General features: G+C 57.3%; 341 protein-coding genes, 8 pseudogenes and 2 riboswitches. Of the genes and pseudogenes, 177 read left to right on the top strand and 172 right to left on the bottom strand.

Annotated features, from left to right (window positions below; all coding sequences use genetic code 11):
• Window positions 1-185 precede the first annotated feature (185 nt).
• From C1N56_RS22615 to C1N56_RS22585, 7 genes are read right to left on the bottom strand one after another with little or no spacing between them, the layout of a single operon-like run.
• Window positions 186-1,115 (bottom strand): ABC transporter substrate-binding protein, encoded by a 930-nt coding sequence (locus C1N56_RS22615; protein ID WP_394517595.1) that lies wholly within the window; start codon window positions 1,113-1,115, stop codon window positions 186-188.
• 9 nt (window positions 1,116-1,124) lie between these two features.
• Window positions 1,125-1,859: an ABC transporter permease gene (locus tag C1N56_RS22610; protein WP_058770323.1), complete on the bottom strand. Its 735-nt coding sequence runs from the start codon at window positions 1,857-1,859 to the stop codon at window positions 1,125-1,127.
• A complete protein-coding gene (locus tag C1N56_RS22605; RefSeq protein ID WP_058770324.1) occupies window positions 1,843-2,559 on the bottom strand; it encodes an ABC transporter ATP-binding protein in 717 nt (238 codons plus the stop codon). The genes C1N56_RS22610 and C1N56_RS22605 overlap by 17 nt, the downstream gene beginning before the upstream one ends.
• Window positions 2,556-3,524, bottom strand: coding sequence for a HesA/MoeB/ThiF family protein (locus C1N56_RS22600; RefSeq protein WP_021508921.1), 969 nt, complete (start codon window positions 3,522-3,524; stop codon window positions 2,556-2,558). Before C1N56_RS22600 ends, C1N56_RS22605 begins: the two co-directional genes overlap by 4 nt.
• Before the next feature lie 10 nt (window positions 3,525-3,534).
• Window positions 3,535-4,293, bottom strand: coding sequence for a thiazole synthase (locus C1N56_RS22595; protein ID WP_010615680.1), 759 nt, complete (start codon window positions 4,291-4,293; stop codon window positions 3,535-3,537).
• A 3-nt stretch (window positions 4,294-4,296) separates the two neighbouring features.
• A complete protein-coding gene (gene thiS, locus C1N56_RS22590; protein WP_127834999.1) occupies window positions 4,297-4,494 on the bottom strand; it encodes a sulfur carrier protein ThiS in 198 nt (65 codons plus the stop codon).
• Window positions 4,478-5,422: an FAD-dependent oxidoreductase gene (locus tag C1N56_RS22585; protein ID WP_058770326.1), complete on the bottom strand. Its 945-nt coding sequence runs from the start codon at window positions 5,420-5,422 to the stop codon at window positions 4,478-4,480. The genes thiS and C1N56_RS22585 overlap by 17 nt, the downstream gene beginning before the upstream one ends.
• A gap of 127 nt (window positions 5,423-5,549) precedes the next feature.
• Window positions 5,550-5,669: riboswitch (TPP riboswitch) on the bottom strand.
• A gap of 165 nt (window positions 5,670-5,834) precedes the next feature.
• Here C1N56_RS22585 and C1N56_RS22580 point away from each other — a divergent pair.
• Window positions 5,835-6,272, top strand: a complete 438-nt coding sequence (locus C1N56_RS22580) for a 6,7-dimethyl-8-ribityllumazine synthase (protein ID WP_058770327.1) — start codon at window positions 5,835-5,837, stop codon at window positions 6,270-6,272.
• A 155-nt stretch (window positions 6,273-6,427) separates the two neighbouring features.
• Here C1N56_RS22580 and C1N56_RS22575 read toward each other — a convergent pair whose 3' ends face one another.
• Both C1N56_RS22575 and C1N56_RS22570 read right to left on the bottom strand, forming a co-directional pair.
• Window positions 6,428-6,637, bottom strand: coding sequence for a glycine zipper 2TM domain-containing protein (locus tag C1N56_RS22575; protein WP_031279978.1), 210 nt, complete (start codon window positions 6,635-6,637; stop codon window positions 6,428-6,430).
• A 253-nt stretch (window positions 6,638-6,890) separates the two neighbouring features.
• Entirely contained in the window at window positions 6,891-7,616 is a 726-nt protein-coding gene (locus tag C1N56_RS22570) for a pirin family protein (protein ID WP_021508917.1), read from the bottom strand.
• Window positions 7,617-7,739: 123 nt separating this feature from the next.
• Between C1N56_RS22570 and C1N56_RS22565 the strand changes: the two genes are divergently transcribed.
• Window positions 7,740-8,621, top strand: coding sequence for a LysR family transcriptional regulator (locus C1N56_RS22565; protein WP_264444169.1), 882 nt, complete (start codon window positions 7,740-7,742; stop codon window positions 8,619-8,621).
• Between the two features lies 1 nt (window position 8,622).
• Here C1N56_RS22565 and C1N56_RS22560 read toward each other — a convergent pair whose 3' ends face one another.
• From C1N56_RS22560 to C1N56_RS22520, 9 genes are all read right to left on the bottom strand, one after another.
• Window positions 8,623-9,372 carry an anti-sigma factor family protein gene (locus C1N56_RS22560; protein WP_262264080.1) on the bottom strand — a complete coding sequence of 250 codons (750 nt, stop codon included), beginning with the start codon at window positions 9,370-9,372 and terminating at the stop codon, window positions 8,623-8,625.
• The gene (locus tag C1N56_RS22555; protein ID WP_058781060.1) at window positions 9,369-9,872 is read right to left on the bottom strand and encodes a sigma-70 family RNA polymerase sigma factor; all 504 of its coding nucleotides are present in this window, start codon (window positions 9,870-9,872) and stop codon (window positions 9,369-9,371) included. Before C1N56_RS22555 ends, C1N56_RS22560 begins: the two co-directional genes overlap by 4 nt.
• The gene (locus C1N56_RS22550) at window positions 9,872-10,426 is read right to left on the bottom strand and encodes a cytochrome b (RefSeq protein WP_262264081.1); all 555 of its coding nucleotides are present in this window, start codon (window positions 10,424-10,426) and stop codon (window positions 9,872-9,874) included. Before C1N56_RS22550 ends, C1N56_RS22555 begins: the two co-directional genes overlap by 1 nt.
• Window positions 10,423-11,472: a catalase family peroxidase gene (locus C1N56_RS22545; RefSeq protein WP_262264082.1), complete on the bottom strand. Its 1,050-nt coding sequence runs from the start codon at window positions 11,470-11,472 to the stop codon at window positions 10,423-10,425. Before C1N56_RS22545 ends, C1N56_RS22550 begins: the two co-directional genes overlap by 4 nt.
• Window positions 11,473-11,548: 76 nt before the next feature.
• Entirely contained in the window at window positions 11,549-12,760 is a 1,212-nt protein-coding gene (locus C1N56_RS22540) for an MFS transporter (protein ID WP_394517594.1), read from the bottom strand.
• A gap of 186 nt (window positions 12,761-12,946) precedes the next feature.
• Window positions 12,947-13,894, bottom strand: a complete 948-nt coding sequence (locus C1N56_RS22535) for an ROK family protein (protein WP_211726783.1) — start codon at window positions 13,892-13,894, stop codon at window positions 12,947-12,949.
• On the bottom strand, window positions 13,891-14,757 hold the full coding sequence (locus C1N56_RS22530) for an ABC transporter permease (RefSeq protein ID WP_021508909.1): 867 nt from the start codon (window positions 14,755-14,757) through the stop codon (window positions 13,891-13,893). Before C1N56_RS22530 ends, C1N56_RS22535 begins: the two co-directional genes overlap by 4 nt.
• The gene (locus C1N56_RS22525) at window positions 14,757-15,677 is read right to left on the bottom strand and encodes an ABC transporter permease (protein ID WP_021508908.1); all 921 of its coding nucleotides are present in this window, start codon (window positions 15,675-15,677) and stop codon (window positions 14,757-14,759) included. The genes C1N56_RS22530 and C1N56_RS22525 overlap by 1 nt, the downstream gene beginning before the upstream one ends.
• An 18-nt stretch (window positions 15,678-15,695) precedes the next feature.
• Window positions 15,696-17,231 carry an ABC transporter substrate-binding protein gene (locus C1N56_RS22520; RefSeq protein ID WP_059009281.1) on the bottom strand — a complete coding sequence of 512 codons (1,536 nt, stop codon included), beginning with the start codon at window positions 17,229-17,231 and terminating at the stop codon, window positions 15,696-15,698.
• Between the two features lie 285 nt (window positions 17,232-17,516).
• Here C1N56_RS22520 and C1N56_RS22515 point away from each other — a divergent pair, with 285 nt between their 5' ends.
• Genes C1N56_RS22515 through C1N56_RS22505 form a run of 3 tightly spaced genes read left to right on the top strand, consistent with a single transcriptional unit; the run spans window position 17,517 to window position 21,897 of the window.
• The gene (locus C1N56_RS22515; protein ID WP_262264084.1) at window positions 17,517-18,650 is read left to right on the top strand and encodes an ROK family transcriptional regulator; all 1,134 of its coding nucleotides are present in this window, start codon (window positions 17,517-17,519) and stop codon (window positions 18,648-18,650) included.
• Between the two features lie 11 nt (window positions 18,651-18,661).
• Complete coding sequence (locus C1N56_RS22510) at window positions 18,662-20,104, top strand: M81 family metallopeptidase (protein ID WP_262264085.1); 1,443 nt, start codon at window positions 18,662-18,664, stop codon at window positions 20,102-20,104.
• The gene (locus C1N56_RS22505) at window positions 20,101-21,897 is read left to right on the top strand and encodes an ABC transporter ATP-binding protein (RefSeq protein WP_394517592.1); all 1,797 of its coding nucleotides are present in this window, start codon (window positions 20,101-20,103) and stop codon (window positions 21,895-21,897) included. The genes C1N56_RS22510 and C1N56_RS22505 overlap by 4 nt, the downstream gene beginning before the upstream one ends.
• 17 nt (window positions 21,898-21,914) lie before the next feature.
• Here C1N56_RS22505 and C1N56_RS22500 read toward each other — a convergent pair whose 3' ends face one another.
• Window positions 21,915-23,084, bottom strand: a complete 1,170-nt coding sequence (locus tag C1N56_RS22500; RefSeq protein ID WP_058759002.1) for an ROK family transcriptional regulator — start codon at window positions 23,082-23,084, stop codon at window positions 21,915-21,917.
• A gap of 264 nt (window positions 23,085-23,348) precedes the next feature.
• On the opposite strand from C1N56_RS22500, the gene C1N56_RS22495 reads away from it, so the two are divergent.
• From C1N56_RS22495 to C1N56_RS22475, 5 genes are read left to right on the top strand one after another with little or no spacing between them, the layout of a single operon-like run.
• The gene (locus C1N56_RS22495) at window positions 23,349-24,587 is read left to right on the top strand and encodes an extracellular solute-binding protein (protein WP_211726786.1); all 1,239 of its coding nucleotides are present in this window, start codon (window positions 23,349-23,351) and stop codon (window positions 24,585-24,587) included.
• Between the two features lie 9 nt (window positions 24,588-24,596).
• A complete protein-coding gene (locus tag C1N56_RS22490) occupies window positions 24,597-25,508 on the top strand; it encodes a carbohydrate ABC transporter permease (RefSeq protein ID WP_021508901.1) in 912 nt (303 codons plus the stop codon).
• Window positions 25,498-26,337 (top strand): carbohydrate ABC transporter permease, encoded by an 840-nt coding sequence (locus tag C1N56_RS22485; RefSeq protein WP_125310204.1) that lies wholly within the window; start codon window positions 25,498-25,500, stop codon window positions 26,335-26,337. The genes C1N56_RS22490 and C1N56_RS22485 overlap by 11 nt, the downstream gene beginning before the upstream one ends.
• On the top strand, window positions 26,337-27,287 hold the full coding sequence (locus C1N56_RS22480) for a carbohydrate kinase family protein (RefSeq protein WP_058781050.1): 951 nt from the start codon (window positions 26,337-26,339) through the stop codon (window positions 27,285-27,287). The genes C1N56_RS22485 and C1N56_RS22480 overlap by 1 nt, the downstream gene beginning before the upstream one ends.
• Before the next feature lie 3 nt (window positions 27,288-27,290).
• Window positions 27,291-28,373, top strand: a complete 1,083-nt coding sequence (locus tag C1N56_RS22475; RefSeq protein WP_211724537.1) for an ABC transporter ATP-binding protein — start codon at window positions 27,291-27,293, stop codon at window positions 28,371-28,373.
• Between the two features lie 119 nt (window positions 28,374-28,492).
• On the opposite strand, the gene C1N56_RS22470 is transcribed toward C1N56_RS22475, so the two are convergent.
• A complete protein-coding gene (locus C1N56_RS22470; RefSeq protein WP_394517591.1) occupies window positions 28,493-29,902 on the bottom strand; it encodes an MFS transporter in 1,410 nt (469 codons plus the stop codon).
• A 115-nt stretch (window positions 29,903-30,017) separates the two neighbouring features.
• Here C1N56_RS22470 and C1N56_RS22465 point away from each other — a divergent pair, with 115 nt between their 5' ends.
• From C1N56_RS22465 to C1N56_RS22445, 5 genes are all read left to right on the top strand, one after another.
• Window positions 30,018-30,872 carry a helix-turn-helix transcriptional regulator gene (locus tag C1N56_RS22465; RefSeq protein ID WP_058770343.1) on the top strand — a complete coding sequence of 285 codons (855 nt, stop codon included), beginning with the start codon at window positions 30,018-30,020 and terminating at the stop codon, window positions 30,870-30,872.
• Between the two features lie 99 nt (window positions 30,873-30,971).
• Window positions 30,972-31,217 carry an AbrB/MazE/SpoVT family DNA-binding domain-containing protein gene (locus C1N56_RS22460; RefSeq protein ID WP_058770344.1) on the top strand — a complete coding sequence of 82 codons (246 nt, stop codon included), beginning with the start codon at window positions 30,972-30,974 and terminating at the stop codon, window positions 31,215-31,217.
• Complete coding sequence (gene mazF / locus C1N56_RS22455; protein WP_058770345.1) at window positions 31,217-31,549, top strand: endoribonuclease MazF; 333 nt, start codon at window positions 31,217-31,219, stop codon at window positions 31,547-31,549. Before C1N56_RS22460 ends, mazF begins: the two co-directional genes overlap by 1 nt.
• Before the next feature lie 105 nt (window positions 31,550-31,654).
• A complete protein-coding gene (locus C1N56_RS22450) occupies window positions 31,655-31,828 on the top strand; it encodes a hypothetical protein (RefSeq protein WP_021508895.1) in 174 nt (57 codons plus the stop codon).
• 29 nt (window positions 31,829-31,857) lie between these two features.
• Complete coding sequence (locus C1N56_RS22445) at window positions 31,858-32,205, top strand: hypothetical protein (protein WP_021508894.1); 348 nt, start codon at window positions 31,858-31,860, stop codon at window positions 32,203-32,205.
• 39 nt (window positions 32,206-32,244) lie between these two features.
• On the opposite strand, the gene C1N56_RS22440 is transcribed toward C1N56_RS22445, so the two are convergent.
• On the bottom strand, window positions 32,245-33,438 hold the full coding sequence (locus C1N56_RS22440) for a zinc-dependent alcohol dehydrogenase (RefSeq protein WP_021508893.1): 1,194 nt from the start codon (window positions 33,436-33,438) through the stop codon (window positions 32,245-32,247).
• Between the two features lie 263 nt (window positions 33,439-33,701).
• Here C1N56_RS22440 and C1N56_RS22435 point away from each other — a divergent pair, with 263 nt between their 5' ends.
• On the top strand, window positions 33,702-34,409 hold the full coding sequence (locus C1N56_RS22435; RefSeq protein WP_021508892.1) for a phage antirepressor KilAC domain-containing protein: 708 nt from the start codon (window positions 33,702-33,704) through the stop codon (window positions 34,407-34,409).
• A 34-nt stretch (window positions 34,410-34,443) separates the two neighbouring features.
• Here C1N56_RS22435 and C1N56_RS22430 read toward each other — a convergent pair whose 3' ends face one another.
• Both C1N56_RS22430 and C1N56_RS22425 read right to left on the bottom strand, forming a co-directional pair.
• Complete coding sequence (locus C1N56_RS22430) at window positions 34,444-34,659, bottom strand: hypothetical protein (protein WP_058781045.1); 216 nt, start codon at window positions 34,657-34,659, stop codon at window positions 34,444-34,446.
• Window positions 34,660-34,800: 141 nt separating this feature from the next.
• Window positions 34,801-36,072, bottom strand: coding sequence for an NAD(P)/FAD-dependent oxidoreductase (locus C1N56_RS22425; RefSeq protein WP_345956074.1), 1,272 nt, complete (start codon window positions 36,070-36,072; stop codon window positions 34,801-34,803).
• A 117-nt stretch (window positions 36,073-36,189) separates the two neighbouring features.
• Here C1N56_RS22425 and C1N56_RS22420 point away from each other — a divergent pair, with 117 nt between their 5' ends.
• The 5 genes from C1N56_RS22420 to crtB are packed head-to-tail and all read left to right on the top strand — an operon-like array spanning window position 36,190 to window position 41,960.
• A complete protein-coding gene (locus C1N56_RS22420) occupies window positions 36,190-37,095 on the top strand; it encodes a polyprenyl synthetase family protein (protein WP_022547229.1) in 906 nt (301 codons plus the stop codon).
• 14 nt (window positions 37,096-37,109) lie between these two features.
• Complete coding sequence (locus C1N56_RS22415; RefSeq protein WP_222952201.1) at window positions 37,110-38,387, top strand: glycosyltransferase; 1,278 nt, start codon at window positions 37,110-37,112, stop codon at window positions 38,385-38,387.
• A complete protein-coding gene (gene crtY, locus C1N56_RS22410) occupies window positions 38,387-39,553 on the top strand; it encodes a lycopene beta-cyclase CrtY (protein ID WP_394517590.1) in 1,167 nt (388 codons plus the stop codon). Before C1N56_RS22415 ends, crtY begins: the two co-directional genes overlap by 1 nt.
• On the top strand, window positions 39,553-41,034 hold the full coding sequence (locus C1N56_RS22405; RefSeq protein WP_058770350.1) for a phytoene desaturase: 1,482 nt from the start codon (window positions 39,553-39,555) through the stop codon (window positions 41,032-41,034). The genes crtY and C1N56_RS22405 overlap by 1 nt, the downstream gene beginning before the upstream one ends.
• On the top strand, window positions 41,031-41,960 hold the full coding sequence (gene crtB / locus C1N56_RS22400; RefSeq protein ID WP_059009308.1) for a 15-cis-phytoene synthase CrtB: 930 nt from the start codon (window positions 41,031-41,033) through the stop codon (window positions 41,958-41,960). The genes C1N56_RS22405 and crtB overlap by 4 nt, the downstream gene beginning before the upstream one ends.
• Here the strand turns inward: crtB and C1N56_RS22395 are convergent.
• A complete protein-coding gene (locus C1N56_RS22395; protein WP_022547228.1) occupies window positions 41,899-42,432 on the bottom strand; it encodes a sterol desaturase family protein in 534 nt (177 codons plus the stop codon). The two genes, crtB and C1N56_RS22395, sit on opposite strands and share 62 nt — an antisense overlap.
• Window positions 42,433-42,740: 308 nt before the next feature.
• On the opposite strand from C1N56_RS22395, the gene C1N56_RS22390 reads away from it, so the two are divergent.
• Complete coding sequence (locus tag C1N56_RS22390) at window positions 42,741-43,931, top strand: MFS transporter (protein ID WP_127835014.1); 1,191 nt, start codon at window positions 42,741-42,743, stop codon at window positions 43,929-43,931.
• A 2-nt stretch (window positions 43,932-43,933) separates the two neighbouring features.
• Here C1N56_RS22390 and sfnG read toward each other — a convergent pair whose 3' ends face one another.
• Both sfnG and C1N56_RS22380 read right to left on the bottom strand, forming a co-directional pair.
• Window positions 43,934-45,028 (bottom strand): dimethylsulfone monooxygenase SfnG, encoded by a 1,095-nt coding sequence (sfnG, locus tag C1N56_RS22385; protein WP_021508881.1) that lies wholly within the window; start codon window positions 45,026-45,028, stop codon window positions 43,934-43,936.
• A 220-nt stretch (window positions 45,029-45,248) separates the two neighbouring features.
• Window positions 45,249-45,596, bottom strand: a complete 348-nt coding sequence (locus C1N56_RS22380) for an ArsR/SmtB family transcription factor (protein WP_021508880.1) — start codon at window positions 45,594-45,596, stop codon at window positions 45,249-45,251.
• Window positions 45,597-45,755: 159 nt separating this feature from the next.
• On the opposite strand from C1N56_RS22380, the gene C1N56_RS22375 reads away from it, so the two are divergent.
• Window positions 45,756-46,982 carry an MFS transporter gene (locus C1N56_RS22375; protein ID WP_394517589.1) on the top strand — a complete coding sequence of 409 codons (1,227 nt, stop codon included), beginning with the start codon at window positions 45,756-45,758 and terminating at the stop codon, window positions 46,980-46,982.
• A 53-nt stretch (window positions 46,983-47,035) separates the two neighbouring features.
• On the opposite strand, the gene clcA is transcribed toward C1N56_RS22375, so the two are convergent.
• Window positions 47,036-48,439: a H(+)/Cl(-) exchange transporter ClcA gene (gene clcA / locus C1N56_RS22370; RefSeq protein ID WP_081316036.1), complete on the bottom strand. Its 1,404-nt coding sequence runs from the start codon at window positions 48,437-48,439 to the stop codon at window positions 47,036-47,038.
• 297 nt (window positions 48,440-48,736) lie between these two features.
• Between clcA and glsB the strand changes: the two genes are divergently transcribed.
• The 3 genes from glsB to C1N56_RS22355 all read left to right on the top strand — a co-directional run bounded on the left by glsB (window position 48,737) and on the right by C1N56_RS22355 (window position 52,349).
• Window positions 48,737-49,660, top strand: coding sequence for a glutaminase B (gene glsB, locus C1N56_RS22365; RefSeq protein ID WP_058781037.1), 924 nt, complete (start codon window positions 48,737-48,739; stop codon window positions 49,658-49,660).
• Window positions 49,661-50,127: 467 nt separating this feature from the next.
• The gene (locus tag C1N56_RS22360) at window positions 50,128-50,544 is read left to right on the top strand and encodes a DUF2946 domain-containing protein (protein WP_021508875.1); all 417 of its coding nucleotides are present in this window, start codon (window positions 50,128-50,130) and stop codon (window positions 50,542-50,544) included.
• A gap of 65 nt (window positions 50,545-50,609) precedes the next feature.
• On the top strand, window positions 50,610-52,349 hold the full coding sequence (locus C1N56_RS22355; RefSeq protein ID WP_394517588.1) for a DUF2534 family protein: 1,740 nt from the start codon (window positions 50,610-50,612) through the stop codon (window positions 52,347-52,349).
• Window positions 52,350-52,417: 68 nt separating this feature from the next.
• On the opposite strand, the gene C1N56_RS22350 is transcribed toward C1N56_RS22355, so the two are convergent.
• The gene (locus C1N56_RS22350) at window positions 52,418-53,434 is read right to left on the bottom strand and encodes an NADPH-dependent aldehyde reductase Ahr (RefSeq protein WP_021508873.1); all 1,017 of its coding nucleotides are present in this window, start codon (window positions 53,432-53,434) and stop codon (window positions 52,418-52,420) included.
• Window positions 53,435-53,557: 123 nt separating this feature from the next.
• A complete protein-coding gene (locus tag C1N56_RS22345; RefSeq protein ID WP_010616678.1) occupies window positions 53,558-53,827 on the bottom strand; it encodes a hypothetical protein in 270 nt (89 codons plus the stop codon).
• A 332-nt stretch (window positions 53,828-54,159) separates the two neighbouring features.
• Between C1N56_RS22345 and C1N56_RS22340 the strand changes: the two genes are divergently transcribed.
• Both C1N56_RS22340 and C1N56_RS22335 read left to right on the top strand, forming a co-directional pair.
• Entirely contained in the window at window positions 54,160-55,056 is an 897-nt protein-coding gene (locus tag C1N56_RS22340; RefSeq protein WP_215481414.1) for an extracellular solute-binding protein, read from the top strand.
• Complete coding sequence (locus C1N56_RS22335; protein ID WP_215481153.1) at window positions 55,053-55,832, top strand: molybdate ABC transporter permease subunit; 780 nt, start codon at window positions 55,053-55,055, stop codon at window positions 55,830-55,832. The genes C1N56_RS22340 and C1N56_RS22335 overlap by 4 nt, the downstream gene beginning before the upstream one ends.
• On the opposite strand, the gene C1N56_RS22330 is transcribed toward C1N56_RS22335, so the two are convergent.
• From C1N56_RS22330 to C1N56_RS22300, 7 genes are all read right to left on the bottom strand, one after another.
• Window positions 55,829-56,218, bottom strand: coding sequence for a response regulator transcription factor (locus C1N56_RS22330; RefSeq protein ID WP_215481151.1), 390 nt, complete (start codon window positions 56,216-56,218; stop codon window positions 55,829-55,831). The two genes, C1N56_RS22335 and C1N56_RS22330, sit on opposite strands and share 4 nt — an antisense overlap.
• Window positions 56,219-56,426: 208 nt before the next feature.
• Window positions 56,427-57,203 carry an ABC transporter ATP-binding protein gene (locus C1N56_RS22325; protein ID WP_215481150.1) on the bottom strand — a complete coding sequence of 259 codons (777 nt, stop codon included), beginning with the start codon at window positions 57,201-57,203 and terminating at the stop codon, window positions 56,427-56,429.
• A complete protein-coding gene (locus C1N56_RS22320; RefSeq protein WP_215481148.1) occupies window positions 57,203-57,886 on the bottom strand; it encodes an ABC transporter permease in 684 nt (227 codons plus the stop codon). Before C1N56_RS22320 ends, C1N56_RS22325 begins: the two co-directional genes overlap by 1 nt.
• Window positions 57,887-57,895: 9 nt before the next feature.
• Window positions 57,896-58,615: an ABC transporter permease gene (locus C1N56_RS22315; RefSeq protein WP_058758979.1), complete on the bottom strand. Its 720-nt coding sequence runs from the start codon at window positions 58,613-58,615 to the stop codon at window positions 57,896-57,898.
• A gap of 12 nt (window positions 58,616-58,627) precedes the next feature.
• On the bottom strand, window positions 58,628-59,476 hold the full coding sequence (locus tag C1N56_RS22310) for a transporter substrate-binding domain-containing protein (protein WP_254185875.1): 849 nt from the start codon (window positions 59,474-59,476) through the stop codon (window positions 58,628-58,630).
• Window positions 59,477-59,491: 15 nt separating this feature from the next.
• A complete protein-coding gene (locus C1N56_RS22305) occupies window positions 59,492-60,679 on the bottom strand; it encodes a M20 metallopeptidase family protein (protein WP_215481146.1) in 1,188 nt (395 codons plus the stop codon).
• 271 nt (window positions 60,680-60,950) lie between these two features.
• Window positions 60,951-61,850, bottom strand: coding sequence for a LysR substrate-binding domain-containing protein (locus C1N56_RS22300; protein WP_394517587.1), 900 nt, complete (start codon window positions 61,848-61,850; stop codon window positions 60,951-60,953).
• Between the two features lie 104 nt (window positions 61,851-61,954).
• Here C1N56_RS22300 and C1N56_RS22295 point away from each other — a divergent pair, with 104 nt between their 5' ends.
• From C1N56_RS22295 to C1N56_RS22285, 3 genes are all read left to right on the top strand, one after another.
• Complete coding sequence (locus C1N56_RS22295) at window positions 61,955-62,659, top strand: SDR family oxidoreductase (protein ID WP_058758976.1); 705 nt, start codon at window positions 61,955-61,957, stop codon at window positions 62,657-62,659.
• A 208-nt stretch (window positions 62,660-62,867) separates the two neighbouring features.
• Complete coding sequence (locus C1N56_RS22290) at window positions 62,868-62,999, top strand: hypothetical protein (protein ID WP_256378117.1); 132 nt, start codon at window positions 62,868-62,870, stop codon at window positions 62,997-62,999.
• A 29-nt stretch (window positions 63,000-63,028) separates the two neighbouring features.
• Window positions 63,029-63,160, top strand: a complete 132-nt coding sequence (locus C1N56_RS22285; RefSeq protein WP_254919538.1) for a hypothetical protein — start codon at window positions 63,029-63,031, stop codon at window positions 63,158-63,160.
• A gap of 1 nt (window position 63,161) precedes the next feature.
• Here C1N56_RS22285 and C1N56_RS22280 read toward each other — a convergent pair whose 3' ends face one another.
• The gene (locus tag C1N56_RS22280) at window positions 63,162-64,094 is read right to left on the bottom strand and encodes an AraC family transcriptional regulator (protein WP_021508860.1); all 933 of its coding nucleotides are present in this window, start codon (window positions 64,092-64,094) and stop codon (window positions 63,162-63,164) included.
• A 159-nt stretch (window positions 64,095-64,253) separates the two neighbouring features.
• Here C1N56_RS22280 and C1N56_RS22275 point away from each other — a divergent pair, with 159 nt between their 5' ends.
• The gene (locus C1N56_RS22275) at window positions 64,254-64,988 is read left to right on the top strand and encodes an SDR family oxidoreductase (RefSeq protein WP_058781030.1); all 735 of its coding nucleotides are present in this window, start codon (window positions 64,254-64,256) and stop codon (window positions 64,986-64,988) included.
• 79 nt (window positions 64,989-65,067) lie between these two features.
• Here the strand turns inward: C1N56_RS22275 and corA are convergent, their stop codons facing one another.
• The 3 genes from corA to C1N56_RS22260 form a co-directional block, all read right to left on the bottom strand.
• Window positions 65,068-66,036, bottom strand: coding sequence for a magnesium/cobalt transporter CorA (gene corA / locus C1N56_RS22270; RefSeq protein ID WP_394517586.1), 969 nt, complete (start codon window positions 66,034-66,036; stop codon window positions 65,068-65,070).
• A gap of 96 nt (window positions 66,037-66,132) precedes the next feature.
• Window positions 66,133-66,453, bottom strand: coding sequence for an AzlD domain-containing protein (locus C1N56_RS22265; protein WP_058781029.1), 321 nt, complete (start codon window positions 66,451-66,453; stop codon window positions 66,133-66,135).
• Window positions 66,443-67,117, bottom strand: a complete 675-nt coding sequence (locus C1N56_RS22260; protein WP_021508855.1) for an AzlC family ABC transporter permease — start codon at window positions 67,115-67,117, stop codon at window positions 66,443-66,445. Before C1N56_RS22260 ends, C1N56_RS22265 begins: the two co-directional genes overlap by 11 nt.
• Window positions 67,118-67,219: 102 nt before the next feature.
• Here C1N56_RS22260 and C1N56_RS22255 point away from each other — a divergent pair, with 102 nt between their 5' ends.
• Complete coding sequence (locus C1N56_RS22255) at window positions 67,220-67,768, top strand: helix-turn-helix domain-containing protein (RefSeq protein ID WP_058758972.1); 549 nt, start codon at window positions 67,220-67,222, stop codon at window positions 67,766-67,768.
• A 128-nt stretch (window positions 67,769-67,896) separates the two neighbouring features.
• Here the strand turns inward: C1N56_RS22255 and nadS are convergent, their stop codons facing one another.
• Both nadS and C1N56_RS22245 read right to left on the bottom strand, forming a co-directional pair.
• The gene (nadS, locus tag C1N56_RS22250) at window positions 67,897-68,193 is read right to left on the bottom strand and encodes a NadS family protein (protein ID WP_150360107.1); all 297 of its coding nucleotides are present in this window, start codon (window positions 68,191-68,193) and stop codon (window positions 67,897-67,899) included.
• 25 nt (window positions 68,194-68,218) lie between these two features.
• Window positions 68,219-68,551, bottom strand: coding sequence for a type II toxin-antitoxin system RelE/ParE family toxin (locus tag C1N56_RS22245; RefSeq protein WP_394517719.1), 333 nt, complete (start codon window positions 68,549-68,551; stop codon window positions 68,219-68,221).
• Window positions 68,552-68,745: 194 nt separating this feature from the next.
• Between C1N56_RS22245 and C1N56_RS22240 the strand changes: the two genes are divergently transcribed.
• Entirely contained in the window at window positions 68,746-69,267 is a 522-nt protein-coding gene (locus C1N56_RS22240) for a GNAT family N-acetyltransferase (protein WP_058781105.1), read from the top strand.
• Here C1N56_RS22240 and C1N56_RS22235 read toward each other — a convergent pair.
• The 4 genes from C1N56_RS22235 to C1N56_RS22220 are packed head-to-tail and all read right to left on the bottom strand — an operon-like array spanning window position 69,264 to window position 73,903.
• A complete protein-coding gene (locus C1N56_RS22235) occupies window positions 69,264-70,664 on the bottom strand; it encodes an ABC transporter ATP-binding protein (protein WP_058781028.1) in 1,401 nt (466 codons plus the stop codon). The two genes, C1N56_RS22240 and C1N56_RS22235, sit on opposite strands and share 4 nt — an antisense overlap.
• Complete coding sequence (locus C1N56_RS22230) at window positions 70,664-71,440, bottom strand: ABC transporter permease (RefSeq protein ID WP_081317665.1); 777 nt, start codon at window positions 71,438-71,440, stop codon at window positions 70,664-70,666. Before C1N56_RS22230 ends, C1N56_RS22235 begins: the two co-directional genes overlap by 1 nt.
• A gap of 2 nt (window positions 71,441-71,442) precedes the next feature.
• Window positions 71,443-72,378, bottom strand: a complete 936-nt coding sequence (locus C1N56_RS22225) for an ABC transporter permease (protein ID WP_394517585.1) — start codon at window positions 72,376-72,378, stop codon at window positions 71,443-71,445.
• Window positions 72,371-73,903, bottom strand: coding sequence for an ABC transporter substrate-binding protein (locus C1N56_RS22220; RefSeq protein ID WP_394517584.1), 1,533 nt, complete (start codon window positions 73,901-73,903; stop codon window positions 72,371-72,373). Before C1N56_RS22220 ends, C1N56_RS22225 begins: the two co-directional genes overlap by 8 nt.
• Before the next feature lie 200 nt (window positions 73,904-74,103).
• Here C1N56_RS22220 and C1N56_RS22215 point away from each other — a divergent pair, with 200 nt between their 5' ends.
• Window positions 74,104-74,289 (top strand): tautomerase family protein, encoded by a 186-nt coding sequence (locus C1N56_RS22215; protein ID WP_021508848.1) that lies wholly within the window; start codon window positions 74,104-74,106, stop codon window positions 74,287-74,289.
• Between the two features lie 12 nt (window positions 74,290-74,301).
• Here the strand turns inward: C1N56_RS22215 and C1N56_RS22210 are convergent, their stop codons facing one another.
• The 4 genes from C1N56_RS22210 to C1N56_RS22195 form a co-directional block, all read right to left on the bottom strand.
• Entirely contained in the window at window positions 74,302-75,060 is a 759-nt protein-coding gene (locus C1N56_RS22210) for an ABC transporter ATP-binding protein (protein ID WP_104093445.1), read from the bottom strand.
• The gene (locus C1N56_RS22205) at window positions 75,057-76,088 is read right to left on the bottom strand and encodes a FecCD family ABC transporter permease (protein ID WP_104093446.1); all 1,032 of its coding nucleotides are present in this window, start codon (window positions 76,086-76,088) and stop codon (window positions 75,057-75,059) included. Before C1N56_RS22205 ends, C1N56_RS22210 begins: the two co-directional genes overlap by 4 nt.
• On the bottom strand, window positions 76,085-77,104 hold the full coding sequence (locus C1N56_RS22200; RefSeq protein WP_021508845.1) for an ABC transporter substrate-binding protein: 1,020 nt from the start codon (window positions 77,102-77,104) through the stop codon (window positions 76,085-76,087). Before C1N56_RS22200 ends, C1N56_RS22205 begins: the two co-directional genes overlap by 4 nt.
• A gap of 239 nt (window positions 77,105-77,343) precedes the next feature.
• On the bottom strand, window positions 77,344-78,153 hold the full coding sequence (locus C1N56_RS22195) for an SDR family NAD(P)-dependent oxidoreductase (RefSeq protein ID WP_394517583.1): 810 nt from the start codon (window positions 78,151-78,153) through the stop codon (window positions 77,344-77,346).
• 45 nt (window positions 78,154-78,198) lie between these two features.
• On the opposite strand from C1N56_RS22195, the gene C1N56_RS22190 reads away from it, so the two are divergent.
• On the top strand, window positions 78,199-78,588 hold the full coding sequence (locus C1N56_RS22190; RefSeq protein ID WP_072208581.1) for a winged helix-turn-helix transcriptional regulator: 390 nt from the start codon (window positions 78,199-78,201) through the stop codon (window positions 78,586-78,588).
• A gap of 82 nt (window positions 78,589-78,670) precedes the next feature.
• Here the strand turns inward: C1N56_RS22190 and C1N56_RS22185 are convergent, their stop codons facing one another.
• Window positions 78,671-79,078 carry a winged helix-turn-helix transcriptional regulator gene (locus C1N56_RS22185; RefSeq protein ID WP_058776130.1) on the bottom strand — a complete coding sequence of 136 codons (408 nt, stop codon included), beginning with the start codon at window positions 79,076-79,078 and terminating at the stop codon, window positions 78,671-78,673.
• An 84-nt stretch (window positions 79,079-79,162) separates the two neighbouring features.
• Between C1N56_RS22185 and C1N56_RS22180 the strand changes: the two are divergent.
• Window positions 79,163-80,100 (top strand): annotated as a pseudogene (locus tag C1N56_RS22180) (aromatic alcohol reductase).
• Window positions 80,101-80,488: 388 nt separating this feature from the next.
• The gene (locus C1N56_RS22175; RefSeq protein ID WP_394517582.1) at window positions 80,489-82,261 is read left to right on the top strand and encodes a methyl-accepting chemotaxis protein; all 1,773 of its coding nucleotides are present in this window, start codon (window positions 80,489-80,491) and stop codon (window positions 82,259-82,261) included.
• Between the two features lie 75 nt (window positions 82,262-82,336).
• Here C1N56_RS22175 and C1N56_RS22170 read toward each other — a convergent pair whose 3' ends face one another.
• Together C1N56_RS22170 and C1N56_RS22165 are read right to left on the bottom strand one after the other, a co-directional pair.
• On the bottom strand, window positions 82,337-83,227 hold the full coding sequence (locus C1N56_RS22170) for an EamA family transporter (RefSeq protein ID WP_394517581.1): 891 nt from the start codon (window positions 83,225-83,227) through the stop codon (window positions 82,337-82,339).
• Window positions 83,224-84,435 carry an MFS transporter gene (locus C1N56_RS22165; RefSeq protein WP_394517580.1) on the bottom strand — a complete coding sequence of 404 codons (1,212 nt, stop codon included), beginning with the start codon at window positions 84,433-84,435 and terminating at the stop codon, window positions 83,224-83,226. The genes C1N56_RS22170 and C1N56_RS22165 overlap by 4 nt, the downstream gene beginning before the upstream one ends.
• 127 nt (window positions 84,436-84,562) lie before the next feature.
• Here C1N56_RS22165 and C1N56_RS22160 point away from each other — a divergent pair, with 127 nt between their 5' ends.
• A complete protein-coding gene (locus tag C1N56_RS22160; protein WP_394517579.1) occupies window positions 84,563-85,048 on the top strand; it encodes a winged helix-turn-helix transcriptional regulator in 486 nt (161 codons plus the stop codon).
• Between the two features lie 19 nt (window positions 85,049-85,067).
• Here the strand turns inward: C1N56_RS22160 and C1N56_RS22155 are convergent, their stop codons facing one another.
• From C1N56_RS22155 to C1N56_RS22145, 3 genes are all read right to left on the bottom strand, one after another.
• A complete protein-coding gene (locus C1N56_RS22155; RefSeq protein ID WP_058758957.1) occupies window positions 85,068-85,379 on the bottom strand; it encodes a hypothetical protein in 312 nt (103 codons plus the stop codon).
• Between the two features lie 214 nt (window positions 85,380-85,593).
• Window positions 85,594-85,896 carry an EthD family reductase gene (locus tag C1N56_RS22150; RefSeq protein ID WP_394517578.1) on the bottom strand — a complete coding sequence of 101 codons (303 nt, stop codon included), beginning with the start codon at window positions 85,894-85,896 and terminating at the stop codon, window positions 85,594-85,596.
• Between the two features lie 12 nt (window positions 85,897-85,908).
• Window positions 85,909-86,655 (bottom strand): SDR family NAD(P)-dependent oxidoreductase, encoded by a 747-nt coding sequence (locus tag C1N56_RS22145; RefSeq protein ID WP_394517577.1) that lies wholly within the window; start codon window positions 86,653-86,655, stop codon window positions 85,909-85,911.
• Between the two features lie 119 nt (window positions 86,656-86,774).
• Here C1N56_RS22145 and C1N56_RS22140 point away from each other — a divergent pair, with 119 nt between their 5' ends.
• Complete coding sequence (locus tag C1N56_RS22140) at window positions 86,775-87,629, top strand: LysR family transcriptional regulator (RefSeq protein WP_058758955.1); 855 nt, start codon at window positions 86,775-86,777, stop codon at window positions 87,627-87,629.
• Between the two features lie 25 nt (window positions 87,630-87,654).
• Here the strand turns inward: C1N56_RS22140 and C1N56_RS22135 are convergent, their stop codons facing one another.
• Window positions 87,655-88,575, bottom strand: a complete 921-nt coding sequence (locus C1N56_RS22135; RefSeq protein ID WP_394517718.1) for a LysR substrate-binding domain-containing protein — start codon at window positions 88,573-88,575, stop codon at window positions 87,655-87,657.
• Window positions 88,576-88,662: 87 nt separating this feature from the next.
• Between C1N56_RS22135 and C1N56_RS22130 the strand changes: the two genes are divergently transcribed.
• Together C1N56_RS22130 and C1N56_RS22125 are read left to right on the top strand one after the other, a co-directional pair.
• Window positions 88,663-88,965 carry a carboxymuconolactone decarboxylase family protein gene (locus C1N56_RS22130; RefSeq protein WP_088517450.1) on the top strand — a complete coding sequence of 101 codons (303 nt, stop codon included), beginning with the start codon at window positions 88,663-88,665 and terminating at the stop codon, window positions 88,963-88,965.
• Between the two features lie 5 nt (window positions 88,966-88,970).
• Entirely contained in the window at window positions 88,971-89,369 is a 399-nt protein-coding gene (locus C1N56_RS22125) for a tautomerase family protein (RefSeq protein WP_394517576.1), read from the top strand.
• 92 nt (window positions 89,370-89,461) lie between these two features.
• Here the strand turns inward: C1N56_RS22125 and C1N56_RS22120 are convergent, their stop codons facing one another.
• The 9 genes from C1N56_RS22120 to gcvA (C1N56_RS22080) form a co-directional block, all read right to left on the bottom strand.
• Window positions 89,462-90,484: a C45 family autoproteolytic acyltransferase/hydolase gene (locus C1N56_RS22120; RefSeq protein ID WP_394517575.1), complete on the bottom strand. Its 1,023-nt coding sequence runs from the start codon at window positions 90,482-90,484 to the stop codon at window positions 89,462-89,464.
• 19 nt (window positions 90,485-90,503) lie between these two features.
• Entirely contained in the window at window positions 90,504-91,226 is a 723-nt protein-coding gene (gene glnQ / locus C1N56_RS22115; RefSeq protein ID WP_104093632.1) for a glutamine ABC transporter ATP-binding protein GlnQ, read from the bottom strand.
• Between the two features lie 2 nt (window positions 91,227-91,228).
• Window positions 91,229-91,885 (bottom strand): glutamine ABC transporter permease GlnP, encoded by a 657-nt coding sequence (gene glnP, locus C1N56_RS22110; protein ID WP_021508828.1) that lies wholly within the window; start codon window positions 91,883-91,885, stop codon window positions 91,229-91,231.
• 51 nt (window positions 91,886-91,936) lie between these two features.
• Entirely contained in the window at window positions 91,937-92,689 is a 753-nt protein-coding gene (glnH, locus tag C1N56_RS22105) for a glutamine ABC transporter substrate-binding protein GlnH (RefSeq protein WP_394517574.1), read from the bottom strand.
• A 127-nt stretch (window positions 92,690-92,816) separates the two neighbouring features.
• Window positions 92,817-93,371, bottom strand: a complete 555-nt coding sequence (locus C1N56_RS22100) for a carboxymuconolactone decarboxylase family protein (protein WP_394517573.1) — start codon at window positions 93,369-93,371, stop codon at window positions 92,817-92,819.
• Window positions 93,368-94,696 carry an aspartate aminotransferase family protein gene (locus C1N56_RS22095; protein ID WP_394517572.1) on the bottom strand — a complete coding sequence of 443 codons (1,329 nt, stop codon included), beginning with the start codon at window positions 94,694-94,696 and terminating at the stop codon, window positions 93,368-93,370. Before C1N56_RS22095 ends, C1N56_RS22100 begins: the two co-directional genes overlap by 4 nt.
• A 127-nt stretch (window positions 94,697-94,823) precedes the next feature.
• Complete coding sequence (locus C1N56_RS22090) at window positions 94,824-95,681, bottom strand: MurR/RpiR family transcriptional regulator (protein ID WP_262264125.1); 858 nt, start codon at window positions 95,679-95,681, stop codon at window positions 94,824-94,826.
• 198 nt (window positions 95,682-95,879) lie between these two features.
• Window positions 95,880-96,509: a LysE family translocator gene (locus tag C1N56_RS22085; protein ID WP_058776142.1), complete on the bottom strand. Its 630-nt coding sequence runs from the start codon at window positions 96,507-96,509 to the stop codon at window positions 95,880-95,882.
• 96 nt (window positions 96,510-96,605) lie between these two features.
• Window positions 96,606-97,490 carry a transcriptional regulator GcvA gene (gene gcvA / locus C1N56_RS22080; RefSeq protein WP_394517571.1) on the bottom strand — a complete coding sequence of 295 codons (885 nt, stop codon included), beginning with the start codon at window positions 97,488-97,490 and terminating at the stop codon, window positions 96,606-96,608.
• Window positions 97,491-97,759: 269 nt separating this feature from the next.
• Between gcvA (C1N56_RS22080) and C1N56_RS22075 the strand changes: the two genes are divergently transcribed.
• From C1N56_RS22075 to C1N56_RS22060, 4 genes are read left to right on the top strand one after another with little or no spacing between them, the layout of a single operon-like run.
• Window positions 97,760-98,200, top strand: coding sequence for a VOC family protein (locus C1N56_RS22075; RefSeq protein WP_031279954.1), 441 nt, complete (start codon window positions 97,760-97,762; stop codon window positions 98,198-98,200).
• 35 nt (window positions 98,201-98,235) lie between these two features.
• Entirely contained in the window at window positions 98,236-98,805 is a 570-nt protein-coding gene (locus C1N56_RS22070) for a GNAT family N-acetyltransferase (protein ID WP_211727212.1), read from the top strand.
• Between the two features lie 8 nt (window positions 98,806-98,813).
• Window positions 98,814-99,251, top strand: coding sequence for an acetyltransferase (locus tag C1N56_RS22065; protein WP_394517570.1), 438 nt, complete (start codon window positions 98,814-98,816; stop codon window positions 99,249-99,251).
• 25 nt (window positions 99,252-99,276) lie between these two features.
• Window positions 99,277-99,672, top strand: coding sequence for a GFA family protein (locus C1N56_RS22060; protein WP_394517569.1), 396 nt, complete (start codon window positions 99,277-99,279; stop codon window positions 99,670-99,672).
• Here C1N56_RS22060 and C1N56_RS22055 read toward each other — a convergent pair.
• Window positions 99,648-100,394, bottom strand: a complete 747-nt coding sequence (locus C1N56_RS22055) for a metallophosphoesterase (protein ID WP_394517568.1) — start codon at window positions 100,392-100,394, stop codon at window positions 99,648-99,650. The genes C1N56_RS22060 and C1N56_RS22055 overlap by 25 nt on opposite strands.
• Before the next feature lie 146 nt (window positions 100,395-100,540).
• Between C1N56_RS22055 and C1N56_RS22050 the strand changes: the two genes are divergently transcribed.
• On the top strand, window positions 100,541-101,281 hold the full coding sequence (locus C1N56_RS22050; protein ID WP_058770409.1) for a GntR family transcriptional regulator: 741 nt from the start codon (window positions 100,541-100,543) through the stop codon (window positions 101,279-101,281).
• Here C1N56_RS22050 and C1N56_RS22045 read toward each other — a convergent pair.
• From C1N56_RS22045 to C1N56_RS22010, 8 genes are all read right to left on the bottom strand, one after another.
• Window positions 101,268-102,248, bottom strand: a complete 981-nt coding sequence (locus C1N56_RS22045) for a PfkB family carbohydrate kinase (protein ID WP_150360121.1) — start codon at window positions 102,246-102,248, stop codon at window positions 101,268-101,270. The genes C1N56_RS22050 and C1N56_RS22045 overlap by 14 nt on opposite strands.
• Window positions 102,235-103,257 (bottom strand): ADP-ribosylglycohydrolase family protein, encoded by a 1,023-nt coding sequence (locus C1N56_RS22040; RefSeq protein ID WP_394517717.1) that lies wholly within the window; start codon window positions 103,255-103,257, stop codon window positions 102,235-102,237. The genes C1N56_RS22045 and C1N56_RS22040 overlap by 14 nt, the downstream gene beginning before the upstream one ends.
• 17 nt (window positions 103,258-103,274) lie before the next feature.
• Window positions 103,275-104,549 carry a nucleoside permease gene (locus tag C1N56_RS22035; protein WP_104093466.1) on the bottom strand — a complete coding sequence of 425 codons (1,275 nt, stop codon included), beginning with the start codon at window positions 104,547-104,549 and terminating at the stop codon, window positions 103,275-103,277.
• A gap of 390 nt (window positions 104,550-104,939) precedes the next feature.
• Window positions 104,940-106,250, bottom strand: coding sequence for an MFS transporter (locus C1N56_RS22030; protein ID WP_021508813.1), 1,311 nt, complete (start codon window positions 106,248-106,250; stop codon window positions 104,940-104,942).
• 108 nt (window positions 106,251-106,358) lie between these two features.
• Window positions 106,359-106,997 (bottom strand): isochorismatase family protein, encoded by a 639-nt coding sequence (locus C1N56_RS22025; RefSeq protein WP_021508812.1) that lies wholly within the window; start codon window positions 106,995-106,997, stop codon window positions 106,359-106,361.
• Between the two features lie 9 nt (window positions 106,998-107,006).
• On the bottom strand, window positions 107,007-107,759 hold the full coding sequence (locus tag C1N56_RS22020; RefSeq protein ID WP_394517567.1) for a maleate cis-trans isomerase family protein: 753 nt from the start codon (window positions 107,757-107,759) through the stop codon (window positions 107,007-107,009).
• Entirely contained in the window at window positions 107,756-108,577 is an 822-nt protein-coding gene (locus C1N56_RS22015) for an alpha/beta fold hydrolase (RefSeq protein ID WP_021508810.1), read from the bottom strand. The genes C1N56_RS22020 and C1N56_RS22015 overlap by 4 nt, the downstream gene beginning before the upstream one ends.
• A complete protein-coding gene (locus C1N56_RS22010; RefSeq protein ID WP_394517566.1) occupies window positions 108,574-109,722 on the bottom strand; it encodes an FAD-dependent monooxygenase in 1,149 nt (382 codons plus the stop codon). Before C1N56_RS22010 ends, C1N56_RS22015 begins: the two co-directional genes overlap by 4 nt.
• A 322-nt stretch (window positions 109,723-110,044) precedes the next feature.
• Here C1N56_RS22010 and C1N56_RS22005 point away from each other — a divergent pair, with 322 nt between their 5' ends.
• The 4 genes from C1N56_RS22005 to C1N56_RS21990 all read left to right on the top strand — a co-directional run bounded on the left by C1N56_RS22005 (window position 110,045) and on the right by C1N56_RS21990 (window position 115,771).
• Window positions 110,045-111,097, top strand: coding sequence for a 2,5-dihydroxypyridine 5,6-dioxygenase (locus tag C1N56_RS22005; RefSeq protein ID WP_021508808.1), 1,053 nt, complete (start codon window positions 110,045-110,047; stop codon window positions 111,095-111,097).
• Window positions 111,098-111,175: 78 nt separating this feature from the next.
• Window positions 111,176-111,637 (top strand): MarR family winged helix-turn-helix transcriptional regulator, encoded by a 462-nt coding sequence (locus tag C1N56_RS22000; protein WP_021508807.1) that lies wholly within the window; start codon window positions 111,176-111,178, stop codon window positions 111,635-111,637.
• A 43-nt stretch (window positions 111,638-111,680) separates the two neighbouring features.
• On the top strand, window positions 111,681-112,208 hold the full coding sequence (locus tag C1N56_RS21995; protein WP_370445697.1) for a (2Fe-2S)-binding protein: 528 nt from the start codon (window positions 111,681-111,683) through the stop codon (window positions 112,206-112,208).
• A complete protein-coding gene (locus C1N56_RS21990; protein WP_394517716.1) occupies window positions 112,202-115,771 on the top strand; it encodes a molybdopterin cofactor-binding domain-containing protein in 3,570 nt (1,189 codons plus the stop codon). Before C1N56_RS21995 ends, C1N56_RS21990 begins: the two co-directional genes overlap by 7 nt.
• A gap of 21 nt (window positions 115,772-115,792) precedes the next feature.
• On the opposite strand, the gene C1N56_RS21985 is transcribed toward C1N56_RS21990, so the two are convergent.
• Both C1N56_RS21985 and C1N56_RS21980 read right to left on the bottom strand, forming a co-directional pair.
• Window positions 115,793-116,377 carry a nucleotidyltransferase family protein gene (locus C1N56_RS21985; protein WP_394517565.1) on the bottom strand — a complete coding sequence of 195 codons (585 nt, stop codon included), beginning with the start codon at window positions 116,375-116,377 and terminating at the stop codon, window positions 115,793-115,795.
• A gap of 52 nt (window positions 116,378-116,429) precedes the next feature.
• Window positions 116,430-117,806 (bottom strand): aldehyde dehydrogenase family protein, encoded by a 1,377-nt coding sequence (locus C1N56_RS21980; protein WP_394517564.1) that lies wholly within the window; start codon window positions 117,804-117,806, stop codon window positions 116,430-116,432.
• Window positions 117,807-118,286: 480 nt separating this feature from the next.
• On the opposite strand from C1N56_RS21980, the gene C1N56_RS21975 reads away from it, so the two are divergent.
• The 3 genes from C1N56_RS21975 (at window position 118,287) to C1N56_RS21965 (ending at window position 123,149) form a co-directional block, all read left to right on the top strand.
• Window positions 118,287-119,216 (top strand): RepB family plasmid replication initiator protein, encoded by a 930-nt coding sequence (locus C1N56_RS21975; protein ID WP_021508802.1) that lies wholly within the window; start codon window positions 118,287-118,289, stop codon window positions 119,214-119,216.
• A 1,754-nt stretch (window positions 119,217-120,970) separates the two neighbouring features.
• A complete protein-coding gene (locus C1N56_RS21970) occupies window positions 120,971-122,170 on the top strand; it encodes an AAA family ATPase (RefSeq protein ID WP_058770419.1) in 1,200 nt (399 codons plus the stop codon).
• A 7-nt stretch (window positions 122,171-122,177) separates the two neighbouring features.
• Entirely contained in the window at window positions 122,178-123,149 is a 972-nt protein-coding gene (locus C1N56_RS21965; RefSeq protein WP_058780984.1) for a ParB family protein, read from the top strand.
• A 507-nt stretch (window positions 123,150-123,656) separates the two neighbouring features.
• Here the strand turns inward: C1N56_RS21965 and C1N56_RS21960 are convergent.
• A complete protein-coding gene (locus C1N56_RS21960; RefSeq protein WP_394517563.1) occupies window positions 123,657-125,588 on the bottom strand; it encodes an aliphatic sulfonate ABC transporter substrate-binding protein in 1,932 nt (643 codons plus the stop codon).
• Window positions 125,589-125,859: 271 nt separating this feature from the next.
• Between C1N56_RS21960 and ssuD the strand changes: the two genes are divergently transcribed.
• The 8 genes from ssuD (at window position 125,860) to C1N56_RS21920 (ending at window position 135,334) form a co-directional block, all read left to right on the top strand.
• A complete protein-coding gene (gene ssuD / locus C1N56_RS21955; protein WP_166710615.1) occupies window positions 125,860-127,035 on the top strand; it encodes an FMNH2-dependent alkanesulfonate monooxygenase in 1,176 nt (391 codons plus the stop codon).
• A 14-nt stretch (window positions 127,036-127,049) separates the two neighbouring features.
• The gene (locus C1N56_RS21950) at window positions 127,050-128,456 is read left to right on the top strand and encodes an FAD/NAD(P)-binding protein (RefSeq protein WP_394517562.1); all 1,407 of its coding nucleotides are present in this window, start codon (window positions 127,050-127,052) and stop codon (window positions 128,454-128,456) included.
• Window positions 128,457-128,530: 74 nt separating this feature from the next.
• A complete protein-coding gene (locus tag C1N56_RS21945) occupies window positions 128,531-129,925 on the top strand; it encodes an LLM class flavin-dependent oxidoreductase (RefSeq protein ID WP_058758929.1) in 1,395 nt (464 codons plus the stop codon).
• Window positions 129,922-130,941 carry a methionine ABC transporter ATP-binding protein gene (locus C1N56_RS21940; protein WP_394517561.1) on the top strand — a complete coding sequence of 340 codons (1,020 nt, stop codon included), beginning with the start codon at window positions 129,922-129,924 and terminating at the stop codon, window positions 130,939-130,941. The genes C1N56_RS21945 and C1N56_RS21940 overlap by 4 nt, the downstream gene beginning before the upstream one ends.
• Complete coding sequence (locus tag C1N56_RS21935; protein ID WP_058780978.1) at window positions 130,938-131,636, top strand: methionine ABC transporter permease; 699 nt, start codon at window positions 130,938-130,940, stop codon at window positions 131,634-131,636. The genes C1N56_RS21940 and C1N56_RS21935 overlap by 4 nt, the downstream gene beginning before the upstream one ends.
• Window positions 131,633-132,508, top strand: a complete 876-nt coding sequence (locus tag C1N56_RS21930; protein ID WP_058780977.1) for a MetQ/NlpA family ABC transporter substrate-binding protein — start codon at window positions 131,633-131,635, stop codon at window positions 132,506-132,508. The genes C1N56_RS21935 and C1N56_RS21930 overlap by 4 nt, the downstream gene beginning before the upstream one ends.
• A 174-nt stretch (window positions 132,509-132,682) precedes the next feature.
• Entirely contained in the window at window positions 132,683-134,116 is a 1,434-nt protein-coding gene (locus tag C1N56_RS21925; protein ID WP_283342471.1) for an MFS transporter, read from the top strand.
• Window positions 134,117-134,119: 3 nt separating this feature from the next.
• On the top strand, window positions 134,120-135,334 hold the full coding sequence (locus C1N56_RS21920) for an acyl-CoA dehydrogenase family protein (RefSeq protein WP_394517560.1): 1,215 nt from the start codon (window positions 134,120-134,122) through the stop codon (window positions 135,332-135,334).
• Between the two features lie 102 nt (window positions 135,335-135,436).
• Here the strand turns inward: C1N56_RS21920 and C1N56_RS21915 are convergent, their stop codons facing one another.
• On the bottom strand, window positions 135,437-135,946 hold the full coding sequence (locus tag C1N56_RS21915; RefSeq protein ID WP_058758923.1) for an AAA family ATPase: 510 nt from the start codon (window positions 135,944-135,946) through the stop codon (window positions 135,437-135,439).
• Window positions 135,947-136,417: 471 nt separating this feature from the next.
• Between C1N56_RS21915 and C1N56_RS21910 the strand changes: the two genes are divergently transcribed.
• From C1N56_RS21910 to C1N56_RS21895, 4 genes are all read left to right on the top strand, one after another.
• A complete protein-coding gene (locus C1N56_RS21910; protein ID WP_394517559.1) occupies window positions 136,418-137,626 on the top strand; it encodes a hypothetical protein in 1,209 nt (402 codons plus the stop codon).
• A gap of 1 nt (window position 137,627) precedes the next feature.
• Window positions 137,628-139,790 carry a hypothetical protein gene (locus C1N56_RS21905; RefSeq protein WP_394517558.1) on the top strand — a complete coding sequence of 721 codons (2,163 nt, stop codon included), beginning with the start codon at window positions 137,628-137,630 and terminating at the stop codon, window positions 139,788-139,790.
• Between the two features lie 507 nt (window positions 139,791-140,297).
• Entirely contained in the window at window positions 140,298-141,431 is a 1,134-nt protein-coding gene (locus C1N56_RS21900; protein WP_238562207.1) for a glutathione-independent formaldehyde dehydrogenase, read from the top strand.
• Window positions 141,432-141,903: 472 nt separating this feature from the next.
• Window positions 141,904-142,170 (top strand): hypothetical protein, encoded by a 267-nt coding sequence (locus C1N56_RS21895; RefSeq protein WP_104187669.1) that lies wholly within the window; start codon window positions 141,904-141,906, stop codon window positions 142,168-142,170.
• Window positions 142,171-142,391: 221 nt separating this feature from the next.
• On the opposite strand, the gene C1N56_RS21890 is transcribed toward C1N56_RS21895, so the two are convergent.
• The 7 genes and pseudogenes from C1N56_RS21890 to C1N56_RS21860 form a co-directional block, all read right to left on the bottom strand.
• The gene (locus tag C1N56_RS21890) at window positions 142,392-142,880 is read right to left on the bottom strand and encodes an anti-virulence regulator CigR family protein (protein ID WP_238562208.1); all 489 of its coding nucleotides are present in this window, start codon (window positions 142,878-142,880) and stop codon (window positions 142,392-142,394) included.
• Between the two features lie 284 nt (window positions 142,881-143,164).
• Window positions 143,165-143,476, bottom strand: a complete 312-nt coding sequence (locus C1N56_RS21885; protein ID WP_088517478.1) for a hypothetical protein — start codon at window positions 143,474-143,476, stop codon at window positions 143,165-143,167.
• Between the two features lie 193 nt (window positions 143,477-143,669).
• Window positions 143,670-144,365 carry a DJ-1/PfpI family protein gene (locus C1N56_RS21880; protein WP_104187672.1) on the bottom strand — a complete coding sequence of 232 codons (696 nt, stop codon included), beginning with the start codon at window positions 144,363-144,365 and terminating at the stop codon, window positions 143,670-143,672.
• A gap of 92 nt (window positions 144,366-144,457) precedes the next feature.
• Window positions 144,458-145,108 (bottom strand): LysE family translocator, encoded by a 651-nt coding sequence (locus C1N56_RS21875; protein ID WP_058759240.1) that lies wholly within the window; start codon window positions 145,106-145,108, stop codon window positions 144,458-144,460.
• A gap of 77 nt (window positions 145,109-145,185) precedes the next feature.
• Complete coding sequence (locus C1N56_RS21870) at window positions 145,186-146,052, bottom strand: AraC family transcriptional regulator (protein WP_104187674.1); 867 nt, start codon at window positions 146,050-146,052, stop codon at window positions 145,186-145,188.
• 317 nt (window positions 146,053-146,369) lie between these two features.
• A pseudogene (locus C1N56_RS21865) lies at window positions 146,370-146,723 on the bottom strand (NUDIX hydrolase).
• Entirely contained in the window at window positions 146,717-147,310 is a 594-nt protein-coding gene (locus tag C1N56_RS21860; RefSeq protein ID WP_021508782.1) for an NUDIX domain-containing protein, read from the bottom strand. Before C1N56_RS21860 ends, C1N56_RS21865 begins: the two are co-directional and overlap by 7 nt.
• An 80-nt stretch (window positions 147,311-147,390) precedes the next feature.
• Here C1N56_RS21860 and C1N56_RS21855 point away from each other — a divergent pair, with 80 nt between their 5' ends.
• Window positions 147,391-148,140 (top strand): DeoR/GlpR family DNA-binding transcription regulator, encoded by a 750-nt coding sequence (locus C1N56_RS21855; protein WP_238562209.1) that lies wholly within the window; start codon window positions 147,391-147,393, stop codon window positions 148,138-148,140.
• A gap of 153 nt (window positions 148,141-148,293) precedes the next feature.
• On the opposite strand, the gene C1N56_RS21850 is transcribed toward C1N56_RS21855, so the two are convergent.
• The 7 genes from C1N56_RS21850 to C1N56_RS21820 all read right to left on the bottom strand — a co-directional run bounded on the left by C1N56_RS21850 (window position 148,294) and on the right by C1N56_RS21820 (window position 152,728).
• Complete coding sequence (locus C1N56_RS21850) at window positions 148,294-148,530, bottom strand: hypothetical protein (RefSeq protein ID WP_072208584.1); 237 nt, start codon at window positions 148,528-148,530, stop codon at window positions 148,294-148,296.
• On the bottom strand, window positions 148,530-148,790 hold the full coding sequence (locus C1N56_RS21845; protein WP_058776175.1) for a hypothetical protein: 261 nt from the start codon (window positions 148,788-148,790) through the stop codon (window positions 148,530-148,532). The genes C1N56_RS21850 and C1N56_RS21845 overlap by 1 nt, the downstream gene beginning before the upstream one ends.
• Window positions 148,791-148,941: 151 nt before the next feature.
• Complete coding sequence (locus tag C1N56_RS21840) at window positions 148,942-149,484, bottom strand: GNAT family N-acetyltransferase (RefSeq protein WP_238562210.1); 543 nt, start codon at window positions 149,482-149,484, stop codon at window positions 148,942-148,944.
• A gap of 194 nt (window positions 149,485-149,678) precedes the next feature.
• Window positions 149,679-150,299, bottom strand: coding sequence for a LysE family translocator (locus C1N56_RS21835; RefSeq protein ID WP_238562211.1), 621 nt, complete (start codon window positions 150,297-150,299; stop codon window positions 149,679-149,681).
• 188 nt (window positions 150,300-150,487) lie between these two features.
• Entirely contained in the window at window positions 150,488-150,925 is a 438-nt protein-coding gene (locus C1N56_RS21830) for a VOC family protein (RefSeq protein ID WP_104093488.1), read from the bottom strand.
• Window positions 150,926-151,261: 336 nt separating this feature from the next.
• Complete coding sequence (locus C1N56_RS21825; RefSeq protein ID WP_394517557.1) at window positions 151,262-151,672, bottom strand: ASCH domain-containing protein; 411 nt, start codon at window positions 151,670-151,672, stop codon at window positions 151,262-151,264.
• A 153-nt stretch (window positions 151,673-151,825) separates the two neighbouring features.
• Window positions 151,826-152,728, bottom strand: a complete 903-nt coding sequence (locus C1N56_RS21820; RefSeq protein WP_104187684.1) for a DMT family transporter — start codon at window positions 152,726-152,728, stop codon at window positions 151,826-151,828.
• 94 nt (window positions 152,729-152,822) lie between these two features.
• Here C1N56_RS21820 and C1N56_RS21815 point away from each other — a divergent pair, with 94 nt between their 5' ends.
• The 6 genes from C1N56_RS21815 (at window position 152,823) to C1N56_RS21790 (ending at window position 160,997) form a co-directional block, all read left to right on the top strand.
• Window positions 152,823-154,157, top strand: a complete 1,335-nt coding sequence (locus C1N56_RS21815) for an aminotransferase-like domain-containing protein (protein ID WP_394517556.1) — start codon at window positions 152,823-152,825, stop codon at window positions 154,155-154,157.
• A gap of 473 nt (window positions 154,158-154,630) precedes the next feature.
• The gene (locus C1N56_RS21810; protein WP_031279943.1) at window positions 154,631-155,617 is read left to right on the top strand and encodes an autoinducer 2 ABC transporter substrate-binding protein; all 987 of its coding nucleotides are present in this window, start codon (window positions 154,631-154,633) and stop codon (window positions 155,615-155,617) included.
• 253 nt (window positions 155,618-155,870) lie between these two features.
• Window positions 155,871-157,391 carry a sugar ABC transporter ATP-binding protein gene (locus tag C1N56_RS21805; RefSeq protein ID WP_394517715.1) on the top strand — a complete coding sequence of 507 codons (1,521 nt, stop codon included), beginning with the start codon at window positions 155,871-155,873 and terminating at the stop codon, window positions 157,389-157,391.
• Entirely contained in the window at window positions 157,384-158,373 is a 990-nt protein-coding gene (locus C1N56_RS21800) for an ABC transporter permease (RefSeq protein WP_021508774.1), read from the top strand. Before C1N56_RS21805 ends, C1N56_RS21800 begins: the two co-directional genes overlap by 8 nt.
• A 1-nt stretch (window position 158,374) precedes the next feature.
• Window positions 158,375-159,328 carry an ABC transporter permease gene (locus tag C1N56_RS21795; protein ID WP_058758909.1) on the top strand — a complete coding sequence of 318 codons (954 nt, stop codon included), beginning with the start codon at window positions 158,375-158,377 and terminating at the stop codon, window positions 159,326-159,328.
• Between the two features lie 28 nt (window positions 159,329-159,356).
• Window positions 159,357-160,997: an FGGY-family carbohydrate kinase gene (locus C1N56_RS21790; RefSeq protein ID WP_058776185.1), complete on the top strand. Its 1,641-nt coding sequence runs from the start codon at window positions 159,357-159,359 to the stop codon at window positions 160,995-160,997.
• Between the two features lie 55 nt (window positions 160,998-161,052).
• Here C1N56_RS21790 and C1N56_RS21785 read toward each other — a convergent pair whose 3' ends face one another.
• Window positions 161,053-161,460, bottom strand: a complete 408-nt coding sequence (locus C1N56_RS21785) for a Rid family hydrolase (RefSeq protein WP_021508771.1) — start codon at window positions 161,458-161,460, stop codon at window positions 161,053-161,055.
• A gap of 250 nt (window positions 161,461-161,710) precedes the next feature.
• Between C1N56_RS21785 and C1N56_RS21780 the strand changes: the two genes are divergently transcribed.
• From C1N56_RS21780 to C1N56_RS21735, 10 genes are all read left to right on the top strand, one after another.
• Window positions 161,711-162,649, top strand: coding sequence for a GlxA family transcriptional regulator (locus C1N56_RS21780; protein WP_262258403.1), 939 nt, complete (start codon window positions 161,711-161,713; stop codon window positions 162,647-162,649).
• Window positions 162,650-162,802: 153 nt separating this feature from the next.
• The gene (locus C1N56_RS21775; RefSeq protein ID WP_150058823.1) at window positions 162,803-163,618 is read left to right on the top strand and encodes an SDR family NAD(P)-dependent oxidoreductase; all 816 of its coding nucleotides are present in this window, start codon (window positions 162,803-162,805) and stop codon (window positions 163,616-163,618) included.
• 56 nt (window positions 163,619-163,674) lie between these two features.
• A complete protein-coding gene (locus C1N56_RS21770; RefSeq protein ID WP_262258406.1) occupies window positions 163,675-164,436 on the top strand; it encodes an SDR family oxidoreductase in 762 nt (253 codons plus the stop codon).
• Between the two features lie 45 nt (window positions 164,437-164,481).
• Window positions 164,482-165,684: an MFS transporter gene (locus tag C1N56_RS21765; RefSeq protein WP_394517555.1), complete on the top strand. Its 1,203-nt coding sequence runs from the start codon at window positions 164,482-164,484 to the stop codon at window positions 165,682-165,684.
• 289 nt (window positions 165,685-165,973) lie between these two features.
• Window positions 165,974-166,972 carry a siderophore ABC transporter substrate-binding protein EitA gene (locus C1N56_RS21760; protein WP_059010044.1) on the top strand — a complete coding sequence of 333 codons (999 nt, stop codon included), beginning with the start codon at window positions 165,974-165,976 and terminating at the stop codon, window positions 166,970-166,972.
• Window positions 166,972-168,009 (top strand): FecCD family ABC transporter permease, encoded by a 1,038-nt coding sequence (locus tag C1N56_RS21755; RefSeq protein ID WP_058781974.1) that lies wholly within the window; start codon window positions 166,972-166,974, stop codon window positions 168,007-168,009. Before C1N56_RS21760 ends, C1N56_RS21755 begins: the two co-directional genes overlap by 1 nt.
• Window positions 168,009-168,770, top strand: coding sequence for a siderophore ABC transporter ATP-binding protein EitC (locus C1N56_RS21750; protein WP_394517553.1), 762 nt, complete (start codon window positions 168,009-168,011; stop codon window positions 168,768-168,770). The genes C1N56_RS21755 and C1N56_RS21750 overlap by 1 nt, the downstream gene beginning before the upstream one ends.
• 11 nt (window positions 168,771-168,781) lie before the next feature.
• Window positions 168,782-170,029 (top strand): MDR family MFS transporter, encoded by a 1,248-nt coding sequence (locus tag C1N56_RS21745; RefSeq protein WP_127835072.1) that lies wholly within the window; start codon window positions 168,782-168,784, stop codon window positions 170,027-170,029.
• Between the two features lie 169 nt (window positions 170,030-170,198).
• Window positions 170,199-170,585 (top strand): VOC family protein, encoded by a 387-nt coding sequence (locus tag C1N56_RS21740; RefSeq protein ID WP_104187702.1) that lies wholly within the window; start codon window positions 170,199-170,201, stop codon window positions 170,583-170,585.
• 13 nt (window positions 170,586-170,598) lie between these two features.
• Complete coding sequence (locus C1N56_RS21735) at window positions 170,599-171,348, top strand: 2-phosphosulfolactate phosphatase (RefSeq protein WP_150360150.1); 750 nt, start codon at window positions 170,599-170,601, stop codon at window positions 171,346-171,348.
• Window positions 171,349-171,410: 62 nt separating this feature from the next.
• Here the strand turns inward: C1N56_RS21735 and C1N56_RS21730 are convergent, their stop codons facing one another.
• Window positions 171,411-171,845, bottom strand: coding sequence for a GNAT family N-acetyltransferase (locus C1N56_RS21730; protein WP_394517552.1), 435 nt, complete (start codon window positions 171,843-171,845; stop codon window positions 171,411-171,413).
• 314 nt (window positions 171,846-172,159) lie between these two features.
• On the opposite strand from C1N56_RS21730, the gene C1N56_RS21725 reads away from it, so the two are divergent.
• The 3 genes from C1N56_RS21725 to C1N56_RS21715 are packed head-to-tail and all read left to right on the top strand — an operon-like array spanning window position 172,160 to window position 173,575.
• Window positions 172,160-172,483, top strand: a complete 324-nt coding sequence (locus tag C1N56_RS21725; RefSeq protein ID WP_058781344.1) for an antibiotic biosynthesis monooxygenase family protein — start codon at window positions 172,160-172,162, stop codon at window positions 172,481-172,483.
• Window positions 172,476-172,868, top strand: coding sequence for an amino acid-binding protein (locus C1N56_RS21720; RefSeq protein WP_058781345.1), 393 nt, complete (start codon window positions 172,476-172,478; stop codon window positions 172,866-172,868). The genes C1N56_RS21725 and C1N56_RS21720 overlap by 8 nt, the downstream gene beginning before the upstream one ends.
• Window positions 172,865-173,575: an ArsR/SmtB family transcription factor gene (locus C1N56_RS21715; protein WP_394517551.1), complete on the top strand. Its 711-nt coding sequence runs from the start codon at window positions 172,865-172,867 to the stop codon at window positions 173,573-173,575. The genes C1N56_RS21720 and C1N56_RS21715 overlap by 4 nt, the downstream gene beginning before the upstream one ends.
• 173 nt (window positions 173,576-173,748) lie before the next feature.
• Here the strand turns inward: C1N56_RS21715 and C1N56_RS21710 are convergent, their stop codons facing one another.
• Window positions 173,749-174,696, bottom strand: a complete 948-nt coding sequence (locus C1N56_RS21710; protein WP_058770463.1) for a sulfonate ABC transporter substrate-binding protein — start codon at window positions 174,694-174,696, stop codon at window positions 173,749-173,751.
• A gap of 242 nt (window positions 174,697-174,938) precedes the next feature.
• Here C1N56_RS21710 and C1N56_RS21705 point away from each other — a divergent pair, with 242 nt between their 5' ends.
• The 3 genes from C1N56_RS21705 (at window position 174,939) to C1N56_RS21695 (ending at window position 178,173) form a co-directional block, all read left to right on the top strand.
• Window positions 174,939-176,993 (top strand): FUSC family protein, encoded by a 2,055-nt coding sequence (locus C1N56_RS21705; RefSeq protein ID WP_394517550.1) that lies wholly within the window; start codon window positions 174,939-174,941, stop codon window positions 176,991-176,993.
• Window positions 176,994-177,099: 106 nt separating this feature from the next.
• Entirely contained in the window at window positions 177,100-177,321 is a 222-nt protein-coding gene (locus C1N56_RS21700; RefSeq protein WP_010615756.1) for a YdgH/BhsA/McbA-like domain containing protein, read from the top strand.
• Window positions 177,322-177,471: 150 nt separating this feature from the next.
• Complete coding sequence (locus tag C1N56_RS21695; protein ID WP_058758684.1) at window positions 177,472-178,173, top strand: aspartate/glutamate racemase family protein; 702 nt, start codon at window positions 177,472-177,474, stop codon at window positions 178,171-178,173.
• 125 nt (window positions 178,174-178,298) lie between these two features.
• On the opposite strand, the gene C1N56_RS21690 is transcribed toward C1N56_RS21695, so the two are convergent.
• The 6 genes from C1N56_RS21690 to C1N56_RS21665 form a co-directional block, all read right to left on the bottom strand.
• Window positions 178,299-179,570, bottom strand: a complete 1,272-nt coding sequence (locus tag C1N56_RS21690) for an alanine racemase (protein ID WP_394517549.1) — start codon at window positions 179,568-179,570, stop codon at window positions 178,299-178,301.
• 11 nt (window positions 179,571-179,581) lie between these two features.
• Window positions 179,582-180,319, bottom strand: a complete 738-nt coding sequence (locus tag C1N56_RS21685) for an amino acid ABC transporter ATP-binding protein (protein ID WP_021508752.1) — start codon at window positions 180,317-180,319, stop codon at window positions 179,582-179,584.
• Window positions 180,316-180,960, bottom strand: a complete 645-nt coding sequence (locus C1N56_RS21680) for an amino acid ABC transporter permease (protein WP_021508751.1) — start codon at window positions 180,958-180,960, stop codon at window positions 180,316-180,318. Before C1N56_RS21680 ends, C1N56_RS21685 begins: the two co-directional genes overlap by 4 nt.
• The gene (locus C1N56_RS21675; RefSeq protein WP_394517548.1) at window positions 180,957-181,694 is read right to left on the bottom strand and encodes an amino acid ABC transporter permease; all 738 of its coding nucleotides are present in this window, start codon (window positions 181,692-181,694) and stop codon (window positions 180,957-180,959) included. Before C1N56_RS21675 ends, C1N56_RS21680 begins: the two co-directional genes overlap by 4 nt.
• A 53-nt stretch (window positions 181,695-181,747) precedes the next feature.
• A complete protein-coding gene (locus tag C1N56_RS21670) occupies window positions 181,748-182,584 on the bottom strand; it encodes an ABC transporter substrate-binding protein (RefSeq protein ID WP_104187713.1) in 837 nt (278 codons plus the stop codon).
• 193 nt (window positions 182,585-182,777) lie between these two features.
• A complete protein-coding gene (locus C1N56_RS21665; RefSeq protein ID WP_021508748.1) occupies window positions 182,778-183,170 on the bottom strand; it encodes a RidA family protein in 393 nt (130 codons plus the stop codon).
• Window positions 183,171-183,551: 381 nt separating this feature from the next.
• Between C1N56_RS21665 and C1N56_RS21660 the strand changes: the two genes are divergently transcribed.
• From C1N56_RS21660 to zigA, 3 genes are all read left to right on the top strand, one after another.
• Entirely contained in the window at window positions 183,552-184,304 is a 753-nt protein-coding gene (locus C1N56_RS21660) for an IclR family transcriptional regulator (protein WP_010615761.1), read from the top strand.
• Window positions 184,305-184,454: 150 nt separating this feature from the next.
• On the top strand, window positions 184,455-185,561 hold the full coding sequence (locus C1N56_RS21655; protein ID WP_282954505.1) for an ABC transporter substrate-binding protein: 1,107 nt from the start codon (window positions 184,455-184,457) through the stop codon (window positions 185,559-185,561).
• Between the two features lie 158 nt (window positions 185,562-185,719).
• Entirely contained in the window at window positions 185,720-186,937 is a 1,218-nt protein-coding gene (zigA, locus tag C1N56_RS21650) for a zinc metallochaperone GTPase ZigA (RefSeq protein ID WP_394517547.1), read from the top strand.
• A gap of 41 nt (window positions 186,938-186,978) precedes the next feature.
• On the opposite strand, the gene C1N56_RS21645 is transcribed toward zigA, so the two are convergent.
• Together C1N56_RS21645 and C1N56_RS21640 are read right to left on the bottom strand one after the other, a co-directional pair.
• The gene (locus C1N56_RS21645; RefSeq protein WP_058758679.1) at window positions 186,979-187,212 is read right to left on the bottom strand and encodes a hypothetical protein; all 234 of its coding nucleotides are present in this window, start codon (window positions 187,210-187,212) and stop codon (window positions 186,979-186,981) included.
• Window positions 187,213-187,269: 57 nt separating this feature from the next.
• Entirely contained in the window at window positions 187,270-187,950 is a 681-nt protein-coding gene (locus C1N56_RS21640) for an O-methyltransferase (RefSeq protein WP_394517714.1), read from the bottom strand.
• Between the two features lie 93 nt (window positions 187,951-188,043).
• Here C1N56_RS21640 and C1N56_RS21635 point away from each other — a divergent pair, with 93 nt between their 5' ends.
• A complete protein-coding gene (locus C1N56_RS21635) occupies window positions 188,044-188,682 on the top strand; it encodes a TetR family transcriptional regulator (RefSeq protein ID WP_058775568.1) in 639 nt (212 codons plus the stop codon).
• Window positions 188,683-188,817: 135 nt separating this feature from the next.
• Complete coding sequence (locus tag C1N56_RS21630) at window positions 188,818-189,639, top strand: Cof-type HAD-IIB family hydrolase (protein ID WP_394517713.1); 822 nt, start codon at window positions 188,818-188,820, stop codon at window positions 189,637-189,639.
• An 86-nt stretch (window positions 189,640-189,725) separates the two neighbouring features.
• On the opposite strand, the gene C1N56_RS21625 is transcribed toward C1N56_RS21630, so the two are convergent.
• Window positions 189,726-190,154: a winged helix-turn-helix transcriptional regulator gene (locus tag C1N56_RS21625; RefSeq protein WP_058770471.1), complete on the bottom strand. Its 429-nt coding sequence runs from the start codon at window positions 190,152-190,154 to the stop codon at window positions 189,726-189,728.
• Window positions 190,155-190,262: 108 nt separating this feature from the next.
• Here C1N56_RS21625 and C1N56_RS21620 point away from each other — a divergent pair, with 108 nt between their 5' ends.
• The 3 genes from C1N56_RS21620 (at window position 190,263) to C1N56_RS21610 (ending at window position 194,578) form a co-directional block, all read left to right on the top strand.
• A complete protein-coding gene (locus C1N56_RS21620; RefSeq protein WP_394517545.1) occupies window positions 190,263-191,312 on the top strand; it encodes an NAD(P)-dependent alcohol dehydrogenase in 1,050 nt (349 codons plus the stop codon).
• Between the two features lie 180 nt (window positions 191,313-191,492).
• Complete coding sequence (locus C1N56_RS21615) at window positions 191,493-193,328, top strand: methyl-accepting chemotaxis protein (protein WP_394517544.1); 1,836 nt, start codon at window positions 191,493-191,495, stop codon at window positions 193,326-193,328.
• A 173-nt stretch (window positions 193,329-193,501) separates the two neighbouring features.
• Complete coding sequence (locus tag C1N56_RS21610; protein ID WP_058770474.1) at window positions 193,502-194,578, top strand: diguanylate cyclase; 1,077 nt, start codon at window positions 193,502-193,504, stop codon at window positions 194,576-194,578.
• Here C1N56_RS21610 and C1N56_RS21605 read toward each other — a convergent pair whose 3' ends face one another.
• The gene (locus C1N56_RS21605; RefSeq protein WP_241798090.1) at window positions 194,579-195,040 is read right to left on the bottom strand and encodes an OsmC family protein; all 462 of its coding nucleotides are present in this window, start codon (window positions 195,038-195,040) and stop codon (window positions 194,579-194,581) included.
• 129 nt (window positions 195,041-195,169) lie between these two features.
• Window positions 195,170-195,940, bottom strand: coding sequence for a GntR family transcriptional regulator (locus tag C1N56_RS21600; RefSeq protein WP_241798089.1), 771 nt, complete (start codon window positions 195,938-195,940; stop codon window positions 195,170-195,172).
• Between the two features lie 79 nt (window positions 195,941-196,019).
• On the opposite strand from C1N56_RS21600, the gene C1N56_RS21595 reads away from it, so the two are divergent.
• From C1N56_RS21595 to C1N56_RS21545, 11 genes are all read left to right on the top strand, one after another.
• Window positions 196,020-197,300, top strand: a complete 1,281-nt coding sequence (locus tag C1N56_RS21595; RefSeq protein ID WP_394517543.1) for a M20 family metallopeptidase — start codon at window positions 196,020-196,022, stop codon at window positions 197,298-197,300.
• A gap of 21 nt (window positions 197,301-197,321) precedes the next feature.
• Entirely contained in the window at window positions 197,322-198,920 is a 1,599-nt protein-coding gene (locus C1N56_RS21590) for an ABC transporter substrate-binding protein (protein ID WP_394517542.1), read from the top strand.
• Window positions 198,921-198,929: 9 nt separating this feature from the next.
• Entirely contained in the window at window positions 198,930-199,877 is a 948-nt protein-coding gene (locus C1N56_RS21585; RefSeq protein ID WP_021508731.1) for an ABC transporter permease, read from the top strand.
• A complete protein-coding gene (locus C1N56_RS21580) occupies window positions 199,870-200,700 on the top strand; it encodes an ABC transporter permease (protein WP_021508730.1) in 831 nt (276 codons plus the stop codon). Before C1N56_RS21585 ends, C1N56_RS21580 begins: the two co-directional genes overlap by 8 nt.
• The gene (locus C1N56_RS21575) at window positions 200,697-202,334 is read left to right on the top strand and encodes a dipeptide ABC transporter ATP-binding protein (protein WP_088517510.1); all 1,638 of its coding nucleotides are present in this window, start codon (window positions 200,697-200,699) and stop codon (window positions 202,332-202,334) included. Before C1N56_RS21580 ends, C1N56_RS21575 begins: the two co-directional genes overlap by 4 nt.
• A 10-nt stretch (window positions 202,335-202,344) precedes the next feature.
• Window positions 202,345-203,574 carry a M20 family metallopeptidase gene (locus C1N56_RS21570; RefSeq protein ID WP_315655322.1) on the top strand — a complete coding sequence of 410 codons (1,230 nt, stop codon included), beginning with the start codon at window positions 202,345-202,347 and terminating at the stop codon, window positions 203,572-203,574.
• Window positions 203,571-204,686 carry a M24 family metallopeptidase gene (locus tag C1N56_RS21565; protein WP_394517541.1) on the top strand — a complete coding sequence of 372 codons (1,116 nt, stop codon included), beginning with the start codon at window positions 203,571-203,573 and terminating at the stop codon, window positions 204,684-204,686. Before C1N56_RS21570 ends, C1N56_RS21565 begins: the two co-directional genes overlap by 4 nt.
• Before the next feature lie 14 nt (window positions 204,687-204,700).
• Window positions 204,701-205,291, top strand: coding sequence for a D-alanyl-D-alanine dipeptidase (ddpX, locus tag C1N56_RS21560; protein WP_211725348.1), 591 nt, complete (start codon window positions 204,701-204,703; stop codon window positions 205,289-205,291).
• Between the two features lie 74 nt (window positions 205,292-205,365).
• Window positions 205,366-205,495: riboswitch (TPP riboswitch) on the top strand.
• Window positions 205,496-205,590: 95 nt separating this feature from the next.
• Window positions 205,591-206,673, top strand: coding sequence for a LuxE/PaaK family acyltransferase (locus C1N56_RS21555; protein ID WP_394517540.1), 1,083 nt, complete (start codon window positions 205,591-205,593; stop codon window positions 206,671-206,673).
• The gene (locus C1N56_RS21550) at window positions 206,670-208,118 is read left to right on the top strand and encodes an acyl-CoA reductase (protein WP_394517539.1); all 1,449 of its coding nucleotides are present in this window, start codon (window positions 206,670-206,672) and stop codon (window positions 208,116-208,118) included. Before C1N56_RS21555 ends, C1N56_RS21550 begins: the two co-directional genes overlap by 4 nt.
• A 19-nt stretch (window positions 208,119-208,137) precedes the next feature.
• Window positions 208,138-208,911: an SDR family oxidoreductase gene (locus tag C1N56_RS21545; RefSeq protein ID WP_394517538.1), complete on the top strand. Its 774-nt coding sequence runs from the start codon at window positions 208,138-208,140 to the stop codon at window positions 208,909-208,911.
• 59 nt (window positions 208,912-208,970) lie between these two features.
• Here the strand turns inward: C1N56_RS21545 and C1N56_RS21540 are convergent, their stop codons facing one another.
• Entirely contained in the window at window positions 208,971-209,303 is a 333-nt protein-coding gene (locus tag C1N56_RS21540) for a four-helix bundle copper-binding protein (protein ID WP_394517537.1), read from the bottom strand.
• A 495-nt stretch (window positions 209,304-209,798) separates the two neighbouring features.
• Window positions 209,799-209,963, bottom strand: coding sequence for a con-10 family general stress protein (locus C1N56_RS21535; protein WP_010615780.1), 165 nt, complete (start codon window positions 209,961-209,963; stop codon window positions 209,799-209,801).
• Window positions 209,964-210,453: 490 nt separating this feature from the next.
• On the opposite strand from C1N56_RS21535, the gene C1N56_RS21530 reads away from it, so the two are divergent.
• Window positions 210,454-210,960 carry a DUF892 family protein gene (locus tag C1N56_RS21530; protein WP_394517536.1) on the top strand — a complete coding sequence of 169 codons (507 nt, stop codon included), beginning with the start codon at window positions 210,454-210,456 and terminating at the stop codon, window positions 210,958-210,960.
• An 18-nt stretch (window positions 210,961-210,978) separates the two neighbouring features.
• Here C1N56_RS21530 and C1N56_RS21525 read toward each other — a convergent pair whose 3' ends face one another.
• The gene (locus tag C1N56_RS21525; protein WP_394517535.1) at window positions 210,979-211,941 is read right to left on the bottom strand and encodes a PDR/VanB family oxidoreductase; all 963 of its coding nucleotides are present in this window, start codon (window positions 211,939-211,941) and stop codon (window positions 210,979-210,981) included.
• A gap of 10 nt (window positions 211,942-211,951) precedes the next feature.
• The gene (hpxD, locus tag C1N56_RS21520) at window positions 211,952-212,983 is read right to left on the bottom strand and encodes a molybdenum cofactor-independent xanthine hydroxylase subunit HpxD (protein ID WP_021508718.1); all 1,032 of its coding nucleotides are present in this window, start codon (window positions 212,981-212,983) and stop codon (window positions 211,952-211,954) included.
• A gap of 137 nt (window positions 212,984-213,120) precedes the next feature.
• Between hpxD and C1N56_RS21515 the strand changes: the two genes are divergently transcribed.
• A complete protein-coding gene (locus tag C1N56_RS21515; protein ID WP_021508717.1) occupies window positions 213,121-214,047 on the top strand; it encodes a LysR family transcriptional regulator in 927 nt (308 codons plus the stop codon).
• Between the two features lie 6 nt (window positions 214,048-214,053).
• Here the strand turns inward: C1N56_RS21515 and C1N56_RS21510 are convergent, their stop codons facing one another.
• From C1N56_RS21510 to C1N56_RS21500, 3 genes are all read right to left on the bottom strand, one after another.
• On the bottom strand, window positions 214,054-215,379 hold the full coding sequence (locus C1N56_RS21510; protein WP_276591575.1) for an MFS transporter: 1,326 nt from the start codon (window positions 215,377-215,379) through the stop codon (window positions 214,054-214,056).
• A gap of 269 nt (window positions 215,380-215,648) precedes the next feature.
• The gene (map, locus tag C1N56_RS21505; protein WP_282996307.1) at window positions 215,649-216,434 is read right to left on the bottom strand and encodes a type I methionyl aminopeptidase; all 786 of its coding nucleotides are present in this window, start codon (window positions 216,432-216,434) and stop codon (window positions 215,649-215,651) included.
• Complete coding sequence (locus tag C1N56_RS21500) at window positions 216,431-216,676, bottom strand: ParD-like family protein (RefSeq protein WP_010615787.1); 246 nt, start codon at window positions 216,674-216,676, stop codon at window positions 216,431-216,433. The genes map and C1N56_RS21500 overlap by 4 nt, the downstream gene beginning before the upstream one ends.
• Before the next feature lie 291 nt (window positions 216,677-216,967).
• On the opposite strand from C1N56_RS21500, the gene C1N56_RS21495 reads away from it, so the two are divergent.
• The 8 genes from C1N56_RS21495 to C1N56_RS21460 all read left to right on the top strand — a co-directional run bounded on the left by C1N56_RS21495 (window position 216,968) and on the right by C1N56_RS21460 (window position 230,044).
• A complete protein-coding gene (locus tag C1N56_RS21495; protein WP_336702796.1) occupies window positions 216,968-218,191 on the top strand; it encodes a nitrate- and nitrite sensing domain-containing protein in 1,224 nt (407 codons plus the stop codon).
• Window positions 218,192-218,453: 262 nt separating this feature from the next.
• Window positions 218,454-219,716, top strand: a complete 1,263-nt coding sequence (locus C1N56_RS21490) for a CmpA/NrtA family ABC transporter substrate-binding protein (protein ID WP_104187745.1) — start codon at window positions 218,454-218,456, stop codon at window positions 219,714-219,716.
• The gene (gene ntrB / locus C1N56_RS21485; RefSeq protein ID WP_021508712.1) at window positions 219,716-220,588 is read left to right on the top strand and encodes a nitrate ABC transporter permease; all 873 of its coding nucleotides are present in this window, start codon (window positions 219,716-219,718) and stop codon (window positions 220,586-220,588) included. Before C1N56_RS21490 ends, ntrB begins: the two co-directional genes overlap by 1 nt.
• A gap of 10 nt (window positions 220,589-220,598) precedes the next feature.
• Entirely contained in the window at window positions 220,599-221,387 is a 789-nt protein-coding gene (locus tag C1N56_RS21480; RefSeq protein WP_021508711.1) for an ABC transporter ATP-binding protein, read from the top strand.
• A 10-nt stretch (window positions 221,388-221,397) separates the two neighbouring features.
• A complete protein-coding gene (gene nirB, locus C1N56_RS21475) occupies window positions 221,398-225,471 on the top strand; it encodes a nitrite reductase large subunit NirB (RefSeq protein WP_394517534.1) in 4,074 nt (1,357 codons plus the stop codon).
• Window positions 225,468-228,089, top strand: coding sequence for a nitrate reductase (locus C1N56_RS21470; RefSeq protein WP_394517533.1), 2,622 nt, complete (start codon window positions 225,468-225,470; stop codon window positions 228,087-228,089). The genes nirB and C1N56_RS21470 overlap by 4 nt, the downstream gene beginning before the upstream one ends.
• Window positions 228,086-228,916, top strand: a complete 831-nt coding sequence (gene cobA / locus C1N56_RS21465; RefSeq protein WP_058775715.1) for a uroporphyrinogen-III C-methyltransferase — start codon at window positions 228,086-228,088, stop codon at window positions 228,914-228,916. The genes C1N56_RS21470 and cobA overlap by 4 nt, the downstream gene beginning before the upstream one ends.
• A gap of 846 nt (window positions 228,917-229,762) precedes the next feature.
• Window positions 229,763-230,044 carry a DnaT-like ssDNA-binding domain-containing protein gene (locus C1N56_RS21460; protein ID WP_058775716.1) on the top strand — a complete coding sequence of 94 codons (282 nt, stop codon included), beginning with the start codon at window positions 229,763-229,765 and terminating at the stop codon, window positions 230,042-230,044.
• 268 nt (window positions 230,045-230,312) lie between these two features.
• On the opposite strand, the pseudogene C1N56_RS21455 reads toward C1N56_RS21460, so the two are convergent.
• From C1N56_RS21455 to C1N56_RS21440, 4 genes and pseudogenes are all read right to left on the bottom strand, one after another.
• Window positions 230,313-230,843, bottom strand: a pseudogene (locus C1N56_RS21455) (LysR substrate-binding domain-containing protein); the annotation flags it as partial.
• A pseudogene (locus C1N56_RS21450) lies at window positions 230,840-231,112 on the bottom strand (S24 family peptidase); the annotation flags it as partial. The pseudogenes C1N56_RS21450 and C1N56_RS21455, both read right to left, overlap by 4 nt.
• Before the next feature lie 408 nt (window positions 231,113-231,520).
• Window positions 231,521-232,270, bottom strand: a complete 750-nt coding sequence (locus C1N56_RS21445) for an HD domain-containing protein (protein WP_081049456.1) — start codon at window positions 232,268-232,270, stop codon at window positions 231,521-231,523.
• A 30-nt stretch (window positions 232,271-232,300) separates the two neighbouring features.
• Window positions 232,301-232,999: a DJ-1/PfpI family protein gene (locus C1N56_RS21440; RefSeq protein ID WP_127834809.1), complete on the bottom strand. Its 699-nt coding sequence runs from the start codon at window positions 232,997-232,999 to the stop codon at window positions 232,301-232,303.
• Between the two features lie 89 nt (window positions 233,000-233,088).
• On the opposite strand from C1N56_RS21440, the gene C1N56_RS21435 reads away from it, so the two are divergent.
• Together C1N56_RS21435 and C1N56_RS21430 are read left to right on the top strand one after the other, a co-directional pair.
• On the top strand, window positions 233,089-234,018 hold the full coding sequence (locus tag C1N56_RS21435) for a GlxA family transcriptional regulator (RefSeq protein ID WP_104187750.1): 930 nt from the start codon (window positions 233,089-233,091) through the stop codon (window positions 234,016-234,018).
• Window positions 234,019-234,178: 160 nt separating this feature from the next.
• Window positions 234,179-235,326 (top strand): IS3 family transposase gene (locus tag C1N56_RS21430; protein WP_394517532.1). Its coding sequence is split into 2 segments (ribosomal slippage): window positions 234,179-234,416 and window positions 234,416-235,326, totalling 1,149 coding nucleotides; the frame shifts between segments, so codons are not numbered across the junction.
• 561 nt (window positions 235,327-235,887) lie between these two features.
• Here the strand turns inward: C1N56_RS21430 and C1N56_RS21425 are convergent.
• The 3 genes and pseudogenes from C1N56_RS21425 to C1N56_RS21415 all read right to left on the bottom strand — a co-directional run bounded on the left by C1N56_RS21425 (window position 235,888) and on the right by C1N56_RS21415 (window position 237,137).
• Window positions 235,888-236,148 carry a hypothetical protein gene (locus C1N56_RS21425; protein WP_058775123.1) on the bottom strand — a complete coding sequence of 87 codons (261 nt, stop codon included), beginning with the start codon at window positions 236,146-236,148 and terminating at the stop codon, window positions 235,888-235,890.
• Window positions 236,149-236,301: 153 nt separating this feature from the next.
• Window positions 236,302-236,439 (bottom strand): annotated as a pseudogene (locus C1N56_RS21420) (AhpC/TSA family protein); the annotation flags it as partial.
• A gap of 65 nt (window positions 236,440-236,504) precedes the next feature.
• A complete protein-coding gene (locus C1N56_RS21415; protein WP_104187752.1) occupies window positions 236,505-237,137 on the bottom strand; it encodes a glutathione S-transferase family protein in 633 nt (210 codons plus the stop codon).
• Between the two features lie 122 nt (window positions 237,138-237,259).
• Between C1N56_RS21415 and C1N56_RS21410 the strand changes: the two genes are divergently transcribed.
• The 4 genes from C1N56_RS21410 to C1N56_RS21395 all read left to right on the top strand — a co-directional run bounded on the left by C1N56_RS21410 (window position 237,260) and on the right by C1N56_RS21395 (window position 240,839).
• Window positions 237,260-238,147 (top strand): LysR family transcriptional regulator, encoded by an 888-nt coding sequence (locus tag C1N56_RS21410; RefSeq protein ID WP_394517531.1) that lies wholly within the window; start codon window positions 237,260-237,262, stop codon window positions 238,145-238,147.
• 116 nt (window positions 238,148-238,263) lie between these two features.
• Window positions 238,264-239,031 (top strand): enoyl-CoA hydratase/isomerase family protein, encoded by a 768-nt coding sequence (locus C1N56_RS21405; protein ID WP_127835098.1) that lies wholly within the window; start codon window positions 238,264-238,266, stop codon window positions 239,029-239,031.
• Window positions 239,032-239,127: 96 nt separating this feature from the next.
• Window positions 239,128-240,264 (top strand): alkene reductase, encoded by a 1,137-nt coding sequence (locus C1N56_RS21400; RefSeq protein ID WP_394517530.1) that lies wholly within the window; start codon window positions 239,128-239,130, stop codon window positions 240,262-240,264.
• Between the two features lie 329 nt (window positions 240,265-240,593).
• On the top strand, window positions 240,594-240,839 hold the full coding sequence (locus C1N56_RS21395) for a transposase (protein WP_240656219.1): 246 nt from the start codon (window positions 240,594-240,596) through the stop codon (window positions 240,837-240,839).
• A 371-nt stretch (window positions 240,840-241,210) separates the two neighbouring features.
• Here C1N56_RS21395 and C1N56_RS21390 read toward each other — a convergent pair whose 3' ends face one another.
• Window positions 241,211-241,501: a DUF1330 domain-containing protein gene (locus C1N56_RS21390; protein ID WP_104187151.1), complete on the bottom strand. Its 291-nt coding sequence runs from the start codon at window positions 241,499-241,501 to the stop codon at window positions 241,211-241,213.
• Window positions 241,502-241,571: 70 nt separating this feature from the next.
• Here C1N56_RS21390 and C1N56_RS21385 point away from each other — a divergent pair, with 70 nt between their 5' ends.
• The 4 genes and pseudogenes from C1N56_RS21385 (at window position 241,572) to C1N56_RS21370 (ending at window position 244,713) form a co-directional block, all read left to right on the top strand.
• A complete protein-coding gene (locus C1N56_RS21385; RefSeq protein ID WP_058775134.1) occupies window positions 241,572-242,075 on the top strand; it encodes a MarR family winged helix-turn-helix transcriptional regulator in 504 nt (167 codons plus the stop codon).
• A gap of 562 nt (window positions 242,076-242,637) precedes the next feature.
• Window positions 242,638-243,627 (top strand): phospholipase effector Tle1 domain-containing protein, encoded by a 990-nt coding sequence (locus tag C1N56_RS21380; RefSeq protein ID WP_394517528.1) that lies wholly within the window; start codon window positions 242,638-242,640, stop codon window positions 243,625-243,627.
• A gap of 254 nt (window positions 243,628-243,881) precedes the next feature.
• Window positions 243,882-244,052 (top strand): annotated as a pseudogene (locus C1N56_RS21375) (integrase); the annotation flags it as partial.
• 127 nt (window positions 244,053-244,179) lie between these two features.
• Window positions 244,180-244,713 carry a GNAT family N-acetyltransferase gene (locus tag C1N56_RS21370; RefSeq protein ID WP_104187154.1) on the top strand — a complete coding sequence of 178 codons (534 nt, stop codon included), beginning with the start codon at window positions 244,180-244,182 and terminating at the stop codon, window positions 244,711-244,713.
• 151 nt (window positions 244,714-244,864) lie between these two features.
• On the opposite strand, the gene C1N56_RS21365 is transcribed toward C1N56_RS21370, so the two are convergent.
• Window positions 244,865-245,332: a GNAT family N-acetyltransferase gene (locus C1N56_RS21365; RefSeq protein ID WP_104187156.1), complete on the bottom strand. Its 468-nt coding sequence runs from the start codon at window positions 245,330-245,332 to the stop codon at window positions 244,865-244,867.
• Between the two features lie 229 nt (window positions 245,333-245,561).
• A complete protein-coding gene (locus tag C1N56_RS21360; protein ID WP_394517527.1) occupies window positions 245,562-246,623 on the bottom strand; it encodes a zinc-dependent alcohol dehydrogenase family protein in 1,062 nt (353 codons plus the stop codon).
• 94 nt (window positions 246,624-246,717) lie between these two features.
• Here C1N56_RS21360 and C1N56_RS21355 point away from each other — a divergent pair, with 94 nt between their 5' ends.
• On the top strand, window positions 246,718-247,620 hold the full coding sequence (locus C1N56_RS21355) for a LysR family transcriptional regulator (RefSeq protein ID WP_058775118.1): 903 nt from the start codon (window positions 246,718-246,720) through the stop codon (window positions 247,618-247,620).
• Here C1N56_RS21355 and C1N56_RS21350 read toward each other — a convergent pair.
• Together C1N56_RS21350 and C1N56_RS21345 are read right to left on the bottom strand one after the other, a co-directional pair.
• Window positions 247,594-247,824: pseudogene (locus tag C1N56_RS21350) on the bottom strand (DNA polymerase III subunit theta); the annotation flags it as partial. The gene C1N56_RS21355 and the pseudogene C1N56_RS21350 sit on opposite strands and share 27 nt — an antisense overlap.
• 46 nt (window positions 247,825-247,870) lie before the next feature.
• Window positions 247,871-248,665, bottom strand: coding sequence for a helix-turn-helix transcriptional regulator (locus C1N56_RS21345; RefSeq protein WP_394517526.1), 795 nt, complete (start codon window positions 248,663-248,665; stop codon window positions 247,871-247,873).
• Between the two features lie 111 nt (window positions 248,666-248,776).
• Here C1N56_RS21345 and C1N56_RS21340 point away from each other — a divergent pair, with 111 nt between their 5' ends.
• Window positions 248,777-249,856, top strand: a complete 1,080-nt coding sequence (locus tag C1N56_RS21340) for a zinc-binding dehydrogenase (protein WP_394517525.1) — start codon at window positions 248,777-248,779, stop codon at window positions 249,854-249,856.
• 111 nt (window positions 249,857-249,967) lie between these two features.
• Here the strand turns inward: C1N56_RS21340 and C1N56_RS21335 are convergent, their stop codons facing one another.
• The 5 genes from C1N56_RS21335 to C1N56_RS21315 form a co-directional block, all read right to left on the bottom strand.
• Complete coding sequence (locus C1N56_RS21335; protein ID WP_021508704.1) at window positions 249,968-250,195, bottom strand: YgdI/YgdR family lipoprotein; 228 nt, start codon at window positions 250,193-250,195, stop codon at window positions 249,968-249,970.
• 22 nt (window positions 250,196-250,217) lie between these two features.
• The gene (locus tag C1N56_RS21330; RefSeq protein ID WP_021508703.1) at window positions 250,218-250,445 is read right to left on the bottom strand and encodes a YgdI/YgdR family lipoprotein; all 228 of its coding nucleotides are present in this window, start codon (window positions 250,443-250,445) and stop codon (window positions 250,218-250,220) included.
• A 187-nt stretch (window positions 250,446-250,632) separates the two neighbouring features.
• On the bottom strand, window positions 250,633-250,887 hold the full coding sequence (locus tag C1N56_RS21325; protein ID WP_125310694.1) for a biofilm development regulator YmgB/AriR family protein: 255 nt from the start codon (window positions 250,885-250,887) through the stop codon (window positions 250,633-250,635).
• 18 nt (window positions 250,888-250,905) lie between these two features.
• On the bottom strand, window positions 250,906-251,109 hold the full coding sequence (locus tag C1N56_RS21320) for a hypothetical protein (RefSeq protein ID WP_021508701.1): 204 nt from the start codon (window positions 251,107-251,109) through the stop codon (window positions 250,906-250,908).
• A gap of 143 nt (window positions 251,110-251,252) precedes the next feature.
• Window positions 251,253-251,870, bottom strand: a complete 618-nt coding sequence (locus C1N56_RS21315) for a TetR/AcrR family transcriptional regulator (protein ID WP_394517524.1) — start codon at window positions 251,868-251,870, stop codon at window positions 251,253-251,255.
• A 188-nt stretch (window positions 251,871-252,058) separates the two neighbouring features.
• Here C1N56_RS21315 and C1N56_RS21310 point away from each other — a divergent pair, with 188 nt between their 5' ends.
• Both C1N56_RS21310 and C1N56_RS21305 read left to right on the top strand, forming a co-directional pair.
• On the top strand, window positions 252,059-252,787 hold the full coding sequence (locus C1N56_RS21310) for a YoaK family protein (protein WP_394517523.1): 729 nt from the start codon (window positions 252,059-252,061) through the stop codon (window positions 252,785-252,787).
• Window positions 252,788-252,798: 11 nt separating this feature from the next.
• Window positions 252,799-253,371: a pyridoxamine 5'-phosphate oxidase family protein gene (locus C1N56_RS21305; protein WP_394517522.1), complete on the top strand. Its 573-nt coding sequence runs from the start codon at window positions 252,799-252,801 to the stop codon at window positions 253,369-253,371.
• A 3-nt stretch (window positions 253,372-253,374) separates the two neighbouring features.
• Here C1N56_RS21305 and C1N56_RS21300 read toward each other — a convergent pair whose 3' ends face one another.
• From C1N56_RS21300 to treZ, 5 genes are all read right to left on the bottom strand, one after another.
• A complete protein-coding gene (locus C1N56_RS21300) occupies window positions 253,375-254,571 on the bottom strand; it encodes an MFS transporter (RefSeq protein WP_394517521.1) in 1,197 nt (398 codons plus the stop codon).
• 188 nt (window positions 254,572-254,759) lie between these two features.
• A complete protein-coding gene (locus C1N56_RS21295) occupies window positions 254,760-256,403 on the bottom strand; it encodes a methyl-accepting chemotaxis protein (RefSeq protein ID WP_282955211.1) in 1,644 nt (547 codons plus the stop codon).
• Window positions 256,404-256,754: 351 nt separating this feature from the next.
• On the bottom strand, window positions 256,755-258,830 hold the full coding sequence (gene glgX, locus C1N56_RS21290; protein WP_394517520.1) for a glycogen debranching protein GlgX: 2,076 nt from the start codon (window positions 258,828-258,830) through the stop codon (window positions 256,755-256,757).
• Window positions 258,831-258,889: 59 nt separating this feature from the next.
• Window positions 258,890-261,385 carry a malto-oligosyltrehalose synthase gene (treY, locus tag C1N56_RS21285; protein ID WP_394517519.1) on the bottom strand — a complete coding sequence of 832 codons (2,496 nt, stop codon included), beginning with the start codon at window positions 261,383-261,385 and terminating at the stop codon, window positions 258,890-258,892.
• On the bottom strand, window positions 261,382-263,166 hold the full coding sequence (gene treZ, locus C1N56_RS21280) for a malto-oligosyltrehalose trehalohydrolase (protein ID WP_394517518.1): 1,785 nt from the start codon (window positions 263,164-263,166) through the stop codon (window positions 261,382-261,384). The genes treY and treZ overlap by 4 nt, the downstream gene beginning before the upstream one ends.
• A 328-nt stretch (window positions 263,167-263,494) precedes the next feature.
• Here treZ and C1N56_RS21275 point away from each other — a divergent pair, with 328 nt between their 5' ends.
• A complete protein-coding gene (locus tag C1N56_RS21275; RefSeq protein ID WP_021509571.1) occupies window positions 263,495-263,704 on the top strand; it encodes a CsbD family protein in 210 nt (69 codons plus the stop codon).
• Window positions 263,705-263,930: 226 nt separating this feature from the next.
• On the opposite strand, the gene C1N56_RS21270 is transcribed toward C1N56_RS21275, so the two are convergent.
• Together C1N56_RS21270 and proP are read right to left on the bottom strand one after the other, a co-directional pair.
• Window positions 263,931-265,214 carry an MFS transporter gene (locus C1N56_RS21270; RefSeq protein WP_394517517.1) on the bottom strand — a complete coding sequence of 428 codons (1,284 nt, stop codon included), beginning with the start codon at window positions 265,212-265,214 and terminating at the stop codon, window positions 263,931-263,933.
• Between the two features lie 136 nt (window positions 265,215-265,350).
• Entirely contained in the window at window positions 265,351-266,784 is a 1,434-nt protein-coding gene (gene proP, locus C1N56_RS21265) for a glycine betaine/L-proline transporter ProP (protein WP_031280122.1), read from the bottom strand.
• Between the two features lie 285 nt (window positions 266,785-267,069).
• Between proP and C1N56_RS21260 the strand changes: the two genes are divergently transcribed.
• The gene (locus C1N56_RS21260) at window positions 267,070-267,288 is read left to right on the top strand and encodes a hypothetical protein (RefSeq protein ID WP_152999226.1); all 219 of its coding nucleotides are present in this window, start codon (window positions 267,070-267,072) and stop codon (window positions 267,286-267,288) included.
• On the opposite strand, the gene C1N56_RS21255 is transcribed toward C1N56_RS21260, so the two are convergent.
• Window positions 267,269-267,808 (bottom strand): nuclear transport factor 2 family protein, encoded by a 540-nt coding sequence (locus C1N56_RS21255; RefSeq protein WP_021509568.1) that lies wholly within the window; start codon window positions 267,806-267,808, stop codon window positions 267,269-267,271. The two genes, C1N56_RS21260 and C1N56_RS21255, sit on opposite strands and share 20 nt — an antisense overlap.
• A gap of 120 nt (window positions 267,809-267,928) precedes the next feature.
• Here C1N56_RS21255 and C1N56_RS21250 point away from each other — a divergent pair, with 120 nt between their 5' ends.
• The 4 genes from C1N56_RS21250 to C1N56_RS21235 all read left to right on the top strand — a co-directional run bounded on the left by C1N56_RS21250 (window position 267,929) and on the right by C1N56_RS21235 (window position 272,392).
• Window positions 267,929-268,822: a LysR family transcriptional regulator gene (locus tag C1N56_RS21250; protein ID WP_222952296.1), complete on the top strand. Its 894-nt coding sequence runs from the start codon at window positions 267,929-267,931 to the stop codon at window positions 268,820-268,822.
• Window positions 268,823-269,052: 230 nt separating this feature from the next.
• Window positions 269,053-270,372, top strand: a complete 1,320-nt coding sequence (locus C1N56_RS21245) for an MFS transporter (RefSeq protein WP_021509566.1) — start codon at window positions 269,053-269,055, stop codon at window positions 270,370-270,372.
• Between the two features lies 1 nt (window position 270,373).
• Window positions 270,374-271,567 (top strand): enolase C-terminal domain-like protein, encoded by a 1,194-nt coding sequence (locus C1N56_RS21240; protein ID WP_394517516.1) that lies wholly within the window; start codon window positions 270,374-270,376, stop codon window positions 271,565-271,567.
• A 126-nt stretch (window positions 271,568-271,693) separates the two neighbouring features.
• Window positions 271,694-272,392, top strand: a complete 699-nt coding sequence (locus tag C1N56_RS21235; RefSeq protein WP_104187178.1) for a GntR family transcriptional regulator — start codon at window positions 271,694-271,696, stop codon at window positions 272,390-272,392.
• Between the two features lie 39 nt (window positions 272,393-272,431).
• Here C1N56_RS21235 and C1N56_RS21230 read toward each other — a convergent pair whose 3' ends face one another.
• Window positions 272,432-273,007 (bottom strand): TetR/AcrR family transcriptional regulator, encoded by a 576-nt coding sequence (locus C1N56_RS21230; protein WP_394517515.1) that lies wholly within the window; start codon window positions 273,005-273,007, stop codon window positions 272,432-272,434.
• An 88-nt stretch (window positions 273,008-273,095) separates the two neighbouring features.
• Here C1N56_RS21230 and bdcA point away from each other — a divergent pair, with 88 nt between their 5' ends.
• The gene (gene bdcA / locus C1N56_RS21225; protein ID WP_021509562.1) at window positions 273,096-273,809 is read left to right on the top strand and encodes an SDR family oxidoreductase; all 714 of its coding nucleotides are present in this window, start codon (window positions 273,096-273,098) and stop codon (window positions 273,807-273,809) included.
• Between the two features lie 2 nt (window positions 273,810-273,811).
• On the opposite strand, the gene C1N56_RS21220 is transcribed toward bdcA, so the two are convergent.
• The 4 genes from C1N56_RS21220 to gcvA (C1N56_RS21205) all read right to left on the bottom strand — a co-directional run bounded on the left by C1N56_RS21220 (window position 273,812) and on the right by gcvA (C1N56_RS21205) (window position 276,938).
• Window positions 273,812-274,057: a hypothetical protein gene (locus C1N56_RS21220; RefSeq protein WP_058781389.1), complete on the bottom strand. Its 246-nt coding sequence runs from the start codon at window positions 274,055-274,057 to the stop codon at window positions 273,812-273,814.
• Window positions 274,058-274,219: 162 nt separating this feature from the next.
• Window positions 274,220-275,110: an oxidoreductase gene (locus C1N56_RS21215; protein WP_394517514.1), complete on the bottom strand. Its 891-nt coding sequence runs from the start codon at window positions 275,108-275,110 to the stop codon at window positions 274,220-274,222.
• 19 nt (window positions 275,111-275,129) lie between these two features.
• Window positions 275,130-275,957 carry an EamA family transporter gene (locus C1N56_RS21210; protein WP_394517513.1) on the bottom strand — a complete coding sequence of 276 codons (828 nt, stop codon included), beginning with the start codon at window positions 275,955-275,957 and terminating at the stop codon, window positions 275,130-275,132.
• A 75-nt stretch (window positions 275,958-276,032) separates the two neighbouring features.
• Window positions 276,033-276,938 (bottom strand): transcriptional regulator GcvA, encoded by a 906-nt coding sequence (gene gcvA / locus C1N56_RS21205; RefSeq protein ID WP_394517512.1) that lies wholly within the window; start codon window positions 276,936-276,938, stop codon window positions 276,033-276,035.
• A gap of 272 nt (window positions 276,939-277,210) precedes the next feature.
• Here gcvA (C1N56_RS21205) and C1N56_RS21200 point away from each other — a divergent pair, with 272 nt between their 5' ends.
• The gene (locus tag C1N56_RS21200; protein ID WP_104187186.1) at window positions 277,211-277,912 is read left to right on the top strand and encodes an OBAP family protein; all 702 of its coding nucleotides are present in this window, start codon (window positions 277,211-277,213) and stop codon (window positions 277,910-277,912) included.
• A gap of 14 nt (window positions 277,913-277,926) precedes the next feature.
• Here C1N56_RS21200 and C1N56_RS21195 read toward each other — a convergent pair whose 3' ends face one another.
• The 4 genes from C1N56_RS21195 to C1N56_RS21180 are packed head-to-tail and all read right to left on the bottom strand — an operon-like array spanning window position 277,927 to window position 282,762.
• Window positions 277,927-278,706 carry an SDR family oxidoreductase gene (locus tag C1N56_RS21195; protein WP_394517511.1) on the bottom strand — a complete coding sequence of 260 codons (780 nt, stop codon included), beginning with the start codon at window positions 278,704-278,706 and terminating at the stop codon, window positions 277,927-277,929.
• Window positions 278,707-278,716: 10 nt separating this feature from the next.
• Window positions 278,717-279,796 (bottom strand): M24 family metallopeptidase, encoded by a 1,080-nt coding sequence (locus tag C1N56_RS21190; RefSeq protein ID WP_394517510.1) that lies wholly within the window; start codon window positions 279,794-279,796, stop codon window positions 278,717-278,719.
• The gene (locus tag C1N56_RS21185; protein ID WP_394517509.1) at window positions 279,789-281,432 is read right to left on the bottom strand and encodes a GMC family oxidoreductase; all 1,644 of its coding nucleotides are present in this window, start codon (window positions 281,430-281,432) and stop codon (window positions 279,789-279,791) included. The genes C1N56_RS21190 and C1N56_RS21185 overlap by 8 nt, the downstream gene beginning before the upstream one ends.
• 10 nt (window positions 281,433-281,442) lie before the next feature.
• Window positions 281,443-282,762 (bottom strand): MFS transporter, encoded by a 1,320-nt coding sequence (locus C1N56_RS21180; RefSeq protein ID WP_021509553.1) that lies wholly within the window; start codon window positions 282,760-282,762, stop codon window positions 281,443-281,445.
• A 207-nt stretch (window positions 282,763-282,969) separates the two neighbouring features.
• On the opposite strand from C1N56_RS21180, the gene C1N56_RS21175 reads away from it, so the two are divergent.
• Window positions 282,970-284,142 (top strand): ROK family protein, encoded by a 1,173-nt coding sequence (locus tag C1N56_RS21175; RefSeq protein WP_394517508.1) that lies wholly within the window; start codon window positions 282,970-282,972, stop codon window positions 284,140-284,142.
• Between the two features lie 102 nt (window positions 284,143-284,244).
• Window positions 284,245-285,681 carry a sugar porter family MFS transporter gene (locus C1N56_RS21170; RefSeq protein WP_394517507.1) on the top strand — a complete coding sequence of 479 codons (1,437 nt, stop codon included), beginning with the start codon at window positions 284,245-284,247 and terminating at the stop codon, window positions 285,679-285,681.
• Between the two features lie 61 nt (window positions 285,682-285,742).
• Here the strand turns inward: C1N56_RS21170 and C1N56_RS21165 are convergent, their stop codons facing one another.
• Window positions 285,743-286,492: an SDR family oxidoreductase gene (locus C1N56_RS21165; protein WP_394517506.1), complete on the bottom strand. Its 750-nt coding sequence runs from the start codon at window positions 286,490-286,492 to the stop codon at window positions 285,743-285,745.
• A gap of 144 nt (window positions 286,493-286,636) precedes the next feature.
• Between C1N56_RS21165 and C1N56_RS21160 the strand changes: the two genes are divergently transcribed.
• Both C1N56_RS21160 and C1N56_RS21155 read left to right on the top strand, forming a co-directional pair.
• Window positions 286,637-287,542: a LysR family transcriptional regulator gene (locus C1N56_RS21160; protein WP_058781398.1), complete on the top strand. Its 906-nt coding sequence runs from the start codon at window positions 286,637-286,639 to the stop codon at window positions 287,540-287,542.
• Window positions 287,543-287,755: 213 nt separating this feature from the next.
• Entirely contained in the window at window positions 287,756-288,619 is an 864-nt protein-coding gene (locus tag C1N56_RS21155) for a DMT family transporter (RefSeq protein ID WP_021509548.1), read from the top strand.
• Window positions 288,620-288,648: 29 nt separating this feature from the next.
• Here the strand turns inward: C1N56_RS21155 and C1N56_RS21150 are convergent, their stop codons facing one another.
• Window positions 288,649-290,463 (bottom strand): glycoside hydrolase family 15 protein, encoded by a 1,815-nt coding sequence (locus C1N56_RS21150; protein WP_262258534.1) that lies wholly within the window; start codon window positions 290,461-290,463, stop codon window positions 288,649-288,651.
• Window positions 290,464-290,537: 74 nt separating this feature from the next.
• A complete protein-coding gene (locus tag C1N56_RS21145; RefSeq protein WP_021509546.1) occupies window positions 290,538-291,431 on the bottom strand; it encodes an SDR family oxidoreductase in 894 nt (297 codons plus the stop codon).
• A gap of 303 nt (window positions 291,432-291,734) precedes the next feature.
• Here C1N56_RS21145 and fdhF point away from each other — a divergent pair, with 303 nt between their 5' ends.
• From fdhF to C1N56_RS21125, 4 genes are read left to right on the top strand one after another with little or no spacing between them, the layout of a single operon-like run.
• The gene (gene fdhF / locus C1N56_RS21140) at window positions 291,735-294,707 is read left to right on the top strand and encodes a formate dehydrogenase subunit alpha (RefSeq protein ID WP_394517505.1); all 2,973 of its coding nucleotides are present in this window, start codon (window positions 291,735-291,737) and stop codon (window positions 294,705-294,707) included.
• Window positions 294,707-295,192, top strand: a complete 486-nt coding sequence (locus C1N56_RS21135; protein WP_394517504.1) for a DUF1641 domain-containing protein — start codon at window positions 294,707-294,709, stop codon at window positions 295,190-295,192. Before fdhF ends, C1N56_RS21135 begins: the two co-directional genes overlap by 1 nt.
• Window positions 295,185-296,555: a cytochrome ubiquinol oxidase subunit I gene (locus tag C1N56_RS21130; RefSeq protein ID WP_394517503.1), complete on the top strand. Its 1,371-nt coding sequence runs from the start codon at window positions 295,185-295,187 to the stop codon at window positions 296,553-296,555. Before C1N56_RS21135 ends, C1N56_RS21130 begins: the two co-directional genes overlap by 8 nt.
• Window positions 296,556-296,566: 11 nt before the next feature.
• Window positions 296,567-297,511: a cytochrome d ubiquinol oxidase subunit II gene (locus tag C1N56_RS21125; RefSeq protein WP_394517502.1), complete on the top strand. Its 945-nt coding sequence runs from the start codon at window positions 296,567-296,569 to the stop codon at window positions 297,509-297,511.
• A gap of 1,140 nt (window positions 297,512-298,651) precedes the next feature.
• On the opposite strand, the gene C1N56_RS21120 is transcribed toward C1N56_RS21125, so the two are convergent.
• On the bottom strand, window positions 298,652-299,812 hold the full coding sequence (locus C1N56_RS21120) for an ABC transporter substrate-binding protein (RefSeq protein ID WP_394517501.1): 1,161 nt from the start codon (window positions 299,810-299,812) through the stop codon (window positions 298,652-298,654).
• On the bottom strand, window positions 299,802-301,934 hold the full coding sequence (locus C1N56_RS21115) for a TonB-dependent siderophore receptor (protein ID WP_394517500.1): 2,133 nt from the start codon (window positions 301,932-301,934) through the stop codon (window positions 299,802-299,804). Before C1N56_RS21115 ends, C1N56_RS21120 begins: the two co-directional genes overlap by 11 nt.
• Window positions 301,935-302,341: 407 nt before the next feature.
• Here C1N56_RS21115 and C1N56_RS21110 point away from each other — a divergent pair, with 407 nt between their 5' ends.
• The 4 genes from C1N56_RS21110 to C1N56_RS21095 all read left to right on the top strand — a co-directional run bounded on the left by C1N56_RS21110 (window position 302,342) and on the right by C1N56_RS21095 (window position 306,586).
• Window positions 302,342-303,235 (top strand): MurR/RpiR family transcriptional regulator, encoded by an 894-nt coding sequence (locus C1N56_RS21110; protein WP_021509539.1) that lies wholly within the window; start codon window positions 302,342-302,344, stop codon window positions 303,233-303,235.
• A 208-nt stretch (window positions 303,236-303,443) separates the two neighbouring features.
• Window positions 303,444-304,358 (top strand): alpha/beta fold hydrolase, encoded by a 915-nt coding sequence (locus tag C1N56_RS21105; RefSeq protein ID WP_058781405.1) that lies wholly within the window; start codon window positions 303,444-303,446, stop codon window positions 304,356-304,358.
• 130 nt (window positions 304,359-304,488) lie between these two features.
• On the top strand, window positions 304,489-305,085 hold the full coding sequence (locus tag C1N56_RS21100; protein ID WP_058770527.1) for a TetR/AcrR family transcriptional regulator: 597 nt from the start codon (window positions 304,489-304,491) through the stop codon (window positions 305,083-305,085).
• A gap of 49 nt (window positions 305,086-305,134) precedes the next feature.
• On the top strand, window positions 305,135-306,586 hold the full coding sequence (locus tag C1N56_RS21095; RefSeq protein WP_394517499.1) for an MFS transporter: 1,452 nt from the start codon (window positions 305,135-305,137) through the stop codon (window positions 306,584-306,586).
• Window positions 306,587-306,618: 32 nt separating this feature from the next.
• On the opposite strand, the gene C1N56_RS21090 is transcribed toward C1N56_RS21095, so the two are convergent.
• Complete coding sequence (locus tag C1N56_RS21090) at window positions 306,619-308,799, bottom strand: TonB-dependent siderophore receptor (RefSeq protein WP_394517498.1); 2,181 nt, start codon at window positions 308,797-308,799, stop codon at window positions 306,619-306,621.
• A gap of 492 nt (window positions 308,800-309,291) precedes the next feature.
• Here C1N56_RS21090 and C1N56_RS21085 point away from each other — a divergent pair, with 492 nt between their 5' ends.
• From C1N56_RS21085 to C1N56_RS21070, 4 genes are read left to right on the top strand one after another with little or no spacing between them, the layout of a single operon-like run.
• Entirely contained in the window at window positions 309,292-310,188 is an 897-nt protein-coding gene (locus C1N56_RS21085) for an ABC transporter substrate-binding protein (RefSeq protein ID WP_021509534.1), read from the top strand.
• Window positions 310,185-311,108, top strand: coding sequence for an amino acid ABC transporter permease (locus C1N56_RS21080; RefSeq protein ID WP_021509533.1), 924 nt, complete (start codon window positions 310,185-310,187; stop codon window positions 311,106-311,108). The genes C1N56_RS21085 and C1N56_RS21080 overlap by 4 nt, the downstream gene beginning before the upstream one ends.
• A complete protein-coding gene (locus tag C1N56_RS21075; protein ID WP_058758829.1) occupies window positions 311,101-311,862 on the top strand; it encodes an amino acid ABC transporter ATP-binding protein in 762 nt (253 codons plus the stop codon). Before C1N56_RS21080 ends, C1N56_RS21075 begins: the two co-directional genes overlap by 8 nt.
• Window positions 311,863-311,896: 34 nt before the next feature.
• Complete coding sequence (locus C1N56_RS21070) at window positions 311,897-314,209, top strand: molybdopterin-dependent oxidoreductase (RefSeq protein WP_394517728.1); 2,313 nt, start codon at window positions 311,897-311,899, stop codon at window positions 314,207-314,209.
• On the opposite strand, the gene C1N56_RS21065 is transcribed toward C1N56_RS21070, so the two are convergent.
• Window positions 314,202-315,533 carry an aspartate aminotransferase family protein gene (locus tag C1N56_RS21065; RefSeq protein ID WP_394517497.1) on the bottom strand — a complete coding sequence of 444 codons (1,332 nt, stop codon included), beginning with the start codon at window positions 315,531-315,533 and terminating at the stop codon, window positions 314,202-314,204. The genes C1N56_RS21070 and C1N56_RS21065 overlap by 8 nt on opposite strands.
• 99 nt (window positions 315,534-315,632) lie before the next feature.
• Between C1N56_RS21065 and C1N56_RS21060 the strand changes: the two genes are divergently transcribed.
• Window positions 315,633-316,550, top strand: coding sequence for a LysR family transcriptional regulator (locus C1N56_RS21060; protein WP_394517496.1), 918 nt, complete (start codon window positions 315,633-315,635; stop codon window positions 316,548-316,550).
• Window positions 316,551-316,724: 174 nt separating this feature from the next.
• Here the strand turns inward: C1N56_RS21060 and betA are convergent, their stop codons facing one another.
• Genes betA through betI form a run of 3 tightly spaced genes read right to left on the bottom strand, consistent with a single transcriptional unit; the run spans window position 316,725 to window position 320,512 of the window.
• On the bottom strand, window positions 316,725-318,404 hold the full coding sequence (gene betA / locus C1N56_RS21055; protein WP_021509528.1) for a choline dehydrogenase: 1,680 nt from the start codon (window positions 318,402-318,404) through the stop codon (window positions 316,725-316,727).
• Window positions 318,405-318,429: 25 nt separating this feature from the next.
• The gene (betB, locus tag C1N56_RS21050; RefSeq protein WP_159377769.1) at window positions 318,430-319,902 is read right to left on the bottom strand and encodes a betaine-aldehyde dehydrogenase; all 1,473 of its coding nucleotides are present in this window, start codon (window positions 319,900-319,902) and stop codon (window positions 318,430-318,432) included.
• Window positions 319,903-319,915: 13 nt separating this feature from the next.
• Window positions 319,916-320,512, bottom strand: coding sequence for a transcriptional regulator BetI (gene betI, locus C1N56_RS21045; protein WP_058758824.1), 597 nt, complete (start codon window positions 320,510-320,512; stop codon window positions 319,916-319,918).
• A 241-nt stretch (window positions 320,513-320,753) separates the two neighbouring features.
• Between betI and C1N56_RS21040 the strand changes: the two genes are divergently transcribed.
• Both C1N56_RS21040 and C1N56_RS21035 read left to right on the top strand, forming a co-directional pair.
• Window positions 320,754-322,784 carry a choline transporter gene (locus tag C1N56_RS21040; protein ID WP_021509525.1) on the top strand — a complete coding sequence of 677 codons (2,031 nt, stop codon included), beginning with the start codon at window positions 320,754-320,756 and terminating at the stop codon, window positions 322,782-322,784.
• Between the two features lie 105 nt (window positions 322,785-322,889).
• Window positions 322,890-323,846: an apurinic/apyrimidinic endonuclease family protein gene (locus C1N56_RS21035; RefSeq protein ID WP_159377768.1), complete on the top strand. Its 957-nt coding sequence runs from the start codon at window positions 322,890-322,892 to the stop codon at window positions 323,844-323,846.
• An 8-nt stretch (window positions 323,847-323,854) separates the two neighbouring features.
• Here C1N56_RS21035 and C1N56_RS21030 read toward each other — a convergent pair whose 3' ends face one another.
• The 5 genes from C1N56_RS21030 to ascF all read right to left on the bottom strand — a co-directional run bounded on the left by C1N56_RS21030 (window position 323,855) and on the right by ascF (window position 329,329).
• Window positions 323,855-324,328, bottom strand: a complete 474-nt coding sequence (locus tag C1N56_RS21030; RefSeq protein WP_021509523.1) for an OmpA family protein — start codon at window positions 324,326-324,328, stop codon at window positions 323,855-323,857.
• Window positions 324,325-325,539: a diguanylate cyclase domain-containing protein gene (locus C1N56_RS21025; protein WP_159377767.1), complete on the bottom strand. Its 1,215-nt coding sequence runs from the start codon at window positions 325,537-325,539 to the stop codon at window positions 324,325-324,327. Before C1N56_RS21025 ends, C1N56_RS21030 begins: the two co-directional genes overlap by 4 nt.
• A gap of 1 nt (window position 325,540) precedes the next feature.
• The gene (locus C1N56_RS21020; protein ID WP_159377766.1) at window positions 325,541-326,104 is read right to left on the bottom strand and encodes a YfiR family protein; all 564 of its coding nucleotides are present in this window, start codon (window positions 326,102-326,104) and stop codon (window positions 325,541-325,543) included.
• A 326-nt stretch (window positions 326,105-326,430) separates the two neighbouring features.
• The gene (locus C1N56_RS21015) at window positions 326,431-327,864 is read right to left on the bottom strand and encodes a 6-phospho-beta-glucosidase (RefSeq protein ID WP_159377765.1); all 1,434 of its coding nucleotides are present in this window, start codon (window positions 327,862-327,864) and stop codon (window positions 326,431-326,433) included.
• Between the two features lie 25 nt (window positions 327,865-327,889).
• Complete coding sequence (gene ascF / locus C1N56_RS21010) at window positions 327,890-329,329, bottom strand: PTS cellobiose/arbutin/salicin transporter subunit IIBC (protein ID WP_394517495.1); 1,440 nt, start codon at window positions 329,327-329,329, stop codon at window positions 327,890-327,892.
• Between the two features lie 263 nt (window positions 329,330-329,592).
• Here ascF and C1N56_RS21005 point away from each other — a divergent pair, with 263 nt between their 5' ends.
• Window positions 329,593-330,612 carry a LacI family DNA-binding transcriptional regulator gene (locus tag C1N56_RS21005; protein ID WP_136546576.1) on the top strand — a complete coding sequence of 340 codons (1,020 nt, stop codon included), beginning with the start codon at window positions 329,593-329,595 and terminating at the stop codon, window positions 330,610-330,612.
• A gap of 2 nt (window positions 330,613-330,614) precedes the next feature.
• On the opposite strand, the gene C1N56_RS21000 is transcribed toward C1N56_RS21005, so the two are convergent.
• A complete protein-coding gene (locus C1N56_RS21000) occupies window positions 330,615-331,289 on the bottom strand; it encodes a GntR family transcriptional regulator (protein ID WP_136546578.1) in 675 nt (224 codons plus the stop codon).
• Window positions 331,290-331,403: 114 nt separating this feature from the next.
• On the opposite strand from C1N56_RS21000, the gene C1N56_RS20995 reads away from it, so the two are divergent.
• From C1N56_RS20995 to C1N56_RS20980, 4 genes are read left to right on the top strand one after another with little or no spacing between them, the layout of a single operon-like run.
• Entirely contained in the window at window positions 331,404-332,084 is a 681-nt protein-coding gene (locus C1N56_RS20995) for a DUF2848 domain-containing protein (RefSeq protein WP_394517494.1), read from the top strand.
• A 10-nt stretch (window positions 332,085-332,094) separates the two neighbouring features.
• Window positions 332,095-333,438, top strand: coding sequence for an amidase (locus C1N56_RS20990; protein ID WP_394517493.1), 1,344 nt, complete (start codon window positions 332,095-332,097; stop codon window positions 333,436-333,438).
• 2 nt (window positions 333,439-333,440) lie between these two features.
• On the top strand, window positions 333,441-334,082 hold the full coding sequence (locus tag C1N56_RS20985) for a DUF4286 family protein (protein ID WP_031280108.1): 642 nt from the start codon (window positions 333,441-333,443) through the stop codon (window positions 334,080-334,082).
• Window positions 334,069-335,382 (top strand): MFS transporter, encoded by a 1,314-nt coding sequence (locus C1N56_RS20980; RefSeq protein WP_021509513.1) that lies wholly within the window; start codon window positions 334,069-334,071, stop codon window positions 335,380-335,382. The genes C1N56_RS20985 and C1N56_RS20980 overlap by 14 nt, the downstream gene beginning before the upstream one ends.
• 30 nt (window positions 335,383-335,412) lie before the next feature.
• Here the strand turns inward: C1N56_RS20980 and C1N56_RS20975 are convergent, their stop codons facing one another.
• A complete protein-coding gene (locus C1N56_RS20975) occupies window positions 335,413-338,007 on the bottom strand; it encodes a bifunctional diguanylate cyclase/phosphodiesterase (protein WP_394517492.1) in 2,595 nt (864 codons plus the stop codon).
• 450 nt (window positions 338,008-338,457) lie between these two features.
• On the opposite strand from C1N56_RS20975, the gene C1N56_RS20970 reads away from it, so the two are divergent.
• A complete protein-coding gene (locus tag C1N56_RS20970; RefSeq protein WP_394517491.1) occupies window positions 338,458-339,525 on the top strand; it encodes an acyltransferase family protein in 1,068 nt (355 codons plus the stop codon).
• Window positions 339,526-339,557: 32 nt separating this feature from the next.
• On the opposite strand, the gene C1N56_RS20965 is transcribed toward C1N56_RS20970, so the two are convergent.
• Window positions 339,558-340,844 carry a methyl-accepting chemotaxis protein gene (locus C1N56_RS20965; RefSeq protein ID WP_021509510.1) on the bottom strand — a complete coding sequence of 429 codons (1,287 nt, stop codon included), beginning with the start codon at window positions 340,842-340,844 and terminating at the stop codon, window positions 339,558-339,560.
• 409 nt (window positions 340,845-341,253) lie between these two features.
• Here C1N56_RS20965 and C1N56_RS20960 point away from each other — a divergent pair, with 409 nt between their 5' ends.
• A complete protein-coding gene (locus C1N56_RS20960; protein ID WP_282995690.1) occupies window positions 341,254-342,312 on the top strand; it encodes a nitronate monooxygenase in 1,059 nt (352 codons plus the stop codon).
• A 29-nt stretch (window positions 342,313-342,341) separates the two neighbouring features.
• Here the strand turns inward: C1N56_RS20960 and C1N56_RS20955 are convergent, their stop codons facing one another.
• A complete protein-coding gene (locus C1N56_RS20955) occupies window positions 342,342-342,728 on the bottom strand; it encodes an acyl-CoA thioesterase (RefSeq protein ID WP_021509508.1) in 387 nt (128 codons plus the stop codon).
• Window positions 342,729-343,063: 335 nt separating this feature from the next.
• Here C1N56_RS20955 and C1N56_RS20950 point away from each other — a divergent pair, with 335 nt between their 5' ends.
• Entirely contained in the window at window positions 343,064-344,404 is a 1,341-nt protein-coding gene (locus tag C1N56_RS20950) for an MFS transporter (protein ID WP_021509507.1), read from the top strand.
• Window positions 344,405-344,527: 123 nt separating this feature from the next.
• Here C1N56_RS20950 and C1N56_RS20945 read toward each other — a convergent pair.
• The 4 genes and pseudogenes from C1N56_RS20945 to C1N56_RS20930 all read right to left on the bottom strand — a co-directional run bounded on the left by C1N56_RS20945 (window position 344,528) and on the right by C1N56_RS20930 (window position 348,493).
• Window positions 344,528-345,895: pseudogene (locus tag C1N56_RS20945) on the bottom strand (MFS transporter).
• Window positions 345,896-345,933: 38 nt separating this feature from the next.
• On the bottom strand, window positions 345,934-346,866 hold the full coding sequence (locus tag C1N56_RS20940) for an SMP-30/gluconolactonase/LRE family protein (protein ID WP_394517490.1): 933 nt from the start codon (window positions 346,864-346,866) through the stop codon (window positions 345,934-345,936).
• Window positions 346,863-347,801, bottom strand: a complete 939-nt coding sequence (locus C1N56_RS20935) for a hydroxyacid dehydrogenase (RefSeq protein WP_058775062.1) — start codon at window positions 347,799-347,801, stop codon at window positions 346,863-346,865. The genes C1N56_RS20940 and C1N56_RS20935 overlap by 4 nt, the downstream gene beginning before the upstream one ends.
• Window positions 347,801-348,493, bottom strand: a complete 693-nt coding sequence (locus C1N56_RS20930) for an RraA family protein (protein ID WP_021509503.1) — start codon at window positions 348,491-348,493, stop codon at window positions 347,801-347,803. Before C1N56_RS20930 ends, C1N56_RS20935 begins: the two co-directional genes overlap by 1 nt.
• A 170-nt stretch (window positions 348,494-348,663) precedes the next feature.
• On the opposite strand from C1N56_RS20930, the gene C1N56_RS20925 reads away from it, so the two are divergent.
• The 9 genes from C1N56_RS20925 (at window position 348,664) to C1N56_RS20885 (ending at window position 355,991) form a co-directional block, all read left to right on the top strand.
• Window positions 348,664-349,377, top strand: coding sequence for an IclR family transcriptional regulator (locus C1N56_RS20925; RefSeq protein WP_021509502.1), 714 nt, complete (start codon window positions 348,664-348,666; stop codon window positions 349,375-349,377).
• Between the two features lie 147 nt (window positions 349,378-349,524).
• Entirely contained in the window at window positions 349,525-349,950 is a 426-nt protein-coding gene (locus tag C1N56_RS20920; protein WP_021509501.1) for a RidA family protein, read from the top strand.
• Between the two features lie 13 nt (window positions 349,951-349,963).
• On the top strand, window positions 349,964-350,638 hold the full coding sequence (locus C1N56_RS20915; RefSeq protein WP_127834851.1) for a DUF1028 domain-containing protein: 675 nt from the start codon (window positions 349,964-349,966) through the stop codon (window positions 350,636-350,638).
• Window positions 350,639-350,653: 15 nt separating this feature from the next.
• Window positions 350,654-351,805 carry an acetylornithine deacetylase gene (gene argE / locus C1N56_RS20910; protein WP_127834852.1) on the top strand — a complete coding sequence of 384 codons (1,152 nt, stop codon included), beginning with the start codon at window positions 350,654-350,656 and terminating at the stop codon, window positions 351,803-351,805.
• A gap of 38 nt (window positions 351,806-351,843) precedes the next feature.
• Window positions 351,844-352,986 (top strand): ABC transporter ATP-binding protein, encoded by a 1,143-nt coding sequence (locus tag C1N56_RS20905; protein ID WP_394517712.1) that lies wholly within the window; start codon window positions 351,844-351,846, stop codon window positions 352,984-352,986.
• A gap of 3 nt (window positions 352,987-352,989) precedes the next feature.
• Window positions 352,990-353,997 carry an NAD(P)H-quinone oxidoreductase gene (locus C1N56_RS20900; protein WP_394517711.1) on the top strand — a complete coding sequence of 336 codons (1,008 nt, stop codon included), beginning with the start codon at window positions 352,990-352,992 and terminating at the stop codon, window positions 353,995-353,997.
• Entirely contained in the window at window positions 353,994-354,608 is a 615-nt protein-coding gene (locus tag C1N56_RS20895; protein WP_394517710.1) for a glutathione S-transferase, read from the top strand. Before C1N56_RS20900 ends, C1N56_RS20895 begins: the two co-directional genes overlap by 4 nt.
• Window positions 354,609-354,618: 10 nt before the next feature.
• Window positions 354,619-355,065 carry a type II 3-dehydroquinate dehydratase gene (locus C1N56_RS20890; RefSeq protein ID WP_152390808.1) on the top strand — a complete coding sequence of 149 codons (447 nt, stop codon included), beginning with the start codon at window positions 354,619-354,621 and terminating at the stop codon, window positions 355,063-355,065.
• Entirely contained in the window at window positions 355,062-355,991 is a 930-nt protein-coding gene (locus C1N56_RS20885) for a 2-hydroxyacid dehydrogenase (RefSeq protein ID WP_394517709.1), read from the top strand. Before C1N56_RS20890 ends, C1N56_RS20885 begins: the two co-directional genes overlap by 4 nt.
• 5 nt (window positions 355,992-355,996) lie before the next feature.
• Here the strand turns inward: C1N56_RS20885 and C1N56_RS20880 are convergent, their stop codons facing one another.
• Complete coding sequence (locus C1N56_RS20880; RefSeq protein WP_021509493.1) at window positions 355,997-356,959, bottom strand: LysR family transcriptional regulator; 963 nt, start codon at window positions 356,957-356,959, stop codon at window positions 355,997-355,999.
• A gap of 364 nt (window positions 356,960-357,323) precedes the next feature.
• On the opposite strand from C1N56_RS20880, the gene C1N56_RS20875 reads away from it, so the two are divergent.
• On the top strand, window positions 357,324-358,355 hold the full coding sequence (locus C1N56_RS20875; protein WP_031280105.1) for an ABC transporter substrate-binding protein: 1,032 nt from the start codon (window positions 357,324-357,326) through the stop codon (window positions 358,353-358,355).
• Window positions 358,356-358,395 lie beyond the last annotated feature (40 nt).

Raw genomic sequence — 358,395 nt, 5'->3', positions numbered from 1 at the left:
CGTGACGAAAAACCTTCTGCTAAATGAGAAGTATTTATTTTAGCGTTACCCGCGCAGTGATAACAGTCACAGAAATCCAGTATTTTCCGAAAACCGGGGATGCGGGTCTCCGTTTGTCCCCCGGCCGCACGCAATGTCAACGCGCGCCGTTCTCCCGGCCTGGGAAAACGGCGCAAGCGGACGGATTACAGTGAATAGCGCGCCAGCGGCGCCACGGTGGTGATCAGCCCGTTGGCTTTCATATATTCACCAAATGCCTGATAACGCGCCTGATTGAATTCCGCACTGTGCGTTGCAAAATAAGGCAGCGTCGCCTGCCAGGCCTGATGATTGAGCGGCGTATCCAGTTCAGGGTAACGCTTAATGAACGCCTGCCACGCCTGTTGCGGGTGAGCGCGCAGCCAGGCGATGCCCGCATCCAGCCCACGCAGAAATGCCGGGATGCGAGGATCGTTTGCCGCTGTGTTGCTGTTGGCCAGAATGATCAACTCATCGTAGGCCGGCACGTCGTAATCTTCCGGTTTAAACGACACCGGCTTTGCGCCTTTGTCCTGCAAATCCAGCAGCTCGTAGTTACGGAAGATGGTCAGCGCGCCGTCAATTTTATGCGTCAGCAGCGCGGAGACGGCGTCCATATTCAGATTTACCAGTTTCACGCTGTTAACGTCGACGCCCTGCGATTTCAGCATATTGCGGATAGCCACATCTTCCGCGCCGGGAATCGCATAGCCAATCGATTTACCGGCGAAATCTTTAATACTATGGATATCGCCCGATACGGCTGTCAGGGTGTTCAGCGGCTGGTTAATCAGCGTGCCAACCCGGATCACCGGCACCTGCTTGTCCACCAGCGTATAGAGCTGTGGCTGATAGCTAATCGCCAGATCCGCCTTGCCTGCCGCCAGCAACAGCGGTACCGACGCGGAATCCGCCGGTGCGATCATCTCGACATCCAGCCCCTGCTGTTTAAACGCCCCGCTGTACTGAGCGGCCAAGATCGCCGCGTGGTTAGGGTTAATGAACCAGTCGAGCAGCAGCCGCACCTTTTCGGCTGCCTGCGCGTTGACGGTGACCAGCAGCAGTAACGAAGCGATGGCACGAAGAAGTCTATTCACTCAAGTTCCTTAGTATGATTGCCAGAGAAATTTTTTACGCACCAGCGCCACGGCCGCTGAGAGCAGCAGCGCCAGGCTCATTAACAGCAGCAGTGCGGCAAAACTGGTGGCCGTTTCCAGCCGCGCGTTGGATTGCATCATCAGGTAGCCCAACCCTTCGCTGGCACCGACCCACTCGCCGATCACTACCCCAATGGGTGCCAGCACCACCGCCATTTGCAGGCCGGCAAAAAACTGCGGCAGCGCAGCCGGCCAGCGCACGCGCCAGAAAATTCGCCAGCGCGAGGGATACAGCGTTTGCGCCAGCTCCAGCCAGCCGGCAGGCGTACGGCATAAACCGTCGAACAGCGACAGGCACAGCGGGAAAAACAAAATCAGCGCCGCTACCACGACTTTTGACGCGATGCCAAAACCCAGCCACAGCACCAGCAGCGGGGCCAGCGCAAATACCGGGATGGTCTGGCTGGCCGTCACCAGCGGAAACAGCACCCGACGCAGTAGCGGGCTGGAGGCCATCAGCACCGCCAGCACCACGCCACCGCCGACACCCAGCAGCAGGGCCAGCACAATTTCCGCCAGCGTGAACATTGCGTGATGCGCGAGCAGCTGCCGCTTTTGCCACAGAGCCTCCAGCACCGCCTGCGGTGCTGGCAGCAGAAATGCCGGTACGCCGTTGTGCCGCACCAGCAGCCATACGCCCAGCACCACCGCGATCAGGTAGATACCACTACTTAGCTTTTTCATAAGAATTCAGTCGGGAAAAGAGTTCGGCCTGCGCCTGCAGCAGTCCGGCATCATTGAGCGCGCGCGGCACCGTACCTGCCGGCACAGGCCAGTGCGTCACCTGCAGCGGCTGGCCGTGCAACAGCAGAATGTCATCGGCCATACGGCAGGCTTCCAGCGGATCGTGCGTCACCAGCAGCACCGTTTTGCCGCGCAGCAGCGTCGCGGTCAGCGTTTGCAGCTGGTGTTTGGTCATCACATCCAGCGTGGCGAATGGCTCATCCATCAGCACCAGCTCGCGCTGCGCATACAGCGTGCGCGCCAGCGCGACCCGCTGCCGCATGCCACCCGAGAGCTGTGAGGGCGCGGCTTGCGCCTCGTCTTCCAGTCCCACCTGTGCCAGCAAATGGTGCGCCCGCACGCGGTCCGGCTTCGCACCGCTCAGACGCGCCGTCAGCATCACGTTCTCCAGCACCGTCAGCCACGGATAGAGCAGATCCTGCTGCCCCATCCATGCCACGTGCTGCGCAATACCGCTCAGGCTGCCCTGCTGCGGCTGCACTAAGCCGGCCACCAGACGCAGCAGCGTGCTTTTACCAATGCCGCTGCAGCCCAGCAGCACCGTGGTTTTGCCGCCGCGCAGTTGCAAATTGAGCCGATCGCATAGCTGTTTTTCGCCCCAGGCAAAGCTCACCTGGTCAAAGCGGATGTCCTGCGTCATGGCCGGCGCGCCGCCAGAATCGCCAGCTGATTAAAGCCGCGCTGCGCCAGCGCGCTGGCCGCCTGCGCCGCCCGGATGCCGCTGGCGCAGACCAGTACGATGCGGCGATCCGCCGGTGGCTGCCAGGCGTCCAGTTCGTGCGGCAATACGCGCTCAACCCGATCGGCCACGCTGGCAGGCGCCTCTTCGCAGCTGCGCAGCTCCACAATGCAGTCTCCGGGTTGTAACAGGTGAGCATCAATAAACGGCACGCCGGGCTGGGCCGGTTCCTGTGCCGCATCAAAGCGGAACGAACGAAAGTGCCAGCTGACGAAGTCACAGTTGACCATGCAGCCGAGCGGTGAGGGTTGCAGCCCGAGCAGTACGCTGAGCGCCATCTGCGCCTGCATCGCCCCCAGCGCCGCCACGGCCGGGCCCATCACGCCAGCGGTGTTACAGTTAGCCGCGGAAGCAGGCAGCTGCGGAAACAGCGCACGATAGCTCGGCGCGCCGCCGCAAAAACCGCCAGCATAGCCCTGACGACCCAGCACCGAGGCGCTGATCAGCGGTATGCCTGCCTGGAAACAGGCATCAGACAGTTGGTAAGTCACCGCGAAGTTATCGGCGGCATCAATCACCAGATCGCACCCCGTCAGCGCCTGCGCGATATTGCTGGCGCTCAGCGCCTCGGGCACCGCTTCGATTTGCACCTCAGGATTGCGCTGCTGCAAAGCCTGCTGCGCCGCCACAGCTTTGCTGCGACCCACATCCTGCAGGGTGAACAGCGTCTGGCGATGCAGGTTATGCAGCGCGACCTGATCATCATCGTACAGGCACAGCTGACCGACGCCCGCGCCCGTCAGCTGAGGCAGCAGCGTGGCGGCCAGCCCACCGGCACCGGCTACCAGCACGCGGGCGCGAGCCAGTTTCTGCTGCCCGACGACGCCAATTTCCGGCAGCATCATCTGGCGTTGGTAGCGTTCCATTGCGCGCTCCTTAGTTCAGGTTAGCGAGGCCGAAGATCGGCGTTGAGGCCACGGCCATATCACGCTTCTCCATCAGCCCGGCATCGCGCGCGCCCTGCCCGGCGGCGATCGCCTGGCTGAACGCGCGCGCCATCGCCACCGGATCGCCCGCTTTCGCCACGGCGGTATTGAGCAGGATGGCATCGAAGCCCATCTCCATAGCCTGCGCTGCCTGTGACGGTGCGCCGATGCCGGCATCAATGATCAGTGGAATATCGCTGAACCAGGCTCGCATCGCCCGCAGCCCGTCAATATTTCGCAGTCCCTGGCCGGAGCCGATGGGCGCGCCCCACGGCATCAGCAGTTCACAGCCGGCGGCCAGCAGTTTTTCACCGACTATCAGATCCTCCGTGGTGTAGGGAAACACCTGGAAGCCGTCGGCGCACAGAATGCGTGCCGCTTCGACCAGCGCGAACGGATCGGGCTGCAGCGTGTCGGCATGACCAATCACTTCCAGCTTGATCCACGGCGTGTTAAACAACTCGCGCGCCATGTGCGCGGTGGTGACGGCCTCTTTGACCGTGTGGCAGCCAGCGGTATTGGGCAGCACGCGCACATTCAGGCCCGTCAGCAGCTCGCGAAAAGCCGCGCCCGCCGTGCCTTCGCGGCGCAGGCTGACAGTGATAATTTCACTGCCGGATGCGGCGATCGCCTGCTGCAAAATCGCCGGTGAAGGGTAGCCTGCGGTGCCGAGCAGCAAGCGTGACTGCGGTGTAAAATCGTAAAACATCGCTCAGCCTCCCTGCATCGGTGACAGGACTTCCAGCTGCCAGCCTTCCTGCAACTGCAGGCTGGCATACTGACTTTTCGGCACAAAATCGCCATTGCAGGCGGTGGCAACACAGACCGCATCGATTTGCTGTTCGATCAGCAATTCGCTGAGGCTGCTGGCCTCAGTGCTGATGGTGCGGCCGTTAAGCTGAATATTCATGGCTAACCTCCCCGGACAGGCGCTGCATCAGCTGTTCTGCCATCATTGGTGCCAGCAGAAAACCGTGACGATACATGCCGTTAAGATAAAAAATACCGTTGTGATAGTGGATTTCCGGCAGATTAGCCGGCCATGCCGGACGCAGACCGCTGCCGCTTTCGATGACGCGCGCTTCCGCCAGCGCCGGGTGCAGGGTGTAGGCCGCGCTGAGCAGTTCCATCATGGCGCGCGCGCTGATAGCGCTGGCATCGTCGCTTTCGATCATGGTGGCGCCGAGCATGAAGTGGCCGTCGCGACGCGGCACCAGATAACAGGGAAAACGCGGATGGAGCAGACGAATCGGCCGGGAAAATGACACCTCATGACTCTGCAGGATCAGCATTTCCCCACGCACCGCGCGCAGGCCGGAGAGCTGCGCTCTGGCATGGATACCGCGACAGTCGATGATCCGGCCCGATGGCTGGCGCGCATCAAAGCGGACGCCGCGCTGCAGCAGTTTGTCACGCAGTTCAGCCAGCGCACGGCGCGGATCGAGATGTGCTTCGCGCGGGAAAAACAGTCCGCGCGCAAACCGGTTTTCCAGCGCCGGTTCAAGCGACGCCGGATCAACCCATTGATGCGCCGTCGTCATGCGCGCGAAGCGGTTTAACTCCGGGTTATCACGCGGCGGTGCCAGCACTAACGTACCCTGATGCACCACGCTGCTGACGCGCGTTTGCCACCATGCCGCAGCATGCTGGCCGAGGGTAATTACGTCGGCTGGCGCGCTTTCTGCTTCACACCACGGCGCCAGCATGCCACCGGCAAACCACGAGGCAGGCTGACGCGCTTCATCATCAATGACCTCGACGGTTTCGCCGCGCTCAGCCAGCAGCGTGGCAACACAAAGCCCGGACACACCGCTACCGAGCACGCTCCAGCGGCTCATGAACAACGATCCGGTAAATAATCTGGGAAATTCACATCGGCCTCTCAGTGATAACTGAGACCCGCAGATACAGGTGAAGGGAATCGACGCCAGCGATCGGGCTCGCCTTTGCGCCAGACGGCTTTGCACATGAAGCCGTCAGTCTTCCTACGCCAGTATCAACTGGGTCAGGTTCAAAGGGTCGCTAAGCCGCGCAGTGCGCTATTAGCCTCTCAGTCTCTCAGGCGAGACTCCCCCGACGCGTCTATTTGTATTGCAGGCGCTGGCTGGCGTCAAGCAGCATGTTAACCGAACTGCCCGCGTTGTGGATCAAAATTGCAACATATGGTATACCAGACGGATAGCGGGTAGATGATAAAAAAGACTTTTTTATTATTCACTTATAAATTTTTCAGCTAATCATGGAAGCATTATGAATAAGTTTCGGGTGGCTTTTATTAAAGCAGGATGGCATCAGGCGATCGTGAACAACGCGCTGGTGGGCTTTGAGCAGGAACTGGCAGAACAAGGCGTCGAAAATACATTAACAAGCTATGACGTACCCGGCGCGTTTGAAATGCCGCTGCTGGCTAAACGCCTGGCCGAAACCGGCAAATTTGATGCGATTGTCTGCGCCGCGCTGGTGGTCGACGGTGGCATCTATCGTCATGACTTTGTCGCGCAGGCCGTCGTCGATGGCCTGATGAATGTGCAGCTCGCCACCAATGTTCCGGTGTTTTCGGTGTCACTCACTCCGCACAATTTTCAGCCGGTCGACGCGATTGAAGCGTTTTATACCGAACATTTTATTAAAAAAGGCAAAGAAGCCGCACGCGCCGCTCTGATGATTCATCAGCTACAGATCGATTAATATTTTTTAAGCGGTAGCGGTAATAATTGATGGCCGGATTAAATAAAGAAATTTCTGGCCGATGAATATTTCAACGCGGGGCTATTGACGGCGGGTGATGAAGTGAAATGATTTCGCCAGCATTCCCGCTGGCGAAATCCTGAGTACCGGTAAAATTAACGGCTGACTTCGTGACCAATCAGGCCGCCGATAGCCGCGCCGCCGAGGGTACCGAAGGTGCTGCCACCGGTCAGAACAGCGCCGCCCACCGCACCCACACCGGCGCCAATGGCGGTGTTGCGGCCACGATGAGACATGCCACAAGCCGTTACAGAAAAGGCTAGAACCAATACCACTGCGATATTAAAGCTGCGTTTTAAAACCATCAAAATCCTCATTACCATTAATTCTAATGGAATGTAATAGTGTTAACTTTGTTTGTTGTTTAGCCGCCAAATACCTGGCGTAGCGTGCTTATCCTGGAGGCAAATTTAAGGGGCTTTGCATTTTTGTGGAAGGTAAAAATTCCTATTTTATGCCGGACCTGTCAGGTGCTGGTTATTATTCGTACCTTAAGCCAAATAAAAAGGCATGGCGTGAAGGTTCACGCCATGCCTCGCTGACTTACCGCGTAATGAATTAACGCTGCGGATGATTAACTTCTACTGGTCGTAAATCAAACACCAGCACTTCAGCGTTGTTACCGTTAGCGAACTGCAGCGCCGTCTCATTGCGTACGCGCGCGCCATCGCCGGCTTTAAAGCTCACGCCATTCACTTCAATGCTGCCGCGCGCCACATGAATGTAAGCATAGCGATCGTTAGCCAGTTCCAGCGTCTGCTGCTCGGCACCGTCAAACAGTCCCGCGTAAATACGCATATCCTGACGTACGCGCAGCGAGCCGTTGTCGCCTTGTGGCGAAACAATCAGGCGCAGCTGACCGCGTTTGTCGGCCTCTGCCACTGACACCTGCTGGTAACCTGGCTCGGTACCGCGTTCTGCCGGCACAATCCAGATCTGCAGGAAGTGCACATTATCCTGTTTCGAGTGGTTAAACTCGCTGTGCGTCACGCCGCTGCCAGCGCTCATCAGCTGCACGTCACCGGGCACGATAACCGAACCGGTACCCATGGAATCTTTATGCTCCAGCGCGCCTTCCAGCACGTAAGAGATAATCTCCATGTTGTTGTGCGGATGCGCACCGAAACCGCGACCCGGTGCTACCTGATCATCGTTAATCACCAGCAGATCGGAGAAACCGGTCTGTTGTGGGTCCCAGTAGCTGGCAAACGAAAAGGTATGGCGTGAATGCAGCCAGCCGTGATCGCCTAAGCCACGTTGTTCGGACAGTCGTTGTTCAATCATGGTCTGCTCCTTAAATTTTTAGCTGGAGGGCGAAGGCCCTTCCCGTTGCTGACCAGTATACGTAAACTGATTTGCCCAACAATGCGCCTGTATGACAATGACTGTCACAGATAAGTGGACAATATGCAGATTGAAGATCTCCGGATTTACGTCGCCGTAATCAAAGCGGGCAACTTTACCGCTGCGGCTGAACAGCTGATGCTCTCGAAGCAATACGTCAGCCGACGCATCGCCGCGCTGGAAGAGTCGCTCGGGGCGCGTTTGCTGAATCGCAACACGCGCAAACTGTCCGTTACCGACAACGGCCAGCTGTTTGCCCAGCATGCGCAGCGCATTCTGGATGATGTGCAGGAAGCCGAACTGGCGGTGTCCGGTCGTCGTCAGGTGCTGCGCGGCAGTTTTCGTCTCAGCGTGCCGATGTCGTTCGGCATCAGCCATCTTTCCCCTTATATCGCCGAATTCCTGAGCCAGCATCCCGGTATCCAGTTCCAGGTGGAACTGGCCGATCGGCATGTGGATATGGTGGGTGAAGGTTTTGATATGGCGATTCGCATCGGCACGCTGCCGGACTCCAGCCTGATCGCCAAACGGCTGGGGGAATTCCGCCGCGTGATCTGCGCCAGCCCGGCCTACCTGCAGGGCGCCGGCGCACCGCGTGAGCCGGAGGATCTGCTGCACCATCTCTGTCTGCGCTATGGACGTGAAAGCCAGACCGGCTGGGAGCTGTTTCAGGGCGACACGCGTAAAGTGCTGGCGGTCCAGGGACCGATGGTCAGCAATAACGGAGAAATGCTGCGTGATGCGGCCGTCGCCGGGTTGGGGCTGATCCTGCTGCCGGAGTTTATCGTGGCTCCGGCGCTGGCGCGTGGTGAGCTGGTAACGGTGCTGGATGACTGGCATCCGGCCTCGCTGCACCTGAATGCGCTTTATCCGCAGCATCGCCAGCGCAGCGAGATCAATCGGGTATTTATGACGTTCCTGCAGGCCAAGCTGGCAGGCAAATGAATCAGCCCACTTCGCTGCCTATCGCAGCACGCAGCTCCGGTGCGGCTTCGCCGCTCATCGGGCTCACCAGCGCATAGTTATAGTGGCGATCGCTCCAGTATTGCGCCACCAGGTTGTCCGCCTGGCGCGACCCCTTTTCCAGCCGCACGGTCTGCGGGCGGATGTACCAGCCAACGCGCGTGCCGCTGGCGGTCTGATACAGCACCAGCGCCGAGGCGCCATGCTCATTCGCCATCAGGCGCGCGCCGATGAGCTGATAGCCAAAGCGCTCCAGATTGGGCGGCAGCGTACCGTTGATAAAATAGCGGCCCAGCCAGCTGGCCAGCTGTGTCGTCTGATGGGTGCTTATGTCCATCGTCGCCTGCTGCGCGCCATCGCCGAATAACCGGTAAGCCTGTACCGCATCCTCCATCGGTAACGGATGATTCTGTAAGCGTTCAGTCATCTGCCAGCCGGACAGACTGCCGATCCCCAACGCCAGCACCAGCGAGCAGGCCAGCGCCAGCCGCTGATAACGCTGTCGCGCACGCCGCTGGCGCAGCTGTGCTGGCTGCAGTGGCGTAAAGGCGTTTCGCGCCATGTTGCGTTGCAGGCTTTGTTGCAAGCGCAGCTTGTCCTGACGCCAGCCCTCAACCTGGGCGGCGACGTCAGGATGCTGCGCCAGCCAGTCGCTGACGGCCTGATGGCTGGCGCTATCCAGTTCACCATCCAGCCAGGCGTGCAGCTGGTTCTCATCGGGCGGGATATTCATTTTAATCTCCTCAACGTCACCGGGGCCGGCAGGCCTTCGGTCATGTGCTGCAACTGTTTTCGCGCCCGCGACAACCGTGACATCACGGTGCCCAGCGGAATGTCCAGCGTGTCAGCCGCTTCCTGATAACGCATGCCTTCCACGTTAACCAGGAGCAGCAATGCGCGACTGTCAGCCGGCAGACGGGCGAACAGCGCCAGCATCTCATCGGCGATGGCATGATGCTCAGCCGACTCGGCAAAGGGCTCGGCGCGGCTGAACAGCGTCATAATCGCCTGCCAGCGCTTGCGGCGGCGTTCGCCATCAATGAACTGATGCCAGAGAATGGAAAACAGCCAGGCACGCAGACTGCGCGTGTCATCGCGCGCCGCGTCCAGTGCTTTGACCAGCGTGTTTTGTACCAGATCCTCAGCGGCCATGCGCTCACGCGTCAGCCCCAGCGCAAAACGCTGCAAATGCGGCAGTAATGCGCGGATTTCGTCATCGCTCAATGCAGACATTATTTTTGCTCTCGCACCCGGCGCAGGCCGGTCATGCTACTCAGCACGCCATCCCGTAAAATCAGACCATGCAGCAGCGCGGCGGCCAGATGGGCCAGGATCAGCGCGAACAGACTAAACGCCAGCAGCGAGTGTAACGGGCGCAGCACGGCATAACTTTCCACGCTAACCGGCAGCAGCGGCGGCAGCACCAGCCCCTCGCCAATTGTCACCGGAAACCCGCCTGCCGACAGCATTGCCCAGCCTACCAGCGGTTGCGCCAGCATCAGAAAATAGAGCGCCAGATGGGTCAAATGTGCCACCGTTTGCTGCCAGCCGGGCACCGACGCGGGCATGGCGGGCACACCGTAGTAACGCCGCAGCCCAATACGCACGACCACCAGCAAGGCGATCAAAACGCCCAGCGGTTTGTGTATCGCCAGCAGCAGCGAATGGGCAGCCGAGATATCCGCCACCATCGCCACGCCGATAAATAGCATGGTCAGCACGGCCAGCGCCATCAACCAGTGTACGATGCGCAGCAGCGGATGAAACAGGGTTGTCGGGTGGCTCATGATTTTTTCTCCTGCTGACGCGCCTGTTCAGCCGTGCGCAGATTGAAGGATTTAGCGTAAGCGGCGGAGCGCGCGTTGAGCAGCGGATCGTCCGAACCGCTGATGCCCTGCGGCAGTATCAGCGGATCGTAATTGATGTCATTGCAGCTGCCGCCCTGTTGCGGGCTGCTGTCGCGCAGCGTCAGCGTACCGGCGACGATCTGTTGCCGATCGGCTGGCCACACCTTGCTGGCATCGTTCACCGCATCACCGGGCTGAGCCACGCTGATCACCAGATCCCACTTCAGCGGTGCGGTCGCCAGCCGGTCGTGCAAGTCGCTCTGCAGATAATCCGGCTGCTGCTGCTGTGCCGCGCTGATCGGCTGCCACGGCGTACGCGGCACCAGGCTCCAGCGCACAAAGCGCGTTTCACCCTGCCCATTGGTAAAGCGGAAAGCATTCAGGCTGTTGTACTGCTCCTGCGCCCAGCTGGCGGCCAGCACATGGGTTTTCGCCCAGGCAAAGAACGGTTTAACTTCAGGATGGGCAATGGTAAACGCCATCAGCTTTTGCGCATCTGGCTTGCCGGTCTGCGGCAGCGGTCGACTGGCCTGCTGCTGATCGTAAAAAGCCTGCGGCGTACTGACCGGGAAAAACGGCAGCGCGTTCATGCCGGTACGCCACTGCTCGCCGTGCGCCAGCTGAAATTCCAGCGCCAGGCTGCGCACCGGCACGCCATAGTCCGGCGCGTGCGGATTACCGCCGGCAATGGCAAAGCGGCCAATCACCGGCACCGTACCCGGCTGGAAAACGCTGGCGCGTGACAGAAACGCCGCGTTGCCGCTGGAGGTAAAATCACCGGTAACGCACACGCCCTTGGCATGATTGCGCCGGTATCCCGGATGCACACCGCTGTTTTGCTGCAGCGACTGCACCAGACTTTGCGCACTGAGGCGCTGCGGCGTCAGCCAACCGCCTGCAGCAAGAAACAGCACCAGCAGTAATCCGGGAATAATGACGACCAGCAGTAACAACGGCAGATGTCTGACCGTAGGTTTAAAGTTCATCTTAGCCAACTCAGTAAGGGAAAGTGGGCATAAGACGAACCAGCGCGGCGTTTATTCCCGCGCGGTAAAAATTATTTTATGGCGAGCGCCGGCGCGCATCGCGCACCGCAACGGCATGAATCAGCAGCCCCAGCACGGACAGAATGGCCCCAACCCAGCCGGTGGACTGCCAGCCCAGCCCGGCGGAAATGGTGATGCCGCCGAGCCACGCTCCCAGCGCATTGGCAATATTGAACGCTGAGTGATTAAGCGCGGCCGCCAGGGTTTGTGCATCACCGGCCACGTCCATCAGCCGGATCTGTAGCACGCTTCCCAGCGCCACCATGGTGCCGACCAGCATCACGTTAAGCGCGCCCGCCAGCGCATAATGCGCGGCAAAGACAAACGCGCTCAATACCAGCAGCGACCACACCAGCACAATGCGGATGGTTTTCTCCAGCCCGCGGTCGGCCAGACGTCCCCCGACAAGGTTGCCGATAATCATGCCAAGACCAAACAGCGCCAGTATCGCCGGTACCAGATTTTCCGGCAGGTGGGCCAGTTCCATCATGGTGGGTTTAACGTAACTGAATACCGAGAACATGCCGCCGCTGCCAATCGCGCCAATCGCCAGCGTCAGCAAAACCTGCTTGCGCGTCAGCGCCGAGAGCTCGCGCAGTGGACTGGCCTGCTTGTCACCGGCCACATTGGGAACCCAAAGCCACACCAGTAACAACGTCAGCAGCGCCAGTCCGCCGACGATGGCAAACGCATCACGCCAGCCAAACCACTGGCCGATGGCGGTAACGGCAGGTACGCCAATCAGATTGGCGATGGTTAATCCCAGCAGCACCATCGACACCGCCTGCGCACGCCGCGCACGCTCCACCAGTCCTGCCGCCACCAGCGCCGCAACGCCAAAGAAGGTGCCGTGGGGAAAGCCCGCCAGAAAGCGGGCCACCAGCATCGCAGAATAGCCCGGCACGACAGCGCTCAGCAGATTACCCAGCGCAAACAGGCCCATTAGCGTCATCAGGAAATTACGCCGTGAAGCCCGCGCGCCGAGAATAGCCAGCAGCGGCGCGCCAATCACTACGCCGAGGGCATAAATGCTGATGAGATGGCCAGCTTCAGGAATGGTGACGTTCAGGCCTTTCGCCGCATCGGGCAGCAGGCCCATGATGACAAATTCACCGGTGCCGATGGCAAATCCGCCGGTGCCCAGCGCGAACAGCGCTTTTGGCACGCTGTGACGCGGCAGCGAGGCCTCGTCCGGGAGCTGAGAGAGTTGAGGTTGTACTGATGACATGTTTTGTTCCGTACCGCAGGTGAAAAAAACAGCAAAGAGGCTGGCGACAGTGTCTGTTCACCAGCCTCTTTGCTGCGGGTTTTAGCGCGTCAAGCTTAGCGCATTTATGATTGAATCGGGTTCAACGAAGTCTTGAGCGCAACACGGTAACCGAAAAGCGCCAGTAACGGGCGAAAGGGCAAAAGCTCAGGACGCGCTGAGCGCCTGCCGCGCCAGCAGCGCCGCGCCCACCATGCCGCCCTGATGGGCAAACTCGCCCGGCACCACCAGCGCATGCGCTGTGCTGCGCAGCACGCAGCGCTGCACCGCATCATTAAGCGCAGTAATCAGCGGGGTGACCGAAGCCAGGCCGCCGCCTACCGCCACCCGCGACGCGCCGGTAATGTTAATGGTGTAGGCGAGCGGCTCGCTCACCAGTTGCAGCCAGGCTTCAATCGTCTGCTGCGCCCGCGCTTCTGCCTGCTGCCAGCGGGCAATGATTTCCACGCTGCTGGCGCTTTCAGCGTGCAGCACCTGATGCAGCGTTTCCAGCCCGCGCGCGCCGCCGTAGGTGTCCAGACATCCTGTCTGGCCGCACGGGCACGCCTGGCGCGGCACGCGCACGCGACGATGCGCCAGCGTCACTTCCGTGAGGGTAATCGGCCCGTGGCCCCATTCGCCGGTCAGGCCGTTTTGTCCGGTAATAATGCGGCCGTCCGCCACCAGACCACCGCCCACGCCGGAACCGAGAATCGCGCCAAACACCACTTTGTGCCCTTTGCCGCTGCCGGCCAGCGCCTCGGCCAGGGCAAAGCAGTCGGCGTCGTTGTGCGCGATCACCGGCCGCTGCAGCACCTCACCCAGTTCCCGCGCCAGATTACGCCGGTGAAAAGCCGGGATGTTGCTGGCAAACATTTCGCCGGTTTGCGGTGCCACAATGCCCGCCGTGGAGATGGCGACAGCCGCCTGGCTGCTGAAATGGTTATGCTGCCCGGCGATCATCTCGCTGACTCTGGCGCAAAAAGCCTGCCAGTCCGTCGCCGGGATTTTTTGCTGATCGAGCAGGGTAAGCCGATCCTGTGTATCCATCACGCCAAGCTTAATAAAGGAGCCGCCCAAATCGAGGCAGATCACGGTTGAGTGCGGGTGAGTCATAAACGTTTATCCATTACATCGCGCAGGCCGTCGCCCAGCACATTAAAACCGAGCACGGTAATCAAAATCGCCAGTCCGGGAAATAGGGAGACGTAAATATTTAGCCCGAGAAAGTTGCGGCCATCGCTCATCATGGTGCCCCACTCCGGCATCGGCGGCTGCACGCCGAGCCCGAGAAACGACAGACTGGCGGCAGAAAGCACCACCGCACCAGCCGTCAGCGTCGACTGTACAATCAGCGGGCCAATGGCGTTGCGCAGAATATAGTGCGTGATAATGCGCGGGTATCGCACGCCAAGCATATGCGCCGCTTCGATATACTCCATATTTTTCAGTCCCAGCGTCAGGTTGCGACTCAGACGTGCATACACCGGGATCGAGAACAACGAAATGGCGATCAGCATGTTTGTCAGCCCCTCGCCGAGCACGCTGACAATCAGAATCGCCAGTACGATGCCGGGGAAGGCGAAAATAATATCCATCAGCCACATGATCAGCGCATCAATTTTGCGTCCAGCCAGCCCCGAGATGATGCCCAGAGGAATGCCGATCGCCATTGAGATGGCCACGCTGAGACTCACCTCAAATAGCGTGATGCGCGCGCCATAAATGACGCGGGCAAAAATATCGCGGCCGTAATCATCGGTGCCGAACCAGTGGGCAACGGAAGGTGCCTGCAACGTGTTCAACAGATCCTGCTCGATGGGATCCCAGTGAGTGATCAGCGGTGCAAAAAGGGCAGCCAGCACCACCAGCAGCACCAGCCCGCCTCCGGTCGTGATGGAAGGGTTGCCAAGCAAAAACCTCACGATCTGGCGGCGGCGCGCGGGCGGCGGCTGGAGAGACGTGTCGAAACTGTTCATCAGTCGAACCTTATTTTCGGGTTGAGCAGGCCAATCACTATCTCACCCACCAGATTCATCAACACCACGCCGGTTACCGCCACTAACGTTACGCCCTGAATCACCGGATAGTCGCGGTATTTCACCGAATCCACCAGCAGGCGGCCAATACCCGGCCAGTTAAACACCGACTCTGTCACCACTGCACCTCCGATCAGGCTGCCAAAATTCAGCGCGACGATGGTGACAATCGGTATCAGCGCATTGCGCAGCGCGTGTTTCCAGTTAACGCTGGCCGACGATAACCCTTTGGCTCTGGCGGTACGGATGTAATCCTGACTGAGCACATCCAGCATGCTGGAGCGCGTCATCCGCGCAATCATCGCCATCGGGAGAATCGCCAGCGTAACGGTTGGCATCACATAGTTGCGCCACGAATCAGCACCGAGTAGCGGCAGCCAGCCGAGCTGTACCGCAAAGTAGTTCATCGCCAGCAACGCCAGCCAGAAGTTCGCAATCGAGGCACCGGCAATGGTCAGTACCATGACGATCTGATCGGGAATGCGCTGCCGGTAAATGGCCCCGGTCATGCCCGCCGGCACGCCGATGGCAATCGCCAGCAGGTACGCCAGCGCCGCCAGCGACAGCGTGTACGGCAGGCGTTCGCTGATTTCGGTCATCACCGGACGCTGCGACTGCAGCGACAGCCCGAGATTGCCATGCAGCGCTTCACCGGCAAACCTGACGTATTGCAGCGGCAAAGGCTGATCCAGCCCGAGGCGCACGCGCATACTGTCCACCGCTTCCTGCGGCGCTTCCGGGCCGGCCATCAGGCGTGCCGGATCGCCCGGCAGCGCGCGGATGGCGATAAACACGATGATCGACACACCGAAGATAATCAACGGCAGCGAGAGCACCTTTTTTGCGACATACGCTTTCATATCAATCAGCCATCAGCACTATTTCTTCACGGCATCACGGACCACAATCTGGCCGCCCGGTTGCATTGTCACGCCACTGATATTTTTGCGCGTCGCATACAGGTCGTCCTGATAGTAGAGCAGCACCTGCGGGGCGAGTCCGCTGATCCGCTGCTGTGCCTGGAAATAGAGTGCTTTGCGCTGGGCATCATCGAGCGTGGAGGCGGCGCTATCGATTAGCTCATCGGTACGTTTGTCGCTGAAGAAGCCGAGGTTGGCCCCGCCGGGCGCAAAGCTGCTGCTGTGATACAGCGGACGCAACTGCAGATCCGAGCCGTACAGCCCCGAAGACCAGGACGCCAGCACCGCGTCCGTACCCTGCGCGGCTTTCTCTTTGGCATCGGCAAACGCCGCTTTGGCCCATACGCCGCTCTCCATCTGGCGCACGCTGAGCTTGACGCCAATTTTGCTCCACATACCCTGCAGAACCTGCGCGGTGCGTGCGTCGGGTGCCTGCACGGCAATCGACATGGCGAAGCCGTCGGCATAGCCCGCTGCCTTAAGCAGGTCTTTGGCTTTCTGCACATCGTACGGATAGTCATGCAACGCTTTGTCGTAGTTGGCATCGACCGGCGCCAGCGGGGAATTGGCCGGCTGCGCATAACCAAACATCACCGCTTTTACCAGCGCCTGCTGGTCGGTCGCGAAGTTCAGCGCCTGGCGGACTCTGACATCGCTGAGGGCTTTACTCTGTGTATTGAGATCGATCCAGAATACCGCCGCGCCCGGCGACTGTTTTAACTGCACGCCGGGATTATTTTTTAACATGCCGGCAAATTGCGGCGGCACCGGGTTAATAATATCGACCTGACCGGATTGCAGCGCCATATTCATGACTGACGGCTCACTGCTCCAGGTCCATTTTATTTCGTCCGGCCCGGCAGACTTGCCCCAATAGTCCGGGTTCTTCTGCTCCAGGACAAATTCACCGGATTTATACTGCGCCAGTTTATATGGCCCGGTACCGTCGGCTTTATTATTGATCGTGCCGGCTTTGTCAGCTTGTGGACTCACCATTAATCCCGGACCGGATGCCAGCACAGTTAAAAACGCCGGATTAATTTTCTTCAGTGTAAAGGTGACGGTTAAGTCATCTTTTTTCTGCACGTCCTGAATAAAGGTGCGAATTTTCCCACTTCCGGCAAGACCGCGCTTCGTATCCAGATGACGCTGAAAGTTTTCAACGACCGCATCGGCATTAAATGGCGTGCCATCGTGGAATTTAACGTTGGGACGCAGCGTAAATTCCCAGTGCAGTCCGCTGTCGTCGGCATGCCAGGAGAGCGCCAGGGCCGGCATGATTTTGCCATCGTCACCGAGCCGCGTCAGGCCTTCATACATCGGGTCCAGCACCGTGCCGGTAAAGGTCGCGGTCTGATTGCCCGGGTCCATGCTGCGCGGCGGTTCGTTTTGCATAATGACCAGCTGAGCAGCCAAAACCGATGCGCTGGAAAACGACGCCAGAATACCCGCGGCAAGTGTCAGTACCCTGAAATGCTTGAGTGTGCTTTGCATGAAGGCCTCAGTGAATCAGTGACAAAGAGTGAAGAGTCATTGCCCGGCAGGCAGCTGACTGTCATTGCACGCCATCGCCTGCCATACGCTTTGGTCATGTTAACGGCAGCAGAAGAACGGGCTCGACGCTATATAAGGCACACTCTGCAAACAAAAGCCAAGATGTCAGTTCATATATTTTACTTATAATTCGATCTGCATTCAGAAAATAAACTAAATACGCTTGAATTTGTTTTCACGGCTGATTATTGTCGGCCAAATACAGCCTGTGCCGTGAGAACTCTGATGCTTAATGCTCATCAGCAACAAATTCTGCGTTTATTAATTGCTTCGCATGGCATGAGCCGCACGGCAATTGCGGAAAAAATGAAGCTGAGTAAAGCCGCAATCAGCACATTAATCAAAGAGATGCTCAGTGCAGGATTACTGGAAGAGAGCATTCCGGAAAGTAACGGTCAGGGTCGTCCTTCGGTATTATTAAAAATGCGTGCCGACAGCGCCTATTTTCTCGGTGCGTCATTGCTCGGTGACGATGTGTATCTGGTGCTGACGGATATGCACGGTCGCATCCTGGCCAGCACCCACATGCCGCTGAATCCCGACCCTGTGCAACTGGCTGGCGCGCTGGCTGCCGCTATTCCGGACCTGATTGCACAAAAAGGCATTTCCGCCGATCAGCTCATCGGGCTTGGCGTCACGCTTTCCGGCTTTGTCGATGAGCACCAGGCCGTGTGCGTCCAGTCTGCCCTGCTGGGCTGGAAAAACGTTCCGCTGGCGGCCCTGCTTAACGCGCAAACCGGACTGGAGGTGTCGCTGGAAAACGATGCCAAAGCTCTGGCGGTCAGCGAAAAGATCTTCGGCGTGGCGAAGAAGGCACGCAATTTCACCCTGATATCACATGGCGACGGCATCGGCTCCGCGCACTTCTTTCAGGGACAGCTGCACCGTGGCGCGCACGGTGGGGCCGGTGAAATCGCTCACTGTACCGTTGAGCCCGGCGGCCGCCCGTGCCGCTGCGGCAAGCGCGGCTGCCTCGACACGCTGGCGTCGCTCACCGCGATGCGAGAAAGCATGCGCGAAAAACAACTGCCGTGCACCAGCGTTGCCGGACTGGAAACGCTGGCGGTGAAAGGCAACAGCGCCGCCATCGCCCTTCTGCATCAGGCAGGCGATGCACTCGGCCTCGCCATCGCCAATATTATTCAGATGAACGATCCGGAGATGATTGTCATTGCCCATCAGCCGGATGCGTTTGATGGCCTGCTCAGAACCGTGGTGATGCAGGCGATCGATAGCCACGTGTTGCCTTCAATCATGGGCAAGACGCCCATCGTCAGCATGGCGATTGATCAGTTCAGCTGGGCCCGCGCCGCAGCCAGCGTGGCGGCTTACCGTTTTATCGTTCACTTACCCGACTAGCGGAGTCTGTTATGCGCATTGCCTATGGTGGAATTCATACTGAATGCAGTACCTGGAACCCGGTGCTCAATTACGCCGACGATTTCCGCATCGTGCGGGGTGAAGCGATGACGACCAATCCCTATTTCGCCTTTCTGAAGGATTACGCGGCCGAATTTCTGCCGACCTTTCACGCCCGCGCCATTGCCGGTGGGCCGGTGGCACGTGTGACCTATGATGCCTTCAAACAGGAGTTTCTCCGTCGGCTCGAGGCTTATTTGCCCGTGGATGGCGTTTACCTGGCGATGCACGGCGCGGTTTATGTCGAAGGGATGGAAGACGCGGAAGGCGACTGGATTAGCGCGACGCGCGAGCTGGTCGGGCCCGATTGTCCGATTAGCGTCAGCTACGATCTGCACGGCAATGTCTCGCAGCGCATCATCGACGCGATCGATATGTTTTCAACCTACCGCACGGCACCGCATATCGATGTGGAAGAGACCATGCGCCGATCCGTCTCAATGCTGGTCAATAGCCTGCAAAGCGGCATCCGACCGGGTGTGGTGTGGGCGCCGATCCCCGTGGTGCTGCCAGGCGAGCGCACCAGCACGGAAGATGAACCGGCCAAAAGCCTTTACGCCAGCCTGCCCGGCATTAACGCACTTGAACATATCTGGGATGCTTCGCTGATGGTTGGCTATGTCTGGGCGGATGAGCCACGCGCCACGGCGGCAGCCATCATGACCGGTACCGATGCCGATGTGCTGTCTGAGCAGGCGGCCAAACTGGCGCTGGCTTACTGGCAGGCGCGTGAGCAATTTGTGTTTGGCTGCGTGACCGGCAGTACTGAAGAGTGCGTACGCATGGCGATTTCCAGCCCTGGCGGACCGGTGATTCTCGCCGACTCCGGTGATAACCCGACTGGCGGCGGCGTGGGCGATCGGGCCGATGTACTGGCCGAACTGCTGCGGCAAAATGCGCAGGATGTCATCGTTGCCGGCATTACCGATAAACCGGCCACGGAGGCGGCCTTCGCCGCGGGCGTCGGCGCCCAACTGTCCCTGACTATCGGTGCCACGCTGGATCCTGCTGGCGGCAAAGTCAGCGGCGAGTTTGAGGTGCTGCGGCTGAGTGATGATGCCCGTTCGGTTGCCCGCCAGGCGCTGCTGAAGATTGCGGGCATCACCGTGGTGGTTGCCGATCGGCGTCGGCCTTACCACAACCTGGCGGATTTCGCCCTGCTCGGACTCGATCCGCGCCAGGCAAAAATTGTGGTGGTAAAATCCGGTTACCTGTCACCCGAGTTGGCGCCGATTGCCAATCCCAACCTGATGGCGCTGTCGGAAGGTGTGGTCGATCAGTATGTTGAACGGCTGGTGCGGAAACGCAAGCTGCAGCCGGCTTATCCGTTCAATACCGATTTTACCTTTGTGCCGGTCAGCACCCGCTCGGCGCGCTTTGTGGCGGCACAATGAATCGCGCTGACCCGCCGGTGCTGAGCATCGAAAATCTCACCGTCGCGTTTCGCAGCGATGACCGCTGGCGTGAGGTGGTGAAAAACGTCTCTTTTACCCTCGGGGCCGGTGAAACGCTGGCGATCGTCGGTGAGTCGGGCTCAGGCAAAAGCGTTACCTCGATGGCGATCATGCGCCTGCTGAATAGTCGTCACGCACGTATCAGCGGCAAAGTGCTGCTGAACGGCGTGGACTTGCTCACGCTGAGCGAACGTGCAATGCGCGATATCCGTGGCAATGCCATCGCGATGATATTCCAGGAGCCGATGACCAGCCTTAATCCGTCGTTCACTATCGGTCACCAGATCGCTGAGGCGCTGATCGCGCACCGCAAAATCAGCGCACGCGCCGCCCGCGAGGAGACCATCCGGCTGCTGGAGAAAGTGCGAATTCCCAACGCGGCCAAACGCTTCAGTGATTACCCGCACCACTTTTCCGGCGGCATGCGTCAGCGCGTGATGATCGCCATGGCGCTGGCGCTGCGCCCAAAACTGCTGATTGCCGACGAGCCGACCACGGCGCTCGACGTCACGATTCAGGGTCAAATCCTTGACCTGATCAAGACCCTGCAGGAGGAGGAAGGCACCGCCGTGCTGTTCATCACCCACGATATGGGCGTGGTGGCAGAAGTCGCCGACCGCACGCTGGTGATGTATCAGGGCGCGATGGTGGAAACCGGCAGCACCGCCGCGATTTTCTCAGCCCCGGTGGCAGAGTATACCCGCACGCTGATTGCGACCGTGCCGCAGCTGGGTGCCATGCGCGGCATCGATGGACCGCGTAAGTTTGCGCTCAACGGCGAAGCGCCGGTGGCGCAGGCGCGGCAGACGCCACAAGGGCAAACGCCGCTGCTGTCGGTGAAGAACCTCAGCACGCGCTTCAGCATTCACGAAGGGCTGTTCAGCCGTAAAACCGGTGCGGTGCACGCCGTGGAGAATATCTCGTTTGATTTGCTGCCGGGTGAAACATTGTCGCTGGTCGGCGAATCCGGCTGTGGCAAATCCACCACTGGCCGCTCGCTGACGCGGCTGGTGCAGCCGGCCTCCGGGCAGATTGCTTTTGACGGCAGCGACGTGCTCACCCTCTCCCGGCAAGAACTGCGCAAGCTGCGCTGTGCCATGCAGATGATTTTTCAGGATCCGTTTGCCAGCCTTAACCCGCGCATGTCGGTCCTTGAAGCCCTCACCGAACCTTTTTTACAGCATCGGCTGGGCAGTAAGGCCGCCGCACAGAGCAAAGCGGCCGAACTGATGACGCGCGTTGGCCTGCCCGCAACCATGCTGAAACGCTATCCGCACGAATTTTCCGGCGGCCAGCGTCAGCGCATCTGCATTGCCCGTGCGCTGATGCTCGATCCGAAAATGATCATTGCCGACGAGTCGGTGTCCGCCCTTGATGTCACCGTGAAAGCGCAGATCATTAATCTGCTGCTCGATCTGCAACACAGCCTGAATCTGTCGTATCTGTTTATCTCACACGATATGGCGGTAGTGGAGCGCATCAGCCATCGTGTGGCGGTGATGCTGCTGGGAGAGATTGTTGAGATTGGTCCGCGCGCGGCTATTTTTGAGAATCCGCAGCACCCTTACACACAAAAACTGCTCGCGTCGGTGCCAGTGCCCGATCCGGCGCGCCGCCATTTAAAACGGCACGTGGACGTCAGCGAGCTGAAGAGCCCGGTGCGTGCCAATGGATTTGTGCCGGAAACACGGCATTATCAGGAAGTGAGCGCCGGACACTGGGTGATGCGGTAAAACGCTGGCCGCGTTTTTCACTTCATCAGCACCTGGAACTGCGGATTAAACTCATCAAAAATTGGCAGAGCCGCTGCGCCCAGGGCGGCGGTGTCGCTGCCGGTCATGCCGGTCTTGAGTCGCGTGCCGGTCAGATAGCGGCCGCGCACCGATTGGTAGAGCGGCGGCAGGCGCTGGATAATTTTATCCAGCAACACCGCAGGCATCATGCCGCCGATAATCACGCTCTCGGCATCAAAGATACACTCCAGCATATTAATACCCTGGCGCAGCGGCGTGAGCACAGTATCGATCCAGCGATCAAACAGCGCCGGATCAACCTGCAGTAAATCTTCCGGCAGCGCGCTCATTGGGTCCAGCCCGCAGAATTCGTAAGCGGCCTGCAGCGAAACATAACGCTCCAGGCAGCCGTGATTGCCGCAGTAACACTCACGTCCACCGGGTTCAACCACCACGTGCCCCACTTCACCGGCGTTGTGCGCATGGCCGCTGTACACATGGCCATCCATGATGATGCCCGCGCCCAGGCCCGTGCCAATATACAGATAAATAAAGGAATTAAGATGACGCGCCACACCGTGAAAGCGTTCGCCAATCGCCGCGACGGTGGCATCATTCTCCAGCGTGACCGGCAGTCCGCTCATCTCAGCGAGACGCGCCGCGATATCGACATCCTCCCAGCCGTGCAGCGTGGTCGGCCCCATTGACGAGATACCCTCCACACCAAACGGCCCCGGCATCACTACGCCAATACCCAGCACTTTTTGCCAGCGCGGCCCGGTCTGCTGTTTGATCTCCGCCAGCACCCCAGCAATGCGCGCTAATGTGGCATCCGGCTGCGGTTTTTGCACCATAATAAGGCGGCGAAAATGGATTTCACCGGTGAGGTCCACCAGCACAATCAGTAGCGTCTGATGGTCGAGATGGATGCCGATGGAAAACGCACTGGCAGGATTCAGGGTGACCGGAATCGCCGGCTGACCGCGGCCCTGCTTACGCGGCTGACGGCTGGTGAGCAGTTCCGCCTGCTCCAGTTCAGCGACGATATTCGAGACGGTTTGCGGCGTTAGCGCGGTCAGTCGCGCCAGCTCGGCACGGGTCAACTCACCGTGCAGGCGTATCGCTTCGATAATCACCCGGCGATTGTGCGCGCGCGCATGTTCCAGATTGGTTCCCGACGTTTTCATCCTGCTCGCTTCCCTCTTTTAACCACCGCTGCGGACCGCCGCCTCAATATCTATGATCGGCCACACATTTTACAACCTGTTTACCTGACAGCGGCAAAAATCTGTGCAAAGTAGTGTCGGATGGCAGCGTTGTTTTCTGCCCTGGCACGTCCCTTGCTTTAGCTCACTGCTGTCAGCCACTGCGCGCTGGCAATCTGTGCGCGATATTAAATCAATCAAATTGATTTAATTAAACACCCTCTACTGCATGAAGGCGAGAACGCAATGAAAAATCAGATGAAAGGTTGTTTTGCCGCCGTACTGTTCGCCTGCGCGGGCAGCGCGGCAGCGGCTACCACTACGCTTAACGCCCTGTTTATGACGCAAGCGGCCTACAGTGAAAACGATATCCGCGCCATGACGCAGGCGTTTCAGTCAGCGCACCCGGACGTGCAGGTCAATCTGGAGTTTGTTCCTTACGAAGCGCTGCACGATAAGATCGTCGCGGCACGCGGCGCGGGTGGCAACGGTTACGATGTGGTGCTGTTTGATGCCATCTGGCCGGCGGAATTCAGCAAGTTCGACCTGCTGCAGGATGTCAGCAGCCGTATCAGCGCAGATGAAAAAGAGAAAATCTTCCCCGGCGCAATGAACACCGTGGTGTTCAAAGGCAAAACACTGGGCATGCCGTGGATCCTCGACACCAAATATCTCTACTACAACAAAGCGATGCTGGAAAAAGCCGGCATCAAAGATCTGCCGCAAACCTGGCAGCAGGTGCTGGATGATACGCGCATCATTAAGCAGAAAAATATCGTTAAATATCCGCTGGTATGGAGCTGGTCACAGGCGGAAGCGCTGGTGTGTGACTACACCACGCTGGTCTCCGGCTTCGGCGGCAAATTCTATAACAACGGTAAGCTCGATTTCTCTACGCCAGCCTCGCTGCAGGCGGTGAAGCTGATGAAAAGCTCGCTCGATGAGGGCCTGACCAACCCGGCTTCGCGCGAATATCTGGAAGAGGACGTGCGCAAAGCCTTTTCCAACGGCGATGCGGCTTTCGCTCTCAACTGGACCTACATGTACAACATGGCCAACGATGCCAAACAGAGTAAAGTCGCCGGCCAGGTTGGCATCATGCCCGCACCTGGCGATGCGCCCAATCGTTTCGGCGCGGTCAACGGTTCGATGGGTCTGGGCATTGCCAAAGGCAGCAGCCATCCGGAGCAGGCGTGGCAGTACATCAGTTACATGACTTCGCAGCCGGTACAGAATAAATACGCCACGCTCAGTCTGCCGATCTGGAAAAGCTCCTACCAGGATCCCGCGGTCAGTAAGAATCAGGAGAGCCTGATCGCTGCTGCCGACAAATCGCTGAATGTCATGCTGTCGCGTCCGGAAACCGCTGATTACTCACGTCTCTCCAACACCCTGCAGCAGCAGCTGCAACAGGTTCTGGTCGGCAGCGCGACACCGGAAGCAGCCATGCAGGCGGTAGACAAAAGTGCGGCGCGTCTGCGTTAAGGGGTCAGTATGCTGAGTTTGCGTCAACGCGAACAACGGCAGGCGTGGGTGCTGCTGGCACCCATGCTACTGGTGATGCTGTTGCTCACCGCCTGGCCGCTGCTGCGCACTATCTGGCTGAGTTTTACCGACGCCGCGCTGATTGGCAGCGGCGGGGAAGCGCCGCAATGGATTGGTCTGGAGAACTATCTCTACGCCATTACCGATGCGGATTTTCAAACCTCGCTGTGGCGCACGCTCTACTTCACCGTGGTGTCGGTAGCGATTGAAGGCGTCATCGGCGTGCTGGTTGCGCTGCTGCTCAACCAGAAATTCGCCGGACGTAACGTGCTGCGCGTGCTGGTGATTCTGCCGTGGGCGCTGCCAACCATTGTGAACGCCATGATGTGGCGCCTCAATTTCAATCCGGACTACGGCAGTATCAACGCCCTGCTGACGCAGCTCGGTATCATTGATGGCTACCGCAGCTGGCTGGGGTCGCCGGCTTCCGCGCTCAACGCAGTAATGTTTGCCGACATCTGGAAAAACTATCCGCTGGTGACGCTGCTGGTGCTGGCGGCGCTGCAGTCGGTGCCGGAGGATCTTTACGAAGCGGCACGGCTGGATGGCGCATCGGCATGGCGGCGTTTTCGTGCCATCACCTTTCCGGCGATTGTCGGATCGCTCAGCGTGGCGCTGGTGTTACGCACCATCGACGCCTTTAAGATCTTCGACATCATCTATGTGATGACGCGCGGCGGTCCGGTCGACAGCACCAAAACACTGAGCTTTTACGTCTATCAGGAATCCTTCAGCTACCTGCGCGCCGGCAGCGGTGCGGCTTATGCCATGTTAATGACGCTGCTGTGCGCGGTGCTGATCACCCTTTACATGCTATTACTGTGGCGGCAGCGCCGTCGGGGAAGTGCCTATGAAGGTTAAACTGCGTACCTGCGCTAAATACGCGGCGGCGCTGCTGGTGGCGCTCTCTGTCGTGGCACCGATGGGCTGGCTGTTTCTGATGAGCGTCAGCGCCACCAGCGATCTGACTCGCGTGCCGCTGGAATGGCTGCCGCGCCAGTGGGATTTCAGCCGCTACGGCAGGCTGATCTTGCTGGAACCCGGCCAGCCCGGCGCGCTGTTTCTGCATGCGCTGGGTAATAGCCTGCTGGTGGCAACCGGCGCGACGCTGGTGTGCCTGCTGCTGGCGATTCCGGCGGCGTTCAGCTTCTCGCGCTATCGCGGTCGCGACGGCTGGCTGTTCGCGTCTCTGGCCATCTATATGGTGCCGCCGGTGGCGTTTGTGCTGCCGCTCTACTTTCTGCTGCAGCAGTTCGATCTGCTCAACACCCGACCCGGTTTGATCATCGTGTACTGCTCGCTGATTTTGCCGTTTCTCACCTGGATGCTGAAAAACCAGTTTGATGCCCTGCCGCAGGATATCGAACAGGCCGCGCGTCTTGATGGGCTGCGCGTCTGGCAGGTGCTGCTGCGCATTACGCTGCCGCTGGCGAAACCGGTGCTGGGCGCGGCGGCGCTGTTTGGCTGGCTGCTGGCGTGGGATGAATTTTTCTACGCCCTGCTGTTCACCAGTAACATCGCCGCGCAAACCCTGCCGGTCACCATTGCCGGCTTTACCGCAGGCCGCGCCACCGACGATGGGCTGATTGCCGCCGTCGGCATTCTGGCGTCGGTTCCTCCTCTCTTTATCGCTATCTGGCTGCAAAAAACGCTGGTCAGCGGCCTTGCCAGTGGCGGGAGCAAAGGATGATGAGCAATAAGGAAGCCCGCGCCACGCTCTACGTGGTGGGCAATATCAATGTCGATGTCATCATGGGTACGCTGGACAGCTGGCCGCAGCGTGGCACCGAAGTGATGCTGCAGCACAGTGAGCTGCGTCCGGGCGGTTCGGCGGGCAACTGCGCACTGGCGCTGGAAGCGATGCAGGTGCGCCATCGCGCCGTCGCTAATCAGGGCGATGACGGCCTCAGCGCATGGCTGGCGAGCCATTTTCCGCACAGCGCGGCGCACTGGACGCGCTACGCCTGCGAAACCTCGCTCACCGTTGGCGTCACGCACTCCGATCACGAGCGATCGTTCCTCAGCAATCTCGGTCACATTGTGCGGCTCAGCGCGCAGGACGTGTTGAGCCAGCTCCCGGCGCAAGCCAGCAGCGGCGATATCGTGCTGTTGTGCGGCACGTTTCTCTGCCTGCAACTGTATGACGACTATCCGCAGTTGCTGGCCGAACTGCATCAGCGCGGGTTTATCACCGCCGTCGATACCGGCTGGCCGCCGCAGGGCTGGAGCGATGAGGTACGCGTGCAGATCGCCCGCTGGCTGCCGCAGTGCGACTGGCTACTGCTCAATGAAGTCGAAACGCTCGGGCTGAGTGGCGCAGATGATCTGCACACCGGCGCGCACCAGCTTGCGCAACGGCTCAGCGGGCGCGGCGGCTGCGTGGTGAAATGCGGTGCACAGGGCGCGGGCTGCTGGCAACGTCAGCACAGCCTGCAACAGCCTGGTCGCGCGGTCGCGGTGGTCGACACCATCGGTGCCGGCGACAGCTTTAACGCCGGCTTTCTCACCGCGCTGCTGCATCAGCAGGATCTTGCCACCGCACTGCAATGGGGCATTGCGGTGGCCTCACTGGCAATCAGCACGCAGCCACGTCGCTATCCCGACTGGCAACAACTGCAACTATGCGCACAGGAGTTTTAAATTATGGCCGGTGTTGAACTCGTTAAAGTGGCCAAGCGCTACGGTAAACAGTCGGTGCTGCATCCGCTCGACCTGACCATTCCCGACGGCAGCTTTACCGTGCTGGTTGGCCCGTCCGGCTGCGGCAAGTCGACGCTGCTGCGCCTGCTCGCCGGACTGGAGAGCCTGTCCGACGGCGCGATTCTGATGGATAAAGTGCAGATTAACGATCGCGATCCCGCCGATCGCGACATTGCGATGGTGTTTCAGAGTTATGCGCTCTATCCGCACCTGACGGTGGCCGAAAACCTGGCGTTTCATATGCAGGTGAAAAAGGTACGCCGCGATGAGCAGCAGCAGAAAATCGCGCGCATCGCCGCGATTCTTGGCATTGATAAGCTGCTGCAGCGCTACCCGCGCGCGCTATCGGGTGGGCAGCGTCAGCGCGTGGCGATGGGCCGCGCCATGGTGCGTAATCCGCAGGTGTTTCTGTTTGACGAACCGCTCTCTAACCTTGATGCCCAGCTGCGTATGGAGCTGCGCGCCGAGATCAAGTCGCTGCATCAGCGTTTCAAAACCACCATGGTGTATGTCACGCACGATCAGGTAGAAGCCATGACGCTGGCCGACCAGATTGTGGTGATGAAAGAGGGACGCATCGTGCAACAGGGCGCACCGCTGGCGATCTACGATCGCCCGGCAGATACCTTTGTGGCGCGTTTTATTGGTTCGCCGCCCATGAACCTGTTACCGGCACAATTGCTGACGCACGATGGCGTGCCGGGCGTGCAGTGTCAGGACTGGTGGCAACCGCTGCCCGCGCAGTGGCAGGCGGTGGCACGGGAACGTGAAGGCGCTGCCGTGACGCTGGGGGTGCGCCCGCACGATCTGTGCGAAGTGCAGGACGGCGCGCCTGCGAGGGTGAACGTGGTGGAGATTACCGGGGAATCAACTCTGCTGCACCTTGACTGGCACGGTCATGCGCTGCATATGCAGATGACCGGACGGCATGCAGCCAGCAGTGGTGCGACGCTGCGCATCGGTTTCAATCCGCAAAAAATTCATCTGTTCGATGCCGAAAGTGGTTTACGCCTGGCGGAAAAGTAAGCGCGGCGCGGTTTTCAGGTGCCGGGGCGCATCAATGCGCACCCGGCCCAAAAACCTGTTATTACCTTGCAGGATCAGCGTTTACGGTGACCAGACGGGCTGACTTTTTCCCTCCGGCGTCAGCCTTCAGCCGTCACCGGCTGGAACGTCCGACGGTTGACGCTGGTCAGCACCACCAGCAGTGCCATCATCAGCAACTCCACCGCCAGCGTACCGCTGATGGCTGCCAGATGATTACCATGCTGATTGATCTGGGTGAACACGCCGCCGAGCAGCATCGGTCCCAGTCCCAGCGCCGATTGCTGCACGGTAGACAGCACCGCACTGCCTGCGCCGGCCTGATGATGCGGCACCCCGCTCATACCAATCCGGTAGAAGGTGCTGACAATAAACGACTGGCCAAAGCCAATCAGCGCGGTAGCCGGAATCAACGTAACAATGCCTACCTGCGGCCACGCCAGCTGCAGCGTCGCGATCAGCGCCACCAGCCCGACCATCTGAATCGCACAGCCAGACAGTAACGTGGCACGTTTACCATAGCGCTCAACCATGCGGGTAGTACGCATTGAGCCGATAAAATAGGCCGCGCCCAGGGCAATAAACGCGTTGCCGGACTGAAAAGCGGTCATGCCGATGCCGGATTGCAGCGTCAGCGCCACTGCGAACATAAAGCCGCTCCAGCAGGAGAAGAACAGCACCGCCAGCGTCAGACCAAAACGCACGCTGGAAAGACGCAGCAGCGAGGGCGGCAGCAGCGGCGATCCGCCAGCGGCTTCCAGTCGCAGCGCGCTGTGGCGCAGCCGATGCAGAAACAGTGGAAACAGCACCAGCAGTAACAGGCACGGCCACGACCAGTGCAGTAGCGGCCCCAGCGCGAGGGCCAGCATCAGACAGCCGATCGCGCCGGCCAGCAGCAGCGTACCGCTCACATCCACCGGCACCCGCTTGAGGTTATGCGTTTCCGGCACGAAGCGGCGCGCGGTTAGCAGGACGAACAGGCAGATCGGCAGGTTGATGAGAAACACGCTGCGCCAGCCGTAGCCGCCAATATCGGCTTTGATCAAAAAACCGCCCAGCACCTGGCCAATAATAAAAGCCAGCCCGCCGATACCGCCGTACAGGCCAATGGCCCGCGCATGCGCCCTGCCCTGCAGCGTAACGTGCAGCGTGGCGAGAATCTGCGGCACCATAAAAGCGGCACCGACGCCCTGCAGCGCGCGCGCAAACATCAGCATGCCGACGCTGTTAGCGATGCCGCACAATAATGACGCAATGCCAAAGATCCAGACGCCGGCAAGGAACACACGACGGCGGCCAAAGTTATCGCCCAGGCGTCCGCCCATCGCCAGACAAATAGCAAAAGCGATACCGTACACCGCCACGATCAGCGCCAGCGCGATCGGCGAGGCACGCAGCGATTGTGCCATCGCATCCAGCGCGACGTTGACTATGGAAAAGTCGATCATCGGTAATAGCTGCCCGGCCAGCAGGACCACCAGTCCTGCACGTTTAAGTTGCGATGTCTGCATAGCGTTAACCTTGTTTTTAGTTTCACTACGGCATAGCATCACCTAACCGTTAAACGGGTACCAGTTCTTGATTATCATGGTATAAATTCTACCCGTCTTGTCTGGAGAGCTGCTGATGAGCACCGCGCAAACCCTTACCCCCGCTGAGCTGAACAACCGTAAATTACTCGGTACCTTTTTACGTACGCGCCGCGAGAGCCTGGATCCTAACCGCCTCGGTTTACCGCGTATGCGTCAGCGCCGCACGCCGGGTTTACGCCGTGAAGAGGTGGCGCAGCTGGCGGATGTCGGCGTCACCTGGTACACCTGGCTGGAACAGGGGCGCGATATCAAAGCCTCCACCAAAACGCTGACGGCCATCGCCAGCGCACTGCAATGCAACGATGTAGAGACACAGCATCTTTTCTCGCTGGCCGGACACACCCTGCCATCGACGCGCGTCGCTGCTGCCTGCTGCAAACTCGCCGGACATAATCAGCAAATGCTGGATGCCATTCAGCTACCGGCGATCATCGAAACGCCGCGCTTCGATATCCTTGGCTATAACCAGGCGTGGTGTGCACTGATGGGCGTCGATTTAGCCCAGATCGCGCCGGAAGATCGCAACTGTATCTGGCTGGCGTTCAACCATGCCGGCTGGCGCAACGTGATGACCGACTGGGACGAAGTAATGCCACAGATGGTGGCGATGTTTCGCGGTCAGATGGGCGAGCATCTGGGCGATCCGCACTGGGAGAGCTTCCTGGCGCGATTGCTGAACAGTTCCGATGAGTTCGCGCACACCTGGCAGCGCTACGAACTGGGCAAGGTGGAAAACCGCGTGAAACGCTTTTACCGTGCCGAAGTAGGCGAAATGACGCTGCGCCAGAATAACTGGTGGTCGGCGTCACGCAACGGCGATCGCCTGCTGGTATATGTGCCGGATGATGCCGCCAGCGCAGCGGCGTTGCAACAGTTAACGGCGCGCTGAATCCTGCCGCTTTCTTAACATGTCAGGCTGAAGGTGTTTATACGTTGTATCAACATCATCACGGCTATACAATGTATACACATTCTTCGGAGGCCTGTTATGACGACCGTCACCTTAAAGAAATGGGGCAACAGTCCCTCGATTCGCATTCCGTCCAGCGTGATGCAATCCGCGTCGCTCAGCGTGGACGATAAACTGGAACTCAGTGTTGAAGATGGCAAACTGATCCTTGTGCCGCTCAGGGAAAAGGTGTATTCACTGGACGCTCTGCTGGACGAGATCACCGACGATAACGTCCATGATAAAATTGATTTTGGACCTTCAGTGGGCAAGGAAAGAATCTGATGGTGTCACGTTTTGTTCCCGATGCAGGCGATCTCATCTGGCTGGATTTTGATCCCACCCTTGGCCATGAACAGGGCGGCCATCGTCCTGCGGTTGTGCTGAGTCCCTTTGCCTATAACAACAAGGTTGGCATGTTGTTGTGCGTCCCGTGTACCACCCAGGTCAAAGGCTATCCTTTTGAAGTTTCCCTTACCGGTAGCCGTGATAGTGTGGCGCTGGCCGATCAGGTCACCTCCATCGACTGGCGCGCCAGAAAAGTGGTGAAAAAAAGCCATGTGACCGCCGAAGAACTGAGTGAGATTCGCGCTAAAGCTAAAGCGCTGATTGGCTGACGTCCGTTATCTTTGCCATCGCCACCGATAAGAATGTCCTGCGCTATCCCCAACCTTATTTATCCTGACTATGCTTATCAGACGATAATAAATTCAGGAGAGCGCATGAAACTACTTTATTTCGTTTCGCTTATTGCTGCAGCCGGTTATTTACTGGCTTTCTTACCTAAACTGCGCACCCGTCGCGAGCCTGTGGCTTATTGGGGGTGCTGGGCTTATTTAGGTCTGAACGCGGTATATTGGGCAGTATTTGCGTTTCGCTATTATTTTCTGCGCTAACCGTGGTAACGTCATGAAGGAGTTATGTTATGTCAGAAAACAATCGCGATCGGATGCCCTATTTACTCTATTTTTCCCGTCAGCGTTTACTGGTGGAAAATATCGATGGCCACATCGTTGATATTGGCGGTGCGGAAAGAGTGGGCGATCGTTATCGCTGGCAGCTGGATGGTAAAGATGCCGGAGGAGAAACGGAGCAGGAAGTGGACGAACTACTGGCCGAGGTGGAAAAACACCTGAGCTTTTTGTTCGTCGATGGCCAGTTTACCAGCCTGCCCGATGTCAGTGCTGATTATGGCGATCGACTGGATAACGCGCCCTCACGGCAAATTGCACTACCTGAGCTCAACGACCGCGATGAAGACATCGTGCGTTAAGCCACAGAAGCAGGCTGCCGTCAGGCAGCCTGTCAGCACTCAGGCCGCCGGCGTGGTACTGGCCATACCGGGCACCAGAATCACTTTGCGGCAATCCTCTTTGCGTTTTTCAAAGATTTCATAGCCGCGCGCGGCCTCTTCCAGCGGCATATGGTGCGTCACAATCTCTTCCGGCGTCAGCAGCCCTTGCTCAATCAGCGACAGCAGGCGCGGTAAATAGGCCTGCACATGCGTCTGGCCCATTTTAAACGTCAGTCCTTTATCGAATGCATCGCCAAACAGGAAGCCGTGGATAAAGCCGGCATACACGCCCGGCACGCTGACCACACCGCCACGGCGCACTGCCGCAATACACTGCCGCAGCGCCTTCCCGCTGCTGCCCTCCAGCTTCAGATTGCTCATCACCGTTTCCGTCAGGCTGCCCTTGGCTTCAAAACCTACCGCATCGATTACCGCATCAACGCCCCGGTGGCCCTGGGTATGATCAATGATCCAGCCAGCAGGATCGTCGATTTCATCAAAATTGATCGGCGTAACCCCATAACGCTGGCGGGCAAATTCCAGTCGATAAGCGTTGTGGTCAATCATAAAGATCTCTTCCGCGCCTGCCAGGCGCGCGCAGGCGGCGCTCAGTAACCCGACCGGGCCGGCGCCAAAAATGGCGACGCTGGAGCCTTTATCCAGTCCGGCATTTTGCACTGCCTGCCAGGCGGTGGGCAGGATATCGGAGAGAAACAGCACTTTCTCATCCGGTAGCGCCAGCGGCACTTTAAACGGCCCGACATTGGCTTTTGGCACCCGTACATATTCCGCCTGGCCGCCCGGCACGCCACCGTACAGTTTGCTGTAGCCAAATAACGCTGCAGGCGGGGTAATATTTTTCTTGTTTAAAATAGCACCGCGCCCGCTATTGGTATTTTCACAGGCCGCATACTGATGCAGATGACAAAAGAAACAGTCGCCACAGGCAATAACAAAGGGCACCACAACGCGATCGCCAATTTTCACATTGGTAACCTCACTCCCCGCTTCGACCACTTCACCCATAAATTCGTGACCAAATATATCACCGTGATCGGTACCGGGAATTTTTCCGCGATAAAGATGTAAGTCGGAGCCGCAAATTGCCGTCGCGGTGACGCGTAAAATAATGTCGTCCGGCTGCTCTAAAATCGGGTCAGGAACAGTTTCAACGCGCACCCGATGTGGGCCATGATAAGTTAACGCTTTCATAATCAGCTCCTCATAAATAAGCGTAACGAAAGGTTGTCTTTATTTAACCTGAATCGCTTAAGCCTGGTAGTAATAGTCGAATAGGCAAGCGTATCGGTATCGGGTGCAGAGCGGGGTCCGGCGCAGTTGCGCTTTGTGCGATATCTCGCAGAGAGGCATTTCTTACAGCAACGGCTAAAAATAACACTGGATATGCAAACAGTATATTGTATACTTATCCAGCAGTCTGATGGACTGTTCCACGTTTGTAAGAGGTGATACTGATGATGATCTCAACGGAAAGTCTTGCTGCTCTCAACGCAACTCTGCTGATGAGCAGCCGTGAAATTGCCAGAATAACCGGCATCACGCATGGCGAAGTGAAGCGCCTGATTAAAAGCCTGGAAACCGCGCAGCGCCTTTCCCAGCCTGTCACGGTGAATCATTACGAGCATGAAGGTGAGACACGTCAGGAGTTTCAGCTGAATAAACGTGACTCGCTGCTGGCGGTTGCTCGTCTTTCCCCCGGCTTTACCGCCGAACTGCTGGACCGCTGGCAGGAGCGGGAAAAATTCACCCATCTGCCCGATTTCACCAATCCGGCGGAAGCGGCACGAGCCTGGGCAGAACAGTTTGAGCAACGCCGTGCGGCGGAACAGCAACTGGCGCTGACGGCCCCAAAGGCAGAATTCTTTGATCGCTTTGTGGATGTGCATGAGTCGCTGGGTTTTCGCCAGCTGTGCAAAATGCTCAAGGTGAAAGAGCCGGAGTTTCGGCAGTTTCTGCTTGAGCGCAACATTATGTACCGTGACAAAGGTGCGCTGACGCCACAGCAGCACCATCTGCAGGCTGGCTATTTTGCACTGCGCAGCGGAATGGGTGAAAACCAGCATGCTTTTTCACAGGCACGATTCACCGCGAAAGGCGTGAAGTGGGTTGCCAGTCTGTGGGCCGGTCATGTCGCTGCACGGCCAAATGGTGTCGCCGCCTGATATTCAGCCGGTCAGGACGACCGGCTGGGTTCGCTTAGCGCTGATGGCGGCGGCGCTGGAGCCGATGGCGAAACTGCCTGACCTCTTCGCGTGACCAGCAGCGAGAGGAGAGCGGCAGGCTGCCATCAACCGCCGCCGGCAGCGGCAATTTTTCCAGCGTGCCACGATTACACATAGCACGCGCCAGCGTGGTACAGGGGATATCAAGGTAATGCGCCATCTGCGGCAGCGTCATCAGGGTGGTACGCATACTCACCTCCATTTGGCTTATGTTTCGCCTTCCATGGTTGAGCAGCCCGGCTGATGTTTTTTTGATCGCGATCAGCCTACGCCTTAATTCAGGTTAAAAATTAATCAACCCGCTACCCTGTGGTCTGCGCCATCGCTTCGCTCACTGTGCCGCCGGAAAGTTTCGCTGAATCGGTGCAAACGCGCTGGCGGTTTTGCCGATCAGCCGTTGTGGCCGGAACTCTTTCAGCAGGTCGCTGGGACTGTCGCCGATCAGTTCTTCTGCCACCAGCCTGCCAATCAGCGGTGACAGCGTGACGCCGCTGTGCGTCACCGCGACATACACGCGCTGATGCGGGGTGACAAAGCCCAGCGCCGGCAAGCCATCAGCCGGACGCGCCCGCTGCCCGACGACAATCTGCTCGATCTGCAACGCACCAGCCGTGGCAAACAGCGCCCGGTAGCGCTCACGAAACTGATCGGCGATGGCACTATGAGTCGACGGCTGAGCGCCCGGATCGGCCAGGTGATCGAGATCCAGCGCCTGTAACAGTAACCGCCCGCCGCCGTCCGGCCGCACGTTCAGCTGCGGAGAAATCAGGTTGGTGCCAAGCGATAACGGCTGCGGTGCAGTGCGCGCCAGAAAGCTGCAGGCCACCGCATCAGGCTTGCTGGTGTCAATCAGCGCCAGTTCCAGACCAAGCTTATGCAGCAGCTGATTGGCCCAGCGTCCGGTCGCCAGTACCAGCCGGTCGCCCTGCCACTGCTCACCCTGCTCCAGCTGCACCGTCACGCCTTCCGCATTTTCACTAATGTGCTGAATCGCCTGATGCTGATGCAGTACCGCGCCGTGCGCCTGCGCCTCTGACCACAGCCGTGCCAGATACAGCGCTGGATAGAGCACCGATTCCGTTGGAAAATGCCAGATGCTGCCGTGTACCGCAGACGCGCGCAGTTCAGGAATTTCCTGCTGCAGCTCGGCCAGCGTCCTTTGCCGTGCCGCATAGCCAGCGGCCTGCAAGGCGGTGGCACGCTGCTGCAGTTGCTGTTCGGCTTCACCCGCGCCGGCCCACTCCCAGGTGCCACAAGGTTCCAGCCAGCGCACGCCATTGGTCTGCGTCAGCTGCAGCCGGATATGCTCCTCCATCGCCAGCGCATTGAGGCGGTGGTAGCTGGCAGGCTGTTTGCCGTTGGAGTTTACCCAGGCAAATGTGGTGCTGCTGGTGCCCGCGCCCATGTGTTGCCGGTCAAAGAGGGTCACCTGCGCCCCCTGCCGCGCCAGCGCCCACGCCACGGCGAGGCCGATCACACCCGCACCGATTACCGCCACTTTTTGCGTCGTCATAGCTGTCTCCTCTGCTCGCCCAACATCATAACAGTCACCGCAGCGAAAACTGGCCTGAGGGTCATAGGAATTACTTCTCAGATTATTCAATAAATAAAAAAAGCGTGACGGTGCGTTAAAGTCGCTTCGCTCGCTGGCGCACTCCCCTTACCGGGTCTACGGTTAATTGAAAAAGCACAAGAATTTAACTAACCATGGAAAGCCGCTATGACCGCCCATGTCGATACCACAGCAAGCCAGGAAAGCGATCTCCTTCAGTTGCATCACGCATTGCAGGCCCATCTTGAACATTTATTGCCTGCCGGGCAGCAGGCCGATCGCGTTCGGGCCGCGATGCGTGCCGGCACGCTGGCACCGGGCAAACGTATTCGTCCGCTCTTGCTGCTGCTGGCAGCACGCGATATGGGCTGTGACGTGGCGCAGCAGGGTATCCTTGATCTTGCCTGTGCGGTCGAAATGGTGCACGCCGCATCACTGATCCTTGACGACATTCCATCAATGGATAACGCCCGGATGCGACGTGGGCGCCCGGCAATCCACTGTGAATATGGGGAAAACGTGGCGATCCTGGCGGCGGTCGCGCTACTCAGCCGCGCCTTTGAGGTGATTGCACTCGCGCCGGGTCTGCCGGCAACGCACAAAGCCGAAGCCATTGCCGAGCTCTCCTCTGCCGTGGGCCTGCAGGGACTGGTTCAGGGTCAGTTCCAGGATCTGCATGACGGCGCACACAGCCGCAGTCCGGAAGCCATCACCCTGACCAACGAACTGAAAACCAGCGTCCTGTTTCGCGCCACGCTGCAAATGGCGGCGATTGCGGCCGATGCGTCAGTGCAGGTGCGTCAGCGTTTAAGCTATTTTGCGCAGGATTTAGGTCAGGCATTCCAGTTACTGGACGACCTGGCAGATGGCTCTAAACACACCGGCAAGGACTGTCATCAGGATCAGGGCAAATCCACGCTGGTGCAGATGCTGGGTCCGGAAGGGGCTGAACGTCGTCTGCGCGACCATTTAAGCAGCGCCGATGCACACCTTGCCTGCGCCTGCCATCGCGGTGTCGCCACCCGTCAATATATGCACGCCCTGTTTAATCAACAGCTGGCGATGTTTAACTGAAGCCGGTCATACCTATGGGGCATTTTGCCGTTATTGCGCCACCGCTCTACAGCCACTTTCACGCATTGCAGGCACTGGCGCAAACGCTGCTGGCGCGCGGACACCGCATCACCTTTATCCAGCAAAGCGATGCACGCACCTTGCTGAGCGACGAGCGCATTGCCTTTGTGGCCGTCGGCGAGCGCACGCATCCTGCCGGATCGCTCTCCAGCGAACTCAGGCGGCTGGCCGCACCGGGCGGGCTGTCGCTGTTTCGCGTGATTCACGATCTGGCCAGCACCACCGATATGCTGTGCCGCGAACTGCCCGCGGTGCTGAAACGGCTGCAGGTCGATGGCGTGATTGCCGACCAAATGGAAGCGGCTGGCGGTCTGGTGGCAGAGGCGTTACAGCTGCCGTTCGTGTCGGTGGCCTGCGCGCTGCCGGTCAATCGCGAAGCGGCCATTCCACTGGCGGTAATGCCCTTTCGCTTTGCTCAGGATGAGAAAGCGCTGCAGCGCTATCAGGCCAGCAGTGACATCTACGACCGCATCATGCGTCGTCATGGCGCTGTAATTGCTCGTCATGCGCGCGCCTTCGGCCTGCCCGAACGCCATGGCTTACATCAGTGTCTGTCGCCGCTGGCGCAAATCAGTCAGCTGGTGCCCGCTTTTGATTTTCCACGTCAGCAACTGCCAGCCTGCTATCACAGCGTCGGCCCGCTGCGGACTCCAGTCGCTAGCGGCGCGCTCGCCGCACCCTGGCCAGCGCTGCGCCAGCCGGTGGTGTATGCCTCGCTTGGCACGCTACAGGGACATCGCTTTCGCCTGTTTCTGCATCTGGCTCAGGCCTGCCGCAATCAGCAGCTGTCGCTGGTGGTGGCACACTGTGGCGGGTTGACTGCCAGCCAGGCACATCAGCTCAGACTGGCCGGGGCTGCGTGGGTAACCGATTTTGTGGATCAGCGGGCGGCGCTGCAGCATGCGCAACTGTTTATCACTCACGCCGGTCTGAACAGTGCGCTGGAAGCACTGGAATGCGGCACGCCGATGCTGGCGCTGCCGATCGCCTTCGATCAGCCCGGCGTGGCGGCACGTATTGAGTGGCACGGCGTCGGCCGACGCGCCTCACGTTTCAGCCGCGTCGCGCAACTGGAGCGACACCTGCAACAATTGCTGAGTGACGATCGCTATCGTCTGCGCATGTCAGCCATTCAGGCGCAGCTGCAGCGGGCCGGTGGCTGTACGCGCGCGGCGGATATTGTCGAGCAGGCGCTGTGTCAGCAGCAAATCGTGCTGGCGGAGGCCACCTGATGCGCGCACCTTACGATGTTATTCTGGTCGGTGCCGGCCTGGCTAACGGGCTGATTGCGCTGCGTTTACGCCAGCTGCAGCCCGCACTTAAAATTTTGCTGCTGGAGAGTCAGGCTCAGCCGGCCGGCAATCATACCTGGTCGTTCCATCGCGACGACGTCAGCGAAGCGCAGTTTCGCTGGCTCGAGCCGCTGCTTTCGGCGCGCTGGCCCTGTTATCAGGTACGCTTCCCCACCCTGCGTCGCCAGCTGGATGGGGAATATTGCTCCATTGCCTCGGAGGATTTTGCCCGGCACTTGCAGCAGGTGCTCGGTGCCGCGCTACGCACCGCAGCGCCAGTCAGCGCCGTCTCGCCCACCGGGGTCAGACTGGCGGATGGCGGGATGTTACAGGCGCAGGCGGTGATTGACGGACGCGGGCTGCAGCCGACACCGCATCTGCAGCTCGGCTATCAGGCATTTGTGGGTCAGGAGTGGCAGCTGGCGGCGCCGCATGGCCTGCAGCAGCCAATATTGATGGACGCCAGCGTCGATCAGCAGCAGGGTTATCGCTTTGTTTACACCCTGCCGCTCAGTGCCAGCCGTTTACTGATTGAAGATACCCACTACATCAACCATGCCACGCTGGATGCCGCACAGGCGCGCCGGCACATTGCGGACTATGCCCACCAGCGCGGCTGGAATCTGCGCCAGCTGCTGCGCGAGGAGCACGGCTCGCTGCCGATCACGCTCAGCGGCGATATCGATCAGTTCTGGCAACAGCAGCACGGACAACCGTGCAGCGGGCTGCGCGCCGGACTGTTTCACGCCACCACCGGTTACTCGCTGCCCGCCGCGGTGGCGCTGGCGGAGAAGATTGCCAGCACGCTGCCCGCCGATGCCCATACGCTGAGCCACTGCATCGAATCCTTTGCCCGTCAGCACTGGCGCGAGCAGCGCTTTTTCCGTCTGTTAAATCGTATGCTGTTTCTTGCCGGACGGCCTGAACAGCGCTGGCGCGTGATGCAGCGTTTTTACCGGCTTGACGCCGGATTGATTAGCCGCTTTTACGCCGGGCAACTGCGCCTCAGCGATAAAGCACGCATTCTGTGCGGCAAACCGCCGGTCCCTCTCGGCGAAGCGCTGCGCGCATTGATGATGACCTCTCCGTTACCAGGGAAGAAATAATGAAACGCACCTATGTGATTGGCGCAGGCTTCGGTGGCCTGGCGCTGGCGATTCGTCTGCAAGCGGCCGGCGTGCCGGTCACGCTGCTGGAACAGCGCGATAAGCCTGGCGGGCGCGCCTATGTTTATCAGGATCAGGGTTTTACCTTTGATGCCGGTCCGACGGTGATTACCGATCCCAGCGCTATCGAGGCGCTGTTTACGCTGGCAGGCAAGCAACTCAGTGATTATGTCGACCTGATGCCGGTGACGCCGTTTTATCGCCTGTGCTGGGAAGACGGCAGGCAGCTGGACTACGACAACAATCAGGCGCAGCTGGAGCAGCAGATTGCTACTTTTAACCCGCAGGATGTCGCCGGTTACCGCCAGTTTCTGGCCTATTCACAGGATGTGTTTCGTGAGGGCTATCTGAAACTGGGCACCGTGCCTTTTCTGCATTTCCGCGACATGCTGCGTGCCGGGCCACAGCTGGGTCGGCTGCAAGCCTGGCGCAGTGTCTACAGCATGGTGGCGAAATTTATTCAGGACGATCATCTGCGCCAGGCTTTTTCCTTTCACTCGTTGCTGGTCGGCGGTAATCCTTTTGCAACGTCTTCGATCTATACCTTAATTCACGCACTGGAGCGCGAATGGGGCGTGTGGTTTCCGCGCGGCGGTACCGGCGCGCTGGTTGATGGCATGGCGCGGCTGTTTCGCGATTTGGGCGGTGAACTGCTGCTCAACGCCGAAGTCAGCCAGCTGGAGACCGAGGGTAACCGCATCAGCGGTGTACAGCTGAAGGATGGGCGCCGTTTTGCCGCCGCCGCCGTTGCGTCAAATGCTGACGTGGTGCATACCTACGATCGCCTGTTAAGCCAGCATCCTGCGGCGCGTAAACGCGCGGCGACGCTGAAGCGCAAGCGGATGAGCAACTCGCTATTTGTGCTCTATTTTGGTCTTAATCATGCCCACCCGCAGCTGGCGCATCACACCGTGTGCTTTGGTCCGCGCTATCGTGAATTGATCGATGAGATCTTCAATAGCAGCCAGCTGGCGGAAGATTTCTCGCTGTATCTGCATGCGCCCTGCTCCAGCGATCCGTCGCTGGCACCGGCGGGCTGCGGCAGTTTTTACGTGCTGGCGCCGGTGCCGCATCTCGGTACCGCCGCAATTGACTGGCAACAGGAAGGACCGCGCTTGCGCGATCGCATTTTTGCTTATCTGGAGGAGCACTATATGCCGGGTCTGCGACAGCAGTTAGTGACACACCGTATGTTTACGCCGTTTGATTTTCGCGACACGCTGCACGCGCATCAGGGCTCAGCGTTTTCGCTCGAACCCATTTTGACGCAAAGTGCCTGGTTCCGGCCGCATAACCGCGATGCCGACATCACTAACCTTTATCTGGTGGGGGCTGGCACGCATCCCGGTGCCGGTGTGCCAGGCGTGATCGGCTCCGCGAAAGCGACCGCCCAGTTGATGGTGGAGGATCTGACCGGATGAACCAACCGCCGCTGATTGAGCAGGTCACCCAAACCATGGCGCAGGGCTCCAAAAGTTTCGCCAGCGCTACCCGGCTGTTTGATCCTCCAACGCGCCGCAGTACGCTGATGCTGTACGCATGGTGTCGTCACTGTGACGATGTGATAGATGGTCAGACGCTGGGCGAAGGCGGCACGCAGCACGCGGTGGCGGATGCCCAGGCGCGGATGCGCCACCTGCAAATCGAAACCCGCCGCGCCTACAGCGGTGCCCACATGGATGAACCGGCGTTTCGTGCCTTTCAGGAAGTGGCGCTGACGCATCAGCTTCCCCAGCAGCTGGCGTTTGATCATCTGGAAGGGTTTGCGATGGATGCGCGTGAAGAACGTTACGCGTGTTTCGGGGACACGCTGCGTTACTGCTATCACGTGGCCGGCGTGGTGGGGTTAATGATGGCGCGCGTGATGGGCGTACGTGATGAGCGCGTACTCGATCACGCCTGTGATTTGGGTCTGGCGTTTCAGCTGACCAATATCGCACGGGATATCGTTGAGGACGCGGAGAATGGCCGCTGCTATCTGCCACAAAGCTGGCTGGATGAGGCCGGACTGAGCGCCGCTCAGCTTGCCGATCCGCAACATCGCGCAGCGCTGGCCCCGCTGGCGGCGCGTCTGGTGCGCGAGGCTGAACCTTACTATCAGTCAGCGCGCAGCGGGCTACCCGGACTGCCGCTCCGTTCGGCGTGGGCGATCGCCACCGCGCGCGGCGTCTATCGGGAAATTGGCGTAAAAGTGCAGCATGCCGGTGCCCGGGCGTGGGATGCGCGCCAGCGTACCAGTAAAGGCGAAAAGCTGGCGCTGCTGGTGAAAGGTGCCGGCGTCGCGCTTACTTCGCGCCTTGCTCATCCCCAGGCGCGTCCTGCCGGTCTGTGGCAGCGTCCGCGTTGACACGACGCCCATGGCGCTGGCGCAGCGTCGCCTGCAGCTTGTGCAGCGGCGGGGCGTAAAGAAAGCCAAAGGAAACGCAGCCCTCCCGTCCCCGCACCGCATGATGCATGCGGTGCGCCATATACAACCGCTTCAGATAACCTTTACGCGGAATGTAGCGGAACGGCCAGCGCTGATGGACCAGGCCGTCATGCACCATAAAATAGAGCGCGCCATAAGTCGTCATGCCAGCGCCAATCCACTGCAGCGGCCAGACACCGTTGACACCCAGCCAAATCAGGCCAATCGACAACAGCGCAAACACCACGGCATACAGGTCGTTGAGCTCAAATTTGCTCTCATGCGGTTCATGATGCGACAAATGCCAGCCCCATCCCCAGCCATGCATAATGTATTTATGCGACAGCGCCGCGACGATCTCCATCAGTATCACGGTAGCCAGCAGGATAAGCGCATTCCATAACCAGAGCATCATTGGTCCATTTGCGAAGAGTGAGAGTATAAAGGTGGACGTGGATAGCGAAAGGCGCAAGTCCCCGGCAAAAAAACGCACCGGCAGCGTAAATACCAGCCAGGTCACAGATGCGTGCTGTCACCGTCAGACAAGCAAAGCGGCAAGAAGGTTATCCTGGAAGGCGGCCGGGTGGCTCTGCTTTACATCGATTTAACAGCTGGTTAGTATAGCCAGCGGTTCAGCGGTCCAGGCTGCTGCGTAGGCGTTAACGTCAATCAACGCACCATATGCAGAGACTTTCTGCCTCATTTCCATGGTGCGCAAACATGTCCCATACCGCTTTATCTGCTGATTCTGCCCTGCGTCGTTCCGGCTTTTTCCTGCTACTGCTGTTACTCACCGCCGCCAACTTACGCACGCCCATTACCGCCACCGGGCCGGTGCTGGAAAATATTCGCCTGACATTTGGCCTGAGCGCCAGCGCTGCCGGCGTGATTAACTTTTTACCGCTGCTGATGTTCGCCACGCTGGCACCGCCAGCCGCCTGGTTCGGCAATCGCTTTGGCCTGGAGCGCAGTCTGTGGGGGGCGTTACTCCTGATCGTCCTGGGTTCACTGCTGCGAATCAGCGGCAGCGAAACGGCACTGTGGCTGGGTACGCTGATTCTCAGCAGCGGGATCGCGGCGGCCAACGTCCTGCTGCCGCCGCTGATTAAGCGTGATTACACCGCGCACACCGCGCGTTATATCGGGCTGTATGCCATGACCATGGGCATCACCGCCAGCATCGCTTCCGGCGTGGCCGTGCCGCTGGCCGAACTCAGCAGCGCCGGCTGGCGTCTGTCGCTGGCGGTCTGGCTGATTCCGGCGCTGATCGCGCTGCTGGCGTGGCTGCCGCAGCTGAAAAATCCCGCGACGCTTGAGCAGCGCGCGACAGAGGTCACCGTAACGCGTTCGCCGTGGCGTTCCGCGATCGGCTGGCAGGTTTCGCTGTTCATGGCCAGCCAGTCGCTGCTGTTTTATACCCTGATTGGCTGGTTTACCCCGTTCGCACAGGATAATGGCATCAGTCAGCTCCAGGCGGGCGGCATGTTGTTCGTCTATCAAATCGTGGCGATCGCCTCCAATCTGGCTTGTATGCGGGCGCTGAAGCAGCTGCGCGATCAGCGTCTGATCGGGCTGCTGGCTTCGCTGTCGATCTTCATCGCGGTGACCGGCCTGCTGCTGGCACCCGCATGGTCGCTATTGTGGCTGATTCTGGCAGGCCTCGGTGCGGGCGCCTCGCTGCTGATCAGCCTGTCACTGTTTAATTTACGCACCCGGGACCATCGCCAGGCCTCGAAACTCTCCGGCATGGCGCAGTGCGTGGGGTACGGGCTGGCGGCGCTGGGACCGCTGTGCTTCGGCATGCTGCATGATGTCAGCGGTAGCTGGCAGCTCCCGCTGCTGATGCTGTTGGCGGTAAGCGCGCTGCAAATGGCGATGGCGCTGCTGGCCGGACGCGACCGCGCTATCTGACCTCAGACCGTGACGGCGTTAAGCGCCTCCTGCCGTTCCAGTTCGCGCACGCGTGGGATCACTTCACGCCCAAAGAACTCCACCTCTTCATGGAAATGCAGAAACGCCAGCAGCAGTAAATCCACGCCAGCGCGTTTCTGCTCCATGATGCGCTCAGCAATTTGCTGCGGCGTGCCAATCAGATTGGTTTTGAAACCGTCGTTGTATTGCACCAGATCCTCGAAGGAGGATTTGGCCCAGTTGCCCTCGCCTTCCGGCGACGCGCTGCCGGCATTTTTCACCTCATGCTGGAAGCCTTTCACTGCATCCGGATTGGCTTTGGCGATGATCTCCTGCAGCACCGCCTGGGCTTCCTGTTCGCTCTCGCGGGCGATGACAAAACCATTCAGGCCGATTTTAACGGCGTGCTGATTGACGGCGGCTTTGGCACGGATATCGTCCACCTGCTGGCGTACGCCCTGTGGCGTGTTGCCGTTGGTGAAGTACCAGTCAGACACCCGTGACGCCATGTCGCGCGCGGCGCGCGAGCTGCCGCCCTGGAAAATTTCCGGTAGCGGATCGAGTGGTTTCGGCTTGAGCGCGTAGTCGCGGAAGCGATAAAAATCCCCGGCGAAGCTGAAGCTGCTTTCACGCCAGATGCCGCGCAGGCAGCGAATGAACTCTTCCGAACGCAGATAGCGCTCTTCGTGATCGAGCCAGGGTTCACCAATCGCTTTGAACTCGCCGCGAAACCAGCCGCTGACAATGTTCACCGCGATGCGCGGACCGTAAAGATGGCTGATGGTGGCGATCTGCTTCGCCGCCAGCGTCGGGTTCCACGGCCCCGGCAGCAGCGCGGCAATCACTTTGAGTTTTGTGGTGTGGCTCAGCAGATCCTGAGAGAAGGTGACTGATTCGTGCTGATTATCAGCGCCATAGCCAGCGGTGAAGCGAATCTGCGTCAGGGCATAATCGAAGCCAGCGCGTTCAGCGATTTTCGCCAGTTCACGGTTGTACTCCGCGTCCCAGCGCGTGCGCTGCTCGATCTGACTGATGACTAAACCACCTGAAACATTAGGTACCCAGTAAGCAAACTGCAGCGGTTTTACCTGTGACATAGGTTTCTCCTGAGACTTCTTATAGCTGGACTAACGGAAAATTATCTTCATTAATGCTTTTGGCTATAAGAGGCTATGCAGTGAGCGTGCCAGTTCCTGGCAGAGATTAAACGCCTGATTTGCGGGCTAACTGAATGAGAGGATGAGGAATGTCTGTTGCGGATGCAGCAGCCGCTGTCGCCAGGCTGTTGCAATTGCAGCCGCTCCGGCGAAAAGGGCGCTACTCCGCGTGCTGAAAAGCCTGCAGCGCGCTTCGGGTGGCGGCATCGTCAACGGCGGCACTGAGCAGCGCATCAAGCAGACCAGGAAAGCGCGCGTCCAGATCGTCGCGCCGCAGTGACAGCAGATTCTCGCGGCCAGAGGGTTTTTGCCAGATTACGCCGCTGTCACGCAGTACCCGCCAGTGATGGGTTAAGGTTGATTTGGATACGCCTTGCAGCAGCGAACCGCAGCTGCGCGCCTCCCCCTGTGCCAGCAGCGCGACGACCGCCATGCGCATCGGATTGCCCAGCGCGGCCAGCACATTCTCCAGCCTGATGGCGTCACGCGACGGATGATTTTCCAGCATTGCTTATCTCTGTAAGGGCGTAAGACAGCAAATTATCCGTGAGTCGGCGGGCGATGTATAGCGCAGTACGAGCGGTGCGCCAATCGCGCTGCGCTAATTTACGATGTCACATTGCTGCTCTATGCTTGTCACCATCTTCCACTCTTTCTTCATCACAACATGAATGCAAATCCGATAGCGCATCCCGCTGCTTTGCGGTCCCTCCAGGCGTTGTGTCTGGTCAATTTTTTCATGGCCGACGTGCGGGATGGACTGGGCCCTTTCCTGGGGATCTTTCTTACCGAGCATGGCTGGAGAGCGGATGATATTGGCTGGGCGATGACTGCCGCCGGTTTAGCCGGTCTGCTGGCTACGCTGCCGGCGGGTCTGGCAACCGATGCCACGCACCATAAAAAAGGGCTGCTGATTCTGGCCTCACTGCTTATTACGCTGGCCACCCTGATGCTGTGGTGGTTTCCTTACGGTGGAGTGGTGGTTGGCTCGCAGGTGGTTACCGGCCTCGCGGCCGCGCTTATTGCCCCGTTACTGACCGGCGTCACCCTCGGCCTGACCGGCTCTCAGGGGTTCAGCCAGCAGATGGGTAGAAACGAGGCGTTCAATCATGGCGGCAATATGACTGCCGCGCTGTTTGCCGGGTTTGCGGTCTGGCTGTGGGGCACCGATGCGGTTTTTATCCTGATGACCGCGATGGCACTGTGCGCATGTTTTGCCGTGGCCGCCATTCAGCGTAACGCGATCGATGACCGCGCGGCGCGCGGCGGTGCCCGACAGCAGGCCGCAGAGCTTCCTGGTTTCTCTGCCCTGCTGCGCAATCCGGTGCTGCTGATTACCGGCCTGACGCTGCTGCTGTTTCACCTCGGCAACGCCGCGCTGTTGCCGATGCTGGGCATTCGCGCGGCGGCAACGCACAGCGGACAGCTCAGCCCCGGTGTTTATACCGCTGCAACCGTGGTGATTTCGCAATGCGTGATGATTCCCGTGGCGCTATTCGCCGCCCGAAACGCCAGCCGCCTCGGTTTCCCGCTGCTGATCACCCTCGCGCTGGTGGTGCTGCCGGTGCGTGCCGGCATCGCCTCCCTGTTCGATGGCACCTATGCGATGGTACCGGTACAGATTCTTGATGGTCTGGCCGCCGGGCTGCTGGGCGTGGCAGTACCGGGCTACATCGTCAGCGTGCTTGACGGCAGCGGACACACCAATGCCGGCCAGAGTTTCGTCATGCTGATGCAGGGCGTGGGCGCGGCATGCAGTCCGGCACTGACCGGCAGCATCGCCGCCGCCTGGTCTTATCAGGTCGCTTTCGCCGTGCTCGGCAGCATCGCCCTCGCCGCACTGATGCTCTGGAGCCTCAGCCAGCGCATCCGATGGGTTAAAAGCCGGGCGTGAGGGGATATCTTTCCACCCGGCTTGAGTCGCGCTTCGATAAGCCGGGATAATCCCTATTCCGTCCGGGCGCTGGCGCGGTTAGTGAGCTGTGCTTTGGCCAGGGTGCGTGCCAGGATTGAAGAATAGAGCGGTTTGCCACCAAAGAACTGCGCCGCTAGCGTTGCGCCCAGGCAGGTGATGATCATCGGCAGAATCAGTTGATAATTATTGGTCATTTCCAGCACCAGCACGATGCCGGTAAGCGGCGCGCGCACCGAGGCGGCGAACAGCGCGCCCATCCCGGCGACGGCAAAGGTGGCGGCTTCCAGCTGATAATGCGGGAACCAGTCGGCGCTCAGCTGACCAAAGCAGGTGCCCAGCAGCGTGCCCAGCGTCAGCATGGGCGCAAAAATGCCGCCCGGCGCGCCTGAAGAGAAGCAGCAAATGGTGACCAGCGTGCGCAGCGCGAAGAGAGCAAACAGCGCCAGCGCGCCATAGTGTCCGGTAGCGAAATCCGGAATCAGCGTCGTTCCGCCGCTCACCGCCTGCGGCAGCAGTAAACCCAGCATGCCGCACAGTCCGGCCAGCAGGCTACCGAACAGCACCCAGCGCCCGGTACGTCCGAGATGCAGGCGCTGAAACTGGTCCTGTGCGAGAAATATCAGCCGGTTGAACGCCACGCCGCAGCCACCAAACAGCACACCCAGCACCAGATAGAGCCACAGCGTCTCGGTGGGCGCGTCACGCAGCTGACCGATATTAATGATGGCTTCGTTACCGTTGAGCACGCGAAAGACAATGCTCGACATGATCACGCCAACAAACACCGCTTTTATCGATATCAGGCTATAGCGAAACTGCGGGCGCATCTCTTCGATAATGAACAAAATGCCGGCCAGCGGCGCGTTGAACGCCGCCGAAAGCCCCGCCGCGGCACCGGTCGCCAGCAGCGTATGACGCGATTCGGAATCGCGCACGCGAAACAGATCGAGGCACATACCACCGATGTTGCCGCCAATCTGCACCGTGGGTCCTTCGCGTCCCAGCACCATGCCAGAGCCCAGCGCACCCATGCCGCCGATAAATTTAACCGGCAGCACGCGCCACCAACGCACCGGGCGCAGCTCTTCCAGCGCGCCCTCGATTTCCGGAATACCCGAGCCTCCCGCCTCTGGCGCGAAGCGGCGCACCAGAAAATAGCCGATGCCGCCCAGCAGCGCCGAAATAAAAAACGCGCTCAGCAACGCCATGGCCAGGTTATCCGCTCGCTCTGTCAGCCAGCCGATCCGCAGGTGGAGAATAAAATTGACCGCGCGATCGAAAGCCACACCCACCAGCCCGGTAAGGATACCGACCAGCGCGGCCAGCAGCAGCAATGCCAGCGGGGTTTTATCGCGTCGCAGCAGTTTTTGCAGCAGCATAAAGCGCCCGGCGCGCATCGCGTTGGCAGGCTCGGTGGCATCAGGTAAGGCAGACATCGTCATCCTCAATTACAACAGTTGAGCGCATTGGCAGCGCCGGAAAGAGTTTGGGCTTAGCATAACCAAAATTGCCTGATCGGTAACTCAATCATTCGCAACATAATTTTACCTCAGGTCGCGCGATGTGGCGTAGGCGCCAGGCTGGGTTGCGATCGGGCGCAACAAACCGGGCAGAAAATCCGCTACGCGGTGCAGGCTTGCTGCAGCATGCTCACAGAATTTTGCGCGGTGGATTGACGCGCCGACGGCAAATCACCATGATCGCGCCAGGATTAGTCACCCCGGAGCCACAAGGTGTCGGAACTCAGTAATGCATTGCTTGAAGAGATTGTCACGGACGTACGCCCCCTCACCCGTCAGGGCAAAGTGGCAGATTACATCCCGGCGCTGGCCGGCGTGGATGCCGATCAACTGGGCATCGCCATTGCCACTGCCGATGGTCGCAGCTACCAGGCCGGCGATGCGGGCACGCGCTTTTCAATCCAGTCCATTTCCAAAGTCCTGTCGCTCACCGTCGCGCTGACGCTGTACGAGGACGCCGAGATCTGGCAGCGCGTAGGCAAAGAGCCATCCGGCCAGGCATTCAATTCACTGGTGCAGCTTGAACTGGAACAGGGAAAGCCGCGCAATCCATTCATTAACGCCGGCGCGCTGGTAATGTGCGATTTGCTGGAAGGCCGGCTCACCGCGCCACGCCAGCGCATGCTGGAGTTTGTGCGTCGTCTGGCACAGCAGCCGGACATTCAGTATGACCGTGTGGTCGCGCGCTCTGAATATGAGCACTCGGCGCGTAACGCCGCCATTGCCTGGCTGATGAAGTCGTTTGGCAACTTTCATAATGACGTCAGTAAAGTAATGGAAACCTACTTTCACTACTGCTCGCTGGCGATGAGCTGCAGCGAACTGGCGCGCACGTTTCTCTATCTCGCCAATCACGGTCGCACGCTGGATGATGAGTGGGCGGTGATCTCTGCACGCCAGGCGCGGCAGGTGAACGCACTGATGATGACCAGCGGCATGTACGACGGCGCCGGAGAGTTTGCCTGGCGCGTGGGCATGCCGGCTAAATCCGGCGTCGGCGGCGGGATTGTCGCAGTGATTCCCGGTGAGATGAGTATTGCCGTCTGGTCACCGGCGCTGGATCATTCCGGTAACTCGCTGGCCGGCACCGCCATGCTGGAGAAACTCACGGAGCGGCTGGGGAGATCGATATTTTAAGGCCCGGCTCATACTGAGAGGCTTCCCTGTAAATAAAAAGAGTTAAACAATGAGCCGCCCGTTTATATCGGTGCGCATAAATGCGCACCCTACGAAAATCGTGTAATTCCTTGCTGATTGCGATCGATGGCGTGCAATAAAGTTGCAAGTGACCTGTTTATATCGGTGCGGATCAATGCGCACCCTGTGCAAATAGTGCAAATACCTTGTAGGGTCGCCATTAATGGCGACCACAAATTCTGAGCAATGACAGTTCTTGCCATCAGACTCCACTCATCCTTCAGCAATGAGAAATAGTGTTTCTCTAATGTACTCATCAGGTTGCAATTAAGTTAACAAACACACCACGTTAAGTGACTCTTTTCAAAAGGTGCGAATTTTGTCGCTCCCGGCCTCACTTTTATTAACCCTTGTGCGGCAATCGCGTTACACTTCGGCCTCATTTGTTGAAGCACTCAGTATTTGCCATGACGTTTTCCTATCACTTTCGCCAGCGCCTGACCGCCTGCGTCGCCATTGTGGCGGTGCTGCTGCTGTTCGTCGCGCCGATTGTGTCGAAAACGCTGCTGGAGCGGCAAACGCGCATTGACCCCGTGGCGTCGCACAGCCCTTCATCTGCCATGCCAATGCACCATCACGATATGCCGATGGAGATGGCGATGCCGGGCATGATGCATCACAACATGGACGACGGCGAATTTGCCTGTGGCTATTGTGATTTGCTGGTGCATGTTCCGCTGATGATGTGGGTGTTTATCCCGTTCATCTGGCTGATGCTGGTGATCTCGCGCGCCCCACCGCTGCCGCCGCTGGTGGCACCCCGGCCGCGCCGCTTCAGCGGTACCCATCGTCCGCGCGCGCCACCGGTTTTTCTTTCCTGCTGAATCTCATCAATCGGTACAACGCCTGCGCTGTGCCCTGACATTCTCTTATCGGAAGGAAGACGGCTTTGTCTGCTGTTCACTCTGCAGCACCGCGCGGCGCGGTGCTTAATCTGCTACGCCGCTTACATTTTTACATTGGCCTGTTTGTCGCGCCGTTCATCTTCGTGGCGGCGCTAAGCGGCACGCTGTATGTGCTGACGCCGCAGCTGGAAAATCTGATCTACGCCGATGCGCTCACCGCGCAGCCGCAGGGCAATGCGCAACCGCTCTCGGCGCAGATCGCCGCGGCACGCGCCTATGCGGGCGAAAATCAGCACATTTATGCGGTTCGACCTGCGCCCGCCGCGCGCGATACCACGCGCGTACAGTTCAGCGATGCCACACTCGGTCCGTCGCAGTCGCGCGCGGTGTTTATCGATCCCTACAGCCTCAAAGTAACCGGCGACATGACGGTATACGGCACCAGTGGCGTGTTGCCGCTGCGCACCACGCTCGATCTGCTGCACAGCAGCCTGTTACTCGGTGACTTTGGTCGCAACTACAGCGAACTGGCAGCGAGCTGGCTGTGGGTGGCCGCGCTCGGCGGCGTGCTGCTGTGGCTGGACACGCGGCCAAAACGCCGGCTGAAAACCGTGCGAAAGGGGTTTGCCTTTAACCGGCACTGGCACATCACGCTGGGGCTGACGCTGCTGCTCGGGCTGCTGTTCTTCTCCGTTACCGGCCTCACCTGGTCACAATGGGCAGGTAGCAATATCGATAAGATGCGCACCGAGCTTAACTGGCTGACGCCACAGGTGAATACGGCGCTCAGCGGTGATGCGCCCGCCGCGCCGGCCGATCCTCACGCCGATCACCGCAGTATGCCGGACATGGACATGACCAGCATGCCGATGTCGTCGATGGCGAAACCGGCGGCGCAGCCGGCGAAGTCACTGCCGGCAAATGCCGCCGACGCTGACTGGGATCGCGTGCTGGCGGCGGCGCGTCAGGATGGCATCCGCGCGGCTAAAGTGGAGCTGCGCCAGCCGAAGAGCGAGGGCAAAGCCTGGACTGTCAGCGAGATTGATCGCAGCTGGCCCACCCAGGTGGATGCGGTGTCCGTGAATCCGCACAGCTTCGCGATTGTCGATCACGTCTGGTTTGATCGCTTCCCGCTGGTGGCAAAACTGACGCGCTGGGGTGTCGATGCGCACATGGGCGTGCTGTTTGGCTGGCCTAATCAGCTGTTGCTGGCACTGTTTGGCCTGGGTTTGTGCAGCATGATTGTGCTGGGTTATCGCATGTGGTGGCTGCGCCGCCCGGCGCTGGATCAGGCCAGCCCGGCGCAAACCCTGAGCGCAAGCTGGCTGGCGCTGCCGCACTATGCCAAAGGGGTCTGCCTGATGCTGGCGCTGGCGCTCGGTTATGCCCTGCCGGTGATGGGCGTCAGCCTGCTGGCCTTCGTGCTGGTGGATGTACTGCGCTGGCGCAGACAACAGCGGGCGCCGATGAGCGAAGCGGAAATTCTCGCCGCGCAGCAGTCGCCGCTCGGTATCGTGCGGGCGCGCTTCACGGTGAAACGCAAGGAGATGCGTTACTACCTGCGTGGGCTGTTTATTCTGGCGCTGATTGTCGGTACGGTGATGAGCAATGCGATTATCGGCGGCGTGATCGATCAATACGGCATCCCGTTCAGCCACTGGACGCTGACCATGTATCTGACGCAGGGCTTTATGATCGCGCTTTACACCACGGTGTTCACCGCGCTGATGTCAATTCCGCTGTGGTATTTCTTCCTCGGCGAAAAGGATGATTCGCAGGGATAAGGCGTAAATAACGGCGGATGATCCCCCATCCGCCGTTTTGCCTGACAAATGTCAGCGTGTTATCCGACTCAGAAATCGGCCTTCAGCACCACGCGGTAATTAGCTTTACCGGCGCGTACGTGATCCAGCGCTTCATTGATTTTTGACATCGGGAACTCTTCCACCTGCGGTGCCACATCGGCGCGTGACGCCAGACGCATCAGCTTACGCAGCTGGCCCGGTGAACCGGTAGAAGAACCTGTTACCGCGCGATCGCCCAGAATCAGACTGAACGCTGGCACCTCAAATGGCTTCATCACCGCGCCCACGGTGTGGAACTTACCGTGCGGAGCCAGCGCCTGGAAGTACGGCTGCCAGTCCAGATCGACGGCTACGGTGCTGATAATCAAATCAAATTGCCCGGCCAGCGCGTTCAGTGCCTGCGGATCGCGGCTGTTGACCACACGATCGGCGCCCATGGCTTTGATGGATTCGGTTTTGCTGGCATTCGAACTGAACGCCGTAACTTCAGCACCCATGGCGCGCAGCAGTTTGATCGCCATATGGCCGAGGCCGCCAATACCGATTACGCCGACGCGGCTGGTAGCCGTTACATGGTGCATCAGCAGCGGTTTAAACACGGTAATCCCGCCGCACAGCAGCGGACCGGCAGAGGTAATGTCCATGGATTCCGGCAGCGGAATCACCCACTGCCAGTCGGCGCGCAGATGGCTGGCGAAACCGCCTTTGTTCATGATGGTGGGCACTGAACCGTTCTCACAGTTGACCTGCTCGCCGTTGATGCAGGCATCACAGTGCTGGCAGCTTTTCGCGGTCCAGCCGATACCCACGCGCTGACCGACCTTCAATCCTTTGTCCTGCGCCGCATCGCCGAGTGCGCTGATGCGACCAATCACTTCGTGACCGGCAATGACCGGATAAGAGGAAATGCCCCACTCGTTATCAATCATCGACAAATCAGAATGGCACACACCGCAGTAATCGACCTCAACCAGCACCTCTTCCGCCGCCAGCGGACCGGTTTCGTACTCGTACGGTACCAGCGCATCACCGGCGTTGTGTGCGGCATAACTTTTGATTTTCATTACTGTCCTCTGTTTTCAGCGTTGTTAACCCAGGAAGTCTAGCAGAGCGTATTGCATGATTATGATTAAATTTCAGCCAATTAGCGTCTATTAAGCGCAACGGGGAAAGAAAAGCATTTCGCGTTAAAGCGAATCGTGACTGGGCGGACTGCGGAACGCATGGCGCGCCTCTTCTATCAGCTGGCTGGCGGTGACGGTGGGCGGCAAACGCGTCAGCACTTTGCTGGCCTGCCAGTAACACAGCACCATCTCCTCGTTAGTTTCGTTCTCCGCCATTTCCCTTAAGCGCCTGCGCAGGCTCAGCACGTCCAGCGTTTGCTGTTCATCCACCATCTCAGCGATGGTTTGGTTGATGACCTGATGAATAATTTTCCAGGAAAGATCGGCAAACACGTTAAACCTCGTGACGTAGTAACGGGCTCCAGGCAAATGAGGAAAAGGTGCACGCCCAGCGGCATGCAAAATAATCCAACTGGGATAACTATAGCCGCTTATTTAACCAGCAGACGGCTGGCCGCCTGTGTTTGCGGTAGCTCACGGATCGGTAAATGAATTTTTTCTCTCAGCGCGCGTTGCAATGGCACTAAAACCCGGCACTGGCGCGCGACCACAGGATTTCGCAACAGATTTTACCTTGCGCTAAAACGGAGAATTCCGATAATCGCTATTTACTCATTTATATAGCGATAAGGAATCTCCGCGTGAAGACGCTTACCCTACTGTTAATGACTGCCGCCGGCGGATTGAGTTTACCGGCGCAGGCCGCTATGGATATCCGCGTGACGTATGCCGGCTCGATGGGAAAAGTGATGGATCAGGCACTGGGCCCGGCATTTGCACAACAGCATGACGGTAAGTATGAAGGTCAGGGCCAGGGGGCTTACGGCATGGCGCGCCTGCTGGCGAGCAAAAAAATCACTGCTGACGTGTTCGTGTCTATTACTCCCGGTCCGATGCAGATCCTGAAAGACGCCGGACTGATCGACAACGCAGTACCGGTAGCCAGCACCAGCATGGTGATCGCCTATAACCCGAAGGGGCCGTTTGCGCCGCAGTTTGCCGCAGCCAAAGGCAATGATGGCAGCTGGCTTCAGCTGCTGGCAGCGCCGGGACTGAAATTTGGTCGGACCGATCCGGTAAACGATCCTAAAGGCCAGAACATCATTTTCACCCTGCTACTGGCGCAGAAATATTACCGGCAGCCCGGCATCGCTGACCACATTCTCGGCGGTTACCAGAATCCCGCACAAACCCATCTGGAAGGTGGCTTGCTGACGCGGCTCGAGAGCGGTCAGGTGGATGCAGCTGCGGGCTATGAAAGCGAAGTGATTTCTGCCCATCTGCCTTACATCGCGCTGCCCGATGAAATCAACCTCAGCAATCCGGCGATGGCGACTAAGTGGTACAACACGGTCAGCTTTAGCGTCAAAGACAGCCAGGGTAAAGATAAAGTGCTGCACACCCAGCCACTGGTCTACTACGCGGCGGTGCTCAGGAATGCGCCGCACGGTACGGCCGCTGGCAAAGCCTTTGTAGATTTCATGCTGAGTCCGTCAGGACAGGCGCTGTTTAAACAGCAAGGCTATGCCGCACCGAAGGGCGATGGGCTTTATACGCCATGAAAATCCGCCATGCTGGCGCGCTGTGGCTGTCGCTGCCCGCCCTGGTGCTGCTGGCCGTACCGTTTATCACCCTGACGGACGTTACACACTGGCAACACCTGCGGCTGGCGTGGGGTGACGGCGCGGCGATTACCACTTCGCTCAGTCTGGGAGCGATCGCGCTGGTGCTGATTTTTCTGACCGGCTTACCGCTGGCCTGGTGGCTGTCGCAGGCGCGGGGAAAAATACGCTGGCTGGTGGAAACGCTGGTGATGATCCCGCTGCTGACGCCGCCGCTGGCGATGGGAATCCTGCTGGTCAGCGCTTACGGTCCGTACAGTTTACCCGGCCAGTTGCTGAGCAAGCTGGGCTGGACGCTGGTGAACAATCCCGCCGCCTTTATTCTGGCGCAGTGGTATGGCGCGCTGCCCTACTTTGTCACCAGCGCACGCTCGGCGTTTATCGCGGTGCCGCAGGAGATCCTTGAAGCGGGTCGGACGCTGGGTGCCGCGCCGTGGCCGCGCTTCTGGCGGCTGGCGCTGCCCCTGGCCGCACCGGGCCTGGCGTCGGCTACGGCACTGGCGTGGGTGCGGGCGATGGGCGAATTCGGCATTGTGATGATTTTCGCCTGGTTTCCCCACGGAATACCGGCGCAGCTGTATAACAATCTGCAAAACGACGGCGTGGATGCGGTGTATGTGCTGTTGTGGCTGTTACTGCTGTTTACCCTGCCGGTACCGCTGCTGTGTGCGCTGGCTTCCCGGCGCAGTCTTCCCGGCAACACGGCGCTGCATTAAAGGCGGGCGCGCTGCTCACTTTCACGCATTGCCAGCTGAATCGTCTGCAGCAGTGATTCAATGTCCAGCGGCCGGGTGAAGAAGGCAAAGGCGCCCCCGGCGAACATGTGGCGACAGGCCTCCAGCGTGTCATGCCCGGTCATGATGATTACCGGCAACAGCGGATGGCGTGCGCCCTGCTGCGCCAGCCAGCTCTGGTTACTGTTGTCCGGCTGACGCACGTCCAGCAGCAGACAGCCGCTTATCGCCTGCTGCCCGGCGGCAGCCGTTTCGAACGATGCCAGGTCGGCAAAGTCGGCGACATCATAATCTACAGTCCGCAGCAGAAATCCCAGTGACTCGCGCACGGACACATCATCATCCACTAACCATACTTTCGCGCCCATCGCGTACTCCGCATGTTGAAAATCAGGAAAATTTCGGCTCTGCCGCGGCGATGTCGCGCAACAGCAGCCAGGCCTGACGGTAGCTGGTTATCGATGGACGTGAAGTGCGCGGCAACGAGCACTCTCCCTGCGCCGATAAAAAAGCCCTCCGTTGAGGGAGGGCGATTTTTCCATAATTTGGCTTAGAACACCATTGGCACAAATCTGGTTAGCTGTTGCGTTGCAGGTGGCTGCTGACAAAAGCGCGACAGCGCGCAGAAATCGGTTCGCTAAACACCTGCTGCGGCGTTCCTGACTCCTCAATTTTACCCTGATGCAGAAACACCGCTTTGCTGGACACGTCCCGCGCGAAACCCATTTCATGCGTGACGATAATCATGGTGCGTCCCTCTTCCGCCAGGCTGCGAATCACGCGCAGCACTTCGCCCACCAGCTCCGGATCAAGTGCGGAAGTCGGTTCATCAAACAGTATCGCTTTCGGCTGCTGCGCCAGCGCCCGGGCAATTGCCACGCGCTGTTGCTGACCACCGGAGAGCTGTGACGGCCACGCGTTGCGTTTCTCATATAACCCGACTTTATGCAGCAGCGCTTCGGCTTCGGCGACGGCCTCCTGATGGCTGCGCTTCTGCACATGGATCGGCGCCTCAATGATGTTCTGTAGCACGGTTTTGTGCGGCCACAAATTGAACCCCTGAAACACAAAGCCGAGCTGCATCCGCATCAGCTTGATGCGGCGGCGCTGTTCGCGGCTCAGCTTCTCGTCCGGATTATCAATGGTGACCACTTCATCACCCACGGTAATTTCACCGGCCTGTGGCACTTCGAGAAACGGAATACAGCGCAGCAGCGTGCTTTTACCGGAGCCGCTGGCGCCGATCAGCGAAATAACGTCGCCATCCTGCGCCGTCAGGCTGATGTCATGCAGCACTTCATGCCCGCTATAACTTTTTCTGAGATGGCTCAGGGCAATAGTGGGTTTATTCATTAACGTGCTCCAGCATGATAAGGGGACAAACGACGCTCCAGCAGCGCCACCGCTTTGCTCACCAGCACGGTCAGCAGCAGATAGATAATCGCCGCGCTGATAAACACCTCCAGCGCGCGGAAGGTTTCTGACACGATGGAATCGGCGATGCCGGTCATCTCCATCAGGCTGATGGTGCTCACCAGCGATGTGGATTTGATCATCGAGATGATCTCATTACTGTAGGCCGGCAGCGCCTGACGCACCGCCAGCGGCAGCGTAATGCGCCGCAGCGTGGTGAAGCGTGACATGCCGCTGACTTTCGCCGCCTCCAGCGACTGCACGCTAACCGCATTCAGCCCGCCACGCAGGATTTCAGCGGTGTAAGCGGCATCGTTGAGAATCAGCGCGATCAAACCGCACCAGTAGGGTTCACGCAGCAGCGGCCACAGCACGCTTTCGCGCACCGCCGGCAGGCTGCCGAGGCCGTAGTAAATCATGAAGATCTGAATCAGCAGCGGCGTACCGCGAAACAGCCAGACGTAAAAACGCGTGACGTAACTGCCGAGGCGATGCTGGCGCAGCAGATTCAGCAGCAGCGCCAGTACCCCGCCGCCCAGCAGCGACAAGACCGCCAGATTGAGCGTCAGCGGCAGCCCGCGCAGCAGTGCCGCCAGCGTGTGCTGTAAAAAGGTGAAATCCATCGTGGCTCCTTACAACCGCGCGCGTTGTTGCCCGCGCATGGCCACTTTTTCCACATAGCGGAAGAAAAAATCCGAACAGGTGGTGATGATCAGATAAATCACGGCGCCCACGCTGTAGAAGAAAAACGGCATCTGGGTGGAATTCGACGCGGTGGAAATCTGGTTCATGGTCTCCACCAGCCCGGTCACTGACACCAGCGCTGACTCTTTGATCACCGATTGCCACTGATTGCCCATGCCAGGCAGCGCGGTGCGCAGCGCCTGCGGCACAATCATGCGGCGGAACAGCATAAAGCGGCCCATGCCGGTCACCGTAGCGGCTTCCAGCGTGCCAGCGGGAATGGCGTAAAACGCGCCGCGAAATACGCTGCTCTGGTAAGCGCCGGAAATCAGCCCGATAGCGATGGCGCCGGCGACAAAGCCGTTGACGTCAAACGGTCCCTGCAGGCCAATGGCTTCACCGATAAACCCGACCACCTGCCGCCCACCAAAGTAGAACAGGTAGATCACCAGCAGCTCCGGCACGCCGCGAAACAGCGTGATGTAACCGCTGGCAACACGCTGCTGCCAGCGGCCGCCACCAATCTGCATCCAGCACAGCAGGCTGCCGAGCATCGCGCCCAGCAGCCACGCACACAGCGAGACCGTTACCGTGACGGTAGCGGCGTCCAGCAGCACGCCGCCCCAGCCTTCGTCACCAAACCCTAACAGTTGCCAGTCAATAGTCATAAGCGCTCAGCATTACTCCGCAGGCGCGACGTTCTCGCCGAACCATTTCTCTGACAGTTGCTTCAGCGTGCCGTCTTTGATCATTGACAGCAGCGCTTGGTCCAGCGCGGCCTTCAGCTCCGGATTGTTTTTGCGAATCGCAATCGCTGAACCCTGGCCCAGCACGCCGCCCACAAAGCCATAACCGGTGCTGTTGACCGTGTCCGCATGTTTTTTCACATAGGCATTGAGGTTGGTGCGCGATGCCATGACCGCATCAACCCGGCCATTGAGCAGATCGGCGAAGGTTTCCGGGCCGGCCTGATAGGTACGGATAGTCGCGACATCACCGAGGTATTTGTTGAGGAAATCGGCCTGAATGGTAGCGACCTGCACCGCAATGGTTTTGCCTTTGAACTTCGCCTTCAGCGCGTCGATGGCTTTGTTCATACCGGCTTCATCGGTCGCCTGTACCACTTCACCGTTGCCCGGCAGGGTATCCACTGCGCTGCCCTTCAGCGTGACGAAGCCCGAAACGCTCACGGTGTACTGATGGGTAAAATCCACCACTTCTTGACGTTTTGGCGTCACGGTGACGGCATCGACCACTGCATCATATTTGCCATCAGCGAGGCCGGGGATCAGTCCGGACCACTTTTGCGCGACGATTTCATATTTGAACCCCGCGCGCTTCGCCAGTTCGGCCACCATATCGGGCTCGTAGCCGACAATTTTGCCGCTCGGCGTGGACTGGTTAAACGGCGGATAGGCCGCTTCGGTAGCGAATTTTAACGTGCCGAAATCTTTGGCCTGAACCACAGCGGCAGCAGCCAGCAGCAACATGCCCGCGGAGGCGGAGAACAGCCCTTTACGCATCATCATAAAACCTCATTATTATCAGGAGAGTAAGTCGATCGCTATACGGGCCAGAGCCTGTGTGCCAGCGTGAATGCTGCGTTCGTCCGGCTGATAGTCGGAGTTGTGCAGATGGTCATCGCGCCCCGGCGCGCCAGAGCCGATATGGATCTGACAGCCCGGCACACGCTCGGTAAACAGCGAGAAATCTTCCGCGCCAAAGCTGCTGCTGGGTTTTGCCACTACCGGCTTGCCGAACTGATGCGACAGAATCGGCTCCAGTGCATCAATCAGCGCATCATCATTCATCAGCGGCGGTACGCCTCGCTGATAATTGACCTCAATCCGCGTATTGAGCGACAGCGCGACACCGGCACAGATGCGGCGGAAAGCGTCTTCCATGTGAGCGCGCGCCTGCGGTGATTTAGCGCGGATGGTGCCCTGAATCAGGCAGCTGTCGGAGATGATGTTATGGGTGGTGCCGCCGTGGATATGGCCAATCGTCAGCACAGCAGAGTTCGCCGGATCGAGCTCGCGCGACACAATGGTCTGCAGCTGAGTCACCAGACTGGCGGCGGCAATGATCGGATCGGTACCCATGTGCGGCCGGGCGGCGTGGGTGGATTTGCCGTGAATCACAAGATCGAATTCATCGCTGGAAGCGGTGCTGGCACCGCGCGTCAGGGCGATTTCCCCTGCGGCCAGCTCTGGCTTATTGTGCAGCGTGATTGCCACATCAATGCCGTCCGCTGCGCCGGCAGCAATCATGGCTTGCGCGCCGCTCTCTGGCGTCTCTTCCGCCGGCTGAAAAATCAGCCGCACCGTGCCGTGCAGCTGGCTGCGCAGGTCCGTGAGGATCGCCGCGACACCGAGCAGCGTAGCCGTGTGGATATCGTGGCCGCAGGCGTGCATTTTACCCGGCCAGATGCTGCTAAACGGCAGGCCGGTTTGCTCATGAATCGGCAGCGCATCCATATCGGCGCGAAGCAGCACGGTTTTGCCCGGCTGCGCGCCGGTAATGTCTACCATCACGCCAGTGCGGCCCACGCCGGTTTGCGGCGTCAGCCCGAGGCGCAGCAACTCCTGCTCCACGATGGCTGCGGTGCGGACGGTATCGAAACCAAGTTCCGGATGTGCGTGAATATCGCGCCGGATGGCGATGAGGTGCGCCTGCATGCTTTCACTTCTGGCGCTGATATCCCTGGCTAAAAGAATTTTATGATCGGTCATGGTGGTAATACGGTTATGCAGGCTGTCGCCTGGCCGTTATGGCATTTTTATGAAATTTAGCGTTTTATTTATTCACAGCCACAGTCATATTGCAACGCACAAATCCTTTCCTTAATTGCTGAATTTGCGTGATATTTTCCTAAAACCCTGCCTGTGCAGGATAAACCTTATAAAATGCATGCTCAGTCAGTTATAACATTCATAATTCGCAAACGATCATCAGTTTTACTGATTTTGTTATTGAACATAAAAGCATCGCATTGCTCAGCCATCAATCTTTGCTCTGCTCCGCCTGGCTGAGTAGCCACGCACGAACCGCACTCACCGTTGCCTGCTCACGCGGACGACGCGGAGCCACCAGATACCAGCCGGCATCAAAGGGCATCTCACGATGCCAGGCGGGAACCAGCCGACCGCTGGCCAGATCGTTCTGCACAAAATGCGGGCTGGTCAGTGCGATACCCTGACCACTCAGCGCCGCTTCCAGCGCCAGCGCGGTCTGGTTGAAGCGCAGATGATGCTGATGCTGCAGCGACTGGCCGGGAAACATAAACGCCAGGAAGGCTGGCCACAGGTGATGGCCATCGTGCAGCAGCGGATAGCGCAGGCAATTTTCTGGCTGCGCCGCATCGCCGTGTTGTGCCAGCAGCGCCGGGCTGACCACCGCCAGCACCGTCTGGCTAAACAGCAGCGTGGCCTCCAGCCCGCTACCAAACGGCGGCCGGCCATAGCGCACCGCCAGATCGACGCCTTCATGGTGAAACTGCACAAGCCGTTCAGAGGCCAGCACGCGCAGGTCGATATCCGGCCAGGCCGCGGTAAATGCCGGTAAACGCGGCAGCATCCAGCGGCTGGCAAAGGTTGGAGTTACGCTCAGCGTCAGGCGATCCGGCTCCGGGCGCAGCGTGCGCGTCGCCTCATCAATCAGCTCAAATGCCTGTCGAATGTGCACCGCATAGCCTGCACCGGCAGCGGTCAGCGCCAGCGAACGCGGCAACCGATCGAACAGTTTCAGGCCCAGGCTGGCCTCGAGACCGCGAATATGCTGCGCAACCGCACCCTGCGTCACGCCGAGCTCTTCAGCGGCGAGGCGAAAATTAAGGTGCCGCGTCACGGCTTCAAATACCCGAAGTGCATTCAGCGACGGTAATGCCTGAAAGCCCTGATTCATCCTGTAGTTTTCCTATCGTCAATTGCCAGCTGAGCTGACTCTCTGCGGCATCTCCCGGCCATTATACTGGCATCACAGGATATTTAATTGATGAGGTTACTCACATGACAGTAGAAAAAGTTGCGGTGATTGTCGCAGGTGGCAGCGGTATGGGCGCAGCGGCAGCTGAGAAGCTGGCCAGCGAGGGTTTCAGGGTTGCGATTCTTTCCTCCTCCGGCAAAGGCGAGGCGCTGGCGAATCGTCTGGGCGGGCTCGGTATTACCGGTTCGAATCAGTCAGTGGACGATTTGCAGCACCTGATTGATGCCACTCTGGCGCGCTGGGGACGTATTGACGTGCTGGTTAACAGTGCCGGTCACGGTCCGCGCGCGCCAATCCTCGAATTAAGCGATGATGCGTGGCAGCAGGGAATGGAAACCTACTTCCTCAACGTGGTGCGCGCTGTACGTCTGGTCACGCCGATCATGCAGCAGCAGGGTGGCGGCAGTATCATTAATATCTCGTCGGCATGGACGTTTGAACCCACCGACATGTTCCCGACCTCGGCCGTGTTTCGTGCCGGTCTGGCTTCTTTCAGTAAAATCTTTGCCGACACCTACGCAGCTGAGAATATTCGTATCAATAACGTCCTGCCTGGCTGGATTGATAGCCTGCCGAAAACGGATGAACGGCGCGACAGCGTGCCCATGCAGCGCTACGGCACGGCTGCAGAAGTGGCGGCTACCATTGCGTTTCTTGCTTCGCCCGGCGCGGCTTATATCACCGGGCAGAATCTTCGCGTGGACGGCGGCGTCACGCGCAGCGTGTAACCGGCTTTGCTGTGCCTGATGGCCACAGCGGCATCTGATATCCGCTGTGGCTATTGCCTGCCTGCTAAGGAATTTCTCAGCCTGTTTTCAAGACTGGTCTTGTCGTTTCGCGGCCTTATAACACGTCAGAATGTTCTTATTCGCTGACAGAATTTTCTGTTCTCAGCTGCCGGATATTCCCGGTAAAACTTTCTGATTTGAGGTCGCTATGCCACTACTTCTTCGTATGCGTCTGCACACGCTGCTAACTCCCGAACGCCATCTGATCTGGCGTTTCCTGCTAACAGGTTGTGCATTTTTCTGGATTCTGCTGGTGGTTGCCGTGATGGGGCTGCGCTGATCGGTTGCTGGCTGTTGTGAGGGATGATTATGGTATTAATGTTATCGCCGCGCCTCAGTGCGCTGCTGAGTTTTTCCCGCCGGTTACTGTGCCAGCTGGCACTGGCTGCCAGCCTGCTGTTCTGGATCGGCGTGGTGGCGGCAATCGTCATCGCGTACTGACTTAATGTGCCTGTAGCCGCGCGGATAACTGTTCCGGCGGCAGCAGCGCAAATGCGCGTTTCATCACCCGCGCCTCGTCAGCCGGGGTGCGACCAAACATCCGCTTAAACTCCCGGTTAAACTGTGAATCACTTTCGTAACCGACGCGTGCGGCGGCACCGGCGGCGGTGAGATTATCGCGAATCATCATCAAACGCGCCTGATGCAGCCGTAAGGACTTGAGATACTGAATCGGCGAGGTCTGCGTGACGCTTTTGAAATGCAGATGGAAGCGCGGAACGCTCATGCCCGCTTCGCTGGCCAGATGCGGCACATCCAGCGGCTGCTGCCAGTCAGCATGAATGCGCTGCAACGCCCGCGCGATGCGGCCAAAATGCCCCTGATAGGTCAGCGCTGCGCGCACCGCACCGCCCTGCTCACCCAGCAACACACGAAAGCAAATCTCTTCTACCCGTGCCGGGCCTAAAACCTGCGCTTCCAGCGGATCGCTCAGCGCCTGCAACAGGCGCAGCGTGCTGTCCGCCAGCGTCTCATTTACCGGCGTCGAAATAATGCTGGCTGGTGTCTCCGCCAGCGGAATGTCTGCCGCTGCGACCTGCGTCACCAGTCGCGCCAGCGTGGCCGCATCCAGACGGATAGCCAGCCCCAGCAACGGTTCAGCCGAGGTCGCTTCAGTCTCAGCGGAGAATGGCAGCGGCACCGACAACACCAGATAGTGCTGTGCGTCGTAGCGATACATTTTGTCGGCAAGAAACGCCCGCTTCGAGCCCTGACAGATAATGATGATGCTCGGCTCATAAAGAACCGGCGTGCGCGCCCACTGCCGGTCGGCACGCATAAAGCGCACGCTGTCGAGCAGTGAAGCGGTATAACCTTCCTGCGGTGCCAGCTGGCGCAGCAGCGCGCAGGTCTGCTGTTGTACGGTTTGCGACATAACGGATTCCGGTGAGAGGTTCAGGCAAAGCATAGCCAGTTTTCTTCCCTGCTCACAACCGTGACGAGAGAATCAGGCAATGATGCGCCACAATCCGGTCTGTTCGCTTTAGCCGGCGTTTTCCACAATAGCCTCGTCAACCAACACGAGGAAACCATCATGGCTCATTCCAATGCGAAAGTGATTATTCTGACCGGTGCCAGCAGCGGCATCGGCGAAGCAATAGCGCGTCTGCTGGCCAGTCAGGGGCATAAACTGGTGCTCGGCGCGCGCCGTACCGATCGGCTGGCAATACTGTGTGATGAACTGCGTGCCAGCGGCGCGCAACTGGATTATCTGGCCACCGACGTGACGCAGCGTGCCGATACGCAGCAACTGGCCGATTTTGCCCGCGATAAATATGGCCGGGTTGATGTGATGATCAACAATGCCGGCGTCATGCCGCTGTCGCCGCTCAGTTCGCTGAAGGTAGATGAATGGGATCGTATGCTCGATGTCAACGTGCGTGGCGTACTGTACGGCATCGCTGCCGTGCTGCCGCTCATGGAGTCGCAGCAAAGCGGCCATATCATCAATATCGCCTCGATTGGTGCGCTGGCGGTATCGCCGACGGCAGCGGTGTACTGCGCCACAAAATTCGCCGTTCGCGCCATTTCGGATGGCCTGCGTCAGGAATCGCGCCAGCTGCGTGTGACGGTCATTAATCCCGGCGTGGTGGAATCGGAACTGGCGGACACCATCACTGACGAGACCGCACGCGTGGCCATGCAGAGCTATCGTCAGATTGCGTTAAAACCCGAAGCCATTGCGCAGGCGGTGAGCTGGGCCATTAATCAGCCTGGCGAAGTTGATGTCAATGAGATCACGGTGCGCCCTACTGCCAGCGCACATTGAGGCAGATTGGGCCTGGCGATTTCAGGCTGAAATCGCCCTGGCCTGCGCGTCTGGTGACAGCGCGCGCAGGCCATCACGCTTACAGCCAGCCCGCTTTTTTCAGCCGCCACCACATAACGAAACAGATCACCAGCGTGACCGACAGCGCCGCCGGATAGCCAAAGTGGCTGTGCAGCTCTGGCATGTCAGAGAAGTTCATACCGTACATACTGAAGATGATGGTCGGCACAATCAGGATTGCCCCCCAGCCGGCCAGCTTTTTATTCACCTCACTCTGCTGTACCGAGACCAGTGCCAGATTCACCTGCATGGCGCTGGCCAGCGTTTCGCGCATGTCTTCGGCATCAATCATGACGTGGTGCGCGTGATCCTGCACGTCGCGCAGATAGGCGCGCAGATTTTTCGGGATGATATCTTCATGGAAGCGCACCAGCTGCGGGCAGATCTCTGTCACCGGCATCGCCGCATTGCGCAACGACAGCAGCTGACGCCGCAAGTGGTAGACATTCTCCAGCGTGACGCTGTCAAAGCGGGTGGTGAACATGCCGTCTTCCAGGTCAGCAATACGTTCACTCAGCGATTCGGTGATTTTGCTGTAGTTGTCGACGATAAAATCGAGGATGCAGTAGAGCGCATAGCCGGGTCCCTGGCACAGCATGGCATGATTTTTCTCGGCTTTAGCGCGGATCGCTTTATAGCCCTCAACCGAACCGTGACGCACGGTAATCAGAAAATTTTTGCCGAGGAAAAAGTGGGTTTCGCCAAAGCTGATGCGCTGGCGATCTTCCATGTGTGCGGTTTTCACCACGATAAATACCGATTCGCCGTACTGCTCAATCTTGGGCCGCTGATGCGCCACCAGCGCATCCTCAATCGCCAGCTCATGCAGGCTAAACTCCTCCTGCAGCGTTTGCATGAACGCCGGATCGGGTTGATACAGGCCAAGCCAGACGAACGATTTTTCCTCTTTCAGCACTTCGCTGATTTGATCGACTTCGACATGCTCTTCGCGTTTGCCGTGGCGATACACCACGCAGTTAATCACCATTTTCGCGTTGTCCTTATTGTACTCACTATCCCTAATCATAGCTGCAAAGCAGGTGCCAGTGCGCCGTCATCTTTGCGCCGGACGTCTCGCCGCCGCTTACGGTACGCCAAAATAGCGCAGCAGCGCCGTCATCACCGCCGCACCGATGATTACCAGTATCAATGGCGCGCGACGCCAGGCGAGAAACACCGCGAACAACACGCCGGTCAGTCGCGCGACGCCGGCGAAATCGGTGCCCTCAAACAGCGCGGTGGTGACAGCGACAGCCAGCAGCAGCACCGTTGCCGCGTCGGACAGCATGTTGCGCATACGTTCCGACATGTGCATCCGGCTGCCCAGCCGGTAACCGGCAAAGCGAATCGCATACGTCCCTGCAGCCAGCAGCGCGATGCCGGCAATCACTAAACTATTTTGCATCTTTGCGCTCCCGCCAGCTCAGCAAACCGAGTAAAGAAAACAGCACCGGCATACCGGCTGGCACAAAAGGCGTTGCCAGTACGGACAGCAGCGCACCGAGGGTGGCCGGAATACGCGTGCGACGCTGGCGCAGCGCCGGGAAAATCAGCGCGATCAGGATGGCCGGAAACACCGCATCCAGGCCAATCGCCGACACATCAGGAATAAAGCGTCCAATCACCGCACCGGCAATCACCGTGAGCGGCCAGATGGCAAAAATACCCAGTCCGCAAATCCAGTAAGCCGCCCGACGCTGCGCCAGCTTTGGCTGTGAAATACCGAACACCACGCTCTCGTCATTCATGATATGGCAGCCCAGCAGACTGCGTCCGCCCTGCCCGACCAGGTCTTTCACCGCAATGCCAAACGGCAGATGACGTGCGTTGACCAGTAAACCGGCTGCGGCAGCGGTTAGCGGACTGCCGCCGCCTGCCACGATGCCGATAAATAAAAACTCGGATGCCCCCGCCAGCACCAGCGTCGAGAGCGCAATCGGCACCCAGAGCGGAAAGCCGTCGGCAGCGGCGAGAGAACCATAGGAAAGGCCAACGATGCCGTCGGCCAGACAAACAAGGAAGATCGCTTTCAATACGCCGCGATCAAGCGGTACGGCACCCAAACGCATCACAATTTGATCTCATAACGAACAAGAAAGACGTTATAATGAACGCACCGTACGTGTTTTACAAGATGAACAAAACGTTCGATATAAAGAACAGGAGTAATTGTGACCCCGCCCATTGCTATCATTGCCGCCGGACTGGTGCGCGAACGCCAGCGTGCCGGACTTTCGCTGACAGAAGTAGCGCGCCGCGCTGGCATCGCCAAGTCAACGCTGTCGCAACTGGAGGCAGGCAACGGTAACCCCAGCATTGAGACGTTATGGTCACTGTGTGTGGCGCTGAATATTCCCTTTGCACGGCTGATGGAGCCGGAAGTGAAAAAGATGCAGGTGATTCGGCGTGGCGAAGGCATGGTGGTGTCAGCAGAGTTAGCAGACTTTCAGGCCGCGCTACTGGCCAGCTGTCCGCCGGGCGGCCGCCGCGATCTGTATTTGATTACCAGCCAGCCCGGCGCACCGCGCGCGTCAAAACCGCATCCACCGGGTTCCGTCGAACACATTATCCTGGCACGCGGCCGCGCGCGGGTTGGCCTGATGGAAGCGCCGGTCGAACTGTTCCCGGGCGATTATATTTGTTATCCCGCCGATGAACCGCACATCTTCGAGGCGCTCGAGGCCGATACCATGGCGGTACAGTTGTCAGAGCAGAATTAGGTGTGCAGCCTGCAAATATGGACTCGCTCACAGCAAAAGTTTGTGAGCTCAATCCGTTTAGTGGTTACTGAAAGCTCCGCAAAAGGCAATCTGCCGTGCCGGGATAATAGTCGGTGGCATAATAAGGATTACAGCGCCTGTAAAGCGTTGATGAGTAATGGCTGCTGCTGAATCAGATAAAGCATTTTCAATGCCGGACCGGTAGGGTTGCGTCTGTGCTGCTCCCAGCTACGAACAAGATCCACGCTAACGCCCATCGCATGGGCAAATTCAACTTGTTTTAGCCCGGCATTCTTTCTGATCAGCTTTACATCCGGCAGTTCATGACGGTGGACACGGTTCATATCCGGTGATTCATGACCCTGCTCAATGGCGACCATTTCCTGTACGCTTTCCAGCAGGTCATTAAATAGCTGTTTTTCCATAATTTAATCTTCGCAGGTCTGTGGCTTAGAGGTTTATTTGTTGGGTAAATACTTTCAGCAACGCTTTTTCCGCTTCATTTAAATCATCCTTCACATTTTTGGGATAGATGAGTAACAGATAAATTCTGCCTGAGCTCAGGCGGGTGTAATAAATAATCCTTGTTCCGCCACGTTTACCCATTCCGGCCCGGCTCCAGCGAATCTTTCTGCATCCTCCGGTCTGACTGATGGTGGCACCCGACTCATGATGCTCCAGCAAAAAAACCTGGAGTTCCTGAAATTCGTTATCGTCTGCCAGCAGACTTTTACGAGCTTTTGAAAACACGCGTGTTTCGATAAATTCCAGATAATTACCTATCACTTTAATCGTACCCCGTACTAATTTCCAGCTATTTTTAGTACAGGGTACTGCCGCAAGGCTTTGAGCGAGATGCGCATCGTCTTAAAACCCATTAGCAATACCACTATCACAATTTCCTATGACTAAGGCGGATGATTGCGCTGCGGCGCGGTGGCATGCTGTCAGCATCATTGGCAGAACAGCAGGAACATATGGACATTATTCCCGCGCAGCCGCATCACGCGGCGGCGATACAGAAGATCTACGCCTGGCACGTGCTGCACGGCACCGCAACCTTCGAAACGGAACCGCCGGCGGAGAGGGAAATGCTGCGGCGCATTAATGACGTGCATGAGCGCGGCGGTTACTGGCTGGTGGCTGAGGAGCAGGATCAGGTGCTGGGTTACTGCTATCTCGCGCCGTATCGTCCGCGTTATGCCTACCGCTTCACGCTGGAAGACTCTATCTATCTCGACCCGCAGCAAACCGGACGCGGTATCGGTAAAGCGCTGCTGCAAAAAGCGGTGGCGCTGGCCGAAGCCGCTGGCTTTCGCCAGATCATCGCGATTATCGGTGACAGCGCCAACCAGGGCTCGCTGGGAGTACACCGGGCGCTCGGTTTTGAGCACACCGGCGTGATGAAATCGGTGGGTTACAAACATGGCCGCTGGCTGGACACCGTGGTAATGCAGCGGAGTCTCGGGCCCGGTGACAGCCAGCCGCCCGATCGCTAAGCCGCTTCCATGGCGATCACCCGATGCGTGCCTTTCTCCAGCAGATCGCGGTCATGACTCACCAGCAGCACCGCGCACTGCTGCTCACGCGCCAGTTCCGCGATCAACTGCCATGTTTGCTGCTGCACCAGCGGATCGAGGCGTGACGTCGGCTCATCGGCAAACAGAAATACCGGCCGCAGCAGCATCACCCGTAGCAGCGCGAAGCGCTGCAGTTCGCCACCGGAGAGCGCCTCTGGTCGCCGCGTCAGCAGCGCTGGATGCAAAGCCAGCCGCGTCATGAGCGCATCGCGCTGTGCCGGCGGGAGAGCGTGACGCCGCAGCACATCGTTGATGCTTTGCCCCAGCGTGCGCTGCGGCGGAAACAGCGCGGAAGGATCCTGATAGATTTTCTGATATTTCAGCGCATCCGCATCAGCGTGGTGCGTTACGCGGCCCTGCTGCGGCGCGAGCAACCCCAACAGCACGTCGCCGAAGCTGCTTTTGCCGCTGCCGCTGGCACCGTGCAGGCCAACGATTTCACCGGCGTGCAGCGTGAAATCGCGTGGCACACCCAGCCTTTTGCCCCCGCGCGCCAGCACAATGTCCTGGGCGCTGATCACCGGCCTGGCACCGATCACCGTTTGCTGTCGGGCGGGCCAGACGGCCGGATCGGCAGCCAGCAGCGCGCGCGTGTAAGGCTGCTGCGGCGACTGTAACACCTGCTGCGCCGGGCCCTGTTCAATCACGCTGCCTTTATGTATCACCAGCACGTCGCCGCACAGCTGGCGTGCCAGAGCGATGTCGTGGGTGATGGTCAACAGCATGCCGCCGTCGGCCACTTCGCGCTGTAACAGCTGGCTGACTTCGTCGCGGCGCGCCACATCCAGCCCTTTGGTCGGCTCATCGGCAATCAGAACCTGCGCGCCACCGGCACGGGCTGCCGCAAACGCGGCGCGCTGTGCCATGCCGCCGGAAAGCTGCCACGGATAACGCCGTGCCGCCGCGGCCAGGCCAAGCTGCTGCAGATCCTGCTGCGCCGCTGCAGCGCTGGCGGCGGACGGCAAACCGCGCACGAAGCGATGCCCTTCCGCCACCTGTTGCTGAATCGCCATGGTCGGATCGAGCGACAGCCACGGCTCCTGCGGCAGCGAAGCCAGCGTATTGCCCCACAACCGACGCAGCTGCGCCGTATCCTGCGGCAGCTGAAAGCGTCTGCCGTTGATCATCACCTCACCGCTGGCCTGCAGCGATGGCGGCAATATCCCCATGATCGCCTGCGCCAGCAGACTTTTCCCCGATCCGGTTTCGCCGAGCAGCGTCAGCGGCTGACCGGGTTGTAGCCGCACATCCACCGGCTCAACCAGTGTTTCAGTCGCTGTGGCAACGCTCAGCCCGGTGATCTGTAATCCCTTCATCATCGCTCCTTTTTCATCAGCAGATTGAGGCTGATCAACAGTAAAAACAGTGCGGCTACCGGCTGCATCAGCAGCCACGGCGCTTCCCACGCAAACGGCAGCAGTTCGGTCATCATCAGGCCCAGCTCCGGCGTGGGCGGACGCACGCCAACGCTGATAAAACCGAGCGCCGACACCGCCATGATGGCGCTGCTGAAAGAGAACAAGGTTAGCGTCAGCAGTACCGGTGCCAGCGCAGGCCACAGATGATGACGAAAACGATACCAGGCAGAGAACCCGAGCAGTTTGCTGGCCTGCATACCGGGCGCCTGCACAATTGGCCGCAGCGTGGCACGCGTGACGCGGAAAAATTCCACCCACAGCACCAGCGAAATGCCCAGCCACAGCATCTGCGGCGCGTCTGGCGCAATGGCGGCCAGCAGCAGTACCAACAGTAATCCCGGCAGCGCGAGGCACATATCGCCGACGATGCTCAGCAATCGCTCCGGCCAGCCACCGTACAGCGCACTGAGCACACCGGTGAACACGCCCGCTATCAGCGCACTGATCACGCACAGGGCTGCCAGCCCGAGTGACAGGCGCAGCGCGGCGCTGAGGCGCGTTAACATATCGCGACCGAGATGGTCGAAACCGAGCAAATGGCTGCGGTTCGGCGTCTGCAGCATCTGCAGCAAATCCTGCTGGAGCGGATCGCCGTGCTGAATCAGCGGCAGCACAAACGCGTAAGCCAGCAGCGCCACCAGCAGTACCAGACCCACCCAGCGTGAAAACGTCATCTTCATGCGCGCGCCCCCCGGGGATCGAGCAGATGACAACCGGCATCCACCAGCATGTTCAGCAGGACAAACAGCAGGCCGAGCGTCATGGCGCTCGCCTGAATTACCGGCACGTCACGCGCAAAAATGGCGTGCACCAGAGCGTGACCGATTCCCGGCCATGCAAACAGGGTTTCCACCACCACCACGCCTTCCACCAGCCAGACAAACTGCATGCCAAACCACGTCAGCACCGGCGCGCTCAGATTACGCAGGCCGTGACGCAGCAGCAGGCGCGCGGGTGCCAGTCCCTTTTGCGCTCCCCAGCGATAGTAGCCGGACGACACCACCTGCGAGGTGGCTTCGCGCACCACGCGCACGCCGACAGCCGTCAGCGACAGTGCCAGCGTCAGTGCCGGCAACAGGAAATGGCGCAGCTCGCCGTGACCGGCGCTCGGCAGCCAGTCGAGTTGCAGCGCGAACAGCAGGATCAGCAGCATGCCGAGTGCAAAATGCGGCACCGATTTCAGCAAGGCGGTCAGCCAGAACAGCGCACGGTCAAGCCGGCCGTTGGCATGGCAACCGGCCCAGATGCCGAGCGGCAGCGTCAGCAGTAACGCCAGCAGCAGCGAAACGCCCGCCAGCGCCAGCGTCTGGCCCAGCTGCCAGCGCAGCTCATCCATCACCGGCTCACCGGAAACCAGCGAGCGGCCGAAATTAAACTGCAGCAGATCGAAGAGCCAGTGCAGCAGCGCACTGCCGCCGCTAAGCGCTCCATCCAGCTCCTGCTGTACCCGCGCCACCGCGTCGGCATCGACGCGATCGTAACCATAGCGCCCCGAGGCGATGCGCCACGCCATGTCGCCCGGCAGCGCCTGCACCAGCAGCCAGGTCAGTAATCCTACCGCCAGCACCACGAACAGCGCCTGCGCCATGCGCCAGCTGAGTTGTTTAATCATGGCTCCCCCAGTGCATCTGGCGCAGGCCGAAGTGGCGTTCAAACGCATCGAGCTTAACGCCCTGCAGCTGGCTGTTAACCGCCGCCGACTGCTGATACCAGGCCAGCGGAATCACCGGCAGATCCTGTTGCAGCGCGCGGGTAATGACGCTGCGCGCCCCGGCGCGGGCTGCGCCATCGGTGGATTGCGTCAGCGTATGGAGCGCCGCGTCGAAGCCTGCCGCATGCCAGTTCATCGCCCCCCAGTCACCGCCGTGGGTGCCATAATCCTGCAGCAGCGTTCCGGTCGGATCGGGCGTCAGGGCAAAGTTGCGCGCAAACAGCGCCAGCTGCAGACGGTTGTTGTGGTGCTGTGCCGGGATCTCGCTGGCGTTGGTCGCGTTAATTCGCACGTCTATGCCAACCTGACGCAGCTGCTGCTGAATCACCATCGCCATCAGCGGCAGCTCAGGGCGATCGGGATAGGTCAGCAGCGTCAGGCTAAAGCGCTGGCCGTTGCGCGTCAGTACGCCATCCGCGCCGCGTTGCCAGCCGGCCGACTGTAATAACTGAGCAGCCTGCTGCGGCTGATAGTGCAGCGGCGTGAGTGCCGTGTTGTGCCACTCTGCCATGTTAGGGGGAAACAGCTGGCTGGCTGCGCCCGGATAACGCAGCACCGCCTGCGCCAGCGCGTTGCGATCGATCGCCATGCTGATCGCCTCACGCACCGGCTGTTCCGCCAGCAGCGGATCGGCCAGATTAAGCTTCAGCATCAACGTGCGCGGCACCGGAATCGCCGGGATGTGCAGCGACGCTTTGCGTGCCAGCCGCTGCCGGCTGGCGGCATCAAGGTTAAACACGTAATCTGCATCACCGCTTTCTGCCAGCAGCGCACGGGTTTCCGCGCGGCCGGTCGCCAGATAGCTGGCGGCGGCAATCGCCGGTTTCTCGCCCCAGTAATCCGCGAAGCGCGCCACCGTCAGCGACTGCGGCGGCTGGAAGGAGGTAAGCTTAAACGGTCCGCTGCCAATAATGCGCGTGATGTTGCCCTGCGCATCCCAGCTGGCCAGTGCGAGGATTTGCGAGCGGCTTTCCGCCAGGACTGACAGCAGCGGCGTGAAGGGTTCACGCAGCGTGATGGTGACAAGCTGCCCTGCCCCGCTGATGTCGGCGATTGGCGTTTTGTCCAGTAAGCCCGCTTTGCCGCGTGCGGTGTTGAGTGATTTCACCACGGCAACCGCATCCAGCAGCGAGCCATCATGAAAATGCACGCCGTCGCGCAGCTGAAACTGCCAGCGCAGCCCATCGTCAGAGACCTGCCAGCGCTGCGCCAGCGCCGCCACCGGCTCGCCACGTTCGTCCACTTCTACCAGCGTTTCAACCACATCCATACGTAACAGAATGTCGCCGGAGAGCGCCGGATCGCTGCCTTTAATTTCAAACGGTGCGGCAATCCGCACCGGTTTTTCGGGTGTGCTCGCCGCCATAACGGCGCAGGAAGCCAGGCCGAGCGCCGCAGCGATCAGCAAATTTTGCATTGATTTCATTAAATTTTCCGAATAAACCGTTACACTATCATCGAACCAATTACGTTATAACATAACAATTCACACTTTAACACACGGCGTTTGCAGGGAATTCGTCAGCCGCTTGTTGCCTTTTAACCGTCGCGACAGGTTAACGCTGCGCGCAGCAGCGTGGCTGAGGTATGCTTGAGAAGAACTCTAACCCGTGAGGAAACGCCGTTATGCCAGAGATTGTCGTTTATGCTGCGGAAGGCCGTAGCGTTGAGCAGAAGAAAAAATTACTCAAAGCCATCACCCAGGCGGTGGTGGATTCGTTTGAGATCGATGCTGATGTGGTCACCGTGTCGATTATCGAAACGCCGAAGCATCATAAATCTAAGGGCGGCGTGCCGTTCGACGAACGTTAAGATCAGCCCGGTTCAGGCGTACTGAATATTCATGGTGCCGCGCTCGCTGCGGTTGACGATGGCCTCGACCTGCCACGTCCGCTGAATCAGGGCAGGCGTCAGCACGGCGGCGGGCTCACCGCTCGCCACCACTTGCCCGTGCTGCAGCACCACCAGATGCTGGCAAAATTTGGCCGCCAGATTCAGGTCGTGCAGGGCCACAATCACCGTGACCGGCAGTGCGGCAATCAGCCGCATCAGCTCGAGCTGAAACTGAATATCCAGATGGTTAATCGGCTCATCCAGCAACAGGATATCCGGCTGCTGCGCAAGCGCACGTGCGATCTGGCAGCGCTGGCGTTCGCCACCGGACAGCCGCTGCCATGACCGCCCGGCCAGCGCATCCAGTTTCATCAGCGACAGCGCGTGCTGCACCGCCGTTTCATCTGCCGTCCGCCACGAGCTGAACGCATTGCGATGCGGCGCCCGTCCCAGACGCACGATGTCGCTGACGCACATCTCAGCTTCCATTTCGGCATGCTGCGGTACGAAGGCCAGCGTACGGGCACGCTGCCGCCGGCTGAGTTGGTTCAGCCGCGTGCCGCCCATCTCCAGCCCGTTATAAGCACAGGGCTGAACGCCCGCCAGCGCACGGATGAGCGTCGATTTGCCCGAGCCATTGGGGCCGAGCAACCCGACCGTTTGTCCCCGCTGCGCCGCAAAACTGATGTCAGATAACACGCTGCGCGCCTGTAGCGTCACGCTCAGTTTATCCACCGCGACATACTTCATGATTTCTCCCGGTTGCGATACAGAATCAGGGCGAACACCGGGGCGCCGACTAACGCCGTCACCACGCCTATTGGCAGCACCTGATGGGTGATTAACGTGCGCGATACCAGGTCGGCAATCACCATGAAATGGCAGCCGCCCAGGAATGCGAGCGGAATCGTCACCAGATGACGCGGCCCGGCAATCATGCGGGTGATATGCGGGATCACCAGCCCGACAAAACCGACCGCACCGATCGCGCTGACGATCACCGCCGTCACTAACGCAGTGGTCAGCAGTAATACGATGCGCACCGCTGCTACCTGCGTGCCCAGCGTCGCGGAGACTTCCGCGCCAAACGAGAAGGTATCCAGCGCGCGCGCATGGTAGAGCACAGTCAGCAGACCGGCGAGGGTTACGGCAAAACACAATAAAGCATCCGCCCAGCGCACACCGCTCAGGCTGCCGAGCAGCCAGAACATCACGCCGCGCGACTGCTCAGCATTGGCCGCCGTGCTGACAATGTAGGCGGTCAGCGCATTAAATAATTGCGTCCCGGCAATACCGGCCAGAATGATGCGCGCGGTGTTTTCCCGCATGCCGCCGGAGAGCAGAACAATCAGCATAAATGCAAGACAGGCACCGCCAAACGCGCCGGCACCGGTGGTGATGGCGCCGCCGCCGATGCCAAGCAGCATCACGCACACCGCGCCGGTTGATGCACCGGCGGAAATCCCCAGCAGATAAGGGTCGGCCAGCGAATTGCGCAGCAACGACTGCAACACCAGCCCACACAGTGCCAGCCCGCCGCCGCTGCTCGCCGCCATCAGCGCGCGGCTCATGCGGTATTGCCAGACGATGCCGGCTTCCAGCGCCGGCAGGTCGTAATGGGTGATGCCAAGACCATTAGTGATGGCCTGCGCGGTCAGGGTAAAGCCGATCGCGACATCGCCGGTCGCCGCGGCCAGCGTCATCATCACCGGCAGGCTGAGCGCGCCCGCAGCAATCAGCAGGCCGGTGCGCCAGTAACAGACAGCGTGAGCGCTCATCGGGCAGGTGCGAAAGCAGCGATCTGCTGACCGATCAGCTCCACGGCCTCTACGTTGCGCAACGAGGGATTCAGTGACATCGCCGGTACCACCACAATGTGGCCGTTTTTCACCGCTGGCATTTCACGCGTCACCGGATCGCTTTGCAGAAAGTGTTTTTTAACCGCGACGTCATCGGCGGGATAGAGCCGCCGCGCCATGCTGGCAATAACGATGATGTCCGGCTGCGCGGAGACGATGTGTTCCCAGGTAACCGCCGGCCACTCTTCGTCTGAATCGATAATGTTAGTCAGACCGAGCGTCTGGCTGATCCAGCCCGGCGCCCCTTTATTGCCAGCGACCCAGGGATCGCCTTTCAGGCGCGGGCTGGAAAACCAGTAAACCACCTTCAGCGGCGCTGACGGCGATTTGTGCAGCTGCTGCTGAACCTGTGCTATACGAGCGGCCAGCTGCTGTTTGAGCGCTTCGCCACGCGCCGGCACATCAAAAATGCGCGCCAGCGCGCTGATTTCCGCAAAGATCACCTCGATCCCATACGGTGTGGTGCGTGCACCGTCGCTATTGGACGTGGTGGTGACGGCTTTGCCGATGCAGTCGGCAGGCGAAATCCAGGTTCGGATGCCGAGCTGTTCAAACTGTTCACGCGTGGCGACTTCACCCTGCGGCCCGACGTGCCAGCTGTACTGCGCCAGCACCAGCTCCGGGCGCTGCGCCACCACCGCTTCAAAGCCCGGGGCGTTATCGGCCAGCCGTTTAAGCTGGCTGCCCTGCCCTTGCAAATCGGCGGGCAGCGCGCCAAACCACACCGAGGTTGCGGCAATTTTATCTGCCAGACCGAGCGCCAGCAGCAGTTCCGTTTCATGCTGGCCAACGGTGACGACACGCGCAGGCGGATGAGCGAAGGTTTCCTGGACACCGCAGTTATCAACGGTGAGCGGATAGTTACTGGCATTAGCATTGAATACAGGAAGCGACAGCAGCGCCGCAATAATCAGGGAGAGCGAGTTTTTCATCATGGTACTTTCATTGTTACGTTATAACATAACAATATGCATGACCAGGCGTGGACTGTCAATAAACAGGATTGGGCATACCGACCGGGACTGCGCGCATCATGAAGAGGATGACGTTAGGGTATGAGCAGGGCTGCAACAGCAGCCCGCCCAGTTCTGATAATTAAATCGGCTCTGATGATGTCATCGAATGAAGTAGTAGCTGAAACAGAGATTTTATTCAGGATGTTGTGCGGCTGGTTTTAAAGTCCGGGCCACATACCGCCATCAAGCCTTAAATTTGAACCCGTTATGTAACCCGACAACGGGCTGGCCAGAAAGGTGATGGCGTCCGCTATTTCTTTGAGCGTCCCTACGCGCGCCATGGGCACATTGGCATACAGGGGCAATACGGCCTGTTCAATATCTTCCCATGGCGCGTCAGCTGAAAGCCCTGCATCTTTGGCCGTTTGACGAAATGCTTTTTCCAGGCTTGCACTATGAATAGTACCAGGTGAGAGAGTATTTACGGTTACGCCATCGTGTGCGACCGCTTTTGCCAGCGATGAGGTCATGGCAATAATCCCTGCTTTAGCAGCAGCATAATCCGGACGCCTGGCGGGAGGCATCAACGCTGCCAGGCTCGAAATATTAATGATTCTGCCCCATTTTTGTTCACGCATCCCAGGAAGAAAAAGATTAATGACACGTAAGGCTGAAAGGACATTTTTATCATACCCAGCCGCCCAGGTTTCTGGCAAAGAAGACGTCCAGTCCTCTGTGGGGCCGGAGCCACCCGCATTATTAACAACAATATCAACGGATTGTACAAGCGAACAGACTTGCTGATAAAGCAGTTGAATATCTGCCTCACGGGTTAAATCTCCCGTTACTGCGTACGCTTGTCCACCTTGATTTATGATATCGCTGGCGATATTTTCAGCTTTAGCCGGATCCCGGCCATGTATAATAACGCGGGTGCCTTCAGCGGCAAGCCCTCTGGCTACCGCTTCTCCAATACCTTTGGTGCTACCCGTTATCAGAGCAATTTTGCCGTCGAGTTTCAGATCCATTACTGTTCTCCAGGATACGTGAAAAATCTATTGGAAAATAAACTGATGAATGAATCAATTACGCACCTGAAAGTGCCTGTAGGCGATGATGAGAAAACACGTTGTCTCGGACCAGAAGGTTCGGTCGCTTATGTCACGCAATGTTTAACTATTATTTCCGGCAGATGGACACTGCAGATTTTATTCAGGTTATTTGCGGAGCCTGCGATGCGTCACTCGCAATTCATGAAGAGTATGCCGGAGATATCGCATAAAGTACTGACTCAACATCTACGCAAGCTTGAACGTGATGGACTGATAACCCGCACTGATTTTGGTGAACTGCCCCCGCGTGTTGAATACGCACTCACGCGTGCAGGCCATAATCTGATGCCCGTGCTGCTCTCAATGCGTGAATTCTCACGAGACAACCTGCCAAAACCGGGACAGGATTAATAGTGCAAAAAAATTGCACTATTGGCAGCAGGGAAATAATCACGCATCCTCAGCAAGGTCGTCATCACGCAATTTAATGCCATTACTGAGGAGGAGTATCAAACGTAATTCTGCTTTGCTTAAAATAGTCGGCCGACGAAATAATCCACGCCCAGAGCGGCATCATTTTCATCATCATTTCTTCGCCCGCCTCCGTGGCCGTATAAACGACACGCGGTACTTTTTCCTGATAATCACAGCGGGAAATAAGACCGTCACGCTCAAGCGTACGCAGTGTGCGCGTCAGCATTCGTTGCGTGACGCCATGCAGTAAACGACCCATTTCTGCATGGCGCAACGGTCCATGGGTGGCCAGAATATGCAATATACCCAACGACCAGCGATTGCCGGCGTGAGAAAGAATTTCACGCTTTAATGTTTCATCATCGTGACTCAACGCCTCACAAAATTGTCTGGAAAACTGCAGCAGGGCTTCGCGATTGGGTTCCATCTCTCCTCCGGTATCACGGGTGTACCTGATTGAATCAGGGTTTGTCCGCTGTCAGGATGACGGATATAACCTAAGGAGACAAGCATGCTACCCGTTGATCAACATGTCGAAAATATTCTTATCCTCGGCGCAGGAGAATTAGGCATGGCGGTGTTAAACGCTATGGCTAAAAAGTGCAGCAGCATCCTCTGATCAAAATAAGTGTATTACTCAGAAGCAAGGCTGCGCACGCCACGTCCGGCCCACTTAAAACCCGGCTGGATGCGCTGCAAAAGCTAAATATCACTGTGGCGGAAGGCGACCTGCAGAAAAATAGCCTGAGCGAACTCTCAGCATTATTTCGCTCTTATGATGCCATCATTAATTGCAGTGGTTTTGTCGGCGGGCCGGGAACGCAGCTCAGAATCACTCAGGCCGTGCTCAAGGCGGGTGTCGCCCGCTATTTCCCCTGGCAGTTTGGCGTGGATTATGACGTTATCGGCAAAGAGAGTGGGCAACCGGTATGGGATGAGCAGCTTGAAGTGCGCCACCTGCTGCGCGCCCAAAGCAACACTGACTGGGTAATTGTTTCAACCGGTATTTTTACCAGCTATCTGTTTGAACCCGATTTTGGCGTGATTGATGCCGGGAATAAAACGGTTTATGCCCTCGGTGACTGGAACTATGCCCTGACACTCACCACGCCAGACGACATCGGGCAGCTGACAGCCGATATCTTCTTTCATCAGCCCGCTTTTCAGAACGACATTGTTTATATCGCTGGCGATACGCTGACTTACGCAGAGCTGGCTGACCTGATGCAATCTCACTGGCAAAGCGCGGTCAGGCGAGTATTACTTAGCCGGGAGAGGCTACAGGAAGATGCAGAGCGTCATCCCCATGACACTGGCGCGGCCTACCGGCTGGCCTTTGCCCGTCCGGACGGTGTGGCATGGCCTAAACAGGAGACATTTAATTACCGCGAGCACATTGCCACCACCAGCGCCGCTCAGTGGCTGACGAACCAGCCAGCAGCGTTCTGAGGAATTCAGGCGTAGCAGAACGTCCTCAGGCGCAACGCCTGGCCTGAGGGCTATCGGGCCCTTCGCCTGAAATCCCGGCGCTTTGACAAACCGGCAGGTTGCGTCAATACTTTCCCCCGCACCGCTATCAGCCAAAATCAGTACCAGCCTAAAACAGAAAATGTGAACTCCCCGCCTGCCCTACCGTTGCAGCCCTTCCCCAGCATAGCTCATCTAATAAATTTAGGTGATTATATGTTTTTTAATTATTTTAATTGAAATTAATCATCTCCCTGCCGATAACGCCATTGCCATCAGGCAAAAGCGTGGACAACAACAACCAGGGAGATTCACCTTAATGAAAAAAATACGTGTTTTTTTGGAAGATATCAGAGTCAGCAGAAAACTCATGCTCGGGTTTGGTGTGCTGCTTATCCTCAGCATTGCTGTAGCTTCCTGTGGCATCAAAAATCTGCACGACATCGCGGAACGTGCGGAAAAACTCAGCCAGTTTAAAGGCATCAACGATCAGTTTGCGCAGGCTAAAGATGCCCGCCTGCAATACGTAAAAACCCACGATGAAAAATTCATTGCCGACAACGAATCGCGACTGCAGGCGATTGAGGGCAGTATCAACCAGCTGAAAACCTGGCGATGGGATAGCGCGCAGACCGCGCTGATTGCCTCTCTGCCGGCTGCGATGAACCTTTATCGTCAGCATCGTGCAGAAACGGTGAACGAAGTGCATAAGCGCCAGAGCATTCTGCAGGCGCTGCGCTTCAGTGACGAAACCACGGCGGTTGCCGCGCTGGCCATAAACTATGTCAGCACACAGCAGGATACGGCAACCGCGCTCAATGAAATCGCTAAATATCTGAATGGTATCAGTATTCGTGTAAAGCTGATGGCGCTGGACAACAGTGAAGAAAACCGTCTGGCTTTGTCAGGCTTTATAGCTGAAACGATTCAACTCATTGACCAGGCACGACCACGCCTGAGCGCTGATGACAGCAACGCGCTGGATAAAATTGCCGTAACGCTGGCGGCCAGACGCGACAGCGTGCAGGACTACAACGCCTCCGCGGAAGAAGAAGTGGAAGCGACCCGCCAGCTTGCCATCGCGGGCCTGCATCTGACTAATACCAGTAATCAATTATTTACCCAGCAGCTGGCCGCCACGCACCAGGATATCGCCCGGGCAATCCTGTGGATGTCGCTGATCCTGGCGGCGGCTGTGGTAATCAGCATTCTGATTGCGGTGTTTATCACCCGGCAGATTACCCGTCCTTTAGCGGTAACACTGAACGTCGCGCGGCAGATTGCGCAGGGAGACTTAAGCGTACAGCTGCACACTTCGCGTAAGGACGAACTGGGCGAGCTGATGCAGGCGGTCGGTGAGATGAGCAACGATCTGCGCGGCATCATTGGTAACATTCGCAGCGGCGTGATGCAGGTCAGCCACGCTTCCGCAGAAATTGCTGCAGGCAATAACGATCTTTCCGCCCGCACCGAGGAGCAGGCGGCCGCGCTGGAGCAGACGGCAGCCAGCATGGAGCAGTTAACCGCTACCGTGAAGCAGAACGTTGAAAACATTCATCACTCCAGCGAACTGGCGCGCGCCACTTCGGAGAAGGCCAATCAGGGCGGCTCGCTGGTCAAAGGCGTGGTTGAAACCATGGACCAGATCAGCGCCAGCTCCGGCAAAATCGCTGAAATCACCACCGTCATTAACAGCATTGCTTTCCAGACCAATATCCTGGCGTTAAACGCAGCAGTAGAAGCAGCGCGCGCCGGTGAGCAGGGACGCGGCTTTGCCGTGGTCGCCAGCGAGGTGCGCAGTCTGGCGCAGCGCAGCGCTCAGGCGGCCAAAGAGATCGAAACCCTGATTGGCGAATCGGTGGCGCGTATCAGCAGTGGTTCACAGCTGGTAGGTCAGGCCGGTAAAACCATGGATGAAATTGTACATTCCGTTGGCAACGTAACCAGCATCCTCGCCGAAATCGCGCAGGCATCCGATGAGCAGAATCGCGGCATTTCGCAGGTCGGCGTCGCTATCGTTCAAATGGACAGCGTGACGCAGCAGAACGCCGCGCTGGTGCAGGAATCATCGGCCGCCGCCAGCGCACTGCGCGATCAGGCGTCGACACTGGAAGGCTCAGTCGCGCGTTTCGTGGTGCAGTAAGCGGATTTTCACTGACAGAGAGAGCGGGCGGGATGCCCGCTCTTGTCGGATCACGGCTCATCAGCGGGCTGCTGATCACAGCGAATCCGATTGCGGAATGAAATAACGTTTGATGCGTTGTCCATATAACCCAACCGCCAGCCCGGTAATAATCAGTACCAGCGCCACGATTTTCATCGGAGAAATAGCTTCACCAAATATCATCATCGAACCGAGAATGCCGAATACCGGCACCAGCAGCGATAATGGCGCGACGGTGGAGACAGGATACTGTTTAAGCAATGAATTCCAGATCCAGTAGCCTAATAACGTATTGGGGTAGACCTGAAACAGAATGGACAATATCGCACGGGTATCCATATGGCTGATTAATGCGCTATAGCCCGCGCTGCCATTAATTAATCCGTCCAGCAGGAAAAGCGGAAGCGGCGAAAAGGCGCTCGACCAGACCAGAAACGCGAATACCTGCTTCGTGCCGGCTTTTTTCATGATGATATTGGCAATACTCCAGGCTATGGCACCTGCCAGCACCAGCAGCAACCCGGCAAACGTCACCGAGCCGTCGGTAATAAACACAATGCTCATCAATCCGCTGCACGCCAGCACAAAGCCAGCGATCTGATAGCGGCTGAGCTGTTCTTTAAACACATAACTGCCGAGCAGCAGAGTGAAAAAGGCACTGAACTGCAGCACCAGCGAGGCGATACCCGCCGACAGCCCGGTTTTTATCCCCAGATTGACCAGGCCCCACAAGCCAATGCCGAACACCAGTCCGTAGCCAATAAGGTAGCGCCACGGGACGTCAGGTTTTTTAATAAAGAAGAGCGCCGGGATGGCACACAGCGTAAAACGCAGCCCTGCCAGAATAAATGGATCGATGGCGTGCAACCCTAATTTAATCACCGAAAAATTAATGCCCCAGATGGCGGTAATACCGATGGCCAGCAGCAGGTGTGATAATTTCATGATTGACGTGTTCCATACCAGAGAATAAGTGCGCAGGCACTGACCAGTGCCCCGCCGCTGCACACTGCATACCATCCCCAGTGCGCATAGAGTTGGGTGGCAGTAATAGCGCCCAGCGCGCTGCCTGCCGCATAAAAACACATATAGGCACCGATAAGCCGGCTGGTGATAGCGGGTTTGCCGGAAATCAGCATGCTCTGGTTGATGACATGCACCGTCTGCACCGCGAAATCCAGCATGATCACGCCAATAACCAGCAATAATAAAGAAGTCTGCGCGAAGGCGATGGGAAGCCACGAGAGCGTTAGTAAAACCAGTGCGCATCCGCTGGCGCGCTGCCCGGTTCCCCTGTCAGCCCAGGCGCCACTTCTGGAAGCCGCCAGCGCTCCGGCTATCCCAGCCAGACCAAACAGCCCTGTTTGCGTATGGGAAAGCGACATGGCCGTGAGCGGCAAAACCATGGAACTCCACAACATGCTGAACGCGGCAAAAATCAGCAGAGCCAGCGCGCCGCGCTGACGCAACAAGGGCTCGGTGACGAAAAGACGCGGGACAGACCCCAGCAGCCCGGCCACGGAAGTGGCTGTGTTCTGCGGACCGGCAGCAGGTATCACTTTCATCAGCAGCACGGTAATCAGCAGCATCAGCGCGGCTGAGGTCATATACACCGCCCGCCAGCCGGCGATATCGGCGATGATGCCAGAGACCAGGCGCGCCAGCAGTATGCCCATGACGATGCCACTGGTGACGCTGCCTACCACCTTGCCACGCTGAGCCGGTGCCGCCAGGATAGCGGCCCACGCCACCACGGTTTGCGTCACCACCGCCATCAAACCCACCAGCAGCATCGCCACCAGCAGCGCCAGCAAACTCTCTGCTAACGCCGCCGCGACCAGGGCCAGCACCGACAGCAGCAGGTGCGTGACCACCAGCTTTTTGCGATCAAAGCGATCGCCGAGCGGCACCAGCAAAAACAATCCTATGGCATAACCCGCCTGCGTTGCCGTGATGACCAGGCCGATGGTGCCGGGCGAAACCTGCAGCGTTGCGGAGATGGATTCCAGCAATGGCTGGGCAGAATAGACATTGCCGACAGCCAGCGCACAGGTCAGTGAGAACAGAAAAATGATGTGAGGCGACAGCACTGAGCTCGTCGCCGGCGAAAGAGGCGCCTCAGAGGTTGCAGGGGTATCACTGGTGCAAGTCATGTTGCATCCTTATTTGGTTTTTATTTGAAACCGATTTATTCTATAAGTAGCAGCGGTGGTTTTTTTTTGCAACTTGTTTTGCTGAAGGCTAAGCTACCGTCAGTAAATCAGCAGAGTGAGAGAGAAGATGGCAAAACAGGAAGCGCTCAGAACCAGCGAATGCCCGGTCGCCCGGACCGTGGAGGTGATTGGCGAACGCTGGTGTCTGATGATCATCCGTGAAGCGTTTGATGATGTGCGCCGCTTCAGTGATTTCCAGAAAAACCTTGGGCTGGCAAAAAATATCCTGGCGTCACGGCTGAAACTGCTGGTTGAGGTCGGTGTGCTTGAGAGTTGTCCGGCGTCAGATGGCAGCGCCTACAAGGAATATTTGCTGACCGAACGGGGACGAGCCGTCTTCCCAATCGTCGTGGCGATGCGCCAGTGGGGAGAGCGTTATTTGTTTGAAAAAGGCGAGACTCACTCGGTATTGCTGGATAACGTCAACGGCGAACCGTTACCTGAACTGGCCGTGTATTCTGCCCGGGGAGAACGGCTCGATCCCGCCGACTGTCATCGCCGGCGCGTCATAGCCGGTAATCGCGCCGATCAGGCTTCGTCGATCGTGAAATAACCGGGGTTGAGAAGTCGCATCAAACCGATCCCGCTTGTTCAATCACCAGCACCCGGGCTACGCCCTGCGGATGTGCAACGTGTTCAGTGCCTTCGCTGGCATAGAAAATATCGCCGGTGGTCAATCGTTGGGTTCTCACTTCGCCCGCTTGTTTATAGAACATGTCAACGCAACCATCCATAACGGCAAACACCTCTTGTCCATCATTGATATGCCATTTATAGGGTTGATCGGTCCAGTGCAGTTTAACGCTGGTGTTATCAAAGCTGGCAATATGCTGAGACTCCCAGGCTTTGGAACCCGTAAATTCTCTGCTGCTGTAAAAATTCATGTTTGCCTCCTGTGTGCTGCTGCGGTGATAGCTCACACATGAAATAGCAAAAGGCAGCGCCACGTACCAGATTCAGGGATTGGTTTGTCCTGATTTGGCACCAGCGCGTCCCGTTTTTGCTGCCGGGATGCCTGCTTAATGCACAATGCGTTCATTAAGCAGGCTATCAAACCGGTGAATGGAGGGCATAAGCGCGCGGCGGCGTCGCTGCCGTTCAGAAGGGAATAAAATGGCTGCGGATCACCGTGGGGGCATCGGTAAAATGCACCACATCGGCCATCACCCTTTTGGTTTGTTCGGACTCCAGCGCCCGGTTGACATCCTGCTGACAGGCAAACGTGTAAACACCGATGGAGAGCCAGCCGCTGCGGTCTGAAGCGGGATAGAACGCTTCCGCCGAAATGAGCCCATATTCCTGCCAGCACGCCAGCGCCAGCGGCAGGTGCGTGTGGGTATAATAGTCGCGGTCAAAGCGATAGGTTTCATCGCCGACGCACACCACCATCATCTGATGCATCCTTTTCTCCCGTTAACGCATGCCGCCTGACGCCATCATCACCTCGCCCGTCACCCATCCGGCATCGTCGGAAGCGAGATAAGCCACAATCGGCGCAATATCCTGCACCTGGCCAATACGGCCAAGCGGCGTCTGGCTTTCGTTCCAGCGCTGAAACTCCGATCCCATCGCGCCGGTGCTGTGCGTGCCTTCGGTTTCGATTAACCCCGGATTGACCGCGTTGACGCGGATGCCGCGCGGGCCGAGTTCGCGCGCCAGCACGCCGGTAATGGCATCAATCGCGCCTTTGCTGCCGCTATAGATAGCGCTCTCCGCCAGAAATACCCGCGTTACAAATGAGCTGATATTAATAATGCTGCTGCCCTCGCCCAGATGTGGCACGGCGGCGCCCGTCACCAGCAGCGGCCCGAGCACATTGATGTCAAATTGCTTGCGATACAGCGCTTCGCTGCTCTCTTCGATCTTCGCAAACTGATACACGCCGGCATTGTTCACCACGATGTCCAGCCGGCCAAACTGCGCGAGGGTAGATTGAATGAGTGCCTCAACCTGCGACTGATCGGTGACATCCGCTGCCAGCGCCACCGCCGAGCCACCGGCGGCCTCAATAGCGGCGACCACCTTATCCGCCCCGTTTTTATCGGCGGCATAGTTGACGACGATCTTTGCGCCGTCGGCGGCCAGCTGGCGGGCAATCGCCGCACCAATGCCTTTAGATGCGCCGGTTACGAGGGCAACTTTGTCCTGAAGCTTTTTCATGTTCTGCAATCCTCAATCAGTTCAGTCTGTATGATGCCGTTATGGTGATAGCTACAAAGTTGTTTGAGAACTGCCATTTTTGTATATTCGACGTTCATTTTTGAACGGGGGCGAGCGCAATGGAATGGAGCGATGTACGGATCTTTCTGGCGGTGATGCGCAGCGGATCTTATGGCGAGGCCGCGCGCCGGCTCGGCGTCAGCCATCCGACCGTGGGTCGTCGCATTAAGGTGCTGGAAGCGCAGGCCCATCAGGCGCTGTTTCGCCGCACGCCGGATGGCCTGGTGTTAACCGATGCCGGTGACGCCGTGCTGGGCCTGGCGGAAAGTATGGAAAATGCTGCGCTGGCGATGGAAAGACGGCTTGCGGGCAATCACCCGCGGCTGGAAGGTATTTTACGCATCTCCTGTGCCGAGTGGTTTGCCACCGCCGTGCTGGCGCCGGTACTGAGCGAGCTGACACAGCGCCATCCCGCTATCGTGCCGGAAATCATCGCCAGCTATCGTTTGCTCAATCTGTCGCGGCGCGACGCCGACGTGGCTTTTCGCATTGTGCCTTTTACCGAGCCGGATATCGTCCAGCGGCGCCTGATGAGCATGCCCTATGCGTTATACGGCACGCCTGAAAATGCCCGAGCATTGCAACACGATCCCGCCTCAGTGGGGCTGATCCTGATGAATACCGCGCAAGCGCATTTTCCGGACGTCGTCTGGCTGCTCGATCAATTTCCACAGTCACGGCGGGCTTTTACCAGCACCAGCCGGGCGGTGCAGGCGCAGATGTGCCGGCGCGGCATGGGCGTGGCGGTGTTACCCCAGCCGCTGGGCGATGCCACCGCCGGACTGCAGCGGATTCCCACCCCGCAGCCGCCGCCTTCGCGCGATATCTGGGTAGGCTATCATCAGGATCTGCGGCACATGGATCGCCTGCGCGCCATGCTGGATATCGCCGATGCGCTGCTGATTGCGAAGTAACTGTCGCAGCGATTAGCGCAGCAATTCAGGCGGGCCTCAGACCCGGTAACGGCTCTATGCTGCGCAGCGCATTTTCCATCAGTCTGGCCAGCAGGTTTTGCGCATTCGGTTCAGTCTGGCTGCCACTTTTTTGTTCCAGCGTAACGCCCAGCGCGCCCAGCGGCGGCAAAACATTGCCGGCGCTCACCAGATTAGCGGGCATGCCGACCCGCGTGCGCACGGTGATCCCCAGACCGGCCCGCACCGCCGCCCAGATGCCGCTCAGGCTATGGCTGACAAACACGATTCGCCATGCAATGCCCGCCCGGTCCAGACTGTCGATGGCGCGCGAGCGCATCAGGCAGGGATTATCAAACATCACCAGCGGCAGCGGTTCGCCCTGGCTTATCATCGCACTGACGTCGCAGTCGGGGTGGGCGATCCACTCCAGCGGGAACTGGCCGATCAACACGCCTTTACGCTGCAGCGGTTGTGCCTGCCACAGCAGCGCCATATCAAGAGCATCGCTGTCCAGCGCTGCAAGCAGCTCCTGATTACGCGCCACGCGGGCGATGATCTGCAGCCCGGGATGGTGACGTGTAAATTCGCCCAGAATACCGGGCATCAGGGTGTCACCAAAATCTTCCTGCATGCCCAGGCGCACTTCCCCCTGCAGCCCTACACCGCTGAAGGTGCACAATGCTTCGTCGTTCAATGCCAGCAGACGACGGGCATAACCCATCATCACTTCCCCCTCACGGGTTAACGCCAGATGACGCCCGCTTTTCACCACCAGCTTGCTGCCACATTGCTGCTCCAGCTTTTTCAGCTGGGCGCTGACCGCCGAAGTGGATCGACAGAGCCGCACGGCGGCCTGCGCAAAACTGCCACACTCCATGCCGGTGACAAAACTGCGCAACGCATCCAGATCCAACGTCTGAGCTAACTTTTGCATGATCGTCCTGATTTATGGGATGAATGACGGTGTTTTATTTGATTTTCAGGATGGTTATGTTTCGCCACAATCGCGGCTGAGTCAATACGGAGAAACATCATGGCAAAAACACTCGATAGTAAAACGCTGGCGCGCATCGCGCCAAAGCTGGCCGAACTCAGTCAGCAGGTTCTTTTCGATGACATCTGGCAACGTGACGCGCTTACGCCGCGCGAACGCAGCCTGATTACGCTGGCCGCACTGACGGCGCTGGGGCGGGTGCAACAGCTGCCGTGGCATATCGAATTCGCGCTACAGAATGGCCTGGCACGAGAAGAGATCGTCGAAGTGTTCACCCATCTGGCCTTTTATGCCGGCTGGCCGGCGGCGGTGTCAGCGCTAAGCTGTCTGGAAGAGGCGTAACCCTCATGCCTTTTACCCGCATCATACTGCGTCAGGGTTATAGCGACGCGCAATTAACGCAGATTTCCGACATCCTGCAACGGAGTCTGGAGGACGAATTTGCCGTTCCACCCGGCGACCGCTTTCAGGTATTTGAAGAACTGCCGGCGCGGCTAAGGGTGTTTGATCGCCACTATAAAAGTCGCGGGCGTTCAGAGAATTTTGTTCAGTTCATGATTACTGCGGGCAAGCCGCGCAGCCGCGAACAGAAGCACAAGCTGTGTGACAGATTGTGTCAGCAACTCTCGCAATCGCTGGATATCGATCCGCAGGATGTGATGGTGATTATTCAGTTTAACACCGTCGATGACTGGAGTTTCAGCGACGGATGTCTGATGTCCGAAGAAGCGCGTTTCCACGAGTAACATAGTCAGTATTGCTGGCAGCGCGGGTTAGCGCGCTGCCAGCAATCACTGTACGGCTTCAGTGATGGGCGGTGGAGATTAAAAATAACACCTCATTGACGACCAGCAGATTGCAACGCGGCGCGCTGGCGGTCGCGCGTGAAGATCTGCCACGTCACCGCGTCGTCACTCAGGGTAAAAACAGCCGTGGCGAGGGTATTTTCCTCATCCGGATCCTGCGGCGACAGGCGGTAAATCGGCAACGCTGCATCCTGCTGATCCGATAAAATCGCCCTGGCCGCCGCGCCATCTACCGCCGGTTGCGTCGTCAGCCATGTCTCCAGACGCTGCTGGCGCGAGCCGGAACTGGCGGTGACCACCTGTTCGACGGCGGCAAGCTGCGGGTGAATAAGATGATTAGCGTGCCCGAAAGGTGCGTTCAATGGGATCACTGAACAGCCTGAGCCTGTCGCTTCAATACTGATCAGGCGGCTATCGCCCTGCTGCCCCAGCGTATGGTGAAACGCGCCGGCGCGCGGTATGGCGCTAAGTATGGCGATCGCTTCATCCAGCGTGGTCGCGTTCAGCGACGCGCGGGCAATGATCTGGCGCGGCACGCCATCCGGACGATGCTGTGCGCGAATGTTATTGACGGTATTAACGATGCCCTTCTCATTAACGGCAAAAGTGTGACCGCAAAGTGATGCCGGATAGGCGAAGCTGGTGAACGCGAGCCCGTCATCGGGGGTCACGGTGACCAGCGCACAGTCGTCACGCAGCTGGGGAAAACCATCTTCGTTGTGCGCAATGATCAACTCCCCGCTGGCACTTTTCCCCGCCACCGTGGTGCAACCATCCGAAGTTGAACGCACCAGATCGCCCCGGCAGTTCCACGCAAACACCTCGTCAATCGGCGCCTGTAATCCTTCAGCCAGCCCTTCCAGCTCCTGCCAGATCAGCGGAAACTGGTGCTGGACCCGCGCGCGCATACTGCGGATTTGCTGCGTATCTTTCATGGCGGTAACCGTTTGCCAGAGACGGGTATGCGTGAGTTTGTTATGCCAGGCATCACGGCCAAAGTCACCGAGTTGCTGACCAATAACAAAAGCCGAACCACGGAAGTCGAGTTTTTTCATAGGGTTATTTCACTTCATTTCAGGATACATGTTGCAGAAATTCTTTCAGACGCGGATTACGGCTGGCAGTCAGCAGCATATCAGGTGGCCCATCTTCGACAATGGTACCGCCATCAATAAAGATCAGCCGCGAAGCCACATCGCGGGCAAAGCCAATCTCATGCGTCACAATCACCATGGTCATGCCCTCTTCAGCCAGCGAGCGCATCACTTTCAGCACTTCATGACGTAACTCCGGATCCAGCGCGGAGGTTGGCTCATCGAACAGCATCATTTTCGGCCTGACGGCCAGTGCCCGGGCAATCGCCACGCGCTGCTGCTGGCCCCCTGAAAGTTCAGACGGATAGTGGCTGGCGCGATCGCGCAAGCCAACGCGCTCCAGCAGCGCCAGCGCCTGCTCGCGCGCCGCGGCTTTCGTTTGATGACGCACGCGAATCGGGCCGAACATCACGTTCTCCAGTGCAGTCAGATGCGGGAACAGGTGAAACTGCTGAAACACCATGCCGGCTTCGCGGCGGATATCACATTCATTCGCATGCGGGTCGGTGATGTGCATTCCGGCGACCAGCAGCGTTCCGGATGAAATCTCTTCCAGTTTGTTGATGCAGCGTAACAGCGTTGATTTACCCGAGCCTGAAGGGCCAATAATCACCACCACCTCGCCGGACTCAATTTTTAAATTGATATTATGCAGGACCTGCGTGGCGCCGAAATTTTTCGACACTGCGTTAAATTCAACCATGCTCATAAAATATGGATCCTTTTTTCCAGCTGCTTCAGTAAAAAGCTCAGGCATAACGTCACCAGCAGATAAATCATGGCGACCGCCGTCCACACTTCCAGCGCACGGAAATTACCCGCAATGATCTCCTGCCCCTGACGCGTCAGTTCTGCCACGCCAATCACAATAAACAGTGAGGTATCTTTAATACTGATAATCCACTGGTTACCTAAAGCCGGAATCATGCGTCGTAACGCTAAAGGCATAATGACATACCACAGCGTACTGCGCTGCGATAAGCCCATCGCCAGACTCGCTTCTTTAAAGCCTTTATTAATTGAGAGGATCGCGCCCCGGGTAATTTCAGCAATGTAGGCACCGGAGTTAATCACAATGGTCACGATCGCGGCGGTGACGGGATCAATTCTTATCGGCAACACCATCGGCAGTGCAAAATAGATAAACATTACCTGCACCATGATGGGCGTACCGCGAATAAGCTCGACAAAAATAAGTGACAGCGTTTTGGCGATTTTTCCGCCCAGAGCACGGCAGGTTCCCGCCAGTAAGCCAATAATAAAACCGCCCAGCAGACCTGACAGCGAAATAATCAAGGTCAGCTGCAGACCCTGCAGCAGTAGCGGCAGAGATTCCCAAATATATTTACTGTCAAAATTCATAATTTAACCTGTAAACGCTAAACAAAGCCGGAGGGCTCCGGCCTGGCAGGATTATTTCGGCTGCTTAGCAAACCATTTCACGTAGATTTTGCTGTAAGTCCCATCCGCGCGCAGGGCCTGCAGCGCGGCGTTGATCTTAGGCGTCAGGCTGCTGTTTTTCTGCATGGCAAAGCCATACTGCTGCGGCAGAATCGTGTCGTTTTCACCGCTGGCTTTGACTTTGCCATCGCCCGCCGTTTTCACGTAGTACAGCACATTGGGCGAGTCGTGGACCACCGCATCAAGGTTGCCGGCCTGCAAATCCAGATAGGCGTTGTCGATATTAGGAAACTCAACATAATTTGCCTTGTATTTACTTTTCATAAAGCTGGCTGCGGCCGTGCCCTGTTTCAGGCCCACTTTCTTGCCGGTTAAATCGCTGAATTTCTTAATGCTGTTATCATCGCTTTTGACAGCCATTAATAAGTCGGCGTCATAATAACCGTTGCTGAAATCCACCACCTGCTTACGCGCATCGGTAATGGTAATACCTGCCATCGCGACATCCAGATTCCGTGATTGCAGCCCCGGAATCAGGCCGCCAAAGTCCATTGGGTGTAATTCATAGCTGACATGCATTTTCTTCGCGATGGCATCCCATAAATCAATGTCAAAGCCGACGTATTTATCACCTTGCTTAAATTCAAAAGGAACAAAAGCCGTATCAACCCCGACAGTTAATTTATCCTGCGCCGCAGCGATAAAACTGGCGGAACAGGCAACCAATGCCAGTGTAACCTTTAGTTTATTAAAAAATGCAGACATAATAACCCTCAGCGTCAGTAATATAGCGTGCAATGATCGTCATCCAGCGAAATAACCCGGCGGACATGGTCAAAGAAGGTGGTTAATATAATGGGCGCATCAGGTACGCCCGGAGTAATGCGACAACTTATGCAGGAAGCAAGTGATCCTGCGTAAAGGGTACCGGCGTCTGCGAGCCGTTCATGATCATCGAGAGAAAACTGTAATAGCCGTTAATGCCTATCAAATCCACCACGCCCTTCTCGCCCCATAATTCGATGGCTTGCTGCCAGGTGGCATCACTGATTTTCTGTTGCTGATGTAACTGCTGGCAAAACTGATAAATCACCCACTCATCAGGCTGCAAATCCGCGGGCTGACGTTTTTCATTGATGGCCTGCACCGCTGCAGCAGAAATCCCCTTTTCGCGCGCTATCGGCGCATGGATTGCCCACTCTACCGGCTGTGACCAGTGCCTTGCCGTCATTAAAATCGCCAGTTCCGATAACCGCTGGCCCAGCGCACTGCGATAGCGCAGATATTCCCCCATACGCTGTGCATGTGCCATTAACTCGGGGCTGCGCAGCAGCGGCTCAAACGGGGGCAGCAGCGCGCCGCGCGGCCCGTTGATAATCTCTTCCGCGAGCGGACGTTGCCGCTCATCCCAGTCCTGCTCCGCCAGCGGCGGTAATCGGTTAATCATAATTTGCCGGTCTCTTCACGTATCACGGTGTTCAGCGTATCCACGACAAAATCCAGTTGTTGCGGGGTGACGATAAACGGTGGGGCGATTAAAATATGGTCGCCATAGTGCCCGTCCAGCGTGCCGCCCATCGGATAGACCAGCAAACCGCGCGCCATACAGTTGGCCTTGATGGCTGCGTGAAGTTTCATCGCCGGATCGAACGGGGTTTTTGTGGCTTTATCACGCACCAGTTCCACACCGGCAAACAGGCCGCGGCCGCGCGTGTCACCGACATGCGGTAACTCCCCCAGCACGTCGCGTAGCGCCTTGTGCAGATAAGCGCCCTGCTGCTGAACCGCCTCCAGCAGATGGTCGCGCTCAATCACCTGCTGTACTGCTAACGCCGCCGCAGCGGCTGTCGCGTGACAAATATAAGTGTGTCCATGCTGGAACAGACCGCTGCCGGCCTGCAGCGCAGACACGATCTTCTCACTGGCCAGCACCGCGCCGATGGGTTGATAACCGCCACCCAGTCCTTTGGCAATGGTAACCAAATCAGGTACCACGCCATCCTGTTCGAACGCGTGCAGTGTGCCGGTACGCCCCATTCCGCACATCACCTCATCGGCGATAAACAAAATGCCGTATTTGTCGCACAGGCGACGTACACCCTGCAGATAGCCCGGCGTCGGCGGCGTGGCACCGCTGGTCGCACCGACCACCGTCTCCGCGCAGAAGCCAATAATCGTTTCCGGGCCCGCATCGATAATCGCCTGCTCCAGCTCGCTCAATAGCCGCTGGGTATACTGCTGCTGGGTTTCATCGGCACGGCGATCGCGATACTCATTGCAGGCTGAAACGCGAATCACGTCGATTAACAGGGGCGCGAACTGACGCCGGCGCCATTCATTGCCACCCACCGCCAGCGCGCCCAGCGTATTGCCGTGGTAGCTCTGTTTGCGGGCGATGAAACGGGTGCGCGCAGGCTGTCCGATCTCAACAAAGTATTGCCGGGCCAGTTTCAGCGCGGTTTCCACCGCCTCAGAACCGCCCGATACGAAATAGGCATAGTTAAGATCGCCCGGTGCGGTGCGCGTTAACTGTTCGGCGAGCTGTTCAACGGTATCGCTGGTAAAGAAACTGGTATGCGCATAAGCCAGTTGATCGATTTGACGATGCATGGCTGCGAGGACGTCAGGATGGGCGTGGCCCAGGCAGGAAACGGCGGCACCACCGCAGGCATCAAGATACTGTTTTCCCTGTGCATCAAAAATGTAGGCCCCGTGTGCGCGCGTAACCACGGCGGGCACGCTGCGCAGACTGCGGTGAATGATACGGCTCATGCTGGTCCTGCTCCTGAATACGCTTCGTTGTTGAAACGTATCTTGCAGGATCCATTTGAATCACGTCAACGCAATAATGATTCAATCGCATTCAATATTCTTATGGCAGATACAAATGAATCATCTGTCAGGATTTGCCGGCATGCACGTAAGCGCCGGAATCGATTAAATAGCGTTCGGCGTTTTCAATTTTACTGACCGCATCACGTCCATGACGGGCCACCAGCATCGCCAGCAGACACTCTGCCAGGCCCATGCCAGAGAGGACAGACGGGAAGAACGATGGGCTGTCCAGTGAAAACCGGAGCGAGCAATCAGCGGCCTGCGCCAGCGGCGAGACCGGTGAGTCGGTGATGGCGATGATCTTTGCACCCGCCTGCTGCGCTGCGCGCAGTACATCAAGTGATTCGCGTGAATAAGGGGCAAAGCTGGTAAGCAACAGGCAATCCGCGGCGGTCAGTTCACGTGTGAAAACTTCGATATTGCTCGCCAGACCATCCACCAGTGATACCTGACGATTGAACAGCCGATACACATAAAATAATGACCAGGCGATCGGAAAGCTGGCGCGGAAACCGCAGATGTAAACATTGTCAGCCGCATCGAGTAAGGTCACGGCCTGCTCCATTGCCTGGCGGTTTTCGTTCTGCGTAAAGACCAGGTTGGTCTGGTGGGCCTGAAACATCGCATCATACAGCTGCGGCTGCGTGCCGGCGGCCACAAGCTTTTCCGCTTTCGAGACATAGGTATCATTGCGCAGGCCGATGTCATCGATGAATGCGTCTTTGAGTTCACTCCAGCCGTTATAGCCCAGCCGTTTCGCCAGGCGCAGCAGCGTTGCCGGTTTCACTCCGGCCTGCTGCGCAAAGGTGCGCATGGATTGCACCACCAGTTGATTGGCATTCTGCAGTGAGAATTCGGCAGCCCGCTGTAGTTCTGGCGATAATTCACTGAACTCACGGACGATAGTTTCCTTTAGATTCATGGCAACGATTCACAGGCTTTGACGTTGAGGTATCTAAACACATTTGAGATCAAGACTCTAGGCGCGGATATCACACCGGAGTGACGGCCTGAAGCAGGGCGCGATGCGTCGCGCCGCGACAATCAGGCTGCTCATGGTGGTTTACTTAACTGAGCGGCCTGTTGCTATGGAGGGCGAACCTGAGGTTAAAAATTTACTTTATTGACGACTCAACACCAGTTTCAGTCCGGCAATGGCAAAACAGCAGGCTAATAGCGCATCTAATCCCCGGCGGATACGACGGTAAAACGCGTTCATTGCTGCGGTGGAAAATATCAGCGCATAGCCGCAAAATACTGCGACGCAAATCGCCGCACAGCCGAGAATAATCAGCGGTAAGGTCGAGGCTGCAGCGTCCGGTTTGAGCGCGACGGACATGATCGCGACCCAGGTTAAAATGGCTTTAGGATTACCGACGTGCATCAAAATTCCCTGCCGGAATAATGCGCCATACGCAACACGGTGATCGCTGATAACGGTTTTATCGGCAGCAGTGCGGGTTAACGCAGATTTACCGGCTTTGTATGACAGCCACAACAGATATAACCCGCCGCCGATTTTCAACACCAGCAGCAATTGGGCAAACGTCGCCAGCACGGTTAATACCCCGCAGGCCGCCAGCAGCGCCCACAGCATTGAGCCGCCAATTACCCCGCCCGCAAGCGCTAAGGCGGCACCGCGCCCTTTATTCATCGCCGTTCCCATAATCGCCATATTACTCGGACCAGGGCTGGCCGTTGCCACAAAATAAGTGGTGTAAATCAGCATTAATTCGTGTGAAAGCGCCATGATATCCTCTGCAGGTAAAATGTCCTCAACCTGTTATATCGGCTTGCTCAGAAATTTACTATGTCTTGTTGATATGAAGAAATGCCGGACGCTGTTCTATTCTGTGGACTGCTGCATGAGCCAGGCTCTTACTTTTACCACGGCAGAACGCAGCAGCGCTTCGTGGGGCGTAATAAGCCAGTACGCGTGTCCGGTATTCAGCGTATTTGGAAACGGTGCCACCACTTCACCGGATGCCAGGTTTGCCTGAACAAATCGCCTGCGCATCAGCGCTACGCCCATGCCGGCAAGCATCGCCAGCCACGCCCCGCTGCCATCGCTATACAAAGGCCCTTTGCCGGAATCAATATGCCCGACGCCGGCTTCAGCGAGCCAGCGCTGCCAGTCTTCCCGGTGCATATCATGCAGTAACGTGACGCGACCGAGTGCGGCAAGTGCCGGCGGTTCTCCCAGCTGCTGCGCCACAGCAGGAATGCAGACTGCAAGGTAGTCGTCGTCGATCAGCTTCTCACTCACGCAACCCTCACAGAAACCGTTGCCATGCCGTACGGCCAGGTCGATACCATCCGTGGCGAAAGACTGGATGCGGGAAGTGGCACTGATGCGCAGATCGATCTCCGGACAGGCACGTTCAAAATCAGCCAGTCGCGGCAGTAACCAGTGAGTCGCAAATCCGGTGGTGCAGGCCAGCGTGATGGTATTTTTTTGTGTCTCCTGCACCAGCGTTTCAGTGGCTTCACGCATCAGGCTGAAAGCCGAAGCAATCGAGTAGTAATAGCCCTGACCGGATGCCGTCAGCGCCAGCTTGCGTCCATTTCGCTGAAACAGGGGCAGGCCCAGCTGCCGTTCCAGTTCCCTGATGTGCAGGCTGATCGCGCCGGGCGTGACGTGCAACTCCTGGCCTGCAAGGGTCATGCTGAGGTGCCGGGCAACGGATTCGAACGCCTTCAGGGCGTTAAGAGAAGGCAGGCTGTTTCGCATTGTTTAGTTTTCCTAAAAAACAGGCGGAAATTAAATCGTTTTTATTTCCTCTCCGTCAACGTTATTAATAGGCAAATAGCACGCGATGCCGTGTCGTTTTTATTCAAAAACTGTTGAGTTACAATGAAATTTTAAGAGAAATTACCGTTTCACGCATCACGCCTCCACACGGAAAAATGATCAGCGACCAGGCCCTTTATGGCGATTAACCTTTACCAGGCTTGAGTTTTTGTCGTGTCAGGGAGGCAATAAATGGAGACAGGATGCAGATGAAGGATATCGATGTTGGATTTACCCACGTTGCGTTTATGGTGAGGGATCTGGAGAAGAGCATGGATTTCTACCGCCGCTATGCAGGAATGAAGGTGATACACACCCGTGAACCTGACGTCCCGGCTGCCCGCAAGGTGGCATGGCTGAGCGATCATACCCGTCCTTTCGCGCTGGTTCTGGTGCAGGCGGATGACGTGTCAGATACGCCACTGGGTAAATTTGGACACTTAGGCATTGCCTGTGCGTCACGCGAAGAGATCGATCGTAAAACAGCGATGGCCGTCGCCGAAGGCGTGTTACGCAAAGCCCCCGAAGAGGCTGGCGAACCGGTGGGATATTACGTATTTTTTGCCGATCCTGATGGCAATACGCTGGAGCTGTCTTTCGGGCAGCGCGTCGGGCTTGAAGCGATACGCACCGCTCCCGGTTTACTTTAACTCGCCTGCACGCAGGCAGCGGAGAACATATGGCACTGACGTTGCCGATTTATACTCAACGCCTGGTGTTGCGCAAGCTGACAGTGGCTGATTTGCCGCATCTGTCGCGCTATCGCAATCTGCCAGACGTTGCTCGTTATCAGAGCTGGGAAGAATTTACCTGGCAGGACGCTGAGAAATTATATGCGCAGCAGGATGCGCTGCCATTCAACAGCGATAACACCTGGTTTCAGCTTGCCGTAGCACACCAGGAAGACGACCGGCTAATAGGGGACATCGGAATTCATTTTTTTGATGAAGGAAGACAAGCTGAACTCGGCATGACATTTGATGCCGGATTTCAGAAACAGGGTTTTGCGCTTGAAGCAATGAGTGCCATCGTTACTCTGCTTTTCACGCAGTTTGCAAAACACCGGCTTACAGCCGTAGTAGACACACGTAATATTCGCGCCATAAACCTGCTGGAAAAGCTGAATTTTCGCCGTGAAGCGCACTACCGGCAGAATATTTTTTTCAAAGGGATGTGGGGCGATGAATATCTTTATGCGCGGCTGGCCAGCGATTGGCGCAGGCATTGCGTTAAGCCATCGCGTAGGCATGTTTAGGAGACATAGTGACAATTAGCGAAGTAAGCAAGGAAGAGTATCACTTACTGATTCAGGTCTGGGAGGCTGCCGTCCGGGCAACGCATCATTTCCTGAATGAACAGGATATCCTGCGGCTCAGACAGCTTATTCTGGAAAATTATTTTGACGCCGTTGTTCTGAGAAAGATGACCGATGAAGACCATGACATTGTTGGATTCATCGGCTTACAGGATGAGAATATCGAGATGCTTTTCGTCTCGCCCGCTCATCACAAAAAAGGGATCGGTGCACGGTTAGTCCGTTACGCGATCCGTCATCTTTCAGCGAAAAAAGTGGACGTTAACGAACAAAATACCGCTGCGCTCGGGTTCTATCAGCATCTGGGCTTTCAGGTGACGGGACGGTCTTCCGTTGATGGTGAGGGAAAACCGTTTCCCCTCCTCCATCTGAAGCTGATGCAATAATCCGGCAGAGGAATCAGGAGAAAAAATGAACGGAAGTTGTCTCTGTAAACGTGTGCGCTACGAATGCGATCGCCTGGCGGGCCGCATTACGCATTGCTGCTGTCATACCTGCAGGAAAGCGCACGCCGCCGCTTATACCTCCACAGCGCGCGTGCGGCGTGAGGATTTCAGGTGGACCCAGGGAGAAGAATTTCTGACGGCATTTAATTCTTCCCCGGATAAGTTGCGTTATTTCTGTTCAGTCTGCGGATCTCATCTGATGGCTGAAAGACCTCATCAGAGCCACGTGATTCTGCGTGTGGCCACGCTGGACGACGATCCCGCTCAGACGCCGGTTTCCTATATCTGGTGCTCGCACACCGTGCCGTGGCTAACAGAACGCGACCATGTGCCTCATTATGAGCAGGATAAAGAGACATGATGACTGGTCAAAACGCCGCTGGCGAAACGGTGCACCATCAGTGCCGGTGGATCATTCACCGGAGGAACCCGCTGGCTGCCAAACCACAGCGGGTTCGCCGGGCAAATTGAGCCACAAATATAAGCCGGAACCCCTGCAAACATGCCTGCTGCGGGCCGGTGCACATGCCCGGCTGCAATAGCCAGTATTCTGACCCGGCTGCGTCTGAGGGTCGACTCAAGCTTATCAAGCCCGCGACACATTGATTCATCCAGCGTCGGTATGCCCGATGCGATAACCGGATGATGCAGAAAAAGCAGCGCTGGCAGTCCATGCGTATCGCTGAGTTGTCTTTCCAGCCATTCCAGATGCTCCCCGACGCTGCCAAAATTCTGTTTATTCACCGTGGAGTCCAGCCCCAGCATACGCAAACCGCCCATATCCTGAACAAAATGCAGCGCGTCTGCCGGGGTGTTTTTCGCCCAGTGATTTTCATGCCATGTCGTTTGCATGAGTCGTCGATCATCGGCGTTGCCCGGCAATATAAATGCAGGGTAATGCTGCTGGCGCAGTTGCTCAGCTATCTGCCAGTAACCCTGCCGCCACTCGCCATCAACAAGATCGCCCGTTAACACCAGCACATCCGGTTGCACATGAGTGAGCCACGCCAGCGACCGCGCCAGGCGCAGCAGGTGATCATTGTCCGGTGCGGCATGGATGTCTGAAATCTGAGCGATTAACATAATGTCTCCGGAAATAAACAAGCGAACCAACAGGGCCGTCTGGCAGCATAGCACCCGCACCGTCACGCGACGCTGGCTGCGCGCCGCATTAAAATTCAGTATTATAGCGGTTCCTGCCGCTGACCCGAGTGAGTGCCCTGCCCGCTATGACTGACCACAATGCGCTGTTGGCGCGGTTGACCACCACACTGGCGGCAGAGAGCCGCACGCCGCTGTACAAACGCTTTGCCAGTGCGATTAAAGATGCGGTGCGCGATGGCACGCTGGTGCACGAAGAGATCCTGCCGGGCGAGCGCGAGTTCAGCCAGTCGCTGAACATTTCGCGCATCACCGTGCGTAAAGCCATGGACGAGCTGGAAAAAGAGGGCGTCGTGTTCCGTTCCCGCGGCTACGGCACGCAGATTTGCAGCCAGTTTGAATATTCACTCAAAGAGCCAAAAGGATTGTCGCAGCAGGCGGTGCTGCGCGGTAAAACGCCGGACACCGTGTGGATCAATAAAAGCAAAATTGCCTGTAGCGCAGAGATCGCCGAAAAACTGGGGCTGAGCACGGGCAGCGATGTCTATCTGCTGAAACGTATTCGCTATGTTGACCGCCAGGCGGTCTCGGTTGAAGAGTCATGGGTGCCGGCGCGCTACATTGCCGATGCCGATGAGATTGGTATTTCGCTGTATGACTATTTTCATCGCCAGCAGATCCTGCCGGTGAAATCCCAGAGCCGGGTCAGTGCGCGTATGCCGGACGAAGCCCTGCAGCAGCAAATTGCCCTGCCCGCCAATGTGCCGGTGCTGGTGATTAAGCAGCTGGCACTCGACGCACAGGGCAATCCGCTGGAGTACAGCATCAGCTACTGCCGCAGCGATATGTACGTGTTTATTGCTGAGTAAGGCGTTGCTGCCAGTAAGCGCGCAGGGTGGCGCGATCGGGCGCACAGTCGCCACCGCGCCGGGAAACCACATACGACGCCACTGCGTTGCCCAGCGCAACGCTCTCCGCCAGTGACCAGCCGGACGCTAATCCCGCCAGTAACCCGCCAGCATGGCTGTCGCCCGCGCCGATAGTATCAACCACCGTTGTCGCCAGTGCGGGCACCCAGCCCTGCGCCTCAGCGTCGATGTATCCGGCACCTTCGCTGTCCAGCCTTAACACCATTGCGCCGCCAAACTGCTGCTGCCAGCGCGCCATCAGCTGATGGGCGTCGAAAGGTTCGGATGCGCGCAGACGCTCATGCCACAGCAGCTCCGCTTCCTGCCTGTTCACTGTAATCAGTGGCTGCAACGCCATGATGCGCGCAAACTGCGCCTCGCCGATGTCCGCCAGCCGCGGGCCAAAATCCACCAGCAGCTGATACGGCGGTGCCTGCTGCTCCAGCCAGTCGATCAGCACCTCGCCGCTTTTGCTGGTGAGCTGATAACCGGAGAGATAGATCCAGCGCTGCGCCGGCTGCGGCAATGTGCGCAACAGCGCGGCGTCCCACTGGTTTTCCACGCCACTAACGGAAAGAAAGGTGCGCTCGCCATCCGGCTCGACCAGCGCCAGACACCAGCCATTATCACCGTGCGCATTTTCCAGTACGCTCTGCACACCGTATTCCGCCAGCTTTTGTCGCACGATACTGGCCCAGATACCGTTCCCCAGCGGCAGCGCGTTGATAGAAGGAATGCCGAGACGATGCAGCGCAATGGCGACGTTAAGCGCACAGCCGCCAACGTTCACGCCCTGCTGATGCAGTTCGATGTCGCTGCCGCGATACGGCAACGTCCAGGCATCGGCAATCACATCCACTACCGCCGCCCCCACCACGCACACTGGCAACCGGCCCGCCAGTCGGGACAGATCGTCAGGCGTCAGCATAGGCGGCCTCGCGCTGCTGGCGGAAACGGACAAACGCGCGGCTGTAGTGAGTGAAATCCAGCGCGTTAGCAGCATCCAGTTCCGCTTTTAGCTGCGCATCGATCGCGTCGATACCGTGCAGCGCGCCGCAAATGGCAACCGCCATCGCGCCGATGGTGTCCGTATCGCCGCCGAGATTGGCGCACAGAATGGCGCAGCGGTTGGGATCGGTGGCTGCCAGTTCGACCATAGCGATCGCTGCCGGTACCGATTCAATGGTGCTGGTGCCGGTACCGACCAGATCGTAGATCTGCTGCATGGTCGACTCAGTGCCCCTGCCCTGCGCCACCACCTGCAACGCCAGTTCGATGCGGGCCGCCATCGCCGCACTGAAAGTGGTGACGCGCCGCTCCTGCGCCGCGCGGGCAATCGCCGGCAGTTCGTCACGAATCGTTGCCCAGTCGCTACCGTCAATCGCGCGGGAGATTGCCCAGGCGATCGCGGTGGCACCGGCAATCGCCACGTCGGATTTGTGCGTCGGACTGGAGGCCAGCGCGACAGCATCAATAAAGGCCGGCAGGTCACGCGCCGGCAGCAGACAGCCCAGCGGTGACACGCGCATCGCCGCGCCGTTGGTCAGGCCGTTATTTTCCAGCTGCGCCACCGGCGTACCGTTTTTCAGCGCGTTAAGCGCGATTTTGGAGGTGGGCCCGAGCACATTTTTGTTAAAGGCATCAAACGTTTCCGCCCAGCGCAGAATATTGGCGCCGATAGTTTCCGCATCAATTTCGCCGTCGTGGCTGATAATGGCATCGGCCAGCGCCAGCGCCATTGAGGTGTCGTCAGTGAAAGCCGCCCGGCCAAAGTAGCAGGCGGCATTGTTTTCTGCCGGGCCGGGCAGGAAGCGATCGATCCAGCCAAAGTGCTGTTTCACGCGGCTGCGCGGCCACAGTTCCGATGGCATGCCCATCGCATCGCCCAATGCCTGGCCGTAAAATGCGCCCAAAATCCGTTTTTCCTGGTGTGTCATCGTCATGGTTACATCTCTTATTTATGGCTGTCAGCGGTTGCTGAGTGTTCAAAAGCGGTTAATTCATCACTGCGTTTTTTGCCGTCGCGGAACAGGACGATAAAGGCGATGGTGATGATGACAATCATCACGCTGCCAAACATCCACATCCCCGCCCAGTTGAATGTCTGGCCGTTGCGCGGCTGGTCATACGCGAACATCTCCTGCATCAGATAGCCGCCGAGGCGGTAACCCAGCAGGCTGCCGATGCCCTGACAGGCCAGGGTGATCAGGCCCTGCGCAGCGTTACGCATCGCCACCGGCGCTTTCTTATCCACGTAAATGTAGGCGGTGATGAAGTAGAAGTCGTAGCTGACGCCGTGCAGCAGAATGCCCATAAACAGCAGGCCGAAGGTCAGCAGGTTTTGATCGCCGCCGAAGACAAAGAACACGTAGCGCAGCGCGGCGGTGACCAGACCGAGCAGCAGCACTTTGCCGATGCCGAAGCGTTTAATGAAGAACGGCAGCGCCAGCAGGAAGAAAATTTCTGATACCTGGCCGAGCGTCATCCAGCCGGTGGCGTGTGGCAGACCGACTTCGGTCAGATACCCCTCAGCGAAAATGTAGTAGAACGCCAGCGGCATACTGAACAGGAATGAACAGACGAAAAATACGAGGAAGCTGCGATCTTTCAGCAGATGCAGTGCGTCGAGGCCGAGTGCCACGCGCAGGCTGAACTTGCCGGTGCTTTTGGGTTCGGTGGCCGGCAGGGTCAGGGCGAACAGGCCAAGCAGCAGCGAACTGGCCGCGGTGATCAGCAACGGTACATTGCTGGCGGAGATATCGCCAAAGCCGAGCAGCGGCGGCAGAAAACCGCAGGCGATGCCGGAGGCGATCCAGCCGATAGTGCCCATCACGCGGATGCGCGGATAGTCGCGCTCCACGTCACCGACGTGAGAAAACGCAATACTGTTGGTCAGCGCAATGGTCGGCATATAGGTGAGCGCATACAGCAGCAGCAGCGGAAAGAAGCTGCTGAAGTGCGTCTGCTGTGCGGCAAAGAACATCAGAATCGCGCCGGCGATGGTCAGCAGCGATAACACTTTCTGTGCCTGGAAGAAACGGTCAGCCAGCGAGCCGACCAGAATCGGTGACAGGATGGCAGCGATGGAGGTACAGGCGTAGCACCAGGCGATCTCAACCGGCGAAAAGCCGTTTTTGCTGAGAAACGCCCACAGCGGCACGAACCATGCCCCCCAGATAAACCACTCTAAGAACATCATGAACGACAGCTTTGGAATTGTAGTTTTCATCGAAATAGACTCCCCGGTGTTGGTAGAACCAATCTAGCACCAGAATAGATACCTTTATAATACCTTTAGCTGATAGTTTGAGCTATCCCACAAGATTTTTACCTTATGGATAACCGATTAGCGAGGAGGATTGAGTTCGGGTAGGCATAACGGTCTGGCGGGGTGTGGAGCTGCATCCTGCGGCTGTGAGGCGGTCGCCATGAATGGCGTAATCCTTGTCAGTTATCTTTTGAATTTGTACATAAATGATTGCACTTATCGTAGCGGCGCAATTTATTGCGCGATGAATCGCGCCGCTACGAATTTGTGCGTATTGCAGTTTCTGAACTATTCGGCATTACGCCATCGATGGCAATCCATCAGCGGTCGTTCAAATAGGTAAGGTATTCGCTACCGGTTCACCAGCTTCGCTGGCAGCGCGACCACCAACAGCGAGCTGAGCAGCAGACATACGGCGAAGAACCACAGCGCGCCGTTGCTGCTGCCGGTGAGATCCAGCGCCACGCCCATCACGGAATTACTCACCAGTCCGGCGATATTGGCGATCGAACAGGCCAGAGCAAAACCCGCTGCCGCTGCCGTGCCTTTCAGGAACGTAGCGGGCAGACTGAAAAACACCGGCACCGCCCCGATAATCATCGCCTGTGCAATTGAGAACAGCAGCACGGTCATCGCCACGTTATGAGCAAAGAAGGTGCTGGTGCCCATCGCTGCCGCGCCAATAATAAACGGAACAATAATATGCCAGCGGCGTTCACGCAGGCGGTCTGAGCTGGCACCAATCGCTAGCATACCAATCAACGCCGCCAGGCTGGGGATCGCCGTCAGATAGCCAATGGTGGTGATATCGGTGGTGCCGGCATTCTTGATAAAGGTCGGCATCCAGAAACCCATGGCGTAAGCGCTGAGCAGAATCGAGAAATCGATGCCGCCGAGCATCACCACGCGGATATTCAGCAGACCATCGCGCAGGCTGTGTTTTAGCCCTTTGGCGTCACCTTCGTCGCGCGCCAGTTCGCGCAGCACCGCCTGCTTCTCACTGCTGCTGAGCCAGCTGGCGCTCTCGACGCTGTTCGGCAGCAGCCAGAACGTCAGCACACCCAGTAATACGCTGGGCAGGCCTTCCAGCAGAAACAGCCACTGCCAGCCGCGCATGCCGTAAACCTCATGAAAATGCCCCATGATCCAGCCGGAAAGCGGTCCGCCAATCAGGCTGGAGAGCGGCAGGCCAATCATAAACAGCGCAATGATGCGGCTGCGGCGCCACGAGGGAAACCATTTGGTGAGATAGAACAGCACGCCAGGCAGAAAACCGGCTTCGGCCGCGCCGAGGAAAAAGCGGATGATGTAGAACTGGGTCGGCGTTTGCACCAGCAGCGTGGCGGTCGAGAGCAGGCCCCAGGTAATCATGATGCGCGCGATCCAGATCTTTGCGCCGACCCGCTGCAGAATCAGGTTGCTCGGTACTTCAAACAGAATATAGCCGACAAAAAACAGTCCGGCACCCAGACCAAACGCGGTTTCGCTCAGCGCCAGATCGCTCGCCATCTGTAGCTTAGCCAGGCCGATATTGATGCGATCAAGATAGGCCGCGAGATAACACAGGCAGAGAAACGGAATCAGCTTCCAGGTGATTTTGCGATAAATCGAAGCGGTGTCTTCGGCTGCCAGCGCAGCAGGACGGGTTGAAACGTCAGTCATGGTGTTCTCCGGGCGCAATAACCCCGTCGTCGGGGAGATGTTGTTATGCGTCTCAGCCGCAGCCGAAACGGACTGTTTGTGCGCACTCCGTGCAGGTGAAACGCGCCCTTAACGGGCGCTGAACTTCCCGAGATACTCCAGCGCCGCGGCTTTACTTACCACGTCGCCATATTTACTGTCGATATCAAACAAATTGGCCTGATGCGGCGCATCATGGCGATCGCCCACGCATTCACGCACCACCATGGCGCGAAAACCGTATTGCAACGCATCCACTGCGCTGGCGCGGATGCAGCCGCTGGTGGAGCAGCCGGCGATCAGCAGCGTATCAATGCCCTGCGCTACCAGCATCGATGCCAGAGACGTGCCAAAAAACGCGCTGGCATACTGTTTGGTGATCACCACTTCTGCGGCAAGCGGCTGCACCGCCGGACAAAACGCGGCCAGCGGATTGCCCTCCACCATGTCACGCATCACCGGGGCTTTCTGCACCCAGATCCCGCCGTCCTGCTGATGCTGCGGATGGTAGCGAATCTGCGTATGGATCACCGGAATCGCGCACTGGCGCGCCGCCGCCAGCAGGCCCTGTGCGGCGGCCACCGCTTCCACCACGCCCGGGGCAAACAGCGCGGCGCCCGGCGTGGTGTAGCCCTGCAAAAAGTCGATCATCAGCAGCGCCGGACGCTGACCAAAACCGATGCGGTTGCCCCAGACACCGGCGTAGTTATCACTGACACTCTGGCTCATGGTTTCTCCTTACCACGCACCGGACAGCAGTGCGCCCGCACCCGGCACCACCGGCTCCAGCTCCAGCGCCTTCAGCAGAGCGTACGTGGTGGCAATAGCGGCCGTAATTACCGGCTTGCCGGTCTGCGCCTCCACTTTTGCCACCGCCGGTAGCGATGGCATCTGCACGCAGGCCGATAGCACCACCACATCAATATCCGTCAGCGTCATGTCCGCCACGATGCCGGGTAAATTGGCCGGGTCGTGGCGGGCGACGGCGAGGTTATCGGCAATTTCCAGCGCGCGCCACTGCTTTACCTCAATCCCTTCGCGCTGGATGTAATCCACCACCAGCTCGGTCAGCGGCTTCATGTAGGGCGCCACCAGCGCGATCTTCTTCGCGCCCATAACATGCAGCGCATCGACCAGCGCGCCGGCACTGGTGATCACCGGTGCCAGCGCCTCGTTGTCGCGCGTGACCTGCGTCAGGCGCTGCTGCGACTGGCGATGATAGCCCGGGCCCATCGCCATGATCGCCACCAGACAGGCATAGCCGAGCACGTCAACGCGCGCGTCGGACAGCTCCAGCGCACAGCGGTCGGACTCTTTATCCATCGCCGCCAGTTCATCTTTATTGACATGCTTCATGCGCATACGGCTGGAGTGGAAGGTAAACCGCTCCGGGCGAATCAGCTGGCGCGCCTGCAGCATGGCGGGAATTTCGGTTTCCATGGTGATGTTGGAACTCGGCACAATCTGGCCGATACGATACGAACGCGTCATGGCTGCGTCTCCGGAGTCAGTGAGGGGCCAAGGAAGGTGCCAAAGGCGTTGAAGAAGCCGTGAAAATCATCCCACGGGATCATGTGACCGGCGCCGGCTACCCGGCTGATCTCAATGGTCGGCAGCAGCTCGCGGATTTCGGCTTCATCTTCCGCCTGAATGACGCCGCCCTTGCCTGCCACCATCAGCAAGGTTTTTGCCGGCAGCTGAGGGAAATATTGATGGATATCGAGCTGGTGAAAATCGTCATAGGCGCGACGGATGGCCGGCGTATAGCAGGTATGCAGCCACTCGGCGCGCAGCTGACGCTGGTCATCGCTCCAGGCCGGGCAGTATTGCTTCATGGCTTCAGCATCCATGCCGCGCTGCGCGTCGCGAATGGAATCTTCATACCACGGCCACTGACCCGGATAGAGACGCCGGCCCGGTCCGGAAACCGGCGGATCGATCAGCGACAACGACAGCACGCCGGCCGGCTGTTTCACCGCCGCACGCATGATGAAGCGCGCGCCCATCGAATGGCCAACCAGGTGATAGCGCGTCAGCCCCAGCGCATCCGCGAAGGCGTTGATGTCATCGGCGCAGCTCTCCATGCCGTAATCCAGCCCTTCACCGCTGCTGGAGAGCCCGCGACCGCGCACGTCCAGTACCCAGGTATCAAAATGCTGCGCAAAAACTTCCGCCACAAAACCCCAGGTGATCGCCGGGCTGGTGATGCCCGGTACAAGGATCAGCGCGGGCCCACTGCCGCCGTAGCGCAGATAGTGCTGGCGAATGCCGTTGGCCTGTACCTGACCGCCGTGCATAAAACGGCTCATGAGGTCACCTCGCTTTTCAGCGGCGCGGCAAACACGTCGTAGCCGTACACCCAGGCCGGATCTTCCTGGGTGCGCAGGAAAGTATTGGCATTAGAGACGGCCTGCACGCGCGACGCACGTTCTTTGCGGTTGGCTTCATACAGGCGGAACGCGGTGCGATAATCATCAAGACCGGTTTCCGTCAGGCAGCGCGACAGCATGGCGGCATCTTCGATGGCCATCGCAGCGCCCTGCGCCATGTGCGGTTTCATGGGATGGCAGGCATCACCCAGCAGCACAATGCGTCCTTCGCTCCATACCGGCAGCGGCTGGCGGTTGAGCAGCGGCCATTTGGTGACCGATTCGCTGCACTCGATCAGCGCCTGTACCACCGGATGGTAGTGACCAAACGTTTCCAGCATCTCCTGCTGACTACTTTCAACGAAGCTGCCTTTGATATCCCACGCCGGGTGCGGCACACCGGAGACGTAATAATATTCGTCGCGCGCTTTGGTGGTGTAATAGACCATCAGATGACGATCTTCAGACCACCACTTAACGCAATCTTCAAAGCTGAGGTTGTATTTGCGCAGTTGTTCGCCACGGATTAGCGCACGGTGCGCCACCCAGCCGCTGTAAGTGGGCGCTTCCACCCCCAGCAGATGCTCACGCAGCTTTGAGTTGATGCCATCCGCGCCAATCACGATATCCGCGCGCGCTTCGCTGCCGTCCTGAAAACGCAACACCACATCGCTGCCGCTGTCTTCGACGCTGCTCAGGCACTTGCCGAACTGGACGCTGCCCGGCTGCAGACTGGTCATCTGCATGGCCTGCAAATCGCCCCGGTGCACCGTGACATAAGCCGCACCGTACTCTTTGCGCGCATAAGCGCCCAGCGGAATGCGTGACAAATACTCTCCGGTCTCGCCGTCGCGGCTGAACCAGAAATCGGGATGCGAAGCCAGATTCTCCAGCTGCTGTTCGATGCCCATGCGGCGAAACACCTTGAGCACGTTCGGCCCCATGTGGATGCCAGCACCCAGACGGGAGAAAGCCGGGCTTTGTTCGTAGACCGTGACATGAAATCCCGCTTTCTGTAACAGCGAGCCGGCGGCAAGCCCGCCCAGCCCGGCGCCGATTACCGCGATGCGTTTCATATTGCTCATATTTTCCTCTCACACTGACGCTGATTTGAAGGTATGCACACGGATAAACGATCAAACCCGACGCTGAATTTATAGTGCACACACTTTAATTATTGAGGTTATGACACTGTTAAAAGCAACCGTATTTACAGTGAAAACTCGATAACATGATGTTAATCACAGCCTGATGATAAGGTTAAATAGGCTTTTCTTATGTCAAAAAGAAATGCTTGCACTGTTCTTCGCAACACGTCTATAACAAACATATAAAGCGTGTTCGCTATAAATAGCTGAAGTTTTGCGCAGCAAATTGTCTGACATCTAACCCTGAGAGGAAACCGCTATGGCAGTAAATCAGAGCCAGTTAGGCCAGATGTTCGAGCAGGTTTTACGGCTGTCGAAAGTCGACGCCAGCCAGAGTGTCGCCATCCTGAAAAGTCACTATTCCGATGCACGCACCGTGCAGGCAGCCACTGATGCTGCACTACGATTGGGCGCGAAGGTGTACTGCGTTGAGCTGCCGGCCTTCAATCACCCGACGGCAATGGGTAACGACATGACCGCCTACTGTGGTGATACCGCGCTTACCGGCAACATTGCCGCGCAGCGCGCGCTGGAAGCGGCGGACCTGATCGTCGATACCATGATGCTGCTGCATTCGCCGGAGCAGGAACAAATCCTGAAAACCGGGACGCGAATTTTGCTGGCCGTCGAGCCGCCAGAAGTGTTGGCACGAATGTTGCCGACTGAAGAGGACAAGTCGCGCGTGCTGGCTGCGGCGGCGGTGCTGGAAAAAGCGCGCATGATGACGGTGAAATCGCCGGCCGGCAGTGATTTTCGTGCCCCGCTCGGCCAGTACCCCACGGTAACGGAATATGGCTACGCGGATGAGCCGGGCCGCTGGGATCACTGGCCGAGTGGCTTCCTGTTCACCTGGCCGAATGAAGATCAGGCTGAAGGCGTGCTGGTGCTGGACGTCGGCGACATCCTGCTGCCGTTTAAATCTTACGCGCGTGAACGCATCACGCTGGAGATCGAGAAAGGTTTTGTCACCCGCATTCACGGTGGCTTTGAAGCCGAGTATCTGCGCGATTACATGCGCTACTTCAACGATCCGGAAGTGTACGGTATTTCCCACATCGGCTGGGGACTGCAGCCGCGCGCGCAGTGGACGGCGATGGGGTTACACGACAAAAACGACGGCATGTGTATGGACGCGCGCGCCTTTTACGGCAACTTCCTGTTTTCGACCGGACCGAACACCGAAGTGGGCGGTAAGCGCAAAACGCCGTGCCATATGGACATTGCTCTGCGCCGCTGCGACATCAAAGTGGACGATTTGCTGGTGGTGGCGGAAGGTGAAGTGGTGGCACCGGAGGCCTCACGCGCGCGTTAATCGTGCGCAGGGAACGGCTGTCAGCGCAGTGACAATGCATTACACTGCCTGACAGTTTCCGGGAAAAAGGATAAAGGCATGTCGCACCAGCAGGATCCGCGCGCAGACCAGCGCTATGACTATACCGAGCAGGTTGGCCATCTGTTGCGCAAGGTGTATCAACGCCATGCGGCGATTTTTCAGCAACACGTCGGTGATTCACAGATCACTGCCGTGCAATTTATTACCCTCTGTGCGCTGCGCGATCGCGGTCCGAGCGCACAGAACGATTTAGTGCGCTATACCGCCGTCGATCAGGCCACCATTCGCGGTGTGGTTGAGCGTCTTAAGGCGCGCGATCTGGTCAGTCTGGGTCCCGATCCCACCGACAAACGCAAAGTGATTGTCATGCTGACCGATGCAGGCCACCGCCTGATTGACAGCACGACAGACAACGCGATGCGCATCACCGAAATGACTTACGGGCAGCTGAATCCGGCCGAACGGGTCGCGCTGATTTATCTGCTGAAAAAAATGCTGGACGATACGAGCCAGCCCTAACCCGGGGCGCTTAGCCGCCTCGCTAAGGCGGTTAATAATGAAAATGCTGGCACATCAGACTGCCACACCGGTTTCACCTGCATCCACGTGCCATTACGCCCTTGAGGTGAACGGTGCGACTCACCCCATCAGCAGCTATCGCGATACCTCGCTGCTGCTGGTGCTGCGTAATCAACTCCAGCTTAACGGACCCAAATATGGCTGCGGCCTGGGCGAATGCGGCGCCTGCACCGTGCTGATCGATGGCGTTGCCGCGCGCGCCTGCGTGATCCCGGCGTATGGCGTGCGTCAGCGCGCTATCACCACGCTGGAAGGGCTGGGCAACCGCGAAGCACTGCACCCGGTGCAGCAGGCGTTTATCGAGGCGCAGGCCGCACAATGCGGTTACTGCCTTAACGGCATGATCATGACCACCGCCGCGCTGCTGCGCGCTCAGCCCTGCCCTGATGACCGGCAGATACGTGCGGCGCTGAGCGGTAACCTGTGCCGCTGTGGCACCCATCAGGAGATCCTGTGCGCAGTGAAGCGTGCCATCACCTTATGCCTGCAGCAGGCGGAGGCGGCATCATGAGTACGGCTAACGTCCCCACGCAGCAGCAGTTGCTGGCAGCCAGCGACATCCTGTTGATTGTCGATGAGATTCAGCCGCCGCCGGGGCTGGTACCCAAAGGCCAGACGCCGACGCTGAAAGCCAAAGAGCGGGCACTGTTTCTGGCTATTGACGGTTCCGGCAGCGTCTGGGCCTTCAATGGCCATGTCGATCTCGGCACCGGGGTGAAAACCGCGCTGACGCAAATCGTCGCCGAAGAGCTCAATCTGCGCATGGATCAGGTGCAAATGGTACTGGGCGATACGCTACGCGTGCCCAACCAGGGTGCCACCATCGCCAGCGCCACATTGCAAATTTCTGCCGTACCACTGCGTAAAGCGGCTGCAACGGCGCGCCAGTGGCTGTTACAGCAGGCCGCCGCGCGCTGGCAGCTGCCGGTGGAGAGCATCACGCTGGACGGCGGTTTCCTGCAGCACCCCAGCGGGGTGCAATTGTCATTTGCCGAACTGGTGCAGCAGCAGCGCAGCATCGTGCCGATTGATCATCAGGTAACACTCAAGCCCGCCAGTGAATATCGCTTAGTTGGTACCAGCTCAGCGCGGGTGGATATTCCCGCCAAAGCCACCGGCGAACTGACGTGGGTGCATGACCTGCGCGTGCCCGGTATGCTGCACGGCCGGGTCATCCGTCCACCGTATGCGGGCTATGACACTGGTAGCTTTGTCGGCACCTCATTGCTCAGCATTGACGAAAGCTCGATCGCGCATCTCGAAGGCATCGTGAAAGTGGTGCAGATCGCGGATTTTGTCGGCGTGGTGGCCGAGCGCGAGGAGCAGGCTATCGCCGCGATGGACGCATTACAGGTGCGCTGGAAGCCGTGGGAACACAGCCTGCCGGACCTGCGCGATATCGAACAGGCTATTCGTGATAATCCCCGCACCTCGCGCGTGGTGCATGACAGCGGTGAAGTGGATGCCGCGCTGGCGAATGTCGCGCAGCGTTTTACCCGCAGCTATGTCTGGCCTTATCAGCTGCATGCGTCGATTGGCCCTTCCTGCGCGGTGGCCGACTATCAGCCTGATTCGCTGCAGGTGTGGAGCGGCACGCAGAACCCGCACCTGCTGCGCGCCGATCTGGCATGGCTGCTGGAGAGGCCGGAAGAGACCATTGAAGTGAACCGCATGGAAGCCGCCGGTTGCTACGGTCGCAACTGCGCCGATGACGTGGCCGCCGATGCGGCGCTGCTGTCACGCGCAGTAGGCCAGCCGGTGCGGGTACAGCTGACGCGCGCCCAGGAACACGTGTGGGAGCCGAAAGGCACTGCGCAGCTGATGGAGGTGGACGGCGGGCTGGACGCGCAGGGTAATCCGCAGGTGTATGATTTCACTACGTCTTATCCGTCAAACGGCGCGCCCACCCTTGCGCTGCTGCTGACCGGCCGCGTCGATCCGGTGGCGCTGGCGTATGAAATGGGCGATCGCACCTCCATTCCACCTTACGATTTTCCCCATCTGCGCGTCACCATTGAGGACATGGCGCCGATTGTGCGCGCCTCGTGGATGCGCGGCGTTTCGGCCCTGCCCAACACCTTTGCCCATGAATCCTATATGGATGAGCTGGCCCACGCGGCAGGCGTCGATCCGGTGGAGTACCGGCTGCGCTACATTCAGGACGATCGCGCCGCCGAGCTAATGCGCTCCACCGCAGCGCGCGCAGACTGGACGCCGCGCACCGCCATTCAGCAGACCGCCAGCGAACCCGGCATTTTGCGCGGACGCGGTTTTGCCTACGCACGCTACATTCACAGCAAATTTCCCGGCTTCGGTGCCGCCTGGGCTGCCTGGGTCGCGGATGTCGCGATTGATAAGCAAAGCGGCGAGATCGCCGTTACGCGCATCACCGTAGGCCATGATGCTGGCATGATGATCAACCCGGAAGGGGTAAAACATCAGATTCACGGCAATGTCATTCAGTCCACCAGCCGGGTGCTCAAAGAACAGGTGACGATTGAAAGCAACCTGATCGCCAGCCAGGAGTGGGGCAGCTACCCGATCCTGACGTTTCCGGAAGTGCCGGATATCGACGTGATGATGGTGCCGCGCCCGCACGAACCGCCGCTGGGTGCGGGGGAATCCGCGTCGGTGCCCAGCGCCGCGGCCATCGCTAATGCGGTGTTTGATGCCACCGGTATCCGTTTTCGCGAATTGCCCATTACCGCTGACAAACTGCGTCAGGCGCTGAACGGCCCCGATCCGCAGCCGGAGCCACAGCTGGCGGCACCGGCCCAAACCGCCCGCCGCCGCCGCCGAAAATGGGCGCTGGGTGGCGTAACAGGATTGCTCGGCCTCGCCGCTGGCGTGGCGATTAACGCGCTGCCGTGGCGCGCACCGATTGCGCCCGTGACACCCCCGGCCGCCGGAAGCTGGTCGGCAGAGATGCTGGAACGCGGTCGTCAGGTGGCCGCCGCCGGTGACTGCGCGGTATGCCATACCACGGAAGGGGGCGCGACCAATGCCGGCGGCCTGAAGATGGAGACGCCGTTTGGCACGCTGTACACCACCAACATCACGCCGGATAAACAGACCGGCATCGGCAGCTGGTCATTTAACGCCTTCGATCGCGCCATGCGCGAGGGCATCAGCCGCGACGGCCATCATCTCTATCCGGCATTTCCCTACACCAGCTTTCGCCAGCTGAGCGAAGGCGATATGCAGGCGCTGTACGCCTGGCTGATGTCGCAGCCGGCGGTACAGCAGGCACCGCCAGAGAACCAGATGCGCTTTCCCTATAACCTGCGCTTCCTGATGGCGGGCTGGAACGCGCTCTACCTCGGGCGCGGCGAATACCAGCCTGACCCCCGCAAAAGCGCCGAATGGAATCGCGGTGCCTATCTGGTGAACGGGGCCGGACACTGCGGTGCCTGCCACTCGCCGCGTAATCTGCTGGGCGCGGAAAAACGCGGGGACAATTTCCTCGCCGGTGGCTGGGTCGACGGCTGGGAAGCGCCCGCGCTTAATCAGCTGAATAAAGCCCCGCAGCCGTGGACGTCGCAGTCGCTGTATAACTACCTGCGCAGTGGTTACGATGCGCAGCACGGCGTTGCCGCCGGACCGATGGCTCCGGTGGTAAGCCATCTCGCCACCCTGCCGGAAGCCGACGTGCGCGCCATGGCCAGCTATCTGGCGGATATCAATGGTCAGGCAGCGCGCCCTGTCGCTGCGCCAGTGGCAAAACCGGCATGGAACACTGCTGCGGGGGAACGGCTGTTTAAAGGCGCCTGTCAGGCCTGCCACAGCGCCAGCGAGGGCGGACCGCAGTTGTTTGGCGTCAGCCCATCGATGGCCAACAGCAGCAGCATAACCAGCGCGACGCCGGATAATCTGTTACAGGTGGTATTGCACGGTATCGACAAACCGGCAACCGATGCGCTCGGTTATATGCCCGGCTTTGCCGCCAGTTTGTCGGATAAGCAGGTTGCGGATATTGCCGCCTGGCTGCGCCAGCGCTACGCACCTGACCAACCGGCGTGGCAGAATCTGAGCGAAAAAGTGGCGCAGGTACGCGCTAATCCCGGCAGCCACTGACCCATTCAGGCGCGCTGCATGTCAGCGGCTTGCCCCGGATCGCGGCAGATCCGCGTCGCGGATCGTGCCCTGATGGGCCGGCAGAGTGATGAGAACGGCCGGGTCAAGCAGCGCGCGGGCACCGCTGTCGCCCTGCAGTTGAGCGAGCGCCGCGCCATAGTGCGCGGCAAATCCCACCGGGTGGCCCGGCTGGTTTTGCCAGCTGAGCCGTACCTGCGGCGCACCGTTGCGCAGCGCCTGCGCCACGCATTGATGATCCTCCGCCCTCACCCACGCCATATCACCGGGTACGATCAGCCAGCCATGCCAGTGGGCGGTGGCCCGCACGCCAGCGGCAATGCTTTCACCGCTGCCGGCGCTGGCAATAGTGCAGGTCGCGACGCCGCACTGCTGTGCCAGCTGTTGAAGGGGATGATCGTCCGGTCGGTGCACAAGCAGAAGCGGCAAACCGCTGCGCTGCGCCTGCTGCAGCGTCAGCTTCAGCAGCGGCTGAGGCACGCCATTATCATCAGGATACGGTGCCAGCAGTTTGTGCCCGGTACCGCCGGCCTGACGAAAACGGCTGCCAAGACCGGCAGCAAGGATGAGAATGCCTGGCGTCTGCATAAAAGATGGCTTCCGGAAATCGGGCCGCACAGTATCGCGCGCCCCGGTGTGGTTAGCGACGGTTTTTCCACACCGTCTGGATGTTACAGAACTCGTGAACACCGAAGCTGGAGAGTTCGCGGCCATAGCCGCTTTTCTTCACGCCACCGATAGCGACGCGCGGATCCGAGGCACCGTTGCCGTTGATAAACACCGCGCCGGTTTCCAGTTGCTCCGCCAGTTGCTGGGCCAGCGCTTCATTACCGCTCCACACGGTGGCGCTCAAGCCAAACTCGCTGTCATTTGCCAGCTGCAGCGCATGTTGCGCATCGCGAGCCACGCTGATCGCCGCAACCGGTCCAAAGATCTCCTGGCGAAAGGCCGTCATCGCCGGCGTGATGTCCGCGAGGATGGTCGGCGCATAATAGTTGCCAACTCCGTCGATCTTGTAGCCGCCCAGTACCAGACGAGCACCCTGCTGCAGTGTTTCCTGCACCTGATGATCCAGTTCATCGCGCAGGTCGTAGCGTGCCATTGGACCGATATAGGTCTCTTCCAGCAATGGATCGCCGACTTTCAGCGCCTGCACGGCTGCGCTGAAACGCGCCTCAAACGCGTCTGCGATGCTTTCTTCAATGATGAAGCGCTTGGCCGCCATACACACCTGTCCGCTGTTCTGGTAGCGTCCTGCGACCGCTGAGGCCACAGCTGCATCCAGATCGGCATCGGCCAGCACGATAAAAGGATCGGCGCCGCCCAGTTCCAGCACGGTTTTTTTCAATACCGCACCGGCCTGTGCCGCGATTGCGCCACCTGCGCGCACGCTGCCGGTAACCGCGATGGTCGCAACGCGTGGATCGTTGATAGCGGCAGAAACACCGTCGTTATCCACGTTGATCACGTTAAATGCGCGGCGCGGCAGATCGGTTGCGGCAAATAGCTCTTCCATCAGGTAAGCGCAGCCCATGACGCTCGGAGCGTGCTTCAGCAGGTAGGTGTTGCCAGCCAGCAGCATGCTGACCGCGCCGCGCAGCACCTGCCAGTAAGGAAAATTCCATGGCATCACCGCCAGGATCACACCGAGTGGACGGAAGGATTGCCATGCCTGCTGGTTTTCCACCAGCGTGGGCTGATCCGCCAGCATCGCCGGTCCGTGTTCAGCGTACCAGTCACACAGGCTGGCGCATTTCAGGACTTCGGCGCGCGCCTGGGCAATCGGCTTACCCATTTCCAGCGTAGCGAGCGTGGCCAGTTGATCCTGACGCTGGCGCAGCTGTTCACCCAGCTGACGCAGCACCTTTACGCGCTGTGCCATCTCTGTGTTACGCCACTGCGCAAAGGCGCTGGCGCTCTGCTGTAAAGCTGTTTCCAGTTCAGCGGCATTTTGCAGTGGATACGTACCAATGATTTCGCCGCTGGTGGGATTACGTGAAATAACGTGCTCAGTCATAAGATGCCTTCGTCAGATAATCGGGTTGATCAGATTGGGATCTACCTTACGCCAGCTATCAGGTGATGAAAAATGAATAGATGAGAGCAAGTTGTTCACCTGGAATGAATTGAGGGAGTGAACTGGCCTGAAGATTTTCAGTTTCTAGCGTCACATGAGGATTCGTCGACGTAAGCGAATTTTCTGCAGGTTACGCTTATCAGCGTGAGTCGTCTCAACGGGTTATTCACTTATACAGTGATTAGATCTTAAAGAAAGATCATAAAGAGATCTAAAAGAGATCCTAAGAGATCCCCGATCGCGGCAGGCCGCACCAGACAAGGGCTGAGAAGGTGATCGTGTTCACTATAATCAGTAAAGTGTCCACTATAGTCAGTACTTTATTCACTATAGACAGTAGAATGTTCACTATAAACAGTGTTAATGTTCACTGTAATCAGATACCGATCCTTTTCATCCACAGAATGAAGATCTCAGGCTATGGCAGATAAAGAGAGTGAAAACAAGGCGTTACTTGAACCTTTTCTGTCGGTGACAAAAAACAGCGGTGAAGTTATTCAGCTTCATCCCAATAAAAATAACACCGTACAACCGGTCGCGTTGATGCGCCTGGGTCTGTTTGTTCCTACCCTGAAGTCGACTGCTCGCGGCAAATCCGGCGCCATGGCTTCAACTGATGCCACCAAAGAACTCAAGAACCTGTCGCTGGTGAAAGCGGAAGGCTATGAAAAGATTACCATCACCGGCGCACGGCTGGATATGGATAATGATTTCAAAACCTGGGCCGGCATCATTCAGTCTTTCTCGCGTTATCCATCGAAGGGCGACACCGTCACGCTGCCGTTTATCGACTTCGTTAAGATGTGCGGTATTCCTTCAGCCAACTCGTCCGCAGCACTGCGTAAGCGTCTTGACGCCTCGCTGCGACGCATCGCGACCAATACCCTGTCGTTTGAAGGGAATGGTAAAGCCTACCACACGCATCTGGTGCAGTCGGCTTACTACGATCGTGAGAAAGATCTGGTGCGCATTCAGGCCGATCCTAAGCTGTTTGAGCTGTATAACTTCGACCACAAGGTGCTGTTGCAACTGCGGGCTATTTCGCGCCTCAAGCGTAAGGAGTCGGCGCAGGCGCTGTATACGTATCTGGAAAGTCTGCCGACTAACCCGGCGCCGATTTCACTGGCGCGCTTGCGGATGCGCCTCAATCTCGGTTCAAAAACCACCACGCAAAACCATGTGGTGCGACGCGCCATGGAGCAACTGAAAGAGATCGGCTACCTCGACTATTCCGAAGTGAAACGCGGCCGTTCGGTGTTTTTCATCATCCACAGTCGCACGCCGAAACTCGATGGAATCAGCAATCTCGAAAGTATCGATTCGCTGGAAGACCTCGATTTTGAAGACTGATTTCCCCCATTCACTGTAATCAGTAAGCCCTCCGCCCGCCGTGTCACTGAGCTGCAAAAGTGACACGGCAGCATTCTCCCCCGTTCACTGTAATCAGCACAGCCGCTGTTGTTCACTGTAATCGGTAACGTTCACTGCAATCAGTAAAGGCTGACGCTCTCGCTTTGCGCCCTGTATCGCTACGCTACCCGTTTTCGCAGTATATGCCGCCTGTAACGATAGTGGGTACTTACCAGGTGGGTATAAATCGTCTTTAAATCCCCGCCAGAGCCGCGGCTGGCTGTTTACAGTGAATGTTCTGTCTGCCAGGTGGTCTTGCTGACTATAGTGAATATCAGATGGCCTAACAGAGCTGATTATAGTGAACGTTGTTACCTAAGTTCATGATTAATAATATTAATAATAGTTAAACGGGTAAGTGCCCACTGTAATCAGTAATTATGCTGTGAAAACAACCAGTAAAAGTGACAGGGTTGGTCACGCCCACTGATTACAGTGAATGCCGGCCATGATTTACTGATTGTAGTGAACGCCGGCGGCCCTGTTCTTTGGCTGCGCTTACACCAATGCAACTGCTGATTACAGTGAACATCAAGAGTGCTTCTCCGCCTGCAGTGCAAAGGATGACGGAGTGATCTTTGGATGACGAATGCTGACTACAGTGAACACCATAGGTCATAAAGCGCAGCCGGTGGGTGCTGATTACAGTGAACGAGCCTGTGATGATCCGGCTTTACCAGATGGTATAGAGCGGTATCGGTTACTGATTGCAGTGAATGCTTTGCCGGGCAGCTCAATCACTGTGCAACCAGGTCGTTTTTAGTACTGATTACAGTGAATGTTGCTCAGTGAACAGCCGGATGTTGTTATTACCATTACCTGACAGCGATCACATTACTGATTACAGTAAACATTGACGAAAAGGGGGACGTGGTTTACTGACTACAGTGAATGGCAGGTGTGACGAGGTGCAGGCTTACTGATTACAGTGAATCTTATGCGGGCTGCTGACCGTTGGCTGGCAGGCGTTTACCGCGTTGCGGCCACTCATGACCACTGATACCACTGCTGCTATACGCATTGCTTTGTAGTGCCATACCGCAAACTATAGCAATGCTCTGCGCTAACGGTTTGTCCGACAGAACGGATGGCTGCAAAGCCCTAATCCGCCACGGCGACGTTAAGCTACGCAACGTTAACCAGGAGAACGACTACTGACTACAGTGAACGTTAGTCGTGTTGCGCTGCAAAACTCATGCGTTTACTGACTACAGTGAATCTTTCAACCGCTCCTTCCCTTCCCTGCCCTGCTCTGACGCGTTGTCTGGCTGACCCATAGGTTTACTGATTACAGTGAATCCTTGTTCAACGCTGCTGATTACAGTGAATGTTACGCTGAATACAGTGAACAGTGATCATTAACAACGTCGAATTGCTGATTACAGTGAACACCAGCAGCGCGACCTGAGGATTACTATGCGCAAACTGTGAGCGCAACCTTTCCATTTACCTGCAGGACACGACCACTGATTACAGTGAATGTCGCGCTTTCGCAGACGTAACGCCGATCACATTTTCACCAGTTGATTATCAATCAGACAATGCGACTGACTGAATGCAGTGAATCTCTGCATTAAGCCCCTCACGCAAAAGGCCTTTTTGTAACGCGAGCTGATGATGAACAGATGAGATAGATTTGCCTCATGTGCAGGATTTCGGTATAAAGTCATAAATCCTACATGTGTGGAGCAAGTATGGCTAACGATGAGAAGCAGGTTCTGAAAGTCGCTCAACGCTCAGAAAGAATGCTGATGAGCCTGACGGAGCAGATTCAGGCGCAAAAAGAAGAGTTACACGAGAATACTTTTTACCAGGTCTATGCCAAAGCGGCGTTAGCCAAGTTGCCCAAGCTGACGCGCGCCAGTGTCGATTACGCGGTTAACGAGATGGAAGAAAACGGCTATCCGTTTGATAAGCGTGCGGCCGGCAGTTCCACCAAGTACGCGATGTCGATCCAAAATATTATCGACATCTACCATCATCGCGGCGTCCCGAAATACCGCGATCGCCATCCTGAAGCGTTTACGCTGTTTGTCGGTAACCTGAAAGGCGGCGTGTCTAAAACCGTTTCAACGGTATCGCTGGCGCACGCGCTGCGCGCGCATCCGCACCTGCTGTTTGAAGATTTACGTATCCTGGTTATCGATCTCGATCCGCAGTCTTCGGCCACCATGTTCCTGAATCATGAACGTTCGGTCGGTTTGGTTGAAGCCACCGCGGCTCAGGCGATGCTGCAAAACGTCAGCCGCGACGAGCTGAAAAGCGAATTTATTGTGCCGTCGATTATTCCTGGCGTTGACGTACTGCCCGCCTCAATCGATGACGCTTTCATTGCTTCACGCTGGGAAGAGCTGTGTGCGGAGCATCTGCCGCAGCAAAACGTGCATGCGGTGCTGTATGAAAACGTGGTGGCTAAGCTGAAAAAAGACTACGACTTTATCTTTATTGACAGCGGCCCACATCTGGATGCCTTCCTGAAAAACGCCATTGCCGCTTCCGATTTGCTGATGACGCCGGTGCCGCCGGCACAGGTTGATTTCCACTCCACGCTGAAGTATCTGACGCGCCTGCCCGAGCTTATCGACATCATCGAAGAGTCGGGAGCCACCTGCAGGTTGCAGGGCAACATTGGCTTTATGTCCAAGCTGTCGAATAAAGCGGACCACAAGATGTGTCACAGCCTGGCGAAAGAGATATTTGGCGGCGATATGCTGGATGCGGCGCTGCCTCGGCTGGATGGCTTTGAACGCTGCGGTGAATCGTTCGATACGGTTATCTCCGCTAACCCATCTACCTATGTTGGCAGCAGCGAAGCCCTGAAAAACGCGCGTTCGGCGGCAGAAGACTTTGCCAAAGCCGTCTTTGATCGTATTGAATTTATCCGCCTGAACTGAGGTTATTATGAGCGCAAAAAGAATCACTATTGGCCGCACCTTCAGCCAGAGCCCGTTACAAAATGAACCCAGCGAGGATGGTCACTCCCAGACGTTTATCCTTTCCACCGGTAAACGCGCCCTGTTCACGCTGGAACACATCACGGCTAAAGAGATAGAAGAACGTACGTACGTGGTGATGGAAACCAACGGCCGTGACCAGTCCGGTCTCACGCCAGAGTCACTGCGCGATATCATCCGTACCATTAAACTGCAGCAGTTCTTCCCGGCCATCGGCGTGAAGCGTGGCGATCGGATTGAAATCCTCGATGGTTCGCGTCGTCGGGCGGCCGCGCTGCACTGTAAAACCGGGCTGGATGTGCTGGTTACCGACGTTGCCATCTCTGCCGAAGAAGCCCGTCGTCTGGCGCAGGATATCCAGACCGCGCGTGAGCATAATCTGCGTGAAGTCGGCATGCGTTTGCTGTCACTGAAAGACAGCGGCCTGTCGCAAAAAGAGATTGCGCAGAGTGAAGGGCTGTCACAGGCAAAAGTGACCCGCGCGCTGCAGGCTGCCAGTGTGCCGCTGGAGCTGGTCACCCTGTTCCCGAACCATTCAGAGTTGACCTATCCTGACTACAAAACGCTGTTGCAGGCCTACGAAAAACTGCAGGAAACCGGTCAGACGGTAGACGCTCTGATTGAAACCATCGGTATGGATGTGGACAGCGTCTGTGCGCGTGAAGGCCTGGCGGAAGATGAAGTCAAGAATGGCATCCTGCGGCTGGTCCGTAACGGCAGCCAGACGCTGGTGCAGGCGCCGGCAAAAGATAAAGTGGTGGCGACACCGCTGTGGACCTTCGCGGATAAAGACCGTTACGCCCGCAAGAAAACGCGCGGACGCATGTTTAGCTACGAGTTTAACCGTCAGTCCAGAGAGTTACAGGAAGAGCTGGATCGCGTTATCACCGAGACGCTGAATAAGTATCTCAATCAGTAGTAGCGCTTTACCTCCGATGACCAGCAATCTGTAGCAGCACAATCCCGTACAACCTGAACCGTGCCGCTACAGATTGTTACCTCACCCACCTGATATCTCCTCCCGTAATTTCATCCTTCGCCAGCGTGATTTCAGGGCTAAGTGCATGAAATCAAATCAACCTTAGCCGGAATTTCAGGCTGAAATCGCCAGCTCAGCAATGCAATACGATGAACTCGCCCCATTGCCGTCTTAGACTTTGAAAATAGCCAGCTTTGCTGGATGCGAAAGCAACAGTGAAAGCAGCAGGGAGAATCTTTAACCAAATCTGCAGGAATCAGGTGACATTCGCCATGGCGATTTCACCCCTAACCGTTTGAAAATAGGGTTTTTATTTTCAGGATTTCAGGCTGAAATCGCCCGAATTTCACAGTAAATCCTCATTCTGCCGTGAGAAAAACGGGGATTTAGCCAGACGATATTCAATGTGTTATCCACAGAAAACGTGGATAACTTTTACTGTAGCCGCTACGCCATAAGCGCCGTCTGGCTGGGCGACTGCCACACTGCATCGCGCACGCGCACCGGTTTATGAATCAAACCGAGCGCATAAAAGCGGTCAGCGATAGTTTGCTGTTCTTTGATGACGTGGAAAACCATGGCCCGGGTCTGGTGGCTGCGACGGGATAAGGCACGTTCCACGGCTGCGAACTCCAGCCCCAGTTCCTGCGCCAGCATAATGGCGGCTTCATGGCGATGATTATCGATAAAGGTCCCGGTTTGCTGCAGGCTCGTTACCAGCTGCTGCACGATATCGTCATGCTGCTGCACATAATCATGGCGCGCCAGATAAAACTGGTGGTTGCGCACCCGGCCTTCGCCCTTCTCCAGCACGCGCAAATCGGCGTTGCTTTCTGCGGCACTCAGCAGCGGATCCCACATCATCCAGGCATCGACGGCCAGATAATCGCTGGCTGTGAGCGGATATTTCGGCGGCGTGTACACCACTTTAATTTCATCCAGACCGATGCCGGCTTCCTCCAGCAGCTGCAACAGCAGCCAGTGAACATTCGATCCTTTATTGACCGAGATACGCTTACCCCGCAAATCTGCCAGGTTGTGGATAGTACTGTCGCGTGGCACCACAATCCCGACGCTGCCCGGTGCCGGTGGCTCCCAGGCGATATAAGTCACGGCGTTACCGCTGGCCTGCGCGAAGATGGGCGGCACCTCACCGGTGGTGCCAAAATCAATCTCATTATTTTGCAGCGCATACAATAGTTGCGGACCGGCAGGAAACTCACTCCACACCACGCTGATACCCTGCTGGTTAAAGCACTGTTCCAGCGTCTGACGCGCTTTCAATACGCCGAGATTGCCAAATTTCTGAAAGCCGATACGCAACTCGCGTTCAGGGCGCGCGACCCCGCTGACGTGTGGGAAGGCCATGACGGCGGACTTGCGCCGCCCTTTAATAACGCCCATCTGTGCCAGATGCGTGCGCAGCGTGTGCCGGCTAATGCCCAGCAGCGTGGCTGCCTGCGTCTGATTGTTGTCCGCTATTTCCAGTGCGTTACTGATCAGACTCTGAATCACCCGATCAAACAGCTGTTGCGGTTCGCGCGTAATCTGCTGGCGCAGGAAACTATCCAGCGTCGAATCGTCCGCTTCGCTGTATCCGCGTTCACTGTAACCTGCCAGCCGCAGCTGCGTCGGCGTTAATGTCTCATCGCGACTGAGCAGCACCGCATTGTGCAGCGTATTCTCCAGCTCACGAATATTGCCGGGCCAGCTGTAGTCGCGCAGCGCTTCCAGCGCGTCAGGCGACAGGCGACGCGCCGGACGGCCAAGGCGGCGTGCGTACAGGGAGAGGAAATGCTGTGCCAGCAGCGGGATGTCCTCGCGACGCTGGCGCAGCGGTGGCAGGGGAACAACGGCGATATTCAGGCGATAAAACAGATCTTCACGAAAACGCCGTTCGCGAATTGCCTGGGCCAGATCGACATGGGTTGCGGCGATAACGCGCACGTCGATTTTAATGGCCTTGCGTGAACCGACGCGTGTGATCTCACGCTCCTGAAGGACGCGCAGCAGTTTAACCTGCAGCGGCAGGCTCAGTTCACCTATCTCATCCAGCAGCAGCGTGCCGCCCTGCGCCGCTTCAAACCAGCCAGGGTGCGCCTGAGTCGCGCCGGTAAAGGCGCCTTTCTCATGTCCAAACAATTCAGCTTCTGCCAGGCTTTCCGTCAGGGCGCCGCAGTTGACGGCGAGAAACGGGGCATGCCGGCGTGGACTGTGGTGATGCAGATAACGGGCAACCACTTCTTTGCCGGTGCCGGTTTCGCCCACAATCAGTACCGTGGCGTCGGTGGGTGCGAATTTATCCAGCAGCGACTGGAAAGCCAGCGATGCCGGGTCGACCAGGCGAGGTGAATCCGGTTGATTGTAAGGTGTCAGCATGAGATGGCTCCTGTAAAGGTCTGCCATCACGCTAAACCCGGCAAGTGGCAATGAACAGCAGGAAAAAAGCATAAGCAGTTGCATATGCAGCAAATGCTGTTGGCGTTGCGTTGCAATTGCAACAGACATTACGCGCTCTGATGACCTAACTGACTGAAAATGCATAATCTCTGTTTCGTTAAAAGCTGGCATGCTTTTCGCTTACGCCTATATAACCAAATAGAAAGTTATGAATGAACGTTTTCTCATAAAGTCATATAGGATAAGCATAATGGCCGATTCTGCACACGAGAGCATAAATGTCTTCTGGTTCCTGCCGACGCACGGCGATGGCCGTTACCTGGGTACCACAGAAGGCGGACGCCCGGTTGATTTAGCCTATTTACAGCAGGTCGCGCTGGCTGCCGACAATCTGGGCTTTTACGGCGTCCTCATTCCGACAGGCAAAAGCTGTGAGGATTCCTGGCTGGTGGCTTCCGCGCTGGCACCCATGACGCGCCGGTTGCGCTATCTGGTCGCCGTACGGCCAGGGTTGCAGCCACCCACGCTGGCAGCGCGCATGGCTACCACACTGGATCGTTTGTCGGAAGGGCGTTTGCTGATTAATGTGGTCACCGGCGGCGATCCGGTAGAGAACAAAGGCGACGGCATCTTCCTCAACCACAGTGAACGTTATGAAGTGACTCGCGAGTTTCTGGATGTGTATAGCCAGCTGATGCGTGGCGAAAAAGTGGATTATCAGGGCGAGCATATTCAGGTTGAAGGCGCTGAGGTGCTGTTTCCACCGGTGCAGGAAAACGGTCCACCGCTCTACTTTGGTGGCTCATCGGAGGCAGCAATCGACGTGGCGGCGCAGCAGATTGACACCTATCTCACCTGGGGAGAGCCACCGGCGCAGGTAGCAGAAAAACTGGCGGTCGTGCGTGAGCGCGCTGAGTCACGCGGCCGGAAACTCGAATACGGTATCCGCCTGCATGTGATTGTGCGTGAAACCGAAGAAGAAGCCCGAGCGGCGGCGGATAAACTGATTGCCCATCTGGATGACGACACCATCGCTCAGGCGCAGAAGATTTTTGCCCGCATGGATTCCGCCGGTCAGGCGCGCATGAGTGCGCTGCACAACGGTTCGCGCGATAATCTCTACATTGCGCCGAATCTGTGGGCAGGCGTCGGACTGGTGCGCGGCGGTGCCGGCACCGCGCTGGTGGGCAGCCCGCAGCAGGTCGCTGAACGCATTCGTGAATACCAGGCGCTGGGGGTGACTAACTTCATTCTTTCGGGCTATCCGCATCTGGAAGAGGCCCATCGCGTGGCTGAATTGCTGCTGCCGTTGTTACCGCTGGCCCACGGTCAGCAGCAGCGCGCCCGTACCATTAACACTGGCCCGTTTGGTGAAACCATCGGCGGCGATAAGCGCCCATCGGCGAAACAGACGAGCGCCAGCTGATGCAGGAGAAGGCGATGGCAACAGCGCACATCATTATTGTCGGCGGGGGCTTCAGCGGCACAGCGCTGGCGATTCACCTTGCCCGCACGTCGCTCGCGCCGCTACTGATTACAGTGGTCGAACCGCGCGCCAGCCTTGGCGCCGGTGTTGCCTATTCCACGCCGGAACCGGCACACCGCATCAACGTGCCGGCTGCGCGTATGCAGCTCAGCGGAGAAGAGCAGGGCGCCTTTGATCGCTGGTATCGTCAGCAGCCGGAATGTTCACTGGATTCAGCAGCACACTGCGCCGATGGCGCGGTGTATCCGCAGCGTGCGCTGTTTGGTCGCTACCTGGCGCAGCAGTTTGCCGCCGCCGCTGAGGCGCATCCGCATGTCACTCTGCGCCACGTTCAGGCGCGTGCGCTGGCATGGGAAGGGCAACAACTGCTGTTGAGTAACGGTGAAACCCTGACTGGCGACATCCTGGCGCTGGCGATCAGCCATCCACCGCCGTCGCTGCCGCGCATGCTACAGCCGTTTGCCGACCATCCGGCGCTGATTGCTAACCCGTGGCAGCCAGGCGTGCTGGATAACGTTGAGCCTGACGCATCGGTGGCGATTGTCGGCACCGGCCTGAGCATGGCTGATGTGGTGGCTTCGCTGGCGACGCGTCAACATCAGGGGCCGCTGCTGGCGTTCTCACGGCGCGGACAGCTATCACGCGCCAATCTTAGCGGCGAATGGCCGGAATGGTCACTGGCCGCGCAACCACAGCCCAGCGCGCGCCGCTGGCTGCATCATATCCGTGCCGAAGTCGCTCGCGCCGCTGCGCAGCAGCTGCCGTGGCAGCGTGTGCTTGATGAGGTGCGTGTGCAGGGACAAGCCATCTGGCAGTCACTTCCGCTGCGTGAACAGCAGCGCTTTGCGCGTCATCTGCGTTCATGGTGGGATGTGCACCGTTATCGCATTGCCCCGCAGGTCGCCGCCGTCATCGCGCAGCGACAGCAGCAGGGCACACTGCAGGTGCTGGCCGCCCGGCTGGAAACGATACGCAGCCACGCGCAGCAGCTGGAAATCACCCTGCGTCAGCGCGATGGCACCCGGCAAAACCATGTGCTGGATAAACTGATTGTCACGACCGGACCGGGACATGAAGCGCTGACGACCAGCCAGCCGCTGCTGCAATCGCTCAGCGAGCAGGGCCTGATCCGCGCCGATGCGCTCGGCTTCGGCATTGATGTGGATCACCACTCGCGCACCCTCAACCGGCACGGCCAGCCCAACGCACGTCTGTTTGTCGTGGGCCCGGCGGCGCGCGCCCGCTTTGGTGAGCTGATGGGATTGCCGCAGGTGGCCGATCACGCGGCCGCCGTAGCGGATGAAATTCTTAAAGTATTGCCTGTCGCTCACGCTGAGCGATGTCCCCCTTCCGCCTCCTGAATACTCAACATCCTTAAAATTAACTGACGAACGCCGGGTCGCTGCACGATCACGGCCTCGCTATGGAGATTGCTATGCCATCGCAACGAGAAATACGCCTGAATGCTTTTGATATGAACTGTGTCGGTCACCAGTCGCCCGGACTCTGGGCCCATCCCCGTGACCGCTCCTGGCAGTATAAGGATCTGGAATACTGGGTTGATTTGGCGCGCCTGCTGGAGCGCGGCAAGTTTGACGGCCTGTTCATTGCCGATGTGCTCGGCATTTACGATGTGCTGAACGGCAACGGTGACGCGGCGATACGCCAGGCCACTCAGGTGCCGGTGAACGATCCGCTGGCATTGATTACGCCAATGGCGCTGGTCACAGAGCACCTCGGTTTTGGCTTAACCGCCTCGCTGTCGTTTGAGCATCCTTATCCGTTCGCGCGCCGTTTGTCGACGCTGGACCATCTGACCAAAGGCCGCATTGGCTGGAACATTGTCACCTCCTATCTGGAGAGCGGCGCGCGCAACATTGGTCATAAAGCGCAAACCGATCATGACAGCCGGTATGACTATGCCGATGAGTACCTGCAGGTGGTCTATAAACTGCTGGAAGGCAGCTGGGAGCAGGATGCGGTGCTGCGCGATCGTCAGCGTCGCATTTTCAGCGATCCCAGCAAAATCCATCCGATTAACCATCAGGGTACCTTCTTTAACGTACCGGGCATCCATCTGTGTGAACCCTCGCCGCAGCGCACGCCGGTGCTGTATCAGGCCGGTGCATCGAGCCGCGGCAAACAGTTTGCGGCTGAGCACGCAGAATGTGTGTTTGTCGCCGCGCCGTCCAAAGTGCTGTTAAAGAAAACCGTAGCCGACATCCGGCGTCGTGCAGCTGAAGCCGGTCGCGATCCGCGCAGTATTTTGATCTTCAACCTGCAGACGGTGATTGTCGGTGAAACCGATCGGGCGGCACAGGCGAAGTGGCAGGAGTATAAAAACTGGGTCAGCTACGAAGGCGCGCTGGCGCTGGTCTCCGGCTGGACCGGCATCGACTTTGGACAATATCAGCCGGACCAGGTGCTGAAATACCTGCATACCAACGCCATTCAGTCAGCGGTTGAAACTTTCTCTACTGCCGACCCCGATCGTCAATGGACGGTGAAAGCACTGGCCGACTGGGTGGGCATCGGCGGTTTTGGCCCGCTGCTGGTGGGCAGTGCGGCAACGGTGGCGGATGAGTTGCAGAGCTGGGTAGAGGAGACTGACGTGGATGGTTTCAACCTGGCGTATGCGCTGACCCATGAAACCTTTGAGGATGTGGTCGAGCTGCTGATTCCGGAGCTGCAAAAACGCGGCGTTTACAAACAGGATTACGCCGCGGGCACGCTACGCGAAAAGCTGTTTGCCGCCGGGGCGCAGCTCAGCGCGCCGCATCCGGGTGCTGGCTATCGTGTACGCAGCGCGCAGCAGCAGGAGGTCATATGATCGAAATCGAGCGCCTGAGTAAGCACTACCGTGCGCCGGACGGTCGCGTCACCGACGTGCTGAAAAACATCACGCTGCAGGTGCCGGAAGCCAGCATCACCGCGGTGGTCGGACCGAGCGGTGCCGGAAAATCTACGCTGGCGAAATGCATCAGCCTGCTGGAGCAGCCGAGCGGCGGCAGCATCCGGGTTAACGGCAGCGATTTATCCCGGCTGGATGGCGAAGCGCTGCGCCGCGCGCGTCGCGCCATCGGCACGGTATTTCAGTCTTCCGCGCTGCTGCAGCGTAAAAGTGCCTGGGAAAATATCGCGCTGCCGCTGCGCTATCTCGGCGTGGTCGAGCGCGATATCCGCGCCCGCGTCGGCGAGCTGCTGGAGAGTGTCGGGCTGAGCCACAAAGCCAGCGCCTTTCCCGCCCAACTCTCCGGTGGGCAGCGGCAGCGCATCGGTATTGCCCGCGCGCTGGCGCTGCGTCCCTCTGTACTGCTGGCCGACGAAGCCACCTCCGGCCTCGATCCGGAAGCAACGGTCACCATCCTTGAGCTGCTGAAAAAACTGCGTGACGACTACCGGCTGGCAATCGTGCTAATCACCCATGAAATGGATGCCGTACGGCAGGCGGCGGATGCGGTTGCCGAGATTCGCGATGGAGAGATAGTGCAGTATGGCACCGTCAGTGCGCTGCTGGCAGAGCCGGACAGCGCGCTCGGCCAGCGGCTGCTGCCGCTGACGGCACAAGTCAGTGATGCCGGACTGGTGCTGCAGCTTAGCTACCGTACCGATGTCGCGGTGGCCAGCGACTGGATTTCGCGCATCAGCCAGCAGTTCGCTTTAAAGGTGGATCTGCTAGGTGCGCATGTCGAGCGGGTCAATGGCATCCAGGCCGGACGGTTGCAGGTGGGCATTCATTTTCAGCAGGAGCAGGTGCCGCTGGCACGGTTGCTGACACAGCTTGAGCAGTATGGCCTGGCGGCCAGCGTTGCTGTCAGCGTGCCGCCGTTACGGGAGGCGGTATGAGCGTATCCGTGATAAGTCAGGACACGCCTTGGCCTGAAATTCCGGCACTGATGCTGCCGGCGCTGGGTGAAACCGCGCTGATGGTCGGCATCGTGATGCTGTTTGTGGTGAGCCTCGGTGGCGTGGTTGGCGTGGTGCTGTTTAACACCTCGCCGCGCGGCCTGTTTCCGCAGCGCGGCGTGCATCGGGTGCTGAGCTGGATCGTCAATATGGGGCGCTCGTTACCGTTTCTGGTACTGATGGCGGCCATCATTCCGTTTACCTTCTGGCTCACCGGCACCACCATCGGCATTCCGGCGGCGGTGGTACCGATGATCGCCGCCGGGATTCCTTTCTTTGGCCGTCTGGTCGACAACGCATTACGCGAGCTGCCCGGAGAAGTTACCGCCGTGGGGCTGGTGTGCGGCGGTTCGCGCTGGCAGATCATCCGCTCCGCCCAGCTGAGTGAAGCGCTGCCGGCGATTGTCGCAGCCATCACGCTCAACCTGATCTCCATGATTGAGTACTCGGCCATCGCCGGCACCATTGGCGCTGGCGGCATTGGCTACCTGGCGGTGGTGTATGGCTATCAGCGGTTCGATAACCACATCATGATCGCCACCATCATAGTGTTAATTGCACTGATTCAGACCATTCAATTTTTCGGCGACCGGCTGGTTGCGGCCTTGCGCCATCCTCAGGGGACATCGTTATGACAACACAAGAGTTTGAATTACGTAAAACACGCCGCTGGCCGTGGCTGCTGCTGATTATAGTGGTCATTTTGCTGGCCGCCGCTGGCTGGTTCTGGCGCAGCCAGCAGCCGCAGGCGGTAGTGTTTGGCACCACGCTGAAAGTGCATTATGAGCCGGCAATGGCCGGTGAACAGAAGCTGATCGACTATGTGGGTGAGCATATCGCGCCGGACTACGGCCTGAAGCTGGAGGCGGTCGGTGTGCAGGATCCGGTGCAGGCGGACCGTGCGGTAGCAGAAGGGCAGTATGCTGCGACGGTCTATCAGCATCAGTGGTGGCTGAAGCAGGTGGTCGATGCTAACGGCTTCCAGCTCACTTCCAGCCTGCCTCTGTTCCAGTGGGCTTTTGGTATTTACTCCGATCGCTACCACTCGGTGGCGGATTTACCGCAGGGCGCAACCATTGTGGTGCCTGACGATGGGGCGAATCAGGGCCAGGCGCTCTGGCTGCTGGCGCGTCAGGGATTGATCACCCTCGATCCAACGGTAGAACCGCGCACCGCCAAACTGAAAAACATTGTCGGTAATCCGCACGGTTTCGTGTTTAAAGAACTGGATCTGCTGACCATGCCGCGGGCGCTTAATTCGGTCGATGCAGCGATTGGTTATGTGTCGCAGTTTGACGCCGGTAAAGTCCCGCGTGACAAAGGTATTCTGTTCCCGCCCGCGCCGCGCACCTTTGCCTCGCAGCTGGTGATCGGTACGCCTTACCTGGAGCAGGAGAACATCGTCAAACTCAGGCAGGCTTTTGCCGATCCGCGCGTACAGCAGTGGCTAAAAACCACCGATGACCCGCTGGTCAAAGGCGTGCTGGTGCCGGTTTCTGCTGAATAACTTTACCGCTGAATACGCTACCCGGACCCGCATTGCGCGTCCGGGTTTTAGTGTTGGTGTCTTTATTATCTTATTGATTATATTGTAATTAATAGCAAATATTGTTGCTTTGGTTCCCTGCATAAAGCGCTTATAACGACCTCACCTGCACAACAAAAACAGACGTGAGGCGTTATGAGTACTCTTCCTTTAGAAAACACCTTGCCGGCTTCGCAACCGGTACGTTCGGTCAGTGATGTGGCAAGGCTGATCAACACCCGCAGTAGCAAAAACAACTATGCGCGCATGATTGTGTTTCTCGCGTTGGGTGGCGTGTTCCTCGACGCCTACGACCTGACCACACTGTCGTACGGCATCGATGACGTGGTGCGCGAGTTCCAGCTATCGCCGTTCACCACCGGGCTGGTCACCTCATCCATCATGGTCGGCACCATTGTCGGCAACCTGATTGGTGGCTGGCTGACGGATAAGTACGGCCGCTATTCGGTGTTCATGGCCGACATGCTGTTTTTTGTCGTATCGGCGATTGCGGCGGGCTTAGCACCCAACGTCTGGGTGCTGATTGGCGCGCGTTTCCTGATGGGCATTGGCGTGGGCATCGATCTGCCGGTGGCGATGTCTTATCTGGCGGAATTCTCTAAATTTGCCGGCAAAGGCAACAAAGCCGCACGGCTCGCGGCCTGGTGCCCGATGTGGTATGCGGCTTCCACTGTGTGTTTCCTGCTGATTTTTGGCCTCTATTTTCTGCTGCCTGAAGAGCATCTCGACTGGCTATGGCGCGCCTCGCTGCTGTTTGGCGCGGTACCTGCGCTGTTGATCATCGCGGTGCGCAGTAAGTTCATGAATGAATCACCGTTATGGGCCGCGAATCAGGGCGATCTGACCTCGGCGGTGCGTATCCTGCGTGATTCGTACGGTATTCATGCACACGAAGCAGAACCGGAAACGCCACCCGCGGCAGCGGCGCCAAAGGTGAGTTTTCGCGTACTGTTCCAGAAGCCGTGGCGTGAACGCACCATCGTTGCCGGCGTAATGAATATCTGTATTTCGTTTGAGTACACCGCCATCGCCTTCTTCCTGCCGTCGATACTGGCGCAGTTTCTTGGTGCCGGTGTGTTCGAGACTATCTCAGCTTCGCTGGGGCTGAACGCGCTGTTTGCCTTTACCGGCGGGCTGCTGGGGATGCGCCTGGCGTGGAAATATCCGTCACGCCACGTGGCGATCGCTGGCTTTGCGCTGCAGTTTTTGGCGCTGGTGGCGCTGGCGTTGATTGGCCACCCGCAGGCGCTGGTGGGCATCGTATTCGCGGTGCTGATGCTCGGACTGTGGCTGTTTGCCGAAGGATTCGGGCCGGGCGCGCAGCTGATGGTCTATCCGGCGCTCTCGTATCCTACCTCGATTCGCGCGACCGGTGTCGGCTTTAGTCGTGCGCTGTCGGGCATCGGCAGTGCGCTGGCGCTGTTCATTCTGCCGATTCTGCAGGCGGCGCTCGGCACCAACATGTTCTGGGTGGTATCGCTGGCCGCCATCATTCCGATCTTTTTCCTGCTGGCGGTGCGTCACGAACCGACCCGCCACGACATCGACGACCTTTCCCCTCAGGAGTAAAACATGAGCATTCTCTCTACCGGTACTGACTATGACACGCTGGCGGCGCACTTCCGACCGCTGTTTGCCCGCATCGCGGCGGGCGCGGCGGAACGCGAGCGTACGCGTACCTTGCCTTATGAACCACTGCAGTGGCTGAAGGAGGCCGGCTTTGGCACGGTGCGTATTCCACAGCAAAAAGGTGGCTGGGGCGCCTCGCTGCCGCAGCTGTTTCAGCTGTTGATTGAGCTGGCGGAAGCGGATTCCAACCTGCCGCAGGCGCTGCGCGCGCACTTTGCTTTTGTCGAGGACCGGCTCAACCAGCCGGACAATGCGGAACGCGATGCGTGGTTTCGCCGCTTTGTTGATGGCGAGCTGGTGGGCAGCGGCTGGACGGAGATCGGCAACGTCAGGCTGGGCGACGTGATCACCCGCGTTACGCCTGCCGCCAATGGCTGGACGCTAAATGGCGAGAAGTTTTACAGCACCGGTGCGCTGTTCGCCGACTGGATAGATGTTTACGCGCGCCGCGCTGACAATCAGGGTGACGTGATCGCGCTGGTGAATACGCATCAGCCGGGCGTCACGCGCGAAGATGACTGGGACGGATTTGGCCAGCGCCTGACCGGCAGCGGCACGACGCGCTTCGAACACGCGCATGTGGAGACGCAGCACGTGTATGATTTTGCCACGCGCTTCCGTTATCAGACCGCTTATTACCAGCACGTGTTGCTGGCGACGCTGGCGGGCATTGCGCGCGCGGTCGCGCGGGACGGCGCGGCAGCCGTTGCCGCACGCAACCGCGTTTACAGTCACGGCAACGGAGCTGCCTCGCGGCAGGATGCGCAGGTGCTGCAGGTGGTGGGCGAGATCACCAGTCTGGCATTTGCCGTCGAAGCCACGGTGATTCGCGCTACCCATTCACTGCAATCAGCGTATGAAGCGCACGTCAGTGCCGATGAAGCGGCCATCGCCGCCATCAACAACCTGGCGGAAGCCGAGGCCGGACAGGCGCAGGTGATCGCCAGCGAGCTGGTACCGCGTGCTGCCACCGAATTGTTTAATGCGCTTGGCGCGTCGGATACGCGCGTCAGCAAAGCGCTGGATCGTCACTGGCGCAATGCGCGCACCGTCTCGTCGCATAACCCGGTGATCTACAAAGCGCGCGACATCGGTGACTGGAAAGTCAACGGCACCCCGCCAACCGGCATCTGGCAAATCGGCAGGGGAGAGGGGTAACCGGCCTTGATGAGCAAACGGCGCCGTTATCGGGCGCCGTTTAATGGCGGAGAATCCAGCTGCGTCATGAAATTAGCACCTCATAAGCCGCAACCAGGCGGCTTAAGAGCGGTATTCAATAATATTGAAACCTTCATCAGCCGCTGGCGCTGAGAAATAACGGCTTATGATTTCAAACTGTTCATCTGAAGCGGCAAAATCGTGGGTGCCTGCTGCATTACGGGCACGTAATCGGCTCTTACACACCTCATCAGGGACGTTAAGGAAATGCAGGTGGTTAGCAGCACCTGATGCTTTAATGATACTCATCATCCATTCACGACTGGCAGGTGTATTAGCCGGAAAATCCAGTACTACCGACATCCCCGCGTTAAGTAATGACACCAGATGCGGTTTCATGGCATTTCTGAGCTTAGAGGAATACTGCACGTAATCCGCGACCGTGTGCATTTCATCGGCATAGAGCGCTGCAAGCCAGCGATCCTCACTGATAATGAGAGTGCGCGGTGCAGCGCCTAATTTTGCGGATAACGTAGATTTACCCGACGCAATTTTTCCACATAACAGGTGAAGCGTGGCTTTTTCAGGTGATGCGACATCGGTGGTGTTCATGGCTGACCTCACTGGTTGATTACCGGTAAGGCCCGCCTTACCGGCGGGAAAATGGCAAACGTTATCCCACCCGAACGTGCAAGGTGATAATAATGATTGCGGAAGACAGGGCTGAGCAAGTTTTCATCGTTTTAAACTAACAGGTTAAGTCTCAATAATCACCTGATGCTTTGCTTTAGCTGTGATGGCAGCGTGTTGTTGATAACGGAGTTCGCAGAGGGGAGGGCCGTTTGGTGCCGGGAGCGGACATTGTTAACATCACTATGCATCAATCTGTGGGGAGAAAGTTATAACTGCTCAAGTTTAGGGTTGGGGGACTAAAGTTAAAAGAAATCCCTGCTTCGAAATATTTATATATTTATCATTGAGTTAGTCTATATGTTGAGTGATAATTATGAGGCTATAAATCAAACAAGCATCATTACCTGAAGTTCGTCGTTAATACAACGTTTGAAATCCGGAGGTGGTACCATGGTAGAACTACCTGCATCATTGAGTTCAGATAAGATAGATTCCTTCATTAAAAGGGTAAAGATGGCAGATGATGACCAACCCTTGCTCCTTCCTGTGGGTAAGAAAAACTCTGCTTTTGGAGGGATAGCAATTGCTGTGCAGTCTATTAATACATGGGCGAACCTAAGCCTAAACAAGAAGCTAATTTTAAAAGAGTCGTCTATCAATGATGTTGACTATTTTACAGACTTGATCAACACCCCACATAAATTCACCGCTGCAATGATGTCGAAAGAAATTTCATTTTCTAATTCTCCTGACATAAGTATAAGACGTGATATAAATACACTTGCCAAAGAGGCAATTGAGTCACAATCAGACAATCTTTATGGGCAACAACATGGAAGACTCTGCTGGTATTCGTTTGTTGATCACAGCACAAAAGGATTTGATAGCAACTTTTATAACAACTCACCTTCTAAACATTCTGAGCCAAAAGCCTATGAAGAAATAAAAAATATCATAAGCGCAATGGTTTTGAAATCATCAACTGTAGCAGGAGGGGCGATATCTCTTAATGATGATAGCATTGATGACCTTGGAAGAATGTTTTATGAACTATTTGTTAATACACACGAACATGGCACTCGTGCCCTACGTAGAGATAAGTGGATAAAACCTGGAAACAGGTTAATATATACGTATGGAATAAATTTATCTGATAAAGCGATTGATAATTATTTCCTAAATGATTCAGTTCTTACTGAATATATTTCAAGCCTTAAAGAAACCAATGTTTCCTCGAGAAGATTCATTGAAATAAGCATTATTGATTCTGGTTTAGGCTATTGTGGCCGATGGTTGGCAGATCACTCTGATGCGGTCTCAACTTTAGACGTTGATGACGAATATAAGATAATTAAGAAATGCCTTAAGTTTAGAAGTTCATCTACAAATAATGATGTGAAAGGGAATGGTTTGCCTTCAGTCATGGCATCTCTTACCAAATTGAATGGCTTCATGAAGATACGAAGCAACAGAGTTTCAATTTACAGAGATTTCAATACAAGCCCTTATAGTTTTGAAGAAAGCGATGACTGTAAGTTTTTAGATTGGTCAACTAAAAGCTATTGCGATGAAAATATCACTGAACATCCAGAAGTTAGCGGAGTTTCAATAACAATCCTTGTGCCTCTTACCGATAAAAATAATTCCAAGGACGAATAAAATGAGTGCTATTTTTCTTTTCAGATTTAATAGACCTAGCGCTAAACTCTCACCAACTATGGCAATTTTCTGCATTTCAACTATAGATTTGCATCAGCTAATCAAAGAAATAAAAGAAGATATAAGCAAAAATTTAGTACCCAATGAAGTATTAATATTTGGCTTTGAAGTAGATGAAGCACAGAAATCACGCTTGCTAAATGATCAACTTTTTAACCAAGAGTTCGAGTCTTACATCGGACCAGTTTCTAGCAAAATACAATTCCTGAACGTTAACAATGACGGTGATATTATTGATGTAACGACAAAAAATAAGTATAGTTATCGGCATGAGCTTCTCCAAGCTGGAGCAAATGAAATATTTAAGAAACGTAAAGGTGTAATAACCTCAATTTCAACTTACCATTTTAGTAAACCTTCAGGTGATCATTGTGATAAGTTCATAAGGGCATCCAATCTCTTTACCTCAAGTGTAGAGGTGACATTTTTAGCTATTGGGTTATTAAGCTACATTTTTTCAAACTTAAAAAGAGTTTATGTTGACACTTCATCAATCTCATTTTTAGTTAGTACAGCACTACACTTGTCGAAAAAATTTCCCTCCAGCACTCCGATAATTGAGAGCTTCGAGTCATATTCATCATTACATCAACAGTTCAACTTCATACGAAATGAAAATCAGTTAGTTATAATTTCGGCCACAACCAGTGGTGGGCTTGCTCGCACACTTGAAAAAGAGAAAAAAATATCACAAAAAAATATTAAAACACTTTTCTATTCCTCATTAGGTGAAAATCAAACAGGGTTATATGATATTCTCGATGCCTTGGGAGGTGAAATATATTCTGAATCAAACGAAAAATGTAATCTTTGTGCTAATGGGTCGAAAGTGATCAGGCTTGAAGGTGAGCAGTTTTTGCCCGAAACCCCTAAGCATGATTTACTCATGATAAAGAAAGTAGATTTCAAAACAGAAAGACAAAACTTTTTTAGAGAGTTTGCAGCAAAAAAAATATTAAATATTAATGCTATAACTCAAGAAAACAATGACGAGTTTTATGATATCGACATACCGGCATTGATGAATGGAAAATCTGAAGTTATTTTTTCTGATATGCGGAAGAAAATTAATAAATTTTTCTCCCGTAATATTAATACTATTATTTACTTGGACGACAAAGGTTCAGAGCTTTTAGCATTGAAGGTCAAAGAAATTGTTAATGATGATGAAATAAAAGTTTTAAACTTCGGCAAATTGAATGAATCAGATTATAGAAATATGTCATCTGTTTTTGTTGTGGCAGGAGCAATAACGACAGGTAGGAAGCTGTTATCCGTATCCAGAAAGCTTAGAGTTCTTGACAAGTCATCTTCAATTTCATATTTTGTAGGGTTTTCAAAATTACAAAATGCACCTAGTCTTGATCAGTTAAGAAAAGACTTATGCATGGGTGGTCATGAGCTTATTGTTCTCAGGAACTGTTTCTTACCAAGGACCAGTGATAAGTCTAAAACTTATTGGGATCTTGAGCTAGAAAAACTTTCGCTATTTAAAAATGATGATCCATTTGATGATTATTACCATCAACAAAAAATCTCTGCCGATTTGCTCTCGAGACTGACTTTACTTGAATCACCCTTAAGTCCTAATGAACTGTTCTTGAAGGATACTAAGCAGAATACGCTAAAGATTCGGGAAACATTTGTCTTTTGGGACAAATTGGACATTGTAATAGATGATTCTTCTCAAGCAGATGTTTTTTGGACAATTCAAACACTGCTTCATGACTTAAGAATGAATGATGGAAAGGGATTATCTACAATCTATCACTATACTCTTTTGAGTCCTGTTTGCTTTGACCGATACAATGACGGTGTTATACAAGCATGCCTGTTACGCTCAGCGTATTCATCGGAGCTAAATTATGCTATTGATGAAACTTACAGTCAGCAAATGTGCGACATAATATGCTCGGTTATCAAAAATTATGAAAATGAACAGGGTGAAGGATGCCTTGAGTTTTTAATGTCGATCTGGATTAGACACCTAAGAATACTTGACCGCCATCTGCGGGAAATTCTATCGTTAGAAAACCCAAGCATGCCAGACTCAGTTAAATTTTTATTGCACCAGATTGAACGTGATTTTTTTAGTACTGAGTAGGTAGCATATTGAAGGTTGGAAATCCAACCTTCAATACTCCCAATATGCTTACTTCACTGTTCACTTGGTACATACAGCTCATCAGGATGAAATGCAGAAAAATAATGCTGAAAGCCGCGGCACTCAGCAAAGTGCGCTTTTCCTTCAGGATAAACCTCAGTCCGGACAACGCCGCACTTGGTCGTTGGATAAAAAGCAGAGGATAGCCGGGCGGAGGTTGAGGGCAATAGCGGTTACGGGATTCAGTGCAAGGCTAAGTCAGCGTAGCGGTGTGGTGCGCCAGGGGTCTGGAAGAAGGCGGAGACAAAAGACGTTTAGCGAAACGGCGCTTACAATTCATAGAGTTACATAATATTAATACTCCCGGGTGACTTCATGAGCTGTTCTACACTTACACATTCAATCAAGCCGTTTGATTGAAAAAGCAGCATCACTCAGAGGGAGGCGACCGCAAAGCGTCACGCAGCCGCATCCGTCATAACTGATCATGCACGCGAGGAGAACACCATGAAAGCAGTTGTCTATAACGGACCTTTTGACGTTTCAGTCAAAGAGGTTCCGGATCCCAAAATCGTTCGCCCTACCGATGTGCTTGTCCGTATTACCACCACCAATATCTGCGGTTCGGATCTGCATATGTACGAAGGACGAACCAGCTTCGAACAGGGGCGCATCTTTGGCCATGAAAATCTGGGGCAGGTCATTGAAATCGGCAGCGCGGTTGAGCGGGTGAAAGTTGGCGATTATGTCTGCCTGCCCTTTAATGTCGGCTGCGGATTCTGTGAAAATTGCGAGAAAGGGTTAACCGGCTATTGCCTGACGGCAAATCCGGGTACGGCCGGTGCCGCCTATGGCTTTGCTGAAATGGGCGAATGGGATGGCGGACAGGCGGAGTTACTGCGTGTGCCCTATGCTGACTTTAACTGTCTGGTGCTGCCGCCGGATGCGGTAGAAAAAGAGGAGGACTACGTTTTACTTTCCGACATCTTCCCCACCGGCTGGCATGCCACTGAACTGGCAGGACTGCGCCCCGGAGAGAGTGTGGCGATTTACGGTGCGGGCCCGGTCGGCCTGATGGCGGCTCACTCTGCAATGATCAAAGGCGCATCGCAGGTGTTTGTGGTTGATACTCATCCGGACAGGCTGGCGCTGGCCGAACAACTGGGCGCTGTGGCGATCAATGGTGTGGGCGATGAGGCAGTAAATAAAATTCTCGAGTTAACCGACGGGCGCGGCACGGATTGCGGTTGCGAGTGTGTAGGGTATCAATGTTGCAATAAACATGGGCATGAAGATAACTCTGCCACGCTTAACAGCCTTGTCGCGTCAACTAAGGCCACGGGCGGCATCGGTGCGGTCGGCGTTTTTGTTCCGCATGATCCCGGAGGCGCGACCGACCTGGCCAAAGAGGGTAAAGTGCCATTCGATTTTGGGAATTTCTGGTTCAAAGGTCAGTCAATCAAGACCGGTCAGTGTAATGTCAAAGCGTACAACCGCCAGCTCGCAAGGCTTATCCATCAGGGCAGAGCCAATCCGGCGCAGATCATCTCGCATCGACTTGCTCTGGCAAACGCTGCCGAAGGCTATAAGCATTTTGATGATCGTGATAATGGCTGGACAAAAGTCATTCTGAAACCCTGAAATTCAGGTAACTCAGAAGAGCTAAGACACATTCAGGCGGTGGGAAGAGGAAGAACGAAAACTGCCTGTCTGTGGCTGACTATATCTGGCATTACCACGCTTATGATACATCAGCGTAACTCCGACAGATATTTGCCCACTGCTTATCCAGTTTGATGCACATGCGCAGCATCTCTTTCGCAAGGCACGAAGCCGCACAAAGATCACCTGACACAACAGAGGGATATCAAGCTTCGAGGCATTTTGGCCATCGTCTGACATCATTCCTCCTCAGCTAAAGTTATTTATTAGGCATGAAAGAGATAACGGATTATTCAACTTTGTAATAACCAATTTTTTAATTATCATTTTTATAATTCGCAAATGCCCGCGATGAGCGAGAAGGGAACACAACATTTAAGTAATAATCGTGCGAGGGAGCCAAACGACTGGTATTATAGTTATATAAATTATCATCACGGAGAAAATGCTAATGAAAATTACACTTAAAAAAGAAAATGGAACATCCGAAACACAGGATGTTGCATCTTTGATTATCACATTAAGTAATGGTGAAACTATTGAAATTAGTGACGAAAGCCAGCAGCGCCCGTCGCATCTTTCGGAAGGAATTACGGTGTGGGGAGGAAGCATGCCGAAAGAAGGCGCCTCCATTGACGACCTCAGGGCTTCAACGCGATCATTAGGTATTTATCCCCTGGCCGCTAATTTGATTCACCTTTTCCCACTCAGTAAATAGCCGCTAAATACAGCAGTATGTGAGTTTCGTCTGGGGGCATTTGAGTCGGATAATCGTAAACATCGGCTTTTGCCATAGAACGAATTGACGAATAGACCGATGTCCGCTTTGAGCGAAAAGCGGACATCATCCGTTTGATTTGCAAGCAATTCGGGAAACAGGTTGTTTGCGTATAGATGACTTTGCCGGCGTTCTCTTTTAGCCGGGCTTGCAGTCTTTGGTTAGTTGAACACACCGTTAATCACGGCGGTCACAACTGCTGTGCTCAACGCAATAAGCACTAAATCATCTCCAACCGCGCGCCACTCGTAGCCGGGGTAGTGAGGCAGCGCATTTATCATGGATGCTGGCAAATTTTTCTTAGCAATACCCGGTGGCAATGCTTTCCCACGCGCCACTTTCTTAGCGATTCCCGGCGGCAGAGACTGATAGCCTACCAGGCCATAGTTGACGGCGAGCGCTCGTGCCTGAGAGAAGCTGATATCAGATTGAACATGATCGGGGTGCCGGGCGTTCTTGCGATGTCCATGTTCGTTTTTCGACGATGCGTAACCCTGCTCTTTATTTCCGTGCGCGCCATTATTACCGTGATTGCCATTGCCATTGCCATTGCCATTGCCATTGCCAGGGTTTGCATAAGCCGGTGCAACAAAAACGGCGAAACCAATCATCAGAGCAAAGGTTGTTTTGAGCGTGCGTTGCGTGAGCATGACAAATGTCCTTAGTAGTATGTATTGCCTTATTGAAATATAGAACGAGGCGGCAATCTTAACCATCACCTCATTTCTGAAATATCAGTAATGTAATAAGCCGGACATGTCCGGGACTCACTCTGAACGCGGGCATTCCACTGCTCATCCTCTGAACCCAGGGGTGCGCCTGCCGGCTCGTGACTACTGAAAGAAATGTCCGCTCGTCGCGCAAAGCGGACATTGACGCCTGATATTAATTTAGAAACGTATCAGGATCACCGCTAAGTCGCCCTGAAAGGGGGCTAAAGCGGTAAAACGGTTTCCACGGTGTGCTGAAAAACGTACGGATCGGAAAGTAACTCAAATTGTTCGTCATCCGGATACGTCACTGCCACGTGATAATTTTCTCCCGCGAAGGTCTTTACTGACTGCAGATCCTTCCAGTAAGTTGCCAGAAAGAAATGCTCCCAGTCACCCTGTGTTTCTCTGCGCACATAAGCGCCTATATTCCCGGCAATGCTTCGTGAATGTTCCACACCTGTCTTCTCAAGGTGTTTCGCAAAATCTTCAGCGTGTTTGAGCGGAACACAACCGTGCCAGGTTCTTACAATCATTCGTTTTTCCTCTTAATGTGGCAAGGATGTCACCCTATCATCGCAAGCCACTTAACGGTGTAATTTCTGAAGGCCGTGTTCGTTAATGCAAACTAAATTAATGACGACCGAAACCTATTCACTCTTACCTGTAGGTCCGTTTTTCGCTCATCGAGGCATTCGTCGGTGGGAAAGTCCGCTCCGTGCCGGCCCGTTATTTCTGTAGTCTGGCTGCGGCTTTCAGCGTCGCCTGCCGCCGCTTTTCAATAAATGGCGCAACCTGTTGCTGAGCTTTTTTCAGCTGTTCTTCAGATGCGGAGCGGGGCGAGCCACAGTCAAAGGGCGGGGCAGGGTCATATTCCATATGCAGCTGAATGTTTTGCGCGATATTCGGTCCGAACATCTCTGATACGACGCTGAGGGCAAAATCGATACCTGAAGTCACACCGGCGCCCGTTATGCGATTGCGGTCGCGTACAACGCGCTCATTTACCGGCTCTGCGCCCAATAGCGCCAGCTGATCCAGCGAAGCCCAGTGCGTCGTCGCTTTATATCCCTTCAGAAGCCCGGCCGCGCCGAGCACAAGCGATCCGGTGCATACCGACGTTACCAGCTTCGCCTGTTTACTTTGAGCCCGGATAAACGAAAGGACTTCTTCATCCTCCATCAGGTTTATCTGCCCCGGCCCGCCGGGAATACAGATGATATCCAGCGCAGGACACGTGTCGAACGTGGTGGTTGGCTGAATCGCCATCCCCCGGTCTGACACCACAAGCTCCAGATTTTTCCAGATGAGATGCACTTTCGTGTCTGGTGCCCGCGCAAAGACTTCAAACGGACCGGTCAGGTCAAGCTGCGTAAGCGCAGGGAACAGCAGCAGACCGATGGATGTAGATGTAGAATCACTCATAAATAATGCCTTCATCTAAAAGGTGATAGTGGCTTTGCCATCAGCAAAGGCAGTGGTTTGTGCAATAAAAAATGGAAACCCGTTACTGTCTGTCAGACTATCGAAATTAAATTAACCACGATGACACTCAATGCCAGGCCAATCAACATCATTCCTGAGATACGTTCCAGCCAGGGTAATAACCGGGAAAAGTGCTGAAGTACCAGACGATTGCCAATGAAAGCGGCGACCAGTAAATCCCATAGCAGCACGACACTAAACATCCATATGCCATAGACGACTTTCACATTCACCATCGCATCGCCACCACCAATAAGCGTGGCCAGACTCACGTAAAACAGCGCATTCTTGGGATTGAGTATTCCGGAGAGAAAACCCATGCCCAGTTCACGGTAATGGTTCGAGGCACCAGCAGGCTGAGTTACTGATTCCGCTGTTTTGACGCTGCAGGCAGACAATGAGCTCATGCCAGCAAAGCGGATAAAAAGCAGACCGACATAGAGTAAATAAGCACAGCCCGCGAGCTGAATAACGATAAAACTGATGCTCTCAGGATGGAAAAGCGTGATACCGCTGAAGGCAGCCAGTATAAACACGCCGTTCGCTATGGCTATCCCCAGGCAGACATTGGCGGCGCGCCGCCAGCCGGCTCTGATTGAGGTGCGTGCCACGAGAAAAAAATCCGGGCCGGGCGACAGCAACGCCAGAAAATGCGCTGCTGCCACGATAAGAAATTGCTGCAACACGGTATTACCCTCTTAAAAATTTTTAACAGGGTGCAGCTCCCGGGCAGGATTGTATTGAACAAAATTGCACTTGCTCAGGTTCGATAGCAGCCTGGCGTTACGCCAGTGTGGGCCTTAAATACGCGCTGAAAATGACTCTGGTCAGCGAAACCCAGCCGGTAAGCGATATCGGTAATGTCACAGCCTGACTGAAGCCAGTGACGTGCTTTGTTTATGCGCAAATTAAGCTGATAAGCATGCGGTGTCATGCCAGTCGCAGCGCGAAATGCTCTGATGAGCTGATAACGACTCATGCCTGAAAGGCTTGCCAGCTCTGACAGCGCCCACGGCTGCCTTTCAGCCTGCTGCAATACTTCAATCACGTTGTGTAATGCCCGACTGATGTCAGACGCCATGACAGGAAAGGCTTTCACCGGGCCGGTGCCATATTTACTGTCGCCAATAAACTCGATTAGCGCTGTATTTTTGTCTTCTGTACTGGCAGTCGAAAACAGGAGGTTATTCAGTTCACAGAAGCGATGATAGCGCTCTTGATTATTCGTCACCCGAACTTCACCCTGACTGATGAAGCCGCCTGAAACATCGTCCATTTCAGCAAGTAAAGCATTTAACCACGCGGCATCCATATGTAACATCTGATAGCTCCAGTGCTTGTGAGGCAATGGATTACAGGAGTGAACCGCGCCGGCGGGAATAAAAACCATCATTCCAGGTTGTAAATAACAGGGACCACCGGATGCGCCTGTGAACAGGCTGCCGCCTGCGTCAACTGCGCCAATTGAAAAGGTCGGGTGACTGTGTGGTCTGTAACATGCGCGGCTGTGACACGCGCGACGACTTTCGACAAAAACCAGCGACGGATCGCGCCAGAACTCTGTACGAGTGGCTACGCTGTCATTATCGCAATCGCAGCCGGAAGGGGATGTGCACGGAATGAGCATGCCTGTTTCCATCCTGGTACCTATTATCGTTGTCATGCCTGTGAGGCGTTAAGCCAGACACGATAGCATTAATTCAGATGCCTGACTCAGGCTGGCACGTCGTTGTCAGCCTGCTGCGGATAGGGCCGCCTGATGTTATGCATCACTGCATCAGACGATGCAGAGAAAAAGCGATCAGCAAGACTGGCATATTTCCCGGGCATCAATGAGTTTGTTTTATTCGCGAAAAATACTCTTGTTTGAATGACGGCGACAAGCCAAATGTCCATAAGCCTGAATGGCCGCGCTGGCATCGTCGCCATCCAGTGAAAGCATAATCACCCGATCGGAATCTCATCTATGTCAGTATAAATTTTTAACCCGCGTTCTCTGCCAATCCGTATATCGTTATCGGCGCCGTGCGACGCGCCCGGCATACGTAAGATCGCGTCGCAATGTTGAATAAGCCGATGTGCAACCGGATAAAGATAAGCCTCACTGATTTCATCACCGATTGCCTGTGAACCTGCGGCGGCGGCAAGAGGTAATGCCAGCCATTCTCCAATCACCGGCGTATGCCTTCTGTGATAAACCTGCAGAGCGGCTTAATCTAACTTTTGTATATTGGCGTGAATTAAGACCGGGTCTCCTTCGGTGCCGCTGCGCACAGGGCCGGCAATCAGGATCAGCATGGTATTGGCTCCTCAAAATGGACATTCATGGCAACGTATTGCAGTAACATTATGGTTTTCGCATCCATAATCTCCCCGCTGCGAATTGCGCTCAGGGCCTGAGTCAAAGGCCATTCCAGTACTTCAATATCCTCGCCCTCATCGGCAAGGCCACCGCCTTTGCTCTGGCGATCGTCATCAGCATATTCGGCGATAAAAAAATAGAGTTTCTCGGTAACCGAACCCGGACTCATAAAGGCTTCCATGACTTTTTCAATATGCTGCACCCGGTAACCGGTTTCTTCTTCTGCCTCCGCGACAATGCGGGTTTCCGGCGAAGCGTTATCGAGCAGCCCGGCAGCCGCTTCAATCAAAAAACCTTGGTGACCATTAATGAAAACCGGCAAGCGAAACTGGCGGGTCAGCACCACGCTGCGCTTTTGGCGATTATAGAGAAGCACGACGGCACCATTACCGCGGTCATACGCTTCACGTTGCTGCTTCTGCCACGAGCCGTCACGGCGCTGCAATTCAAAGGTGTATTTTTTCAGGGTGTACCAGTTGTCGGACAACAGCTGCTCACGGATATTGCGTATTTTCTGCTGCATAGCTTGCCTCCTGAAGATGACAAAACAGACGCTATCATGCATAATCGTGCAAATTCAAGAAAAAACGTGAGCGGGTAATTATGCTATCGAGCCAGCGTAAACAACAGATTTTGAAGATTCTGGCGGCTGAAAATCAGGTGATGTCAGGTGAGCTCAGTCAGCGTTTTGGCATATCCGAGGACTCAATACGCCGCGATTTGCGGGAGCTGGCCGCTGAAGGACTGTTACAGCGCGTGCACGGCGGCGCGCTGCCGGTGTCAGCCGCGCTGGCATCCTTCGAAAAACGCAAAAACGTGCAAATGAGTTCCAAGCAGTGTGTGGCGCAAAAGGCGGTGAAGCTGATTCAACCCGGTCAGGTGGTGATTATTGACGGCGGAACCACCACCGCAGAACTGGTGCAGTTGCTACCAGCAGACCTGGCTTTCACGGCGATCACCCACAGCCCCGGTATTGCGGTTGCGCTGGTGGATTTTCCGCGGGTAGAAGTGATAACCCTGGGCGGGCTGCTCTATCGCCACTCGGTGGTCGCGGTGGGATCGGCTGTTCATGAGGCAGCTGCGCGTATTAATGCTGATCTGTTTTTCATGGGCGTTACCGGCGTGCATAAAACCGCCGGCCTCACGACCGGCAACTATGAAGAGGCTGGCATAAAACGCGCGCTGGCGGGGAGAGCCGCCGAGACCGTTGTCATGGTGTCAAAAGAGAAACTCAATTCCGCCTCCGCCTTCGCGATTGGGGATCTGGATCTGGCCAGTGCGCTGATTATTGATGGCGAGCCCGATAAAGAACTGCGCCAGGTTTTACAGCAGAAGCATGTCTCGCTGATGTAGTGTTCTACGCTGCCTTTTTGACGCATCTGCGAAACAGATCGGTTCGTGATTGTGCATGACCTGCATGGCAAAGCTGTGAATGTCCGTGACCTGCCCCAAAAGATTGATACACCGCGTTGTCAGTAATATCCGCAGATCGCTCAAAGCTGAAACTCACCAGAGCCAACGCCGTTTTGGCTCTTGCCAGGCCCCCTGCCAAAGGTCAAAACGCTTGAGTTGTTCAAGTTTGTGTAGAACGACATCTTCACCTACGGATGAGAGAGTTCGCTCTGGAATTGAAATGCCGAAAAGGCCTTCAGCAATAGCGAATATTTCACAACCTGATGTCAGTGAGCCCAAAGATTTTTCTATCTTCTTAAGATCAGCTTTTACAATTAACTGAAGTCCCATCAGAATTTAAACTCCACAATTGCTACCTGCTCGAATGCTTCTTTAATCTGGGCCAGGACCAGGTCGGAGATCGATTGTCCTCTGATATCATAGACGACCCGACAAGTTTGAATGTGCGATGGAAGTTGCGATAGTCCATAGGATATTCTGGCAATATTATACGCAATACTGAGTTTTATTGATTCCGGGGATGCCAGGCTGTGGTTGGCTACAAGTAGAAATTCTCCATGAACTTCATTAATAAAATCTGGGGCGAACATTACACCTCCCTTTTATTACCTTTGCCGATTTCTATCAATTGAGTGTTTTTTCATCAGAATTCCTCATAACAGTTATCCTTCTCAAAAATCGATGTACGTTCTTAGCTCATAGTGGGCTTAACATTATGTAGTCAAAAGATTTAACCATGCATCAAGGCTGTCGTTTTAACCTTTTCCATTGCTCGATAGTCAGAGTGAACATCAGGTTAGCCGGTGGGTCCTCAGGATTGTCTATCCTTTGGTTAAACAACAGACCTGCTTTTTCAAGAACGCGGCGAGAGGCGATATGATTTTCGCGTGTAACTCCGACAATTTCAGGAAGTTTTAGCTCGTCGAATGCATATATTAAAGCGCGACAGGCAAGCTCGGTTGCATAACCTTTCCCCCATGATTCTGGTTCAAACCGGTAGCCCAAATTATTCGTTTGTCGGCCATTGAACTGACTGACAAATACACCTCCAAAGCCAATGATCCTTTCTGGATCCGCCTTTTCAGAAACAGCCCAGTCGTCAAACCCATAACGCTCACGATCTGCGGTTCGCTGCAGGATAACATTACGACTATGCTCAATGTCCCGATGTGGACCCCTCGGGTTAAACGCGTGAGTTCTGATGTCACCGTAAATGCCAAACAGCGCATCCAGATCGGACATTACTACTGGTCTGTAAAGCAGCCTTTCTGACTCCCAGTACATTACTCTCTTCATTCCATGTAAGTGATTTGTTTAAACACATTAATATGTGAGACATAGGCTGAGAAGCATTTCTTTGAAACCTCTCAGCACTGATATCAAAAGCTGTCTACCCGGTTTCTCTGTAGGGTCCGTATGATGCGGTTGCTGACGTCCGCTCCGTGCCAGAAGCGGACGTTTTCAGCCAGTCCTGCCAGCTATCTTGTGCTCATAGCAAGTTTAGCCGCAAAGCATAAAAATAAGCCCCCTGTTGCTCTGTCCATCATCTGGACAACGCGATTTTTCTTCAAAATAGCTGACGCAAAATGCGTGCTTAAAATGAGTGTGACTGACCATATAGTCCCAATCGCCACGTGGATGCTGACCAGGATAAAAGTCCATATCAAAGGAGAGTGACCGGCAGGTATGAACTGCGGCAAAAAGGAGACATAGAAAATGCCCATTTTAGGGTTTAGCACATTTCCCAACATTCCTCTGATAAACCAGTTCCCCTGAAAACCATTGTCATCATCGCCATCACTGAAAGATGATCGGGGACGTATCAGCAGTTGTAAACCCAGCCAGCTCAGGTAGACCGCGCCACAAACTTTAAGCACCGTATAAGCCATTTCTGAAACCACCAGAAGTGCACCAAGGCCTAATGCGAACAGCGCCCCCCATAAAAAACAGCCAGCATCAATGCCAAGCGCAGCGTGAAAAGCCTTTTTGCCGCCCTCTGCACAAGCAGTGCGCAGAATAAGTGCCGTATCAAGGCCGGGGGTCAGGGTGAGTAACAATGCTGCGAGAGAGAATGCGAAGAGAGAATCGTTAACAGTCATTTTCTTTGTCCGAAAGAGCAGATGTTAATCATTTAGTTCCCTGTAATCAATCTAACAAATATCAGTTTTAAGTGTCCGCTTTTCGCTCATAGCGGACCATTCTCCGCGTCTGTCCGCTTTGTGCCAGAAGCGGACTTTGCAAACATCACTGTTTCAATAAGCAGATAACGGGCTATGCCATGTGGACTTCATTGACTGTGCTCCATCAACTCTAGCGTCTGACCATCAGGGCTTTGTAAATATATTACTCTGGTTCCCTTCATGGGGCCTGACAACACTGTCTGAGGTTTACCCGGCGTCTTCCAGCCATAGTCCGATGCTTTGCTCAACAGTGTATCAAGATCTTCAACTGTAAAAGCAAGGTGAGCGTAGCCTGGGATATAAGGTGCTGAAGGTTCTGCTGGCTGCTCTATATTACTATATTGTAGTAATTCAATTTTGATACCAGCCAGTTCAAGCAAAGCCATCCGTACATCAGCTCCCCTTGCACCTGTGACTTCATCGATTATGGGTCCAGACATTTTTCCTTCGCGTATTAATTCACCTCCAAGGATATGAGTCCAGAAGAACACGGAGTCTTCAATGTTTTTAACTGAAAAACCAACGTGATTAACACTTAAGATCATTCGATTACCTGCTGAGTTTCGAAAGTTGACCATTCAACTATATGATAAGCCTGCTTTATTGCTACACACTAAATGCGATGGGATTTTTTCCAGGAAAAAGCATTACTGAAATCGGTTTAACTATGCATTTATGATGGATACACAGCATCAGATGGATAGAAACCAGCTCCCGTTGATAAATAAGCAACCATGCTATAAGCCTGCATTTTTGTCGATAAACAGCGGATGACCGCTTCGCGCTCATAGCAGACATGGGCTTGTGCTCAGTCCTCTGTAGGCTAAAAGCGGATATTATTATTGATGGCCGCCGATAAAATGCTAACTATTTGCCTGATCTTACAGCACTTCCACCACTTCAAATTCTTCAGCAATCAACTCCATATCTTCTGAAAAATGACCTTCACGGCTAAAAAAGCGCTGGTGTTCTTTCTGCCAGAATTCAAGACTTAAATCGCCTTCACCTTCTTTGCGGGCAAACTCTTCTGTTACATCACAAAAACGCACCAGCCGCAGTGAAATCAATCTGATCACACAGACCGGGGTATTCTGACCATCAAGAATAATGTTATAGCTCCCAATCTTCGGAGTAGACTCCTCCTGCTGGTAAGCGGTAAACGATCCGCAGGAAGCTGTTTTGATGCCTTTTTTTACCAGTTCCGCCAGCTTGCTGGCCAGTTCCGCACTGTCACCCATTTGCCAGGCATCTGCGCCAGGATACTTCTTTTTTATTTCCTCAACCGCAAACATGAAAATTCCCTCAATCGTCGGTGAATGAAAAGTTTCATCGTTTATAGCATGAACTGTACCGGTATTAAGAATCAGGCTGATCGTCGCATATTGTGGTTCACTTTTTGCCCAACGCGGACACTTACGTAAATCCAGACGACAGGAGGCTAAGGACTAATCTGCAAACCTGCGCGAGCCAACGACACACAGGATCACGCCCAGTGTTATGAGAATCATCATCGGCCTTACCGTTTCAGACAGTAACGTTGCTGAAAGTCCGAGACCAAAGAATGGCTGCAGCAACTGTAATTGTCCCACAGCGGCGATGCCGCCCGCAGCCAGTCCCCTGTACCAGAAAATGAAACCAATCAGCATACTGAACAGCGATACATATCCCAGTGAAAGCCACGCCTGCAGGCTTATTTCGCCCATGTTCTCCGGCAAGGTCTCCAGGGTGGCAACAAGCATCAGCGGCAGGGACATAATCAGTGCCCAGCAGATAACCTGCCATCCTCCCAATTCACGCGAAAGCTTTGCACCTTCGGCATAGCCGAGGCCACACACAATCACGGAAGCCAGCATCAGAAGATCGCCGGTTACTGATACAGAACCTTTCTGGAGTAGGGCAAATCCCATCACCAGCAGGCTGCCGGCGACTGAAAAAATCCAGAAAGCCAGCCTGGGCCTTTCGCCTCCTCTGACAACGCCGAAAATAGCCGTCGCCATGGGTAGCAGACCGAGGAAGACAATAGAGTGAGCCGAGGTAACGTGCTGCAGCGCCATGGCTGTCAGAAGAGGAAAACCAACCACTACACCTGCAGCAACGACAACCAGAGAAATCAGCTGATGCCGCTGAGGACGAGCCTGACTTAAAAAGAGAATCAGCATAATGGCCAGTACACCGGCAATTGAAGCGCGTGAAAAAGTCAGAAAAAAGGGATCCATTTCCCGCACTGCTATGCGTGTTGCGGGCAAAGAGCCACTGAAGATGATCACGCCGGTCAGCCCGTTCAGCCAACCTGATTTCAGGCCAGAATGTGTATTTTTTACCCTGGTAACTGTCACAACAGACCTCATCAAGTTCGATAAATGATTTAACAGATAACGTTGACAGCCCCCATGCTAAGTACCAGCATTCAGGACAATCAAATAATTGTCATAGATACAATTCATGAAAGCTCGATACAAAGTCATCGTGGATGAATTCGCTTCCGCGATACGAACAGGCGCGCTCCTGCCGGGCGCCCGCCTGCCTACCCACAGAGCGTTGTCGGCTGAAAAGCACGTGTCACTGGCAACGGCTACCCGCGTTTACGCTGAGCTGGAAGCCATGGGGCTGGTGAGCGGAGAAACCGGAAGAGGAACATTTGTCAGGGAAATTTCGCTGCCCGCCGGGCTGGGTTTGGATCAGTACGCAGTGGCGTCTGACGTGCTCGATCTGAACTTCAACTATCCTACGCCACCGGACCAGGCGGAACGGTTACGCCAGGCAATGCGACAGCTGGCCACATCTGGCGATCTGGCTTCACTGTTGCGTTACCAGCCGCACGCTGGCAGGCAAAGCGACAGGGAGACAATCGCGCTGTGGCTTAGTAACTCCGGCCTGACCGCATCTGCTGATGAGGTTTTAATTGTAAATGGCGCGCAGCATGGTCTTAGCGTTGCTGTCATGGGGCTGCTAAAACCCGGGGATGTAGTGGCTGTAGATGCTCTGACCTATCCTGGCTTCAAAGCCCTGGCCACTCTCTATCATCTGGAACTGGTGGCAATACCCGCTGATGCCAGTGGACCGGACCTGACGGCATTCAGGCAAATCTGCCAACGCCGGCGCCTGCGCGCGGTGTATACCATGCCAACACTGCATAACCCGCTTGGCTGGGTTATGAATGATGCCCAGCGCAGGGAGCTGGCCCGGATTGCCAGAACGTTCGATCTTCTTATCATCGAAGACGCGGCCTATGCATTTCTTGTCCGTCGTCCACCGCCGCCGCTTGCCACTTATGCGCCCGAAAGAACCGTTTATGTTACCGGTTTTGCTAAAAGTGTCGCCACTGGCCTGCGCGTCGGTGCCGTGGTGTGTCCCGCTGAAATGCGAATTGCCCTGGAGCGAGCCATCAGGGCAACGACCTGGAATACTCCCTCCCTCATGGTTTCGATTGTCTGCGACTGGATTAAAGATGGCACACTTAAACGCTTTGAGGCGCTGAAAAGACGGGACGCGCGTCACCGGCAGGCGCTGGCGCGCAAAATACTTGTGAACTGTGAATGGGTAAGCCATGACAACTCTTACTTTATCTGGCTATCACTGCCTCAGGAAGTAAGGGCTGACAGGCTTGTTCACCGATTGATGCAGCAACATATCTCTGTTTCCACAGCAGAACCCTTCAGCACCTCAAACTGTGTGCCGCATGCTATTCGTCTGGCTCTTGGCTCAGTCACGATGAATCAGCTGAGCGAGGCCCTGGCGAAAATTAAAGAGGCTATTGAGTATGAGATTGATCTTTGAGCGCTGTCCGCTCCTCGCTCATAAGGAATTATAGCTGCGTGCATGTCCGACCTGCCTCTGGTGCGGATGTGGTTTCATCGTGCCCGGGCATCTGTACAGGCAGTGCAAAACCTCTGCGCCAGCTCCCGTGACGCTGTTCACAATCCGTGCAATTTAAAAGACACCGCGGTGACTTTCCAGTCGTAAAACCCTTAGCGTGGTGTTTTATATGTAACTTTATTGTTAATTTATAGATCTCTTAATGTTGCAGGATGGTAGTGGAAGCCATCATAAAGCTCAAAAGCGTGCCAGAATCCTCTCTTAATTAACTTTTATTTAACATATGCAATTATATAATTTAACATTCATGGACTTCGCTCACATTTCCTTCACATCTGCGCGAAAACCTATGTACCGGTAAGTTAATCTCTGAGCGTGAATTAAATAGCAACCGCCTGTTCCCTATATCAGAACCTCATCAGAAAGGTACCAAAATGAAATTTAACCTCGCATTAGTCAGTGCATGTGTGGTTTCAGCGTGCATGTTATTCACAACACCCTCATTCGCTGCCAAACCTTACGATATCGCCGTTGTGGCCAAAGTTACCGGTATTCCGTGGTTCACCCGCATGGAAGTAGGCGTAAAAGAAGCCGCGCAGAAACTGGATGTCAACGCCTATCAGGTTGGCGCCTCGACGCCCGATCCGGCGCAGCAGGTCAAGGTGATTGAAGATCTGATTGCCAAAAAAGTTGACGCCATCATTGTGGTGCCAAACGATGCCAAAGTACTGGAGCCGGTACTGAAAAAAGCGCGCGACCAGGGCATCGTGGTATTAACCCATGAATCGCCGGACCAGCAAATTGGTCAGTGGGATGTCGAAACCATCGACAGCCAGAAATATGCGGAAGCCAATATGGACGAGCTGGCAAAAGATATGGGTGGCAAAGGCGGTTATGCCATTTATGTCGGCTCTTTGACCGTGCCATTACATAATGCGTGGGCCAATGCGGCAATCAAATATCAGAAAGAAAAATACCCGGACATGCATGAAGTCACGTCACGCCTGCCGGTGGCTGAAAATATTGATAAGTCATACTCCACCACGCTGGATTTGATGAAAACCTATCCTGATCTGAAAGGAATTATCGGTTTCGGTTCCCTTGGTCCGATTGGTGCCGGTCAGGCGGTTCAGCAGAAGCGGGCGAAAAATAAAATCGCGGTTGTCGGTATTGCGATGCCAGCACAGGCTGCGCCATATCTGATGCGCGGTGACATCAAAAAAGTCCTGCTGTGGGATCCAAAAGATGCCGGTTACGCCCTGGTTTCGGTTGCCGATCAGCTGCTGCAGGGTAAAGAAGTCACTAAAGACCTGAGCATTGAAGGTCTGGGCAAAGCCGACGTCGATATGGATAAGAAAGTGATTCGCTTTAATAAAATTCTTGAAGTAACGCCAGAGAATGCGAAATCACTTGGCTTCTGATCAGAATGTTTAACACCTTAATTTAACGGAGATAGATTATCTCCAGCGCCACACCAGGCAAATAGAAACAGATACAGCGTTGTATGTTGTGCTGTATCTGAACTTCTACTCAGAAATTGAAAACATATACCCTGAATAATTCGCGTCAGGCGCGGCGAAAGTCAGTGAAATTCGATGAGATATAAATGATTCGGATAAGCGAGCATCGCCAACACCCGGCTGGAAATAGGATGGGCAGGCTTAAGGATCTATGATGAATACGCTCAGCACGTCCCCCGCCAATGCTGAGGCCTTTATCAGCCTCGAAAAAATAAGTAAAAAGTTCCCCGGCGTATTAGCACTGGATAATGTCAGCCTGACGCTGAATAAAGGTGAAGTGCATTGTCTGGCCGGGCAGAATGGCTGCGGCAAAAGTACCATAATTAAAGTCATTTCCGGGGTTTATCAACCGGAAAAAGGCGCGGCCATCACGCTGGACGGAAAACTCTTTCATACCCTGACGCCACAGCTGTCTTCTTATTACGGCATTCAGGTTATTTATCAGGATTTGTCGTTATTTCCCAATCTGTCAGTCGCCGAAAATATCGTTATTCACCGCTATTTACCGGGCGGTGATTTCTGGGTACATCGCGAGTCAATGCGCAAAAAAGCGCTGGCGGCGATGCAACGGGTCGGCGTTGCTCTGGATCCGGATCGTAAAGTTGAAAAGCTGTCGATCGCTGACCGCCAGTTAGTGGCAATATGCCGTGCCATCGCTGCTGATGCCAGTCTGGTGATTATGGATGAACCGACAGCGTCACTGACCCGCAGCGAGGTTAATGGTCTGCTGCGGGTGGTGAATGAACTCAAAGCCGCCGGTATCTGCGTGGTGTTCGTCAGTCACCGTCTCGATGAAGTGATGGAAGTGGCCGATCGTATCAGCGTGATGCGCGACGGCAAACTGGTCGGCACCTATCCGGCCAGTGAACTCGACAGCCATGAACTGGCGTTCCTGATGACCGGGCAGCGTTTCACCTATAGCCATCTGCCGCACCGGGCGCCGGCCGATGTAACGCCACTGCTGGAAATTAGCCAGCTGAGCCGCAAAGGGCAGTATCACAATATTTCGCTGTCGCTGCGGCAGGGAGAAATCACGTCGATTATCGGCCTGCTCGGTTCGGGCCGCACGGAACTCTGTCTGAGCCTGTTTGGCATGAGCCAGCCGGACAGCGGAGAGATCCGCATCAACGGCAAGGTGGTGAAATTCCACTCTAACCGCGACGCCATTCGTCACGGCATCGCCTATGTGTCGGAAGACCGGCTGACACAGGGGCTCATCATGGATCAATCCATTTATGACAACACGCTGGTATCGATTTTCGACAAGCTGCATACCGGCGCCGGATTGATGGATCACCGCAAAGCCGCGGCGGTAGTTAAGGACCTGATCCGTGACCTGAACATTAAAGTCTCGGACAGCAGTTTACCGGTTAAAACGCTCTCCGGCGGCAATGCGCAACGTATCGCCATCGCCAAATGGGTGGCGACGCGGCCCCATATCCTGATCCTCGATTCACCAACGGTAGGGGTGGATATTGCCAATAAAGAAGGCATTTACCGCATTGCCCGCGATCTGGCGGAATCCGGCATGGCGGTGCTGATGATTTGCGATGAAATCCCGGAAGCGTATTACAACAGCCATCGCGTGCTGGTGATGCGCAAAGGCGAACTGGTAGCGGAGTTCGCGCCGCACCAGAGCAGCGAAGCGCAGATTGCGGAGGTGATTAATGGGTAACAAATCGCTATCGAAACTGTTTACCCAGCACGAATTCTGGCTGGGATTACTGGTGCTGCTGCTGGTGGTGGGTCTGAGCGCCAGCAGCAGTGAATTTATGACGCTGGGTAACCTGACAGACGTCGCCACCAGCTATGCCATTCTGGGCATTCTGGCCTGTGGACTGTTTGTGGTGCTGATTGCCGGCGGCATCGACATCTCCTTTCCCGCTGTCACCTCCATCGGTCAGTACGTGATGGCGAGCTATATCATTCATCACGGCGGCAGCTTTCCGCTGGCGTTTGCCATGTCGATGGGGATCGGGTTGCTGCTCGGCCTGGTCAATGGTTTTCTGGTGTACTGGCTGCGCGTGCCGGCCATCATTATCACCATCGCGACGCTCAACCTGTTTTACGGTTTGCTGGTGTATCTGACTAACGGTACCTGGTTGTACGGTTTCCCCGACTGGTTTATGAACGGGATCAGCTGGTTCTCCTTCACCGCCGCCGACGGTTACGACTATGGCCTGACCCTGCCGCTGCTTTGCCTGCTGGGGGTGATCATCGTTACCGGCGTCCTGATGAATCGCACCCGCGTGGGCCGCCAGATTTACGCCATGGGCAGCAACCGTGACGCCGCATCGCGTCTTGGTCTGAACATCCTGCGACTGCATTTTTACGTTTACGGTTTTATGGGATTGCTGGCGGGTATTGCTGCCGTGGTACAGGCGCAAATTACCCAGTCGGTAGCGCCCAATTCCCTGCTCGGTTATGAACTGACAGTGCTGGCGGCGGTGGTACTAGGCGGCACCAGCATGACCGGCGGGCGCGGCTCGCTAACCGGCACCATTCTGGGCGTGATGCTGCTGGCCTTCCTGCAAAATGGCATGACCCTGCTGAGCATTTCATCTTACTGGCATCAGGTGTTCAGCGGCGCGATCATTCTGGTCAGCATTAGCAGCACCGCGTGGAACGAAAAACGCAAACTGGCGAAGGGGATGTGACATGACCACCTTAAACCGATTCTTCCCCGGCGACCGCATCATCCGTTTGCAGTTGCTGATCATTGTGGCCGTTGCCGTGCTGTTCTCCTTTACGCTGGGTGGCAGCTTCTACAGCGTCGGCAATTTCCAGTCGATCTCCTCGCAGTTACCGATTCTGGGCATGCTGGCGCTGGGGATGGGCATTACCATGCTGACCGGCGGGATCAACCTTTCGATCATTGCCGGTGCCAACGCGTGTTCGCTGGTGATGGCGGCGATTCTGGTGGCGCATCCGAACCAGCCGGAATATGTCGCACTGGCGCTGCTTGCGGGTCTGGGTGTGGCGCTGGTGATTGGGGTGCTCAATGGCGCGCTGATTGCCTTTATCGGGGTTTCACCGATTCTGGCAACCCTCGGCACCATGACGCTGATCGCCGGACTGAATATCCTCTTGACCAACGGCGCGGTCATTTCCGGTTTCCCGCCGGTGATTCAATACCTCAGCAACGGCAGCCTGCTGGGTATTCCGGTCGCCCTGGTGTTATTCCTGCTGGTGGCGCTGCTGCTGTGGGTGTTTCTGGAACACACTACGCTCGGCCGCAGCCTGTATCTAATGGGTTCCAGCGAGCAGGCGACGCGGTTCAGTGGGGTCAACACGCATAAAGTCACCATCGCGGTGTACGTGCTTTCAGCTCTGCTCGGGTGGGGCGCGGCACTGCTGATGATGTCCAAATTTAACTCGGCACAGGCTGGCTACGGCGACTCCTATTTGCTGGTGACCATTCTGGCCTCGGTGCTTGGCGGCATTAACCCTGACGGCGGTTTTGGCCGGGTGATTGGGCTGGTGCTGGCGCTCATCGTACTGCAAATGCTGGAAAGCGGCCTGAATCTGATGGGCGTCAGTAGTTATCTGACCATGGCGCTGTGGGGTTGTGTCCTGATCCTGTTTATCGCTCTGCAAAACAGAAAATCATAAGCGAAAGCTTTTCAAGAAAGGAAAGAACATGGCGAGTTATTTTATTGGCGTCGACGTAGGAACCGGCAGCGCCCGCGCGGGCGTCTTCGACATGACTGGCCGTATGCTCGGCCAGGCCAGCCGGGAGATCACGCTCTACCGCCCGAAAGCTGATTTTGTTGAGCAATCCTCTGATGAGATCTGGCAGTCCGTGTGTAACGCGATTAAAGACGTGGTCAGTCAGGCGGATATCAACCCGATTCAGGTGAAAGGCATCGGTTTTGACGCCACCTGTTCGCTGGTGGTGCTGGATAAAGAAGGCAAACCGCTGACCGTCAGCCCGACCGGGCGCAGCGAGCAGAACATTATTGTCTGGATGGATCACCGCGCGATCACTCAGGCAGAACGCATCAATGCCACCGGCCATCGCGTGCTGGAGTTTGTTGGCGGGATTATCTCGCCGGAAATGCAGACCCCCAAACTGCTGTGGCTGAAACAGCACATGCCGACCACCTGGAGCAACGTCGGACATCTGTTCGACCTGCCGGATTTTCTCACCTGGCGCGCCACCCAGGATACTACGCGATCGCTGTGCTCAACCGTCTGCAAATGGACCTATATCGGCCATGAAGACCGCTGGGATCCGAGCTATTTCCGCCAGATTGGCCTGGAGGATTTACTGGAAAACAACGCGGCAAAGATCGGCAGCGAAGTGAAAACCATGGGTGAGCCGCTGGGGCATGGCCTGACGCAGCGCGCTGCCGCAGAGATGGGGTTAATGGCGGGCACGGCGGTCAGCGTTTCGATTATTGATGCGCACGCCGGCAGCCTCGGTATTCTCGGTGCCAGCGGCGCATCTGGCGAATCAGCGGATTTTGACAACCGCATTGCGCTGATTGGCGGCACGTCCACGGCCCATATGGCGATGTCGCGCAGCGCGCGCTATATCGGCGGCATCTGGGGGCCGTACTATTCGGCGATTTTGCCGGATTACTGGCTGAACGAAGGCGGGCAATCTACCACCGGCGCGCTGATTGACCATGTGATTCAGTCGCATCCGTGTTATCAGGATCTGCTCAAGCAGGGCAAAGACAGCGGCAAAACCATCTATGAAGTGCTCAACGGCATACTGCGCAAGATGGCGGGAGAACCCGAGAATATTGCCTTCCTGACCAAAGACATTCATATGCTGCCTTATTTCCATGGCAACCGCTCACCGCGTGCCAATCCGACCCTGACCGGCACGCTGACTGGCCTGAAACTGTCGCGCACGCCGGAAGACATGGCGCTGCATTATCTCGCCACCATTCAGGCGCTGGCGCTTGGCACTCGCCACATTATTGAGACCATGAACCAGAGTGGTTACTGCATTGATACCATTATGGCCAGCGGGGGCGGCACCAAAAATCCCATCTTTGTGCAGGAACATTCCAACGCGACGGGCTGCGCAATGCTGTTACCGGAAGAGAGTGAAGCCATGTTGCTCGGCAGCGCCATGATGGGCACCGTGGCGGCGGGTGCGTACGACTCTTTACCCGAAGCGATGGCCGCCATGAGCCGCATCGGTAAGACCATCACGCCGCAGACCAACAAAATCAAAGAGTATTACGACCGTAAATACCGCGTTTTTCATGAGATGTACCATGACAGCATGAAATACCGGCAGCTGATGCAGGGGAAAACTGAATAAACGCGGGAGAAGCAGGGCTGTAATCACAGCCCTGTGACGTAAGCGGCGGTTGCGGTTATTTTTGCCCATCCGCCTGAAGCACCCTTTTCGCCACAATCCGCATTTCCACCAGGGCGTTTTCCGGAATGAACTCTGACACGCCGATGGCAGACCATGCCGGGTAGGGGGCTTTGATATACACATCTTTGACCTTAGAAAATACCCCGATGTGTTTTTTAAGATCGATATGAAAGGTGGTCATCTCCAGTATATGTTCATAGTCCAGTCCGGCAGCGTTTAAATACACACCCAGCTTATAAAACGCATCATGGAATTGTTCTTCAGGGTGGGTACTTATCGGTTTGTCTTTCCGCGCTGCCGTCACCCCGGAAAGATACAGGGTGCCATCGGCTTCGATAACGGGAGAGAAGTGCCAGTCATGGTAATAGTGCTGAAATTCTTCAGGAACGATCGATTTTTTCATGGTTTTTCTCTGATTGATGACCTGGGCAATGGCCGCCTGTTTAAAACCCTATGCCTGGCGAACTGCCCGATCGGGTACTCTTAACATAAAACGGCGCAGAAGATCCGCAGCAGGTCGGTGTCATCGCCTTTTTTATTTTTCCGCAGGTGATACCGCTGAACGAAATCGGGTTATTGTCATCGCTCACCCTGCTTAACATCAGGCCGGACACTGTGTGGCAGACGGTGCCGGACGACTGAAGGAGACGACGATGCACCGGGTAGGTTTACTGATTTCCGATCAATTTCAGGTTCTGGGATTATCCACGCTGAGCATTTTTGAGTTTGCCAATCAGGTCAGCGGCGAACCGTTTTATCACTGCACGGTTTATTCAGAGCGCGGTGGCACCGTGAAATCCTCTGCCGGCTTCGGCGTCGACAGCCAGCCGATTCATGCCGACTTGGAAATGGATACCTGGCTGGTCGCGGGCGTGATGGCGCCGCTGGAGCAACCGGCCACACCGGGTATCGTTGATTTTCTGCAGGCGCAGGCTCCCCGTGCCCGCCGGGTGGCCGGGATCTGTACCGGCGCATTCGTGCTGGGGCAGGCCGGTCTGTTATCGGAGCGCCGTGCCACTACGCACTGGGTACATGCCCAGAGTCTGCAACTGCTGCACCCGACGACGCGGATAGAAGAAGACCGCATCTTTATTATTGACGATCACATCTGGACCTCGGCGGGACTCACCGCCGGGCTGGATATGGCGCTGGGAATGGTGGAGAAAGATCTCGGTGCCGAAGTGGCGCGCAGCGTGGCGCACCTGCTGGTCATGCATCACCGCCGCTCCGGCGGACAGACGCAGCACTCTGAGATGCTGATGCTCTCTCCGCGCAGCGACCGGCTGCAGTCGGCGCTGGAATATGCGCGCAACAATCTCAGCAAAGCGCTGACCATCGAAGACCTTGCGGATGCGGTTCACCTCAGCGCGCGGCAGCTCAGCCGCTTGTTCCGTTCTGAGACGGGCAAGTCGCCGGCCAAAGCCATTGAGGGATTACGACTGGAAAACGCCCGCTTGCTGATCGAGCAGAGCAGGTTGCCGATGGAGGTGATAGCCCGTGAATCCGGCTTCCGCGACCGCCGCCACATGCGTGAGGTCTTCATTCGCGGTTACGGCATTCCGCCGCAGTCGCTGCGCACCGGTAAAGCCTGACCGACCTTTCCCCCCATTACTTCTCTTCCCGATCATGGTGTCCGGATTTCCGTCCATCATGATGTCCGAAATCACGACCTTTCTCGTCAGCCGCGCCGGTGCGCGACTGCGTACTATGAATTCACCAACCCGATAACTGACAAGGTGAATATCATGACGCAGCAAACACACACCAACCGCGGCACTGCCGTTGTCACCGGTGCCTCTACCGGTATGGGCGCACTGTACGCCGGCCGCCTGGCACGCATGGGCTATGACCTGATCATCGTGGCCCGCAATCACAACCGCCTGAACCAGCTGGCTGAACACATCACTACCGACAGCGGCCGCAGCGTGGAAGTCATCACCGCGGACTTGGCCGATGCCGCACAGCTGAACGCGCTGGAAGAGAAGCTGCGTCAGGACGCGAGCATTACGCTGCTGGTGAATAACGCCGGCATCGGCACCCATACCCCATTGCTGGACAGCGACGTGGCGCAGATGAACGCCATGATTAACCTCAACGTCATCGCGCTGACCCGCCTGACCTATGCGCTGGTGCCGGGCATGGTGGCGCGCGGACGCGGTGCCATCATCAACATCGCCTCGATCGTCAGCATTGCGCCTGAGCTGCTCAACGGTGTTTACGGCGGCAGCAAGGCTTACGTGCTGGCGTTCAGTCAGTCGCTGCACCATGAACTGGCCGGTAAGGGGATTCAGGTGCAGGCCGTACTGCCTGGTGCCACCGCAACGCCCTTCTGGGATAACGGCGGTCTGCCGGTTGACCAGCTTGACCCGAACATCGTCATGAGCGCGCAGGAGATGGTTGATGCGGCGCTCACCGGCTTCGCCCGCGGCGAGCTCGTTACCATTCCGTCCCTGCAGGACGAAGCGCTCTGGACCCGCTATGAGCAGGCGCGTCAGGCCATGATGCCGCACCTTGGCAGCGACGCGCCGGCTGAACGCTATCGGCCCGTCTCTGTGCACTGAACGCCCCCTTATTCAGAATCGCAATCCCAATAACTGTCCCATTAAGGAATCAGATCATGAAACTGACCGATAACACCATCTTCATCACGGGCGGCACTTCTGGCATCGGCCGCGCCATGGCAGAAAAATTTCATCAGCTGGGCAACCAGGTGATTATCTCCGGACGCCGCGAGGCGCTGCTGCAGGAAGTCACTGCCGCCAGTCCGGGCATGGACTATGTGGTGCTGGACGTCACGCGCGCCGACAGCATTCAGGCCGCGGCACAGCGCGTGCTGGAGCGCTATCCGACCCTGAACGTGGTCATCAACAACGCCGGTATCATGCCGTTTGACAACGCAGCGGGCGAGCTGGATGACGCACAGGCGGTGACGCTACTGAACACCAACATTCTGGGCCCGGTGCGCGTCAGTGCGGCGTTTATCGAACACCTGAAGCAGCAGCCAGACGCGGTGCTGATTAACAACAGCTCGGTGCTGGCCTTCCTGCCGCTGGCGACCAACGCGCTTTACTCGGCCACCAAGGCCGCGATTCACTCCTATACCCTGTCGCAGCGCTTCCTGCTGCGTGATACCGGCGTGCAGGTCATCGAAATTTCACCGCCGTGGGTGGATACCGATCTGATTTACAAAAGCGGCGACCCGCGCGCCATGCCGCTGGACGCCTTCATCAGCGAGACGTTTGAAAAGCTGGGTACCGACACCATCGAAGCGATTGTCGACCGCGTGCTGCCGGTGCGCGATAACCCGGGCGCGAACGAGCATACGCTGGTGAATCAGTTCAACCAGTCTGTAGCGGATAACCCGATTCCTGTTCAGTAAACATTTCAGGGGCAGCGCCCCTGAAGTTTATGCCGGAGAGAAATAATGAACGCTGTCATCACCTCTTCCCAGCGCCGCGCGCTGCGTGCGCTGAGCATTGCCTACTTCGTACAGGCTACCGGCGCGCTGTCTGTCGCTGGCAGTCTGCCGGCCATCTCTGCAGCCTGGCAGCTGACTGATGCGCAGAGCGCGCGCTTACTGAGTGTTTTCGGACTCACCTTCGCGCTGGCGGCTCCGCTGGTGCAGGTGCTGTTTGGTCACCTGCACCGTCGCCGGCTGGTGCTCACCGGCATTGCACTGTTTAGCCTGGGCGCCTTCGCGTTTGTGCTGTCGCCGGGCTACAACGCACTGCTCGCCTCACGCATCCTGATGGGGGCCGGCGCCGGGTTCATCGGTCCGGTACTGGTTGCGCTGGGTTCAGAGCTGGTGCATGAACAGCAGCGCGGCCGGGCCATCGGCATGGTACTGCTCGGAGTATCGATGGCAAGCCTTGCCGGTATTCCGCTCGCCGCCTGGGTAGCCAGCCTGTGGGGCGCGAAAGCCCTGTTTGTGCTGGTCGGATTGCTAAGTCTGCTGAGCGGGCTGAACATTTTGCTGACGGTGCCGGATGACAGTGCCGGGACGCGCATCCGCCTGCGTGAGATGGCCGGCGTGCTGGCCGATGGCAAATACCTGACGGCTTTCCTGGTAGTGTTTTTTATTACTTCCGGCGTTTACAGCTTTTACGCTTTTATCGCGCCGCTCATTCGCGACACCTACACTGGCGGCACGCATGCGGTCTCCGCAGCGCTGGCCGTGCTGGGCGTTGCCGGCGTGCTGGGCAATCTCTGGGTCACCCGCGCGGCGACATGCTTTACCGCTGAGAAGCTGCTGCTGAGCGGCATGACGCTGCTCATCGTCGATACGGCGCTTATCGCCGTGCTGCCGAAAGCGCTGGGCGTGCTGCTGGCGGCACTGGTGGTCTGGGCGTTTGCCACCGATCTGCTCTGGCCCAGCCAGCAGCGCCGGATCGTCGAGCTGGCATCAGTCCGCCATCGCGGCATTGCGCTGGCGCTGACCAGTGCCTTCATGTTTGGCGGTATCGGCTTTGGCTCGGCGGTCGCATCATGGATATATCCACTCGCCGGCTTTTACGGGCTGATCGGCATGTCGGTGGCCTTTATTCTGCTGGCGATGCTCAGTCTGCAGCTGTCAGAAAAGCGCAGGCAACCGGTAAACATCGCTGAGTGCGGTCAGCGTCAGGCCTGAATCGCTGGATGCCTCTAACCCGGTGCCGCAAAGCGAATGCTGGCCTGGCACGCTCTGCGCATTGAATACGTGACGCCAGTGGGGAAGGGGACCGGCTGGCTGCGGACAGGCTTTTACAGAACGTCCGGTATGCGATCCCGGCAGGCCCATGACGATGATAACTCAGGGAAACAATCTCCCGTTGACACCTTAAAGTGCCCATTGTATAAAAGCCCGCTTCGTTAATGAGTTTCATTTGCATTAAAGCGGCGCGGGCTTCTCAAAACAATATCAATGGGGATAGGGGTAAATGAAAAAGGTCATCTGCACGTTATGTTTGGTGTTTGCATCGGTTAGCTCTGCGCTGGCCACCACCTATCCTCTCACGATTGAAAACTGCGGCTATAAAGAGACGTTCACCAAACCGCCTGAGCGCGTGGTGGCGCTGGGGCAAAATACCGCAGAAATTTTGCTGCTGCTCGGCCTGCAGGATAAGGTGATCGCCAGTGCGTTCTGGCCAACCAAAGTGTTGCCACAGCTGGCTCAACAGAATGCAAAAATCAAAACGCTGACGGTTGAAATCCCCACCCTTGAATCCGTGCTGGCGCAAAATCCGGACTTCGTTCCTGCCCAGACGCCGCTGCTGCTGGGACCCGAGAGCAAGGTGGCAAAACGCGAAGATTTAATCACCCTTGGCGTGAACAGTTATGTGTCGCCTGGAATGTGCGCCACCAAAAAAGCCGCAGGGGATATGTATGGCAGTCGCCAGCAGCTGTGGGATATGACGTACCTGTATCAGGAGATTCAGGACTTCGCCAAAATTTTCAACGTGGAAGATCGCGGCCAGGCGGTGATTGCCGATTTCAAAAAACGTGAAGCGGCACTGCGTCAGGAGTTTGGTAGCAGCAAGAAAGATCTCTCGTTTGTGTTCTGGTTCTCAAGCTCGTCACCGTCTGCGGATGCCTATGTGGGCGGTAAAAACAGTCCATCCGGATTCATCGCCAGCGTGCTGGGCGGGCACAATGCCATCACGTCAGAGACCGAATGGCCGACGGTCAGCTGGGAGAGCATCATCGCTGCCAATCCGGATGTGATCGTGGTCTCCAGTCTCGATCGCAATCGCTGGGCGCTGGATAAAGCCGAAGAGAAAATCAAATTCCTGAAAAGCGATCCTGCCGTCAGCCAGCTGGATGCGGTGAAAAAAGGCCACATTGTGGTGATGGACGGCCAGGCTATGAACCCGACCATCCGCACTATCTACGGAGCCGAACAGGTGGGTGAGCAGCTGAGAAAACTGGAACTGAACTGATGACCATCGCTGTGGTTCAGGCGCGACAGGGGCTGTTCCTGACTGCCTCGCTGGTAGTTGCCGTCGCGTTATTATTGCTGGTGATTGCGACCGGTGTCAGCGTCGGGGAGCTGTCGATCCCGCTGAAAAGCGTCTTTTATGCCATTAGCAATAAAATGGGGCTCACGCACGTTCCCCTGAGCCGCATCTATGAAAGTGTGATTTGGGACTTTCGCCTGAGCCGGGCGCTGGTGGCGGCGTGCTGTGGCGCCGGGTTAGCGATTTGCGGTGCCGTTTTGCAGAGCCTGCTGAAGAATGCGCTGGCTGAGCCTTATGTGCTCGGTGTCTCTGCTGGTGCCTCCACTGGGGCGGTTTCTGTCGTGGTGTTGGGCATCGGCAGCGGAGCCGTCTCGCTGTCGGCGGGAGCCTTCGCCGGCGCCTTCACCGCCTTTGCCTTTGTCGCTTTTCTGACGAAAGGGGCACGCGGCGGTAATGAACGCACCATCCTGGCTGGCGTTGCGGCTTCCCAGTTGTTTAATGCCATCACCGCTTACACCATCAGCACTTCTGCCAGTGCGCAGCAGGCGCGCGATGTGATGTTCTGGTTGCTGGGCAGCTTCAGTGGCGTGCGCTGGCCGGAACTCCAGCTGGTGCTGGTGGTAGTGACCATCGGACTGGCCATTTGCCTCTACTATTCCCGGGCGCTGGATGCGTTCACCTTTGGTGACGATGCGGCTGCCTCGCTGGGTATTGCGGTGCCTCAGGTGCGCCTTGCGCTCTTTATCACCACCGCGCTTATCACCGCCACCATCGTCAGCATGGCCGGTTCGATTGGTTTTATTGGCCTGGTGGTGCCGCATGTTATGCGATTTTTCTTTGGCCCGCTGCATCGCACGTTACTGATTGCCAGCGCACTGGCCGGTGCCATTCTGATGGTGCTGGCAGATATCGCGTCGCGCCTGCTGATTGCCCCGCAAAGCCTGCCGGTGGGCGTGGTGACCGCGCTGGTTGGCGTACCATTCTTTGCGGTGATTATCTGGCGTTCGGGGAATAAATAATGAGTATCTCCGCTGACAACATTAGCTGGAAGGTCGGAAAAAAGGTCATCGTCGATAACGTGTCGCTGCACATTTCCCGTGGTGAAACGGTAGGGCTGATTGGTCCTAACGGCTGCGGCAAATCTTCCCTCCTGCGCATCCTCGCCGGCCTGCGGCGCCCGGATGCCGGCTGTGTGACGCTGGACGGGCAAAATATCGTCCGCATCGCCCGCAAACAGCTTGGCCGCCGGGTGGCATTCGTCGAGCAGCACGGCATGACTGACGCCAACATGCGTGTGCGCGATGTGGTGAAACTGGGGCGCATTCCGCATCATTCGCCATTCTCCAACTGGAGCGCGCACGATGACGAAACCGTGACGGCCGCCCTGCAGCGCGTGGACATGCTGGAGAAAAGTGAGCAGGGATGGCTGAGTCTCTCCGGTGGCGAACGTCAGCGTGTGCACATTGCCCGCGCACTGGCGCAATCGCCGAGCGAAATTCTGCTGGACGAACCCACCAACCATCTGGATATCCATCACCAGATGCAATTAATGCAGCTGATCAGCGAGTTACCGGTTACCAGCATTGTCGCCATTCATGATCTCAACCACGCATCGATGTTCTGTGATTCGCTGATCGTGATGCAGAACGGTCAAATCATCGCAACCGGCACGCCGCAGGATATCCTGACCGAGGCGCTGCTTTGGCAGGTATTCCGGGTGAAAACCAAAATTGAGATCTCCCGCTTTCATGGCAAGAAGCACATTCATTTTATTCTTTAGGGTCAGGTAGCATGCTTCCGTTCTCGCTGCGTCCTGTCTCTACCCTGCGCCCGGGCGTTTTGCTGGGCAGCCAGTTTGTTTTCAACATTGGCTTTTACGCGGTCGTTCCCTTTCTGGCGATATTCTTACGCGATGATATGTTGCTCTCCGGCGGCGTTATCGGGCTGATTCTGGGATTACGCACCTTCTCCCAGCAGGGGATGTTTCTTCTCGGTGGGGCGCTCTCTGACCGGTACGGCGCAAAGATCATTATCCTGTGTGGCTGTCTGGTCCGGATTGCGGGTTATCTGTTGCTGGCACTGGGGCAATCGCTGTGGCCGATCATTCTGGGTGCCTGTCTGACGGGCATCGGCGGTGCGCTGTTTTCTCCGTCAATTGAAGCGCTGCTGGCCAAAGCGGGAACGCAAAGCGAGGCCAAAGGCAAGCGCGGCCGCGCGGAGTGGTTTGCGCTGTTTGCGGTGTGCGGCGAACTCGGTGCCGTACTGGGCCCGGTGGCTGGCGCACTGCTGACCGGATTCGGTTTCCGCCAGGTGGCGCTGGCAGGGGCCGCGGTCTTTGTCATCGCGCTGATGGTGCTGTACTTTTTTCTCCCTGCTACAGGTAACAGCAAACAGGCGCTGAAAATTGTCCCCTGGTGGATGACCTTCCGCCAGCCGCGTTTTGTCGCTTTCATCGTGGCTTACAGCTCGTGGCTTTTGAGCTACAACCAGCTGTATCTGGCGTTGCCAGTGGAGATTCGGCGAGCAGGCGGCAACGAGAAAGATCTCGGCCCGCTCTTTATGCTGGCCTCGGTGTTGATCATCGCTTTTCAGCTGCCGCTGGCGCGCTTTGCACGACGCGTGGGGACGGTAAAAGTTTTACCGGTGGGTTTTTTGCTGCTCTCCGCCGCGTTTGCCAGCGTGGCCCTGTTCGCGTCAACCACGCCGCCTGACGGCTGGCTGCGGTTAATCCCTGCGGTGTGTCTGGTGACGTTTCTGACATTCGGCCAGATGCTGCTGGTGCCGTCGGCCAAAGATTTGATTCCCCGCTTTGCCGACCCCGCGACGCTGGGTGCACATTATGGCGCCCTGGCCACTGCCGGCGGCTTCGCGGTGCTGGCCGGAAATTTAATGTCTGGACCGCTGCTGGATAACGCGCTTATTCCCTCAACGCAGGCTGTTTATCCCTGGCTGCTGCTGGCGCTGTTTCCCCTGTGCAGCGCCGTTGCCATGACCCTGATTTGTCGCCCGCTGCGCAGTGCGCCGATCGGGAAAACCTGAATAACGGATGCCGCTGCTCCGGTTATACCGCCGCGGTGCTGTAGCATGACATGCACAACGCGGGCAGGGCAGGTTGCGCAGGCTCTCATCGACAAATGACCAGCCCGATCATGTGTAAACTCTACCTGGTTAACAACACCCAGAAAAACGTTTTCAGGAGTCAAGCCAGATGTTTACGCACATGCGCATTGCCAGACCCGTCTCCCAGCTTGAACGATCGGTGCTGATGTTTAGTCAGGGACTGGGTCTGCAAAAAATTGCCGAATTCCACGATCACGACGGTTTCAATGGCGTGATGCTGGGGCGAAAAGACCTCGACTGGCACCTCGAATTCACCTGCTGCCCGGGACATCCCGTTCAACCCGCGCCAACCGAAGACGATCTCCTCGTCCTCTATTATCCGGATGAAAATGCATGGAAGCTGGCATGTGCAACCATGATTGAAGCGGGTTTTAAACGGACGAATTCTTTTAATCCTTACTGGGATGTGAATGGGCAAACCTTCGTCGATCCCGACGGGTACCGGGTGGTGATGCAAAACAGGACGTGGGAATAACGGAGAAAGCCTCGTGCAATGGTTCAGTCAGGAAAAATTTGCGGTTCGTCTTGAGTGGGGCCTGCCTGCGGTAGAGCATCTTGCCGGGGAAGTCGACTGCGCTGTCATTGTTGACGTTATGTCGTTCTCAACTTGCGTCAGTATGGCTGTCAATAATGGTGCCTGTGTCTATCCGTACCCCTGGAAAGATGCTTCTGCTATTGAATATGGTTTGAAAATGGGAGCCAGCACAGCGAGTCCGGACAGGCGATTCAGCGGTGAAGGTTACAGCCTATCGCCGGCTTCGCTAAGAAACATAAGCGAGGGTGAAAAACTGGTCCTCCCATCGCCTAACGGTTCAGCTGTTTCATTCAAAGCAAGGGATGCAGGAATAGCAGTGTTGAGCGGCTGTTTCAGAAACATATCTGCGACCGCGAATGCCTGCCGTTCCTTCAGCCGTGTTCTGGTAATTCCCTGTGGAGAACGCTGGCCCGATGGTAGCCTTCGACCCAGTATTGAGGATTATGTGGCTGCTGGCGGAATTATTGCTGCAATGGGGCGTCAAAATTGCTCACCAGAAGCAGAGGCTGCGGTGGCTGTCTGGCAGCATTACCAGAAGCAAAACCTGGTGCTTTTACGGGAGTGTTCGTCTGCAATAGAGCTGATGCAACGTGGATTCGCCGGGGATGTCGATCTCTGCCTTGAAGTAGACAAGTCCAGCCTGGAATGCCGGCTTTGGGGTGATGCCTATATGTCAGCATTGCCCGGGCAAAATAGTTTCTGACCGACCAGACGGTGCGCTCTGTGCCAGGAGCGGACATCAATGAATATTGCTGTGGATTTCACTCAGCGATGTTTCTCTAATCTGATATCAGTGTCATTGATGTCAATTTTATTGGCCCAGCCGAGATGTATATAAAATTTTGCTGCACGACTTTTTTTGTCAGTTTCAAGCCACGCAATCTCATGATGCCTGAATAATTCCTTTTCCGCGAGTTCAACAAGCCTGCGGCCTATACCCCTGCCTTCGTACTCCGGCAGAACAAAGGCAGCAAAAAGGCAGGCTTCATCAGGTAAAATCATAGAGAAACCAATAATTTTTTCGTTTTCAGTCGCAACCCATGCACAGTGACTCTTCTCTATCAAATCAGCGACTACGTTTTCGGTAACCCCGATTCGCCGCATTTCCTCACGACTCAAGTGATTCTCGGTAACTGAGGTTCTGACATAAAAAATGGCATCGACATCAGCTGCCCTGGCTGTTCTTATATTTATGTTCACAGGTTTAACTCCATTCCAGGATAAGCGTAAATTTTAGTATTGATGCCATTTTTATAAAGTCATCAGGGTTTGAGTCCAAAGCTGCTCGTAATGTCTTTTTTCGCTTGTACCAGATATCGAAGTGTATATGAATCCGCTTTGTATCAGAAGCGGCCATAGCCAGTGGCTCCACATTCCCGCCGTTTAACTCCTGAGCATGCTGTTTATCGCTTATCCATGCCGGTGGCTTCGCTAACACACACACTTCGGTACCGGCCGAAGCAACATGGTTTCGTCTTCATTAAGCTGTCCGAAAATAAACGACGGAGCGGACCATGATTGCAGTACTTTTTGAGGCAGAAGCCCTGCCAGCAGCTCAGGAGCGATATCTTCAACTAGCTTCTGAGCTGAAGCCTCTCTTATCCGACACGCCCGGATTTATTTCCATAGAACGCTTCCAGAGCCTGACCACGCCCGGCAAGATCCTCTCTTTGTCCTGGTGGGAAGATGAGGATGCTGTCGCCGGGTGGAAACGCAATGTGATGCATCAGGCCGCGCAGCAAGAAGGCAGGCAGTCGATTTTTTCATTCTACAGAATACGGGTAGCCAGTGTATTCCGTGATTACTCTTCTGATAAGGGAACCAATCCGCATGCATGACATTCACGTTATTCTCAAAAATAGCCCGGGCTCGCTGGGTTTACTGGGGAGTGTATTGGGGAAAAACGGTGTGGGTCTTGAAGGAGGTGGCGTATTTACAACACCGGAAGGCGGACATGCGCACTTTCTGGTTGAAGACGGTTATAAAGCGCGCACGGTATTAACTGAAGCCGGTTTTGAAGTCGGCAACCTATGTCGTCCTCTGGTCAGAAAATTAGCGCAGGAACGTCCCGGAGAGCTGGGCGAAATCGCTGACACGCTTGCCCGGAACGGCATCAATATTCTGGTACAGTACAGCGACCACCATAACCGGCTCATTCTCATTACGGATGATGATGTCCGGGCAGCCGAAGTAACCCGAAAATGGGCAGTAGCTTCTGAATGAACCTTGTTAACCAAACGCGCGAAAGTGAGCCGGATAATGTCCTTGAAACATCAATGGCAATGGTGGCATCTGCGCTGGCAGACCCGTCAAGGGTGGCTATTCTGTGCGCGCTGATGGACGGGCGCGCATGGACAGCGACCGAACTTAGCGTAGTGGCTGGCATAGCAGCCTCGACAACCAGCGGGCATCTGAACCGACTCCTCAGCAACGGTCTGGTCATTTGCATGATGCAGGGTCGTCATCGCTATTACAGTCTGGCTGGCCATCCTATCGCCGGATTGCTGGAAAACCTGATGGGGGTTTCCATGGGGACCATTAAGGCCCCCGTTTCCAGTACGCCGCTTCATCTGCGTTATGCACGCACCTGCTATGACCATCTGGCCGGCGAGCTTGCTATCGAAATTTATGACTTTATGCTTAGGGAAAACTGGCTGGAAGCAGAGGGTTCGGGACTGACATCAGCCGGCAAAATCCATTTTGAGAACATGGGCGTTTTACTTAACTCCCGCACACGGCGCAAGCCCTGTTGCCCCTGTCCGGACTGGAGTGAAAGGCGTTTCCACCTCGGCGGTGACGCGGGCTCAGCCCTGTTTACGCTTTTCCTGCAAAAAGAATGGGTAAAGCGTATACAGGGATACCGTGAAGTCAACGTAACCGATTCAGGCCGGGTGGCAATGAATCGGCTGTTTAAGCTGAAAATCAGCTGAATAAACATCAGGTACCGGTCGATGTGATCAGATGACCCGGCATGCCCTCCTTGTGAAAGGTTAAGCGGAGGGCGATACGTTTTCCCGCAGGATGCAGTAACTTACCGTCCGGCCGTGGAAAACAGGTTTACTCCGCTTCAGGTCAGGCGCTTAATCGCCAGAGCTTAAAGGGTTTATTTCTTATCCAGCGACCAGGTCGCGCTGCGCACATCGACTTTCACCGGCAGCAGGCCGACGCGGGTGAAGGTGTCCGCCAGCGCCTGCTGTTCCGCAAACACCTGCGGTGACATGCGTGACGCGCCATAAGGCAGGCGTTGCAGCGTGGTCTGCCAGATGGATTTATCCAGACCGGTAGATTTCGCCAGAATCGCGGCGGCTTCATCCTGATGCTGATTGGCCCAGTCGCTCAGCTTGCTCAACTCGTCAACCACCTGCTTAGCCGTTTGCGGGTGGTTTTCAGCAAACGGGCGGCTGGCAAGATAGAAGGTGTAGTGCGGCACCAGACCTTCGGCGTTGCGCACTTCACGCGCGCCGGCGTTGGCTTCGACCTCAGCCAGGTAGGGATCCCAGATCACCCAGGCATCGATTGCGCCCTTCTGGAAGGCGGCGCGCGCATCGGCCGGCGGCAGGTAAACCGGCGTGACATCTTTATAGTTCAGCCCGGCATCTTCCAGCGCTTTCACCAGCAGATAATTGACGTCTGAACCCTTGTTCAGGCCAACGCGTTTGCCTTTGAGATCGGCCACGCTTTTGATGGGTGAGTCTTTCGGTACTACGATAGCTTCGGTTTTGGGGTTAGCGGGTGAATGTCCGAGATAAATCAGATCGGCTTTTGCCGCCTGCGCGAAGGCGGGTGGCGCATCGCCGGTGGCGGCCAGATCGATACTGCCCACGTTCAGCCCCTCCAGCATTTGCGGACCGGCGGGGAATTCCACCCAGCGCACCGCAATACCCTCTTTTTTGAAGGTCTCATCCAGCGTGCCGCGATATTTCAGCAGCGCAAAAATGTTGGCTTTCTGATAGCCGATGGTGACGGTTTCCGGGTTGGCGGCGAAGGCGTGCGTTGCGAGCAGGCCGAAGCTGAGTGCCAGTGCGCTCAGGGCAAAACGTTGTGCTTTCATGGGACGTCTCTCGTGGTTTTTCCTCCATCCTGGCAAAGTTGTTATATAACCAATAAATAACTTTTTAATATCGCTTATAACTCTAATTCCAGCCTGCATCAGCATTCACTGTAATGGGCAAGTTGCATAGAGAACCGGATAATTAGCACGGTAATAATTTGTATAACAAATCAAAATGTCAACGCCGCAGGCTTCTGTCAGGATAAGCGATAACGTTGCCTGCTATAGGTTGCTCCCGTTCTATGAAGTGGTTTTCCCGAAGCGCCGTACTGTTCTCTGCCAAAACCTGTCTGGCCGCCTTTCTGGCTTTTTATCTTGCGCTGGAACTCAACCTCGACAAACCCGCCTGGTCACTGACCACCGTGTATGTTGCCTCGCAGCTTTATTCCGCTTCGACGGTGTCCAAATCGGTGTTTCGCTTTTTTGGCACCGTGCTGGGCGGGCTGTTTACTCTGTTGATCTATCCGGCTACGGTCCAGTCGCCGATGCTGTTCAGCCTGTGTATTTCACTCTGGGTTGCCGTCTGCCTGTATCTCTCGCTGCACGACCGCACGCCAAAAAGTTACGTCTTTATGCTGGCCGGCTACAGCGCCGCCATTATGGGCTTTCCCGATGTGACCTCGCCCGGCGCCATTACCTATACGGTAATTTCCCGCATTGAGGAAATCACCGTGGCGATTGTCTGCAGCAGCCTGGTGCATCGGCTGATCTTCCCGGTTTCGATGCGCCATCTGCTCGAACAGAGCGTCGGGCTGTGGTATCAGAACGCGCGTAAATTGTGTAGCGAGCTGATGACGGCGATGCCTGCGGCAAAATCGCTGGAGCGCGAGGATATTCTGGTGCAGATGGCCAACTATCCGCTTAACGTCGAAACGCTGATCACCCACTGCGTCTATGAAGGTGATGCCGCGCGGCGGCTGGTGCGGCTGGTCAGCGTGCAGTATCAGCATTTGTCGTACCTGATCCCGACGCTCACCGCCATTGAATCGCGTCTGAATCTGCTGGCACAGCAGCAGATCCGCTTTCCCGATTATGTCGCGACGGCCTTTCAGCAATTTTTACACTGGCTGAACGGTGATGCGCAACAGCCGGTGCGCGATCGCCTCACCGGCGCTCAGGAGCAGCTGCAGCAGGCCTGGCGCGCAGGGTGGCTTAACACTGAAGAGAGCATTTTGCTCATCGGTCTGCTGGAACGGTTACTCAATTTTGTCCGTATTGCTGATGCTTACCACAGCGTTAGCGAGCGCGTCAGTGACTGGACGCCAGCGGTGAAACCGGGCAAGGCGTCACGCGCGCACAAGCATGTCGATAAAGGGCTATTGCTGCTGTCGTGCTTTACTGCCTTCATCGCCACCTTTGCCAGCTGCCTGTTCTGGATTGGCAGTGGCTGGCGTGATGGTTCAACCGCGCCGATGATGGCGGCGGTGCTGTGTTCGTTCTTCGCCGGGCTGGATAGCCCCATCGCGCCAATGAAGCTGTTTCTGAAGGGCGTACTGATCTCCATGGCGATCAGCCTGATTTACGTCACGCTGCTGATCCCGCAGGCGGTGACGTTTGAAGCGCTGGTGATTTGCCTCGCGCCGGGATTGTTTGCTTTAGGGCTGGTGATTGCCAATCCGTCCACCAACCTGATCGGTCTCATCGTCGCCACGCAGATCCCCGGTTTGATCGGCATGAGCCACCATTTCAAACCCGATTTGCAGCTTATAGTGAATGCCATGATCTCCACGCTGGTGGGCATTGCTGTTGCGCTGGTGCTGACGCTGCTGATTCGCAACAAACGCCCGGCGTGGACGGCCACGCGTGCGCTGCGCAAAGGCATTCGCGATCTGCTGCAGTTTATTACCGCGCTGCGCATGAACACCGCCACGCTGACGGCGCGGCAGCAATTTGTCGCACGCACGCTGGACAGGGTAAACGTGATTCTGCCGCGTAAAAGCGTCGATCCGGCACCGGAACTGGTGGCGGGCGGTAACCTGATTGCGGAAGCCTGGCTCGGGGCTAACTGCTATGACTATTACACCCGTCATCGGCACCTGCTGCTGGCGAACCAGATAGAAAGCGCAGCCATGTTTCACGAGCTGAGTCAGTTTCTTAAGCAGCGGCTGAAAACGCTGGACAGCACGCCATCGCCGGCGCTGCTGCATGAGCTTGATGTGTTACTGCTGCGGCTGGAGGCGGCGGCGCAGCAGGAAAATGCGCTGTTTGCGCCGCTGTTTCATCTGTTCAATATCCGTCTGTCGCTCTTTCCTGGCGCGCGCTGGCCGCAGCCGCTGGCAGAGCAAAACCGCACATAGTGTGATTAAGATCGCACTTTTTGTTAGGTCGGTAATAATAACAATGGTTACTATAACTCCCATGCAGAGCATTCAGCTCTGACCCAAACATTGAAGGAATATGACCATGAAAAACGTAAAAACTCTGACCATCGCTGCTGTTGCTGCTCTTTCTATGATCTCTTTCGGTAGCTTCGCCGCTGAAAGCATCTCCGTTCACGGCAGCACGCTGGATAGCGCTGAAGCCCAGGTTGCCGCTCAGGCTAAAGCGAGTGGTGCGGACAGCTACAAAATCACCAGCGCCCGCGCAGACAACGGCGTGGACATGACTGCTGAGCTGTACAAATAATAACAATCCTTTTCTCCGTTAACGTGCTTAGCCCGGGTTATCCCGGGCTTTTTTGTGCCTGCGATGCGGTTCAGCGCCGCGATGCTTTCAAGCCTTCATTGAATACCGTACAGTGCCAGACGAGCTAATTTCCGTGGGGAACGGTAACTGATGAAAATGATTGGCCTGATTGGCGGCATGAGCTGGGAATCCACCGCGCTCTATTACCGCATCATCAATGAACAGGTAAAGCAACAGCTGGGCGGACTGCACTCGGCGCGCAGCCTAATGTACAGCGTCGATTTTCAGCAAATTGAGAAATTGCAGGTCGCCGGTGAATGGCAGCAGGCCGGTGAAATCCTGGCCGAAGCCGCCCGTAGCCTGGAGAAGGGCGGGGCGGATTTCATTGTGCTGTGCACCAACACCATGCACAAAGTCGCCGATCAGATCACCACGGCCACCCGCATTCCGCTGCTGCATATCGCTGACGCCACGGCACAACGCATTCGTCAGGCCGGCGTGAAACGCGTCGGTCTGCTGGCGACCGCGTTCACCATGGAGCAGGAATTCTATAAAGGGCGCCTTGAGCAGCAATATGACATCGAGGTGCTGGTACCGGACGCTACCGGACGTAAAACGGTGCACGACATTATTTATCAGGAGCTGTGCCTCGGCGTGATCCGTGAAGAATCACGCGCGCAGTACCGTGACATCATCGCTCAGCTGGTGGCACAAGGGGCTGAAGCCATTATCCTTGGCTGTACCGAAATCACGCTGCTGGTTAAAGCGGAGGATGCGGCGGTGCCGCTGTTCGATACCACATTAATCCATGCGCAGGACGCGGTGAAGCTGGCGCTGGCAACAAATAACTAGCCTGCTAATTATAATCTGTGTTATTATGTGTTCATTGAAGGCACAACGCCGACCCGCATGGTCGCACAGGGATGTGCCAGAACTGGCTGCCAGCACTGGCAGCCTTTTTTGTGGCTGAAAAAGCGTCAGAACGCGGTTTCCAGTGAATCGGTGACGCAATAGTCATCATCCACCAACGGTAAATAACGCCACTTGTCAAATGCGGTACAGGGATGGGAAATGCCGCAGCCAATCCAGTCGCCCGGTTGCAGCGGATCGTCCGCCGGTAACTGCAAATAAGCGTGCTGATCGTTGACGTCGGTGATGCGCAAATGCGTAGCCGCGCGCGGTGCGCTGCCGTCCGCCTGACGAATCCACAGCGGATTGGGCAGCTCCTGATCGAACGGCACATCGCGCCGGCCGAAATCGACAAAGGCCAGCCCCGGCTCCGGACGCGATAACACGCGGCCCCAGATCTCCAGTGCGGCGCTGAAATGGTGCGTTGCACCCGGCTGCGCAAAGGGGGCAATGCGTGCATATAAGCCGCTGTCGTGTGCCATGTACGCACCGGATCGAATCAGCGGCGTGACCGGCAGCGGCAACTGTGCCGCGCTGAAGCAGGCCGCGACCACATCGAACCACGCGCCACCGCCGGCGCTGAGAATAATTTCTCCGCTGGCAAACAGCTGGTGTTCAGCCAGCAGCGCGGCGGTCGCGATCATCATCTCGCAGTAATCTTTCACCCGCTGCACGCCTGCGGCATCGCGTCCGGCACCCAGCGCACCTTCATAACCGGCCACACCCACCAGCTGCAGTGAGCGGCTATCATGGATTGCATGGGCGATTTCCAGCGCAGCCTGCGGCGAGCGACAGCCGGTGCGGCCGCCGCTGACCGACATCTCCAGCAGTACGGCGATCTGCGCGCCGCCGAGATGCTGCTCAAGCAGTTTTACGCCCTGCAGCGAATCCACATAACAGAGGAAGCCGTGGTCGGGATGCTGCTGTTGCCACTGGCCAATCCAGCGGATCCCGGCGGGATCCACCAGTTCATTGGCGAGAAACACGTTGCGGATGCCAAACTGGCGCAGCGCGCGCACCTGGGCCGGCGTCGCTGCGCTCAGGCCCCAGGCGCCGCCTTCACTGACGGCACGGCGCAGAATTGCCGGCGACATCGAGGTTTTGCCGTGCGCGGCCAGCATCACGCCGTTTTCCTGGCAGAACGCCGCCAGTTGCCGCAGGTTATTCTCCAGCGCCGATTGTTTCATCAGCATCAGCGGTGAGAAAACGTCAGGGCTGTTAAACACCGGCGTGCCGTTAGCCAGCGGCTGATTGCCCGTTCCGGCCACCGATTTAAACCGCGGCGCAGGCTGCAGCGCATCCAGCGCGCCGTCGGCCTGCAAAGGGAAGTGAATCGACATCCTGCCTCCTGTTAGTGCTCAAGCACGCGCGACAAAAACTGCTGGGTGCGCGGATTCTGCGGATTAACAAAAATCTGCTCCGGCGAACCCTGTTCGGCGATCACCCCCTGGTCCATAAACACCACGCGATCGGCGGTTTTACGCGCAAAGCCCATCTCATGCGTCACCACCACCATGGTCATGCCTTCGCGTGCCAGACTGCGCATCACTTCCATCACTTCACCAACCAGTTCGGGATCGAGCGCGGAGGTGGCTTCATCGAAGAACATGATTTTCGGCTCGACCGCCAGCGCGCGGGCAATCGCCACACGCTGTTGCTGCCCGCCGGAAAGCTGAGCCGGATAGTGATGCGCGCGCTCCGCCAGGCCAACGCGCGTCAGCGCCGCCATGCCGCGTTTGTTCGCTTCCGCTTCGGACAGCTTCTGCGCTTTAATCAGCGCCAGCGTCACGTTGCCGAGTGCGGTTTTATGCGGGAACAGGTTGAACTGCTGAAACACCATGCCGACGTGGCCGCAAATTTCACTGCTGCGTTTACGGTCGTGCAGCGGTACTTCATTGACCCAGATTTCGCCGCCGTCGGCGGTTTCCAGACCACTCATAATGCGCAGCACGGTACTTTTTCCCGAGCCGGAGGCGCCAATCAGCACCAGCACTTCGCCCGGCGACACGTCCAGGCTGATCTCTTTCAGTACCTGAGTTGCGCCAAAGGATTTGGTAATACGGCTCAGCGTAATGGCGGATTTGCTCATGATAACTGGCTCCTGGTTTGATGATGTTGAACCCAACGGGAAAGCGGAAAGCAGACAGCGAAGTAGAGCAGGGCGACCAGGCCGTAAACCACCACCGGCTGGCCAATGCGATCAACAATCGCCTGCCCCTGGTGCATCAGCTCCGACATGCCGATCATGCTGACAATTGACGTATCTTTGATCAGTGAAAGATACTGACCCACCAGCGGCGGCAGCACGATGCCGCGCGTTTGTGGCAACACTACGCTGAGAAACGTCTGGCGTTTTGATAATCCGAGGATCCACGACACTTCCCACTGCCCTTTCGGCACGGCTTCAATGCCGGCCCGGAACACTTCAGCAATGTAAGCGCCCTGATAAATGCTCAGGCCCAGAATGCCGGCGGCGAACAAGTTGATTTCATAACCAAAATAGGCCACGCCGAAGTAAATGAACATCAGTGTGATCAGCACCGGCGTGCCGCGAAACAGCTCGGTGTACAGCACGGCAATCTCTCTGGCGATCGGCAGACGGCTGGTGCGAAGCACCGCGGCCAGTAAACCGAGCAGGGTGCTGCCGGCGATAGCGGCGATGGACAGCAGTAAGGTGATGACCAGCCCTTTCAGCAGGATTGGCAGCGAGCTAATGATAAGTTCGCTCATAACGCATTCTCCCGTTTCACTGGATTAATCAGCCATTTTTTTGCCCACCGCCAGCCGGACTTTTTTACCGGCGTCACCAGCGGCGGGTGGAACAGCCGGCGTCCGGCCACGGTGCCAAGCCATGAAAACAGGTTACTCAGCACCAGATACACCAGGGCAACGACGCTGAAAGTCTGAATATAAAGCAGGGTGCGCGCGTTAATTACCGTGGCGGTACCGGTCAGCTCCGGCAGGGCGATCGCCGAGAGCAGCGACGTACCGAGCAGCAGCTGAATCAGGTTATTGATGATCGCCGGCCAGACGGCGCGAGCCGCCTGCGGCAGCACCACGCTGAGGAAAATCTGGTGGCGCGGAATGCCGAGGATATGCGCCGCTTCCAGCTGGCCCTTCGCCACGGACTGAATACCGGCGCGGAAGGTTTCCGACAAATAGGCACCGACGTTAATCCCCAGTGCCAGCACTCCGGCGGTAAAGGCGCTCATGGTGATACCGAGCGACGGCAGGCCAAAAAAGATGATGAAAATTTGCAGCAGCACCGGCGTATTGCGGATGAATTCAACATAACAGTGGCTGATCCAGCGCAGCGGCGCCAGCGGTGAAGATTTCGCCAGTGCGGCCAGCAGACCGAGCGCCACCGCCAGCGCGAACGCCAGCAGGGTAACCTGCAGCGTGAGCCACGCGGCCTCCAGAAAGGTGTCGGCGTAACGCCACAGGGTTAGCCATTGATAACTCATGGTATGACTCCTTCAGGCGGCGCAGCCTGTGCGACTGCGCCGTGGGCGGACAATCAGTATTGCGGATTCAGCGGATAACGCGGTTTGCTGCCGAACCATTTCTCATACAGCTGGGCGTTCTCACCGGATGCGTTGATTTCAAACAGGAATTCGTTGAGGTAATTGGTCCATACCTGGTCGCCCTGTTTCACCCCAAAGGCGTTGTACTCCAGTGGGACCAGCGCTTCGTTGGTCACGGCCAGTGACGGATCGAGCTTCGCCTGGTAAGCGAGGAAGTTGTTATCCTCGATCATCGCATCGGCCTGACCCTGTTTGACGGCCAGAATCGCCGCCTGGGATGAGTCGTACTCCTGAATTTTCACGTCGATGCCGAGGTTGCGCACTTCGTCGCCATTGGTCGAGCCTTTCACCGTGGCAATGGTTTTGCCGGCCATGTCATGCGCAGACTGAATGCCGCTGTTTTTGCGCACCAGCATTGCCTCACTGGCTACTACGTACGGATGGGTGAAGCCAATCTCTTTGGCACGTTCCAGATTGCGGGTGAAGTTACAAAACACCACATCGACTTTGTTGGTTTGCAGATTAGGGATGCGGTTGGCGCTGGTGGTGTTGACCATTTCCAGCTTCACGCCCATCTCTTTGGCCAGCGCTTTCGCCAGGTCAACGTCGTAACCATCCGGGTTGCCGTCTTTGTCATAAAAACCGAACGGTGCGAAGCTCAGGCAGTCACCGACGCGCAATGTGCCGCGCTGCAGTACGGTTTGCAGCGCCGACTGTGGCGCAGCGCCAGCCTCTTTTTTCTCTTCGGTGGGCGTACAGCCTGCTATCGCCAGCATGACCAGCGCACCGGCCACGGTTTTGGCACTTAATTTCAGCGATGTTGCATTCATCTTTATGCTCTCTTTAAATGTTTGACGAGACGGCGTTATTCCGCATCACCCGTTTAATAGACGATAGCCAGCGCAGCGGCCGCACCGCGTATTTCGGGTTATTTTATTGAAAAAGCAAATGCATTAATTAATATCAGGCTGGCCTGGTGTTGGCGAAGAAAATGAACATCGCAGCCTGGTTGAACGGTATTACTTATTTACGGTCGGCGCGGAAACATTTCATGTCCACTTCGACTTTGCAGTCGACCACTAAATCCTGCACGCTACAAATACGCGCCGGTGGATGACCACTGAATATCTCACTGAATACTTTGTTGAAAGAACTGAAATAACGCGCGTCGGTCAACACCGCCGTCACATGGACCACATCCTCCACGCGGTAACCCGCTTCGCGCATGATAGTGAGGCAGTTGTCGAACGCTAACTGTGTCTGTTCGATGATGCCGCCCTCTACTACTTCGCCGTCGCGCATCGGCGTCTGGCCTGAGATATACAGCCAGCCATCGGCCTCAACGGCGCGGGCGAACGGCAGTTTTTGCCCGCCGGTACCGGTACCGCCCTCAATGCCATAACGTTTGATCGTCATGTCTTTCTGCTCCTTTGCACACTACCGTTTCTGTCTGATATACCAGACTGCTATCTGCAATACCGGATAGGACGAGATTTGCACAGCTGTTGCTTTTTTGCAATATGGCAATCGGCAATTAATTTTTTGCCGTGCTGGTGCGATCGCAAAATAAAATCCAGTGCGTGATTTTTTTGAATGGAAATGTGACCGCTATCGAATTTAACAGCGAGTCCCATCTTTTTTATGCGCCACAATGGGGCCCGAAAATAGCGCATGATAAATAAAGTCGCCGGAAAGATTTTTATTATTGCGGGGATGGGTAATTTCTTTTGCCGGGTGTATCATGCAGCTCTTTTTAAACGCAGGTGAGTAGCACCATAACGACAGGGGAGTGAGCGTATGCCGGATGAAAAAACGTCCCGGGCACGCGGTGTTGACCGGGTTATTGATATTTTTCGCCAGCTGCATATCGCGCGTCAGCCTATGGCGATGCGGGATTTAATCGAAGCGACCGGTGCACCGCGCTCCAGTATTTATGAGCTGGTCAGTTTGCTGAGTGAAGCGGGCCTGGTTGAGCTTGATGCGGAAGGTGCCGTGTTTTTCGGTCGTGAAATGCACTATTACGGTGCGGATTACATGGCCCACAACGATCTGATCCGTCGTGCACATCAGCTTATGGTTGAGATCGTGGCGCGTCATGGCGAAACCGTGCAGCTATGTATGCTGGAAGGTAACAAATACACCGTGGTGCTGTCGGAGAGTAACGCCCATCCGTTTAAAATCACCTCTGATATCGGTGTGCGCGTGCCGATCACCTGGACGGCGACCGGTCGTTTACTGCTGAGTAACTGGTCGGACAGCGCCATTCTCGACCTGATTCCGGAGGAGGATTATCGGCTGGCCAGCGGTCAGATTCTCGACAAGCAGACCTTCCTCGAAGAGATTCACCGTGCCGGCCAGCTGGGCTACTGCATGACCGAAGGTCTGTCCGAAAGCTTTACCTGCTGTATGGCTGCACCGATTCGCTCGCGCAGCGGCCAGGCGGTTGCGGCAATCTGCTTTATGGTCAGCCGTGATACTCCGGCGGAACGCCGACAGATGCTGCTGCAGGAACTGATCGCGTCTGGGCAGAAATTGTCTGATTTCACCTGAGCCGTTGCTTCGCCACAGCGTAATGCGGCGGGCTCCCGGCGCCGTATTATTCGCTTACAACCGCGTGCCGTCGGGTTTATTTTGCCGTGATTAAGGTTGTGTTAAGGTAATTGATAATAATAACTATTTCTTTTACCACGGAGTTTTGGCATGAAAACGCGCCTGTTACTGGCAATGGGGATTCTGGTCTCAACCGCAGCCTGCGCGACTGACTATCCGCTCACCGTCACCGACATGGATGGTCACACGCAAACAATCAGCAAAGAACCGCAGCACATCATTCTGCAGGATGGCCGCGATGTGTTGACGCTGGCGCTGCTCGATCGCGACAATCCGTTTAAACGTGTCGTGGCCTGGAACAATCTGCCGAAAAAGCAGGATACGCAAACCTGGGATATGCTAAAGCGCCGCTGGCCTGAAGCGACAAAAATTGTCGATATGGGTTTCAGCGATCAGGGCCAGGTTAATCTGGAAAGCGTGCTGGCGCAGAAACCGGATCTGATGATTGCGCAGCTGCGCGCTAAGCCGGCGCTGGAACAATCCGGCGTGCTGAGCACGCTGAACAACCTGCATATCCCGGTGCTGTTCGTCGATTATGAACTGCATCCGGCACAAAACACCGCCCCGAGCGTCACGCTGCTGGGCAAAGTGCTGAACCGCGAAAGCGAAGCCAAAGCCTACACCGATTTTTACCAGCAGCGCTTCGACCGCATCACGCAAGCCGTTGCGAAGGTCAAAAACAAACCCACGGTATTTATCGAACCCATTGCCGGTAACAGCGATAACTGCTGCTTTACCCACAGTCATAATGGCTGGGGTGGCCTGGTAGAAGCGGTCGGCGGCAAAAATATTGGTTCGGCACTGCTGCCAGGTAATGCCGGCTTTGTCGCGCTGGAAAAAATCATCGCCATGAAACCGGACGTTTACATCATGACCGGTTCAAAGCGGCCAAACAGCAACGTGCTGCCGTTTGGTTACGGCGTGCAGCCGCAGGAAGTACGTGCCACGTTCCAGACGTTATTGCAGCGTACCGGACTGGCGCAAATCGCGCCGGTGAAGCAGGGGCGCGTGTATGGGGTGTATCATCACTTCTACAATCACCCGTACAACATCATCGGCATGGAAATCCTCGCGAAGGATCTCTATCCGCAGCAGTTTGCCGATCTCAAACCGGTGGCGGATTTCCATACCCTCGTGAAAACCTTCACTCAACTGCCGGACAATGCCATCGAACTGAGCTATCCGGACAACCAGTAATTGCCCGCAGCGGGCGCCCGGCCCGCTGTTCCCATCCTGCCCAAAGCAAAACCCCACAAAAAAAGCACGACGGTCATGACACTGCATATTGTTATGTTATAACATATCAATATCAGCACCCTTTCAGGTGCGCGTGATGTCATTATTCAGGAGTGATTATGTCAGCTTTATCCACAAACGGCGGCTTCAGGCGGCTGCCGGTCACCGTACTCTCTGGCTTTCTCGGTGCCGGAAAAACCACTTTGCTTAACCATATTCTCAACAACCGCGAAGGCCGCCGCGTGGCGGTGATCGTCAACGATATGTCGGAAGTGAATATTGATGCCGCGCTGGTGCGCGAGGGCGGGGCGGCGTTGTCACGTACCGACGAGAAGCTGGTGGAAATGAGCAACGGCTGCATCTGCTGCACGCTGCGCGAAGATTTACTGCTGGAGGTCAACCGGCTGGCAAAAGAGGGGCGTTTTGATCATCTGGTGATTGAATCGACCGGCATCTCTGAGCCGCTGCCGGTGGCGGAAACCTTTACGTTTGCCGATGAAGAGGGGCAAAGCCTGTCCGCCGTGGCGGCGCTGGATACCATGGTGACCGTGGTGGATGGCTACAATTTCCTGCGTGACTATGATTCCAGTGAAAGCGTCCGCTCGAGCGGCGAATCGCTTGGCGATGAGGATGAGCGCACGGTGGTCGATTTGCTGATCGATCAGATTGAATTCTGCGATGTGCTGATTCTCAACAAAACCGACCTGATTGATACGGCGGAGCAGACACGGTTGACCGCGATTCTGCACTCGCTCAATCCACGTGCGCGGATTATTCGCGCGCAGTTTGGTCAGGTGGCGCTTGATCAGGTGCTGAATACCGGCCTGTTTGACTTCGATGCTGCGGCACAGGCCCCCGGCTGGCTGAAAGAGTTGCGCGGCGAGCACACGCCTGAAACTGAAGAGTACGGCATCCGCAGCTTTGTTTTCCGCGCGCGTCGTCCCTTCCATCCGCAGCGTTTTTATCAGGTGATTACGCAGCACATGCAGGGCGTGGTGCGGTCGAAAGGGTATTTCTGGCTGGCAACCCGCCCGCGTCACGCCGGATCCTGGTCGCAGGCCGGCGGCGTCACGCGGCAGGGGCTGGCCGGGATGTGGTGGGCCTGCGTGCCTGAAGATCGCTGGCCGCAGGACGCAGACACGCTGCATTACATCCGCGAAAACTGGCATGAAGGCACGGGGGATGCGCGGCAGGAGATGGTGATCATCGGTATCGATATGGATGAAACCGTGCTGCGTCAGCAGCTGCACCATGCGTTACTGACCGATGAGGAAATGGCGCTGGGGCCAGACGGCTGGGCACAGTTGCCTGATCCGTTTCAGCCATGGTTTGACTGATGCGTCGCCGCGCAGCGGGCTGTGCGGCGACGAACCTATCATCATAATCCGGTATTCATCAGCCGCATCTGGGTGCAGAACGGACACTGACAGCCGCTCACCGCCGTCGCCAGGCGCGCATGCGCTTCGGCAATCGCCAGCGGCTGCGCCTGATCGGTGCTGGCAAGTGCGTTAGCCGGTTTCAGCGCCAGCTTTAACGGATCGATTTTCGCCTGAAATGCTCCCGCTTTCGCCGAAGCAAAAGCAATCACTAACAGTGGAACTGTAACCTTCATCGCAGCAACCTCAATCAGAGCACGGGATTGTAACGATATAACATAAACGTGACGCTGTTAAGCGCCTTTATGTGGCGATCCCAGCCACATTGAAACTTCGACGCCATCAGCAAACGGCAGCGAGGTATAGAGGCGGCTGCCGTGCACCATTTCCAGATACTCAGGGCTGAAATCGGCATCATCGGCCACAATCAGGGCCCCCGGACGCAACCAGGGCTGCACCAGCTGCAAAATCTCCAGATAGATCGCCTTCGCGCCATCCAGCACCAGCATATCAACGCTGGCTGGCAGGTCCTGACTCAGCGTGTCCAGCGCATCGCCCACGCGAATTTCAATCAGGTCACTGACGCCAGCATCGGCAAAATGATTGCGCGCCAGCGCCACTTTGCCCGTTTCAAACTCGCTGGTGATGATGCGGCCGCCGCCATTATCGCGCACCGCCGCCGCCAGGTGCAGGGTGGAGAGACCAAACGAAGTGCCAAACTCAACGATATGCTGCGCCCGGCTGCTGCGCGCCAGCATGTACAGCAGTTTGCCGGTTTCCCGTGAGACCGCCAGCGGCACATCCTTTAAATGACCGTAGAGTTCGCGGTAATCGGTTTTGCTCTGCAGCAGACGCGTTTGCTCCTCATCGGACATCACGCGAAACGCTTCATTGGTGGGATGCGCCATGTTATCCGCCAGCTCAAATAAATAGTTAAGCAGCGGCGCCAGCGGCGCGGAAGTGAGGGTGTTCATCATCGGGGTTCCTGCATCAGAAGATGGATTTTGCGTCAGGAACAGAATACGATGAATTACTCGCATTTCACTATTCGCGTTCAGGAGCAGATGATGGCCGCACAACGTAACGCTAAGATTTCTGAAAGAAAAAAGCCGCAGCAGGCGCGATCCAGTGAGCTGGTGGCAGCCATTTTGCAGGCGGCGACTCAGGTTCTGGAGCAGGAAGGTGCCACACGCTTTACCACTGCCCGCGTGGCCGAACGGGCGGGCGTTAGTATTGGATCGCTGTACCAGTATTTTCCCAACAAGGCCGCTATCCTTTTCCGTCTGCAGAGCGAAGAGTGGCAGCGAACCGGCGATCTGCTGGGTTCGATTCTGCGCGACAGCGCATCCACGCCGCGTCAGCGCTTGCATCAGCTGACCTGGGCGTTCCTGCACTCAGAGTGTGAAGAGGCGGCGATGCGCACCGCACTGAATGATGCCGCGCCGCTTTACCGGGATGCGCCGGAAGTGCAGGCCGCGCGCGCCAATGGCGAGAATGTGATGTGCGAATTTCTGCAACAGCTGCTGCCGCAGCGGGACGCGGCTGAGGTGGCGCGGGCGGCGGATTTAATCAACAGTACGCTGGGTGACGTCGGCAAGCATTTTTCCGAATCGCCGCGCAGCGCAGCAGAAATTCAGGCTTACGCACGCGATATGGCAGACATGTTCTGTGCCTGGATCAGAGAAAAAGGGGCCGAATTGCAGTAAAAAATGGGCTGGAAATCTCTGAAAGCGGTTAACAAACTCATTATTCACATTCTCATTAATCCACACCGCGAGTAAGCTTGATAAAACCTTGGTAAAGCCGGATGGATTGACGGCACACAGAGACGGGAGAGCATGATGGCAGTAAAAATGATTGCGGTGGATATGGATGGGACATTTCTCGATGACAATAAGCAGTACAACGCGCAGCGTTTTGCGCGCCAGTACGCGCTGCTGAAGGAGAAAGGCATCCGTTTCGTGGTCGCCAGCGGCAATCAGTATTATCAGTTGCAGCACTATTTTCCCGCTATCAAAGATGAGATCGCCTTCGTGGCTGAAAATGGTGCCTGGGTGTCCGACAGCAACGAAGAAATTTTCTGCGGCGAACTGGCGCCGGAGCGTGTTCATCAGGTGCTGGATATTCTCGCCAAAGAGCCGGAGATCAGCACCGTGGTGTGCGGTCGCAACGGCGCTTATGTGCACAAGTCAATGCCGGATGAGGTGGCCGCCATGCTGGCGAATCACTATCGCCGGCTGGAGAAGCGCGACAGCCTGTACGATATCGACGACACCATTTTCAAGTTTTCGCTGAATCTGGCACACGAAGGTGTCGAGGCGCTGCTGGCGCGTCTGCACAGCGAACTGAACGCGATTGAAAACATCATGCATCCGGTCTCCAGCGGATTTGGCTTTGTCGATTTAATCATTCCCGGCTGTCATAAGGCGCACGGCATCGCGCTGCTGCAGGAGAAGTGGGGCATTGATGATTGTGAAGTGCTGGCGATTGGCGACAGCGCCAACGATATCGAAATGCTGCGCCAGGCCTGTTACAGCTTTGCCATGGCCAACGCCGCTGCACCGGTGGCAGCCGTCGCGCGTTATCGGACGGAAAGTAATAACGACGAGGGCGCTCTCAACGTCATCGCCCGCCTGCTGGCACGCGAAACGCCATTTGGTTAACGGTCACCGGATCGATCCACGAACCGCGGCGCTATTTAGTGTGGGATAAATCGCGCCGCGACGAACAGTATGCGACCCGCGCGTGGTTATTCACTGGCGGATGACGCTGCAGGGCGGGCGTTTTCCGCCGGCGTGCCGCCTGCCGCGCGAAGGTTAGCTTCCATCTCATCCAGTGCCGCCTGGTTTTCTAATCCCCACTGATACATCTGCTCAATTGGCCGGGCGAAGGTCATCCCCAGCGCGGTCAGCCGGTAATCCACTTTCGGTGGAATCACTTCGTAGACCTGACGTGCAATTAAGCCGCGCTGCTCCAGCTCTTTCAGTGTCTGAAACAGCATTTTTTTCGAAATCCCCTGCAGGCTACGCTGCAGTTCACCGGTACGGGCGCGCTGTCCCGGCCAGTGATACAACGCGTGCAGCACCATCGTGCTCCATTTCACCGAAAACAGATCCATCAGACGGCGCGGTGGCGAATCCGCATAGAAAACCAGTTTGCCATCAACCCAGGCTGGCATCGCACTCTCCTTTATGGTCACCAAATGGTGACTACTATCAATTCTGCACCGCGTTGATTATAGTCTGCCGCCTTCATTCAGCCCACATCAGAATTTGAGGAAGGCATCATGAAAATTAACGCACTGGTGGCACAGGATGCAGCGCAACCGCTCGCTGCCGGCCAGATTACTTTGCGTCCGCTGCAGCAGCAGGACGTAAAAATTGAAATTCTTTACTGCGGCGTATGCCATTCCGATTTGCACATGGCACGCAATGAGTGGGCGGTCAGTCGTTATCCGCTGGTGCCGGGCCACGAGATCGTTGGACGCGTGCTGGAGACCGGAACTCAGGTTACGCGCTTCAAAGCCGGTGATGTGGTCGGTGTGGGCGTGATGGTGGATTCCTGCCGTGCCTGCCACTTCTGCCAGCAGCAGGAAGAGCAGTACTGCGAAGCGGGCTTCACCGCCACTTACAACGGCATCGATAAATACACCGGCGACAGCACCTGGGGCGGCTACGCGCAGAATGTGGTGGTCGATCAGAATTTTGTCGTGTCGATCCCGCAAAATCTGGCGCTGGCGGGCGTGGCACCGCTGCTGTGTGCGGGCGTGACGGTGTGGTCACCGCTGCGCCATTTTGGCGTCAAAGCCGGCGATAGCGTCGGGGTAGTGGGGCTGGGTGGTTTGGGCCACATGGCGGTAAAACTGGCCAGCGCGCTGGGCGCTGAGGTTACCCTGTTTACTACCTCGCCGGAAAAAGGCGCTGACGCACGTCGTCTTGGTGCGACGCGCGTGGTGGTGTCGCGTGATGCCGCGCAGATGGCGGCATGCCAGACCTCGCTTGATTTCATCATTGACTGCGTGGCGGCACCGCACGATCTCGATCCTTACCTCGCGACGCTGAAGACCAATGGCCGTCTGGTGCTGGTCGGCATTCCTGACCAACCGCATCAGTCGCCGAACGTCACGCCGCTGGTGTTTCGCCGTCTGAGCATCAGCGGTTCATCCATCGGTAGCATCAAAGAGACTCAGGAGATGCTGGATTTCTGCGGCGAGCATAACATCACGGCAGATATTGAGCTGATCGCCGGTGAAGAGATCGAAACGGCCTTCACGTGTATGCTAAAGGGCGAGGTGAAGTACCGTTTCGTCATTGATATGCTGGCAACTCGCTGGTAATTGCCCACCATGGCTGGCGATTTCAGGCTGAAATCGCCGGCTTTGCTATGAATAGGCTACTCTGGCAGGACCGCTTTTATGACACAGCACATTTTCGCCCCGCAACAGTAAATAATTCCCGGTACGGTCCGATAACTCCTTCTGCAGACTCAACAAAAACAACAATGACAGGAGCGAGACATGGGACTGGTCTCCCGATTACGGAATGTGCGCATTACGCGCAAGCTGGCGGCGGGCTTCGGCACCGTCCTGCTGCTGGTGGCGCTGGCCACAGCGCTCAGCGTGCAACGATTCAATCAGATTCACGACATCTATCAGAAAACCAATCTGATTTATGACATCAACATTGAAGTCTTTCAGGCCAAAATCAATCGTCTTAAATACCTGTACGGCGAGGACAAAGCGGGCGGCACCATGACGGATTACGTCACGCACGCTCAGCAACTGACGCAGCAGGCCCAGCAGCTGCCGTGGACGGCGGACGCCAGAGGGTTGCTCGACGATGTCGCCAGCCATCTTGCCCGTTTCCAGCACAGCATCACCGCCATGACACAGGCAACCCAACAGCTCAACGAGCTGCGCAGCCAGCTGGACGCGCTGAGCCAGCAGGACATGACGTCGCGCTATACCGGGCTAATCCGGACCCCCGTCAGCACACCCGAAGTCACCAACCAGATTTATCAGCTGCTGTTTGCCATCAGTAATGTGCGCGAAGAGGCCTGGGCGCTGCGCTTCAACGTCAGCGAGGCACTGCGCAATAAACTGGAACATGATTTTCAGCGCGCCGGGCAGGACATGAACACACTACTGACTCAGCTGCCAGCGGAGCAGCAGGGCGGATTTAACGCGCTATGGCAGGATACCGAACGTTTCAAAGATCTGAGCCTGCAGGCGGCAGCGGTTTACGGCCAGCTGCGCGGCGCGGAAAACACCGTCAAAGTGGCGGGCGATAACAGCAGCGCGGCGATCAAACAGATCATCGCCCTGGTTAAGGCGCGTAACGATGAACTGGCTAACGGGTCAGCGGCGCTCTCGCTGCTGATTGGCAGCCTGGCAATAGTGCTGGGCGTGCTGGTGGCCGGGACCATTATCCGGCAGATTACGCGCCCGGTGTTCCACAACCTCGCGCTGGCGGAACGCATTGCCAGCGGCGACCTCAGCTCGCAGTTTGTCACTAATCGCCAGGATGAGCTCGGCCAGCTCACCTCTGCCATGGGACGCATGAATGCGCGGCTGCGCGGCATGATTGGCGAGGTGCTGCACAGCGTCAGCAATGTGTCGCAGGCTGCCAGCACCATACACCAGGGTAACCTGGAGTTGTCGTCGCGCACCGCCCAGCAATCGGCTGCGGTGGTGGAAACCGCCGCCAGCATGGAGCAGCTCACCGCCACGGTGAAAAATAATGCCAGCAATGCACGTCTCGCCAGCCAGATCGCGGCGGAAGCGACGCATAACGCCAGTCAGGGCGGTATCGCGGTGCACAACGTCGTCAGCACCATGGGCGAGATTTCTGATAGTTCAAAGAAAATTGCCGAGATTACTGCGGTGATCAACAGCATCGCCTTCCAGACCAACATCCTGGCGCTCAACGCGGCGGTTGAAGCCGCCCGCGCCGGCGAGCAGGGCCGAGGCTTTGCCGTGGTCGCCAGCGAAGTGCGTAATCTGGCCCAGCGCAGTGCCGGAGCCGCGAAAGATATTGAACGACTGATTGGCGAATCGGTGGGACGAATCAGCAACGGCCATCAGCAGGTGGCGCGCGCGGGTGAAACGATGGAGCAGATTGTCAGTAGCATCGCACGCGTAAATGAAATCATGGCGGAGATCTCGGCTGCTTCTGATGAGCAGAGCCGCGGCATTGAGCAAATCGCGCGCGCGGTAGGTGAGCTGGACGGTACTACCCAGCAAAATGCGTCGCTGGTCAGCGCGTCATCCCATTCCGCACAGGCGCTGGAAGAGCAGGCATTCATGCTGCAGCGGCTGGTCAGCCAGTTCCGTTTGCAAGGCGCTGTAAGCTAAAAACACGCACAGCGGCAGCGAACTTCACCCGCTGGCCGCTGCTGCTATTGGCGGCAAAGCGCTGTTATTTGCGTGTGCGCCAATGTGCAAGGCGAAAATTCTTAAAAAAAGTCGCCGCAGGGCGACTTTTTCCCGATACACTGCCATTTTTGTCGACCTGAATTTTCCCGTGAATGAATTACTACTCGCCTGATGAAAACCATTTGAAGCGCCGGTCAAAACGCTTCGTTCGTCGTATGTTCATCATGCGTCAGCTCGGCACGATCCTCTGTTTCTTTCCGATTCTCTCAGTGCTACTGGAAATGCAGCGCGGACTGGCATTCAGCGCGCTGCTGTTTGTGAACGCTTTTTTCTGGCCATGGCTGGCGTATCAGCGTGCGCTTCGTGCTGAAGACTCAACCGGTACCGAACGCCAGAATCTGACGCTGGATGCCGCCTTTGGCGGAATCTGGGTGGCGCTGATGGCGTTAAGCCCGATGCCCTCTTTTGTCATCATGGCGGTGCTGGCATCGGATCGCTATGCCGCTGGCGGCGGCGCGCAGCTGATTGCCGCCATACAGGCATTTTTGTGCGGGTTTATTATGGTGTGGCTGCTGGATGGCACCAGCGTAAATCTGGCGTTCAGCACGCAAACCGTCTGGCTGACGCTGCCGCTGGCTACCTGTTACATGCTGGTACTCAGCGTGGCTTCGTACAATCTCACCTGGCATTTACGCACCCGCAACCGTGAACTGGAGCGCATCGCGCTGATGGATCCCGGCCTGAAAATCCCTAACCGCCGCCTGTTTGAGCGGCGGCTGGAGAGTGAGTTTCTCAGCACGCGGCGCGGCGATAGCAGCGGCTATCTGCTGTTGCTGGATGTCGATCACTTCAAAGTGGTCAATGATAGCTGGGGCCATGAGGCGGGCGATTTTCTGCTGGCCGAGATTTCGGCGCTGCTGCGCAACTATGTCGGGCTGCAGGACATTCCGGCGCGCTTTGGCGGCGATGAGCTGGGCGTTATCGTGCATCAGGCCAGCGATGAATCGGTGGTGGAGCTGGCCGAAAGGCTAAAAGAGAAGATTGCCCAGCTGCGCTTACCGGCCTCGGCAGAGTTTCGCTGCTCGGTCAGTATCGGTATTGCGCCTGCGGTCAGCGCCGAATCGTTAAGCGACTGGCTGCGCCATGCGGATGAAGCGCTGTATGAAGTGAAGCGCGCCGGGCGCAACGGCGTGCGGCTGTGGCAAACGCCGCTGGCCCGCGCATCATAATCAGAAAAATTCAGGATCGCAGTTTACTGGAAAATTCAGCGAGTTGGCGATGAAGCAGGCTTCGTGTGCCTGATGATGCAATGCCCGCGCGCGATCGGCATCCGCTGGGTCGCGCAGTTTGATGCGCGGCTTCAGCGTGATATCGGTAAAGCGGCCACGCGCCCCCTCGACCATGTTCCCTTCGGCAGCATCTTCATACTCCTCCACCACAATGCCGGCATCGGCGCACAGGTGTAAATACCACAGCTTATGGCAGGCCGCCGCAGACGCCAGCAGCAATTCCTCAGGATTCCAGCGCGTTTTATCCCCACGAAATGCCGGATCGGCACTCAGCAAAATGGGCGTTTTACCGGGTGCCTGTAATTCGCTGTCACGATCGTAAGCGGTATAAGAAGCTGTGCCATCGCCGCGATTGCCGCTCCAGCGAAGGTGAATCTGGTAATGGTGCTGCCGTGCTGCCATGGGAAATGTCCTGTTCAGTGAGATCACCTTAGCGGTTGTTATTCACAACGTTCGCTACGTTTTGGTGCAAATTAATCAGGTGCGCGTCGATGCGCATCTGAAACACCTTACAGTAAAACATCTACGTAATCAGCGTATCTCATTGACATACATAAAGTGTTCAGTGCTGAAACGGTGATGCGCAAGAATCACCGGCGTGGCGCTTTGATCAAATGAGACCTCATCGATCACCATCACCGCGTGCGGCAGAGCAAGTTCCAGCAGGTTGGCATCTTCTTCCGTGGCGAGCGTGGCGCTGATCTGCTCGCGTACCGCCGCAACACGCACATCGTACTGCTCAAACAGGTAACGATACAGCAACTGCGGTAGCTGTTCCGCCGGTGGAAAGTCGGGCAGACGCGCGGCGGGCAGCACCAGCGTTTCATGCATGGCCGCAATGCCCTTCACCCGGCGCAGGCGTTTCAGGCGAATCACTGCGTCACCTGGTGCGATCTGCAGCTTATCGGCCTCGTCGGCGCTGGCGCGGCTGTGCTGATACTCCAGCAGTCGCGTTTCCGACTGCAGCAAACCGCCCGATTTGTCATGCAGTCGAAAGTAATGAAAGAAATGGCTGAGGTTATGCAGCGGCGCCCAGCCGGTCACCACCGTGCCGGTTTTGCGCCGGCGCATCAGCATCCCTTCCGTCGTGAGCGCCGCCAGCGCTTTGCGCACCGTACCGACCGAGACACCGAACTTCGCCGCCAGACTGTTTTCACTGGGCAAAATGGTGCCCGCCGGCAGTTCGCCCTGCAGGATGGATTCACTGATATGGCGCTTCACTACTTCGTACAGCGGAGCGCCTTCGCCTTCGTTCAGGCGACTGAATTGAGGAACGTCGTGCGCGTCATAGTTTTTTTGCATGTTTCCGATTACCGATTGACCCCAGCTGTTCATTTGCATTATCTATAAACTATATAGAAATACAATAAGTGAACAGTTTATGCAGGAAAATTCATCACTACAGCGCGCTCTGACCTATATCGCCGACGATCAGGCGCAGATTCTTGACGATCTGCAACGCATGCTGGCGGTGGATACCTGCTTCCCGCCCGGACTGGGTTACGCAGCATTCGCCGACCTGCTGAGCACGATGCTGCAGCCGATGCATTTTGATTTGCAGCGCGTTTCGGTGCCCGACGCGCTGTGGCAGACGCCGGACGGCAGCGCGCAGGGCGAGCGGGTGAATCTGCTGGCCGCGCTGGATGCCGGCGCGGCTGAAAACTGCAATCTCTACTTTCACACCGATACGGTTCCGGCCGGCGATGGCTGGCGCTTTCCGCCGCTGGCGCTCAGCGTGGCGGAAAACAAGCTGTTTGGACGCGGCGCCGCGGATATGAAAGGCACCATCGTGGCCGCGCTGGCTGCGGTGCGGGCCGCGCAGCGCTATCAGCTCAGCCTGCGCTATAACCCGGTGTTTTTACTCTGTACCGATGAAGAGGGCGGCCTTTATCCCGGTATTCGTTATCTGGCGGAGCAGCAGTTATTCCACGGTCACCTGCTCAGCTTTAACGGCGGCGCGGTGCCGCGCATCTGGGCCGGCTGCTTTGGCAGTATCGATATCAAAATTATCGTCAGCGGCCGCTCGGCGCACTCCGGCGATCCGCTGCAGGGTATTAACGCCATTGAGGCTGCGCTTCCGCTGATGAATGCGCTGTATCAGCTGAAAGGCGAGGTGGAACAGCGGGTTTCGGCTATGCCCGCGCCGCCGCACTATCAGGGCCAACCGCTTACCGCTTTACTGACGCTGGCCGCCGCGCACGGCGGCAGTAAAGGCTCCACCATTCCGGAACGCTTCGAGCTGCTGGTTAATCGCCGTTATGCGCCGGAAGAGCCGTTTGCCGACGTGTGGCAGGAGCTGACGCAGTGCGTGGATAAGGCGATGCAGGGCAGCGCCGCCAGCGACGTCACGCTGCAGCTGATTGGCCATCTGGCGCCAGTCGCCGATCCCACCGGTCCGCACTGGCCGCGCTGGCAGGCGGCGCTCAGCCAGGGCTTCGGCTTCCCGCCAGCAGAATTCAAAGCCTGGGGATCCGCCACCAGCTCGGATATGGGCTGGGTACAGCAGGCCGGCATTCAGGAAATTCTGCTGGGCGGACTTGCCCGTCCCGATAACCGCATTCATGCCGCCGATGAATACACCACGATGGCAGATGTTATTGCACTTTCGCAGTCGATTCTGGCGTATCTCGCCAATGATTTTCAGCCAACCCAGGGTAATTAATAAACCAACGAGGAACAGAAGATGTGCGCCATGAAAGGGTTAAACCGCAGACAGTTTATCGCCAGTTCAACCGCCCTGACCGGAGCGGCGCTGCTGTCCTGGTCATTCAGTGCCTCGGCTGCCGCCGTTGCCAGCGCGACCCCCGGCGGCACGCCGCGTAAAGGTGGCGTATTGCGCATCAGCGTTGACCAGGCGGTCAGCGTGCTCAATCCCCATCAGGTGCGGGTTAATCCGGAATATCTGGTGGCAGAGCTGTTGTATAGCGGCTTAACCCGCCTGACGCAGGCGATGAAAGCGGAAGGCGATCTGGCGCAGTCCTGGCAGCCGAACGACGACTTAACCCAGTGGACCTTCACGCTGCGGCCCGATCTGCGCTTCAGCGACGGTTCGCCGCTCACCGCAGCGGACGTGGTCGCCAGCCTGCAGGCACTGCTGGACCCGAAAAACGCCTCACCGGCGCTGCACAACATCGGCCCGATTAAAACGGTAAGCGCCAAAGACAATAACACCATCCTGATTGAGACCGAGGCGCCTTATGCCGATCTGCCGGTGATGCTGGCCTATCCGGATGCCAAAATTATCCCGGCGCATATCGCGCAGGGGCAGTACGACAAGCTGAGCAGCGCCTCGCTGGGGGCCGGGCCGTTCCAGCTGGTGTCTTACGATCCGGAACGCAAAATCGTGGTGAAACGCAACCCGCACTATTACGACGCCACGCGGCCGTATCTGGATGGTGTGGAAGTGGTGGTGTATCCCGACGCTATCGCTGAAAGCTCCGCGCTGATCGCCGGCGATACCGATCTGATGCTGAGTGCGCAGTCGAGCGAGTTTGCGCGCTTAGCCAAATCGGCGGGCGTGCTGCCGCTGCGCGTGGCATCCGGTCAGTTTCTTAACGTCAACATGGGCTGCGATCAAAAGCCGTTTAATGATGTGCGCGTCCGCCAGGCGCTGGCGCTGTGCGTGGATCGTCAGGCATCGGTAGATTTTGTCGCAGACGGTCTGGGATCGCCGGGTAACGACACGCCAATCAACGCCGCTTATCCGTATTACGCGCAGCTGACGCAAAAAGCGCTGGACTACAGCAAAGCCAAAGCGCTGCTGGCGGAGGCCGGTTATCCGAATGGGCTGGATTTAACGCTTATCGCCTCAGACAAGCCGTCAACCCGCACCCAGCTAGGGATTGCCCTGCGGGAGATGGCGAAACCGGGCGGTTTCCGTATTAATGTGCAGACCATGGCGCACAGCACCTATCTCGATCAGGTGTGGAAGAAGGGCAATTTCTACGTCGGCTTTTACAACATGCAGCCGACGCCGGATGCGGTGTTTTCTCTGCTCTATACCTCAACAGCGGCGTGGAACGAAACGCGCTGGAACAATGCGGCTTTCGACGGTGCGGTGATGGCGGCGCGCGAAACCAATGACGAAACGCTGCGCACCCAGCTGTACGGCAAAGCCCAGCAGCTGATGCACGACGAGGTGCCCTCGTTAATCCCGACCTTCTTTGATTTGCTGGCTGCCAGTCGTGAGCACGTGGCGGGCTATCATCTGCATCCGCGCGGTGCGGTGTTCCGCCTCGATCATGTCTGGCTGACCGCTAACGCGCCAAAGCGCAGCCTGTAAGGAGCGACCGTGACAGCAAGTTACCTGCTTAAACGCCTGCTGCTGATGATTTACACGCTGCTGGTGGTGTCGCTGCTGGTGTTCGGCATCACTCAACTGCTGCCCGCCGATGCCGCGGTCACGCTGCTGGGACAAAACGCCACGCCGGAAGCGCTGGCGGCGGTGCGGGCGCGGCTTGGGCTGGATGCGCCCGCCTGGCTGCAATACTGGCACTGGCTGACGCAGGCGTTGCAGGGCAACTTTGGCGTGTCGATGCGCAATGGCCTGGCGGTCGGGCCAACGCTGCTGACCGCGCTGTCGCGCTCGCTGCTGCTGGCGCTGTGCGCCCTGTTACTGATGCTGGTGATCGCCATTCCGCTCGGCATCTGGGCGGCCGTGCGGCGCGGTAAGACCGCCGATGTGCTGGTCAGCGTGATCTCGTATATGGGCATCTCGTTTCCGGAATTCGTCACCGCCACGCTGGTGCTGCTGCTGTTTGCCGATGTCTGGCAGATTCTGCCCGCCACCGGCTACGTGCCGCTCAGCGAAAATTTTATCAGCGGTATTCAGCACCTGATTCTGCCGTCGATCACCGTTGCGCTGATTCTGGTGGCACACGTTTCGCGCATGGTGCGCTCGGAAATGGTTGACGTGCTGCACACCGACTACGTTCGCGCCGCGTGGCTGAAAGGCCTGTCGCGCCGGCGCATCCTGTGGCGCCATGCGCTGCGCAATGGCCTGTTGCCCACCATCACCATTGTGGCGCTCGACGTCGGCTATCTGCTGGGCGGGATTGTGGTGGTGGAGGAGATTTTTGCCATTCCCGGTATTGGCCGGGAGCTGATTGTCGCGGTACAGGCGCGCGATCTGCCCACTATTCAGGCCGGCGTGATGATCCTCGCGGCAACCTATGCCGTGGTGAATTTCCTTGCGGATTTGGCCTACGTCATGCTCGATAAGCGGATTTCCTATGCCTGAAATACTGAAACGATTACTGCGCTCGCCGCAGGGTGCGGCGGGTGTGCTGATTCTGCTGCTGGCGCTGCTGATGGTAGCGGGCGGCGCGCACGTGGCACCGTTTGATCCGGAGTCGATTTCGATTCTGACGCGTTATCGCCCGCCCAGCGCGGAACACTGGTTCGGCACCGATCAGCTGGGGCGCGACATTTTCAGCCGGGTGCTGGTCGGCGCGCGGTCCACCATTTTGCTGTCGCTGCTGGCGACCGCGCTCGCGATGGTTATTGGCTCAGTACTGGGCACCGCCAGCGCCTACCTTGGCGGCAAAGTGGATGAATTCCTGATGCGCACCATGGATGCGGTGATGGCGATTCCCAGCCTGCTGTTTGCGCTGCTGATTGTCAGCACCCTGGGGCAGAGCAGCATGAACGCCGTGCTGGCTATCACTATCGCCTTCGTGCCGGGTATGGTGCGCATTGCGCGCAGCGTGGCGCTGGCGGCGCGTCAGCAGGACTACATCAGCGCCGCCATCGCGCGCGGCGAAGCGGGTTACTACATCATTCTGCGCGAAATGCTGCCGAACATTCTCGCGCCGATCATCGTGGAAGCCACCATTCGCGTGGCATTCGCCATCATGCTGTTTGCCACGCTGAGCTTTCTCGGCCTCGGCGCGCAGCCGCCCGAGCCGGAGTGGGGGCTGATGGTGTCCGAAGCGCGCAGTTATTTCTTTAAAGCACCGTGGATGATGATGATCCCCGGTCTGGCTATCGCGCTGGTGGCGATTGGCTTCAACCTGCTGGGCGATGGCCTGCGTGATGTGTTAAATCCAGGGAGCCACAAATGAAGAGTCCGCACAACCCGGTGCTGTCGGTGGACAATTACAGCCTCGATTATGCGTTAGCGCGCGGCCATTCACTGCCGGTACTGCGCGATATCACCCTGCAGGTGATGCCGGGCGAAGTGTTGGGGCTGGTAGGAGAGTCCGGCTCCGGCAAGACCACCCTCGGCTGGGCGATCATGCGCTGGCTGGCCAGTAACGCACGCGAGCAGGCGGGTGATATCCGGCTGAACGGCGAAAGCCTGCTGCAGCTGCCAGCGCACCAACTGATGGCGCTGCGCGGTAAAAAGCTTGGCATGATTTTTCAGGATCCCAGCGCGTCGCTGAACCCGACACTGACGCTGGGTGAACAGGTCACCGAAGTGCTGCGCCGTCATCGTGGGCTGTCAGCGCGCGAAGCGCAGCAGCTGGGGGAATCGCTGCTGCGCGATGTCGAGCTGAAGCACCCGGCACGCATGATGCAGCGCTATCCGCATCAGGTTTCCGGTGGTGAGAAGCAGCGCATCCTGATCGCTACCGCCTTCGCCTGCCAGCCGGACTGCCTGATTTTTGATGAGCCGACCACGGCGCTGGACGTCATCAGCTCAGCGCAAATCCTCGACCTTTACGAGCGACTGCGCGCCGAGACCGGCGTCGCGTCGCTGTATATCTCACACGATCTGGCGCTGGTGGCGAAAGTGGCCGACCGCGTGTGCGTGCTGGAGCAGGGCCGCATCGTCGAGCAGGCCGCGACGCGCACGCTGTTCAGCGCGCCCGCGCATCCGTATACGCGCAAACTGATTGCCGCGGTGCCGGATCCGCAGCATCGGCTGGTCGCGGATGCGGCCGGCCGTCAGCCGCTGCTCAGCCTGCAGGCGATGACGATTGATTATGGCCAGCACGGCGTGCTCGATCGGCTGTTGAAACGCGAAGCGAACACGACGCGGGCCGCCAATGCGGTTTCGCTGACGGTGCATCAGGGCGAAATTCTCGGCGTGGTCGGCGAGTCCGGTTCGGGTAAATCTTCACTCGGCAAGGCGATAACCGGCCTGGTGCCGTTCAGTGGCAGCATCGACTTCTGCGGCGCGACGTTATATGGCCGCGCGCAGATGGACCCGGCGTATCGCCGCCGCGTGCAGATGATTTTTCAGCATCCGGATGCGTCACTCAATCCGCGCATGACCGTCGGCGAAATTATCGCCCGTCCGCTGCGGCTGTATGGACTGCCACCGGGAGAAAGCGAGGCGCAGGCGGTGGCGCGTCTGCTGCAGGAAGTGCGGCTGCCTGCGGAATTTGCCAGCCGCTATCCGCACGCGCTGTCGGGCGGGCAAAAACAGCGCGTGGCGATTGCACGCGCCTTCGCTAACCCGCCGGACCTGGTGATTTGCGATGAAATCACGGCGGCGCTGGATGTGTCGGTGCAGGCCACCATTATCGAGCTGCTGCTGGAGCTGCGCCGTCGCTACGGCACGGCATATCTGTTCATCACCCACGATCTCAATCTCATCCGCCAGATCGCGCATCGCGTGGCGGTGATGTATCGCGGCGATGTGGTGGAAGTGCTGCCCGGCGAGAACATGCGGGCGCAGGCACAGCATCCTTACACCCGTGCACTGCTTGATGCCGTGCACATCCCTGATCTGACCCAATCCGTGGCATAACGAGAAGCGCATGAACCCTGAACAGTTAATTCATCACATCGATCGTGAATACTGCCTCGCTTTCCTGGCAAAAATGGTGCAGCACAAAAGTTACAGTGCCACCGAGGGCGAACGCGAATTAGCCCGCTATATGGCAGAACAGATGGCGCAGCTGGGGCTGGAAACCGAGCTGCAGCCGGTGGCTGGCGATCGGCTGAACGCCATTGGGCGGCTGGCCGGTAGCGGGGGCGGCCACAGCCTGCTGTTCAACGGCCATCTTGATACTAACCCGGTCACCGAAGGCTGGACCGTCGATCCCTGGGCGGGAAAAATCGACGAGCAGTTTATTTACGGCATCGGCGTTTCTAACATGAAAGCGGGCGATGCCGCCTATTTCTGCGCGCTGAAGACGTTGATTGATGCCGGCGTGAAGCTCAGGGGCGACGTGATCCTCACTTACGTGGTCGGCGAGTTACAGGGCGGCATCGGTACGCTGGCGGCGATTGAGCAGGGCATACGCGCCGACTATTTCATCAATGCCGAACCCACGGATCTACAGGCACTGACCATGCATGCCGGCTCGCTGATGTTCACCATTGAACTGACCGGCGATACGCGCCATCTGTCAAAGCGTGAGGAGGCGGTCGACGCGATTGCGGCGGCGGTTGAACTGATTCCACAGATCAATAACATCACCTTCAGCGGAGCGAAAAGCGCAGAACACCGCAAAATTAACCGTGGTCATATTGGCACCGTACACGGTGCGCTGGGGCGTGATTTGCAGGAGTGGCGGCCGCCGCAGGTCGCGGATTTTGTCCGCCTGAAAGGCTCCGCCCGCTTTGCGCCGGGGCAAACGGTAGACGGCGTGCTGGCCGATCTGCAGGCCCTGCTGGATGCACTGTGCCAGCGCTATCCGGGCCTGCAGGCGCAGCTGTTCGATGACGGCCTGCGCGATAAACCCACCATGCTGCCGTTTGAGGTGTCGCCGGAATCGCCAATCGTTAAAGCGGTCAATCGCGGCTGGCAGACCGTGCGCGGCACGCCGCAGCCCACCGGGGTGATCACGCCGCCCGCCTTCTACGGTACCGATGCGGCGCACCTGTATCAGCATGCGGGTATGGAGGGCATCGTGTGCGGGCCCGGCGGCAAGTACAACACCATGCCGGACGAGCGCGTTGAGATCAGTGAATTTCTCGATATGGTGCGTATCTATTTGCTGGCGATCCTCGACATCTGCCAGCCGGTTGAACCGGCGTCATGATCGCCGACGCGCTCTCACGGCTGCGCAGCGCCATGCGCGCCGCCGACATTGAGGTGATGCTGATCGATCATGGCGAACTGCTGGCATGGTTAACCGGTTATACCGTGTCGGAAACGCGTTATCGTGCCTGTCTGGTGCCGTTGCAGGACGAACCGTGGATGGTGCTGCGCCAGCTGGATGCCGCGCCGTGCCGCGCGCAGTCACCGCAGCTGGCGATTGACGCGTACCGTGATGAAGACGATCCGTGGCTGGCAGTGGCGCAAAGCCTGACGCGGCGCGGCTATCAGCGGGCGCGGCTGGGCGCGGATTATGCATCCTACGGCATGACGGTGCATAGCTGGCAGCAGCTGGCGCGCCATCTGCCCGGGGTGCGCTGGTGTGATGTCAGCGGCATCAGCGACCGGTTGCGCAGCGTTAAATTTCAGGCTGAAATCGCCAGCTTACACCAGGCCGCCAGCATTGCCGATGCCACGCTGGCCCAGCTGAGTGCGCAGGTGCAGGGCGGCTGGCGTGTGCGTGATGTCGCCGCGCTGGCGGCGGCACAATTTCTGCGGCTCGGTGCTGACAGCGGTGAAACCGGACCGATTGTCATCGCCAGCGGCGATAGCGGCTTTTTGCATGCCAGCGGCCATGAGCAGCGTCTGCAAGCGGGCGATGTGCTGCACGTTGAGCTGATCCCAAAAGTGCGGCACTACAGCGCGCGCCTGATGCGTCCACTGATTGTCGGTGGAATCTCTGCGGCGCGCGCGGCGCTGGCACAACAGCTGATCGCCATTCAGGATCGCCAGCTACGGGCGATGAAGCCGGGCGTTGCGGCCTGTACGGTGGATGCCGTCGCGCGTGAGGCGGTGCTCAGCGCCGGGCTGCGTGAGGATTACAGCAACATCACCGGTTATGCGCTGGGTCTGTATACGCGCACTCCGCGTCCGAGCGATTTCAGCTGCTGTTTTCATCCTCAGGCGCCGTGGTTACTGGAGGAAAACATGGTGTTTCACATGTATATTTCAGCGCAGGGCCTCGCCTTCAGTGAAACCGTGCGCGTCACGGCACAGGGCGCAGAGCGACTCACCACGCTGCCGCGCCAGCCCTTTACGCTGCCGGCTAACAATTAACAGGATGATGTACAGTGCAGGACGTTGAATTAATCGATTTGGCTGCCACCTTGCCGGGCCTGATGTTTGATCTGAAGTACGCCACCGCCGATAACATCGCCGGGTATGCTATTTATCGCGACGCGCAGGCGTTGCTGCATCCGGATGCCGCCGCCGCGCTGCGCCGCAGCAGCGACATCGCCCTGCTGGCGGGATTTCGCCTGCTGGTGCTGGACGCGTATCGTCCGCAGCAGGCGCAGTGGCACTTGTGGGATGCCTGTCCGGACGCGGATTATGTGGTGCCACCGGCGCGGGGCTCGAATCACAGCCGTGGCGTGGCGATCGATGTGACGCTGGTGGATGAGGCGGGCAATATTCTGGAGATGGGGACCGGGTTTGACGACATGTCTGCTGAGTCGCACCCGTTCCATCCCAACGTGCCGCAGCAGGCGCAGCGCCATCGCCTGTTGCTGAACGCCATCATGCTCGGCGGCGGTTTTGTCGGGATGCCCACCGAATGGTGGCACTTTGAACTGCCGGATGCGCAAAACTATCCGCTGCTCAGCGATCGCTTTGCCTGCGTCAGCCGGGCTGATCGCGCTCCTGTGAGTGATATTGCGCGTTAATAATCGCGTTGCTGAAGCGGGGGGTTCTGCGCCTTCCCGCCTTGACACGCCCTCCGTTCCGACCCCAGAATGCAGCTTGTTCCAAGGGGTGCCCTGTTAGAGGGCTGAGATTCTACCCGCGCGGCTGTCACGGCCGGCAACGTAGTGACCCTCTGAACCTGATCCGGCTAATACCGGCGTAGGGATGTGGAACCGGGGTCACTGCACGCCCTCATTCCCTCTTTGCGCCTTTCTGCGAATCCTGCGCATTTCTCAGGCCCTGGCTGGCCGTTATGCCGCAGTCCAAAGAGGGCACCTTCATGACCGAAACGTCAATCATTGCCGCGCTGCTGGCGTTTATGCAGCGCGAAGAAACCACGGAAGCGGATTTCAACCAGCTGGCGCTGCAGCTGTTCGCGTGGCAATTCGAACACAATCTCCCTTACGCCCGTTTCGCCCGCCAGCGCGGCCGCACGCCGCTGACGGTCAAACAGTGGCGGCAGATTCCGGCGGTGCCGATCACCGCGTTTAAAGATCTGACGCTGAGCTGCCGTCCGGTGGCGGAGATTCCCCACATCTTTATGACCAGCGGCACCACGGGTACCGGCCGGGGGCGCAGCTATCACCCGACGCTGGCGGTTTATGATCGCTCGATGCTGATCAACTTCCGCCAGCGTTTTATGGCCGGACATTCGCGCCTGCCGATGGCAATTCTGTTTCCGCCCAGCAGCGCGCTGCCCAACTCTTCGCTGGCCCACTATCTGACGCTGGCGATGCACGAATGCGGCACGCCAGACAGCGAAGTGATGGTCGATGCGCAGGGCCTGAAAATCGCGCGTCTGATCGCCGCGCTGGAGCAGGCGCAGGCCAGCGGCCAGCCTTATGCCCTGCTGGGCGCCAGCTACAGTTTTGTCCATCTGCTGGACGAACTGGCACGTCAGCAGCGACGTTTCGTGCTGCCGCCGGGCAGCCGCATCCTCGACACCGGGGGTTTTAAGGGCCAGTCGCGTGAAGTGGCGGCGGAAGCGTTTTATAGCGCGCTGCAGCAGACGCTCGGCGTGCCGCGTTCACACTGCATCAATATGTACGGCATGACTGAACTCAGCACCCAGTTTTACGATGCCGGCAATGAAATCTGCCCGCCGGTGAAATCCGGACCGCACTGGATCCGCACGCGCGTGGTCAATCCGCTGACCGGTGCGGACGTGCCGGAAGGGGAGACAGGCGTACTGGTGCATCACGATCTCGCCCATTTCAATTCTGTTTCCGCCATTCTGACCGAAGATGCCGGCGTGATGGTGCCCGGCGGGTTTCAGCTGCTGGGCCGCGTCGCGGGCGCCGATGCCAAAGGCTGCTCGCTGGCGATGGAATCGTTTCTCGCTGCCGCGCAGGCGCGGGCATGAAAGTGTATGCCGGCCATCTGCCGGGCATCCGCCACAGCGAGGTGACGTGGCACAGCCTGCACTTTGGCCAGCAGGGCAGCGCGCTGGAAGTGTGCGTGCCGGTGCTGTCCGAGGCGCAGATTGCCACGCTGGCGGCCAGCGTTCGCGATAACGCGCGCCGCTACCTGCACACCCTGAGCGTAGTGCGCATCACCGCGTTGATTGATGAAGCCATCTCGCGCCTGCTTGACCGTTCGCACCCGTTGCGCCAGCAGGCGGAGCGGTTGCTGCCGCTGGTTACCGGCTATGACGCCGGGATGCTGCGGCTCGGTTTAACCGGCTATCTCAAAACCTTCCGTGAACCGCAGCTGCGGCGTTTTCTGGCGGAAGATTTCGGCAACGTGCAGATGCTGGACGATTTTCAGCCGCGGCCAAAAGGCGGCTTGGCCCGCGCGTTTGGTCCACAGCTGTTGCTGCAGGTCTGGGCCGGCAATGTGCCGGGTTTGCCGCTGTGGAGCCTGATTGCCGGCCTGCTGGTGAAGGCGGGAAGCGTGGGCAAAGTGGCGAGCGCAGAGCCGCTGATGGCGGGCTGGTTCGCCCAGCTGCTGGCGGAGATCGATCCGCAGCTGGGCGACTGTCTGGCCGTCTTATGGTGGCAGGGCGGTGATGAACGCACTGAGCAGCAGTGGTTCCGCGAGGCAGACGTGGTGATGGCTTATGGCGGAGAAGCCGCGCTGACGGCGATGCAGCGGCGTCTGCCGCCAGCCACGCGCTTTCTGCCGCACGGCCACAAAATCAGTTTTGGCATGGTGGCGCGGTCGGCGCTGGACGTGCGGCGCGGTCCGGCGCTGGCGCGTCAGGTGGCTTACGATGTGATGCGCTATGACCAGGCCGGCTGTTACTCGCCGCAGGCGCTGTTTATTGAGCGCGGCGGCCGGGTGTCGCCGCAGGAGTTTGCTGCTTACCTCGCCCATGAACTTGCCGCGCTGGCACAGCGCTATCCGCGCGCGACGCTGACGCTGGGTGAAAGTCAGGCTATGGCCGCGTGGCGTAACGCGGAGGAAATGCATGCGCTGAGCGGTGACCGCACGCTGTACGGCGATGAACACGATGCCTGGGCGGTGGTGTACGTCGACAAGCCGGAGCCGTTACAACCGGGCGCGCTCGGACGTACGCTGAAGGTGATTGCCGTGGATATGCTGGAGGAGACGGTAAGCTGGGTAGCCGCGCAGCGCGCGTATCTGCAAAGCGTTGGCCTCGCGGCCGCGCCCGAGACGCTGTTTCGGCTGGCGGCGCAACTCGGGGCGGCGGGCGTCACGCGCATCACGGCGCTGGGTAACATGACTTCACCGGAGGCGGGCTGGCATCACGATGGCCGCTTTAGCCTGCTGGATCTGGTCACCCTGTGCGAAATCGAACAGGCGGCGGAAACCGCCGCTGAACACTATGCGCCCTATCTTGACTGAGCGGGCGTGGAGAAACGCAATGAAATTCAGCAATCACACCGTGCTGGTGACCGGCGCCAGTCGCGGTATTGGCGCCGCCATTGCCCAGGGCTTTGCCGCCGAAGGCGCGTTTGTCGTGGTCAACTATTTACGTAATCACGACGCCGCTGCGCAGGTGGTGGCGGCCTGTGAAGCACAGGGCGGGGGTGCACTGGCGATTGCCGCCGATGTGACCTGTGCCGCACAGGTAGCTGATATGATGCAGCAGATCGAGGCCGCCACCGGCCGACTGGATGTGGTAGTGAACAATGCCTTCGCACCTTATCGCTTCGATCCGGACCAGCGCCAGCGCTTCTGGGAAACGTCCTGGTCCGCTTACCAGACGCAGTTTGATGGCGCAGTGAACGCCTGCTACAACGTGTGTCAGGCGGCCTTGCCGCTGATGCGCCGCCGCGCGCGCGGCAGTATCATCAATCTTGTGAGTGATTTGATCGCCCGGCCAGCGGTGGCTTATCACGACTATATCACCGCAAAAGCCGCGCTGACGGGCTTTAGCCGGACGCTGGCGGCCGAACTGGGGGCGCTGGGCATTCGGGTGAACTGTGTGGCGCCGGGACTGGTGTATCCCACCGATGCCAGTCAGCATACGCCAGAAGCGGTCCGCCACGCGCTGACGGCGCAAACGCCGCTCGGACGACTGGCGCGCGCCGCGGATGTCGCCGGGCCAGTGCTGTTTCTGGCATCAGCATGGAGCGAATTTGTCACCGGCCAGACGCTGTATGTCGATGGCGGTTTGGTGATGCAGGACCATTAAGCCAGGCCGCCAGTCGCCGCACTGGCGACCTGCCACCGCCCTCCCGGTACCTCTATCCGTTATTCCGCCATGCCCACCGTCATGCAGCTATCTGCGCACTGCAGGCAAATTTCCGCACAGGTCTGACAGTGTGGATGCTGGTGCTTCTGGCACTCCCAACCAGCCAGCTGACAGGCCATCGACGTGATGGTACAGAGCTGCTCGCTCAGTTCACTCTGGGCAGCCAGCAGTTGGGCGGTTAAGCGACACAGCGCCGCGCACTGCTGATTCAGGCTAATGCAGACGCTCATCTCACTGGCGTCAGCGTCCAGCAGACAAGCCGCCGCACAGTGGTCGCAGGCGGTCGCGCAGCGATAGCACAGCGCGATACAGTCATTGAGTTCAGCGTTCATGCGTTTCCCTTAGCGTCAGGTTAATAGCGACGCAATAGTGAGCGTGAATGGAGAATTTAGCTAAAAGCGGGGTGATATCAAGCGGATAGCGGGTAATTAATCCATGTAAGGTGCATTGCGTATGCAATAATTCCTTAAATATTGCGGAGTTAGCCAATTGTAAGCTTGTGTATATATATCAGCCCGGGTAATTAACGCAGATTAAATAAAAGTGTACAACTCTGCGTGGCTTGTACAAATATAGGGTGCCTGAAGCTGATAGTTAGATAATCAATGATTTAATTTTGGGATAAATAAACTGAAAAGCGGTCGCTGATAAGCGAAGCGGTAAATAACGCAGGATCGCTGAAGATTTGATCGATTAATTGTTTTCGGATGGGAAAATTACTCTCCTGACAAGGTTAGACGTGCGTTTAAGCGAAGCGTAAACGCGATGTCAGGAGAGCACAGTGCAAAAAGTTATCGAGGTTAAATCAATACAAAGATGGGGAGTAGTTATTTACGACGACTGATCTTTCCTCCCTTCCTGCCGGCTTCAATGGCGCGCTGTGGGTCATTTTTGAAGTTACCACCACTGACCTGACCGCCTTTGCGGCCTGCTTCAGCCGCGCGCTCCTTATCGGCGGCGAAGTTGCCTGAACCCCCACGACGTTGCGTCACTTTTTCTTCCTCTTCAGGTTTCTTCTTTGGATCCTTCATTTTTTCCTCTCTGTTCATACCCGCATGAAGCAAAAATAAATGTAGCGATGTTTTTACCATAATCAAGCCAGGAATAATCTTAACTTTTAATTTACAGCACGTTGGTTGTTTAACGATGAGTCAATTTCAGCTGATTTATTCCGGCAAATCATTTGGGGGGGAATTGTTAACATTTTACTTTCATAAAGGGAAGCGTTCTTTTAGCGGCGCTAATGTGAATTGATGACGTTGTGACAATTAACCGCTGTCGCATTTCTTAAAAACCTTTCTTGCACAGCCCGGCTTGCTTGCTACGTTTAATTAAGTTGTTCACCTGGACTTAATTAGCGCTTCGCTTATTTTTCAGATAACCAGCCTGAAAGCGATGAGGTCAAAGCGTGCTGCCCGATCAGGGATCCTTCTCTGACGCCGTTGAGGTAGATCGCCCGTGTCATTCACTTTGGAGCAAACCATGACGAAGGAATCTGTATATCTGGACTGGCTGCGCGATGCGCATGCTATGGAGAAACATGCGGAGAGCCTGCTGAAGGCGGCTGCATCACGTCTGACGGATCATCCCGCGTTGCAGGCGCGTATTGAGCAGTATCTTGAGCAGAGCCGTGACCAGCAGCAGCAGGTGAAAACGCTGCTGCGCCAGTATGACAGCAGCTGGTCGGTGCTGAAGGAGTCGTTAGGCCGGATGTCGGCGGTCGGTCAGGCCGCCAGCGATATGCTGCAGGATGAAGAGGGCATCCGTGTGGCCGTCAGCAGCTACGTGTTCTGTAACTATAAAATCGCCACCTACTCGACGTTGCTGGTGGCCGCAGAGCAGGCGGAAGAGGGGGAGGATGTCAGGATTGTGCGGCGCATTCTGCAGCAGGAAAGCCAGATGGCCAGCTGGCTGCTGCAACTGCTGCCACAGGCGGTAGAGGAAGCCATTGTGCTACGTACGGAACCTGAGCTTTCCGGCACGGATTAAGTCATTCTGCGGCGCGCCCTAGAGATCAATCACCAGTTCCGCCGATTTGCTGCGCGAGCAGCATAAGGCGATGTACTGCTCCGGGGCGCTTTTTTCGCTGTCAGACTGCACGGTATCGCGGTGATCGATCTCTCCGGCGGTGACCCGCGTCAGGCAGGCGCCGCACATGCCCATCTCGCAGGAGAGCGGAACGTCGACGCCATGCTCCAGCAGCACCGTGGCAATGGTTTTGTCAGGCGGAATGGTACATTGCTGCCCACTGCGTGCCAGCGTCACGGTAAAGCCCTCTTCCGCGCCAGCCGTGCGGGCGGCAGGTTTGAACGCTTCAGCGTGAATATTGGCGCTGTCCCAGCCGCGCGCCAGCGCCTGCTGCTGCATGTGCGTCATAAACCCTTCCGGCCCGCACAGGTACAGATGCGTGTCGGCGGCAGCATCAAGCAGTTCCGCCGGTGGATAATCACGTGCGCTGCGACCTTCGCTGCTATACCAGATTTCACAAAATCCATGCTGAAAACGCTGCGCCAGTTCGGCGGCAAAAGCTTCATCACCGCGCTGGCGCACGAAGTAATGCAGCACAAAAGGCACGGCGGCGGCCTCCAGCGCCAGCGCCATGGCGTACAGCGGCGTAATGCCAATTCCGGCCGCCAGCAAAATGACTTTAGCGGCCGGTTGCAGAGGAAACAGGTTGCGCGGTGGCGAAATCGCAATCGTCTGGCCGGGGCGCAGCGTGTCGTGCACGTAGCGCGATCCCCCGCGTGATTGCCCGTCGCGGGCAATACAGATTTGGTAGCCGCGCGCGTTATCGCAGCGTCCGGTTAGTGAGTACTGACGTATCAGGCCATCACGCAGGTGGACATCAATGTGCGCACCCGGTTGCCAGTCCGGCAGCGGCTGGCCATTTTCCGCCACCAGCGTCACGCTGAGATTGTGACGTCCCTGACGATACAGGCCATCCACCACCACATTCAGCAGATCACTCATCGTTGCCTCCTTACACCAGGAAAAATTCGCCGAAGCCCATGCGCTTCAGGCCACGGCGATAAGCAATGGAGCTGCGATCGGCAGGAATATGCGCTTCCAGAGCCAGGTCGAGCGGCAAACGCTCCGGCTGCTGGGTTTCCACCATCAGGCGGTCTTCTTCGAACACGCGCTGATTGAAGGCGTGCACCTCTTCGACCGGGATGTGCAGGTCAAAATTACGCGCGATGGGCGCAAACATGCGCGTTTTGCGCGCTGATACCGGCGACGCGGCATTCATGATCACCAGGCGCGATTCGCCGGGGAAATGAATGGTCAGCGTGGCGGTAAACGGCAGATGCATCTCGAAATGACGCAGCCAGCTAAATCCTTCCGGCGCCTGCTGCGGACTGTCAGCGGCAAAGTTACTCACTGAGCTCCAGTAATCCACGGCAAAACCGGTCTCGGTCTCGACCGGGTTATAGGCAGGCACCAGCTGGTTATTGGGATCGGCGAAGGTTTCCGTGTGCACCCAGGCGAAGTGCGCCACATCCAGAAAACCTTCCACCTGGCGTCCGGCAAAGCCGTTGACGTCAAAACCGGGGCAGTTGATCTGTTGAAAACCGGCATCATCCCAGTGCGGCATGGTGGGCAGCGGCGCAGGCTGGTCAGCATCCGGCGCGAGGCACACCCAAATCAGACCAAAGCGCTCTTCCACCGCATAGCTGATCAGATTGAGCTTGGCCGGAATCGGCTGGTCGGGACTGGACGGGATGCGATTGCAGCGGCCACCGGCACCGAAGCGCAAGCCGTGATAAGGGCAGACGATACCCTCTTCATCATGAAAACCGAGCGTCAGCGGGACGCCACGATGCGGGCAAACGTCGCGTGCCGCTACCACCTGACCCTGCAGACGATACAGCACCAGCTGCTCGTCAAGCAGCACCGCTTTGGTCGGTGCGCCGGCGATATCACAGGAACGGGCAACCGGATGCCACTGTCGCGCCAGACGCAGCCAGTCATCAGGTTCAAACGTGCAGTGTGCGGGAGGCGTAATATTATTCATGCTGTTGTCCTGTCATGTGCTCACACAAGGCGTAATAGAAGGCTTCATTTTTGTCAGGACATTGTTAATATGCTTGCCTGTGCAAATCCATCAGCAAGAATGCAGCCAGGTGTTGCAAAAAACCGTACAGGTGATAAATGAGCCCGTTTTCCCGCTTTGCCGTCTATTTTGCCGAAGTGGCGCGCAGCGGCAGTTTGCGCAAAGCCGCTGAGCAGCTGCACGTTTCCGCTTCTGCCATTAACCGGCAGATTCTGCAGGCGGAAGAGAGTTTTGGTACGCCGCTGTTTGAGCGTTTGCCGGAAGGGCTGCGCATGACCACCGCTGGAGAATTGCTGTATGACGATGTGATGCGCTGGCAGCGTGAGTTTCGCGTCACGCGGCAGCGTTTCGATGATATTCAGGGACTCAAGCGCGGTAACGTCACGGCCGGGCTGGTGCAGTCGCTGACCAAAGGCAGCGTGGCAGACGCCATCGCCGATATTGCGCGTCAGCATCAGTGGCTGCGGCTGGAGCTGACGGTGGACAACAGCCACCGCATCAGCCAGATGATTCGCCAGTCGGAAATCGATTTTGGCCTGATTCTCGATCCCGCCGGGCAGAGCGGACTGGAAGTGCTGGCGTTTGCCGAACTGGAGATGGGCGTGGTGATGGCCGCCGACCATCCGCTTAGCACGAGGCCGCTGCTGTCGCTCAGTGAGCTCAGTCATGAGCGACACATTGTGCCTGGCGCCGCGCTGGTGGTCCACGAACGTGTTGATGCGCTGTACCGCAAGCAGGGCCTGGCGCCGGAAAACATTATCGCCTGTAACGACATCCGCCTGATTCGCAGCCTGATCGCGCAGGGCACCGGCATCAGCGTACTGAGCCTGCTGGACGTAATGACCGAGGTGCAGGAGAACCAGCTCTGCTTTGTACCGCTCAGGCACAGCGTGATGCGACCGCTGACCCTGGCGCTGTGTACTGCGCCGTCGCGCCAGCTATCGCGGGCGGCGCAGATGGTGATTCAGCGCATGACTGAGGTGATAGAGGCGATGGCCAGTGTCAGGCCCGCAGGCGGGCCGTAATCACGCTCAGTGCCCGGTTTCGGCATGCGGCGCGCGGGTTTTGCTGGCACCGGCACCGCCCGATGGACGGGCGATAATAATACCGAGAATACCGCCGGCAATCAGCGCCATCGCCACAATCAGCAATCCTGAGTGATAACTTTGCGTCGCATCTTTCATTTTTCCCAGCAGCGGCGGTAAACCCAGTCCGACAAAGTTTGCCACCGTATTGATAAAGGCAATCGATGCCGCAGCGGCTACGCCAGCTAATTTTTCTGTGGTCACGGCCCAGAATATTGGCGTCAGGGCAAAGTTAAGCCCGACGGTGAAGACCAGCAAAATATAGGCGAGCAACAGGCTGCCCGAATAAATCGCGCCGGTTAATGCCAGGCCCGATAAAATTAATGGCAAGCCCATATGCCAGGCGCGTTCACCGCTGCGATCGGAATGGCGTCCGTTTAAATACATAAATACGCAGGCCATCACAAAGGGCAGGGCGGATAGCAGGCTGATAATAAAATTGCTCTGCTCTGCGGCCATGCTTTTAATAATCAACGGCATGAACAGCGTAATACCGATCGAACCAAAGGCCTGTAAAAACCACACCAGACTGAGCAATAACACCGTGCGATCTTTTAATGCCTGCAGCCAGGAGTGGTTCTTATTCAGGGTAACACCCAGATTGTCCTGTTCGAGGCGCTGACGCAGCCAGTGTTTTTGCGGTGTAGTTAACCAGACAGCATCGTCGGGCTTATCGGGTAAGCGCCACAGCACCAGACAACCAAGCACCACCGCGGGAATGCCTTCCAGCGCGAAAAGCCAGCGCCAGCCTGCGATATCGGCAATGCCATGCATATTGAGAATGGCACCGGAAATGGGCAGACCAATAATCGACGCGCCCACCGATCCCATATAAAAGAAAGACATTGCACGTGCGCGGTTACTTTTAGGGAACCAACAGGAAATATAATAGATAATACCCGGCGCAAAACCGGCTTCGGCCATGCCGAGTAAAAAACGCATTACATATAACTGATTGGCGCTATGAACCAGCGCCATGCCGGTACTGACAATACCCCAGGTAATCATAATGCGCGCTATCCAGCGCCGGGCGCCGACTTTGGTCATTATGACATTACTGGGAATTTCAAACAGAATGTAGGAAATATAGAACATGCCGACACCGAGGCCGTACATGCTGGTGGTAAGCCCGAGATCGGCATTCATTTGCAGCGCAGCGATAGAGATATTAGTTTTATCGAGATTAGCGACAAAATAACAGATCACGATAAACGGGATGATGCGCTTATTTAATTGACTCAACGTAGAACCAGAAACATCGGAACTTATCATATCCACCTCGTCACGCAGCATTACGCCACTCCGCGCCGGCAGACGGGCGCAAGGGCAGCGATGTCATGAATGATCTGTTTCGCTTGCTAAGCAATAAATGAAGTGCAGCCGAAAAATAAAAATCATTTTATTTCGGCCACACGGCAGCATTAACTATGCCGATAGTGATATTGCACATGAGCGATATAAATCGTCATGAGTAAGCAGTGTAGTACAATCTATTTTGATTGTACTACAATAGAGATCACAGATTGGACGATTGGCAGGCGTTAAACGATCGCGGCGTAATCACCGGTACCCTCCGGCCAGGGTGTGAGCAGATCGAAGCCGGTATCCGTGACGGCGACAGTGTGCTCCCACTGCGCGGACAGGGAGCGATCTTTGGTCACCACCGTCCAGCCATCGGACAGTACGCTGGTGCCCGCTTTGCCGGCGTTAATCATGGGCTCAATGGTAAAAATCATGCCAGCCTGCAGCGCCAGCCCCTGGCCCGGCGTGCCGTAATGCAGGATTTGTGGATCGCCGTGGTAGATCTCGCCAACGCCGTGACCGCAATACTCGCGTACCACGGAAAACCCGGCCTTTTCAGCGACCTGCTGAATAGCCGCACCGATATCGCCCAGCGTTGCTCCGGGTTTCACCACCCGAATGCCTGCCACCATTGATTCATACGTCACGTCAACCAGGCGCTTAGCGCGTACCGAAGGCTGACCGACGAAATACATGCGGCTGGTGTCGCCGTACCAGCCGTCTTTGATGATCGCCACATCGATATTAACGATGTTACCGTCTTTGAGCTTTTTCTCGCCCGGAATACCGTGGCACACCACGTGATTGACCGAGGTGCAAACGGTACGGGTGTAACCCTGATAGCCAATGTTAGCCGGAATGACCTTTAGCTCATTGACAATATAGTCGTGACAGCGGCGATCCAGTTCATCGGTGGTAACGCCGGGTTTCACCCAGGGCGCGATCATCTCCAGGACTTTGGCGGCGGCGTGACCGGCGGCGCGCGCCCGTTCAATTTCTTCAGCGGTATGCAGTTTAATACTCATTGCGCGATTCCCTGCGGAATAAAGGAAGGTTGGTCAAGCAGCTGCGCCAGTTCAGCGCCGCCATCACGTTCGACCCGCATCAGCAGGCGTGTCAGTTCCTGATGGCTGAGCTGCGGATAAAGTTCGGCCAGCATGCCGATTTTCATCCAGTGCTCCGCCTGCGCGTTGATCGAACGACTGAGCGCCGTGCTGGCGATGCGCAGATTCTCATGCATTAAATCCGAAATTTTGACGATACCCATGACTGGCCTTTATATGAAACGTATATGCTATGTATATAGCATATCCACAACGGCATGATTTGCAAGTTCAGATTTTCAGCTGTGCGTTAATTTGCGAAATTTGTCAGAAAATCAAATACATTGTTTAGACCACTACGTTCTCGTCTCCACGCGGACCGGGATACTTTTTGGTCATAGAAAGATTTTTATGACCGGGCAGCCGCTGCGATTCTCGTGAAGAGAAATGAGGTGATACGAAAACGGCACGGCTTTTGCTTGACTCACTTTTTGGCATCAAAGGGTGGGGGAGCAATGGATGACGCACTGAGTTGGTTACAGGCCTCAAGGCAAAGCGATATTGCCAGCCTGCAACGCCTTCGCCAGACCGGCAAACTCATTACCACCGTCAGCGAGCTGGTGCATCAGCTTCAGCGCGAGCGGGGGGCGAGCAATCTGTGGATATGTTCAGAAGGCAGGCTTTACGGCGAGCAGCGGCTCGCCAGTGAGCAGGATGTGACGCGCTGCCAACGGGATTTTTGCCAGGCCTTACCCAGGGTTGAAGCCCAGCCGGGATACAGCCGCTTCTGCAACCTGATCGCCGCCGCGCTGCAGGCCCTGGCCGGATTACCGGCGTTGCGCCAGCAGATTACGCAACAGCAGATCGCGCACGCGCAGGCCGTTGCGGCGTTCAGTACCATTATCCGTAGCTTACTGAACCTGGTTTTTGAGGCCGCCGACACCGCCAGCCATCCTGACATTACCCGCGCGCTCATTGCGCTGTTCAGCTTTATGCAGGGCAAAGAGCTGACGGGACAGGAACGCGCCCTGGGAGCGGCCGGCTTTGCTGCCGGACAATTCAGCGCGGAGCAGCGCAGCGCCATGGTGGCCTTAATTGAAGCACAGGAACAAAGCTTTTCGACCTTCCAGCAGTTTGCCGATGAGGCGGTTTTACACCACTGGCAGCCGCTGGCGCAGGCCAGTCGTGAAATTGAACGACTGCGACGCATTGCCTGTACCGACGGTCGGCGGGACGACAGTGGCGCGCTGCACTGGTTTTCGCTGCTGTCACAGCGCATCGACCAAATGAAATTGCTGGAGGATCGGCTGTCAGCCACGCTGATGTTGCGCTGCCGCGAGGCGATCGCACTGGCACAGCATCAGGCAGCTGAACCTCTGCATGTGGCGCAGTCGGGCTGCGATTTTACATTATATGTCTCCGGGGTGGACTGGCTGCCCACCGAGTCCGGTGCGCTGAACAGCGACGGGCTGGCACCCCAGCTGGGTCGTTCACTGCTGTCGTTGATCGCGGAGCAGTCTCAGCGTTTACAGCATCAGGCCAATGAGCTGGCCACCCTGCGCGCCACGCTGGAAGAGCGCAAACTGCTCGACCAGGCCAAAACCTGGCTGATGCAGCAGCATGGGCTGAGTGAAGAGCACGCCTGGCAACGGCTGCGTAAAAGCGCGATGGATCAGAATAAACGGCTACCGGAAATCGCCCAGGCGATCGTCACGGTGGCAGCCACAATGAAGAGATAACTCTAAAGCGTTAGCTGCACAATGCTTGTGCGTGGTCTGCGTCACAAACGTGCAAAATCGGTTAAAAAACCAGCCCGGCGAAAGCCCTGATCGCCACGCGCAGGGCCGTTTCAAAGCTGGCATGCAGTTTGCTTTACCCTATTAAGTGTATGCATTTGCTTTGCCAACGGCGGTAAAGCGAGTGCTTTTGGATAAAGGCGTCCATCTCCCTGTGAAAGCAGTGGAGAGGACGCCTTTTTTTATTTCCTGAGGGTGGCAAAAAATGAGCAAATCGCCAGTTTCACTGTCTCGACGTCAACTGCTGTTATCCAGCGCCGCCGCTGGCGGGCTGTGGCTGTTGCCGGGATTGCGCAACGCCGTATGGGCGGCGGGTTCCGATGCGCCAGAAAAAGCCACCGTGCGGGTGGGATTTATTCCACTGACCGACTGTGCGCCGGTCGTCATGGCCTCGGTGAAAGGCTTCGACAAAAAATATGGTCTGACGCTACAGCCCAGTAAAGAAGCCAGTTGGGCAGCCGTCCGCGACAAACTGATCTCCGGTGAGCTCGATGCGGCACACGTCCTGTACAGCATGATCTATGGCCTGCAACTGGGCGTTGCCGGCCCTCAGCATGCGATGGCGAACCTGATGACGCTCAATAACAATGGCCAGGCAATCTCCCTGTCGAACCAGCTTAAAGCGCAAAAGGTCACCGATGCCGCCAGCCTGAAAAAGACCATCGACAGCAAGGCCAAAGGCAGTCTCACCTTTGCGCATACCTTTCCGACCAGTACCCACGCGATGTGGCTCTACTACTGGCTGGCGAATGCCGGTATCAATCCATTTGATGACGTGCGCACTGTCGTCGTGCCGCCGCCGCAGATGGTGATGAATATGAAGATTGGCAATATGAGCGGCTTCTGTGTGGGCGAGCCGTGGAATCAGCGCGCCATCAGTGATGATATTGGTTTTACCGTCGCTACCAGTCAGCAGATTTGGCCCGATCACCCCGAAAAAATTCTTGGCACCCGCGCCGCGTGGGTGAAAGAAAACCCCAATACGGCGCGCGCGCTGACGGCGGCTGTCCTGGAGGCGGCACGCTGGATCGATGCCTCCGATGATAACCGCCGCGAAACGGCGCAGGTGCTGGCCGGACGCGCCTGGATCAACACCAAACCTGAGATTCTGCAGGGTCGCATGCTCGGCCAGTACGAAAACGGGCTGGGACACAAATGGCAAGACCCGCATGCGATGCGCTTCTTCCATGACGGCAGCGTCAGTTTCCCGTATCTGTCCGATGGCATGTGGTTCCTCACCCAGCTTAAGCGCTGGGGAATGCTGACCGAGGATCCGGACTATCTGGGCGTCGCAAAGCAGATCAACCGAATTGATATCTACAAACAGGCAGCGAGCGCCGTCGGCAACATCACGTTGCCCGGCAGTGAGATGCGCAGCAGCACCCTGATCGACGGCAAGGTGTGGGATGGCACGAATCCTGCCGTTTACGCCGCCAGCTTTGCCATTAACCACAAAGAGAGGTCGTGATGAAAAGCCAGACTCGCTCCCTGACGCAGCCTGAGACGCTGCCCACCCGGGCCACGGTGGTGCCCCTTCAGGTCACGCCAAAAAAGATGCGCTCGCCTGCGCGCCTGCGTCCGTTTTTGCAGCGTGCCATTCCCGCGCTGTGCGGTGTGATGCTTCTGCTTCTGATCTGGCAGATCGCGGCCCTTTCCAGCAAAGGCTTTCCCGGCCCGTACGCCACCTGGGAAGCGGCGAAAATCCTGTTCGCCGATCCGTTCTATAACAACGGCCCTAACGATCAGGGCATCGGCTGGAATGTGCTGGCCTCGCTGCAGCGCGTCGCTATCGGCTTTGGCCTGGCCGCGCTGGTGGGGATTCCCGCAGGCTTTCTGCTGGGGCGTTTTGCCTTTGTGGCACGCATGTTCAATCCGGTTATCGCGCTACTGCGTCCGGTCAGCCCGCTGGCCTGGCTGCCTATCGGCCTGCTGCTGTTCCAGCGCGCCGAACCGGCCTCCAGCTGGACCATTTTTATCTGTTCTATCTGGCCGATGATTATTAATACCGCAGAAGGTGTACAGCGCATTCCACAGGATTACCTCAATGTGGCGCGCGTGCTGCAACTGTCGGAATGGACCATCCTGCGCCGCATCCTGTTTCCCGCCGTTCTGCCTGCGGTGCTGACCGGGGTCCGCCTGTCGATTGGTATCGCCTGGCTGGTGATCGTGGCTGCCGAAATGCTGACGGGAGGCCTGGGGATCGGCTTCTGGATCTGGAACGAATGGAACAACCTCAATGTTGAAAACATCCTGATTGCCATTTTGCTGATTGGCGTCGTCGGCCTGCTACTGGAGCAGGGACTGATGCTGCTGGCGCGTCGCTTTAGCTGGGATAAATAAGGGGAACACTATGCAACCTATCATTCGTGTACAGCAGGTCAGCCAGCGTTTTACCACTTCCGGCGGCGATTTTCTGGCGCTCGATAATGTCAGCTTTGATATTCATCAGGGGGAAACCCTGAGCCTGATCGGCCACTCCGGCTGTGGTAAATCCACGCTGCTCAACCTGATCGCCGGTTTAACCCGACCTACCAGCGGCGTCCTGTTATGCGATAACCGCGAAGTCACCGGCCCCGGCCCTGAGCGCGCCGTTGTGTTTCAAAACCACTCGCTGTTGCCCTGGCTGACGGCGTATCAGAACGTTGAGCTGGCGGTAGAGCAGGTGTTTAAAGGCAAGATGAACAAGGCGGAAATGCGTGACTGGATCGAGCACAACCTGAACCAGGTGCAAATGAGTCATGCCATGCATAAACGCCCCGGCGAGATCTCCGGCGGCATGAAGCAGCGTGTCGGTATCGCCCGCGCGCTGGCAATGAAACCTCGCGTGCTGCTGCTCGACGAACCCTTCGGTGCGCTGGATGCCTTAACGCGCGCGCATCTGCAGGACAGCGTCATGCGCATCCAGCAGGCGCTGAACACCACCATCGTCCTGATTACCCATGATGTGGATGAAGCCGTGTTGCTGTCCGATCGGGTACTGATGATGACCAACGGTCCGGCGGCGCAGGTGGGCGATATCCTGACGATCGACCTGGTCCGGCCGCGTTCACGCGTGGCGCTGGCGGATGACGTGCGTTATCACCAGCTGCGCCAGAAAGTGCTGCATTTTCTCTACGAAAAACAGACTTCGGCGGCATAAGGACGACACCATGAGACAACGGCTGCTGGTTGCGGGTAACGGGATGGCGGGCATGCACATGGTAGAAACTCTGTTGCAGCTGGCGCCGATGCGTTACGACATCACTGTGATTGGCCGTGAGCCGCACGGCAACTATAACCGTGTGCTGTTGTCGCCGCTGCTGGCCGGAGAAACCACCGTTGAGCAAACGCTGATCCACGACCCTGACTGGTATCACCGTCACGGCATAGCATTGCGGGTGGGAGAGACGGTGGAACAGGTGAATATTGCTGAGCGGACCTTACGCACCGACCAGCGCCTGCTGCACTGGGACCGCCTGGTACTGGCGACCGGATCGCAGCCCTGCAGGCCGTCTGTTCCAGGCAGCGACCTGCCGCATGTCAGCACGTTTCGCACGCTGCAGGATGTGAACACTTTGCTGGCCGGGCACGGTCCGGTAGTGGTGGTCGGTGGGGGCTATCTGGGTATTGAAGCCGCCGCCGGACTTCAGGCGCAGGGACGTCAGGTCACGCTGATTCATCGTCAGTCACGTTTGCTGGACAGACAGCTGGATATCAGGGCAGGGGAATTACTGCTGGCTCAGCTCCGGGCGCGCGGCATTCGCTGTGAACTGAATGCCAGCCTTGCGGCGATCCGCACGGATAGCGTGATCCTCCACGATGGCCGTGTGCTGGCGGCGCAGCAGGTGGTGATGGCCATTGGTGTCCAGCCGGCGATCGCCCTGGCGCAGGCCGCCGGTATTCCCTGTCAGCGCGGCATTCTGGTGGATCGCCAGTTGCGCACTGCGCACGCCGGAATTTATGCCGTAGGCGAATGTTGTGAAATCAGCGGCGAGACCTTCGGTCTGGTCGCGCCCTGTCTGGCCCAGGCAAAGATTCTGGCGGCGCAACTGGCCGATCGGCCTCAGGGAGATTTCTACAGTGCGGCCACGGGCACCCGTCTCAAAGTCAGCGGCATTTCCCTGTTTAGCGCTGGTGACGTTCGCGAAGCCCCGTCTGTCACCAGTTTTGACCCGATCGCCGGGCACTATCGCCGCCTGTTCCTCAAAGACGGCCGACTGAACGGCGTGCTGCTGTATGGCGACTGCCAGCAAAGTGGCGCGCTGCTGAACCAACTCCATAATGCCGGACCGGTTTCTGTGAATACGCTGTTCGGCCTTGATGAACCTGAAACGCAGCCGCTGGCTGCAGGAAACCCTGTGATGAGCCAAACGAAACCTGTATTAGCCGTGGTGGGTCACGGCATGGTCAGCCACCATTTTCTGGAGCAGCTGGTCGCCCGTAACCTGCATCAGCATTATCACATTGTGGTCTACGGCGAAGAGCGCTATCAGGCTTACGATCGGGTTCACCTTTCTGAGTATTTCACCGGTAAAACGGCAACAGAGTTGTCGCTGGTGAGCGAGGATTTTTTTGCCCGGAACGCAATTGAACTGCGCAGCGATTGCCGGGTAGAGGCGATCGATCGCCAGCAGCGCAGCCTGCGTGACAGCGCGGGACGTGAGCTGGCCTGGGATAAGCTGGTGTTGGCCACCGGCTCCCGCGCCTTTGTACCACCGGTACCCGGCCATGACGCCGGGCGCTGCTTTGTCTACCGCACGCTGGACGATCTGGATGCCATCGCAGCTTGTGCCCGCCAGAGTCAGCGCGGCGTGGTGATCGGCGGCGGGCTGCTGGGGCTGGAAGCCGCCAATGCGCTGAAGCAGCTGGGGCTGGAGACGTACGTGGTTGAGTTTGCGCCGCGCCTGATGGCCGTGCAGCTGGACGACGGCGGGGCGCTGATGCTGCGGCAAAAGATCGACTCGCTGGGCGTGACGGTGCATACCTCGAAGCAGACCGAACAGATTGCCACCCAGCCTGACGGCAGTCTGGTGCTGCACTTTGCCGATGGCGGCGAGCTGACCACCGATCTGGTGCTGTTCTCTGCCGGTATCCGCCCGCGTGATGAGCTGGCCCGGAGCGCCGACATCAGCGTGGGGCCGCGCGGCGGCATTACCATCAATGATCAATGCCAGACGAGTGACAGCGACATTTATGCTATCGGCGAATGCGCGTTGTGGAACGGGCAGATTTTTGGCCTGGTAGCGCCTGGCTACCAGATGGCGCGTGTGCTGGCCGGGCATCTGGCGGCCGAACCGGCGCAGTTCACCGGTGCCGACATGAGCACTAAACTGAAGCTGCTGGGCGTAGAAGTCGCCTCCTTTGGCGATGCGCACGGCAAAACGCCGGGCAGCCTGAGCTACCACTGGGCCAACGGGCCAAAAGGCATTTACAAGAAGATCGTGGTTAGCGCCGACAATGCACGACTGCTGGGCGGCGTGCTGGTGGGAGACAGCAGCGACTATGCCACGCTCCTGCAAATGATGTTAAACGCCATGCCGCTGCCGACGGCAGCGGAAGCGCTGATTTTGCCTGCGTTGAATGGCGCGCCGGCCAAAGGGTTGGGCGTCGCTGCGCTGCCGGACAGTGCCCAGGTGTGTTCCTGCCATAACGTCAGTAAAGGCGATATCTGCCATGCGGTGCAGAGTGGCTGTGGCGATATGGCCAGTATAAAAAGCTGCACTAAAGCCGCAACAGGCTGTGGCGGCTGCGCCGCGCTGGTAAAACAGGTGATGGAGCTTCAGCTGGAAAACCTGGGCGTCGCTGTTAAAAAAGACATCTGTGAGCACTTCGCCTATTCCCGTCAGGAGCTGTATCACCTGATCCGTATTAATGGCATCAAAACCTTTGACGATCTGCTGGCCAGCCACGGACGGGGTTGTGGTTGCGAGGTATGCAAACCGCTGGTGGGGTCGCTACTGGCCTCGTGCTGGAACGATTACCTGCTGAAAACGGCACATTTACCGTTACAGGACACGAATGACCGTTACTTTGCCAATATCCAGAAAGATGGCACCTATTCGGTCGTACCGCGCGTGCCGGGGGGCGAGATCACGCCACAGGGCCTGATTGCCATCGGCGAAGTGGCCGTGCGTTACGATCTCTATACCAAAATTACCGGCGGCCAGCGTATCGATCTGTTTGGTGCGCGGCTGGACCAGCTGCCTGCTATCTGGGAAACCCTGCTGGAAGCCGGTTTTGAAACCGGTCATGCCTACGGAAAATCCCTGCGTACGGTGAAATCCTGCGTCGGCTCGACCTGGTGCCGTTATGGCGTGCAGGATTCTACCGCCTTCGCCATCGCGCTGGAGAACCGGTATAAGGGTCTGCGCGCACCGCATAAGATCAAGATGGCGGTGTCCGGCTGCACCCGCGAATGTGCGGAAGCACAAAGTAAAGATATCGGGGTCATCGCCACGGAAAACGGCTGGAACCTGTACGTCTGCGGCAATGGCGGCATGAAGCCGCGCCATGCGGAACTGTTTGCCAGCGATCTGGACGATGACACGCTAATCCAGTACGTCGACCGGATTCTGATGTTCTACGTGCGCACGGCGGATCGCCTGCAGCGTACCAGCGTCTGGATGGATAACATGGAGGGCGGGCTGGACTACCTGCGTGAGGTGGTGATTCATGACAGCCTGGGGATCGCCGCCACGCTGGAACAGGAAATGCAACAGGTGGTGGACACCTGGCAATGCGAATGGCAGACCACGCTGGCCGATCCCTCGCGACGTGCGCTGTTTACCGCCACAGTGAACAGCGATCAGCCGGATGAAACGCTGCACTATGCACGCGTGCGCGGACAGCGCCAGCCACACAAGGCTAGTGGTATTCCCCTGATGCATCTGCCCGCCGAACCCTGGAGCGAAATCTGCCCACTGGAGGCCATTCCGCCAGAGGCCGGCATCGGAGCCCGTCTTGGCAGCGTCCGTATTGCCTTATTCCGCATGGGTGATGACTGTTATGCGCTGGAGGATCGTGAGCCGGGCAGCGAAGCCAGCGTACTGTCACGCGGTATCCTTGGTGATGTTGCGGGGGAGCCGGTGGTGATCTCGCCGCTTTACAAACAGCGTGTACGCCTGCGTGACGGACAGAGCCTTGATAATCCCCAGCATCAGCTGCGTTGCTGGCCGGTTAAACTGGAGGACGGCCAGGTCTGGGTCGCAAACCGTCCGCTTAACCTGATGGCGCAGGCATCATGAAAACTACCTGCGCTTATTGCGGGGTGGGCTGCGGCGTCGAGGTCACGCAGCCGCAGAGCGCGTCGCCTCAGGTCAGTGGCGATACCCGTCATCCGGCGAATGCCGGGCGGCTATGCGTAAAGGGCGCGGCACTGGGCGAAACCCTGACACAGGCCGGACGGTTGCTGCATCCTCAGCTTCATCACCAGCGGGTCAGCATGGAGACGGCACTGGATGCCGCGGCTGATGGTTTGCGCAGGATTATCGATGCGCATGGCCCGGAGGCGGTGGCTTTCTACGGTTCCGGCCAGTTGCTCACGGAAGATTACTATGTGGCGAACAAGCTGATGAAAGGCTTTCTCGGCGTCGCCAACATCGATACCAATTCGCGCCTGTGTATGGCCTCCGCGGTGACAGGCTATAAACGGGCATTTGGGGCGGATGCCGTACCGTGCTGTTACGAGGATCTGGATGAGGCCGAGGTAGTCATTCTTGTCGGCTCGAATGCTGCCTGGGCCCATCCGGTGCTGTTTCAGCGCCTGAAACAGGCAAAAGTGCAGCGCCCTGAGATGCAGGTTGTGGTTATCGATCCGCGCCGCACGGCCAGTTGTGAATTCGCCGATCTGCATTTACCGCTCCGGCCGGGCAGCGATCCGGCCCTGTTCTCGGGCCTGCTGCACTGGCTGGAACAGCATGACGGCATTGACGTCACGATGCTGCCGCATCTGGACGGTGTAGACACAACCTTACGGGCCGCGCGGCAGTGGGATGGTGCGGCGGTGGCAGCCCATTGTGATATCAGCCATGAAGCGATCGCCGCGTTCTACGGGTTGTTTACCCGGCATGAGCGCGTACTGACCTTATGGTGCATGGGCATTAACCAGTCACAAAGCGGCAGTGACAACAACAATGCTATTCTCAATGCGCACCTGCTGAGCGGCAAGATTGGCCGACCCGGCTGCGGCCCGTTTTCGCTGACCGGACAGCCGAATGCGATGGGCGGGCGGGAAGTAGGGGGGCTGGCCAACCAACTGGCGGCGCATATGAGTTTCACCGCAGAAGATTGCGACCGTTTACAGCGTTTCTGGCGCAGTCCGCGTATGGCGCGTGAGCCCGGCCTGACGGCGGTTGATCTGTTTGACGCCATTGACCGTGGAGCAATCAAAGCTGTGTGGATTATGGGCACCAATCCGGCGGTTTCGATGCCAGAAGGCAATCGCATTGCCCGGGCGCTGGCTGCCTGTCCGCTGGTAATTGTGTCAGACGTGCTGGCGCAAACGGATACCACCGCCTTTGCGCATATTTTGCTACCCGCGCAGGGCTGGGGGGAAAAGAACGGCACCGTGACCAATTCTGAACGCCGGATTTCCCGTCAGCGCGCGTTTATGCCTCCGGCCGGAGAAGCTAAACCGGACTGGTGGTTACTCGCGCAGGTCGCCCAGCGTCTGGGCTTTCATGAAGGCTTTACCTGGACGCATCCGGCAGCCATCTTCCGCGAGCATGCGGCGTTGTCGGGGTTTGAGAACAACGGCCAGCGCGCCTTTGATATCAGCGGTCTGGCCGGTATGAGCGACGCACAGTGGGATGCGATGAAGCCGGTACAGTGGCCAATCAACGCTCGTTATCCCGAGGGCTGCGCCCGGCTGTTTAGCGACCGGCACTTTTACCATCCTGATGGTAAAGCCCGCCTGTTGCCACCGGCCACGCCGCAGCCAGTGGTGTGCGAAACGGCTTACCCGTTATTAATGAACAGCGGACGGATCCGCGATCAGTGGCACACCATGACGCGTACCGGCCTGGTTCCCCGGCTCATGCAGCATTGTGATGAGCCATTTGCAGCCCTGCATCCGCAGGACGCACAACGCTATGGCCTGTGCGCGGGCGCACTGGCACGGGTGCAGTCCGACGCGGGCTGGGTGACGGTGCGTGTGACGCTGGACAGCGGTCTGCGGCGCGGTGAGATCTTTGTCCCTATGCACTGGAACCGACAGTTCAGCCTGCAGGGCACGGTTGGCGGACTGGTGGCTTCAACCCGCTGTCCAGTCTCGGCACAGCCTGCATTTAAACAAACCGCTGTGCGTATCCACCCGCTCAACGCCAGCTGGCAGGGCTGGCTCTGGCAGCGCGACGCAAGCCCGCCTGATGCGCTGCGCTACTGGGCGCGAACACCCTATGAGGGCGTGCAACGCTTTAGCGTGGCTGGAGACGGTTCACCAGAACAGTGGCTCATGGCAACGATCCCGCTGGCCGGGCTGCAACTGCAAACCGCTCATGCGGCGGAACCGCATTACCGCCTGCTGGCCTGGCGTAACGGTGAGCTGCACCTGGTCTTTTATGCAGGCGCGTCTTTACCCGAGATCAATCATGACTGGGTTGCGCAGGCTTTTCGCCAGGCACCTGTGAATGCGGCGGACCGGCATGCTCTGCTGGCGGGACAATCGGCACAACGTGCCGTGGCTGGCCGGACGATCTGTAGCTGCTTTGGCGTTGGGGAAAACACCATCTTACAGGCGATTAAACAGGGCTGTCACAGCACTCAGGCACTGGGTAACGCACTCAACTGTGGTACCAACTGCGGCTCCTGCCTGCCGGAGCTAAAACACCTTTTGCTTTCCGTTGCTGTACCGGAGGAAGAATGATGATTGCGATCAACCCTTTAGATAAACTGCTGGCGCCGGACAACGCGTCCAGCCCTGGCAAAGTCTGGCTGGTAGGGGCCGGACCGGGGGATGTGGATCTACTGACAGTCAAGGCGCTGCGCCTGCTGCAACGTGCGGATGTCGTGGTCTATGATCGCCTGGTCAGCGAAGCGGTGATGGCGGAAGTCGCCAGCAGTGCACTCTGTATCGACGTGGGTAAACAGCCGGGTCATCACGGCCTGAAGCAGACTCAGATTAATCAACTGCTGGTGGACCTGGCTGCCAGCGGGCGCAATGTCGTGCGTTTAAAAGGCGGCGATCCCTTTATCTTTGGCCGTGGCGGTGAAGAGATGGTCAGCCTGCAGCAGGCGAATATTGTCTGCGAAGTGGTGCCCGGTATTACCGCCGCAGTGGGCTGTGCGGCTGCCAGCGGCATTCCGCTGACGCACCGTGACTGTGCCCAGTCATTGCGCTTTATCACCGGACACGGGCGCAGCGGCGAACCGCAGCTGGATGCGGCGGCGCTGACCGCGACCAATCAGACGCTGGTGTTTTACATGGGATTAAGCTGGAGCAGCGTGATTAGCGCCCGGTTACGGGAATATGGCCGCAGCGAGGCGACGCCGGTGGCGATCATTGAAAACGGTACGCGTCAGAACCAGCGGGTGCTGATTACCACGCTGGCCGGGTTGCCTGAAACTGTTGAACAGCAAAAACCGGTGTCGCCGTCGTTACTGATTGTGGGCGATGTGGTGCGCTATTACCGTGCCGATCGAGTTGCAACGCATGGGTGTGAATTGGAGTTAAGTGATATTGCAGCGCACTGATGCTCACCGTGCCGAAGGAAGGGACACGGTTTCTACGGCTGGGGGTGAGACGGTCGTAAAAAGCATTATCTGCGAATCTGTAGTGACAGCCCCTATCATAAGTGCCTTTCGCATAAAACTTATTCCTGTCAGTTACCTCACTCAGACATTTTTCTTAAGATTTTACCCTAAATAAACGCTATCGCTGCATTACAAAACCGGCAATCTGTCGGACACTGAGGCCCGTTTGCATGGTATCCAGAACGCTTCATCACAACCTGACATTGACCACTGCCAGTCGCGCCATACTTTTTTCTTCTCAGTCCAGGTAAACTTTATTCTGGCTGGTATAGGCTGGCCGAAATCTGTCCGAATAGAGGCCGAAAAAATTCTAACTGTCTGATTATAAAGAGATGCTTTGATTAGTATTGCTACCATTCATAAGCTGGTGGTTAGCGCATATCTCTTTGAATTTACTAGATTAAATGTGCGTTTTTTAACAAATATGATATGTATATAGCATATCCACAACGGCATGATTTGCAAGGTCAGATTTTCAGCTGTACGTAAATTTGCGGAATTTGTCCGTAATTGCCTATGCCTCATACCAGTACGTACTCATCGCCACGGGGGTCAGGATACTTCGGTGTCATGGAGAGATTAACCGCTGTGTAAACACCTCATCCTAATGCGCTTCATATAACCTTCCCGATAAACTGCGGATCTCATGGAAAGTGGGCGGGTTGTCCGCCTCATCCAGACCGCAGCGGGTTCGCGCGCGTAAATGCCTGCGTCAGATTTTCCGGGCGTACCGGACCGGGTCTCCGCTCTGCTACTACCCCAGAATTACCTGAAAATAAATTTGTTATGTTTGACGGGTGGCAGCCTTCAGCAACGTTTAGTGACACCGCCAATCGTATAGATATTAAGATTTCAGCTGCACCTGACAGGCTGCAGCTGGCTGATTTCGTGAATTACTGGAAAGCAGAAAGCGTGGCGTACTACCAGAGTCAGTGGGAATTGAAACTGGCACGCTATATTGAAAAGGGGCGCAAACACCTTTCCTCTAAGCGCTCCAGAGAAAGACGAGACTGCATGCTGGTATCTGGGATGGATTATGAAATACCTGAAGGGTTCAGGGGAGGGTAGGGGAGCTTTACAGATTCATCTGCTGATTTTGGAAACTTTTGGGTGTCAGTCTGGCCAGTGCAGGCGCCGGCAGAAATGCTCACCGTCCTCGCTGCCATCAATGCCGGTCAGGTCCAGGGACATTTCGTCAATGGAATACTGCTCAGCGCGGGGCGTAGCTCTTCCGGGGTGGTCATTATGCGCTGCGACATACTTTGGCGTAAGTGCAATGGATAATCTATTTAAATTTCAAAAGCATTTGAGAGTCGATACATTGTCTACTGAGGTGTCACTTAATTTCATTTATCCAGTCTGCAAATGCGCTTACGGCAGGGGAAAGGAATTTCTGATGTGGGTAAAGTAAGTTGACCGGGACTGATGACGGCTGCCAGTCGGCCAGCACTTCAACCAGCGCTCCCTTCTGAAGGTGCTCTGATACAACGCTCTCAGCAAGCTGGGCAAGCCAGAAACCTTCCAGACACATTTTTATATAGAGTCCCGTCTCGTTAACGGCTGCCTGACCGCTGACCGATACAGAAAGCGCTTCCGTCCCCTGGACAAAACGTAACTCGCTGGTACGCCGGGCCTGCCCGGAAAAGTAGTGTATAGCCCGATGATTTGATAAATCTCCAGGAGAACGGGGGATCCCGTACTCCCTGAGATAGTCCGGAGAGGCGCAGGTTATCCAGCGGAACTTCCCCAGTGGACGGGCAACAAGCGTGGAGTTTAGTAGCTCACCTGTTCTGATCACGCAGTCGACTCCCTCCTGTACGAGATCGACCTGCCGGTCACTCACGCCTATCATCAGGTAAATATCCGGTCAACCACCATGACGTCGCCGTCGCAGAGGCCCAGGTCCCGCATGCTGTTGCCGCTGGCGCGCACGAAGAAGGTTGATGCACGCCGGCGGATGCACAGTTCGTTCAGATCAAGTTCTTTCTCGACGTAATCCTGCGCAGGGGCGGGAAAGCCGGCGGCGCACGGATCGGCATAAAGCGGCACCCGGACCCGGGGCGTAAAAATGGGTGGCCAGAGGAGCGTCAGGCCGGCGGTACAGCTACTGGGTTCATGATCTGATGCCCTTGCCATGCTGCAGTGTGACTGCGAAAGAGCTGAGTAAATCGCGCATAAAATTCCTCCTGTTATTTTACTGTTCATGCATACAGTATTGTTGGGGCGGAATTATCTGGCAAGAGGGATTGAAACGGTTGGTGCAGAAGCGAAGCCATCTGACTGACTCGCCGGGAGATTTTTTATTAAGGTCAGCATGGCAGATACAGAACGGCGCCACTATGCTCAGCTCAGGGCCGGGAGACATGGAGAGCCGGGCTGTATCTTTAGAGCCCGGCTCTTTGTGGCCGGGCAGGTTTTGTTAAAATCCAGAATTAAGCGTAATCTGCGTTATCGGTTCATTCCGGCGTAGGTGAATGACGCTCTTTCGACACGACCGCTGCTCCTTGCGTAAACGCTGTGTTATAACAGGCAATAAAAGGTTTGTTATCTATTAAAAGGATAGTTTGGTTTAATATCGCAATAGTTAACTGTTGGGAAGCCTTCTACCATTTTTACTCCAATATCTTTTTCAAAGGAAAGATAGGCAGTATGAGGTTTTTTTCTCAAAACATTAGCAACGAGTTCGATAAAGTGCGTTTTGTTTCCATTTTGCGGAAATTCCTCAAATACTTCTTCAAAGAATGACAAGGGGAAAATATTTGCATTCATCCCCCCATCCATAAAAGCACCTAAATGGACAAGCGCAATCTCTGGCCTTTTTCGTTCCGGCAATTCCATTGTTGCATGTAAAGCGATTGCATCCCAGATAACTTCTGCTTTTTCCTCAGGGAATTTGTTATCGACTAAGTACTGCCGTGCCGCATCAGCTCCATCCAGTTCGAATCTGGCATCTTTGATGAACTTTTCGGTAAGCCCCAGGTCGTGCATTATACAACCTAAATAAAGCATTTCTTCATCAAAAGCTTTACCAAGTTTTTTTCCAATAGAAGCTGCGAATAAATATGTTCTTACAACATGATTGAAAAGGGGAGCTGATGAGCATGAAGCAACAAGCTCAGTAGCCCCATCAGTGAAGCGTGTATGGGGTATAGTAACCCCTGCCAATGTTGCTGGCAATTCGCCGTTAAATCTGGAAAGAGGTATGGCTTGGGTAGTCTTACCCATTGCTTTGAACATTGGCGCAGATGCACACAGCACACAACAACATGATGAAATAAATTCTCTACGATTCATAAAAGATCTTCATATCCACTAATTAAAGAGTCAGGAATGCATTGTTTTGCTAATTTTTCTGGCAGCATTTTCTAAAATATGCAAACGCTCGCTTACTCTTGTGGCTGATGCTTCTTTTAGTTTGGCAGCAATCCAGGCTGGGGCTGTCTCAGGACGTCCAGCTTCATAGGGGGGATGTGGTGCATATTCCAGCCCCAGCTGAACTTGCATGGCTGCATCTTCACCGCAAAGCTCTCCAATCAATACCAGAGCAAAATCAATACCTGCGGTAACGCCTCCACCCGTTATGACATCTCCATCTTTTACCACTCGGCCTTCGTCCGGTATCGCGCCAAACAAGCTGAGCTGATCACGCCATGCCCAATGGCAGGCTGCTCTCTTTCCTGAGAGTAAACCGGCAGCGCCGAGTATTAATGAACCAGAACAAACAGAGGTTATATAAGATGCTGTATGAGCCAGTTTTACTATTGATTCCATATATCTATCGTTCTCAATAGCATCCGTACTTCCACTTCCACCTGGAACACACAGTATGTCACATTCTTTCTCATACATGAGATCCCTGAGCCCTGTGAAATGCATGCCGTCAGCATAAACATTTTCACCGTCTACTGATGCGAGAATTGTTTCGAACTGAGGTGTACGGGAAAAGAACTGGTAAGGACCGGTGAAATCAAGCTGCGTTACGCCGTTATAGATTGGAATCAATACTTTGAAGAAATTAGACATGATGAATCCCTAAGATTGTAATGGCCTGAAATGAGCCTACCATCTATAGTGGTGGCCAAAATGACATTAATCATTCAAAAAAGGACATTATGAACATAGGTTTTTACATCTTTGATGATTTTCAACTTTTAGATCTTAGTGGGCCATTGGCTGCTTTTCAGTTCGTGAGCTTCACGGGGCATCATATTGTTTATAAACAACATGTTTTATCCATGAGGGGTGGTGCTGTTACGTGTACAGCTGGATTCTCAATTGAATCTCAAAAACTCTACCCGGAGCAATCCTTCGATTTACTGTTGGTTGTAGGAGGTCAGGGAGGCCGGAATATCTCAAGAGATAGCCAGGAAGGTAGAGCGCTGAAGAAAGCCTGCCTATCCAGTAAAAGTTTTGGCAGTATCTGCACAGGAGCTTTTGTCCTCGCTGAGTTGGGTCTTCTGGATGGGAAAACCGCTACTACTCACTGGAAATATAGGCATATTTTTAGTGATTTATACCCTGATGTAGTACTATCCACTGATGCTCTGTTCGTGAAAGATGGTGGCGTTTGGACATCAGCAGGAATATCCAGCGGTATCGATCTCGCGCTTGCGATAATTGAGGATAATCTTGGCACTGCAGTCTCATTAAAAGTTGCTCAGGAACTTGTTGTCGCGCAGCGCCGCACAGGGGGACAATCGCAATTTTCACCTGTTTTATTTTTAGAACCTCAGTCATCAAAAATTAAAGCTGTTTTGAATTATATTCATACGCATTTAGATCATGACTTGCGAGTTGAAAGTTTAGCTGAGGTTGCTTGCCTTAGCTCAAGGCAACTCACCAGGCTTTTTACTAAAGAAACAGGTGAAACCATTGCCAAAGCGGTTGAAAAAATTCGTCTGGATTCAGCAAAGTCTCTTCTGGAAACATCAGGGCTTTCCGTAGAAAAAGTTTCCAGATGCTGCGGGTTCGGTAACTCAGCCAGAATGAGAAGGGCTTTTCAACGGCATTATAAAAAACTCCCTCAAGCCTTCAGGAATTGAAATGACAGCCCGCATTGTAATTGTAAGAATATTCAAGAGTAAATGTTTTTTCCCAAGCGGCGGTTTGGTTATTTAAACGCGCCTCATAGCGCAGAATTGAATCGCCACGGCTTTAACAGACACCTCGGAGTCATTTAAGATGGCTTAAAGAGAGGTGCCCATGAGCGGTAAGCGTTATCCCGAAGAGTTTAAAATCGAAGCAGTCAAACAGGTTGTTGATCGCGGTCATTCTGTTTCCAGCGTTGCAACACGTCTCGATATCACCACCCACAGTCTTTACGCCTGGATAAAGAAGTACGGCCCGGACTCATCCACTAATAAAGAACAGTCAGATGCTCAGGCCGAGATCCGCCGACTCCAGAAAGAGCTGAAGCGGGTTACCGACGAGAGAGACATACTAAAAAAAGCCGCGGCCTACTTCGCAAAACTGTCCGACTGAGGTACGCCTTTATCCGCGACAACCGCCGTTGCTGGCCTGTTCGTTTGCTCTGTCGGGTTCTGGACGTCCATCCGAGTGGATTTTATGTCTGGCTTCAGCAGCCACATTCACAGCGTCACCAGGCAGACCAGATGCTGACCGGGCAGATCAAACAGTTCTGGCTTGCGTCTGGCTGCGTCTATGGTTATCGCAAGATCCATCTGGACCTGCGGGATAGCGGGCAGCAGTGCGGAGTGAACCGGGTCTGGCGGCTGATGAAGCGTGCCGGTATAAAAGCTCAGGTTGGGTACCGTAGCCCACGGGCACGTAAAGGCGAAGCCAGCATCGTGGTACCGAACAGGCTCCAGCGGCAGTTCAATCCGGACTCACCAGATGAGCGTTGGGTGACGGACATAACCTACATCCGAACTCACGAAGGCTGGCTGTATCTGGCCGTGGTGGTTGACCTGTTCTCCCGGAAAGTTGTCGGCTGGTCAATGCAACCCCGCATGACAAAAGAGATTGTCCTGAACGCATTATTAATGGCGGTGTGGAGGCGTAATCCTCAAAAACAGGTACTGGTTCATTCTGATCAGGGCAGTCAATACACGAGCCATGAGTGGCAATCGTTCCTGAAATCACACGGTCTGGAAGGCAGCATGAGTCGTCGCGGTAACTGTCACGACAACGCGGTTGCGGAAAGCTTTTTCCAGCTACTGAAACGCGAACGGATTAAGAAAAAGATCTACGGAACACGGGAAGAAGCCCGCAGTGATATTTTTGATTACATCGAAATGTTTTATAACAGTAAGCGTCGGCATGGCTCGAGCGATCAGATGCCACCAACTGAATACGAAAACAAATATTATCAACGGCTCGAAAGTGTCTAGATTATCCGTGGCGATTCAGTCCTATTAGCTGTACAAAATTACAGTGTAGCGTACTCCTCCTAACTGAAGTAGGGAAAGCATTTACACATAGATCTTTTAATCCAATGTCATCCAAGTCATGAAAACCGGGTGGTAGTAGTGGGGGAAAACAGACTTTATCCATCCATGCACCTTTTCTCATTACCTATGAGAGCATTAATGCTGTTTTTTCTTTATAGGTAGAATCTGACTATTCGATTAAGAACAATCCTAACCTAGCTTTGATGCTCCGCCCATCCTGACAAATGATCAGTGCTTATCTATAAGGAGCGTTCGGCCACTTCTTGTAAGCGAAGACGAAAAGCATGAAAAAGTGAAGACCGGGACACGAGAGTAATAAGGCCATCTTCCATCCGAAACCAGCTTTCTGAGCCATGCGGAAGCATGGGATAAACATTAAAAACCAGATGATTGACGACAGGACTGCGAGAGGGTTTGGTTGTTCCATTAAGCGTTCTCCTTGAGTTGCATGCCTTCAGTATCGGCACTTAACCTTAATTATTCAGTGTGAATGAGCACTGTTTATGGCTTCTTTAGCAAATCAATCTGCAGAAGTAGGCGCTTATGTGTCTCGATCGCATCCCATATCTGGTCTTGAGTGTCACCGTCCCATTCGGGGCAAGCTGCTAGTTCAGAGCGAAATAGCTTCAGCCTGATATGGATAGCCGCCACTTCATCTCGATTGCATTTTGTCGCGATAAAGTTGAGTTGAGTGTCAGTTGTTCGCTCATAAAGCGACTGAACATCTCGGGATTTTTCGAATAACCGGGAGAGCTTATCCATAGCCTGAGGCTCCTATAATTGGGTCCAGGCCAATTATCGACAGTTAAACGTTAAAGTTCAGTATCCCTTTTGTATGTTGAGCTCCGCAAACAGACCCGCTCCGGCGGGTTTTTCATGCCCGTAAATTGAGGTTCCTATGGATGTTCAGGCTTACCGCGTAGCGGCGCCGGACTGAATCAGTTCATCCGTCGCGCGGCGCATAATTTCCGCCACCGGTTGAGGGATATTAAAGGGGGGCTTACCTGCTTCAAAATCCGCCTTAAAAGCGTCAAGCTTTGCCTGCAGCATAATGATGTTTTCTCTGAAAAGTTATTTAGGGTGATCTCTTAATTTCCGGGCGGCTTTACAACAGTCACTTACCGGGGGACAAGCGCGTTAATGCGTTCTGTGGCGCGCTGTACGGCGGGCCGGTTAATCATTTCATCAAACCAGCGAGCCACATTTGGTGTGTTTTCAAAACTCACCCCGGCAAACTCCCGACGCCACAGCCAGCCGAAGTGCGCAATATCAGCAATGCTGTATTCCTTTCCGGCAACAAACTGGCGGTCAGCCAGAAGGGTATCCAGCACCTTAAGGGTGCGGTCTGCTTCAGTAGTGAAACGCTGAATTGCCAGCGGCTGTGGTTCGGATGCCTGACGCTGGAAAAAACCTGCCTGACCGAAAGCCGGTCCCAGTCCTGAAGCATGAAAGAACAGCTGCTCAAATACCCGTGACCTGGCCGGGCTTGAAGCCGGTAAAAGCTTCCCCGTTTTTTCAGCAAGATAGATAAGGATGGCGGCCGACTCCGTCAGTACCAGCGGCTCAGATAAGGCATCAGTATCAACAAGCACAGGGACTTTGCCGTTGGGGTTTAAGGCCAGAAATTCAGCTGACTTCTGTTCCCCTTTACGGACGTTCACCGGGTGTAAAACATATTCAAAACCGAGTTCTTCGAGCGCGACAGGCACCTTGATGCTGTTAGGCGTGGCGAAAGCATGAATATCAATCATGATCATTTCCTGCTGAGAGTTTTGCCGGGCCAGCCCCGGCAAGCTGGAAATGATAATGGCTGGCATGAGACAGGAATGGTAGATATGCTCAACGGATAACATCTATTCTTCAGAGGAATAAAATGGATCGCTTTCAGGCAATGGCCACTTTCATTCGTGTTGTGGATACAGGCTCCTTCTCTGCAGCTGCCAGACAGCTAAACGTGGGCCAGCCTGCGATCTCCAAAATTGTTGCTCAGCTGGAGTCGCGATTACAGACCCGTTTGCTGACCCGATCGACCCACGGCCTGACGCCCACCGAGGCCGGGCAGCGCTATTATGAGCGTGCGCGTGCCGCCCTGCAGGAAGCCGAAGAGGCTGAACTGGCCGCCCGGGGAGCAGGAAAAGGCCTGTCCGGAAAGCTGCGGATTTCAGCCGCAACCACTTTTGCACGGCTGCATATCATTCCCCGCCTTCCGGCGTTCCTTGATGAGCATCCGGAACTGGATGTGGACGTGATCCTGGATGACAGAGTGATCGACCTGATTGCTGAAGGTATTGATATCTCACTGCGCATGGGAAATCTGCCCGACTCAGGTGTCGTCGCCAGAAAGCTGGCAACAGGACCCCGCTCAGTGATTGCCACGCCGGAATATCTCTCAGAAAGGGGGGAGCCGAAAACGCCAGCTGAACTCGCAGAACATCAGGCAATTCTCTATAACTCACAGCCCAGCCTCTGGTCATTTACCCGGCAGGGTGCCGTTGTGTCCACCGCCGTGAGCGGTCGCATCCGCGTCAGCGCCGCTGAAGGACAGCGAGCTGCCGTGCTGAGCCATATGGGGTTGTGTATTGCCTCCGACTGGATGTTTGCCGAGGAATTAAGAAACGGAACCGTTCAGAAGGTGCTGACGTCATGGCAACTGCCTTCCATCGACCTGTGGGCCGTATTCCCAAACGGACGACTAGCGAGTGCCAAAGCCCGGCAGTTTGCTGGTTTTGTTGAAACCATCATGGGGGAGAGTAGAACATGATATTCCATTCAGGAATAGTTGTTATCTGATTTCCAGGTGATCCCAATGTAACTGGAATGGAATAGTGTTGTTTCATGTCCAGCCACTCCGGTCTGGTAACAACAAGGATCGCCACTATGTCTACGTTTGAAACTTATCGTTATGCCTTTCCTAATGCCCGCCTGACCCGTAAACCCAATGGCGTACTGGAGGTTAAATTCCATACTGCCGGTGAAAAACTGGTTTTCAATGGCCATACCCACGAGCAGTTCGTCGAGCTCTTCCATGCCATCGGCGAAGACCGTGAAAACCGCGCAGTGATCCTGACCGGTTCGGGTGATGCCTTTATGGACGCGATCAGTTCGGAAGGATTTGATTTCTTCACCCCGGCAGGTTTCGACAAAATTCTGCGCGAAGGCAGAAAGGTGCTGAACAACATTCTGGATATCGAAGTTCCGATGATTACCGCGCTAAACGGCCCGGTGCTGCTTCACAGTGAATATGCCCTGCTGACCGATACCATTCTGGCCACCCCGGAAACCGTTTTTCAGGATAAACCGCATTTCGAATTCGGGATCGTCCCCGGTGACGGCGTGCACATTCTGTGGCCAGAAGTTATTGGATCGCTCCGGGGCCGCCACTTTTTGCTGACCCGTCAGGTGCTTGATGCGGAAACGGCGAAAGACTGGGGCGTAGTAAACGAAATTGTGCCCGCTGATAAGCTTCTGGCCCGCGCTCACGAAATTGCCGACGGGATTGCTGCACTTCCGCCACTGACCTCGCACTACACCCGGATTGCACTGACTCAGCGTCTTAAGCGTCTGGTAGATGAGGGGCTGGGTTATGGCCTGGCGCTGGAAGGTATCAGTGCCGCGCAGGTTGCCCACACACTGGCCCGGCAGTAAGCCTGTCGGATATTGACTCAGATTATTTGGCATTACTGAATTCATTTGATATTGCGCCAGGGCCCATGTGCTCTGGCTCAACGTGAGGTAGATTTAATGAACCCTTTATTCTCACCTGTGACTGCAGGAAAACTGCATCTGAACCATCGCGTCGTTATGGCGCCCACCACGCGCATGAGGACCGAACCGGGCGGTGTTCCCGGCAAGTTGATGAAAGAATATTACCGCCAGCGAGCGAGTCTCGGAGGGCTCCTTATCGCTGAGGCCACGGCGGTTTCGCCCTATGCGAATGCCTATGAAGATGCACCGGGAATCTTTACTGACGAGCAACAGGCGGGATGGCAGCGCCTGGTTGAAGCCGTGCATGCCAGAGGCGCTCAGATTGTACTGCAGTTGTGGCACCCGGGTCGTCAGTCCCTGCCTGAACTGTCAGCGGGACGTCAGCCCGTCGCGCCTTCAGCGCTCATCGCCAGAGATACTTATGGCGTGGTGAAAAATGAACGGGGATCCTATGAGGGCAAGCTTTTTCCTGTTCCTCGCGCTCTGGAACTGGATGAAATTCATGAGCTCATGGAGGAGTTACGGCAGGCAGCCATTCGGGCCAGAACTGCAGGATTTGATGGCGTTGAGCTCCATGCCGCCAACGGTTACTTACCTGAACAGTTTCTGCTGGATGGCAGCAATCAGCGCACTGACAGTTGTGGCGGCTCCCTTGAAAACCGTGCGCGCTTTCTGCTTGAGTCCGTTAGCGTACTGACTGATGTCTGGGGGCCGGGGCGCGTTGCTGTGCGCATTTCTCCCAGCGGGATATACGGTGATATGCATGACAGCGATCCGATAGCCACTTTCCGTTATCTGGTCGGGCAGTTGAACCTGTTTGACCTGGCCTATCTGCATGTTATCGAACCCCGCATCGTGGGGCCGGAAGACAGGGAGGCTGGCTATTATGCGGAGCCGGTAGCCAGCCGCGATTTGCGCGCATTTTATCATGGGAAAATTATTGCGGCGGGCGGCTTTAAACCAGAGGATGCCGGAATTACGCTGCAAAAAGGTGAGGCCGACCTGATTGCTTTTGGTCGTCTCTTTACCTCCAATCCGGACCTGCCAGAGCGTATAAGAAACGCTTTTCCTCTCGCTGCGTACAACCGTGACGCTTTCTTTGGCGGAGGTGAGCGGGGCTACAGTGATTTTCCTGCTCATTCACTGCTAACACCAAAAGAACGCCCGGTCTGAGTATACAACCATCAAAAGTTAACTGAGATTCGGTATTCCCATGGAATGCCGGATTTCAGATGAATGATCTTCAATCAAATATGAGTTTTTCAGACTCTGCAGCACTCCGCTTTCCGCTCATTGCGGAAATCAGAACGTCTTTCACCAGGGGGGCAACAAATGAAGCCATCAGGTTCTGCAGCTCAGAAACTATGTGAGAGGAGTGAAATCATGTTTCCAGTCGGTATTGCTGGGACGAGCTGCTGGCTGACGTTATGCGGGGGGAAAACCGGCTCGAAAAATATCAGTCTACTGACACGCCTGCAGACGTCATCGGTTCATGAATCAGAATGGCGCAGCTGCTCCATGAAGAAGTGAGAAATATTGAACGGCAGGTTAAAGCGGACATTCAGGCCAGCTCAGTTCTGAAACGGGATTGTGCGCTGCTGACGTCGATTAAATCTGTCTGGCCCCAACTGGGGATGCACATGCTGGTTGTGCTGCGCAGCCATAACGTTGAATCAGCAGATCAGGCTGCGGCTTTTCCGGGCGTGGTGCCTCTTGAAAAACGTTCGGGGAAGGCCACGCTTGTCTAAAATCGGCCGCCTCAGCTCAGAGCAAAGCTCTGCATGTCTGCCCTGTGCGGAAAAATTAACGGATGCGTAATATCTACAAGGAAATATGTCTCAGGGGCAAACCTAAAATGGTAGCCATCGATGTACTGATGCGAAAACGGGTTCACCGGTGCTATGGCGTTCTGAAAACGGCAACAGTTTTTTGTGATCTGGAATCAAGAGTTGCACTTAACGACTGATTTATATGAATCTTATTTTAAACTCTACCCAGGGATGTTGGCTTTGTCTTCATAATAAACAGGCTCTGCGCAGGATATTTTTGGTTTCCTGGCAAAGCCTTATGAGGCACAGGATGGACTCAAAAGAATCTGTCTGTACCCTGGGAAAGGATCTCAGTCGGTTTCGACGATGAACATCCGTGCTTCCTGAGCTTCCCGGCGTTCGGCCTTGATAGGTGCGTATTTTTCAGAGTTGTAGAAGGCTAACGCCTGGTTGAGAGTTGGAAACTCAAATACGCCAGCTAATGGCAGAGGCACTTCATCGCCTTCAAGAACTTCCGACACGGAGCCAAAATGCAGAATTCGCCCGCCGGCTTCTTTCAGAGCTGCCTGAAACCGGGGAGCGAGTTTAGACTGCCTGTCAGGGTCGATAACACGCAGATTGATGTGCACGTACGCTGGCATAATGCTTCTCCTGTTGTTAAATAATGCATATACAGTATTATTCGTTGATCGGGATTTCAAGAGGTACCTCATGAGCGGTTTTGATCCAAAATATTTCAGGGATGTAGCAGCTGAATGTCCGGGATTTCAGGCACGTGCCACGGCGCGCGCAGTCACGCGCTACTACAATGTCTATTTCAAATCGCTCGGTCTGACCGCTGAGCAATTCAGCCTGTTGGTTGGAATTGGAGCTTTCGAGGGCGCCACAATAGTTGATCTTGCGGCCAGCGCGGGTGTTGATGCGACAACCCTGAGCCGAAATGTTCAGAACATGGAATTGAGAGGTTTAGTCCGTTCCGAAGGTGGACGCGGCCGCGCAGGAAAGCGGCTAAATCTGACGCATTCCGGATACCAGCTCATGGCAGAAGCCTTGCCTGTATGGAAATCAGCTAAAGATAAGTTATCCATTATGATGGGTGATGACCGACTCCGGTCAGCAACACGGGCAATGGAGGAGTTAGCCAGGGCAATAAATATCGACCAGAGCCCTGAAGCAGATCGCAACTCCCACAATAAAAATACGGTAGCTGAATGACAATTCCCCCGTATCAGCACTCCTGATTGAGCATCTTGAAAAAAATAGGTTTCCTCAATATGAACAATTTTTTACCTCATTTTTTTGGGCATGCAGAGCGTTCAGGTGTGAAGTTGGATGGCGCCGTACGCCCGGCGTAGCCGCTTACAGCCGTATAAATCGTGCCATACCCTACCTTTCCCTGTATATGCCCAGAAAGTGCGGGCATGCTCATATGCGCGTCAGCACTGGGCTAAGCAGGTATTCTCAAAAAACAGGTGTGGAGTATGGGGCTTATAACACGGGACGAGTGAAGAGTTACATGCTTTCACATACTGACCATTGGGATGTTGGTACTTTGTAAAAATGCATGCTGAATCTCCGTTCTGTGCCAAAAGCAGTCGATGTTAAGTCTGCAATGCATTAATTGGCAGGGATCAGATCAAACACTCTCCCAGTTTTCTATAATCTAAAATGCTCTCTGTTACATAAGACAGCCATGACTATGGCTAATTCGCTTAATATGGATTAAAATTAGTTATCTGTACTACCATTCCCACCTTTCAAATTGCGAGGTTGTGATATGCGCCATTTATTTGTATGTCTCGATGGTACGGGAAATAGCCCAGGGCAAACCGATATAGAGTACATTGTCAGAAATAAATCCCCGCTCAGTAGTGTCGAAAGTAACGTGCTAAAAATATGGTGCGCTCTAACCGGAAATAAAGAAAAATACAAACCAACTGACCTTATTGATAGTGAGGAATATAAATATTATGGACTGATTTCTTCTCTGAAAATTGGTGATGAATATTTGGGAGAAGCTTTATATATAAATGGAGTGGGGTCTCAGGGTGATCAAGAAAAAATGAAGTATGAGGGTGCAACGGGCTCTGGGACAAACGCACGGATTCTCGATGCATACCGGTTTTTAGCAGAACGTTATACGTCTGGTGACAAAATTTATCTCTTTGGGTTCAGCCGCGGGGCTTTTTCCGCGAGGAGCCTAGCCAGTTTTATACGTCATTTGGGAATGCCATTGGCTAGAAGGATTATTCCCGAGAAGGAATTGCCGGCATTGTGGGCATCATACCGCAATAACCTTCCCTACAGCGGTGGACTGTCGTCATCTTTAACTGGGAATGACTCGGTGGAGATCGAGTTTCTGGGACTTTGGGATACAGTAGGTTCATTGGTATTTCAGGACACATTTAACAAATTTCACCAGATTTCGCCTAAAGGAATAAAACATGTTCGACATGCCCTCGCCCTCGATGAAGTTCGCCCACATTTTTCGCCGATGTACTGGAACAACTTAAATGAGTACGAACAGATTGTTAAGGAAGTCTGGTTCTGTGGGGTCCACAGTAATATTGGTGGAGGATATCAGGTGCGGGGCTGTCAAATATCTCCTATATATGGATGCTCCGTGAGCTTGCCGAAGCCTCAGGGTTTCCAGGGCGCCTGGAAAAAGCTCCAGAATACCCTGCCGAGGCTGCTGAGCCAGCACATGAAATGCGTGACTCCTATTCAGAATTTTACAGTGGCCTTAAAATTGTTCTTGCTTCCCTAAAAGGGGGGATGACAGTGCGTAAAATCACTGAACGACAAACATTCCATCCTTCGGTATTTGAATGGATGAAAATGGGTTGGTACAAGCCAAGAGCTATCCTACAGGGAGGCAATCCAGTGACCATCGATTATATCAAAAAGCGTCTGAACAGCGCTGCTGACTGGCCTCTAGAGGGTGACTGACTTGAATCGTGGCATAACGCTGTTAGCGGAGAGGATTCTGCATCAACTAACTCAGCCAGATGCACTTATTTTTACAATATACATTCAATGAGAAGAGTAAAAACTTCCCTGTTCTGCAAGAAAACTAAGAATCTCCGGGTGATCCAACTTCTTTTGGGTCATAAGAAACTGGAAAGCACAGTCCGTTATCTCGGTATTGAAGTGGATGATGCTCTGGAGATAGCTGAGTCTATTGAAGTTTAATTTGTGAGGGCTGCAACAGCATTCCTGTGCCAAAAGTGGACGTTACGAACGTTGGTAAGGTTGTTGAAATCCGGCTCATGAAATCTTCAAATCTAACGGAACTTAAAGAAAAATATGGAGAATGCCAATGCATTATGTTCCCTCTGCCGGACTTAATTATCGCTGTCTCAGCCACACTGACTGGCCATTTTATCTGGCATTAAATCAGGACCGCCATGTTATGAATTTCATTAGCGATTCACGAACGGAAGAGGAGATCAGAACCCACTCCTTTGAGAAGCGCTTGCAACCGTGGCAAAAAGGCAGTGAACACTGGCTGTGTCTCGTTATCAGTCAAAAGAATACACATTTACCCATTGGAGTAACTGGCTTTATTGAGCGTAGTGAGGGCATTGCGGAAGTAGGATTCATACTTGCTTCGGAATTTCATGGCAAAGGTTTTGGCAGCGAGTCTCTAAAAGATATTGCTCGTTTTGCATTTAACACACATGGATATCACAAGCTAACAGCGACAGTTACCTCGGGTAATGAAGCCTCACGCAGGACATTGCTTAAGGTAGGATTTCAACATGAGGGCACATTAAGGCAAAACTATTTTCTTCAGGATCGCTGGCAGGATGACTGGGTTTTTGGATTGTTAAAAGACGAATTCAGTCATTAAGCATGCTTTACCTGAGATATACATCAATTATCAAAGTCAGCTACTCGCTCACAGCGGCCCTTAGCTCAATAAACTCGTCCGCTCAGTGCCAGAAGCGGAGATTGCAGATCTGGAGTGTATACGCCAGACTGGAGACAAACAGGAGCGCAGGTCAGCCAGTCTTTTTTGCATGAGTGTAAATATCAGGACGTGTGATACTCCATGCATAGTTTTCCCGATTAACAGGCTCGTAGCCAAACTTTTCATAGAGCCAGGGCGCTGTGGTTGTAAACAACATGATCCTGCGAAGCCGCTCAAAAACCGGATGATCATGTATGCATTGCATCACCCATCTACCCAACCCTTCTCCCTGATATTCCTCCAGGATATAAACATCACAAAGGTAAGCAAACGTAGCGTAATCTGTTATTAAGCGCGCGAAACCAATCTGGGCGTCATCGTGATAAACACCGAAATTAAGGCTGTTTTCAACGGATGCACGGACAAGAGCCAGATCAATCCCTTTAGCCCAGGTTGATCTCGTGAGATAGAGATGGATAGCCTGCACATCCAGTTTTTTTCTGTCTGTACTTATCAGGTAGTTATCTTTATGCCACTCATAGTTCTCTGAAATAGTCACGCTCAATCCTGTTTAAGAATTCCCGGGAAACCTGACCTTATCACCTGATGGAAAATCGGACTATCAATACTTCTCAGGAAAAAAATGAATCCTGCACTCTTATGCCAGCGTTTCATTCAGCGCTTTTGCGCAGCGGGCTTCCTTTCCTGGAAAATAGTGTCCATCATTACTGGACAGGAGTAATCAGCCGGTATCAGGCCCCATGATGAACTCCCCGGCTGATTCAGCGTTATGCATCCAGACTAATAACCACTTTCCCGATATGTCCGGCAGCCTCAAGGTAGCGATAAGCTTTCCGTGTATCGGCAAAAGTGAAAATACGATCAATTACGGGATAAATCGTGGAGGTTTCAATCGCCCTGACCGCCGCGCGCAAATCTGAAGTCGAACCCGTATTGTTACCCACAATATTCAACTTCTTTTGCATTACGGGCAGAACAGGCATGCTGACTTCAGCACCACCAACAAAGCCAATAACGAAAATGGTTCCGTTATGAGCTGCTGCGTTAATCGATTTCGCAAATGTTGAGCCACCCACTGATTCCAGTACGAGATCAGCGCCATGCCCCTCAGTCAGCTTAAGCACCCGTTGATCCCATTCGGGCACCTCGTGATAGTTAATTCCATCATCCGCACCCAGGGCTTTCACTCTGTCCAGTTTTTCATCAGAAGAGGAAATGATGATCACCCGTGCACCTGCTGCCTTCGCATATTGCAATGCAAACAGACTCACCCCTCCCGTGCCAAGCAGTAAAACTGTGCTGCCGGGCTGTATTTTACCGCGCACTATAGCGTTCCATGCGGTCGTTGCGGCAATGGGTAACGTCGCTGCCTGCTGCCAGTTGAGAAAGTCGGGTATACGCACCAGTGACTTAGCAGGCACTACAGCGTATTCTGCCAGCCCACCGTTGGTTGTAACTCCGCGTAATGTTTGATGATGTTCGGATCGTATTGCTCCAGCATGCCAGTGAGACATCATACCCGGTACCACACGTTCGCCAATTTGCCAGCCTTCAACTCCTTCTCCAGACTCAACAATTTCCCCCGCGCTGTCTGCACCAGGAATAACCGGCTGCGAAACAGCGCCGAAAATTTCCCCCGCGCTGTCTGCACCAGGAATAACCGGCTGCGAAACAGCGCCGAATTTACCAGTGGCCAGCGCCAAATCAAGGTAATTCAGACTCACAGCATGCTGACGAATCAGCACTTCGCCATACCCTGGTTGTGGTCGTGAAATATCACATATTTTTAAGCCGTCTATGCCTGCAGTGGATAAGTGGATAGCTTTCATGGTGTCCCCCGGTTCAGTTAATACGATCATTTTGAGGCAGAACTGACGCTATAATGAGCCTGAAAAACAAATAACTGTTGCATGAGGTGCAATAATGCATGATGACGATTATCGTCAGCGGGAAGCTTTTCTTGCGGTAGTGCGCGCTGGCAGCTTTAGTGCTGGTGCGCGCGATTTGGGAAGAGATGTCTCTGTCGTTTCCCGGCGTGTAGCTGCATTAGAAAAACGTCTGGGAATTCGCCTGCTGGAACGCACCACCCGCCGCATACGTCCCACAGAAGAGGGCTTACGCTATCGGCAAAAAATTGAATTGGCAGATGAACTGCTGCGGGAAGCGGAAGAGGAAGCCCGTGATTTGGCAGCGCGTCCGGCCGGGACGATTCGCCTTACCGTTCCAGCCTCATTCGGACGAAAGTGGGTCGTACAGGCCTTACCATTCTTTTTAAAAGCCTATCCCGACATCCGTATTGTGCTGCACTGCAGCGATCGCTACGTAGATTTACTGGGTGATAATTTTGATATGGCAATCCGTATTGGTGTTCTGAAGGACAGCAGATTAATTGCCCGAAAGCTGGCAAATACAAGTCGCATTTTATGTGTCGCGCCGGATTACCTGGAGCGCCATTCTCCTGTAACACACCCTCAGGACCTTCGTAAGCATGATTGCCTGGGTTTCACGCCCATGCACAGCTGGCCCGAATGGCGACTCGAGAAAGACGGTCAACAGATAGCGGTACCAGTTAAGACGCGTTACGAGAGTGACGAAATGGATGGGCTTATACTGGCCGCTCAATCGGGTATGGGGATATTACTCGCGGCCAACTGGCTGGTACAGAAAGAACTGGCTGAGGGTTCACTGGTGCCAGTGCTGTCGGACTGGCAGGCAACAGGCGAGGATGGTGTCTGGTTAATGAAACCTTCAAGCCAGTTGCAGTCGGCAAAAATCAGTGCATTAACAGACTGGCTGACTTCATGGTTTTCTACACCCCGCTGGTAGCCTGCGGGACGCAATATGAAACAGCCTGTCACCTGTACTGAATAGCAGATGGGTTAGGTATGTACAGCTTGTGCAGTCCAGCAGTCGACATACCCCGTAATAATGTCGGCGCTCCTGGAGGTAATAACGTATTTCTTCACGCTGATGCCGCTCCACTTCGTCATGGAACACCGGCAGGTTAGATCGCTCTTTATAGGCTACGGCAGACTCAGCTAAACCCCGTTAACACTGCTCCGGCGGAATCATGATGTCATATAACCTTGCTGCCCGATGCAGATAACAGCGGGACATAAATTGCCAGCTTGAGTGCAGGGGAGTCATTTGACGTAAACGTTGAATAGCAGAATGTCCGCGTTATCCCGTCCTTCCCTGTGAGTTTTTTCTCTCCGGAAACCGGCGCCGTTATCACATGCTCACTCCACCATGTATCAAACTCCGGGCATTCACGGCTTAAGCGTTCTACCAGCGCAGTGAAGGTCTCATTGTCTGCATTTCGTGAATAACTGGAATGAAACAGGCCAAGCATTCTCTGTGCCTCTGCAGGCCAGGTGTCGCCAAAAAGGTATCTGGCCTCCTCTGTAGTGAACATGAAAACCATGATATTTCGCTCATTTGCAGCCAACAGGCTGAAGTCCGTGATGACCTGTTCTGCTGCAGAATTCCACACCAATACATCCCATCTGGCATTGGTGATGTAGGCAGGCTCATTCAGCGCCCTGACCAGATGCGATAAGCTAGCCGGGACTTCCTGTTCGATATCTGCACTTTTTTTCCGGCCTGTCAGTGTTCTCAGGTGCAGTAATTCTGCCTCGTTCAGCTGCAGAGCTTTACCCAGGGCGTTAACTATCCGTTCGGAAAGCGTGCTGACCCGTCCCTGTTCGATTTTGGTATACCATTCCGTACTTATTCCCAGCATCGCCGCAACTTCCTCACGCCTTAACCCGGGCGTTCGCCGTCTTTCTGGCACGGCAGAGGAGGGGCGCTCAGGCTTCACCCTGGCACGTCGTGAACGTAAAAACTGACTGAGCTCAGTATTCTTAACCATTTTTTGAACCTGGTAGTAAATTATACCTGTATAAAACTAGTGTATTTTACGCCGTTTTGGGTGGCCCTATGATGGTTTCATATTGTTCTATGCCCTCAGGAGAATATGACCATGAAAGCTGCTGTGCTTACTGCCTTTGGCCACCCGCTAGACGTTAAGAATGTGCCTGCACCGGTGATGGGAACCGGGGAAGTCATTGTCGATGTGGTTGCGGCGCCCGTTCTCTCCTACACGAATGAAGTACTGAGTGGGGAAAGAAAATATCTTTTACCTGTGCCGGTCATCCCGGGCTGTGGTGCCATCGGAAAGGTTTGCCAGACCGGCCCTGACGCAGCCTGGCTGAAACCAGGAGACTGGGTATTTTGCGATCCGACGGTGCGTTCCCGTGACAACGCGCTGTCGCCAGAAATTGTCCTTCAGGGATGGAGTGCCCGTGGTGAAGGAGGACAAAAAATCCAGCAATATCACCTGAATGGCAGTCTTGCTGAACAAATACGCATTCCGACTGAAAACGCAGTGCCCATTGGCGACATATCGCCTGCAGAAGCGGGGCGGTGGTGTGCCATCAATACGCTGCTTATAGCCTATGGCGGATTGTTATCTATGGATTTGAAAGCGGGAGAGCGCCTGCTGGTCAGTGGTGCAACCGGTAATTTCGGCAGCTCTGCTGTGCTTGCTGCCCTGGCCATGGGAGCCCATAAAGTCATCGCACCGGGCCGTAGTGAACGGGTGCTGAACGATTTGAAAAAACGTTTTGGATCGCGTGTGGAAACAGTAAAGCTCACAGGCACAGCAGAGATCGATATTGCTGCCATGAAGCACATGGCCGGGGGACCCATTGATGCGGTCCTTGATTTCCTTCCGCCGTCTGCGCAGGCCTCTGTCGCCCGGAATGCGATTATGTCAGTCAGACCTTATGGTCGTGCAGTCCTTATGGGCGGTGTTGGCATGCTGGGTGGGGACGATCTTTCGCTACCTTATCCCTGGATAATGCGTAACCTCATTACCGTAAAAGGGCAGTGGATGTATGAACCTTCGGCAGTCCCTACGCTCTGCGGCCTTATACGCGCGGGACTGCTTGATCTGAGCCACTATGACGTAACCGAGTTTCCGCTTGAGAGAGTGAATGATTCAGTCGCGCATGCTGCGAAAAACAGCGGGCCGTTTAAACTCACCGTCGTGCGTCCCTGACCAAAGGCGCCGCGTTGGGCCGGATTGCTCTCCTACGACGGCCCTGCGTATGGGTTCAATCACAAAATTCTGGCACAAAAAAGCCCGCTGCGCGGGCTTGATAAGAACCGATTAATGCGGAATCTCAGAGACCTCTTTGACATCCGCTTTGTTGATCTGCTGTTTGACACCATTGGCATCAACGTAGCCCAGCAGTCCGCTTTCCGCTTCCTGCGGTTTACCATCGCTGACAATGGTACGGCCATCATTGGTATGAATGGCGTAGCTGGTACGGGTACAGCCGGTCAGGGCGCTCAGTGCCACAATGGCTGCCAGTGGTAACAAAATCACTTTTTTCATGTCGCTCTCCCTATCGAGTAGATCAGTTGTTCAGTTCACTCATATTGGTGATCTGGTCACGGTTAATCTGTTCTGTTTTACCGGTTTGCGCATCTTTATAAGAGACCAGGCCAGTATCACTATCCACCTGTGGCTTACCATCGGTGACGATAGTACGTCCGTCGGTGGTTTTAATCGCCTGATTCGATGAACAGCCGGCGATGGCAAAAATCGATGTCAATAACACAGCCGCTACAGTCAGTTTTTTCATAGTAATTTCCCTGATTGGTCTGAAGTCCAGCTATAAGCGTAGAACAAAATCCGGATTCTGGTCTGACCTGACCCGCTTTCTTTGCACAATTAATGCGGTTTAGCGTGCAATTGATGAGGAGGAAATTACCAGGCGCGGCTAATGTGTTTCGCCGCGTATATTGGGAAGGCAGGATAGCGTTGCGATATTACTCAGCGGCCAGGCGACCAAGCAGCAGAGAAAAAATAGCCTCGTAATGCGTTTTCAATATCACATCGTCGCACTGGTCGAGACGTGCTATTAGCGCGACAAACAGGGTTTTTCGGTTCAGCAACTTGCCGCTACACAAAATTTCCTGCACCAGCGTGCCAAGTAACTCATGCTGCTTTGCCTGCAGCGATCCACCAGTCCATGGTAATGCATCTTCAGAATTATTATGAAAAGGATCGTATCGCATCATCATTACCCTGATAGCAGTGCGTTAATTCAGCTTTTTGGCCAGCAGCCTGATCGCATTATCGCAGGCCTGCTGGATGGCCGGATTCTCCGAGCGCAAGCCCGTGCGATACAGCGCGCCAATTATTTGCTGAACAGATAAGGTTTCACCCGGTTGTACAATCTGTGTGACGACTTTGCCCAATAAAAGATAGATCTCATCGGCATCTTCTAATTCATCGTGCTTCACTCAACCCCCGGAACAAATAAACATAAATCTAAGTAATATGTTACTGACTGATAAATATTATTAAGCGCGCGATTCCAGGGTTTAAAAAGTTATCGCGGCGAATATTAATTAGGAAACGCCTATTTCCTAATAGGCCAGACGAATCAGTCCAGAATGCTGAGCACCATATTAATGGTTTCTTTGCCATTAGTCACATCCTGAATTTTGCCTACCACACGCATACCAAATGCCACGCAAAGCAGCAGTCCGGCGGCGGTGTCGGCATCCAGTCGTGGCGAAATCGATCCGTCCTCTTGCCCCTGCTCAACCAGCGAAGTCAGGAAGTTGCGGTTGCGTAATACCGCTTCACGCACCAACTGGGATAACTCTTCATCCAGCGTTTGCAGTTCCACGGTACTGCCAACCACCAGGCAGCCGCGTCTGCCCTCGATCTCGCTGGCTGAGTCGAGATAAAACTGCAACAGCTCAGCAATGCGCGCCCGGCCGGTCGGGTACTGTTGCAAACGGGTGCGCAGGTCCACATTGCGCAGCAGGATGTAGCGCTCAAACACCCGCAGAAACAGGGAACGTTTATCCTGAAACGCTTTATAAATACTGCCCGCCGTCAGGTTCATCGCTTCACCTAAATCGGCAATCGAGGCCGCATGAAAACCCTTCTGGCGGAACACGATCATAGCGCTGTCGAGCGCTTCGTCGATATCAAAGTTGCGCGGTCTGCCGCGCTCTCTGGCAGCCGGCGCCGGACTGGGTTTACTGGTCATAATGCGTGCTATTTAGAATGAATCGTTTCCAAATTATCCGGCTTATCGGTGACAGGGTCAAATCCTGCCCAAACGGCTGGCCCGGCGTGCGCTGATCGACAGCGAGCCGCGTTAATGTTCAGCCCTGCTAGTTGAGAATTTTTGACCGCCGGAGGATGATAAACCTTTTGCCGGGCCGGGACCTTTTCATGCTGATCTCCACTGAGGATACGCGCACTTTCAACACCGACATCCGCCTGGCGGCGACGCTGGCCGCCGTGGCGGGCGCACTGAACACTGCGGCGTTCGAAACGGTTGGTTTCTTCTCCGCCAACATGACCGGTAACGTCTCATCCCTGTCCGATCATCTGGCGAAAGCCAATCTGCATATCGGGTTGTTCTTCCTGCTGATTGTGCTGTTATTCATCGCCGGTTCGTCGGTTTCCACGCTGATCATTAATTCCGGCCGCAGGCGGCAGATACGCGGCATCTACGCCATCAATATTCTGCTGGAGGGCATTGCGTTGCTGGTGCTGGGGATTGTCGAAAGCGGCTTTCATTTCAGCCAGGGCGGCGTATTACTGATTCTCAGCCTGAGCTTTCTCATGGGCCTGCAAAATGCCGTGGTAACGCGCATCTCCAATGCCCGCGTGCGCACGACGCACGTTTCCGGCACGTCAACCGATATCGGCATTGAGCTGGCGATGCTGTTCGACGTGCTGCGTCGCAAAGAGTCACCGAAAGACGCGCCGCTGTACATTGAGCGGCTAAAACTGCATTGCTACACCGTGCTGGCATTTCTCGCTGGCGGCGTGCTGGGCATTCTGCTGCTGCAGTGGCTAAGCTACGCGCTGCTGATCGTCATTGGGTTACTGCTCAGCGCGCTGGCGCTGTCGGCGCTGAAACGTGCGGGCAGCAACCCGCTTCACGCCCGCTAAGGAAGGGAATCATGATCTCGCTCGACGACCGCCTGCAAGTTATCTGGCAGTTGCTTAGCACTGCCACCACATCGCGTTCAGCTTTCACCCTGATGCAGCTGGCAACGGTGAGTGCCGACGGTCAGCCCAGCCTGCGCACCGTGGTGATACGGCAGTTTTTGCCCGCGCTGCCGGCCCTGCGTTTTACCGCCGATCGGCGCAGCGCCAAAATGCAGGATATTGCAGCCCAGCCGCAGGTGGCGTTACTGGCTTATGATGCCGCCAGTCGCGTTCAGCTCAGGCTGGCAGGCACGGCTCAGCGCGTTGACGATGCACAACAGCGTGCCGCAGCCTGGCATGCATTGCGCCCACATTCGCACGCGTTGTTTCTGTCACCGGTCAGGCCGGGCAGCGTGATTGCTCATCCTGATGACGCACTGCCTGCCAGCGCGCAAAAGGCGGGCACCGGGCCAGACGAGCACTTTGCGCTGGTGCAGATCACCTTGCTCAGCGTGGAGTGGCAGGATGTCAGCCGCGAGCCCCATCAACGCGCGCGATTTGAGGCCACTGCGGATGGCTGGCAGGGCAGCTGGCGCGTGCCCTGAGATTTATTGTTCCGCCGGTGTTTTTGCCTGACGCGGGCGGCCAGCCGCACCGGCGCACACCAGCGCCAGCAGCACCATGATCAGTACCGGCAGCATCGCCATGCGCAATCCGGCATGTTCGCCGATAAAGCCCAGTCCGGGCGGGCCGACCAGAAACGCCAGATAGCCCAGCGTGGCGGCAATCGTGACGCGCACCGCGCTGTTATGGCCATCGCCCGCCGCCGAGACCGTTAGCGGGAAGCCGAGCGACGCGCCGACGCCCCAGAACAGCACGGCCGCCGCCGCCAGCCATGGGTTATCGGAGAAAATCACCAGCGTCAGCCCCAGCGCGGCGGAGAATGCGCTGGCGCGCAGTACCCAGACACGGCCCAGACGATCAACCACCAGCCCACCGAGAAAGCGCCCCAGCGTCATGCCGGCGGTGAAGCCCGCGTAGACCAGCGTGCTTTGGGTATGAGTGAGGTTATGGCCGTCGATCATCAGTAACGGCAGCCAGTCGTTAGCTGAGCCTTCCGCCAGCGCCATCGCCAGAATCACCACGCCGAGCACCAGCAGCTGGCGGTCACGCAGTTCACGTCCAACCTGGGCCAGAAAGCCGCCATGATGCGGCTGTTCGCTGCGTTCGCTGTCGCTGGTGGCGGGCAGATGGCGCAGCGCCAGGGCGGCAATCAGCAGGTTAACCAGCAGCACCACGCTAAAGTGCCAGTGGGTGCTGATATCGGCTGCGGTCATGGCCAGCCCCGCCAGTGCGCCGATCAGCGTGCCGAAACTGAAGAAGCCGTGAATGATTGTCATGATTGACTTGCCGATGCGCCGCTCAAACGCTGCCCCTTCGACATTAACCACCACATCCATCAGCGCGGTTCCGCCGCCCAGCAACACCAGACTGGTAAACACCAGCCCGCTACTGGCGAGCGTTAACGCGACGGTCATCAGCACCAGGCCACCGAGCAGGATCAGGTAACCCGAGCGCATCACCCGGCTGGTGCCAAAGTGCGCGACCAGCTTACCGGCCAGCAGCACGCCCAGCATGGAGCCACAGGAGAAGCCAAACAGAATCAGGCCCATCATTTCCGTCGAGGCGTGCAGCACATCGCGCATAAAGGGGGTGCGGCTAACCCAGGAAGCCCAGGTAAAGCCAGGAATAAACATCAGGCCAAAGATGGCCCATTTACCGCGTGTCTGTTGCTGAGGGTGCATAAGATTCCTTTAGGGAGCGGCGGGCATGCGGAGGTGAAACGCTTTCGTTGCTGATTACCATTAGTATGGTTCACAGAATAGCAGTTTTGCTGACGCTCGTTGAGGCAATGTCGCTCGCGTCAGCGCGCCGGGGAGAATTCGTCAGTGGGAGAAAGCCCCTCCGCGCGGCGACGCGGAGGAGGAGGGAATTAGAAACTCTGCCAGTCGGCATCGCTGGCCACTGCCAGGCGCGCAGGCTGTGGCGCTTTGTGGCTGACTGCCGCAGGCCTGATCGCCGGCGTTGCGCCGGATTCCGCCAGCACGAATCTGGCGACCAGCTGGTTGAGGGTTTCGGCCTGCTCCTGCAGCGATTGCGACGCGGCTGAGGCCTGTTCCACCAGCGCGGCGTTCTGCTGCGTCACATCATCCATCTGATTCACCGCCTGCTGCACCTGGCTGATGCCCTGACTCTGCTCAACCGCGGCCGCGGCGATTTCGCTCATCAGTTCGCTGACCTGATGGATAGCGTCATTCATCACCTGCATATTGCTGCTGACGTCGCTGGCCTGGGCGGCCCCGGCTTCAGTCAGTCGATGCGACTCTTCAATCAGTCCCTTAATTTCGCGTGCGGCGGAAGTGGAGCGCTGAGACAGGCTGCGTACTTCGCCGGCCACCACCGCAAAGCCCTTGCCGTGCTCACCGGCGCGTGCGGCTTCGACTGCGGCGTTGAGCGCCAGAATATTGGTCTGGAAAGCGATGCCTTCGATCATCGAAACAATGTCCGTGACCTTGCGCGAGCTGCCACGAATGTCATCCATGGTCGAGAGCATGGTGCTGAGCGAGGTACCACTTTTTTCCGACAGCGAACTGGCGTTAGCCGCCAGCTGGCTGGCCTGACGCGTGTTATCGGCGGTCTGACGTACGGTTTCACTCAGTTCAGTCATGCTGGCCGCGGTCTGCTCCAGCGAGGCGGCTTGCTGTTCGGTACGCGCAGAGAGATCTTCATTGCCGGCGGCGATTTGCACCGATGCGCTGCTTACCGAATGCGACGCGCTGCGCACGGCACTCAGCGAACCGGCCACGCTGCGCATCAGCTGATTGAAAGAGTGCGCCATGGTGCCCACCTCATCGCGACGGCTTTCGTCGGCGCTGAGCGTCAGGTCGAGATTTTCACTGGCGCGCATCATGACTTTGCCGACATCGGACAGACTGCGACGAATGCGCAGCACGGTGAACAGGGCGAACAGGCCAAAAATAATCACTGTGGCTATCACGCCGGTAATGGTGGTCCACAGCACTTCATGGAAGGTGCTGAGGTTGGTGGCGCGTAACTCATCGCCGATAGAAATATTCAGCATCAGCTGCTGCTGGTAATTGGTGACCAGCTGGCGAATGGCGGCACCAATGCCGTTCTGCCCCTCGATCAGATCAAGGCTGATGGCGTTCTGATGCGCGCGCGAGGCAGTGAGAAACGCCGGCAGCCGCTCGCTCACGCGCTGAATATTGGCAAAGGCCAGCTCGGTCAGGCGCTTATCTTCGTCACTGGAGAGGTTGTGAGTCAGGTAGTAATCGGTGAGCGATTTCAGGCCGCCGATCTGTTTATCAATGTCCGCTTCAACCGCAGGCATATTGCTGTCCTGCAGCTGAGTCTGATGTTTGTAAAGCGTCAGCGCCAGCTGATTGCTGCGGTCAATCAGCGTATTGAGGTCTTTAATCGACGGAATGGCGTTAGTCTGCACGTACTCAAAGCGCTCCTGAAAGCCGGACAGCAGTGAGATGGCGAGCACGGCTTGCAGAATGATGGCGCCAAACAGCATGGTAAAGGTCAGTAACAATCGTTGGGAGATGTTCATCTTATTATCCTTAATCTAAACGCACCCCGACGCCTGACGCGGCGGGTACAAGGGCAGATTAAAGAACATCGGCAGATTGTGGTTTTTAGTTAATGAAATTTTAGTGCCGGGTAGCAGAAGAGTCTGGCGGGTTAACAGTGGAGCCGGTCGCCGTGAACGGCGACCCTACGGTGCATGTCCCGTTGTTTCCGCAGGGTGCGCATTCATGCGCACCTGGAAACCTGGAGTGCATGTCCCGTTATTTCCGCAGGGTACGCATTCATGCGCACCTGGATACCGGGAGTGCATGTCCCGTTGTTTCCGTAGGGTGCGCATTCATGCGCACCTGGAAACCGGCACCCCGCGCACAACTCACGGCCGGCGGAACAGCGCCAGGCTGCGGCCCTCCAGCTCAAAATCCTTCTCTTTGGTAATCACCAATCCCTTACTGGCGCTGTCGGAGGTGGTCAGCTCCAGCACCCAGCCGCCTTCACCAAACTGCGGGATGCGGAACGGCACATTGCCTTCAAACGGATTGAACAGCATCAGCACATCGTGCCAGATACCCTCTTCGGTTTGCAGGTCCGGACGCCCGATGTACACGCCGAGCGTCGAGCCCTCATCCCACTGTTCCGCCTGCTGGAAACCGCCGCCGGCGTTAAACCATTTAATCTCCATGCCGTCGCGCCAGCTTTCACGTCGCAGCAGCGGCTGCTGCGTGCGCAGCGCAATGATTTGACGGGTGAAATCGCGTAACGCATCAGCGGAAGCCGGCAGATCTTCCCAGTGCAGCCAGGAAATCTCGCTGTCCTGACAATAGCCGTTATTGTTGCCCATCTGGCTGCGGCCAAACTCATCGCCCGCCAGCAGCATCGGGGTGCCGTGCGAGAAAAACAGCGTGGCGAGGAAATTACGTTTCTGCCGCTCGCGCACTGCGTTAATGCCTTCGTCGTCGGTGGGGCCCTCGGCACCGTAGTTGTAAGAACGGTTATCGTTATGGCCGTCGTTGTTATCTTCCCCGTTGGCATCGTTGTGCTTGTCGTTGTACGAGACCAGATCGTTCAGCGTAAAGCCATCGTGCGCGGTGATAAAATTGACGCTGGCCCACGGGCGGCGGCCGCGTTGATCGTACAGATCGCCGGAACCAAGCAGGCGCGCGGCAAAGTCGGTTGAGACGTTGTCGCCTTTCCAGTACTCACGCACCGTGTCGCGATATTTGTCGTTCCACTCAGCCCAGCCGGGCGGGAAGCCACCGACCTGATAGCCACCAGGCCCGATGTCCCAGGGTTCGCCGATCAGCTTCAGCTTTGACAACACCGGATCCTGCGTCATGGCATCAAAGAAGCCGCCGCGCTGATCGAACCCTTCCGGCTCTCGGCCGAGAATAGTGCCGAGGTCGAAGCGAAAACCGTCGATATGCATCGATTCTGCCCAGTAGCGCAGCGAATCCGTCACCAGCTGCAGCACGCGCGGATGGGAGGTATTCACCGTGTTGCCAGTGCCGGTATCGTTGATGTAATAACGGTGCTGATCCGGCAGCGTGCGGTAGTAGGAGAAGTTATCAATCCCTTTGAACGACAGCGTCGGCCCCAGTTCGTTGCCTTCCGCGGTGTGGTTATACACCACGTCGAGAATCACTTCGATGCCGGCATCGTGGAAAGCGCGCACCATGTCGCGAAAGCCCTGAATACCGCGCGGGCCAAAATAGCGGCTGGCAGGCGCGAAAAAGGCCAGCGAGTTATAGCCCCAGAAGTTTTTCAGTCCGCGATCCAGCAGATGCTGATCGTCCGGGAACCAGTGCACCGGCAGCAATTCCACTGAGGTCACGCCAAGGCTTTTGATGTAATCGACGGTAGATTTGTGGCTCATGCCGTCATAGGTGCCGCGCATCTCTGCCGGAATGGCCGGATTAAGCTGGGTGAAACCTTTGACGTGGGTTTCATAAATCACCGTGTTGGACCACGGAATGCTGGGGCGGTTATGGTCCTGCCAGTCAAACTCATTGGTATCAATTACCCGACACTTGGGGGTAAACGGCGCGCTGTCACGGGTATCCAGCGTCAGATCTTTATCTTCGTGCAATAAATCGTAAGCGAAGTGCGCTTCATTCCAGTCGATGTTGCCCTGCAGCTCGCGGGCGTAGGGATCAATCAGTAATTTACTTGGGTTAAAACGGTGACCGTTTTCCGGATCGAAGGGTCCGTGAACGCGATAGCCATACAGCGCGCCGGGTTTCAGCCCGGGCACGTAGCCGTGCCAGATTTCGTGGGTATATTCCGGCAGATCGAAGCGGGCAATTTCATGCTGACCGCTCTCATCGTACAGACAGAGTTCGACCCGTTCCGCGTGTGCTGAAAACAGCGCAAAATTGACGCCGTCCCCATCAAAGTTGGCGCCGAGCTGGTGCCCCGATCCAGCGGTGATTTCTAAAGGTTTACCGTTAGACATTCAATCCTCTCCATCCAGTGAATAGATAGTCATGTAAAACAAAAGGTTTATCGGGGACGCTACTGGCTAATCAGCACCAGCGGCGCGCTATAGCTCACATTGTCCAGCGTAACATCGTCATTAATCACTACGGTCTCGCCGGTCAGCACATTGCGATAGTGGCGATGCGCCAGCGATTCCGGCAGTGCCAGTCGGGTATGACTCCACTGTGCACCATTGAAAATCAGTCGTGGCGTAATCACCAGCAGCGCGTAGTCGCTGTCCTGACGGGCAAAGGCGATCACTTTTTCCGCATGTTCGCCCGATGCACTGAGCGGTTGATAATCACCGAAGCGGAACAGCTGCGCATGGTCGCGGCGCAGATGCAGCAGGCGCGCAACCATCTGCTGCTTCAGCCGGCCGCTCAGCCAGTCCTGCTGGCTGGCGAAATCCGGCGCGGCGTGGACATCCAGCTGCGCTGTCAGCTGAGCAAAATCCGGCTCGCGTCGGTTATCTGGATCGACAAGGCTGAAATCCAGCGCTTCGCAGCCCTGATAGATATCCGGCACGCCCGGCGCGGTCAGTTTGATCACCGTCTGGCTCAGGCTGTTAACCAGTCCGGCACGGATAAACGGCTGTAGTGCGTGGCTGAAGTCCTGCAGGAACGCCGGATTGGTGGGTGACAGCAGCTGGCGGGCATACTCCAGCACGGCATTTTCATAAGCTTCGTTGCTGTCCGCCCAGTCGGTGCGTAACTTCGCTTCGCGCAGGGCTTTTTCCACAAACGGCAAAAAGCGATCGCGCAGCGCGTCCAGTGCCGCCGTGTCCTCCGGCTGCAGCGTGGTGGGCCAGACGCCGGCCAGCGCCTGATACAGCATCCACTCGACCGGCGGTTCGGGCGCCGGGCCGTCCACCAGCGCGACTACGTGTGGTTGATTCATCTGCCGCCAGCGCGTGACGTTTTCCGCCCACAGCGCCGGCGCTTCGCTCAGGGTATACAGCCGCGCGCGCGCATCTTCGCCGCGCTTGGTGTCGTGCGTGGAGGTGCCGGACAGCCCATCCGGCTGATGCTGCAGTCGGGTTTGCATTTCGCTGTGGAAGCGTTCGAGCGAAAACGCGTGTGGCAGTGGTTCGGCACCCACTTCGTTGATCGCCAGCGCTACGTGATTGCGGAAAAACAGCGTGTCTTCGACCGATTTCGCCATCAGCGGGCCGGTCAGCTGCTGGAAGCGGGCGCGGAATTCCGCCGCATCCTGCTCGCCCTGTTCAGTGATCGCCCCCAGCAGTAATGCCTGCAAAAAGCTCAGCGCCGCAGGCGAGGCGCTGTGTTTAACCTGCTCCAGCACCTGTAATAGCAACGCTTCGCCTTCCAGCGGCATACCGGCTTTCCGGCCGTAGGTGCGATACACCGGGAAGGCGATCAGCAGTTCGCGCAGCGCCACGTGCAGCTCAGCCTCGCTGAAGTTACGATGCACCAGATCGGCTGCCTCGGTAGCCAGCGCCAGCAGGCGGCTGAATTCCCCGGCAAAGTTGCGATCAACCATCAGTTCACGTGCCGCACGCAGGCCAGCCGCCACGTCGTTACGTTCGGCGGATACCGCTTCATAGGCCAGATGCAGCATATCGATCTGATTATCATCAATCAGCGCATGCGACAGCGCGGCGATAAACTCGTAACCGGTGGTGCCGGACACCGGCCAGTCGGCGGGCAGTTGCTCACCGTCAGCGAGAATCTTCTCCACCGTGATATAACACGCGTCGCCCGCGGCCTGACGCAGCTGTTGCAGATAGCCGAGCGGATCGGCCAGCCCGTCAACGTGATCGACGCGCAGCCCGCTCACCACACCGCTGTGTACCAGTTCAAGAATCAGGCGATGCGAAGCCGCGAACACCTCTTCATCTTCGACACGCACGCCGACCAGCCCGGTAATTTCAAAGAAGCGGCGGTAGGAGAGCGCGCTGCGCGCCTCACGCCAGTTCATTAGCTGCCACGGCTGTTGCGCATGTAGTTCCGCGATGGCCGCGCGATCGCGCAGCGCCAGCACGTCCTCTTTACGCTGCTGCCAGCTGGCCGGCGTCAGCGGATAATAACTGTCGTAATAGACCAGCGCCGGATTGCCGCTGTGCGGATCGGCCTTGATGCTGAGTTCATCATTGGCCAGCACGCGGTCAAAATCATCGCCGAGGAACGGCAGCGTCAGCCTGCGCGACCAGTCGATATCAAAGTAGCGCGCGTAGCGGCTGGCTTCCCCGTGTTCAATCACATCGCGCCACCAGGCATTTTCCAGCGACGCCGCCATGTGGTTAGGCACAATATCGAGGATCAGGCCAATCCCGGCCTGCTGCAGCGCCGCGCTGAGGCGGTCAAAACCGGCGCGTCCGCCAATCGCCGGGTCAATCTCATTGGCATCGGTAACGTCATAGCCGTGCGTCGAGTCGCGCGTGGCGGTAAAAATCGGCGAGGCATAAAGATGGCTGATTCCCAGCTGCTGCAGATAGGGCACCAGCTGCGCTGCGCGGTCAAAGGTCATGCCGTTGCGGAACTGAATGCGGTAAGTCGCGGTTGGAATGCTCATTGCGCTGCTCCTTTTGCCAGACGCACGATGAGGGAGTGCTGCGGCAGCTCGCCGCTTTCCTGTGGCCACGCAAAGAGCGTCTCGCCGGGCATAGCGGGCAGCGGCTGGCTCTGCTGTCCAATATTCAGCGCCAGCGACAGCTGGCCCTGCGGGAACTGCCAGCTGACGGCGACAAAGCCTGGTGCGGTGCGCAGCACCTGGCCGTTATGCCTGCGGGCATCCGGCAGCAGCGGCACGATGTGCTGCTGGCGCAACGCCAGCAGCTGGCGCGTAAGCGTCAGCCACGCCTGGCCTGCGGGATTTTCCACTTTGCTCCAGTCCAGTTTCGAACGCGTGAAGGTCTCTTCAGCATTGGGATCCGGTACCGTATCGTCATGACCGGCGTGACCGGTAAATTCGCGCGCCCGTCCTTCACGCACCGCTTTCGCCAGATCGCCGTGGAAATCGGTAAAGAACAGGAACGGGTTGGTTTCACCGTACTCTTCGCCCATAAACAGCAGCGGAATATGCGGTGACAGTAGCAGGGTGGCGAGCAGCACTTTGGTGCGATCGACACCGGCCAGGCTAATCAGGCGTTCGCCCTGGGCGCGATTGCCCACCTGATCGTGGTTCTGGATGAAATCGACAAACGCCACCGGCGGCTGGCCTGCGCTGGGTACGCCGCGCCGCTGGCCACTCTGTGGCGACAGCTCGCCCTGATAAGCAAAGCCCTCGGTGAGAATGCGCGCGATTAATTTCTCCGGTACGTCGGCGAAATCCTGGTAATACGCGTGCGTCTCACCGGTGGCAAAGACGTGAATGGCATTATGGAAATCGTCGTTCCATTCACCGCTGAACAGTGGCGCGTTACCGTCCGCATCGCGCGGATGCAGGAAGATCACGTTGCGGCTGTCTTCGGTGGTGAGATGGATCGGGCGAGAGTGGATTTCACTGCGAATGCGTTCGGCAATCTCGATCAGCACATGCTGGCTGGACGTATCTTCAATCTGGTCGATGGCATCGAAGCGCAGGCCGTCGAGGTTAAACTCTTTCAGCCAGTAGAGCGGCGCTTCGACGATATAACGCCGCGCGGCATCGACATCGTACGCAATCCCGGCACCCCACGGCGTCATGCGCTCTTCGTGGAAAAAGGCCGGTGCCAGCAGCGGCAGGTAATTGCCTTCCGGACCAAAGTGGTTGAGCACAATATCCAGCACCACCGACAGTCCCAGCGCGTGCGCGGCATCGACAAAGGCCTTGAAATCATCCGGTGAGCCATAAGCCGAGTGCGGCGCATACAGCAGAACGCCGTCATAGCCCCAGCCGCGCGCGCCGCCAAACTGCGATACCGGCAGCACTTCGATCATGGTGACACCGAGGTCAGCCAGCGCAGGGAGTTTTGCGATAGCCGCGCGGAAGGTGCCTTCGGCGGTAAAGGTGCCGATGTGCAGCTCGTAGACCACCGTTTCGTGCCATGGCCGTCCCTGCCAGTCACGCTGTTGCCAGTCGTAATGGTGAGGGTCGATAACCAGAGAAGGGCCGTTGACATCGGCGCGTTGTGCCCGCGCGGCCGGATCGGGCACCGTGCTGCCATCGGCCAGCTCGTAGTGATATGCGCTGCCGTGACCAGGCCCGCGCAGCGTCAGGCTGAACCAGCCATCCTGCTGCGGCTGCATGGCATGCTGCTGACCATCGGCGTGAAGGGTAATTTGCTGCTGACCGGGTGCCCAAAGGCGAAACCGCACGCTGCCGTCAGCAAGGATTTCAGCACCCCAGGATTTTTCCAACGTTGTGGATTCCATTCTATTGCCTCGTTAAGCCCCGCACGGGGAATGGACGACATCAAGCGATTCGCGTTCCTTAAAACCATTTACTCTCTGAATACAAAAGACTAAATGCCCTGGTAGCAAACGGGTACGCAGATAAATCACTGAGTACCCTGAAAAATCATAGCCTATATTTTCAGATTTAATTCCCGCTGCGCTTTAAACAGTACCGTTACGTAAATTTTCCGATTTGTTCGCTTAAGCACCTTTTAATCTCAGTCATAGGCTACGCTTATCTCTGCGTAGTTAACCGCTGCGCGAAATAATGCCAGGCGGCACTGTCACCTAAATGAGGAGAACACTGATGAACGAAGATCGTATCAGCGGAAACTGGAAGCAGTTCAAAGGAAAAGTGAAAGAGAAATGGGGCCAGCTTACAGATGACGATTTAGACGTAGCCGAAGGGAAACGCGATCAATTAGTCGGCCGCATACAGGAGCGCTACGGCTACGGTAAAGATCAGGCAGAGAAAGAAGTCAAAGAGTGGGAAGATAGTAATAAATTTAACTGGTAGTGTTGGTTATCCCCGGTACACTGATGTGCCGGGGTTTTGTTATTTATAATGGCACTGTTTTTGAGCTGGATAAAATATCAGGCATGTCTTGATTTATTTTCTATGTTGTTTTAGACATATATATGCCTATGTATTCATCACTCCTGTAAAAAAAATTTTTCGGCCCCTGTAGGGTCGCCATTGATGGCGACCAATGATAGGTGCTTACCTGCACAAACGCTTTTTCTCAAAGGGGTCTGCGGTGATCGTCCTTATTGAGCGAAAGCAGCGCGACAAAACTCACTACGGCGGTGGCCATCACATACCAGGCGGGAATGTCGGCGTTGCCGGTTTGCTTCATCAGGCCGGTAATGATCAGACCCGCGCAGCCGGAAAACAGCGCGTTGGAGAGCGAATAGGCCAGCCCCAGCCCGGTATAACGCACGCGGGTCTGGAACATCTCGGCCAGCATCGCCGGTCCCGGTCCGGCCAGCATGCCCACCAGCGCACCGGCGATAAACACCACCAGCGCTTTGATCGCCATACCGCTCTCCGGATGCTGCAGCACTTTCAGCAGCGGGAAAGCCAGCACCAGCAGCAAAAACGTCGCCAGCAGCATTAATGTGCGGCGGCCATAGCGATCGCTGAGTATGCCGGCCGGCAGGATGGTGGCGGCAAAGCCGAGGTTAGAGATCACCGCAATCAGCAGCGCCTGGTTAAAGCCGGTATGCAGCGCAGCCTGCAGATAGGTAGGCATAATCACCAGGTAGGTATAACCGGCGGCCGACCATACCATTAACCGGCCAATGCCCAGCCCGATAGCGCGCAGCGTGACACCCAGCGATGCCTGCTGTTGTGGTGCAGCCGGTGTCTGGCTGAACTGCGGTGATTCGTCGAGTCCGCTGCGCAGCCACAGCGCCACTGCGCCGAGCGGCAGCGCCAGCAGGAAGGGAATGCGCCAGCCCCAGGCGTTCATGGCGGCGTCTCCCAGCAGCAGCGGCAGTACTGCCACCACGCCCGCGCCCGCCAGCAGTCCGAGCGCCACCGTCAGCGACTGCCACGCGCCATAAAATCCGCGCTTGCCAGGCGGCGCCGATTCGGTCATCAGCGAGACCGCGCCACCGTATTCTCCGCCAGCAAACAGCCCCTGCAAAATGCGTAGCAGTGTAATCAGCAGCGGCGCAGCCACGCCAATGCTGGCATAAACCGGGACCAGACCGATGGCGACGGTGGCCAGCGTCATCAATACCAGCACCGCGATCAGCACCGGTTTACGGCCATAGCGATCGCCCAGGCGGCCAAACAGCACCGCCCCTAACGGGCGAAAAAAGAACGCCACCGCAAAGGCCGCATAGGTGAGGATCAGGCTGGTGAGGGCGCTTTCTCCTTCGAGCTGGAAGAAATGTTTAGCGATCAGCGTGGCCATGAAACCGTATACGGCGAATTCATACCACTCGATAAAATTGCCGACGGATCCGGCAATCAGTACGCGCTTTTGATTAACGGCGGGAGCCACGGCAGATGACATCATTATCCCTTAATGAGTAAAAAACAGTCAGAGAGGGGCAGTCTACCGCAGCCCGGGGAGATTATCTGAGCTATAAGTCTGACGCAGGGCACAAAAAAAGGTGCGCATTGAGCGCACCTGATGTGAATATCTGCGAAGACTATGCTGGCTGCTGTTTTTTACGGCTGCGCTGTTTACGCAGTTTATCAATCAGTTTATGCGCCTCGGCTTTAGTCGCCACCGCAGGGGATGAACCTTTCAGTGGCTTACGTGCTGTCTCACTCAGCGTCAATACCGTTAACAAACCAATCACGCCGGCACCCATCATGTAATACGCCGGCATCATGGTATTGTGCGTAGTGTCGACCAGCCATGCGGTAATTAACGGTGTGGTGCCACCGAACAGCGAGACTGACAAATTAAAGCCGATAGCCAGCGCGCTGTAACGAATATCGGTGACAAACAGTGCCGGTAATGTCGCTGGCATGGTGCCGCTAAAGCAGGTATGTAGTAAGCCCAGCACGGCCAGACCGGCAAATACCCATAGCATGTTGCCAGAACCAATCAGCATGAACGCCGGGATCGCCAGCACTAATAATCCCAGCGCGCCGAAACCAATCACCGGTTTACGGCCGATGCGGTCGGTAAAATGGCCCCACATTAAGGTCAGCGGCATCATGATAAACATCACCACCATCACCAGCAACAGGCCGGATATTTCGCTCAGCCCCAGAATGCCGGTTAAATAACTTGGCATGTAGGCGGTCAGCATATAATTAGACACGTTAAACAGCAGCACCAGACCAATACACTTCAATAGCGGCTTACTCTGCGTGCGCAGCATTTGCCACAGCGTGAGCTGCGGCTTGTTATGTTCGGCCTCTTCACGCTTATCCATATGCTCTTTAAACGCGGGTGTCTCTTCCAGCTTCAGGCGGATATACAGGCCAAACAGCCCCAGCGGCGCGGCCAGGAAGAACGGTATGCGCCAGCCCCAGTCCATCATCGCCTGATGCGGCAGCAGCGCAATCATACCGGTCACCAGGCTGGCGCCCAGCAGATAACCGGCCAGCGTACCAAACTCCAGGAAGCTGCCCATAAAGCCGCGGCGTTTGTCGGTGGAGTATTCCGCAATAAAGGTGGCGGCACCGCCATATTCACCGCCGGTGGAAAAGCCCTGCACCAGACGCGCCAGCAACAGCAGGATCGGCGCGGCAATACCGATACTGGCATAGCTGGGAATAAGGCCAATACAGAAGGTACCAATCGACATCATAATCATGGTAAAGGCCAGCACTTTCTGCCGGCCAAAGCGATCGCCGAGTGGACCAAATACCATGCCGCCAATCGGGCGCACTAAAAACGCGGCCGCAAAAGTACCAAACGACGCAATAAGCTGCGCGGTATTACTGGCGTCCGGGAAAAATACCTGGCCGATAATCACGGCAAGGTAACTATAAACGCCGAAATCAAACCACTCCATGGTATTACCCAGCGCTGCGGCGCTGACGGCGCGTTTCAATAATTTGTTGTCAATGACGGTAATATCGTCAACGGTCAAATCAGGTTTATTGGTCATCGTTCCGGTGCTCATAAACTCCCCATGAGTAAAATTGGAGCGATCTTATAGCTTTCGCAGCCGGCACTTCACAAAGGGAAATGAAAGCTATAAGAGGCTGAAAGGCGGTCACCTTAGGAAATATTTTATCTTTACGCAAGTTTGCGACATATATCCTTGCAATTAAGCGTAGCGTTAGAGTATGAGACTGTCAAAAGGCGCAGCGGCTGAAATAACCCATTATGCTGATGTTTAAGGCTGATAGCATTCTGCACATGATATTCTTTGGTGAGGCGATGATTTATAGGGGAATATGCTGCATTGCTACAGGATAAGAATGTCGGCTTTGATAAATTTCATACGTTACAGGCAAGTACATCATCAAAGAATTTGGCTGAAAGGAATAGCCAGACTGTTGCCATGCTGGACACCAACCTGCGCCGCCAGTCTCGTAGCGGATTATCATTGATGACGTCGCTGCATAGCGTGGTCTGGCTCAATGACTGTCTTGTCGCGTTAATTATCGTGATTGCCGGCTGAATACATCTTTGAGACCCTGGGAAAGCAATGCGCGTGATAAACCGCTACCGTCCACAGGAATCAACGTCCTGCGATGAATTTTCCATTGGCCCGCAATGCGTTTTAACTCCCAGCGATTCACTACAACACGGTGTATGCGATAGCCAGGAGAGCTGCCGTGATTGGCCAGCATGCGTGATTCGCCTTTATCATCCAGATAAATTAACTGTAAATAAGAGGTGACTACCGCGCTGTCTCCGCGCAGATCAATCAAGGGTAATCCGGTAAAATGCGCTAATCCGCTAGCCAGTGCTTCCTCATGCTCAGGCCGCAAAATAAAGGCGGCTATCGCCTCTGCACCCTCCGCACCATCAAGATGAGGGCCACGATTGAATTCACTCTTTTCCAGATAAACCGATAATGTATATTCCGCCATTGCAGTATCTGCGCTGGGAGGATGTGACGCAATCAATTCATAAATAGCCAGTTTGTCTTCGATAATTTGTAATCTCTGCGCTAATTCAAGGTTTTCTTGCAGCATAAAGCGCTCCTGATATTATTTATTAATTATGATTTGAGTGATTATAACGAGATACTTACAGGCGTGAAGTTCCTGTATCTTAATGGTGTGTTAAGTGGCAATTAATAAAGGACATCAATAATGATTAACAGCGCGGAGTATCTGGCTTTACGGGCTTTTGTCGTGGTTGCTCAGCAACTGAATTTCAGAGCCGCTGCGGAAATACTCGGGGTATCCGCGTCAGCCGTCAGTCAGCAAATCACCGCGCTGGAAGCACAACTCGGGCAACGTTTGCTGAACCGGACCACCCGGGCGGTATATCTTACCGATGATGGCAAGTCCCTGTTTCTTCAGACTGCACCCATTATGGCTAATCTGTATGAAACCCTGCAGCAGGCACACGCCAGAAGCCAGGATATTAAGGGGCTGATTCGCGTTCATGCTTTTCGATCGGGTGCTGAAATGTTTCTTGATCACAATATTGCCGGGTTTCTTACTGATTATCCCAACGTGCAGCTGGATATCACAACCAGCGATGCGCCGGTCGATCTGAGCCGCGGTGGCTATGATTTATCACTGCGCTTAGGCGAGGTGCTGGAACCGGGATTTGTTGCTATTCCATTAGGCAAGCCGCTCCATCAGATTGTGGTCGCTGCGCCAGCATATCTGGCAAAGCATGGTGCGGTTGAAGTGCCGGAAGATCTGCTCAATCACAATTGCATCGGCTGGCGCTGGCCGGGAAGTAGCAGGGTAGAGCCCTGGCAGTTTTTAAATGAGGGGAAAATTTTTGATATTCCCGTGCATGGAAATCTGGTGGTAGACGATCGCGAAAGGCAGCGGCAGGCCGCTATTGCTGGCGCAGGTATTGCTCAGTTAACGGCGGAACGGGTCAGTGCATCGCTGGCCGCCGGCAAGCTTTGTCGCCTTCTGCAACCCTGGGAGATGGAATTCCCGGGTTATTCACTTTGCTGGATAGCGGGTAAAGCCATGTCACCTGCCATGCGCGCGTTTATACAATGGCTTCGCATAAAATAACCCTGCCCGGAGTGTGCCAGCGCACTCTGTTCACTTCGATTAATCACCACGTTTTTAGCTCATCTTCGCCCGGCTCGCCCCTATTATAAACGTTTACCAGCGGCTTCACGCTGAAACGTTTCATATCTCATTTCCGTACTCAGCCCATTGAAGAGTGTTCAGCGGATGTATACAACAGAACTTGTATACAAGTGCATTTTTTATCCATGTCACCAACACCGGGAAAGACCATGCAAAGTACAGATACTGAAATTGAAAAGCGGGTGATCCGTAAACTGTCGTGGCGACTGATTCCGCTGCTGATTGGCTGCTACGTTATTGCGGTGATCGATCGCGCCAATATCGGCGTGGCCGCCCTCACCATGAATGCCGATCTCGGCATCAGCGCCGCCAGTTTTGGCCTCGCCGCCGGTCTGTTTTTCCTGCCTTACGCCATCCTCGAACTGCCCTCCAATCTGCTAATGGAAAGGGTGGGCGCGCGCTGGTGGATCGCCCGCATTATGGTGACCTGGGGCATCATCTCCGGTGCGCATATGTTTGTGTGGAGTGAAAACAGCCTCTATGTGATGCGCGCGCTGCTGGGTGCAGCTGAAGCTGGTTTCTTCCCCGGCATCGTGTTTTATCTCACCCTGTGGTTTCCGGTGGCGTGGCGCGGACGCATCATCGCCTCGTTTATGACCGGCATCCCGATTGCGCTGATTATCGGCACACCGGTTTCCAGCCTGTTGTTAGAACTGCACGGATGGCTGGGGCTGCGCGGCTGGCAGCTGATGTTTCTGCTGGAGGCCATTCCGGCGATTGTGCTGGGATTGATCGTCCCTTTTGCGTTGCCCGATCGGCCGGAAGATGCCCGCTTCCTCAGCGCAGATGAGCAGCACTGGCTGGTGACAACACTGGCTGCTGAGCGGCAAAAACTGCCGTCGCGCGGCCACGGCGGTCTGCTGAAAGCGCTGTTCAGCCCGCTGGTGTTGTTGTTCAGCCTCACCTATTACGGACTGGCGAACCTCAACGGCGCGGTGAGCACTTTCCTGCCGCTGATCATCAGCGAAACCGGCTTAAGTCATGTTCAGACCGGATTCATCACCATCATCCCTTACGTATTTGGTCTGGCCGGCATGTTGGTGCTGGGACGCATAGCCGATCGTCCCGGGTCGCGTCTGCTGGCCAACTATCTGGCGCTGATCTTCTCCTTTGTCGGGCTGTTATGCGTTGCGTGGTTCGATAACTCGCTGGTGAAAATGATGTTTTTGTGCTGTTCGGCATTTGGCTTTTTCGGCGCGATGCCGGTGTTTTGGGGATTGCCCGCGCAGTTTATCCCGGCGTCCGTGGTGGCGGGCGGCCTCGCCCTGATCAATGCGCTGGGCAGTATTGCCAGTGTGGTGAATCCGTGGGTCATCGGCGTGATACGCGACCGCAGCGGCAGTTATAACGGCGGATTTTACTGGCTGGCGGCGATGGCCATGCTCTCGATTATTACCCTGAGCATCATCTTCCGTCGTCAGCGTTTACCGGCTTACCAGGCCAGCAATGAACAACGTGAGGGGCAGTAGTATGAAGATTATTGATGTCCGGTTACTTCAGGTGAAAGGCGTGATGCCGGGAGAGGGCGATTTCTGGGAGGAGCGTCTCGCACGTCCCACCGATGTCTATGCGCAGTTTCGTACCGTGAATAATCATGACGGTGGCGTTCAGCTGGAAAACGGTTTTGCCATTACCACTGTGTTTCTTGAGATCGTTTCTGATGAGGGCGTGGACGGGCTGGCAGGACCGGTGCCGCATGCCGTTGCGTCAATCATTCATGGCCAGCTGCGGCCGTTGTTGCTGGGTCAGGATCCGCGCGACACCGAGCGTTTGTGGGATCAGATGTACCGGGCGCAGATTCATGGGCGTCAGGGCGATGGCATGCTGGCGATCAGCGCGGTGGATTGTGCCTTGTGGGATTTGCGTGCCAAATGGATGCAGCAACCGGTGTTTCGCCTGCTGGGCGGGTCGTTACGGGAAGAAATTCCGGCGTACGCATCGATGCTGGGCTTTGCGGTGCAGGATATGGCGCGGGTGCACGAGCGGGCGCTGGAGTATAAGGCGCTGGGATATCGCGGACAAAAATGGTTTTTCCGCCACGGCCCGATGAGCGGCAGAGAAGGGCTGAAGAAAAACATCGAACTGGCAAAAACGCTGCGCGAAGCCGTGGGGGATGATTACGATCTGATGTTTGATTGCTGGCAGTCGATGGATGTGACGTATTTGCTTGAACTGGCGAAGGGCATTGAGCCGTATCGCCCGCGCTGGCTGGAAGAGTGCGTAATGGCCGACAGAATCGGCAGTATGCAACGACTCAAAGACAAACTGTCCATCCCGATGGCGGGAGGCGAACATGAGTACACGCGCTGGGGTTTTAAACGCTTCTTTGAATCCGGGGCGCTGGATGTGATTCAGCCCGATATCTACTGGTGCGGTGGGCTTTCAGAAACGCTAAAAATTGCCGCTATCGCCACCCTGTACGATTTGCAAGTGATCCCGCACGGTCATTCCAGCATCGCAACGGCCCATTTCAGCACCACGCAATCGCCGATCCACACGCCTTATCAGGAGTATCTGGTGAAATGGAACGATATTCATCAGTACTTCCTGCGCGATCCGCTGGTGCCGCAGAACGGGTTAATCCCGGTACCGCAGGGACCCGGCATGGGCATGGCACTTAATCCAGCGCATATTCAGCAGCAGACATACTTGTTCACCTCATAACCCAACGCTCCCTCAAACAGGCCCGTTATTGTTTGGGGGATCTGTCTCTTGTATACTACAAAACACAGTGCCCACCGTCATTCTGACCCCCTAAATGCTCGCTGTTTAAAGGACGCTCGCCACGCTATGCCCGCCGATAAACTCATCATTGACTGGTCATCGAAAAACATCCTCCGCCCGCAGTCACTGAGCAGCATTCTGGCCGATCATATTCGTGACCTGATCGTGAACTGCCAGATTGCACCCGGTGCATTAATTTCCGAGAACGATATTGCCACCCAGCTTAACGTGAGCCGGACGCCGGTAAGAGCGGCGCTGCAAAAGCTGGAGATGGAGCGTCTGGTGCAAATTATCCCGCAGCGCGGCACTTTTGTGTTTTCGTTCAATGAGCGGGAGATGCGCGAAACCTGTGAGATGCGGCAGATTCTGGAATCAGGCGCATTAAAGCTGGCACTGCAACACGATCGTCAGGCGCTGATCGCGCGCCTGAACGAACAGCTGGCGCGTGGACGCGATGCATTACAAAACGCGCCGGAGACCTACCGCGAAACCGATGCGGCGTTTCATATGGCACTGATTGAAAGCAGCCAGAACAGCGAGCTGGTCGGTTTTTACAAAACCAGCATCAACCGCATTCGCGCCTTTCTCAATCACCTGACGCGCACGCCGGATGAGTTCCAGGGTTCGCAAAACGATCATGAGGCGATCGTGGCGCGGTTAACTAATTACGAGGATGAACAGGCGCTGGAACTTCTGCACTGGCATCTTGGCGGCATTATGCGCATGTTCCAGCGGTCGGTGGCGGACACCGACTCAGCCAGTTGATCGGCATCACTTCGCAGTCAGAACATCGCTGAAAAGCGATCACGCCTCAAGCGCTGCAACCACCGCCAGACCCGCCAGCTCCGCGCTGGCCAGCAGTTGCTCAACGCTGTGACCCTGACGCGCTCTGGCAGAAAGTCCGGACATCACGGTGCTGACAAAATCGGTCAGACGCTGCGCGTCCTGTGGGTAGCGGGCCGCAATATAGCCCCGGATGGTATCCTCAGCGGCGCGATGAAACACCCTGGCCGCCTCACGCGCCTGCTGATCCTGACAGCGAATCCCTTCCAGCACCAGGCAACCGGCACACACCTCATCCCGGGCATAATGCAGCGCCGCCGCTTTCAGTAATGCATCGAGGGATTCGGCCACCGGGCGGTCGTCGCGCAGTATCTCAGCCAGAGGAATCGAGCCGGTGGCGGCGTAGCGATCGAGAACGCGGGCATACAATCCGGCCTTGTTACCGAACGCGCTGTAAAAGCTCGGCGGATTGATGCCCAGCGCGTCAGTGACATCGGCGACGCTGACGGCGTCATAACCTTTGGCATGGAATAACCCCTGCGCAACCGCTACGGCGTGTTCGGGGTCAAAGTTGCGGGGACGACCAGGTGATTTCATATTTTATAGTGCTCGCTACAAAATTACATTGACATTAAATCGGGCTCATTTTGTAATGCATACTAAGAAATCACACGTGGAGATGCAAATGAGCGTATTTAAAGATAAGCAGGTTCTGGTTCTGGGCGGCAGTCGCGGTATTGGTGCGGCTATCGTGCGTCGCTTTGCTGATGAGGGTGCCAGCGTGACCTTCACCTTCTCCGGTTCGCCCGAGGCCGCCGAAAAACTGGCGCACGAAACCGGTTCGGCTGCCGTTCATACCGACAGCTCAGAGCGCGATGCGGTGATTGCCACCGTGCGCGACAGCGGACCGCTGGATGTGCTGGTGGTTAATGCTGGTATCGCCCTGTTTGGCGATGCGCTGGAACAGGATCCGGACGCGGTCGATCGCCTGTTCCGCATTAACATTCACGCGCCGTATCATGCTGCGGTTGAAGCCGCCCGACAGATGCCAGCCGGCGGCCGCATCATCATCATCGGTTCGGTCAATGGCGACCGCATGCCGATTCCCGGTATGGCGTCTTATGCGCTAAGTAAATCCGCTTTGCAGGGGCTGGCGCGCGGCCTGGCGCGGGATTTCGGCCCGCGCGGCATCACCATTAACGTGGTGCAACCGGGCCCGATTGATACCGATGCCAATCCGGAAAATGGTCCGATGAAAGATCTGATGCACAGCTTCATGGCCATCAAACGCCATGGCCGTTCTGAAGAGGTGGCGGGCATGGTGGCCTGGCTGGCAGGACCCGAAGCCGGTTTCGTCACCGGCGCCATGCACACCATTGATGGGGCGTTTGGCGCATAACGTCAGTGTCTGAACAGGGCGCTGACCACCGCGCTGAATACCGAACCGGTGGCAAAAGCGTGTTCGGTCATGTGCTCTTCATGGCGAATATCAGCCAGCCGCCGCAGCGCCGTCTGCGCGCTGGCTGCATTAATTTCTTCATCCATCTTGCTGTAACCGTCCGCCATCAGCAGCCGGGCACGTTCCGAATCCGATCGTTCCAGCGTGGCGATAACCTGTTGTTTGCGATAAAAAACGTAATCTGTCATAAGTGCGTCCTGTTGCTGTGATCGTGATTATGCCGCGGAGGCGATGGTTTAAATCAGCTGAACATCGCACCCTCTTGGTAGCGGCGCAATCAAAACCTGGCCGTTGTATAAACAATTCGCAGCATACCGGTTTCTCCCCCGCGCGTCAGGCAACCTATTTTATCAGCCCGGCCCTTCGCTGCCCGCTGCCAGCAGCGGCACCACGACATCACTGATCGGCGTAGCAATAGCATGCTGACGGCCATAGCGCTTTACCACACCATTGCGGGTATCCCACTCCAGCGGGCGGTTGGCCTGACGATCGGCGAGGATCGAAGTGCTCAGATCGGGCGGCGCGCGGTGAAAGCCATCGATAATTTCCTGCGACACGCTGTCGTCGAGCACCGCACCGGCCGCGCGCGCCACCGTCAGGCACTCCTGTAAATAGGCTAATCCCAGCTGCGTAATATCACCGCGGCTAAACATGCCGGCGCGACGGTTGGCCAGCACCATCAAACCGGCGGCGGCATTTTGTAACAGCTTGCGCCAGGCGATGGAGAGAAAGTCCGCGGCCAGTGCCACCTCGCAGCGCGTGTCGCGCAGCGCATCCACTACGCGCGCGGCCTGCGGCACATCCGGCAAGGTCAGGCGAGGCTGGGCGCGCAGCCAGACTGACGCATCCGGCTCGCGCTGCGCCGGGAACCACACCACCGAAGGTAATACCGTGGCGCCGTTGACATAAGGCGCCAGCTGACTCTGCTGCTCGACGCCATTTTGCAGCGCGCACACCACGGTTTTTTCATCGCACAGAGTGGCCAGCCACGCGGCGCTGTCCGCGACCTGGGTGGTTTTAACCGCCACGAACAGCAAATCGCAGCGTTGTGTCACGTGCGAGGCATCATGCAATACCGGACCAGGCACGCTGATTTCTCCCGCATCGTGGCGCAGCGTTAACTGGGCATGGGCCGTGCGGCCGCACAGCAGCGGGGTGCGCCCGGCTTCATGCAGTACCGCCGCGACGGTAGTACCAATTGCACCGGGGCCCAGCAGGGCGATTTTACAACGTTCAGACATGCTGCCATCTCCTCATCGCTTAACCGATCATCAGCGTGCCGAGTGCAATCACCGCACACGCCAGCATTTTTCTTACCGTTAATGCTTCACCGATAAACAGCGCGCCCAGCACGGCGGCAAACAGCACGCTGGTTTCACGCAGCGCCGACACCGCGCCCATCGGCGCTGCCGTCATGGCGTAAATGATGATGCCGTAGGCCAGCAGCGAAACCAGGCCACCCGCCGCGGCGCTCAGCACGCCCGGTCGCCACTGCAGCAGGCTTTTGCTGTCGCGCAGCGCGATGTAGACCGCCGGCATTAATATGCCCCACAAGCTGCACATCCACGCGGTATACGCAAATGCATTGCCGGCAACGCGCACGCCCATGCCGTCCACCACGCTGTACGCGGCGATAAAGGCACCGGTCGCCAGCGTGTAGCGCAGGCCCGGCAGCGCCAGTTTGCCGCCGCGCAGCGCCAGCGACACAATGCCAGCGGACACCAGCACGATGCCGCACAGCGTAGTAAAGGCGATGTGCTCGCCGGCAAACAGCGCGGCGGCGCAGGTCACCAGCAGCGGCGACGATCCGCGCGCAATCGGATAGGTCTGGCCGAGATCGCCGCTCTGGTAGCTGCGCACCAGGCACAGGTTATAGCCGACGTGCAGCAGCGCCGACAGCAGCGCATATTTCCAGCTGGCGCGCGCCGGCAGCGGCAGAAACAGCGTACTGAACGCACACACCAGCGCGATCGCCACGCACATAATGGTCATCGACCACAGGCGATCGGATCCGCCGCGCAGTAAGGTGTTCCAGCTGGCGTGCAGCAGTGCGGCGCACAGCGTTAAGACAATAATGTAATCAGGCATAGGCTGATGCTATGCAGCCGCAAATGGATTGGAAAGCGAAGATTTATCATTGCGCTATGAGTAAATACTCATGCTTCACTGATAATCCTGCTGCGCCTGACGTGATTCAGCGAGCAGCCAGCGACGAAAATCAACAATATGCGGCTGGCTTTCAATGCCCTGCGGACAGACGAAATAGTAGGCGGCGGGCGAGGAAAACGCGACGTTGAACAGCCGTACCAGGCTGCCGTCGCGCAGCTCTTTTTCAACATGACCGCTGCGCGCCAGCGCCACGCCTTGCCCCAGCAGCGCGGCTTCCAGCGTCATATTGGTGTCGGCAAAACGTACGCTCTCCTGTAAGGCATCCAGCGTCAGGCCGACCTGTTTAAACCAGATCTCCCACTTTGGCACCAGATCGGCGCCATCACGCATCAGCAGCGGGTAACGCAGCAGCTCTGCCGGTTCCTGCGGTGTGCCGAAGCGCTGCAGCAGCGCCGGGCTGGCGACCGGAAACAACTTTTCACGAAACATAAATTCGCTGTGCAGCGCCGGATAATTGCCATGGCCAAAGCGGATCGCCACGTCAGAATCCTGGCGCGAGAAGGTAATCGCATCATCGGTGCTTTCCAGCGTTACCAGAATTTCCGGGTGCTGGCGCGTCAGGCCCGGCAGGCGCGGCAACAGCCACTTCAGCGCAAACGAGTAGGTGGTATTCACGCGCAGCCGCACGCGGCCTTTCTGCTCGCGTAAGTCGGCTAAGGTGGTTTCCAGATTACTGAAAAACTCGCGCACGATCGGTGCCAGCGCCGCACCGGCCGGCGTCAGACTCAGCGTTTTGCCGCGCTGAAACAGCTGTACGCCCCAGATCTCTTCCAGGTTTTTGAGCTGATGGCTGACGGCGCTTTGGGTGATAAACAGCTCTTCCGCGGCGGCGGTAAAGGTCGGATGGCGCGTTGCCACTTCAAACGCGCGCAGCATGGCGGTAGGCGGTAACTCTCTCATCGGTGCAGCCTTGTTTTATGAGCGTTCACTCATGATAGCGGAATCGTCTGTTCGCTCACGAAACTTATTCACCCACCCTCCAGTTTAGCCTCACAGCCTGTCACTTTGCTGACAGTGGCCGACACATTCATCACTGAATCGGCGGCCAGCTGAATGGTTGGTTATTTACCGCGTGGCGGTTTTAATCCGCCGCCGGATAGGGTTCCCGCTGCGCTCGCGTCCTGACGCTGATTAACTATGTTTATCACTCAATATAAGAATGGGGTGATGAAATGCGAAACCGTGTATTTAGCGCGCTGGCGTTATTGTTATTATCCGGCTGTGGCGCGAATAACAGCGCCTCGCCGGTTACGGCACCTGGTGCGCCGGAAGCGGGGAAAACCGCGCTGCTGGAGAGCGGGGCGGCGGCGTTGCAGTCGCGGCCGCCGATTGAGGCGATCAATACGTATCTGGATGGTTTTCATTATTACTGCGGGAATCAGCAGGGGCAGATGGAGGCCCATCACTACGTAACCATTCTTAATGACGATGTGATGCAGGCGGTTATTTATGACGGTAACAAAAAAGACGCCAAATTAATGGGCGTGGAATATATCATCAGCGAACGTTTATTTAAGCAACTGCCGGCGCAGGAAAAGCAGTACTGGCACAGCCATCGCTATGAAGTGAAATCCGGTACGCTGATTGCGCCCGGCCTGCCGCCGGCCGCGGAGCACGCGCTGATGAGCAAAATCGTCAACACCTACGGAAAAACCTGGCACACCTGGCATACCGACCGCGATAAAACGCTGCCGCTGGGCGCGCCGACGCTGATGATGGGCTTTACCGCCGACGGTCAGCTCAATCCGGCGCTGCTGGCTGACCGCGACAAGCGCTTTGACGTCGATACTGCGACAATCCGCACTGACCGCGCTGATATCGCCGCCCATCCGGTGGCAGAGGGGGCCGATCGTTGCCGGCGCGTGCATCCGTAACCGGCGATTCCGCTTTACTCGTGATACATCTGGCTGCGCCCACCGTCGATCAGGATATCGGTGGCATTGATGAAGCGCGCCTCGTCGCTGGCGAGAAACAGCGCTGTGTAAGCCACTTCATCCGGCTCGCCGATGCGTTTACACGGCAGCAGCGCCGCCTGACGCGCGCGCTCGGCCTGCGGATCCGGACAGCTCGCCAGCCAGGCTTCAGCGGCTGGCGTCATGATCAAACCGGGCGAAATACTGTTTACGCGGATGCCCTGCGCGGCGTACTCCACGCCCAGCGAACGCGTCAGGCCGATCAGCCCGTGTTTAGCCACCGGATAAGGGAACGCGCCGGGAATGATTTTGTGCCCGTGCACCGATGCAACGTTAACGATGTTGCCATACTGACGCGCCAGCATCGCCGGCAGGACGCTGCGTATCAGGTTGTACGGCCCTTTCAGATTGGTGTTCATGCAGCGCTGCCAGTCATCCTCGTCCAGCGTCAGCGGATCGCGAAAAACGTTTACGCCAGCGCAGTTGATCAGGATATCAATATCTCCCAGCGCCTGCTGCGCCTGCTGTACCGCGTGGCTAACCTGCTGCGGCTGCGTGACATCGGCTGCGCAGGCCAGACAGCGCTGGCCGGACTGCTGCTGTAGCTGCGCCGCCAGCGCTTCGCTGCTGTGTGCGTCGCGATCAAACAGCGCCAGGCGGGCGCCTTCGCGCGCAAACAGGGTGGCGATGGCGCTGCCGATGCCGCTACCGGCACCGGTAATGATGGCGGTTTTATTGGCTAAACGTGGGGACATAGTCGCTTCCTTATGAGGATGTCGGGAGAATCAGCCAGTCGGCCAGTTCAAGGGTATTATCACCGCGCTGCAGGCGAATCAGCGGCCAGCTGTCGCTGCGCGTGAGCGGCACCAGCCCGCTGCGGCTGAGCAAAAAAGTGTCTTCGCTTTTCACGCCGCTCAGCGTCGGGTTCCACGCCAAGGCGGTGTCGGGCTGTACCTCGCCGCGACTCTCCGGGGTGATAATCCAGTCGCGACAGCCGTAGCCAGCCGGTCCGCCCTGATGATGATCGCGCCACGCCTCAGCGTGGCCGTGGCGTTGATAAGCCTGAGTGATGTCGGCAAAAACCGCTGACCAGCTGCGCTGCGCCTGGGTGGCATACAGCATATCGGCGTGGATCTCCGCCAGCGTCAGAATGCGCTGGCGCAGCGCCGGGTCGGGTTCGCCGAGATGCACCAGGCGCGTCAGGCTGACATGCAAACCGTGCCGTTCGGCACCGAGGGTGATCAGCATCATGCGCTGCAGCGTTTTGCGCGTCGGTACCGGATGTTTAAATGCGGCGATGCGCTCATCGGCGGCCACCAGCGTGCACATTGGGCGAATGCCGCGCGCCAGACAGCCGGCGGCAATGTCGGCTTCGACCTGCCATTCGCTGACGCCCGCGCGCAGCTGGCGCGCCACCGTTTCGACAATCTGCGCCGTCTCCTGTCCCAGCGTGCGAAAGCGCTGCTGTTCCGGTGCGCTCAGCCCCTGGCGCAGCGTGATCATCTGCGGCTGGATATCGCTCAATCCTGCCATGGGCGTATCGCTGCCGATATTGCCCGCCGGCAGCACGCTGCTCAGCGACTGGTACCACGGATAGTGCCGGGTCGCACAGCTGAACGGCAGGGGCTCTTCGGCCAGAATGCGCGGTAATTCATTGCCCGGTGCCAGCAGCAGCACGCTGTCGCGGCCGATCAGCAGGCTGGCAACGCCGGTCTCGGCACGCTCTACCACATAATAGCTGGCCCCGTCGGTAAGCCAGGCGATGTTATCGCGGCGCGTCAGCAATACCGCATCCAGCTGCCAGTGCGCCAGCGCCTGTTGCAGGCGCGCCAGTTTGTCACTCATACACGGCCTCCTTGTGCTCAACGATCTGCGACTGCAGAACCAGCTCCGCAGCGCGATGCGCCACGGCCATCACCACCGCATTGGTGTTGCCACTGATAGTATTCGGCATCATCGAGGCATCCACCACGCGCAGCCGCTGTACGCCGCGCACGCGCAAGTCGTCGTGCAGCACCGCCAGCGGATCGTCATCGTGTCCCATGCGGCAGGTGCCGACCGGGTGATAGCCGGTTTTCACCATGCGCCGGCAGTGGGCGCCAATCGCTTCATCACTGGTGACTTCCGCACCAGGGAAGATCTCCTGATCGACCATCTCGCGGATGGGCGCGGCCGCCAGCACCTGACGCGCAAAGCGAAAACCGGCGAGGGTGCGGGCTAAATCGTCCGGATGGCCGAAAATCTGCGTATCGATCACCGGCAGGCTGCTGGCGTTGTTATCGCGCAGCGTGACTTCACCGGTGGCTTTAGGGCGCAGCAGCAGGGAGTTCACCGTGACACCGTCACCGGGATCGGCACCCATTACATCGCGATCGAGATATACCGTTGGCACGCAGAACATCTGAATGGTGGGCGTCGCCGTGAAATCGAGCGGATCGAAAAAGGCGCAGGTTTCCACGCCGGTGGTAGTCACCGGGCCGCTTTTGAACAGCAGATATTGCAGTCCGGCTTTGACCATCGGCCAGCCGCGATCTTGGCCGTAGTAGCCAAACGCACCGCGCGTGCTGGCAACCACCGGTACTTCGTAATGGTCCTGCAGGTTTTTACCCACGCCCGGCAAGGCATGGCGCACGGTAATACCGTGTTGTTTCAGCTGTTCCTGCGGACCGATGCCGGAGAGCATCAACAGTTTTGGCGTCTGATAGGCACCGGCGGCCAGAATCACTTCGCGGCTGGCGCGCGCCTGTTGCGGCTGGCCATCCTGACGATAGCGCACGCCGCTGGCGCAGGTGCCGTCAAACAGCACCTCTTCAACCTGCGCACCGGTGACCAGCGTCAGCCGTGCGTCATGGCGCAGCGGGTTGATAAACGCATCGACCACGCTGCAGCGTTGCCGCGTCTGACCGTCGATGGTGTGCTGCATGAAGCCGACGCCAGACGGATTGCCGCTGTTAAAATCCGGCGTGTAGGGAATACCCAGCCCCTGCAGGGTTTTGACATAGGCGCGGCTCAGCGGACTGAAGTGGCCGAGATGCGACACTTTCATCGGGCCGCCAACGCCGTGATTGGGTGCGCCGAGGTGATCGTTATCTTCGATGGCGGTAAAGTGCGGCAGCAGCGCCTCCCACGACCAGTCGATGCCCTGATGACCCAGCGCCTGGTTCCAGTCGGCGTAATCCTGTTTATGACCGCGCATGTAGACCATGGCGTTGACAGTCGAACCGCCGCCCAGCACTTTGGCCTGCGGCACGATCACGCCGCGTCCGTTGAGCTGCGGCTGCGCTTCGGTTTGATGCATAGTCAGAAACCGGTCGCTGGCGAGAAACTTCATATAGCCGGCGGGCATTTTCAGCACCGGATGGTATTCGTCGCGCCCGGCCTCCAGCAGCAGCACGCGCGCATTTCCTTCGCTGACCAGGCGCGCGGCAACGATACAGCCCGCGCTCCCGCCGCCCACCACAATGTAATCGTACTCTTTCATAACGCTCCGTTTACTCCGATGCGATGGAATCTAACCGGCGCAGGCGCTGCGCCGCCGGGTTGTGCTGCTCGCCCGGATCGAGCGGACTGAGCAGATAACGCCACGAGATAAACGCACTCACCAGATACAGGAAGGCGTAGCCCCAAACCACCCCGAGTGTGCCGAGCAGCGCATTGATTGCGCCGTACAGCGCCGGACCGAAGAAGGTGGACAAACCGGCGGCGAAGCAGTAAATCGCCATGGCGTTACCTTTGTCCTTCGGCTGGCACAGCGAGGAGAACAGCGCGGCGGCGGGCACGTAGCCGCACAGCGTGATGCCGTACAGGCACGCGCAGATCACGCTGAGCACAAAGCTGCCGTGGCTCCACTGCGGCACAAAGTACATCAGCAGCATCGAGACACCGGAGCCGAGGCCGCCGAACACCGTCAGCACTTTGCGCCAGCCGATGCGGTCGCTCAGCTTGCCGACGATGGGATTAAAGCTCATGCCCACCAGTCCCATGATGGTGATCAGGCTGAGGTATTCGGTCTGGGAAAAGCCAATCTGTTCGGTGAAAAAGCCCGGCAAAAAAATAAAGAAGCCGAAGTAGGGCGTGGTGTTGATGATGCGCACCACTGCCGCGGCAGCGATGCGCGGCTCACGCCACAGAATATCGATGCCGCCCATCAGCGTGCGCAGCGTGCCCTGCTGACGATGTTCGGCATCCAGCAGCGACTGATAACCGCTGCGCTCTTTCAGCGCCAGCAGCATCACCAGCAGACCGATCGCCACCAGACCCAGTGACAGCCAGAAGGTGGCGTATTCGCCCACCAGGCGGATAGAGAAGATCGCTACCAGCGAACCGAGCGTCGGCAGCCCGCCGGTAAATGCCAGCCAGAACCAGCCGGTGGCGGAGCCGCGCATCTCCGCCGGGGCCGCCGACTGAATCCACACCAGAAAGGCGTAGGCAAACATCGGATAAGCCACGCCGCGCAGGCCATAGGTTAGTGCCAGCAGCAGCACGCTGTGCGACGGCAGCGCCACGGCCAGGAACAGCACTTCAAACACAATCCAGATCAGGCCGCCCGCCAGCATCACTTTACGCGGGCCGATCAGCGTTGACAGCGAACCGGCCAGCCATGAGCCCAGCGTGACGGTGACGCCGTAAAAGGCGATTACCCAGGCAGCGATATTCAGGGAGAAGCCGTTTTCGTGCAGATAGGGCGCGAGATAGTTGGACTCGACGCCGTCGCCAATCATAAACAGCAGGACTGCCAGATAGCCCCAGGCCAGCGCGGGCGGAATGCCGAGGCGGATCAGCCACGGATGGGTTGCAGGTGATGTTGTCATTATGTTTTCTCTGTAGGGTTGGTGTCAGCACAGCCAGATAAAGCGTTCGCCCGGCATTATCAGAACGTTTTTTACCGGAATAGCGCGAACAGGTTGTTATGAGCAGGGACTCTAAAGCACGGCAGGCGCGCAGGATGGCGCAACCATCACAGAAGTCAGTAAACACTGTTTAGTAAGATGAGCGCGGATGAAGCGAAAGGAGGCCGCGTGAAAACCGTCGGACTGAATAATTTCCAGGTGCGTAAGCACAATAAAGCGCTGTTTATGCAGCTGATGTGGCGTCATAAACGTCTGAGCAAATCGCAGCTGGCGCAGCTCAGCGGCCTGACCATACCGGCAGCCAGCAAGATTTTGCAGGAGCTGCTGGAGCAGGGCCACGTGCAGCACTCCAGCGCCACGCTGAGCACGCGCGGCAACAGCAACGGCAGTTTTCAGCTGCCAGCGCAAGGCGCGTGGACGCTGTGCCTGTGTGTCAAGCCGACCAGCATTGAGCTGCAGCTGGCGGATGCGCAGCTGGTGGCGCAGGGCGACTATCAGCAAATCAGCATCAACGCGCAGACGCCAGAGCAGCTGCTGGCGGAGATTGAAACGGTGTGGCGCGCGACCTGTAAACGCTGGCCGAAGCGGCAGATTAATCTGGCGCTGGCGGTGCACGGGCAGGTCGATCCGGTAACCGGCGTCTCGCAGCATATGCCGCAGGCGGCGTGGCGCAGCCCGCTGCAGCTGAAGTTTCTGCTGGAGGAGAAGCTGGCAGTTGACGTCCGCGTCGATAACGACTGCGTGATGCTGGCGCTGGCGGAAAAGTGGCTGAACCGCAATGCGCTGGCCGAATTCTGCGTCATCAATGTCGATTACGGCATCGGCTCATCATTTGTCATCAACGGCGAGATCTTTCGCGGCAACCTGTACGGCAGCGGGCAGATTGGCCACACCATTATTGATCCGCACGGGGAGCGCTGTAACTGCGGACGGCAGGGCTGCCTGGAGACGGTCGCCTCGCTCAGCACGCTTAAGCGGCTGGCGCATCAGCGCGCGCCGCAGACGGTGCAGCCCACCAGCCGTCAGCTGCTGACCGCCTGGCAGGCCGGCGAGCCGTGGATCGTCGAGTGGGCGCTGCGCAGCGCGGAAGCCATCGGCATGAGTCTGTACAATTTCCTTAATACGCTGAATATCAATCAAATCTGGCTGTACGGTCGCAGCTGTACTTTTGGTGAGAGCTGGCTGCAGACCATCGTGCACCAGATTGATTTCAATCCCTTCGATCCGCGCGATGCGCTGAAAAGCAAAGCCACCAACGTGCATTTCGGCCAGCTGGATCGCGCGCGTCAGGTCCTCGGCATCGGTTATCTCTATGTCGAGGCCGATCCCGGTACGGCGTAGTTTACTAAACTCCTGTTACTAAAATCTGTGAGAGGCTGAACTTTCACCCTGCGGTATCGGTGGTGAGATAGCCGCACTTTGACCCTGGTGCGGAGAGTGGCCGTGAACAATCATCAACATCTGAATATGCGTTACGTGTGGAGCATCTGTCTGGTGGCAGCCTGCGGCGGTTTGCTGTTTGGCTATGACTGGGTGGTGATTGGCGGGGCCAAACCCTTCTATGAGGCCTGGTTTAACGTCACCGATCCGGCGGCATCCGGCTGGGCGATGAGCTCGGCGCTGGTGGGCTGCGTGTTTGGTGCGCTGGTGTCCGGCTGGTCAGCGGACAAGCTGGGGCGGCGGCTGCCGCTGATTGTCGCCGCACTGCTGTTTGTGGTGTCGGCGATCGGCACCGCGCTGGCCAGCAGCTTTACGCTGTTTGTCTGGTGGCGCATTATCGGCGGCGTCGGCATTGGTATCGCCTCGGCGCTCAGCCCGATGTACATCGCGGAGATCAGCCCGGCAGACAAGCGCGGCAAGTTTGTCGCGGTTAACCAGCTGACAATCGTTATTGGCGTGCTGGCGGCGCAGCTGGTCAACCTGATGATTGCCGATCCGGTCGTCGGCGCATCAACCCATGCGGCGCTGCGTGAAACCTGGAACGGTCAGGTTGGCTGGCGCTGGATGTTCGCCTCGGCTGCCGTGCCGTCGCTGGCGTTTCTGCTGCTGATGATGTGGGTGCCGGAATCACCGCGCTGGCTGATGCTGGTGGGCCAGCCGCAGCGCGCGCTGGCGATGCTGAATAAAATTGGTTCGCCTGCTTATGCGCAGCAGACGCAGCGCGAGATTGCCCGCGCGCTGGAACAGGATCGCCAGCAAACGCGCGCCCGCGCCGGCTCGCTGCTGGCACCGCGCACGCTGCCGATTGTCATCACCGGCATCGTGCTGGCGATTTTCCAGCAGTGGTGCGGTATCAACGTGATTTTCAATTATGCGCAGGAGATTTTTGCTTCGGCTGGTTTCGATATCAACGGCACGCTGAAGTCGATCGTGGCCACCGGCCTGATCAATTTGCTGGCAACAGTGCTGGCGCTGCCGCTGGTGGACCGGCTCGGCCGCCGCAAACTGATGCTGATCGGTGCCGGAGGACTGACGCTGTGTTATGCACTGATTGCCGGTGCCTACACGCTGGGCATCACCGGCTGGCCGGTGCTGATTCTGGTACTGGCGGCGATTGCGGTTTACGCGCTGACGCTGGCGCCGGTCACCTGGGTGCTGCTGGCGGAAATTTTCCCTAACCGGATTCGCGGTCTGGCGATGTCGGTCGCCACGCTGGCGCTGTGGATTGCCTGTTTTGTGCTGACTTATACCTTTCCCATCCTCAATGCCGGACTTGGTGCAGCGGGCAGCTTTATGCTGTATGGCGTGATTTGTGCGGCGGGCTTTGTCTTTGTGCTGCGTCGCGTGCCGGAGACCAAAGGCATATCGCTGGAGCTGCTGGAGCAGCAGCTCACCGCAGGCGAGCCGGCTGCGGTGGCAGGTGAGCATTCGCTGCGGTAACCGCAGCCATGCTTCAGGCAGAAAGCCGGTGCGCCAGGCGGCGCACCTGTCAGATAGCCGTTTACACCTGGGCCATGCCGCCATCAACAAACAGCTCGGCTGCATTAATAAAGCTGGCGGCGTCGGAGGCGAGAAACGCCACCACCTTGCCAATCTCTCCCGGCTCACCCAGACGACCGAGCGGCACCTGCGCGGCCAGCGCATCGAACAGCCCCTGGCGCTGATCTTCCGGCACCAGGCCGCCTAAGCCTGGCGTCTGCACCGGGCCAGGGCTCACCACGTTAATGCGGATGCCGCGATCTTTCACATCCAGCGCCCACGAGCGGGCAAAGTTACGCACCGCCGCTTTACTGGCGCTGTAAACGCTGAAGCCCGGCGTACCCTGAATCGCGGCGGTGGAGCCGGTGAGAATCACCGACGCCTTATCGCTCAGCAGCGGCAGCGCTTTTTGCACGGTGAACAGCACGCCGCGGACGTTGGTGCTGAAGATACGATCAAAATGTTCTTCTGTGATGGCCCCCAGCGGCAGCATGTCGCCGCCACCGGCGTTGGCAAACAGGATATCCAGCCGGCCGGCCTGGCGCGCAATCTGCGCATAGACGGCATCCAGATCGCTTAACTGTGCCGCATCGGCGCGAATGCCGGTGGCGCCGCCGCCGATGCTGGCGACGGCTGCATCCAGCTCAGCCTGACGACGACCGGTGATAAATACGCGTGCGCCCTGTGCCGCCAGTTCCTGGGCGGTGGCGAGGCCAATACCGGAGGTGCCGCCGGTCACTAAAGCGATTTTGTCTTTCAGAATCAGGTTCATAGTATGTACTCCACAGTTGATCAGGTTAAGTGGTGACGGCCTTGCCGTCGCTGAAGTGCACTGTAGCGCTGCCGCTTTTACGGATAAATGGTGTAAAATCGAAAGGACTATTTCTCTGGGTGGATAATCAGGTAAGGGGCGACAATGGATCAATTGCTGGCAATCCGGGCGTTCGCCCGCGTGGTTGAGGCAGGCAACTTTACCCGGGCCGCCAATTCACTGGATATGCCTAACGCCACCCTGAGTAAGCTGGTGCAGGAGCTGGAAGCGCATCTCGGCGTGCGTCTGTTGCAGCGCACCACGCGCCGGGTCACGGTGACGGCAGAAGGGCGCGATTACTACGAGCGGGCGCTGCGCATCGTGCGCGATCTGGAAGATATCGATTGTGCTTTCAATAGCGTCACGACGAAACCGCACGGTCAGCTGCGTATCGATATCGGCGGCTCAACGGCGCGCGATGTGCTGCTGCCGGCGCTACCCGATTTTGTCGCCAGGTTTCCCGACATCACCCTGGACCTTGGCGTGTCCGATCGCACCGTGGATCTCATCAGTGATAACGTGGACTGCGTAGTGCGCGGCGGTCCGCTGAGCGATTCGTCACTGGTGGCACGGCACTTAGGCAATGCGCAAATGATCACCTGTGCCACGCCCGGCTATCTGCGGACCTACGGCATTCCGGCGTATCCGCAGGAGCTGAACAACGGCCATCGCATCATCAGCTATCTGTCGCCGCAGAGCGGGCGCGCCTTTCCGCTGCGCTTCCGCCACGGCGAAGAGCGAATCGAGGTCAAGACCGCGCATCGCGTTGGCGTCAATGAGAGCAACGCGCACCTTGCCGCGGCGGTGGCGGGTCTGGGCATCATTCAGACGTTCCGTTACGCTGCGGCCGCGGATTTGCAGGCCGGACGGCTGGTGGAGATCCTCGCCGACTGGCGTCCGTCCGACTATCCGTTCCACGTGGTTTATCCGCAAAGCCGCCATCTCACCCAGCGCCTGCGGGTGCTGATCGACTGGCTGCGTGAGGTGTTTCCGCAACGGCTAAATGGATGACAGGGTGTAAACAATCTGTTAACGTTTGGCCTCAACCCCATCCTACAGGCGCGTTTATGACACTCTCTGCTGATTCCGCATCGTCATCTGACTTTCGCCTGTATGCGCCTTGCTGCCCGCCACCTCCGGCACGCGTTGTGATTCGCTAAGTATCGAACTTCCTGCGCCTCGCTAAGCGAGCGCGCTAACAACGTTTGTTTCAGGAGCAATGCTATGCGTTCTTCTTCTTCGCTGACTTCGCAGGCAGCGACGTCAGGCTTTGTGCTGCTGTGGGGCAGCGCAGCCATTTTCTCGCGTCTCGGGCTGGATAATGCCTCACCGCTGGCACTGCTGGTGGTGCGTTTTAGCATCGCGCTGGTTGCGCTGTTGCTGGTGGGACTGTTTCGCCGCCGCTGGCTGCCGCAGCCCGGTACGCGCCCGCGCGTAATGCTGACCGGCCTGGTGTTGATCGGCGCTTATTCGCTGTGTTATTTCCAGGCGATGGCGGAGGGCGTGACGCCAGGGCTGATCGCCACCATCATGGGCATCCAGCCAATTCTGACGCTGTGCCTGGTGGAGCGGCGTCTGCCGGGCAGGCGGTTGCTGGGCTTAACGGTCGCGCTGGCGGGGCTGATACTGCTGGTGTGGCGCAGTCTGGCGGCGTCGCAGCTGCCGCTCAGCGGCGTGCTGTTTGCGCTGGCCGCGCTGCTGTGCATGACCTTCGGTGCCATCATGCAGCAGCGGGTGACGCAGCATCCGGCGCAGGTGCTGCCGCTGCAGTACGGCGTGAGTTTACTGTTGTGCCTGCTGTTGCTGCCGGTTAAACCGTTTCATGTCAGTTTCACGCTGCATTTCTGGCTGGCCGCGCTGTTCCTCGGCGTGATGATCTCCGTGGTGGCCCAGCTGCTGCTGTATCGCTTACTGAGCGCGGGCAGTATCGTTAACGTCACCAGCCTGTTTTATCTGGTGCCGGTGATTACCGCGCTGCTCGACTATCTGCTGCTGGGTAACCGACTGCCGTGGCTGAGCCTGCTGGGCATGGCGGCGATTCTGGCGGGTATCCTGCTGGTGTTTCGTGCGCCACAGCCTTCGCGTTAACATCATGCCCCGCCAGCCGGCGGGGCATTTCAGCCATGATCGGTCAACGCCTGTGCGGCGCAAATCAACGCCAGATGACTGAGGCCCTGCGGCATATTGCCGCGCCACTCATCGCTGCGCACGTCGAACATTTCATTGAAGGTTTCCACGTTGCCGCGCTGGCACAGCTTGTCGAGGATCTGCTGCATAGCGCTTTCGGCACGCGTTGTCTCGCCCAGCGCCGCCCAGGCTTCCACCAGCCAGAACGAGCAGGCGATAAAAGTGCTCTCTTCCTGTTCCGTGCCGCTGTAGCGATACAGCATGGCGCTGCCGTGGCCCAGTTCCTGCTCAATGGCACGGTAGGTGGCCTGCATACGTGCCGGGTTGACGCGGCTACCGTAGGGATGCACCAGCGCCAGCGCAGCGTCCAGCCGGCCGTTGCTGTCGGGATAAAACACATACGCCTGTTTCTCTTCGTTCCAGCAGTGCGCTTCAATCCAGCTGCTGATGCGGTCGCGCTCGCGCTGCCAGCGTTTCAGCCACGTGGGTTCAATGTGGCGTGCTTCGGCCAGCGCGACGGCGCGATCCAGCGCCAGCCAGCAGGCCATTTTCGAATGGGTATAGTGCTGCTGCTCCGGCAGTTCCCAGATACCGCTGTCTTTCAGCCGCCACCGATCGGCACAGTGATTGGCCAGCGCACCCAGCATGCGCGAGGTGGCTAAATCCAGTACGTGCCCGGCGCGTATAAACAACTCGGCGGTCGCCAGCATATCGCCGTACATGCTCAGCTGCAGCTGGTCGCGGGCGTTGTTGCCCACGCGTACCGGCTGGGAATGATGATAGCCACGCAGCGGCACAAAGCGTTCGGCAGGCACTTCGTTACCCTCCAGCGTGTAGCAGGTGCGCAGCGCGGTACCGTGGCGGATAATGGTTTTCGACAGCCAGGAGAACGCCGCTTTACAATCTTCCAGCGCACCGAGAAAAACAAAGGCTTTGATGATCAGACAGGCATCGCGTACCCATGCATAGCGGTAGTCATAATTCTTTTCCCCGCCAATGCCTTCCGGCAGCGAGGTAGTGGCTGCCGCCGCCAGCGCGCCGGTGGGGGAATACCATAAAAATTTCAGCGACAGCGCCGAGCGGCGCACGTGCTCAGCAAAGCGCCCCTGATAGCTCAGGCTGCGGGTCCAGTCGCACCAGGCGGTATGGCTGGTTTCAATCCGGGTATCGATCGCCTCCAGCGGCGGCACCGCCAGCGGTTCGCGCTCGGTGACCAGCAACGCCACCAGCGATCGACTGTCCGCAGCCGTCCGCAGCGTAGCGCTGATTTGCTCATCGTCACGCTGTTCGATCTGCCAGTCCTCGCTGGTGCGCAGCATCGCCAGCAGATCGCCAACGTGGTAGACGTCGCCCTGTTCGGTGCTGTCCTGCCACGGCGAGCGGGTTTCGGCAACGGTGCCAAAGCGCAGCGTCAGGCGCAGCGTCACTTCGCCGTCAACGCCTTCCACGCGCCGCGCCAGCTCACTCCACGGCAGACGACCAGCCAGCGTGCTGTTTAGCGATTCGGTCAGCAGTACGCTGCCGTTATCGGTAAAAAAGCGGGTTTCCAGTACGTTGCTGTCAGCACGGTAGGCGCGTTCGGTACGATAAGGGGCATCAGGTTCGATCTGGAAAAAACCGCCGATCTCGGGATCGAGCAGGCGATCAAACAGCGGGGCGGAGTCAAGGTTGGGCGCGCACCACCAGTCAATCGCGCCGTCGGGCGCGATCAGCGCCACCGACCGGCCCTCGCCGATGGCCGCGTAGTCACCGAGACGCGCGAAGCCCCGTTCGCGCACCGGCGACTGGAACGTTTGATTATTCATGGATCTTCCCTGTCAGCAGAAACGGCAGCGTGGCCGCCTGCTGGCAGCCACGTAATTCGGGTGGAATTCCCCGGTCAGACGGTACCGGTACCGCCATCGGAGCACCACACCTGACCTGAGGTGAAGCTGTTGGTGGTTTCAGCGAAGGTCACGTACAACGGCGCGATTTCAGCCGGCTGACCCGGACGCCCCAGTGGCGCGCTGGCACCAAACTTCTCGATTTTTTCCTGCGGCTGACCGCCGCACACCTGCAGCGCGGTCCAGTACGGTCCTGGTGCTACAGCATTGACGCGAATTTGCTGCTCGCCCAGCTGCTTCGCCAGCGCTTTAGTAAAGGCGGCGATCGCGGCTTTGGTTTGCGCATAATCCAGCAGGATGGCGCTCGGTTCATACGCCTGAACCGACGAGGTATTAATAATGGATGATCCGGCAGGCAGATATTCCAGTGCCGCTTTGGTGATCCAGAACATCGCATAAACATTGGTCTTAAAGGTGGCGTCAAAATCTTCCGTTGAGAGCGTACGGATAGACTCATTAAATTGCTGGCGACCGGCGTTATTCACCAGAATATCCAGGCCGTCGAGTTTTTCTGCTGCCTCTTTTACCAGCTGCTGGCAAAAAGATTCTGAGCGAATATCACCCGGAATCGCCACCGCTTTACGGCCTTCCGCTTCGATTAATTGCACCACTTCAGCGGCGTCCTGCTCCTCTTCCGGCAGGTAGTTGATCGCCACGTCTGCCCCTTCACGGGCATACGCAATGGCTACCGCGCGGCCAATGCCGGAGTCACCACCGGTAATCAGCGCCTTGCGCCCGGTTAAACGGCCAGTGCCGCGATAGCTGGTTTCACCGTGATCGGGACGGGGTTCCATCTTACTGGCTAATCCCGGAATGGGCTGATGCTGCTTTTTGAATGGCGGCTTTGGATATTCCTGGGTAATCAGCGTTTTGTTAGTAAATGAAGTCATACCTATCTCCTTGTACAGTGGAACGTGTAAATTAAGCCTGGCAGAGATGTGATATTTGTCACGTCAAAAAATAAGCAGTCGCGATTTATTAAAGCGGGACGGGCGTAACTGAAATGATATTTTTAGTTACAAAATCACTAACGTAATGATTATTTTAACACTGCGTAAGCCATGCGAGTTATTAAGCGAATCGGCCTGCTTGCACGAAAGATATTTGTTTCTAAGCTCTAAGCATAACTTTACATAATAACCGGCGCTGGCCGGCCCGAATAATTATGAGCGATGGCTTAAACGAGGCGTTAAATGAGCGAAGCACAATGTACCATTATATTTAATGGTGAGCGCTTAAGCGGAACCGCAAATCAACCGTTAATTGATTTTCTGCAGGAGCAGGGAAAAAAACTGCCTCATGTCTGTTATCACCCGGCGCTGCCGCCGCTGCAAACCTGTGATGTTTGCTGGGTGGAGGTGGATGGCGAAGCGGTGCGCGGCTGCACGTTACGCAGCGCCGAGGGCTTACGCGTGGTCAGCCAGAGCGCGGTGCTGCAGGCGGCACAGCAGGAGGGCATGGACCGCATCCTCAATCGCCACGAACTCTACTGCACGGTGTGTGAACACAATACCGGCGACTGCACGTTGCATAACACCGTCGCGGACATGCACATTCCGATTCAGTATTACCCCTACCAGCGCAAACCGGACAGCAAAGACCACAGTAATCCGTTTTATACCTACGATCCGGATCAGTGCATTCTGTGCGGACGCTGCGTGGAAGCCTGCCAGAATGTCGAGGTAAATGAGACGCTGTCGATTGATTACAGCGCCGATCACCCGCGCGTGCTGTGGGATGGCGGAACGCAGATTGCCGGTTCCAGCTGCGTCAGCTGCGGGCACTGCGTGACCGTCTGCCCGTGCAACGCGCTGCTGGAAAAAACCATGCAGCCCGACGCCGGTCCCTTCACCGCGATGGATGAAGACCTGAAGCGGCCTCTGATTGATTTCGTCAAATCACTGGAAAACAGCATCGGCATGGAGCCGATCACCGGAATTTCGCTGATCGATGATGCGCTGCGCAAAGTCGAAATCAAAAAAACCAAAACCGTCTGCACCTATTGCGGCGTCGGCTGCAGTTTTGAAGTCTGGACGCGCGATCGCCACATCCTGAAAATCCAGCCGGTGGCCGATGCGCCGGTTAACGGCATCTCAACCTGTGTCAAAGGCAAATTTGGCTGGGATTTTGTGAACAGCCCGAACCGGCTGACTACGCCGCTGATTCGAGAAAACGGCCAGTTCCGCCCGGCCAGCTGGGAAGAGGCGCTACAGCGCGTGGCCGACGGCCTGCGCGCGGTGGCGCGCCAGCACGGTGGTAATGCCATTGGTTTTATTGGTTCCAGTAAAGCCAGCAATGAGGAAGCCTACCTGACGCAGAAGATCGCCCGTCTGATTTTCGGCACCAATAACGTGGACAACTCCTCGCGCTATTGCCAGAACCCGGCGACGGAAGGGCTGTTTCGCACCGTAGGCTACGGTGGCGATGCCGGTACGCTGCGCGATCTGCAGCAGACCGACCTGATCATCACCGTTGGCAGCAACCTGGCGGAAAATCATCCGGTTTTCGCTTCACATATCAAACAGAGCCACAAACATCGCGGACAGAAGCTGCTGGTGGTCGATCCGCGCCGTCACGAAATGGCCGAGCGCGCCGATTGTTATCTGCGCATCCGCCCCGGCACCGACATGGTGTGGGCGTCGGCGATGGCGCGCTACATGTTTGACCACGGTTATGCTGATGAAGCATTCCTGCGCGAGCGCGTGAATCAGGTGGCGGAATACCGCGCCTCGCTGGCGCCTTTCACCCTTGAGATGGCCAGTGAGGTCACCGGCCTGAGCGTGGCGCAGCTGACTGAGGCCGCCGAGATGATCGGCAACGCGGGCAGCGCCTGCCTGCTGTGGGCGATGGGCATTACGCAGCACAGCCACGGTGCGGATACCAGCACTGCGCTCTCCAATCTGCTGCTGGTGACCGGCAACTACGGCCGGCCCGGCACCGGCGGCTATCCGATGCGCGGTCACAATAATGTGCAGGGTGCCAGCGATTTTGGCTGCTTAAGCAATGTCTATCCCGGCTACGAAAAAGTGACCGATGCGCAGGTACGGGAAAAGTGGGCGCGCGCCTGGGGCGTGGCGCCGGAAGCGCTTTCCTCAGAGGCCGGGCTGGATAACTTCATGATGGTGGAAGACGCGCATAAACAGCGGGTGCGCGCCATGTACATCATCGGCGAAGAGACCGCCTTTTCCGATGCGGACTCGACCAAAGTGCACGAAGCCTTTAGCCGGCTGGATTTCATGGTGGTGCAGGACATCTTCATGAGCCGTACCGCGCAGTTCGCGGATGTGGTGCTGCCTGGCTGTCCGAGCCTGGAGAAAGAGGGCACCTTCGTGAATACCGAACGGCGCATTCAGCACTTCTCACCTGCGTTTGCGCCGCTCGGCGACAGCCGGCCCGACTGGCAGATACTGACGGAGGTCGCGGCGCGTCTTGGCCATCACTGGCACTACCCGAATCCCGGCGCCATCATGGCAGAAGCTGCGGGTATCGCCACGCTGTTTGCCGGGGTCAGCTATGAGAACCTCGTCGGCTGGCAGTCACAGCTGTGGCCGGTAAACGCCGACGGCAGCAGCACGCCGCTGCTGTACACCGAGCGTTTCGCCTTTCCTGATGGCAAAGCGCGTCTGTATCCACTGACGTGGCAGCCGCCGATGGAGGCGCCCGATACGCAGTACGACCTGCTGCTGAACAATGGACGTATGCTGGAGCATTTCCAGTCGACTAATCAGACCGGGCAGGGCGGGCGCATCAAATCGCTGTCGCCCAACTGGTTTGTTGAGATTTCGCCGCAGCTGGCGCAGGAGCGGCAATTACAGCAGGGCGACTGGGTGGAACTGCGTTCGCGCCGGGGCAGCGTAGAGGTGCCGGTGGTGGTGACCGAACGGATGGCCGGCAATGTGCTGTTCATTCCTATTCACCATGGCAAACCGGGTATTAACGGGCTGACCGGTGAACATCACGATCCCGACGTCAACACGCCCGCCTACAAGGAAATTGCGGTGATGATGCGCAAACTGGCGCATGCGCCACAGCCGCACCCGATTCCGCTGCACAACTTCCGCCACGGCCAGCGCACGCCGCTGGATCATCTGCCCGTTGAACAAAAATGGCAGCAGCCTGAGTACCGCCAGCCACCTGAACACGTTTCGCATCCGGAGAAAAGCTAATGGCCGAACCGCTGCACTATCAACCCTCTCCGACGCGCACCGAACCCAGCGCGCAGGAGGCGCTGAACGAACTGCTGGAGAATCTGCATCAGCACGGCTTCCTGCGCCTGGCTAATGACATGGTAAAAGCCAACAATGACATCGGCAAAATCGTCGCCGCCGGGCTTAACCGGCCCGGCACGCAGAATGCGGTGCAGAACCTGTCGCTGCTGTTTATGACCCTCAGCACCGTACCGCCGGAGCGTTTCAACCATTTGCTGCTGGCGCTGCGCGATGCCCTGCTGGCGATGAAGCCGGCCAGCGACACGGCGCAGCAGGAGAAAAGCGCGCCGGGCGTCAGTGGCGTGCTCAAACTGCTGAATGATGAGGCGCTGTGGCAGGGCATCCGGCCACTGCTGGCGGCGCTGGAAACCTTCGCGCGCGCAATGCAGGGTGACGAAGAGAAGCCGATAACCCGCTACAGCGGTAAGCCGAGCCGTGAGTAGCCAGGAGTGGGTGCTGCTGATCGCGCGCGGTCAGTTTGCCCTGACGATGGGCATGCACATTACCCTGGCAGCACTGACGCTGGGGCTGGCCCCGTTTCTGGTGTGGTTTGAAGCGCGCTGGCTATGGGGCAGGCGGCCGGAAGCGCATCAGGCGCTGCACTTCTGGATCAAGGTATTCGCGCTCACCGTGGCGATTGGCACGGTTTCCGGCGTGATCATGGAGTTTCAGTTCGGCACCCACTGGTCGGTGTTTGCCAGCAAAGCGGGCGGCATTATTGGTCCGCTGATGCTGTATGAAGTGCTGATCGCTTTTTTCCTCGAGTCGGCGCTGACCGGCGTGATGCTGTTTGGCATCGATCGGGTGAAACCCGGCGTGCATTTCGCCATTACCTGTCTGGTGGCGCTCGGCGCGATTTTTAGCGCTTTCTGGATCCTCGCCGCTAACTCCTGGATGCAAACGCCGCGCGGTTTTACGCTCAACGACGCCGGCCAGTTCACGCCGGATAGTGCCTGGAGTTTGATTTCCGCGCCCTCGTTTGGCTGGCGGCTGGCGCACATGCTGCTGGCCTCGTGGATCAGCGTGGCGTTTTTGCTGGGTGGTGTCGCGGCGTGGCGCCTGCTGCGTAATGCTGGCGAGGCCGCCAGCCGGCTGATGCTGCGCAGCGCGCTGACGGTGTCGCTGTGCATCGTGCCGCTGCAGATGGTGGTGGGCGATTTGCACGGCGAAAACACCCGTGACTATCAGCCCGCCAAACTGGCGGCGATCGAGGGCAGCTGGCAGCCGCCTGCGCCAGGGGAGGGCGAGCCGCTGCGGCTGTTTGCGCTGCCCGATCAGGCGCAGCAGCGGAATCACGCCGAGCTGGCGATCCCGGCTATCGGCTCGCTCTACCTGCGCCATAACCTCAGCGGCCACATCAAAAGCCTGGGTGAGTTTCCGCGCGACAGCCTGCCGCCGGTGCTGCCGGTGTTTTTTGCCTTTCGCCTGATGGTGGGACTGGCGCTGCTGATGCTGTTGAGCAGCCTGGCGGGCAATGTGCAGCGCTGGCGCGGTCGTCTTGATCAGTCGCAGCGCGTGCTGCGTCTGCTGGCGCTGATGTCACCGGCTGGCTTCATTGCGCTGCTGGCGGGCTGGGTGGTGACGGAGGTTGGCCGGCAGCCGTGGACGGTATACGGCATGCTGCGTACCGCCGACAGCCTGGCGCCAATGTCCCTCGGCAGCAGCGTCGCCATTTTCGTGTCGGTGGTGGTGATTTACGCACTGAGTTTTGCCTTTGGCCTGGGTTATCTGCTGCGCCACCTGGCGGCGCCGCTGCCGGATCCGCAAGTGACGGCGGTAGCGGAAACCATACAGACGCCAGCCTGAGGAGGGTGAGGATGTTGGTCGAACTTTCTGCTGTGCTCCTGCTGTTTGCCCTGCTGATGTATCTGGCGCTGGATGGCACGGATAGCGGCGTGGGGATGCTGCTGTACAGTTTCGACCAGCCAGAAGAACGGCAGTGGATGGTGCATAGCCTGCTGCCGCTGTGGGATGCCAATGAAACCTGGCTGGTGTTGCTGGCAGGCGGCATGCTGGCGCTGTTTCCGCCGCTGTACAGTCTGCTGCTACAGACGCTGAAGGTGCCGCTGTTTCTCTTCCTGCTGGCGCTGTTTTTGCGCGGGCTGGCGCTGGCGTATCGCGGTCAGCCTGACGAGACCGGGCGACGCTGGCTGGACCGGCTGCTGATGGTCAGCTCGCTGCTGGCGGCGTTTCTGCCAGGCTGGATGAGCGGGTTGATGCTGGTGTCGCGTCCGCCCAGCGGGATTGTGATTGATTTTTCGCTGGTGCCGCTACTGTGCGGCCTCGGGCTGGTGGCGGTTGATCTGCTGCTGGGCTGCTGCTGGCTGTGCTGGCGCATTGGCGAGCCGGTGGTGGAGCGGGCGCGGGCGCTGGCCATGCTGTGGTGGGTGGTGACGCTGGCTTGCTTTATCGCCGTGCTGCTGCTGGAGCCGGCGCTGTGGCAGCAGAGCTGGCAGCGCTGGCCGGGAAAAGTGTTGCTGAGCCTGTTGCCTGCGCTGTGGCTGCTGCAGCTGCTTACGCTGTGGCGGGAAGCGATGGTGGCGTTGCTGATGATCACGCTGGTACAGACGGGCGTGGTGGTCGCGGCGCTGGCGTGCGGACTTTATCCGTGGTTGCTGCCGTGGCAGCTGGAGATGCACCAGCAGGCCTCCTCGCCGGTGACGCAGGGGTTCGTGGTGACGGGGCTGCTGATTGTGTTGCCGCTGACGTTGCTGTACCACAGCTGGGCGTTCTGGGTGTTTAAGCGCCAGCCGCAGGCATAAATAAGTGTTTATAACGGTATTATTCGCTGGCACGTTTCGTAGCGGCGCGATTTATCGTGCTGATCCAACCGCTGCGCCGCTGTGTTTTTGCGCAATAAATTGCGCCGCTACGATTGGTGCAGAATGTGATGACGGTACTGGTCGCTGGCACGTTTCGTAGCGGCGCGATTTATCGCGCTGATCCAACCGCTGCGCCGCTGTGTTTTTGCGCAATAAATTGCGCCGCTACGATTGGTGCAGAATGTGATAACGGTACTGGTCGCTGGCACGCTTTGTAGCGGCGCGATTTATCGCGCTGATCTAAACGCTGCGCCGCTGTGTTTTCGCGCAATAAATTGCGCCGCTACGATTGGTGCAGAATGTGATAACGGTACGGGTCGCTGGCACGTTTCGTAGCGGCGCGATTTATCGCGCTGATCCAACCGCTGCGCCGCTGTGTTTTTGCGCAATAAATTGCGCCGCTACGATTGGTGCAGAATGTGATAACGGTACTGGTTGCTGGCAGGTTTCGTAGCGGCGCGATTTACCGCGCTGATCTAAACGCTTCGCCGCTGTGTTTTCGCGCAATAAATTGCGCCGCTGCAATTGGTGCAGAATTTGATAACGGTACTGGTCGCTGGCACGTTTCGTAGCGGCGCGATTTATCGCGCTGATCTAAACGCTGCGCCGCTGTGTTTTTGCGCAATAAATTGCGCCGCTACGATTGGTGCAGAATGTGATAACGGTACGGGTCGCTGGCAGGTTTCGTAGCGGCGCGATTTATCACGCTGATCAAACCGCTGCGCAGCTGTGTTTTTACGCAATAAATTGCGCCGCTACGATTGGTGCAGAATGTGATAACGGTACTGGTCACTGGCAGGTTTCGTAGCGGCGCGATTTATCACGCTGATCAAACCGCTGCGCAGCTGTGTTTTTACGCAATAAATTGCGCCGCTACGATTGGTGCAGAATGTGATAACGGTACTGGTCACTGGCACGCTTTGTAGCGGCGCGATTTATCGCGCTGATCCAACCGCTGCGCCCTGTGTTTTCGCGCAATAAATTGCGCCGCTACGATTGGTGCAGTATGTAATAACGGAATTATTCGCTGGCACGCTTTGTAGCGGCGCGATTTATCGCGCTGATCCAACCGCTGCGCCGCTATGGCTTGTGCTGGCTGGATGAATCCACCGCCGGAATCCGCATAAACAGCGTGCCGCGATAGGGGATCGGCAGGAAATCATGGAACAGGGTTTCCAGCGTCTGCTGCGGATCGATGTCGGCGAACAGCTGCGGATATAGCGTTTTTGCCATAAACTCGGTCACCGCAATGTGCCACGGGCTGAGGTAAAAATTCATCCAGATTGCCGCTGCATGGCCGTTGCGAATCGCCTTCAGCTCACGCAGGCCGTTCTGCTGCGCGGTGAGCTGGCGGAAACTGCTCAGCACCGCGTCGGGCGCGACGTCCGGCCCGAGGCGCAGCAGGCCTGCGCTGGCGTTATCGCCAAAGCCGGTGGCAAAGTAATACTCAGGCTGGGCTGCGATCACCTGCTCCTCACTCAAACGGCCAAACACGCCGTGCTGGGTTTTGCCAGCAATATTGTCGCCGCCGGCGGCGTTGAGCAGCTCGCCCAGACTGCCGTTAATCGCCGTCACGCAGCACTCGTTGCGCCGTCCCAGATGCAACTGCAACAGCACCGTGGGTTTCGGCCCGTGATAGCGCGCCAGCCGTTCCTCGATCACCTGCAGATGCGCACTGTAAAAGCGGTTGAACGCCGCCGCGCGCGCCTGCTGATTCAGCACCTCACCAAAAATCTCTACGCTGCGCCGGGTGTTCTTTAACAGATGTACGCGCAGATCGATCTTCACTACCGGAATATGCGCAGCATTCAGGATGCTGACCAGCCTCAGATCGGCATCATCGTAGCGCGCCAGACTCGGCAGAATGACCACGTCCGGTCGCAGGGCGAGAATCTGCTCCGGATTGATCGCCTGAGGGCCACCCGATCCGAGCGTCGGGATGTTCAGCATCTGCGGAAACCGCTGCGCAAAACTGTTCCACGTCTGGCTGTCATACTTTTGCAGATCGCGCGGCCAGCCGACGATGTGGCGGAACGGGTCATCCGGCGCCAGCAGTGCCTGGGTATACAGCATGCGGCTCTCACCCAGCACGATGCGCTGCGGATTATCGGGAATCTCCACCCGATTGCCGTCAATATCGGTGATCACCCTGGCCAGCGCGCTGGTGCTGAACGCCAGCAGCAGGAGGGCAGCCAGCCAGGCTCGCCACGTCAGCGGCTTTTTCGCTCGATCAGAATTCAACGCTGGCCTCGACCATCAGGTTACGGGTTTCCCCTTCGCGCACGCGCAGGTTGCCGCCGCTGGAGGTGTAGTAGTGCTTATTGAACAGGTTATTCAGGTTAAGCTTCAGCTGGGTTTTCTCGCCAAACAGCTGATTATTCCAGGCGATAAAGCTGTCGGCGACCACATAATCCGGCAGCGTAAAGCTGTTCTCCGGATCGCCGGCGCGTGAGCCAACGTAGCGCGCACCGCCGCCGACGCGGAAGTCACCGGGAATGCCGTTCAGCGTCAGGTTATGGCTCAGGTAAAGCGCCCCGGCGTGACGCGGTGCATTCTGCAGGCGGTTGCCCTTGTTCGCCGGATTGACGCCATCGTCGACGATTTCAGCCTTATCGTAGCTGTAGTTGGCGCTCAGATCCCAGCCCGGTAGCACTTCACCATTGAGCTCAAATTCAGCGCCGCTCGAACGCGCTTTATTGATGGCGCGCGTGCTGCCGTTGATATTAAGCGACATATCGCGTTCGTCGATGCGGTACAGCGCTACGCTGGCAAACAGCCGGGGCGAAATCTGCCACTTGCTGCCCACTTCCCATGTGGTGCCCTGTTCCGGCTTGCCGACGTTGCCGTCATCGTCGACGTCAGTCGACGGCGTGAAGGATTTGCTCACGCTGCTGTACAGTGAGACATCCGGCGTCAGTTTGTAAATCAGCCCGGCCTGCGGCAGGAACTTGTTGCCCTCGCTGTCCAGCGTTTGCACCACCGGATCGAAGCCCTTTGACGCGCGCTGTTCATAGTGCTGATAGCGTCCCCCCAGCACCGCAATCCAGTCGTCGGTGAGCGAAATGCTGTCTTTGGCGTATACCGAGCGACTGTGCAGGCGGTTAAGCAGGTTGGCGTTGGCGCTGTTTTCACTGCTGCTGTTGGTGATCGGTGCCAGCATATCGTATTGCGGATCGTACAGGTTGAAGCCGGTGTTCGCTTTACCCTGATACTGGTGCGCACGGTAAGTCTGGTTCATTTCATAATCAGTGCCGAACACCACATCGTGCGTCATGCCAAACAGCTGCGGCGAACCGATCACATCCCACGCCACGTATTTGGTTTTATGGTTGAAGCCACGGTTGGCGTCGGCGCGGCGCGTCACCACGCCGGTGGTGGGGTTGATCGCCGTGACCCGCACTTCGTTGTTGTCGTACTGACGCTGGTTCCAGCCAAAAGTCAGGCGCGTGCTCCACGCCTCATTGAACTGCCAGTCGTAGTGCGCGTTCAGGGTTTTATTGTGGCCCCACGCATGATTAGCTTTATCGTCCAGGCGATCTTTATAGCCAATCGCCACCGGCTTACCGTTAACAAACGCCGTGCCGCGATCGTAGGGAATATCGTACTGATAATCTTCGTAGCTGATGAGGAAGCTGGCCTGCTCGCCATACCACTGTAGCGAGGGGGCAATTAAGGTGTGTTTATCGCTGCCGAAATTGCGCCAGTAATCCTGATTCTGCTTTTCGGCAATCAGGCGGAAAGCAAAACCGTTGCCGAGCGGGCCGGTGACGTCCAGCGTGCCGGCGCCGCCGCCCTCGCTGGCTGCGCGACCGCTGACTTTGGTGTGCCAGGTGTATTGCGGCTTTTTGCTCACAATATTGATCACGCCGCCGGGATTCTGGATACCGTACAGCAGCGAAGCCGAGCCCTTCAGCACCTCGACACGTTCGGTGGTGGCGTCGAAATTCAACCCCTGACTGCTGCGCACCCCATCACGATAGATGGAACCATCCGAGTTGCTGCCAAAGCCGCGCCGTACAAAGCCATCTTCGGTACCTGCCAGCGTGTTGCCTTCGCTTACGCCGCTGACAAAGCGCAGCGCGTCGGCGAGGCTGTCGGCCTGATAATCCTCCAGCTGCTGTTGCGTCACCACGCTCACCGATTGGGCTTCATTGAGGCGCGACACCGGCGTTTTACTGGCGACCGAACTGCTGGTGGCGCTATAGCCGTCGTCACTGTTTTGCTGCTGTGCCGTTACGGTGAGGGTGCTGTTTTGTTCAGCGGCAAGGCTGTCAGTACTGCTGAGTGCCGTTACGCCGTAAATAGCGGCAAGGATAGCCGGATGGCACAGTAATTTAACCGCCCGCGGTGAGTTGTTCTGCATCGAATATAAACCTGGTGTAATTGCGGGATTATTTATTCCGCGCAACGAAGCTATCAGTAAAATGCTGCCGGTGACGAACAGGACATTCGCGGCCCGGCATTTTTATGCCATCAGTCAGCGGAAAAAGGCGGCTGAGATGTAATTGAGAATCATTCAAACATGAAAAAATGTAGTAGTAAACGTAAATGATGGTGTGGATACTACAGCAGAGCGCGGCAGGGGATTTTAAACCGGAGCAGTCAGTAAATTTATTTACAAACAGTTAATTATGATTTTTATGTGGTTTGAGACTGGCCGGGTTAAGCCAGACGTGAAGGGAGTGGACAGCGGTAGCGGCGCGAATTTTCACTACAAACCGGCCTGCCGATGCGGTTCACAACAATGCGATATTACTAACAGGCAACATAATGGCGGCAAATAACATTAAAAATCGGGTGGATGTATTCGGTGAACGCTACCGTGCGCGCGTCACGACATTATCGGCCAGCCTGCAAACGGTGGCGCGATATATCCACGAACATCGTGAGGCTATATTAGACGCGACTGCATTGGATATCGCCCAGGCCACCCAAACCTCTGACGCCACCGTGGTGCGCACCGTGCAGGCGCTGGGCTTTGCCGGTTTGCGCGATCTGAAAACCACGCTTGCCGCGTGGTTTGGTCCGGCGCAAAACTCGGAAGAGAAGATGAGCGCGACCATCAGCGAACTGTCGTGTGACATCAACTCCGGCATCGATTTTGTGCTGGGCGGCCATCAGCGCGCCTGCGAAGTACTGGCAGAACCGGTCAACCGTCAGGCGGTGGCGGCTGCGGTGACACTGCTGCTGGAAGCGCGTCAGGTGGCGCTGTTTGGCATCAACGCTTCCGGCATTCTGGCGGAGTACAGCGCGCGACTGTTCCGGCGCATCGGCCTGCCGGCGGTGACGCTTAACCGTGCCGGGATTGCGCTGGCAGAACAGCTGATAACGCTACAGCGCGGCGATGTACTGATCATGATGGCGCAGAAATCGGCGCACCGTGAGGGCATGACGACGCTGAAAGAGGCGCAGCGGCTGGGTATGCCGGTGATTCTGCTGACCCACGCGCTGGATTCGGCGTTTGCGCAGCAGGCGGATGTGGTGATTAACGTGCCGCGCGGCGGTGAAAATGGTCGCATGCCGCTGCACGGTACGGTGCTGGTGTGCCTCGAAATGCTGATTCTGGCGGTGGCCTCCGCCAGTTCGGCACGCACGGTTAAAACCATGAAACGCATTCAGGATCTCAATCGATCGCTGAAACCCACGGCGAAGAAGGCGGGATAACCGCACATCACTAAGGCGCGGCGGCGGGACGATTCACTCCGCCGTTCGCTTCCGGATCTATTTCACAGACTCGCTTGCAAGGCGCGCGTGGCTGTCGTTAATATTAAGGAAATAAACATTTCCTTAATGAGTCCGCGTTAACGGCGCGGTAGCGCAGAATCGCATCCAATAAGGAAACACTCTTTACCAAAATAACCGGAGAACGCTTATGTCACTGCCTGCCCTGGACGCCGCGCCGCGCTGGTCACAGCCCGTCGATCACCTGCCGCAATTTAACCATGCTTACGCCACGGTGGCGGGTGTGCGGCTGCACTACGTCAGCGGCGGCAATGTGCAGGGGCCAACGCTGGTACTGCTGGCGGGCTTTCCGCAGAGCTGGTTTGCCTGGCGTAAGGTGATGGCGCAGCTGGCGGCAGACTATTTCATCATTGCGCCGGATCTTCCCGGCCAGGGCGACTCCGACAAGCCTGCCAGCGGTTATGACACCACCTCGCTGGCGCACAGCGTGCAGGGATTGTTGCAGCAGTTAGGGGTTGAGCGTTACTACCTGGCCGCGCATGACGTGGGTGCCTGGGTTGCCTGGCCGCTGGCGATGCTGCACGGTGATGCCATCAGCAAACTGGCGCTGCTGGATGCCGGCATTCCCGGCGTGACGCTGCCGGATGCGCTGCCTGCGACGCCGGACAAAGCATGGAAAACCTGGCATTTTGCTTTTCACCTGTTGCCGGATCTGCCGGAAGCGCTGATCGCCGGTCGTGAAGCGCTCTATCTGCAGTGGTTTTTGCAGCGCAAAGCAGCCAGCCCGATGGTGTTTGGTGACGAAGAGATGGCGGAATATGTGCGGCTGCTGCAGCAAAACGGCGCGCTGCGCGCCGGCATGGCGGCGTATCGTGAGGTCAGCACCTCGGCGGAGCAGAATCGTCAGTTGTTGCAAACCCGGGGCAAACTGGCGATCCCACTGCTGGCGGTAAGCGCCGATCAGGGCTCAATTGCCGATATGGCACAGCCGCTGCGCGCCTTTGCTGCCGACGTCAGCGGGATTCGCCTCGCGCACTGTGGTCACTTTATCCCGGATGAGCAACCGCAGGCGCTGGCCGACGCGTTACGTCAGTTTTTTGTGTAACGCATCACTTAACCCTGACTATCCATGCGTAAGCGGCCGCGCCGTGAAGGGGGCCGGCTGACTTGCAATAGCCACTGCATTGCGGCTAAGATAGGAACCAGTTGGTTTATAATTACAGGGGAGGGCAGTGATGAAGAACCTGACCGTCATCGGTCGCCCGCGCGAGTTCGAGCTGGAAGAGGCCGCCCGCAGCGCCATGCACGTTTTCTGGGATCGCGGCTATGAAGCGGCGTCGCTACCGGATTTGATCGCCGGGACCGGTTTATCGCGCGGCAGTCTCTACAAGGCGTTCGGCGATAAAAAAGGGCTGCTGCTGGCCGCGCTGGATATCTACATGACCGAAGGTCTGAAAGCCACCTCGGATATTCTGGCGCAGCCCGGCGCGGTTAAAGCGGCGATTCGCGCCTCGCTGCTGCGTTATGCCGCGCTCTCCAGCGGTGAGAAAGGGCGGCGCGGTTGTCTGGTGGTGTCGCTCACCACCGAGATGGCCGCGCATGATGAACAGATTGCCGAACGCACGGGGCGCATGTTCCGGCGTTTGCAGCAGCTGTATGCGGCAACACTGGTGCGTGGTCAGCTGAGCGGAGAACTGCCCGAGCGTGATGAGCAGGTGCTGGCCCGCTTACTGGTTTGCCAGATTGAAGGGATGCGCATCCTCGGTAAAACCGGGGCAACGGAAGCAGAAATGAACGCCGTAGTGGACTGCACGATGCGTCTGCTCGACTAATTTTTTTTATCCATATTGGAACCAATCGGTTCCTTAGTGAGGTGTTGTGATGTCCGAACCGCACGCGTTAAATCCCGAGCCACGCCGCTGGGCGATGTTTATCGTCCTGCTGACAGGCGCATTTTTACCCCCGCTGGACTTCTTTATTGTCAATGTGGCGCTGCCGTCGATTCAGAGCGATTTGGCCACGTCCGGCTCGGCGGAGCAATTTGTCATCTCGTCTTATGCCGGGTTTTACGCCGTCACGCTGATCACCGGCGGTCGCCTCGGCGATCTGTTTGGCCGCGGGCGCATGTTCTTCGTTGGCCTGACCGGTTTTGCAGCGGCTTCTGCGCTGTGTGGCTTTGCCTGGTCACCGGGCGCGCTGATCGCTGGCCGCGTGCTGCAGGGCATCACTGCAGCGATTATGGCACCGCAGGCGCTGGCCTCGATTCAGGCTATTTTCCCGGAGGCGGAGAAATCACGCGCGCTGAGCCTGTACGGCGCGGTATTTGGTCTGGCCTCGGTGATTGGCCAGGCGCTGGGCGGCATCCTGATCTCACTCAACCTGTTTAATAGCGGCTGGCGCGCCATTTTCCTGGTCAATCTGCCGGTGGCGCTGCTGGTGGTGCTGTTTGGCATCCCGTTGATTAAAGAGACGCGTGCTCAGCACGCGCGCAAGCTGGATTTTGGCGGAATGGGACTGTCGATGATGACGCTGGGTCTGCTGATCGTGCCGCTGATTGAAGGGCGGGAAGCGGGCTGGCCGCTGTGGGCGTGGCTATCACTGCTGCTGGTGCCGGTGCTGGGCACTCTGTTCTGGCGCTATGAAAGCCGGCTGGCAAAGCAGGGCGGCGATCCGCTGATCGATCCGGCGATTTTCAGCGTGCCGGGGCTGGGGCTGTCCCTGCTGCTGGCGCTGCTGTTCTACTCGATTGGCGTATTCTTCCTGCTGTTCTCGATCTATTTACAGGGCGCGCTGCATCAGGGCGTACTGAGCGCCGGGCTGATCTTTCTGCCCTTTGGTGCGGGTTTTCTGCTGGGGCCGTTGTCCACGCCCTCTGCGCGACGGCTGATTGGGCCTTACGTTAACGCCACTGGGATGGTGCTGGAAGTGGTCGGCCTGCTGGGCCTGGCGTGGCTGATGGCCAGCACGCCGGTCGGTGTGTCACCGGCGGCGCTGCCGCTGGCCGTGGGGCTTTTTGTGGTGGGGTTTGGCCAGGGGCTGGCGCTGCCGACGCTGATGCACATCGTCACCGGACGCGTGGCACCCGCCTGGGCCGGGATGATTGCCGGTATCGCCAGCTCCACGTTGCAACTGAGCACGGCGCTGAGCGTGGCCATTATCGGCGGGATCTTTTATGCCGTGCTGGGCACGGGCAAGGGGCCAGGAGAGATTACCCATGCCTTCATCGTGGCGATAGTGTGTATGTCGATCTGTCTGGCGGCCGGCGCGCTGTTGAGCATCCGGCTGGCGCGCAGGCCAGCCACACAGGCGGCGGTGCTTAAACCCCTCAGCTAAGTTCGCTCGCTCTAACCAATCGCGTCCATTCCTCAGAACGACATCGTGACACCGGCGTACCAGGCGCGGCCCGGTTCGTTATAGGTCGATGCCCCGGCATTTTCGCGATAAACGCGCTTATCAAACAGGTTGTTGATACCGGCGTTGGCGCTCAGGTTTTTAGTGATGTCGTAGTTGAGGTTCAGCCCGACAATGGAATACGGGCTGATTTCACGCTGCGACAGACCACGGCTGGCCTCGAGGCTGGTTTCCGCATACTGGCGTGGCTTCTGTCGACCGTATTGCGTCCAGTTGATGTTGGCGCTGAACGCCTCGGTCGCCTGCCACTCCAGCTGCGAGTTGATGGTAAATTCAGGAATTACCGTCAGCGGGTTGCCGGTTTTTTTGCTCTCCGAGCGGAACATATAGGTGGCATTGGTGCGCCACTCCAGCGTGTCGGCGATCAGCGGGATGCTCAGATTGCCTTCCAGCCCTTCGACGATCGCTTTGCCGCCATTTTCCCAGCGCAGCAGGTTATACGAGCCGGTTGAAGCCACCGGCGTGGTGCCGGAGATGATTTTGTTTTTGTAATCATTGCGGAACCAGGTGATGCCCGCGACATAGCCCTGATGACTGAATTCAATGCCCACTTCTTTATTCACACTGATCTCGGGATCAAGGTCTTTGCTGCCCAGCAGGTAACAGCGTGACAGGCCAATCGGACAACCGTTGCCGCGCGTCGACAGGATGTAGCCCTCAGTGGACTGATACAGGTTTGGCGCTTTAAAGGCACGCGCAATACCGGCTTTCAGCGTGAAGTAATCACCGAGGCCCTGCGACAGGTTGAGGCTCGGGCTCCAGTTAGCGCCAAACTGATCGTGATAGTCGAAGCGCAGGCCGGGGATCACTTCGGTGGAGTCGGTGGCGGCGATGTTGTCTTCGAAATAGAGCGAGCTGATGGTGGCGCTGTTTTTACTGTCACGCTGCGAACCGTCGCTGGAAACGCCGCCGAAATCGACGCCCGGTGCGCTGGTGGCCTGTACCGATGCCGGATCGTTAAGCTCATCGCGATTCCACTCAGCACCCAGCGTAACGGTTTGATCGACCAGCAGCTGCAGCGGGAAATTGATCTCGCCGCCGGCGCGATAGCTCTCCAGCCGGCTGGTAGCGTACGTATCGCTGTTGATCATCCCTTCGGTGCTGCCGCCGGAGCCTTCTTTCAGACGGGTGTTGTTGGTTTTCTCATAGCTAAAGTTAAGCTTAGAGGTGCCCCAGTCCCAGATGCCGTTGTGCACCACTCCGTAGTTCTGGCGATACAGGCGGTTGGTTTCGCTGCCGTACAGCGCTTCCACCAGCCCGTTGGCGCTGGCATTGCTGTTGCTGTTTTGCGTGTCGCCGGCATAAATATTGCCCTGGCGGCTGTAGCCATAGCTGAAATCGATAATCTGCGTCGGGGTGATTTTCCACGACAGCACGCCGTTGATGTCTTTATTACGCACGCCTTCGCGTCCGGCGGCGTAAGCGCCATTTTGCGCGGTATTGATGTCGAAGGCGTCGGCATCCGTTTTGTTCAGGTTGCCGTACAGCCGCATGGTGAGTGCCTCACCGGCCAGCGGACCGCTGAGGTTGAAGTTCGCGCGGCGGGTGGCACCTTCCTTGTCATCTTCTGGCTGGTTAGTGAACAGCGACAGCGAGCCGTGCCAGTCATTGGTCGGGCGTTTGGTAATAATGTTGACCACACCGCCGGCAGCACCGGAGCCATAACGGGCAGCGGCCGGACCGCGTATCACCTCAATGCGTTCCACCATTTCCGGTGGTACCCAGTTGGTATCCCCGCGTGAGTCGCGCTCACCGCGCCAGCTGTAACGCACCGAGTTACGGGAGGTGACCGGCACGCCATCGATCAGCACCAAAGTGTTTTCCGGGCCCATGCCGCGAATGTCGATCTGGCGGTTATTACCGCGGCTGCCGCTGGCGCCGTTACCGGTGAGGTTAACGCCGGGCATTTTGCGGATGATGTCCGCGAGGTCGTTAACGGGCGGACTTTTTTTGATGTCTTCAGCGGTAATGGTGGAAACTCCCGGCTGCTGCTTCAGCTCCTGCTCTGCCGTCACAATCATCGACTCATCGTCGGCCAGCTTCTCCGTGGGTTCAGCGGCAAACACCGGTGAGGTTAACAGGCCCGCCAGGCACAGTGCGACCGGACGCTTTTTGCCACATACAGTTACATTCACTTATATCATCTCCCTGATGCGTTAACATTTGTAAGCAAATGCGCATGATAATGAGAATGGTTTGCATTGTATATTGGCGTGCAACTTCTTTACATTCCTGCGTAAATCGCCTCATCGCGCCGCTTTTTTGTCAGTTTTTGTCAAGAGGGCAACATAGATGCTTAGACGGGAACGTTATGGCTAATAAGCAAATCATTCAGCATGGCAGCATAAGCAGGTGCCTGATTTGCGGTAACAATCTGATTTTTGCGCGACGACAGGGCCGCATTCAGGCCAGCAAAGAACCCTATTGCCGGATTTCGGCAATAGATATCTGTTTTTCGCATTTGTGATCGCTGCCTATCTTCCAGAGAATGGCTGCGGGACGTTCAGAGGATGACAATCCTTTGCGCCGCGCGGCTTTACGCGACATGGGCAAAGGGAAAAATACATCGCTACCTCGACGCCTTTTCCCTGCCGGGAAACATTTTAAATATCAGGAGAAAGGTTCCAGTGAAATTCGCAAAAGGTATCACCCTTTTCGCACTCGCTCTCAGTGCGCACACCGCGTTTGCCGCCGAACAATCCGTCCCAACCGACAGCTCACTGCATGTACAGGCTGATGCCGCGCTGAAAAGCCTGGTGCCCGCCGACGTGGCGAAGCGCGGCTATATTGTGGCAGGAACCAACCCCAACACGCCGCCCACCACCTTCTATAAAGAAGACAACAAAACGCTGGCCGGTCGTGAAATTGACATCATGAACGCGGTCGGTGAGCGTCTCGGCATTCAGGTGCAGTGGCGCGATACCGGCGGCTTCGACAACATCATTCCGGGACTGAAAACCGGCCGCTACGATGTGGCCTTGTCCAACATCAACGCCACGCCGGCGCGCGCCAAAATTATCGACTTCGTGAGTTACTACGACGCCAGCCGTCTCGGCATTATTTCGCGGAAAGACGCCAACGTCGCGCCGTTCAAAACCCTCGACGAGGTGTGCGGTAAAGAAGTCGGCGCCGGTTCCGGCACCACTCAGGTGACCCGTCTGGAAGAGGCCAGCAAAGCTTGTGAAGCGGCCGGGAAAAAACCGATTAAAGTGTCAGTGTTCCCGGATCGCCCGGCGGGTGTTCAGGCGGTGGTGAGCGGGCGTGTGCCGATGTTCCTCGGCCCGTACGAAGGCCTGCTGTGGCAGGTGAAAGTGATCAAACCGCTGACCATGAGCGGCGAAATCACCGTGCATGATGCGCCGGTATCGGTCGCCTTCCCGAAAGATTCCGCGCTTGAACCTGCCGTACAGGCAGCGCTGAACTCGCTGATTAAAGATGGCAGCTACCAGAAGATCCTGGATAACTGGGGCATCGGCTTTGGCGCGGTTAAAGAGTCAAAACGTAATCAGGATATCTTTCAATGAGTGACTTTCACGACCACACCGACGATCTGAAAATCGTCGGTAAACGCTACTACGGACGCTGGCTCAGTGCGCTGGTGGTGCTGTTGTGCGTGGTGGCGATGGCGCATTCGATGATCAACAATCCGCGCTTCGAATGGGGCGTGATTGCGGAAAACTTCACTGGCGAGTCAATCCTGCAGGGCGTGCTGATGACGCTGCAGCTGACAGCGATTTCGGTGGTGCTGGGCTTCGCCTTTGGCACGGTGCTGGCGCTGATGCGCCTGTCATCCAACCCGGTGCTGGTCGGCGTCAGCTGGTTCTATACCTGGTTTTTCCGCGGCGTGCCGATGCTGGTACAGCTGTTCCTGTGGTACAACATCGCGGCGCTGTACCCGACCATTTCGCTGTCGCTGCCGGGTCTGGGTGAAATCTGGAGTACTCAGTCCAATGCGCTGGTCAGCCCGTTCAGCGCGGCGGTGATCGCGCTGGTAATGCATCAGTCTGCCTATGCGGCTGAGATCGTGCGCGCCGGGATTCAGAGCGTTGGCAATGGCCAGCTGGAAGCCGCACGTGCGCTGGGTTACCGTCCGGCGCAGATTTTCCGCCATACCGTACTGCCGCAGGCGATGCGCGCCATCATGCCGCCAGCCGGTAACGAAATCATCGGCCAGCTGAAAACCACGGCGGTGGTATCGGTGATCTCCCTGCAGGATGTGCTGTTTTCGGCGCAGATCATCTATCAGCGCACCTATGAAGTGATCCCGCTGCTGCTGGTGGCGACGCTGTGGTATCTGCTGATGACCTCGGTACTGTCGGTTGGTCAGTTCTACGTCGAGCGCTACTTTGGCCGGGGCGTCACGCGCCGTGAAAAGCGCAGTTTACTCAAGTCGCTGCCCGGTTTTTCCGCGCCTAAAGCCGAAAGGAGCGTCAGCAATGGCTGAAGCAATCGCCTTACGTAAGGTGACCAAACGTTTTTCCGGCGTCACTATTCTGGATGAAGTTAATCTTGATATCCCGGCCGGCTCGGTGACGGTGATCCTCGGACCGTCCGGCTCAGGCAAATCGACGCTGTTGCGCTGCATTAATCATCTGGAAAAACTGGATGGTGGCACGATTCGTATCGGTGGCGAGATCATTGGTTACAAGCAGAAAGGCCAGGCGCTGCACGAGCTGAGCAGCAGCGAGATTGCGCGTCAGCGTGCCGAAATCGGCATGGTGTTTCAGCAGTTCAACCTGTTCCCGCACCGCACCGTACTGCAAAACATTGTCGATGCGCCGATGCGGGTGAAAAAACAGAGCCGCCAGCAGGCGACCAGCAAAGCGCTGTCGCTGCTTAAGCAGGTGGGGCTGGCCGGGCGCGAAGAAGAGTGGCCGCAGAATCTTTCCGGTGGTCAGCAGCAGCGCGTGGCGATCGCCCGTGCGCTGGCGATGGATCCCGGCGTGATGCTGTTTGATGAGCCCACGTCTGCGCTCGATCCGGAACTGGTGGGTGAAGTGCTGCAGGTGATTAAACAGCTGGCGCACTCCGGCATCACCATGGTGATCGTGACACACGAGATCGGTTTTGCGCGCGAGGTGGCCGATAACATCGTGTTTATGGAAGGCGGACGGATTGTGGCGGCGGGGCCGACGCAGCAGGTGCTCGACGATCCGGAAAACGGACGGGTAAGAAACTTTATTGCAACGGTGCTGTAAGCACCGTTTTTCATTTTTGACTCCAGGAAGCATGATGACGCAAAAACCGGTGATGCACAGCGCCCACTGGGGTGCTTTTACTGCCCGCCAGCAGGGCGATCGACTGACCATCGAACCGTTTCACGGCGATCCCGATCCCAGCCCGCTGCTGCAAAACTTTCACAATGTCCTGCATCATCCGGCGCGCGTGGCGCAACCGATGGTGCGCCGTGGCTGGCTGGAAAACGGGCCCGGCGCGGATCCGCGTCGCGGCAATGATGACTATGTGGCGGTGAGCTGGGAGCAGGCTTACACGCTGGTGGCGCGCGAATTGCAGCGCGTCGGGGACGCGTATGGGCCGGAAGGTATTTTTGGTGGCTCATATGGCTGGTCAAGTGCCGGCCGTTTTCATCACGCGCAGAGCCAGGTGCACCGCTTTCTTAACACGGTGATGGGTGGCTACGTGCGCTCGGTGAACAGTTACAGTTCCGGCTCGGCTTCAGTGCTGTTACCGCATATCGTTGGCGACATGAATGAGATCGCCCGCCGCGGCGTCAGCTGGGAAGAGATCGCCCGGCATAGCGAGATCGTGCTGGCGTTCGGCGGCCTGGCGCTAAAAAATTCGCAGGTGGCAAGCGGAGGTCTGAGCGAACACACCGAACGCGGCTTTATGCAGCAGGCGGCAGAACGCGGCGCACGCTTTATTTCGGTGAGCCCGTTGCAGAGCGATCTGCCCGATGAGGCGCAGGGAGAGTGGCTGGCGCTGCGTCCTGGTACCGATGCGGCCTTCATTCTCGGTCTGCTGTCGGTGCTGATTGACGAGCAGCGCACCGATGAGGCTTTCCTCGCGCGTTACACCGTCGGCTGGCCGCAAATGGTCGCCTATATTCGCGGCGAAGAGGACGGTACGCGGCGCGACGCACAGTGGGCGGCTGAGATTTGTGGCGTCAGCGCGGCAACAATCACCGATTTTGCCCGTCAGCTGCACGGCAAGCGCGTGCTGGTTACCGTGGCGCACGCGTTGCAGCGCGCGGAACACGGTGAGCAACCGGTATGGCTGGGGCTGGTGCTGGCGGCCGCGCTGGGACAGCCGGGGCTGCCGGGCGGTGGGTACACCTATGCGCTCGGCGCACTCGGCCATTACGGTAAGCATCATAATCTGGTGAGTTTCCCGGCGCTGCCGCAGGGCAGGAACGGTATTGACCGGCTGATTCCGGTGGCGCGCATCGCCGATATGCTGCTGCATCCCGGCACGCAGTTTGATTACAACGGCCGGCGTCTGACCTATCCGCACATCCGTCTGGCCTACTGGGCGGGCGGCAATCCGTTCCATCATCATCAGGATCTGGCGCGGCTGCGGCAGGCGTTTTGCCAGCTGGATACGCTGATTGTGCACGAGACCGCGTGGACCGCCAGCGCGCGCCATGCGGATATCGTGCTGCCTGCCACCATGACGCTGGAGCGTGAAGATATCGGCGGTGCGCCGACCGATCGTCATCTGTTTGCCATGCAGCCGGTGGCGCAACCTTACGCGCAGGCGCAGGATGACTACACCATTTTTGCTGAACTGGCGCGTCGTTTAGGCCGTGAAGAGGCGTTCACCGAAGGACGCGACGCCCGCGGCTGGCTGCGCCATCACTATGCGCAGCTGCAGGAGAAACTGGCCGCGCAGCAGGTGACGATTCCTGACTTCGACCAGTTCTGGCTGCAGGGCGTGATTGAACTGCCGCAGCTGAAAGATGGCGGGCGGATGATCAACGCGTTCCGGGCCGATCCGGCGGCGGCACCGCTACCGACACCGAGCGGCAAAATCGAAATCTTTTCCGCCACTATCGCCAGCTTTGGCTATGAAAATTGCCCCGGCCATCCGGTGTGGCGCGCGCCGCAGCAGCAGCCGGATGCGGAACATCCGCTGTGGCTGATCGCCAACCAGCCGGCCACGCGACTGCACAGCCAGCTGGATTTTGGTGACTACAGTCTGAGCAGCAAACGCGAAGGACGTGAGGTGTGCAGCCTGCATCCGCACGATGCCGCCGCGCGCGGCATTACCGACGGTGACATTATCGAGTTGTACAATCAGCGCGGTCACGTGCTGGCCAGCGCGCGCGTTACCGAAAGCATTATGCCAGGTGTGGTGCAGTTGCCGACCGGTGCCTGGTACGATCCGGTCGATCCCACCGCGCTGCGACCGCTGTGTCGCCACGGCAATCCGAATGTGCTGACGCTGGATATCGGCACGTCATCGCTGGCGCAGGGCTGTAGCGGACAAATCACCGTGGTGCAGCTGCGCAAATACCGCGGCGAACTGACGCCGGTGCAGGCATTCATCCCGCCGCAGCCGGTCAGCTACAGCACAGAGATTATCTGAGGCCGTACAGCGCTTCACCTACCGCATCAAACAGCCGGTCCAGTTCGGCCGGCTGGGTATCAAACATCGGGCCGAACTGCAGCGTATCGCCGCCAAAGCGGACATAAAAGCCGGCTTTCCACAGCGCCATGCCCGCTTCAAATGGCCGCACGGTCGCGTCGCCGTCACGGGGTGCCAGCTGAATGGCACCAACCAGCCCGCAGTTGCGGATGTCCACCACCTGCGGACACGCGCGCAGCCCGTGCAGCGCACGTTCAAAATGCGGTGCCAGTTCGGCCGACTGGCTAATCAGCGCCTCGTTTTCCAGTACGTCCAGCGTCGCCAGCGCGGCCGCGCAGGCCACCGGATGCGCCGAATAGGTATAGCCGTGCGCAAACTCAACCGCATGCTGCGGCAGCGGCTGAGACATAAAGGTATGATAGATTTCGCTGCTGGCCACCACGCCGCCCAGCGGAATGGCACCGTTGGTAATCTGTTTGGCGAAGTTGAGCAGATCCGGTGTGACGCCAAAATACTCCGCGCCGCTCCAGCGTCCCATGCGGCCAAAGCCGGTGATCACCTCGTCAAAAATCAGCAAAATATCGTGCTGCGTACAGATCTCACGCAGGCGCTGCAGGTAGCCGTGCGGCGGAATAATCGCGCCGGCGGATCCGGACAGCGGTTCGACAATCAGCGCGGCAATAGTCGAAGCATCATGCAGTTCAATCAGCTTCAGCATCTCATCCGCCAGCGCCTCGCCCCCAGTGGCAGGCTGGCCGGGGGTAAACGCCAGCTCTGGCTGCAGCGTATGCGGCAGGTGATCAACCTCCAGCAGCTGACCAAAGGCCTTACGGTTGCCGCCGATTCCACCAAGGCTGGTACCGCCAATGTTCACGCCGTGATAGCCGCGCGCGCGACCAATCAGCCGGGTTTTATTGGGCTGGCCTTTGGCCCGCCACCAGGCGCGAGCCATCTTCAGGGCGGTATCCGCTGACTCCGATCCCGAACCGGTGAAAAACACGTGGTTAAGATCGCCGGGCATCAGGCTGGCGATGCGCTCGGCCAGCTGAAACGACAGCGGATGGCCGTACTGAAAGCCGGGCGAATAATCCAGCGTACCCAGCTGCTGCGCCACCGCCTGCTGGATTTCACGGCGCGTATGGCCCGCGCCGCAGGTCCACAGTCCGGACAGGCTATCGTAAATCTGGCGACCGTCGGCGTCGGTCAGCCAGCGGCCATGCGCGGCGACGATAAAACGGGGATCCTGGTGAAAATAGCGGTTAGCAGTGAACGGCATCCAGTGCGCCTGCAAATTCAGGTCGGCGGTATTGATTGGCTGTGGCATCGGGTTTCCTCCGGCGGGTGATAAGCAGAGTTTGCAATCCGCACACGGTTAAGTTAAATGCTAATTAACTTGTCTTCAGTTATGGATTTACTCACCTGAATGAAAAAGAAAACGCTGGCCCAGGTCACCGACTTTGACCTCAAACTGCTGCGCGTGTTTAAAACCGTCAGCGAGTGCGGCAGCTTTTCTGCTGCCGAAAGCCTGCTCGGCATTACGCGCTCGGCCATCAGCCTGCACATGAGCGATCTGGAGAAGCGGCTGGGCATGCGCCTGTGTCAGCGCGGTCGCGCCGGGTTTGCGCTCACCGAGGAAGGGCGTGAAATTTTACGACACAGCGAGACCATGATGGCGGCGGTGGAAGATTTTCGCCAGCAGGTGAACCAGATGCATCAGCAACTGCGCGGGGAGTTCAACATCGGCATCATCAATAATCTGGTGACGCAGCCGCGCATGCGTCTCACCCATGCGCTGGCGGCGCTGCGGGAGAGCGGGGCAGGGATCCGGATCAACATCAGTATGTTAACCGCGGCGGACATCGAGCGTGGCCTGCTGGAAGGACGCCTGCACGTGGGCGCGCTGCCGATGGCGGCGCCGGTCTCCGGGCTGGCGTACGCACAGCTGTATGATGAAAATGCGCAGCTCTATTGCAGCCACGCGCACCCGCTGTTTAACCAGGCGGAGCGGCCGGAACACCACGCGCTGGCGGCCTGCGATGCGATAGCGCCGCTGTTTCGCATGCCGGCGGAGGCGATTGCGCTGCATCAGCAGCTGAACTGCAGCGCCACCGCTTCCGATCGCGAAGGGATCGCATTTCTCATTCTCACCGGGAGCTATATTGGTTTCCTGCCGGACCACTACGCCGCGCAGTGGGTGGAGAAAAAGCAGATGCGCGCCCTCGCGCCGCAGCAGTTCCATTACCACAGTCAAATCGCGCTCGTTACGCGCCAGGGCTCGCGTCACAACGCCATCCTGCAACGCTTTTTGCAGGCGCTGGCGCTGGACAAGCCCGGCGCTTAGCGGAGGCGCTGAGGTATTCTAGTTACAACATACTGTTAGGTTGCTACATCAACCCAGGTGCCAGCACCGTGCGGCGCAAAGTCTGACAGGCCTTGATGGCAGGCGGGGTGACGAGAAAGAAGAGGGCGAAAAAAAGGGGAGAACCGTACGTTCTCCCCCTGAGACATCACTGCTTTATGCGCGCAGCGGCTCGCCGCGCACCGGGCGATCGCCCGCCACGAAGTAGTCCGCTTCGCTGCGCGGCAGCGGCTGGCGACCACGAATGTTGTCAGCGATCTTCTCACCAATCATGATGGTGGTGGCGTTCAGGTTACCGGTGATGATCAGCGGCATGATTGAGGCGTCGACCACGCGCAGCCCCTGCAGGCCGTGTACGCGACCTTCGCCATCCACGACCGCCATCTCATCGCTACCCATTTTACAGGTGCCGCACGGATGGTAAGCGGTCTCAGCATGGTTGCGCACAAACTCATCCAGTTGCTCGTCGCTCTGGCACTCCAGCCCCGGACTGATCTCTTTGCCGCGATACTTATCCAGCGCCGGCTGGTTGATGATTTGCCGCGTGATGCGGATGGCATCGCGGAACTCATGCCAGTCCTGCTCGTGCGCCATGTAGTTAAACAGAATCGCCGGATGCCGGCGCGGATCGCGCGACTTAATGCGCACGTGACCGCGGCTTGGTGAACGCATCGAACCGACGTGACACTGGAAACCGTGCGCTTCTACCGCATTCGAGCCGTTGTAGTTAATCGCCACCGGCAGGAAGTGGTACTGAATGTTGGGCCAGGCAAACTCTTCCCGGCTGCGGATAAAGCCACCGCCCTCAAATTGGTTGCTGGCGCCGATACCGGTGCCTTTGAATAGCCACTCGGCACCAATTTTCGGCTGGTTCCACCACTTCAGGGCCGGATAGAGCGATACCGGCTCTTTGCACTCGTACTGCAGGTACATCTCCAGATGATCCTGCAGGTTTTCACCGACGCCCGGCAGATCATGCACCAGCGGGATATCGTGCTGCTTCAGCAATGCCGCCGCGCCAACGCCGGAGCGCTGCAGAATCTGCGGCGAGGCGATAGCACCGGCGCACAGCAGCACTTCACGCCGCGCATGCACGGTGTGCGACGTATCGCTGGCGCCGTGCAGATACTGCACGCCGACCGCGCGTTTGCCCTCGAACAGAATGCGATCGGTGGTGGCGTGGGTGATGATTTTCAGATTCGGACGCTGTTTTGCCGTATCCAGATAACCGCGCGCGGTGCTGGAGCGGCGGCCCTGCGGCGTCACGAAACGGTCCATCGGACCAAATCCTTCCTGCTGATAACCGTTGAGATCGTCGGTGCGCGGATAGCCCGCCTGCACGCCGGCTTCAATCATCGCGGCGAACAGCGGGTTGTTGCCAGGCTTACAGGTGGTGATGCTCACCGGGCCTTCGCCGCCGTGATAATCATTAGCACCGATATCGCGCGTTTCCGACTTGCGGTAGTAGGGCAGGCAGTCGCGGTAAGTCCAGTTTTCCAGACCCGGCTGCTGCGCCCAGTTGTCGAGATCCATGGCGTTACCACGGATGTAGCACATGCCGTTGATCAGCGACGAACCGCCCAGCCCTTTACCGCGTCCGCACTCCATGCGGCGGTTATTCATGTGTGGCTCAGGCTCGGTTTCGTACGCCCAGTTGTAGCGTTTGCCCTGTAACGGCCAGGCCAGCGCCGCCGGCATTTGCGTGCGGAAATCAAAGCGGTAATCGGGACCGCCGGCCTCCAGCAGCAGGACGTTCACGCTGCTGTCTTCGGTCAGTCTTGTTGCCAAAACGTTCCCTGCGGATCCGGCTCCGATAATGATGTAATCAAATTCCATTAGTCGCTCCTCAGGTTAAGCTTGATTAAAATACCGACTGAAAACGGGTCAGTTCGACCTGCACAGATTTCACCTGCGTGTAGCTCTGCAGCGTCATCAGACCATTCTCGCGGCCGATACCGGAGTGCTTGTAACCGCCCACCGGCATTTCAGCGGCGGATTCACCCCAGGTGTTGATCCAGCAAATGCCCGCTTCAATCTGGTGAATGACGCGGTGCGCGCGATTCAGATCCCGGGTGACCAGACCCGCCGCCAGGCCGTATTCGGTGGCATTGGCGCGGCGCACCACTTCTTCCTCGCTGTCGTAGGTCAGGATCGACATCACCGGTCCGAAAATTTCTTCGCGCACGATGGTCATTTCATCACGGCAATCGGTGAACACGGTCGGTTCTACCCAGGCACCGTTATCAAACGCCGCGCCGCTCATGCGTTTACCGCCGCACAGCAGGCGCGCGCCTTCGCTGATGCCGGATTCGATATAGCGCAACACATTGTCTCGATGCGGGAAGCTGACCAGCGGGCCAAAGTTGGTGGCCGGATCGTTGACATCGCCAGCTTTGATGCGCGCCACGCGTTCAGCGATTTTGGCCTCAAACGCCTGCTGCAACGCCGTCGGCACAAACACGCGCGTGCCGTTGGTGCACACCTGGCCGGAGCTGTAGAAGTTCGCCATCATGGCGATGTCGGCGGCGAGATCGAGGTCGGCGTCGTCAAACACGATCAGCGGCGATTTGCCGCCCAGCTCCATGGTCACCTCTTTCAGCGTGGAGCCGGCCGCGTTGGCCATCACTTTTTTGCCGCTGGCCACGCCACCGGTAAAGGAGATTTTGTCGATGCCCGGATGGTCGGTCAGCAGCTGACCGGTCACCGCGCCGCGCCCGTTCAGCACGTTGAACACGCCATCCGGTACGCCGGCTTCGCTGTAGATTTCTGCCAGCTTCAGCGCACTCAGCGGCGTCACTTCGCTGGGTTTAAAGATCATCGCGTTACCAGCCGCCAGCGCCGGCGCAGATTTCCACAGCGCGATCTGAATCGGATAGTTCCATGCGCCAATACCGGCGACCACGCCAAGCGGTTCGCGGCGCGTATAGACGAAGGAGGTATCACGCAGCGGGATCTGCTGGCCTTCCAGCGCCGGAATCAGGCCAGCGTAGTACTCCAGCACATCGGCACCGGTAACAATGTCCACCGCCTGGGTTTCACTCAACGGTTTACCGGTGTCGAGGGTTTCCAGCGCCGCCAGCTCATCGTTACGCTCGCGCAGGATATCCACCGCACGGCGCAGGATGCGTGACCGCTCCATCGCCGTCATGGCCGCCCAGATTTTCTGACCTTTTTGCGCGGCGGCGACCGCGCGATCGACATCCGCCTGCGCGGCTTCATGGACCTCGGCCAGCACTTCGCCGTTGGCCGGGTTGATGGTCTGGAATGTGTCGCCCGCTGCTGCGGCAACGTAATGACCATCAATGTATAAATGCTGCTCGGTGAATCGGGACATGGTTGCTCCTTCCTCAGTGATTCGCGGCGCCAGCCAGCTGCTGGCGAATGAATTGGGTGGTGAGCGTTCTGGCAATCGCCAGATCAAACGGTTTGCCGCTCAGCGCAGCGCGCAGCCACAGGCCATCAATCAGCGAGGCCAGACCGTGCGCGGCCAGCCGCGCCTGCTCACGCGGCAGCTCGCGGCGAAACTCGGCAGCGAGCGTGGAAAACAGGCGACGGCTGCTGACGCGTTCCAGGCGACCCAGCTGCGGCTGATGCATGCTGCTGGCCCAGAAGTCCAGCCACGCTTTCATCGCTGCGCTGTGCACCTGGGTGTCGTCGAAGTTACCTTCGACAATCGCCAGCAGGCGCGCTTCGGTGCCGGCTCCCGCCAGCGGTTTCAGTCGCGCCGCCACCGCATCACGCAACTGACGCGTCACGTCGCGCATGGTGGCTTCCAGCAAACCGTTTTTGTCTTTGAAGTAGTGGCTGATGATGCCGGTCGAGACGCCGGCGCGCCGCGCAATCTGCGCAATGGTCGCGTCATTGATCCCGACTTCGTTAATGGTACTCAGGGTCGCATCAATCAGTTGCCGACGACGTATCGGCTGCATTCCCACCTTTGGCATGACTCCAGCTCCACCGCAATGTAAGACCCCTATTAAAACTTTTTTTGATTGCACGTTCAATATAAAAAAGAAAGTTGTTAGGATACTGTGCTTCGGTTGTTATAAAAGCGCAACGGGATGGTGAATGCTGAACCGTGCCGGACAATCAGGAGGGAAAACAGTAGAACGATACCGATAAGGCCGATCGCTACGGCCCTGCTACTTCATTGAATAATTACAGGAAATTAACCAGAGGTAACCGATGATTAATCCACCTGCCAGTGAAAAAGACAGAATCAATCCCGTGGTGTTTTACACCTCTGCCGGACTGATTCTGACATTTTCACTTGTCACCATTTTGTACAGCGATCTCGCTGCCGGCTGGATCCAGAGCGCCGTCAACTGGGTATCGTCCACTTTTGGCTGGTACTACATGCTGGCCGCCACGCTGTATATCGTCTTTGTCATCTATATGGCCTGTTCACGCTACGGCGCCATCAAGCTGGGCCCGGAGCAGTCCAAACCCGAATTCAGTCTGCTGAGCTGGTCGGCGATGCTGTTTGCCGCCGGCATCGGCATCGATCTGATGTTCTTCTCGGTGGCGGAACCGGTCACGCAGTATATGCAGCCGCCGGAAGGCGCCGGGCAGACTCTGGAAGCGGCGCGTCAGGCGATGGTGTGGACGCTGTTTCACTACGGTCTGACCGGCTGGTCGATGTATGCGCTGATGGGCATCGCGCTCGGCTACTTCAGCTACCGCTATAATCTGCCGCTCACTATTCGCTCGGCGCTCTATCCGATCTTCGGCAAACGCATTAACGGCCCGATTGGCCACACGGTGGATATCGCGGCGGTGATCGGTACCATTTTTGGTATCGCCACCACGCTGGGTATCGGCGTGGTACAGCTCAACTACGGGCTGAAAGTGTTATTTGATGTGCCGGAAGGGCTGACGGCGCAGATGGCGCTGATTGTACTGTCGGTGGTGATTGCCACCATTTCGGTGACCTCGGGCGTGGATAAAGGCATCCGCATCCTGTCGGAGCTGAATGTCGCGCTGGCGCTTGGTCTGATTCTGTTTGTGCTGTTTATGGGCAAGACGGATTTCCTGCTCAACGCGCTGGTGCTGAACGTCGGTGATTACATCAACCGCTTTATGGGCATGACGCTCAACACCTTTGCGTTTGATCGTCCGACGCAGTGGATGAACAGCTGGACGCTGTTTTTCTGGGCGTGGTGGGTGGCGTGGTCGCCGTTTGTCGGCCTGTTCCTCGCCCGTATTTCCCGTGGCCGCACCATCCGTGAGTTTGTGCTCGGCACGCTGATTATCCCGTTCACCTTCACGCTGCTGTGGCTGTCGGTGTTCGGTAACGCGGCGCTGTACGAGATCATCCACGGCGATGCCGGTTTTGCCCAGGAAGTGATGGCGCATGCCGAGCGCGGTTTCTACAGCCTGCTGGCGCAGTATCCGGCGTTTAAGTTCAGCGCCTCGGTCGCCACCATTACCGGCATGCTGTTTTATGTTACCTCGGCGGATTCCGGCTCGCTGGTGCTGGGGAACTTCACCTCGAAGCTGAAAGACATCAACAGCGATGCGCCAAACTGGCTGCGCATTTTCTGGTCGGTGGCGATTGGCGTGCTGACCATGGGCATGCTGATGACCAACGGCATCTCTGCGCTGCAAAACACCACGGTGATCATGGGCCTGCCGTTCAGCTTCGTGATTTTCTTTGTGATGGCCGGGCTGTATAAATCACTCAAAGTGGAAGATCACCGCCGCGCCAGCGCCAGCCGTGATACCGCGCCCTATATTCCGGCTAGCAATGACCGTCTGAGCTGGAAAAAGCGGCTGTCGCGCCTGATGAACTACCCGGGCACGCGCTATACCCAGCAGATGATGGAAACGGTGATCTATCCGGCGATGCAGGATGTCGCTAAAGAGCTGGAGCTGCGCGGCGGTCGCGTATCGCTGGAGAGCGTTGCGCCGGAAGAGGGCCAGCCGCTGGGCTACCTTGATCTGCGCGTGCACCTCGGCGAGGAGCAGGATTTCGTCTATCAGGTGTGGCCGCAGCAGTACTCGGTGCCGGGCTTTACCTATCGCGCCCGCAGCGGTAAGTCGCACTATTACCGGCTGGAAACCTTCCTGCTGGAGGGCAGCCAGGGCAACGATCTGATGGACTACAACAAGGAGCAGGTGATCATCGACATTCTCGATCAGTACGAGCGTCACCTGAACTTTATCCATCTGCACCGTGAAGCGCCGGGCAGCAATATCACTTACCCGAGCGTGTAACAGTGCGGGCAGCCGTGCAAGGCGGCTGCCCGTTTTATCACGCGGCGTTCCTCGCATAATTGCCAGCGGCAGCTAGACTCACTAGCTGACCTGAAGGGGAACATAATGAAATTGGGTTTTGCGTGTAAGTACTTTGATTCTGAGGCTAAACAGCCATTTCCATTTAAAACCACCACCCGCACACGCTTTCTCGCTATGGAGCGTAACGCGGCGGCCACGCTGCTGCTGGCACTGGCACAAAATAACCTGCAGAACCTCTCTCTGACGCTGGAACAGCTGGCGCAGCAGCCGGATGCATTACGCATGATGCGTATCGGCAGCGATCTGCTGCCGCTGTACACTGTGCCGCTGGCCACAGAACTGTATGGCGATATTCTGCCCGAGCTGCAGCCGCTGTTTAGCCGCTGCGGCGAATTGGCCCGCGCGCACAACATTCGCCTGTCGTTCCATCCCGGCCAGTATACGGTGCTGGCTTCGGATAATGATGACGTGGTGGATCGGGCGCTGGAGGATGTCGAGTACCACACGCTGTGCGCGGCGCTGATGGGCTACGGCAGGCAGTTTCAGGATTTCAAAATCAACATCCACATGAACGGCAAGCGCGGTATTGAGGGTTTTCGCGCGGCGTTTATGCGCCTTAGCCCGGAAGCCCGCAATATGCTGACGGTGGAAAATGACGAAATTTCCTGCTCGCTGGATGACGTTTTGCAGGCGCGTGCGCTGTGTCCGGTGGTACTGGATATTCACCATCACTGGGTGAAAGAGAATCAGTTTATTCAGGCCAGCGATGCGCGCGTGGCGCTGATTCTGGAGTCGTGGCGCGGCGTGCGGCCGGTGCTGCACTATTCGATCGCCCAGGAAGGGCTGATCCCGGAGAGCGGCTTTCCCGATCAGGAGCAACTCGCCGCCTCAAAGCCGAAGCTGCGCGCCCATTCTGACTACTATTTCAACCAGACGCTGAATGACTGGGCGCTGTCGTTTGATCGCTTCGACATCATGTGCGAAGTCAAAATGAAGAACCTCGCGCGCGATCGGCTGTATGACTATGCGCAGACGCGCTGATTACCCGCTTACGGCGCCGTGATCACAATGGCAACGCGGCGATTTTGCGCCCGGCCCTGTGCAGTGTTGTTGCTGGCGACCGGCGCGCTCATGCCCAGCCCACGCGTCACGATGTTTTGCCGTGGAATCGCCGCGCCGGTGGCCCACTGATCGGCCACCGCGTTGGCGCGTTTCAGCGACAGCTGCTGGTTGTAATCTGCTTTGCCGTAGTTATCGGTGTGGCCGTCAACGCGCAGATGTTCGATGCCGGTGGCGGCCAGGTTTTTCGCCATCTGCGCAATGCTGGCTTTGCTGGCGGGCGTCAGGTCAGATTCATTGATGCCAAACAGGATTTTATCGGACAGGCCCAGTCCCCAGCCTTCGGTGTTTTCGCTGAAGCCGGCGTCGCGCATCGCTTTAATCTGCGCGTCGCTAAAACGCCCGGTTGACTGACAGCCGACACAGGCCAGCACCATAACCAGCAAACATGATTTCAGTTTCATACGCGTACCTTACTCATTCCTTTGTTTTTATACATGTGCATATCGGCGCGCTCCAGAATCGACGCCACCGAATCGCCATGCTGCGACCAGGCGTAGCCGATGGTCACCGATGTGGTGATCTGCGTGCCTTCCGAAATCACAATCGATTGCGCGATTGCGGTACGAATATCTTCCGTCAGCTGCTGCAGATCGGCTTCTGAGGTGCGGCTGGTGATCAGCATGGCAAACTCGTCACCGCCCAGCCGCGCCACCAGATCATCCTGATACGCCAGCGCGCTGAGGCGCGCCGCGATGGCCTTCAACACTTCATCACCGGCGGCATGGCCCCAGTTGTCGTTAATGCTCTTGAAGCGATCGCCGTCGAGAAACAGCAGCACAAAATTCTCATGCGCCAGCTGCTGATCCAGCAACTGCGACAGGCGGCCAACAAACGCCGAGCGATTGGCCAGTCCGGTTAACGGATCCTCCAGCGCTTTGGCCGCCAGTGAACGGTTATCGCGCAGCAGCGAGGCTTTTAGCGTCTGCATTTCACTCAGCAGCGAGTTGAGATCTTCAGAAAACAGCTGAAACTCTTTGGTCGGATTTTGCGGTACGCGCGTCGAGAAATCGCCAGAGCGAATCACGTAATGGATGGCGCTGGTGATATTGCGCAGCGAGCGCAGAATACCGCGATGCAGAAATTCACTCAGCAGGCAGGAAATCACCAGCACGCACAGCATACCGATGGATAAAATCATTACCGAATAGCGAATAAAATCGGCCGCACCGCTGACGGTGCCAGCCAGCATTAAATGGCCGACCTGGGTTTCGGCGTGATTAATTTCCACCGCCAGCGGCTGCTGATAAATCCAGCTACGCAGTAGCGTTTCATACCAGCCGCTCTCTTGCTGGCGATCGTGCCAGTCCACCAGTACGGTATTGCCCGCCGTGACCAGCTTCGCGGAGGCAAACATCCCTTCATTGCCGAGCAGGGCTATTTTGTTGCGGGCATCATAGCTGTCTTCAAATACCGTCGCGGCGGTCAGGCTGGTGCTGAGTGTGGCGGCAATGAGTTCGAGGTTTCTTTTCTCATAGCGTTTAATAAACAGTAAAGACGTCGATGTCAGCAGCAGCCAGCACAGCAGTAATATCACGGCGGCATTGACGGTGCTGATACGACGCAACTTATTGCGAATCGATGATTTATCTTTTTTTATGCTATCAAACTTCATCTTATTTGCTTCCTTTGCGGGACAGCAACAACACGTCCGGGCTCACTCTGACACCGCTGCGCGCCAGCGAGTCAAGGTTGACGGAAAATGCGGTGTGATCGCGGTTAAAGATCAGACAAAAGGCCGCGCCAACTGCACAGTCCGGGTTGTTTTCCGCGATGGACAGGACGGCTTTACCCTGTAGCATCGCCAGCAGTTCAGTTTGCTGCTGCGGCGTCTGATCGCCGAAGTAAATTGCATCGCAGCGCTGGCGGCTGAGTTCACTGGTCTGGTTAATCCACACCACGCTGAACGGCGTCGGGCCCTTAGGCTGCGCAAGGTGCTGTGCTGAAGCGAATACGCACAGCTGTGGCGGCTGTGTTAACTGTGGCCAGTGGCTAAAACTGATGATGCCGCTGACGATGCGGTTAGCCTGATCGTCACGCTGAACCGCACTGTTTGCCGCCTGAGCAGCAGGAAAACAGAGGAGATAAATGAGAGAAAATACGGGAAGAAATACGCGTAAGCCCTGCAATAAATAGAGCAGCTGGCTGTCGCCCTTCACCTTTAATTGTAGTTGTAACATAGCGCTATCTCTGAACAGCAACCGGGAAATAGTACCATCGCGCTGTACAAAAGAGTACCGCTGTACAGGCGCTGATACCGCGATCGGGCAGGGTAGAATAAATTCGTCAGGACCGGATTTAAATAGAGAGTTAAAAGAGGAATGAATAAAAACGCAGCAGAATAAGCGTATTAAGGCTGGCTTCTGCCGGATATTCCCGCAGCAAAATTAGCGCAGCGGCGAGATTTTTCGCAAAAAGATTTGCCCGGCGCCGCCGGATATTCCCTTTGTGGCGCAATGGCCCTGAATTGAACAATCATTCAGCGCCATTCACCGCATATTTTTAATTAAAAATCCAAATCCCGGCCGTTGCTGGCAATGACCCGCTGATACCACCAGAAGGATTTTTTGCGCAGCCGGTTGAGCGTGCCGTTACCGTGGTCGTCGCGATCGACATAGACAAATCCGTAGCGTTTACTCATTTCACCGGTCGACGCCGCGACCAGATCGATGCAGCCCCAGGTGGTATAGCCCATCACCGGCACGCCGTCAGCAATTGCTTCACCCATGGCGCGAATGTGCTGTTGCAGGTAGCTGATGCGGTAATCGTCTGCAATTTCCCCGCTGGCATTGATTTCATCGTGCGCGCCGAGACCGTTTTCCACCAGAAACAGCGGCTTCTGATAGCGGTCGTACATCATATTCATGGTGATGCGCAGGCCAAGGGGATCAATGCCCCAGCCCCAGGCGCTGCGCGCCAGATGCGGATTGGTCAGTGACTTCACCACGTTGGCGGCGCTGCTGTTCTGTTCATTCATCTCTGCCGATGCGCAGCGTGAGGCGTAATAGCTGAAGGAGATGAAATCGACGGTATGGCGCAGCAGTTCGCTATCGCCTTCCGCCATGACAATCTCCACGCCTTTCTCGCGGAATACCCGGGCGGCATAAGCGGGATAAGCGCCGCGCGCCTGAACGTCGATAAAGAATAAGTTCTCGCGATCTTTCTGTAACGCGGCCCACACATCTTCCGGCTTGCAGGACCACGGATAAAAGTTGCCGCCGGCCAGCATGCAGCCAATCTGATTCTGCGGATTGATCTCATGGGCGATTTTGGTTACCAGCGCGCTGGCGACCAGTTCATGATGCGCTGCCTGATATTTCACCTGTTCGTGATGTTCATCCGGCGCGAACACCAGACCGGCACCGGAGAACGGGCTGTGCAACAGGATATTGATCTCATTGAAGGTCAGCCAGTATTTCACCAGACCATCAAACGCTTCGAAGCAGGTGCGGGCGTAGCGGGCAAAGAAATCGATCATTTTACGGTTGCGCCACGAGCCATATTCGGTGACCAGATGCATCGGCACATCGAAGTGACACAACGTGACCAGTGGTTCGATGCCGTATTTGCGGCACTCTTCAAATACGCTGCGATAGAAGGCGATACCTGCCGCGTTCGGCGTCAGTTCATCGCCGTTGGGATAAATGCGACTCCAGGCGATGGAGGTGCGAAACACCGTGAAGCCCATCTCCGCCATCAGGGCGATATCTTCTTTATAGCGGTGATAAAAATCGATGGCGTCGTGGCTCGGATAGAACTCATCGTCGCGCAGCGCATAGCGCGGCTCCAGCCCCAGCTTAACCGCCATGCGGTGCTCGCCGTGTGGAATCATGTCCACCGTGGTCAAGCCTTTACCGCCGGCGCGATAACTCCCCTCTGACTGGTTGGCGGCTAACGCGCCGCCCCATAAAAATCCCGCAGGAAATGTCACTTCAGACATCACTCACCTCAATCACAGTCCATTATTAATTCGCGCTGAGCGGCTTTGCCGCTTCCGACTTGCCGGGGCGCGGCGCGGTCTCTGTCACCGGAATATCTTCAAAGCCAAGAATCAGCGTCAGAATGAACGACAGCACCACTGACAGCACCATCACGCCAGCCAACCAGACGATGCTCATCGGGTTGGTGGGATCGAAAAACTGGACGCTGGTAAACAGGCCCGGTGAGGCCATCGAGTGGCTGGCGAGGCCGCCAATGCCGGCCACCGCACCACAGATAAAGCCGCTGATCAGGCTGGCAATCAGCGGGCGCTTCAGGCGCACCGCCACGCCGTACAGCGCCGGTTCGGAAATGCCGGCGACGATGGCGGAAGCTGCCGCCGCGAACGCCGTCTGCCGCAGTTCCGGATTTTTGGTTTTGAACGCCACCGCCAGCGATGAGCCGCCCAGTGACAGGTTGGCACCAATTTCCGACGGCATCACCATGCCTTCTTTGCCGGTCTCAGCGATGGTCTGAATGATGGTCGGGGTAAACACGCGATGCATGCCGGTCATCACCAGCAGCGGCCACAGACCGCCCATGATCGCCACCGACAGCCAGCCGAGATAACCGTGAATGGTGTACACCAGCGCCGAAATACCGCTACCGATCCAGATACCCAGCGGACCAATAAAGACAATGGCGATGGGGGCAGCAATCAGCACAATCAGCATCGGTTTAAGGAAGTTTTTGGTCACCGCCGGGGTAAAGCGATCGACCCAGTATTCGATGTGCGACAGAATCCACGTCATCACCAGCGCGGGGATCACCGTGTAGGTGTATTTCACCGCGGTGACCGGCACCGAGGCGAATTCCACCACCTGACCCTGCGCCGCTTTGGCCATCAGGTCGATAAAATTGGGATGCACCAGCACGCCAGCAATGGCAATCGCCAGCGACATATTGGTTTTAAATTTCAGCGCTGCCGAAGCCGCCACCATCACCGGCAGGAAGAAGAAGGCGCCGTCACCAATCACATTCAGGATGATCAGCGTCGACGAGCCTTTGGGCAGCACGCCGCTCATCTCCAGCATCATCGCCAGCAGTTTCACCATCGATCCGCCAATGATCGCCGGGATCAGCGGTGACATGGTGCCGACCAGCGCATCGAGAATGCCCGCGCCGATACTGCGCAGCGTGATTTTCCGTTTCACCGGCGCGCTGTCGCTGTTGCCCGGCGTGCCGAGTTTCATCACTTCCTGAAAGGCGAGATTGACGTTGTTGCCGATGATCACCTGACACAGGCTGTCGGTGTGCACCACGCCCATCACGCCGGGAATGGCTTTCAGCGTGGCGTTATCGACGCGCGCGCTGTCTTTCACCACGAAGCGCAGGCGTGTCATGCAGTGGGTAACGGCTTCAATATTCTCTAATCCGCCGAGCGAGGCCACAATGGCTCGTGCGGCGTCAGCGTAGTTGGTCGCCATGAATGTTTGTCTCTGATTGTAGGGTAGAGGAAACGTCGGTTTCGTCTGGCTATTATGTGTTCATGAGAAACCGGTTTCACAAAATCATGAACAGGCTCATTCATTCAGACAAGAAAAATCGCTATCTTCGTTTTAATTTTGTGATGTTGATCGGCTGACGTGCGGCGGGATCTTCACCCGCAGGCGCAGGGCGACAAGAAAATTCCCCGTCTTATTCATCGCTTAGGTACACTGAGGCGATGAGCAGCGAAGCAGAGTGAAGCATGGCAACCATACTTGAGGTGGCAAAAAAGGCCGGCGTGTCAAAAGCGACGGTGTCGCGCGTGTTGTCCGGCAACGGCTACGTCAGCCAGGAGAAGCGCGATCGGGTGTACCAGGCGATTGCCGAGACCGGCTTCCGGCCGAATTTGCTGGCGCGCAATCTGGCGACTAAATCCAGCCAGACCATCGGCCTGGTGATCACCAACACGCTGTATACCGGCAGCTATTTCAGCGAAATGATGCAGCATTCGGCGCGTATTCTTGAGCAGCAGGGCCGTCAGCTACTGCTGGTGGATGGCAAACACAGCGCCGAAGAGGAGCGTGCGGCGATTCAGTTTCTGCTCGATCTGCGCTGCGATGGTGTGATCATCTATCCGCGTTTTCTCACCATCGATGAGATGGACAGCATCATTGCCCAGCACCGCCATCCGATTCTGGTAATCAACCGGCGGCTGCGTCAGCACGACAGTTACTGCATCTACTCCGATCAGCAGCGCACCAGCGCCGAGGCGGTGGCGCAGCTGATTGCGCTCGGCCATCGCGATATCGCTTTTATCACCGGATCGCTTGACTCGCCAACCGGGCGCGAGCGCCTGGCCGGTTATCACGCGGCACTGGCGCAGCATCAGCTGGTGGCAGATGACGCGCTGGTGGTGGAGGGCAAATGGCAGGCGCAGCACGGGGCGGCGGCGGTGGAAACGCTGCTGGCGCGTGGTAAACCGTTCAGCGCGCTGGTCGCCAGTAACGATGAGATGGCGGTGGGCGCGCTGAAAGCGCTGACGGCGCATAACATCCGCGTGCCGCAGCAGGTGGCGGTGCTGGGTTTCGACGATATTCCGCTGGCGCCCTATACCATTCCGGCGCTGGCCAGCGTGCGCATGCCGGTGACCGGCATGATCGAGGAAACCATTGAACGCCTGGTGTCGATGCTCGACGGCGGCGAAATGCGTAACCGCAAAACCTTTGCCGGCGAGCTAATTCTGCGCGAATCCGTCGGTCCCGGCCCGTTTTACCCTGGCTGAAATCAGGCGTTCAGCAGCGCCTGCTTAAACGAATAGATGTGCACGCGCGCGGCGTCTTCTGCCCGTGTTACGTCACCCTGCGCCAGCGCCGCAATGATTGCGTCATGCTCGGCAATCACCTCCTGCATGTGCTGCGCGCTCGACAGGGTGGTTGCCCAGAAGCGCTGCGCCTGGGCGTGGATGATGCTGAGAATATCTGACAGACGACCGTTGCCGGCGATGTCAGCCAGCACCTGATGAAACTCGCGGTCCAGCAGCATCATCTGCTCACGATCGCGCGCCACACTGGCGGCGGCGATGCGCTGATTCAGCGCCTGTAGCTGGGCAATCTGCGCCGGATTCACGCGCTGCGACGCCAGCCGCAGGCACAGCGCTTCATTTACCAGCCGCACTTCAATCAGCTCCAGCGCATCGTCAATCGACAGCGGTGCCACCATCACCCCTTTACGCGGGATAATCTGCAGTAACCCTTCGGTCGCCAGCCGGTGTACCGCCTGATTGACCGGCGTGCGGCCCATTGCCAGATCCTCCATCACCTGCGCGGTATTGAGATATTCACCTGGCTTATAGCGCAGCGTAATCAGGCGATGCCTGAACGCCAGATAGGCCTGTTCATTCAATGAAACGCTTTTTTGTCCGGCCTGTGACTTCACATTTTCAGCAACTGAATCACTCATCACGCAGATCCTTATTTGGGTACTGAGACATCTTACACAAAAACCTGGCATGAAAATGGCTATCTTGAAATTGCAGTGAAATTTCACACGCATTTTTCATCAGGAGATCATCGCATGCATTTACGCTTTACAACCGACTCACAAGGCGCCCCGGTGCTGGATGTCGACATTAAGCAGCTGGTCATTGCCGGATGGGTTGGCCGTGACCAGGCGGCGGTGCTGCACCATATCAGGGAGCTGGAGGCGCTGGGCGTGCCCGCACCTGGTGCAGTACCGCTGTTTTATCGCGTAGCCACCCAGCAGCTGGCGCAGCACAGCCCGCTGGAAGTGGTGGGCGAACAAACCTCCGGCGAAGCCGAGCCGTTTGTGTTTTTCCATCGCGGCGAATACTGGGTGTCGCTGATTTCCGATCACACCGACCGTCACCTGGAAACCTTCAGCGTGGCACTGTCGAAGCAGGCCTGCGTTAAGCCGGTCGCCGGTCATGCGTGGCGTATGGCAGAGGTTGAGCCGCACTGGGACCGGCTGGAGCTGCGCGCGTGGATCAAAGTCAACGGCGACTGGGTGACTTATCAGCAGGGCACGCTCGACTCTCTGCTCACGCCGATGGATCTGCTGGCGCGCTACTTCGGCGATCGCCCGGTCAGCGAAGGCTTTGCGATGTCATGCGGCACGTTGAGCGCGATCGGCGGCATCCGTCCGGCCAGCGAGTTCCGCATGGCGCTGCACGATCCGCTGCTGAATCGCACGCTGGAACACCACTATGTCACCGGCGCGCTGCCGGTGATTGCCTGAGGAGGCGCCTATGACCACCTTATGGCAGGCGAGCCAGCAACTGCGCGCCGGAGACCTCACCGCAAGCGCCGCGACGCAACAGGCACTACGCGCCGCCGAGCAGCCATCGGGCGAAGGCGCACGCGTGTTTACGCGGACCTACGCCGACCGCGCCGTTCAGCAGTCGCAGCAGGCTGATGCGCGCTGGCAACAGCAGCAGCCGCGCAGCCCGATTGATGGACTGCCAATCAGCATCAAAGACCTGTTTGATGTGGCGGACGAACCCACCTGCGCCGGCTCGCGCGTGCTGGCGGATGCGCCGCCCGCCGCGCGCGACGCGCATATCGTGCAGCAGCTGAAACAGGCCGGTGCCGCTATCGTCGGCAAAACCAACATGACCGAGTTCGCTTTTTCCGGGCTCGGTATCAATCCGCACTACGGCACGCCAGCTAACCCATGGCAGCGCGGCGAAAAACGCATTCCCGGCGGTTCTTCATCCGGCGCGGCGGTGGCGGTGGCCGACGGCATGTGCCTCGCGGCGGTCGGCACGGACACCGGCGGCTCGGTGCGGATACCGGCGGCGCTGTGCGGGCTGACCGGCTTCAAACCCAGCGCCAGCCGCATCAATCAGGCCGGCACGCTACCGCTATCGGCGGCACTCGACAGTATTGGCGTAATTGCCCATGACGTGCGCAGCTGCTGGCTGCTCGACAGCGTCATCACCGATCGGCCTTTGCAGCTGACAGAGCGTGATATCACGCGGGCGCACTTTGCGATTCCACAGACCCGGGTGCTGGACGGGCTGGATTTCGCGGTCAGCCAGGCGTGGCACTACGCGCTGGCACAGCTGCGCGCGCAGGGTGCCACGCTCACCGAGCTGCCGCTGTCTGAACTGGCGGAACTGGAAACCATGAACGCCCGTGGCGGCATCACCGCCTGGGAAGCCTGGCAGTGGCATCAGTCGCTGCTGCAGTCGCACGCTACGGGTTATGACCCGCAGGTACGGATGCGCATTGAGCGCGGCGCGTTGCTGAATGAGGTCGACGCACAACTGTTGTATCAGCAGCGCGCCGACTGGCGGCAGCGGGTGGAGCAGGCGGTGGCCCCGTTCGATGGTCTGCTGCTGCCCACCGTGCCGCTGATTGCGCCGACCATCGCCGAACTCGACGACCCGGAGCGCTATCGCCAGGTCAACCTGCTGATGCTGCGCAACACCAGCGTGATCAACATGCTGGACGGCTGCGCCATCTCCCTGCCTTGTCATCAGCCCGGCAGTGCGCCGGTAGGTCTGATGCTGGCCGCCACCCATGGCAACGATGCCGCGCTGCTTAGCTGGGCGCTGGCGCTTGAATCCATCCTGCAACGGAGTCTCTGAAAATGACACATCCTCACGGCATGCTGTTCGTCGCCACCAACGTCGCCGCTGAAAACGAAGCTGATTTCAATCAATGGTATGACCATGAACATGTCGCCGAGCGCGTTGCCATTGACGGCTTTCTCAGCGGCACGCGCTATCAGGCGCTGGAGGCTGAACGCAAGTACCTCGGACTGTATGAAACCCGCTCGCTGGAAACCTTCACCAGCGCCGATTACTACGCCGCCTTCACGCGCCAGACGCCGTGGTCGGTAAAAAACCTGGAGCGGATGATCAAACCGATGCGCCGCGTGTGCGCCATCACTCAGCAGCACGGTCAGGGCAGCGGCAGCCACCTTGCGGTGCTGACGCTACAGGCTGGCATTGAAACTGCAACGCTCAACGCCTGGCAGCAGCAGGTTGCCACGGTGCCGGGCTATATCGCCTCGCGCTTACTCACGCCGGACACCACGCTGAGCACGCCGCTGCCACAGGAAGATCGGGCGCAGCGCGCCATGCAGCCGATGCTGCTGCTCAGCTGTTCGTGCGCCGATGCCTGCCAGACACTGGCGGCGGCCGCGTCACAGGCGCTCAATGCCCGCGCTGAATTTTATGCGCTCAGCTGGCAGCTCACTAAACAGGAGATGGCTCATGGCGAATACTGATTCTACTCTGCCGCACGCCGCGCGTGCCGCAGCAGGGAAAACCCACACCGGCCGTCTTGCTGCGGCCAGCTCCATCGGCACCGCGCTTGAGTGGTACGACTTTACCGTTTACAACATCATGGCGGCGCTGGTGTTTAACCATGTGTTTTTCCCCAGCTTCGACCCGCTGGTCGGCACCATTCTGGCGTTTTCAACTTACGCCGTGGGTTATGTGTCGCGTCCGGTAGGCGGTTTTATTTTTGGCCATCTCGGGGATGTCGCCGGGCGCAAGGCGGTATTGATCACCACGCTGGTGATCATGGGCGTGACCACGGCGCTGATGGGCATGCTGCCCGGATATGCGCTGTGGGGCATCTGGAGCCCGATTCTGCTGGTGGCGCTGCGCTTTGTGCAGGGCATCGCGCTGGGCGGCGAATGGGCCGGCGCGGTGTTGCTTTCCATGGAGCACGGCGAAGCCAGTAAGCGCGGGCGTAACGCCTCGTTCGCCCAGGTCGGGCCTTCCTGCGGCACGTTAATTGGCACCGGCTTTATCACTTTAGTGACGTTGTCACTCAGCGGCGAACAGTTTCAGGAGTGGGGCTGGCGCATCCCGTTCCTGCTCAGTCTGCTGCTGGTGATGTTTGGCCTGTGGCTGCGGCGTGGCGTGGAAGAAACCCCGACTTTCGTGGCGATGCAGCAGGCGGAGAAAACCAGCCACACCCCGCTGAAAGAGGTGTTCCTGCGCTATCCACGTGAACTGCTGATCGCCGGCGGCTCGCGCATCGGCTCTGACGTGCTGTACGCGCTGGTGGTGGTGTTCACCCTGACATACGTCACCACCGTGTTACAGCTGCCGCGTCCGCTGGCGCTGATGGCGACGATGGTCGGCGCGATTGGCAACGCGTTGACGGTGCCGCTGTTTGGCGCGCTGTCCGACCGCCTCGGCCGCCGTCCGGTGTACATTGCCGGCGCGCTGCTGGCTATTGTCTGGTCGTTTGTGTTTTTTGTCCTGCTCGACAGCACTCAGCCGTGGCTGATTGTGCTGGCGGTGGTGATTGGCCTGCTGATTCACGCCATGATGTACGGTCCGCAGGCGGCGTTTGTCACCGAGCAGTTCCCGAGTCACGTGCGCTATGCCGGTTCGTCACTGGCCTATACGCTGGCCGGCATCATCGGCGGCGGTTTTGCCCCGCTGATCATTACCTCGCTGTATAAAGAGCTGGGCAGCACGCTGTGGGTGTCGCTATATGTGACGCTGGCGCTGGCGATCACCCTGTTTGCCTTATGGAAAGCCAAAGAAACCGCGCACCAGTCGCTGTAATCACCTCTGGCGAAGGATCGCCACCTTTTATCAAATATTCATGTGCAGCGCCGGTTCACTCTGCGGCGGCTCGGTCGAAATTTGCGGCAGCGGCAGCGGTCGTCCGATGTAGTAACCCTGAATGGCATCGCACGCCAGCTCCTGCAGCTGCGACATTTGCACCGGCGTTTCCACGCCTTCCGCGGTTACCGAGAGGGAATAGGCTTTGCCGAGTCCAATCATGTTTTCCACCACCTGGCGCGCCTGGGGCGAATCGGCCAGCGGAAAAATAAAGGATTTATCGATTTTGATGCCGTCGAACGGGAAGGCGCGCAGGTAGCACAGCGACGCATAGCCGGTGCCAAAATCATCAATCAGAAATCTCACTCCCAGCGCTTTCACCGCCTGCATCACCGCCAGGGTTTTGTCCGGATCGCTCAGCAGCGCGTTTTCCGTAACTTCAATTTCCAGCCGCTGGCTCGGCAGACCGCTGAGCTGCAGCACCCGGGTGATGCGTTCGGCTAAGGCGCTATCCTGCAATTCGCTGGCGGAAATATTCACTGAAACCGCCATTTCCGGCCGGTAGCGGGCGATGTCCTCGCAGGCATTGAGCAGCACCCAGTCGCTCAGCGCGCTGATCAGGCCGGTCTCTTCGGCTAGCGGAATAAACTGATCGGGCATCAGTAAGCCCAGCCGCGGATGCTGCCAGCGTACCAGCGCCTCGACCGCGCTGATGCGCTGCGCGATCAGGTCATAGCGCGTCTGATAGACCAGTCGCAGCTGGTTCTCCTGCAGCGCTGCGCGTAGCTCATGCTCCATTTCGCGCCGCTGCACAATTTTCTCTTCCATGTCACGGTCGAAAAATATCCACTGGTTGCGGCCGCTGTTTTTCGCTTTATACAGCGCGATGTCGGCGAAGCGCAGCAAATCGCTGGCGTTGTCGGCATCCTGCGGTGCCAGCGCGATGCCGAGACTGCCGCCGATGTGGATGTCGTTGTCGTACACCGGGAACGGCAGATTGAGCTGGGCGATGAGCTGCTGACATAGCGCGTCGACCTGCTCGCGGCTGCCCGCCTCCGGCAGAATCACCACAAACTCATCGCCGCCGAGCCGCGCCACCAGGCCGTTGCCGTTGAGCGTGCGCCGGATACGATCTGATACCGCATGCAGCACCTGATCGCCCGCCGCATGACCGTAGAGATCATTGACCGGTTTAAATTTATCCAGATCGATCATAATCATCGCCAGCAGCGGCTGCGCCGGCAGCGGCAGGCTCAGCTGCCCCGTGAGGAATTCGCGCATCTGCACGCGGTTGGCCAGTCCGGTCAGTTCATCGAAGTGCGACAGATAGTGCGCGCGCGCCTGCGCTTCAACTTCCAGCGTTACGTCGCTGGCGCTGCCGCGAAAGCCGCTGACGCCGTGCGCCAGGCTGACGCGCTTGAGGGTCAGATTGCAGTAGCGCGGCTGATGCTGGGCGGAGAGATAGCGGCAGCCGTTCAGCGTGAGCTGACCGCCCGAGTCAGCCAGCTGCAAAAGCCGGGCGCGCTGGTGCTCATCGCACAGCAGGAAATCCAGTAGCGTGCGCTGCAGCCACTCCTCGCTGGTAAACCCGGTCACTACCGGGAAACGGCCGGAAACCCAGCTGAAGCGCAGCTGGTCGTCCATCTCCCAAATCCAGTCGGTGGTAATTTCGGCGATATCACGAAAGCGGCGTTCGCTGGCGCTGAGCGCCCGCTGGCTTTGCGCCAGCAGCAGCGTATTTTCATCATTGAGCTGCGCTTTACGCAGCGCGTTGCGCATCAGCATGATGGCGCCATACAGCGTGATCAGCATGGCGATCACCAGCAGCGGCAGCAGGGCGGCCAGCAATTTACCGCCAGGGTTGCTGCTGGTCCAGCGCAGCGTAGCGTCATGGCCGTCGGCGGCGAGGCGCAGGCTTTCCGCCACTGGCGCACGGGGTGCAGCGAATTCCACCCGCAGTGCGTTGATGCCGTACTCGTGCCCCAGCTGCTGTAATTTTTGCGGCGTCAGGCGATCGGCAAAGATCATCAGCGATGGCGGGCCGGGCTCCTGCGGCACGCTGTTATCGCCACCGGTGGTGATCCAGGCCGCGCACAGCAGCACCAGTTGCTGGTTTACCACCACAAAGCGCGACAGCGCCTTACCGTCATTGTGCTGTAACTGCTGACGCAGCGCGGGCAGTTGCTGGCGACCGAGCCAGCCGGTGAAATCGCGTTGCTGCAGCTGACCGTCGATCACGCTGTAAACCGTATCGCCGCGCGGCGCGATGACAAACACGCCCTCGTAGGCAAAGGTCTGGAACAGCGATTCACCCAGATTCTGCCGCGTCCACGCCCAGTCAGTATTCAGCGTGCGGTGCAGATTTTGATAGGCTTCGCCCCATTCTGCATTATCGGAGAGGTGAAACTGCATCACTTCCTGACGCGTCTGCAACGCCTTCTCCAGCAGCAGGCGGTTTTGCCGCGCCTCCTGCTGGTTGAGATCGCTGGCGATAAAGCACAGCGTCACCAGCGCCACCATAAAGGAAAGAAAAATCAGCAGCACCATCAGCAGCATCGGCTGGCGCATCAGTCCGCGCATCCGACCATCGGTCGGGAAATCCATCAGTGAACGTTTCGCCATCATAGACTTATCACAAACCAGTAAAATGATATTTCATAAGTACGTTATGAGTATCGGCATGACTGCGCCGAACCTGGGCGAAAAAGTAAAAAAAGCGTGAGCGGAGCGGCAAAAACAGATCGCATATTCGGCCAGAAGACCGACGATGCCGTGGCGCAATCAGATCTGCATAAGGTCTGTTAATAAAAGGCCCTGCCGCTGCGTTTACACCAGGGCAATTCGGCGAATGCCGGTAAATTTTTCCCGTTGCGCTCATAGCTTAGTGTTTATTTCATGCTGATGACGATAAATATATTACAGCCATAATTTATCAGAGCGTGATTTAACGTTCAGGACTTAAAGAATTTCCTGGTTAAATGATGGTGCGTTATCCAGGACTATTCTTGTTGAGTGTAAATCTTTGTCAGTGCTAATTTGCTGAAACCCATCTGCTCCTCTTTCCAGAGACCACTTATGCAACCACGTATCACGCATCTTGATGGCATGCGCGGATTAGCGATCCTGCTGGTGATTGCTTATCACGCCTATGCTCGCTGGCCCGAACTGTTGCCGTATGCCGCCACTACCCAGCATATTCCGCTGCTGGCATTTGGCTGGGTCGGCGTGCAGTTGTTTTTTATGATCTCCGGCTTTGTCATATTTATGACGCTGGATAAATCACACGGCTACCTCAGCTTTCTCAAAAAACGCTGGCTGCGCCTGTTTCCGGCGATGCTGATAGCCAGTCTGCTGCTGTACGTTGCCGGCGGCTTTTTTCCGGAGTGGTCGCTGATGACACCGGAAAGCCGCAACCTGCTGCCCGGTCTGATATTTATTAATCCTGAGACGCTGACGCAGCTCACCGGCATTGAATTCCGCTCCATGGCCGGATCGTTCTGGTCTCTCTATGTTGAAGCGCTGTTTTATCTGATTATTGGCGCGGTTTATTTCACCCTCGGACGTAAATATTGTCTGCCGGCGCTGATTGTGCCGATGTTATTACTTTCCGCCTCATCGGTATTGAAATCACTCGGCCATCCATTATTAATCGATGTCATTTCAAAATTCGGTTTTATTCACTACGCCTGGTTTATGGTCGGCTGTCTGGTTTATGAACGTCTGCACGGGCGCGATAAACGTTATCACTACGCACTGACCGCGCTGGCCTTGCTGATTAATTTCAGCTACTACGTTAAAAACAGCGGCGTGGTCGCCGTGATACCGCTGCTACTGGTAATGCTGTTTTTTATCGCCAGCTTTTATTCCAGACAGATTGAGCGCTGGCTTTCCCTGCGCTTTTTCACCGCCATCGGATTTGTCAGTTACGCCCTGTATCTGATTCATGAAAATTTAATGATCGCGATATTGATTAAGCTTAATGGCTATATCAAAAATGAGGCGGTGATGACGATGCTGCCGGTGGTGGTGGCCAGCGTACTATATTTCGTTGCCTGGCTGATCAGTAAATATGCCGAACCGGCGCTGCGTAATGCGCTGAAGTGGAAGCGGCAGCCCGCGCCGCAGGCGGGCAGTGGGCTGTAAACGCGCGGGAGCCAGCGCTCCCGCGTACGCTGTCACACATCCAGCCGGTGAATGACGTTCACAAACTCGTGTACGCCACTGTTGATTTCCCGCAGGCTGCGCGACAGCACGCTGATCTTCTCCTGTTCGGTCACCACAAATTGCCTGACCTCATCCAGCTGCTGATACATCTGCTGGATCAGGTCGGCATTTTGCTCCACGACCACGGAAATCTGTTTGGTGGCGCTGGCGGTCGAGGCCGCCAGGCGGCGTACTTCACCTGCCACCACGCTGAAGCCACGTCCGGCCTCGCCAGCGCGTGCGGATTCGATGGCGGCATTCAGTGCCAGAATGTTGGTCTGTGAAGCAATCAGGTTGATGGTTTCCACCACGTCGCTGATGCTCCTGGCCGAGGCGGTGAGTTGCGCGCCAATTTCGGCGGCGGCATTCACCTGCTGCGCCACCAGTCCGGAGTTACGCACCGTTTCGTCCAGCACTTCATTAGCGTTATCGGTAATTTGTGAGGTCTGCTCAGAGGTGGTCAGCGCGATATCCGCCACGCGCTTTGCCGCCTCGACGCGCGCGGTGATATCCGAGGCGATCTTAATCACTTTGTAGACCTTACCATCGCCGTCAAACACCGGGTTGTAGCTCGCCTCCAGCCAGATGCGCTCGCCGCTGGCGGTCTTACGCTCAAAGCGACCGACAAAATGCTGACCGTTGCCGATTTTGCGCCAGAAGTCCGGATTCTCGCGGTAAAAATTGTCGAAGCAGAACAGGCGATGATGCTGGCCGGCGATGGCTGGCAGGGTATAGCCCATGTGGGTGAGGAAGTTGGCGTTGGCGGTAATGATGTGACCGTCCGGCGTGAATTCAATCACCGCCATCGAACGGTCCAGCGCCGTTATCACCGCCTCTTTATGCTCCAGCTCCTGATGGCGCGCAGTGATGTCGCTCGCGACCTTGATCACTTTGTACACTTTGCCGCGCTCATCGCTCACCGGAAAATAGGTCGCGCTGAGCCAGAAGCGCTGATGCTGCTTGTTGAAACGCTCAAAAATGCCGTTCACCGATTCGCCGGCGGCCAGCGTTTGCCAGAAGGCGTAATAGTCGGAAGACTGGCTGTAAGCAGGGCTGCAGAAAATCCGGTGATGCTGTCCCTGAATTTCATGCAGCTGATAGCCGGTGACCTGTAAAAATTGTGCATTGGCGCTGAGGATTTCACCGGCCGGTGAAAACTCAATCCACGCAACATGCTGCTTTATCGCTTCAATATCCTTAGCAATGTCGCCACTTTTGGCAAATGGCAGAGAAAGGCTCGATTTTTTCACCCCGAACATGAGAGACCTCAGGCGCTTGGTATGCTGTTGAACGAAATGCAGGCGCAGATGCGCGCGTGCTAACGCATTCGGCGCGTCCAGTGGACGGCACCGCATGATTTCCCCGGTTGTCCATTACAGCCGTGCCACAGGCACAGGCTGCTGTCTCGCTGCGCACCGATGTGCGCAGGTGGGGTGTGTAATGGTGTTACCTGCCTGATGTTGTTACAGCGCAAGCTGAAAGCTGATTTTGCTATGCAACTTTGATTATCGACCGTGGCGTTAAAAATGTGAGAAAAAAGTGATCAACACCGCGCGTGCGGGTAAGAAAAGTGTCCAGCGGACTTGTTAAAAGATGCATGTTAAATGTATGTTAATGCCCGAGACGTGACGCAATCAACGCCCGATGACGGGTTGGAGAAAAATCACCATGACGACCGCGCTGTGCCAGCTGTTAAAACTGCAGTATCCGCTGATTCAGGCACCGATGGCCGGTGTCGCCACGCCGCAGCTGGCCGCAGCGGTATCCAATGCCGGGGCGCTGGGATCGATTAGCGTTGGCGCGGTGACACCGCAGCAGGCGGCAGAAATGATTGCCCACACCCAGGCGCTGACGCGTGGCCCGATCAACGTCAACGTATTTTGCCACGCGCCGGCAAGGCGGGATGCCGCGCGCGAGGCGGCGTGGATCAGCCGGTTCAGCCCGCAGTTTGCGCAGTACCAGACGGCGCTGCCGCCGGCACTAACGGAGATCTATCAGAGCTTTTTGCACAATGAGGCGATGCTGACGGTGCTGGAGCAGGCGCGGCCGGCGGCGGTCAGTTTCCATTTCGGCATTCCCGATGCCACGGCCATCACCCGGCTAAAGCAACGTGACATTGTCACGCTGGCGACCGCCACCAGTCCGCAGGAAGCACGGGCAATTGCAGGCAGTGGTATCGATATCATTGTGGCGCAGGGTTATGAAGCCGGTGGTCATCGCGGCCATTTTGATCCGGGCGCGCCAGACCAGCAGCTTTCGACCGTTGCGCTGGTGCAGGCGATTCGTCAGCACACCGCGCTGCCGGTGGTGGCAGCGGGCGGCGTGATGGACGGTGCCGGCATCGCGACGATGATGAAACTGGGTGCCAGCGGTGTACAGCTCGGTACGGCGTTTGTGCTGTGTCCCGAATCGGCGGCCAGTGCGGCCTATCGTCGCGCGCTGCTGGCAGCTGGCGCGCGTGGCACGGTAATGACGGCGGCGATCTCCGGGCGTCAGGCGCGCTGCGTGCGCAACGCATTTTGTGAATTATGCCATGACGTAACGCCGGAGGAGATTCCTGACTATCCGCTGACCTATGCGCTGGGAAAAGCCCTGGCAGCAGCGGCTGCTGCACACGGCGAGGACGGCTTCGGTGCGCAGTGGGCGGGTCAGGGGGTGGCGCGGGTGCGCGCGCTGCCGGCGGCACAGCTGGTGGAGACGCTGGTTGCAGAGTGGCAGCAGGCATAGAGCAGGCTGCTGCCACATAGTGTGTAACGTTACAGGCCGAGCGCGCGCGTTACCGCTTCCGGCATTGACGGACGCCCATTGGCGAGACAGGTGGCAACAAACGTGGCCTCGGCATACACCACGCCGTCGACCTTGATTTGCTGCACGAAGTTCACGCGATTGCGCTTCTCGTTCTGCTCCAGCGCGCAGGTGACTTCCACCTTATCGCCTTTCACCAGGCTCTTGCGGAAGCGCAGCGTGTACTCCAGCACCATGTAAATCTTGCCCTGACTGAACTCTTCTTCAATGTCGATACCCAGCGCCTCGCGCATGTAAGCGTGGCGCGTCCACTCCATGTAAAACGGGTAGTACAGCCCGTCGACCACGCCCTGAAAATCGATATGGCTTTCATCTACGTCATAGTGCTTTACGAACATTTTTGCATCCTGATAAGCGCGTTACGCGGTGAGGCAATGGGTATACCGCAGAATGACGCCGCGGGTAAACGGCAAGATGTTGCAAAGTAATTCCACTGTCGCCTGGCAGAATGAATGCTGGTATTTTCCCGTGCTGCAGCAGAAACTGACAGCTGCATCACATATCCATAATCAACTGGCTACCTTTTTGTGACAAATCACGCAGCCCGGACACATTTTTCTGCGCAGGGTCGCGCGGCCAAACATAATAGTTTTACTATGTACACGCATGTTGTACAGAGTAAAACAACAACACTGGCCGATTTGCGTTAAGCCATGACTCTGTGAGGAACTCTATGTCTGACAAGATAACCCGCGCGGCCGCTGTGCCCGATATTGAGCAGCAGACCGTAAAACGCGTCATCTGGCGCATTCTGCCGTTCCTGATCGTCTGCTATCTGATCGCCATTATCGATCGCGGCAACATCGGCATGGCTTCCCTGCAAATGAATGAAGATCTCGGGCTGAGCAAAGCGGTGTTTGGCCTGGCAAGCAGCCTGTTTTTTGTTGGCTATTTTCTGTTTGAGGTGCCAAGCAACCTCGCGATGCAGAAGATTGGCGCCAAAATCTGGATTTCGCGCATCATGGTGACCTGGGGCATTGTCTCGGTGTGCACCGCGTTCGTCAGCAGTGCGGAAATGCTCTACGTGCTGCGCTTTCTGCTGGGCGCCGCCGAAGCCGGCTTCTTTCCCGGCGTGATCCTATATCTGACTTACTGGATTCCGGCGAAATATCGCGCGCGCGTGATTGCGACCTTTATGGTGGCGATCCCGGCAGCCAACTTTATTGGCTCGCCGATCTCGGGCGCAATCCTGACGATGGACGGCTGGTTCGGCCTGCGCGGCTGGCACTGGCTGTTTATCATCGAAGGGTTCCCGGCGATTGTGCTGGGGGTGCTGGCATTCTTCCTGCTCAGCAATCGTCCGGAAAATGCCCACTGGCTGACCAGCGAACAGCGCAACTGGCTGAGCGGCAAACTGGCTGAAGAGAATGCACAGCGTAAAGCGATTGGTCATATCACGCTGTGGCAGCTGCTGCGCCACAAGCATATCTGGGTGATGGCGCTGATTTACGCCGGCGCGTCGGCAGCGGGTTCGACGCTGAGCGTCTGGTCACCGCAGCTGCTGAAATCATTTGGTCTGGATAACTTCACCACCGGTTTGATGAATGCGATTCCGTACGGTCTGGCATCGATTCTGATGATTGTCTGGGGCCGCAGCTCTGACCGCAGCGGTGAGCGTCGCTGGCACACCGCGCTGACGCTGTTCCTGATTGCCGGTGGACTGCTGGCGGCGTTCCTGACCGATACGCTGGCGGGCAGCGTGGTGATTCTGTCACTGGTGCTGATTGGTGCCTACTCGATGAAAGGGCCATTCTGGGCGCTGGCCTCGGGCTGGATGTCCTCAACCACCGCTGCGGCCGGTCTGGCTGCTATCGGCGCGATGGCCAACCTGATTGGTGGTGGGCTGATGGTGAACGTTTACGGCATCATCAATGAGAAAACCGGCAGCCATGCGATGGCGATGATTCCTCTGGCGCTGCTGTGCGCGGCGGGCGGCATTGCGGTATTGCTGATGGGACGCAGCAAAAAGCTGCACGTTGAAGCGGAACAGCCGGTGGCCAGCACCGGGAAATAATCTCATGAGCCTGTGCCAGGGAGGGCACGCATCTGGCTCATCACGTCTGACGTTATCCTGCTTTCATCCTTTAAAACAGCCGTTTCCCGATGCGCCACAGGCACACCGGGAAACGCGGCGTTATTATCTCTGCTCAGCGCTGCGCTGGCGCCACGGATCTTTCACCATGGCGACCGCCAGTGCGCCAATCATCAGGACTGCCGCCACCGCCAGCAGCGCCCACATAAAGCCGCCGGTAGACTGACGCACATAGCCGATCAGCGACGGGCCGAAGAAGCCGCCGAGATTACCAATCGAGACAATCATAGCTAAGCCGCCTGCCGCGGCATTGCCGGTCAAAAAGCCGGAAGGCAGCGCCCAGAACGAGGCCTGAAACGCCAGAATACCGCTGACGGTGCAGCACAGTGCCAGCATTTTGATCACCGGCGCATCGCTCAGCGCGCTGCACATCAGGGCTAAGGCGGCGATCACCAGCGCGCCGCTGATCCAGCGAATACGGTGCGCTGATGCATTAGCGCGGCGCGCCCACAACAGCATGCTCACGGCACCGCAGACATAGGGCAGCGCGGCAAGAAAGCCGGTTGCCGTATGGCTCACGCCGAGCTGTTTAATGATCTGCGGCATCCACAGTCCCACGCCGATCGAACCCACAATGCCGCAAAAGTTAATAAACGCCAGCAGATACAGCAGTGGATTGCGCAGCGCGTCGCGCATCTGGGAACCGTGCGTTGCCGCGATTTGCTGTTGCTCATCGGCCAGTCGCCGGCTCAGCAACTGCTGTTCACGCGGCGCCAGCCAGCGCGCTTTCTCCGGCCGGTCGCTCAGCACAAACAGGCACATAACACCGAGGATCACCGCCGGTAAGCCCTCAATCAACAGCAGCCACTGCCAGTTACGGATATGCTCATGGCCGGTGATCTGCATCAGCGCGCCGGAAATCGGTGAGCCGATGATATTGGCCACCGGAATGCCGACCAGGAACGCGGCGGTGATTTTGGCGCGCCAGCTGCCGGGGAACCAGTAGGTAAAGAACAGATAGATGCCGGGGGTAAAGCCGGCCTCTGCTACGCCGAGACAGAAGCGCGCAACGGCAAAGCTGACGGGGCCGCTGATGAACGCGGTCGCCATCGAAATCAACCCCCACGAAATCATGATGCGCGCGATCCAGATGCGCGCGCCCACTTTTTGCATGATCAGATTGCTGGGAATTTCAAACAGGAAATAGCCGATAAAAAACATGCCTGCGCCGAAGCCAAACTGTTCGGCGGTGATGCCGAGATCGGCGTTCATGCCCAGCGCGGCAAAGCTGACGTTGGTGCGGTCAAGGTAGCTGACCACGTAACAGATAAAGATAAACGGCAGAATGCGACGAAAGGCTTTGGCGGCCGCCTGCTCACTGTCCTAGAAATCCTGTTCGCTGAGCGTTTCATGGCGGGGTGGCACCGCAGCCGGCTGAGCCTGCGCAGGGCTGGATGTTGAGTGCAGGGTCATAGTAATCTCCGGTGCGTTCGGATGACGCAGAGTTGTAGTCAGAGAAACGAGGTATCGATGGCCGGCAACGCGCGGCCTGGCGTGTTCTGGGTGCAGGTCAGGATGCTGCCGCTGACCGATTCGGTGATAAACAGCTGGTTAAGGCCGGCCCCGCCGAAGCACAGGTTGGTGGTGGAGCGACCCAGCGGACTGAGCAGAATCTCTTCCGGTTCAGCCAGATCGTTAAGACGCCAGACGCGCCCCAGGCCGGGATTGGCGATCAGCAGTTCACCGCGCTGATTGATGGTCAGCCCGTCCGGCCCGCTGGGTCCGTGCGAGGTAAAGAACAGTCCGACTTTGCTCACCGAACCATCCGCCAGCAGCGGCACGCGCCACACGCAGTTGCCGCGCGTCATCGCCACGTAGAGGATTTTCTCATCCGGCGACAGCACCAGGCCGTTCGGGCTCGGGCAGTTATCCAGCAGCAGATCCAGCCGGCCATCCGGACTGAGCCGATAGACGCGTCCGCTGGCATCGTGCAGCCCGGTCTGGCCCTGATCGGTGAAATAGAGATTGCCGCGACTGTCAGGCGTTAAATCGTTGACGCCGCGAAAGCTTTCGCTGTTACGCCGCGTCAGCCACGGCGTGATAGTGGCGCTGCTGATTGACAGTTTCATCAGGCCGTTACGGTAATCGGTGATGATCAGCGTGTCCGGATCGGTCAGCTTCATGCCGTTGGGCTCACCGTCATACTGCACCACCAGCTCCCAGTTGCCGCTCATATCGACGCGAAAGATGCGGCCATAGGGAATGTCGGTGACATACAGACAGCCGGTGGGATGCCACACCGGGCCTTCAAGAAAGGAGTCGGTAAGCTGGCCGCCGCGATTGGCGGCAGCCCAGACATTGCCGGCGTCCGGCCGGCGAAACGCTTCAGGCAGGCGCGAAAACAGCGTTAACTCGCGCACCTCCGGTTCGGTGAGCACGGTCATGATACCGCCTCCTGCTCCTGCAGAACCTGCAACGCGTTGCGCGCGGCACCGGTGCCCATGCGCACGTAAGCATTGTCGCTCACGCCGCCAATGTGCGGCGTAATAATCACGTTGTTAAGCGACTGCCACAAATGCGGTGCAGTCAGCGGCTCGCTGGTGAAGCTGTCCAGTCCGGCGGCACGCAGCGTGCCGTTTTGCAGCGCGGCCGCCACCGCCTGATCGTCAATCAGTCCGCCGCGCGCGGTATTGACCAGAATAGCGCCAGGCTTGAAACGGGCGAGGGCGGCCGCGTTGATCATCTGGTGATTGCTGTCCGTCAGCGGACAGTGCAGCGACACCACATCGGCACGGCTGTACAGTTCATCCAGTGATTCAACCGCTTCACAGCCAGCCGGCAAGGTTTGCGCATAGGGATCGTAGGCCAGCACCTGCATACCGAAGGCCTGGCCAATGCGCGCCACGCGGCTGCCGATGGCACCCAGACCGACCAGGCCGAGCGTGCGTCCTTCCAGCTCCAGCGATTTATGCTGCGCTTTATCCCAGTGTCCGTCGCGCATCCGGCGGTCCAGCTGCGGCACGGATTTAGCACAGGCTAGGATCAGCGCCCAGGCATGCTCCGACACGGCAGCGGCATTGGCACCCACTGCCGCGCGGACCGCAATCTGGCGTTCCGCCGCTGCCTGCTGATCGATAACGTCGATACCGCTGCCGTGCTTGGAGATCACGCGCAGCGCCGGCGCGGCGTCCATGATGCGCCCGTTGATTTTGCCGTAGCGCACAATGATCGCCTGAGGATTATGGCGCTCACACAGCGCGATCAAATCGGCTTCCTGTGGCTGGCGTCCGGCATAAATCAGCTGATAGTCCTGCAGCAGCTCGACGGCTTCAGCAGCCAGGTCGCTGCCGGTGATGAGGATAGTTTTTACGTTGCTCATTACAGCGATTCTCCTTCTGCTAACATACCCGCCGCGCGCAGGGCACCTTCCAGCCAGCCCGGACGCAAATCGCCCTGCTTAATACCCGCGATGCGGCGCGTTTCGGCGTCCAGCTTCTTCGCCGCCAGGGCAATGATGCGTTCCACATCCTGTTTAGCGATCACCACCACGCCATCGGCATCGCCGACCACCAGGTCGCCCGGCTCAATCGACGCACCGGCCACCGACACCGGATGGTTAACGCGTCCGGGAATACTTTTGGTGGGGCCGCTTGGGTTGAGGCCGGCAGCAAACACCGGATAGCTGCCCTGCGCGAGGGCGTCAGCATCACGCACCGCACCATCAATGATGATGCCGGCGATGCCGGACGCTTCGGCCTGGGTTGCCATGATTTCACCCAGCAGCGCGCAACTGATATCGCCTTTGCCGTCCACCACCAGCACATCACCCGGCTGGGCGATAGCCAGCGCCGCGTGAATCGCCAGGTTATCGCCCGGACGCACTTCCACCGTGATGGCCGGCCCGGCGACTTTCATCTGCGGCGACAGCGGCTTAACGCGGCCATGCAGGGTGCCGCGACGACCGGCGACATCGGCCAGAATCGCCGCCTGGAATGCGGCGGCCTGGCTGACGGACAGGGCGCTGACGCGCTCGATGTTGCGGTTGATCAGGTTATTTGCAGACACAGACATAATTCACCTCGTGGTTTGTTTTACCTGGTACAACAATGTTGTACAATATAAAACAACTATATCGACGATCTGACGCTGCATGCCAGTGTTACGAAGGTGTTTGTGATGTAAACACGATGTGACTCACAGTTTTCAGGTACACTCAGGACGGCACAAATCAGGAGGAAAAAATGGGAAATGAAGGCGTTAATGCGGTGGAGAAGGCGTTGTCCCTGCTGGATTGTTTTAAGCCGGGCGAAGAGAGCCTGTCGCTGACTGCGCTGTCGCAGCTTTCCGGCTATCACAAAACCACTGTCTATCGTCTGATGAACTCGCTGGAAAGGATGGGCTATGTGGTGCGCAGTGACAGCGGTGTCTACACGCTCGGCCCGCGTCTGTTATACCTCGGCAAGCTTTATGAGCAATCATTCCATCTGGCCAGCGTGGTGCAGCCGGAATTGCAGGCGCTGGCAACGGCGACCAACGAGAGCGCCAGCTGGTACGTACTGGATAACGGCCAGCGTCTGTGCCTGTTTCGTGCTGAATCGTCTGATGGCCTGCGTCATACGCGCCTGCCGGGGACAATTTTTCCGCTCGATAACTCAGCCATCAGTAAGGTGCTGCGTTTCTGGGGCATGAATGAAAATCTCTTCGATGCGCTGCCGTCGCTGCCAATATTCAGTTCGGGCGCGCGCGATCCGCACATCGCGGCCTTTGCCGTGCCGGTATTCGCCGAAAATGATCGGCTGACCGCTGCGCTGGCGCTGACCGGCCCGGTTTCGCGTCTGACGCTGAATCGCAAAGATGAAGAGTTAGGTGTGTTGATGCGCGAAGCGGCTGCACGCCTGTCAGCCAAACTGGGCGCGCGCAAAGCATTTTGTGATGCGGTTTATGCGGCTAAATAAGGCTGCGCATTAATCACTCACCGGCGGGCCAGCAGGCCTGCCGCACTCCTTCGGATTTTTCAAAGCAACACCTCAGTTAATGCTGTTTTCCCTGCTGCGCTAAGCCCGGTATACCTTGCGGAAACCAATTAAACGCTGGCAGGCATCATGAGCACCCATACCCGCATCCGCAAATTCAACACCAAAGATACCTATCCTAATCAGTCGCTGGACAACGACCTGTGTCAGGCCGTGCGCGCCGGCAACACCGTTTACGTGCGTGGTCAGATTGGCACCGACTTCGAAGGCAACCTGGTGGGGCTGGGCGATCCGGCAGCGCAGGCCGAGCAGGCGATGAAAAACGTGAAGCAACTGCTCGAAGAAGCGGGCAGCGACCTGTCGCACATCGTGAAAACCACCACCTACATCATCGACCCGCGCTATCGCGAGCCGGTGTATCAGGTGGTCGGCAAGTGGCTGAAAGGCGTGTTTCCCATCTCAACCGGTCTGGTGATCTCGGGACTGGGCCAGCCGCAGTGGCTGATGGAGATCGACGTGATTGCGGTAATCCCCGACGACTGGCAGCCACAATAAGGAGCGCCGCATCATGACGTTATCGATTGTTGGACGCTGCGCGCAAACCGGCCAGCTGGGCATCGCGGTCAGCTCGTCGAGTATTGCGGTCGGCGCACGCTGTCCGTGGCTGCGCGCCGGTGTCGGCGCAGTCTCCACGCAGAACATCACGCTGCCGGCGCTGGGGTCGCGCATCCTTGATCGTCTGAGTCAGGGCGAGACGGCGCAGCAGGCGCTGCAGAGCGGCCTTGCCAGCGATGACTTTTTTGATTATCGCCAGCTTACGGTGCTAGCGGCCGACGGCAGCAGTGCCTGCTTCAGCGGAACGCACACGCTGGGGGTGAATCACGCGCTGTGCGGCAGCGACTGCGTGGCAGCCGGTAATTTGCTGGCGAATCCCGAGGTGATTTCGGCGATGGTCAGCGCGTTTACGCAGCAGCCGGGCGAACTGGCCGCACGGTTAATCGCGGCCATGCAGGCCGGGATGGCCGCCGGAGGCGAAGCCGGGCCGGTTCACTCGTCGGCGCTGGCGGTGGTGGGCGAACAGCCGTGGCCGCTGGTTGATCTGCGCGTTGACTGGACGGAGGGCGATCCCATCGCGGAACTTCATCAGCTGTGGCTGGCCTATCAGCCGCAGATGCAGGATTACCTGACGCGCGCGCTCAATCCCACGCTGGCACCCCGTTACGGCGTGCCGGGCGATGAATAAGCGTGAGGAGACGCGATGCTGACCAGCCGTAACCTGCTCGAACATCTGGTGGCTTTCGACACCACCAGCCGCGAATCCAATCTCGCGCTGATCGATTTCTGCTGGCGCTACCTCAGCGGGCTGGGCGTGACCTGTGAACTGATGCACAACGCAGAACGCAGCAAGGCCAATCTCTATGCGCGGCTCGGGCCAGCCGGCAGCGGCGGGGTGATGCTATCGGGCCACAGCGACGTGGTGCCGGTTGATGGCCAGACGTGGACGGTGCCGCCGTTTGCGCTCACCGAACGCGACGGCAAGCTGTACGGACGCGGCACGGCAGACATGAAAGGTTTCCTCGCCTGTATGCTGGCTGCCGTGCCGCATTTTCTCACCCAGCCGTTGCGTCAGCCGCTGCACCTGGCTATCTCCTATGACGAAGAGGTGGGCTGCCTCGGCGTGCGCTCGCTGGTGGATTCGCTGGCGCAGCGCAGCGATCGACCGGCGATCTGCCTGATTGGCGAGCCGACAGAACTGCGTCCGGTGCTGGGCCACAAAGGCAAGCTGGCAATGCGCTGTGAAGTGCAGGGCGCGGCCTGCCACTCGGCGTACGCGCCGCAGGGCGTTAATGCGATTGAATACGCCGCGAAGCTGATCCAGCGCTTAACCGTCATCGGTGAACGTCTGGCGGCGCCGGAACGACAGGATGCGCGCTTCGATCCGCCCTTTACCACCGTGCAAACCGGGGTGATCCACGGCGGACGCGCGCTGAACATCGTGCCCGACGCCTGCAGTTTTGATTTCGAAGTGCGCACGCTGCCGCAGGAGGATGCGCAGCAGGTGGCAGAGGAGCTGGTGGCGTATGCGCAGCAGACGCTGGAACCGCAGATGCGCGCGGTGCAGCCCGCCAGCGCCATCCGCTTCTCGCCGCTTAGCGCCTATCCAGGGCTGGACACTGCCGCGCACAGTGCCGCGGCACAGCTGATTGCCCGGCTGAGCGGCAGCGACAGCTTCAGCACCGTGGCGTTTGGCACTGAAGGCGGACTGTTTGCCGCCGCCGGCATCCCCTGCGTGGTGTGCGGTCCCGGCAGTATGGAGCAGGGCCATAAGCCCGACGAATTTATCACCCTCGCACAGCTGGACGCCTGTGACAGCCTGTTACGCCGGCTGGCGACCTGGATGTGCGAATGAACCCGCGACGAGCCACCCCGTCCGAATCCGGAGATTGTATGGTCAGTGCAGAAGTAACCCCGTTTCCGCAGCCGCTGTCATCGGCGCCGCATAAGGCCAACGTGGCGGTGCAGCTGGATGGCGTCCTGAAGCGCTTTGGTGATGCCATCGCGCTGCATAAAATTTCTCTCACCATCTATGAAGGTGAGTTCATTACGCTGCTCGGCCCGTCCGGCTGCGGTAAAACCACGCTGCTGAACCTGATGGCCGGCTTTGCCGAAGCCGACGGCGGTGAGATTTTTATCGATGGCGAGCTGGTGACGGAAATCCCGCCCTATCAGCGCGAGATCGGCATTGTGTTCCAGAACTACGCGCTGTTTCCGCACATGACGGTGGAGAAAAACGTTGGCTACGGCCTGCGCATGCGCGGCGTGCCGAAAGCGGAAATCGCCGAGCGGGTCGAACAGGCGCTGGCGCTGGTGAAGCTGGCGGGTTACGGCCAGCGCAAACCGCGTGAACTGTCCGGCGGTCAGCAGCAGCGCGTGGCGCTGGCACGCGCGCTGGTGATTCGCCCGAAAGTGCTGCTGCTGGATGAGCCGTTCTCCGCGCTGGATAAAAATCTGCGTTTATCCATGCAGGTCGAGCTGAAGGCGATTCAGCGCAAACTCGGCGTGACCACGGTCTTCGTCACCCACGATCAGGGCGAAGCGCTGAGCATGAGCGACCGCGTGGTGGTGATGTCGGCCGGGCACGTGCGCCAGATTGGGCCGCCGGATGAGATCTATCGCCGCCCGCAGGATCCGTTTGTCGCCGGCTTCGTCGGTGACGTCAACATACTGCCGGGCCGCTACGCCGGCCGTGACACCAGCGCGCTGCTGGAGCTGGGCGGCAACACGCTGCGCCTGCCGGCCAAACGGGTGCAGGCCAGCGTCGGCGACCGGCTGGATGTGTATGTGCGTCCGGAAAATGTGCAGCTGGCGCCGCTCGGTCCGCAGGCGCTGCTCAGCGCCACGGTGCTGACGCATGTGTTTCAGGGCGATCACGTTGACGTGCATCTTGATATTCCGGCGCTCGGCAGTGCGTCGCTGTTTGCCCGCCAGTCCGGACTGGAGGCGCTGACGCGCTGGCCGGTCGGCAGCGTGGTGGGGCTGACGTTTGATGACGAGGGCGTTTGCGCCTTCGCCAGTGACGCACAGGGATAACGCATGGCAACGGAAACCATGACGGCGATCATCGCCGCGCAGCCGGGTGACGCAGACGTACTGACTGCGGTGCAGCGCCCGGTGCCGCAGCCGGGACCGGGCGAAGTGCTGCTGCGCGTGGTCAGCGCGGGGGTCAACCGGCCCGATATTCTGCAGCGCAACGGCATGCCGCCGCCGCCAGGCTGCAGCGATATTCTCGGGCTGGAAGCGGCGGGCGTGATTGTGGCGCTGGGTGCCGGCGTCAGCGAACTGCAGCCGGGCATGGCGGTGATGGCGCTGCTCAGCGGCGGCGGTTATGCACAATACTGCGTGGCGCGCGCCGAACTGTGCCTGCCGGTGCCGGACACGCTGCCGCTCAGCCACGCGGCGGGTTTTCCCGAAGCCGCGTTTACCGTCTGGCACAACCTGTTTGAGCTGGGGCGTCTGATGCCGGGCGACAGCGTGCTGATTCACGGCGCGGCCAGCGGCGTGGGCACGCTGGCGATCCAGTGCGCCCAGGCTTGTGGCGCGCGGGTGATTGCCACCGCCGGCGGTGCGGAAAAAATTGCCGCGCTGCAGCAGCTGGGCGTGTGGCGCGCCATCGATCGCCATAGCGAAGATTTTGTGGCGGTGGTTCAGACGCTGACCCGGGAACGCGGCGTGGATGTGGTGCTGGATAACGTCGGCGGCGACTACATTGCGCGCAACCTCAGCGTGCTGGCAGCGGGCGGGCGGCACGTCAGCCTCGCCTTTATGCAGCGGGCCACGGTGGAGATCGATTTACAGCTGATCATGCGCAAAGGTTTAAGCCTGACCTCTTCCACGCTGCGACCGAAAAGCGCGGCGGAAAAAGAGCGTCTGGCGCAGTGCGTGCGCGCCCATCTGCTGCCTTTACTGGCCGCCGGGCGCATCACACCGCAGGTGCATCAGCGATTGCCACTGACGGCCGCCGCGCAGGCGCACCGCATCCTTGAAGCCAATGCGAATATCGGCAAAGTGCTGCTGCTGCCAGATGCGGAGGCCATGCCATGATGGAACTTTATTACGCTTCTACCTCGGCTTACGTGCGAAAAGTGATGGTGTGCGCCCAGCTGCTGGGTCTGGCGCCGGAGATCACCCTGCTGGCGTCGGCGGCGCACCCCGTCGAGCGCGATGCGCGCATTGCCGCGTTTAATCCGCTGGCCAAAGTGCCAGCGCTGCGCACTGAACAGGGGCTATGTTTATACGACAGCCGTGTGATCTGCGAATACCTTAACCAGCGCGCCGCGGGCCAGTTGCTGCCGGCAGACGGCGAGGCGCGCTGGCTGTGCCTCACGCGCCAGGCGCTGGGTGATGGACTGCTGGATGCCGCGCTGCTGGCGCGCTACGAAACCAGCGCCCGCCCGCTGGAAAAGCAGTGGTCAGCGTGGCGCGATGCGCAGCTGACCAAAGTGGCGGCTGCGCTGGCGGCCATTGAGCAGCAGGCGGAGGCGTTCAGCCGCACGCCCGACGATCTCGGGCTGATCGCCATCGGCTGCGGATTGGGCTACCTCGACTTCCGTTTTGCTGAACTCAACTGGCGCGCCACGCATCCGCAGAGCGCCGCCTGGTTTGCCCTCTTTGACGCGCACCCGGCGATGGCCGCGACGCGCCCGCACCTTTAATGGAGCCGCCATGTCTCAGATTTTCTTTCTCAATGGGCCCAATGCCAATCTTTACGGCATGGATCGCCACGGTACTTACGGCAGCGACAGTTTCGCCAGCATCGGTGAGCGCTGTCAGCGGCGCGCCGACGCGCACGGCCTCAGGCTGCAGTTTCGTCAGAGCAACCATGAAGGGGTGCTGGTGGACTGGATTCAGGAAGCGCGCCAGCAGGCAAACGGGCTGATCATCAATGCCGCCGGGTTGTCGTATCGCTCGGTGCCGATTCTGGATGCGCTGCTGATGTTTGATGGCCCGATCATCGAAGCACACATGAGCAATATCTGGCAGCGCGAGTCGTTTCGTCATCAGTCGCTGGTGTCGAAAGCCGCCACCGGCGTGATCGCCGGGCTGGGCGCGCTGGGTTATGAACTGGCTATCGATGCGCTGGCGACGCTGCTACAGGAGCCAAGCGCATGACGACGCTGGTGTTTTATAGCGAGTTCGACAGCTTCGAGGCGTGGTCGGCGCTGCTGGCACCACAATTACCGGATGTCACTATCTGCCGTGCCGACCAGGTCGAGGATGCCGATAGCGTGCAGTTTGCGCTGGCGTGGAAGCCGCCGCGCGGCTTTTTTGCCCCGTATCGCCAGCTGAAACTGCTGGTAAATCTGGGCGCGGGCGTCGACTCGCTGGTGGGGCGCGACGACCTGCCTGACATCCCGATCGTCCGGCTATCGGACCCGGATATGGCGCGCATGATGGCCGGTTACGTGCTGTTTGCCGTGCTGCGTTACGCGCGTGACATACCGGCATTTGAGCGCGCACAGCGTGAACATCGCTGGCACTATCTGCATCCGCGCGAGCCGGCGTCGATTCGCGTGGGCGTGTTGGGGCTGGGCGAACTGGGTGCGTATGCGGCGCGCGAACTGGCGCGTCAGGGCTTTGACGTGCGCGGCTGGTCGCGGTCGCCCAAAGCGCTGGACGGCATTCACTGCGTCAGCGGTGCGCAGGCGCTGGATGCGTTTCTGGCCAGCAGCGACATTCTGGTGGTGATGCTGCCGCTCACGCCGCAAACCCACGGATTGCTGGATGCGCAGCGCCTGGCGCGGTTGCCGCCGGGCTGTGCGCTGATCAACGTGTCGCGCGGCGCGATTGTCGATCAGCCCGCGCTGACCGCGGCGCTGCAGAGCGGACAGATCGGGCACGCCACATTAGACGTGTTCGATCGTGAGCCGCTGCCGCCCGACGATGCGCTGTGGAGCATGGAAAATGTGCTGATCACGCCGCATCTGGCGTCGGTAGCGATCCCGGCCAGCGCCGCACGTCAGGTGGCTGATAACATCCAGCGGGTGATGCGCGGTGAGCCGGTGCTCAACCAGGTGTTTCCCGCGCGGGGTTACTGAGCGCGTCAGGCGACGCGCACCACCTGCGGGTCGAAGTAGCTTGGCGCGGCCATGCCGGGAATGTATTGATCGGAGATGAACATGCGGCAGCGTTCGGCGAAGGCGTTGACCACCATCGACTGCTGCACGTGGGCCACCGTGGCGTATCCCAGCAACATCGGCCGGTTCACGCCGGCAAGGCGCACGCGGATCACCCGTTTGCCATCCTGCGACAGATTGGCTTTGGGCCGCACATTGGCGATGCCAAATCCCACGCCGTTGGCCACCATCGCGCGTACCACTTCCATATTGCCGGAGCGCATCACAATGTTGGGCGTAACGCCTGCTTCGCTAAACAGGCTGAGAAAATATTCGCGGCTCCACGGCATATCCAGCAGCACCATCGGCACCGTAGCGAGATCCTGAATGGTCACCGCAGACTGACTGGCAAACGGGTGATGTTCGCCGACCATCACATACGGCGGCAGCTGCGCCAGCGACTGAAACGCGATGTCGCTGGCCGGCACCAGATCGTAGGTCAGCGCGATATCGATATCGGCGGCGCGCAGCTGTTTCAGCAGCTGTTCATGATTGCCCTCCACCAGCGTGATGCGCACGCCGGGGAAGGCACGGCCAAAGCCAAACACCAGCTCCGGCGTCAGCATCGGGGCCAGCGTGTCGAGACAGCCGACGCGCAGCGGGCCGCGCACGTTGTTCAGCGACTCTGAGGCGATGGTATACAGATTCGACATCTGTTCCAGAATCAGCTTCGCCTCTTTTAATACCTGATGGCCAATGGCGGTGAGCGACACGCCCTGCGCGTGGTGGCGCACAAACAGCTGCACCCCCAGCTCGGATTCGATGTGGGTAATGGCGGCAGAGATCGACGGTGACGATACGTGAATACGTTCGGATGCGCCAATAATGCTGCCGGCTTCGCCGGACGCGACGAAGTATTCCAGCTGGCGCTGGGTGATGCGACTGAGCATGCAGATTCTCCTGGTGTCGCCAGCGCGATCTTGTCGCGCCGGCTTTTCTATTTACCCCTGTTTCCATGCATTTATCATGCCGGACAGCGAATAGCAGCATAATCCCCTGCCTGACCCTTCACGCCCATTCGCTTCTGCCTCACTAAGGCTTAAGAAAATCCGTTGCAAAGCAGCGACTTTTTTAGCGTCAGAAATTCCGATGCAACGGCGAGGAAAAGGCTGTTTTACCGCAGCTGCGGCCAGCGGCAGAATCGCTGTGACACCTGCTTTTCACTTTCGCACTGTTTTGGCGCAGCGCGCCGTGGCGAATCAACGGTGGTTCAGAGCAGCGATAACAGCCTTTTCATTCACTGGGGACAAAAATATGTTGCGTAAGATGTGTGCCTTAACGTTGTTAACCACGGGAATTCTGAGCGCAGGGAATGCCATGGCCGCCGACAAGCTGATTGTCAGCACCTGGGGCGGCAGCTTTAAAGATCTGATCGATCAAACCATCGCCAAAGAGTTCACCAAAGAGACCGGCGTCGAAGTGCAGTTCGTCACCGGCGGCACCATCGATCGCCTCAACAAAGCCAAACTGGCGGGCGGGTCGCCGGAAACTGACGTGACCTTCACCACCGCGCACGTCGGCTATCTGTATGCCAACAGCGGCCTGTTCGAGAAACTCGACATGAGCAAAATCCCTAACGCGGTCAATCTGGTGCAGCAGGCGAAAGTCAGCCCGTATCACCTTGGCGTGTGGGGCTACGTCTACACCATCGGCTACCGTCCGGATCTGGTGCCGAAAGGGGAAACCTTCACCAGCTGGAACGACCTGTGGAAGCCGGAGCTGAAAGGCACGCTGGCGCTGCCCGACTGGGATCCGAGCCACATCATCGCCGTGGCCGCCAAACTCTCCGGCAGCGATGCGGCGCACTGGCAGCAGGGCCAGGCGAAGCTGAAAGCGCTGATTCCTAACATCAAATCGTTCTACACCGATGATGCCAACAGCCAGCAGCTGATCTCCACCGGAGAAACGCCGGTGCAGGTGATGCTGTCGATGAACGCCTACAGCATGATTGCGGAAGGGGTCAACATCAAGCTGGCGATACCGAAAGAGGGCGCGATCCTCGGCGTGGATACCGTCGGCATCAATAAAGGCAGCAAACATACCGATCTGGCGTACAAGTTCATCAACATCGCGCTGAAACCGGAAATACAGCAGCAGGTGGCGAAGATCTATCGCGGTAGCCCCACGGTGACCAACGCGCATATCGATCCGGAGCTGGCGAAGCTGCCAGGCATGCTGACCACGCCGGCGCAGTGGAATGCCACCATCAATACCGATCCCCAACTGCGTGCGGAGAAAACTGCCGAGTGGCGTCAGTGGTTCTCTGAAAACATCATGTCTCACTGATTGTCCTGGTGCTGCGGCGGGGCGGGTGCCTCGCCGTAGC

This window comes from Pantoea sp. SGAir0175 (assembly GCF_043547855.1).
The sequence above is the reverse complement of the archived record's forward strand: the minus strand, read 5'-3'. Positions and strand labels throughout refer to the sequence as shown.

Coding starts and splice junctions, on each gene's coding strand:
- C1N56_RS22155 (WP_058758957.1), bottom strand. CDS start 85,379: ATGAATTTTTACAGCAGCAGAGAATTTACGGGTTCCAAAGCCTGGGAG.
- C1N56_RS21255 (WP_021509568.1), bottom strand. CDS start 267,808: ATGCTGCAAGAAAACCTTGAATTAGCGCAGAGATTACAAATTATCGAA.
- C1N56_RS22580 (WP_058770327.1), top strand. CDS start 5,835: ATGAATAAGTTTCGGGTGGCTTTTATTAAAGCAGGATGGCATCAGGCG.
- C1N56_RS22340 (WP_215481414.1), top strand. CDS start 54,160: ATGACTGCCGCCGGCGGATTGAGTTTACCGGCGCAGGCCGCTATGGAT.
- C1N56_RS22520 (WP_059009281.1), bottom strand. CDS start 17,231: ATGCAAAGCACACTCAAGCATTTCAGGGTACTGACACTTGCCGCGGGT.
- C1N56_RS22390 (WP_127835014.1), top strand. CDS start 42,741: ATGTCCCATACCGCTTTATCTGCTGATTCTGCCCTGCGTCGTTCCGGC.
- C1N56_RS21100 (WP_058770527.1), top strand. CDS start 304,489: ATGAAGAACCTGACCGTCATCGGTCGCCCGCGCGAGTTCGAGCTGGAA.
- C1N56_RS22570 (WP_021508917.1), bottom strand. CDS start 7,616: ATGATTGAACAACGACTGTCCGAACAACGTGGCTTAGGCGATCACGGC.
- C1N56_RS22420 (WP_022547229.1), top strand. CDS start 36,190: ATGACCGCCCATGTCGATACCACAGCAAGCCAGGAAAGCGATCTCCTT.
- C1N56_RS22485 (WP_125310204.1), top strand. CDS start 25,498: ATGAAGGTTAAACTGCGTACCTGCGCTAAATACGCGGCGGCGCTGCTG.
- nirB (WP_394517534.1), top strand. CDS start 221,398: ATGAGACAACGGCTGCTGGTTGCGGGTAACGGGATGGCGGGCATGCAC.
- C1N56_RS21575 (WP_088517510.1), top strand. CDS start 200,697: ATGAAGAGTCCGCACAACCCGGTGCTGTCGGTGGACAATTACAGCCTC.
- C1N56_RS21935 (WP_058780978.1), top strand. CDS start 130,938: ATGAGCGTATCCGTGATAAGTCAGGACACGCCTTGGCCTGAAATTCCG.
- C1N56_RS21435 (WP_104187750.1), top strand. CDS start 233,089: ATGAACATAGGTTTTTACATCTTTGATGATTTTCAACTTTTAGATCTT.
- C1N56_RS21800 (WP_021508774.1), top strand. CDS start 157,384: ATGGGTAACAAATCGCTATCGAAACTGTTTACCCAGCACGAATTCTGG.
- glnP (WP_021508828.1), bottom strand. CDS start 91,885: ATGAATTTTGACAGTAAATATATTTGGGAATCTCTGCCGCTACTGCTG.
- C1N56_RS21615 (WP_394517544.1), top strand. CDS start 191,493: ATGGGACTGGTCTCCCGATTACGGAATGTGCGCATTACGCGCAAGCTG.
- C1N56_RS22380 (WP_021508880.1), bottom strand. CDS start 45,596: ATGCTGGAAAATCATCCGTCGCGTGACGCCATCAGGCTGGAGAATGTG.
- C1N56_RS21940 (WP_394517561.1), top strand. CDS start 129,922: ATGATCGAAATCGAGCGCCTGAGTAAGCACTACCGTGCGCCGGACGGT.
- betA (WP_021509528.1), bottom strand. CDS start 318,404: ATGGAATTTGATTACATCATTATCGGAGCCGGATCCGCAGGGAACGTT.
- fdhF (WP_394517505.1), top strand. CDS start 291,735: ATGAGCGAAGCACAATGTACCATTATATTTAATGGTGAGCGCTTAAGC.
- C1N56_RS21850 (WP_072208584.1), bottom strand. CDS start 148,530: ATGGGACTTCAGTTAATTGTAAAAGCTGATCTTAAGAAGATAGAAAAA.
- C1N56_RS21315 (WP_394517524.1), bottom strand. CDS start 251,870: ATGACCAGTAAACCCAGTCCGGCGCCGGCTGCCAGAGAGCGCGGCAGA.
- C1N56_RS21185 (WP_394517509.1), bottom strand. CDS start 281,432: ATGAAAGAGTACGATTACATTGTGGTGGGCGGCGGGAGCGCGGGCTGT.
- cobA (WP_058775715.1), top strand. CDS start 228,086: ATGATGATTGCGATCAACCCTTTAGATAAACTGCTGGCGCCGGACAAC.
- C1N56_RS22535 (WP_211726783.1), bottom strand. CDS start 13,894: ATGACTCACCCGCACTCAACCGTGATCTGCCTCGATTTGGGCGGCTCC.
- C1N56_RS21805 (WP_394517715.1), top strand. CDS start 155,871: ATGAATACGCTCAGCACGTCCCCCGCCAATGCTGAGGCCTTTATCAGC.
- C1N56_RS21725 (WP_058781344.1), top strand. CDS start 172,160: ATGATTGCAGTACTTTTTGAGGCAGAAGCCCTGCCAGCAGCTCAGGAG.
- C1N56_RS21710 (WP_058770463.1), bottom strand. CDS start 174,696: ATGAAAGCACAACGTTTTGCCCTGAGCGCACTGGCACTCAGCTTCGGC.
- corA (WP_394517586.1), bottom strand. CDS start 66,036: ATGGTGATTAACTGCGTGGTGTATCGCCACGGCAAACGCGAAGAGCAT.
- C1N56_RS22285 (WP_254919538.1), top strand. CDS start 63,029: ATGGTATTAATGTTATCGCCGCGCCTCAGTGCGCTGCTGAGTTTTTCC.
- C1N56_RS21565 (WP_394517541.1), top strand. CDS start 203,571: ATGATCGCCGACGCGCTCTCACGGCTGCGCAGCGCCATGCGCGCCGCC.
- C1N56_RS21670 (WP_104187713.1), bottom strand. CDS start 182,584: ATGAATGCAACATCGCTGAAATTAAGTGCCAAAACCGTGGCCGGTGCG.
- C1N56_RS22470 (WP_394517591.1), bottom strand. CDS start 29,902: ATGCAGACATCGCAACTTAAACGTGCAGGACTGGTGGTCCTGCTGGCC.
- C1N56_RS20880 (WP_021509493.1), bottom strand. CDS start 356,959: ATGCTCAGTCGCATCACCCAGCGCCAGCTGGAATACTTCGTCGCGTCC.
- C1N56_RS21950 (WP_394517562.1), top strand. CDS start 127,050: ATGGCAACAGCGCACATCATTATTGTCGGCGGGGGCTTCAGCGGCACA.
- C1N56_RS21330 (WP_021508703.1), bottom strand. CDS start 250,445: ATGAAAAAACTGACTGTAGCGGCTGTGTTATTGACATCGATTTTTGCC.
- C1N56_RS20895 (WP_394517710.1), top strand. CDS start 353,994: ATGATGGAACTTTATTACGCTTCTACCTCGGCTTACGTGCGAAAAGTG.
- C1N56_RS20985 (WP_031280108.1), top strand. CDS start 333,441: ATGACACATCCTCACGGCATGCTGTTCGTCGCCACCAACGTCGCCGCT.
- C1N56_RS21755 (WP_058781974.1), top strand. CDS start 166,972: ATGACCATCGCTGTGGTTCAGGCGCGACAGGGGCTGTTCCTGACTGCC.
- C1N56_RS22005 (WP_021508808.1), top strand. CDS start 110,045: ATGGCAGTAAATCAGAGCCAGTTAGGCCAGATGTTCGAGCAGGTTTTA.
- C1N56_RS22055 (WP_394517568.1), bottom strand. CDS start 100,394: ATGTTAATCGCTCAGATTTCAGACATCCATGCCGCACCGGACAATGAT.
- C1N56_RS22395 (WP_022547228.1), bottom strand. CDS start 42,432: ATGCTCTGGTTATGGAATGCGCTTATCCTGCTGGCTACCGTGATACTG.
- C1N56_RS21645 (WP_058758679.1), bottom strand. CDS start 187,212: ATGAAGGTTACAGTTCCACTGTTAGTGATTGCTTTTGCTTCGGCGAAA.
- C1N56_RS20995 (WP_394517494.1), top strand. CDS start 331,404: ATGCATTTACGCTTTACAACCGACTCACAAGGCGCCCCGGTGCTGGAT.
- C1N56_RS21900 (WP_238562207.1), top strand. CDS start 140,298: ATGAAAGCAGTTGTCTATAACGGACCTTTTGACGTTTCAGTCAAAGAG.
- C1N56_RS21610 (WP_058770474.1), top strand. CDS start 193,502: ATGAATTACTACTCGCCTGATGAAAACCATTTGAAGCGCCGGTCAAAA.
- C1N56_RS22335 (WP_215481153.1), top strand. CDS start 55,053: ATGAAAATCCGCCATGCTGGCGCGCTGTGGCTGTCGCTGCCCGCCCTG.
- C1N56_RS20925 (WP_021509502.1), top strand. CDS start 348,664: ATGGGAAATGAAGGCGTTAATGCGGTGGAGAAGGCGTTGTCCCTGCTG.
- C1N56_RS20930 (WP_021509503.1), bottom strand. CDS start 348,493: ATGTCTGTGTCTGCAAATAACCTGATCAACCGCAACATCGAGCGCGTC.
- C1N56_RS21860 (WP_021508782.1), bottom strand. CDS start 147,310: ATGCAGCAGAAAATACGCAATATCCGTGAGCAGCTGTTGTCCGACAAC.
- C1N56_RS20885 (WP_394517709.1), top strand. CDS start 355,062: ATGACGACGCTGGTGTTTTATAGCGAGTTCGACAGCTTCGAGGCGTGG.
- C1N56_RS22190 (WP_072208581.1), top strand. CDS start 78,199: ATGAATGAATCAATTACGCACCTGAAAGTGCCTGTAGGCGATGATGAG.
- C1N56_RS21715 (WP_394517551.1), top strand. CDS start 172,865: ATGAACCTTGTTAACCAAACGCGCGAAAGTGAGCCGGATAATGTCCTT.
- C1N56_RS21220 (WP_058781389.1), bottom strand. CDS start 274,057: ATGACAGATTACGTTTTTTATCGCAAACAACAGGTTATCGCCACGCTG.
- C1N56_RS21040 (WP_021509525.1), top strand. CDS start 320,754: ATGATTAATCCACCTGCCAGTGAAAAAGACAGAATCAATCCCGTGGTG.
- C1N56_RS20915 (WP_127834851.1), top strand. CDS start 349,964: ATGACGTTATCGATTGTTGGACGCTGCGCGCAAACCGGCCAGCTGGGC.
- C1N56_RS21965 (WP_058780984.1), top strand. CDS start 122,178: ATGAGCGCAAAAAGAATCACTATTGGCCGCACCTTCAGCCAGAGCCCG.
- C1N56_RS21245 (WP_021509566.1), top strand. CDS start 269,053: ATGCAAAGTACAGATACTGAAATTGAAAAGCGGGTGATCCGTAAACTG.
- C1N56_RS21580 (WP_021508730.1), top strand. CDS start 199,870: ATGCCTGAAATACTGAAACGATTACTGCGCTCGCCGCAGGGTGCGGCG.
- C1N56_RS20970 (WP_394517491.1), top strand. CDS start 338,458: ATGCAACCACGTATCACGCATCTTGATGGCATGCGCGGATTAGCGATC.
- betB (WP_159377769.1), bottom strand. CDS start 319,902: ATGTCCCGATTCACCGAGCAGCATTTATACATTGATGGTCATTACGTT.
- C1N56_RS21820 (WP_104187684.1), bottom strand. CDS start 152,728: ATGAGGTCTGTTGTGACAGTTACCAGGGTAAAAAATACACATTCTGGC.
- C1N56_RS22445 (WP_021508894.1), top strand. CDS start 31,858: ATGTCAGAAAACAATCGCGATCGGATGCCCTATTTACTCTATTTTTCC.
- C1N56_RS21660 (WP_010615761.1), top strand. CDS start 183,552: ATGCCGGATGAAAAAACGTCCCGGGCACGCGGTGTTGACCGGGTTATT.
- C1N56_RS21750 (WP_394517553.1), top strand. CDS start 168,009: ATGAGTATCTCCGCTGACAACATTAGCTGGAAGGTCGGAAAAAAGGTC.
- C1N56_RS22145 (WP_394517577.1), bottom strand. CDS start 86,655: ATGAAAAAGCTTCAGGACAAAGTTGCCCTCGTAACCGGCGCATCTAAA.
- C1N56_RS21790 (WP_058776185.1), top strand. CDS start 159,357: ATGGCGAGTTATTTTATTGGCGTCGACGTAGGAACCGGCAGCGCCCGC.
- C1N56_RS22350 (WP_021508873.1), bottom strand. CDS start 53,434: ATGAAAATCAAAAGTTATGCCGCACACAACGCCGGTGATGCGCTGGTA.
- C1N56_RS21250 (WP_222952296.1), top strand. CDS start 267,929: ATGATTAACAGCGCGGAGTATCTGGCTTTACGGGCTTTTGTCGTGGTT.
- C1N56_RS20890 (WP_152390808.1), top strand. CDS start 354,619: ATGTCTCAGATTTTCTTTCTCAATGGGCCCAATGCCAATCTTTACGGC.
- C1N56_RS21015 (WP_159377765.1), bottom strand. CDS start 327,864: ATGTCTGAAGTGACATTTCCTGCGGGATTTTTATGGGGCGGCGCGTTA.
- C1N56_RS22015 (WP_021508810.1), bottom strand. CDS start 108,577: ATGAGCCGTTTTATGCACGGCGGTCAGGTACAGGCCAACGGCATTCGC.
- C1N56_RS22315 (WP_058758979.1), bottom strand. CDS start 58,615: ATGACTATTGACTGGCAACTGTTAGGGTTTGGTGACGAAGGCTGGGGC.
- C1N56_RS21705 (WP_394517550.1), top strand. CDS start 174,939: ATGAAGTGGTTTTCCCGAAGCGCCGTACTGTTCTCTGCCAAAACCTGT.
- C1N56_RS22085 (WP_058776142.1), bottom strand. CDS start 96,509: ATGGCGCTTTCACACGAATTAATGCTGATTTACACCACTTATTTTGTG.
- C1N56_RS21295 (WP_282955211.1), bottom strand. CDS start 256,403: ATGAACATCTCCCAACGATTGTTACTGACCTTTACCATGCTGTTTGGC.
- C1N56_RS22040 (WP_394517717.1), bottom strand. CDS start 103,257: ATGACACACCAGGAAAAACGGATTTTGGGCGCATTTTACGGCCAGGCA.
- C1N56_RS21895 (WP_104187669.1), top strand. CDS start 141,904: ATGAAAATTACACTTAAAAAAGAAAATGGAACATCCGAAACACAGGAT.
- C1N56_RS21655 (WP_282954505.1), top strand. CDS start 184,455: ATGAAAACGCGCCTGTTACTGGCAATGGGGATTCTGGTCTCAACCGCA.
- C1N56_RS20940 (WP_394517490.1), bottom strand. CDS start 346,866: ATGACCGTGCTCACCGAACCGGAGGTGCGCGAGTTAACGCTGTTTTCG.
- C1N56_RS21765 (WP_394517555.1), top strand. CDS start 164,482: ATGAACGCTGTCATCACCTCTTCCCAGCGCCGCGCGCTGCGTGCGCTG.
- C1N56_RS21325 (WP_125310694.1), bottom strand. CDS start 250,887: ATGATGATGCGATACGATCCTTTTCATAATAATTCTGAAGATGCATTA.
- sfnG (WP_021508881.1), bottom strand. CDS start 45,028: ATGTCACAGGTAAAACCGCTGCAGTTTGCTTACTGGGTACCTAATGTT.
- C1N56_RS21305 (WP_394517522.1), top strand. CDS start 252,799: ATGATCTCGCTCGACGACCGCCTGCAAGTTATCTGGCAGTTGCTTAGC.
- C1N56_RS22260 (WP_021508855.1), bottom strand. CDS start 67,117: ATGCGTTTGGGTGCCGTACCGCTTGATCGCGGCGTATTGAAAGCGATC.
- C1N56_RS22435 (WP_021508892.1), top strand. CDS start 33,702: ATGATGATCTCAACGGAAAGTCTTGCTGCTCTCAACGCAACTCTGCTG.
- C1N56_RS21075 (WP_058758829.1), top strand. CDS start 311,101: ATGGCTGAAGCAATCGCCTTACGTAAGGTGACCAAACGTTTTTCCGGC.
- C1N56_RS20905 (WP_394517712.1), top strand. CDS start 351,844: ATGGTCAGTGCAGAAGTAACCCCGTTTCCGCAGCCGCTGTCATCGGCG.
- C1N56_RS21825 (WP_394517557.1), bottom strand. CDS start 151,672: ATGTTTGCGGTTGAGGAAATAAAAAAGAAGTATCCTGGCGCAGATGCC.
- C1N56_RS21590 (WP_394517542.1), top strand. CDS start 197,322: ATGTGCGCCATGAAAGGGTTAAACCGCAGACAGTTTATCGCCAGTTCA.
- C1N56_RS21880 (WP_104187672.1), bottom strand. CDS start 144,365: ATGAGTGATTCTACATCTACATCCATCGGTCTGCTGCTGTTCCCTGCG.
- C1N56_RS21470 (WP_394517533.1), top strand. CDS start 225,468: ATGAAAACTACCTGCGCTTATTGCGGGGTGGGCTGCGGCGTCGAGGTC.
- C1N56_RS22240 (WP_058781105.1), top strand. CDS start 68,746: ATGGACATTATTCCCGCGCAGCCGCATCACGCGGCGGCGATACAGAAG.
- nadS (WP_150360107.1), bottom strand. CDS start 68,193: ATGGAAAAACAGCTATTTAATGACCTGCTGGAAAGCGTACAGGAAATG.
- C1N56_RS22490 (WP_021508901.1), top strand. CDS start 24,597: ATGCTGAGTTTGCGTCAACGCGAACAACGGCAGGCGTGGGTGCTGCTG.
- C1N56_RS21105 (WP_058781405.1), top strand. CDS start 303,444: ATGTCACTGCCTGCCCTGGACGCCGCGCCGCGCTGGTCACAGCCCGTC.
- C1N56_RS21970 (WP_058770419.1), top strand. CDS start 120,971: ATGGCTAACGATGAGAAGCAGGTTCTGAAAGTCGCTCAACGCTCAGAA.
- C1N56_RS21335 (WP_021508704.1), bottom strand. CDS start 250,195: ATGAAAAAAGTGATTTTGTTACCACTGGCAGCCATTGTGGCACTGAGC.
- C1N56_RS22505 (WP_394517592.1), top strand. CDS start 20,101: ATGAATCGCGCTGACCCGCCGGTGCTGAGCATCGAAAATCTCACCGTC.
- C1N56_RS21620 (WP_394517545.1), top strand. CDS start 190,263: ATGAAAATTAACGCACTGGTGGCACAGGATGCAGCGCAACCGCTCGCT.
- C1N56_RS22510 (WP_262264085.1), top strand. CDS start 18,662: ATGCGCATTGCCTATGGTGGAATTCATACTGAATGCAGTACCTGGAAC.
- C1N56_RS21720 (WP_058781345.1), top strand. CDS start 172,476: ATGCATGACATTCACGTTATTCTCAAAAATAGCCCGGGCTCGCTGGGT.
- C1N56_RS21770 (WP_262258406.1), top strand. CDS start 163,675: ATGAAACTGACCGATAACACCATCTTCATCACGGGCGGCACTTCTGGC.
- C1N56_RS22175 (WP_394517582.1), top strand. CDS start 80,489: ATGCTCGGGTTTGGTGTGCTGCTTATCCTCAGCATTGCTGTAGCTTCC.
- C1N56_RS21070 (WP_394517728.1), top strand. CDS start 311,897: ATGACGCAAAAACCGGTGATGCACAGCGCCCACTGGGGTGCTTTTACT.
- C1N56_RS21515 (WP_021508717.1), top strand. CDS start 213,121: ATGAGCCCGTTTTCCCGCTTTGCCGTCTATTTTGCCGAAGTGGCGCGC.
- hpxD (WP_021508718.1), bottom strand. CDS start 212,983: ATGAATAATATTACGCCTCCCGCACACTGCACGTTTGAACCTGATGAC.
- C1N56_RS21910 (WP_394517559.1), top strand. CDS start 136,418: ATGGTAGAACTACCTGCATCATTGAGTTCAGATAAGATAGATTCCTTC.
- C1N56_RS21785 (WP_021508771.1), bottom strand. CDS start 161,460: ATGAAAAAATCGATCGTTCCTGAAGAATTTCAGCACTATTACCATGAC.
- C1N56_RS22430 (WP_058781045.1), bottom strand. CDS start 34,659: ATGCGTACCACCCTGATGACGCTGCCGCAGATGGCGCATTACCTTGAT.
- C1N56_RS22010 (WP_394517566.1), bottom strand. CDS start 109,722: ATGAGCAATATGAAACGCATCGCGGTAATCGGCGCCGGGCTGGGCGGG.
- C1N56_RS21555 (WP_394517540.1), top strand. CDS start 205,591: ATGACCGAAACGTCAATCATTGCCGCGCTGCTGGCGTTTATGCAGCGC.
- C1N56_RS21385 (WP_058775134.1), top strand. CDS start 241,572: ATGAGCGGTTTTGATCCAAAATATTTCAGGGATGTAGCAGCTGAATGT.
- C1N56_RS21630 (WP_394517713.1), top strand. CDS start 188,818: ATGGCAGTAAAAATGATTGCGGTGGATATGGATGGGACATTTCTCGAT.
- C1N56_RS22050 (WP_058770409.1), top strand. CDS start 100,541: ATGACTGACCACAATGCGCTGTTGGCGCGGTTGACCACCACACTGGCG.
- C1N56_RS22545 (WP_262264082.1), bottom strand. CDS start 11,472: ATGAACTTTAAACCTACGGTCAGACATCTGCCGTTGTTACTGCTGGTC.
- C1N56_RS21640 (WP_394517714.1), bottom strand. CDS start 187,950: ATGAACACCCTCACTTCCGCGCCGCTGGCGCCGCTGCTTAACTATTTA.
- C1N56_RS22280 (WP_021508860.1), bottom strand. CDS start 64,094: ATGTCGCAAACCGTACAACAGCAGACCTGCGCGCTGCTGCGCCAGCTG.
- C1N56_RS21830 (WP_104093488.1), bottom strand. CDS start 150,925: ATGATCTTAAGTGTTAATCACGTTGGTTTTTCAGTTAAAAACATTGAA.
- glgX (WP_394517520.1), bottom strand. CDS start 258,830: ATGTCTAACGGTAAACCTTTAGAAATCACCGCTGGATCGGGGCACCAG.
- C1N56_RS21605 (WP_241798090.1), bottom strand. CDS start 195,040: ATGGCAGCACGGCAGCACCATTACCAGATTCACCTTCGCTGGAGCGGC.
- C1N56_RS20960 (WP_282995690.1), top strand. CDS start 341,254: ATGACGACCGCGCTGTGCCAGCTGTTAAAACTGCAGTATCCGCTGATT.
- C1N56_RS22415 (WP_222952201.1), top strand. CDS start 37,110: ATGGGGCATTTTGCCGTTATTGCGCCACCGCTCTACAGCCACTTTCAC.
- C1N56_RS22025 (WP_021508812.1), bottom strand. CDS start 106,997: ATGAGCCAGAGTGTCAGTGATAACTACGCCGGTGTCTGGGGCAACCGC.
- C1N56_RS20955 (WP_021509508.1), bottom strand. CDS start 342,728: ATGTTCGTAAAGCACTATGACGTAGATGAAAGCCATATCGATTTTCAG.
- C1N56_RS21480 (WP_021508711.1), top strand. CDS start 220,599: ATGCAACCTATCATTCGTGTACAGCAGGTCAGCCAGCGTTTTACCACT.
- C1N56_RS22305 (WP_215481146.1), bottom strand. CDS start 60,679: ATGACCGATCATAAAATTCTTTTAGCCAGGGATATCAGCGCCAGAAGT.
- C1N56_RS21665 (WP_021508748.1), bottom strand. CDS start 183,170: ATGACGATCAAACGTTATGGCATTGAGGGCGGTACCGGTACCGGCGGG.
- C1N56_RS22575 (WP_031279978.1), bottom strand. CDS start 6,637: ATGGTTTTAAAACGCAGCTTTAATATCGCAGTGGTATTGGTTCTAGCC.
- C1N56_RS22405 (WP_058770350.1), top strand. CDS start 39,553: ATGAAACGCACCTATGTGATTGGCGCAGGCTTCGGTGGCCTGGCGCTG.
- C1N56_RS20975 (WP_394517492.1), bottom strand. CDS start 338,007: ATGATGGCGAAACGTTCACTGATGGATTTCCCGACCGATGGTCGGATG.
- C1N56_RS21500 (WP_010615787.1), bottom strand. CDS start 216,676: ATGGGTATCGTCAAAATTTCGGATTTAATGCATGAGAATCTGCGCATC.
- C1N56_RS21035 (WP_159377768.1), top strand. CDS start 322,890: ATGAAATTGGGTTTTGCGTGTAAGTACTTTGATTCTGAGGCTAAACAG.
- C1N56_RS22610 (WP_058770323.1), bottom strand. CDS start 1,859: ATGAAAAAGCTAAGTAGTGGTATCTACCTGATCGCGGTGGTGCTGGGC.
- C1N56_RS20950 (WP_021509507.1), top strand. CDS start 343,064: ATGTCTGACAAGATAACCCGCGCGGCCGCTGTGCCCGATATTGAGCAG.
- C1N56_RS21160 (WP_058781398.1), top strand. CDS start 286,637: ATGGATCAATTGCTGGCAATCCGGGCGTTCGCCCGCGTGGTTGAGGCA.
- C1N56_RS21980 (WP_394517564.1), bottom strand. CDS start 117,806: ATGACTGAGCACGTTATTTCACGTAATCCCACCAGCGGCGAAATCATT.
- C1N56_RS22550 (WP_262264081.1), bottom strand. CDS start 10,426: ATGAGCCACCCGACAACCCTGTTTCATCCGCTGCTGCGCATCGTACAC.
- C1N56_RS22215 (WP_021508848.1), top strand. CDS start 74,104: ATGCCAGAGATTGTCGTTTATGCTGCGGAAGGCCGTAGCGTTGAGCAG.
- C1N56_RS22320 (WP_215481148.1), bottom strand. CDS start 57,886: ATGGATTTCACCTTTTTACAGCACACGCTGGCGGCACTGCTGCGCGGG.
- C1N56_RS21150 (WP_262258534.1), bottom strand. CDS start 290,463: ATGAATAATCAAACGTTCCAGTCGCCGGTGCGCGAACGGGGCTTCGCG.
- C1N56_RS21445 (WP_081049456.1), bottom strand. CDS start 232,270: ATGAATCGTAGAGAATTTATTTCATCATGTTGTTGTGTGCTGTGTGCA.
- C1N56_RS21550 (WP_394517539.1), top strand. CDS start 206,670: ATGAAAGTGTATGCCGGCCATCTGCCGGGCATCCGCCACAGCGAGGTG.
- C1N56_RS22500 (WP_058759002.1), bottom strand. CDS start 23,084: ATGAAAACGTCGGGAACCAATCTGGAACATGCGCGCGCGCACAATCGC.
- C1N56_RS21005 (WP_136546576.1), top strand. CDS start 329,593: ATGGCAACCATACTTGAGGTGGCAAAAAAGGCCGGCGTGTCAAAAGCG.
- C1N56_RS21890 (WP_238562208.1), bottom strand. CDS start 142,880: ATGCTCACGCAACGCACGCTCAAAACAACCTTTGCTCTGATGATTGGT.
- C1N56_RS22275 (WP_058781030.1), top strand. CDS start 64,254: ATGGCTCATTCCAATGCGAAAGTGATTATTCTGACCGGTGCCAGCAGC.
- C1N56_RS21920 (WP_394517560.1), top strand. CDS start 134,120: ATGAGCATTCTCTCTACCGGTACTGACTATGACACGCTGGCGGCGCAC.
- C1N56_RS20875 (WP_031280105.1), top strand. CDS start 357,324: ATGTTGCGTAAGATGTGTGCCTTAACGTTGTTAACCACGGGAATTCTG.
- C1N56_RS21675 (WP_394517548.1), bottom strand. CDS start 181,694: ATGAGTTATCAATGGCTAACCCTGTGGCGTTACGCCGACACCTTTCTG.
- C1N56_RS22035 (WP_104093466.1), bottom strand. CDS start 104,549: ATGAAAACTACAATTCCAAAGCTGTCGTTCATGATGTTCTTAGAGTGG.
- C1N56_RS22170 (WP_394517581.1), bottom strand. CDS start 83,227: ATGAAATTATCACACCTGCTGCTGGCCATCGGTATTACCGCCATCTGG.
- C1N56_RS21020 (WP_159377766.1), bottom strand. CDS start 326,104: ATGTTACAACTACAATTAAAGGTGAAGGGCGACAGCCAGCTGCTCTAT.
- C1N56_RS21810 (WP_031279943.1), top strand. CDS start 154,631: ATGAAATTTAACCTCGCATTAGTCAGTGCATGTGTGGTTTCAGCGTGC.
- C1N56_RS21885 (WP_088517478.1), bottom strand. CDS start 143,476: ATGATTGTAAGAACCTGGCACGGTTGTGTTCCGCTCAAACACGCTGAA.
- C1N56_RS21345 (WP_394517526.1), bottom strand. CDS start 248,665: ATGGTTAAGAATACTGAGCTCAGTCAGTTTTTACGTTCACGACGTGCC.
- C1N56_RS22555 (WP_058781060.1), bottom strand. CDS start 9,872: ATGTCTGCATTGAGCGATGACGAAATCCGCGCATTACTGCCGCATTTG.
- C1N56_RS21915 (WP_058758923.1), bottom strand. CDS start 135,946: ATGAACACCACCGATGTCGCATCACCTGAAAAAGCCACGCTTCACCTG.
- C1N56_RS21760 (WP_059010044.1), top strand. CDS start 165,974: ATGAAAAAGGTCATCTGCACGTTATGTTTGGTGTTTGCATCGGTTAGC.
- C1N56_RS21390 (WP_104187151.1), bottom strand. CDS start 241,501: ATGCCAGCGTACGTGCACATCAATCTGCGTGTTATCGACCCTGACAGG.
- C1N56_RS21165 (WP_394517506.1), bottom strand. CDS start 286,492: ATGAACCTGATTCTGAAAGACAAAATCGCTTTAGTGACCGGCGGCACC.
- C1N56_RS21495 (WP_336702796.1), top strand. CDS start 216,968: ATGGATGACGCACTGAGTTGGTTACAGGCCTCAAGGCAAAGCGATATT.
- C1N56_RS21570 (WP_315655322.1), top strand. CDS start 202,345: ATGAACCCTGAACAGTTAATTCATCACATCGATCGTGAATACTGCCTC.
- C1N56_RS20920 (WP_021509501.1), top strand. CDS start 349,525: ATGAGCACCCATACCCGCATCCGCAAATTCAACACCAAAGATACCTAT.
- C1N56_RS21180 (WP_021509553.1), bottom strand. CDS start 282,762: ATGACAACATCACCTGCAACCCATCCGTGGCTGATCCGCCTCGGCATT.
- C1N56_RS22095 (WP_394517572.1), bottom strand. CDS start 94,696: ATGAGCCGTATCATTCACCGCAGTCTGCGCAGCGTGCCCGCCGTGGTT.
- C1N56_RS21030 (WP_021509523.1), bottom strand. CDS start 324,328: ATGAAACTGAAATCATGTTTGCTGGTTATGGTGCTGGCCTGTGTCGGC.
- C1N56_RS21000 (WP_136546578.1), bottom strand. CDS start 331,289: ATGAGTGATTCAGTTGCTGAAAATGTGAAGTCACAGGCCGGACAAAAA.
- C1N56_RS21540 (WP_394517537.1), bottom strand. CDS start 209,303: ATGAACGCTGAACTCAATGACTGTATCGCGCTGTGCTATCGCTGCGCG.
- glnQ (WP_104093632.1), bottom strand. CDS start 91,226: ATGGTTGAATTTAACGCAGTGTCGAAAAATTTCGGCGCCACGCAGGTC.
- C1N56_RS22325 (WP_215481150.1), bottom strand. CDS start 57,203: ATGAATAAACCCACTATTGCCCTGAGCCATCTCAGAAAAAGTTATAGC.
- C1N56_RS21115 (WP_394517500.1), bottom strand. CDS start 301,934: ATGCAGAACAACTCACCGCGGGCGGTTAAATTACTGTGCCATCCGGCT.
- C1N56_RS21945 (WP_058758929.1), top strand. CDS start 128,531: ATGCCATCGCAACGAGAAATACGCCTGAATGCTTTTGATATGAACTGT.
- C1N56_RS22585 (WP_058770326.1), bottom strand. CDS start 5,422: ATGAGCCGCTGGAGCGTGCTCGGTAGCGGTGTGTCCGGGCTTTGTGTT.
- C1N56_RS22295 (WP_058758976.1), top strand. CDS start 61,955: ATGACAGTAGAAAAAGTTGCGGTGATTGTCGCAGGTGGCAGCGGTATG.
- C1N56_RS21490 (WP_104187745.1), top strand. CDS start 218,454: ATGAGCAAATCGCCAGTTTCACTGTCTCGACGTCAACTGCTGTTATCC.
- C1N56_RS22450 (WP_021508895.1), top strand. CDS start 31,655: ATGAAACTACTTTATTTCGTTTCGCTTATTGCTGCAGCCGGTTATTTA.
- argE (WP_127834852.1), top strand. CDS start 350,654: ATGCTGACCAGCCGTAACCTGCTCGAACATCTGGTGGCTTTCGACACC.
- C1N56_RS21680 (WP_021508751.1), bottom strand. CDS start 180,960: ATGAGCGAACTTATCATTAGCTCGCTGCCAATCCTGCTGAAAGGGCTG.
- C1N56_RS21975 (WP_021508802.1), top strand. CDS start 118,287: ATGGCAGATAAAGAGAGTGAAAACAAGGCGTTACTTGAACCTTTTCTG.
- C1N56_RS21855 (WP_238562209.1), top strand. CDS start 147,391: ATGCTATCGAGCCAGCGTAAACAACAGATTTTGAAGATTCTGGCGGCT.
- proP (WP_031280122.1), bottom strand. CDS start 266,784: ATGAGCACCGGAACGATGACCAATAAACCTGATTTGACCGTTGACGAT.
- C1N56_RS20980 (WP_021509513.1), top strand. CDS start 334,069: ATGGCGAATACTGATTCTACTCTGCCGCACGCCGCGCGTGCCGCAGCA.
- C1N56_RS21410 (WP_394517531.1), top strand. CDS start 237,260: ATGGATCGCTTTCAGGCAATGGCCACTTTCATTCGTGTTGTGGATACA.
- C1N56_RS21700 (WP_010615756.1), top strand. CDS start 177,100: ATGAAAAACGTAAAAACTCTGACCATCGCTGCTGTTGCTGCTCTTTCT.
- ascF (WP_394517495.1), bottom strand. CDS start 329,329: ATGGCGACCAACTACGCTGACGCCGCACGAGCCATTGTGGCCTCGCTC.
- C1N56_RS21695 (WP_058758684.1), top strand. CDS start 177,472: ATGAAAATGATTGGCCTGATTGGCGGCATGAGCTGGGAATCCACCGCG.
- C1N56_RS21525 (WP_394517535.1), bottom strand. CDS start 211,941: ATGAGTGATCTGCTGAATGTGGTGGTGGATGGCCTGTATCGTCAGGGA.
- C1N56_RS22140 (WP_058758955.1), top strand. CDS start 86,775: ATGGAATGGAGCGATGTACGGATCTTTCTGGCGGTGATGCGCAGCGGA.
- zigA (WP_394517547.1), top strand. CDS start 185,720: ATGTCAGCTTTATCCACAAACGGCGGCTTCAGGCGGCTGCCGGTCACC.
- C1N56_RS21625 (WP_058770471.1), bottom strand. CDS start 190,154: ATGCCAGCCTGGGTTGATGGCAAACTGGTTTTCTATGCGGATTCGCCA.
- C1N56_RS22075 (WP_031279954.1), top strand. CDS start 97,760: ATGAAGGATATCGATGTTGGATTTACCCACGTTGCGTTTATGGTGAGG.
- C1N56_RS22100 (WP_394517573.1), bottom strand. CDS start 93,371: ATGATTAACCGATTACCGCCGCTGGCGGAGCAGGACTGGGATGAGCGG.
- C1N56_RS21190 (WP_394517510.1), bottom strand. CDS start 279,796: ATGAGTGACAAACTGGCGCGCCTGCAACAGGCGCTGGCGCACTGGCAG.
- C1N56_RS21080 (WP_021509533.1), top strand. CDS start 310,185: ATGAGTGACTTTCACGACCACACCGACGATCTGAAAATCGTCGGTAAA.
- C1N56_RS21145 (WP_021509546.1), bottom strand. CDS start 291,431: ATGACTTCATTTACTAACAAAACGCTGATTACCCAGGAATATCCAAAG.
- C1N56_RS21060 (WP_394517496.1), top strand. CDS start 315,633: ATGAAAAAGAAAACGCTGGCCCAGGTCACCGACTTTGACCTCAAACTG.
- C1N56_RS21795 (WP_058758909.1), top strand. CDS start 158,375: ATGACCACCTTAAACCGATTCTTCCCCGGCGACCGCATCATCCGTTTG.
- treY (WP_394517519.1), bottom strand. CDS start 261,385: ATGAGCATTCCAACCGCGACTTACCGCATTCAGTTCCGCAACGGCATG.
- C1N56_RS22150 (WP_394517578.1), bottom strand. CDS start 85,896: ATGCATCAGATGATGGTGGTGTGCGTCGGCGATGAAACCTATCGCTTT.
- C1N56_RS21400 (WP_394517530.1), top strand. CDS start 239,128: ATGAACCCTTTATTCTCACCTGTGACTGCAGGAAAACTGCATCTGAAC.
- C1N56_RS22300 (WP_394517587.1), bottom strand. CDS start 61,850: ATGAATCAGGGCTTTCAGGCATTACCGTCGCTGAATGCACTTCGGGTA.
- C1N56_RS21300 (WP_394517521.1), bottom strand. CDS start 254,571: ATGCACCCTCAGCAACAGACACGCGGTAAATGGGCCATCTTTGGCCTG.
- C1N56_RS21545 (WP_394517538.1), top strand. CDS start 208,138: ATGAAATTCAGCAATCACACCGTGCTGGTGACCGGCGCCAGTCGCGGT.
- C1N56_RS20900 (WP_394517711.1), top strand. CDS start 352,990: ATGGCAACGGAAACCATGACGGCGATCATCGCCGCGCAGCCGGGTGAC.
- C1N56_RS22475 (WP_211724537.1), top strand. CDS start 27,291: ATGGCCGGTGTTGAACTCGTTAAAGTGGCCAAGCGCTACGGTAAACAG.
- C1N56_RS21995 (WP_370445697.1), top strand. CDS start 111,681: ATGCTGGCACATCAGACTGCCACACCGGTTTCACCTGCATCCACGTGC.
- C1N56_RS21425 (WP_058775123.1), bottom strand. CDS start 236,148: ATGGATAAGCTCTCCCGGTTATTCGAAAAATCCCGAGATGTTCAGTCG.
- C1N56_RS21025 (WP_159377767.1), bottom strand. CDS start 325,539: ATGAAGTTTGATAGCATAAAAAAAGATAAATCATCGATTCGCAATAAG.
- C1N56_RS21840 (WP_238562210.1), bottom strand. CDS start 149,484: ATGTACTGGGAGTCAGAAAGGCTGCTTTACAGACCAGTAGTAATGTCC.
- C1N56_RS22480 (WP_058781050.1), top strand. CDS start 26,337: ATGAGCAATAAGGAAGCCCGCGCCACGCTCTACGTGGTGGGCAATATC.
- C1N56_RS21845 (WP_058776175.1), bottom strand. CDS start 148,790: ATGTTCGCCCCAGATTTTATTAATGAAGTTCATGGAGAATTTCTACTT.
- map (WP_282996307.1), bottom strand. CDS start 216,434: ATGAGTATTAAACTGCATACCGCTGAAGAAATTGAACGGGCGCGCGCC.
- C1N56_RS21380 (WP_394517528.1), top strand. CDS start 242,638: ATGCGCCATTTATTTGTATGTCTCGATGGTACGGGAAATAGCCCAGGG.
- C1N56_RS21230 (WP_394517515.1), bottom strand. CDS start 273,007: ATGAAATCACCTGGTCGTCCCCGCAACTTTGACCCCGAACACGCCGTA.
- crtB (WP_059009308.1), top strand. CDS start 41,031: ATGAACCAACCGCCGCTGATTGAGCAGGTCACCCAAACCATGGCGCAG.
- C1N56_RS22530 (WP_021508909.1), bottom strand. CDS start 14,757: ATGAACAGTTTCGACACGTCTCTCCAGCCGCCGCCCGCGCGCCGCCGC.
- C1N56_RS22210 (WP_104093445.1), bottom strand. CDS start 75,060: ATGAAGTATGTCGCGGTGGATAAACTGAGCGTGACGCTACAGGCGCGC.
- crtY (WP_394517590.1), top strand. CDS start 38,387: ATGCGCGCACCTTACGATGTTATTCTGGTCGGTGCCGGCCTGGCTAAC.
- C1N56_RS21155 (WP_021509548.1), top strand. CDS start 287,756: ATGCGTTCTTCTTCTTCGCTGACTTCGCAGGCAGCGACGTCAGGCTTT.
- C1N56_RS22265 (WP_058781029.1), bottom strand. CDS start 66,453: ATGCAAAATAGTTTAGTGATTGCCGGCATCGCGCTGCTGGCTGCAGGG.
- clcA (WP_081316036.1), bottom strand. CDS start 48,439: ATGTCTGCCTTACCTGATGCCACCGAGCCTGCCAACGCGATGCGCGCC.
- C1N56_RS21200 (WP_104187186.1), top strand. CDS start 277,211: ATGCGAAACCGTGTATTTAGCGCGCTGGCGTTATTGTTATTATCCGGC.
- C1N56_RS21215 (WP_394517514.1), bottom strand. CDS start 275,110: ATGTCTGAACGTTGTAAAATCGCCCTGCTGGGCCCCGGTGCAATTGGT.
- C1N56_RS22000 (WP_021508807.1), top strand. CDS start 111,176: ATGTCGCACCAGCAGGATCCGCGCGCAGACCAGCGCTATGACTATACC.
- C1N56_RS22125 (WP_394517576.1), top strand. CDS start 88,971: ATGCCTTTTACCCGCATCATACTGCGTCAGGGTTATAGCGACGCGCAA.
- C1N56_RS21405 (WP_127835098.1), top strand. CDS start 238,264: ATGTCTACGTTTGAAACTTATCGTTATGCCTTTCCTAATGCCCGCCTG.
- gcvA (WP_394517512.1), bottom strand. CDS start 276,938: ATGAGAGAGTTACCGCCTACCGCCATGCTGCGCGCGTTTGAAGTGGCA.
- C1N56_RS21780 (WP_262258403.1), top strand. CDS start 161,711: ATGCACCGGGTAGGTTTACTGATTTCCGATCAATTTCAGGTTCTGGGA.
- C1N56_RS22525 (WP_021508908.1), bottom strand. CDS start 15,677: ATGAAAGCGTATGTCGCAAAAAAGGTGCTCTCGCTGCCGTTGATTATC.
- C1N56_RS22540 (WP_394517594.1), bottom strand. CDS start 12,760: ATGTCATCAGTACAACCTCAACTCTCTCAGCTCCCGGACGAGGCCTCG.
- C1N56_RS21460 (WP_058775716.1), top strand. CDS start 229,763: ATGTTTGACGGGTGGCAGCCTTCAGCAACGTTTAGTGACACCGCCAAT.
- C1N56_RS21240 (WP_394517516.1), top strand. CDS start 270,374: ATGAAGATTATTGATGTCCGGTTACTTCAGGTGAAAGGCGTGATGCCG.
- C1N56_RS21530 (WP_394517536.1), top strand. CDS start 210,454: ATGACGAAGGAATCTGTATATCTGGACTGGCTGCGCGATGCGCATGCT.
- C1N56_RS22160 (WP_394517579.1), top strand. CDS start 84,563: ATGGCAAAACAGGAAGCGCTCAGAACCAGCGAATGCCCGGTCGCCCGG.
- C1N56_RS20935 (WP_058775062.1), bottom strand. CDS start 347,801: ATGAGCAACGTAAAAACTATCCTCATCACCGGCAGCGACCTGGCTGCT.
- bdcA (WP_021509562.1), top strand. CDS start 273,096: ATGAGCGTATTTAAAGATAAGCAGGTTCTGGTTCTGGGCGGCAGTCGC.
- C1N56_RS22165 (WP_394517580.1), bottom strand. CDS start 84,435: ATGACTTGCACCAGTGATACCCCTGCAACCTCTGAGGCGCCTCTTTCG.
- C1N56_RS22090 (WP_262264125.1), bottom strand. CDS start 95,681: ATGAATCTAAAGGAAACTATCGTCCGTGAGTTCAGTGAATTATCGCCA.
- C1N56_RS21835 (WP_238562211.1), bottom strand. CDS start 150,299: ATGACTGTTAACGATTCTCTCTTCGCATTCTCTCTCGCAGCATTGTTA.
- C1N56_RS21815 (WP_394517556.1), top strand. CDS start 152,823: ATGAAAGCTCGATACAAAGTCATCGTGGATGAATTCGCTTCCGCGATA.
- C1N56_RS22600 (WP_021508921.1), bottom strand. CDS start 3,524: ATGGAACGCTACCAACGCCAGATGATGCTGCCGGAAATTGGCGTCGTC.
- C1N56_RS21110 (WP_021509539.1), top strand. CDS start 302,342: ATGGCGGCAAATAACATTAAAAATCGGGTGGATGTATTCGGTGAACGC.
- C1N56_RS21415 (WP_104187752.1), bottom strand. CDS start 237,137: ATGATTGATATTCATGCTTTCGCCACGCCTAACAGCATCAAGGTGCCT.
- C1N56_RS21360 (WP_394517527.1), bottom strand. CDS start 246,623: ATGAAAGCTATCCACTTATCCACTGCAGGCATAGACGGCTTAAAAATA.
- C1N56_RS21740 (WP_104187702.1), top strand. CDS start 170,199: ATGTTTACGCACATGCGCATTGCCAGACCCGTCTCCCAGCTTGAACGA.
- ssuD (WP_166710615.1), top strand. CDS start 125,860: ATGGCCGATTCTGCACACGAGAGCATAAATGTCTTCTGGTTCCTGCCG.
- ntrB (WP_021508712.1), top strand. CDS start 219,716: ATGAAAAGCCAGACTCGCTCCCTGACGCAGCCTGAGACGCTGCCCACC.
- C1N56_RS21210 (WP_394517513.1), bottom strand. CDS start 275,957: ATGCCTGATTACATTATTGTCTTAACGCTGTGCGCCGCACTGCTGCAC.
- C1N56_RS22495 (WP_211726786.1), top strand. CDS start 23,349: ATGAAAAATCAGATGAAAGGTTGTTTTGCCGCCGTACTGTTCGCCTGC.
- C1N56_RS22225 (WP_394517585.1), bottom strand. CDS start 72,378: ATGATTAAACAACTCAGCTGGCGCATGGCGCAGGCGCTGTTCGTGGTG.
- glnH (WP_394517574.1), bottom strand. CDS start 92,689: ATGTCTGCATTTTTTAATAAACTAAAGGTTACACTGGCATTGGTTGCC.
- C1N56_RS21370 (WP_104187154.1), top strand. CDS start 244,180: ATGCATTATGTTCCCTCTGCCGGACTTAATTATCGCTGTCTCAGCCAC.
- C1N56_RS22465 (WP_058770343.1), top strand. CDS start 30,018: ATGAGCACCGCGCAAACCCTTACCCCCGCTGAGCTGAACAACCGTAAA.
- mazF (WP_058770345.1), top strand. CDS start 31,217: ATGGTGTCACGTTTTGTTCCCGATGCAGGCGATCTCATCTGGCTGGAT.
- C1N56_RS20965 (WP_021509510.1), bottom strand. CDS start 340,844: ATGTTCGGGGTGAAAAAATCGAGCCTTTCTCTGCCATTTGCCAAAAGT.
- C1N56_RS21440 (WP_127834809.1), bottom strand. CDS start 232,999: ATGTCTAATTTCTTCAAAGTATTGATTCCAATCTATAACGGCGTAACG.
- thiS (WP_127834999.1), bottom strand. CDS start 4,494: ATGAATATTCAGCTTAACGGCCGCACCATCAGCACTGAGGCCAGCAGC.
- C1N56_RS22375 (WP_394517589.1), top strand. CDS start 45,756: ATGAATGCAAATCCGATAGCGCATCCCGCTGCTTTGCGGTCCCTCCAG.
- C1N56_RS21905 (WP_394517558.1), top strand. CDS start 137,628: ATGAGTGCTATTTTTCTTTTCAGATTTAATAGACCTAGCGCTAAACTC.
- C1N56_RS21685 (WP_021508752.1), bottom strand. CDS start 180,319: ATGAGCAAATCCGCCATTACGCTGAGCCGTATTACCAAATCCTTTGGC.
- C1N56_RS22565 (WP_264444169.1), top strand. CDS start 7,740: ATGCAGATTGAAGATCTCCGGATTTACGTCGCCGTAATCAAAGCGGGC.
- C1N56_RS22060 (WP_394517569.1), top strand. CDS start 99,277: ATGAACGGAAGTTGTCTCTGTAAACGTGTGCGCTACGAATGCGATCGC.
- C1N56_RS21355 (WP_058775118.1), top strand. CDS start 246,718: ATGCATGATGACGATTATCGTCAGCGGGAAGCTTTTCTTGCGGTAGTG.
- C1N56_RS22310 (WP_254185875.1), bottom strand. CDS start 59,476: ATGATGATGCGTAAAGGGCTGTTCTCCGCCTCCGCGGGCATGTTGCTG.
- C1N56_RS21135 (WP_394517504.1), top strand. CDS start 294,707: ATGGCCGAACCGCTGCACTATCAACCCTCTCCGACGCGCACCGAACCC.
- C1N56_RS21340 (WP_394517525.1), top strand. CDS start 248,777: ATGAAAGCTGCTGTGCTTACTGCCTTTGGCCACCCGCTAGACGTTAAG.
- C1N56_RS22195 (WP_394517583.1), bottom strand. CDS start 78,153: ATGGATCTGAAACTCGACGGCAAAATTGCTCTGATAACGGGTAGCACC.
- C1N56_RS22230 (WP_081317665.1), bottom strand. CDS start 71,440: ATGACGTTTTCACGCTGGGTGGGTCTGGTACTGCTGGTGGCGCTGCTG.
- C1N56_RS21600 (WP_241798089.1), bottom strand. CDS start 195,940: ATGCAAAAAAACTATGACGCGCACGACGTTCCTCAATTCAGTCGCCTG.
- C1N56_RS22235 (WP_058781028.1), bottom strand. CDS start 70,664: ATGAAGGGATTACAGATCACCGGGCTGAGCGTTGCCACAGCGACTGAA.
- C1N56_RS22030 (WP_021508813.1), bottom strand. CDS start 106,250: ATGACTGACGTTTCAACCCGTCCTGCTGCGCTGGCAGCCGAAGACACC.
- C1N56_RS22560 (WP_262264080.1), bottom strand. CDS start 9,372: ATGAATATCCCGCCCGATGAGAACCAGCTGCACGCCTGGCTGGATGGT.
- C1N56_RS22460 (WP_058770344.1), top strand. CDS start 30,972: ATGACGACCGTCACCTTAAAGAAATGGGGCAACAGTCCCTCGATTCGC.
- C1N56_RS22185 (WP_058776130.1), bottom strand. CDS start 79,078: ATGGAACCCAATCGCGAAGCCCTGCTGCAGTTTTCCAGACAATTTTGT.
- C1N56_RS21195 (WP_394517511.1), bottom strand. CDS start 278,706: ATGTCCCCACGTTTAGCCAATAAAACCGCCATCATTACCGGTGCCGGT.
- C1N56_RS21510 (WP_276591575.1), bottom strand. CDS start 215,379: ATGATAAGTTCCGATGTTTCTGGTTCTACGTTGAGTCAATTAAATAAG.
- C1N56_RS21745 (WP_127835072.1), top strand. CDS start 168,782: ATGCTTCCGTTCTCGCTGCGTCCTGTCTCTACCCTGCGCCCGGGCGTT.
- C1N56_RS21310 (WP_394517523.1), top strand. CDS start 252,059: ATGCTGATCTCCACTGAGGATACGCGCACTTTCAACACCGACATCCGC.
- treZ (WP_394517518.1), bottom strand. CDS start 263,166: ATGGAATCCACAACGTTGGAAAAATCCTGGGGTGCTGAAATCCTTGCT.
- C1N56_RS20990 (WP_394517493.1), top strand. CDS start 332,095: ATGACCACCTTATGGCAGGCGAGCCAGCAACTGCGCGCCGGAGACCTC.
- C1N56_RS21985 (WP_394517565.1), bottom strand. CDS start 116,377: ATGCAGACGCCAGGCATTCTCATCCTTGCTGCCGGTCTTGGCAGCCGT.
- C1N56_RS22440 (WP_021508893.1), bottom strand. CDS start 33,438: ATGAAAGCGTTAACTTATCATGGCCCACATCGGGTGCGCGTTGAAACT.
- C1N56_RS22290 (WP_256378117.1), top strand. CDS start 62,868: ATGCCACTACTTCTTCGTATGCGTCTGCACACGCTGCTAACTCCCGAA.
- C1N56_RS21065 (WP_394517497.1), bottom strand. CDS start 315,533: ATGCCACAGCCAATCAATACCGCCGACCTGAATTTGCAGGCGCACTGG.
- C1N56_RS21595 (WP_394517543.1), top strand. CDS start 196,020: ATGCAGGAAAATTCATCACTACAGCGCGCTCTGACCTATATCGCCGAC.
- C1N56_RS22220 (WP_394517584.1), bottom strand. CDS start 73,903: ATGAAATCAATGCAAAATTTGCTGATCGCTGCGGCGCTCGGCCTGGCT.
- C1N56_RS21275 (WP_021509571.1), top strand. CDS start 263,495: ATGAACGAAGATCGTATCAGCGGAAACTGGAAGCAGTTCAAAGGAAAA.
- C1N56_RS22130 (WP_088517450.1), top strand. CDS start 88,663: ATGGCAAAAACACTCGATAGTAAAACGCTGGCGCGCATCGCGCCAAAG.
- C1N56_RS22205 (WP_104093446.1), bottom strand. CDS start 76,088: ATGAGCGCTCACGCTGTCTGTTACTGGCGCACCGGCCTGCTGATTGCT.
- betI (WP_058758824.1), bottom strand. CDS start 320,512: ATGCCAAAGGTGGGAATGCAGCCGATACGTCGTCGGCAACTGATTGAT.
- C1N56_RS22045 (WP_150360121.1), bottom strand. CDS start 102,248: ATGCTGACGCCTGACGATCTGTCCCGACTGGCGGGCCGGTTGCCAGTG.
- gcvA (WP_394517571.1), bottom strand. CDS start 97,490: ATGCGAAACAGCCTGCCTTCTCTTAACGCCCTGAAGGCGTTCGAATCC.
- C1N56_RS22120 (WP_394517575.1), bottom strand. CDS start 90,484: ATGAAAAAACTCGACTTCCGTGGTTCGGCTTTTGTTATTGGTCAGCAA.
- C1N56_RS21395 (WP_240656219.1), top strand. CDS start 240,594: ATGGCGCAGCTGCTCCATGAAGAAGTGAGAAATATTGAACGGCAGGTT.
- C1N56_RS22020 (WP_394517567.1), bottom strand. CDS start 107,759: ATGACGCGTTCGTATCGTATCGGCCAGATTGTGCCGAGTTCCAACATC.
- C1N56_RS21635 (WP_058775568.1), top strand. CDS start 188,044: ATGGCCGCACAACGTAACGCTAAGATTTCTGAAAGAAAAAAGCCGCAG.
- C1N56_RS22595 (WP_010615680.1), bottom strand. CDS start 4,293: ATGTTTTACGATTTTACACCGCAGTCACGCTTGCTGCTCGGCACCGCA.
- C1N56_RS21960 (WP_394517563.1), bottom strand. CDS start 125,588: ATGCTGACACCTTACAATCAACCGGATTCACCTCGCCTGGTCGACCCG.
- C1N56_RS21775 (WP_150058823.1), top strand. CDS start 162,803: ATGACGCAGCAAACACACACCAACCGCGGCACTGCCGTTGTCACCGGT.
- C1N56_RS22515 (WP_262264084.1), top strand. CDS start 17,517: ATGCTTAATGCTCATCAGCAACAAATTCTGCGTTTATTAATTGCTTCG.
- C1N56_RS21235 (WP_104187178.1), top strand. CDS start 271,694: ATGCCCGCCGATAAACTCATCATTGACTGGTCATCGAAAAACATCCTC.
- C1N56_RS21690 (WP_394517549.1), bottom strand. CDS start 179,570: ATGTCGATTCACTTCCCTTTGCAGGCCGACGGCGCGCTGGATGCGCTG.
- C1N56_RS22330 (WP_215481151.1), bottom strand. CDS start 56,218: ATGGGCGCGAAAGTATGGTTAGTGGATGATGATGTGTCCGTGCGCGAG.
- C1N56_RS21930 (WP_058780977.1), top strand. CDS start 131,633: ATGACAACACAAGAGTTTGAATTACGTAAAACACGCCGCTGGCCGTGG.
- C1N56_RS22605 (WP_058770324.1), bottom strand. CDS start 2,559: ATGACGCAGGACATCCGCTTTGACCAGGTGAGCTTTGCCTGGGGCGAA.
- C1N56_RS21095 (WP_394517499.1), top strand. CDS start 305,135: ATGTCCGAACCGCACGCGTTAAATCCCGAGCCACGCCGCTGGGCGATG.
- C1N56_RS21270 (WP_394517517.1), bottom strand. CDS start 265,214: ATGATGTCATCTGCCGTGGCTCCCGCCGTTAATCAAAAGCGCGTACTG.
- C1N56_RS21925 (WP_283342471.1), top strand. CDS start 132,683: ATGAGTACTCTTCCTTTAGAAAACACCTTGCCGGCTTCGCAACCGGTA.
- C1N56_RS21870 (WP_104187674.1), bottom strand. CDS start 146,052: ATGCTCATTCCGTGCACATCCCCTTCCGGCTGCGATTGCGATAATGAC.
- C1N56_RS22360 (WP_021508875.1), top strand. CDS start 50,128: ATGACGTTTTCCTATCACTTTCGCCAGCGCCTGACCGCCTGCGTCGCC.
- C1N56_RS21125 (WP_394517502.1), top strand. CDS start 296,567: ATGTTGGTCGAACTTTCTGCTGTGCTCCTGCTGTTTGCCCTGCTGATG.
- C1N56_RS22200 (WP_021508845.1), bottom strand. CDS start 77,104: ATGATGAAAAACTCGCTCTCCCTGATTATTGCGGCGCTGCTGTCGCTT.